Source organism: Flavobacterium sp. KBS0721 (assembly GCF_002007065.3).
GTDB lineage: Bacteria > Bacteroidota > Bacteroidia > Flavobacteriales > Flavobacteriaceae > Flavobacterium > Flavobacterium piscis.
In genome coordinates, this window is sequence record NZ_CP042170.1 from 3,748,489 (window position 1) to 4,209,861 (window position 461,373).

At 33.7% G+C, this 461,373-nt stretch carries 408 protein-coding genes, 2 tRNA genes and 2 pseudogenes (2 of these 412 cut by a window edge); 277 read left to right on the plus strand and 135 right to left on the minus strand.

The features are described 5' to 3' along the window. The 7 genes from B0M43_RS16135 to B0M43_RS16165 form a co-directional block, all read left to right on the plus strand. Positions 1 to 47: the final stretch of a TonB-dependent receptor gene (locus B0M43_RS16135; RefSeq protein WP_246860136.1), read on the plus strand. Its footprint begins 3,094 nt before the window's first position; the window shows 47 of its 3,141 coding nt (coding positions 3,095-3,141); its start codon lies off the left edge, out of view; the stop codon is at positions 45 to 47. A 19-nt stretch (positions 48 to 66) separates the two neighbouring features. Beyond that, a complete protein-coding gene (locus tag B0M43_RS16140) occupies positions 67 to 1,959 on the plus strand; it encodes a RagB/SusD family nutrient uptake outer membrane protein (protein ID WP_078007323.1) in 1,893 nt (630 codons plus the stop codon). A 17-nt stretch (positions 1,960 to 1,976) separates the two neighbouring features. After that, positions 1,977 to 3,140 (plus strand): SusF/SusE family outer membrane protein, encoded by a 1,164-nt coding sequence (locus B0M43_RS16145; RefSeq protein ID WP_078007322.1) that lies wholly within the window; start codon positions 1,977 to 1,979, stop codon positions 3,138 to 3,140. Positions 3,141 to 3,281: 141 nt separating this feature from the next. Beyond that, complete coding sequence (locus tag B0M43_RS16150) at positions 3,282 to 5,405, plus strand: RICIN domain-containing protein (protein WP_078007321.1); 2,124 nt, start codon at positions 3,282 to 3,284, stop codon at positions 5,403 to 5,405. Between the two features lie 111 nt (positions 5,406 to 5,516). Then, complete coding sequence (locus B0M43_RS16155) at positions 5,517 to 8,762, plus strand: TIM-barrel domain-containing protein (protein ID WP_168199950.1); 3,246 nt, start codon at positions 5,517 to 5,519, stop codon at positions 8,760 to 8,762. Positions 8,763 to 8,989: 227 nt separating this feature from the next. Beyond that, the gene (locus B0M43_RS16160; protein WP_078007319.1) at positions 8,990 to 9,670 is read left to right on the plus strand and encodes a DUF1080 domain-containing protein; all 681 of its coding nucleotides are present in this window, start codon (positions 8,990 to 8,992) and stop codon (positions 9,668 to 9,670) included. 56 nt (positions 9,671 to 9,726) lie between these two features. Beyond that, complete coding sequence (locus tag B0M43_RS16165; protein WP_078007318.1) at positions 9,727 to 10,197, plus strand: energy transducer TonB; 471 nt, start codon at positions 9,727 to 9,729, stop codon at positions 10,195 to 10,197. A 94-nt stretch (positions 10,198 to 10,291) separates the two neighbouring features. On the opposite strand, the gene B0M43_RS16170 is transcribed toward B0M43_RS16165, so the two are convergent. Continuing rightward, positions 10,292 to 14,242 carry a two-component regulator propeller domain-containing protein gene (locus tag B0M43_RS16170; protein ID WP_078007317.1) on the minus strand — a complete coding sequence of 1,317 codons (3,951 nt, stop codon included), beginning with the start codon at positions 14,240 to 14,242 and terminating at the stop codon, positions 10,292 to 10,294. A 390-nt stretch (positions 14,243 to 14,632) separates the two neighbouring features. On the opposite strand from B0M43_RS16170, the gene B0M43_RS16175 reads away from it, so the two are divergent. From B0M43_RS16175 to B0M43_RS16210, 8 genes are all read left to right on the plus strand, one after another. Further along, positions 14,633 to 17,641: a TonB-dependent receptor gene (locus B0M43_RS16175; protein ID WP_065449880.1), complete on the plus strand. Its 3,009-nt coding sequence runs from the start codon at positions 14,633 to 14,635 to the stop codon at positions 17,639 to 17,641. A 16-nt stretch (positions 17,642 to 17,657) separates the two neighbouring features. Continuing rightward, complete coding sequence (locus tag B0M43_RS16180; protein ID WP_078007316.1) at positions 17,658 to 19,184, plus strand: RagB/SusD family nutrient uptake outer membrane protein; 1,527 nt, start codon at positions 17,658 to 17,660, stop codon at positions 19,182 to 19,184. A 79-nt stretch (positions 19,185 to 19,263) separates the two neighbouring features. Further along, positions 19,264 to 20,439, plus strand: a complete 1,176-nt coding sequence (locus B0M43_RS16185) for a cellulase family glycosylhydrolase (protein WP_078007315.1) — start codon at positions 19,264 to 19,266, stop codon at positions 20,437 to 20,439. Between the two features lie 262 nt (positions 20,440 to 20,701). Further along, positions 20,702 to 21,742 (plus strand): glycoside hydrolase family 43 protein, encoded by a 1,041-nt coding sequence (locus B0M43_RS16190; protein ID WP_078007314.1) that lies wholly within the window; start codon positions 20,702 to 20,704, stop codon positions 21,740 to 21,742. A 242-nt stretch (positions 21,743 to 21,984) separates the two neighbouring features. Beyond that, a complete protein-coding gene (locus tag B0M43_RS16195; protein WP_078007312.1) occupies positions 21,985 to 23,796 on the plus strand; it encodes a glycoside hydrolase family 2 protein in 1,812 nt (603 codons plus the stop codon). A 405-nt stretch (positions 23,797 to 24,201) separates the two neighbouring features. Next, positions 24,202 to 25,230, plus strand: coding sequence for a family 43 glycosylhydrolase (locus B0M43_RS16200; protein WP_078007311.1), 1,029 nt, complete (start codon positions 24,202 to 24,204; stop codon positions 25,228 to 25,230). A 24-nt stretch (positions 25,231 to 25,254) separates the two neighbouring features. Beyond that, positions 25,255 to 26,430: an aldose epimerase family protein gene (locus B0M43_RS16205; RefSeq protein WP_078007310.1), complete on the plus strand. Its 1,176-nt coding sequence runs from the start codon at positions 25,255 to 25,257 to the stop codon at positions 26,428 to 26,430. Between the two features lie 988 nt (positions 26,431 to 27,418). Beyond that, entirely contained in the window at positions 27,419 to 28,396 is a 978-nt protein-coding gene (locus B0M43_RS16210; RefSeq protein WP_078007309.1) for a glycoside hydrolase family 43 protein, read from the plus strand. A gap of 38 nt (positions 28,397 to 28,434) precedes the next feature. Here B0M43_RS16210 and B0M43_RS16215 read toward each other — a convergent pair whose 3' ends face one another. Continuing rightward, positions 28,435 to 28,923 (minus strand): hypothetical protein, encoded by a 489-nt coding sequence (locus B0M43_RS16215; protein WP_078007308.1) that lies wholly within the window; start codon positions 28,921 to 28,923, stop codon positions 28,435 to 28,437. A 217-nt stretch (positions 28,924 to 29,140) separates the two neighbouring features. Here B0M43_RS16215 and B0M43_RS16220 point away from each other — a divergent pair, with 217 nt between their 5' ends. From B0M43_RS16220 to B0M43_RS16235, 4 genes are all read left to right on the plus strand, one after another. After that, positions 29,141 to 30,100 carry a YheT family hydrolase gene (locus tag B0M43_RS16220; protein ID WP_078007307.1) on the plus strand — a complete coding sequence of 320 codons (960 nt, stop codon included), beginning with the start codon at positions 29,141 to 29,143 and terminating at the stop codon, positions 30,098 to 30,100. Between the two features lie 199 nt (positions 30,101 to 30,299). Next, a complete protein-coding gene (locus B0M43_RS16225) occupies positions 30,300 to 31,505 on the plus strand; it encodes a PQQ-binding-like beta-propeller repeat protein (protein WP_078007306.1) in 1,206 nt (401 codons plus the stop codon). 260 nt (positions 31,506 to 31,765) lie between these two features. Then, positions 31,766 to 31,957 (plus strand): cold-shock protein, encoded by a 192-nt coding sequence (locus B0M43_RS16230; RefSeq protein WP_065449890.1) that lies wholly within the window; start codon positions 31,766 to 31,768, stop codon positions 31,955 to 31,957. Positions 31,958 to 32,080: 123 nt separating this feature from the next. Beyond that, positions 32,081 to 32,434, plus strand: a complete 354-nt coding sequence (locus tag B0M43_RS16235; RefSeq protein WP_246860137.1) for a nuclear transport factor 2 family protein — start codon at positions 32,081 to 32,083, stop codon at positions 32,432 to 32,434. 31 nt (positions 32,435 to 32,465) lie between these two features. On the opposite strand, the gene B0M43_RS16240 is transcribed toward B0M43_RS16235, so the two are convergent. Beyond that, the gene (locus B0M43_RS16240) at positions 32,466 to 32,687 is read right to left on the minus strand and encodes a hypothetical protein (protein WP_078007304.1); all 222 of its coding nucleotides are present in this window, start codon (positions 32,685 to 32,687) and stop codon (positions 32,466 to 32,468) included. 371 nt (positions 32,688 to 33,058) lie between these two features. On the opposite strand from B0M43_RS16240, the gene B0M43_RS16245 reads away from it, so the two are divergent. The 8 genes from B0M43_RS16245 (at position 33,059) to B0M43_RS16280 (ending at position 45,243) form a co-directional block, all read left to right on the plus strand. Beyond that, on the plus strand, positions 33,059 to 36,142 hold the full coding sequence (locus B0M43_RS16245; protein ID WP_078007303.1) for a SusC/RagA family TonB-linked outer membrane protein: 3,084 nt from the start codon (positions 33,059 to 33,061) through the stop codon (positions 36,140 to 36,142). 11 nt (positions 36,143 to 36,153) lie between these two features. Next, complete coding sequence (locus B0M43_RS16250; RefSeq protein WP_078007302.1) at positions 36,154 to 37,659, plus strand: SusD/RagB family nutrient-binding outer membrane lipoprotein; 1,506 nt, start codon at positions 36,154 to 36,156, stop codon at positions 37,657 to 37,659. Positions 37,660 to 37,666: 7 nt separating this feature from the next. Continuing rightward, positions 37,667 to 39,307, plus strand: a complete 1,641-nt coding sequence (locus B0M43_RS16255; RefSeq protein WP_078007301.1) for an alkaline phosphatase family protein — start codon at positions 37,667 to 37,669, stop codon at positions 39,305 to 39,307. Between the two features lie 324 nt (positions 39,308 to 39,631). Beyond that, positions 39,632 to 40,987 carry an aspartate aminotransferase family protein gene (locus B0M43_RS16260; protein WP_078007300.1) on the plus strand — a complete coding sequence of 452 codons (1,356 nt, stop codon included), beginning with the start codon at positions 39,632 to 39,634 and terminating at the stop codon, positions 40,985 to 40,987. Between the two features lie 33 nt (positions 40,988 to 41,020). Continuing rightward, positions 41,021 to 42,112, plus strand: coding sequence for a sulfatase-like hydrolase/transferase (locus tag B0M43_RS16265; protein ID WP_078007299.1), 1,092 nt, complete (start codon positions 41,021 to 41,023; stop codon positions 42,110 to 42,112). Positions 42,113 to 42,117: 5 nt separating this feature from the next. Continuing rightward, positions 42,118 to 43,416 carry a DUF5690 family protein gene (locus B0M43_RS16270; RefSeq protein ID WP_210418031.1) on the plus strand — a complete coding sequence of 433 codons (1,299 nt, stop codon included), beginning with the start codon at positions 42,118 to 42,120 and terminating at the stop codon, positions 43,414 to 43,416. Next, complete coding sequence (locus B0M43_RS16275) at positions 43,400 to 44,557, plus strand: TIGR03364 family FAD-dependent oxidoreductase (RefSeq protein WP_078007298.1); 1,158 nt, start codon at positions 43,400 to 43,402, stop codon at positions 44,555 to 44,557. The genes B0M43_RS16270 and B0M43_RS16275 overlap by 17 nt, the downstream gene beginning before the upstream one ends. Before the next feature lie 2 nt (positions 44,558 to 44,559). Then, positions 44,560 to 45,243, plus strand: coding sequence for a phosphonatase-like hydrolase (locus B0M43_RS16280; protein WP_078007297.1), 684 nt, complete (start codon positions 44,560 to 44,562; stop codon positions 45,241 to 45,243). Positions 45,244 to 45,474: 231 nt separating this feature from the next. Here the strand turns inward: B0M43_RS16280 and B0M43_RS16285 are convergent, their stop codons facing one another. From B0M43_RS16285 to B0M43_RS16310, 6 genes are all read right to left on the minus strand, one after another. After that, on the minus strand, positions 45,475 to 46,056 hold the full coding sequence (locus B0M43_RS16285; protein ID WP_065449899.1) for an XRE family transcriptional regulator: 582 nt from the start codon (positions 46,054 to 46,056) through the stop codon (positions 45,475 to 45,477). Positions 46,057 to 46,245: 189 nt separating this feature from the next. Further along, a complete protein-coding gene (locus B0M43_RS16290) occupies positions 46,246 to 47,385 on the minus strand; it encodes an aldose epimerase family protein (protein ID WP_078007296.1) in 1,140 nt (379 codons plus the stop codon). A gap of 77 nt (positions 47,386 to 47,462) precedes the next feature. Further along, positions 47,463 to 48,605 (minus strand): glycoside hydrolase family 76 protein, encoded by a 1,143-nt coding sequence (locus tag B0M43_RS16295; protein ID WP_078007295.1) that lies wholly within the window; start codon positions 48,603 to 48,605, stop codon positions 47,463 to 47,465. Between the two features lie 368 nt (positions 48,606 to 48,973). After that, entirely contained in the window at positions 48,974 to 49,255 is a 282-nt protein-coding gene (locus B0M43_RS16300; RefSeq protein WP_078007294.1) for a hypothetical protein, read from the minus strand. A gap of 295 nt (positions 49,256 to 49,550) precedes the next feature. Further along, on the minus strand, positions 49,551 to 50,333 hold the full coding sequence (locus tag B0M43_RS16305) for a polysaccharide lyase (protein ID WP_065449903.1): 783 nt from the start codon (positions 50,331 to 50,333) through the stop codon (positions 49,551 to 49,553). A 567-nt stretch (positions 50,334 to 50,900) separates the two neighbouring features. Next, positions 50,901 to 51,146, minus strand: coding sequence for a hypothetical protein (locus B0M43_RS16310; RefSeq protein WP_065449904.1), 246 nt, complete (start codon positions 51,144 to 51,146; stop codon positions 50,901 to 50,903). Positions 51,147 to 51,587: 441 nt separating this feature from the next. On the opposite strand from B0M43_RS16310, the gene B0M43_RS16315 reads away from it, so the two are divergent. Beyond that, on the plus strand, positions 51,588 to 52,877 hold the full coding sequence (locus B0M43_RS16315; protein ID WP_078007292.1) for a hypothetical protein: 1,290 nt from the start codon (positions 51,588 to 51,590) through the stop codon (positions 52,875 to 52,877). Positions 52,878 to 52,974: 97 nt separating this feature from the next. Here B0M43_RS16315 and B0M43_RS24760 read toward each other — a convergent pair whose 3' ends face one another. Beyond that, entirely contained in the window at positions 52,975 to 53,976 is a 1,002-nt protein-coding gene (locus B0M43_RS24760) for a carboxymuconolactone decarboxylase family protein (RefSeq protein WP_168199951.1), read from the minus strand. Positions 53,977 to 54,221: 245 nt separating this feature from the next. Between B0M43_RS24760 and B0M43_RS16325 the strand changes: the two genes are divergently transcribed. The 7 genes from B0M43_RS16325 (at position 54,222) to B0M43_RS16350 (ending at position 59,589) form a co-directional block, all read left to right on the plus strand. Next, positions 54,222 to 55,118 carry an AraC family transcriptional regulator gene (locus tag B0M43_RS16325; protein WP_078007291.1) on the plus strand — a complete coding sequence of 299 codons (897 nt, stop codon included), beginning with the start codon at positions 54,222 to 54,224 and terminating at the stop codon, positions 55,116 to 55,118. A gap of 186 nt (positions 55,119 to 55,304) precedes the next feature. Next, positions 55,305 to 55,895, plus strand: coding sequence for a TetR/AcrR family transcriptional regulator (locus B0M43_RS16330; RefSeq protein ID WP_078007290.1), 591 nt, complete (start codon positions 55,305 to 55,307; stop codon positions 55,893 to 55,895). A 157-nt stretch (positions 55,896 to 56,052) separates the two neighbouring features. Beyond that, complete coding sequence (locus B0M43_RS16335) at positions 56,053 to 56,820, plus strand: SDR family oxidoreductase (RefSeq protein WP_078007289.1); 768 nt, start codon at positions 56,053 to 56,055, stop codon at positions 56,818 to 56,820. A 21-nt stretch (positions 56,821 to 56,841) separates the two neighbouring features. After that, positions 56,842 to 57,843 (plus strand): NADP-dependent oxidoreductase, encoded by a 1,002-nt coding sequence (locus B0M43_RS16340; RefSeq protein ID WP_078007288.1) that lies wholly within the window; start codon positions 56,842 to 56,844, stop codon positions 57,841 to 57,843. A gap of 375 nt (positions 57,844 to 58,218) precedes the next feature. Continuing rightward, on the plus strand, positions 58,219 to 58,596 hold the full coding sequence (locus B0M43_RS16345; RefSeq protein ID WP_078007287.1) for a nuclear transport factor 2 family protein: 378 nt from the start codon (positions 58,219 to 58,221) through the stop codon (positions 58,594 to 58,596). A 192-nt stretch (positions 58,597 to 58,788) separates the two neighbouring features. Continuing rightward, on the plus strand, positions 58,789 to 58,944 hold the full coding sequence (locus B0M43_RS24470) for a hypothetical protein (RefSeq protein WP_165606673.1): 156 nt from the start codon (positions 58,789 to 58,791) through the stop codon (positions 58,942 to 58,944). Positions 58,945 to 59,151: 207 nt separating this feature from the next. Continuing rightward, entirely contained in the window at positions 59,152 to 59,589 is a 438-nt protein-coding gene (locus tag B0M43_RS16350) for a PRC-barrel domain-containing protein (protein WP_246860138.1), read from the plus strand. Between the two features lie 98 nt (positions 59,590 to 59,687). Here the strand turns inward: B0M43_RS16350 and B0M43_RS16355 are convergent, their stop codons facing one another. After that, positions 59,688 to 60,725: an IS110 family transposase gene (locus tag B0M43_RS16355; protein WP_078006195.1), complete on the minus strand. Its 1,038-nt coding sequence runs from the start codon at positions 60,723 to 60,725 to the stop codon at positions 59,688 to 59,690. Positions 60,726 to 61,243: 518 nt separating this feature from the next. Further along, positions 61,244 to 61,987: an SDR family oxidoreductase gene (locus tag B0M43_RS16365; RefSeq protein ID WP_078007286.1), complete on the minus strand. Its 744-nt coding sequence runs from the start codon at positions 61,985 to 61,987 to the stop codon at positions 61,244 to 61,246. A gap of 104 nt (positions 61,988 to 62,091) precedes the next feature. Between B0M43_RS16365 and B0M43_RS16370 the strand changes: the two genes are divergently transcribed. Beyond that, positions 62,092 to 62,439 (plus strand): helix-turn-helix domain-containing protein, encoded by a 348-nt coding sequence (locus B0M43_RS16370; RefSeq protein ID WP_078007285.1) that lies wholly within the window; start codon positions 62,092 to 62,094, stop codon positions 62,437 to 62,439. Positions 62,440 to 62,516: 77 nt separating this feature from the next. Here B0M43_RS16370 and B0M43_RS16375 read toward each other — a convergent pair whose 3' ends face one another. Together B0M43_RS16375 and B0M43_RS16380 are read right to left on the minus strand one after the other, a co-directional pair. Next, on the minus strand, positions 62,517 to 62,894 hold the full coding sequence (locus B0M43_RS16375; protein WP_078007284.1) for a hypothetical protein: 378 nt from the start codon (positions 62,892 to 62,894) through the stop codon (positions 62,517 to 62,519). A gap of 165 nt (positions 62,895 to 63,059) precedes the next feature. Beyond that, positions 63,060 to 63,635, minus strand: coding sequence for a TetR/AcrR family transcriptional regulator (locus B0M43_RS16380; protein WP_078007283.1), 576 nt, complete (start codon positions 63,633 to 63,635; stop codon positions 63,060 to 63,062). Between the two features lie 326 nt (positions 63,636 to 63,961). On the opposite strand from B0M43_RS16380, the gene B0M43_RS16385 reads away from it, so the two are divergent. The 6 genes from B0M43_RS16385 (at position 63,962) to B0M43_RS16410 (ending at position 70,743) form a co-directional block, all read left to right on the plus strand. Further along, on the plus strand, positions 63,962 to 64,366 hold the full coding sequence (locus B0M43_RS16385; protein WP_078007282.1) for a DUF2147 domain-containing protein: 405 nt from the start codon (positions 63,962 to 63,964) through the stop codon (positions 64,364 to 64,366). Positions 64,367 to 64,464: 98 nt separating this feature from the next. After that, positions 64,465 to 66,048 carry a GMC oxidoreductase gene (locus B0M43_RS16390; protein ID WP_078007281.1) on the plus strand — a complete coding sequence of 528 codons (1,584 nt, stop codon included), beginning with the start codon at positions 64,465 to 64,467 and terminating at the stop codon, positions 66,046 to 66,048. An 84-nt stretch (positions 66,049 to 66,132) separates the two neighbouring features. Then, the gene (locus tag B0M43_RS16395; protein WP_078007280.1) at positions 66,133 to 66,831 is read left to right on the plus strand and encodes a DUF1826 domain-containing protein; all 699 of its coding nucleotides are present in this window, start codon (positions 66,133 to 66,135) and stop codon (positions 66,829 to 66,831) included. 344 nt (positions 66,832 to 67,175) lie between these two features. Then, positions 67,176 to 68,093 (plus strand): type IX secretion system membrane protein PorP/SprF, encoded by a 918-nt coding sequence (locus B0M43_RS16400; RefSeq protein WP_078007279.1) that lies wholly within the window; start codon positions 67,176 to 67,178, stop codon positions 68,091 to 68,093. Between the two features lie 10 nt (positions 68,094 to 68,103). Continuing rightward, complete coding sequence (locus B0M43_RS16405; protein ID WP_078007278.1) at positions 68,104 to 70,026, plus strand: OmpA family protein; 1,923 nt, start codon at positions 68,104 to 68,106, stop codon at positions 70,024 to 70,026. Positions 70,027 to 70,305: 279 nt separating this feature from the next. Then, the gene (locus B0M43_RS16410; protein ID WP_078007277.1) at positions 70,306 to 70,743 is read left to right on the plus strand and encodes a hypothetical protein; all 438 of its coding nucleotides are present in this window, start codon (positions 70,306 to 70,308) and stop codon (positions 70,741 to 70,743) included. Positions 70,744 to 70,907: 164 nt separating this feature from the next. Here B0M43_RS16410 and B0M43_RS16415 read toward each other — a convergent pair whose 3' ends face one another. Continuing rightward, positions 70,908 to 71,372, minus strand: coding sequence for a hypothetical protein (locus B0M43_RS16415; protein WP_078007276.1), 465 nt, complete (start codon positions 71,370 to 71,372; stop codon positions 70,908 to 70,910). 19 nt (positions 71,373 to 71,391) lie between these two features. Between B0M43_RS16415 and B0M43_RS24475 the strand changes: the two genes are divergently transcribed. Both B0M43_RS24475 and B0M43_RS16420 read left to right on the plus strand, forming a co-directional pair. Next, positions 71,392 to 71,559 (plus strand): hypothetical protein, encoded by a 168-nt coding sequence (locus B0M43_RS24475; protein ID WP_168199952.1) that lies wholly within the window; start codon positions 71,392 to 71,394, stop codon positions 71,557 to 71,559. A 321-nt stretch (positions 71,560 to 71,880) separates the two neighbouring features. After that, positions 71,881 to 72,123 (plus strand): hypothetical protein, encoded by a 243-nt coding sequence (locus tag B0M43_RS16420; RefSeq protein WP_123921803.1) that lies wholly within the window; start codon positions 71,881 to 71,883, stop codon positions 72,121 to 72,123. Between the two features lie 211 nt (positions 72,124 to 72,334). Here the strand turns inward: B0M43_RS16420 and B0M43_RS24765 are convergent, their stop codons facing one another. After that, complete coding sequence (locus B0M43_RS24765) at positions 72,335 to 72,616, minus strand: hypothetical protein (protein ID WP_246860139.1); 282 nt, start codon at positions 72,614 to 72,616, stop codon at positions 72,335 to 72,337. Positions 72,617 to 72,651: 35 nt separating this feature from the next. Continuing rightward, a pseudogene (locus B0M43_RS24845) lies at positions 72,652 to 72,735 on the minus strand (DUF202 domain-containing protein); the annotation flags it as partial. A gap of 345 nt (positions 72,736 to 73,080) precedes the next feature. Here B0M43_RS24845 and B0M43_RS16430 point away from each other — a divergent pair. Beyond that, the gene (locus B0M43_RS16430) at positions 73,081 to 73,371 is read left to right on the plus strand and encodes a hypothetical protein (RefSeq protein WP_065449926.1); all 291 of its coding nucleotides are present in this window, start codon (positions 73,081 to 73,083) and stop codon (positions 73,369 to 73,371) included. 180 nt (positions 73,372 to 73,551) lie between these two features. On the opposite strand, the gene B0M43_RS16435 is transcribed toward B0M43_RS16430, so the two are convergent. The 5 genes from B0M43_RS16435 to B0M43_RS16455 all read right to left on the minus strand — a co-directional run bounded on the left by B0M43_RS16435 (position 73,552) and on the right by B0M43_RS16455 (position 80,024). Then, on the minus strand, positions 73,552 to 74,226 hold the full coding sequence (locus B0M43_RS16435) for an SRPBCC family protein (RefSeq protein WP_065449927.1): 675 nt from the start codon (positions 74,224 to 74,226) through the stop codon (positions 73,552 to 73,554). A gap of 282 nt (positions 74,227 to 74,508) precedes the next feature. Continuing rightward, the gene (locus B0M43_RS16440) at positions 74,509 to 75,087 is read right to left on the minus strand and encodes a flavodoxin family protein (protein WP_078007272.1); all 579 of its coding nucleotides are present in this window, start codon (positions 75,085 to 75,087) and stop codon (positions 74,509 to 74,511) included. A 7-nt stretch (positions 75,088 to 75,094) separates the two neighbouring features. Continuing rightward, positions 75,095 to 76,678 carry an FAD-dependent oxidoreductase gene (locus tag B0M43_RS16445; protein ID WP_078007271.1) on the minus strand — a complete coding sequence of 528 codons (1,584 nt, stop codon included), beginning with the start codon at positions 76,676 to 76,678 and terminating at the stop codon, positions 75,095 to 75,097. A gap of 332 nt (positions 76,679 to 77,010) precedes the next feature. Continuing rightward, positions 77,011 to 77,769, minus strand: a complete 759-nt coding sequence (locus B0M43_RS16450) for an SDR family oxidoreductase (RefSeq protein WP_078007270.1) — start codon at positions 77,767 to 77,769, stop codon at positions 77,011 to 77,013. 74 nt (positions 77,770 to 77,843) lie between these two features. Continuing rightward, complete coding sequence (locus tag B0M43_RS16455; RefSeq protein ID WP_078007269.1) at positions 77,844 to 80,024, minus strand: hypothetical protein; 2,181 nt, start codon at positions 80,022 to 80,024, stop codon at positions 77,844 to 77,846. A 541-nt stretch (positions 80,025 to 80,565) separates the two neighbouring features. On the opposite strand from B0M43_RS16455, the gene B0M43_RS16460 reads away from it, so the two are divergent. The 13 genes from B0M43_RS16460 to B0M43_RS16520 all read left to right on the plus strand — a co-directional run bounded on the left by B0M43_RS16460 (position 80,566) and on the right by B0M43_RS16520 (position 99,033). After that, the gene (locus tag B0M43_RS16460; RefSeq protein ID WP_078007268.1) at positions 80,566 to 81,108 is read left to right on the plus strand and encodes a cysteine hydrolase family protein; all 543 of its coding nucleotides are present in this window, start codon (positions 80,566 to 80,568) and stop codon (positions 81,106 to 81,108) included. A gap of 176 nt (positions 81,109 to 81,284) precedes the next feature. Continuing rightward, positions 81,285 to 82,157 carry an AraC family transcriptional regulator gene (locus B0M43_RS16465; RefSeq protein WP_078007267.1) on the plus strand — a complete coding sequence of 291 codons (873 nt, stop codon included), beginning with the start codon at positions 81,285 to 81,287 and terminating at the stop codon, positions 82,155 to 82,157. A gap of 124 nt (positions 82,158 to 82,281) precedes the next feature. Continuing rightward, positions 82,282 to 83,658: an MATE family efflux transporter gene (locus tag B0M43_RS16470; protein WP_078007266.1), complete on the plus strand. Its 1,377-nt coding sequence runs from the start codon at positions 82,282 to 82,284 to the stop codon at positions 83,656 to 83,658. 677 nt (positions 83,659 to 84,335) lie between these two features. Further along, positions 84,336 to 87,605, plus strand: a complete 3,270-nt coding sequence (locus B0M43_RS16475) for a hypothetical protein (RefSeq protein WP_078007265.1) — start codon at positions 84,336 to 84,338, stop codon at positions 87,603 to 87,605. A 6-nt stretch (positions 87,606 to 87,611) separates the two neighbouring features. Then, positions 87,612 to 90,131 carry a hypothetical protein gene (locus B0M43_RS16480; RefSeq protein WP_078007264.1) on the plus strand — a complete coding sequence of 840 codons (2,520 nt, stop codon included), beginning with the start codon at positions 87,612 to 87,614 and terminating at the stop codon, positions 90,129 to 90,131. Between the two features lie 26 nt (positions 90,132 to 90,157). Continuing rightward, positions 90,158 to 91,399: a gliding motility-associated C-terminal domain-containing protein gene (locus tag B0M43_RS16485; protein ID WP_078007263.1), complete on the plus strand. Its 1,242-nt coding sequence runs from the start codon at positions 90,158 to 90,160 to the stop codon at positions 91,397 to 91,399. A 479-nt stretch (positions 91,400 to 91,878) separates the two neighbouring features. After that, on the plus strand, positions 91,879 to 92,781 hold the full coding sequence (locus B0M43_RS16490) for a CorA family divalent cation transporter (protein ID WP_078007262.1): 903 nt from the start codon (positions 91,879 to 91,881) through the stop codon (positions 92,779 to 92,781). Between the two features lie 45 nt (positions 92,782 to 92,826). Beyond that, positions 92,827 to 94,554: an FAD/NAD(P)-binding protein gene (locus B0M43_RS16495; protein WP_246860140.1), complete on the plus strand. Its 1,728-nt coding sequence runs from the start codon at positions 92,827 to 92,829 to the stop codon at positions 94,552 to 94,554. Positions 94,555 to 94,748: 194 nt separating this feature from the next. Continuing rightward, the gene (locus tag B0M43_RS16500) at positions 94,749 to 95,585 is read left to right on the plus strand and encodes an STAS domain-containing protein (RefSeq protein WP_078007261.1); all 837 of its coding nucleotides are present in this window, start codon (positions 94,749 to 94,751) and stop codon (positions 95,583 to 95,585) included. A gap of 15 nt (positions 95,586 to 95,600) precedes the next feature. Next, complete coding sequence (locus B0M43_RS16505) at positions 95,601 to 95,999, plus strand: STAS domain-containing protein (RefSeq protein WP_078007260.1); 399 nt, start codon at positions 95,601 to 95,603, stop codon at positions 95,997 to 95,999. Beyond that, entirely contained in the window at positions 95,980 to 96,396 is a 417-nt protein-coding gene (locus tag B0M43_RS16510; RefSeq protein WP_078007259.1) for an anti-sigma regulatory factor, read from the plus strand. The genes B0M43_RS16505 and B0M43_RS16510 overlap by 20 nt, the downstream gene beginning before the upstream one ends. Continuing rightward, positions 96,389 to 97,402 carry a SpoIIE family protein phosphatase gene (locus B0M43_RS16515; protein WP_078007258.1) on the plus strand — a complete coding sequence of 338 codons (1,014 nt, stop codon included), beginning with the start codon at positions 96,389 to 96,391 and terminating at the stop codon, positions 97,400 to 97,402. The genes B0M43_RS16510 and B0M43_RS16515 overlap by 8 nt, the downstream gene beginning before the upstream one ends. 5 nt (positions 97,403 to 97,407) lie before the next feature. Further along, positions 97,408 to 99,033: an ATP-binding protein gene (locus B0M43_RS16520; protein ID WP_078007257.1), complete on the plus strand. Its 1,626-nt coding sequence runs from the start codon at positions 97,408 to 97,410 to the stop codon at positions 99,031 to 99,033. A 394-nt stretch (positions 99,034 to 99,427) separates the two neighbouring features. On the opposite strand, the gene B0M43_RS16525 is transcribed toward B0M43_RS16520, so the two are convergent. Beyond that, positions 99,428 to 99,697 carry a hypothetical protein gene (locus B0M43_RS16525; protein ID WP_078007256.1) on the minus strand — a complete coding sequence of 90 codons (270 nt, stop codon included), beginning with the start codon at positions 99,695 to 99,697 and terminating at the stop codon, positions 99,428 to 99,430. Positions 99,698 to 99,728: 31 nt separating this feature from the next. On the opposite strand from B0M43_RS16525, the gene B0M43_RS24480 reads away from it, so the two are divergent. Both B0M43_RS24480 and B0M43_RS16530 read left to right on the plus strand, forming a co-directional pair. Next, the gene (locus tag B0M43_RS24480) at positions 99,729 to 99,878 is read left to right on the plus strand and encodes a hypothetical protein (protein WP_165606675.1); all 150 of its coding nucleotides are present in this window, start codon (positions 99,729 to 99,731) and stop codon (positions 99,876 to 99,878) included. Positions 99,879 to 99,946: 68 nt separating this feature from the next. After that, positions 99,947 to 100,585: an NAD(P)H-binding protein gene (locus B0M43_RS16530; protein WP_078007255.1), complete on the plus strand. Its 639-nt coding sequence runs from the start codon at positions 99,947 to 99,949 to the stop codon at positions 100,583 to 100,585. 139 nt (positions 100,586 to 100,724) lie between these two features. Here B0M43_RS16530 and B0M43_RS16535 read toward each other — a convergent pair whose 3' ends face one another. Together B0M43_RS16535 and B0M43_RS16540 are read right to left on the minus strand one after the other, a co-directional pair. Further along, positions 100,725 to 100,961 (minus strand): hypothetical protein, encoded by a 237-nt coding sequence (locus tag B0M43_RS16535; protein WP_065449946.1) that lies wholly within the window; start codon positions 100,959 to 100,961, stop codon positions 100,725 to 100,727. A 179-nt stretch (positions 100,962 to 101,140) separates the two neighbouring features. Then, a complete protein-coding gene (locus tag B0M43_RS16540) occupies positions 101,141 to 101,512 on the minus strand; it encodes a SnoaL-like domain-containing protein (protein WP_078007254.1) in 372 nt (123 codons plus the stop codon). 125 nt (positions 101,513 to 101,637) lie between these two features. On the opposite strand from B0M43_RS16540, the gene B0M43_RS16545 reads away from it, so the two are divergent. The 4 genes from B0M43_RS16545 (at position 101,638) to B0M43_RS16560 (ending at position 109,640) form a co-directional block, all read left to right on the plus strand. Beyond that, the gene (locus B0M43_RS16545; RefSeq protein ID WP_065449948.1) at positions 101,638 to 101,997 is read left to right on the plus strand and encodes a helix-turn-helix domain-containing protein; all 360 of its coding nucleotides are present in this window, start codon (positions 101,638 to 101,640) and stop codon (positions 101,995 to 101,997) included. 343 nt (positions 101,998 to 102,340) lie between these two features. Further along, the gene (locus B0M43_RS16550; protein WP_078007252.1) at positions 102,341 to 106,339 is read left to right on the plus strand and encodes an ATP-binding protein; all 3,999 of its coding nucleotides are present in this window, start codon (positions 102,341 to 102,343) and stop codon (positions 106,337 to 106,339) included. A 171-nt stretch (positions 106,340 to 106,510) separates the two neighbouring features. Continuing rightward, on the plus strand, positions 106,511 to 108,955 hold the full coding sequence (locus tag B0M43_RS16555) for a TIM-barrel domain-containing protein (RefSeq protein ID WP_078007251.1): 2,445 nt from the start codon (positions 106,511 to 106,513) through the stop codon (positions 108,953 to 108,955). Between the two features lie 316 nt (positions 108,956 to 109,271). Next, positions 109,272 to 109,640, plus strand: coding sequence for a helix-turn-helix transcriptional regulator (locus B0M43_RS16560; protein ID WP_078007250.1), 369 nt, complete (start codon positions 109,272 to 109,274; stop codon positions 109,638 to 109,640). Positions 109,641 to 110,186: 546 nt separating this feature from the next. On the opposite strand, the gene B0M43_RS16565 is transcribed toward B0M43_RS16560, so the two are convergent. From B0M43_RS16565 to B0M43_RS16575, 3 genes are all read right to left on the minus strand, one after another. Further along, positions 110,187 to 111,182, minus strand: coding sequence for an SDR family NAD(P)-dependent oxidoreductase (locus tag B0M43_RS16565; RefSeq protein ID WP_078007249.1), 996 nt, complete (start codon positions 111,180 to 111,182; stop codon positions 110,187 to 110,189). Between the two features lie 150 nt (positions 111,183 to 111,332). Further along, positions 111,333 to 111,899 carry a DUF417 family protein gene (locus tag B0M43_RS16570; protein WP_078007248.1) on the minus strand — a complete coding sequence of 189 codons (567 nt, stop codon included), beginning with the start codon at positions 111,897 to 111,899 and terminating at the stop codon, positions 111,333 to 111,335. A gap of 84 nt (positions 111,900 to 111,983) precedes the next feature. Next, positions 111,984 to 112,832, minus strand: coding sequence for an AraC family transcriptional regulator (locus B0M43_RS16575; RefSeq protein ID WP_078007247.1), 849 nt, complete (start codon positions 112,830 to 112,832; stop codon positions 111,984 to 111,986). Positions 112,833 to 113,140: 308 nt separating this feature from the next. Between B0M43_RS16575 and B0M43_RS16580 the strand changes: the two genes are divergently transcribed. The 8 genes from B0M43_RS16580 (at position 113,141) to B0M43_RS16615 (ending at position 119,422) form a co-directional block, all read left to right on the plus strand. Then, complete coding sequence (locus B0M43_RS16580) at positions 113,141 to 113,929, plus strand: SDR family oxidoreductase (RefSeq protein WP_078007246.1); 789 nt, start codon at positions 113,141 to 113,143, stop codon at positions 113,927 to 113,929. Between the two features lie 228 nt (positions 113,930 to 114,157). Next, positions 114,158 to 114,964: a phytanoyl-CoA dioxygenase family protein gene (locus B0M43_RS16585; protein WP_078007245.1), complete on the plus strand. Its 807-nt coding sequence runs from the start codon at positions 114,158 to 114,160 to the stop codon at positions 114,962 to 114,964. 152 nt (positions 114,965 to 115,116) lie between these two features. Further along, positions 115,117 to 115,803 carry a CDP-alcohol phosphatidyltransferase family protein gene (locus tag B0M43_RS16590; protein WP_078007244.1) on the plus strand — a complete coding sequence of 229 codons (687 nt, stop codon included), beginning with the start codon at positions 115,117 to 115,119 and terminating at the stop codon, positions 115,801 to 115,803. 1 nt (position 115,804) lies between these two features. Next, positions 115,805 to 116,236, plus strand: a complete 432-nt coding sequence (locus B0M43_RS16595; protein WP_078007243.1) for a GtrA family protein — start codon at positions 115,805 to 115,807, stop codon at positions 116,234 to 116,236. A gap of 363 nt (positions 116,237 to 116,599) precedes the next feature. Then, positions 116,600 to 117,178 (plus strand): DUF4833 domain-containing protein, encoded by a 579-nt coding sequence (locus tag B0M43_RS16600; protein ID WP_078007242.1) that lies wholly within the window; start codon positions 116,600 to 116,602, stop codon positions 117,176 to 117,178. A gap of 199 nt (positions 117,179 to 117,377) precedes the next feature. Then, the gene (locus B0M43_RS16605; RefSeq protein ID WP_078007590.1) at positions 117,378 to 118,220 is read left to right on the plus strand and encodes a ParA family protein; all 843 of its coding nucleotides are present in this window, start codon (positions 117,378 to 117,380) and stop codon (positions 118,218 to 118,220) included. Then, positions 118,207 to 118,707, plus strand: coding sequence for a hypothetical protein (locus tag B0M43_RS16610; RefSeq protein ID WP_123921800.1), 501 nt, complete (start codon positions 118,207 to 118,209; stop codon positions 118,705 to 118,707). The genes B0M43_RS16605 and B0M43_RS16610 overlap by 14 nt, the downstream gene beginning before the upstream one ends. A 1-nt stretch (position 118,708) precedes the next feature. Continuing rightward, a complete protein-coding gene (locus B0M43_RS16615; RefSeq protein WP_078007240.1) occupies positions 118,709 to 119,422 on the plus strand; it encodes a hypothetical protein in 714 nt (237 codons plus the stop codon). Positions 119,423 to 119,625: 203 nt separating this feature from the next. On the opposite strand, the gene B0M43_RS16620 is transcribed toward B0M43_RS16615, so the two are convergent. Together B0M43_RS16620 and B0M43_RS16625 are read right to left on the minus strand one after the other, a co-directional pair. Continuing rightward, positions 119,626 to 120,381: a hypothetical protein gene (locus B0M43_RS16620; RefSeq protein WP_078007239.1), complete on the minus strand. Its 756-nt coding sequence runs from the start codon at positions 120,379 to 120,381 to the stop codon at positions 119,626 to 119,628. A gap of 20 nt (positions 120,382 to 120,401) precedes the next feature. After that, entirely contained in the window at positions 120,402 to 121,052 is a 651-nt protein-coding gene (locus B0M43_RS16625; RefSeq protein ID WP_078007238.1) for a DUF4145 domain-containing protein, read from the minus strand. Positions 121,053 to 121,564: 512 nt separating this feature from the next. Here B0M43_RS16625 and B0M43_RS16630 point away from each other — a divergent pair. Beyond that, positions 121,565 to 122,869 carry a M20/M25/M40 family metallo-hydrolase gene (locus tag B0M43_RS16630; RefSeq protein ID WP_078007237.1) on the plus strand — a complete coding sequence of 435 codons (1,305 nt, stop codon included), beginning with the start codon at positions 121,565 to 121,567 and terminating at the stop codon, positions 122,867 to 122,869. 382 nt (positions 122,870 to 123,251) lie between these two features. Next, the gene (locus B0M43_RS16635; protein ID WP_078007236.1) at positions 123,252 to 123,431 is read left to right on the plus strand and encodes a hypothetical protein; all 180 of its coding nucleotides are present in this window, start codon (positions 123,252 to 123,254) and stop codon (positions 123,429 to 123,431) included. Positions 123,432 to 123,478: 47 nt separating this feature from the next. Here B0M43_RS16635 and B0M43_RS16640 read toward each other — a convergent pair whose 3' ends face one another. From B0M43_RS16640 to B0M43_RS16660, 5 genes are all read right to left on the minus strand, one after another. Continuing rightward, positions 123,479 to 126,526: an efflux RND transporter permease subunit gene (locus B0M43_RS16640; RefSeq protein WP_078007235.1), complete on the minus strand. Its 3,048-nt coding sequence runs from the start codon at positions 126,524 to 126,526 to the stop codon at positions 123,479 to 123,481. An 8-nt stretch (positions 126,527 to 126,534) separates the two neighbouring features. Further along, on the minus strand, positions 126,535 to 127,656 hold the full coding sequence (locus B0M43_RS16645; protein ID WP_078007234.1) for an efflux RND transporter periplasmic adaptor subunit: 1,122 nt from the start codon (positions 127,654 to 127,656) through the stop codon (positions 126,535 to 126,537). A 16-nt stretch (positions 127,657 to 127,672) separates the two neighbouring features. Further along, complete coding sequence (locus B0M43_RS16650; RefSeq protein WP_246860141.1) at positions 127,673 to 129,037, minus strand: TolC family protein; 1,365 nt, start codon at positions 129,035 to 129,037, stop codon at positions 127,673 to 127,675. A 27-nt stretch (positions 129,038 to 129,064) separates the two neighbouring features. Continuing rightward, a complete protein-coding gene (locus tag B0M43_RS16655; RefSeq protein WP_065449968.1) occupies positions 129,065 to 129,682 on the minus strand; it encodes a TetR/AcrR family transcriptional regulator in 618 nt (205 codons plus the stop codon). Positions 129,683 to 129,997: 315 nt separating this feature from the next. Continuing rightward, the gene (locus tag B0M43_RS16660) at positions 129,998 to 131,509 is read right to left on the minus strand and encodes an ATP-binding protein (protein ID WP_078007232.1); all 1,512 of its coding nucleotides are present in this window, start codon (positions 131,507 to 131,509) and stop codon (positions 129,998 to 130,000) included. 360 nt (positions 131,510 to 131,869) lie between these two features. On the opposite strand from B0M43_RS16660, the gene B0M43_RS16665 reads away from it, so the two are divergent. Genes B0M43_RS16665 through B0M43_RS16675 form a run of 3 tightly spaced genes read left to right on the plus strand, consistent with a single transcriptional unit; the run spans position 131,870 to position 133,403 of the window. Next, positions 131,870 to 132,502 (plus strand): NAD(P)H-dependent oxidoreductase, encoded by a 633-nt coding sequence (locus B0M43_RS16665; RefSeq protein WP_078007231.1) that lies wholly within the window; start codon positions 131,870 to 131,872, stop codon positions 132,500 to 132,502. Between the two features lie 43 nt (positions 132,503 to 132,545). Beyond that, positions 132,546 to 132,980: a MarR family winged helix-turn-helix transcriptional regulator gene (locus B0M43_RS16670; protein ID WP_078007230.1), complete on the plus strand. Its 435-nt coding sequence runs from the start codon at positions 132,546 to 132,548 to the stop codon at positions 132,978 to 132,980. Continuing rightward, positions 132,981 to 133,403 (plus strand): organic hydroperoxide resistance protein, encoded by a 423-nt coding sequence (locus B0M43_RS16675; protein WP_078007229.1) that lies wholly within the window; start codon positions 132,981 to 132,983, stop codon positions 133,401 to 133,403. Positions 133,404 to 133,707: 304 nt separating this feature from the next. Here the strand turns inward: B0M43_RS16675 and B0M43_RS16680 are convergent, their stop codons facing one another. Further along, positions 133,708 to 134,070, minus strand: coding sequence for a helix-turn-helix domain-containing protein (locus tag B0M43_RS16680; protein WP_065449973.1), 363 nt, complete (start codon positions 134,068 to 134,070; stop codon positions 133,708 to 133,710). A gap of 124 nt (positions 134,071 to 134,194) precedes the next feature. Between B0M43_RS16680 and B0M43_RS16685 the strand changes: the two genes are divergently transcribed. Continuing rightward, positions 134,195 to 134,635, plus strand: coding sequence for a nuclear transport factor 2 family protein (locus tag B0M43_RS16685; protein ID WP_210418032.1), 441 nt, complete (start codon positions 134,195 to 134,197; stop codon positions 134,633 to 134,635). Positions 134,636 to 134,753: 118 nt separating this feature from the next. On the opposite strand, the gene B0M43_RS16690 is transcribed toward B0M43_RS16685, so the two are convergent. Beyond that, complete coding sequence (locus B0M43_RS16690) at positions 134,754 to 135,728, minus strand: alpha/beta fold hydrolase (RefSeq protein ID WP_078007228.1); 975 nt, start codon at positions 135,726 to 135,728, stop codon at positions 134,754 to 134,756. 89 nt (positions 135,729 to 135,817) lie between these two features. On the opposite strand from B0M43_RS16690, the gene B0M43_RS16695 reads away from it, so the two are divergent. After that, a complete protein-coding gene (locus B0M43_RS16695; RefSeq protein ID WP_065449974.1) occupies positions 135,818 to 136,678 on the plus strand; it encodes a LysR family transcriptional regulator in 861 nt (286 codons plus the stop codon). A 238-nt stretch (positions 136,679 to 136,916) separates the two neighbouring features. Here the strand turns inward: B0M43_RS16695 and B0M43_RS16700 are convergent, their stop codons facing one another. After that, on the minus strand, positions 136,917 to 138,821 hold the full coding sequence (locus tag B0M43_RS16700) for a sialate O-acetylesterase (RefSeq protein ID WP_078007227.1): 1,905 nt from the start codon (positions 138,819 to 138,821) through the stop codon (positions 136,917 to 136,919). 596 nt (positions 138,822 to 139,417) lie between these two features. Here B0M43_RS16700 and B0M43_RS16705 point away from each other — a divergent pair. From B0M43_RS16705 to B0M43_RS16760, 12 genes are all read left to right on the plus strand, one after another. Next, on the plus strand, positions 139,418 to 140,149 hold the full coding sequence (locus tag B0M43_RS16705) for a FadR/GntR family transcriptional regulator (RefSeq protein ID WP_065449978.1): 732 nt from the start codon (positions 139,418 to 139,420) through the stop codon (positions 140,147 to 140,149). A gap of 195 nt (positions 140,150 to 140,344) precedes the next feature. Then, on the plus strand, positions 140,345 to 143,485 hold the full coding sequence (locus B0M43_RS16710; protein WP_078007226.1) for a TonB-dependent receptor: 3,141 nt from the start codon (positions 140,345 to 140,347) through the stop codon (positions 143,483 to 143,485). 15 nt (positions 143,486 to 143,500) lie between these two features. Continuing rightward, positions 143,501 to 145,000 (plus strand): RagB/SusD family nutrient uptake outer membrane protein, encoded by a 1,500-nt coding sequence (locus B0M43_RS16715; protein WP_078007225.1) that lies wholly within the window; start codon positions 143,501 to 143,503, stop codon positions 144,998 to 145,000. A gap of 10 nt (positions 145,001 to 145,010) precedes the next feature. Next, positions 145,011 to 147,308 (plus strand): polysaccharide lyase 6 family protein, encoded by a 2,298-nt coding sequence (locus B0M43_RS16720; RefSeq protein ID WP_078007224.1) that lies wholly within the window; start codon positions 145,011 to 145,013, stop codon positions 147,306 to 147,308. A gap of 15 nt (positions 147,309 to 147,323) precedes the next feature. Continuing rightward, positions 147,324 to 148,760 (plus strand): IPT/TIG domain-containing protein, encoded by a 1,437-nt coding sequence (locus B0M43_RS16725; RefSeq protein WP_078007223.1) that lies wholly within the window; start codon positions 147,324 to 147,326, stop codon positions 148,758 to 148,760. An 11-nt stretch (positions 148,761 to 148,771) separates the two neighbouring features. Then, positions 148,772 to 150,982 (plus strand): alginate lyase family protein, encoded by a 2,211-nt coding sequence (locus tag B0M43_RS16730; protein WP_078007222.1) that lies wholly within the window; start codon positions 148,772 to 148,774, stop codon positions 150,980 to 150,982. A gap of 6 nt (positions 150,983 to 150,988) precedes the next feature. Beyond that, on the plus strand, positions 150,989 to 151,330 hold the full coding sequence (locus tag B0M43_RS16735; protein WP_078007221.1) for a cupin domain-containing protein: 342 nt from the start codon (positions 150,989 to 150,991) through the stop codon (positions 151,328 to 151,330). Between the two features lie 267 nt (positions 151,331 to 151,597). Beyond that, complete coding sequence (locus B0M43_RS16740) at positions 151,598 to 152,863, plus strand: MFS transporter (RefSeq protein WP_078007220.1); 1,266 nt, start codon at positions 151,598 to 151,600, stop codon at positions 152,861 to 152,863. A 35-nt stretch (positions 152,864 to 152,898) separates the two neighbouring features. Next, a complete protein-coding gene (locus tag B0M43_RS16745; RefSeq protein WP_065449985.1) occupies positions 152,899 to 153,651 on the plus strand; it encodes an SDR family NAD(P)-dependent oxidoreductase in 753 nt (250 codons plus the stop codon). Positions 153,652 to 153,670: 19 nt separating this feature from the next. Further along, positions 153,671 to 154,678: a sugar kinase gene (locus B0M43_RS16750; protein ID WP_078007219.1), complete on the plus strand. Its 1,008-nt coding sequence runs from the start codon at positions 153,671 to 153,673 to the stop codon at positions 154,676 to 154,678. Positions 154,679 to 154,681: 3 nt separating this feature from the next. Continuing rightward, complete coding sequence (locus B0M43_RS16755) at positions 154,682 to 155,353, plus strand: bifunctional 4-hydroxy-2-oxoglutarate aldolase/2-dehydro-3-deoxy-phosphogluconate aldolase (protein ID WP_078007218.1); 672 nt, start codon at positions 154,682 to 154,684, stop codon at positions 155,351 to 155,353. A 96-nt stretch (positions 155,354 to 155,449) separates the two neighbouring features. After that, positions 155,450 to 156,499, plus strand: coding sequence for a T9SS type A sorting domain-containing protein (locus B0M43_RS16760; RefSeq protein ID WP_078007217.1), 1,050 nt, complete (start codon positions 155,450 to 155,452; stop codon positions 156,497 to 156,499). Between the two features lie 106 nt (positions 156,500 to 156,605). Here the strand turns inward: B0M43_RS16760 and B0M43_RS16765 are convergent, their stop codons facing one another. Then, positions 156,606 to 157,772, minus strand: a complete 1,167-nt coding sequence (locus B0M43_RS16765; protein WP_078007216.1) for a serine hydrolase — start codon at positions 157,770 to 157,772, stop codon at positions 156,606 to 156,608. 143 nt (positions 157,773 to 157,915) lie between these two features. Next, positions 157,916 to 158,728 (minus strand): AraC family transcriptional regulator, encoded by an 813-nt coding sequence (locus B0M43_RS16770; protein WP_168199953.1) that lies wholly within the window; start codon positions 158,726 to 158,728, stop codon positions 157,916 to 157,918. A gap of 267 nt (positions 158,729 to 158,995) precedes the next feature. Here B0M43_RS16770 and B0M43_RS16775 point away from each other — a divergent pair, with 267 nt between their 5' ends. Both B0M43_RS16775 and B0M43_RS16780 read left to right on the plus strand, forming a co-directional pair. After that, positions 158,996 to 159,586 carry a Crp/Fnr family transcriptional regulator gene (locus B0M43_RS16775; protein WP_078007214.1) on the plus strand — a complete coding sequence of 197 codons (591 nt, stop codon included), beginning with the start codon at positions 158,996 to 158,998 and terminating at the stop codon, positions 159,584 to 159,586. 165 nt (positions 159,587 to 159,751) lie between these two features. Then, positions 159,752 to 160,123 (plus strand): helix-turn-helix domain-containing protein, encoded by a 372-nt coding sequence (locus tag B0M43_RS16780; protein ID WP_078007213.1) that lies wholly within the window; start codon positions 159,752 to 159,754, stop codon positions 160,121 to 160,123. A gap of 12 nt (positions 160,124 to 160,135) precedes the next feature. On the opposite strand, the gene B0M43_RS16785 is transcribed toward B0M43_RS16780, so the two are convergent. After that, the gene (locus B0M43_RS16785) at positions 160,136 to 162,127 is read right to left on the minus strand and encodes a BCCT family transporter (RefSeq protein ID WP_078007212.1); all 1,992 of its coding nucleotides are present in this window, start codon (positions 162,125 to 162,127) and stop codon (positions 160,136 to 160,138) included. A 416-nt stretch (positions 162,128 to 162,543) separates the two neighbouring features. Between B0M43_RS16785 and B0M43_RS16790 the strand changes: the two genes are divergently transcribed. The 3 genes from B0M43_RS16790 (at position 162,544) to B0M43_RS16805 (ending at position 165,674) form a co-directional block, all read left to right on the plus strand. Further along, positions 162,544 to 162,924, plus strand: coding sequence for a response regulator (locus B0M43_RS16790; RefSeq protein WP_078007211.1), 381 nt, complete (start codon positions 162,544 to 162,546; stop codon positions 162,922 to 162,924). 118 nt (positions 162,925 to 163,042) lie between these two features. Beyond that, entirely contained in the window at positions 163,043 to 163,816 is a 774-nt protein-coding gene (locus B0M43_RS16795; protein WP_078007210.1) for a YoaK family protein, read from the plus strand. Between the two features lie 340 nt (positions 163,817 to 164,156). Continuing rightward, the gene (locus tag B0M43_RS16805) at positions 164,157 to 165,674 is read left to right on the plus strand and encodes an amidohydrolase family protein (protein WP_078007209.1); all 1,518 of its coding nucleotides are present in this window, start codon (positions 164,157 to 164,159) and stop codon (positions 165,672 to 165,674) included. Between the two features lie 185 nt (positions 165,675 to 165,859). On the opposite strand, the gene B0M43_RS24485 is transcribed toward B0M43_RS16805, so the two are convergent. The 4 genes from B0M43_RS24485 to B0M43_RS16820 all read right to left on the minus strand — a co-directional run bounded on the left by B0M43_RS24485 (position 165,860) and on the right by B0M43_RS16820 (position 170,054). Beyond that, positions 165,860 to 166,000 carry a hypothetical protein gene (locus tag B0M43_RS24485; RefSeq protein ID WP_158596331.1) on the minus strand — a complete coding sequence of 47 codons (141 nt, stop codon included), beginning with the start codon at positions 165,998 to 166,000 and terminating at the stop codon, positions 165,860 to 165,862. A 391-nt stretch (positions 166,001 to 166,391) separates the two neighbouring features. Continuing rightward, entirely contained in the window at positions 166,392 to 166,796 is a 405-nt protein-coding gene (locus B0M43_RS16810) for a hypothetical protein (RefSeq protein WP_078007208.1), read from the minus strand. Positions 166,797 to 167,309: 513 nt separating this feature from the next. After that, a complete protein-coding gene (locus tag B0M43_RS16815) occupies positions 167,310 to 168,521 on the minus strand; it encodes an adenylate/guanylate cyclase domain-containing protein (RefSeq protein ID WP_078007207.1) in 1,212 nt (403 codons plus the stop codon). Between the two features lie 198 nt (positions 168,522 to 168,719). Next, on the minus strand, positions 168,720 to 170,054 hold the full coding sequence (locus B0M43_RS16820; protein WP_078007206.1) for an amidohydrolase family protein: 1,335 nt from the start codon (positions 170,052 to 170,054) through the stop codon (positions 168,720 to 168,722). A gap of 740 nt (positions 170,055 to 170,794) precedes the next feature. On the opposite strand from B0M43_RS16820, the gene B0M43_RS16825 reads away from it, so the two are divergent. From B0M43_RS16825 to B0M43_RS24850, 9 genes and pseudogenes are all read left to right on the plus strand, one after another. Further along, a complete protein-coding gene (locus B0M43_RS16825) occupies positions 170,795 to 171,373 on the plus strand; it encodes an RNA polymerase sigma factor (RefSeq protein ID WP_078007204.1) in 579 nt (192 codons plus the stop codon). A gap of 229 nt (positions 171,374 to 171,602) precedes the next feature. After that, entirely contained in the window at positions 171,603 to 172,451 is an 849-nt protein-coding gene (locus tag B0M43_RS16830; protein ID WP_078007203.1) for a FecR family protein, read from the plus strand. Positions 172,452 to 172,606: 155 nt separating this feature from the next. Continuing rightward, positions 172,607 to 175,846: a TonB-dependent receptor gene (locus B0M43_RS16835; RefSeq protein ID WP_078007202.1), complete on the plus strand. Its 3,240-nt coding sequence runs from the start codon at positions 172,607 to 172,609 to the stop codon at positions 175,844 to 175,846. A gap of 551 nt (positions 175,847 to 176,397) precedes the next feature. After that, the gene (locus B0M43_RS16840) at positions 176,398 to 177,702 is read left to right on the plus strand and encodes a hypothetical protein (RefSeq protein WP_078007201.1); all 1,305 of its coding nucleotides are present in this window, start codon (positions 176,398 to 176,400) and stop codon (positions 177,700 to 177,702) included. Positions 177,703 to 177,771: 69 nt separating this feature from the next. Then, on the plus strand, positions 177,772 to 178,476 hold the full coding sequence (locus B0M43_RS16845; protein ID WP_123921799.1) for a hypothetical protein: 705 nt from the start codon (positions 177,772 to 177,774) through the stop codon (positions 178,474 to 178,476). Positions 178,477 to 178,583: 107 nt separating this feature from the next. Next, positions 178,584 to 179,357, plus strand: coding sequence for a hypothetical protein (locus tag B0M43_RS16850; protein WP_078007199.1), 774 nt, complete (start codon positions 178,584 to 178,586; stop codon positions 179,355 to 179,357). A gap of 45 nt (positions 179,358 to 179,402) precedes the next feature. Next, complete coding sequence (locus B0M43_RS16855) at positions 179,403 to 180,758, plus strand: S41 family peptidase (protein ID WP_078007198.1); 1,356 nt, start codon at positions 179,403 to 179,405, stop codon at positions 180,756 to 180,758. Between the two features lie 96 nt (positions 180,759 to 180,854). Next, positions 180,855 to 181,070 (plus strand): hypothetical protein, encoded by a 216-nt coding sequence (locus B0M43_RS16860; RefSeq protein ID WP_246860142.1) that lies wholly within the window; start codon positions 180,855 to 180,857, stop codon positions 181,068 to 181,070. Between the two features lie 285 nt (positions 181,071 to 181,355). Next, positions 181,356 to 181,688, plus strand: a pseudogene (locus B0M43_RS24850) (DDE-type integrase/transposase/recombinase); the annotation flags it as partial. Positions 181,689 to 181,969: 281 nt separating this feature from the next. Here the strand turns inward: B0M43_RS24850 and B0M43_RS16870 are convergent. From B0M43_RS16870 to B0M43_RS16880, 3 genes are all read right to left on the minus strand, one after another. After that, entirely contained in the window at positions 181,970 to 183,985 is a 2,016-nt protein-coding gene (locus tag B0M43_RS16870) for an OmpA family protein (protein ID WP_078007194.1), read from the minus strand. Between the two features lie 75 nt (positions 183,986 to 184,060). Next, on the minus strand, positions 184,061 to 185,827 hold the full coding sequence (locus B0M43_RS16875; RefSeq protein WP_078007193.1) for an Ig-like domain-containing protein: 1,767 nt from the start codon (positions 185,825 to 185,827) through the stop codon (positions 184,061 to 184,063). 501 nt (positions 185,828 to 186,328) lie between these two features. Continuing rightward, the gene (locus B0M43_RS16880; RefSeq protein WP_078007192.1) at positions 186,329 to 186,520 is read right to left on the minus strand and encodes a hypothetical protein; all 192 of its coding nucleotides are present in this window, start codon (positions 186,518 to 186,520) and stop codon (positions 186,329 to 186,331) included. Between the two features lie 456 nt (positions 186,521 to 186,976). On the opposite strand from B0M43_RS16880, the gene B0M43_RS16885 reads away from it, so the two are divergent. From B0M43_RS16885 to B0M43_RS16905, 5 genes are all read left to right on the plus strand, one after another. Then, a complete protein-coding gene (locus B0M43_RS16885) occupies positions 186,977 to 187,306 on the plus strand; it encodes a LytTR family DNA-binding domain-containing protein (RefSeq protein WP_078007191.1) in 330 nt (109 codons plus the stop codon). A 94-nt stretch (positions 187,307 to 187,400) separates the two neighbouring features. Further along, complete coding sequence (locus B0M43_RS16890) at positions 187,401 to 187,913, plus strand: hypothetical protein (protein WP_246860143.1); 513 nt, start codon at positions 187,401 to 187,403, stop codon at positions 187,911 to 187,913. A gap of 172 nt (positions 187,914 to 188,085) precedes the next feature. Continuing rightward, positions 188,086 to 188,655, plus strand: a complete 570-nt coding sequence (locus B0M43_RS16895) for a hypothetical protein (protein ID WP_078007190.1) — start codon at positions 188,086 to 188,088, stop codon at positions 188,653 to 188,655. 40 nt (positions 188,656 to 188,695) lie between these two features. Beyond that, complete coding sequence (locus B0M43_RS16900; RefSeq protein ID WP_078007189.1) at positions 188,696 to 188,944, plus strand: hypothetical protein; 249 nt, start codon at positions 188,696 to 188,698, stop codon at positions 188,942 to 188,944. A 69-nt stretch (positions 188,945 to 189,013) separates the two neighbouring features. Continuing rightward, entirely contained in the window at positions 189,014 to 189,415 is a 402-nt protein-coding gene (locus B0M43_RS16905) for a hypothetical protein (protein ID WP_123921798.1), read from the plus strand. A gap of 317 nt (positions 189,416 to 189,732) precedes the next feature. Here B0M43_RS16905 and B0M43_RS16910 read toward each other — a convergent pair whose 3' ends face one another. Further along, positions 189,733 to 189,969: a hypothetical protein gene (locus B0M43_RS16910; protein WP_078007186.1), complete on the minus strand. Its 237-nt coding sequence runs from the start codon at positions 189,967 to 189,969 to the stop codon at positions 189,733 to 189,735. A gap of 616 nt (positions 189,970 to 190,585) precedes the next feature. On the opposite strand from B0M43_RS16910, the gene B0M43_RS16915 reads away from it, so the two are divergent. The 6 genes from B0M43_RS16915 to B0M43_RS16940 all read left to right on the plus strand — a co-directional run bounded on the left by B0M43_RS16915 (position 190,586) and on the right by B0M43_RS16940 (position 195,965). Beyond that, complete coding sequence (locus B0M43_RS16915) at positions 190,586 to 191,464, plus strand: AraC family transcriptional regulator (RefSeq protein WP_078007185.1); 879 nt, start codon at positions 190,586 to 190,588, stop codon at positions 191,462 to 191,464. 85 nt (positions 191,465 to 191,549) lie between these two features. Beyond that, entirely contained in the window at positions 191,550 to 192,146 is a 597-nt protein-coding gene (locus B0M43_RS16920; protein WP_078007184.1) for a DapH/DapD/GlmU-related protein, read from the plus strand. A gap of 10 nt (positions 192,147 to 192,156) precedes the next feature. Continuing rightward, on the plus strand, positions 192,157 to 192,639 hold the full coding sequence (locus B0M43_RS16925) for a cyclophilin-like fold protein (RefSeq protein WP_078007183.1): 483 nt from the start codon (positions 192,157 to 192,159) through the stop codon (positions 192,637 to 192,639). A gap of 8 nt (positions 192,640 to 192,647) precedes the next feature. Further along, on the plus strand, positions 192,648 to 193,715 hold the full coding sequence (locus B0M43_RS16930) for an alpha/beta hydrolase (RefSeq protein ID WP_371295970.1): 1,068 nt from the start codon (positions 192,648 to 192,650) through the stop codon (positions 193,713 to 193,715). Between the two features lie 1,147 nt (positions 193,716 to 194,862). Next, positions 194,863 to 195,528, plus strand: a complete 666-nt coding sequence (locus B0M43_RS16935; protein ID WP_078007181.1) for an IS6 family transposase — start codon at positions 194,863 to 194,865, stop codon at positions 195,526 to 195,528. 26 nt (positions 195,529 to 195,554) lie between these two features. Beyond that, positions 195,555 to 195,965, plus strand: coding sequence for a hypothetical protein (locus B0M43_RS16940; RefSeq protein WP_246860144.1), 411 nt, complete (start codon positions 195,555 to 195,557; stop codon positions 195,963 to 195,965). On the opposite strand, the gene B0M43_RS16945 is transcribed toward B0M43_RS16940, so the two are convergent. Then, a tRNA-Arg gene (locus tag B0M43_RS16945) sits at positions 195,931 to 196,004 on the minus strand. The genes B0M43_RS16940 and B0M43_RS16945 overlap by 35 nt on opposite strands. 115 nt (positions 196,005 to 196,119) lie before the next feature. Between B0M43_RS16945 and B0M43_RS16950 the strand changes: the two genes are divergently transcribed. Continuing rightward, positions 196,120 to 196,632: an adenine phosphoribosyltransferase gene (locus B0M43_RS16950; protein WP_078007180.1), complete on the plus strand. Its 513-nt coding sequence runs from the start codon at positions 196,120 to 196,122 to the stop codon at positions 196,630 to 196,632. Between the two features lie 79 nt (positions 196,633 to 196,711). Here B0M43_RS16950 and pheT read toward each other — a convergent pair whose 3' ends face one another. Next, positions 196,712 to 199,132 carry a phenylalanine--tRNA ligase subunit beta gene (gene pheT / locus B0M43_RS16955; protein ID WP_078007179.1) on the minus strand — a complete coding sequence of 807 codons (2,421 nt, stop codon included), beginning with the start codon at positions 199,130 to 199,132 and terminating at the stop codon, positions 196,712 to 196,714. Positions 199,133 to 199,407: 275 nt separating this feature from the next. Here pheT and B0M43_RS16960 point away from each other — a divergent pair, with 275 nt between their 5' ends. Then, positions 199,408 to 200,913 (plus strand): aldehyde dehydrogenase family protein, encoded by a 1,506-nt coding sequence (locus B0M43_RS16960; RefSeq protein WP_065450057.1) that lies wholly within the window; start codon positions 199,408 to 199,410, stop codon positions 200,911 to 200,913. Between the two features lie 77 nt (positions 200,914 to 200,990). Continuing rightward, a complete protein-coding gene (locus B0M43_RS16965; protein WP_065450058.1) occupies positions 200,991 to 201,365 on the plus strand; it encodes a DUF779 domain-containing protein in 375 nt (124 codons plus the stop codon). A gap of 320 nt (positions 201,366 to 201,685) precedes the next feature. Here the strand turns inward: B0M43_RS16965 and B0M43_RS16970 are convergent, their stop codons facing one another. The 6 genes from B0M43_RS16970 to recG form a co-directional block, all read right to left on the minus strand. Then, the gene (locus tag B0M43_RS16970) at positions 201,686 to 202,609 is read right to left on the minus strand and encodes an AraC family transcriptional regulator N-terminal domain-containing protein (RefSeq protein WP_065450059.1); all 924 of its coding nucleotides are present in this window, start codon (positions 202,607 to 202,609) and stop codon (positions 201,686 to 201,688) included. A 73-nt stretch (positions 202,610 to 202,682) separates the two neighbouring features. Beyond that, positions 202,683 to 203,546: a bestrophin family protein gene (locus B0M43_RS16975; RefSeq protein WP_078007178.1), complete on the minus strand. Its 864-nt coding sequence runs from the start codon at positions 203,544 to 203,546 to the stop codon at positions 202,683 to 202,685. A 26-nt stretch (positions 203,547 to 203,572) separates the two neighbouring features. Further along, complete coding sequence (locus B0M43_RS16980) at positions 203,573 to 204,880, minus strand: TolC family protein (protein ID WP_065450061.1); 1,308 nt, start codon at positions 204,878 to 204,880, stop codon at positions 203,573 to 203,575. Between the two features lie 73 nt (positions 204,881 to 204,953). After that, positions 204,954 to 208,052 (minus strand): efflux RND transporter permease subunit, encoded by a 3,099-nt coding sequence (locus tag B0M43_RS16985; protein WP_078007177.1) that lies wholly within the window; start codon positions 208,050 to 208,052, stop codon positions 204,954 to 204,956. A gap of 130 nt (positions 208,053 to 208,182) precedes the next feature. Next, positions 208,183 to 209,244: an efflux RND transporter periplasmic adaptor subunit gene (locus B0M43_RS16990; RefSeq protein WP_078007176.1), complete on the minus strand. Its 1,062-nt coding sequence runs from the start codon at positions 209,242 to 209,244 to the stop codon at positions 208,183 to 208,185. Between the two features lie 412 nt (positions 209,245 to 209,656). Then, positions 209,657 to 211,765: an ATP-dependent DNA helicase RecG gene (gene recG, locus B0M43_RS16995; RefSeq protein WP_078007175.1), complete on the minus strand. Its 2,109-nt coding sequence runs from the start codon at positions 211,763 to 211,765 to the stop codon at positions 209,657 to 209,659. A 171-nt stretch (positions 211,766 to 211,936) separates the two neighbouring features. On the opposite strand from recG, the gene B0M43_RS17000 reads away from it, so the two are divergent. Continuing rightward, positions 211,937 to 212,479, plus strand: coding sequence for a DUF1697 domain-containing protein (locus B0M43_RS17000; RefSeq protein WP_078007174.1), 543 nt, complete (start codon positions 211,937 to 211,939; stop codon positions 212,477 to 212,479). A 40-nt stretch (positions 212,480 to 212,519) separates the two neighbouring features. Here the strand turns inward: B0M43_RS17000 and B0M43_RS17005 are convergent, their stop codons facing one another. The 3 genes from B0M43_RS17005 to B0M43_RS17015 form a co-directional block, all read right to left on the minus strand. Then, on the minus strand, positions 212,520 to 213,026 hold the full coding sequence (locus B0M43_RS17005) for a hypothetical protein (protein WP_078007173.1): 507 nt from the start codon (positions 213,024 to 213,026) through the stop codon (positions 212,520 to 212,522). A gap of 63 nt (positions 213,027 to 213,089) precedes the next feature. Then, on the minus strand, positions 213,090 to 213,491 hold the full coding sequence (locus tag B0M43_RS17010) for a hypothetical protein (RefSeq protein WP_078007172.1): 402 nt from the start codon (positions 213,489 to 213,491) through the stop codon (positions 213,090 to 213,092). A gap of 5 nt (positions 213,492 to 213,496) precedes the next feature. Next, positions 213,497 to 214,261 carry a diphthine--ammonia ligase gene (locus B0M43_RS17015; RefSeq protein ID WP_078007171.1) on the minus strand — a complete coding sequence of 255 codons (765 nt, stop codon included), beginning with the start codon at positions 214,259 to 214,261 and terminating at the stop codon, positions 213,497 to 213,499. Positions 214,262 to 214,328: 67 nt separating this feature from the next. Between B0M43_RS17015 and B0M43_RS17020 the strand changes: the two genes are divergently transcribed. The 4 genes from B0M43_RS17020 (at position 214,329) to B0M43_RS17035 (ending at position 218,648) form a co-directional block, all read left to right on the plus strand. Continuing rightward, positions 214,329 to 216,389: a M1 family metallopeptidase gene (locus B0M43_RS17020; RefSeq protein ID WP_078007170.1), complete on the plus strand. Its 2,061-nt coding sequence runs from the start codon at positions 214,329 to 214,331 to the stop codon at positions 216,387 to 216,389. Between the two features lie 133 nt (positions 216,390 to 216,522). After that, positions 216,523 to 217,422: a patatin family protein gene (locus tag B0M43_RS17025; RefSeq protein WP_065450075.1), complete on the plus strand. Its 900-nt coding sequence runs from the start codon at positions 216,523 to 216,525 to the stop codon at positions 217,420 to 217,422. Positions 217,423 to 217,442: 20 nt separating this feature from the next. Further along, the gene (locus B0M43_RS17030; protein WP_078007169.1) at positions 217,443 to 217,889 is read left to right on the plus strand and encodes an HAD family hydrolase; all 447 of its coding nucleotides are present in this window, start codon (positions 217,443 to 217,445) and stop codon (positions 217,887 to 217,889) included. A gap of 24 nt (positions 217,890 to 217,913) precedes the next feature. After that, on the plus strand, positions 217,914 to 218,648 hold the full coding sequence (locus B0M43_RS17035; protein ID WP_078007168.1) for a hypothetical protein: 735 nt from the start codon (positions 217,914 to 217,916) through the stop codon (positions 218,646 to 218,648). A 70-nt stretch (positions 218,649 to 218,718) separates the two neighbouring features. On the opposite strand, the gene B0M43_RS17040 is transcribed toward B0M43_RS17035, so the two are convergent. Beyond that, positions 218,719 to 219,240 carry a hypothetical protein gene (locus tag B0M43_RS17040; protein WP_065450078.1) on the minus strand — a complete coding sequence of 174 codons (522 nt, stop codon included), beginning with the start codon at positions 219,238 to 219,240 and terminating at the stop codon, positions 218,719 to 218,721. Positions 219,241 to 219,365: 125 nt separating this feature from the next. Between B0M43_RS17040 and B0M43_RS17045 the strand changes: the two genes are divergently transcribed. Both B0M43_RS17045 and B0M43_RS17050 read left to right on the plus strand, forming a co-directional pair. Further along, entirely contained in the window at positions 219,366 to 220,133 is a 768-nt protein-coding gene (locus B0M43_RS17045; RefSeq protein WP_078007167.1) for a TSUP family transporter, read from the plus strand. 185 nt (positions 220,134 to 220,318) lie between these two features. Then, entirely contained in the window at positions 220,319 to 220,618 is a 300-nt protein-coding gene (locus B0M43_RS17050) for a hypothetical protein (protein ID WP_078007586.1), read from the plus strand. On the opposite strand, the gene B0M43_RS17055 is transcribed toward B0M43_RS17050, so the two are convergent. Beyond that, a complete protein-coding gene (locus B0M43_RS17055) occupies positions 220,595 to 220,882 on the minus strand; it encodes a type II toxin-antitoxin system RelE/ParE family toxin (protein WP_078007166.1) in 288 nt (95 codons plus the stop codon). The genes B0M43_RS17050 and B0M43_RS17055 overlap by 24 nt on opposite strands. A 316-nt stretch (positions 220,883 to 221,198) precedes the next feature. Further along, the gene (locus tag B0M43_RS17060; RefSeq protein ID WP_078007165.1) at positions 221,199 to 223,913 is read right to left on the minus strand and encodes a T9SS type A sorting domain-containing protein; all 2,715 of its coding nucleotides are present in this window, start codon (positions 223,911 to 223,913) and stop codon (positions 221,199 to 221,201) included. A gap of 240 nt (positions 223,914 to 224,153) precedes the next feature. Between B0M43_RS17060 and B0M43_RS17065 the strand changes: the two genes are divergently transcribed. The 3 genes from B0M43_RS17065 to B0M43_RS17075 all read left to right on the plus strand — a co-directional run bounded on the left by B0M43_RS17065 (position 224,154) and on the right by B0M43_RS17075 (position 228,416). After that, entirely contained in the window at positions 224,154 to 226,490 is a 2,337-nt protein-coding gene (locus B0M43_RS17065) for an ATP-dependent helicase (protein WP_078007164.1), read from the plus strand. Between the two features lie 189 nt (positions 226,491 to 226,679). Next, positions 226,680 to 227,300, plus strand: a complete 621-nt coding sequence (locus B0M43_RS17070; RefSeq protein WP_065450082.1) for an L-threonylcarbamoyladenylate synthase — start codon at positions 226,680 to 226,682, stop codon at positions 227,298 to 227,300. A gap of 78 nt (positions 227,301 to 227,378) precedes the next feature. After that, positions 227,379 to 228,416 carry a carboxypeptidase-like regulatory domain-containing protein gene (locus tag B0M43_RS17075; protein WP_078007163.1) on the plus strand — a complete coding sequence of 346 codons (1,038 nt, stop codon included), beginning with the start codon at positions 227,379 to 227,381 and terminating at the stop codon, positions 228,414 to 228,416. A 227-nt stretch (positions 228,417 to 228,643) separates the two neighbouring features. On the opposite strand, the gene B0M43_RS17080 is transcribed toward B0M43_RS17075, so the two are convergent. From B0M43_RS17080 to B0M43_RS17090, 3 genes are read right to left on the minus strand one after another with little or no spacing between them, the layout of a single operon-like run. Further along, entirely contained in the window at positions 228,644 to 229,477 is an 834-nt protein-coding gene (locus B0M43_RS17080) for an OmpA family protein (RefSeq protein WP_078007162.1), read from the minus strand. Positions 229,478 to 229,511: 34 nt separating this feature from the next. Further along, the gene (locus B0M43_RS17085) at positions 229,512 to 230,531 is read right to left on the minus strand and encodes a glycosyltransferase family 2 protein (protein ID WP_078007161.1); all 1,020 of its coding nucleotides are present in this window, start codon (positions 230,529 to 230,531) and stop codon (positions 229,512 to 229,514) included. A gap of 28 nt (positions 230,532 to 230,559) precedes the next feature. Then, on the minus strand, positions 230,560 to 231,006 hold the full coding sequence (locus B0M43_RS17090; protein WP_065450086.1) for a type I restriction enzyme HsdR N-terminal domain-containing protein: 447 nt from the start codon (positions 231,004 to 231,006) through the stop codon (positions 230,560 to 230,562). Positions 231,007 to 231,103: 97 nt separating this feature from the next. On the opposite strand from B0M43_RS17090, the gene holA reads away from it, so the two are divergent. The 3 genes from holA (at position 231,104) to ettA (ending at position 234,113) form a co-directional block, all read left to right on the plus strand. Then, a complete protein-coding gene (gene holA / locus B0M43_RS17095) occupies positions 231,104 to 232,108 on the plus strand; it encodes a DNA polymerase III subunit delta (RefSeq protein ID WP_065450087.1) in 1,005 nt (334 codons plus the stop codon). Positions 232,109 to 232,176: 68 nt separating this feature from the next. Further along, positions 232,177 to 232,359 carry a CAL67264 family membrane protein gene (locus tag B0M43_RS17100; RefSeq protein WP_035680915.1) on the plus strand — a complete coding sequence of 61 codons (183 nt, stop codon included), beginning with the start codon at positions 232,177 to 232,179 and terminating at the stop codon, positions 232,357 to 232,359. Positions 232,360 to 232,421: 62 nt separating this feature from the next. Further along, positions 232,422 to 234,113, plus strand: a complete 1,692-nt coding sequence (gene ettA, locus B0M43_RS17105; RefSeq protein WP_078007160.1) for an energy-dependent translational throttle protein EttA — start codon at positions 232,422 to 232,424, stop codon at positions 234,111 to 234,113. Positions 234,114 to 234,329: 216 nt separating this feature from the next. On the opposite strand, the gene B0M43_RS17110 is transcribed toward ettA, so the two are convergent. Beyond that, entirely contained in the window at positions 234,330 to 234,743 is a 414-nt protein-coding gene (locus B0M43_RS17110) for a thiol-disulfide oxidoreductase DCC family protein (RefSeq protein ID WP_078007585.1), read from the minus strand. Positions 234,744 to 235,112: 369 nt separating this feature from the next. Beyond that, entirely contained in the window at positions 235,113 to 237,278 is a 2,166-nt protein-coding gene (locus B0M43_RS17115) for a DNA mismatch repair protein MutS (RefSeq protein ID WP_078007159.1), read from the minus strand. 131 nt (positions 237,279 to 237,409) lie between these two features. Here B0M43_RS17115 and B0M43_RS17120 point away from each other — a divergent pair, with 131 nt between their 5' ends. Further along, the gene (locus B0M43_RS17120; protein ID WP_078007158.1) at positions 237,410 to 238,075 is read left to right on the plus strand and encodes a uracil-DNA glycosylase; all 666 of its coding nucleotides are present in this window, start codon (positions 237,410 to 237,412) and stop codon (positions 238,073 to 238,075) included. Between the two features lie 271 nt (positions 238,076 to 238,346). On the opposite strand, the gene B0M43_RS17125 is transcribed toward B0M43_RS17120, so the two are convergent. The 5 genes from B0M43_RS17125 to B0M43_RS17145 form a co-directional block, all read right to left on the minus strand. Beyond that, positions 238,347 to 238,733, minus strand: coding sequence for a DUF4258 domain-containing protein (locus B0M43_RS17125; protein ID WP_065450090.1), 387 nt, complete (start codon positions 238,731 to 238,733; stop codon positions 238,347 to 238,349). Between the two features lie 36 nt (positions 238,734 to 238,769). Beyond that, positions 238,770 to 239,969, minus strand: a complete 1,200-nt coding sequence (locus tag B0M43_RS17130) for an alanine dehydrogenase (protein ID WP_065450091.1) — start codon at positions 239,967 to 239,969, stop codon at positions 238,770 to 238,772. A gap of 83 nt (positions 239,970 to 240,052) precedes the next feature. Continuing rightward, complete coding sequence (locus B0M43_RS17135) at positions 240,053 to 240,517, minus strand: GNAT family N-acetyltransferase (RefSeq protein ID WP_078007157.1); 465 nt, start codon at positions 240,515 to 240,517, stop codon at positions 240,053 to 240,055. 105 nt (positions 240,518 to 240,622) lie between these two features. Further along, positions 240,623 to 241,030, minus strand: a complete 408-nt coding sequence (gene tsaE, locus B0M43_RS17140; RefSeq protein ID WP_078007156.1) for a tRNA (adenosine(37)-N6)-threonylcarbamoyltransferase complex ATPase subunit type 1 TsaE — start codon at positions 241,028 to 241,030, stop codon at positions 240,623 to 240,625. An 83-nt stretch (positions 241,031 to 241,113) separates the two neighbouring features. Next, a complete protein-coding gene (locus B0M43_RS17145) occupies positions 241,114 to 242,667 on the minus strand; it encodes a bifunctional response regulator/alkaline phosphatase family protein (RefSeq protein ID WP_078007155.1) in 1,554 nt (517 codons plus the stop codon). A gap of 221 nt (positions 242,668 to 242,888) precedes the next feature. Between B0M43_RS17145 and B0M43_RS17150 the strand changes: the two genes are divergently transcribed. From B0M43_RS17150 to B0M43_RS17255, 22 genes are all read left to right on the plus strand, one after another. Then, on the plus strand, positions 242,889 to 244,118 hold the full coding sequence (locus tag B0M43_RS17150) for an HD domain-containing protein (protein WP_078007154.1): 1,230 nt from the start codon (positions 242,889 to 242,891) through the stop codon (positions 244,116 to 244,118). Positions 244,119 to 244,157: 39 nt separating this feature from the next. Beyond that, a complete protein-coding gene (lpxD, locus tag B0M43_RS17155; RefSeq protein ID WP_078007153.1) occupies positions 244,158 to 245,201 on the plus strand; it encodes a UDP-3-O-(3-hydroxymyristoyl)glucosamine N-acyltransferase in 1,044 nt (347 codons plus the stop codon). Beyond that, a complete protein-coding gene (locus B0M43_RS17160; protein WP_065450304.1) occupies positions 245,194 to 246,582 on the plus strand; it encodes a bifunctional UDP-3-O-[3-hydroxymyristoyl] N-acetylglucosamine deacetylase/3-hydroxyacyl-ACP dehydratase in 1,389 nt (462 codons plus the stop codon). Before lpxD ends, B0M43_RS17160 begins: the two co-directional genes overlap by 8 nt. A 74-nt stretch (positions 246,583 to 246,656) precedes the next feature. Continuing rightward, entirely contained in the window at positions 246,657 to 247,442 is a 786-nt protein-coding gene (gene lpxA / locus B0M43_RS17165; protein WP_065450097.1) for an acyl-ACP--UDP-N-acetylglucosamine O-acyltransferase, read from the plus strand. A 147-nt stretch (positions 247,443 to 247,589) separates the two neighbouring features. Further along, complete coding sequence (gene efp / locus B0M43_RS17170; protein WP_035680954.1) at positions 247,590 to 248,156, plus strand: elongation factor P; 567 nt, start codon at positions 247,590 to 247,592, stop codon at positions 248,154 to 248,156. Between the two features lie 95 nt (positions 248,157 to 248,251). Continuing rightward, positions 248,252 to 249,181: a UDP-3-O-(3-hydroxymyristoyl)glucosamine N-acyltransferase gene (locus B0M43_RS17175; RefSeq protein ID WP_078007152.1), complete on the plus strand. Its 930-nt coding sequence runs from the start codon at positions 248,252 to 248,254 to the stop codon at positions 249,179 to 249,181. 1 nt (position 249,182) lies between these two features. Next, positions 249,183 to 249,545, plus strand: coding sequence for a hypothetical protein (locus tag B0M43_RS17180; protein ID WP_065450099.1), 363 nt, complete (start codon positions 249,183 to 249,185; stop codon positions 249,543 to 249,545). Positions 249,546 to 249,629: 84 nt separating this feature from the next. Next, positions 249,630 to 250,502 (plus strand): succinate--CoA ligase subunit alpha, encoded by an 873-nt coding sequence (sucD, locus tag B0M43_RS17185; RefSeq protein WP_065450100.1) that lies wholly within the window; start codon positions 249,630 to 249,632, stop codon positions 250,500 to 250,502. Positions 250,503 to 250,644: 142 nt separating this feature from the next. Continuing rightward, positions 250,645 to 251,070: a hypothetical protein gene (locus B0M43_RS17190; RefSeq protein ID WP_078007151.1), complete on the plus strand. Its 426-nt coding sequence runs from the start codon at positions 250,645 to 250,647 to the stop codon at positions 251,068 to 251,070. Between the two features lie 509 nt (positions 251,071 to 251,579). Beyond that, a complete protein-coding gene (locus B0M43_RS17195) occupies positions 251,580 to 252,191 on the plus strand; it encodes an RNA polymerase sigma factor (RefSeq protein ID WP_078007150.1) in 612 nt (203 codons plus the stop codon). A gap of 90 nt (positions 252,192 to 252,281) precedes the next feature. After that, a complete protein-coding gene (locus B0M43_RS17200) occupies positions 252,282 to 253,397 on the plus strand; it encodes a FecR family protein (protein ID WP_078007149.1) in 1,116 nt (371 codons plus the stop codon). A gap of 239 nt (positions 253,398 to 253,636) precedes the next feature. Then, positions 253,637 to 257,353: a SusC/RagA family TonB-linked outer membrane protein gene (locus tag B0M43_RS17205; RefSeq protein WP_078007148.1), complete on the plus strand. Its 3,717-nt coding sequence runs from the start codon at positions 253,637 to 253,639 to the stop codon at positions 257,351 to 257,353. An 11-nt stretch (positions 257,354 to 257,364) separates the two neighbouring features. Continuing rightward, a complete protein-coding gene (locus B0M43_RS17210) occupies positions 257,365 to 258,849 on the plus strand; it encodes a RagB/SusD family nutrient uptake outer membrane protein (protein WP_078007147.1) in 1,485 nt (494 codons plus the stop codon). A gap of 18 nt (positions 258,850 to 258,867) precedes the next feature. After that, the gene (locus tag B0M43_RS17215; protein ID WP_078007146.1) at positions 258,868 to 259,728 is read left to right on the plus strand and encodes a putative zinc-binding metallopeptidase; all 861 of its coding nucleotides are present in this window, start codon (positions 258,868 to 258,870) and stop codon (positions 259,726 to 259,728) included. Positions 259,729 to 259,773: 45 nt separating this feature from the next. Beyond that, the gene (locus B0M43_RS17220; RefSeq protein WP_078007145.1) at positions 259,774 to 261,117 is read left to right on the plus strand and encodes a DUF4302 domain-containing protein; all 1,344 of its coding nucleotides are present in this window, start codon (positions 259,774 to 259,776) and stop codon (positions 261,115 to 261,117) included. 580 nt (positions 261,118 to 261,697) lie between these two features. Continuing rightward, positions 261,698 to 261,910, plus strand: a complete 213-nt coding sequence (locus tag B0M43_RS17225) for a hypothetical protein (RefSeq protein ID WP_078007144.1) — start codon at positions 261,698 to 261,700, stop codon at positions 261,908 to 261,910. 69 nt (positions 261,911 to 261,979) lie between these two features. Beyond that, positions 261,980 to 262,183: a hypothetical protein gene (locus B0M43_RS24670; protein ID WP_078007143.1), complete on the plus strand. Its 204-nt coding sequence runs from the start codon at positions 261,980 to 261,982 to the stop codon at positions 262,181 to 262,183. 264 nt (positions 262,184 to 262,447) lie between these two features. Next, a complete protein-coding gene (gene fabG / locus B0M43_RS17235) occupies positions 262,448 to 263,194 on the plus strand; it encodes a 3-oxoacyl-[acyl-carrier-protein] reductase (protein WP_078007142.1) in 747 nt (248 codons plus the stop codon). 85 nt (positions 263,195 to 263,279) lie between these two features. Continuing rightward, on the plus strand, positions 263,280 to 265,307 hold the full coding sequence (locus tag B0M43_RS17240; RefSeq protein ID WP_078007141.1) for a hypothetical protein: 2,028 nt from the start codon (positions 263,280 to 263,282) through the stop codon (positions 265,305 to 265,307). Between the two features lie 227 nt (positions 265,308 to 265,534). Further along, the gene (locus B0M43_RS17245) at positions 265,535 to 266,431 is read left to right on the plus strand and encodes a LysR family transcriptional regulator (protein ID WP_078007140.1); all 897 of its coding nucleotides are present in this window, start codon (positions 265,535 to 265,537) and stop codon (positions 266,429 to 266,431) included. A gap of 73 nt (positions 266,432 to 266,504) precedes the next feature. Further along, positions 266,505 to 267,470: a YeiH family protein gene (locus B0M43_RS17250; RefSeq protein WP_078007139.1), complete on the plus strand. Its 966-nt coding sequence runs from the start codon at positions 266,505 to 266,507 to the stop codon at positions 267,468 to 267,470. Between the two features lie 369 nt (positions 267,471 to 267,839). Next, positions 267,840 to 268,667 carry a universal stress protein gene (locus tag B0M43_RS17255; RefSeq protein WP_078007138.1) on the plus strand — a complete coding sequence of 276 codons (828 nt, stop codon included), beginning with the start codon at positions 267,840 to 267,842 and terminating at the stop codon, positions 268,665 to 268,667. 212 nt (positions 268,668 to 268,879) lie between these two features. Here B0M43_RS17255 and B0M43_RS17260 read toward each other — a convergent pair whose 3' ends face one another. Next, positions 268,880 to 269,806: a hypothetical protein gene (locus tag B0M43_RS17260; RefSeq protein WP_246860145.1), complete on the minus strand. Its 927-nt coding sequence runs from the start codon at positions 269,804 to 269,806 to the stop codon at positions 268,880 to 268,882. Positions 269,807 to 270,013: 207 nt separating this feature from the next. Here B0M43_RS17260 and B0M43_RS17265 point away from each other — a divergent pair, with 207 nt between their 5' ends. Beyond that, positions 270,014 to 271,012 carry a zinc dependent phospholipase C family protein gene (locus B0M43_RS17265; RefSeq protein ID WP_078007136.1) on the plus strand — a complete coding sequence of 333 codons (999 nt, stop codon included), beginning with the start codon at positions 270,014 to 270,016 and terminating at the stop codon, positions 271,010 to 271,012. A gap of 316 nt (positions 271,013 to 271,328) precedes the next feature. Here the strand turns inward: B0M43_RS17265 and B0M43_RS17270 are convergent, their stop codons facing one another. Beyond that, positions 271,329 to 273,419, minus strand: a complete 2,091-nt coding sequence (locus B0M43_RS17270) for an LTA synthase family protein (protein ID WP_078007135.1) — start codon at positions 273,417 to 273,419, stop codon at positions 271,329 to 271,331. Positions 273,420 to 273,619: 200 nt separating this feature from the next. On the opposite strand from B0M43_RS17270, the gene B0M43_RS17275 reads away from it, so the two are divergent. The 11 genes from B0M43_RS17275 to B0M43_RS17325 all read left to right on the plus strand — a co-directional run bounded on the left by B0M43_RS17275 (position 273,620) and on the right by B0M43_RS17325 (position 284,532). Continuing rightward, positions 273,620 to 274,285, plus strand: coding sequence for a response regulator transcription factor (locus B0M43_RS17275; RefSeq protein WP_065450120.1), 666 nt, complete (start codon positions 273,620 to 273,622; stop codon positions 274,283 to 274,285). Beyond that, positions 274,286 to 275,683: a HAMP domain-containing sensor histidine kinase gene (locus tag B0M43_RS17280; RefSeq protein ID WP_078007134.1), complete on the plus strand. Its 1,398-nt coding sequence runs from the start codon at positions 274,286 to 274,288 to the stop codon at positions 275,681 to 275,683. It begins immediately after the preceding gene. Positions 275,684 to 275,994: 311 nt separating this feature from the next. Next, positions 275,995 to 276,852 (plus strand): ATP phosphoribosyltransferase, encoded by an 858-nt coding sequence (gene hisG, locus B0M43_RS17285; protein WP_065450122.1) that lies wholly within the window; start codon positions 275,995 to 275,997, stop codon positions 276,850 to 276,852. Positions 276,853 to 277,068: 216 nt separating this feature from the next. After that, entirely contained in the window at positions 277,069 to 278,352 is a 1,284-nt protein-coding gene (gene hisD, locus B0M43_RS17290) for a histidinol dehydrogenase (RefSeq protein WP_078007133.1), read from the plus strand. Between the two features lie 106 nt (positions 278,353 to 278,458). Continuing rightward, positions 278,459 to 279,505: a histidinol-phosphate transaminase gene (gene hisC / locus B0M43_RS17295; RefSeq protein WP_078007132.1), complete on the plus strand. Its 1,047-nt coding sequence runs from the start codon at positions 278,459 to 278,461 to the stop codon at positions 279,503 to 279,505. 108 nt (positions 279,506 to 279,613) lie between these two features. Beyond that, positions 279,614 to 280,750, plus strand: a complete 1,137-nt coding sequence (hisB, locus tag B0M43_RS17300; RefSeq protein ID WP_078007131.1) for a bifunctional histidinol-phosphatase/imidazoleglycerol-phosphate dehydratase HisB — start codon at positions 279,614 to 279,616, stop codon at positions 280,748 to 280,750. Between the two features lie 68 nt (positions 280,751 to 280,818). Beyond that, positions 280,819 to 281,412 carry an imidazole glycerol phosphate synthase subunit HisH gene (gene hisH / locus B0M43_RS17305; protein WP_078007130.1) on the plus strand — a complete coding sequence of 198 codons (594 nt, stop codon included), beginning with the start codon at positions 280,819 to 280,821 and terminating at the stop codon, positions 281,410 to 281,412. A 118-nt stretch (positions 281,413 to 281,530) separates the two neighbouring features. Next, entirely contained in the window at positions 281,531 to 282,256 is a 726-nt protein-coding gene (gene hisA / locus B0M43_RS17310) for a 1-(5-phosphoribosyl)-5-[(5-phosphoribosylamino)methylideneamino]imidazole-4-carboxamide isomerase (RefSeq protein WP_078007129.1), read from the plus strand. 103 nt (positions 282,257 to 282,359) lie between these two features. Continuing rightward, complete coding sequence (gene hisF / locus B0M43_RS17315) at positions 282,360 to 283,115, plus strand: imidazole glycerol phosphate synthase subunit HisF (protein WP_078007584.1); 756 nt, start codon at positions 282,360 to 282,362, stop codon at positions 283,113 to 283,115. A gap of 78 nt (positions 283,116 to 283,193) precedes the next feature. Further along, positions 283,194 to 283,796 carry a bifunctional phosphoribosyl-AMP cyclohydrolase/phosphoribosyl-ATP diphosphatase HisIE gene (hisIE, locus tag B0M43_RS17320; RefSeq protein WP_371296051.1) on the plus strand — a complete coding sequence of 201 codons (603 nt, stop codon included), beginning with the start codon at positions 283,194 to 283,196 and terminating at the stop codon, positions 283,794 to 283,796. Between the two features lie 130 nt (positions 283,797 to 283,926). After that, positions 283,927 to 284,532 carry a hypothetical protein gene (locus B0M43_RS17325; RefSeq protein ID WP_078007127.1) on the plus strand — a complete coding sequence of 202 codons (606 nt, stop codon included), beginning with the start codon at positions 283,927 to 283,929 and terminating at the stop codon, positions 284,530 to 284,532. Positions 284,533 to 284,705: 173 nt separating this feature from the next. On the opposite strand, the gene B0M43_RS17330 is transcribed toward B0M43_RS17325, so the two are convergent. Then, a complete protein-coding gene (locus B0M43_RS17330; RefSeq protein WP_078007583.1) occupies positions 284,706 to 285,461 on the minus strand; it encodes a carbohydrate-binding family 9-like protein in 756 nt (251 codons plus the stop codon). Positions 285,462 to 285,570: 109 nt separating this feature from the next. Between B0M43_RS17330 and B0M43_RS17335 the strand changes: the two genes are divergently transcribed. Continuing rightward, positions 285,571 to 287,226, plus strand: a complete 1,656-nt coding sequence (locus B0M43_RS17335) for a M1 family metallopeptidase (RefSeq protein WP_078007126.1) — start codon at positions 285,571 to 285,573, stop codon at positions 287,224 to 287,226. A gap of 301 nt (positions 287,227 to 287,527) precedes the next feature. Beyond that, a complete protein-coding gene (locus B0M43_RS17340; protein WP_078007125.1) occupies positions 287,528 to 287,734 on the plus strand; it encodes a hypothetical protein in 207 nt (68 codons plus the stop codon). A gap of 169 nt (positions 287,735 to 287,903) precedes the next feature. On the opposite strand, the gene B0M43_RS17345 is transcribed toward B0M43_RS17340, so the two are convergent. Next, positions 287,904 to 289,448: a hypothetical protein gene (locus B0M43_RS17345; RefSeq protein ID WP_065450134.1), complete on the minus strand. Its 1,545-nt coding sequence runs from the start codon at positions 289,446 to 289,448 to the stop codon at positions 287,904 to 287,906. 155 nt (positions 289,449 to 289,603) lie between these two features. Between B0M43_RS17345 and B0M43_RS17350 the strand changes: the two genes are divergently transcribed. From B0M43_RS17350 to acs, 7 genes are all read left to right on the plus strand, one after another. Then, positions 289,604 to 290,779 (plus strand): 2-isopropylmalate synthase, encoded by a 1,176-nt coding sequence (locus tag B0M43_RS17350; RefSeq protein ID WP_065450135.1) that lies wholly within the window; start codon positions 289,604 to 289,606, stop codon positions 290,777 to 290,779. Between the two features lie 49 nt (positions 290,780 to 290,828). After that, positions 290,829 to 291,947 (plus strand): 3-isopropylmalate dehydrogenase, encoded by a 1,119-nt coding sequence (gene leuB, locus B0M43_RS17355; protein WP_078007124.1) that lies wholly within the window; start codon positions 290,829 to 290,831, stop codon positions 291,945 to 291,947. 268 nt (positions 291,948 to 292,215) lie between these two features. Next, the gene (ilvD, locus tag B0M43_RS17360) at positions 292,216 to 293,889 is read left to right on the plus strand and encodes a dihydroxy-acid dehydratase (protein ID WP_078007123.1); all 1,674 of its coding nucleotides are present in this window, start codon (positions 292,216 to 292,218) and stop codon (positions 293,887 to 293,889) included. 172 nt (positions 293,890 to 294,061) lie between these two features. Further along, positions 294,062 to 295,750 (plus strand): biosynthetic-type acetolactate synthase large subunit, encoded by a 1,689-nt coding sequence (ilvB, locus tag B0M43_RS17365; RefSeq protein ID WP_078007122.1) that lies wholly within the window; start codon positions 294,062 to 294,064, stop codon positions 295,748 to 295,750. An 86-nt stretch (positions 295,751 to 295,836) separates the two neighbouring features. Further along, positions 295,837 to 296,358: an acetolactate synthase small subunit gene (ilvN, locus tag B0M43_RS17370; protein ID WP_065450139.1), complete on the plus strand. Its 522-nt coding sequence runs from the start codon at positions 295,837 to 295,839 to the stop codon at positions 296,356 to 296,358. A gap of 63 nt (positions 296,359 to 296,421) precedes the next feature. Further along, positions 296,422 to 297,891 (plus strand): ketol-acid reductoisomerase, encoded by a 1,470-nt coding sequence (gene ilvC, locus B0M43_RS17375; RefSeq protein ID WP_078007121.1) that lies wholly within the window; start codon positions 296,422 to 296,424, stop codon positions 297,889 to 297,891. Positions 297,892 to 298,378: 487 nt separating this feature from the next. Beyond that, positions 298,379 to 300,289 carry an acetate--CoA ligase gene (gene acs, locus B0M43_RS17380; RefSeq protein WP_078007120.1) on the plus strand — a complete coding sequence of 637 codons (1,911 nt, stop codon included), beginning with the start codon at positions 298,379 to 298,381 and terminating at the stop codon, positions 300,287 to 300,289. Between the two features lie 307 nt (positions 300,290 to 300,596). Here the strand turns inward: acs and B0M43_RS17385 are convergent, their stop codons facing one another. Together B0M43_RS17385 and B0M43_RS17390 are read right to left on the minus strand one after the other, a co-directional pair. Next, positions 300,597 to 301,193 (minus strand): PolC-type DNA polymerase III, encoded by a 597-nt coding sequence (locus B0M43_RS17385; protein ID WP_065450142.1) that lies wholly within the window; start codon positions 301,191 to 301,193, stop codon positions 300,597 to 300,599. Between the two features lie 2 nt (positions 301,194 to 301,195). Further along, positions 301,196 to 303,112: a DUF294 nucleotidyltransferase-like domain-containing protein gene (locus B0M43_RS17390; protein ID WP_065450143.1), complete on the minus strand. Its 1,917-nt coding sequence runs from the start codon at positions 303,110 to 303,112 to the stop codon at positions 301,196 to 301,198. Between the two features lie 665 nt (positions 303,113 to 303,777). On the opposite strand from B0M43_RS17390, the gene B0M43_RS17395 reads away from it, so the two are divergent. The 10 genes from B0M43_RS17395 to B0M43_RS17430 all read left to right on the plus strand — a co-directional run bounded on the left by B0M43_RS17395 (position 303,778) and on the right by B0M43_RS17430 (position 309,817). Then, a complete protein-coding gene (locus B0M43_RS17395) occupies positions 303,778 to 304,104 on the plus strand; it encodes a hypothetical protein (protein ID WP_078007118.1) in 327 nt (108 codons plus the stop codon). An 83-nt stretch (positions 304,105 to 304,187) separates the two neighbouring features. Beyond that, complete coding sequence (locus B0M43_RS17400; RefSeq protein WP_078007117.1) at positions 304,188 to 305,381, plus strand: hypothetical protein; 1,194 nt, start codon at positions 304,188 to 304,190, stop codon at positions 305,379 to 305,381. Positions 305,382 to 305,384: 3 nt separating this feature from the next. Next, positions 305,385 to 305,555 carry a hypothetical protein gene (locus tag B0M43_RS24490; RefSeq protein WP_168199954.1) on the plus strand — a complete coding sequence of 57 codons (171 nt, stop codon included), beginning with the start codon at positions 305,385 to 305,387 and terminating at the stop codon, positions 305,553 to 305,555. 110 nt (positions 305,556 to 305,665) lie between these two features. Beyond that, complete coding sequence (locus B0M43_RS17405; RefSeq protein ID WP_078007116.1) at positions 305,666 to 306,385, plus strand: hypothetical protein; 720 nt, start codon at positions 305,666 to 305,668, stop codon at positions 306,383 to 306,385. Between the two features lie 3 nt (positions 306,386 to 306,388). Then, positions 306,389 to 306,865: a hypothetical protein gene (locus B0M43_RS17410; protein WP_078007115.1), complete on the plus strand. Its 477-nt coding sequence runs from the start codon at positions 306,389 to 306,391 to the stop codon at positions 306,863 to 306,865. Positions 306,866 to 306,976: 111 nt separating this feature from the next. Next, the gene (locus B0M43_RS17415) at positions 306,977 to 307,378 is read left to right on the plus strand and encodes a hypothetical protein (RefSeq protein WP_078007114.1); all 402 of its coding nucleotides are present in this window, start codon (positions 306,977 to 306,979) and stop codon (positions 307,376 to 307,378) included. A 103-nt stretch (positions 307,379 to 307,481) separates the two neighbouring features. Beyond that, entirely contained in the window at positions 307,482 to 307,658 is a 177-nt protein-coding gene (locus B0M43_RS24495) for a hypothetical protein (protein WP_168199955.1), read from the plus strand. Then, complete coding sequence (locus B0M43_RS17420) at positions 307,651 to 308,196, plus strand: hypothetical protein (RefSeq protein ID WP_078007113.1); 546 nt, start codon at positions 307,651 to 307,653, stop codon at positions 308,194 to 308,196. The genes B0M43_RS24495 and B0M43_RS17420 overlap by 8 nt, the downstream gene beginning before the upstream one ends. Positions 308,197 to 308,354: 158 nt before the next feature. Next, complete coding sequence (locus tag B0M43_RS17425; protein ID WP_078007112.1) at positions 308,355 to 308,876, plus strand: hypothetical protein; 522 nt, start codon at positions 308,355 to 308,357, stop codon at positions 308,874 to 308,876. A gap of 2 nt (positions 308,877 to 308,878) precedes the next feature. Beyond that, positions 308,879 to 309,817, plus strand: coding sequence for a hypothetical protein (locus tag B0M43_RS17430; protein WP_078007111.1), 939 nt, complete (start codon positions 308,879 to 308,881; stop codon positions 309,815 to 309,817). Positions 309,818 to 310,062: 245 nt separating this feature from the next. Here B0M43_RS17430 and B0M43_RS17435 read toward each other — a convergent pair whose 3' ends face one another. Then, positions 310,063 to 310,458, minus strand: a complete 396-nt coding sequence (locus B0M43_RS17435; protein WP_078007110.1) for a hypothetical protein — start codon at positions 310,456 to 310,458, stop codon at positions 310,063 to 310,065. 146 nt (positions 310,459 to 310,604) lie between these two features. Here B0M43_RS17435 and B0M43_RS17440 point away from each other — a divergent pair, with 146 nt between their 5' ends. Both B0M43_RS17440 and B0M43_RS17445 read left to right on the plus strand, forming a co-directional pair. Then, the gene (locus tag B0M43_RS17440) at positions 310,605 to 311,048 is read left to right on the plus strand and encodes a hypothetical protein (RefSeq protein ID WP_078007109.1); all 444 of its coding nucleotides are present in this window, start codon (positions 310,605 to 310,607) and stop codon (positions 311,046 to 311,048) included. A 53-nt stretch (positions 311,049 to 311,101) separates the two neighbouring features. Beyond that, positions 311,102 to 311,395: a hypothetical protein gene (locus B0M43_RS17445; RefSeq protein WP_078007108.1), complete on the plus strand. Its 294-nt coding sequence runs from the start codon at positions 311,102 to 311,104 to the stop codon at positions 311,393 to 311,395. Positions 311,396 to 311,686: 291 nt separating this feature from the next. On the opposite strand, the gene B0M43_RS17450 is transcribed toward B0M43_RS17445, so the two are convergent. Next, entirely contained in the window at positions 311,687 to 312,067 is a 381-nt protein-coding gene (locus B0M43_RS17450) for a hypothetical protein (protein ID WP_078007107.1), read from the minus strand. Positions 312,068 to 312,159: 92 nt separating this feature from the next. Next, entirely contained in the window at positions 312,160 to 312,579 is a 420-nt protein-coding gene (locus B0M43_RS17455; RefSeq protein ID WP_065450157.1) for a hypothetical protein, read from the minus strand. A 154-nt stretch (positions 312,580 to 312,733) separates the two neighbouring features. Here B0M43_RS17455 and B0M43_RS17460 point away from each other — a divergent pair, with 154 nt between their 5' ends. Next, positions 312,734 to 313,963 (plus strand): multidrug effflux MFS transporter, encoded by a 1,230-nt coding sequence (locus B0M43_RS17460; RefSeq protein WP_078007106.1) that lies wholly within the window; start codon positions 312,734 to 312,736, stop codon positions 313,961 to 313,963. Positions 313,964 to 314,161: 198 nt separating this feature from the next. Here the strand turns inward: B0M43_RS17460 and B0M43_RS17465 are convergent, their stop codons facing one another. The 5 genes from B0M43_RS17465 to B0M43_RS17485 form a co-directional block, all read right to left on the minus strand. Continuing rightward, positions 314,162 to 315,430, minus strand: coding sequence for an NAD(P)/FAD-dependent oxidoreductase (locus B0M43_RS17465; protein ID WP_065450159.1), 1,269 nt, complete (start codon positions 315,428 to 315,430; stop codon positions 314,162 to 314,164). A gap of 122 nt (positions 315,431 to 315,552) precedes the next feature. Further along, entirely contained in the window at positions 315,553 to 316,077 is a 525-nt protein-coding gene (locus tag B0M43_RS17470) for a GNAT family N-acetyltransferase (protein ID WP_078007105.1), read from the minus strand. Positions 316,078 to 316,153: 76 nt separating this feature from the next. Beyond that, positions 316,154 to 317,488, minus strand: coding sequence for a DEAD/DEAH box helicase (locus tag B0M43_RS17475; RefSeq protein WP_078007104.1), 1,335 nt, complete (start codon positions 317,486 to 317,488; stop codon positions 316,154 to 316,156). 504 nt (positions 317,489 to 317,992) lie between these two features. After that, a complete protein-coding gene (locus B0M43_RS17480) occupies positions 317,993 to 319,537 on the minus strand; it encodes a DEAD/DEAH box helicase (RefSeq protein WP_065450162.1) in 1,545 nt (514 codons plus the stop codon). Between the two features lie 108 nt (positions 319,538 to 319,645). Next, a complete protein-coding gene (locus tag B0M43_RS17485) occupies positions 319,646 to 320,179 on the minus strand; it encodes a DUF6155 family protein (RefSeq protein ID WP_065450163.1) in 534 nt (177 codons plus the stop codon). Positions 320,180 to 320,283: 104 nt separating this feature from the next. Here B0M43_RS17485 and B0M43_RS17490 point away from each other — a divergent pair, with 104 nt between their 5' ends. Together B0M43_RS17490 and B0M43_RS17495 are read left to right on the plus strand one after the other, a co-directional pair. Continuing rightward, positions 320,284 to 320,571, plus strand: coding sequence for a DUF3817 domain-containing protein (locus B0M43_RS17490; protein WP_065450164.1), 288 nt, complete (start codon positions 320,284 to 320,286; stop codon positions 320,569 to 320,571). Further along, on the plus strand, positions 320,564 to 321,820 hold the full coding sequence (locus tag B0M43_RS17495) for a mechanosensitive ion channel family protein (protein WP_065450165.1): 1,257 nt from the start codon (positions 320,564 to 320,566) through the stop codon (positions 321,818 to 321,820). Before B0M43_RS17490 ends, B0M43_RS17495 begins: the two co-directional genes overlap by 8 nt. A 330-nt stretch (positions 321,821 to 322,150) precedes the next feature. Here B0M43_RS17495 and B0M43_RS17500 read toward each other — a convergent pair whose 3' ends face one another. Together B0M43_RS17500 and B0M43_RS17505 are read right to left on the minus strand one after the other, a co-directional pair. After that, complete coding sequence (locus B0M43_RS17500) at positions 322,151 to 322,534, minus strand: hypothetical protein (protein WP_246860146.1); 384 nt, start codon at positions 322,532 to 322,534, stop codon at positions 322,151 to 322,153. A 78-nt stretch (positions 322,535 to 322,612) separates the two neighbouring features. Continuing rightward, on the minus strand, positions 322,613 to 322,996 hold the full coding sequence (locus tag B0M43_RS17505) for an acyl-CoA thioesterase (RefSeq protein WP_072963332.1): 384 nt from the start codon (positions 322,994 to 322,996) through the stop codon (positions 322,613 to 322,615). A gap of 59 nt (positions 322,997 to 323,055) precedes the next feature. Here B0M43_RS17505 and B0M43_RS17510 point away from each other — a divergent pair, with 59 nt between their 5' ends. The 4 genes from B0M43_RS17510 (at position 323,056) to B0M43_RS17525 (ending at position 326,362) form a co-directional block, all read left to right on the plus strand. Next, a complete protein-coding gene (locus B0M43_RS17510; RefSeq protein WP_078007102.1) occupies positions 323,056 to 323,460 on the plus strand; it encodes a glyoxalase in 405 nt (134 codons plus the stop codon). A gap of 54 nt (positions 323,461 to 323,514) precedes the next feature. Further along, complete coding sequence (locus B0M43_RS17515; RefSeq protein ID WP_123921797.1) at positions 323,515 to 323,976, plus strand: hypothetical protein; 462 nt, start codon at positions 323,515 to 323,517, stop codon at positions 323,974 to 323,976. 505 nt (positions 323,977 to 324,481) lie between these two features. Next, complete coding sequence (locus B0M43_RS17520) at positions 324,482 to 325,057, plus strand: Crp/Fnr family transcriptional regulator (RefSeq protein WP_078007099.1); 576 nt, start codon at positions 324,482 to 324,484, stop codon at positions 325,055 to 325,057. 333 nt (positions 325,058 to 325,390) lie between these two features. After that, on the plus strand, positions 325,391 to 326,362 hold the full coding sequence (locus tag B0M43_RS17525) for a zinc-binding alcohol dehydrogenase family protein (RefSeq protein WP_078007098.1): 972 nt from the start codon (positions 325,391 to 325,393) through the stop codon (positions 326,360 to 326,362). 372 nt (positions 326,363 to 326,734) lie between these two features. Here B0M43_RS17525 and B0M43_RS17530 read toward each other — a convergent pair whose 3' ends face one another. Further along, a complete protein-coding gene (locus tag B0M43_RS17530) occupies positions 326,735 to 328,477 on the minus strand; it encodes a DUF885 domain-containing protein (protein WP_078007097.1) in 1,743 nt (580 codons plus the stop codon). 68 nt (positions 328,478 to 328,545) lie between these two features. Next, positions 328,546 to 330,522, minus strand: a complete 1,977-nt coding sequence (locus B0M43_RS17535) for a thiamine pyrophosphate-dependent enzyme (RefSeq protein WP_078007096.1) — start codon at positions 330,520 to 330,522, stop codon at positions 328,546 to 328,548. A gap of 173 nt (positions 330,523 to 330,695) precedes the next feature. On the opposite strand from B0M43_RS17535, the gene B0M43_RS17540 reads away from it, so the two are divergent. From B0M43_RS17540 to B0M43_RS17615, 16 genes are all read left to right on the plus strand, one after another. Continuing rightward, entirely contained in the window at positions 330,696 to 331,646 is a 951-nt protein-coding gene (locus B0M43_RS17540; protein ID WP_065450174.1) for an isopenicillin N synthase family oxygenase, read from the plus strand. Positions 331,647 to 331,760: 114 nt separating this feature from the next. Then, positions 331,761 to 332,093 (plus strand): translation initiation factor, encoded by a 333-nt coding sequence (locus B0M43_RS17545; RefSeq protein ID WP_065450175.1) that lies wholly within the window; start codon positions 331,761 to 331,763, stop codon positions 332,091 to 332,093. A 327-nt stretch (positions 332,094 to 332,420) separates the two neighbouring features. After that, entirely contained in the window at positions 332,421 to 333,290 is an 870-nt protein-coding gene (locus tag B0M43_RS17550) for a nucleoside phosphorylase (RefSeq protein ID WP_078007095.1), read from the plus strand. Positions 333,291 to 333,330: 40 nt separating this feature from the next. After that, the gene (locus B0M43_RS17555; RefSeq protein WP_078007094.1) at positions 333,331 to 333,807 is read left to right on the plus strand and encodes a DUF4265 domain-containing protein; all 477 of its coding nucleotides are present in this window, start codon (positions 333,331 to 333,333) and stop codon (positions 333,805 to 333,807) included. 60 nt (positions 333,808 to 333,867) lie between these two features. Next, positions 333,868 to 334,719: a substrate-binding domain-containing protein gene (locus B0M43_RS17560; protein ID WP_065450177.1), complete on the plus strand. Its 852-nt coding sequence runs from the start codon at positions 333,868 to 333,870 to the stop codon at positions 334,717 to 334,719. 20 nt (positions 334,720 to 334,739) lie between these two features. Further along, positions 334,740 to 335,672, plus strand: coding sequence for a transglutaminase (locus tag B0M43_RS17565; RefSeq protein WP_065450178.1), 933 nt, complete (start codon positions 334,740 to 334,742; stop codon positions 335,670 to 335,672). 446 nt (positions 335,673 to 336,118) lie between these two features. Next, complete coding sequence (locus tag B0M43_RS17570; protein WP_065450179.1) at positions 336,119 to 336,487, plus strand: hypothetical protein; 369 nt, start codon at positions 336,119 to 336,121, stop codon at positions 336,485 to 336,487. A gap of 226 nt (positions 336,488 to 336,713) precedes the next feature. Continuing rightward, positions 336,714 to 338,300, plus strand: a complete 1,587-nt coding sequence (gene abc-f, locus B0M43_RS17575; protein ID WP_078007093.1) for a ribosomal protection-like ABC-F family protein — start codon at positions 336,714 to 336,716, stop codon at positions 338,298 to 338,300. A 219-nt stretch (positions 338,301 to 338,519) separates the two neighbouring features. Next, positions 338,520 to 338,843: a helix-turn-helix transcriptional regulator gene (locus B0M43_RS17580; protein ID WP_078007092.1), complete on the plus strand. Its 324-nt coding sequence runs from the start codon at positions 338,520 to 338,522 to the stop codon at positions 338,841 to 338,843. A 7-nt stretch (positions 338,844 to 338,850) separates the two neighbouring features. Next, a complete protein-coding gene (locus tag B0M43_RS17585; RefSeq protein WP_078007091.1) occupies positions 338,851 to 339,318 on the plus strand; it encodes an SRPBCC domain-containing protein in 468 nt (155 codons plus the stop codon). 6 nt (positions 339,319 to 339,324) lie between these two features. Then, complete coding sequence (locus B0M43_RS17590; RefSeq protein WP_078007090.1) at positions 339,325 to 339,708, plus strand: DoxX family protein; 384 nt, start codon at positions 339,325 to 339,327, stop codon at positions 339,706 to 339,708. An 11-nt stretch (positions 339,709 to 339,719) separates the two neighbouring features. Beyond that, complete coding sequence (locus B0M43_RS17595; protein ID WP_123921796.1) at positions 339,720 to 340,277, plus strand: DUF4256 domain-containing protein; 558 nt, start codon at positions 339,720 to 339,722, stop codon at positions 340,275 to 340,277. A 37-nt stretch (positions 340,278 to 340,314) separates the two neighbouring features. Beyond that, positions 340,315 to 340,818, plus strand: coding sequence for an endonuclease V (locus B0M43_RS17600; protein WP_078007089.1), 504 nt, complete (start codon positions 340,315 to 340,317; stop codon positions 340,816 to 340,818). A gap of 84 nt (positions 340,819 to 340,902) precedes the next feature. After that, positions 340,903 to 341,277, plus strand: coding sequence for a hypothetical protein (locus B0M43_RS17605; protein ID WP_078007088.1), 375 nt, complete (start codon positions 340,903 to 340,905; stop codon positions 341,275 to 341,277). A gap of 74 nt (positions 341,278 to 341,351) precedes the next feature. Further along, a complete protein-coding gene (locus B0M43_RS17610; protein WP_078007087.1) occupies positions 341,352 to 341,777 on the plus strand; it encodes a VOC family protein in 426 nt (141 codons plus the stop codon). Between the two features lie 686 nt (positions 341,778 to 342,463). After that, complete coding sequence (locus B0M43_RS17615) at positions 342,464 to 343,540, plus strand: calcium:proton antiporter (protein WP_065450308.1); 1,077 nt, start codon at positions 342,464 to 342,466, stop codon at positions 343,538 to 343,540. A gap of 222 nt (positions 343,541 to 343,762) precedes the next feature. Here B0M43_RS17615 and B0M43_RS17620 read toward each other — a convergent pair whose 3' ends face one another. Then, positions 343,763 to 344,638: a cupin-like domain-containing protein gene (locus B0M43_RS17620; RefSeq protein WP_078007086.1), complete on the minus strand. Its 876-nt coding sequence runs from the start codon at positions 344,636 to 344,638 to the stop codon at positions 343,763 to 343,765. Positions 344,639 to 345,139: 501 nt separating this feature from the next. Between B0M43_RS17620 and B0M43_RS17625 the strand changes: the two genes are divergently transcribed. Further along, entirely contained in the window at positions 345,140 to 345,397 is a 258-nt protein-coding gene (locus tag B0M43_RS17625; RefSeq protein WP_065450188.1) for a hypothetical protein, read from the plus strand. A gap of 127 nt (positions 345,398 to 345,524) precedes the next feature. Here the strand turns inward: B0M43_RS17625 and lepB are convergent, their stop codons facing one another. Beyond that, positions 345,525 to 347,132 (minus strand): signal peptidase I, encoded by a 1,608-nt coding sequence (gene lepB / locus B0M43_RS17630; protein WP_078007085.1) that lies wholly within the window; start codon positions 347,130 to 347,132, stop codon positions 345,525 to 345,527. A 322-nt stretch (positions 347,133 to 347,454) separates the two neighbouring features. Between lepB and B0M43_RS17635 the strand changes: the two genes are divergently transcribed. From B0M43_RS17635 to B0M43_RS17645, 3 genes are all read left to right on the plus strand, one after another. Then, positions 347,455 to 348,483, plus strand: coding sequence for an AraC family transcriptional regulator (locus B0M43_RS17635; RefSeq protein WP_078007084.1), 1,029 nt, complete (start codon positions 347,455 to 347,457; stop codon positions 348,481 to 348,483). A 103-nt stretch (positions 348,484 to 348,586) separates the two neighbouring features. Beyond that, positions 348,587 to 349,045 (plus strand): nuclear transport factor 2 family protein, encoded by a 459-nt coding sequence (locus tag B0M43_RS17640; RefSeq protein ID WP_078007083.1) that lies wholly within the window; start codon positions 348,587 to 348,589, stop codon positions 349,043 to 349,045. 44 nt (positions 349,046 to 349,089) lie between these two features. Further along, complete coding sequence (locus tag B0M43_RS17645; protein WP_144825147.1) at positions 349,090 to 350,226, plus strand: nuclear transport factor 2 family protein; 1,137 nt, start codon at positions 349,090 to 349,092, stop codon at positions 350,224 to 350,226. 294 nt (positions 350,227 to 350,520) lie between these two features. Here the strand turns inward: B0M43_RS17645 and B0M43_RS17650 are convergent, their stop codons facing one another. Continuing rightward, complete coding sequence (locus B0M43_RS17650) at positions 350,521 to 351,603, minus strand: two-component regulator propeller domain-containing protein (RefSeq protein WP_078007082.1); 1,083 nt, start codon at positions 351,601 to 351,603, stop codon at positions 350,521 to 350,523. 326 nt (positions 351,604 to 351,929) lie between these two features. On the opposite strand from B0M43_RS17650, the gene B0M43_RS17655 reads away from it, so the two are divergent. After that, positions 351,930 to 352,967, plus strand: coding sequence for a nuclease-related domain-containing protein (locus B0M43_RS17655; RefSeq protein WP_158596308.1), 1,038 nt, complete (start codon positions 351,930 to 351,932; stop codon positions 352,965 to 352,967). Between the two features lie 259 nt (positions 352,968 to 353,226). Here the strand turns inward: B0M43_RS17655 and B0M43_RS17660 are convergent, their stop codons facing one another. Next, complete coding sequence (locus tag B0M43_RS17660; RefSeq protein ID WP_078007080.1) at positions 353,227 to 353,583, minus strand: helix-turn-helix domain-containing protein; 357 nt, start codon at positions 353,581 to 353,583, stop codon at positions 353,227 to 353,229. Between the two features lie 136 nt (positions 353,584 to 353,719). Here B0M43_RS17660 and B0M43_RS17665 point away from each other — a divergent pair, with 136 nt between their 5' ends. Further along, positions 353,720 to 354,502, plus strand: coding sequence for an SDR family oxidoreductase (locus B0M43_RS17665; RefSeq protein ID WP_078007079.1), 783 nt, complete (start codon positions 353,720 to 353,722; stop codon positions 354,500 to 354,502). Positions 354,503 to 354,523: 21 nt separating this feature from the next. Continuing rightward, positions 354,524 to 354,847, plus strand: coding sequence for a nuclear transport factor 2 family protein (locus tag B0M43_RS17670; RefSeq protein ID WP_078007078.1), 324 nt, complete (start codon positions 354,524 to 354,526; stop codon positions 354,845 to 354,847). 84 nt (positions 354,848 to 354,931) lie between these two features. Here B0M43_RS17670 and B0M43_RS17675 read toward each other — a convergent pair. Then, positions 354,932 to 355,006: transfer RNA gene (locus tag B0M43_RS17675), tRNA-Val, on the minus strand. Between the two features lie 263 nt (positions 355,007 to 355,269). Between B0M43_RS17675 and B0M43_RS17680 the strand changes: the two genes are divergently transcribed. Beyond that, a complete protein-coding gene (locus B0M43_RS17680) occupies positions 355,270 to 357,057 on the plus strand; it encodes an ABC transporter ATP-binding protein (RefSeq protein ID WP_078007077.1) in 1,788 nt (595 codons plus the stop codon). A gap of 38 nt (positions 357,058 to 357,095) precedes the next feature. Continuing rightward, complete coding sequence (locus tag B0M43_RS17685; protein ID WP_078007076.1) at positions 357,096 to 358,403, plus strand: porin; 1,308 nt, start codon at positions 357,096 to 357,098, stop codon at positions 358,401 to 358,403. 100 nt (positions 358,404 to 358,503) lie between these two features. Here the strand turns inward: B0M43_RS17685 and B0M43_RS17690 are convergent, their stop codons facing one another. Beyond that, complete coding sequence (locus B0M43_RS17690) at positions 358,504 to 359,673, minus strand: proline dehydrogenase family protein (RefSeq protein WP_065450198.1); 1,170 nt, start codon at positions 359,671 to 359,673, stop codon at positions 358,504 to 358,506. A 671-nt stretch (positions 359,674 to 360,344) separates the two neighbouring features. Between B0M43_RS17690 and B0M43_RS17695 the strand changes: the two genes are divergently transcribed. From B0M43_RS17695 to recQ, 6 genes are all read left to right on the plus strand, one after another. Beyond that, entirely contained in the window at positions 360,345 to 362,153 is a 1,809-nt protein-coding gene (locus B0M43_RS17695; RefSeq protein ID WP_168199956.1) for an O-antigen ligase family protein, read from the plus strand. Between the two features lie 168 nt (positions 362,154 to 362,321). Next, positions 362,322 to 363,389 carry a 3-dehydroquinate synthase gene (gene aroB, locus B0M43_RS17700; RefSeq protein WP_078007580.1) on the plus strand — a complete coding sequence of 356 codons (1,068 nt, stop codon included), beginning with the start codon at positions 362,322 to 362,324 and terminating at the stop codon, positions 363,387 to 363,389. A gap of 298 nt (positions 363,390 to 363,687) precedes the next feature. Next, a complete protein-coding gene (locus tag B0M43_RS17705; RefSeq protein ID WP_065450199.1) occupies positions 363,688 to 365,091 on the plus strand; it encodes an arginine decarboxylase in 1,404 nt (467 codons plus the stop codon). A 108-nt stretch (positions 365,092 to 365,199) separates the two neighbouring features. After that, complete coding sequence (locus B0M43_RS17710) at positions 365,200 to 366,168, plus strand: deoxyhypusine synthase family protein (protein ID WP_065450200.1); 969 nt, start codon at positions 365,200 to 365,202, stop codon at positions 366,166 to 366,168. Between the two features lie 7 nt (positions 366,169 to 366,175). Beyond that, positions 366,176 to 366,583, plus strand: a complete 408-nt coding sequence (locus B0M43_RS17715) for a DNA primase (RefSeq protein WP_065450201.1) — start codon at positions 366,176 to 366,178, stop codon at positions 366,581 to 366,583. A 143-nt stretch (positions 366,584 to 366,726) separates the two neighbouring features. After that, entirely contained in the window at positions 366,727 to 368,835 is a 2,109-nt protein-coding gene (gene recQ, locus B0M43_RS17720; protein WP_078007074.1) for a DNA helicase RecQ, read from the plus strand. Between the two features lie 271 nt (positions 368,836 to 369,106). Here the strand turns inward: recQ and B0M43_RS17725 are convergent, their stop codons facing one another. From B0M43_RS17725 to B0M43_RS17740, 4 genes are all read right to left on the minus strand, one after another. After that, positions 369,107 to 369,622, minus strand: a complete 516-nt coding sequence (locus B0M43_RS17725) for a DinB family protein (protein ID WP_078007579.1) — start codon at positions 369,620 to 369,622, stop codon at positions 369,107 to 369,109. Between the two features lie 31 nt (positions 369,623 to 369,653). Continuing rightward, complete coding sequence (locus B0M43_RS17730; protein ID WP_078007073.1) at positions 369,654 to 372,239, minus strand: phosphoenolpyruvate carboxylase; 2,586 nt, start codon at positions 372,237 to 372,239, stop codon at positions 369,654 to 369,656. A 90-nt stretch (positions 372,240 to 372,329) separates the two neighbouring features. Next, positions 372,330 to 372,809 (minus strand): Lrp/AsnC family transcriptional regulator, encoded by a 480-nt coding sequence (locus tag B0M43_RS17735; RefSeq protein ID WP_008468989.1) that lies wholly within the window; start codon positions 372,807 to 372,809, stop codon positions 372,330 to 372,332. 77 nt (positions 372,810 to 372,886) lie between these two features. Next, complete coding sequence (locus B0M43_RS17740) at positions 372,887 to 374,041, minus strand: M14 metallopeptidase family protein (RefSeq protein WP_078007072.1); 1,155 nt, start codon at positions 374,039 to 374,041, stop codon at positions 372,887 to 372,889. Between the two features lie 312 nt (positions 374,042 to 374,353). Between B0M43_RS17740 and B0M43_RS17745 the strand changes: the two genes are divergently transcribed. After that, positions 374,354 to 374,803: a helix-turn-helix domain-containing protein gene (locus tag B0M43_RS17745; protein WP_078007071.1), complete on the plus strand. Its 450-nt coding sequence runs from the start codon at positions 374,354 to 374,356 to the stop codon at positions 374,801 to 374,803. 82 nt (positions 374,804 to 374,885) lie between these two features. Here the strand turns inward: B0M43_RS17745 and B0M43_RS17750 are convergent, their stop codons facing one another. Further along, positions 374,886 to 375,437 carry a 1-acyl-sn-glycerol-3-phosphate acyltransferase gene (locus B0M43_RS17750; protein WP_078007070.1) on the minus strand — a complete coding sequence of 184 codons (552 nt, stop codon included), beginning with the start codon at positions 375,435 to 375,437 and terminating at the stop codon, positions 374,886 to 374,888. 65 nt (positions 375,438 to 375,502) lie between these two features. On the opposite strand from B0M43_RS17750, the gene B0M43_RS17755 reads away from it, so the two are divergent. The 6 genes from B0M43_RS17755 (at position 375,503) to B0M43_RS17780 (ending at position 380,266) form a co-directional block, all read left to right on the plus strand. Continuing rightward, positions 375,503 to 376,168 carry a spermidine synthase gene (locus B0M43_RS17755; protein WP_078007069.1) on the plus strand — a complete coding sequence of 222 codons (666 nt, stop codon included), beginning with the start codon at positions 375,503 to 375,505 and terminating at the stop codon, positions 376,166 to 376,168. A gap of 11 nt (positions 376,169 to 376,179) precedes the next feature. After that, positions 376,180 to 376,857 carry a peptidoglycan DD-metalloendopeptidase family protein gene (locus B0M43_RS17760; RefSeq protein ID WP_065450209.1) on the plus strand — a complete coding sequence of 226 codons (678 nt, stop codon included), beginning with the start codon at positions 376,180 to 376,182 and terminating at the stop codon, positions 376,855 to 376,857. Positions 376,858 to 376,863: 6 nt separating this feature from the next. Next, a complete protein-coding gene (locus tag B0M43_RS17765; protein ID WP_065450210.1) occupies positions 376,864 to 377,340 on the plus strand; it encodes a hypothetical protein in 477 nt (158 codons plus the stop codon). A 9-nt stretch (positions 377,341 to 377,349) separates the two neighbouring features. After that, a complete protein-coding gene (locus B0M43_RS17770) occupies positions 377,350 to 377,874 on the plus strand; it encodes a hypothetical protein (protein ID WP_065450211.1) in 525 nt (174 codons plus the stop codon). Positions 377,875 to 377,928: 54 nt separating this feature from the next. Further along, positions 377,929 to 378,399 (plus strand): nuclear transport factor 2 family protein, encoded by a 471-nt coding sequence (locus B0M43_RS17775; protein WP_065450212.1) that lies wholly within the window; start codon positions 377,929 to 377,931, stop codon positions 378,397 to 378,399. 124 nt (positions 378,400 to 378,523) lie between these two features. After that, positions 378,524 to 380,266, plus strand: coding sequence for an APC family permease (locus B0M43_RS17780; protein WP_078007068.1), 1,743 nt, complete (start codon positions 378,524 to 378,526; stop codon positions 380,264 to 380,266). Positions 380,267 to 380,581: 315 nt separating this feature from the next. Here B0M43_RS17780 and B0M43_RS17785 read toward each other — a convergent pair whose 3' ends face one another. Continuing rightward, positions 380,582 to 382,069, minus strand: coding sequence for an aminotransferase class V-fold PLP-dependent enzyme (locus B0M43_RS17785; protein WP_078007067.1), 1,488 nt, complete (start codon positions 382,067 to 382,069; stop codon positions 380,582 to 380,584). Between the two features lie 179 nt (positions 382,070 to 382,248). Between B0M43_RS17785 and msrA the strand changes: the two genes are divergently transcribed. Both msrA and B0M43_RS17795 read left to right on the plus strand, forming a co-directional pair. Further along, a complete protein-coding gene (gene msrA, locus B0M43_RS17790) occupies positions 382,249 to 382,782 on the plus strand; it encodes a peptide-methionine (S)-S-oxide reductase MsrA (protein ID WP_078007066.1) in 534 nt (177 codons plus the stop codon). A gap of 125 nt (positions 382,783 to 382,907) precedes the next feature. Then, positions 382,908 to 384,476, plus strand: coding sequence for a YdiU family protein (locus B0M43_RS17795; protein WP_078007065.1), 1,569 nt, complete (start codon positions 382,908 to 382,910; stop codon positions 384,474 to 384,476). Positions 384,477 to 384,618: 142 nt separating this feature from the next. On the opposite strand, the gene B0M43_RS17800 is transcribed toward B0M43_RS17795, so the two are convergent. The 9 genes from B0M43_RS17800 to B0M43_RS17840 form a co-directional block, all read right to left on the minus strand. Beyond that, entirely contained in the window at positions 384,619 to 385,587 is a 969-nt protein-coding gene (locus tag B0M43_RS17800) for a YpdA family putative bacillithiol disulfide reductase (RefSeq protein ID WP_078007064.1), read from the minus strand. Positions 385,588 to 385,591: 4 nt separating this feature from the next. Then, on the minus strand, positions 385,592 to 386,068 hold the full coding sequence (locus B0M43_RS17805) for a CYTH domain-containing protein (RefSeq protein WP_078007063.1): 477 nt from the start codon (positions 386,066 to 386,068) through the stop codon (positions 385,592 to 385,594). Positions 386,069 to 386,243: 175 nt separating this feature from the next. Further along, on the minus strand, positions 386,244 to 387,278 hold the full coding sequence (locus B0M43_RS17810; protein ID WP_078007062.1) for an o-succinylbenzoate synthase: 1,035 nt from the start codon (positions 387,276 to 387,278) through the stop codon (positions 386,244 to 386,246). 108 nt (positions 387,279 to 387,386) lie between these two features. Further along, positions 387,387 to 388,589: a M48 family metallopeptidase gene (locus tag B0M43_RS17815; protein WP_078007061.1), complete on the minus strand. Its 1,203-nt coding sequence runs from the start codon at positions 388,587 to 388,589 to the stop codon at positions 387,387 to 387,389. A 47-nt stretch (positions 388,590 to 388,636) separates the two neighbouring features. Beyond that, complete coding sequence (locus tag B0M43_RS17820; RefSeq protein WP_078007060.1) at positions 388,637 to 389,146, minus strand: DUF2199 domain-containing protein; 510 nt, start codon at positions 389,144 to 389,146, stop codon at positions 388,637 to 388,639. A 142-nt stretch (positions 389,147 to 389,288) separates the two neighbouring features. Beyond that, positions 389,289 to 389,966, minus strand: coding sequence for a metal-dependent hydrolase (locus tag B0M43_RS17825; protein ID WP_078007059.1), 678 nt, complete (start codon positions 389,964 to 389,966; stop codon positions 389,289 to 389,291). 30 nt (positions 389,967 to 389,996) lie between these two features. Beyond that, the gene (gene menA / locus B0M43_RS17830) at positions 389,997 to 390,959 is read right to left on the minus strand and encodes a 1,4-dihydroxy-2-naphthoate octaprenyltransferase (RefSeq protein WP_078007058.1); all 963 of its coding nucleotides are present in this window, start codon (positions 390,957 to 390,959) and stop codon (positions 389,997 to 389,999) included. A gap of 94 nt (positions 390,960 to 391,053) precedes the next feature. Then, on the minus strand, positions 391,054 to 391,887 hold the full coding sequence (locus B0M43_RS17835) for a 1,4-dihydroxy-2-naphthoyl-CoA synthase (protein ID WP_078007057.1): 834 nt from the start codon (positions 391,885 to 391,887) through the stop codon (positions 391,054 to 391,056). A gap of 803 nt (positions 391,888 to 392,690) precedes the next feature. Then, positions 392,691 to 393,545, minus strand: a complete 855-nt coding sequence (locus B0M43_RS17840) for a S1 RNA-binding domain-containing protein (RefSeq protein WP_078007056.1) — start codon at positions 393,543 to 393,545, stop codon at positions 392,691 to 392,693. 156 nt (positions 393,546 to 393,701) lie between these two features. Between B0M43_RS17840 and B0M43_RS17845 the strand changes: the two genes are divergently transcribed. Then, on the plus strand, positions 393,702 to 395,051 hold the full coding sequence (locus B0M43_RS17845; protein ID WP_078007055.1) for a M28 family metallopeptidase: 1,350 nt from the start codon (positions 393,702 to 393,704) through the stop codon (positions 395,049 to 395,051). Positions 395,052 to 395,156: 105 nt separating this feature from the next. Here the strand turns inward: B0M43_RS17845 and menD are convergent, their stop codons facing one another. Continuing rightward, positions 395,157 to 396,824: a 2-succinyl-5-enolpyruvyl-6-hydroxy-3-cyclohexene-1-carboxylic-acid synthase gene (gene menD, locus B0M43_RS17850; RefSeq protein ID WP_078007054.1), complete on the minus strand. Its 1,668-nt coding sequence runs from the start codon at positions 396,822 to 396,824 to the stop codon at positions 395,157 to 395,159. A gap of 174 nt (positions 396,825 to 396,998) precedes the next feature. On the opposite strand from menD, the gene B0M43_RS17855 reads away from it, so the two are divergent. Then, the gene (locus B0M43_RS17855) at positions 396,999 to 398,177 is read left to right on the plus strand and encodes a thioredoxin fold domain-containing protein (protein WP_078007053.1); all 1,179 of its coding nucleotides are present in this window, start codon (positions 396,999 to 397,001) and stop codon (positions 398,175 to 398,177) included. A gap of 172 nt (positions 398,178 to 398,349) precedes the next feature. Then, positions 398,350 to 398,847, plus strand: a complete 498-nt coding sequence (locus tag B0M43_RS17860) for a GNAT family N-acetyltransferase (protein WP_078007578.1) — start codon at positions 398,350 to 398,352, stop codon at positions 398,845 to 398,847. Positions 398,848 to 399,133: 286 nt separating this feature from the next. Here the strand turns inward: B0M43_RS17860 and B0M43_RS17865 are convergent, their stop codons facing one another. Further along, positions 399,134 to 399,721, minus strand: a complete 588-nt coding sequence (locus tag B0M43_RS17865; protein WP_078007052.1) for a glutathione peroxidase — start codon at positions 399,719 to 399,721, stop codon at positions 399,134 to 399,136. 876 nt (positions 399,722 to 400,597) lie between these two features. On the opposite strand from B0M43_RS17865, the gene B0M43_RS17870 reads away from it, so the two are divergent. From B0M43_RS17870 to arsB, 8 genes are all read left to right on the plus strand, one after another. Continuing rightward, positions 400,598 to 401,128, plus strand: coding sequence for an RNA polymerase sigma factor (locus tag B0M43_RS17870; protein ID WP_078007051.1), 531 nt, complete (start codon positions 400,598 to 400,600; stop codon positions 401,126 to 401,128). Then, a complete protein-coding gene (locus tag B0M43_RS17875; protein WP_078007050.1) occupies positions 401,128 to 401,916 on the plus strand; it encodes an anti-sigma factor domain-containing protein in 789 nt (262 codons plus the stop codon). Before B0M43_RS17870 ends, B0M43_RS17875 begins: the two co-directional genes overlap by 1 nt. A 105-nt stretch (positions 401,917 to 402,021) precedes the next feature. Continuing rightward, positions 402,022 to 402,405 (plus strand): DoxX family protein, encoded by a 384-nt coding sequence (locus tag B0M43_RS17880; protein ID WP_078007049.1) that lies wholly within the window; start codon positions 402,022 to 402,024, stop codon positions 402,403 to 402,405. An 11-nt stretch (positions 402,406 to 402,416) separates the two neighbouring features. After that, positions 402,417 to 403,148: a DUF3667 domain-containing protein gene (locus B0M43_RS17885; RefSeq protein WP_078007048.1), complete on the plus strand. Its 732-nt coding sequence runs from the start codon at positions 402,417 to 402,419 to the stop codon at positions 403,146 to 403,148. Positions 403,149 to 403,230: 82 nt separating this feature from the next. Beyond that, positions 403,231 to 403,563: a helix-turn-helix transcriptional regulator gene (locus tag B0M43_RS17890; protein WP_065450233.1), complete on the plus strand. Its 333-nt coding sequence runs from the start codon at positions 403,231 to 403,233 to the stop codon at positions 403,561 to 403,563. A gap of 18 nt (positions 403,564 to 403,581) precedes the next feature. Beyond that, positions 403,582 to 404,055, plus strand: a complete 474-nt coding sequence (locus B0M43_RS17895; RefSeq protein ID WP_078007047.1) for a DUF6428 family protein — start codon at positions 403,582 to 403,584, stop codon at positions 404,053 to 404,055. A gap of 18 nt (positions 404,056 to 404,073) precedes the next feature. Continuing rightward, a complete protein-coding gene (locus B0M43_RS17900) occupies positions 404,074 to 404,706 on the plus strand; it encodes a protein-tyrosine-phosphatase (protein ID WP_078007046.1) in 633 nt (210 codons plus the stop codon). After that, the gene (gene arsB, locus B0M43_RS17905) at positions 404,706 to 405,764 is read left to right on the plus strand and encodes an ACR3 family arsenite efflux transporter (protein WP_078007045.1); all 1,059 of its coding nucleotides are present in this window, start codon (positions 404,706 to 404,708) and stop codon (positions 405,762 to 405,764) included. The genes B0M43_RS17900 and arsB overlap by 1 nt, the downstream gene beginning before the upstream one ends. A gap of 522 nt (positions 405,765 to 406,286) precedes the next feature. On the opposite strand, the gene ccsA is transcribed toward arsB, so the two are convergent. Further along, entirely contained in the window at positions 406,287 to 409,490 is a 3,204-nt protein-coding gene (ccsA, locus tag B0M43_RS17910) for a cytochrome c biogenesis protein CcsA (RefSeq protein WP_078007044.1), read from the minus strand. Positions 409,491 to 409,880: 390 nt separating this feature from the next. Here ccsA and B0M43_RS17915 point away from each other — a divergent pair, with 390 nt between their 5' ends. From B0M43_RS17915 to B0M43_RS17995, 17 genes are all read left to right on the plus strand, one after another. Then, positions 409,881 to 410,642, plus strand: a complete 762-nt coding sequence (locus B0M43_RS17915) for a Rossmann-like and DUF2520 domain-containing protein (RefSeq protein ID WP_078007043.1) — start codon at positions 409,881 to 409,883, stop codon at positions 410,640 to 410,642. Then, positions 410,626 to 411,153: an HAD family hydrolase gene (locus B0M43_RS17920; protein WP_065450313.1), complete on the plus strand. Its 528-nt coding sequence runs from the start codon at positions 410,626 to 410,628 to the stop codon at positions 411,151 to 411,153. Before B0M43_RS17915 ends, B0M43_RS17920 begins: the two co-directional genes overlap by 17 nt. Positions 411,154 to 411,317: 164 nt before the next feature. Further along, the gene (locus tag B0M43_RS17925; RefSeq protein ID WP_078007042.1) at positions 411,318 to 412,244 is read left to right on the plus strand and encodes a geranylgeranylglycerol-phosphate geranylgeranyltransferase; all 927 of its coding nucleotides are present in this window, start codon (positions 411,318 to 411,320) and stop codon (positions 412,242 to 412,244) included. After that, on the plus strand, positions 412,237 to 412,821 hold the full coding sequence (locus B0M43_RS17930) for a Maf-like protein (protein WP_078007041.1): 585 nt from the start codon (positions 412,237 to 412,239) through the stop codon (positions 412,819 to 412,821). The genes B0M43_RS17925 and B0M43_RS17930 overlap by 8 nt, the downstream gene beginning before the upstream one ends. A gap of 11 nt (positions 412,822 to 412,832) precedes the next feature. Next, on the plus strand, positions 412,833 to 413,363 hold the full coding sequence (locus B0M43_RS17935) for a mechanosensitive ion channel domain-containing protein (protein ID WP_065450240.1): 531 nt from the start codon (positions 412,833 to 412,835) through the stop codon (positions 413,361 to 413,363). 485 nt (positions 413,364 to 413,848) lie between these two features. Continuing rightward, positions 413,849 to 414,949 carry an AI-2E family transporter gene (locus B0M43_RS17940; RefSeq protein ID WP_065449493.1) on the plus strand — a complete coding sequence of 367 codons (1,101 nt, stop codon included), beginning with the start codon at positions 413,849 to 413,851 and terminating at the stop codon, positions 414,947 to 414,949. Positions 414,950 to 415,037: 88 nt separating this feature from the next. Continuing rightward, positions 415,038 to 416,873, plus strand: a complete 1,836-nt coding sequence (locus B0M43_RS17945) for a hypothetical protein (RefSeq protein WP_078007040.1) — start codon at positions 415,038 to 415,040, stop codon at positions 416,871 to 416,873. Positions 416,874 to 417,071: 198 nt separating this feature from the next. Next, on the plus strand, positions 417,072 to 417,599 hold the full coding sequence (locus tag B0M43_RS17950) for a hypothetical protein (RefSeq protein ID WP_065449491.1): 528 nt from the start codon (positions 417,072 to 417,074) through the stop codon (positions 417,597 to 417,599). A gap of 210 nt (positions 417,600 to 417,809) precedes the next feature. Further along, the gene (locus tag B0M43_RS17955; RefSeq protein ID WP_078007039.1) at positions 417,810 to 419,441 is read left to right on the plus strand and encodes a hypothetical protein; all 1,632 of its coding nucleotides are present in this window, start codon (positions 417,810 to 417,812) and stop codon (positions 419,439 to 419,441) included. Positions 419,442 to 419,646: 205 nt separating this feature from the next. Then, the gene (locus tag B0M43_RS17960; protein ID WP_078007038.1) at positions 419,647 to 422,178 is read left to right on the plus strand and encodes a PIG-L family deacetylase; all 2,532 of its coding nucleotides are present in this window, start codon (positions 419,647 to 419,649) and stop codon (positions 422,176 to 422,178) included. Between the two features lie 122 nt (positions 422,179 to 422,300). Next, positions 422,301 to 424,037 carry a sodium:solute symporter gene (locus B0M43_RS17965; protein WP_078007037.1) on the plus strand — a complete coding sequence of 579 codons (1,737 nt, stop codon included), beginning with the start codon at positions 422,301 to 422,303 and terminating at the stop codon, positions 424,035 to 424,037. 13 nt (positions 424,038 to 424,050) lie between these two features. Continuing rightward, positions 424,051 to 424,845, plus strand: a complete 795-nt coding sequence (locus tag B0M43_RS17970) for a hypothetical protein (RefSeq protein WP_078007036.1) — start codon at positions 424,051 to 424,053, stop codon at positions 424,843 to 424,845. Between the two features lie 80 nt (positions 424,846 to 424,925). After that, positions 424,926 to 425,237, plus strand: coding sequence for a hypothetical protein (locus B0M43_RS17975; protein ID WP_078007035.1), 312 nt, complete (start codon positions 424,926 to 424,928; stop codon positions 425,235 to 425,237). A 122-nt stretch (positions 425,238 to 425,359) separates the two neighbouring features. Beyond that, positions 425,360 to 425,980 (plus strand): hypothetical protein, encoded by a 621-nt coding sequence (locus tag B0M43_RS17980; RefSeq protein ID WP_078007034.1) that lies wholly within the window; start codon positions 425,360 to 425,362, stop codon positions 425,978 to 425,980. A gap of 18 nt (positions 425,981 to 425,998) precedes the next feature. After that, positions 425,999 to 426,481, plus strand: a complete 483-nt coding sequence (locus B0M43_RS17985; RefSeq protein WP_078007033.1) for a hypothetical protein — start codon at positions 425,999 to 426,001, stop codon at positions 426,479 to 426,481. Positions 426,482 to 426,562: 81 nt separating this feature from the next. Next, positions 426,563 to 427,171, plus strand: coding sequence for a hypothetical protein (locus B0M43_RS17990; protein WP_078007032.1), 609 nt, complete (start codon positions 426,563 to 426,565; stop codon positions 427,169 to 427,171). Between the two features lie 37 nt (positions 427,172 to 427,208). Continuing rightward, positions 427,209 to 427,838, plus strand: a complete 630-nt coding sequence (locus tag B0M43_RS17995) for an MCP four helix bundle domain-containing protein (protein WP_078007031.1) — start codon at positions 427,209 to 427,211, stop codon at positions 427,836 to 427,838. A 6-nt stretch (positions 427,839 to 427,844) separates the two neighbouring features. Here the strand turns inward: B0M43_RS17995 and B0M43_RS18000 are convergent, their stop codons facing one another. From B0M43_RS18000 to B0M43_RS18030, 7 genes are all read right to left on the minus strand, one after another. Continuing rightward, a complete protein-coding gene (locus tag B0M43_RS18000) occupies positions 427,845 to 428,258 on the minus strand; it encodes a nuclear transport factor 2 family protein (RefSeq protein ID WP_078007030.1) in 414 nt (137 codons plus the stop codon). Positions 428,259 to 428,260: 2 nt separating this feature from the next. Then, positions 428,261 to 428,785: a TetR/AcrR family transcriptional regulator gene (locus tag B0M43_RS18005; RefSeq protein ID WP_078007029.1), complete on the minus strand. Its 525-nt coding sequence runs from the start codon at positions 428,783 to 428,785 to the stop codon at positions 428,261 to 428,263. Between the two features lie 335 nt (positions 428,786 to 429,120). Further along, on the minus strand, positions 429,121 to 429,963 hold the full coding sequence (locus tag B0M43_RS18010; RefSeq protein ID WP_078007028.1) for a DUF2911 domain-containing protein: 843 nt from the start codon (positions 429,961 to 429,963) through the stop codon (positions 429,121 to 429,123). Between the two features lie 70 nt (positions 429,964 to 430,033). Beyond that, complete coding sequence (locus B0M43_RS18015; protein ID WP_065449478.1) at positions 430,034 to 430,696, minus strand: HAD family phosphatase; 663 nt, start codon at positions 430,694 to 430,696, stop codon at positions 430,034 to 430,036. 117 nt (positions 430,697 to 430,813) lie between these two features. Continuing rightward, a complete protein-coding gene (locus tag B0M43_RS18020; protein ID WP_078007027.1) occupies positions 430,814 to 431,530 on the minus strand; it encodes a ThiF family adenylyltransferase in 717 nt (238 codons plus the stop codon). A gap of 24 nt (positions 431,531 to 431,554) precedes the next feature. Then, the gene (locus B0M43_RS18025) at positions 431,555 to 432,226 is read right to left on the minus strand and encodes a TatD family hydrolase (RefSeq protein ID WP_078007026.1); all 672 of its coding nucleotides are present in this window, start codon (positions 432,224 to 432,226) and stop codon (positions 431,555 to 431,557) included. Next, a complete protein-coding gene (locus B0M43_RS18030; RefSeq protein ID WP_065449475.1) occupies positions 432,226 to 432,825 on the minus strand; it encodes a DUF1684 domain-containing protein in 600 nt (199 codons plus the stop codon). Before B0M43_RS18030 ends, B0M43_RS18025 begins: the two co-directional genes overlap by 1 nt. Before the next feature lie 97 nt (positions 432,826 to 432,922). On the opposite strand from B0M43_RS18030, the gene B0M43_RS18035 reads away from it, so the two are divergent. The 8 genes from B0M43_RS18035 (at position 432,923) to B0M43_RS18070 (ending at position 441,747) form a co-directional block, all read left to right on the plus strand. Beyond that, positions 432,923 to 434,140, plus strand: a complete 1,218-nt coding sequence (locus tag B0M43_RS18035; RefSeq protein ID WP_078007025.1) for an MFS transporter — start codon at positions 432,923 to 432,925, stop codon at positions 434,138 to 434,140. A gap of 336 nt (positions 434,141 to 434,476) precedes the next feature. Next, on the plus strand, positions 434,477 to 434,845 hold the full coding sequence (locus B0M43_RS18040; protein WP_065449473.1) for a BlaI/MecI/CopY family transcriptional regulator: 369 nt from the start codon (positions 434,477 to 434,479) through the stop codon (positions 434,843 to 434,845). Positions 434,846 to 434,850: 5 nt separating this feature from the next. Next, a complete protein-coding gene (locus B0M43_RS18045) occupies positions 434,851 to 436,863 on the plus strand; it encodes a M56 family metallopeptidase (protein ID WP_078007024.1) in 2,013 nt (670 codons plus the stop codon). 33 nt (positions 436,864 to 436,896) lie between these two features. After that, a complete protein-coding gene (locus tag B0M43_RS18050; RefSeq protein ID WP_065449471.1) occupies positions 436,897 to 437,265 on the plus strand; it encodes a BlaI/MecI/CopY family transcriptional regulator in 369 nt (122 codons plus the stop codon). A gap of 5 nt (positions 437,266 to 437,270) precedes the next feature. Next, complete coding sequence (locus B0M43_RS18055) at positions 437,271 to 439,100, plus strand: M56 family metallopeptidase (protein ID WP_078007023.1); 1,830 nt, start codon at positions 437,271 to 437,273, stop codon at positions 439,098 to 439,100. Between the two features lie 23 nt (positions 439,101 to 439,123). Further along, the gene (locus B0M43_RS18060; RefSeq protein WP_078007022.1) at positions 439,124 to 440,572 is read left to right on the plus strand and encodes a serine hydrolase domain-containing protein; all 1,449 of its coding nucleotides are present in this window, start codon (positions 439,124 to 439,126) and stop codon (positions 440,570 to 440,572) included. An 84-nt stretch (positions 440,573 to 440,656) separates the two neighbouring features. Further along, a complete protein-coding gene (locus B0M43_RS18065; RefSeq protein ID WP_041518154.1) occupies positions 440,657 to 440,797 on the plus strand; it encodes a hypothetical protein in 141 nt (46 codons plus the stop codon). Positions 440,798 to 440,901: 104 nt separating this feature from the next. Then, the gene (locus tag B0M43_RS18070) at positions 440,902 to 441,747 is read left to right on the plus strand and encodes a DMT family transporter (RefSeq protein ID WP_078007021.1); all 846 of its coding nucleotides are present in this window, start codon (positions 440,902 to 440,904) and stop codon (positions 441,745 to 441,747) included. Positions 441,748 to 441,833: 86 nt separating this feature from the next. Here B0M43_RS18070 and B0M43_RS18075 read toward each other — a convergent pair whose 3' ends face one another. Further along, positions 441,834 to 442,388, minus strand: a complete 555-nt coding sequence (locus B0M43_RS18075) for a fasciclin domain-containing protein (RefSeq protein WP_078007020.1) — start codon at positions 442,386 to 442,388, stop codon at positions 441,834 to 441,836. A 213-nt stretch (positions 442,389 to 442,601) separates the two neighbouring features. Between B0M43_RS18075 and B0M43_RS18080 the strand changes: the two genes are divergently transcribed. After that, positions 442,602 to 443,129: a biopolymer transporter ExbD gene (locus tag B0M43_RS18080; protein ID WP_078007019.1), complete on the plus strand. Its 528-nt coding sequence runs from the start codon at positions 442,602 to 442,604 to the stop codon at positions 443,127 to 443,129. A gap of 32 nt (positions 443,130 to 443,161) precedes the next feature. Next, positions 443,162 to 443,695: a biopolymer transporter ExbD gene (locus B0M43_RS18085; protein ID WP_078007018.1), complete on the plus strand. Its 534-nt coding sequence runs from the start codon at positions 443,162 to 443,164 to the stop codon at positions 443,693 to 443,695. Positions 443,696 to 443,957: 262 nt separating this feature from the next. Here the strand turns inward: B0M43_RS18085 and rpsA are convergent, their stop codons facing one another. The 9 genes from rpsA to B0M43_RS18130 all read right to left on the minus strand — a co-directional run bounded on the left by rpsA (position 443,958) and on the right by B0M43_RS18130 (position 455,520). Next, on the minus strand, positions 443,958 to 445,736 hold the full coding sequence (gene rpsA, locus B0M43_RS18090; protein WP_056253708.1) for a 30S ribosomal protein S1: 1,779 nt from the start codon (positions 445,734 to 445,736) through the stop codon (positions 443,958 to 443,960). 359 nt (positions 445,737 to 446,095) lie between these two features. Next, on the minus strand, positions 446,096 to 446,659 hold the full coding sequence (locus tag B0M43_RS18095; protein ID WP_078007017.1) for a hypothetical protein: 564 nt from the start codon (positions 446,657 to 446,659) through the stop codon (positions 446,096 to 446,098). A gap of 55 nt (positions 446,660 to 446,714) precedes the next feature. Beyond that, positions 446,715 to 447,434, minus strand: coding sequence for a hypothetical protein (locus B0M43_RS18100; protein WP_123921795.1), 720 nt, complete (start codon positions 447,432 to 447,434; stop codon positions 446,715 to 446,717). A 95-nt stretch (positions 447,435 to 447,529) separates the two neighbouring features. Beyond that, positions 447,530 to 448,906 (minus strand): nucleoside permease, encoded by a 1,377-nt coding sequence (locus tag B0M43_RS18105; RefSeq protein WP_078007015.1) that lies wholly within the window; start codon positions 448,904 to 448,906, stop codon positions 447,530 to 447,532. Between the two features lie 69 nt (positions 448,907 to 448,975). Beyond that, a complete protein-coding gene (gene cmk, locus B0M43_RS18110; protein WP_078007577.1) occupies positions 448,976 to 449,668 on the minus strand; it encodes a (d)CMP kinase in 693 nt (230 codons plus the stop codon). Positions 449,669 to 449,934: 266 nt separating this feature from the next. Further along, positions 449,935 to 450,534, minus strand: a complete 600-nt coding sequence (locus B0M43_RS18115) for a murein L,D-transpeptidase catalytic domain-containing protein (RefSeq protein ID WP_065449461.1) — start codon at positions 450,532 to 450,534, stop codon at positions 449,935 to 449,937. A 4-nt stretch (positions 450,535 to 450,538) separates the two neighbouring features. After that, positions 450,539 to 451,558, minus strand: a complete 1,020-nt coding sequence (porQ, locus tag B0M43_RS18120; protein ID WP_078007014.1) for a type IX secretion system protein PorQ — start codon at positions 451,556 to 451,558, stop codon at positions 450,539 to 450,541. 251 nt (positions 451,559 to 451,809) lie between these two features. Continuing rightward, positions 451,810 to 454,263, minus strand: coding sequence for an endopeptidase La (gene lon, locus B0M43_RS18125; RefSeq protein ID WP_065449459.1), 2,454 nt, complete (start codon positions 454,261 to 454,263; stop codon positions 451,810 to 451,812). Between the two features lie 249 nt (positions 454,264 to 454,512). Then, positions 454,513 to 455,520 carry a DUF6252 family protein gene (locus B0M43_RS18130; RefSeq protein WP_078007013.1) on the minus strand — a complete coding sequence of 336 codons (1,008 nt, stop codon included), beginning with the start codon at positions 455,518 to 455,520 and terminating at the stop codon, positions 454,513 to 454,515. Between the two features lie 194 nt (positions 455,521 to 455,714). Here B0M43_RS18130 and B0M43_RS18135 point away from each other — a divergent pair, with 194 nt between their 5' ends. The 4 genes from B0M43_RS18135 to B0M43_RS18150 all read left to right on the plus strand — a co-directional run bounded on the left by B0M43_RS18135 (position 455,715) and on the right by B0M43_RS18150 (position 458,713). Continuing rightward, positions 455,715 to 456,269, plus strand: coding sequence for an RNA polymerase sigma factor (locus tag B0M43_RS18135; RefSeq protein WP_078007012.1), 555 nt, complete (start codon positions 455,715 to 455,717; stop codon positions 456,267 to 456,269). An 84-nt stretch (positions 456,270 to 456,353) separates the two neighbouring features. Beyond that, complete coding sequence (locus B0M43_RS18140; protein WP_078007011.1) at positions 456,354 to 456,896, plus strand: anti-sigma factor; 543 nt, start codon at positions 456,354 to 456,356, stop codon at positions 456,894 to 456,896. Continuing rightward, positions 456,880 to 457,938, plus strand: a complete 1,059-nt coding sequence (locus B0M43_RS18145; protein WP_078007010.1) for a hypothetical protein — start codon at positions 456,880 to 456,882, stop codon at positions 457,936 to 457,938. Before B0M43_RS18140 ends, B0M43_RS18145 begins: the two co-directional genes overlap by 17 nt. A gap of 43 nt (positions 457,939 to 457,981) precedes the next feature. Then, a complete protein-coding gene (locus B0M43_RS18150; RefSeq protein ID WP_078007009.1) occupies positions 457,982 to 458,713 on the plus strand; it encodes a head GIN domain-containing protein in 732 nt (243 codons plus the stop codon). A gap of 85 nt (positions 458,714 to 458,798) precedes the next feature. Here B0M43_RS18150 and B0M43_RS18155 read toward each other — a convergent pair whose 3' ends face one another. The 3 genes from B0M43_RS18155 to B0M43_RS18165 form a co-directional block, all read right to left on the minus strand. Continuing rightward, positions 458,799 to 460,118: an MFS transporter gene (locus B0M43_RS18155; RefSeq protein ID WP_078007008.1), complete on the minus strand. Its 1,320-nt coding sequence runs from the start codon at positions 460,116 to 460,118 to the stop codon at positions 458,799 to 458,801. 174 nt (positions 460,119 to 460,292) lie between these two features. Next, positions 460,293 to 461,105 (minus strand): M48 family metallopeptidase, encoded by an 813-nt coding sequence (locus B0M43_RS18160; RefSeq protein WP_065449452.1) that lies wholly within the window; start codon positions 461,103 to 461,105, stop codon positions 460,293 to 460,295. 86 nt (positions 461,106 to 461,191) lie between these two features. Beyond that, a protein-coding gene (locus B0M43_RS18165) for a glycoside hydrolase family 31 protein (protein WP_078007007.1) crosses the window boundary here: on the minus strand, positions 461,192 to 461,373 show its final stretch. 2,218 nt of this gene lie beyond the right edge of the window; the window shows 182 of its 2,400 coding nt (coding positions 2,219-2,400); the start codon falls outside the window, past its right edge — the gene reads right to left on this strand; it ends in the stop codon at positions 461,192 to 461,194.

Genomic DNA, 461,373 nt, shown 5'->3' on the forward strand with positions numbered 1-461,373 from the left:
ACCCATCTACGAAATCAGTGCTGTTTGGATTATCAATAGCGTTATAATTTTAAAAAATAAATCAAAATGAAAAATATATACATTAGAGCAATATTCCTTTTTTTGGGACTATTATTATCGACTTCATGTTCTGATTATTTAGATAAAGAAAGCGATACCGAACTTACTCTGGATGGCGTTTTTGAGAGTAAAACAAAAACAGAAAACTGGCTGGCCGGATGCTACTCCAGAATTCCTGATCCTACCTGGGGATATACAAGAAGTTTAGGATGGGAAATTTTAGGAGATGACATGACGCCATCAGAAAGATGGCGCCAATACGACTGGCAGGTAATACCTTTTGTTCTGGGAGACTGGTCTGTAGGATCACAATGGAGTCCTGGATATTGGAACAATCTTCCGCAAAGAATAAGAGAGTGCAACCTGCTTATCAAAAATATTAAACCATTACCGGAACAAAATCTAAATACCGATGAAGTCAGGTTAATGATTGCCGAATGCCGATTTTTAAAAGCGTATTATTATTCACTTTTAATAAATACTTACGGGCCAATTCCTTTTAGTCCGGATGAAATTACACCCGTAAACTATAATCTTTCAGATTTACAGGTAGGACAAACACCATATGATGAAATTGTTGCCTGGATCAATAAGGAACTAAAAGAGGTTGAAACAATTTTGCCTGCATCGTATTCTGATGGAAGAAAATTTGGTCGCGCCACCTCTATTATGTGTAAAGCCGTTAGAGCCAGAATGCTGCTTTTTGCAGCAAGTCCGCTTGTAAATGGTAATTCTGATTACTCGAATCATATGACCAAAGATGGGAAGCCTTTATTTAATTCTTCTTATGATGCCAACAAATGGAAAATTGCCGCAGATGCCAGTAAAGATTTAATCATGAGCGCAGAAGCAGCAGGCCATAAATTGTATACTGAGATGAATGCTGCCGGAAAAATCGATCCTTTTTTATCGTGTCAGAATTTGCATCTTATCGAAGCCAGCAGAGGAAATACAGAAGTTTTGTTTGCCCGTCCTAATGTTGATTCTAAAGAATATGACAGACATACCGCGCCAACAGGAGCGGGAGGAGCTGGGGGATATGGCGTAACACAATCTTTGGTAGATGCATTTTTTACCGCAAATGGTTTGCCTATAACCGATTCTAATTCGGGATATGTTGAGACAGGTTTTTCTTCTCAGGATGGTTTCTGGCCGAACGGACTAACAAAATTTAATGAAGCAAAAGCTCCGGGACTGGTAACTCTTGCAGGTACTTATAACATGTATTGCAACCGCGAACCAAGATTTTATCTGGCAGTAAATTTTGATGGTGTTTGGTACACTGATGGAGATAATGCAGGAAAAGATAAAGGAAGAAAGCTGGAATTTTTTAATGGAAAAAAAGACAATAACAATACACATGATGCTCCGCAAAATGGCTATCTAGCCAGAAAAAGAACCGATCCGACAAGAAACCCAACCATTGGTTATTTTGCACCGCGTCACGGAATTTTATACAGATTAGGAGAAGCCTATTTAAACTATGCAGAAGCGCTTAATGAATTTGATCCGGGCAATCCTGAAATCTTGCTTTATGTAAATAAAATTAGAGAAAGAGCAGGAGTAAGAACGTATACAACCGGCGGAACTGATGACCAGAATATTCATGTAGAAAGCAATCAGGAAAATATTAGAAAGATCATCAGAATGGAGCGTAGAGTAGAACTTTGTACAGAAGGAATACGTTATGATGATTTAAGAAGATGGAAACTGGCAGAAACGGTTTTAAACGGTCCTTTTTACGGAATGAACTTTAACGGTAAAAACGCTACTGAATTTTATCAAAGAACAGCATATCAAAACAGAACATACAGAAAATCTTTTTACTGGTTTCCAATATATCTGGCAGAGATCGAAAAAAATCCTAACCTAATCCAGGCACCGTTCTGGGACAAATAACTAAAAATCAAAACAAAATGAAAAATATAAAAAATATTATCTCATTTATAATAATGAGTTTGGTTTTTGTCTCCTGTGAAGACAACGGATTGGAAAATGCAGGATGGCTTAAAGAACCTGATTTTGCCAATCCTTTAACGATGACTCTTTCGGGTAAAGAAATTGTATTGGTTAAAGAAAATGCAGCAGCAAATGCAATCACTTTTACATGGACAAAAGGAAATGACAGAGGAGCCGGAACGACCTTAACCTACTTTTTTCGAATGGATCTTGTAGGTAATAATTTTGGTGAAGGTGCTGCACCGGGAACCAGTACGACAATTACAGAGCAAATTCCGGATGGTGTTTTTACAAAATCGTATACCGTAGGAGAGTTAAACGCTTTGTTGCTTAAAAACTTCAAACGTCCCGGGGATGTTATCACAAATCTTGAAGTGCAAATAATAGCAAGAGTAGATAATACCGCACAATACCAATTACCGGAAGTATCAACAACGAGTTTTGCTGTTACAAGTTACAGTCCGGGGCCATTACCGCTCTTTATGGTTGGTGATGCCATAAGTGGCGGCTGGGATTACGGCGCAGGAAAAATGCTGCCAGAAAAAACAGAAAGAACGATCTATAATTTTATTGGAAATTTTGCCATTGGTTCATTCAAAGTTATCGAAAAGCCCGGAAGCGAGTTACCGTCTTACGATCCTGTAGAGGGAAATAAAATTATTTACAACGAAACGAATCCAAAAACAGACGATAATGTTTTTAAAGTAGCCGAAGCAGGCCGTCATTCCTTTTATTTGGATATCGATCAGAAAGTCTATGCTTTTGGTTATGTGCCGTATGAAAATGTTTACATGGTAGGAAATGCGATCACAGGTATAGGGTGGGATATCGGGAAAGCCAAGCCAATGATATGGGATCCTAAAAATCCTGAAGTATTTACTTTTAAAGGACAATTTGATGCAGGCGAATTTAAACTTGCTTTAGATCTGGGCAACTGGGGCGGCAGGTTCTTAATGCCTGCTGCAAACGGTACTGTAATTAAAGGCGAAGCGTCTGATAACAAGACAATGCAATTAATGCCAAACGGTCAGCCGGATAATAAATGGGTTATTGAAACAGGAGGACAATATGAACTTATCGTTAATCCGGCAAAAATGACAATTGTATTAAAGAAACTGTAATTGTTTTTATAATGAGAAAGACAAAACTTTTCAATCATTTAGTATTGGAAAGTTTTGGATTTTTTTCTTCTATTAGAAGCTTACTTTCTTAACAAAAATTACAAAGCGATTTATTAAAAATAAGATTAAAAACCACAAATTATGATACAAATTAAAAGGCATAGTTATACTCTCAGGAATCAATTGAGATTGCGTTTTGCAGTATTTTTAATGTTTATAGGTTTAGCCGTTCCTGCACAGGCACAGCTTAGTGGCAATCCTTTGTTTACCGGCGCAGATCCCGAAATTCATTATTTTAACAATAAATATTACATTTATACGACAGCCATTTACGGCACACAGTTTCACGCCTATTCTTCAAATGATCTTACCAATTGGCACGACGAAGGTCTTATTTTCGATCTTTTTCCCGATAGTCCATGGTCGCAATATAATGGCTGGGCGCCGGCAGTTGTTTTTCGAGACAATAAATATTATTTCTATTATACTGCCGAAACCAAAATAGGAGTAGCCGTTGGTAATACACCCATTGGTCCTTTTACAGATATTGGCGCACCGCTTATAGCAACAGATCCTTATACAGATGATATTATCGATGCCAACGTTTTTATTGATGACGACGGGCAAATCTATATTTATTATGGAGGATCAGGCAAAAGCCGAATGGTCGTACGCAAATTAAATCCGGATATGATTTCACTGGCCACCGGACCTACAGATATAACACCACAAAATTATACCGAAGCACCTTATATGGTAAAGCGCAAAGGCATTTATTATATGACGTATTCTAACGGATCCTGGTTTAATGATACGTATAACGTACAATATTCCACTTCAAATTCTCCTCTGGGGCCATGGACTTACAGAGGAAAAATATTAAGTTCTAATGCCGAAGACAAAGGCCCCGGACATCATGGAGTATTAAAAATGGGCAATTGCGATGAATATTATATCATTTACCATCGATATGAAAATGGCACTTCGGGAGACAGGAAAATTGCCATTGACAGAATGTACTTTAATTCAGCAGATTTAATTGAGCCTGTTAATATGACCAATTACGGTGTTGCTCCCAGAATACCGGATCAATCTTGTCCTACACAAGGTATCGTTTCGGGAGGTATTTATAAATTAACCCATAAAGGAACCAATCAATGCTTGGATGTTTTGAATAACGCAAGTCAGTCAGGAACAAACGTACAGCAAAGTACAGACAACGGCAGTGATGCACAGCGATGGGTGGTGACACTAGAAGCAGATGGATTTTATAAACTCACCCATAAAGGAACGAATCAATGCCTGGATGTTTTTCAAAACAGCAGCGTTCAGGGAGCTAATGTCCAGCAGTCGGCAGATAGCGGTAATGATGCACAACGCTGGAAAATAGAAATGATGTCAGATGGTTATGCTAAACTCACCCACAAAGGAACCAATCAGTGTCTCGATGTAGACAATAACAGCAGTCAGTCAGGTGCCAATGTACAACAATGGGCAGATTTAGGAACAGATGCCCAAAGATGGAAAATAGATCTTATTGAAGTGCCAATTGTGTCGGGAGGAATTTACAAACTAACTCATAAAGGAACAAACCAATGTCTTGATGTGAGTGATGCAAGTACGCAGCAAGGCGCGAATGTGCAGCAATATACAAGTAACGAAAGCGATGCGCAGCGTTGGGTGATTACAAAAGAATCTGATGGTTTTTATAAATTAACGCATAGAGGAACCAATCAATGTCTGGATGTGGATAATAATAGCAGTCAGGCTGGAGCCAATGTACAACAATGGGCAGATTTAGGAACAGATGCCCAAAGATGGAAAATTGAATTGATGAGTGACGGTTATTTTAAACTGACACACAAAAACACCAATTTGTGTCTTGATGTAGCAAATAATTCGGCAGAACCAAGAACAAATGTACAGCAGTGGACCGATAACGGCAACGATGCACAACGCTGGAAACTCGATTTAGTAAAACCGATAACCACTTTGGGAACAGCAAAATTTTCGAATTCAGCATTAAATAGCGAAGGTGTTACATCGGTTTTGAATGTATATCCAAATCCGGTCGGGAATACACTTTCTTTTACTTCAGAAATGACAAACATTCAGATTCGTCTTTTTTCTGAAACAGGAAGTTTAGTGAAGGAGCAAATACTAAAAAATAACAGTTTAGATGTTTCGGGTTTAGCAACGGGAATTTATTTTGCTGTTTTTGAAAAAGACGGAACAAAAATGACCAAAAGATTTATTAAAAAATAAAAGCAGAATAAGCATAAATACTTTCAATAAAATCATTCAGATTACATAAATTCATTGGTTTTAATGACAGCATTGAAAGTATTTATTTTAAGATTAATTTTAAAAGAGAATATGAAAACAAAAAAACTTTTAGTTACCATTTTTTGTCTCGCTTCTACAGTTTTAATGGCTCAGGAATACCAACCTGAAGCCAATCCAAAAGCAGTGATAGTGTCAGGAAATGCCAGATTTACGGTGCTTTCGCCTCGTGTAATACGTATGGAATGGAGTTCAGATGGTAAGTTTACAGACAACGCTTCGCTAACATTTGTAAACAGAAACCTTCCGGTACCCAAGTTCACAAAAAAAGAATCTAAAGGCGAACTGCAAATTGTAACTGATGTCTTAAAACTTAAATTTAAAACCGGTCAGGGTAAGTTTACCGATAAAAACTTAAGTGTCGATTTTATGGTGAACGGAAAAACGACTTCCTGGAAACCCGGATTGGCCAACACAAGAAACTTATTAGGAACAACCCGAACTCTTGATGGAGTTGACGGACCCGCGAAAGAACTGGAAAAAGGAATCATTTCCCGTGATGGCTGGTATTTGATAGACGACAGCGAACGCCCTCTTTTTGATAATTCAGATTGGCCTTGGGTAATGGCGCGTCCCGGAGATAAACCTCAGGATTTATACTTATTTGCCTATGATTCTGATTATAAAACAGCCTTAAAAGATTATACTGATATTGCAGGTAAAATAGCCATGCCGCCACGATTTGCTTTTGGTGCCTGGTGGTCACGCTACAGAGAATATTCGGATACTGAATTTCGCGATCTTGTTGGCGAATTCAAAATGCATGACGTTCCGCTTGATGTATTTGTAATCGATATGGACTGGCACATAAAATCATTGCCCGAATTCTTCAAAAACGGACAAAGACAAAGAGATCAGGCCGGTGAAGATGCCGGATGGACCGGTTTTACATGGAATAAAAACTTGTTTCCTTCTCCTGAAAAATTCTTAAAATGGACAGATGAAGAACATCTTAAAACTTGTCTTAATCTGCATCCTGCTTCGGGAATACAGCCTTTTGAAGAAGTATATCCTGAAATGGCAAAAGCAATGGGAATTGATCCGGCGACAAAAAAATATGTGCCTTTTGATATTACCGATAAAAAGTTTGCTACAAATTATATGAATCTGGTATTGCATCCTATAGAAAAAGCAGGAGTAGATTTCTGGTGGCTTGACTGGCAGCAATGGGGAAGTACCAATATTCCCGGAGTTAATCCTACCATTTATTTAAATTACGTGCATTACAGCGATATGGAGCGCCAAAACAAAGTGCGTCCGCTTATTTTTCATCGTTGGGGAGGACTTGGCAATCACAGATATCAAATCGGGTTTTCAGGTGATACGCACGTATCCTGGGAATCATTGAATTATCAGCCTTATTTTACGGCAACTGCGGCCAACGTAGGATTTGGTTATTGGAGCCACGATATTGGCGGTCATCAGGGCGATGCCGGAACTGCCGAACTGTATACAAGATGGATTCAGTGGGGTGTTTTTAGTCCAATATTTAGAACGCACGCTACTGCTGCACCACAACACGAAAGACGTATTTGGGCGTATCCGCTTGATAATTTCCTGATCATGCGAGAAGCTTATCTTACGAGATATTCTTTGGTGCCGTATTTGTATAATGAAGCACGTAATACTTATGAAACAGGCGTTTCTACCGTTCACCCCATGTATTACGATTATCCGAAAGAAGAAAATGCGTATTCTATAGCCAACCAGTATATGTTTGGTCGCGACATGATTGTAAATCCTATTACAAAACCTATTGAAAATGGAAATATTGCCGTGCAACACGAAACCTGGTTACCAGAAGGAAAATGGTACGAAACCAGCACAGGAAGTATCATAAAAGGCGGTAAAAAAATCACAATGCCATTTACTTTAGGTGATATTCCTGTTTTTGTAAAAGAAGGAGCAATTATTCCGATGCAGCCAAAAGTACAAAGAACAGACGAAAAGCCTTTAAATCCGCTAATTCTTTCTTTTTATCCGGGTAAAAAAGGCACTTTAAAATTGTATGAAGATGAAGGCAATAATAACAATTTCAAGAAAAATGCTTTTACTTTTACAACCATTACTTCAGCACAATCCGGTAATAAAACTAATATTGCAATAGGAGCAGCAGAAGGATCATTCCCGGGAATGTTAACTTCAAGAGGATATGAACTTCGTTTTCCTTGCTCTTTTCCGCCAACAGCTGTAACTGTAAACGGGCAAAATATTCCTTACAGTGCAGAGGCTAAAGCAGGAAGCTGGTCGTACGCCGGAAATGATTTCGAAACACATATATATGTATCAGAATTACCAACCAATAAAACCATTTTGGTTGAGGTACAATTTCCTGATTACGATCAAAAGCTTTTATCAGGTAAAAAAGGACAAATTAAATACATGAAAAATTTCGAAGCTTTCCGTTTATTACATGATTGGAATGACGGTTTACATAGCCCTTTCGAAATAATGTCGCTTTCTCAATTTGGTCAAAGTTTGGAGTACAACATTACAACCATAAAAAAAGAAATCGACGGATTTGGAGATCGCTGGAACAATGCACTCCTGACAATTCAGTCGGTTAGTGAAGCAAATAAAGCCTACAAACCGTATTATGAATTGCTTAAAACTTACGGAAGTATTGCCGAAAGACCAGATTTTAAGGAAGAAACAGAACTGAAATCTGATACCAAAGCACAAGTTGAATTTGTACAAAAAGGTTCCGATAAAATATATTACACAACAGATGGTTCAATTCCAACAAGCAATTCGCAATTGTACACAAAACCGTTTGAAGTTACAGTACCTGCGCGCGTAAATGCTATTGCATGTCTTGCGGGCGAAGGTTCTTGCAGTTCTGTTGTTTCAAAAATATTTTACAATAAAAAAACAGGATTAAATTACAGTCTTTATAAAGGAAAGTGGAGTAAAATGCCTGATTTCAGTAAATTAACTCCGGTTGATAAAGGATTTGCACCGGATTTTGATTTAAACAAAATCAAACATGACGCTAATAATTACGGTTTAGTTTATAATGGTTTCATTAATATTCCGGCCGATGGAACATATACTTTTTACATCGCATCAGATGATGGCAGTAAATTGTACATCAACAATCAATTGCTAATTGATAACGACGGATTGCATGGTTTTGATGAAAAGAAATCTGAAATAACATTAAAAAAAGGACTTCTGCCAATTCGATTAGAATATTTTCAGGAAAGTTATGGCGAAGGTCTTTCTGTTGAGTTTTCATCAGATAAAATGGCCAGAACCAGTCTTTTCCCTTCAATTTAATTTTGTGTTTTTTTAGTTGAATTATAAAAATAAGGATGGGTTTTGGCTCATCCTTATTTTATGTTTTAAAGCCATTTAAATATAATAGGCGAATAAGCAGCTTTTTGCTAATTTTACTCGGAACGGATATTCGATTTATATCTACAATTAACCATAACAAAACAACCATGAATTTACTGATCGAATTAAAAAATGATTTTCAGTAAGTTTATACTAAATAGTAAAAAATGAAAAAAGTAATAATTGCAGTAGTGATTTTGTTTGCAGCACAAACGATTCAGGCACAGAAAGGTTTTAAACCTCTTTTTGATGGAAAAACAACAAAAGGCTGGCATTCTTACGGTAAAAATTTCGCCGGAGCAGGATGGAAGGCAGAAAATGGCGTATTGCATTTTGATCCCGATGCAGCAAAAGACGGACAAGGAGGAGATTTAGTAACCAATGCTGAATATGCAAATTTTCATTTAAAATTAGACTGGAAAATTGCTCCCAATGGCAATAGCGGCATTCTTTTTTATGTGAATGAAGATGCTGCAAAATATCCCAATACTTTTAGTACAGGCCTTGAAATGCAGGTTTTGGACAATGATGGCCATCCTGACGGAAAAATCACCAAACACCGTGCGGGAGATTTATACGATTTAATTCAAAGCAAATCAGAACCTGTAAAACCAGTTGGAGAATGGAATTCAGGCGAAATTATCAGCAAAGACGGAAAATTAACTCTTATTTTAAACGGAGTCGTAGTTGTTGAAACCGTACTTTGGGATGATAATTTTAAAAAATTAATTGATGGAAGTAAATTTGCGACCTGGCCTGGTTTCGGAACATTCAAAAAAGGAAAAATAGCGCTGCAGGATCACGGAAATAGTGTGTGGTATCGCAATATTGTACTAAAACAATTATAAGGGAAGAAGCGGGGAAATTTTGTTTCTGATGTAAGTATAACACAATCCAATAAATAATGAAGAAAAAGTTTTTTTTACTTTTTAGTTGTATCATAATGGCAAGCTGTCAAAAAGATAAAAGTAAACCTGCAATTGTCAATCCTCCTTTAAAAGTGGAAAAGGAATCTCAAAAAACGACTGTATTAGAACATAATGTACAGGAAAATGACCATGAAATTTACAATCATTCATTGGTAGACTCTATGCCTAAATATCCGGGAGGTATCAATAAGTTTCATGTTTTTTTAAAGAAGAATTATGTTGCACCAAAAGAAGCAGTCGAAAATGAAGCTTATGGAGGAGTCTTTGTCAATTTTGTAATTGAAAAAGACGGATCGTTGTCTGATATAAAAGTTCTTCGTGATTTTGGTTATAAATCGGGAGAAGAGTTGGTAAGAGTTTTAAAGTTATCGCCCAACTGGAAACCTGCGATAAAAGATGGATACCGGGTAAGATGTTTGTACAGCGTTCCTTATTATGTTCAGTAAATAAAATTTTAAAAATTAGCTATAAAAAAAAACTGCTAAACGAATGGTTTAGCAGTTTTTGAGCTTACTCTTTACAAGATAATTACATCGTTTTTTATTTGTTCATCGCAATATATTCAGATGGCGTCATCGAAAAATGTTTCTGAAAGTTTCTGCCAAAACTTGTTTGCGATTTGTAGCCCACTTTTTCGGCAATTTCATACATTTTAAAATTCTCATTCAAAAGCAGTTCTGCTGCTCTTTTCAAGCGTACAATATTGATGAGTTCATTCGGGCTTAAATTCGAAATATCCTTTATTTTTCGGTATAAAGTCGATCGGCTCATATTCATGATTTCTGCCAGAGATTCTACACTTAAATCAGAATCAGTAATGTTTTTTAAAATTTCCTCGTCCAGTTTTTTAAGGAATTTTTCATCCGTTTTATTGTGTGCAATACTTTTAATATGCGAAAGAGGCGAACTCGCATAATAATTCATAATCTGTTTTCGGTTTTCGATCAGGTTATTGGCCTGAACTTTCAAATAATCCATCGAGAAAGGCTTAGCAATATAGGCATCGGCACCGGCTCCAAGGCCATCAATTTGAGATTTTAGCGAGTTTTTAGCCGTAAGCAAAATAACCGGAATATGGCTCGTTTCCAGATTGGCTTTAATTTCTTTACACAAAGTAATCCCGTCCATAACAGGCATCGAAACATCACTTATGACCAATTGAATATTTTCGTTGTGAATAATTTTCAGGGCATTTTCGCCATTATCTGCTTTTAAAACCGTGTAGACCGACGACATTTCTGCGGTAATAAAATTCAGTAAATCCTCATTATCTTCTACAATCAAAAGCTGAGGTTTCTCGTGTTTGTTTTCGATTTCAGTAGTTTCAGCTTCTGTTTCAATTTCTTCTTTTTCAGGTTCATTATAAAACATAAATTCTTCTTCCTGACGAAGCGGCACCACAAGTTCAAAAATATTCAGTTTCGAATCCGGAATTACCTGCAAACTTCCGTGATGCAATTGTGTGAGCGAATGTGCCAGCGAAAGTCCAATTCCGGTTCCGGAAGTTGCATCCATATTATCGACCCTGAAAAACGGCTCGAAAATTTTATCTTTCAAATGAAACGGAATCAAATTCCCGTCATTCTTTACAATCAAAGTCAGTTTCTTTTCGTCCCTAAAAAGTGAAATAGAAGCCTTTTCGTTGGCATATTTAATGGCATTGCTCATCAAATTACTCAGGATTTTTTTGAAAGCTTCTTTGTCTACAAAAGCAAAAATATCTTTATCGCCCAGTTCCAGTTCAAATTCAATGGCTCTTTCCTCAATCAGTTGACTGAATCTTAAATGAAAATTACGAACCATCGACGAAATATTCGCTTCGACAAAAGTCAGTTTCAATCCGCCAATTTCCGACTTTCTAAAATCCAGTAATTCATTGACCAATTTCAACAATCGCGATGTGTTTTTTTTCATTATAGAAAGATTCTGAGGCACTTCAGGCAACTGATGTTCCATCACCAGAAGTTTTTCCAAAGGTCCTTTTATCAGCGTCAACGGTGTTCTGATTTCGTGCGCTACATTGGTAAAAAAATCAATTTTAGCCTGATAGATTTCTTTTTCTTTTTCGTCGTTGAGATGCTTTATTTTTCGATTGTTTTTAATCTGGGTTAAGTTTTGTGAGTATCGAATGATGTAGTAAAATGAGCCGCAAACCAGTAGAAAGTAAAATAAATAAGCATAAGAACTCGCCCAAAACGGCGGCAGAATCCTGATTTTTAATTCTATCTCTTTACTCCAAACCCCAAAACTATTCAGTGATTTTACTTTAAAAACATAATCTCCCGGTGCGAGTTCAGTAAAAAAGACCTTATTGTTGCGCTCGAGATAAACCCAGTCATTATTTACGTTTTCCAATTTATACCAATATTCGGTAAGTTCCGGAGCGGTATAATTTAAAGAAGCAAATTCCAAATTAAACGAGGATTGATTGTTGTTCAGTTCCAGTTCATCAATATGCGAAATAGATTGCTCTATAGGAGAATCATCCTGGTTGGCATTAATATCTTTATTGTTGATTTGCAAATTGGTAATAAAGATAGACGGAGTGTATTTGTTTTTGGTAAAATTCTTCGGGTTGAAACTGATCATTCCGTTTAGGTTCCCAAAATACATATCACCGTTTGTATCTTTAAACGCCGATGCATAATTAAACTGATCGCTCAATAAACCGTTTGCCGTGGTATAAATCTTAATGCTTTTATGGTCAGGACCAAATTTTACCAAACCTTTAGAAGTGGTCAGCCATAAATTTTTAGCATCATCTTCTAAAATAGAATATACAACATTGCTGGGAAAACCATTTTTGGTAGTGAATTTTTTAAAAGTCCTTGTTTTTTTATCCAATAAATCCAGACCGTTTTCAGTGGCAAACCATAAGTTTTTCGAACTGTCTTCAAAAATATAATTGATAGAATTATTGCTAATGCCGTTTGGATTTTTGTAATCATAAATAAAAACCTCTTTCTTTTTGTTTTTTGGATTATAATAAAACAAACCATCGCGATAACTTCCGGCCCATAAATTTCCTTCGCTGTCTTCTTTATAATTCGTGTAATGCGTGGTTTCCGGAAATATTTTTAAAATGTCGAAATTATCATTTTGCTCATTATATTTATAAAGCCCCATTGTCGTAATCACAATCAATTCATCTTTTTTGGTTTTATAAAAAGAAAAAATAAAATTACTTCGCAATCCGGATGATGGATTATTGGCAGTGTAATGCTTGATCACCGCACCCGTATTTCTGTCTAAAACATCTAAACCATGCTCAAAAGTTCCCACCCAAATCTTGTCTTTTCGGGGCATCAGGGCATGTATATTATAATACGAAACACCGTTTTTGCTTCCGTTAGGTAAATACGAGGTAAACTGCTGTTTTTTAGGATCAAATCGGTTTAAGCCCGCATCTTCAGTTCCAATCCAGAGATCGCCTTTGTCGTCTTTATGAATTTCCCTTACGGCGCTTCCGCTAATAGAGTTTTGTCCCTTTTGCGGAAAATATTTCTTGAATTGCGTGTATTGTTTTTGATGGTAATTAATACCGCCAAAATAGGTGCCAATCCAAATTCCGTTTTCCTTATCAATAGTGATCGAATACGCCGCATTGTCGGAAATGGCATAAGGATCATTGTAATTTTTTTTGAGATTTACATTCACTTTTGTTTTCAGGTTGTAAACATAAACGCCTGATTCGCTGGCAATCCAGAGTTCGTCGTTGCCTTTCGTTTTAAACTGCCGAACATAAACCGGATTTTTACCCGAAAATTGTAAGCCCACAGTAGTTTTATTGGGGATATTGTAAACCAAAACCCCATCTTCCTGTGTACCAATTGCAATATTATTTTTATCTAATGCATAAATAACGGTAATCCTAAAATTTGCCGAATTTGCCGGAGGCGTTATCGGAATATTTTCAAATGAAAGATTTTCTTCAGAATAACGGTAGATTTTGTTTAGGGAAGAAGCCCAAATCTGGCCATTCGCATCCCGCGAAATCGAAGTCACGATAAAATATTTATTGGGATTAAAAGTTTTGGTTTCCTTTTTTACCGTCGAATATTTGTACAGAATATTGCCTGAAATAAACCAGATATTTCCGTTTTTATCGTGGTTGATGTCGTTGATCCTGTCATTAATAGCTTCATTTAAAACAGTAAACTCATCCGTTTTTTTATTGTACTGATACAAACCTTTATCTGTACCTACCCAAATTACACCTTTATATTCATGAAGAGACTGAATATAATTGCTCCCTAAACTATGAATCGGGTTGCCATTACTGCGATAGGTTTTAAACCTGTAACCATCAAACCGGTTCAGGCCATCTTTGGTTCCAAACCACATAAAACCATCCTCGTCCTGTAAAGAAGTCAAAACCGTGTTGTTGGAAAGTCCTTCCTCGACCTGAAAATGTTTAAAATAATATTCTTGTGCCTGAATAAAATTTATTGAAAAAATCAATAAAAATGAAAAAAGAAAGAATTTACGCATTGTTGTGTTATTTAAGATAAAATCATGTTGTAATCAAATCGTGTCAATGTTCGACAAAATGATGCAAACCGCTGTTTAATTGGATATAATTCTACAATTTGACTCATTTAAGAGAGAAATTGACACAAATGAATCATTTTATTTTGAATTAAAATCATCTACTTTGACTTTTTAAATAAATGATATTGATAATTTTTAACCTTAAAAAATAAGGCATCAATAAAATTAACTTTAAAAAACAATCACATTAATACTTTTGAATTAAAATGAACACATTATTATTAGTAACCAATTTTAAAATGGTACGTCGCCATCGCACAGACGCTTAAAACTTTACAAATTCAGTACAAAACCAACCAAAAAATGAAAACTATCTAAAATGAAAAATCAATGAAAACAACGTTCACTCAAATTTTAAAGCAGAGATATTACCTCTTGTTTTTCTTTAGTTTATTAGTGCAGCAAGTGCAGGCACAACAGCAAATAACCATAACGGGAAAAGTGTCTTCTGCAACAGGAGAACCCATTCCGTTTGCAAATGTTGTGATCAAGAATACCAAAAACGGTGCAGTTACCGATTTCGACGGAAGATATAAAATTACAGCAGCTTCAAATCAAACCCTGATTTTTAGTTCGCAGGGATTCAAAACAATCGAAATTGCGATAAATAATGCCACAACAGTAGATGCTTCTCTACCTGAAGATGCAATGAAACTGGACGAAATTGTGGTGGTAGGTTATGGTTCTCAACAGAAAAAAGACCTTACAGGAGCCGTTTCTCTGGTAAAAGCCGGAGAAATTCAAAAACGTCAGGTTACAACTGTCGCAGACGGACTTCAGGGTTTAGTTACCGGAGTTAAAGTTCGTGGCGGCGGCCGCCCGGGACAGGAAGCCAATATTGAAATTCGTGGTTTAAAAAACCTTCAAAATACCAATCCGTTATATGTAATTGATGGTGTAATTACTTCTGCAAACAGGGATTTTAACCCAAATGATATCGAAACTATTCAGGTTTTAAAAGATGCATCTGCAGCAGCAATTTACGGTTCAAGAGCGGCAAATGGTGTAATCATCATTACAACCAAAAAAGGTAAAAAAGGACCACTTAAGGTGGAAGCTTCTGTGAAATCAAGTATTACCACAATGCCAAGATATGATTTAATGGGAACTGAGGAGTTTGCAAAATTAAATAATCAGGCATATGATAATGCGGGATATCCAAGACAAAATCTTAACATGGCGGTTAATACAGACTGGCAGGATGCTGTTTTCAAAACCGGAATGATCAATGATTATAATGTAAGTGTTTCCGGAGGAGGAGAGAACTCAACCTTTTTTATGTCAGGAAATTATTTTGACAATAAAGGAACAGTTGTAGGAACTGATTTTGACAGAATTTCATTCCGTGTAAATTCAAGTGGAACCAAAGGTATTTTTAGTATTGGAGAAAACATTGCGATCAGCAATTCTAAAACAGATGAAATGTCTGGAAATCCAATTATTGATGTTTACAGAATGACGCCAACAATTCCGCTTTATGATGCTGGAAATCCTGGAGGATATGGTTACGGAAAGCAAGGAGTAGCAGATACTTTTGGTACAAATCCTTTGGCAATTGCAGATTTTTCGAATGCAATAAATGAAAATTTCAGAATCAGAGGAAATGTCTGGTCAGAATTAAAATTGGCATCGTGGTTAAAATACCGTTTCAATTTTGGATATGAAACTAGTTTTGATTCTTATAAATTTTTAAGAAAAATTGGAAACTGGACATTAAATCAACCGGTAGATCCTTCTATTATTGATCAAAATAAAGGAAGATCAGAAACGATGTTGTTTGAAAACACATTGAATTTCAAAAAACAATTTGGAAAACATGATCTGACAATTTTAGTGGGACAGACTTTTCAAAAAGACAAATACGAACAAATTTATGGCACAAAGAGAAATATTCCGATAAACTCAGGAACGGGTCAATATTATCAGGTTCTAAATCAGGGAGATTCACCGGTAGTGGGTGGTTTTATTAATGAAGCTTCTCTGGCCTCTTATTTAGGGAGATTAGAGTACAATTATGATAATCGTTACTTATTTAATGCCGTTTTAAGACGCGATGGATCATCAAGATTTAGCGATGAAAACAAATGGGGAAATTTCCCTTCTGTTTCTGCAGGATGGAGAGTAAATAATGAATCTTTCTTTAAATCTGAATTTATTAAAGATCTGAAATTAAGAGCAAGTTACGGAGAATTAGGTTCTGGTAACATTGGAAATTACGAATACAAAAGTTTCGTGAATAATTTTGGACAAATTGTCTTAGGAACAGGACAGACTTTGTATCCATCTGCAACTCAGGTAAAATTATCTAATTCTCAGTTACGTTGGGAAAAGCTAAAACAAACCAATTTTGGATTAGATCTGGGAGTTTTAAATAATGATCTACGTTTTACGGCAGATTATTTTATTGCCCGTACAGAAGATGTATTATTTGGTTTCCCCATTTTATTAACCACAGGAAATGACGGAGGAAATCCTATTTCTAATGCCGCAACGGTTGAAAATAAAGGTATTGAACTGGAATTGGCTTACAGCAAAAAAATTAATGAATTCTCATTTAATGCTTCTGTAAACTTTACCAAAGTAAATAACAAATTGGTGTCTTTAGGAAATGGTCAAAACGAAAACATCGTTGGAAATACCATGACAAGAGCAGGATCGCCTGTAGGAATGTGGTATGTATTGCAAACTGACGGATTGTTTCAAAATCAAGCTGAAATAGCCAACTATAAAAATGCTGACGGAAAAGTAATTATGCCAGGCGCAGTACCCGGAGATATCCGTTTTAAGGATGTTAACGGCGACGGGCAAATTACAAGTGATGACAAAGCAATTGTTGGAAGCCCGTGGCCTGAATTTGAAATGGGTTTAAATGCAGGAGCAGAATACAAAGGTTTTGATTTTTCGATGAACTGGATTGCTTCTCACGGAGCAACTGTTTATGACGGATTTAGAAGCGTTGTAGATCGTTTTGACGACAATAGTAATTACAGAGCAGGAATTCAGCCCTGGACACCTGAGAACCCAAATACGGATTTCCCAAGAGTAACAAAAGGTTCAACTTTAAACTCAAGAGGAGATAGTGACCGATTCTTAGAAAATGGCGATTTTATCAGACTTAAATACATTGGGTTTGGTTATAATTTGCCGGAAAGTATCTTGAATAAATCCGGAATTGCAAGAGCAAGATTAACATTATCAGCACAAAATATTATTACAATTACAAAATACAAAGGTTTAGATCCTGAATTTTCAAACGGTAATATTTTTGAAAGAGGTGTAGATAACGGAGCTTTCCCAAATCTTAGAACATATTCTTTTGGAGTTGAATTTAGCTTTTAATTAAAAAAATAGGATAATGAAAAAAATAATAATAACAACCGTAGTTTTTCTAGGTCTCTTTTTTGCATCATCTTGTGAAAATGAATTAGATCTGAACAGCCCAAATGATATAACAGTAGATCAATATTGGAAAACTGAAAGTGATGCACAAGCCGGCGTTAACTCCATTTATGCCATGTTTTATAAAGATGGATTATGGGCAAGATGGATTTATTTCCGTCTTGACTTAACTTCTGATGAAGGATTTAGTAACAGCCCGTGGACAGAATTGGCAGACTGGACAAGATTCAATTATATCAATTATAATTTTTGGGAAGGAAATTCAGTAACATGGAGAGATACTTACAAAGCCGTTTTTAGATGCAATCAGGTTTTGGCAAATGTGCCCAATATTACATTTCAAAATGAAGACGATAAAAAGAAAATTTTGGCGCAGGCTAAATTTTTCAGAGCGCTACATTACTACTATGCAGGAATTATTTGGGAAAACATTCCTTTAGTGCTGGATCCTTCTACACCGGCTGATTTACCACAGCAAAAAAACGTGACCGAAGTTTGGGCACAGGTGGAAAAAGATTTAAATGAGGCTTTCGCCGATTTGCCTGCTTCATGGTCAGGTGACCAAACCGGACGTCCTGATAAAGGTGCTGCAAAAGCTTTTCTGGCAAAAGTATATATGCAACAGCATAAATGGCCGGAGGCAAAAGGGGCTTTGGAATATTTAATTACCGGTCCCGGTGCCAAGTACAATTTAGTAGCAAATTACAGAGACAACTTTACAGACGTAAATGAAAACAACATTGAGTCTGTGTTTGAAATTCAGTTTGGAGATCAAAGAAAAGGTGGAACTGGAGAAGATCAAAATGCTGCAGTTTCCAGTAATCGCAGTCAATTTTTTGCCCCAAGAGGAATTGGATGGTCAGACGGACAAGCTCGTTTCTGGTTAGTAAATGCTTTTAAACAAGAAAAAAATAAAGACGGAAATCTGGACGCAAGATTAAGATACACTTTATACTATCCGGGTTTACTAGCTGATTTTGGAGACAAAACATACGGTAAAAACTGGGAGTGGGGCAATGATGAAGCATGGTTCAGAAAAGGAAGCCGTGATTATTACCGAAACAACGAAGATTATTACAATCAGGTAAATTACAGATTGGTTCGTTACGCAGATATCTTGTTACGCTATGCAGAAGTGCTGAACGAATTAGGAAATACAGCTGGCGCTTATCAATATGTTGATTTAGTAAGAGCACGTTCAAACATGAACACACTAGCGGTTGCACATCCTGAAATTGGAAACGATCACGATAAATTTTTAGAAAGATTAAAAACAGAACGAGTTTTAGAATTGGCCGGAGAAAGTGTTCGCTGGGAAGATTTAAAACGCTGGGGAGATTTAAATACTCAGGCTTCTGTTGATAAAATTGCGCTTCGTGATCCTGATTTTAAAAACTTTACAGTAGGTAAAAACCAAAGATTACCAATTCCGCAGGTTGATGTGGATAATAATCCAAACCTGGATCAACACGCTGAATATTAAAATAGTTAAAAGGGAATCAGGTCCAGTAAATCTGATTCCCTTATAAAAAGAACGATTGTTCATAATAACAAAATTTATAATGAAAAAAGTAAAATTGTGTCTGACATTAATGTTGGCAGGACTAGTATTGCTTAGTTGCAACAACAAAAAAAAGAATACCGAAGAAAGTAAAAGTGAAACCGCTGCAATCGAAAAAAGAGAAATCTGGACAAAAGATCAGGCCAATACATGGTATGCAGAACAACCTTGGTTAGTAGGAGCAAATTATTATCCTAGCACAGCTATAAATCAGTTAGAGATGTGGCAGGAAGATACTTTTGATCCCAAAAGAATCGATCAGGAATTGGGCTGGGCAGAAGGTATTGGTATGAATGTAATGCGCGTTTACCTGCACGATTTATTGCATCAGCAAGATGCCGAAGGTCTTTACAAACGCATGAATACATTTTTGGAAATTGCAGATAAACACCACATTAAAACACTGTTTGTTTTATTTGATTCGTGCTGGGATCCTTTTCCTGCTTTAGGCAAACAACGTGCACCAAAACCCTACACACACAATTCAGGCTGGGTGCAGAGTCCGGGACAAAAAGTATTACAGGACAAAACACAATATCCGCGTTTAGAAAAATATGTAAAAGAAACCGTTGCAAAGTTCAAAGACGACAAACGTATTTTGGGTTGGGATGTCTGGAACGAACCGGATAATATGACGGGACCATCTTATGAAAAAATCGAAATTAAAAACAAAGTCGATTTGATTTTGCCGCTTTTAAAAGATGTTTTTGTCTGGGCAAGAGAAAGCAATCCGTCACAGCCTTTAACTTCTGGAGTTTGGGTAGGAGACTGGAGCGATGAAACAAAGATGAAACCAATGCACAAAATGCAGATCGAACAATCGGATGTGGTTTCTTTTCACAACTATAATACACCTGCAGATTTCGAAAAAGTGATCAAACAATTGCAGCGATACGGAAAACCGTTATTGTGTACAGAATATATGGCAAGACCAAACGGAAGCACTTTTGAAGGATTTTTGCCAATTGCAAAAAAATACAATGTGGGCATGATCAACTGGGGTTTTGTTGACGGAAAAACACAAACCAAATATGCCTGGGACAGCTGGACTAAAAAATACGATGCAGAGCCAAAACTTTGGTTTCACGAAGTACTTAAAAACGACGGAACGCCTTATATAAAAGCAGAAACAGATTTGATTAAAAAGATGACTTCTGAGGCGAATAAAAAGAATTAAATAAATTTTATTAGCCCACGGATTTTACGGATGGAACCGATTTTCACGGATCAATTTAATGCATTATGTAAAAAATGAAATTCATCAATTAAAATTCATTAAAAAAAGAATCAGCGGAACTCGTTTCACCGGTAAAATCCGCGGGCAATAAATTTTATAGATTAAACCGTTCATCACCGATGAATTAAAATGCATTAAAAAAAAATCAGTGTAAACCCGTTTCATCCGTAAAATCCGTGGGCAATAAATAAACTTAAAAGCAATGAAAAAACATACGTTAAAACAGCTCTTTTTTCTATTCGCGATTGTCATTGGATTTTCCGCGAAAGCGCAACAGCCCGATCCGCCGGGGCAAGTAAAAGGAAATGAAAAACCTAAAAATGAAGCCTATCTTTTTGCGCATATGACGCACAACGATTACGGCAAATTGTATTATTCCGTTAGTCTTGATGGTTTGCATTGGGAAAACTTAAACAGCGGAAAAAGAGTTTTTGAAGATTATAAAGGACATCCCGATATCTGCAAAGGTCCGGACGGGAAATACTACATTGCAGGAAACACTGGCGACGATGCAAAAACAATCAATATCTGGGTTTCAGAGGATCTAATTACCTGGAAAAAACACTCAGATTATACGCCGGATTTAAAAAGTACGCCAGATTATTCGAATGCCTTACAACGAATTGGTGCGCCAAAATTATACTACGACAAAGACTCAGAAAAGTTTATCATGACCTGGCACACGCCGCATCTTGATGGTACAAAAGAAGATCCGGAACGTTATTGGGCAAGTCAGCGAACTTTATATGTTTTGTCTAAAGACTTAAAAACTTTCGAAGGTACTCCAAAACGTTTGTTCGACTGGGATATGGGAACCATAGATGTTTTTATTCGTAAAGTAGGTGATTCGTATTATGCTGTAATTAAAGATGAAACCTATCCCACTTTATACTGGACAACCGGAAAAACCATCCGAATTGCCAAATCAAAATCACTTTTAGGACCTTACTCTTTGCCCCAACAATCGATTAGTCCCAACTTTAGAGAAGCGCCAATGCTGATTCCTTCTCCTGATGATAAAATATGGTACATGTATTACGAGCAATATCCGGGAGTTTCTTACGGATTATCGATTGCAGATAATCTTAACGGCCCTTGGTTTCAGGCCTCAGGTTATACTTTTTTTGCCGATTGGGATAAATACAGTTTTCCTGAAAAAGTACGTCATGGCTGTATGATCACCCTTTCGAAAAAAGAATATGATGGATTGGTGAAGAAATTTGGCCTCGTTAAAAAGTTATGAAATTATGAATTATGAGTTATGAGTTATGAGTTATGAGTTATGAGTTATGAGTTATGAGTTATGAGTGGGGATTGGGTTCAATTCAAAAATCATAACTCCAAACTCATAACTCAAAAAAAATGGTTAGTTAAGTTAGTGTTTGAAATTACCAGACTATGTGGATATAGTCTGGTAATTTATTTAGTAAAGAAGAAATTGAAATGGCAATACTTTTTAAAAGCATTGCACAAAACAAGATATAAATGAATAAAAAAACAACTGTTTTACTGGCGCTTTTTATAAGCTGTCTGGTTCATGCACAATGGAAACCACAGGGAGATAAAATCAAAACAAAATGGGCGGAGCAGGTTGATCCTAATAAAACATTACCGGAATATCCCCGTCCGATTATGGAGCGCAGCCAATGGAAAAATTTAAATGGTTTATGGAATTATGCCATTCAGGAATTTGGAAAAAAAGCACCTTTAAAATATGACGGGCAAATTTTGGTTCCGTTTGCGGTCGAATCCAGTTTGTCCGGAGTGATGAAAGATGTGGGAGCAAAAAATGAACTTTGGTATGAAACCCATTTTTCGCTTGAATCCAACTGGAACGGTAAAAATATTCTTTTGCATTTTGGTGCCGTAGACTGGAAAACAGAAGTATTTATTAATGATGTAAAAGTAGGTTCGCATACAGGAGGTTACACCCCATTTTCGTTTGATATTACACCTTTTATCCAAAAAGGAAAAAATCAAAAACTGGTGGTAAAAGTGTGGGATCCTTCAAATGATGGTCCACAGCCACGAGGCAAACAAGTAAAAAATCCTGAAGGAATCTGGTACACACCGGTAACCGGAATTTGGCAAACGGTTTGGATAGAACCTGTAAATGCTAAAAATATTACAGCACTTAAAACAAGTCCAAATATTGATCAGAATACCATAAGTATCAAAGCAGATGTTGCGGGTGCGGAAGCTGGAGATTTAGTTGAAATTACTGTTTTTGATGGCGGTGCAGCAATTGCAAAAGAAAAAGCGGTTATTGGTGAAAGCAATGATATTGTATTAAATAACCCGAAATTATGGTCGCCGGAGAGTCCGTTTTTATATCAGACAAAAATTCGTTTAATCAGTAATAATAAAGTGGTTGACGAAGTGAAAAGCTATTTTGCGATGCGAAAAATTGCGTCAAAAAGAGATGAAAACGGCATCGTGAGAATGCAGTTAAATAACAAAGACTATTTTCAGTTTGGCCCGTTAGATCAGGGTTGGTGGCCAGAAGGTTTATATACGGCGCCAACAGACGAAGCTTTGAAATATGATATTATTAAAACAAAAGAATTAGGTTTTAATATGATTCGCAAGCACGTAAAAGTCGAACCGGAACGTTGGTACACACATTGCGATCAGTTAGGGATTTTGGTTTGGCAGGATATGCCAAGCGGAGACGAACAGCCGCTTTGGCAAAACAGAAAATATTTTGAAGGAACCGAATTACAGCGTTCAGCAAAATCAGAAGAAATCTACAGAAAAGAATGGCGGGAAATAATGGACCATTTATATTCTTATCCAAGTATTGTGGTTTGGGTTCCGTTTAACGAAGCCTGGGGACAATTTAAAACGGTAGAAATTACCGAATGGACAAAAAATCACGACCCAAGCAGATTAACGAATTCATCAAGTGGTGGAAATCATTTTCAAACCGGAGATATTTTGGATTTACACAATTATCCTGGACCGGAAATGTATTTGTATGATGCCAGAAGAATCACTGTTTTAGGAGAATACGGCGGAATTGGTTTGCCACTCGAAGGCCATTTATGGAGAGCAAATGACAACTGGGGTTACGTTAAATTCAAAAATGAAAGTGAAGTAACAGCCGAATACATCAAATACGCTAAAATCCTGAAAAACTATGTAAAAACAGGATTTTCGGCGGCAGTTTATACACAAACGACAGATGTCGAAGGCGAAGTAAACGGTTTCATGACCTACGACAGAAAAGTAGACAAAATGGATTTTAAAGCGGTGAATAAAATTAATACTGAAGTTATTGATGCTTTGAATCATTAAATAAGAGTTTTCTAGTATGAAGCAACTTTGTCAAAGTTTACTTGAGAAAATAAACAGCTCCAGTTTGTCATTTCGACGAAGGAGAAATCACACTCGGGATTCGACAAAGATTAGAGATTTGATTGTGGAGTTTCTAGTGTGATTTCTCCTTCGTCGAAATGACAAAATTGTACCCTAATTGAATTTCGATCTTCAAACATTGCCCGTGGTTTCAACCACGGGATCGCAATAAAAGGTGTGATAATATTGCACCCCGTGGTTGAAACCACGGACAATGTTGACAAGTTTACTTCATAAAGATTAGATTCTCGTTGCGGAGTTAATTGTGGGATTTTCTCTTTAGGAATGACAAAAATACGTTTATCAATTTGTGCTTAAAAACACACACAACAATAAAAAAATAAAATGAAAAAATACATACTACTATTTTTACTGGCGATTGTTTCAACTGGATATTCACAGCAAAAAACATTCACAAATCCCATTTTACCATCGGGTGCAGATCCTTATAGCACGTATTACAAAGGATATTACTATTACACGAATACTTTGCAAAATCGATTGGAACTTTGGAAAACGAAAGATTTAGCTGATCTGAAAAATGCTGAAAGTAAAGTTATTTGGACGGCTCCAAAAGGAACCGATTATTCGGCAGATATCTGGGCGCCTGAATTTCATATTATCAACGGAAAATGGTATTGTTATTTTGCAGCTGATAATGGTGACAACAACAATCACAGAATGTATGTTTTAGAAAATAAATCATCAGATCCGTTTAAAGGAAATTTTGTATTTAAAGGAAAAATCGCTGCCAAAACCGACAAATGGGCAATTGACGGAAATGTCTTTGAACATAAAAAACAATTGTATATGATCTGGGCAGGATGGGAAGGCGATACTAACGGACAGCAGAATATCTATATCGCCAAAATGAAAAATCCGCTTGAAATAGAAGGCGATCGTGTTATGATTTCTGCGCCAACAAACGATTGGGAAACACATGGAGCTTTGCATGATGATATTAATCCGGCACAGGTAAATGTAAACGAAGGACCTCAGTTTTTATCCAGAAACGGTAAAATATTCATAGTGTTTTCGGCGAGCGGCTGCTGGACCGATTTCTACGCTTTGGGTTTATTAACTTTTAATGGTGGAGATAACTTATTAGACCCATCGGCATGGAAAAAATCTCCTGAACCTATTTTCAAACAATCCGATAAAAATAAAGTGTATGCACCGGGACACAATTCTTTCTTTAAATCTCCTGACGGAAAAGAGGACTGGATTTTATACCACGCCAATTCGAATCCGGGAGAAGGATGCGGCAATAAAAGATCACCACGAATGCAGAAAATCGATTGGGATGCCAACGGATTTCCGGTTTTGGGAGAACCTGTAAGCGAGGCAACTAAATTGGCGCTGCCATCAAATTAGAAAACATCTTAAAAAATATAAAAAATGAGAAATATTCAGATAGCGGCTGTTATCATGCTGGCACTTCTTCAATTTAATTGTAAAGACGCTAAAAAAGAAAATGCCCCATCAAAAGAAACTGCTGAAAAAATAGCAGATTCGGCAAAAACAGTTTTGGAAACTAAAAACTTCGATACAATAATTGATGGTAAAAAAGTGAATTTATTTTGGATAGAAAACCAAGGAATCAAAGCGGCTTTTACCAATTACGGAGGAAGATTAGTGGGACTTTGGGTGGCTGATAAAAACGGAAAACTCACGGATGTTGTCGTTGGAATGAACAGTGCAGCAGGCTTTAAAAACGCAACAGAACCTTATTTTGGAGCAACTATTGGAAGAGTTGGAAACCGAATTGCAAAAGGAAAATTTACATTGGATGGAAAAGAATATCAGGTACCGCTCAACAATGGAAAAAATGCGCTGCATGGCGGTGTGAAAGGGTTTCAGGATGTGGTTTGGGACGCTGTTAAAACGAACGAAAATACGTTGGTTTTTAGTTATGTTTCACCAGATCGAGAACAAGGTTTTCCGGGGAATTTAAAAGTAAAAGTAACGTACACAATTACAGATGATAATTCGGTGAAAATGGAATATGAAGCGACAACTGATAAAACTACCGTTGTTAATTTAACCAATCATGCTTTTTTTAATTTGAATGGGGAAGGAAGCGGGACGATTTTAAATCACGAATTACAAATTTATGCCAATGAATTTACACCGGTGGATGAAGGTTTGATTCCGAATGGTGAATTGAAAGCGGTAAGAAACACCCCATTTGATTTTACTTCAAAACATACGATTGGAGAACGAATTGAAACCAAAGACGAGCAGTTAAAATTCGGAAAAGGATACGATCACAATTACGTCCTTAACGGAACAAAGAAAAACGGACTGAATCATGCGGCGACAATTTCAGGAGACAAATCAGGGATTGTAATGGATATTTTTACCCAAGAACCGGGATTGCAATTTTACAGCGGAAATTTTATGCAGTCTAAAAACACCTTTAAATCAGGTTCGAAAGATGATTTTAGAACAGCATTTGCTTTAGAAACACAACATTTTCCGGATGCACCCAATCAGCCAAAATTTGCAACGATTGTTTTAAAACCGGGACAAAAATATCATACGGTTTCTTATTATCAGTTTTCTGTGAAATGAGAAAAGTTTTAACCGCAAAGAGCGCTAAGAATTACGCAATGAACGCAAAGATTAGCGTGCTTTATGGTAAAAATTGTAAAGTTAAAAGTACGCGTCTAACCACAGAGAGCACAAAGATTTTCACAAAGATCTCAAAGCTATTTCTAAACGCAATTTGAAGTAAAACTTTGCGCGCTTTGTGTTAAAAATTATAAAGTTAAAAGTACGCGTTTAACCACAGAGAGCACAAAGATTTTCACAAAGCTCTCAAAGGTATTTCAAAGTACAGCTTTGTGAACTCTGTGTTTTTCAACATCATCTAAACGCAATTTAAAATAAAACTTTGCGCACTTTATGGTAAAAATTGTAAAGTTAAAAGTACGCGTTTAACCACAAAGAGCACAAAGATTTTCACAAAGATCTCAAAGCTATTTCAAAGTACAGCTTTGTGAACTCTGTGTTTTTCAACATGATCTAAACGCAATTTGAAGTAAAACTTTGCGCGCTTTGTGTTAAAATTATAAAGTTAAAAATACGTTTAACCACAGAGAGCACAAAGATTTTCACAAAGCTCTCAAAGGTATTTCAAAGTACAGCTTTGTGAACTCTGTGTTTTTCAACATCATCTAAACGCAATTTAAAGTAAAACTTTGCGCACTTTGTGTTAAAAATTATAAAGTTAAAAGTACGTTTAACCACAGAGAGCACAAAGATTTTCAAAAAGCTCTCAAAAGGTATTTCAAAGTACAGCTTTGTGAACTTTGTGTTTTTCAACATCATCTAAACGCAATTTAAAATAAAACTTTGCGCGCTTTGTGTAAAAAATTATAAAGTTAAAAGAACGCGTTTAACCACAGAGTACACGAAGATTTTCACAAAGATTTAAGTGTTATTTTAAAGTACAGCTTTGCGAACTTTGTGTTTGTAAACATAATCCAAACACAATCCTTATAAAAAACTTTGCGCACTTTGCGGTTAAAAAAAACTATAAAAACTAAAACCAAAAATCATGAAAAAAATAGTAAGCCTCATAACATTACTCTGCTTTTTTACAGCCTGCTCGCAGGAAAAAAACACAGATAAACCCAAAGAGGAAATCCCAAGAAGCACTATTTTATTGGCAGATCCTACGATTTTTTATCATAGCGGGGTCTATTATTTATACGGCACTACATCGGGAAATATACCAAATGGCGAAGGTTTTCAGGTCTATACATCATCAGATTTAAAAGACTGGAAAGGACCGGTTGGAGCACAAAATGGCCTGGCTTTGAAAAAAGGAGATTCTTATGGAGATAAAGGCTTTTGGGCACCGCAGGTTCTTTCGTATAATAACAAATTTTATATGATTTATACGGCCAATGAAAATATTGCTACAGCAGTTAGTGACAGTCCGCTAGGGCCATTTAAGAGTGAAACAAAAGAACCAATTATTAAAACCGGAAACCAGATTGATCCTTTTGTTTTTATAGATGAGGATGGCAAAAAATATTTATATTTTGTGAAATTAACGAACGGAAACCGAATTTTTGCAGCCGAAATTAATGACGATCTTCAAAGTATTAAACCAGAAACGTTAACCGAATGTATCTCAGGAACTTTGCCTTGGGAAAACACTGAAAATACAAATTGGCCTGTTACAGAAGGACCAACAGTTTTAAAACACAACGGTTTGTATTATCTGATTTATTCGGCAAACGATTTTAGAAATATCGATTATGCAGTAGGTTATGCTACGAGTAAAAGTCCGTTTGGTCCTTGGGAAAAATCAAAAGACAGTCCGATTATTAGTCGAAAAAACACCAACCAGAACGGAATTGGTCACGGCGATATTTTTTGGGACAAAGACCAGAAAATGCATTATGTGTTGCATACGCATTTTAGTGCAAGCGCCGTTTCTCCTCGAAAAGCCGCCATTATTGATGTTGAGTTTGTAGGGAATGAATTAAAAGCAGTCAATAATAGTTTTAATTTTTTGAAAAACTAAAACTATTATGATCAGGCACTAATTATGACAGTTCGTAATTAGTGCTTTTTGTTTTCAAGCTGTACTTTAAATTTACCCCAAAAAGGATTATCAGCCATTTGCGAATGTCCAATTACAAGAATGTAGTTTCCTTTTTGTGTGAGAGGAATATTCAAATCCATTCCAAAAGGGCCATCTGAGGCATTATCAGGAGAAATAATTTGGTTGAAACGAATGTTTCCTTTTCCTGTAGTAGGAACAATGTTAGCTTTTAGATCGCCTAAATCTTCGTTTTTAAATTTAACGTAAACTCTTGGATGAATAGAGTCTATTAAACCTTCGGCTGTAAAGAAACCCTTTTCGTTTTTAAAATTCATAAAAATGGTGTCGCCTGTTTGCAGGTTCTCTTTTTCATTTTCTTTCTCTTTTTCATTTTCATTTTCATTTGTGGCAATGGAATCTGTAGCCGCAACAGGAGCTTTCTTATTTTCTTTTTGCTGACATGAAAAAAAGAAAACTGATAATAAAAGCATTAGTAGATTTTTCATAACAATATTTTTTAGTAAAACATCTCAAAACTAGTTCTTTTTTGAGTCGTTTTTGTTACATAATAGTATTTGTATTTTGTAATATCTGTATCAAATACGTTATTTTAAATGATGACGAATGTATTAATTTTCTTTAAAATAAAATAAAAGAGACAGTTTTAAATTACTTGTGGATTGATTTCTTAGCTTTGTAGAACCACCCACAAATTTTCTTATCATGCCAGTAATTGAACAATCAGAATATAATTTTCCTTCTATTATTCATCGGAACAGGCACGTTTCTACTATTTATGCTGCGTTGTTTAAAAAGTTTGACGCTCCGGGTTATACTCGAGAGAAAATAGAGTTAAATGATGGAGATTTTATCAATATTGATTTTATCATCAATGATCCTAAAAAAGCAGTTATTTTATGCCATGGTCTGGAAGGGGATTCCCGTAGAACGTATAATAATAGTTGTGCCGTTTATTTTCAACAGAAAGATTTTTCAGTTTTCGCCTGGAACAATCGTACTTGTGGCGGAGAAATGAATCGTTTACCCAGACTTTATCATCACGGTGCAGTAGATGATCTTGATGAAGTGGTTCAGTTTGTTTTGCAAAAAGGATTCGAAGATGTTTATTTGATTGGATATTCGATGGGAGGGGTGCAGCTTTTGAATTACTTTGGATGGACAAAAATCGATGAGCGTATAAGGGCAGGAGTCTGTATTTCGGTTCCTACGCATATTGCCACAAGTGCTGCTATTCTCAAACAAGGTTTCAACAGGGTGTATTTAAAGAATTTTACAATTGATATTAAGAAAAAGCTGAAATACAAAGCGGCACAATTTCCTGATTTTATCAACAGCGATCAAATTGACAGTATTACTTCATTTGACGAAGTCGACCATTATTTTACCGCACCGCTGCATGGTTTTGCCAGTCGGGATGATTATTATGAGCGTGTATCTCCTGAATTTTCGCTTAAAGATATTACTACTCCAGTCTTAATTCTTAATTCTCTTGATGATCCTTTTTTAGGAGAAAGATGTTATCCAAGAGCAATAGCGCAAGAAAGTGACTATGTGTATCTTGAAACGCCAAAATATGGGGGACATTGTGCTTTTCCGTTGCGTGATTCGATGTATTCTTATGCAGAGAAAAGAGCGTATGGTTTTTTTGAATCCTATAAATAACCACTAGATAACCGCTAAAACTCCATAATATATTTTTACTATATTTGACCTCGATATTGGTTTATTTATTGAATTGAGTACATTGAATTTTAATGTTTTAATTCCTATTTAAGCTGTCTTTTTTATTGAAAAAGCTGTATTTGAAACAGTATTTTCATAAAGAAAAAAGAAATCGAATGATCAAACCTCAATTTTAAAAATGAAAAAAACACTAATAACGCTTTTATTTGTATTTACGGTTGTTACTATGTTTGGGCAAACACCAGCTGTATCAAAATCCGGTAAAACTAATTATTCTAACAATAAAGTTTTAACCATCAATGATATGGTTACGAATAAGGTCATAAATCCGCTTAAAAAAGTGGCTTTAGATGGTCAATCGATCCTGATTTATGATTATGATGGTTCGCTTATGTCGTTTAATTTAGAATCGGAAGCCTTTAACTGGACGGTTAAAGCAAGCGATTCTCATACTGAAATGTGCGCCAATCAGGTAACGCTAAAAGAAGGCGTAATTTATGTTCCTTTTATTAATGGTGAAATTTTTGCAATTGATAACAAAACCGGTCAAATTTTCTGGAAATCAAGATTGGGGAATATTACAGATCAAATTATACTAAAAAATCAAATTCCAGTCATTGATGAAGGAAAACTGTTTATAACCACCCAGGATCCCAATAACAACATTTATGCTCTTGACATAAAGGATGGCAGTTTGATCTGGAACTACAAACTTGATGCGACAAACAATGACATTCCGGTGCTCTTTTTCGACAACAAAGTTTTTACCCAAAGCGGAACGAATTTTTATAGTTTTGAAGCCAATACAGGAAAACTTCTTGCACAAAAAAGTTTTGAGGAAGCCATACACGGAAAGGCTGTAACAGATGGTGAAAATGTTTTTGTAGCCAATGAAAAAAATGTGCTTTTTGCCCTAAATCCAAATAACCTGGATATTTTATGGCAATTTAAATTAGATGAAAATCAGCATAATATTAAAGACCGCATATTCAGCAAAGAAAAAAAGGTATATTTTGCAGATCAGGGCCCGGAAGTTTCTTCAGTTTACGCTTTAGATTCAAAAACAGGAACTCAAATTTGGAAAACAGACTTTAAAGGTGACAATATCGAGTATATTGTTGAGGAAAGTGATAATGCCTGGGGATATACCCGTAAAGGAAAATTGTTTCAGATAGATATGGCAAATGGTGAAATAGCATTCGAAATAAAACTATCCACTTTACCAATTTCGAATCTTGAATTTGCAGAGGATAATTACTTGTATTATTATTCTGATGCTGCTTTGATTCAATTTGAATTTAGTACAAAAGACGAAAACGAAGTCTATCTGAGAACTTCGATTAAGGACGACGCATATAGTGCTTATCTAAAAATATTGCGATAACAAAAACAAAAAGAAGCTGTTTCAGTACAAAATAGCTTCTTTTTGTTTTGGCATTTTTTTTTGGTCGATTTATTAATTTTACGATCGAATAACCTGATTTTAGGGATAATAAATATGTTTTTCAAGTTGGTTTAGTTAAGCAATTCTAGTGCTAAAATAAAAAAATGCATTTTTTTTTAATCTAATTTACTCTTTTTCAGTATCGTAATGATAAATGTAGTACATTTATGACCAATATATGATCAATAAATAATATCAAGATGCAAGAAGGTACAGTAAAATTCTTTAATGAAGAAAAAGGTTTTGGATTTATTACTCCAAAAAACGGTGGAAGTGAAATTTTTGTTCACGTTTCAGGTTTATCAGAAAATATTCGTGAGAACGACGAAGTACGTTACGAAGTAGCAGATGGCAAAAAAGGGCCAAACGCTGTAAACGTAGTTGTCATCTAATATATGATGAGAAATGATTTAAAAGTACCTGCCAAAAGCAGGTACTTTTTTTTTGGATACTAAACACATCAAATCCGGATCTATAATGTTCGGATCATTTTGTAAAATAGTTAAGTATAAAAGATGATGGATAATAAAGCAATACTGGAAAAAGCAAATGCAGCCGTTAGCAGTGGTGATAATGAAGGTTTTTTATCCTTTTGCACTGATGATACAAAATGGACATTTGTTGGTGATCAAACCCTGCAAGGAAAGCAAGCAGTTCGCGAATATATGGCAGCAGAATATCTTGAACCTCCAAAATTCAAGGTTGAAAACCTAATCGCCGAAGGTGATTTTGTTACAGCAATAGGTACAATTAGTCTGAAAGACAAGAGCGGTAAATTGGTCAATTATGATTATAGCGACATCTGGCGATTTCGCGATGGTAAAATGGCCGAATTAAAAGCTTTTGTTATCGAAGTCAGTTCGAAATAATTTTTTCGCTTGATTTTTTATATATAAAAATCTAGTTTTCTATTTTCGGCTTAGTCTGTGATGTGGTAATATCATTACTTTTTGTCTCATATGAATTGGAACATGGAGAAGTATTTTCTGAAAGGTCATCCCAGTGTCCCCAGTCTCCAGTATATTGTTTTCTGTAGACCAAGTCGCTTTTATTACCGTAAATCAGACTTTCGTAAGGGCATTTTTTTAGATTTTTGTCGTTGTTTGGGGCTGAATTATTCATGACGTTTACTTTTAGATGTTTAAGGAACTCAAAATTAGGTATATACAGTTATCTTTTTTTATATCAAAACGTTTATTTGTTGTAGAATTCTCACCTTTTAGAAATTAAACATTTCTAAACCAATATGCTACAGCTTTTATTGAAGTTAACACATATTGAAATTCCTTTTCCCAATAATTCTTCTATAATGATCTTATAATAGGTTGATTTTAATTGAAAAAAAATCAGCGTAGTAGTTTTACGTAACATTAATTTGATGATTCAATAAAGGCCTGTTAAAGATTTCTTAAAATCAAAAAGTTTACTAATAGTAAATATTTTTACACATTTGTGCTGTAAAAAATTACTAATAGTAACTATTTGATAAGCCAATGAAAAATTTTAAAACTTTAATGATTCTATTAATGATGTTGGTATCATCATTAATTGTTGCCCAGACTTCTACTTTTAAAGGAAAAGTAGTAGATGAACTAAATGAACCATTACCGGGAGTATCTGTTCTTGTAAAAGGAACAACTTCTGCAATTACAACAGATTTTAATGGAGGTTTTGAAATTGAATTGCCACAAGGTAAAGAGCAGCTTGTTATTTCTTATATGGGATACATTACAGCTAATTTTAATCCGGGAAACAAGAAATCGGGTATCATTTCTTTAAAACCGGATTCTCAAAATTTAGATGAAGTAGTTGTAACTGCTCTTGGTATTAAAAAAGAGAAGAAAAAATTAAGTTATTCAGTTCAGGAAGTTCAGGGCGATTTAACCAAAGGAAGGGATGCCAACGTGATGAACTCCCTGTCAGGAAAAGTTTCCGGATTAGTTGTAGCGGCATCGCCGGAGTTTTTTAGCAGTCCAAACTTATATTTAAGAGGGAAAAAACCTTTAATTGTAGTTGATGGTGTGCCTTTGGGAACCGATACATGGAATATAAGTCCTGATGATATAGAAAGTATAAACGTACTGAAAGGTGCCAATGCTGCTGCACTTTACGGATCTGTAGGAGGAAACGGAGCCATTCAGATTACGACAAAAAGAGGTACGCAAAATAAAAAATCGTATGTAGTAGAGTTCAATCACAATACGATGTTTCAGGGTGGTTATAATGCTTTGCCAAAAACGCAAAATGCGTATGGACCGGGTTCTTACGGAAATTATGCTTTTGTTGATGGTAAAGGTGGCGGTATCAACGATGCTGACTACGATCAATGGGGACCAAGATTTGGCGGGCAGTTAATTACCCAATATGACAGCCCTTTAGATGCTAACGGAAAACTAATTGCAACTCCTTGGCTGGCACGAGGAAAAGACAATTTTAAAAATTTTATGGAAAACGGTCTTCTTACGACCAACAACTTAGCACTTGCTTCCAACTTTGAAAAAGGAAATATCAGGTTCTCACTTTCAAATACGTATCAGGAAGGAATTAACCCTAATACAAAATTAAATATTTACAATTTTAATTTAAGCGGAAGATACAATCTTAGCGATAATACGTGGGTTGATGCAAGCTCTAACTTTAGTTTTCAAACTTCTCCAAACAATCCAAATGTGCAATACGGACCCAATAGTTACATCTACAATATGCTAATTTGGGGTGGTGCTGATTATGATATTAGAGATTTAAGAGACTACTGGCAAAAAGGAAAAGAAGGGATACAGCAAAAGAATTTTGAATATACGCGTTACAACAATCCGTATTTCATGGCTTATGAATGGTTACGAGGGTATTACAAAAATGATTACTCAGGCCAAATAAGTCTTAATCACAAATTTAGCAGTGATTTTGATATGCTGGTAAGAACAAATATGGCCCTGACGAATTTGTTTAAAAATGAAAAATTTCCTTATTCTATGACGACTTACGACAGAGATAAAGGGCAGGGAGATTATAAGGAAGAATACAACTACGGATTCAAAAGTTATTCTGATTTAATGGTAAATTACCATAAAACAATCAGTAATTTCGAAGTAAAAGCTACTCTTGGAGCCAATATCAATATTGATAAAGCCCGTAATTCTTTTGCTTCTACAAATTATTTGATCATACCGGGATTATACACTTTAAGCAACTCTCAAACACCGGTTCAGCCTACTAATTTCAACAGTCATTTTCAGACTTACAGCTGGTACGGATCTATGGATTTGTCTTATAAATCCTTTTTATTCCTGGGTGCAACAGGAAGGTTCGATACAGATTCGAGACTTCCGGAACAAAACAATACCTTCTTTTATCCATCAGTGGGTTTAAGTGCTGTTTTGAGTGAAGTAGTAAAAATTCCGCTGGTAGATTTCTTAAAAGTTAGAACCTCTTATGCAAAAGTGGGCGGATCACTGGATATCTATAGCAATTTAGATACGTACAGACTTAGGGATCCTTTTACAGTAGGAGGAAAAACGTATAATGCAGCTTATGTTTCTGAAATTTTATCGAATAAAGATTTAGAGCCTGCCTTTAACTCGTCGATTGAATTTGGGATGGAAACCAGAATGTTTAAAAACAGATTTGGTTTTGATGTTACGTATTACGAAAATACAAACGGACCGCAGATTTTTGATTTAAAATATTCAGAAACTTCAGGATATCAAGGAAGTAAACAAAACGGAATTACCACAAAAACAAAAGGTGTAGAAGTTTCTCTATTTGTAAAACCTATCAAAAGCAAAGATTTTAACTGGGATTTTAATGTGAACTGGTCTACTTACAAAGAGTATTTGAAAGAAGTGTATGCCGGAATCGAAAATAACGGAAGAATTAAAGTAGGAGAGCGCGTAGATGCTTTTTATATTAATGATTTTATGAGAACAAATGATGGTAAGCTTATCGTAGGAAATGACGGAAAGCCACTTATCAATCCGTACCAGACAAAGGTGGGTTATAAAGCTCCGGACTGGTCAATGGGTATTACCAACAATGTGAGTTATAAAAATATAGCATTGAATTTTACTTTTGACGGAAGATACGGAGGAAAAATAGAAAACTATGTCAACCAAAAAATGTGGCAAAGCGGTAGACATGCAGATAGTAATACTCCGGAACGTGCCAATGATGTTATTGGTGTAAAATCATATGTAACTGACGCAGTTGTAATAACAGGTGGAGAATTGATTACAGACGGACAGGGAAATACGATTACTGATACCAGAACCTTTGCTCAAAACACGACTAAAATGTATTATCAGGATTATGCCAAATCATATCATGGTAATTATGCAGCCAATATTATAGATAAAACTTTCTTTAAACTGCGAGAAATAAGCGTAACTTATACTTTACCAGCTTCATTTACAAAACGATCGTTTATAGAAAATGCTTCTATCTCATTAGTCGGCAGGGATTTACTTTATTTCTCTAAACACAAAAACATCGATTTAGATCAGTTTTTAAATGAGAGCGATTCACCGCTTCAAACTCCAACCGTAAAAAGTTATGGTATCAACTTAAACTTAAAATTTTAATACCAGTAAAAATGAAAACAATACAACTATATAAATCCATGTTGATTATGGCAATGGTTTTGCTTGCAGGATCTTGTACGAATTTTGAAGATTTAGCCGATGATCCAAACAAGGCGACAAGCGTTCCTCCTTCGATGCTGTTAACAGAGGTTTTAAGAGTCATGAATAATGTTGATGACGAAGGCCCTTGGTCGGGTGCACAAAGAGACAATCAGTTTTGGGCAATTTCCTTTGATTATTACGGAGAACAGGATTACAATTGGGGATCAGGACCTATGCGATATACTACCTTATCGAATGTTACAGCAATGGAAAAAGAAGCTTCAAAACTGGATTCAAGGAATAAATACGGTGCATTAGCCAAATTTTTCAAGGCGTATTTCTTTGACTATATGTCCAAAAGAATGGGTGATATTCCACTGTCAGAAGCATTACAGGCAAATGGCAGCCAGCCCATTACACAACCTAAATACGATACTCAAAAAGAAGTGTATATCGAAGTTTTGAAACTTTTGAATGAGGCAAACGATCAAATTACGGCAGCAAAGGCCGAAGTAGGAACAGGTAATGTAGACGGAGATTTTTTATACAACGGAGATTTAGACAAATGGCAAAAAGCAATCAATGTTTTTCACCTAAGAGTATTAATTAGCTTAAGCAAAAAAACAGCAGATATAAACGTTGCCAATGAGTTGAAGCAAATGATCGAAAATCCGTTTAAATATCCTTTAATGACAGGAATTGAGGACAATATGAAGCGCAATTTCTCGGATGAAAACCTAAACAATTTCCCTTTAAATCCAGGAAACTTTGGTCGTAACCGAAACAGAAATGTAATGGCTGGAACGTATTTGAATATTCTAAAAGCCAATAATGATCCAAGAATATATAAAGTAGCCGATCCTGCTGCTTTTTATTTTAACAGCGCAGATCCTTTCAATATGAATGCGTATGTAGCTGCCAATACAGGAGATGAGCAAGGCCCTATGCAGGTGGCTTCAGATCAGGGTAAATTGTCTTATCCTAATGAAAAAAGATATTACAGCTCGTATGTAGGAGAAGCCTATACTTTAATTGGTTACGCTGAGCAGCAGTTTATCATTGCAGAAGCCATAAACAGAGGATGGATTGCCGGAGATGCAGCAGATTTTTATACTAAAGGAATAAAAGCTTCAATGGATTTTTACGACGTGAGCAGCTCAGATATTACCACTTTCTTAGCCAGTAACAATGTGGTTTATAAAGGAAACAATGCAAATGGATTAGAACAAATCTTAACGCAAAAGTATGTCGCATTTTTTCAAAATTCTGAAAGAGAGGCTTACTTCAATTTCAGAAGAACCGGAATTCCTGCTTTTAATGTGGGACCTGCTAATAAAAACGGAGGAAAAATTCCGTTGAGATGGAAATATCCTCAAGGAGAATTTGATAATAATGCTGCAAACGTAAAAGCCGCATTAAACAGCCAGTACGGAGGAACAGATGATATTAATGCTGTCATGTGGCTTTTAAAATAACATTAAAATGAAACACACCAAAAATACCATCATGATCATAGCGATATTCTCGCTATGGTCTTGTTTTTCTCAAAATAAAAAAGAGTTTCAGGCAGTAAAACATGTCGTAGTCATTGGTTTTGACGGTTTAAGCCCTAACGGAATTGAAAATGCCAAAACGCCCAATTTTCATAAACTAATGAAAGAAGGTGCTTCTACAATGCATGCAAGGGCGGTACTGCCATCAAGTTCCAGTACCAATTGGGCAACAATGATTATGGGCGCAGGGCCGGAACAGCACGGAATAACATCTAACGATTGGGAGAAAAATAATTTTGTTCTTCCTACAGTGGTACAAGGCGAGGATTTTCTTTTTCCAACCATTTTTAAACTGATTCACGATCAGAAAAAAAATGCCGAAATAGGAGCGATTTATCATTGGTCAGGTTTTGAAAGACTATTCGAAAAAAGCGCTGTTAATTATGATATTAACCCTGGAACAGAAGACGAAACTGCTCTTAAAGCCAGCAATTATATACAGTCAAAACAGCCCGTTTTTACGTTCGTACATTTTGATCATGTTGACCATGCCGGACACGAATACGGTCATGGCAGCCCTGAATATTACAAATCAGTAGAAAAAGCAGACGTTTTATTGGGCGAGGTTTTGCAGGCAATAGCAAGTTCAGCAATGGCCAATGAAACGTTAGTGATAGTAAGTGCTGATCACGGAGGTTTAGGCAAAGGTCATGGCGGAGAATCGTTGCAGGAAGTCGAGATTCCGTTTATTGTCTGGGGAAAATCAGTGAAGAAAAATTACACGATAGAATTTCCGGTTTACCAATATGATAATGCTGCAACTGTGGCTTTTGCTTTAGGTTTGAAAATGCCAATGGCTTGTATTGGCAGACCCGTTAAAAATGCTTTTGAAGGATACAACGAAAAAGACCATTTTCCGCTTACCAAAAGATTCAAACAACCTGTAATTCAGCCACAAGCCGTTTTAAGCAAAAGAGCAGGTGGTTTATTTACCAGTCAGGCCGACGTCATAATCGAAAACCCGGGCGGAGAAGGTGAAATCAGATATACAACTGATGGAGCAATGCCGACAGGAAAATCTCAATTGTATCAGGCTCCTTTTAAAACAGCTAAAAATACAGTGGTAAAAAGTGCCATTTTTAAGAACGGAAGTATTGCCAGTTTGGTAAGTGAAGCATTTTTCAGAGTGGTTCCTGCTGGTTTTCAGCCTCCGGTTTCTTACGAAATATTCTATTTGTCCAATTTAAACAGTATTCCTTTTTTAGACAATCTGACTCCTAATGAAAAAGGAAATTGTTTTGAAATAGGTTCCGAAGAAATCAATCAGAAAATCAAGGATAATACTGTGGTAAGATTTAAAACCACAATTACTATCGAAAAAGAAGGAACCTATAAGTTTTATACCAGATCAGATGACGGAAGCATTCTAAAGCTTAATAATGAGATTGTTGCCAACAATGACGGTGATCACGGTATAATAGAAAAATCAGGAGAAATTAAGCTAAAACCAGGAAAATATCCTCTGGAAGTACTTTGGTTTAATGGAGGCGGGGGAGGCTGGCTGGATGTTTATTATGAAACAGCCGGAATGCCAAAACAAATTATCCCTTCTTCGATTTTTAAGCTATAAATTTTTAAGCTAAAATATTAATAAGTAGTTGATTGTGATTTCTTAATGCATATGAATTGGAGCGAAAAGCCGCAAATTTTATTAATAATTAGGATGCGGACTCAGGATGTGCCTTTAGGCACCAAACATTGGTAGAAAACAGGAACAGGAATAAATTTAGCGTGCCGTAGGTACGCAATAGTTATCGTTTGTAGCGTACCTATGGCACGCTAACATATTTAAGAACTTAATTATTTCTACCAATATTTAATGCCTGGCGGCATAAATGGAAAACTTTCAACCGTTGATTGAAACTAATAGTTCAAAATATAAAAAGAGAATTAAATGAATAATCTCAATACCAATAAAAAGACAGAAGGTGATATTAATCTAACGGCGCAAAGAGCGCTTTGGAATACCTCTGAGACTGATGAGCTAACAAAGAGTCTCTTAGAAAAAGACGCGCGTTATTTTTTGCATCAGGCCATGTCTACTCCATGTTTAGACGTTTTAGAATCTTGTGAAGGACCTTTTATTACAAACATTAAAGGGAAAACCTATCTGGATTTTCACGGAAACAACGTGCATCAAATTGGATATGCAAACCCCAAATTGATCGAAAATCTGATTGCTCAGTTACAAACCCTTCCTTTTTCTCCAAGGCGTTTTACGAATAAACCCGCAATTGATTTTGCCGAAAAATTAGCATCATTATGTCCGTCAGATTTAAATCGCGTACTCTTGACTCCTAACGGAAGTTCTGCCATAGGAATTGCACTTAAACTGGCCAGAGCGGTGACCAAAAAATTTAAGGTAGTTTCTTTTTGGGATTCTTTTCACGGAGCTTCGCTAGATGCCGTAAGCGTTGGCGGGGAATCTGTTTTCAGGGATTACATGGGACCAATGATGCCCGGCGTCGAACGCATTCCTCCACCGACAAGTTATCGTGGTATTTTCGAAAATAACGAACAAAAGTGTTTAGAGTATTTAGAATATGTTTTTTCTAAAGAAAATGATATTGGTGCTTTTATCGCCGAAACGATTCGGAATACAGATGTTCAGATTCCATCAAAAAACTTTTGGAAAGAAGCCAGAAGACTCTGTTCTCAATATGGTGTTGTACTCATTTTAGACGAAATCCCGATCGCGTTAGGCAGAACCGGTAAAATGTTTGCCTTTGAGCATTATGATATCGAGCCTGATATTTTATGCATTGGCAAAGGTTTAGGAGGTGGTATTATACCACAGGCAGCAATCATTACCAGAGATGATTATAATGTTTTTGGCGACATTTCTTTAGGACATTATACGCATGAAAAAAGTCCGCTTGGAGCAATTGCAGGCTTAACAACTATCGATTTTATTGAAGATCACGATCTTTTAAACAAAGTAAATCAAGATGCTTTGTTTATGGAAGAATCACTTCGAAAATTAAAAGAAAACTATGCTGTTATTGGCGATGTAAGAGGAAAAGGGCTTTTGTGGGCTGTAGAATTGGTAAAAGACAGAACGACCAAAGAAAAAGCGCTTGAAGAAGCAGAAAAAGTAATGTACAGTTGTATGAAGAAAGGGTTAAGTTTTAAAGTATCAACAGGAAATGTTTTGCAATTATCACCAGCTTTGACGATTACGAGAGAAGAATTGCAAACGGCCTTAAATATACTCGAAGAAAGTCTGAACGAACTTTTATTAGAAGCTTAAAAAAAAACGATTAAACGATTTAAAATAAACAAAATGAAAAAACTAATTGTAACGGCATTATGTGTTTTTAGTGTTTTAGGAGCAGCAGCACAGCAAAAAAAAGCGTCAAAAAATCCAAGAGTAGTACTTATTACTTTAGATGGTTTTCGCTGGCAGGAATTATTTAGCGGAGCTGACAGCAAATTAATTATAAAAAAATATGCAGAAGATACCACAGCGGTAAAAGAAAGATTTTGGAGAAATACGCCTCAGGAAAGAAGAGCAGCCCTGATGCCTTTTTTCTGGAATCAGGTTACCAAAATGGGACAATTGCACGGTAATAGAACTTTAGGCAGCAATGTAAACCTGACCAATACCATGTGGTTTTCTTATCCGGGTTACAACGAGATTTTGACCGGAGCTGCTGATGATAAACAAATTAACAGCAATGATAAATTCGACAATCCTAATACTACGGTTTTAGAGAAAATCAATACGCTTTCTAAGTATAAAGGTAAAGTTGCTGCTTTTGGCAGTTGGGATGTTTTTCCGTTTATTATCAATCAAAAACGTTCCGGAATACTTGTAAATGCAGGTTTTGAAACCGTAAAAGGAAATAAACTTTCAGAGAGGGAAAAGTTTTTAAATGAACTGCAGCCAAAAGTGCCATCACCTTGGGATTCTGTTCGATTTGATGCTTTTACTTCAAATTATGCTTTAGAATATATGAAACGAGAACATCCGGAATTGGTTTACATTTCTTACGGAGAAACAGATGATTTCGCGCATGATGGCAATTATCAGGCTTATTTAAAATCAGCAAATGCAGCTGATGGTCTAATTGAAGATTTATGGAAGTTTACCCAAAAAGATTCTTTTTATAAAGACAATACCATTTTTATTATTTCGACAGATCACGGCCGCGGAACAGAACCATTAGAACAATGGAGAGATCACGGATCTAAAGTTGCCGGAGCTGATCAGGTTTGGTTAGTTGTGTTTGGAAATAGTGTGGAGGCGACAGGAGAAGCAACAGCAAAAGAACAATTATACAGCAATCAAATTGCACCCACGATATTACAATTATTTGATGCTGCGAAAGATGCTCAAATGAAAGGGCAATCATTACAAATCCTTAAAAAATAATTCAGATGCAAGGTAAAAAATCAAATCTGCCTTTTGTTTTGAATGCATCTGTGGCTTCTTTTGGAGTGTATTTTTGTATGTATGCTTTTAGAAAGCCTTTTACAGTTGCTACTTTCGAAGGTTTAGAGGTATTTCATATCGATTATAAAATACTTTTAATAATTGCTCAGGTTATTGGTTATGTGATTTCTAAGTTCATCGGAATCAAAATCATATCAGAACTAAAAGCAAATCAGCGAATATTTTATTTGTTGGGTTTAATAGGCATTTCAGAGATCGCTTTGGTGTTTTTCGCTTTGGTTCCCAAACCTTACAATATCCTTTTTATGTTGCTTAACGGCGTACCGTTAGGAATGATTTGGGGAATTGTCTTTTCGTATCTCGAAGGAAGAAAATTTACAGAGATATTAGGCGTTGCGCTAAGTACCAGTTTTATTGTATCGAGCGGAGTTGTAAAATCAGTAGGATTTTTTGTGATGGATTCGTTGCATTTTTCAGCGTTTTGGATGCCGGCAATTACAGGTCTTTTATTTGTGGGCCCGTTATTGTTTTTTGCCTGGATGTTAGAAAGAATCCCTAAACCATCGGCAGAAGACATTGCTTTGCGCTCAGAACGTATTCCGATGACCAATAAAGACAGGAAAAAGGTAGTGCTGCAATTTTTATTTCCTATCACGATTTGGGTTTTGTTTTATACGTATCTCACTGCTTTTAGGGATTTCAGGGATAATTTTGCCCGCGAATTATGGGACAGTATTGGTTATAAAGATGATATTGGGGTGTATACCAGTTCAGAGATAATAGTAGCTTTCATTGTACTGTTGGTTCTGGGAGCTGCATTCTATTTTAGAGACAATATGAAAGCCTTGTTCTTTTATCAGATATTGCTTTTATTGGGTTCAGTCTCTATTGGCGTTTCTACTTTTTTATTTCATACACAAAATATTAGCCCGTTTAGCTGGATGGTGGTATCAGGTTTTGGTCTGTACATTTGTTATGTTCCTTTTAATTGTTTGTTTTTTGACCGCTTTATTGCTGCTTTTAAAATAAAAGGAAATGCAGGATTTTTTATTTACATCGCCGATGCATTTGGATATCTGGGAAGCGTTGCCGTACTGCTGTACAAAAACTTTGGGCAGCCCAATTTATCCTGGTTGGATTTTTTTATGGATGGTGCGTACTTAATTGCCCTCATGGGAATCGTTGTTACCATAAGTTCCATGATTTACCTGAACAGAAAAAAGAAGAAAATTAAAAAACAAAATATAAATTATCAATTCGTTTTACATGAAAACACAATATGATTTAATCGTTGTAGGTGGCGGTGTTTTAGGAACTTTTCATGCCTATCATGCATTAAAAGCGGGAATGAAAGTGGCCATTATCGAAAAAGACAAAATGCCAAAAAGCGCTACAATTCAAAATTTCGGACAAGTAGTACCTTCGGGAATGGATTCGAAATGGCAAACATACGGCAGAGAAAGTTTAGCTATTTATAAAGAAATACAAAGTCAGTTTGATATTTCTGTGAGACAAAACGGATCGGTTTATCTGGCTTCAAATGATGAAGAAGTACAGCTTATTGAAGAATTGTTCCAAATTAACAAAGCCAATAATTATGCTTCGGTTTTATGGAATAAAAAAGAATGCCTGGATAAATATCCTGGTTTGAATAGTACTTATGTAAAAGCAGGATTGTTTTTTCCCGACGAAGTTACGGTAGAACCCAGAACGATGATCTACAGACTTCAGGACTATATGATTGAATATTTAGGATTAAAATTAATTACCAATACCGCTATTGTAAACTGCGAAAATGTAGCTGATGGGGTTGTTTTAGAAAGTGCATCAAAAGAAAATTATTTTGCCAAAAAAGTAATTATCTGCAACGGAAGCGAATTTAAAAATTTATATCCCGAATTGTTTTTTAAAAGTGATTTAGAGGTTTCAAAATTGCAAATGTTACAAACCAAGCCGCAGAAAAACTATAAACTAGACGGATCAATTTTGACAGGATTGTCTATCAGGCGTTATGAATCTTTTTATGAGTGTCCTTCTTTCAAAGAAATTAAAGCAAAAGAAGATCCAAATTCTTTAGAAAAAAAATGGGGCGTACATATTCTATTTAAACAAGCGGCAGACGGATCTGTTATTTTAGGAGATTCGCATCAATATGCATCGGCAGAAAATATAGACGATTTAGGTTTTAATCTGGATATGGACATCGATAATTTTATGATCGCAGAAGCCAAAAAAATCATCGATTTGCCTACTTACGAAATCCAAAACAGATGGTTTGGTATGTATTCCCAATGCAAAACCAAAGATATTTTTGAGCATACAATAGGCAAAAATATTCATATAATAACGGGAATAGGAGGAAAGGGAATGACCGGAAGTGCCGGTTTTTCAAAAGAAAATATATTTAAAATTTTTAATCAATAAGAATGAAGCAAGAAATACAACTGGTAGTGTTTGATATGGCCGGAACAACTGTAGATGAAGGAAATGTAGTGTATAAAACAGTTCAACAAGTGATTAATGATGAAGGGTATAACATATCATTAGACGATGTTTTGCATTATGGTGCAGGTAAAGAAAAATATCAGGCCATTTTTGATGTGCTGACAAATTGTACCGATTCTGATACTGTTGAAGTAACGGCTCAAAAAGCATTTTCTAATTTTAAACCGGCATTGGCAACAGCATATGCGAATTTAGAGGTAAAAAGCTTTGAGGGCACTGAAACATTGTTTGCTGATTTAAGAAACAAGCACATTAAAGTAGTTTTAAATACAGGATATGATTTTGCTACAGCTCAAAATTTACTCACAAAATTAGGATGGTCAGTAGGAGAAACCATCGACGCTATGGTAACTTCTGACGATGTAGAAAACGGACGACCTGACGGCGATATGATTTTGAAAGCAATGGAAATAACAGGAATAAAAAATCCTGAAAAAGTCCTAAAAGTAGGCGATTCTGCTATTGATATCGAAGAAGGAAAAAGTGCCAATTGCGGTATGACGGCTGGAGTTTTGACAGGTGCGCAAACCAGAGAACAAATTCAGCATGCAAATCCTACTATTATAGTAAACAGTCTGACAGAATTAAGAGAGATACTCTTGTAAATTAGTTGTTTTTTTTTTGCTCCTCCTTGTTACCCTTGATGAGGAGGAGTTTTTTTAATCAATAAGTAAGGGCCGAAAATAAAAAATTAAAACAATCCAATTCAAAAACTTTGCGCCTTTGCGTCTTTGCGAGATTAAATAATAAGCTTCTTTTTTTAGCCGCTGGAAATTTGCGCGCAAAGCCGCAAAGCCGCAAAGTTTTTATTAATCAAGCTATAAGTGAGATGGAGTTTATTCGGTTTGGGTATTAAAGAAGAAATATAATACCAGCATTTTAGCGGTGGTTTTGCTTCTGTTTATAGGAACATGCGGAATTCTTCCGTCAAAAAATATCGAGTCACCTTCTTTTATCAGTACTTCATCATCACCAATAATATAAACGCATTCTCCAGAAAGCATGTATTTGTATTCAAAAGCGTCCGTTTCGACTTTTTCTCTTTTAGAATCAGGTTTTACTTCCAGCAAAACCGCTTCAAAACCAATTGATGAAAGCTGTTTTCCAAAAATATACTGATAAGTAAATCCTTTTGCATCGTCTTCTTTTTCTATAATAGAATTATCTTCAGCGCGGGAAACGATATAATTTTCTCCGGTAGGTTTTGGCATTCCCTCAAAAAAATCAGAAACCTCAATTTCTAAAGCGTTGATAATATTCAATAAAACAGGAAGCGATGGTATGGTTCTTCCATTTTCAATTCGGGATATTAAACCATTACTCACATTGGCAGCATTTGCAACGGTACTGATTGTTTTTTTATTTTTTTTTCGAATATCCTTTATTCTTTTTCCTATTCCAATTAAGTAGTCGTTCATTCCAAATTGTATTTGTTACGAATATGCAAATTTAACTTGATATAAAAAAGAAGTTTTTTTATCAAAAGCAGATAAAAAAGTTTGCTTTTTGGTGTAGCGAAGAATATTAGAAAAAAAATATAAAAAAGGCCCGTTTCCGTAAGAAAAGGGGCTTTTAAGCTAAATAACTCTTAGTACTATTTGCCATAACTAATCATTACGCACAAGAAACCTGTAAATAGTTTGAGAAGTAAAAGTTTCCTTAGGTCGTAAAACTGTATTGGGAAAAGCAGGTGTATTGATGGAATTTGGGTAATGCTGTGTTTCGAGACAGAATGCACCATTTTTAGTATAAGGAATTCCGTTGCGTCCCTTTACTTTTTCGCTTAACCAGTTTCCTGAATAAAATACAACTCCGGGTTCGGTTGTATAAACTTCTAATTCCCTGCCGCTTATTGGTTCAAAAGCTTTTGCTGCCAAAGCTAATTTACCCGTTTGGTTTCGCAAAGCAAAAGTCACATCGTAGCCGTTTGTGTATTGCTGTACTTTTTCGATGTCTTTGCCAATAGTTTTAGGCGAAGTAAAATCAAACGGTGTGTTTTTTACATTGAGAATCTTCCCGGTTACCATACTGCCATCTCCATATTCCAGAAATTGGTCGGCAAAAATAGTTAATTCTGTATTTAATGCTTTAGGATTTCTTCCGCCCGAAAGATTAAAATAGGTATGGTTGGTCAGCACAAGCGGAGTGGCTTTGTCTGTAGTGGCTTTGTAATCAATAACGACATCATTATTATTTTTCAGTGTAAAAGTTACCGTAACCGATAAATTTCCGGGAAAACCTTCATCGCCATCTTTACTTAAATAGGTCATTTCAACTGCAGGCTCATTCTTTTTTGTTATTTCTTTGGCTTTCCAAATGTGTTTATCAAAACCATTAACACCTCCGTGAATATCAGACGACAGCGTATATTCGTGTCCGTCAAGTGTGAATTTTCTGTTTGAAATTCGATTAGCAACACGACCAACCGTAGAACCCATCAATGAGTTTTCCTTGCCCGCATAATGAGAAAGCGAGTCAAGACCCAATACCACACTGCTCATTTTACCATACTTGTCCGGCGTTACAATATTCGTAATTGCCGCGCCATAAGTAAGCAGCTGAACCTGCATTCCTGTTTTATTTTGTAAAGTGTACTCGAAAACATCCTGTCCCTGAACCTGTCCCATTTTCTTTTTACTAATACCAGATTTCTTAGCTACAGCAGCGTTTTGAGAAAATACATTCTCAGTTGCCAGCAATGCGAGACATAAAAAGGAGAAGTAAACAGCTAACTTTAATTTGTTCATGATGTTTTTTGTATTTTGTTATTGTAATCAAAGTTTTGGTCAAATTACTATTAACCAATGTTTTATCGCTAAGTGAATTACTTTTTATTTACCAAATTATAGTGATCTTCAAGATAAGAGAAGCGGGCCAATATTTCGAGCATTCCGCCATGTTCTACTAAATTGTACACACCATCGTTTGCGGCAAATAATCCTTTTTCGTTTTTGTTTTCCTTCAAAGTATTATCCAGACATTTTTTAAATCCTGAAATGTATTTCAGGTCTTTATTGTATTTTAAAAGATGCTGATAGCCACGCAATAAAACGGCATTAAACCAGTAACCATCTCTAAATTTGTCTCCTCCGTAAAAATAAAGTAAAGAACTATCTGCTATTTCGATTGCTTTTTTAAGATACTTTTTATCACCTGTTAGTTCATATAAATACACATTAGATTGTAGCATTGTTCCTGTATTATAGGAATAGATAGTTTTACCGATACTTCCGTCTGTCACCTTTATATTATCATAAAACAAGCCAGTTGGTGTTTGCAGTTTTTCATTTGTCCAGTTGTAGATCTTCAATGCATTATCAAGATATACCTGTTCCTTTGTTGCTTTGTACATTTTAAGGGCAACAATAATTCCTGGTCCGTTTGAACAGGTATTTTTAGTTTCAAAATCATTTTCGCGCCAGTACAATCCGCCACCTAGTTTTGAATCTGAGGCTGTCATCATAAAATCGTACATCGATTTTCCTAAATCGAAATACGTTTTCTTTCCGTTTCTTTCATAAATATCTAAGGCAGTTATTCCAATCCATTGGTTATCATCATAATATCTTTGTCCTTTGCTCAGTTGCACTATATATTCACCATATCCGGGTTTAGGTGGTGCAGGATCGTAGTAAGGCTGCATACTTTTGACAATGCCGTCAACTAAATTCGCTTTTTTATCTACTTTTTCAATTTCATTTGTGGCTTCAAACATAGCGCAAAGTGCCCACAACCAGCTATATTCTCTTTTATGTCCAAATTTTGTTTCTCTTTTTGCAGGATCTAAATCAACGAAATAATAGCCGGAAACACTATCATGAAAATTTTTCTCAATTGCTGAATGAAGTTGTTCCATCTCATCTTTGTAAAAATTGTTTTTTGAGTTAGTGTTTCTTTTTATTTCTGAAAAGCTCGAAAACAGTACTAATACTGCAATAAGTAATAAACTCTTTTTTTGATTCTTCATAACGGGTAACTATTTGTGGTTATTTATTTTATTTGAATTGAATAGTTTTAAAAGTAATATCACAAATCTACTAAAACGTTTTAGTGTTTTAAAACTAAAAATGGCCATTGCTATTATTTTTGTTGATAATAGCTCTAAATCGTTTTTTTGGTATTTATTTTTTAATGAAGTGAGTGATTATCGATCGAACATTAAACATTTGCAATCCATTACTATGTTAAATATCACTATTGTAATAACAAAAAAGCCTTTTAGAACTTGAATCTAAAAGGCTTTGTATTGATATAAAAGTTTGAAATTAAACTTCTGAGTTAGGATTCGGGATATAATTTAAGGTTTTTGATATCATCCTGTAAGATTTTCTCAAATCAATCTGTTGCAAAATTTTCAGATTCACTGTAATTTTCATCAAAGTTTTCTTCGGGATTATTGGCCTCATCTTCCTCCTGAGTGTCCTCATTTAGATCAGTCTCAGATAGTGGTTCTCTGTCAGAAGCATCATCAGAAGTAAAATCGGTATTTTGATAAGAGATTGATTCCACAGTTGGGTCATCTCCGTTATTAAAATTTTCAGGTTGCAACTGATTTTGTAAATCCTGCATTAAATTACGATCTCCCGGATTGTAATTTTTGTTGTCGTCTGTTATCATATCAGTGTGTTTAAAATGTATTAATTTTCAGATTACTATTTGTAGTGCCAAGTGATTAGAAATTATTATTTATAGATCTTATGGCCTTATCCAAAATTAAGGACAACAGTATTATTTGTTCTTATAGAATTTTAAGTAAGAGTTCTTTAATTATGAGTGATTTATAAAGAGACATATTAGAAAGAAAAAAAATCGATCTAAAAAAAACTGCCCTCAAATAGTATCTAACTTTTTGAAGACAGTTTCAAGAAATGGAATTTTTAACTATCGATCTGTGAAATAATTTTGCAACTATTTATTGAGCATCCCAAGAGGCACTAGCATAATAAATAGAACTTGTTACCGGAGCTGTCCAGTAACTTTGACTACCGCCACGGAAGGTATGAAGACTTACTGCATTGACATTTCGTTTAGAATCGTTAGTTACCCAACGAATGGTCTGATTTAGTATTTCTGTACCATTTACATAATATTTGACATATCCGTTCGTATTTGATCCGGTATTTAATTTCACAGATATCTGACAGTTATATGTTACTCCTTCTTGTATATAATATTTTTTCCCAAAATCGTTACCAAATTGTCCGGGCTGATCTTTATAATAAACGTAGGGTTGGAGGTAAGCCCCACTTCCTTTGGCAGTGTTTGATCCACTTGGGCAATACCACATAAATCTGGCACTACCGCCGTTGCCATCCCATCCTGGATCGCCACCGGTGTTCTGGTCGCCAATTAGTATACCGTATCCGCATTTACCACCTCTGCTCCAATAAAATCCGGAATTAAATTTCATTTGGAACCAAACGGTATAAACACCACCTGACCAAACGCCGTAAGATGTACACAAACCACCGGGACATGATAGTGTATTGGTTTGCAATGTAATCGTTCTGGCTCCGGCACCACCGCCTGCTAAGGCAGCAGCAGCTTTGTTAGTGTTTTGCTGCGCATCTGTAGCACTTTGTAATGTTTCTTTGTTAGTTGCTTGCGGCTCATTTAGATCTTGTTCCTTTTCACAGGAATTAAACACTAATGCCATAATAAATAGCAAACTTGTCAATTTGAAGAATTTTTTCATTTTTAAAACTTTAAGGTTAGTAAACAATTAATGGTTAGTAAAACAATAGATTCTAATTACATCAAATGATATTAAAGAGAAGCCTTTTTTATCGGTATCAGTAATTAAGCAACTAAAAAACAGTGTTTTATAATTGATATAGCAAAGTTGATTAATAAGAATTTGAAAGTGGAGTAAAAAAGTACGATTTTAGGTACGTAAAAATCTTGTATGTGAATTTTGTATACTTTTTTAGGTATTATAAAATGATATCATTAAATAAAATGATAAAAAATTATGTAGTATTTAAATAATTAAGAATTAGATGCACTTTTGTTGTAAGTAGAATTATATACTATAAATTATTCACAAAAAAGTATTTAAAAAAAAAGAAATGTCATGCAAAAAGGGAGATTCAAGATATGATACTATTTTATCGTGTAAAAACGAGATCAATTATTAATTAAAAAAGAGGATATACTTTTCAGTATATCCTCTTTTTAAAATTTGTTTTTTCACCTGTTATAACAAAACCGTGAATCCTGTTTTAATTTTAGCATTAAGAGCGGTGGTTCTTCCTGATTCCTATTATTTGGCCTTGGGATTATCATCTGATTCTTCTTCTTCCCAGTCATTTTCGTCATATTCCGAATCAAAATCATCTTCTAAATCCTCTTTCAGGTCTCCAAGTTCTAAGTTGTAATGGTTACTGGCAGCTAATTTAGCCTGAAAAGCATCAAGATAATCATCATAATTTAATAACAGCTGCTCTTCGTAGTAAGTCATATCGCCTGAAAATTCTTCAGTGCTATAAGAGTAATTTTCGTAGTTCATATAAATCGGTTTAAAATTAATAGCATAAACAATGTTCTAATAGTTCTAATTAGAATTATTTAAAATTAAATTTTTTACCGCAGTAGAATTTATACAATTTTCAGGAAGGATTGTTAAATTCTCACCTAACAAATGGAATACTATTCATTTTGGAATAAAAGGGCTATTACTATCATTATAAGAAAAATTTTCATTTAATGATTTTAACTTTATTGTTTGCGAGTTTCCAGGAATCCTTATTTTGTACTAACAGCTACAAAGAATTGAAATCAGAAATAGATGTAAAACAACTTTTGGTAGTAAATATCCATGAAAGCAGGTATTGTTTTTTGTATCTGCCTTCAGTAATTTTGGCCGTAATAAAAAAACTTTTTTATTATATTTGATTAATAAATTGATCCATAAGGCAATTTGTTTCTCGTTAACTTTAGCATTATTTATATGAAATTTTATGCGCTTGTTTTAGCAGTTAGTCTGTTTCCATTTGCTGCATTATGTCAAAAGGCAGTTGCACCCGGCAGTAAGGACGTCAATACCAAATACATTAAACCCGGAAAGTCGCTCTTTACCGTATATTATGTTAAAGATACAAGCTGGGTAAAGCAGGGAACAGTAACTTATGATATTGTGGCAGCCAACAACCAATTGAGTCTGACTAATTCCTATACTCCAAAAGACAATTCATTTAGTACAGCCCGCACCAGTGTAGCGGATGCTCAAACTCTTAAACCTATCACTTATATTAGTGATGCTAAGGAAGCTAAAGTTGATCTTAACTTTGGTGAAAAGGTTACAGGAAATTATTATACCAAGAAAACTAAAAAAAATAAAAAGCTGAATTTGAATCCCAAAGAGGTGTTTTTTGACTGGTTATGGACGGATAATATGATTTTAACACTGCCGTTAGATGTAGGTTATAAAGCCCGTTTCCCTCAGTTCTATTATAGTGATGATGCTACTGTTCCTGTAGAATACTACACAATCAAGGAAGTAAAAAGTTTCATTTATAACTCTCCAAGGACTGGTAAGCACGAAGCATGGCTGGTTACTGTTTTGGAAGAAAATACAAATGCCATTTATAATTATATTGTAGACAAAAAGGACCATCGTCTCTGGCAGCGCGAAATGTCTATGGGTAAAGGTATGTGGGAAATTACGACCAACGAGGAGCTGGATTATCAGCCTATTAAAAACAAATTCGATAAAGAAAAAGTCGCTCAGCAGATTTCTAAAGGCAGCAGTGTTATTACTGGTACGGCATATGCACGATCTGACGCTGGTAAGAAATTGGGTGGTTTGGTGAATACCGCCAAGAAACAATTTGCACCAAAAGGTACAGAAATCACACTTTTCCCTAGTTCTGCCTATTATGACGAATGGGCTGAAGTCAACAAGAAAATTCGAAAACAGAAAAAAATGCCCGAGGTTCCTTTGAATTCTGATTTTGGATATGGTGTCAAAAAAGCCAAAGTTTATGATGATCAGGGGCATTTTGAATTCGCAGATCTTATGCCGGGCACGTATGTGGTTATGGCCAGTTTTGATTTTTCTAATTCTTATAATTATTCATATGTATCCGGCTATACCAATTATTATAACTATTGGGGGTATACAGGGTCTTCAACAAATTATGCTACGGCCAGACAAGGCTATATAGATAAGGCAAATATTGAAAAGCGAGTAACAATAGATAAGGATGGCGAGAAAAAAGAAGTGAACTTAAAAGAGTAATTCGATAAAGATCTTTTTTTCAAAAGAAGTCTATAATTATCCATATTTTAAGTTCTAAATAACCTAAATCATTGGATATTGGTTTATTTCGTTATAATTATTTTCCGATCTTTTCAAAAATAAGCTGCATCATTTCAGGATCTAAGGCAGTCATGTCTACCAATTTTAAAGATTTTACCATTTTTAAAGTTGCAGTTTTATAATGCTGAAAATGGGGTGTCTGCAAATGAGATTTATAGGCTTTTTGATTGGCATATATTTCTATTATCCTAATCTGTGCTGGATTTTCTTTTTGAAACATCGGATAAATGGCAATAACTCCTGCTTCAAGTTTTACTGATTCTGATGATTCTTTTTTAAGTATCTCTTTGTATTCTTCCAGATATTCCGGAATAATTTCGATTTCAGAAATTCTCACCATCATATCTGGTTCGATAATTGGCGTAACAGGTTCACCAATAGCGTTTCTTAAAACATTGGCTTGTGTTTTTCCTGCTGTTTTTTCGATAATAAAAGTAAGCTCCAAAAGCTGTGCATCTGTGATTCCGGTATTTTTACCCATATTAAGATGCGCCTTTAGTTGTGGTTCGACTCCGGGCATTGCGGCTAATGCTGAAATGGTTACAAATTCTCGCTGACGGAAATTCAAAACATCGCGATTAAAAATATCGGCAAACAAATGTTCTTTTAAAAAAGTATCTATCGCAGGAGCAAAAGCAGCGGCACCTGTCTTAGGTCCGGTTTCTTCTTTCCCCGTTAATTTTTGAAGATTCTCTTTTCCTGATTGGTATTTGTCTTTTACAGTTACTTCAGAAGCTTGTTTGCCTTCAGTATCTTTTATTCCATGAGATTTTCTTTCTTCCAAAACCGCCATTAGCGTGTTGATCGCATTTAAGCTTCGGGGAAATCCGCAATAGGCGTAAAGCTGTACCAATGCTTCTTTTATTTCATTTACGGTAAGTCCGGCATCAAGACCTTTATTTATTGCAGGTTTTAATTGGTCTAAATTTCCTGTGGCAGTAAGTGCGGCAATAGCCGCCATGCTTTGTTGGTGTGTATTTAACGCCTGTTCATTTTTATTTTTTTGCTGTGCAGTCATTGTATTTATAATTATCAAAAAAGTGAATATACTTATAGAGTTCAGAAATTTTTTATAGCTCATGATGTAAAAATTAATGTTTAGGTAATTTCAATAAGAAAAGACTTTTAGCTCTTACAAATTTCGGAATTGTAACGCATCTCTTTGTATACATACTACAGATGTATTTACCATTTTTACTGATTTTGCAGCAAAATGGTCAGCAGCAGCACTCTGTTTGCTAAATTTGTAACAAACTTTTGGTTATGGAACGAATTGATAGGATTGAAACCGTCAAGCAATACAATGATGCAGTAGGAGCAGAGACTTTACATCCTTTTGTTAGTATTGTCGATTTTGATGAAATACCAACTTACCAGTATTTTAAAAGACATATGAGCGTTTATGCTGTTTTTTTGAAATACATTAAATGCGGAGATATGCGTTACGGATGCCAGTCTTATGATTATGAAGATGGTACGCTGGTTTTTATTTCACCAGGTCAGATTTACGGGATTGATGGCAGAAACGAAATTATTAAGCCGTGGGGCAAAGCGCTCGTTTTTCATCCTGATTTGCTTGCCGGGACAACTCTTGCACGTCAAATAAAGGACTATTCATTTTTTTCTTATGAAGTAAATGAAGCATTGCATTTGTCTAAAAAAGAAAGAAAAGTGATCAACGATTGTTTCGGAAAAATCCTGACCGAAATTGATCAGAATATCGACAAGCATAGTAAAACACTCATTGTTTCTACTATCGAACTTTTATTGAATTACTGTATGAGGTATTATGACAGGCAATTTATCACCAGAACTCATATCAATAAAGATATTCTCATTCGTTTTGAAAATCTGCTGAACGATTATTTTACGTCAGGCAAGTCTAAAACTTTAGGACTTCCTTCAGTAAGTTATTGTGCAGAACAATTATTTCTCTCCGCTAATTATTTTGGAGATCTCATAAAAAAAGAAACCGGAAGTACGGCTTTAGATTATATTCAGTCAAAATTAATTGATGAGGCAAAGACAATATTATTCGATCACGAAAAATCGGTGAGTGATATTGCTTATGAATTAGGTTTTAAATACCAACAGCATTTTACCCGATTATTTAAGCAAAAGACAGGACTTACACCACTGCAATATCGTGTAAATGTATAATTTAAACAAAAAAAATACTCTCACCTTATTTGTAAAAAGTTGTTTAAAGAAGGGTTTTATTTGAAATAACTTGCTTTCCCTCATCTTTTTAGGAAATTTAAAAGGAGAACTAAAAAATAAAATTCAGGTACATTCTGTGTTTTAAATATACTTTTTAGTATATTTGCAATCTAATTAATTACAGAAATGCTTACTAAGGCCGAAAGAACAAAACAATTTATACTGGAAACTGCAGTGCCGCTTTATAATGAAAAAGGCATTTCGGGGGTTAATATTGATGATGTACTCGAAGCTACCAAACTTACAAAGGGATGTCTGTATGGTCATTTTGAGAATAAGGAAGATTTATCAGAACAGGTTATTGATTTGTCGTTAAAATTGGTTTCAGACAGAATCAGAGCTGCGGTTTATCAGGCAAAAACAATAAAAGGTAAAGTATTTGCCTTTTTAGATTTTTATAAAAACCCAATAGAAACTTATATTTCAGGAGGTTGCCCTATATTTAATACTGCTGTAGAAGCAGATGATAATTATCCTCTTATAAAAGAGAAAGTAGCAAAAGTATTTAGAAGCGGCCAGCAGGAATTAGCGGGTTTACTTCAGGAAGGAATAAATACAGGTGAATTTTCAGCTAAACTGGATCCCGTTGTTTTTGCGTTCAAATTAACAGCATCGGTCGAAGGAGGTATTGTAATGTGCCGAGTTATGGGTACAGCAAAACCTATGCAGGGACTTGTAAAAAGTTTAAAATCTGAATTAGAACAATACGTCATATGATTTTTTTTTGCTTTAAAATAGACTAAAAAGTATATTTTATAATAATCTAAATTCAAAAAAAAAGCGAAGTTAGAGTTTGAAGATGATTTTTTGGCTCTTGAAAAATAAGTTTGATGTTCGTGTTGGTGAGTATAAACAATTCTTTAAATAAAGTATAATGAACATAAAAGGTAAAACAATATTAATTACGGGAGGTGCTTCCGGTATTGGCTTCGAATCGGCAAAGCAATTTTTAGCCGAAGGTGCGCGTGTCATCATCACAGGAAGGAATCAAGAGAAACTAGAGGATGCAAAAAAAATGCTTCCATCCGTAACTATTATCAAAAGTGACGTTGAAAATCCTGAGGATGCAAAAGCACTTTATGACCAAGCTGTTGCTCTTGGCGGAATAGATATTTTGTATAATAATGCGGGTGTTGGAACTCCTGCACTAAATCTAGCCATTGCAAGTGAGCAAATTTTAAAAAATGCGATTTACGAAATGAATATCAATTATTTTGGTGTTATAAGACTCAACACACTTTTTATAGAGATGTTAAAATCAAGACCAGAAAGCGCGATCATAAATACAACCTCTATTTTGAGTATGGTGCCGGCTTTAGAAGAACCAACTTATGCGGCAACAAAGGCGGCTTTAAGCTTTTATACCCGAATACTAAGAAAGAATTTAGAGATTTTAAACAGTAATGTAAAAGTATTCGAACTGCTTCCTCCCGTTGTAGCAACAGCCATGACTGCGAAAAGAAACGACAAGAAAATGACTCCTGAAAAATTGGTAAAAGCCCTTATTTCAGGAATTAAAAAAGATCAGTTTACTATTCGTGTAGGAGACAGCAAATTGTTGTACATCGTTAGCCGGTTTTTTCCGCAGTTGGCTTTTAATTTGGTGAATCCTAAAAAAATATACGCAGACCTTAAGCAGTAACGAGAATTTAAAAGATATAAAATGAAAGCATTTATAATAAATAAATACAGCAAGAAAGAAATTTTGCAGTTGGCAGATGTACCAGTTCCGGAAGTACGAGACAATGATGTTCTGGTTGAAGTTTATGCAGCCGGAATCAATCTTTTAGATTCAAAAATAAAAACCGGAGAGTTTAAACTTATTTTGCCCTATAAACTTCCGTTGATATTGGGGCACGATGTGGCAGGAATTATTACTCAGGTGGGTAAAAATGTAAAAAGATTTAAAGTAGGTGATGCAATTTATGCAAGAGCGGCAGATCATCGGATAGGAACATTTGCAGAATTTATTGCCATTGATGAAAGAGATGTTGCACTTAAACCAAAGAATCTTTCTATGGAAGAAGCAGCATCGATTCCGTTAGTAGCTTTGACTGCCTGGCAGGTTTTGGTAGAAAATGCAAAAGTTAAACAAGGACAAAAAGTATTTATTCAGGCGGGTTCCGGCGGTGTTGGTACAATTTCTATTCAGCTCGCAAAATATTTAGGAGCAACGGTGGCTACAACAGCAAGTGCCAAAAGTTTCGATTTTCTGGATAAACTTGGAGCAGATCTTACTATTGACTACAAAAACAGTGATTTTGAAAATAGGCTGAGTAATTATGATGTTGTATTAAATAGCCAGGATAAAAAAACACTCGAAAAATCCTTAAGAATATTAAAACCCGGTGGAAAACTAATTTCTATTTCAGGTCCTCCAACACCTGCATTTGCAAAAGAAATAAAAGCACCCTGGCTGGTAAGAATCATTTTATCATTATTAAGTTCCGGTATTCGTAAAAAAGCAAAGGCAAAAAATGTTGATTATTCTTTTTTATTTATGAAAGCTAACGGTGAGCAATTAAGTAAAATTACAAAACTTATTGAGTCAGGAGCAATCAAGCCAGTTCTGGATAAAGTTTTTTCTTTTGAAAAAGCCAATGAAGCCCTAGATTATGTCGAAAGCGGACGTACAAAAGGTAAAGTAGTGCTTAAAGTGAAATAAATATTTCAATCCACACTTTTCAATTTAAAAAAAGTCCATAGCCTTACCAAATAGTTATGAATGTGTCTTTCTTTTTCATGCATTCATTGTGGCCCTATAAGGTAATAATATGAAGAATCAATTATGATTTTTAACTGGTAATGGTATTAACTGATTTGTACCAAAATCAAAGACTAATTTTGAATTGGAAGTGTGCGATGAAATAACCTGACAAGACAAAAAATCATCAAAATTTAGAAGCTATTCTATTTATAATAAGATATTTATATAGGTTTTGTTTTTGTTTTCTGACAATTAAATCTATGTTAAAAGTATTCCTGCATTTTAATATTAATTTGAACTTTGTAAAACTGTTTAATTAATAAATGATGTATTATGGAAACGCAAATTATTGAACTGGAAAAAGAATATTGGAAAGGAATGGAAAATCACGATTATGAAACGGTAAAAAAGCTTACTCGCTTTCCTTGCATAATCGCCGGTAAAAATGGAGTACAAAGTGTAGATCAGGCTACTTTTAAAAAAATGTTCGAATCAGGCGATGGTGATAAAATACAAGTATTGAATATTTCTGATGTTGAATCGCAATTAATTACTGAAAATACCGCAATAATAGGATATTCGATAACATTAGCAATAGCAGATGATCAACAAAAGACTCCTGTAAAATGCGCCTGCACTTCGACATGGATAAAAGAACAAGACAATTGGGTCTGCGCACTGCATACTGAAACCGAATTGTCGCAACAGTAAACCGAAATCCATTTAATACTTATGAGCCCGATATTATTCGGGCTCTTTTTATATATACCAAAATAAAGTAATGGTTTAATATGCTGGGAATTGTGTAACATCCTGATGAAATTAAGTACTTTTTAATCTATTGTCATTTGTACCTTTAAATAGTATTTTAAAAACTATTAATAATCAAAAAAAAAGTAAGTTATGGCAGAAATTAAAATTGAGAAAAAGAAACCTGTATGGCCTTGGATCGTAGCAATATTAATCATTGCAGCACTTATATACTATGTCTTTGTACAAGATCATGAAGCTAACAGTGAAAGTACTATAGAGGTAGAAAACACTACAGGTGCACAATAATAGTACGCAATAAAAGGAAAAAAGAAACCAATATTGTGGCTTCCCGAAGTAAGGAAATTAGAAAATTGATACTCTCGACTTGTAAACAGGAATGAGATGTAAGATTAAAAATTTATTGTGGCAGTAGAGTTAAAGCTATTAACCGCTTTAGATCTCAATTGCTGCAGTTATACTTGGAAGAAAAACAATATATAACAATAAAAAATTATGGAAAATAAAGACAAAAACTTATACAGGCTAGACGAACTATCTAATTATAAAATTGCCTCAGACTATTCTGATGTAAGAGGATGGAAGATAGTAGACTCTGAGAACCATACCATTGGTAAAATTGATAATCTTTGGGTAAATAAAGATATGCAGCGCGTTGTTTATCTTGATGTAAAATTGGATAAAGGATTAATAGAGGACAATCGTAATGAAGTGCGTGATGTTATAGCAAACGACAGCGGAAAAGAATTTATTTATAAAGAAGGAGACAGCCACATTATCATACCAATAGGATCTGTAAACATAAATAAAGACACGAAAATTGTTATGGCCAATAGTATTGGATATGACACTTTTAGAAATACAAGCAGATACAACACACAACAAAATTTTGACAGAGAGTACGAACGCAGAGATTCTGTGTTGATTTCCTAATAAATATAAATTTTATTTTTAGCTGTCTTGGTTATTTATCTTTTATATTATTAAATTTGTAGCCTTAGTCAGCCATAGCGCTAGACTGTATAGCGTGTTTATGCATTTTTATGCTGGCACGCTATTTTTTTTGATTCAAAATCTTTATCATATACTGCTTTATTTTTGTAGAGAATATAAATCAGTTCCAATAATTTTCTCTGTACCGCTACACATCCTTTCATTTTGATGCCATGTTTTGCTACTATTCTACTGTATTGGTCGCGAAAATTATCATCCCATTTTATGCTGCTTAGAGCTGGCAGATGCAGGCAGCTTCTTAAATATCTATTACCCCTTTTGGAAATTGACGGCTTGCCTTTTACTGATGTTCCTGAGAGTTTTTCTTTTACATCCAGTCCTGCATAACTTGTAAGCTGTTTTTTACTGCGTATAAGCTCAAATCCGTTTGTTTCGCCAATAACAGTTGCTGCAGTCAAAATTGAAATACCCGGTATTGTACAGATATTACTGATGTCTTTACTAAGTTCTTTGTTCTCTTTTATACTACTTTCGATCTCATTCTTAATTTCTTTCTCAAGGGTGTTTAAAAAATGTATCCTTCTATTTGAACGTTCAATACTTGAAATATGAGGCATTGCTTCTGCCTCTTCGGCATGCAGTTGGTTTTTTACTATGGTTCTCTCATCTGTAATTTGACGGCGTTCACGTGTAAGTTGTTTTAAGGTTCTGTAGATCGCTTTTGGTTTTTTCCAATTATCGAGTTTTCTTTCCAGTCCAAATCTGGCAATGGCCTCAGAACACGTTTTATCTGTAATTGTTTTGATCTCAAGAGTTCGTATATAATTACTGATTTTGTTGGGCAGTACAATACTTAAATCCTCTTTTTTTTCATCTAAATAATGGGCGAACTTCTCATGGTAAACACCTGTAGCTTCCATTACATATCGAACTTTGGTCGTTTTATCTGTAAGCTTATCAATCCATTGAGAAAGTTTTAAAAAACCTTTATCTGTATTTTTAAAAACAGAATAAGCACACAGTTCAATCGATAAATCATCATTGAGTCTTCCTAAAGTAACTACCAATTCTTTTTGCGCTACATCAATTCCTAATACCTGTTTCAATACTTTCATAACTCCTTAATTTTAAATAATATTATAAAGTGATGAATCTTCCTTCGTCTTTTCTCCTGGTTGGATATTCTGGATAATACGACCTGCGTAGTTCCTTACATTCTGTTCAGACTCTAAAAGATAAAAAAGAATGAGGCGGTATCTCTGCGTCAATGTACTTCCTGAGTCATTTAGTCGCGAATCGACTCTCACCCTTTTTCACTTTATGATATCCAAATATAGATATTTGAAAGATTGATTTTCTAACTATGCAAACATAGGAGTAATGAAGTCGTATTATCCTGAAAATGATCCGGGTTCTGGTTATGATAGTGATGATGACGCTTTTTACAACCGCAGAGAATTTGAGAATCGCTAATATTAAGGGTATTGATTAGAATATCTTACATTAGAAATTTTCTCCAACGTTAATACGCTTTTGAAGCAAGCCACAAGCAGTAAATAAAAAAATGCTAAATCATTTGATTTAGCATTTTTTATATCATCTATTTTTGGTTATTTATTAGATGTTGACAAATTTATTTTAGCGCATAATTGATATAACCACCATCTGCTAACAGCTCAGTTCCGGTAATAAAACTTGCATCATCCGAAGCAAGAAACAATACCGTTTTCGCGATTTCTGCAGGGTCACCTAATCGTTGCATTGCAGTGGCACCTGAAAGAAATTCCTTTGCTTCTTCTGGTACAGCTTTATGAAGTCCAGGTGTTGAAACAGGGCCAGGGCTCACAATATTGACACGAATTTTTCTGCCCGCCAATTCGTTTGCAGCGATTTGAGCGATTTTATTTAAAGCTCCTTTTGTAGCCGAATAGACACTGCTTCCTAAATTGGCTGCAGTTGCAACGGTTGACGAAGTAAATATTACCGATGAACCAGCTGCTAAATGAGGAAGTAGTTTCTGAAGCGTGAAGAAATGACCTTTAACATTGGTATTAAACTGCGCATCAAAATCAGCTTCTGTCACTTCTTCGATTGCGCTAAAAGTTGCAATTCCCGCATTTAAAAAAAGCGTGTCTAATGTATTCCCGGTTTCGGCAAAAGCTTTTTCTAAAAGTGAAATATCAGACAAATTTGCAGTATCAGCTACTATAGTTTTCAATTTTGGACTGTTAATTTCGTCAGCAGCCTTTTTTAGGTTTTCGCTGTTTCTTCCGGTGATCCAAACGTTTGCGCCTGATTTTATGAATTCTTTTGCTGTTGCTAATCCTATTCCTGTAGTTCCTCCTGTAATCAGAACATTTTTGTTTGTGAAATTCATTTTATTATATTTTAAATTTATACCCGCAAAGTTAATTCAGTTAAGTTTATTTTTGTTACTTTGTAACCAAAAGTAACAGTAACGTTTGAGTAACAAAGTAACTTATGAGTAACGAATGTCAGGTGGAACACAGCAAAGAGATAATGGCCGTTCACGATACAATGGATATATTGAATGGGAAATGGAAGATTTCTATCATTTCTTCTATCTGTTATCATAATAAAAGAAGATTTACAGATATTTTAAATGATGTAAACGGAATTTCCAATAAAATGTTAAGCAAGGAATTGAAGGATCTTGAAATCAATAAACTCATTAAACGGACAGTTCTCGATACGCAGCCTGTTACAATTCATTATCAGCTCACGGAATATGGATTGACATTAAAAACGATCATAAACGATCTGGCCGAATGGGGAATAAAACACCGAAAAGTTATTATTGCTGGCTAACGGGAGTATTTTAATAGTAAAAGAAAAATGCCCTAGATAAGTATTATCTAAGGCATTTTTTTAAACTGTTGTAAGATCTAGTTAAAATGTTCTGCAATGTATGCAGTAAAATTTTCATCACTCATTTCATTAGAGGTGCTTTCACTTGTTATTGCATTTTTATACTGTGGAGTTTCTGCTAGAAATTTTAGGAACTGCTCCTGAATTTGTCCGGTTCCGGTAATGTGAATTTGATCAACATTAGGCATCTTACTGGCAATTTCCTTGAAAAATTTTTGCGTTAGCGTAATTTCCTGATTGTTGGCAGCATTTTCACTCGAATTGTTATCTGGTCCTGCATTTTTCACATGTCCCAATACAATGAATTCGCCATTATCTACATTTTCTTTTCCAACTATTGTGGCTTGATGAGTATCCATCCAAACTCCAAACGACTTCTTGTTTTTATCTGACATAATTTTATATTTTATTAAAGATAAACTTATGAAAATCAATAAAATGCAAATTGGCTTAAGATTGTGATATTATTTATGAGATAATGAAACTGTCGTTTTTTTACTATAATAATTACCTCACTTACTTTTTAGGAGTATAGCAAAGTGTCACTTTGAGATTCAAATTTATAGGCTTTTACTTTTAAAACTTTCTCCGGCTCCGTTAATGCTTTGGATTAAATGAGAAATGATTTCCGCAATCGATTCGGCAGATTCTTGAAAACCACCAAGTACCCAATCTTTCATTAATGCTATCGTACCCTGTTCTCCAAATAAATAGAGTTTATCTTGCAAAGATTGCTGCAATATTGCACCGCTATTCATCTGTGCAGTTATGTCAGTTTTTCTAAAGGATGACAACGCCTTCGAAAGCAGACTGCTGGAATCCGTTTCAGAAAAAATAATGACACTCATTTTTTTGTCACGTTCCATCGTTCTGCAGGAGGCCAAAATAATATCGTTTACGTTATCAAAATCTTTAATGGAATCCATCAGCGCAGTAAACATTTCGTCCTCCATTTCCCGTATTATTTCATACGGCGTATTATAATGCTTATAGAAAGTATTTCTGTTAAGGTCAGCAGCTTTGCACAATTCGGTTATCGAAATTTCATTGAGCGACTTATTTCTAAGCAAGTCCAATATGGAGTCACGCAAAACCATTTTAGTATAACGGACACGTCTGTCAATAGTTACTTTCATCTTTGGAAATATTTTCTCAGGTTATAATTAAATACTTATCGAACAATTTAATGTCCGTTTGCTCATTAAAAAGCAATCTAATAAATATTGAAAATGTATTTGTTGATTCTGGCTTTGAATTTGCAGCCTGTATCAAAAGTAGCACATTGTATATTTATAAGCAAACTGTTCGCAATCTTCTTTTTCGAAATTATAAGTTTAATCTCTATTTTTTTGAAAGCCTGATTAGACTTCGCTTATTTTTCAAAATTATGAAGGCATCATTTGTTGTGATGTTTCGTAAAAGTACTTATTGCTTTAAAATTTAACCTTTTAACTATTTTATTATGAAAACAAGAAAGAGATTATGGATGAGATTGTGCCTGAGTGCATTATTGCTTATTGCAGGAAGTTTTTATGTCCATGCCCAGGATCTGGCTGGTATTTGGCTTACTAAAGATGGTATTAGTAAAATTGAAATTTACAAGGCAAAAGATGGCTTGTACTACGGAAAATTAATATGGACAAAAGACCAGAGCGCGGATGCTAAAAAATTCCATGGAGAACTAATTCTGACAGGTCTTAACAAAGAAAGCGATAAAGAATATCAGGGAAAAGCGCATGATCCGGAACAAGATAAAACGTATAGTTGCACCATCAAAGTAAAAGACATTAACCACCTTGACCTGAGAGGTTATATTGGTATTTCAATTATTGGAAGAACAGAACGTTGGATACGCGTCTCCAGATAAATCCGGAAATATTATTTCATGTTTTCAAACGGTCAATATGTGTCGATTTTAACTAAATATTTTCAATCAATTTTTTTTATTAAAAGCAAACAACAATTATGAATAGAACAAAAACGAGTCTTGCCGCTATACTTTCCGAAGGCAGATTATATTTTTCAAAATCAAAACTCCCCAATTCAGAAGCGCCGCCAATCAAAAAGAAGATAGAATTAAGCAGATCTATTGTTATAATCGGTTCCGGATATGGTGCTGCTGTTGCTGCTTTACGGCTTTGTGAAGCAGGGAAAAAAGTCTTAATTCTGGAAATGGGAATCAACTGGAAAGAATCAGGGATTCCATACTCCGGTTTATTAAGACCCGGGCGAAGTGCGGCCTGGCTTAAAAGGAAAACGATTGCCCCATTCATGAATGTTTTTCCCTTAAAACCTTTTACGGGAGCTTTAGACAAATTTAATTTTAAAAATATAGATGTTTGGGTGGGCAGAGGAGTAGGCGGCGGATCAATAGTAAATGGCGGGATGGCCGTTATTCCTAAAGAGAGTTATTTTAAAGAAGTTTTTCCTGATCTTGATGCCGAAAAATTTTATGACTTTTATTTTCCCCTCGCCAGCAAAGAGCTAAAAGTAAATGGTATCGACGAGCAATTTGTAAAAGACTGTCCTTATTATAAATTTACCCGCGTAGGAGAATCTGAAGCGCATAAAGCCGGTTTTAAGACTGTACGTGTACCCAATGTATATGACTTTAAATACATGGAAAGAGAATATAAAAACGAAGTGCCGCGTTCTGCATTAAATACCGAAGTAATTTATGGTAACAATCATGGTAAAAATAGCCTTGATAAAACGTATCTGAAAAAAGCATTGGCAACCGGAAACCTCGAAATCCTTGATTTGCATTGCGTTGATGTCATAAAAAGTAATGATGACAATAGTTATAGTCTGGAGGTAAGACAGATTAACACCTCAGGGAAAACTGTTGCCGATAAGATTGTTCACTGCAATAAATTAATTCTGGGTGCCGGCACTATGGGAACCTTAAAACTGCTGCTGGGCTCACAAAGTAATACTTTTCCTCTTGATCACACGGTAGGAAAAAATTGGGGAAACAACGGTAATTTTATGACAGGCAGAAACTGGGTCAGACCACTATCCGGAGGAACGGGAGCGCTGCAATCGACCATTCCTGTTGGTGCGGTTGATAATTGGGAGGATAGTGAGCATTCGTTTTTTACTGAAATTGCACCTTTGCCAATGGGCGTAGATGTAGCGACGGCGCTTTATCTGCTAATCAATCGGGTTGATAAAAAAGGATCTGTAACTTATGATAAAAAACAGAGTCGCCTTATATTAGACTGGAATGAAAGCCACACACTAAAGATGAAAGCCAATGCAAACTATTTCGTCAAGAAAATGAACCATGCAAATGGCGGGACAAGAAGCCATTTGCTGTTTAAAAATGGTTTTGGTGCCAATATTTGTTATCATCCTTTGGGCGGTTGTGTTTTAGGAGAATCTACCAATTTATTTGGTAAACTGAAAGAGCATGATAATCTTTATGTAATGGATGGATCATTAATTCCGGGATCTATTGGCGTTAATCCGTTTATGACCATTACCGCAATTGCTGAATATTGTATTGAAAACCTTATTGAACAGGGAGAGTTTACGCAGGTTTCTTAATTTTTTACGGAAAAAAAGGCAGCACCTGAGTACTAATACATATTTTTGTAATTAATAAAGCAACTGGCTTTTTTCTATTAAACTATGAGTACTATATTTTCTGACAGCCCCCAAATTGGATTAGTATCTACTTTTTCGGATCTTGTACATACCGATTTTAAGGGGGAAATGAATGCGTTATGCTGGTACAGAAATTTGGATGGCGATTTTAACGAGATTGTTGCTCAGTTACGTTTAAAAGAAAATATAACAGAAATTTATCCTGAAGATTTAATCGCACTTCAACTATCAGAAAAAGGGAATATAGCAAGAGCGATAATCTTAGATGATATACAATTATTAGCTGATTTTGGAGCTTCTCCGTCTCTTAATTTACTAAAGTGTTATGAGCGTGACGATGAATTTGATTTCATCTCTACTGATGTTTATTCCTTTCATGTTGATCGTTCGCCCATTGCAACAGATACTTTTTTATGTACCTATCACGGAGCAGCAAGTGATATTATTGCTAATTCGCAGGCAGAGCAAAAAATTCTAATTCCCGAAATCCAAATAAAGCTTAAAGAGTTGTACGATGGATCATCAGAAGAATTCGAAACCTTTTTGGAGGAAAATTATTTTGATTTGCATTATCAGGTCCACCCGGATGCAAAACCTACTAATTTAGGATTAGGACATCTTTGGCGACTTGCCGTAGATCATCCCAAACAACAAGTACTGCCTTGCATCCATAGAGCACCAATAGAAAATGAAGGAGAATATCGATTATTGTTGATATGTTAAGAACATTAATCCCTTCATCAAGCCAATATAATTTATAATTAGCTGATTATGAATGTTGCAAATTAGCCTAATTTGTTTCATTTTATAAAACGCAACATAATAATTCATTATTTTTCTTACAATTTTTATTTCTTTGTATCATCAAATATTATATGCTTATATTATTAGATTACTATCCGCACTTTAGATGAAATTATTCAAAAATATCTTCCTGTTATTTTAAATAACTGCTCTTTTTTTTGTTTTTAATATACTCCTTTTTTCAGTTGTTGAATGGGCCAATAATCACCTAATTGAAACGATAATGGTTTTGCTTTTAGCGAAGCATATAAAAACAATCAATTATGAAAACAAAATTATTTTCCTATATTTTCCTATTTTCATGTATTGTAGTTTATGCACAACAGGATGCACAGTTTACCCAATACATGTACAATACTATAAACATAAATCCTGCTTATGCCGGTTCTCGTGGGGCTTTAAGTATTTTTGGTTTATACCGCACACAATGGGTTGGTCTTGACGGAGCTCCTGAAACAAGCAGCTTTTCGATCAATACACCAATCAACAATAGTAATCTGGGAATTGGGGCTTCAGTGCTAAACGATAAAATTGGACCAACGAACGAGAATAATATTTCTCTCGATCTTTCTTATACCGTTCAGACATCGGCCAATTTTAAACTTTCGTTTGGTATTAAGGGAACTGTTAATATCTTCAATCTGGATGTGAGCAAGCTGAATCCCGAAGATCAGGGAGATCCTCAGTTTCAGGATCTCGACAATAAAATATCTCCAAACGTGGGTGCCGGGGTATATTGGCATTCTGACAAAGCATACATTGGTTTTTCTGTTCCCAATTTCATCGAAACCAATAAATATGATGATAATGATGTGGCGATCTACAAAGATAAAATCAATTATTATTTAATGGCAGGTTATGTATTTGATCTCGATAAATACCAATACATCAAATTCAAACCTGCTGCACTCGCGAAAATGGTGGGAGGTGCGCCACTTCAGGTAGATGTTTCGGCTAATTTTATGTTTTATGACAAATTTGTAATTGGCGTTGCTTACAGATGGAGCGCCTCAGTGAGTGCGATGGCTGGATTTCAGATTACCGACGGACTTTATTTGGGATATGGATATGACCGCGAAACCACAAAACTGAATAATTACAATTCAGGATCGCATGAAATATTTCTTCGATACGAATTCTTCAGGAACAATAGCAAGATGACAACACCTCGTTTCTTTTAAAATTTAGATGATGAAAAAATCTATACTCTTCTATATCGTCTTTTTAAGTTTTTGCTTATCAGCCATGTATGCCCAAAAAGCTACAATAAAACGGGCTGATAAAAAGTACGACAGCTATGCTTATATTGATGTCATACAGACTTATGAAAAAGTGGCCCTGAAAGGATACAAGTCAGAAGATATGTTTAAAAAACTGGGCAACTCCTATTATTTCAATGCTAATTATGAAAGTGCTTCAAAATGGTATGGAGAACTGTTTGCCATGAATCCCAATGTTGAATCTGAATATTATTTTAGATATGCACAGTCCTTAAAAAGCACGGGAGAGTTGCAGAAATCAAACCAGCTTATGGCTGAATTTTACACTAAATCTCAAAATGATTCCCGCGGAAAACTCTACAATAAAACTTCCAATTATTTAGATGAAATAAAAGCCAATTCAGGCCGCTATAATATTGAAGACGCCCGAATTAATTCTAAATATTCAGATTACGGAACCTTTGTTTATGACAACAAAATTTATTTTGCATCGGCAAGAGATACAGGAAACTTTTCGCAGAGAAAACATACCTGGACCGGCGAATATTTTACCAATTTGTATTTTTCATCTGTTGATTCTGTCAAAGTTAAAAAGATAAAAAACGGCTTAAACTCTAAATTTCACGAAGCTACACCAGTTTTTACCAAAGACGGCAAAACAGTTTATTTTACACGCAATAATTATGTAAACGGGAAAAAAGGAAAGAGTGACAAAAAAATTAATTTTATAAAATTATACCAGGCAACTCTTCAAAATAACAAATGGACAAATATAACGGCTCTTCCTTTTGCAAGCGATAATTATAGTACGGCGCATCCTGCACTTAGTCCTGACGAAAGAACCTTGTATTTTGCATCTGACATGCCCGGAACGTTCGGACAATCCGATCTTTATAAAGTAAGTATAAATGACAATGGCGGATTTGGAACTCCGGAAAATCTCGGAAAAACTATCAATACAGAAGGAAAAGAAACCTTCCCTTTTGTAACCGATGAAAACGAAATTTACTTTGCATCAGACGGTCATCCGGGACTTGGCGGATTGGATGTCTTTGCAGGAAAACTCAATAAAGACGGGACGATAAGCGATATTCAAAACCTTGGCAATGACATCAATTCGCCACAAGATGATTTTGCTTATGTCATTGACCCGGTTTCCAGAATAGGTTATTTCAGCTCTAATAAGGAGGGCGGACAAGGATCTGATGATATTTATAAATTTGTAGAAAACAAAGCACTACGATGTGTCCAGCAACTAAGCGGACAAATAACCGATGCGGTAACAGGAGCTATTTTACCGGAATCAAAAGTGACACTTTACGAAAATAGGACTGAAAAAAGTACCACAATTACAGACAGTAATGGTGCTTACAAGTTTGAAGTTGATTGTGGTAAAACTTATAATGTAAGGGCTGAAAAAGTAGAGTACGCAACCCAGGAAATTAGTATAACTATCGGAAAACTATCTGGGAAAACCAGTTTACCTATCGCTTTACATCCTGCAACATGTAAAGTAACTGTTGGAGATGATTTAGGAAAATGCTTCGGAATAAAGATGATTTATTTTGATCTGGATAAATCCAATATAGGACCACAAGCTGCACTGGATCTGGAAAAAATACTTCAGGTTTTAAATAACAATCCTACAATGAAACTCGACATTCGTTCCTATACAGATAGTCGCCAGACACATCAATACAATCAGGCACTTTCTGACAGAAGGGCCAAATCTACTGTAAGTTGGCTCATAAAAAATGGAGTTACTGCCAACAGATTAACCGCTAAAGGTTATGGAGAAACTGCTCTTTTAAATGGCTGTTCTGACGGTGTGGATTGCACTGAAGCAGAACACCAAATGAACAGAAGAAGTGAGTTTGTTATCACTGCAATATAATTTCAATTAATATTACAAGATAAATTATTTAGATCATAAGGAAATATAAGATAGCCTTACGGAGATCTTTTATATTGGTTTAAGACATAAAAAATGTTGTTCCTCATTAAATTATTCTTTCAATTAAAGAAATTTAAAAAGTTTAAATAATAGAACATTGAAGATTTAATCCTGTAATAAAATTTGCTTTCTTTTTCTCATATTTATCATATGATTTTTTATAATTTTTTCTAAATCAAGGGTTTAATTTGAATTTATGTTTAATTAAAAAGTATTATTATGAAAATACCTAAAGAAATAATCAATGGTTCTTTTATATTTTTGGGAATCGCAGCTTTTTTTATTTTAATGGAAATTTTAAATCTGTCACACTTATTTTATTTACGTTTATTAAACGTTCTTTTTATTTTTTATGGTGTAAACAGAACATTAAAAATGAATCTTGAAGAAGGTAATAACAGTTTTGTACCCAATGCGATATCCGCAATGGTCACTTCATTTACAGGTGTTGTACTTAGTATTGTGGCGCTTCTTATTTACAGCTATGCAAAAGGTGGCGACACATATGTAAAAACACTATCTTCAGCTTTTATGTTTGGAGGAGAACCTTCTGTACCCACATATTGTCTCTGTTTATTTTTTGAAGGAACTGCTTCTTGTATCATTGTAACATTACTGTTAATGTTATACTGGAATAATAAATATGCAGCAGATTAATTTGAAGAATACAGTGTTTTTATGTTTGATAAAAAGCTGAAAAAGAAGCCAATATAAGTGGCTTCTTTTTTTTTGAATTAAAGACAACTGTGCTTTAATTCCAATCTTTGTTATGATCTTTCAAAAAAAAACCGTTAGAAATTTTCATCTCTAACGGTTCATAATTAAAACCTTTGAGGGGCAAAAGGATCCGGATCATTAATATTTGGGTTTTCAGGTTCTAAATTTTCACGCGAAGAGTCGTCCTCGTTTTCGTCATCGAAATTTCTGTCACGCAAATCAGACCTGTCGTTTCGATCAAAATCCTCATCATTATCTTCCAAATCTTCATCCAAATCCTCTTCGTCATCAGGATCATCATCATTTTTAAGCTCATTATCAAGATCCTGGGCTATTTCGGCGTTTTTTTGAAAATAAGGATCTGTTTCCTCATTATCGTCCGCATCTTCATTTTGGCTGCGATCAATATCGTATTGATTTCCGCTGTTTTGATTTCTGTTTAAGGAATCATCGTGATGTTGATTTATTGCAGGATCTTTTTTTTCGATTGTTTCAGATGTAATCTCTTCATTCTCTGATTGAAAATTACGGCCACTTTGACCATAATTTTCGTTGTTGTCATGTATCATAGTAAATAGTTTGTAAAGTTTGACTTATTTTTTAGAGGAGCCTGATTATTTATCAGTACTTGACTTTTCATTCTTTCCTGATGAAGACTTTGCGCCATCTTTTGATGCTCCTGATTTAGGATCTGTACTTTTGGTACTTGTTTTTTTATCAGTACTACTTTTTGTAGTTTCTGAAGCTGTATCATAATTAAAGGTTTTTATAGTTAATAAAATCTAATGTTAGTAGAACAAATTTAGGATCATTATATAATTTTTTATTATAAAATTAAAATCACTAATTGTATAATTATCAGTGATTTACGGATGATTTTTACACCAGAAAATTGCGAAAAAATAGTATTTTAAGCGATTTATGTTTTATGCAAAAAATAAGTGTGGAAATCATGAAAAAAAATGATCTGTAAGTATAAAAAAAGCTCATTTTTATTACTAAATTTTGTAATGTTTAATAACAGATAGAACGTCTATAGTTCTTATAATCAATTTATTAATTAAAAAAACAACTATTATGAAAAATTTATTTTTATCATGTGCTATGTTGATGATTTTTGGAACAGCTGTAGTGGTTGCTCAGGAGACTCCCAAAAAAACAACGCAAAAAACAGACACCATTACGAAGAAGAAAAGTACAAAAGGTACCAAGCATTCATCCACCCACAAAACGGATACGGTGAATAAGCAACAAATGAATAAAAAGAAATCATCTACGACAACTACGCCACGTAAAGATTCGACGGCTACAAGACCTTAACTTATTTTCTTTTTATTGGATAATTAAAGCAAAAAATATCTTGTTTTAATTGATCAAAAAGCCACTTGAATAGTAGTATATTCAAGTGGCTTTTTAATTTTCTATAATGAACCTAAATTGATTTGTGGCTTTATCAAACTTGTATTTACCCAACAATAAGACAGCCTTTTTTTGCTTTGCGAAGTGTCTGCCCATATTTGATTGACAGTATTTATAAAGTTTGAAAAGTAAAAGGATAAGCAGCAGCAATTAAATAAGCAATTATGATAATACTCATAACAAAAATAACCACGGTTAGAATCGTCAATAATAATGTTGAATATAGATATTCGCCTTTTTGAAGCAGCTTATGCGTTTGTTTGTATTTGTAATAGGATAAAAAAATGGTAAGCGCACCTGTAAATACCAGACTAATCCCAATAAAAATGGTAAAGCCATTTTTTGGAATATTAGAATCCTGAAAAAAACTTGCCGGAAGCTGATTGACAAACAATGAAAATTAACAATTACAAAGCCAAATACCATAATACCAATACCGGTTCTAACCCAGGAAAGAAATGTTCTTTCGTTGGACATGTGCTCGTTGATCCTCTTTTTATTATCTATTTCCATTTGTTTAACTATAATGATTATCAATTTCTTTACTTCCTTTTCCTTCAACCCAGTTCATATAAAATGTTCATTGTCAAAATTATAATGAGATATTTAAATTTATTTATACAATTAATATTTTCATTTTATAGAATCTCAATTCTGTTTTTTATGGGATTAAGACAATATAATGTTTTGTAAGATGTAAGGGATAATCTTCAAATATATTTCACTCATAATCTGTTTTATTTAAAAAAAGCCTGCTTATATAAGGTGTGTAGTATATAATTTTTTGAAATAATTGTATAAGTAAAAACTCACTTTTTAGATTATTTTTAAATATTATGAACTATAACAATTACAATTATGAAAACCCTATTCAAGACCAAAGCGGCATTACTTATTCTCATTGCCGGACTTGCATTTTCGTGCAAAAAAAATGAGACTGCTCCGGCAGATAATTATACGAATGAAGCTGACACAACGCAGGCAACTGTTGATACTATAAATTCTAAGAGCGACACCACAAAAGTAAACTCTGCTGGTACTACAGGTGCAACCGGCGAAGGTTCTACAGGTTCCGGATCAGACGGAACCACTCAAAAAGGAAATACATCTGTACGAACAGATTCGACTGCGACGACTCCAAAGCGATAATAAAATGTTGAGGAAAATAAAAAACCTGTAATGCTGCCATTACAGGTTTTTTGTTCTCTTAGAAATTTAATTATTTGAAGATTGCATAACGACGTGCATTCTCTGAACATACAAAATTCAAAAAGCCTGTAACAAATACAGGCTTTCCTTTTAAGAGAAAAAAGTATCTGCAATCAAGTGTTAGCGAGACTCCAAATAAGTTTTAAAATTCATAATATCGTCTTTTACCAATTTCTCAAAATACGGATTAAGGAGTTTTGCGGCACTTTCGCCGGCAACTCCTAAAGGTGCATGATAGGAAATGGTTACAATAATTTCGGTTCCTTTTCCGCTTGGTCTAAAAATAACTTTTCCTGCATTTTTAATGGTGGCGTCCGGAAGCGAACTCCAGCTTATCAGTCTTTCTTTTTCATCTTTTAAAATTTCAGCTTTCCATGTTAATTTGCCAATTCCTGCAGGGCCTTTAGCTGTCCATTGCGAGGTTGTGTAACTAATGGGTTTGACAGATTCAAGATGATTCATGAATTTCGGTAAATTTTCAAAGTCACGCCAGAAAGAATATACTTCGCTAATTGGTTTATCAATAACACTGTTTATCCTGATGTTTACATTTGATGATTTGTCATTCTTAAGATGATCTACAGCATCATAAACGGGACAATAACCCGAAATTCCTCGTAAAAGCATTGCTCCGCCAGAACCAATCTTGGCAATACTTTTATCATTTTTAGATAAGCCCTTGTATAAAAGGTAACCGCCGCTTGTAATCATAAGGATTCTTTCAAGAGCCGAAACATTGGTTTTTGTTTTAAAAGTTCCTGAATTAGAAACTTGTTGTGGAGATGTTGTGTCCATGATTATTTTTTTTATTGTTATTAAATTAGTGCTAATAAAATGCACTCCCAAGCCTTAAATCCTGAATAATGGTTTATCAATAAAACATTAACTATCAGCAAGATGAACAAGATTCAAAAACGAGGAAGTACATTATTTTATATGGTATTTTTGATTAATGCTAATGCGTAAATAAGAGATTTCAATAATTATCAAAGTTATAAGGATAGATTGTCTTATTCTTATAGAATTAAGATGCACAATTATATAATTATCAGCGTTTTATGGCGTATGGTCAGCTTTTTATTTGCTTGCTTTCTTTAATGATTCTGCCATTGCCTGAGCATCTTTTGCATAATTATTTTTATAATATTTCAGAATTTGAGCTTTTGTTTTTTTTGAGTTTTTGGCGTGACCTTCCCAAATAACGCCAAGCGATGTATATGGAGGCACTGTAACACCTATGCTACAGAAAAAATTGGCAATATTTCCCGTAATATGCTCCACACCATCTGAATCTCCTGTTGCAATCACACCACCAATTTTTCCGTCAAGCGGAGAATCTTTTCCTGCCAGAATAACATCATATACTTCATCCAGTCGTTCTATACAACGTTGCAATTCAGATGAATGACTATTCCACCAGATCGGTGTTGCAAATAATAGTATTTTAGCGTCAATTATTTTATTGTATATATGTGGCCAGTCATCTTTCACATTCATGTGTGTATAAGTCCCCGGAACAATAGTATGATTAGCAAGCCTGATAATCTCAAAATCAATATTTTGTTCCTTGAGATATTCACCAAGAAACTCTACAAGTATTTCTGTATTCGATCGGCCTTTATTCTTTAAAGTTCCTAAAAGTATAATCGCTTTCATAATGGTTTTATTTAATATGAATTTTATTCAAATCGCTTTGGGCAGGTCCATTGATAACCGTTCCGTCCGTTGTAAATCGTGAACCGTGGCACGGACAATCAAATGATTTTTCGTCACCATTCCATTGTACAATACAACCCAAATGCGGACAAACGGCAGAGAAAGCCTTTAGCGAATTATCGTAATCGCGATAAACGGCAATTTTTTTTAACCCGGACGAAAGTATAGAGCCTTCTCCCGGTGGTAAATCGGATGTATTTTTTAAGTCAGATCCGCTAATCCAATCCAGATATTGAGACGCCATATTAGTCGCTTCCTTAACAAAATCTTTTGCCGTATTCAAGGATATTCTTGAAGGATTATATAAATCCTCCCATTTATTTTTGTTGCCCATTATACTATCACAGATAATCATGGCACCAATTGTGCTATGCGTCATACCATTACCTGAATCTCCTGTAATGATATAAATTGTATCATCGCCGGGATTTTTTCCCATAAAACCCAAAGAATCTACAGGTTCTATCACCTGACCAGACCAACGGTAGGTGAGATCATTTTCTAACATCGGGAAATAATTTCGGGTCCAGGCTTCCAGTCGATCATAACGTGATGTTTCCGGAATTCCTTCTTCATCGGCCTGACCGGTTTTGTGATCTTCGCCACCGGAAATAAGCAAATCGTATTTTTCGTTGTAATTTTCTACACGTACATAATGGTAGGGCTGGGATACCCATTTAGATTCCTGATCGCCGGTATCCCACCAAAGCGAGTAGGGAAGCTGGCCTTTAGGAATTTTGCCTGCAATGACATAAGTTCTGTACGCATGCTGTTTAGTATGCATTGTAACCACATCATTTATTGGAGTATTTGTTGCCACAACGATATACTCTGCAGAAAAAGTATAACCGTTTACTTTTGCGCCTTTTTTGGTAATATTTTCTGCATGGGCTTCTGTATAAATAATTCCACCAAGCGAATCAACGGCTTTCGCAAGTCCTTTTAAATAATGAAGAATATGAAATTGAGCCTGATTACTGAAAGCCAGACATCGTTGCTTTTCGGCATTGGCCAATGCAGGAATTCCTTTTAAAATTGTAGTTCGTAAACCTGCTTTTTGTGTAGCCTGAAGTTCTTTGTCGAGGTTTTCTTCTTTATCGCTTTCGTGAAGGAATAAATATCCGTTAACTCTTTTAAAAGCACAATCAATATTTAAATCCGTTACTATTTTCTCAATTTCGTCAATTGCTGCGGCATGACTTTCGGCGGCTAATTTTGCAGCTTCTTCTCCAAATTTATTTTCAAGATAATAATAACGATCGTCAAGAGCGCAGGTTAAATGTGCTGTTGTGCGTCCGCTTTCACCGCTGCCAATAAAACCATCTTCTACAAGCACCACTTTTTTACCAGCTTTAAGTAATTTATAGGCTGTTGTAAGACCGGCAATTCCGCCGCCTATGATAAGTACTTCAGTTTGTATATCCTGATTGGGTGTATTGTATGAAATAATTGAGGTGCTATCTATCCAAAATGAAACATTCTCGCCAGAAGTAATACTGGCACTGTTTGCAGTATCGTTTGATTTGTTCATGATCTAATTTTTAAGAAGTTTTGGTGATGTACAGAAAATGAAGAATATTCTGTAAAATGCTGATATCAAAGCTAATAAGTTATAGCCTGCAATGTTTACAGTTTTAATTACAAAATTTATATGATTGCCAGTTGTATTTGAGCAGCATTAAATATGTGTAAGTGATTTATTTTTAATTGATTAAGTTTTTAGCTGATCGCATAAAAAGGAGGATAGTGGAGTTAAGATTATTCTGGATTCTTGCAATAATTCCTTTTTTAATAAAATCCTAAATAACAATATGTTATTTAGGATTTTATTAGAAGTATAAATTGAGCAAAGAACCTTCTGCTTTATATAATTTGAAGATGCGGACGTATCTGCATCGTTACAATATCGCATCTTTTGGGTTGTGATAAACAAAATAATACACTCATGGCAATATCTTCTGCCTCAAGCATTTCCATTTTTTCAATTTTCTTTTGTTGTTCTTCTTTAGAATCGGTTTGCATATCGCTTGTTACTGCTCCGGGTTCAATAAGAGAAACCTTAATGCCAAGCGGATTTAATTCTTTGCGCAATGAAGTGCTAAATCCTCTGATGGCTGATTTTGTGGCAACATATATAGTGCTTTCTCCCGTACGGCTTTCAGCGCTCATAGATCCGATATTGATAATATGTCCTGACTTTTGAGTTCTCATTCTTAACGTTGCTTCTTCGCTAAATGCAAGATAACCGGTGATATTGGTTTCTATTATGTATTTGTAATTTTCAAAAGTTTCTTTAGTAATACCAGGTGCTCCCAATGCTGCATTGTTGATAAGAATATCTATTCCGCCCAATTTAGTATCCACTATTTCTAAAATCTTATCAATATCTTCTTTTATCGTTACATCAGCAGGAGTGCCATAAATTTCTGCATCAGGGAAATTTTCTTTGATATCATTAATAGCATTTTTAAAATCTTCGTGATGTCTGCCAAAAATCACTACCCGTCCGCCAAGTGATATTAATAAGTCTGCAATTGCTTTTCCTATTCCGGTTGTTCCGCCTGTAATTACAATTCTTTTTCCTTCAATGTTTTGTCCAAAATAATCCGTTAACTTTTTCATATTGTTTTTTTATGTGTGATTAAAATTTAAGTGATACAAGTCTGATTAATAAATGCTTTAGGTTCGTCAAAATATTACCATTGCACTTTTACTAAACCTTGGCCTGAAATTTTATATTCATGCATTTTTGCCGTTTTTTTGAAAGGTTTAAGTATTGCTTTCTTATAAATTACTTTTATGTTAATGCTGGATTTATTTAGTTTTATAATTTTCAAATTACAGCTCATATCTTTATTGCCATCTAATTTTAGCGTAATTAATTTTTCTTTTTTGTTGTATTGATTAGGATAATCGATAAAAACGAGAAAATCGTCATTGATTTTGATGTATTGTCTGGGTACAATTCCAAAAGCCATCCCAGCGCCATAGACTTCCTGACCAACCTGTCCGCTTTTTTCCCAGCCATTGTATAAATCTTCAAGAGGAACCCACAAATCAGGCTGCAATTCGCCGGTTTTTACTTCTGTAGAAAGCATTTCTTTAGGCAGTTTGGGCGGATAATAATAAGCAATTCGATTTACGGCATATTTTATAAACTCCGGAATTAAGGTTTTTAACGATGGTAAAATTTCAACATTTTTAGCCTGAATAAAATATTCTGACAAAGCAGCATATACTTCTAATTCTTCGTATGCTGCGGTATAAGGCGCATCATTAAGGGGAAATATGGAAAAGAAATTAGTGTAGTTTTTGCCATAACCGTATTTGCAATCGTAAAGTTGTACATTTTTGAATAATCCGGCGAGGCAGGTATAACTTATATCCAGATACAGCTTATTTTGGGTAATTTTATACAATTCTAATAATGCACCGGCTGCAAAGGCAGTATTATTGGCCTGATACAAAATCTCGATGCCTAATGCTTCTAATTTCTTTGCGGCTTTTTCTGCTTCATTCAGATAGCGTTTTTCTTTGGTTAATTTATAAATAAGCAGCATTAAGTGTGCGTAAGCACCAGGAACATCCCTTTCTCCACCTGCGCCTGGAGCTGTTTCTTTTTTGATTATATCAAGAGTTTGCATATCATAAAATACAGGCCAGGTATACTTAAAATGATGTGCCACTTTTATAACATAATCAATAGAATCCAGTACGAGTTTGCGGGCTTTTTTGTCTCCATGTAAAGCCAGTCTTGCCAAATTCATTAAAGGATGATGCAAGTACCAGGAATCCATTACCATTTCCTTTTTTTGTTCTTCAGACTGGTCGAGTGTATCGGCAAGGGCAGGAAGCCATCTGTTAATACAGTTTATTTTTGAATCATAAAAGGCAGGCAATCCATTCATTAGATCATCATAAATAGGATATTTTTTGCCACTCCATTTTTCAAATTCCTTAAATGGTGATAGAACAGCAAGCTGAACCATACTTTCAGCAGGTGTATCGTAATCACATAAATAGGCATTTAGATAAGGAAATCCATTTGTTTGCGTCCATGCGCCTTTATTTCGGTTTAAATCGTCGACAGCTTTTTCCGCTATCTCCGGCCAGTTATGATATTCAATGGCCGGCTGTTGCAGCACATTATAAATCTTGACAAGATTATTTAAAAAGTGTTCACAAATAGGCGCTGTTTCCACGAATATTTCATTTTCAAGAACTATATAAGCATCTGATATTGTGAATTTTTTACCTGCCGGAAGCGGTAATTTATCTGTAATTGGAAGTTGGAAACCAATTTCAGGCCAGTTTCCTCCAACCGTATTTTTTGACTCGGTTTGTGTCACTTCACAATATTCAGACAATGAAGTAAGATTCTGAAAATAAAAAAACGATCCTGTTTGAGGTTTTGTAATGCTTGCAAATAGCAATCCGGATCGGGATCCAAATTGTTCCATATGAATTTTGCCGTAAATATTTTCTATACTGCCATTTTGAGTTAAAGGCATAATATCTCTCGGCCAAAACGGAATCATTAATGCCGTATTTGCAGTAAAAGTGGTACTATAATGTAATAATGCTGTTGTTGGATCCGGAAAATCAATACGGACTTCATAATTGCCAAGTCTGGAATTTAGTACAATAGTAATGGTTTCATTGTCCTCAAAAAGATTCGAAACTTCAAAACAACTGTTCATTGCAAATGCTGCCCTAAAAGCTATTTTTCCATTGTCAGGCAGTAAAGCCACAATCCAAAGAGAATCACCTGTATTGTAGCATTGATAAGTATAATCAAGAATTTTTCTTTCTAAAAGTATTTCACTATTTTCAATGTCTTCCTGAGCTGTTGCGCCCCAAGGTGTAACTTTATGCATAATGATAAATTTTAAATTGATAAAATATTCTTTTTTCTAATATTGTAAAGAGTAAAAAAATCTGAAAATTTCTATTGAAAGAATCGCTCCTTCAAAATGAAAATTAAAAGGATCAATAATAAAATAGATGTTATTAAATCCTTTAAAACAAATTTCATCATCCTAACACACAAAAGATTATATAATTAAACCAATGATTTACATGATTTTACTTTAGCTTTAGTTTCCCGGATATTCAGATAATAATTGCCAGGAAGATTTAGTTGATGCCAAAAAAGGTAATCTCCAAAGCATTAATAATAGCTCTGTAAGTAGATTGAACATAATTATAAAAGGACCACATGAGAGTCAATTTTCGAATATTTTAATTTTAAATAAAGAATTAATACAAAAACCATAAAGGAGCGGGTTTAGTGAATAGCGAATACTGTACATAAATATCGCCGCTTATCAAAATGGTATGTATTGGTAATGCTTTGGCATCTGTTAACACTACTCTAAGTTTTAATTTTGTCCCATATAATTTTAAAGAAAAACTAAAATGAATAAGGCATTATTATTAATTGATATACAGAAAGAATATTTTGAAAACGGAGCATTAGAACTTGTAAATCCTGTTGCGGCTAGTGAAAACGCTAAGAAACTCCTAGAGCATTTTAGAACACAAAATGGAACGATTATTCATGTGCAGCATATATCAGCAGAAGGCGTTCCCTTTTTTGTTTCGGGAACAAAAGGAGTAGATATTCATGAAAATGTGAAACCGCTGTCAGGAGAGAAAGTAATCACGAAACAGTTTCCTAATAGTTTCAGGAGCACGGATCTATTAGAATATCTTCGGTCAAATGAAATTACACATTTGGTAATCGCGGGAATGATGACTCACATGTGCATTGACGCCGGTACAAGGGCTGCTGTTGACTTTGGTTTTGAATGTACAGTAATTGGAGATGCCTGCGCTACAAGAGATTTAGAAATTGATGGTAAAACGGTAAAGGCAGAAGATGTCCATAATGCATTTTTGGCAGCTTTAGAATTCTTTTATGCAAAAATTACAACAACACAAGAGTATTTGCTGTCATAGATAAGCGTAAATAAGAAACCCCTTTTTATAAGATGAGCTGTAAATTATTATGGCTCATTTTTTTGTTTTGAAGGTAATTTGTAAATGAAGTTGTAAATTTGCCATAATTATACTATTCAATCCTCCCTTAAAGAACGTAAATAAAACGGATTTTAATTCGTTTACGATTAAACAAAATGCAAACAGTCAAATTTCATAAAACAGAATGCGGTGTTGAAGTGCTTCTTAATGTATTGCACAGCGATAAGCTGAGTGAGAAGTATTTGGAGCGTGATACTTTTAATACCGATTTTTTTGAAATATTGCTTTTTAAAACTGCCAAAGGAACCCTGATTTTAAATCAGCAGAAAATCAATATAACGGACAATACAATTGTTTTTATTTCTCCTTTTCAAAAAAGAAAATGGGCTTTAGAGAAAGAGGGATTGGATTTTACAGTTCTGGTTTTTCAGGAAAATTTTCTTAATGACTTTTTCTCAGACAAATTCTTTACTTACCGCCTTTTGTATTTCTATCAATTGAGTTATCCTTTACAAATTAGTATGGAAAGGGAAGAACTTCAAAAAGCACTTGATCAGCTGATGGAAATTAAATATGAACTTGTTAACAGCAAAACAGACAGCATTCATATCATTCGGTCACTTACATACTACCTGCTTTTGAAGTTTAACAGAATATACGCTGAAACAAACAATCTTTCGATTGACAGGACAGAAAATAACTTTGCTTACCAGTTTAAACAGTTACTGGAAATACATATTAGGCAGCAGCAGCGAATTGATCATTATGCAGATTTATTGAATGTGAGCAGAATAACAATTAATACTTGCGTGAAAAAGCAGTTTAATGTTACGGCGACGGAGCTCTTGAAACAAAGGCTGCTTTTTGAGATAAAAAACGACCTGATACATTCCGGAAAGACTATTGCTGAGATTGCCTATGATCTTCAATTTTCAGAACCCGCACATATGATGCGATTTTTTAAAAATCAGACAGGAATAACCAGCAGCCAGTTCCTATCAGATTACCAAAATGGTATATTTTCCTAGTATTTTAAGGCTGTTATAGAATAAGAAAAATCCAAAACAAAAGAATTGCTTTACTTTAATGAAACTTTAGACCACAGCAGTTGCATTACATTTCAATCTGCCTCAGGGCAGTAAAATTTTTAATATGATCAAAAAATACAAATCCAATAAGATATATTACCAAAGTACAATAGCACTTGCAGGACCTGTTGTAATTTCCCAGTTGGGGCATACCCTTGTACAGACTCTCGATACAGTTATCATTGGTCATTATGCAGGAACAATATCATTAGCGGCAGTCTCGCTGGTTCATTCTGTTTTCATGGTAGTTTTAGTCATTGGATTAGGGATTGCCTACGGATTAACACCATTAATTGCACAAGAAAATGGAAAATCAAATTTTAAGGAATGTGCTGAGCTTCTGTCAAACAGCTTATGGCTGAATGTCGCAGCTGCAATTTTTCTTTTTTTAGCAGTATATTATGGTTCTATGTTTGCCATACAGCACACAGACCAGGATCCCATGGTGGTAAAAACGGCAAAACCTTATTTACTTATTTTAAGTTTGTCTATTCTGCCTTTAATGATATTTCAAACTTTCAAACAGTTTGCAGAAGGACTGGGCTTTACAAAACAGGCTATGTCTATAACGATATGGGGAAATGTACTTAACGTAATTATCGCAGTGATTTTGGTAAAGGGAATGTTTGGTATAGAACCAATGGGAGTTCGCGGGGTAGGAATTGCAACATTGATAGATAGGGTTTTAATGATGTTGGTGATGATGTGGTATGTACTTCGATCAAAGAATTTTAGCGTTTATCTAAAGCATTTCTCCGTTAAGTTTGTTGATTTTTCAAAAATGGCAAAAGTGGTAAAAATAGGATTGCCTGTAGCGATGCAGTATGTATTTGAAATTGGAGTATTTGCCGTTGCTGCTTTAATGGCAGGTCATATAGGCGCAATGGAACAGGCTGCGCATCAGACAGCAATAACACTTGCCGCAATGACGTACATGATGGCAGGTGGAATTGCATCAGCTGCTACTATTAAAGTTGGAAATAGCTTTGGCAATCAAAACTATAAAAGACTTCAGAGTTTTGCTTATGCATCCTATCATTTAGTAATTATTTTCATGCTGTTTTTTGCTGTAATTTTTACACTCTTTAATCAATATCTGCCTTATTTAATAACAAATGATACAAATGTTGTGGCGCTTGCTTCTCAATTGTTGATAATTGCCGCACTATTCCAGCTCTTTGATGGTACACAGGTTGTTGGACTAGGCACATTAAGAGGAATGGGGGATGTAAATATTCCAACTTTCATAACCTTTGTTGCTTATTGGGTTATTGGTCTGCCGGCAGCCTATTTTTTAGGAATTTATTTTGACGCAGGAGTAAAGGGAATCTGGTATGGACTGACGCTGGGATTGTTAACATCATCTGGTTTACTGTATTTAAGATTCAGATATGTAATGAATAAAACCCTGGAAAACAATTGGAAAAAATCTGAAAACTAACAATCAATATTAGAAAGTTATTGTACATAATTTATAATATTAAGGAGAGAAGGGATCAAATTTTAATTTTGAAGCCCTTAATTTCCTATGTTTTTTTCTATCTATTCTACACGATTTCCTCAAGAAATAAAAATGCTAATTTTTGACCTCTTTTATCAATAGTAACTAGCTCTAAATGATTAATATAATACGTTTTTATTCTTCTTAAACTTTAATATAATTAAAACTACTTGGTAGTAAAAAGTTGAGTTTAATTTGTAACAGGAAGATTTCTCAAGTTCAATGAACTCTCTTAATATTAATTAGAAACTATTGTTAATCCTAAATCTTGTTTGAAAACCCAAGTCTAGCTGATATTTTTGAAAATATTAGCTATGTAATTCAATTTCAATATGTTAAATTTGTATTATTTTATTATTTAAATTTAAATTGAGGTGAGTTTCTTGTTAAAATTATTAAAAAATAAGTTTTTTTATATTATTTTGTAGTATTCAAAAGAACATACATCTTCTACACGCACTTTTTCTATCATTTGTAATACATCCACCAATTCTATTTAATTACGATCTTGAAAATTAAATAGAAAGTTACACGCTTTTCACCGATAACATTTTAACAAAAATTACTTTAAAGGAGTTTGTTAAATTTTATAATCATTAATTAAATTTTGATTGACTATGAAAAGACTACTACTATTAAGCGGTTTATTATTTTTACTATTTTTTGTAAAGGCTGAAGCTCAGGTGGGGATAGGAACACCAGCTCCTCATTTATCTTCACAATTGGATATTGTTGGCAACAATAAAGGAATACTGATTCCAAGAGTTGCCTTAAATGGCACTTCAGATATCACGACAATTTCTAATGGCAATGTTAATAGTCTTTTAGTTTTTAATACTCAAACCAACTCAGATGTTACGCCGGGATATTACTATTGGTATAGTAATAAATGGATAAGATTGGGCACCTCTGAAACTATTACTAATCTTGTTGATAATGGAAATGGAACCATAACCTATACTAATGAATCCGGTATTCCGGTGACAATTGATATTGCAAAAATTGTTTATGATTATCAGACTGTAACTTCGGCATCATTTGATCCTGTCACCAATATTTTTACTTATATCGATGAAAGAGGGCAGACAACAAATTTAAATTTATCTTCAATAGTTCCATTTGTAGAAACTCTTACTTTTATTTCTCAGGATGTTGCAGCAGGAACTATTACTTATATTGATGAAAAGGGCAATTCTACAGTTTTAAATACTGTAGCGTTAATCAAACAGCATGAAACACTAACCTCAGCTGTTTTTGATGCAACAACTGGTCTACTGACGTATAATGATGAAGATGGAACGGCCAATGCATTGAATCTGTCGACAATGATTCCGAATTTTGAGACTTTAACTTCAATTTCTCAGGATATATCAGCAGGAACCATTACTTATATTGATGAAAATGGAGCTTCGACAGTTTTAAATATAGCAGCGTTAATCAAGCAAAATGAAACTTTGACATCTGCTTCTTTTGATGCGGCGACAGGAATTTTGACTTATAATGATGAAGACGGTGTTGCCAATGCATTGAATCTTTCGACGATGATTCCGAATTTTGAGACTCTGACCTCAATTTCTCAGGATATTACAGCAGGAACCATTACGTATGTGGACGAAAAAGGAGCTTCGACAGTTTTGGATATCCTTACGTTAATCAAGCAAAATGAAACGCTAACCTCAGCTGTTTTTGATGCGTCGACAGGAATTCTGACTTATAATGATGAAGCAGGAACTGCCAATGCATTGAATCTGTCGACAATGATTCCGAATTTTGAGACTTTAACTTCAATTTCTCAGGATATATCAGCAGGAACCATTACTTATATTGATGAAAATGGAGCTTCGACAGTTTTAAATATAGCAGCGTTAATCAAGCAAAATGAAACTTTGACATCTGCTTCTTTTGATGCGGCGACAGGAATTTTGACTTATAATGATGAAGACGGTGTTGCCAATGCATTGAATCTTTCGACGATGATTCCGAATTTTGAGACTCTGACCTCAATTTCTCAGGATATTACAGCAGGAACCATTACGTATGTGGACGAAAAAGGAGCTTCGACAGTTTTGGATATCCTTACGTTAATCAAGCAAAATGAAACTTTGACATCTGCTTCTTTTGATGCAACGACAGGAATTTTGACTTATAATGATGAAGACGGTGTTGCTAATGCATTGAATCTTTCAACGATGATTCCAAATTTTGAGACTTTGACCTCAATTTCTCAGGACGTTGCAGCAGGAACTATTACTTATATTGATGAAAATGGAGCTTCGACAGTTTTGGACATTCTAACATTAATCAAGCAAAATGAAACTCTGACTTCGGCAACTTTTGATGCCACAACTGGAATCCTGACTTATAATGATGAAGACGGTGTTGCCAATGCATTGAATCTGTCGACAATGATTCCGAACTTTGAGACTTTGACCTCAATTTCTCAGGATATAACAGCCGGAACCATTACGTATATTGATGAAAATGGAGCTTCGACAGTTTTAAATATTGCAGCGTTGATAAAACAGCATGAAACACTTACTTCAGCTCTTTTTGATCCGACAACCGGAATTTTGACTTATAATGATGAAGATGGTGTTGCCAATGCATTGAATCTTTCAACGATGATTCCGAATTTTGAGACTTTGACCTCAATTTCTCAGGATGTTGCAGCGGGGACTATTACTTATATTGATGAAAATGGAGCTTCGACAGTTTTAAATATTACAGCGTTAATTAAGCAGCATGAAACTATAACATCGTTGAGTCTTTCTGCTGGGGCTTTATCTTATACTAATGAGGACGCGTCAAATCTTCCTATAAATTTAGTTTCGGCTAATGCAAATAATGCCATTACTGCAGGTACCGATGGAGCTCTTTTTGCCGATAAAACAACTTTAGCAATTGAACCATGGTTTGTTCAGGGAACTACTAATCAAGCGCTATTGAACACTAATGATATTTATCAAATGGGACGCGTTGGAATTAATAAGCAAACCGCTGATAAACAATTGGATGTGAATGGAGATTTCAGATCCACAATTATTGCACCTGATGGAAAAATCCATAGTATAGAGGCAAATAGTATTGATCTTGGCCGGCCATCTACCCATTTGTCAGTAGCGAATCAGGATCCAAGTTTAGACCTGACTATTATAGCGGTCGAAGATAGAACTGCAACAATATACACTAAAGGCTTAACTCCTCAAAGTTCATCCATTTCAACGACACCTAACTTTGGAGTACGTTTTATATTTGGTAATTCAAGTGGTGTTTTTGAAGGGGCTTATACTTTTCCCAGAAATAGTGGTCTTCCAAATCAAATACTAATGACCAATGGTACTGGTTCAACTACTCAATTGCAATGGGTTAATCCTCAGACATTGTTTAATGTGAATGCGCATAATGGTCTTCAGGGAGCAGGAGGTGGAGATGTCGTATTGGGAGGACCGTTAGAGACGCCAACAATTATTACTACAAATGCTAGTAATACTTTGGCTGTTGCAGGTTTACAGTCCTCAACAACAGTTACTGATAAAGTGGTTGTTACGGATGTAAACGGAGTGTTGAAAAACAGTTCCGGTGCTATGCCCAAATTCTTTTTTATGCCCGCCATTACATTCGATACTAGTGTAATAACAGCAGGATTAACTAAGAATTTATATCAGGAATATCTCAATCAGTTTACAAACGTAACGGTAAAAAGTACTAGTGCTCCTGTTAACATTCCATTTATGCCGAATAGCACTGATCTTTACTACTATGTTACCTATTTTGATCCAACTGTCTTTGCCAATTTAAGTATTGATGATAATGGTATTTTAACCTATGATATTATAGGCTCAGGCACACCGACTTCTTATTTGAATATTGTATTTGTATTAAAATAGAACATTATGAGAGTCAACTCAACAGATCATAAAAAATATCATTTTAAACTGCTGATTCTTTTGGCCTTGTTTTCTCCATTTTTTATTGTTAAAGTAAATGCGCAATTTACTTTTAAGGATGATTTTAAAAAGAATACTGCTCCGGATGTTATTATCGGCGGGAGTGGTGGAATCAACGGCACTGCTTATCTGACGTCAGGAATTGACGATCCTTTAGGTGCAGGATGGCTTCGTTTGACAAATGCTACTACGAATCAGGGTGGTTATGCGTATGTAAATAAATCCTTTCCATCAACTCTGGGAGTTGTAATGGATTTTGAATATAAAATGTGGAGAAACGTTCCCGATTCTTTTGACGGTGCCGATGGTATTGGGGTATTTTTGTTTGATGCTGCAGATGTAGAAACAAATGGTTTTAGATTGGGGGCTTATGGTGGTGCTTTAGGATATACTTCTAATACAGATGAAGGAATAACATATGGATTAAGAGGCGGTTATATCGGTATTGGTTTCGATGCCTTAGGAAATTATGCCAATACCATATTCGGTCCAAAAAATGGTGGTGTAGGAATTCGGCCAAATGCCGTATCGCTTCGTGGTCCGACAAATGATACTGATTTAACACAATCAAATGTTTTTTTAACAGGTGTAACTATTTTAAATGGACATAACATTGTTCCTATTACTACTCAGGGAAATTGGACAGACAACGAACTGGATTATAATACAACTGTAAGCTCAAGACCTGACGATAATACTTTTTATAGAAGAATTCAAATTGAAATGCAGCCCGTTATGGGAGGTTATCGCATTACTGTTCGCTGGAAAACAGCTCTTAATAGTGATTTTGTTCAATTAGTAGATTATACCACAACATTGCCTCCTCCAGAATTATTGTCAGTAGGTTTCGCAGCTTCTACCGGTGCCGGAGTCAATTTACACGAAGTTCGTAATTTAACCTTAACAACACCCGGAAACCTTCGAATAACCAAACAAACTGATAAAAGTTATTTACAAGCGATTACTGGTTCAGGTTTGAACCAGATTACATATTATATTGATGTGGTAAACGATACGCCGGCAGCTTTGCAAAATATCGATTTTGCAGATGTATTGACTGATGTTAACGGAAATCAAATTGCACCTTCTATGTTTGCCATTACTGGCATTTCACATACTGGTTTTTTAAGTGGCACAAATTTGCCTGTCACTTCGGCTGTAAATCAGTTTAGCGGAACATTAAATATGGCGGCCAATAGTACAGGCCGGATTATAATTACCGGGGAACTGGCCGCCAACCAAATTCCGACAGGTAATATCCTGAACAATAGAGCCGAAGTATCTCCAACAGACATTACAGATGAAGATCTGGGAAACAACATAGCAGAAGTTGCGGTACCTGTACTCGCAGAAAATGTTGACATAGTGGCTATAGAAGAATCAAACAATTTTTGTGTTACCGGAACCAATCAATTTAAACTTCGAGTTGCCAATATAGGAACAACGCCTGCAACGTTTAGAAGAATCGGAACTGCGGGACAACGTATTGCAGTTACAAAAACAGTTCCGTCAACTTATACTTATGATGATAGTGCAACTCCAGGTGGTTTCGATAATTCTGGTGTCTCTACTACAGCAAGATGGTCAAAATTTATAACGCCAGATTCTCCTTCAGCAGGACAAACAACCTATACTTATGTAGCCAGATCTCCTATTGATGACAACGATCATACATTGGCAGGACTTGGTACTGTTTATGAACCGGATTATCCCATTACTTATTCTATTACACCAGCAGTTGGTACTATCTCTTATGTAAACGCTGCCACTGTTTCTTATACCGATGTTTGTGCAACTGACCCTGCTAATTGTTATACAGGTGCTAATTTGGAACCTCTGACACCTTCTGATAATACGGCCAATAATACAATTTCAGAAACTATAAATACTGCACCAATTGCTCCTGCGGCCACAACAACGATTCAGTATTGCCAGAATGCATCGGCTGTAGCATTAACTGCCACAGCAGATCCCGGAAATACTTTGCTATGGTACACTACTTTAAATGGATCTTCTTCGGCAATAGCACCGGTTCCTTTAACAAATCAGTCCGGAATTTTTACTTATTATGTAAGTCAGGAAAATGGTTTATGCGAAGGGCCAAAAACGACTATTACGGTTACGATACTAGATTTACCAACAAGCGGATCAATTGCCGCTTCGCAAACCGTATGTAATGGACAATTACCAGCTTTTATTAACTCTGCTTCTGCAGGAACAGGAACAAATATTTCTTACAGATGGGAATCTTCGTTAGATGGAATTAGCTGGACAACAATAGCCGGAGCTACTGATTCTTTTTACCAGCCGCCTGCACAAACAGTAACGCATCAGTACCGACGCATATCGCAATCCAATTACCCTGGTGGTCAAGTATGTGAATCTGTTCCAACCAATGTGTCTGTAGTAACGGCAAAAAGATGCGAGGTGGTTTCAAATCCCATGGTTCGTCAACGAGTTAAATAAGAATAATTAATTCAGAAAAGAATAAAATGAAAACAAAGATTCTTATACTGCTATTTCTGTTTTTGATTAAAACATCAAATGCACAAAATGCCCAAACGGTGAATGAAGGTTTACTGCATGTAAATCCGAATACACTGGTTAGCATCGAGTGGAATTTCGACAACAAAAATACCGGTGATTACGAAAATAATGGTGAAGTAATTTTTAAAGGAAATTACAACAACGACGGAATTACTACTTTTGATCCTTTATTTCAGGGATTTACCCGTTTTGAAGGTTTTCAGAATCAAGATATTAAAGGCACAAAACCATCTGATTTTTTTGATGTATTATTCAATAACATAAATCCGCAGCCCGCTTTTAAATTATATAGCGAAATGTATATTAGTGGTGATGCTGATTTTAGTAAAGGTATCGTACAATCTGATGATTTTGGAGGAAGTATGATTTTTGAGCGAAACGCTACGCATACTCATACCTCAAATGAGAGTCATGTTGATGGTGAGGTCACTAAAAACGGTGGTGAAGGATTTTTATATCCTATTGGCGATAAAGGATTTTTCAGATATGCCAGTATTTCTTCTTCGGGAGATAATAATGGTAGTTTTAATGCCCATTACCTTTTTGAAAATTCTAATGCATTATACCCACACGATAAAAAAGACGCTGCAGTTATTGCCATTATAGATGATAAAGAATATTGGACAGTTGATAAAAACACCAATTCTACAGATATTATACTGACACTGAGCTGGGATGAAGCGACTACTCCAGCCGCTATTATTTCTTCTCCGCAAGATGCTATTCATATTGTCAGATGGGATCAAAGCAAACAATTGTGGATAGATGAAGGCGGAATTGTAGATGCAAATGAAAAAAGCGTTACCACAATAGCTTCAGTTTCCGGTTATGGTGCTTTTACTTTGGCACGAATAAAAGAAAATGTTGATGACGATGTTGAAATTCATGATGCAATTAGCCCAAATGAGGACGGAAAAAATGATTATTTCTACATAAAAAATATTACGAAATATCCTGATAACAGGGTGCAGATTTTTAACCGTTGGGGAATAAAAGTATTTGACACCGCAAATTATGATTCGAATGGAAATGTCTTTAGAGGCTATTCTGATGGAAGAGCAACCATTAGCCCTGATAATGTACTTCCGGACGGAACTTACTTTTATATTGTTCAATATACAAAAACAGCTGGCGGAACACTCAATACTATTAAAAAGGCTGGATATTTGTATTTAAGCAAGAGTTAATTGATCTCTCGGTATTTAACTAAATAACATTTACTTGCATACAAAGGTTGCCTTTGAACTACCTCTTAAAATCAAGTTACGATGTGGAGACAAAATTATTTTGCTTTTGCCTACATCTAAAAGTATGAGAACTATTTTTTTGAGTTTTTATGCCAATCATCTACTGTTTTAAAACTTCCAGAATAAATTGCATTTCTGCCTTATCAGTGGTCAATTCGATACTTTCCCAACTTATAATTTTGAAATAATTAAAGAGTTAAATGTAAGTGTATTGATTTGGACAGAACTACATTTAATCTTTAGAATTTCCAACTCAATGCTAAACAAAACACGCAATTTTAGTTGGACTAAAAAAGGTTTTGAATTAAATGATTTATTGACTCACGACCATATTTAAATAATAAATAGTGACATCAAAGACAAACAAAGCAGATTGTGTGCAGGATAACAATCTTTAGCTAATAATAAAAACAATCAAAATGCCTATAACTACTTGTACTATAAAAAATACCGAGATTATCTGGATTGATGCTGTTGACCCAACAAGCGACGAACTCTCCAGTATTAGTGCCAAGTATAATCTAAATTCTTACGCGTTATTGGATTGTCTTGATCCGGACCATCTTCCTAAATTTGAAGAACATAATAATACTCATTTTCTTATAATAAGAGTAGTCAATGATAATAAGGAAAAATTACAGACCGTTCAATCGCTGAGCTGTAAAATCGCTATTTTTTATAACGAATCTTTTATCATAACAGTACATCGTACGGCTCAGCCTTTAATTTCGACTATAAAGGAGACATATGTTGACACAGGTAAAGTCAAATCAAGTACGGGCATAGTAATTCATATTGTTCGCGATGCATTGCATTCCTTTGAGCAGCCTGCCATAGATTTATCTAATGAGATAGATGGTTATGAATCTAAATTATTTTTGAAAAAAAATATTCCAACCGATATGATCGAAGCTATTTATTACCTGAAAAACAGAGCAAGTTTGTATAAAAAACTGCTGTTGCTCAGTAATGAGGTCGTAAATTCAATTCGTGCAGAAGGCGAAGAAGCTCCGGCGCTTCGGGATGTTCATGATCTTCATACCAAACTTTTAATGCTCAATGACCAGGTTCAGGAAGATGCCAAAGAATTGCTCAATATTTATCTTTCCTTATCGGCCAGAAAAACAAACGATGTCATGAAAGTATTAACTGTATTTTCAGTTTTCTTCATGCCGCTGACTTTTATAGCAGGAATATACGGAATGAACTTCAAATTTATGCCGGAACTAAATTATTACTGGGCATATCCCATTTCTTTGTTTGTAATGGTTTTAGTTTCTATAATAATTTTTCTTTGGTTTAAAAGAAAGAAATGGCTTTGATAGCAACAGTTTACAATATTAAATAACAGCGATAACAGAACGAAAATGAAAAAGGAAATAATGAAAAAACGAATTGCAATTTTAGGTGGAGGACCTAGCGGACTGTTTATGTATAAAAGACTGGTAGAATCCGGTAAATCAAATTTTGAAGTGGATATTTATGAACGAAAAAATACCCTTGGTGCAGGAATGCCGTATAGCCATGAAGGAGCAAATGAGGAGCATGTAACCAATATATCGGATAACGAAACTCCCGGCATAGTTACTTCAATTTCGGAATGGATCTTAACGGTTCCCGATGATGTATTGTCAAAATTTAATATTGATTCAGGTAAATTTAATGAATATAAAGTACTGCCCAGATTACTTTTTGGATATTATCTTGCCGACCAGTTTAAACTATTGCAGCAGCAAGGTGATGAAGCCGGAATTGTAACCAGAGTGCACCACCAAAGCAATGTTGTGGATATTAGTTACAATGAAAAAGAAAAAGAAGTATGGGTAGAAACCGTTACTGATAAAGATAAATTTGATTATGCAGTAATCTGTACCGGACATAATTGGCCAGTACGTTATGAAGGAAAAGTTAAAGGATATTATGATGCTCCATATCCGCCATCAAAACTTTTACTAAAACTGAATCACGCAGTTGCTATAAAAGGATCTTCCTTAACTGCGATTGATGCCATACGAACACTCGCAAGACAAAATGGTTCATTTGAAAAAGATGAAGATGGAAATCTAAGCTTTCAAAGTCATGCCGAAAGTCCGGACTTTAAAATGATCATGCATTCCAGAAGCGGAATGCTTCCTGCTGTTCGGTTTCATCTTGAAGATTCCCATCTTAAAAGCAGCTCTCTTCTTACGGAAGAAGAAATTGAGCTGCACAGAAAAAATAATGGAGGGTTTCTGTCTTTAGACTTTGTTTTTCAAAAAGATTTCAAAGAGATTTTTAAAGATAAAGATCCTGATTTTTACAACAAGATTAAAGACCTGAGTATTGAAGATTTTGTAGTAGAAATGATGGAACTTCGCGAAAGACTGGAGCCATTTCAGCTTCTAAAAGCAGAATACGTTCAGGCAGAAAAATCCATAAAAAGGCAACAATCGGTGTACTGGAAAGAAATGCTGGCAGTATTGAGTTTTGCTATGAATCATCCTGCAAAATACCTTTCAGCCGAGGATATGCAGCGCCTTCAAAAAGTGCTGATGCCTTTAATTTCAATTGTAATAGCATTTGTTCCGCAAAAATCCTGTACAGAATTACTGGCCCTTCATCATGCAGGCGTTCTTGATATTATTCCTGTTGGTGCAGAAAGTACTGTAGAACCTCAAAACGGTGGCGGAATTTTGTATCATTTCTGTGATCAGGATCAAAATCCTCAATCGGTGTATTATAAAACTTTTGTTGATTGTGTGGGTCAGCCTCATTTATCTTATGCTGATTTTCCTTTTAAAAGTTTACGCTCTCAAAAAGCAATTACACCTGCTAAAATAAAATTCAAATCCAATGAAATAGGGCATTTGGCTTTTTCAGAAGGCAATAGTGCTATAGAAAAAGACAGTACCGGAAATTACTTTTTAAACGTGTCCGGAATTGCCATTAATGATAATTTTCAAATTATTGACCAGTACGGCGCATATAATGAAAACCTGTATATTATGGCTGTTCCTTACATTGGTGGTTATAATCCGGATTATTCAGGACTGGATTTTTGTGAAGCAGCATCTTTGCGCATTATAAACAGTATGGAGGAAAACGGAATTAGCTAATTACATTTCGCTCAAATTAGGGATTGTATTTATTTTTTAAAGTACTGATAATCTGAATCAAAGTAAGTCGATTATGTGTTAAATAAGGTAAGCCTGAAGTTTTACAAAATCTGCTTTTTTTTTAATAAAACATTTCTCATTTCCCAATATTTAAAACCCTATATTTGTTATATAAAATTACAAAATTATACCACATGCAAAATAACTTCCTGGGAGGCTTGAAAGAGCACGAAAATAAATTATTAACAATATGGTCTCAGCTTTTAATCGAAAGTGGATCAGATGACGGAGCAGTTGAAGAAGAAGAATCAAAAGAATTTGCTTCTCTTTTTTTAAGCGCGCTGGCTACATTAAAGGGCAGATTTCAGGATTCTCCGGAATTTGAAAAAGTAGAAGATCTAATTGTTGGAATCTCGTCTTCAAGAGGTAAACGTGGCTTTTCACCAAGAGAAAACGCTCAATACCTAACCACTTTCAAACAAGCGTCTTCGCAAATTCTTTCAGAACTAATAAAAGATACTGAGGACTTGTATCAGGCCAATTTGCAGTTGAATGCTATTTTGGACAATATGACGATTATGACTTTTGAAGCCTTCATGAGAGGAAGAGAAGATGTAATATCAAGACAAGTAGATGAGATCAGTGAAATTTCGACTCCGGTTATTACAGTTTGGGAAGGTATAGTTGCACTGCCAATTATTGGAACTTTAGACAGTTCAAGAACGCAGATTGTAATGGAGAATTTGCTACAGCAAATTGTTGATACAGGAAGTTCTATTGCTATTTTGGATATTTCCGGAGTTCCGGCAGTAGATTCACTTGTAGCGCAGCATCTTATCAAAACAGTAAGCGCAACAAGATTAATGGGAGCAGAATGTATCATTAGCGGAATCCGTCCTGAAATAGCGCAGACTGTAGTGCATTTAGGGATAGATCTTACAGGTATTATTACCAAAGCATCGCTTGCAAGCGCTCTTAAAACAGCATTTGATATGTTGCAGCTTACAGTTGTTAAAAGAAAATTAGTTTAAGATTTTATAATTAATATGGAGAGAATTCCTATACTAAAAATGGGCGATTTTCTGCTTGTTACCATACAAGTAGATTTGTACGACCAGCTGGCAGAAAATCTTGAATCAGATTTAATTAACACCATCAGCAAGCACAGTTCAAAAGGGGTGTTAATTGATATATCTGCTGTTTCTATAATCGACTCTTTTATGGGGCGTATTTTAGGAAACATAGCAGTGATGTCTAAAATTATGGATGCACAAACAGTTGTAGTTGGAATGCAGCCTGCTGTTGCTATTACCCTTGTTGAACTTGGATTATCCTTAAACGGAGTTATAAGTGCCCTGAATGTTGAAAAAGGCATGGATCTACTGCGCTCAAAAATGCACACCAGCGATAATGAAGAGCAGGATTATGACTACGATAACGAATAGTAAAGAAGAAGCCTTAATTGTAAAAGAACAAGATGTGGTGCCGTTACGCAACCGTGTAAAGGAGTATGGGGTAAAAATGGGTATGAGTATTTTAAATCAAACCAAATTAATTACCGCAACCAGCGAACTTGTTCGTAATCTCCTAAAATATGGCGGCGGTGGCAGAGTCATCATTGAATCGGTCAGTAATGGCCGTGATAATGGCGTACGCGTTACTTTTATAGATAAAGGTCCCGGAATAGCCGATATATCATTGGCTATGAAAGATGGATTCAGTACAGGAAAAAGCTTAGGCTTAGGACTTCCTGGTACCAAAAGACTTGTGAATGAATTTGATATTAAATCAGAACTGGGTAACGGAACTACCGTTACTATAACAAAATGGAAAAATGGATAATACTTTTTCCAGCTATAAAATTGACGATCGAAGCCTGATTGCTTTTATAAAAAGAGAAATACATAACTTAGCACTTCACATAGGTTTTACACCACACAGAGCTGCTGAGACCGATATTATTGTGGCAGAATTAACTTCTAACCTGATCAAATATGCAAAGGGAGGAGAACTTCTCTATCGCGCTAATTTGGAAGATGGAAATAAAATAATCGAAATATACTGTCTCGATAAAGGTTTGGGGTTTGAAAATTTAGCCAAAGTGATGAATGATGGCTATTCTTCATCCAACACGCTCGGTAACGGATTAGGTGCCATTAAAAGATTGAGTAACGATTTTCAGATCTATTCCATGAAAAACTGGGGATGTGTGCAGTATATCAAAATCGGTGAAAAATCAGATTTGCCTTTGCTTCCTTTGCAAAGCGGTTTAAATTATGCTGCAATTGCAGTTAACTATCCGGGAGAAAAGTTTTGTGGAGACGGCTACCATATTAAGTCTACAAAAAAAGGTTTTCAAATATTTTTAGGTGACGGTTTAGGCCATGGTGAAAATGCGAATGAAGCCATACAGTTAGCTATTAAAGCTTTCAGGCAGTCTGTAGAAACAGAGCCTTCGGAAATTTTAAGGGATATTCATGTAAAGGTAAAAAAGAGCAGGGGATTTGTTGGCACAATAGCATCTGTTGATTATAATTCAGAAGTATGGAGTATCTGCGGTATAGGCAATATTAGTACCAGAATTTACGACGGACTGGAAAATAAAACCTATACGCCGTATAACGGAATTATTGGCCATAATATTCCGCGTACTTTAAACAATACTAACGTTCCTTATAAAAAACATCAAATTATTGTCATGCACAGTGATGGATTACGCACCAGGTGGAATCTAAACGAAATGACCTCAATAGTAAAACAGCATTCTGGTATAATAGCATCGGCTATCCTAAAAGAAAACATAAGGGGTACAGATGACGCATCAATTCTTGTAGGTAAAATAATGTAAGTGCCATGAAAGATATTATTAAAATAAATCTTGACAACGAAATGGACTTGATACTTGCCCACAAACGATGCATGAAAATTGCCGAAATGTGTGGTATGCCTTCATCATTCCAGACGAGATTTTCGACAGCGGTTTCTGAAATTGCAAGATGCGCCATTGCAAAAGGCAAAAATTCGCTTTTGGTGATTGGTATAAATACTATTAAGACAACACAAAAACAAATTGTTGCAATTATTACAGATAGTGTTGATTTAAAAAGCACTAACCCGGAAGCCTTTAATTATGCTTCTAAAATTTCCGGAGATATAGAATACAGTTTTAAAGGCAATCAATCTACTACCAGAATAATTCAGCCGGTAATTTCGCCGGGGCTTCTTTCAGAAACAAAGATAAAATCGTTTGTTGATTATTTTAAGTTTGAGCCTCCTTTATCTCCCTATGACGAGATCAGGAAAAAAAATATTGAATTAATTGCCTTATCAGAGAAGCTGTCAGAAAGTGAAAACCGATACAGAAAATTAGCCAATACAATTCCGATCTTGATTTGTGAGGTTAATGATCGAAATAAAGTGCTTCTTTATAATGAATCACTGGCGAATTTTTTAAAAGTTCCGCCACCCAATTTTGAAAGAAAAAATTTGATGAATTTTGTTCATCCTGACGACATTGAAATAATGGTTGATGGATGGAATAAAGCAAAAGCGAACCGATCTTCCTTTTTAGGTGAAATCCGAATTACAGACACTTCTACATACGCTTGGCATCTTGTTAGTATGATTCCGAATAAATCAGAAGATGGTTCTTTCAACAGCTGGCTCGTTTATTTTACAGATATAAACGCGCAAAAGATGGTCGTTGAAACGCTGAAAGATAATTCAGAATTAAAAATGATTCAACGTGAATTAGAAAGTGTCAATTCCAAATTATTATTTAAAAATAAAGAGCTGGAACAGTTTGCCTATATTGCCAGTCACGACTTGCAAGAGCCGCTTCGTAAAATTATGATTATGCTTTCCCGTGCAGGCCAGCATTTATCAGAAGAGCAAAAGAAGCAATATTATTTTGACCGAATTACATTATCAGCAACACGATTATCAGAATTAATTACAGACGTTCTCAATTATTCAAGAATAGACAACAGCAAGCAAATTTTTAAAGAAGTAGACCTGAATGAAATAGCTGATGAAATTTTAGGTGATTTGAGCATGATCATTGAAGAAAAAAATGCAGTAATTACTATTGAACCTTTACCAGAAGTTTTAGGACTCAGTACACAGTTGCGCCAATTATTTTACAATTTGGTAAATAATGCACTTAAATTTAATACAGCACTTCCCTTAGTTACCATTTCTTCTAAATTGATGCCCGATGAAAAAGATCAATTGGCATTATCAGGCAATTACAATATTATCTCAATTGCAGATAACGGAATTGGAATTGACAGCCAATATTCAAACCGGATCTTTAATATGTTCCAGCGATTGCATGAAAGAGATCAGTACGGAGGGAACGGAATAGGTCTCGCACTGTGTCGACGTATTATTGAAAATCATAACGGAGTAATTAATTTTACAAGTACACCTGGAAAAGGAACTGTTTTTTGGATTTACTTGCCCAAAAAACAAGAATAGCAAAGGATCCAAAGTGTTACAATTTAAAGAAATACTATAAAGGAGTGAAGTAATTTTCCTTTGTATATTTTAATAATAGTGTATTGCAGTTGATTTATTTTCGCGCCAGGACATTTATTATTAAAAAAAACCTCTTAGATATATTTCTAAAAGGTTTAACTTAAATATTGATAAGCTGCAGCATTAGTTTCCTCATTAATATTTTACTTTTACTATTGGTCAATTTAACTTTCTGCTGTAAAATAACGATTGTCCTGAATATAATTGTGATTATTAGAGTAGGCTTCCCCTCAAAAATAATTTCAAAAATGCTTTCGTAGTATTGGCGTAATTAAGCACAAGTATCCCCGTAAAAAACACTCTTAGATGTTTCCCTGGATTCCTAAATTAATTACTATGAACCTTGCTGTGCAGGTGTTTGATAATTTTCTATTTGCGAATTGATAACATCCTTATATTTTGCAAGTCCTATTCCTATTATTGGAATAGATAATTTTCCTATAATAGAACCAGCTTGTGTATGGCCTGTTTTATTTAAATAACTTGACAAAAGCAAAGTCCCTATCGCACCAAAAAGAATTAATTCTCCCGGAACGTCGGCAATTTTATTTTCGATTAATGTTCTGATTTCCTCAAGATTTTCCTGATTGATTAAATTTTCCATATTTTCTGTTTGTTAAAATGTTACTACTTTAATGAACTTAAAATTACAGGTAAAATCAATCATTACTTTATATAATAGAATCATCAAGTTATATAATTATCAGGATGTTGCAGAGTGTATTGATTACTTTTTTGCTGTTGCGCAGGCTATTTTGGCAAATGATTTTTTTTTCCTATCTTAACCATAACGTTAGATCAGGTATCTGATAATACTAAAGGCAACTTGAGATTACTACTAAATAGATAATTTATGAAGGCACTTCTTATTGGAGCTACGGGCTCTACCGGAAAATTTCTGCTCAATGAACTCATTCAGGATGACGACTATACTTCTGTAACCATTTTTGTAAGGCGGTCGACAGGCAGATCGCATCCAAAATTGACAGAACATGTGATTGATTTTTCTACTATAGAACAGTATCAGCAACTCATTACCGGAGATGTTCTCTTCAGTTGTCTTGGTACAACACTCAAAGCGGCCGGTTCAAAAGAGAAGCAATGGGATATCGATTTTCATATTCCCGCAACATTTGCTGCTATCGCAAGGAAAAACAGAGTCAATTCGCTTGTATTGGTTTCCTCTGCAGATGCTTCTCCAACGAGCAGAATTTTCTATTCCAGAATGAAAGGAGAGCTGGAAACCGCAATTACAGAGATGGATTTTGGACAGTATATTATATTTAGGCCAGGTCCATTATTGCGAATAGGTACAGATAGACCAGCCGAGAAAATAATGGTAAACGTGCTTAATATCTTTAACAGTATAGGACTGCTAAAAAAATACAAGCCTCTTCCAACCGAAGTCTTGGCGATGAAACTGGCAAAAGCACCTTGGAAATTACCTCAGGGAACTTCTGTTGTAAAATTGGCGGAAATCGCCAGTTTTTAATAAGGCCGCTTTAGAAATAAAAAAAGCAACAAAGCCTCTCTAAAGGTTTTATTGCTTTTTACTTCTTGTTTTGTCAATTAAAATATTGAAAAAAGAAGAAATTTTCAATTCTGCTGCTGCTGCAGAGCGGTATAAAATTCTAGCTGTTTGTAGCTGCGCTTCCGCTACTTCCTGCTCCGCCTGAGTTGTTGTTTCCTTCATCCTCGTGACGGTCGGGATCTGTTCCTGCCTCGTCGTCGTCGTCAATATCACCCCAATCTCCTGTGTTGGGCTTTTCCCGCGGATCATTATCATTATTGCTGGCAGCCGCTTGCTTTGGGCTATGATAAGGACATTTTTGCAATTCTTCAGCTGTGTATAGATTTGAATTTTCCATGACTTTGTTTTTAAGTTGTTAATACGTTTAAAATTAAGTCAGTAATGATATTAAGTTCTTACAATAAAAATGGTTTTTGTTGTGAAATTTGCATTTTGATAAAACAAATTGTTACAAAAAACGGGACAAAAGAATTTATCTTTTGCCCCGAATGATGACACTTTTTAGGAGCTGAATAATTAATAAAAAAACTGTTCAAAAACTATTTTACCTTCTTGTACCTTATATACACAGATTTCATCCATTGTAAATCTGTCTCTTCCTTTAAATGTCATATCAGCTGACCATGAAACTGTAAAGTAGTCGCCACCGATCACTGGATCTGAAATAACGCGCCCATGTACCTGCTCAACTAAAGATTCAAATAATTCTGATTTTTTCAAAATTTCCTGTAGTCCTTCGACAGTTTTTGGCAGAAGAAAATCATTCGCTTCGACGCTGATGCAGTTATCGGCATACAATTGTGTTTGTGTTTCATAAAATTTATCCTGACGAACCAGTTCTATAAATCTGGCTGCAACCTCTTTTGTTGTTAAATTTTTTTCTTTCATTTTAAATGGATATTTATTTAATAATCTTCTTTCAGCTGGCAAAGTTAGGATATAGAACTTACCATATGATAGTAGTTTCCTAAAGGAAAGCGCTAACCTTTATGAAAGTTTATTACCTTTCGGACATGAAAACGACAGAAAAAAAAATGGCGCAAGACCCAGCAGAATGTGCCCAATCACTCAGCAATGTCATTGATGCTATGTTTGTTCTTAACGGAAAATGGAAATTGCCATTAATTCTCTGTATCTCTCAATCCCCGAAGCGTTTTTCTGAAATACAAAGCGAAGTTCCAATATCACCTAAGGTTTTATCAAATGAACTCAAGCATTTGGAATTAAATAACTTTATCAAACGTAACGTTTTTCCAACCACACCTGTCACTATTATTTATGAAGCAACGGAGTACTGCCAAACTTTAAAAAATGTGATATGTGAACTAGATCAATGGGGAGGGATGCATAGAAAAGTGCTTACAGGGAAGTAAACTTTTTTAGAAAAACTTTCTGTTATCCCGATTATTAAACGGAACAGAAGAATATTTTTTTTCCAAGAACCTTACCGCTTGCAGACCAATACCTTCTAATGAGATGCGATCCTGATCAGAAAGATCCGAACTTCAACATCAGTTCAAATATTTTCTAATCAAATAGCGTTACCAATACAAGTAATGTTTTCTTAGAGTTTATTTAATTATTTAATAAATTTATTTTTTAATAATTTGCTATAAAAGATTCAGGTGAATCTGATATATAATATCATTATTAAAATTAGAGAGTATATTTACAACTTCATATTTACTGTTTTTTCTAGATTACGAACTTCAATAAATGGCAAAACTATTATTCAAATTTTTGTGGCGGGTTCTGAGAAACGGAAACAGCATTTTACGACACTCTTTTCAGGGGTATTTGTTCTTCTGTGTCCTCTTTTTTTCTCTTAGTAGTAAAGTTTTTTCACAAGATCTTTTATTCTCTCCAATTGAAAACAGGCATCAGCTGAATGAAGAGAAAATTAGGAATTTTATTGAGCTTCAGGATGGGAGAATAGGTGTTTTTACTGTGGGAATGCTCAACTTGTACGATGGTGCAGATTTTAAGACAATAGAAATGAATGATGATAATTCTGCGCCCCTTATATCATATAGGGGATTTCATCACAGTTATGTAGAGAACAATCGCATTTGGTTTAAGCATAAAGGAAAGATCAGCCTCATTAATGTTGCAAAAGAAAGGAGTGAAGCTGATCCAATTCAAAAGCTGCGTATTTTAGGATTTAAAGGCACACCGGTTGATTTATTTGTTGATGAAAAAAAAGATATATGGGTTGTAAATGATTTGGGTGCACTGCTTTGTTATCAGCAGGATTCAAAAAAGGTAGTCTGCTTTTTAAACAAAATTTTTATAAAGGGCAGTCCTGATGAGCTGCTTTACGATCTCGTTGTTCATCAACAAAAAGTATATTTAATTTATAAGTCGGGATTAATTCGTTGTTTTGACCGCTTCACAGCAAAAGAAATTTATAAAGTAATTGTTGTAAAAGACGCATTGAATAATTTTGCTGATTGGAATCACACTACAGCAGTTGGTAAATATCTCTATCTTGTAAGGTCCGGAATCGCAAAAGGACAATTGATTCGATATGATACTCACACCAGGCAGTCAATAGTCTTATTAGAAGCCAATACCTATTGGCTGAACACCTTTGCAGCAAATAAAAATGGAGACTTTTTCATCAGCTGCAGCAAAGGGCTTTGGTACTTTAGATCGGGCAGTATTGCGGGCAGTTTTTATCCGGAGTTAAATTTAACAGAAAAAGACAAAATAAAAACCGAAGTAAGTACTGTTTTATTTGATTATCAGGGAGGACTCTGGATTGGTACATTAAATAAAGGAATTTACTATCAACATCCGGATCGTTCTCGTTTTAAATATTATCAGAAAAGTAATTTCAACTTAAAAGATAATGACGAATTTCAGGTAAATTGTTTTGAAGAAACTTTTGATGGGAAATTGCTTATTGGTACAAATAAAGGACTCTATATAGCCGAACTTCCTCTCAGTCATAGTAAATCATTCAAGGTTTTGCTTTCTGAATTGCATTGCCATTCTCTGCTCAAAGATGCTACAGGTCAGGTATGGATTTCGACCAACAAAGGACTGTATGTATTGGACACAAATGGTTTTATAAAACAATACACAAAACAGCTTACCATTAGTGTTTACCAAACCACCAAAAAGGAAATATTTGTATGCACTGACACTGGAGTTTTTAAGTGGAATAATTCTTTTCAGTCTTTTGGTCTCTCCTTTTTGATGGATTCTCCTGCTGATGTATTTCAAATCACCCAGTGGAATCATCAATTAATAGGCATTTCTTTTGATGGCCCTTTTATAATGAATATTTCAGGGGATAAAATTATAAGACCTTTAGCAAAAGGACATAAAAAAATACCAATGTTCAGCCAAAAAAGCCATAAATACAGCTGTATTTTATCTGACTCTGATCAGGATTTGTGGCTGGGTACCTATAATGGACTGACAATTTGGGATTATAAAAATCAAAAGCTATATGAATTAAATACCGATAAAGGTTTAGTAAACAATAGCATTAAGGCGATAGTGGAAGATGTCGATCGTTCCTTTTGGGTGACCACCTCACGTGGCTTAAGCCATATTATTAAAAAAAGAGCAGCAAGCGGACTTACTTTTAGAATTGTCAATTATGATAAATTTACCGGAGTGCTGGAATATCCATTTACTGATCGCGCTGCACTTATTTCATCAAAAAATGGATTGTTTATAGGGGGAATAGACGGTATGAATAATCTAAAAAGAAATGATGCCAGAGACAATCAATATATTCTTAACCCCATATTATTTAATTTCAAATTGTTTGGCAAAAATGTAAAAAGTGGTCAGAAAGTAAACAATGAGATTGTTTTAAAAAATTCTATAACATCCACAGATACCTTAAAGCTAAAACATGATCAAAACTTTTTTAGTATTGGGTTTTCCGGACTCAACTATATCAATGAGTCACACACTTATTTCAGATATAAGCTGGAGCATATTGACAGGAATTGGCGCAGCGAGAATTCTGCCTCAGGACTAGGTGAAGCCAGTTATACCAATATAGCTCCAGGCCACTATAATTTTATGGTACAGGCCAGTTCTGACGGTCTTCACTGGCCAGGTAAGAAAAAAAATCTTTTAATTATAATCGAACCTCCCATATGGAACACGATTCTTGCCAGAGTGCTTTATTTGTTAGTATTGTGTATTGGGATTTCTTTAATTTCTAAAGCGCTTATAAAACGCAGTGCCGTAATTCGCAAGAAGCAACAAGATTATGCTATAGAAAGAGCAAAATCGGATTTTATAACCAACATGAGTCATGAATTGCGTACGCCCTTAACATTAATAATAACACCTTTAAAATCGCTGCTTGTAAAAGTAGAAGATGAGAAAATAAAGAAAGAACTGCTGCAAATTAGCTCCAGCAGTGACCTTTTATTGGATACCGTGAATCAGTTGCTTGATTTTAAAAAAATCGACAACGGAGAAGAAATCGTACATCGCAATTTTTATGATAATCTTTCATTCATTACTGAATTGTGTAAAGCCTATGTGTCAATAGCAGAAGAAAAAGGAATTGATTTTATCTGGGATATCGACCCGCAAAACAATGATTTATATCTGGACAGGCAAAAAATTACCAGAGTAATAATTAACCTGCTTTCTAATGCTTTTAAATTTACAGGTTCAGGCGGTAAAGTTAAATTTTCAGCTGTAATTGACAATAAGGATAAAGCTCTGAAAATCGTAGTTGAAGATTCAGGAATTGGAATTTCTAAAACAGAAATAGATAATATTTTTAATCGTTTTTATCAGGCAAAGAATCAAAATGGGCTATCCTCTGGCAGCGGAATAGGTCTGTACATGGTAAAATATTATGCAGCAATGCATGGCGGCTCGGCAAGTGTAACGAGTAATCCAGGCGAGGGAACTTGTTTTAAAGTACTTTTTTCAGTTGGTAAAGAAAGCGAATTAACCTCTTTTAAAGAAGAGGAAGAATCAACAAGAAAAAGTATACTTATTGTTGAGGACCATATTATTTTTAGAGGTTATCTGGTTGATGAATTGAAAAAATATTATAATGTGATCGCAGCCCATGATGGAGAAGAGGGTTTAAAGAAAGCCATATTGCATGTTCCGGATCTTATCGTAACAGATATGATGATGCCTCAAATGGATGGTCCGGAATTAAGTCAAGCCGTTCGAAATAATATTGCCGTGAGCCATATTCCTATTATTATGCTTACAGGAAGAAGCTCTGATGAGGCACGATTTGAAGGTTATAACGCTGGAATCGATGCTTATATGGTAAAACCCTTTGATATTAATTTACTGATACTTCGAATTAATAAACTACTGGAAATAAACGAAGCCAGACGAAAAACGTTCAGTAATAAAAAGGAAGTGCAAATTGATGCCTTAACAGATAATCCAATTGATCAGGAGTTTTTGAAACGTGCGTTTCAGTGTGTCGTTGATAATTTGTCTAATGCTGATTATACAGTAGAAAAGTTCAGTGAAGATATGAATATGGATCGTACTGGTTTATATCGAAAACTTGTGGCACTTACAGATCATTCACCCACAAATTTTATTCGCACCATCCGACTTAAAAAAGCAGCCGAATTATTATTGGATAAAAGACTTACAATTGCAGATGTATCTGATCAGGTAGGTTTTAATAGTATTTCTTATTTTACCAAATGTTTTCACGACACTTTTGGTAAAACACCCAGTCAGAGCAGAGAGTAAAATCTTTCAAAAACAATAATTTTTATATTTTTAATATATTGATTAGCTGTGTTTTGTAATGCGTTACTGAATGATTTCAACATGAGTTATAATTATTTCAACATAGTTTAAAGGATTTCAAAATGACAAAAGTTATTTTTATTTCACTATAAACTATTTAACCCAATTGAAATGAAAATTATTTACTCCTTATGTACTATGTTGCTTTTTTGCTTTCATAGTAATGGGCAGAAATTCCAGAAAACCACTCAGGGAATTAAAACGATGGCCAATAGCCATAACATAGAAATACAGTTTTACAGTCCTGCTATTGTCAGGGTTATTAAATTTCCTGAGGCAACAAAATTTTCAAAAGAAAGCCTTTCGGTAGTTTTAAAGCCTGCCAAAACTTCATTTAGTGTCAAAACGCATGGCGATATTATCTTTTTAAAGTCGGATCAATTAACGGTTAGTGTAAATACTGTTTCAGGCGATGTAGCATTTGCATCCGCTGATAATGAATTATTAAAAGAAAAATCTCAAGGAACCAAATTTGAACCTTTTGATGATACGGGAGTAAAAACATTTACAGTCACACAATCTTTTACCTTAGATAAAGAGGAGCCTATTTATGGATTAGGACAACATCAAAGGGGAGATTTGAACCAAAGGAATCAAAAATATCATCTGGAGCAGGGCAATGTAGATGATGCGGTGACTTTTTTTCAATCCATAAAAGGCTATGGGCTTTATTGGGATAACTATTCTCCAACAGAATTTACAGATGATGCCACTCAAACTTCCTTTAAATCAATTGTGGGAGATGGTGTTGATTACTATTTCATGTACGGGGGCAATGCAGATGGTGTAATTGGAAAAATGCGGGAGTTAACTGGAAAAGTACCCATGTTTCCTTTGTGGACCTACGGTTTTTGGCAGAGTAAGGAGCGATACAAAAGTCAGAATGAATTGGTTGAGGTCGTTAAAAAATACCGTGAATTATCTGTGCCGCTTGACGGAATAATACAAGATTGGCAATATTGGGGCAACAATTATTTGTGGAATGCCATGGAGTTTTTGAATCCTGAATTTTCAGATCCAAAAAAGATGGTGGATGAGGTTCATAATCTTAATGCCCATATGATTATCTCGATTTGGTCTTCCTTTGGTCCGCAGACAAAACCCTATAAGGAAATGGATCAAAATGGAATGTTATTTAATATTAAAACCTGGCCAGAATCAGGTTCAGAAATATGGCCTCCAAATAAAGATTATCCTTCAGGCGTTAGAGTATATGACCCCTACAATCCTCAGGCAAGAGATATTTACTGGAAATATGTCAATAAAGGATTATTTTCTCATGGAATTGACGGCTGGTGGATGGACTCTACAGAACCGGATCACTTTGAGGCAAAACCAGCAGATTATGATACAAAAACATATCTGGGATCTTTTAGAAAAGTGCGAAATGCATATCCTTTAATGACTGTGGGTGGCGTTTACGACCATCAGCGTAAAGTAACATCAGACAAACGTGTATTTATTTTAACCCGATCTGCTTTTGCAGGCCAGCAGCGCTACGGCGCCAATACATGGTCTGGAGATACAGGTTCGAGTTGGGAAACGCTTCGCAATCAGATTCCGGCGGGTTTAAATTTTACACTTACAGGCATACCACATTGGAATTCAGATATAGGAGGTTTTTTTGCAGGAGCCTACAGGCAGGCATGGAATGAAAAATCAGGAGCCAAAAATCCTCTTTATCAGGAATTGTATGTACGTTGGATTCAATTTGGTACTTTCAATTCAATGATGCGTTCTCATGGCACAGATGTACCAAGGGAGATTTATAATTTTGGTATAAAAGGCGAGCCCATATACGATGCAATTGAAAAATTTATTAATCTTCGTTATGCGCTTCTTCCTTATATTTATTCCACTTCATGGGAAGTTACCAGTAAGCAGTCCAGTTTTATGAGGGCATTATTTATGGATTTTCCAAAGGATAAAAAAGGATGGGACATTAAAGATCAGTTTATGTTTGGCAGGTCAATTTTGGTAGCTCCAATAGTCGAGGCACAATATACTCCTGAGAAAATAGTAAAAGTCAACGAATCAACGGGCTGGAATCAGCAAGGAGATAAAAAAAATGCAGAAAAAACAACTGTAGACTTTACTTCAGAAAAGTCAAGAAATGTTTATCTGCCCGCTGGCACAAATTGGTACGACTTCTGGACAAATGAAAAAATTAGCGGAGGTCAGGAAATTACACGAAAAACAGCCATTGATATGCTGCCGCTATATATAAGGGAAGGATCAATTATTCCTTTTGGTCCCAAAGTACAATTTGCAACCCAGAAAAATTGGGATAACTTAGAGATAAAAGTGTACCCGGGTAAAGATTGTTCTTTTGTGCTTTATGAAGATGAGTTTGATAATTACAATTATGAGAAAGGACTTTATGCTGAAATTGAATTTTCATGGAATGAGGCATCAAAAAAATTAACGATTTCAAATCGAAAAGGACAATACAACGGAATGCTAACCAGCAGAAAATTTACTGTCGTAATGCCAAATGGAATAACAAGGATTATTAATTATAATGGTAAAAAAGTGGAGGAGAGATTTCAGGACTAATTCATTATAGTTTTCCTAAACTTTCCCAGGCAATACATATCCCCAGAACAGGATATGTATTGCCTTATAACACTCTCGGAAAATCAGCCTAAAAGCTAAGCCCTTTCATCTGATAAATTGCTTTTTGTTTGATTGTAAATGTGCTAGTCTTATTCTATACAGTTGCATTGAAAGATAAAACAAACGTAGAGTAAGATTTGCATTGATATTTAAAGGTTTCCTTGCAGTAATGCCTCATGCAATGCTGTGCCGGGTTACTTTATGAATTTGTACTAGATGATGTAGTTGAAAATGAAAATTTACAAAACCAATTCAAATGCCGGGAAAAATAAACGAAAATATAAAAAACATCAGGGAACTAAAAGACTATACCCAGGAATATATGGCCTTAAGGCTTAACATGACACAGGCAGGCTATAGCAAGATTGAAAAAGGAGTCATAGCGTTAAGTTGCGATAAACTACAAGAAATCGTCTCTATATTTGAAATGGATCTCATTAGCATTATAGAGTTTGAAAGCAGTTTGTACCTTAAGAGCAATTATAGTAAGCCCAGAGCGTATGAGCATGGTGATCTTTCTAATATAGAGAGGCTGTACAGAGATAAAATTGTACTATTGGAGAAACTGCTGGACAGAACAGATAATGAACTTAAAAATTACAAGGATAAATATGGCGGCCTGTAAATAGTGGCTTTTAGAATTTTTTTCAAGAATCTGGGTGATAGTAAAAACATAGCAAAGCTGAAGTGTCTTATTTATTGAAATCTTAGCAAACAATTACAACTTCATCGCTAAATGGTTTTTGATTTATAAACAGTATCGTTAATTATTACAATTAGTTATATTTTACATCCTTTGCAAGAGCATTTTAACGTTAAACTCCCGTAGTATTGCAAGGTGAGCACTTAACTTTTCGATAATACCGAAAAGGTCTTGAGATTCCCTCTTATAAATTTAACAGGAGAAGTTATAATATGACTAATTATATAGTTAACCTTAATTCGGATTTGGTTTTAGTAGGCATTGCTGTTGCCTACGGATACTATATCACGATAATAAAAAAGAAAAGAAGGTAAGCCTTATCAGGTGCTTACCATTTATAGAACAGATAGAAGCATAAAATGGAAGATTATGTTTTTATGGACAGCCGTCTTGCATTTGTTGCAAGGCGGTTTTTTTTATCCTGTGCTGCTTTTAATAGCTCAACAGGATATCATTGCAAAGTTCTTTTTATTGAAGGCTATTACGATTTTTACCCATTAAAATCATGGCAACACCAAAGCCGAGTCCTGCAAATAACGCTAAGCTAATATTTCGCTTTGTTTTTGAAGGTGGATTACCATATACCCGAAGTGGTTCTTTGGAGTTTGTCAAAACATTTCCAGAGTCATCGTTTTTATCTTTATTAAGTTTCATTTTCATGCGTAAGGCTGCAGATGCTGAATTAATGACCATTTTTGGAAATAATTTATAAGTGGTAGTCAATGCGGCAGCAGTAAAATCCGGAAACGTATCTTTTTTGGGATGTTTGGCCAGATCCACCATTTTCGCAGCAGTCTCTCTTGGATCAGAAGCTATAAAAGGAATTTTCATGTCAAATCCCGAGTATTTGGCTGAATGTAAATTACCGGTAGAATTTTGCAATTGAGGGTACAGATTGCAGATGTGGATATGCTTGCGATTGGATATTTCGCCCTGCAGGCATTCCATCATTCCTCTGATTCCATATTTCGTAGCCGAATATACAGCACTGTAGGGTGCAGGCATAAAACCTCCAATAGATACATTATTAATTAAAATGCCCTGATCTTGTTGTTTGAAAATTTTGATGGAATTATAAGCTCCGTGCATGTATCCAAACAAATTGGTTTTAATGACCTGCTGGTGAACTTCTAACGGAATTTCTTCAAATTTGCCACTGGCCATTACACCGGCATTATTTACCCATATGTCAATTCTTCCGTCAAGAGCCAAAGCTTGCTGTACAACTTTATCAACATCCTCTGCAACAGACATATCGGCACTAACGCCAACAGCCAAAACATTTAGATTCCGGCAATATTCTACCACCTGATTAATACCTTCCTGACCTCGGGCCACTATGACTACATTGCATCCTTCCTGCGCAAAAGCTTCTGCTGCAGCACGCCCAACACCGCTGCTGGCACCAGTTATAACAACAGTTTTATCTTTAAGACTGTTGCTTAAATTTTTAGTTTCTTTCATAATATAATATTTTATATTACCTTAAGTTACTAAAAATAAGCTTTGTAGTTGCAGTAATTTAAGAAAATTTTAATTCTGATCACTCCATAATAAAAAGCGATTCATCATAAATTATGGTTGATGGCCTTTCAATTTAGAACTTGAACTTCGTTATCTGTTTTTTCTTTTCAGATAAAGTGATGCCGATTGGCTCATGGTAATTAATGAGGCTCCTAGTATAACTATATCTTTAAGTACCAAACGCCCACGTCCTGATAAATAAGGAAATCCGTATTGATGATCTGTCAAATGTGGCACCCAGCTTTCAGGAGTTGTTACTAAAAACGAAAGTGTACCGATGGTGAGTATAAATACTAAAATGCTTCCAAACATACTTGCAAGAGGAGCCCAGTTATGAATGGCTACTAAAAAAGCAATACCAATTAATAAAATTCCTAAGCCATTCGCAAAACCATAGGTATTATTTTGAATGTTCCATTGGTGATTTTCGGTAATTAATTCACCTTCTTTATTGCTGTATTGTTTATACTCAGATGGATTGTCATAGAAAAAAGACATAAAAGGACTGTTGGCCACAAAAGGTACAATTCCATCAGCTTCATAAGTAAAGAATTTAAGTCCGCCAATCCATAAAAAAACGATTACGATACCAGCGCGTACTGCATTTTTACCAAGATTATCAAGATTTGCTATTGTGTTTAAAAGAACATTTTTCATTGTTTTGATTTTTAAGTTTTTGTCATCATTAACAATGCAAAGTTATCTCGTCGATAAGCAATAGGGAATGGATAAAAAGCGCTATTAGCTAGACAAATCTGCCACAATAGAAATACCGGTTGTTTTTCTGAACGTCTGAGGAGAGATTTTAGTCATTTTTTTAAACACGCGGCTAAAATAATATTCATCCTGGAATTTTAGGGCATAAGCAATTTCCTTGATACTCAATCGGGTGAGATGAAGTTGCTTCTTTGCCTCAAGAATTAATCTTTCCTGAATCATTTGCGTGGGCGTTTTATTGAAACGTTTGCTGCATTGTTTAGTGAAATTATTTGGTGTCATATACAGTAATGATGCGTATTCACTTGGTTTATGCAGCGATAAAAAATTTTCTTCAAGCAATATTTTAAACTGATCCATTTTTTCATCTTTTTGAAAATTTTGCTTTTCAGTAGTCATTTTCAGACTGCTCGATTTGGCAAGTACCAGCTGAAGATAGGAGCGTAATACAATTTCTGATGGACTCTGTTGTTGGATCTCGTCAATAATCTGATCGACTAACTGGCAATACAATTGATGCTGTTGAGTAGTTAATTGTATAGAAGGCTCAATGTAAATATTATTAAATAATAATCCATTGCAGGCCACCTCTTTTCTATGATATTCTATACAGTAAAAGTCACCATGAAATTGTAATGTGGTGTAGGTTAATGGTGAAATTTCCTTGATCGATATAGATTGTTGCGGCGTTGAAAATAGTATCACAGGAGCACTAAAAGAAAAAGAGGCAAAATCAGCATGATAAATTCCTTCACCTTTACTTACCAATAAGATAGTATATTCGCTAATTTGTAAAGGAGTATCTAATAAATTAGTTTCAGATTTTTCTATTCCTAAGAGTAAGGTTTTGTTTTCTGAGAATACTTTGTTCATTTTCGACTTTGGATTGGATATGATTGTAAATTTATAGAATGAATTGTTGTTATTCAATACTATTTAGAAAGATATCACAAATAGCATTAAATTATATAATAAAGTATGCATTAAGTGCGTCGTTAGATGCTAAGACTATTTTGCTTACTATTTTGTGTTTATCAATTTGATGATTTGTTTCAGGACTAAAAGAGCAAATTATTTGAACTAAAAAGAATGTTTTTTTTTTAATGCGTGTGTACCATTATGCAAATTGCAGACCCAACAGTTTACAATTAATTTTTATATTTGATTATTAAATTACTAAAATGAGCGAAAAAACGAAACCGTATGCCTTAATAACGGGTGCCAGCAAAGGAATTGGAAAAGCTATTGCTTACGAATTGGCCAAACAGGGTTATCCACTATTGCTTGTTGCAAGAAGTGAAGCCGAATTAAAAGCACTATCTGATGCTCTTCAAGTTCAATACGGCGTCAATGCTGCTTTTTTATCGATAGATCTTTCGACAAATGGTGCATCACAAAAAGTAACCGATTGGATAAAAACGAATAATTATCCCGTTGGCTTCCTAGTTAACAATGCCGGTTATGGTGTGTGGGGCGATTTTAGTCAGTCTTCTTTAACCGATCAGCTTGGCATGATGCAGCTTAATATGAATGTCGTAGTAGAACTTTCACATTTATTAGTACCCATACTTTCACAAGAAAAACAAGCCTACATTTTAAATATATCAAGCACTGCTGCCTATCAGGCTGTACCTACGCTGGCGGTGTATTCGGCTACAAAGGCTTTTGTTTTATCGTTTACGCGTGCTTTGCGTTTCGAACTTGCCCAAACTTCCATTTCAGTAACCTGTTTTAGTCCGGGTCCGGTTGCTACCGGTTTTGCTTCACGAGCTGGTTTAGATGCTTTTAGCAAAATGGCCGAAAAGTTTAATATGCAGCCTGATGAAGTGGCAAAAATAGCCGTAAAAGCCGTGTTCAGCAAAAAATCAGAAGTAATTCCGGGTTTTACCAATATCATTTCGGTTTATGCCAACCGCATACTACCAAAGGCTTTCATCGAAAAAACCGCTGCCGGAATTTATAAAATTTAATTTTTTCGAAAAAAAATAAAAAAATATTCTTTGCAAATAAGAAATTATATTACATTTGTATAAATATCTACTAATTCTATAGAGTATATCTAATATGAGAAATAAGTTTAATTTTATTAAAGATCGAATGCACGCCAACACTATGCGAATGTGTTGCTGTTGTTGCTGTTGCAAATCTTTCAGATAAAATTTCAAACACTATTATTTCATTTATTAAATATATTTATCATGGTATCTTCATATAAAACATTTACCCTTACTGAGCAATTAACTGCTGAGCAAACAAACTTTTTTAACGAACACGGCTTCATCCATTTCAAAAAATTTATAAATCCGGAAACAGTTTCATCCATCATTGATGCATCAAAACAAGTGGAGCAAAAATGGATTGACAATGACCTTCAAAAAGTAAATGGCGTTCCCATCAAATACGGAAAAGATTTAGACGGTTCTCCAATTGTACAACGTTTTGCTTTTATCAATCAGCATCATCAAACCTTAAGCGGACTTTTACTTGATCCAAGATTCAATAGTTTATTACCATTGGCAGGCGAGGGGTCGAGATTGGGTACTGAAGAAAAAGACGGAATGGTTTTCAATCATTATATCAACGGACCAGAAAGTAAGTTTACTAAGATGGGCTGGCATACAGACGGTTTGAGAGATATTTTTTATGGTGGAAAATTAAACCCAATGCTCAATGTGGGGATTCACTTAAGCACTTTACAACCCGAAAACGGAGGCCTTAAAATCATTCCTGGTACGCACAAGCAAAGTGTTTATCAAATGCTTTTTCGTAAAAAATACTTTTTAGATAATAAACCCGATCCACAGGAAGTTTCCATCACTCCGGAAGCTGGAGATTTAACCATTCACGATGGCCGTTTGTGGCACAGAGTAGCTGAATCAACTATTCGCGGCGAAGAAAGCAGAAGAAGGGTTATTTATGTTCCAATTATAGCTGGAAAATATGCTCCAAAAGATGAGAACAGCCCAACGGTTTTTTATCAACGTTTTGCAGGTATTGTTAAATAATATGCTGATTGCTCTTGCATTTAGTTATCTGGTAAGATCAGGTAAGCTAAAAAGAACCAGCGATTTCTTTAAAAAAACGCAAAGAAAGATAAAATTAAAAATTGTAAAACTAGAATTGGCTTACTCGCAGGCTTAGTAATATTGTTTTATTAATGGGAAAAGAAACACAGGGTGAAGATTTTAGTGCAATTGCACAAAGAACATTTTCAGACCGTCAGCGCACTAATATTTTAAAAAGTGCAGAACAGTCAACGATTGTATTTTTGCTTCCAAAAGTACCTAAATTCATTTCGCCCAACATACTCACTTTAATAGGTACATTGGGTTCAGGAATCGTTTTTTTAGCTTTTGTTTTAGGTACTTATTTCGCCAATTGGTATTTGCTTTTGGGTATTATCGGATTGGCTATAAATTGGTTAGGTGATTCTTTAGACGGAAGATTGGCTTATTATAGAAATATGCCGCGTCGTTGGTATGGTTTTGCACTCGATATTATTGCCGACTGGATTGGCATTGTACTTATAGGCTTTGGCTACTACATTTATGCCGAAAACGGCACACAAATAGTAGCCTTTGCTTTTGTTGCCTTGTATGGCTGGTCGATCATCATCAGTCAGTTGCGCTATAAAATAACCAATGAATACAGTATAGATTCTGGCGCTGTTGGTCCAACAGAACTTCGATTTATTATTGCTTTCATTTTAATTATAGAAGTTTTATTTCTGGGATCCATTACCTATTTGGCTGGTTTAATCACTATTGTGTTGCTTATAATTAATATCATAGACAGCTTAAAACTTTTAAAGCTAGGCGATTTAAAAGATAAAAACCAATACTGATATGTTCAGCAAAAAATCCATAATCACTTTTCTACAAGCACAAGTTGCGGCATTTTTAGGCGGCATTACCGATTATGTCTTGATGATTTTGTTAACAGAAGTATTCAAACTGCATTTTACCTTTTCTATCCTAATCTCTGGAACCGTTGGCGCCGTTATCAATTTCAGCATCAATAGATTTTGGGTATTTAAAAATCAATCCGGTTATAGCAGTCCCATCAACAGTCAGCTTTTTAAATTTGCGTTGGTGGTTTTGGGAAGCATTTCCTTAAAATCATTTGGTACGCTTATTTTGCAAAAATCATTTCAAATCGATTACAGAATCGGAAGATTAATCATTGATAGTTTTGTTTCTTATGGATTTAACTATCCGCTGATTAAAAATTGGGTTTTCAGGTCAAACGAAAAACAGAATGCAGTCGAATCAAATTAAGTATATCAATAACCAGTTGGGTGTAATTTTGTGGTTTTTCTGTTCTAACACATAGTCCCAAAGCCCAATGTCATTAAGTTAAGGAAGTAGTAAAAAGACAGAGAAGTAAAACAAAGTTTGTCATCTCGACGAAGGAGAGATCACACTAGTATTTCCGGTCAGATATTCGCCAATCTTTGTCGAGTTTCTTGTGTGATCTCTCCTTCGTCGAGATGACAAGATTGCGGATTCTGAAAGAGTTAATCTTCATTAAAACATGTGAAACGCCTTTTTAAATGTCTTAAAGCTATGTTTCCAGCCTGCACGAGCGGAGTCGAAGTGTGTTTAAATAATTATACCCAATGTCATATAAAAATTTCGTTTATGAATAAATTACCATTTCAATATTTTACAAAATCACTAATCGTTATAACGCTCTTAGTCAATATAATTTCCGGAAATGTATTGGCACAATCCAAAAATCCATCGCCATTACATTTTCCAACGCCGAAAAATATAGATAATATGCTGTTTTACATTCAGCGTGACCCGAATATAAACACTGCTATTTACGCCCTAAACTACCAGGAAAATGGAAAAATAGACAAAAGCAATCCTATAAAAGCGTATTGGATTCGATATGCTGAAAAAGGAGAAAAAAAAGATCTTAATTATTTACAACGCAAATTTGCCTACGGAATAGAAACAAAAACGGTAAATAATGAGGAGTTTGAGTTTCAATTTGTGTCGTATAAAAAATTACCCTTAACCTTGAAAAAGGTAGATTCAGACCAAAAATATCATGTTTTTGTAAATGTAAACCAGAAAAAAATACAGGTAGAAAAAATATTTGTGCGCATTGAAGGAGGTTCTTTTTGGTTGCCCAATGTAAAGTATGCTGAAGTTACCGGAATTGATATTTCTTCTAATAAAATGATTACTGAGAGGATTTTGTTGAAGTAAGATATTTGTATCAAAATTATTCAACGAATAAAAAAGTCCGTTTACTGGTTTATGAAATAAAAATCCTATTTTTGAAAGCAATTAAATACTGATATTTATCAGACATATCGACCTAATTCTTATTAGATAAGTGGGATATCGTCAGGAATATATGCAGGTCATCGGCACTACTAACACAAAAACTAGAAAAATATATAAAATGAAAGTTATTTGTTTAATAAATATGAAAGGTGGAGTTGGAAAAACAACTTTATCAGTTAACCTATGTGACTGTTTAGCATCTAGAAATAGTGCTAAAGTTCTCTTAATAGACATAGATCCTCAGTTCAATTCTACGCAATGCTTAATGTCTCCTGACGAATACGTAGAACATCTTAAAAATAAAAAAGACACCATTATTAATGTTTACGACCGAAATGTAAGACCAATAATTTCTACCGTAGATGGAATTGATAGCAGTACACCAAAAAAATTAGATGAAATTGAACCAATATTAATTAAAAATAATTTTTCGCTTTTACCAGGTAATCTTGAACTTTATAGAATTGAAATGTCTCCCGGAGAAGGAAGAGAAAATAAATTAAATAAGTATATTAAATTAATAAACGAAAAAAATAATTACGATTATATTATAATTGACACTCCGCCTACTCCTTCAATTTGGATGACAAGTGCTTTATTAGCTTCCGATTTTTATTTAATTCCTGTTAAACCAGATCCAATTTCTTTTACTGGTATAGATTTACTTCAAAGTATTATAAATGAAAGAAAAGAAAATCTTGATTTAAAAATTGAGTGTTGTGGTGTTGTACTTACAATGGTTGAAAGTAATACTAGAGTTTATAAAGATGCTTTAAAATTCTTAAATGAAAGTAAGTGGAAAAAGTTTAAATTTGCTAAAGAATTGCCAAAAAGAACTGAGATTGCTAGATCGCAGATGAATAAAACCTTTATTCTAGATTTAGATGATAGTGAAGCGAAGCTTAATCTCGCTGGTATAACCAGTGAATTAATTAAAAGAACTAATGATGGACAAAAATAAAATAAAAAAACTAAATCAAGCAATCAATATGATTGAAGAGATATCTTGGATTATTGAGAACAATCCCTTGAAATTAAAAGAATTACCAGAAATTCTAAAATATACTATGAATATAAAAGAAACTAGTTCAATAGTTTCTGATAAATACAGATCAAAAAATCCTAATAAAGACCAATTAATTGGCCTTTTGCCAAACTTCCTTCAAGATCAAGAACTGTTTAAAAGCAATAAGGATTTAGTTGATTTTGGTGAAAACATCTTAAAAATAAAAATAACAAGATCTGAAAAACGGACTAGATATGAATTAATTGGATTAATTATCTGTGATATAAGAAATTTAAATGATTTTGAATTAGAAAAATTAGTTGATGCACTAATTTCTTTAAGTAATAGTGAGGAAAGATTAATAGATATAAAAATAAAGAAAAATAGCAATGCAAATTTCTCTTGGAATGATGCAATATTTGAATTAAATAATAGATATTAGAATGTCTAGAGAAATCACAGTAGATTTTAAAAACTTAATAGATTTTTTAAAAAAATATTCTTTAAACAACGTTATTGGAAAAGGAGAATTTGAAGAAATTATTTCTTCAGTTCACAAAAAATATTTTTCTTACTTAACAATAGTGAGCGAATTAGAAGCTCTAAAAAATGATCTTAGTATTACACCAAATATTAGTGAAGAACAGATTAAGTTCGTTAAGGAATCTTGTTCCGACATAGGAAATTCTTTTTTTACTCTTATAAATGGTTCTTATAAACCTTCTAAGCTAATGTTACGATCCTCTATTGAAACATTTTTAAAAGGATATAATTTAGATATTTACCCCGGAATAACAACAGAAAAAAGTCTTTATAAAATTTTTGATACCCTAAAAGCACATACCTTTTATCAAGATGAACCACAAAAAGGAATTTTTCAATTAATTCATCAAACATACGGAGATTTATGTGCTGATACTCATACAGCAACTACTTTAAATATGTCGCATATTACTTCAATGAATTATTTTCCAAAATTCGACATTCAAAATGCTAATGAAGTAAGAAGTACTTTAATAAAACTTGTTATTTCGTATATTTCGTTAATAGTTTTAAAATATAATTATCATTACTTTAAGATGCATCACAGAAACAGGGAAAATATTTTAAATTCTATTCCAGGTAATATTAAACGAAAAATTCAAGGAATTGATTAAACGTAGTACAGCTAAAAAGCTAGTACAACGGGTTACAAATCCGCGTGATCGATATAAAAAAAAATCCCATTTCGTAAGAAATGGGATTTTTTGTGACCTCGACTGTAATGCAATTACTGAGCTAATATGTGGAAATTCAGTCTTCATAATTATGTTTTGGGATGAGTGGGAAGTTTAAAATTATTTTTCCTTAAATGCAGTATTTACGCAAATTCATTATTTGCTATTATTTTATATATGGATTTCCCTTTTGTTGTCCATTTGTAGCTAAAATTATTAGAACTAGAAATTATGTCATTTGAAACATAAAATCTTAAAATATCAGCTGTAATTTCTCGTTCATTCCTTAAATCATTATCGGGCCTTCTTCCAAGTATATGATCTTCTATAATTTTAAATGCTTTTTTTAGATTATCATTTTCCGTTATTTGTTTAACTAAGTTCTGTATTTCATCTTTATTAGTTCTATCTCCAATGTCAGGAACATTATAGTTGAGAGCCTTCGAATTTTCTATGATAGCTTTTAGTTGTTCAATTTCTGCATTCTTATCTGCAAGCAAAGTGTCAAAACGTTTTTCACTTGTAAGTAACAATTCTCTTAAATTAATTGAATCTTCAATTGTCAAGAGTTGTTTACTTTCAACGAAGTTTTTTTTGTTAACTCGCCATTTGTTGAAAATTAAATCAAGCCAGTAAGCACCATTTGTTACAAAAGGTAGAAATATTAAAAGTGCACCTGTAGAAAGCAATGGAAAATACACAATAAGCCATGGATCATTGTAGTTGGTAACAATATATTCAATCTTAGTTCCTTTAATATTATCCTCACTAACAAAAATTGTCAGGTAAATAATTTTCCAGTTCCAAATTAGCCAGGATATAATCAATGTACCATAAAACGGACTTGTAAGCCTTTGAGAAAGAATAGATTCTACAGATTTTTTTGTTTCATCAAACATTTATACTTAATTTATCACGGTTACTTTGGATTGTCTCTATTTTCGATTGCATCTAATTTTCCTTGTGGCAATGAAACATATAATTCATCAATTTCTTTTGGTTCTGTAATTGTTTTAGTTGCAATAAAATTTACAAGTTTAAAAAGTGCGTTAGCAACTTCTCTATTATCGTTGAGATTTAATTCACCCGGATGAACAGATTCATTTCCTATAACCCTTACGGTATCTAATGCTTTTTGGACTTGTACCGGTAAACCTTTTGCAACTAAGTTTTTAATATCGTTGTTAATATTATCACCAGACTCACCCAAATGTTTACACAATTTTTGAATAGCTAATCTTAACAATGCGGCTGAACTTCGCGGTGATAAATTAAGAACATTTGCAGCCTCATTATAATCTTCAATTATATCCGGCGGTAAATCTAAATTTGCAGGTTCGACAATTGTATTTAAAGGAAATACTATTTTTTCACCCTCCCAGATAGTGTTACCTGCACAACTTGTGCAATATGAAATCCTAAATTGTTTTATGAAATGCTTGTGTCTTAATCCACTACTAGAAGGCATTGATGCCTCCACATAATTCCATGATTGATTGGCATAAACGTGACAATGTGGACAATTAAACGCTTTCAATTCTATTTCAGGGGCTATATATTGTTCTTTCATAGATTACTTTTATTAACAATTTCCTTTAATCTCTCAATCAACTCACTATCTTCTTCGCCGATGTTTACATTCAAATCATCGTATTCAGAATCACTTTTTAGCTTTACGATCTTTCTTATTCGATTTCTTTTCAATTAATTAAGGTTCTGCGTCAGCCACAGATTTATAAATAATGGGGTCGCGCTGTGTTATTTCACCTCGGACAACTCCTTTTCTAATAGCCGATTTTAAATCTTAATAAAGTAGTAAAACTACAATAATAATTTCAATTCAAAATAGCACTTATCTATGATTAAAACATCCGAACGAAGGAAAATGAAAAAGCCCCAGCTCTCCGAAGTCTTCCTTATGAAAAGCTGCGCAAATGTCTCTGACTTTGCGCATTTTTTTTGCTTCTTAGAAATTTTAGACCTAATGAAAGTCTTCTGACTTCCATTGTTAATTATTATTCCTTAATTATTTTAATTAACGTACTTTTGGTTTAACCAAAATATTATTTATAAAAGTAAAATATGAAAAAAATTATTGTTAGTATGTTTGTTCTAAGTCAATGTTATATTGTACAGGGACAATCGATTGATAAAATTATTACGAACAAGGAAGTAACTCGTATAGAGAAAATACTTTCAGCTGATGATATGCAAGGCAGGAGAACTTTTACTCCCGGTATTGACAAAGCATCGGCCTTTATAGAATCAGAGTTTAAAGCAATTGGTTTGCAAACTTTTAATGCAGCAACGAATTACAAACAAGAATTTTCGTTGACTGCCTCTAAACCCGTTTCTTCAAAAATTACTATTGATGGCAAAGAAATCAATAACAATCAGGTTGCAACATTCTCTTATCTTCCTCAGGTTTCTTTAACGGATAAAAGCGATATTGCTATTGTAAAAATCAATAAAGGAGATAACATTGGCGAGAAATTTAATGAATATTATAAAAGTCCGAAAAATCTTTTGGTACTAGTTGACCCTTCATTTGATAAAGTTTTACCCAATATTCAACACATTGAACGAATAAATGCTACTCCTGGAAACAATACGATTCTGTTTGTTTTTGGCACCACAGCAGCGACTACATTTTCTGTTGAATTAACGAATACAATCTCCAAAAAAACATTGAATAATGTTGTTGGAGTATTACCCGGAAAAACGAAACCAAACGAGTATGTGATTTTTTCAGGGCATTATGATCATTTAGGAGTAGGCTCTCCCGAAGAAGGTGCTCCGCATCCTGCAACAGATTCTATATATAATGGTGCTAATGATGATGCGGCCGGAACAACAGCAGTAATTATGCTGGCGAAATATTTTAAAAAACAAAATAACAACGAGCGTACTATTATTTTTACCGCATTTGTAGCGGAGGAAATAGGGGGTTATGGAGCCAAATATTTTTCTAAACAGCTTGCGCCGGAACAAGTGATTGCGATGTTCAATATTGAAATGATAGGAACAGAATCGAAATGGGGTAAAAACTCGGCTTACATTACAGGCTTCGAAAAGTCGAATATGGGGCAGCTTTTACAAGCTAATTTAACAGGAGCAAGTTTTAAATTTTATGCAGATCCTTATCCGGAACAACAATTATTTTACCGCTCAGACAACGCTACATTAGCCAGGCTTGGAGTTCCTGCTCATACGATATCGACTTCAAAAATGGATAATGAGCTAACGTATCACACCGCCGATGATGAATTTGAAACTTTGGATATTGATAACATGACCCAAATAATAAAAGCAATTGCATTAAGTTCTTCTTCGATTATTAGCGGAAAAGATACGCCAACAAGAGTAGATACTACTCAATTGAAATAGAATAAATAAATTATAAAAAATAGAAAAAGCACTGAAAATGATTGGTTTTCAGTGCTTTTTTATTATTTGTGTGTGCGGATCACTATAAATTAGTATCTAAGAAAATTAGTTGTAAAGTCAGAGACTTTATGAAGTTTCTGTTTTCAATTATATTTGTTTAAAATGGCGCAAAGTCAGTCCCTAATACTTTCGGAATTGCGCATCGTAAAGAAGAACACTTCGGAGAGCAGGGTTAGAGTAAAATTATATTTCCTGATCTTCTATTGAAATGTTACGGTTAACCAGTCAGGATTCGTTGTCCAGAACCAATTATTTCACTAACTTTAAGTCAATTTATCATTTAAACGGATTATTTTCAAACTATCTCTAAATAATTTAAAGTATGAAAACGAACTTACATTCAAAATTTATAGTACTCCTGTTGTTTACTCAATTACTATTTTCATGTAAAGGTAATTTAAGTGCGGGAGTGGGTAGTGACGGAAAAAGTCTTGACTCTACGGTCACTAAATCGGACACGACTACCGTACCCAAAAAGAATTCACAAGAAGTAAAAGAATAGTTATTTAACCTCTGTTTGGTTTCATTTTATAAAATGAAACATCTTTACTATTTTTCAATACTTGGAGGCATTAGCTTGTACATTACAGGAGTTACAATTCTGGACAGAATGGTCGAACTTATCAGTCCGCCGATAAGCACAATAGCCAGCGGTGCAATTAAAGGATTCGAATTCAGCGCAAGCGGAATAAGACCGCAGATTGCCGTTATGGAAGTCAGCACCACGGGTAGAAAGCGTGTTTCTCCGGCAATAGCAATTGCTTCATCAATAGAGTGTCCTTCCTGTCTGAGCTGATTGGTAAAATCGACCAGCAGCAGTGAATTTTTAACCTGAATACCTGATAGACCAATAAAACCAATAATAGCCACCAGAGACATAGGACTTCCGTTAATAAGTAATAACACAACCCCTCCTAAAATTCCCAATGGAATAATGGAAAGTACAATGATAATCCCTTTGAATGTTTTGAATTGCAATAGCAGTACAGCAATGAAAAGGAAGGTGCTCAGAATAATTACCGAAAGAAAATTCCCTCCAAGCGCATCTCCTTCGGATTCTTTTTCACCTGACAATTTATAATAATAGCCTTTTGGCATTTTAAGTTTATCAAGTTTAGGAATGATCTCCGTTAATAAATCATTAGCATAATAACCTTTGTCTGATAACGCTGTAACCTTAGCAAAACGGGATTTATTGAAATGATTAATCGTTGTTGGCGAAGTTTCAAAAGAGATGTCTGCAATTTGATTCAGCGCAATAGGCGTTCCCTGAATATTATTTACATACAAATTTTTTAAAGCATCCAGATTAGAAAATTTATCTCTGGGCAGTGTAAGTGTAACATTTCTGGCATCACCTCTGTCATCAATGTAATCCCCAACCGTTAATCCGGCTACAGCAAGACGTACCACTTTATCTGCCTCACTTGTCATTACGCCTAATGTTCTTGCTTTTTCTTTATTAATTTTTACTTTGACATCTGTTTTGTACGTGTTGAGTTCATTGTTGATATAAACTGTTCCTTTCTGATTGCGTAATATTGTTTCAACTTGAGAAGAAAGCTTACGCAGAATGGCCGGATCTTCTCCAAATAGTCTCACTACAATGTTGGCCTCCAGAGGCGTTCCCTGCTCAAAATCTTTAACTTCGATTTTAGCATAAGGCATTGTCTTGAATTTTTCACGGAGTCTTTCAATCAAAGCTGTTTTTTCGGTAGGTTTTGCCTCATCTTCCAATTGTACAAAAATCTGTGCAAAATCAGGTTTTCTGTCCTGCGGGTGTACGTTATAATAAATCTGCGGATTTCCCTTGCCGACATTGGCCGTATAAAAGACAATTTCTTTATGGTTTTTCAGTTCAGCTTCGATTAGTTTTGTTACCCTGTCACTTTCTGTCAGGTTGGCCTGAAGCGGCATTTTTATATTAATAAGAAACATTGGTTTCTCTGAAGTTGGGAATAATTTGAATCCGGTAGCCTTAAAAAGTCCAAAGGCAGTTAGGCTCAATGCTATGGATATAGCAATTGTTGTTTTTGGGAATTGCAATGCCTTAGGCATAATCCTGCTGTAAGATCGTGTCAGGAATTTTTGCAGGTACTGAAGAAAAACATTCCCCTCGCCATGTTCGTGTGTTTTTAAAAACCGGCTTCCCAGAAACGGAACCAATGTCATCGCCACAATCATTGACGCCAGTACACTTGTAATAATTGCCATAGGAAGACTTCTTATAAATTCACCTGATACATCAGGAAGAAAAGCCAGCGGTAAAAAAGCAATAACAAGAGTGGCTGTACAGCCTACAACAGCAAGGCCTATTTGTTTGGTGCCTTTTAAAACAGCATCCATTTTAGAATGACCTTCACGAAGCCAGCGTTCGATGTTTTCGACGACCACAATACTATCATCCACCAGAAGTCCTAATGCCACCACCAAACCTACAATGCTTAATTGATTTAACGAATAACCGAATGCATTCATGACAATAAGCCCTAAAGCCAATGAGAGTGGGATGGATATCATTACAATCAATGAAGCTCTTGATCCTAATGGCAAAAGCGTAATGATCACCAGAACAATCGCAAGGGTAAAATCAAAGCCCAAATGCCCCAGACGCTGCGATACCATATTGGCCTGGTCAAAGTTTTTAACCAGCTTTATGTTTTGAGGCAGATCTTTAGAGAATTCCTCTACTATTGGTAAAAATTGTTTTTGGACATCGGTTATGTTGACGTTGTCTTTCATACCTACAGTAACTAAAACACAGCGATGTCCGTTGATGCGGGTAATATGATCTACTGTTTCAGATTTGTAGCCGACTTCAGCAACATCCTTCATATAGATTATTTTACCATTTGCATTGTAGATAACCGTATTGGCAACATCATCGGCATTTTTAAATTTACCGCTTGTCTTTACATTAAACACCTTACTGTCAAGATTGATGCTTCCTCCGGGAATATCGGCAGCTTCACTCTGAAGACTTCCCATCACCAGGTTTAATGGAATCTTTAACTGCGCAAGTTTATCCAGCTGCAGGTCAATTCTAATTTCCTGTTCCGGTATTCCTGCATATTTTACGTCTTTAAGATTGGTAATTTTTTCCAGTCTTGTCTTCAATTCATCTGCTGCATCACGCAGTTTTTTATCTGATGCATTTTCTGAAATTAAAGCCACCTGAAGAATTTTTACATCTGATGAAGCAATTTTCTCGGTTTTTATCAGATAAATATCTTTGGGAAGTTCGCTGGCCTGCAGCGCATTCATTTCGGTAGAAATTTCCTGGTACTTATTATCTACATCAACCCCATATTTAAATTTTACCTGAAAGGCAGCTACGCCATCTTCGACAGTAGTTAGGATTTTATCGATGTTCTCCAGCCCGTAAATTTTATTCTCAATAGGTTTTACTACCTGTTCTTCCATATCCTTTGGACTGGTTCCGGGATAAATAACCGTAATCAGATATTGTGGAGGATGAGTAGAAGGATCTTCTGATCGCGGCATTGAAAACAGGGTCAGATACCCTACAACAGACACGAGAAGAAATATGATCAGCGTGAACTGATAGTTTTTAACGGCAAAGTTTGTAATCTTCATGGTGCTTATTATTTAATGATCTTAATCTTTGATTCTTCGTTCAAATAGGCGCTGTTCGAGATCACTATCTGATCTGTTTTTTCAAGGCCGTCTTTGATGTAGACAATTTTGTTTTCAAATTTGTAAATGGTTACAGGCTGTCTTCTCACTTTATTATTTTCAACTAAAAAAACAAAAGCCTTATTACCGTCTGCTTCGATAAGCGCATCATAAGGAATCGTGATCAAATCCTGGGCAGTATCGGCATGTATTTCGGCTTTTCCAAACATGCCCACTGCAGGTTTACTGTTTTTCATGTTCAGTTTTAATTCTACCTGAAAAGATCCCAAAGCAGCATCAGCAGACTGTGATTTTCTAAAAACCACGGCATCAAATTTTTTATCAGGATAACCATCCAGCGTCACGGATGCTTTCTGGCCGATTTTAACCGATGCCCATTCTTTATCTGTCAGTCCAATTTTTAACAGGTAATTATTGTTGTGGGATGTTTCATTTATAGCTAAGATGGGAGAACCTGGCCCTACAACTTCGCCTTCATTGGCTATTTTTTGAGACACGAAGCCATCTGCCGCCGCATATATCTTGGCATAACGGGCATTAAAAGCAACGGCATCTTTTTGTTTTCGGGCAATGTCAAGACCTGTTTTTGTATTTTGAAGCTGCTCTAAAGTATATACGCTGTCTTTATAGAGATTATTGGCGCGCGTATAATCCCTCTCGTATTTTTTTACGTTTAAATCGGTCTGGTTTAAACCCGCACTGATTTCGGTTTCATCTAATGCGGCTAAAAGCTGTCCTTTCTTAAAAAAATGCCCTTCCTCGACATAAATATGCTTTACTAAACCGCCAATTTTAAAGCTGTAATTGGCAGTGTTTTCTGTTGTGACCAAACCAGAAGCGCTTATATTACTTGTAACAGCTAATGATCCGGCCGGTGCTGTTTTAATGGATACAATATCCGCAGTTTCAAATTGGTTATGCTCTTTTTTCTCTTCTTTACAGGCATAAAAAACAGGAAAAGCAAAAAGACATATTACTATTGATTTTTTACTCACAAGCGTAAAATATTTTTTTTTGTGTTCGTGCCCCGCGTCTGAAAGGCGAACGGATGAATTAATCTTTGATTTCATAAGTATTGTTTTTGGATTATTTTAAAGTAAAAGTGGCGTTGGCCCTTTCTAATTCTGCATAGGCAATCCAGGAATTATAAAGAGATATATTAGTATTAAGCTGTGCATTTACCCATTGATTCTGCGCATCCAGAAGTTCAATGTAGATCGCTTGTCCTTCTTTATATAATTTGGTTATGTCCTCATTGTATTTTTTGGCCGCTGCTTTTTGATTTTTATCGGCATTAAATTGTTCCAAAGCAGCTATTAAATTATTTCGGGTAACCTGAAACTGGAGCAGCAGCTGCTGTTTTACATTATCAGTCTGCGAACTTATTTTTTTACTGTCTTCCTGAACTTGTTTGAGCCTGTATTTGTTTTTGTTGCCAGAGAAAATAGTCCATTCTAAAGCGGCACCGGCAAAATAGTATCGTGATTGTTTATTCACTTCGAAATCAAAGTCCTGAAATCCGAAATCGGCAAAACCGCTCAATTTTGGGTACCAATACGATTGGGTAAGCTTACTTATATTTTGATTTATATCTTTTGCCATGGTAAGTTTTGAAAGTTCTTCCCGGTTTGAAGTGTTTTCGGCAACCAATACATTCGGCAGGCTTTCTTTATCCGAATCAATCTCAATTTCGCTGTCAAGCTTTTGATTAATTAAAAAATTAAAATATGTTTTAGCGTTATTACTGACTTGTTTGGCTGTTTCCAGATTTGCTTCAATACGGATCACTTCATTATCACTTCTAAGAACTGCCGTACGGTTTATCTTGTCATTTTTAAATAAGGACTGGTTAACCCTTTGATTTTCTTTTACCAATGCTAAAGCATCTCTGTAAATATTAATTCCTTCAATTGACTGCAGGTATTTGTAGTATGCCGTTTTTATTTCTTTAACCAGCTCCCTTTGATAGATTTCTAGCTCTATTTTCTGTAAAGAAGTCTGCTGGTTTTTGATTCTTTTGTTGTAAATAATTTCATAGTTCAGCAGCGGCATTGTGGTATGAATTTTTGCATCGTAGAAATTATCCGGATTAATTAAAACCGACTGGTTTTGCAGCGCAGGAAAAGCATTCGAATTGGTTATTTGATTAAGTGTGCTGTATACAGGATTAAGCATATCTCCAATTGGGATATCAATTGTTCTTCCGCCATCGGCTTTGGTATAATTTGCATTTAATGAAACAGTAGGGTAGAACAGGGAACGGGCTTCCTGCAGGGCATACATACTTTTATTAATATCAAAATTATGCTGCTTGATTACCTCGTTGCTTTTTAGTCCAGTCTGGATATAAGTATCGAGTTTGCTTTGGGAATATCCTATACATCCAAAACAAAGAATGGTAAATGTAATTGCTTTTTTCATTTTATTGTACATTGTTTTTAAATTGAACATTGTTCATTTTTTTGATAAAAAAAAAGTTTAAAGTTTCTTTATTATTTTTAAATATTCATTGTATCCTTCAGACAGGATGGTATCCGGGTTAGAAAATTTTACACCTTTGGTTCTCTGGCGTATTTCCAGACAGCACATTCCGTGAACTAAACTCCAAATCATAAAAGATAAAGCTTCTAATGAATGTCCTTCAAAATGCCCTTCATTCATGCATTCCTCGACAGTTTTCTTTAGCGCATTAAAAGTGTCAGCACCTTCAGTCCACGCTTCTTTTTCGGTACTTTCAATAAACTCCATTGGCGCTTTAACGATAAACATCAGATCGTACATTTCAGAATTTTCCATCGCAAATTTCAAATAGGTAAATCCCATTTTTCGAAGGCGTTCCATTGGGTCTTTAATGGCGAATAATTCGGTAAAATACCCGCCTAGTTCCTGAAAACCAATAGAGTGGAGGTCATGAAGAATAGCGTTTTTATCTTTAAAATAAACATACACAGTTCCAACGCTGTAGTCAATTTCATCAGCGATGTTTCGAATCGTAGTCTGTTCAATGCCTCTTTCTAAGAAGAGTTTTTTGGCTCCTTTAAGGATCAGCATTTTTAGGGCTTCTTTTTCACGTGCTTTTCTTTCCGCTGTACTCATGGTGCAAATGTATGTATATTTTTTGAACAACGTTCATTTTTTTTAAGATAATTTTTAATTGCTTATAGCTATTAGCAATTCAGCATTATATTTATTTTTTAAGAATTTAAATCTCTTCATTGTCACCGTATTTTTCAAAATGATAAACCCGCCCAATACAGTTAAGTAAAGGGCGGGTGTCCATAAACATAATCTTCCATTTTATGTCTACTAAAAAAATTATCATTGTATGCTGCAATATTTGCCAATTGAGCTTTACAAGCTACAATAACAAATTAGAGATAAGAATTTTTCAATTTATTTGTTTAAAAGCTGCTAAATATAATATTCTGCCTGTTTTACAGGAAGGATTACTGTAAATTCAGCACCGTTATCTTTTTCTCCGCTGGCTGTGATAGAACCATTGTGTCTTTCTGCTATTTTTCGGCACATGGCAAGACCAAGACCGTTTCCTTCGAACTCATCTTTCGAGTGCAGTCTTTCAAAGGCATCAAATATTTTCTCGGCAAAAACCGGATCCAGTCCAATGCCGTTGTCCTTTATTTTTATTTCCAGCATTTCAATGTCTTGTTCATTTTTGATCACAGTGCAAGTGATTATCACTCGCGGCGGCTGATCGGCTTTTGAGAACTTCAGAGCGTTTTGTATAAGGTTATAAAAAAGCTGGTGGATAAGTATTGGCGCACCTTCAATTTCAGGAAGCTCACTTACGATAAGTATAGCTTGTTTTTCATTTATGATGAGCTCCAGATCGGTTTTGATATGTTCAATCATTTGATCAAGATTGATCCTCTTTACAGGCTGCGATCTTTTATCCAAAGTCGAATAGGCAAGAATACCTTCAATGATGGTCTGCATTCTTTGGGCAGAATGGTCTACTTTACTGAGGTAATTTTTTGCATTTTCATTAAAAATAGTTTCCGGTTCATCCTTTAGAAGATTGCTGAAGGTTTTTATTTTACGCACAGGTTCTTTCAGGTCATGACTGACCACATTGGCAAAATGCAATAGATCATCATTAGAACGCTGCAGTTCCTGTGTGTTTTCTGCAACCTGTTTTTTGAGCTCTTCTTCAAATTGCTTTTGCTTTTGTATATCCTGTATTATCCCAATAATAGTGATGGGATTTCCATTTTCGTCTTTGATGATTTTACCATCTATTTTTACCCAGCGAAAAGAGCTGTCATCATTTACAATTCTGACTTCATAGGACATTTTTCCTGTAAGCTGTGCCTGCTGATGCGCTTTTTCTCGTACTGAATAATCCTCAGGATGCAGTTTTGCAATAAGCTGCTCATTGGTAACTTCTCCTTCAATAGACCAGATGGCATTGAAATTTCCGGAAGTTTTTATTTTTTTTGTGGCAAGGTCTATTTCATAAGTTCCCATGCCGGATGAATCAACTGCCATCCTGAGTTTCTCATCTGAGCTTTGAATATCCTGCTTGGCCTGGTGAAGGGCTGTTACCTCCGCGGCTGTATGCATGACCCCGTAGATCTGCCTTTCTGAATTAAAAAGCGGTATAAAGCTATAATTGTAATATCGAAATTGTTGTGACTCGTCAGTAGCCAGATCTACTTTTTTGTCCCTGGCATGAAAAGGAATGCCGCTTTGAAACACCGTTAATGCCTGTTTAAAAATATGCTGTTTTTGAGCTTCCGGCAGCACATCAAGAAATTTTTTCCCAATGATATCATCACCTTTTCCCCAAGTTTTTATCATTGCAGGGCTGGCTAGTGCTATCTGGAGTTCATTTCCTGTATAAACGGCTGTCGGCAGAGGGGTGTTATCCACAATGTCTTTCAAAAGCATTACATTATCGTACATCGTTGGGTTGTTTAGATACTACGAAAGTATCTTTTATTTAATCCTAGTGTATTACGTAAGTATAGAAGAATGTTTCATAATTCCAATATTAATTTTTTAAATGCTCTTTGCCTCTAATCAAAGTTCAACACTCAAACTTGTGTGCATTGCTGCTGCATACCTGGGCAGCAGGAATTGCAGAAGTAAACCGTAGTGCAAGATTGGCAGTTATAATTTTAAAAATAAATAGGACGTTCTTTATCTTAAAATATATTTTGTAAAATTAAATTGTGCACAATTTAATTATCTTGTATCTTTGCAGTATTATTTTGATTTAAATAATTTTAAGAATCAGATGTTTAATTTATAAAATAAGAAACAATGTCGTTAATAGAAGATTTAAACTGGAGACATGCCGTAAAAGCATATGACTCAACAAAAAAAGTATCAGAAGAAGATTTAAATAAAATTTTAGAAGCCGCAAGACTGGCTCCGACTTCATCTGGTCTGCAGCCTTTTCGCGTGATTGTGATAGAAAATCAGCAATTGAAGGAGAGCATGGTAAAAGGTGCTTTAAATCCGGAAGTTATGAGAGATTGTTCTCATGTACTGGTTTTTGCAGCATGGGACAGTTACTCTGATGAGAAAATCGATAAAGTTTATGATCATCACACTGATGTAAGAGAATTACCAAGAGGCCGTTTCAGCAGTTACACCGATCAAATCAAAAAGATCTATGGAGCTCAAACCCCTGAACAGCATTTTGCGCACACAGCAAGACAGAGTTATATTGCCTTAGGTCTGGCAATGGCTCAGGCAGCTGAACTCAAGATCGATTCTACTCCGGCTGAAGGTTTCAGTAATGAAGTAGTAGATGAGATTTTGGAGCTAAAGAAATTAGGTTTGAAAAGTGTTACGCTTTTATATTTAGGTTACAGAGATACCGAAAATGACTGGCTTTCTCATATGAAGAAAGTTAGAATTCCAATGGAGGAATTTATCATCAGAAAATAGTTTTTTACTCTAGTTTTTTATTCTAGTTTTTTTTCTTAAGATTATGGAAAATCACCACTCGCTTCAATTGGAAAACCAGCTTTGTTTTCCTCTTTACGCTATTGCAAAGGAAATTATCGGTTTGTACCGGCCGTTTCTCGATGCGATTGATATTACCTACCCGCAGTATCTTGTAATGATGGTGCTTTGGGAGAATGACGGCTTGACGGTAAATCAGATCGGCGCAAAACTGTATCTCGACAGTGGAACCTTAACACCGCTTTTGAAAAGACTTGAAGCTAAGGGGTTTATAATTAGGAAAAGAAAAAAAGAAGACGAAAGAGTGGTTGAAGTTTTTTTAGCGGATAAGGGAAGAAATTTACAGCAGAAAGCATGTGAAATTCCGGCAAAAATGCAGGAAAAGCTAAACCTGACGATAGAAGATCTGGTCGAGCTCAAGGAAACTGTTCAGAAAATTTTAAATAAAATTCAAAAATAAATGAAAACATTATATACAACCAGCGTTACGGCAAAAGGCGGAAGAAACGGACAGGTAAAAAGTGAAAACGGAATTTTGGACCTTGAGGTAAGAATGCCTAAAGCTTTAGGCGGCACCAGTGATGAGTTTACCAATCCTGAAATGCTTTTCGCAGCAGGATATGCAGCATGCTTTGACAGTGCACTGAATTTGATTATTAGTAAATCTAAAATTGAAACCGGTGAAACATCTGTTACTGCACAAGTGAGTATCGGGCAAAATCAAGACGGTGGTTTTGGTCTTGCTGCAGAACTGGAGGTGAATATTCCGGGAGTCTCTATTGAACAGGCACAGGAATTAACAGAAAAAGCGCATCAGATCTGCCCTTATTCAAATGCAACAAGATCTAATATGGAAGTTAAGCTTACGGTGAAAAATAACTAAGATTAATTTCTTTAAATGACATAAATCTGCTTCTTTTGAGGCAGATTTTTTTTATTATATCAGGATTTTAATATAAAAAATATCTTGATTTCCAACATGAAGTTATTTTACGTAAATCTTTCATTGGCTTTGTAAATTTGGTTTCGATGTCCTGTTGAAGATTTATGAAAATTTATGTGATTGATCTGTCTGGTGATTTCTCAATTTTTTTTTTAGGGACCGGAAAACTATTTTCTATAGTTGTTTTATCCTAAAATGAAATTGTTTATAAAATTATATTATTAAATAAAGTCAGTTGACTATTTCATTTAGCATATAAATGTTTGTGCCGTTTTCCCCATTGCTCCATTTGCTGGATTATAGGTCTTAATTCATAGCCAATTTCTGTTAACTCATATTCTACTTTAGGAGGAACTTCAGCGTATACCTTTCTCTTTATAATATTATCTTGTTCCAATTTCCGCAGTTGCAGCGTTAGCATGCGTTCGGTAATATTTGGTATAGATTTTCTTAATTCGCTAAAACGCATTTTGCCTTGTAATAGCCAGGAACAAATTACAAGTGACCATTGGCCACCAATTATGTTTGCCGCGTATACTTCTGAACACTCATCTCCTAAGATTTTCTTATTTTCAAAATTTGTGCTTGTAACCTTAACTTTCGACATAACTTACATTTTTGATAGTACCTTACAATTGGTTGTGAATAAAGCCACTATGACTTTTATGTTATAGCTTCGCAGAACTATTCTGTATAATTTAAAGTTCAAAATTAAATCAAAAAAGGTAATTATGAAGAAAGGCTTAACAAATATTTTATTATTTATGGCAGTACTCAACATTTATTCTCAAAATGAAAATCTAAAATTAAAAAAGACAACAAACATGAAAAACACATCTATATTAGTTAATGCAAACGAGCATGTAAAAAAAGGAGAATACGAAGCGTACTTATCCTATCTCACTGAAGATACCAAATGGGTGTTTGTGGGGGAGAGAACTCTTTTAGGAAAAGAAGCAGTAAGGCAATATATCAAAGAATTCTACCTGGCACCACCAGTATTTGATATGGAAAAAGCGATAGAGGAGGGCGACTTTGTAACTGCAACAGGTAACATTTCCTTAAAAAATGTGAATGGAGAATATGATCATTACGTTTATTGTGACATTTGGCGATTTAATAATGGCAAAATAGCTGAATTAAAAGCATTTGTAATTGAGAAAAAGCCCTGATTTGAGTAAGCCACATGATAAGATGGAGCTTATACTGTGCAATAATTAAGCTTTATAATTTTATTAAAAAAAAATAGCGGTCTTTTATAACCGCTATTTTAAATATATTTTGACCTAATTATTTAGGAAGTTGGGCAAGAAATAACAATATATCATTACCGATTTCTTTATAATGAGTTTCAAGGGCAAAATGACCCGTTTTATAAAACTTTACAGCAGCATTTGGATTGTCATGTTTGTAGGCTTCTGCTCCTGCGGGAAGAAAATAAGGATCCTGACTGCCCCAAACAGCTAACATCATAGGCTTTTTATCTCTAAAATAAGCTTGAAATTTAGGATATAAAGCAACATTGGTTCTATAATCTTTTAGCAGGTCAAGCTGTATCTCGATGTTTCCCGGGCGATCCAGAAAATGCTGATCCAATGTGTAGGTTTCAGGTGCGATAAGAGCAGCATCTGAAGCACCTTCGTGATACTGAAACCACGTTGATTCTTTTGAAACAAAATCCTTAAGTGCATCTCTGTTAGCCTGCGATGGCTCTTTCCAGTATTTCTGAATAGGATTCCAGCCTGTACTCAGACCTTCTTCATAAGCATTCCCATTTTGTGATATAATGCCGGTTATTTTTTCCGGATTAGCAAGAGCAAGTCTGAATCCGGTTGGTGCGCCATAATCAAACACATACATGGCAAAACGTTTTAAACCAAGCTTATCAATAAATCCCTGCATAGTGTTGGCAAGATTATCAAAAGTATATTGAAAACTAAGATGGTCCGGTGCATCTGAATACCCAAAACCAGGCAGGTCCGGAGCTATTACATGATATTTTTTGCTTAAAATAGGAATAAGATTTCTAAACATATGAGATGATGTAGGGTAACCATGCAATAATAATAGAGTTGGAGCATCTTTAGATCCTGCCTCACGATAGAATATCTTTAGTCCGTTGACTTCCGTGTTATTGTAATGAGTGGTCTGAATTTCAGTGTTCTCTTTTGTAGTTAAAGAGTTTTTAACTTGTGCATTTGCAGCTGTTTGTTGTAGCATAATTAAAGTTAGAATTAGAGTTAAGGATTTAATTGTGTTTTTCATGTTTTCAATTGTTTAAGACAAAAATACACTCTATATTTGATACGTGAAAACGATTTATAATGATCTAATCGATCACTAAAAGTGATACTATGAATAGTAATGACCTGAAAATATTTGAAGCCGCAGCAACACTAGGAAGTTTTACAAAAGCTGCAGAAGCAACCTTTACGGTACAATCGAACGTAACGGCTCGCATAAAAAATCTCGAAGATGAATTTGGAGCTGAACTGTTTAGAAGAGTATCCAGAAAAGTGGTTCTAACTGAAGCAGGGGAAACACTTTTGCAATATGCTAAAAAAATAGGCCGATTATTGGATGATGCAAAAAGTGATATACAGAGTGCAGACAAAATAGGAGGAACAATACGCATAGGGTGTATTGAGACCACTATGGCTTTTAAAGTACCGGAAATCATCAAAGGTTTTGCAGAACTCTATCCCAATGTAGAGCTTGAATTTTATTCTTCAATGTTGTCAGCACTGATAACCGATGTAATCAGTTATAAACTGGATGCTGCTTTTGTTGCAGCACCCATAAATATTCCTGGTTTACAGCAGCTTATTGTTCGTGATGAAGAACTTGTAATAATTGCAGGTGGTGATGTGGATAAGCTTTCGGTCGTATTGAAACAAGAACCTTTAAAAATAGTAGTTTTTGAGCAAGGTTGTTTTTTCCGGGCGCGGCTTGAAACCTGGCTCGGTTCAAAAGGAATCCTCCGTTATAAAAGTACCGTAATCAATTCGATAGAAGGCATTATTAATTTTGTAGAGGCAGGTCTTGGCATTAGTATACTTCCTGCAGAAGTCGTAAATCAGTATTACAGCAACAGGAATATAAAAACTTTTCCCATAACTAAAGAACTTGCCACGATGACCACAGTGTTAATTTATAGAAATGATGAAGCACCTTCAAAAGCCTTAAATGTATTTTTAGATCAGTATCGAAATTAAAGTCACCTTGAGTGAAACTGAATTTGTGCAATGCTGAATAAGAATCAGATGATTAAACCTGGGATAATATTTAATGGATTTGCCATTAATCCTGTTTTAAAAGTGAAAACAAGTCAAAGTTATTGGTTATAAAAAATGGCGACAATTGCTTTAATTGGCGCCATATAAATGTGTAAGACCAGGTTGCTTCATCTGGAATTTGTATTTCTGATGATCCGGCAGCCTTTACCTGTTATTATCACCAATTATCTGTTCTAAATGGGGCTGTTGGTAATCCACTTGTGTTATAAAGCATGATTTCTCCCGGTGCATCAGCCCACAAATAACGGACTGCTATAGGATTTGAAACTTCAGAACTGGTCAATTTTATCGTCTTTAAATCGGCTTGCAAAAAAGCAGTTGCCGGATAGAATTTTTTATCGCTTCCGGCAATCAAAAAACCATTTATGTTTGATTTTGCAGATTCGGTAGCGAAAGTTCCTTCTTTAAAAGTTACTGTAATCGAATTTCCGTCAGCTTTATAACTGTCAAATACAGGTGCAGAGGCTGGAACTTCTTTTTCTCCATAAGCAATATTTTGGGCAATTAAAGCCATTCTTTTTCCAACAACTTGTTTGTGAATAGGATGTATATTGTCGTTTTCACCAACATCAATTAGGACAGCCATTCCTGTGTTTTTCAAATTCAGTGCTTTTGCTTGTGACTCACGAAGCGTAATCCAGCGGTCATTTTGATTATCATAATTTGGCAATTGTGCAAAAATAAACGGAACGTCCGATTTCCAGTTTTTTCTCCAATCAGTAATCATTTCCTGAAAGAGGGTTGCGTATTCTTTTGCGTTTTTAGAATTGGCTTCGGCTTGGTACCAAATAATTCCTTTGATTTTTATTCCGAAGAAAGGCGCGACCATTCCGTTGTAAAGCGATGTGGCATATTTCGTTGGGTGTTGTCTCTCAGGAACTTCCTCGATATCTTTTGTTCCCACTTCATAACGCCATTGTCCCGCCAGTGAAAGTTTTTGCGAAGCTGTTTTTAAATTTAAAGAAGAAGCATCTCCACGAAAACCTCCAATGTCTCCTGTGTTTTTTACACGAATTGTGATGATATTTTTTCCAGCCGCCAAAACAGTTTTTGGAATCTTGTAAAAGCGGTCTAAGTCTTTTTGGGTGCTTTCGCCAACTTTAATTCCATTGATATAAGTAATGTCTTCATTATCAACACGTCCGATGCTTAAAATGATATCGTCTGAAGCGAGATCTTTTGCCGTCAAATCAAAACTTCTGGTTACCCAAATTACACCATCATTAGGCGTTATTTTAGCTTTGCTCCAATATACAGGAAGATCAATTGGTTTCCAGGAGGAAGTGTTATATGTTTTTTCGTGCCATTTTTCTTGTGTTCCAACATCAAGGCGATCCGCTTTTTCTTCCCAGGCTTTAAATTGCTTTTTGTAAGTTTCTACCGTATCAGCAAAATTCATTGTTTTCATTTTGTCAATGACTTTCCTTGCTGAAGCATGTTTTCCCATCAAATCTTCGCTCATCCAGGCTTCAATATTGGTACCTCCCCAAGAAGAGTTTATTAAACCTATTGCTACATTGTATTTTTGGAACAATTCTCTTCCAAAGAAATAAGCTACTGCCGAAAAGCCTTCACCGCTTTTTGGCGAGCATGTTTCCCATTGGCCTTTTTCAATATCATTTTGTGGTGTTCCGGCCATTGTTCTTGAAACCTGAAGCAATTTTATTTTTTCGTAGTTCGCTTTTGATAATTCTTCTTTTCCGTTTAAAGCATCTTCCAGTTTCCAGCCCATATTAGATTGACCGGAACAAAACCAAACGTCTCCTATATAGATGTCTTTAAAAATAACCGTGTTATCTTCTGAAATCTTCATTTCAAAAGGGCCTCCGGCTTTTTCTGCCGGGAAATCAACAGACCATTCACCTTTTTGATTGGCTTTTGTCTCCAGATTTTTATTGTTAAAACTCACCTTGACTGTTTTTCCGCTATCAGCCCAACCATAAACTGTGATTGTAGCTTCGCGCTGCAAGACCATGTGGTCTGAGAAAAACTTTGGTAGTGAAACTTTTGCAAAAGCTCCTGTGAAAATCGCTAAAAAGAGTAGTGAAAATATACGTTTCATAAAGAATAGGGATAAATAAGTGCGGTAAATGTATATAATAAAAATTGGTTAACCAAAAATTAAATTACGATTTTTTTAATTTTAACTAATAATATTTGTGTTGTATGTAATTATGTAGTGAAATTATTGATGAATATTTAGAGATGGTAAAAGGTTGAATTTTTAAGTGTGAGGTGTAGCAAACAAAACAGGAGCCTTATCTGTTGATAGACTCCTGTTTATTGGTACGTTACACATCCATTGTGCAAAGTTGCATCGCTTGTGGGAAGTGGAAAATGGTTTTACCGTCTGAATGCAGTATAATTGTACCTTTATAAAACAAAAATACATATAAATATTAGTTTTAGTATGAAAAGTCTGTTAATAATTATGGAAAAAACGATTTATTTTACACTATTTTCTATTATTTATTGGCGAAAACGTTTTAGTTTAAATGTTAAAAGCTAACATATTTCAAATTATATAGTTTGTATTTAACCTTTGTATTGATTTATAATTAGTATAACTGTATTTAAATTTTATTATATGTAAAAAATGAGTTAATATTTGCTAATATAAAAAAATGCGTATATTTGGTCAACCAATTTATAATTACAATGCAGGAATTTAGTTTAAATAGTTTTAAATCTCCAGAAGAAGAACAAATCATTCAAAAGTTGAAGGAATTAATTACTTCAAAAAAGTTGAAACCTGGTGACCGATTGCCTTCAGAGCGAAAATTATCTGAAGAATTTGGTGTAAGCAGAGGTAACGTGAGAGAAGTAATTCAGAAATTAGAATTTTATGGATTACTTAAAACATTGCCACAAAGTGGAACTTTTGTTGCCAATCTTGGAGTTCCGGCATTAAGCGGAATGATTACAGATATTTTGCAATTAAAAAAACCTGATTTTAAGTCATTGGTTGAAAGCAGGATTATGTTGGAAATGCAAGTTGTGGCTTTAGCTTCTGAGAGGAGAACTGAAGCGCAACTAAAAAATATTGAAGAGGCATTAATTGCTTATAAAAATAAAGTTGAGCAAAATGAAAGTGCTGTTGAAGAAGATTTGATGTTTCACTTGAAAATTTCTGAAGCCAGTGGAAATCCAGTGCTGAATACCTTGATGTTAATCATTACTCCTGAAATTATTACAAATTTTGAAAAATACCATGTTTGTAAAAATTCGATGAATGGAGAAAATATTATAGAACACCAACAAATTTATGAAGCTATAAGAGAAAAAAATCCTGAAAAAGCCAAACGTGAATTGCAATTTCATTTTAAGACGTTATATGAGTATTGCAATAAAACAGAAACTTTAATGAATATCAACGAAAGTATTTTTTAAAATTTCTTCCAAAAATAATAGACGGTTATGACCATTGTGTGAAGTTGCATCGCTTGGGGAAGTGGATTTTACTACGCATTTAAGTCAAGATTAAACATCTGATTTTCAGATCTTATTTATGAAAAAGCATTATCGGCCATAAACCGGTCAGGATGCTCTATATCTTAATGTTACTGATTGTAAGCTTATATCTTTATGAAATTAAAAAACTTTATTTTACTCTCGGCTTTGATGCTGACCTCTTTTGTTTTTGCGCAAGAGAAATATACTTTAACGGGAACAGTCATTGCAGATTTTGATAAATTATCATTGCCTGGCGCAAATGTCACTGTTCTGGGTTCAAAAACTACAATAATTACAGATACCGAAGGTAAATTTTCTATTCCTGTAAACGAAAACAGCTCAATTCAAGTTTCTTTTGTCGGAATGAAAACAAGAGTTGTATTAGTTAACGGCCAACAAAATATTACAATTTCTCTTGTTGAAGACAGCAAAAATCTTGACGAAGTTGTGGTTGTTGGATACGGAACCCAGAAAAAATCTTCAATAACAGGATCTGTTTCTAAATTAGAAAATACAAATCTTGACGAAATTCCGGTTTCTCGTGTGGATAAAGCTTTGCAAGGAAGAATTGCGGGTTTACAAATACAGAATACAACTTCGGAAGTTGGTGAAGCGCCACAAATCAGGATTCGCGGAATGGGCTCGATTTCTGCGAGTAGCGATCCATTGGTTGTGGTTGATGGTTTCCCGATTTCAAATGGTTTGGAGTTCATAAATCCAAGCACAATCGAATCTATCGAGGTCTTAAAAGATGCAAGTTCAACGGCAATTTATGGTTCTCGTGGAGCAAATGGTGTTATTCTGGTGACTACTAAATCAGGTTCTGAAACAAAGACTTTATATCAATTTAAATCATTCTTTGGTGTTAAATCGGTTTACGAAAAAATTGATATGTATGATACTTATGAGTACACGGATATGTTGCGAAGAGAACGCCAACTGCACGAAAATTACACGGCAGGTTTAAGTGGAGCGGCTCCAGCTACAATAGGTTATACTTCTCGTGAAAAAGGGATGCGTCAAGTAGCGAATTATTCTGGTGGCGGTACTGATTGGCAAGATGAAGGAATCAGAAATTTTGCAACCATAAAAAACTATGAAATGAATGTTTCTGGTGGTGGAAAAAATGCAACATATTATATTTCAGGCCAATATATTGAAGATGAAGGTTTGATGAAAGATAATTTCCTGAAGCGTGTGAATTTTCAAACCCGCGTAAAAGCAAAATTAAGCGACAAACTTACACTTGACGTGAATGTAAGACCTTCTTATAGTTTTAAAAGAAGATCTACAATTTCTTATTCAGATTTGACCCGTTCTTTAAGTTTTATGCCTTCAAGACACAACGAGTATACTGCTGCCTTGACAGGTTATCCTGTTGGCGAGTACGCACAAGGAAGACATTTTAATAACGTAAATTTTAATTACGTAGATGAAAATGGCGTACAGCAAAACTTCACAACTTCACTTTGGGGAACGAATAACAATAGCCCGATTTCAAGAATGGAAAACGAAGAAAGGTACATTCACGATTATAGAATGCTGACCAATTTTGCATTAGAATATAAAATCAATAAACGTCTTACTTTTAAGACTTCTGGCGGCGTTAATCTGGATTATTCAAATTATGAGCGTTTCAGAAACTCGCAAGCAGATCAAACCGGCCAAGCGATTGGTGAAGATGACAGTAATTTAAAAGCAGATCTTCTTACTGAAAATACTTTAAATTATAAATGGAAAGGTAAAAATCACAGCATTGACGCCTTGGGAGGAATTACATACCAAAAAACAAATATTAAAGGAACCGGAATTTATGGAACGCAGTTTCCTTCAGATTATATTGGAACTTTAAACGGAGCCAACGTAATCGATGCGAATGAAACATTCACAAGAAAAGAACAAATTGGTTTACTTTCTTTTCTGGCAAGAGTAAATTATGCTTATAAAGATAAATATTTGCTTTCGATTGCAGCACGTGCTGACGGTTCATCCTTGTTCGGACCAGATAATAAATACGGAATGTTCCCTTCTGCCTCTGTGGGATGGAATGTGGGCGAAGAAAATTTCTGGAAAGAAAACATCCAATGGATCAACAGGTTTAAATTGAGAACAAGTTTCGGAATTACCGGAAACAATGATATTACCAATTATTCTTTCACGAATTTATTATATTCTTCCAATTATTCTTTAGGTCAGGGTGCCGGAAGCGTGACTTCAGGACTTGGTGAAACTGGTGATGTTCTTGGGAATCCGGAAATCGGTTGGGAGCAAACCTTAGAGTATGATTCAGGTGCTGACTTGAGTTTCTTTGGAAATAAATTAAACGCGACTGTTGACTATTATTATTCGATTACAGATAAATTGTTATTGCAACAAAACGTTTCTTACATCACAGGACACAACCAATTTTTCAACAACATCGGAAAAATCCAAAATAAAGGTTTTGAGGTAGAAATTTCAGGAAATGTTCGTGCCAAAAACTTCACCTGGAAACCAGCATTTAATATTTCTTTCAATCAAAACAAGCTAATTTCTCTTGGGGGTGAAGCGCAATTCATTAGTCAGGGTGAAAGAAACGAAGAATATATTGCCAAAGTTGGCGAGGAAGCAGTTCAATTTTATGGTTATAAAATGATTGGAGTTTGGCAGACTGCTGATGAATTGGCAAACAATCCACACTCTGCTGATGATGCTGTTGGAGGTATTAGAGTAGCTGATATCAACGGTGACGGAGTTATCAATGCTTCAGACAGAACCACTTTAGGCAGCCCATTCCCGGATTTTACCTGGGGGTTCTATAATGCTATCACTTTCAACCGTTTTGATATGAATTTCCTAATTCAGGGTTCTGTTGGCGGCGAAGTTTTCTTTGGAGACGGTTACTATAATGAGATGCGTTATTTATACAAAGATTTTGTCCAGGACAGATGGTTCAGCGAAGGTGTTCCGGCTTCAAAACCTCGTGAAAATAATGGTAGAGCCTGGCAAAACACTTCTTATTTAGTTCAGGATGCAACCTATATGTCTTTAAGAAATGTGACTTTAGGTTTCTCTGCACCCGAAACTTTTACAAGTAAATTAGGAATTACAAAAGCAAGATTTTATTTGTCTGGCGAAAATTTGCTTTTTGTAAAATCATCAGGATTCTTCGGATTAAATCCAGAAGGAATTACAAATTCAGGAGTTTACAGCTCGCCATTGATTTCAGGTTATCAAAGAGGTGCTTTCCCTGTTCAACGAACAATTTCTTTCGGAATTGACATTAATTTCTAAAAAATATAAAAGGTTATGAAAAAATATAATTGGTCTTTCAAAAACTTAAAAGTTTTAATATTAAGTACGGCTTTTCTTTTTGTAAGCTGTGATGAGACACTTGATTTGCAACCCGTTTCAGAAATTAGTGTAGGGGAATTTTATACTACTGCGGCAGAAGTAAATCTGGCAGTAATCTCGATTTACAACAGTCTTTATGGAATGCAGAATAGAGAATGGCTGCTGACAGAAATTCGTTCTGATAATACCTATATGAATCCAAATTCGACTGAAACTAAAGATTTGGCTGTCAGAGAAGTGGATCGTTTTGTGCAAAGTTCACAAAATGTTTATCTCCAGGAATATTGGAAAGCGTGTTACAAAACTATCAATCTTTCAAATGTTGTTTTGCAAAATTTAAACGTAGTTGCTGATCAGGCACAAAGAAATCAATATGAAGGAGAAGCACGTTTTTTAAGAGCGCACGCTTACTTTAATTTGGTGCGTCTTTGGGGTGGAGTTTTCATCGTTGAAACTCCTGTTTCAGGAAAGGATGCCAAAACAATGGACAGAAGTTCGCAAAGCGAGGTATATGAATTTATTGCAAACGACCTGCGTTTAGCATCAGAAATGTTGCCTCCAACGCAAAATGGATCAAACCTTGGAAGAGTGGCGTCTGACGCGGCAAAAACATTACTTGGAAAAGTATTGCTTACTTCAGGCGGCAACGCAAATTTAAGTGAAGCAATAACTGTTCTTACAGAAGTTGTTAGTGGTAATTTTAGTTTGCAACCCACATACGGAGCGGTTTTCAATATTGGAAATGAATACAATAACGAAATTATGTTTGCAGTTCGTTACCAATCAGGAAGTGTTGGTTTAGGTTCGCCTCACCCCAACTTTTTCGCGCCTTTGCAAAGCGATAATTATGTAGTTTTTGGTAACGGCGATGGTTTGAATGTGCCAACAGATAATATGTCGCAGGCTTACACGGCCGGCGATCCGCGAAAAGCAGCTTCTATGGCTAACACCTGGTTAGGTTTCAATGGAGCAATTAAGGCAGATAAGCATATTACAAAATACAATTCGACATTTAACGCAGTTGATGATGGCGGAAACGACTGGATTATCCTTCGTTATGCTGATGCTTTGCTTTTGTTGTCAGAAGCAATTAATGAGCAAAGTGGCCCAAATTCAGAAGCTTTGAGTTACCTGAATAAGGTTAGAACGCGTTCACTTGGAGCGAGTGCTGGTTTAAAATTGGCAGATGTTTCGACTTATTTCAATTTCAAAATTGCTTTGGAAAATGAAAGAAGAGTAGAGTTTGCTTTTGAAAATCATCGTTGGTTTGATTTGGTCAGAACCGGCAGAGCAGAAGTAGTTATGACACAGCATTTTGCTACTGAATTTCAATATAATGATCCGGCGCATCCTTCTTTAAATACAGGTCCGTTACAACATTACCAAATTTTATTGCCGATTCCGCAATATGAAATCGACCTGAATCCAAAGATCGCACAAAACACAGGATATTAATTTTAAGTATATGAAAAGTTTAAAATATTCGCTAACAGCTTACTTGTGTTTGCTTTTTTTAGCCAATGCCAATGCCTCAGAAATAAAAGTTTCAAATACAGAGGAATTGACAGAAGCTATTGCAAAAGTAAAACCGGGAGACAGAATTGTAATGTCAAATGGAATCTGGAAAGACACGGTAATTGATTTTAATGCAAAAGGAGTTTTAAAAGATTCTATTTTTCTGGAAGCAGAAACAGCAGGAAAAGTAATTCTTTCGGGCAAGTCTTCACTGAAATTATCAGGTGATTATTTGGTTGCAAAAGGGCTTTGGTTCAAAGATGGTTACAGCACATTTGTAATCTCTTTTATGAACAAAAGCAAAGTGGCCAATAATTCAAGAGTGACCAATTGTGCCATCACAGATTTTAATCCTGAAACAAAATCAGAATCAAACCATTGGGTAGAATTATGGGGAAAAAACAATCGTTTTGATAACAATTATATCGCAGGAAAAACAAACGACGGATGTACTTTGGTCGTTTGGTTAAAAGGCGAAGAAAATCATCAGAATAACCACAGAATTGACCACAATTATTTTGGAGAACGTTCTCCTTTAGGTTCAAATGGTGGTGAAACGATCCGCATTGGAACAAGCCATAATTCAATGTTTCAATCCAATACAATCGTGGAATGGAACAAGTTTGAAAAATGCAATGGCGAAGTAGAAATCATTTCGAACAAATCGTGCAATAACATTTTCAGAAACAATTTATTCTTAGAATCTCAAGGTTCTATGGTTTTTCGTCATGGAAATAACTGCCTGGTTGAAAATAATGTTTTCCTTGGAAATAATCAGCCATACACTGGTGGAGTTCGAATTATAAATGAAGGTCATACGGTAAAAAACAATTATTTCTACGGGTTAACAGGCCAACATTTTAGAGGTTCGCTGGTGGTGATGAACGGTGTTCCAAAAAGTCCGTTAAATCGTTACAATCAGGTGAAAAATGCCAAAGTAATAAATAATGTGTTTTATAATTCCAGTTCATTTCAATTAGGCGCCGGAAAAGATGAAGAACGATCGTTAGCACCTGTTAATTCTGCGATTTACGATAATATTATTTATAATGAAAGCGATACAGAAGCGATCGTTTTCTTTGATGAGATGAAAGGAATTGTATTCAAAAACAATATAATTGACAGTAAAAATTCAAAGAAAATAGAAGGCTTCACGGCAAAGAAATTATCGTGGAGAAAAGAAGGGGAAATTTTTATACCAAATGAAAAAAATGGTATTGATTTTTCTGTTTTTCCCAAGGTAATTGCAAATAAAACCGGTACTTCCTGGAATCCAAAGGCATCAAAAGCTGCCATTCAAGAGCAAACTATTAATGTAGAACCCGGAATTGGAACTCTTGAAAAAGCAGTAAAAAAAGCAAAAGGAAAAACAAAATTGATTTTGGCATCTGGAGATTATCTTTTGGATCGTTCGGTTGTAATTTCGGATAACATTTCGATCATTGGTGAAGGTGCCGAGAAGACAATTATCAGCTTCAATCCAGCTGCTGAAAAAAACTCAAATTATTTGTTTAGAGTGGAATCCGGCGCAAGATTATCTTTTGAAAATGTAAGCCTTACGGCAAAAAATACGGCAGCGGTAAAATACGCAATTGTTTCTCCAAAGGAAGATACTCCAGGTTCTTACAGCATTTTTGTGAACAAATCAATTATCTCGGATTTCACAAATGCAGAAGGTGGTTCTGTGATTAAAGTTTCAAAGGGAACCTTCGCAGATACTATTAAAATAAGCAATTCGATCTTGAGAAATAATTTCCGTGGCATCAACCTTTCTTCTGAAAAAGACGACACAGGAAAATACAATTCAGAGAATGTAATCCTGGAAAACACAGTTTTTGTCGATTTCAACCAATGGGTTTTGAATTATTACAGGGGTGGAAATGATGAATCGACTGTGGGCGGAAATTTAGTTGTAGACCATTGCATTTTTACCAGAACAGGAACTACAGAAAAAGATATGGTTTTTCAAAACAAAGGAATCGTGAACGTAAAAATTACCAACAGCGTTTTCTTTGATAATCCAAAAGTGGCTAACCCAATTCGCCTGAACGGAAAAAACAACTCCATTAAAAATTCAGTAATCTACAATTCAGGAGAAATGAAATTATCCGGAAAAGCCGTTTCAGAAAATATCATCGATAAAAATCCTTCGTATCAAGAGATTAAGAATTTTATATTAAAGGATAAATCGCCTTTAAAAGCAGCGGGTACAGATAAAAAAGACATAGGAATTTTAGTTGTTAAATAATTTTAAAAAAAACATATGAGAAGTACAATACTTAAAAATATTTACAAATCAATCTGCTTGGTTCTGGTAGTTGCAGTTTTTGCCTGCGATGCTAATATAGAAGTGGATAAGACTTTTGAAGAAATATTGGCAGCACAACCAACGGTAGTATCATTTACCCCAGCGTCTGCACCCATCCAAAGCTTGGTAACCATTACGGGAACAAACTTAAATTTCGTAACGCACGCTTATATTGGCGGCGTAGAAGCTGAAATTTATTCTCGTGAAAACCAGCATACTTTAATCATAAAAGTACCAGCCAGCGCAACAGGTGGTACTATCAGACTGACAACAGATTCTAATAAAGAAGCTTCATCGGCCGAAAGTCTGGTTATCCTTTATCCGGTTCCGGAAATTAAATCTGAGATTCCAATAATGTCTGCGGTAAACGAAGTGATTACGATTACGGGAAAAAATCTTCAAGTGGTAACAAGAGTGACTTTTGGAACCGTTGACGGAGTTATCGAGCACCAGGATGACCGGACTCTAATTGTGAAAACGCCAAACACAGGGCCTAGTCCATTGGTTTTAACTTATAGCTACAACACCGTTTCGGGCGAAGTTTCGGTTCCGTTAAAAGACAATTATATCGTGGATATTCCAACTCCGGAAGTTTCGGATTTTCCAAAAGCAATCTTGAAAAATACGCAAGTTGTTATTGGAGGAACGGATATGAATTTAGTTACGGCAATTAATTTTGGCGGAACTGCAATTACAACTTTTGACGTAACGCCAACAAGTGTTTCATTCGCACCGCCGGCAGATTTGCCAACAGGGTTTTATGTAATCAATTTGATTTATGGCGAAGCAATGGTAGTTTCAAGTCCGCAAGTGGCCTACATCAATAGAGATGTTGAGACGTATTTCAACTTTGAAACACAAGGGATGGAAGTAGTTACCGCGGGTCAGGCAGCACAAATTAAAGCGAACCAGCTCAACGGAACGGTAGAACAACCTCCGTTTCCAAGCAGTACAAGTTACCACCACTTAAAAATGCTGTCTCCAACAGATAATGGAAGCACTATCGCCTATATGAGATTCTCTTTTGCAACTAACACCACTTGGAAAACAGCATTTGACAAAGGTGCTTTTAACAACAATCCGGTATTGCATTTTTGGTTGAATACAAACAATACTACACCAACATTACGCTTGTATGCAACTGCTGCAGCAAGCAAAAAACTGGTTCGTTATAATACAAACGGAAAATGGGTTTTAGTAGCTGTTCGTTTGAGAGATATGTTTCCAACGGTTACAGCTTCTGATTTCGTAAGCGGAAACTATATGAGAATGAATTACCTGACAGATAATCAAGCGAATATTTCTTTAGAAGTAAACACAGATTGGTACATCATCACGGATGAAGTTTTGACAGGAGTTGGAGCAGTCGATTTGACAAACTCTTTTAATTAAAAAATACAAGAATGAAAATTAAAACCATAAAAGCAATAGGTCTTACAGCACTTTTTTTAGTGCTTACAAATACTGCTTTTTCCCAACAGTATGAGCCTCTTTTACTTTTGTCAAAAGCTGAAGCGAAGAATATCAGTCAGCATTTAGGTGACTATAAAATCTTAGAAAAATCTTTTTCAAAAGTAATAAAGGATGCTGATAAAGCATTGGAAAATAAAATTGAAGTCCCAATTCCTGTAGATAATGGTGGCGGTTACACGCACGAAAAACACAAAAAAAACTACAGGGAATTGTATTATGCCGGATTAGCTTTTCAGGTTACCGGCGGAAAGAAATATGCCAAATTCGTTGAAGAAATGCTTTTGGAATATGCCAGGATTTATCCGGATTTGCCCCTGCATCCAAAGAGAAAAGCAGAGCAGAATTCCGGAAAATTATTCTGGCAGGGACTAAACGATTGCGTTTGGCTGGTTCACGGAATCCAGGCGTATGATTTGGTTAAAGAAAGCATCGATGCAAAAAATCGTGAAATTATAGAGAGAGATGTTTTCAGAAGTATGGCTGCATTTTTAAGCGAAAGTACAGGCGGAAAGGATACCTTCAATAAAATCCACAATCACGGAACCTGGGCTGTAGCCGGAGTAGGAATGACAGGTTATGTTTTAGGAGATAAAGATATGGTGGAACGTGCATTGACTGGTTCTGCAAAAGACAAAAAAACAGGTTTTCTGAAACAAATTGATATGCTTTTTTCACCTGACGGATATTATTCTGAAGGACCATATTACCAACGATATGCATTGCAGCCGTTTATTGTTTTTGCAGAAGTGATCAATAGAAATCAACCGGAACTGAAGATTTTTGAATATAGAAATCAATTGCTTAAAAAAGCATTAAATACCGTTTTGCAATTGACAGATGCCAAGGGTTATTTCTTCCCGATAAATGATGCTTTGAAGGAGAAAAATTATATGACAGAAGAATTGGTTTTTGCCACCAATATTGTCTTTGAAAATTATAACGATGCTTCGGTTTTGCCGGTTATTCAACAGCAAAATGAAGTTTCAATTACAGGCGCGGGTTTAAAATCTGCGGCAGCTGTAAATGGAATGAAGAAGCTGGAATTCGTGAAAAACCCGTTGATTATTACAGACGGACCAGAAGGAAAATCTGGAGGTTTGGCACTTTTCAGAATGAATACGAAGAAAAAAGACGAACAGTTGACAGCCGTTTTCAAATTTGCTTCGCAGGGTATGGGGCATGGGCATTTTGATCGTTTGGGAATACTGCTGTTCAATAATGACAAAGAGATTCTGCAAGATTACGGTGCGGCCCGTTTCTTAAATGTAGAATCAAAAAGCGGTGGAAGATATTTGGATGAAAATAAGACATGGGCACAAACTTCAGTTGCACATAATACGGTAATTGTTGATAAAAAATCACATTTCGATGGAGATTGGAAAGAAGCTGAAAAACAAGTACCAAAAACAATTTTCTCTGATATTTCGTCTCCGGAAAAAATACAGATTGCAAGTGCTTTGGAAGTAAATGCTTATCCTGGCGTTGAAATGCAAAGAACAGTTGCTTTGATTGGAGCTGATACGCCGTTTATCGTCGATATCTTTTCTTTGAAATCAAAAGAAAACCATCAATACGACTTGAACTTTATGTTCAGCGGTCACGTTATGGAAACCGATTTTAAATACGAACCAGCCTTGACAACGCTTTCTCCATTAGGGAAAAATAACGGTTACCAGCATTTATGGAAGTTGGCAGAAGGCAAGGGAAATCAAGGTATTTCAAAATTTACCTGGTTAAATGACAGCCGTTTTTACACGATTTCAACTTTGACAGATGATACAAATAGTTTGGTTTTGACAAGACTTGGAGCAAATGACCCAAATTTCAACTTGAGAAATGAATCGGGTTACATGTTGAGAACAAAAGACAAGAAAAATTACACATTTGTCAGCATTATTGAGCCTCACGGAAGCTTTGACCCAAAACTAGAGTCGGTTCAGGACCCGCATTCAAAGGTAGAAAGTATTCAAATTTTGAAACAAGATGAAAGTTACACAGCAGTTTTGGTGACTTTCAAAAATAAGAAATCATACACGTTGGCATTTTCAAATAAAGAAGCAAAACCAGATTCAAAACATAAGCTTTCCATTAACGGAAAAAGTATGGAGTGGAAAGGAAATTACATATTAATTACAAATTAAGACAAAATGAATATTAGAACAGAAGCATTTTATGTAGAAAACGAAAATCCCTGGGAAACAGTTTCTCAAGGTGTAAAAAGACAAATTACAGGTTATGATGTGAGTATTATGATGGTTAAAGTAGCCTTTGAAACAGGAGGAATTGGTCCAGTTCACCAGCATTATCATTCTCAGACTTCTTATGTTGTTTCAGGAAAATTTGAAGTGACAATTAATAACGAAAAGAAAATTCTTCAAACCGGAGACGCTTTTTACATTGAGCCAAACATTCTTCACGGATCAATTTGTCTGGAAGCCGGAATGTTAATAGATGTTTTCAGTCCCATCAGAGAAGATTTTTTACCGTAATCCCCGTATGCTGTAAGATTAGAGTATCAAAATCCCTTGAAGAGTGTTTTGAATCTTTTTGCGGTAGAAACATAGATTCAGTACACATTTACAATTTATTCGGACAAAATGTTTTGAATAAAAACATAAGTAATACAAAAGGAACTATTGATATATCAGGCATTGCATCAGGAACTTAATATTGTAAAGGTGCAGTCTGAAAAAACGTAAAGACCATTAAAGTGGTTAAATAGTAATCTGGCTTGAAAAAGCCTTTTAAAGTAAATTATGAAAGTAAAAGGATTAAGATGGTGGATCATTACCTTGATTGGTATTGCAACAATCATCAATTACATCGACCGTTCTGCATTATCGATTATGTGGCCGGCTATAAGTAAGGATTTGCAAATGGATGAAAAAGATTATGCTTTTGTCCTCAATTGCTTCATGGTCGCTTATGCAGTGGGACAATCTTTGTCGGGTAAGCTTTTTGACAAAATTGGTACGCGTCTTGGCTTTGTAATTGCCATCGGAGTTTGGTCGCTTTCTTCGTTATTTCATTTTGCTGTAAAAGGTGTAATGTCATTAACATTAGTAAGAGTGACACTCGGAATTTCTGAAGCCGGAAACTGGCCAGGCGCCGTAAAAAGCAATTCGGAATGGTTTCCTTTAAAAGAAAGAGCAATTGCACAAGGAATTTTTAATGCAGGAGCTTCTATTGGAAATGTAATTGCGCCACTTTTCATCGCTTATATGTTTGCTGGTTATGGATGGAAAACAACCTTTGTTGTTATTGGTGCTATGGGATTAATCTGGATTATACCATGGTTAATTGTGTATAAAAAACTTCCAAAAGACCATCCCTGGATTACCGAAGAAGAGAGAAGATTAATCTTAGACGGAAAAGCAGCAACATCAACAGCAGAAGAAGATGTAGTAAAAGGTAAATCAATATCAGAGATATTGTCTTTTAAAGAAAGTTGGGGCGTCATTGCCTGTCGCTTTTTTATGGAACCAATATGGTGGCTTTTTGTGGGTTGGATGCCCTTATATCTTCAAAAAACGTATGGTTTTGATGTAAAGCAAATAGGTCTTTTTGCATGGGTTCCTTATGTTGGAGCAGCAATAGGAAGTTTAGCAGGAGGATGGTGTTCCGGAATGATTATAGCCAAAACACAATCAGTTGATAAAGGCAGAAAAATTGCCATTATTATTGGCGGAGTCATTATGTTTTTAGGATTATTGGCCACCATATTTTACGGAGACACACCACTGAAATTCGTGGTAATTGTTTCTTTCGTATTGTTTGGATTTCAGTTTGCCATTGGAAATATTCAAACATTGCCAAGCGATTTGATGGATAAAAAATCAGTAGGAACATTAGCAGGTTTAGGCGGTTCAATTGGAGTTGTTTCGGTCATTTTAATGAATTTTATGATTCCTGTAATCACTCAGGCATCATACACTCCTGCATTTATTATCATCGCCGCATTTGTGCCGCTCGGAGTTTTTTCAGTCTTCGCATTAATCAAGAAAATAGAGCCAGTAAAATAGTTAAAATTTAAATCAACATTATAAATAGAATCAAAATGAAATTAAAAGGAAAAACAGCCGTAGTAACAGGGGGAGCAAGAGATATTGGAAGAGAAGTGGCTATCAAATTAGCTAAAGAAGGTGCCAATGTTGTTGTAAATTATTTTCTAAATCAAGAAGACGGGGACACAACTTTGAAATTAATAGAAGAAGCCGGCGGAAAGGCAATCATCGTACAAGGTGATATGACAAAACAGGAAGATATCGATAACCTGGTAAGCGAATCTAAAAAAGCTTTTGGTGAAGAAGTACACGTTTTAGTAAACGTTGCCGGAGGACTCATCGCTCGTAAAACGATTGAAGAAATGGATGTAGATTTCTTTGACGTAATGATTAACGTGAACTTCAAATCTGTTTTCCTGGTAACAAAAGCATTCAAGCCATTGATGAAATCAGGTGCTTCAATCATCAACTTTGCTTCTCAGGCGGGTCGTGATGGTGGTGGCCCGGGTGCTGCATTATATGCTTCTGCAAAAGGTGCTGTGATGACTTATACTAGAGGTTTGGCAAAAGAATTTGGTCCGCAGGGAATCCGTGTAAATGCGCTTTGCCCAGGGATGATTGCAACCGCTTTTCACGATACTTTTACAAAACCTGAAGTTCGTACAAACGTGGCAAACGGAACACCTTTGAGAAGAGAAGGAAAAGCATCCGAAGTAGCTGATTTAGTAGCTTATCTGGCTTCTGATGAATCTTCTTTCCTGACAGGGAATAACATTGATATCAACGGTGGTTTGGCATTTAGTTAATAATTTTCAATAAAAATAAATGAAAAAAGTAGTCACTTTTGGTGAAATACTAGCAAGGTTGACACCTCCGGGATTTAAAAAAACATCCCAGACCAATCAGCTTGAAATTTATTATGGAGGGACCGAGATTAATGTTTCGGTTTCCCTTTCCATTTTAGGTTGCAATGCTGTTCACGTTAGCCGGGTTTCAGATGATTTTTTAGGCAAAGCTGCTATCTGCAATCTAAAAAGTAATGGAATCGATACTTCTTTTGTGCAAAAAGGCGAAGAACCTTTGGGTTTATATTTTGTAGAATCAGGAGCTGTTGTTCGTTCTGGAGTCATTGCTTACAACCGGGAACATTCGGCTTTCCGGGCTTTAAAACCAGATTCAGTTCCGTGGGCCACAATCTTAAAAGATGCCGATTGGTTTCACTGGACAGGAATTACGCCTGCTCATTGTGAAAATAATTTTTTGGCTTTAAAAGAAGGTTTGGTGCTTGCCAAAGAAATGGGAGTAACCGTTTCCTGTGATCCTGCATACCGCGCCGGACTTTGGAAATATGGGAGAAAAGCTGAAGAAGCCTTAAAAGAATTAGTAGCGCTTTCAGATGTTTTTATCGGAGGAAGTGAACAATTCAATGAACTTTTAGGTACTGATTTTTCGCTTTCTGATGAAGACTTCAAAGAGGGAAGCAAGGCATTGATGGCACAATTTCCTAAATTGAAAAAGGTTTATGACAAGACAAGAACCGGAAAGAATGCATCCTGGCACAAAATCGAATCCCGAATGTGGAATGGCAAAGAGATGTTTTCTTGCGAACCGATTGAAATAACCCACATCGTGGACCGGATAGGGACAGGAGATGCTTTTGCAGCCGGAGCGATTTTTGGAGAACTGCATAATTTTTCTGAAAAAGATTCAGTGGCTTTTGCCAATGCAGCTTGTGCCATAAAACATACGATCGAAGGTGACGCCAACCTGGCCGACTTTAACGAAATAAACCAAATTGCGGAAGGAAATACTTCCGGTAGATTAATACGATAAACAATGGCAGGATTTTCAAAATTACAGGTTTTAAATGCGATAAATGAAAACGGAATAGTTCCTGTTTTTTACCATCACGAAGTGAATGTCTGCAAAGAAATTCTGAAAGCGGTCTATGAAGGAGGCATTCGAATTTTCGAATTTACAAACAGGGGAGACAATGCACACAAGGTTTTTGAAGAATTGGTGATTTTCGCCAAGGAAACATTGCCGGATTTAATCCTGGGAATCGGTTCGGTAATTGACGCTGGCACTGCTTCGTTATATATTCAGAGTGGTGCCAATTTTATAGTTGCACCAATTGTCAACCCAGAAGTTGCTTCAACATGTAATCGAAGGAAAATTCCCTGGATGCCGGGCTGTGGTTCTTTGACGGAAATTAATTATGCTGAAAGTCTTGGTGCCGATATCGTAAAGATTTTTCCGGCACAGCAGGTGGGTGGCCCAGAATTTATCAAAGCGGTAAAAGGTCCGTGTCCGTGGTCAAACATTATGCCTACAGGCGGTGTACAACCTGAAGAGGAAAATCTAAAAGAGTGGTTTTCTGCCGGGGCACATTGCGTTGGTTTAGGTTCTCAGCTTTTTGTGAAAAATATGGAAGGCCATTTTGATTTAGAAGAAATTAAGAGGGCAGCAAAATTATCTGTTGAAGCGTTTAAAAAATATAAAAAGTAGGCTAAGTCAAACATTTAGCTTTGCGAAACTTTACAAAAAAACTTAAATGCACATTAAAAATAAGATTTCGCAAAGAAAAAAAAATAATCCGGAAACATGAAAATAGTACATCTCTCAATCTTCTTACTAGCCCAAATTTCTTTGGCTCAAGTTACATTATCTGCAGATGGTCCAGGAAATACCTATGAATTAATTAATAGCGTTTTTGCTCCTGGTTATGACGTTACGGAAACCCCGGATTGTGTTCATACTAATTTTGGTCGCCACATAGAAGAAGTTTGGGACGCACAATTGAAAAAGTACGTTTTCAAATTTCACATTCACGTTACGCCGGATAACGACCGATGCATCAAGTTTGACAGACAGCGTAACGAAATCAAGACCTACAATCAATCGGCAGATAATTTGATTGGAACGTATGGAGAAACAGTGATTTACAAATGGAAATTTAAGCTGGATGCAGGTTTTCAGCCATCGAATAAATTCACGCATATTCATCAGATAAAAGCCTATGGAGGTCCGCACGAAAGTATTCCGGTACTTTCATTGATTACAAGAGGAGGAAGCAATCAAAAACTGCAGGTAATGCATTCTGATAGTTTGGTAGCAAACGAAGTAGCGAGTGCAAGTTTGTCTTCTTTTAAAGGAAACTGGGTCGAAGTTACCGAAACAATTACCTATGGAGAGAATGGAAAATATGCTGTTTTAATTAAGAAAATCAGCGACAATTCTACATTGATAAATTACTCCAATAATAATATCAGAACGTGGCGCGACAATGCAGAGGGAATCCGTCCAAAATGGGGAATTTACAGAAGCCTTTTAAGTCAGGAGCAATTACGCGATGAAGAAGTATTGTTTGCAGATTTCTCTATACAAGAAATTGTAAGTTCATCACTTTCGACTTTAAATATCCAAAAAGAAGGATCTTTTCTATTTCCAAATCCGGTAAAAGACACGCTGAATTTTAATCAGCAGAGGCAATTCGAATATATCATAATTGTGGATGTTCAAGGCAAAAAAGTTTACGAAAGAAAAGATGTAAATGTAAGTTCAATTGATGTTTCCCAACTGGAAGAAGGGACTTATATATTAAAATTCAAAACCGATAAAAAGTCATTTACGGAAAAATTTATAAAGAAATAACATGTCCGTTTTTCATGTGATACGATTTTAAATACAATTCAAACAGAAATTCAATTCTAATAGATTTAAATCATAGAAAAATATTCTTTTTCATTACTACTTTTATCTATTCGATTAAATCGATTACCTGTTTACCAAAATCTGAAAAATTGTCTTTTTCTTCCTTATGACTCTGATGGCTGATCATTCTAACGGCAACAATATTATTTATGGGATCAACAATAATGTAATTACCTAAATATCCATCGGCACGATAGGTTACCTTGCCGCTAAATTCTCTTTTGCGAAGACGTAATCCCGATGTTAGATTCTTATTAATATCTTGATAAGGATTCTCGCCAAAAACCGATTGGAGTTTTGTCAAATACTCATCATTAGAATGGTAAACACCTTTCATTTTAATAGCCTTTTTGATGAATTCCTTTGATGCATTACCTTTTTTTAATTCGGTGATAATTTGCTCATCCACAATTGAGGTTGTATTTTCATAATCCAGCCACCATAACATTCCGTAGCCTTGATACTGAGTACATGGTTTTACAACTTCATTGATATGTTCTTCAGAAATAATCTGATTATTATTGTATTTTCCTTTGTTGGCTACTAACAGTCCCAATTTAATCATATCCTTCGGCTTAATTTGGCATCCGGACATAACGTGGGGATTTCCTTTCTGATCCAGAGTCCAGCTGTAATCTGTAATCTGCAGATTTTTAAAAAGTCTTTCGCCTATGTACTCATCCATGCGTTTGCCAGTTATTTTTTGTATTACGCCGGCCATGAGATTTAAAGATTTATTATTGTATTGCCAAACCTCTCCCGGTTTTTTTGAAAGTTCGGCGGCAAGGGCCAATTGTACAAAATCTGCGCTAGGGTAAATTTCTACCGATGCATTGGGATTGTTTTGCATACCTGAGGTCATATTCACCAAATGCCGTATGGTAACGAACTGTTTTTGACCTTGCATCCATTCAGGGTAATATTTGGCTATTGGAGTATCCAGATTTTCAATCAGTTGATCAGTAAGCATACAAGCGACTGCTAATCCTACTATACTTTTAGTACAGGACATACTTTCAATTTTTGTGTCTGGCTGTCCAATTCCGAAGTATTTTTCAGCAACCAGTTCATTGTCTTTATAAATGATGACAGCTTCTGAGTGTGTTTCATCAGCCTTAGTTAAAAGTGATTCAAGTTTACTTTTGTTGATATTTTGTCCATAAGTATGACCTACCAGCATTCCCAAGAATACTATTAAAGCTTTTTTGCGCATTTTTTTTTATTTAATTAAAACTCCACTTATTTGATTGAATTATAATTTTATTCAATTCAGAATTGGTTTATAAACATCTCAAATATTTCATTTGCAAAGAAACCAAATGGTTCGCTTTTGAAATTGTAAAAATGGAAACACCATTAAATAAAAAGCCACACGTTTTCTTTTTGTGTATCTACATTTTTAAAGAAAAATTTTGGATTGTTATGGGTCAAGTCCTGGAAATCTTTAATGAAATGCGATTGATTATAAAATAAGTTATTACACGATAATTCGGTTAAGTTTTTTACTTTGTTTTTTTCAATAATTGATCTTCGGAATCGATGTATTTTTCGATATTCAGAGGGAGGTTTTCCAACATTTTTTTGAAATATTTTGTTGAGATACTGTCTCGAAATTTTATACTTGTTGGCCAGTTCACTGATTTTGGCATCCGTTTCTATATCACGGATCAATTCCTGAACCTGTGAAACATCCTTTTCTCTGAACTTCGATAACCAGTAAAGCTCTAGTGTTTCAATCTGTTTTTGCCTGTCGCTGATATTGAAAATTTTCTCCATTTCCGTTTTAAAATCAGTATAGGGATCGAATTCAATTTTCTTTGTATGATCTTTGGAATAAATAACATCTACATTATCGATAAAAAAATTCAAACCCAGCGGCTTAAAATATAGGGTAATCTCATTGATTGGTTTCAGATATGATATTTCGATTGGAGTATTATATCGGTAAACTATATTAGAAAAAATATTATTTTCTTTTGAAGGCGTAATTATAATCATCCCGTCTTTCTGTTGCAATGAAATATTCTGCGCAATAGTAACAATGACATAATTATTAGGGAATGTACGATAAATTAAAGGATCAGATTTCGAATCTTCCACAAAAAAATAAAATCCTTCGATATACTTTTTCAGCAGCGTATTTTTTGGTCTGTAAAATTCTAAATTCATTTTAATATTAACTTTATAGATCACTCGAAAGAGCATTATGAAACAATAAAAAATAATATTAAACTTTTTGTCTCAAAAAACAAAAAGTTTAACATATACCTAAGAAACATGCTAACTTTTCTTTCTCGTGAGGACTTAATTTGCTTATTTTACATTTTTATTTTTGGAAGAATTTGCAAATTATCCCGTAATTCCAATAAACCTCTCAGAAAAATAATGCCGCATCTTCTGACGTTATAGCAGATAATAAATAGTATTTAAATTTATATGATTGAAATGAGTAATGACTTTAAAGCTATTCGTGAACTTGTACTGCATTATATTGATATCGATGACATCGAATGGGAGCACTGCAAATCGATGTTTAGTTTAAGGCGTATTAAGAAAAAAGAAATCATTCTTCGTAAAGGAGAGGTCTGCCGCGGCATCTATTTTGTGGTAAAGGGTTTATTGAGGATTTACTTTATTGATCAGAATGATGAAGAAAAAACATTCCATTTTTCATTAGAAAATACATTTGCTACAGATTACCAAAGTTTTTTAAAAGTGACCGCCGCAGATTTTCACATTCAGGCACTTGAAAATACAACAGTGATAATGATTAATTATGAAATGCTGCAGCTGCTTTATACTAATCTTCGACATGGGGAAAAGTTAGGAAGGGTTATTGCGGAGGATTATTTTTTTTTAATGAACGATAAAATCAAGGCATTTTACACTCAGACTCCCTTGCAGCGCTACAACAATATGAACGCTTCATTTCCAAAAATACTTACCCGCGTTCCCCAGCATTATATTGCCTCCTACCTAAATATCAGCCCGGTTCATTTAAGCCGTCTCAAGCGTGGGGTAGAGTGAATTGATGCAAAACGTAAACAAATGTTATTGTTCTTTTTCTTTTTGAAACTTAATTTTGCACGCAAATAATAACGAATATTCAGCGATTTATCACTTGCAGACTCTTGATGTCTGGTAGTTTGCAATGTTTTTTTTGAAAAAGCTCTGGAGGTAATATAATATGAAATGTTAATAGGCGATAAGATTAAAAGTATCAGGGAGTTAAAAAATTATACACAGGAATACATAGCGGACCAGCTTGGAATAACTCAGGCCGGTTACAGTAAAATTGAAAAAGGTAAAACAAGCCTGAGTTTGGAGAAATTGGAACAGCTGGCTGTAATTCTGGAACTTCCCTTAGAGAATATAATTAACTTTGAGATTCAAGGGTATTTTAATCAAAACCATAATGACCAAAAAGTTAACGCTCTATACAGCCAGAACAGATTTGAATTAGTCGCAAAGCTGTACGAGGATAAGATTGTACTTTTGGAAAAACTTCTTGGAAAAACAGACCAGGAGCTTCAGTTTTATAAAGAGAAATGTGCACTGATGTAACATTGTAATTTATTACTTACTGGTAAACATTTCATTGGATTCTTCTGATGTAATTTCAATAAATCTTTCGTAGTGTTTAAGAACATCACTTATGAGTTCATTTTTAGTAAAGTACTGAACGTCATATCCTGCTCTTGTATCGCCAAAATAAGTTTTGGGATAATAAGTTTCACTGTCCTGCAGTTCCGGAAGGTTTTGTTCTTCGACCAGATATTCTGATATTGTTTTCGCCTGCAGCTTAACTCCGTAAATAAAATTATGTACCACATTATGCGAAATTTCCATTTCCATACCAAAAGGATTCGTTGCTGACTTAATGGTTACATAAATTCCTCGCAATGCAAATTCAGTCTGCAATTCGGTAAATGCCTGCTGTACTTTGGTATGAATAAACTCTTCAACAGACGACTTGTCTTTAAAAGAAACAATCTGTCGCAGCCGCTCTTTCCATAATTTCCCTGACCAGGGTACTGTTGAAACAGAAAAACTACGCTGGTAATATCTGTAATCTATTACCAATCCTTTCATCAAAGCGGCGGCTATAAAAAGCATAATAACAGCAAAGGGCAGGGCAGTTATAAGGGTCATCGTCTGAAGTGCTTTTAATCCTCCCGCCTTTAAAAGCAAAAGCGCAAGAGCGGCAAGCATTACACCCCAAAAAATTTTCTGCCATGTTGGCGAGACTTGGGAATTTTTTGTTGCAATACTGTCCATTACCAAAATCCCTGAATCAGCGGAGGTCATAAAAAATATAATGACTATCACAATTACAAGCGCCTTAGAGATTAGTGGGAAAGGTAAATATTCTAAAAAGCTGAACATTAATGCTTCTGGATTATTTGCAAGACTGCTTAGTTCTCCTCCGGCCATATGAAAATCTGTCCAGATGGCACCATTGCCAAAAACAGACATCCAGATCAAATTAAACAGTGTTGGTAACAAAAGCACGGCTGCTATAAATGATCTGATGGTACGTCCCTTTGATATGCGTGCTATAAACAAACCTACAAAAGGAGCCCATGAAATCCACCAGGCCCAATATAAAATAGTCCAGTTGTAGAACCAGGGAAGGGATTTTTCATCATACACATGAGTATTGAAAGAGATCGTAAAAAAGCTGCTGATATAATTTCCAAGTCCATCTGTAAAGCTTCCAATTATATAAACAGTTGGACCGGCGAAAAGCACAAAAAGCATTAAAATTATAGCGGCCGATACATTAATATTACTTAAAATTTTAATGCCTTTACTTACTCCTGAGATGGCTGAAAAAATGGACAGTGTCACCAGTACTGCGACGATACACACCTGAGAGGTGAAATTAGAGCCCAATACAATATTTAATCCCTTAAGGCCTGAGTTGATCTGGACTACTCCAAAACCAAGCGTGGTTGTGATCCCAAAGAAAGTGCTGCATAGCGCAAAGACATCGATGGCATTTCCCCATCCACCGTTAATTTTTTCCTTTAAGAGCGGATAAAGACAGCTTCGAAGAGACAAAGGCAAACGATAACGATAGGAAAAATAAGCCAAAGAAAGACCTACCAGACCATAAATGGCCCAAGCGTGAATGCCCCAGTGAAAAAAAGTATATAATTGTGCATTTTTGGCCTGATTGATATAATGATCACCGGTAAAAGCTTCATCAGCATAGTGCGACATGGGTTCTGCTACAGCAAAATACATCAGTCCAATTCCCATTCCGGCTGCAAAAAGCATGGAGATCCAGGAAAAGAAAGAATGCTCCGGTGTGCTGTCGTTATTTCCTAATTTTATATTTCCGTACTTACTGAACATAAGATAGACCAGAAATAGTACAAATATTGTTACAGACCATACGTATACCCAGTTCAGGTTTACAAAAATGAAATTTTTAACATGGTTAAGAACGTTTTCGGTTGGTTCAGGAAATAGTACCGTAAAAGCGCAAATGCCAAGAATAAATAGCAGTCCGGGTATTGTAACGCCCTTATCAAAGGTGGTATTTTTTTTACTCTTTTCCATAGTAAGTAGTGTTTATTGCAAATTACGACTAAATTGCGTCAATTTATTTTTTTTTGAAATTTTCTGCGGGGTTGGCTCCAAAAGAGTTAATTAGGTGGAACAGGCTGCACTAGAAAAATAAAGTATTATAGTATCTTTATGACATAAATGCATTCCTGCGGTATTTGTTTATTCAGCTAAGCCACAGAATTGGATTTATATGGCGGGCAGCATTTTAGGACAATCATTATATCAAAAATTACGGAAGGATAAGGTTTTATAAACTTTTATCTTAATTTTTAATCCAGCTTTCTATACATTTATACATCGAAAAGAAATCACTGGAAATTATCAGCATTTTTAAATACTTTTGCACAAATTATTAACCTTATCTTTGGATGAGGAATGGAGAAAAAAACTTTTAAAAAAAATTATATATGCCATACAAGAATATACTTCTAATTGATGATGACAGCGACGACACCCTTTTTTTCGTTGAGGCTCTCAGTGCGGTAGACAAACCAATCAATTGCCGCACTATACTTAATCCTGCCAGGGCTTGGGAAGAGCTGCAGGTTTTGGAAGAACTGCCAGATATTATATTCTTAGATTATAATATGCCGCTTTTAACCGGACTGGAATTTATAAAGCGCATGCAGGGGGTAGAGCGTTTAAAGAATGTTGAGGTGATTGTACTCTCTACACCTTCTGAGCAGGTAATGGCGCCGTGGCTGGAGACTAACAATACTGCAGTGAAATACATATCCAAACCTGACAGTATAGAAGAGCTTACAGCCATACTGCAGGAATTGCTATGATGTAGTGTTGTAATAAATTTATCTGAATACCACTTGATGACGGTTTATACTGTACTTAATTGAATCTTATTGCTTAGAAATAATTATAATTTAAGGATTATAAAATCTTAAAAATACAATGTTCAAACATCAGGGAAACAGAAGAAATACAAGGCACAATCTTAAAATTGCCTCTTTATTATCGTTTGTGGCAGGACTGGTAAATGTAGCAGGATTTTTGGCAGTTCAAAAATTAACAACCAACGTTACAGGGCACTTTGCTTTTTTTGTAGATGAGATTTTTAAGTTTAATTTCAAACAGGGATTTATTTACTTTTTCTATATCTTCTTCTTTTTCCTGGGATCTTTTTTTTCAGGTTTACTTGTTGAGTTTCTGTTGCGAAAAAATGAAAAATACAGTTATGTAATTCCAACAGCAATAGAAAGTATAATCTTGTTGGGGATTGCTGTCTTTGGAGAGTATTTAATTATAAAGAATTCTGAAGTTATAGCCTATACCTTATTATTTGCAATGGGTTTACAGAATTCTTTGGTAACAAAAATATCTAATGCCACTGTAAGAACAACACACCTGACAGGGCTTTTTACAGATTTGGGAATCGAATTATCCCAACTGTTTTTTTATCATGAGGATTCCTTTAGAAAAAAGCTGTTTGTATCAATAAACCTACGAATGACCATTATCAGTTTTTTCTTTATAGGCGGTATTACGGGTGGTATTTTTTATTCTAATTTGGGATTGCATGTTTTATTAATAGGAGTTATGGCTTTGCTTTTAGGTCTCTTATATGACAGGATCCGGTTTAATGCTTTTTTGTTGCAAAGGAAGTACAGAAGGCATGCAACGAGCAGTACCAAAATGGATCAAGCTGAAGGTTCGAAAAGAACTTGATACAAGACAGCAGTCAATATTATTGAATCAAAAGGGAGACTGATCTTAAAGGACTACACGGAGATCATTCTAAAAATATCGTGTTTGCTTATATTGGAACACTTAAGGATTCTGACGCTCACATTTAATAAATCCATCTCATTTTAAATCCGGAAAAAATCACGAAACCATTTCTCTTACCAAAATTGAACTGCCGGTTGCTAAAAAATTACAAAGAGTATTTATTAGTCTTTATAATTTCGTACCTAAAGCAATACATTTCATACCTAATTGCCCATTTGATAACGAATTGCGGTGATTTTGAATTTATTTTGTCTCATAAATCTAAATTAAATAATTTATGAAAAAGCTATGGTTTAGGAGATTCCTATATGGTACAATAATACTGTTTGCCCTTTTGATCGGTGCGTTTATTTGGGCAGATAATGAATTAAATAAAGTTTTAGGAAAGTCAACTAATGTCATAAATATTTCTTCAATAGTTAAGCCATCCACAATAACTATAATCAAAAATGTTAATGTGCTTGCAGAAGATTGCAGCTATTTTATAAAAAATCAAGATGTGACAATTAAAGATGGGATGATAATTCAATTAGGAGAAAATAAAATACTCGATAGTACAGCTGCTGTTATTGATGGTAAAAATAAATTCCTTATTCCAGGGCTTATAGATAGTCATGTGCATTTAAAAGAAAGTAAAAACGATTTGTTCTTATATTTAATTAATGGTGTTACCTATGTGAGGGAAATGGCGGGAAGTCCTGTCATTTTAGAATGGAGAAAAGCAATACAAAAAACGGGTTTAGGACCCAGGATGTTTATTGCATCTCCGCCCCTATTTAGCGAGAGCGGATTAACAGGGTATTATTATAGCTGGACACGGCATTCCATCAATTATTCGACTAAAAATGATGCTGAAAAAGCAATATCAAAAATAAGCGAACAAGGCTATGATGCGGTTAAAATGTACGGTTTTGTGAATCCAGATATGTTTAAGGCAACAATAGAAAGTGCTAAAAAGCATAATATTCCGGTAATTGGTCACATCCCATTAGTGAATTTAGAAACTTTTTATCACTCAGGTCAAGTTGAGGTTGCTCATATTGAAGAATTAACTGTAAAAACTATTGATGACTTCGGAAAATCAATTTCTAAAAATCCAGAAGAATATCTCAAATTTTTAAAAGTTAATTCAATGCATATTGCAAAAAAAATGAAAGAGAATAATATTAGTGTTACTTCAACTGTTTGGTTATGTGAAAGTTTTCCCGGACAAAGATTTGATTTAAAATCCAAGCTTAAAGAAACAGCACTAAAATATGTTAACCCTAAAATTATTGAGGGAACAATGCTCTATAAATTGGGATGGCTGCCCGGTACAAATGGTTATGAATATGATGGGAAAGAGGACCAGAGTGCCAAAAAATTATCACAAACCTTTTGGAATACTTATGTTCAGGCAATTCATATCATGACAAGAGCATTAGTGGATAATAAAGTGGTAATTATGGCCGGAACCGATAGCAATGTAGCAACTGTTGTTCCCGGTTTTTCGCTTCATAATGAATTAGAATCTTTATCTAAAGCTGGAATGACCAATGCAAAAGTGCTATACTCGACAACTGTTGCGCCCAGCACTTGGATGAAAAGTAATACCGGAAAAATAAAAACAGGCTATAGATCTGACTTAGTGTTATTGACAAAAAATCCGTTAGAAGATATTAAAAACACAAAGACTATTGAATATGTATTTTTTAATAAATATAAGATCAATAAAAGCCAAATTGAAACTATTTTAAAAGCTATAGAAGATGCTAATAATGAAAACAGAAGTATAAAAATAAAGGAATACTTGTGATTTAGAAAAAATAATTCCTAATCGTCATATTCTCGAATTTTAAGAAGATTTGAAATTATGGAGAGTGTACATGATTAATGGAATTTCTTAGGTTTAATAGATTAATACCACAGCAAAAAAAGCCTCCGCAGTGTAATCATTGCGGAGGCTTTCTGTTTAGTTAATACTTCGGTAAGATGACATCTTTAATCCTCGTCATCTTCATCTGCTTCTGACTCGTCTAAAGTTCTTCTGTCTGCATCGTCATGATCCAGTTCAGTTGGCTGATGGTCGGCCGATCTTTCGTCGTCATAATGCTGGTTGACTGCCGGATCCGTGTGCTCCATGGTTTCCGAGTGGATGGATTCTTCCCCCATGTGATACATGCTATCGTCGTGATTGTACGTATCATAGTTTTTTTGTGGTATCATAATGTTTTAATTTAAAAGGTTTGTAATTACTGTAAAACCATCCTTGTCTTTCTCGCTTATTAAAGCCTTACTCAAGGAAGAATAGTAAAATTAAAAATTAGGGGATGGACCTAATTACAGTATATTTATATTTAATTGTATTATTTTCAGGTTGTTATAATATGTGATTGTTTCGCATTGGGAGCAATGAGGTGCAAAATAGACAGAATGATGCAAGGCTTGAATCGATGGTCTATTTAAGAATTGTTACCGGAACCGCTATATTTTGCACCCTAGCGCCAGCGAACTAGAGAAGCATCCCAGTTCATTAAAATTTTCGCTGAGAAGGTTTATTATTTTGGAGTTTACTATGACCTGTCTCATTCCGGGTAAGTTCATCGTTTTTAAGCTCCTCATTGCCAAGTTCTCCTATTTCGAATTCTTTGTTAACGGGATTGTCCGGGTCTGGTTCAATGGTTTGAAATTTGTCACTTTCAGCCTCATCGCTCTGATCGGTATCAATTTGAGTTTCAAACCCTTCAGACGGATCATTATTTTTAAGATCCTCTTCAATGTCCTTCTCGGTTAAATCTTTAGATTCACTGTCCGATTCATTGTCAAGATTCTCTGAATCATATCTATTGCTGTTTGGATCGTTGCTTTGTGGGTCTGTGTTTGCATTTTGAAAATTCTTGTCATCCTGAGCGTAATTTTCCGGTGTATCTAAGTTCATTATCTTATTTTTTTAAAATTAAATTTTTACTGTCGTTTTTTTTAAAAGAGTCCTGAGCAAGTTTGTCCGTAATGCCGTGCTTGTCAGCGTTTGTCCTTATTTTCAAATTTAAAAAGAATAGTAGCACTTTTTTTACAGAATAACGATCTAAATTTTATAAAATAACTATCAGATAATCAGGTGGGTGCATGCAATAGTTTTGCAGTAATCCAAAGCATAAAAACTCATTGGTTTAATTATTTTTTTAGAGATTAACCGCTTTGCTTGCAGGCAGTAAAGAATATAATCTGGTGAAAAGTAAAAATTATAAGAGGTAAGTATAAAGATGCGCTTTATTATTCTACAGCTGCATGGATAACCAATGAAGAGATTGGAGTACTACTGGTAGGGCATGTCATTATATGGCTTAAACAAATTTGGTTTGAATGTCCTGTTGAGGATCGATCCTGTTTTTTGTTTTTAGAGAAAACCTTTCAAAATTCATATTGCTAACTGATATTTATTTTCTCTTGATTATATGGGATACAATGTAAGTAATTCAAATTGTATGTCTTTGCCCCTCAAATTATTTTTTCCTACTGATTCTACCTTATAGTAAGGACTAAGGTCAAGTTTCTCAGCAAGGGAGTCAGATACTAAAATATCTACATCATAATTGTTGCATAACCCTTCAATTCTTGCTGTTGTATTAAGTACATCACCGGTAAATATGATTTCTTTTTTTAAGACACCTATTTCTCCAGTGGTAACTTTTCCACAATGCATTCCTGCTTTAAACTGCGGTGATAATCCATATTTTTCTTTATAAGAAGTTGATTTGTCCATTAAGGATTTTTTCATAGCAAAAAAGCATCTTATACAAGTATTGTTTATTACTCCTTTTTCTAATCTCCAGGATATAATCATTTCATCTCCAGCATACTGATATATTTCACCTGAATAGTCAATTACAGGACTGCTGAGATCTGAAAAATACTGTTGAAGCATTTGAAAATATGCAACATGTCCTAACTTTTCTGCAATCGTCGTAGATGATTTCATATCCAGAAACATAAAAATTCTGTCTTCTTCGACAGGTTTATTGTATTTTCCGAGGAAAAAATTACTGAGAAGACCTGTTCCCATACTTTCACTCACCTCAGTGTAGAACTGGGTCATTAGAATAATGCTGGCAATATAGGTTAGGATTCCGAGAAAGGAATAGTCCGTAAAGAAGTCTAACATTAAAAGCCAAAAGCCCTCACTGGAAATTGCGCTGGGAATTTCATTAGCGGTTGTCAGGAATATGATTATCAAAAGGAAGATAATGATGAGCAGGTAAATCGAAGATTTGTATAAAATTTTTTTAGTGAAGCTAATCTGAATAAACCATTTATTAAAGTAAAGAATTTCGAGTATACCTATTATTGTTCCAAATATAGTAGCCAACAGTGGAATCGCTAAAATATTTCTACTAAAAACATATTGATTACCCGATGAAGGGTAAAAGTTTAGGTCGCCTAATAGTCCTCGCTCAAGGATAGTATAAATCAAACTAAATACAAGCCATATTAAACCAAATGGTAAAATACGATTAATGTTTCTTTTGTATTTTGGTGTTATCATCATCTGAGTTGGCAAATCCCAAAGATATTCATTTTTGGTGTGCTTAAATAGTCTTAAAAATTGCAGACCACAAAGGTATTCTTTGGAAGTTTTTGAGTAAAAATGTATAATTGTCTTCAATTGGCACCATTTGGCAGTGTAGTGACAGGAACAGGACAAATTTCTATAAAATTTATGGGAGATTTGAAGAAATTGGCTTACTACATGTGACTTTCCTTGGCTTTATAAATTGGGTTTGTATGTTCTGTTGGGATTGATGGAAAAAGTTATTTGATGACAAGAAAAAGTTATTAAAGAATCTATTTATCCTCTTGGATATTATTTGTCAAGTATATTTTTATAAATGATTCCATCTTTTATAATCAACAATAATGTTTTGTCATAATCCTCCATTATACTCAAATTTAGAATAGGATTTCCATCTACTAATATAAGGTCAGCATAAGCACCTTCTTCTATAACACCCAATTTGTTTGGATAAGGATTGCGTGGTCCGCTCATGGCAAGTAATTCTGCATTTGTAGATGTAGCCATTTTTAATATTTCATAAGGCTTGTACCAGCGTAACAACTTTACAAGATCTCCTGCTCTTTTTGCTGAATGCTCGGGCTCAAAAAGGCAATCCGTTCCAAAGGCAGTTTTAATATTATATTTTTTTGCAAAATTGTAGGCTTTATCAGTACCGCTCATCATAGTTTGTTGTTTTATACGGTTCGGCGAACCATCTGCATAAAGGCTTTTGCCTTCATCTACGAAAGGTTGCAGACTTAACCATGCCTTTTTATCTGCTAACATTTTTGCTGTTGTATCATCAATAAGTTGAGCATGATCTATACAAAGCACTCCTGCACGTAAAGCAGTTTGTATAGCTCTCGGCGTATAGGCGTGAACGGTGACATAAGTACCCCAGTTTTCTGCTGCTTCAACAGCGGCTTTCATTTCTGCTTCTGTAAATTGAGACACATCTAAAGGATCGTAAGTGGAAGAAACCCCACCGCCAGCAGCTAGTTTTATTTGTGTGGCACCAAGGCGAAGTTGTTCTCGTACACGTTTCAATACCTGATCTGGGCCATCAGCTATGACACCGAAATTATTACGTTCGGTAAAATCAAGGCTTGCTGCCAAATCTCTTGGAACAGCATTGGGAGTTAGAAAGTCGCCATGACCTCCGGTTTGGGAAATCATAGCACCTGAAGGATAAATACGCGGACCAATTATTAAGCCTCTGTCGATAGCCTTTTGTAATCCTCCAGCTGGACCTGCAAGGTCTCTGAAAGTTGTAAAACCCTGCATTAGGTCTCTTTCTGCAGATTTAATAGCATTTGCAGTAATATATTCTATATCACTATTCATTAATTCCATAATACCCATCGACTCCATCATGATATGTGTGTGTGCATCAATAAGACCTGGCATTAAGAATTTCCCCTTGCCATCAATAATAGTAGTATTTGCGCTTCTGTCAGTTGGTATTGGTGATGTAGAAATTTTATTAATCAGATTATTAACAATCAAAATATTTCCCTTAGTTGTTTTTTCATCCTTACCATTAAAAATTTGAACATCGTTGATGAGAATTGTTTTTTGAGCCATTCCATAAAATGAACTCAGTAAAATTGCCATAACCAATAATTTTCGTTTTATAGGGTACATATCTACAAGGGTTTTGGAAGTTATAGTACTAATGTAGTGAATGTTATGTTGATTTATTGAATTTTTTGTGAGATATTAATCAATTTATGATATTCTTTAAAACAACAGAAAGAAGGGGCAATTTTTTTGAAGATATATTTTAGTGTAAAAAATATTTGCAGTTTGTTTTTTTTATGGAAGATTTGAAGATATTGGCGTACTACATGTAATGTCTGTCTTTTATTGGCTTTATAAATTTGATTTGGATGTCCAGTTGGGGATTGATGTAAATATTCATTTAGTTTTAAATTATTTTGCAATATAAAAATTAGCATTCCTTATTTTAATAGGGTTTTCAGATGTCGAGGTACAATAAAAACACTAATTTGAAAACTATATAGCGAAACAAAAGCAAATAAACCTTATCCTTTTTTTAGTAGAATGTAGAATTTTGTTAAACCGTAATAACATCTTTTTTTATGAACAGATTTATCAAGTGGTTGAAGCAGATTTATAAAATATCTGATAGGGAGGTAGTGGCTTATTGTAATTAAAATATGCATTTATTATACTGACCATTTTATCCAGCTTTACTTTTTCAAAATTAACAAAAACTGATGGTCGGGGATGTATGTAAAAAGCTTAATTCAAAAAACATATTGCAATATTAATAAATTATTAAATGACCCAATCGTAAAAAATATCACTACAGGTTTATTATACTTTTGTAAGGGTCTTCTTTAACAATTTAAAATTACATTATGAGTTCTAATTTGGTAATAAGGTTACGTGCCGGAGATGATTCTTGTTTTAAGGAAATCTACGATATGTATCATTTTAAAGTATTTTGTTTTGTAAAAAAATATACGGCACAACTGGCAGATTCAGAAGATGTAACTCAAAATGTATTTATTCATCTTTGGAAATACCGTGCAAAATTAGATCCCAATGTAGAACTCGAAGCCATCTTGTTTAAAAGTTCAAAGCAGGAAATCTCAAAATGGTATAAAAAGCAAAACAGAATTTTTTCGGTAGAAAATGAACAATTGATTAAGGAACTTGATTATGTATATGAAGTAGATGACGATATAAGTTCTAAACTGGAAAAAATAGAATATCTGCTCAATAAAATACCTGCAAAAAGAAGAAAAATTTTCAGTCTCCATAAGTTTGAAGACCGCAGTTATAAAGAGATAGCTGCAGAAATGGATATGTCACCAAGTGCTGTAGCCAACCAAATTTCTAAGACATTGCAATTTCTTAAAAAGAACTCCGTACAAAATCATGAACTTTATTGGTTTGCCTTATTTTTTATAAGTCAGGCTGAACTTATATCCTAAAACTACAGTTGTATTTGGGCTTTGTAAGTTTGCTGTTGTTGGATTAATTCTTTTGTTTTTGTCCCGAGATATGCTTTTTTGACTTCAGATCAAAGTTAAGCAATTGGTCTCTTACATTAAGAAAACATTAATAGTGATCACTACCCGTGATATTTAAATCATTGGAAATCTAATATAGTTGAATCGAGGAGATTCGTGTTTGATTTTCCAAAAACTAAATGTTGATTTAATGAATTCCAGAAAACTAAAAGAAGAATGGAATGCAATACCAAACAGAGGTATTCTTCCGGATGAAACCACAACTCGTATGTGGAAGACTATACGCAAAACTACAGTCGACAAATATAAAAGCATTTATAACTGGACAGCTGCTGCAAGTGCCGTAATTATTCTTTCTATAAGTACTTATCATGCTTTTATCCAGTCTGGTTTTTCTAAGCCTGAAATTACTTCAACCATAACATACAATAAAGATATACGACTTTTGAATTTGCCGGATGGCACAAGAGTGTGGTTAAACGAAAACTCTAAAATTGATTATCCTAAAAAGTTTTCCGGAAAAGAAAGAACGATTACGCTAAAAGGAGAAGCTTTTTTTGAAGTAAAACGCGATCCTTCACATCCGTTTGTGATAAGTTCAGGACTTATAAAAACGACTGTTTTGGGGACTTCCTTTAATGTTAAAGCATACGGAGATAAACAACCGGAAGTAAATGTGAGAACGGGTAAAGTAAAAGTTGAAAGTTCGCAAAATACGGTTTTACTGGAAAGAGGCGATAAAGCAATTTATAAAGTTGAAACTTCCACATTAAATAAACAAAAATCCCTTGTATTAGAACCTGAGTGGAAAAAAGTTTTAATCTATGTTGACGGATTAACCTTAGAACAGGTTCTTGAAAAACTAAAAGCAGATCATCAATTTTCGATGACGTATTTAGATAACGATTTAAAAAATCTCAAAATCCAGGGAACGCTGGATACCAGACAAGGTTTTTATGAATTGCTTCAAAGTATTGCTTTTGCTCTGGAAATCAGAATACAATCTACAGGAAATAATACGTATCTCATTAGTAGATAATGCGATATAAACATTTTGATACAATGATCGCGACTGCATTAAATCTTTAAAAAAAATAATTTAATGCAAGTTGTGAGAAATTGTTTGGACTATGCCAAAAATATTAACCCAAAATATCATATTAAAATTTATTCTATAACTAACAATCATCAATTATGAACAATGAATTTTCGAGGCGATTTGCCATTGCCTTATGGATTTTAATTTTCGGGATCTTCTTCGGAACAAATACTATTTATGCACAAACCGGAACAGTGTCCGTTGATTTTAAAAATTCTCCACCCCAAAAAGTTATTGATAATTTAAAATCCCGCACGCCTTATCAATTTGTGTATCAAAAAGATTTAGATCTGACTTTACCTTTGATTACATTAAAAAAAGATAATGTTTCGATAGATGAAATTTTAAGTGATTTACAAAATCTGACCAATCTAAATTTCAGAAGAAATGAAAATAATATAGCCGTAAATAGTAAAGACAGCGAGAAAAAAAAAAGGAAGGGAAAAATTACAGGTAAAGTCGTAGATGTCAACGGGCTTTCGTTACCCGGCGTAAACATAAAAGTGACAGAACTGGGGGTGGGCGCACAATCAGACATTGATGGCCATTATGTTTTAGAGTTAGAACCGGGCGAATACACAATTGAGATTAGCGCCATTTCTTTTCAAACCCAAAAAATTACGGGTGTAAAAGTGCTCGAAGGTGGTGAAACTCCGCTTGTAGTTTCTTTAAAAGAAGATGCACAATCGCTGAATGAAGTAATCATTATTCAGGATTATAAAAAAGCTACAGCTTCGGTTGAAGGTTTGTTATTACAACAGAAAAAAGCTGCCCAGTTTTCGGATGGTATTTCGGCAGAACAAATTGCCAGAACACCGGACAGAGATGTGGCCAGTTCCTTAAAACGTATCACAGGAGTTACGACTATAAATGATAAATACGTGGTAGTGCGCTCTATGGGAGAAAGATGGAATCAGGCTGTTATGGACGGAATTGCTTTGCCGAGTACAGATGCTTATCAACAAAATTTTTCTTTTGACATTATTCCGACAGCAATGGTGGAGAGTATTGTGGTAAGCAAATCTGCAACGCCGGATATGTATGCCAATTTTGCCGGAGGATATGTTGAGGTAAAAACAAAAGACATCCCGAAAGAAAATTTCACCAATTTCTCTATCAGTACTTCATACAACAGTAAAAGTGCTTTTAAGGAACGTTTGACCAAACAAGAAGGCGATTATGATTATCTGGGTTTTGATGACGGAAGACGTGATTATCCCACCAATTTTGTAGCATTAGATGTACCTACGAACGAAGCTCAATCCAGTTTTTTTATACAGCAGTCCAAAGAATTCACACAAGATAATTTTACGACTTATAAAACTTATGGTGCGCCGGGTACAACACTTCAATTTGGTGTGGGCCGCGTTTATAAATTAAAAGACAATAACAAATGGGGATTTGTGGGTTCTTTAATCTTTAAAAATACACAAGAAAAATTAGAGATTGAACACACAGAACGAGGTAGTTATCAAAAGAATTCAGACTATTCACCAGAAGACGAAAAAACACCGTATTCAACTTTTACAAAATTCGGGTTTAAAAACTCAGGAGCCAGTTATAATTACAATTCCACATTGGGCGGTATGTTTAACACTGCCATTCAGCTGGACAATCATAAAATAGCAATTCGAAATACAGCTATGCATATCTACAGTAATCAATTGACACAAATTACGGGTTGGAGAGATGGTTCGGCTATTTCAGACATTATAAATGGCGTTGAGTTGCCTGCTACATCTGAATCTAATTATCCGGTTTATCAAACTTTTATTCAAAGTAAAATAGAAGGAAATCACAAATTCGAAAAATTAGAAATCGATTGGTACGGAGCATACGGAAATGTTGCAAAGGATACCAAAGATGCCACATTTGCAGAAATTGATAGGGAAAAAGTAGGTGATGATGTATTGCTTTATCATATCGCTAATAATGCAGGAACGAGATTTCCGTTTAGCAGAAGTAATTTTACTAATGATGAAGCGGATTATAATTGGGCCATAAATTTTAAATATTCTTTTGATTTTGGAGATTCTTTTGCAAACGATATCAAAGCAGGTTATTTTGGAACCTATAAAAAAGCAACAAATCAGCAGGAATCAGCCAAATTAGTTGTTGTGGGCCAAGGAACTGATAGAGTAAAGATTTATGAACCTTTGACAAAATTTTTAGACGGATCAAATTATTATTATGGCGGCTTTGGCTGGCAGGGTTTTGGTATTTACGGAAACAAATATGAGGGTGATGTAAAAATTCATTCTCCGTTTTTAATGCTCGATGATAAAATTGGTAAATATTTGAGATTGGTTTGGGGAGTAAGAGCAGAAAGTTATCTCTATACCCAAATACAAAGTCAGTCTGAAACTCCTGATGGTTTTACAGATATTCAAAGCGATGATAAAACCTGGCAATTTCTTCCTTCTGCGAGTTTAATTATTAGTCCTTCTAATAAAATGAATGTAAGGTTGGGGTATAATAAGTCAGTTTTACGTCCGCAATTTTCTGAGCGTTTGAGTATTCCGTATTACGACCCAATTCGTTCTGCTAAAATATACAATTATACAGGCGGATTAGTTTCTAGTGTTGCCAATAATTATGATCTTAAAATAGAATGGTTTCCTTCCGGAGGAGAAGTTTTGTCCTTTGGCGTATATCATAAAAATATTGATGATCCAATCGAGTCTGTTGGTTATTTAAATCCATCAGGCGTCAGAGATATATATAATATTAATTCAAGTAATGCCAAACTTTGGGGCGTTGAATTAGAGTTTTACAAAAGTCTGTCTTTTTTAGGTGAAGGCGATATTTTAAAAAATCTGTTTGTTTACGGAAATGCCTCTGTAAATGATACAAAAGTTACATCATATGTTAATCTTGACGGAAGTGGAGGACTTTACGAAGCAAATCGTCCACTTTATGGGCAATCACCTTATACCTATAATTTAGGATTAGATTATGTAGGCGATCGTTTGGGATTCAGTCTTAGACATAATGCCATTGGAGATCAGTATATCTTGGTAGGATTTGATTATCAGGCAGAAGAAATTCGCATGCCTTATTCAGTAACAGACGCTCAGATGAGCTATAAATTTTTTAAAAAGAAAGACCTGCAATTAAAATTTAGTATCAAAAATATGTTTGATACAGGGGTACAAACCTACAACAACGCAAACAGCTACAGCAAAATCGAAGATGTTCCTACGGGATCAAATCCTAGATCAAGATATAGTCTGGGCGCAAATGCATCAAATAAATACGATGAAGATATTGATCAGGTAGTATTTAAATCATGGACAGGAAGAACATTTAGTGTTTCTGTTAACTACGAATTTTAACAACGCTTACTTAATAAAAAGAGTGATAATTATAAGTTTTTTCTCTCTGAATATTAAGAAACCGTTAACAATAAAAACAACCATGATATTTTGCTTTTCTAAAAGCTAATATTAATAAGCAGTGAGTTTATTTACGGATATTTTTACAACAAGTTGCTTAAGTGTTTTTCCGTAAAGGCTCTTTTTTAAGGGAAGAGTCTTTATAAAAGTTCTTTGAGAATTTTAGATGAATAGAAGAATAAGGTTGCAGATATTCGGAATCTTCAATAAAAAGCCAAATCAGGATGAGAGGCATTAGGTTTATCATATCCATAAACATTTATCTTTTTGTTTATTCTAAAAATTTTAAAGAGAATTGAAATTGATCCTTTCATTGAATAAAAAATCCTAACAATGAAAGATGGAATTAGGTGTAAACCCCGATGGTAAAGCGGAATCGTTTATTGAAAGAATTATTTACCAAAAAGAGAAAGACCTAAGGAAAGATATTTTGCTGCTCTCTCCAAAGGCCTAGTTTAATAGCAGCAAATATAGCAATAATTCCAATTATTATGAAAAAATTTTTTCTATGTGCAATGATAGCTCTGGCTGTGACTTCTTGCCAAAATGATGATTCTTCTGCTGATTCTTCTTTTTCTATGAAAGCTGCTGGTGCTGACTACTCAGGATATCCTGCAACAGTACAAACTGTAAGTGGAGATATTACTACAAACACAACTTGGACAAGCGACAAAGTTTGGGAAATCAATGGTGTAGTACGTGTAAAAGCAGGCGCTACATTAACCATTCAGGCAGGTACTTTTATTAAAGCAAAACTTTTGGCTTCAGGAGTTGCTCAAGGGGTTCTTGTAATTACTAAAACAGGTAAAATTGATGCACAAGGTACTTTAGCGTCTCCGGTTATCTTTACAAGTTACAAATTACTAGATGGTGATGCTGCAACAACAGCTACTGCTGGAGATTTTGGTGGTGTAATTATTTTGGGTGATGCTCAGGTAAACACAGGATCAACAACTAATGTTATCGAAGGATTAGGGGATCAGCCAACTGTTTCTGATTTCTATTATGGAGGATCTAACAATGCTCATAACGGTGGAGCTTTAAACTATGTTCGTATCGAATTTGCAGGACGTATTTTAGATAGCGAAGGTGGTGTTGAAATCAACGGATTAACTTTAGGAGGTGTTGGTTCTGGTACAGTAATCGACCACGTTCAGGTAACTTACGGATTAGATGACTCATTTGAATTTTTTGGAGGAACAGTAAATGCAGGACATTTAGTTTCTTTTGCACCAGAAGATGACAATTTTGATTTTGATCTTGGTTACACAGGAACAATTACAAAAGCGATTGCAATTGCTGACAGCGGTTCTAACCATAGTTTAAGCGGTACAAGTCCTGATTCTAATGGTATTGAACTAGATAATAACTCTACTGGTACTGCAACAACAGTTATCACTCGTCCTGTTATTTCTCAATTGTCTATCGTAGGTGTAAGCTCTGCTACAGTTGCTAATTTATATGAAAATGCAATCCACGTTCGTAGATTAGGACAAATTAGTTTGACTAATGTTACTGTTACAGGATACAACAGAGGTATCAACTGGGAGTCTCCTTCATTGCCATCTGCATCTACTTGGTCAGCATTATCTATTCACGGATTTGTTAATCCAGTATTGCCTACAACAACTAGTTTAGGTTTTGGTAACACAACTTCAACAGTAAATCCAGCTACAAGTTGGGCACTTTCACAACCATTCTTCAATAATGGTACATTAAACTTTACAGGTGCTACAGGAGCTTTCAAAACAGAAGCTAACTGGACTAATACCTGGACGAAGTTTACAAACTTCTAATACTTTTTGGTTAATAAATTATTTAATAGCATGGGTAGAAATTCTGCCCATGCTTTTTACAAAGAAAATATGAAAAACTTTTTTTTATTTGCAATTATAGCTCTGATCGTGAGTTCTTGCCAAAATGATGATCCCTTTGATTCTGCTCCGCCAGTGGTGGTAGATCCTGAACCTGAGTCTCCTGAAGAACCTGTAAGTGGTAGTTTTACGATATGGGAAGACAATTTTGAAGATGGAGATGTTTCTGATTGGGTTTTGCTCGATAAAGACGGAAATAACAGTAATTGGATTGCCAGAAAAAATATTCAAATAGACCAAAATACGGGTGCTGTAGTCGGCGGTAATATCAATATTTTAGGAACATATAATATAGATCTTAGTACTGGTGCACCTCTTGAACAAATAGAGCAAAATTGGGCCATCATGCCTGCAGTAGATTTAACTTATTACGACGGAAAAATTATACTCAATATTACGGCACAGCCTTCTATTTACGATGGAGATCACAATATTTTAATTTATGGATCTACATCACCAGATCCTGCCGAAGCCACTCTTTTAGGGACAATATTGTTGACTAGGGGATCCACGCTCGATGCTGCATATTTTGCGGATTACACATTAGATATTTCAAAATTTAAGGGGAATCATAATGTTTATATTTCATTCTTAAATGAAAACACAAACTTTGTAGGCTACGAAATTGATAAAATATGGATCACTGCCGAAGGGCTTTTAGAAAATGTTTCGAAAAAAGTACCTAAGTTAAACTAAAACAAAATGCCGCAATTTCTAAAAAAATAAAATTTATCAAAAACTAAAAATAAATCAGTAATTGTTTTTATCGAAGAAGAAAAACAGTTGCTAATTACATATATAAAATGAAAAACAAGATTGTAAAAGCACTTTATTTTTTAATGGCAATTCTCTTTTTAGGGTCTTGCGCAAATGACGAATTGGTTCCTTACTACCAGCAGCAAAAGCCGGGTAAGCTGGTTATTAGAGGTTATAACGCACGGGCGGATTCAATTCAGATTGCTGTTAATGGTAAAGTAATAAAAATTGGAAATAAGAATGCATTTGTCAAAAATATTGTCAAAGATTATGATTTTGTGATCTATGAAAATGAGCCCAAAAATGTTGTGATTACCAATAAAAGAAGCAAAGAAATTTTGCATTCCTATCAAATAACAAGTGAGCAGGATATTGATACCATTTCGTTTTATACCAAAAAAGATTTATGGGTTGACAACGTATTATCTACAAAGCCCGGAGTATTAACAAAGCCCGGAAATGCCGGATTCAAATTTATTTTTCCAACATTAAATAAGTACTCAAACACTGGATACAAAGGAAATTTGGACGGAATTATACGAAATTTAAACGGCGAAACGGTAGGTATAGCAAAAAATATTGGAAAAGACGAATACAGCACTTTTGTCGAATTTCCTGCTTCGTTGCCTCCAATTATAAAAATGGAATTGGTAAAACAGGGTACAACAGAATCTTACATAGCCGGAAAGCAAGTTTTTGTAATTATGTTAATGACCCAAGACAAATCAAGATTGATTGTACTGGATGAAAAAAAGGCGGATAATGGCCAATTTTCAGGTATAGATGCAACCCTGAATTTGGTGGATTTTTTTAATTTCTAATCGAATTGTTTTAAGAGTTTTGTCCGTTAATTTTAAAGATTTAAAATGAAATATTCTTCTCTTATCAGAATCTTTTTTTTTCTTTTTTTCAGCCTTTTATTAATTTCCTGTGAAGTCGATGACAAACCCGAAGTTTATGAACAAGGTTCCAATAAATATACAAACGACTGGATGTATAACCAAATGAAAAAATATTATAAATGGAATGAAACAATGCCAGATAAGGGTAATTTATCTTTAAATTCAAAAGAATATTTTAGTAAATTACTACAGAAAGATGATGTTTATTCCTATGCCATTCACCCTGAATTACCTGAAACAGCACCGAAAAGCATCAGAACAAAATACGGATTTGATTTGTCTTTTATTGAATTTCGGGGTAAATTTTATGGTGTGATTTTATATGTGTTATATGATTCTCCAGCCAAAAACAGCGGCTTATTGAGGGGACAATTAATCACAAAAATTAATGGTACCGAATTGAATGTTACTAATTATAATAATCTTTATAAAAGTATAATAGCATCATCTAATTTAAATTTAGAAATCACTTCTTATTCAGCTCAATCAGGTTTTTCTGAGTCAAAAGAAATTTCATTATTGCAGGGATATACTTTTGGACAACCTATAAATTATCAGGTAATTGAAGCTAAAAATACTAAAATTGGCTATATCGAAATTTCGCATTTTGATGTGGGCCAGGCGCAATTATTTTTACAAATATTACAGGAATTAAAAAGTAAATCGATAACAGAACTTGTTTTGGATTTAAGGTATAATGGAGGAGGAGATGTCTCATCTGCAACAGCATTAAGTATTATTTTGGCGCCAAATATTCAGTCTAATAATTTGTTTATAAAATTTGAAGGAAATGCCAACGGAGGCAATGTCGATCAGTCTTTTTTACAAGCCTTGCAAAGCAATGAGTCTAAAGTTAGTTTTGAGGCATTGCGCAATGCACATCCTTCTATTAGCAGAGTATATGTACTTTGTGGAAACCGCACAGCATCAGCATCTGAGCTTATTATCAACAACTTAAAGCCTTATATGGAGGTAATTACAATAGGCGAAAAAACATTTGGTAAAGACGTTGCCGGTTTTCCTATAGAAGATGATCGGATTTCGGGAAAAAGAGGTTGGATATTGTACCCGTCAATCTATAAATTGTTTAATGCCAGACATGAAGGTGATTACTCAAAAGGAATAAATCCGGTTATGGCCGCAAATGAATTGCAGCAGCCAGAAGTGTTTCCGTTAGGGAATACTTCGGAAATTTTGTTGAACCAGGCATTAAATGCCATATCCGGAAATACAAGTAAAATGAAGACAGCCACATTGCGCTCATTACCTCTTTCAACAATTTACACAGATGTAGATCCTTTATTACGCTTTAATCCGTAATCCTGATTTTTATAAATATTTGAGAAACTTATTATGCAAGGAATTGATAAGAGAGAACATTTAAATTTGTTAGATATTTTTCAGATATACGAAAATATGTCACTAATTATTGCCAAAACAGAATGTGAAGAAGATGCCAAAATACGAACTGATATGGCAGAACTTACCATATTGTATAACAATTTTAAGCTACTACTTGCCGAACTGGAAAGATGCACCAGAGATTATGAAAGTAAAAAGAGAGCAACTCGCAGTATTCTGCATAAAAATCTCAGAAAGTTAAATACAGAAAATAAAAGAATTACGACTTAGCGCTTTATTCACTCTTTTTTTAATTACTTATAACCGTTAGTTCGTTTTGGTTTTTTCTTCAGGCAGTATATTTCAAGCTAAGATTTATGCTTAGTTACCGTGATGTTGAAGAACTAATGAAGATTAGAGGAGTCATTGTGGATCATGCCACGATTCAGCGTTGGGTTTATAAGTTTGCATCTTTGCTTGAGGCAGAGATGAAGAACAGAAAAGGCAGAGTGGGGGCGAGTTGGAGATTGGATGAGACCTATATCAGAGTAAAGGGTATTTGGTTATTTATATCGAGCAGTAGATAAATTAGGCAATACAGTTGACTTTCTTTTGACCAGAAAAAGACAAAGAATGAGTGCTCAGTCATTGCTAATTAAAGCAATTGCTAATAATTACCGGCCAAGAGTAATAAACATTGATAAAAGCGGTTCTAATACCGCAGCGATCAAAGTATATAATAAACGTTCATTCTCAAAGATTAAAATCCGGCAGTGTAAATATCTCAACAATATTGTAGAACAGGATCATCTTTTTATAAAGTGCCGAAACCCGCACAAAAGGATTTCCATTTCTATCGGGGCTAGGGCTGCTGAGGAGCCCTATTTTGTTTTGGAGAGAGTAAATTAACCCAATTATCGTATTTCTAATTTACAGGCGGTGCAAAAAAATAACGTATTTTTTCGTAAAATATTTTTCTGGTTTTTATGTCTTATAAAGATGAAACGGAAATAAAAAATTCACTAATGTTTAGATTAAGAGTTCTTTAAGTAGCAACTTAGGCCAATCAAACATAAACAAAGCCATCGTGAAAAAAAAAAAAACTCTAAATTAACGATTTAGAGTTTTTTTAAGTGATTGCAGAGATGCTATTTCAATATTCATGTTAAAAGCAAAATGTACAAATAAGTTTATTTAGCTGAAATAATGTCAATTATAACCGTACGGTTGTAAAAACGTTCTTCAGGAAGTTTATTTTCAAATGCTGCCATACTTTCATCTTCTCCAAAACCATGTACCTGGAATTTTACATCTTTCCTGCCAGAATTTGACAAGGCGTTCTCTAGTATACCCTTCACTTCATTGGCTCTGTCTGTGGATAAATTTAAATTATAAGACTCTTCTCCAATAATATCAGTGTGACCATGAATGATAACAACAGCGTTTTTAGGTATTTTAGGCGTAACAACTTCCCTTAAATATTTCTCATACAAAGCAATTGTTTTTGATTTGTTAAATTCAAAAAGAATGCTGTATCTAAGACCTTCATCTGTTTTAGAGGGTGTCCACAAAACCATATGAGTGGTAGTTGATTTTTCTTCAATAGTACCACTTTTTGTTTTTCCAATCATTTTTACTTTGTAATCACCTTCAGAGCGGGTTCCCATAATACTTTTACCCGGAATGCTTACTTTTTCCTGAGTGTAAGGACCAAAAGACTTTACTTTTCCATCTGGATCTGTAGTTTCTAATGACCATGAAGAATATGCTTTTGCTGCACCGGATGCATCAACGGTAATATAACTGTCAATTGGTGCTTCCTGAACCGTAATAAGCTCTAACGGTTTTAATGGAGCATCAGGACCAGCTTGAAATTCCATCAATAAGTCAGGAGAATTACTTTCGATAGAAACCCTGCGATCTCCTTCGCGAAGCAGCATCAATTCTTTTGTTGCACCAGGCTGTTCAGATGGAATAGAAGGTTTTAGTTGCCCTTTTGTCGTTATTCTTGCAGCGTTTATTTCAAATACAGTAACCAGATAATTTTTAATAGATTCGGCCATAGCAGTACCATCTTCAGTTCCTTTTTCTGAAGATCCGACAAGTGTAACATTGGCAGCAGGATTTTTTACCATTCTATTTCCAAGAATATTAATGACGTTATAATATACTGCCATTTGTCGTGCAGAACGACCCGATGGATTTACACTAGCTGTAATTCCAACCTGATCTTCATTGAATTCTTTAACCTCATCTTTTGTCAATAATTTATAGCGATTGGGAATTTTATTAGATTCAAGATCATAAAAAACATAATTACGTAAGGGAAATACTTCTCGCACGTTACGTTCTCCGGGAATATTTTTAGGCGCATTTACAGAAAATTGCACCTTTGATTCTGCTGTTACCGGTTGATCCAGTGCTTTTCCTTGTCCGAACTTAAGTGCCATACCAACTCTTAAAGTAGTGATACTCCAAGTCTCGGTGGAGCGGGGATGTTGTCCAAAATAAGGCTGGAAATTCACAAATGGAGACAAAATAAATTGTGATTTGTGATTTTGTGAAGATAATGGAATATCGTAACCTGCTCCGATTTGCATCGAAATAAGTGTATTATTTATGGCATCAAAATCACCTCTTTCAGTAGCCGGTTGCTCTTGTTCCGGATAGGCAGGATTTGTTCCAAGTTTATATTTGAATGATTTGTCTATGTTGAAAGCCAAACGCGGTCCTCCATATAAATAAAAGTTAGATTTGAAAGGTGCAAAACGAATGCTTGGTTCTACAGTGATATAATTTAAATTAGCAGATAAGTCTGCAGGGCAATTACAAGGAGTTACTTTCTGATCGAAAGAACCTTTTCTACTGTCATAACCTGCCTGAAATATAAACCCCAGCATTGTATTGGGTTTATAAAATTCGACAAGTGGTGCCAAATATAGTCCTGCTCCTTCGCCATTATGAAAAGTAACAGGAGGTGTCAAAGTAGAATTAAGCTGTCGCGTTGATCCACGATAAAAATTATAGTTGGTAGCTCCCGCAACACCAAAGTACCAGGAAGGTTTTGTATAATAAGTTTCTTGTGCATGAAGTGTTGTTTGAACACTCAAGGATACTAAAACCAAAACCAAAAATTTGTATAATAGCGTTTTTTGTGAAATTTTATTTATGTATAGAGGTGTTTTAAAACTAATGTTAGTTTTCATTTACGTTTATTTAGGTATTGTTTATATTGAGAAAAAAAATCCCGTCCGAAGACGGGATATATTATTTAGTAAATGTTAGTTAGGAACATTAATGGTTGTATTTACCATCGTTACAGAGGCAACCAGAGATATAGCTCTTCCGTTCAGCACCGTTTGATTTGCATTTCCTGCAGTAGAAAAAGTAACACCAGAATTGGCAATAATAGTTCCGACCATCGTTCCGCCACCGGCACTATTGATCGTCGCAGCACTACCTACATACCAAAAAACGTTTTTAGGCAATCCGCCGTTTATCAGTATGACACTTTTAGCACCTGTAGGTCCTGCAATTCCCACTGTTAATCCTGAAGCAGTTTGGAAAATCCACGTAGCATTCGGATCACCCTGAGCATCTAGTGTCAGGTTACCATTGCTAATTTTGAAAGTACCACTTGCTGACTTATAAACACCGGGAGCTAATGTTAATCCACCTAATTCGCCAGCATTCGGATCTGAACCACCTGGCTTTGCTGCTGGTGAAATACTTAAATAAGCCGCATTTGCATCCAGTAATCCTTTTTGTGCAATTGCCAATGATGTAGCTGCTCCAGGAGCTGGAGGAGCTGCAAAAATATCACCTGTAACATTTCCAACATTAAGGGGAGTCTCAGTATAAACAATAAGGCCGTCATGAAATCCTGTAATAAGGGTTGAAGCGGCTGTTGTACCAAGACTTCCATTATTTATTACGGTATTTAATCCCTGATTTGTAATTCCGGCGTTACCACCAAAAGCTCCAAACATAGCGGCAGTACCAAGGTCTATCACTGACGGTACTGGAGGTAATAATACAGTTGTAAAGTTCCAAACATAATCAGCAGCCATTGAATTTCCACCTATGCTTTTTGCTCCATTGGTAATTGTAGCAGTGTAAATTTTTCCTACTACAAGAGAGTTTGCCGGATTAAACGAAGCTGTAGTACCAGAGTAAGAAACGGTACCTTGAATTGTTGTAGTACCTTGCTTTAGCGTAAATGTACCCGTATTAATTGACGCAGCATCCATTATAGTACTAAAATTAGCAGTTACAGTTTGATTTAAAGCCACATTAATGGCGTTATTCATAGGATCTGTTGCAATTACTGTTGGAATCATATCTGTCGTAAAATTCCAGGTATAATCTGCTGTCATGGGAGTATCCATGGAGTTTTTTACACCGGTAGTTATCGTTACAGTATAGATTTTATTAGCTAATAAAGGACTTGCCGGAATAAATGATACCGTTGATCCTGTATAGGAAATTGATCCCGCTACAGCATTGGTCCCCTGACGAACTTTAAAAGTATTGTTGTTCAATGATGCTGGACTCATGTCCATATTGAATGTTGCAGAAATTGTTTTATTTAAAGGCACTGACGTGGCATCATTTATAGGATCTACAGCAATAACGACGGGTCTTAAAAGTGTACCGGTAGAAAATACCCATACATATTCAAGCTGTAAAAAAATACCCATTACGTCTTTTACTTTGGTGGTGATTTTAGCAGTGTAAGTAGTATTCTCTGAAAGTGGAGATAACGGCTTGAACGACGCTGTTTTTCCAGAATAACTAACTGTTCCTGCAAGAGGGGATGATCCTGCTACAATAAAAGAAGTCGTATTAATGGAACCTGGATCCATTTCCTCGTTGAACGTTGCAGTAATAACCTGTCCCAATGGAACATTTAAGGTATTACTTAAAGGAGTTGTTGATTCGACTATCGGACATAATCCAACAACTTCTTCAAACTCATCATTTTCACATCCTGTAATCAGGGCAGCACACAATATAACAAAGGTTAATAGTAGAGTTTTAATTTTCATTTGATTTTTTTGAATTAGATTATTTGATTCGGTAAAGGTGATGCCGAATGGTACTTAAACATTATACAACTCTATCTAAATAGTTGTATGATTAACACTATGTGTAGAATGTTTTTTTTACAGGCATCAAATCCCAGTGATTAAAATTTTCGCTGGGAAGGTTTGGTATTGCCCTGTGATCCATTACCTTTCTCATCCCGTGTTAGTTCATCTTACTGAAGCTCCTGTTGGCCAAGCTCCCCAATTTCGAATTCCTTCTTTACATGATTATCCTTTTGGGGCGCTATGGTCTCAAAGGAATCATTTTGAGCTTCATTGCTTTTTTTGGGTATCCATATCAGTTTGAGACCCCTCCCATGGGGCATTCTCTATAAGGTCCTTTTCTATGTCCTTCCCAGTTATTTCTTTGGGTCTGCTTTGGGGTTCCTTTTAAGGGTTCTGCGGGTCATACGGGCTGGTGCTTTTGGCTGCGTGTTTCGGGTCTTTGTTTTGGTTTGGGAATTACGGTGGTACTGAGAGTGATTTTTTAGCAATCTTCATAATTTCATGCCTATATGCTTTAACAGGATTAATATAACCTGCAGCAGTTCTGAATTGTAGTAATGCCGCAAAAATTCCAATATGGGTAATGCCGATACGCTGGTCTTTTTCTATTGCTTTGAAGAATTGCGTTAAAGGATTTAGCTGGTCCATTACTCTTGTTATTTAGATTTTTATTCCAGTGTCATAAAAATGAATTTTAATGATTGGGAGTGGTCATGGCTGATTGTGTATACTATTATTTTTTAGGTCTAATGTTAGTTTTTAGTTTTAATATTATTTTTTAGGAGCTTTTTCCCGCTGTACGCTGCACCCGAGCGCAAGCGAACTGGCGAAGCAATCTTTTGTACCGAACACCGGCACAAAAGGATTTCCACTGCCATCGGGGCTAAGAATTGAATCCATTTTTTATTTTTCGGCTTTTATTTTTCAATAATGATTTTATCAGCCCCATAATATCTTTTTGATGATTTATAATAAAAAAAAGATATATTTGAAATAAATATTGTTTAATAATTATCACCTATATATACCTACTTTGCTTGGCTTTGTGTAGTTTTATCACACATATAAATAAGTTAGTGACAATTTTAATGAAACAACCTTAAAATGATAAATCAACAAAATTTCACTTTTATAAAGACTGATAGAAAATTAATAAAATTAAGTTTTGACGACATTTTGTTTGTAAAAGGATTGGGAAATTATGTTGAAATCTTTGTCAAAAACAATAAAAAATATATCTACTACAAAACCTTAAAAGAGCTTATTGACAAATTGCCGGATGAATTTATGAGGGTTCATAATTCAAACATCGTGAATTTGAAAAATGTAGACTATATAGAAGATAATCATTTAATTTTAGGGGAGCATAAAATCACAATAGCAAAAAGTTACAAAGAATGTCTATTAAGTAGTATTGACAAATTGCTACTTTAAATAAGAAATGTGACAGATTACATAAAAACCTAAACGAAGTAAATAACTTATTTTTTTGGACAAAATTATATGAGTTGCTTTGTAAAAAAAGATTATGAGACAATTTTTATTTTACTTAACAACTATGGTATTTATGACAACAGGGAATTTAAAGGCACAAAGCAAATCATTTGAGAATGATGCAAAAACAATTGATGCATTGATGAAAGCAAGTTATGAGATCGTTTCAGGTGAAAAAGGGGCAAAAAGGCAATGGGAAAGAGATAATTATTTGCACCATCAAAAAGTAATTTACTCTTATTTTGACAGAAAAAAACAAGAACAAGTAACTATGACATTGCAGGAATTTCATAAAGAAACTGATGAAATGGTTTTTAACACAGCTTTTTATGAAAGTGAAGTTAATCGAGAGGTTAGAATTTTTAGCAATATTGCCCACGTTTGGAGTACTTATGAAACAAAATTAGAAAAAGGCGGACAAGTTGAAAGAAGAGGAATTAATAGCATTCAATTAGTTTTTGAAAATAATCGTTGGTTTATTATTTCGTGGATATTTTGTGGAGAAACGGACAAAAATATAATTCCGAAAACATTTGACAGAAATTAAAAAAAACTTCCACTAACACACGCTACAAGCAATTTGGGTTTTAGTCTAAATTGGATGTTGGTCTTGTGTCAGATAAATTTGAGTTTAGCCGAAGATTTATCGTCCTTAATCCCAAACTGCTTGTAGCTTGAGAACGTGACCAAAATCTGAATCCAAGCAACAACCCATTTATATGAAAGCATTAAAATTACAAATCATTCTTTTCTTAACCATTTTATCATTTAGTGTTAATGCCCAACAGCATCTAAAACTTAATTTTAAAAGAATAGACCTAACATATTATCAAACAAATGGAAATCAACCAAAAATTAACGTTACAGTCTATGCGCAAATTAATGAATACGGAATTGTTACTGTTCATTTAAATGGTAACAATGGATTAAAATTTTACCGGTACCAATTATCAAATGAACTTACGAGTCAAATTAATTCATTAATGATTGGTAAGAAATCTTTAGAAAAACAATTAGTTAAAACTAAAATGGACGCGGGAAAACATTACGCGGGAACTTATAACTTTATTGCATTTGACAACCAAGAATTGTGTTTTGTAGAACCATATATGTCAAATGCATTTAATGTAATTTTTAACCAATTAGAAGATGTAATATTGAAACAATCTGAAAAGGCAGAAATTGATAATCCAAAATTTGAAATTAGGGAAATAGAAAAGCGAGTTCTGATTGAACATAAAAAATCTACTTATTTACCGAAAATTGTGCAATCACCAAGTATAAAATAATACAACGTTTAGCAACAGCTATTGTAACTGATTTTGGCAATTGGCAGGGTTATTATCTATTACTTCTTTTGAATTTTATAATGACTATAAGAAAAATGGTTTAGATTCAAAAGGCGGACTGCTTTTAATTCACGAATATGGTCATTACCTGCATGCTCAAGCCGCACCATTAAACTTTTATAGTTATGCTATGTGGTCAAGTATTGTTACAGCAAATTCTGCCTCAGCGTCATCTAATTGGACAGAAATTAGGGCAAATACTATTGGGATCCTAAAAAATACCCGATAGATTCAAATTATTTAAGTAAGCACGAAATTTATAACTTAACACACCATCTTAAACCTTTTAACCCTTAGTATGAAAAATTTAATGTTATATAGTACGATTTTACTTTCATTATTTACATCTTGTATGGATATAACTGACAGTAGAGGTATTATTACCCATAACAAATCTAATAATAGTATATACTGCTTTTATCTCCAACATGATCTAACTAAGGATAGCGTTCCTCAATATTCTTTTCCTCCTCATGAGACAAAAGCCAATGAGGATGACATTAATTTGATCGTGAAACCTCATTGGGAAGAGTATATAAAAACTTGCGACAATCAAAAACTAAGATATTATATTATTGAAAAAGATACAGTAGATAAATATGGTTGGGAAACAATATTTAGCAAAAATATTTACAATAAAAAGTATCTTTTTACAGTTGAAGAATTAGATCATTTGAATTGGACAATAATTTATGAATGAAACTAGAGGTTCTGTCGCATCTAAAGCTAAGTTTTAGCTTTACCTTTTTTAAATTCTTAAACACATCAATATGAAAGATCATTGCTATCCGAAGTCTATTTTACTGCAGGCCGTATATTTTAAACTTAGGTTTACATTAAGCTATCGGGATGTTGAAGAGATCATGGAAATGCGGGCAGTTTCTGTTGATCATGCTACTATTCAGCGCCGGGTTTATAAGTTTACACCTTTGCTTGAGTTGGAGATCAAGCAGAGAAAGGGTTGAGTGGGGACAAGCAGGGAAAGATGCGCTTAAAGCAGGGCTGAAAATTTCGGGTTTACTCCGTTTGATTCTCGCTTTTAGTTTCCTTTGAACCTCGTCTTACAAGTGTATAAAACTCTTTTAGATGCCACCAGGCAGGGCACATTTCAAGGTCTCCTTTATAATGGTATATAGTAAGGAAACAGCTTTTAAGGAAAAGCTGGGAATCTGTGATTTTAGCCCAGGGCTTTAACTCCACTTCCTCAGGCAGGGGAGTGGCTTCAAAATAACGTTTTATTTCTTCTGGGGTCATGGGGCAAAAATAGGTAAAAAGTTCAGGTTTGTCAAGGGGTGAGGGGGGGGTGTTGGCTTAAAATTTAAGTTATCTTCTCTGCTTTTGTTCCAACTATACTGGCAGTCATTAAATTACTATGCCGAATTTATTTTTACTTTTTGCAATCAGTTTGAGACCCCTTTGAACGGTCATTCTCTATAAGATCCTTTTCTATGTCCTTGCAGGTTATGTCTTTGGGGCCGCTTTGGGGTTCCTTTTAAGGGTTCTGCGGGTCATAGGGGCTGGTGCTTTTGGCTGCGTGTTTTGGGGCTTTGATCGGGTTTTGGGAATTACGGCGGTGCTTGTGGTAATTTTTGGTTGTATGGGGATTTTTTGTTTTATTTTTTGAATTAGATTATTGCTGTCGTTTTTTTTAAAGGATCGTTACGGGGCAGGTTGGGCGGTATATTTTTTTAGGTTTAATATTTTTTTTGGAGCTTTTTCCCGCTATCCGTTGCAATCTTTTGTGCCGAACCCCGGCACAAAAGGATTTCCACTGCTATCGGGGCTAGGTCATGATTTTAATGGATAAGTGATTTAGATTTAAATTAAGATTAAAGAGTTATGCTATGTTTGAATTTCTTAACTTTGCAAAATGAAAGAGATCATAACAAGAGAAATTTCGCAGTTTAACAATGAACTGAAACTCCAGGGTTTTAAAGCATTTCAGATAGAGGATGATGGCGCAGAAACCAGAACCTACAGCAGAAAGGAATTTTATAAAATCTGCCTCACTACAGGGAAAAGCAGGATTCATTATTCCGATAAGACCTATGAGCAGGAAGGCACGATTCTTTTTTTCGGAAATCCGCACATTCCGTATTCGTGGGAAACCATTTCCACCACTTACGTTGGTTACACTATTTTATTTTCTGAGGAGTTTTTTAAAAACTCCGAACGTTCTGAAAGCCTGCAGCAATCTTCCTTTTTTAAAATAGGGGGAACACCTGTTTTGAAAATCACAGAAGAGCAGAGAGGCTTTCTGAATACTATTTTTCAGAAAATGATTGCCGAGCAAAAAAGTGATTATGTATTTAAAGATGAACTGATTCGCAATTACATCAGTCTTATTATTCACGAATCCTTAAAGATGGAACCTTCTGAGAATTTCGAGCAAAACAAGAATGCTTCTTCCAGATTAGCATCTGTGTTTTTAGAACTGCTGGAAAGACAGTTTCCTATTGAAACCGCTTCCAGTCCGCTTCAATTAAGAACGGCGCAGCATTACGCCCAGCATCTCAATGTGCATATTAATTACCTGAACAGGGCTGTAAAAGAAGTGACGGGAAAATCAACAACTACTCATATTACAGAGCGAATCATCACAGAAGCCAAGGCACTTTTGCAGCACAGCGATTGGAGTATTTCTGAAATTGCTTACGCCCTAGGATTTGAATATCCGACCTACTTCAATAATTTCTTCAAAAAAATTACTGGGACCAATCCCACTTCGTTTCGTCTGACGGAAGTTTGAATTTCTTAAGCTTTGGTTTGATAATCGTTACTTCCCTGCTTAAAGGCAGTCTTATCTTTGTATCTGAATATTTAATTCAAATATTATGTCAGATAAAAACCCTATTTCCAAAGCTGCACCATTTCAAAAAGATATTTTTGAGAGGCTTTTAGCCGGTGAGGCGATACTTCCAAACGATCCGCAACTAGGCAGATTAAGAGAAGAGGCATTTGCTGTCAAAGCATTGCTTAACCAGATGAATAATTCCTCAAATCCAGAGGAAATTGCACAGATACTGAGCATAATTTTAGATACAAAAGTTCAGGATGTAACCGTTTTTACACCCCTTTATATCAACTACGGAAAACACATTTCGATCGGCAAAAACGTATTTATCAATTTTGACTGCACCTTTTTGGCACTCGGCGGCATTACCATTGAAGATGATGTTTTAATTGGCCCGAAAGTCAGCCTTATTACCGAAAGCCATCCATTAGATCCCAAGGAGAGAAAAGGACTGATTGCTAAACCCATTATCATCAAAAAAAATGCATGGATTGGTGCCAAAGCCACGATTTTGCCCGGGGTTACCATTGGGGAAAATGCAGTTGTCGCAGCAGGGGCAGTAGTTTCCAAAGATGTTCCCGATAATATCATAGTTGGCGGGATTCCTGCAAAATTCATTAAAAATGTTCAATTTTAAAAGATAGATTATGAAACTGAAATCTTTTCTAACCGTTATGGCTGTTTTTTTCGCTTTTTCCTTTTGTAACGCAGGTTGTGGCAATGACAATGAAACGGTACCGCAAAACAATGAGAATGGAAATGAAAATACTAATAATTCAAAATTAAAAATGAAAATAACAATTGGTACAGCGGTTTTTACTGCAACATTGTATAACAACCCAAGTACAGCAGCACTAAAAGCAATGCTTCCGCTGACCATCGATATGACAGAACTCAATGGCAACGAAAAGTATTATGATTTACCTAGTCCTCTTCCGACAAATGCTTCAATGGGAGGCGATATAAAAGCGGGAGATTTAACGCTTTACGGAAACAATGTGCTGGTGCTTTTTTATAAAAGTTTCAACACTTCCTATAGTTATACAAAACTGGGATATATTGACAATCCATCGGGACTTCCTGCTGCAATGGGTACCGGAAACGTAGTGCTGAAATTTGAAAACAATTAAAATAAAAAATGAAAGCAATTAAAAATAAAATGAAAAAAGCATTGGCAATCACAATATTGTTTCTGATAACAGGGCAATTATTTGCACAAAAAACAAAATTAAATTCAGAAAAAATGAACACATCAAAAGAACATTATACATTCCAATTAAGCGATAAGGTAAAGCGTCAAAAAGTGAGCTTCAAAAACCGTTATGGTATTACTTTAAGCGGAGATTTATACTTTCCTAAAAATGCTGGAACTGAAAAATTGTCTGCATTAGCCATCAGCGGGCCTTTTGGAGCGGTGAAACAGCAATCGTCTGGATTATATGCCAATCAGATGGCTGAACGCGGTTTTATTGCTTTGGCTTTCGACCCGGCTTATACAGGGGAGAGTAGTGGCGAGCCAAGAAACCTGGCATCGCCGGAAATCAATACGGAAGATTTCAGCGCTGCGGTTGACTTTTTAGGATTGCACAAGAACGTTGATAGGAACAAAATTGGGATTATCGGGATTTGCGGTTTTGGCGGTTTTGCCCTCAATGCTACAGCTATTGATAAAAGGGTGAGAGCGGTTGCCACGACAAGTTTGTATGATATGACCCGCGTAATGTCAAAAGGCTATAATGACTCGGTTACTCCCGAGCAAAGAACCAAGACACTGGAAACTTTGGGCGAGCAGCGTTACAAAGATGCTCAGGCTGGTAAACAGGCAGCTGGTCCAAGGAACCTGCCTGAAAAATTGAATGGTGATGAGCCGCAATTTGTAAAGGAATATTTTGACTATTACAGGACACCGCGTGGTTTTCAGGTCAACTCTGTGAACTCAAACGGAGCCTGGCTTGCAACCAATCCAATTTCTTTTATAAATATGCCAATACTCGCTTATGTAAAGGAAATTGCGCCACGACCAATGTTATTGATTGCAGGGGAAAAGGCACATTCGAGATACTTTAGCGAAGATATTTTTAAAATAGCAAATGAACCTAAAGAATTAGTAATTATCCCAAATGCAGTTCACGTAGATCTTTATGACAAAGTAGATGTTATTCCATTTTGTAAATTAGAGCGTTTCTTTAATGATAATTTGAAATAAAATATCGCGCGGTTTTTATCAAATATCAATTAACTCAATCTCCTAGGAGCTCACGCTGATTAAACCTTCAAAGTCATTTGATTTTGGAGGTTTTTTTAATTATAATATGCAGAAGCCCTTGCGGTAATTAATTTTTTATACATTCCTTGATCTAAGTACATTAAAATTTCCGCTGGGAAGGCTTAGTTTAGCGGGTTGCACTACGACCTGTGTCATCCCTTGTGAGTTCATCTTCTTTAAGATCCTCACGGCCAAGCTGCCCAATTTCGAATTCCCTCTTGACCGGATTATTCTGATCTGGTTCTATGGTCTCAAAGCAATCATTTTCAGCCTAATTGTTCTTTTCAGTATCCATATCAGTTTCAAACCCCCTTTAAAGGGTCATTCTCTATAAGGTCCTTCAATGTCCTTTCAGGTTATGTCTTTGGGGCCGCTTTGTTGTTCCTTATAAGGGTTCTGCGGGTTATAGGGGTTGGGTGTTTTCTGCTGCGGTTTTTGGGTCTTTGATTTGGTTTGGGAATTACGGTGGTGCTTGTCGTAATTTTTTGCTATATCTTTTTCGGTTTGATATTATTTTTTTTGAGTTTTTTCCCGCTATCCGTTGCAATCTTTTCTGCCGAACCCCGCAAAAAAGGATTTCCACTTCTATCGGGTATGGCTGCTGAGGAGCCCGGCTCTTTAGACTAATAAAAATAAGTGAGATTATAAAAAAATGGCGCCAATTGTCTTCAATTGGCGCCATTTGGCTTGTTTGTGACAGGGACAGGACAAATTTCAACATCATTTTTGGATGATTTGAAGAAATTGGCTTACTATATGTAATGGTCTGTCTTCCATTGGCTTTGTAAATTTGGTTTAGATGTCCTGTTGGGGATTGATGCAAAAAAATATAAAAACTCAGTTGGTTTATGACAGTAAATTAATATACAATTCTAAAAATATTATAGAGGGTTTGAAAAGAAAGCTTAAGTTGAGATAGGATTGTCTTTCTTTGGCTTTATGAATTACTTGCTAATTGGGGTGTGAACCACCGAAAAAAGATCTTTGAAGATGATATATAAATATTTAAATTTTGTAGAGCCAAACATTGGGTTCTGTCGCATCTAGGAATAACTTTTATCTTTAGAATTTTAAACCGATCAAAAAGATGAATACTAAAGGTCATTGTTATCCAAAATGCATAATTCTTCAGGCAGTATATTTCAAACTAAGATTTACACTTAGTTATCGGGATGTTGAAGAGATCATGAAAATGCGCGGAGTTCATGTTGATCATGCTACTATTCAACGCTGGGTCTATAAGTTTACACCTTTCATCGAGTTAGAAATGAAGAAGAGAAAAGGCAGAGTGGGGAAGAGCTGGAGATTGGATGAGACCTATATCAAAGTAAAAGGTATATGGTGTTATTTATATCGAGCGGTAGATAAATTAGGTAATACGGTTGACTTTCTTTTGACCAGAAAAAGACAAAGAATGAGCGCTCAGTCTTTTCTAATTAAAGCAATTAATAATAATTGCCGGCCAAGAGTAATAAACATTGATAAAAGCGGTTCTAATACTGCAGCAATCAAAGTCTATAACAAACGTTCATTCTCAAAGATTAAAATCCGGCAGTGTAAATATCTCAACAATATAATCGAACAGGACCATCGATTTATAAAATGGAGAATACAAAATGGGTTAGGCTTTAAAAGCTTTGAATCAGCAAGACGGACGTTAAGCGGAATTGAAGTTGTGCATATGCTGAGAAAGAATCAAATGGTTAGACCAGGGATAACTATGTTTAAATCATTCTGTAAATTGGCGGCCTAAATTTTAAATTACTTAATTTCTTATATTTGATTCTGACAGATGCGACAGAACCGAAAATCGATGCTGAAGATTACAATCTTATGAAAATTGAGTACAATGCAGTTATAAGTAAGTTGGAAAAAGACATTGGAAATGTAGAAGACGAAAGGGCCAGTATTGAGCATTTAACCACGACTGGATTGGAAAACCTTTTAAAGCTAGGTGAAGCCTTTGATGGTGGGACTTTAGCTGATTCTAGAGAAGTAATTGGTTTAATTTTCCCTGAAAATTTTACATTTTCAGAAAACAAAATCCGCACCGCCCGAGTGAACGAAATCATTAACTGTATTTATCTGGTAAACAATAGGTTACGGGCAAAAAAAAACGGGACAAAAGATGATATTTTTCTTTTGTCCCGAGTAGTGACCTCGACTGGATTCAAACCAGTAACCTCTTGAGCCGTAATCAAGTGCGCTATTCAGTTGCGCCACGAGGCCTTTTTTGTTATCAATAAGCTAATTTTTCGTAGCTTTGTTGATTGCTTATTGCGGGTGCAAAGATAGACATAAATGCGAGATATGCAAGCATAAAATAACATAAAAATAAAAAAAAATGACGATTAAAAATTATGTACGTGATATTCAGGGATTTCCAAAAGAAGGAATTTTGTTTAAAGATATTACTCCACTGCTAAATGACCCAATTGCGACCAAAAAGTGTTTGTCGGTTTTAGTTGAATCTTTAAAAGGGCATAAAATAGATAAAGTAGTAGGAGCAGAGAGCAGAGGGTTTTTCTTTGGAATATTATTAGCTCAGGAATTAAACGCAGGTTTTGTTCCTGTTAGAAAGCCTAAAAAGTTACCGTATGAAACCATTTCGGCTACGTATGAACTGGAATATGGTACAGATAGTTTAGAGATGCATACAGACGCAATAAAAAAGGGAGACAGGGTTTTGATTCATGATGATGTTTTGGCAACAGGAGGGACCGCAAAAGCGGTTTGTGAGTTGGTCGAAAAATTAGGAGGCGAAATTGTACAATGCAATTTCCTGATGGAACTGACTTTTCTGAAAGGAAGAGAAAAAATTAAAGACCATCCTATTTTTGCAGCAATAACATACTAAGCAAAGATGCACTAATAAAAATATCCCAATGCTAAAATATTTCAGCATTGGGATATTATATTTTAATAAAGTAAATTTTTTATCTTAAACTAGCGCCAAGCTCCGTTTCAAAAGCATGTTGCAGTTTTGACATGATTTTATCAATTTGAGCATCTGTAAGCGTTTTTGTATTGTCCTGAATGGTAAAGCTCAAAGCATACGACTTTTTGTCTTCAGGAAGCTTACTTCCTTCATAAACGTCAAATAGATTAACATCTTTTAAAAGTAACTTCTCTGTTTGCTTAGCAAGATTAAAAATACTTTCATAAGTCGTGTTCTTGTCAATCAATAAAGCTAAATCCCTGCGAACTTCAGGATATTTAGGAATGTCAGAATATTTGATTTTTCCGGTGATAATCTTCAATATCAAATCCCAGTTAAAATCAGCAAAATAAACATCTTGTTTGATTCCGAAATGTTTTAGGATTGACTTTTTAACCACGCCCATTTCTACTAATGTATCATTGTTGTAGCAAATTGCAGTTCCTTCCGAAAAAATATCAGATTGTACAGGAGCATTCGAAATTTTATCAATTCCTAAACGAGCCAGAATTCCTTTTACGTATCCTTTTAATAAAAAGAAATCAGTAGTTTTTTGCGGATTGGTCCAGCTTTCTTTGTTTCTGTTTCCGGAAATCAACAAAGTCAAATGTTTGTGTTCTTCGTATCCGTTAAGATATTTATGATATGATTTTCCGAATTCGAATAATTTTAAATCAGCATTTTTTCTGTTAATGTTATACGAAATCGCTTCTAAACCAGAGAACAATAATGATTGACGCATAGTAGATAAATCGCTGCTTAACGGATTCAGCATCGTAACATTATGCTCTTCTTTTAAAACAGTTGATAATTTAGCGTAAGCTGCTGTTGTCAAAGAGTTGGCCATCATTTCATGAAATCCCTGAGAATTCAGTTGCGATGCGATTACATTTTGTACTTTATAATCTTCTGTTCTTGGTGAATTAGAAACCGTTGCATTGAATTTTTTAGAGAAATTGATATTGTTATAACCGTAAACCCTTAAAATTTCTTCGATAACATCAATTTCACGCTGCACGTCTACACGATAGGCAGGTATTGTTAGTCCTAAACCCGAATCAGAAACGCTGTTTACTTTTATATCTAAAGAAACCAGGATTTTTTTGATCGTATCTTTTGGAATTTCCTGTCCGATAATTTTAGAAACATGACTAAAGTTCAGTAAAACAGAGAAATCTTCTATTTTTTTAGGATAAACTTCTACAACATCAGATGTTATTTTTCCGCCTGCAACTTCCAGAATTAATAGAGCAGCGCGTTTCAATGCATATTCTGTAATCGTTGGGTCAATTCCTCTCTCAAATCTAAAAGAGGCATCCGTATTCAATTGATGTCTTTTTGCTGTTTTACGAACACTTACAGCATCAAAATAAGCACTTTCTAAGAAAATAGTTGTTGTACCATCAGATACTCCTGATTTTTTTCCTCCAAAAACACCTGCAATACAAAGTGGGCCTTTTTCGTCGCAAATCATTAAATCTTCTTTGTGTAATGTTCTTTCAACATCATCCAAAGTAACAAATTTAGTTCCTTCAGGAAGTGTTTTTACAATTATTTTTCCGTTGATTTTAGCAGCATCAAAAGCATGTAAAGGTTGTCCTAACTCATGCAAAACATAATTGGTAACATCGACAATATTATTTTTTGGAGTTAAACCAATAGCTTTTAAACGATCTTGCAGCCATGCTGGAGATTCCTGAACAGAAATCCCTGAAATGGTTACACCGCAATATCTTGGAGCCATAAGCGGTTCTTCGACATTAACATCAATTTTTAAAGTACGCATGTCTACTCTAAAATTACTCACAGAAGGTGTGATCAATTCTACGTTTACACCACGCTGAAGCATTCCGGCTCTTAAGTCACGCGCAGTTCCAAGATGACTCATGGCATCAGCACGATTTGGTGTTAAGCCAATTTCGAACACTTCATCATTAGCTACCTTAAAAACTTCAGCAGCAGGAGTTCCTGGTATTAACTTTTCATCCAGAATCATGATTCCGTCGTGGCTTGTACCTAAACCCAGCTCATCTTCGGCACAAATCATTCCGTGACTTTCCTGTCCACGTATTTTTCCTTTTTTAATGGTGAATTCACCACCTTCTTTATCATATAAAACGGTTCCTATAGTGGCTACAGGCACTTTTTGTCCTGCTGCAACATTAGCTGCACCACAAACAATTTGTATAGGAGCTTCTAAACCAATATTTACAGTTGTAACTTTTAATCTATCTGCATCAGGGTGCTTCTCGCAAGTAAGTACGTGTCCTACAACTACTCCTTCTAAACCGCCTTTAACTGATTGGTATTTTTCGACAACTTCTACTTCAAGACCTAAATCTGTAAGTAATTCTGAAGTTTGCTCAGAGGTCCAGTCTGTTTTAATAAATTGTTTTAACCAGTTGTAAGATATTTTCATGTTAACTTTTTTATTCTTGTATAAGGATACAAATATAAGGATTGCGGGTGGTAGTAAGAAAGAATTTATTTGGTTTTTTTGTGATGTTTTAATTTCTTTCAAAATCGATTTGTATTGAATAGTTGCTATTTTTAATGCTAATATTTTACTAATTAATTACTAAAACATTGTTATAAAAACGAATGTGTAAGTTTTGTGCTAGTGGATGAATGAAAAGTGCTATTCTGTTTCAGATTATGAAGGTAAATTTGAAATGAATCAAAAATGATAATGTTATGAATAATGCCACACAAAGACCTGAATTTAAGGCAAAATACGATAATTATATTAACGGAAAATTTACAGCTCCGGTAAAAGGAGAATATTTTGACGTTCTTTCTCCAATTGATGGAAAAGTATTTACAAAAGCAGCACATTCAGGAAAAGAGGATTTAGAATTGGCTGTTGATGCAGCTTATGAAGCGTTTAAGACATGGGGAAAAACCTCAGTTACCGAAAGAAGTATTTTACTCAATAAAATTGCGCAAAAAATAGAAGACAATCTTGAGTATATTGCAACGGTAGAAACAATCGATAACGGAAAACCAATTCGTGAAACACTTGCGGCGGATATTCCACTGGCAATTGACCATTTTAGATATTTCGCAGGTGTAATTCGTGCCGAAGAAAGCTCTATTGCAGAATTGGATTCCCAAACGGTTTCGATTGCTTTAAGCGAACCATTAGGTGTTGTTGCCCAGATTATCCCTTGGAATTTCCCAATTCTAATGGCAGTATGGAAAATCGCTCCTGCACTAGCTGCAGGAAATACGATCGTTCTGAAACCTGCAGAAAGCACACCAATTTCTATTTTAGTTTTAATGGAATTAATAGGCGATATCCTGCCTCCGGGAGTGCTGAATATCGTAAACGGTTTTGGTGCCGAGCTTGGTCGTCCGTTGGTTACCAATAAAAAAGTGGCTAAGGCAGCCTTTACCGGATCAACCACTACAGGACGATTGGTAATGCAATATGCTACAGAAAATATTATTCCGGTAACGTTGGAACTAGGAGGAAAATCTCCAAATATTTTCTTCCCTTCAGTTGCAGATCACGATGATGATTTCTTTGATAAAGCAATCGAAGGCGCGGTATTATTTGCTTTAAATCAAGGTGAAATTTGTACTTGTCCGTCGAGATTGTTAATTCATGAAGATATTTACGAAAAATTTATTGCTAAAGTAATCGAAAGGACAGAAGCTATTATTGCCGGAAATCCATTGGATAAGTCGACTATGATAGGTGCACAGACTTCATTGGTTCAGAAAGAAAAAATCATGTCCTATATAAAATTGGGTAAAGAAGAAGGAGCAGAACTTTTAACAGGAGGAGACGAAAATCATTTAGGAGGAGATCTTGAGGGTGGTTATTACATTAAACCAACCTTGTTTAAAGGACATAACAAAATGAGAATTTTTCAGGAAGAAATTTTTGGACCTGTTCTCGCTGTTACTACTTTTAAAACTACAGAAGAAGCGATCGAAATTGCCAATGATACGATGTATGGTTTAGGTGCCGGGGTTTGGACACGTGATGCACATGAAATCTATCAGGTTCCAAGAGCCATTCAGTCAGGTCGTGTCTGGATCAATCAGTACCATTCTTATCCTGCTGGTGCACCTTTTGGAGGTTATAAACAATCAGGAATTGGTCGTGAAAACCATAAAATGATGTTAGGACAATACCGTCAGACAAAAAATATGCTGATTTCTTATGATAAAAAGAAATTGGGCTTCTTTTAATTTGTTATTATGTTGGTTTGAAAAAGGTAAGTTTCTGACTTGCCTTTTTTTGTAAATTTAATTTTAAAAAAAAGATCATGATAAAGAGACTGGATGCCACCGATAATGCCATTGATTTGATAAAGATTCTAAAAGAAAAACACGGTGATTTGATGTTTTACCAAGCAGGAGGATGTTGCGAAGGAACGCAGCCACAATGTTTTGAAAAAGGAGGATATTATCAGCGAATGGGAGATGTTTGTATTGGCACTATTGAAGATACAGAATTTTGGGTCGATAAAGATTTATTCGAATATTGGAAACACGCGCATTTTACATTAAAAGTAATCGATGCTTTTGGAGTTGGCGGTTTTTCGTTAGAAACTCCTTTAAAGAAAACATTCCAAATCGAATATAGAATTTTTACCGAGGAAGAGGAAAAGGATTTGGAACCGGTTAGTTTTATAGAATAGGTTCTAAGTGGCTAAGATTCTGAGGTTCTAAGGTTTCAGAGAGACAAAGCTTCAGAGATACAAAGAGTTCAGAGGAACAAAAAGACAAAGGTTTTGATGCGCAAAGATTAACCGTAGATAGGAAGCAGTGCGTCTAACATGTTCTGTAAATTGAAAGGGAAAATTGGTATGTAAAACAGGAGCGTAGACGCACTGCTGTTCGTCTCTACAATAAATGGTATGTTCATAAACGTTGATTTATAAACGTTGAGAAATGAATATTACACAATAAATAGCCTAAAAAAAACTCAGAATCTCAGCACCTTAGAATCTTAGAACATTCAATTAACATACAACAACTGATATTGTTTAGGCGTAATTCCTTCATGCTTTTTAAAAAGTCTTGTAAAATAATTAGCATCTTCAAAACCGGATAAATAGCATACTTCATTAATCTGAATACCAGGATTTCTTAGTAGCTTTTTGGCATGTTTGATTTTTTCATTCAAAACATACTCAATCGGACTCATGCCTAATTCCCGTTTGAAAAAGCGATAAAAAGAAGCTGTACTCATGCAGGCTTTCTCGCTCAAACTTTTAAGGTTGATGTTTTCTTTTAAATTGAGTTTGATAAATTCAGTAACTTCAAAAATTGGATTATTCGATTGGATTAAAATTCCTTCGTCGATAGCTTTTACGGTCTGCGTCTGAATAATTCGGATTAATAATTCCTGCAATGTTAAGTCGGCGAGCGCGTCTTTTGTAATCGATGTGCTCATGCATTCTTTAATTAGTTTATTGATGGTAGCGGCAAGATCAATATTATTGTAGAAAAAATAATTCTGATAATTTAATTGCCAGTAGGCGTCGCTGCCTTCTTTAGGATAACGTTCATTTAAAAAATTTAAAGTATCGGTTATTTTAGATTTGTCTATTGCCAGAGCCAGGCATTGTGTTGGGTTTTCTCTTGAGGCTTCCGGAAAGTCAATTTTCATTTCGACGTTTGACGGAATAACGACTGTTTCTCCCGGTAAATAATCGAATCCGGGATCATCAAAAAGGTGCATAATCTTTTTACCTCTTAACATACTGGTTACTACAAAATCATTAAACTTTAGCGGAACTAGTTTAGAAGATTCGTAAGTTTCAAAAATATTTAATTCACAATGATTTAAGGTGTAAACTGTTCTGTTCTCGACAAGTGTTTTTAATGATTTTTCATTGGATAAATGAGGAGGATTGATGAAAGCACGTTGATTGTTCATTGCGATTAAATTTTTTAGTGGCGACTTTAAATTTAATCAAAATAGAAGTAACAATTGCAGATTTAACGTTTTATTAAATCAGTTCCTCAACATGTTTTTTGATGTTTTCGGCTATTTTTTTGGTAGGTAAATCATTTTCATCGTCACCAAACGGATCTTCTATTTCCTCTGCAATAAGCTCTAAACTCGCCAGTACATAAAAAATAAAAACCACAACCGGAGCAACAAAATAACCCAGACTAATGGAGTAACCAAAAGGCAGTGTCATGGTATAAAAGAAAATAAATTTTTTGATAAAAGCACTGTAAGAGTAAGAAATAGGCGTGTTTTTTATTCTTTCGCACGCACCACAAATATCAGTAAAAGATTGTAATTCTTCGTTTAAAATGATGAGTTGTTCTCCGGTAATTTTTTTAGAATCATACAAATCATTGATTTTATGAAACATCATTCTTTTTACCTGATTGGGTTTGTGTTTGTGATGATCAATTTCTAAATCTACATCATCAAAAAGCTGTTTACTGGTTTCAGAATCATGAAGATGCCTGTGCAAAATTAAAGCATAAGTTGGAATGAATTTTCTGAAGAATTTTCGATCATTTTCATCTTTAAGCATTGCCGAAAGTTTAATAGCCAGATTACGGCTATTATTTACGAGACCTCCCCATAATTTTCGTCCTTCCCACCAGCGATCGTAAGCAGTATTGGTTCTAAATACAAGTAGTAATGAAATCACAAAACCTAACATTCCGTGCATGATTGGGATGTTATGGATATAATCGTTTTTACCAACTTTAAAATAGGCGATTTCAAGATACCCAATTATAGAAGAATATATTCCGATAGCAATCATTATCGGAAACAGTTTTCTTACTGTGTCTGATTTATGAACATGGAAAATAAAAGTAAACCAATCCTTGGTATTATATGAGATCATTTAGTTTGTTTTGAAACAAATTTACTTTAAAAATTAATATTTCCTGCTAATTCTTTCAAGGCAATTTCAGATAATTTAGCCTCGTATTGTGCGTTGCTGTAACGCACTTTGGCATTCACATAATTCAGCTGAGCCGTTCTGAAATCAAGAGTTGTTATGGTTCCAATTCTGAATTTATCAAGCGTAATGTCTAAATTTTGTTTCGCAATAGCTTGGTTATCTTCTTCTAAATCAATTAATTCTAAGTTGGTTAAATACGTTTGAAAAGCCGTGCTCAATTGCGAATTCAAAATCATACTTTGTTGTTCGATGGCAATTTGCGAATTTTCAATTTGCAATTTGGCTACTTTTTCATTTCTATGCTGATTCAATCCATCAAAAATATTCAGCGAAGCATTAAAACCATAATTAAAACCTTTTGAAGAGTTTTCGCTTGTAAATCCTAAACTTGACTGGCTTTCAGAAAAATTATAACCTGAAGTTAAATTTACCGTTGGATATCGGTTTGCTTTTACTTGTTTTAGTTGTAATTCGGCAATACGTTTATTGATTATTTGCGATTCTAAAGCCGGATTTTGTTTTTTTGCAAGATCCATTAAATCTATCAAAACCAATTTGTTATCTACGGTAACCACATCAGTTACTGCAAAATCAATCTGGGGGTCACGTGCCAAATATTGATTCAGTAAAATCTTGGCATTTTTATACGATTCTTTTTGTCTTAATAAAGCAACCTGATCTGTGTTTAAATCAACCTGAGCATTTAGAACTTCTAATTTTGAAGCTTTACCAATGGTAAAACGGTTTTGTGCTAATTGAACTCTTTGTTTAGAAATTACAATTGTAGTATCTAAAGCTGCTAATTGATGTTGTTGCTGTACTAAATCATAGTAAGCAGAATTTACCTGACCAATTTTAACCAAAATAGTTCTTTTCAGTTCCGCATCACCTAATTTTTGGAGTTCTTTTAACTGATCGTATCTGGCAAACATTCTCATTCCGTCAAAAACAGTCCAGCCCAAACTAACGCCATATGTTAAACTGTTGTTTTTTGCATTGTTTAATGTAGTTGATGTTCCGTCCTGGCGTACCTGCGTTGAGTTTGTAACGTTGTTATTATCTACGATATTAGCTGTTGCTGTTGGCAGGATACCAGCGTTTCCAACGGTAACGTTTGTTTCGCTTATAGTTGAATTGTTTTTAGCAATCTTAATTTCAAAGTTATTTTCTAAAGCTATTTTCATAGCATCCTCAATAGTCAGGACTTGTGCGCTACTTTTTGCTATACAAAACAAAAATAAAATGAAACTTATTAATGTTATTTTAGTTTTCATATGATGACTTATTAGCTGCGGAATTTTATTAAAACGAAATTCCCAGCTTCTATATTATTTCAAATTTAAATATCTATTTATGGCTTTCTCTTTCATATTCTTCAATATGATCAAATTCAGGATAATGTTTTCTGGCTTTGGACCACATCAGATAAATAGCCGGAATTACAAAAAGTGTCAAAGCCAATGAGAAAATAGTTCCTCCAACAATTACAACTCCCATCCCGATTCTACTGGTAGAAGCAGCTCCAAGAGACATTGCAATTGGTAATGCTCCTAAAGCAATTGCCAAACTGGTCATTAAAATAGGACGTAAACGTGCTTCTGACGCTTCCAGAATAGCTTCTAGTTTTGGTTTTCCCTGTTCTCGTAACTGATTGGCAAATTCTACAATCAAAATACCATTTTTAGTTACCAGACCAATAAGCATTACGGTACCGATCTGACTAAATATATTCCAGGTTTGATTGAATAACCATAATGAAAATAAAGCTCCCGCAACTGCCATTGGCACGGTTAAAATAATAATCAACGGATCGATAAAACTCTCAAACTGCGCTGCAAGAATTAAAAATATTAATAATAAAGCCAATCCAAAAGCAAAAGAAGTATTCGAACTGCTTTCGACAAAATCTCGTGATTCTCCACTTAAATCGGTGGTAAAACTCTGATCCAAAACTTTAGCTTTAATTCGATCCATTTCCTGAATACCATCGCTAATACTTTTGCCTGGAGCTAAACCTGCAGAAACTGTAGCCGACATGTATCTGTTATTATGATACAATTGCGGCGGATTACTTTGTTCTTCGACTTTTACAACATTATCCATCTGAATCAGCTGCCCCGATTTGTTTCGCACAAACATTGAGGTTAAATCCAATGGTTTCGAACGGTCTTTTTGATCAAACTGACCAATTACCTGATATTGTTTTCCGTTTTTAATGAAATATCCAAAACGTTGTCCGCTTAGCGAAAGCTGTAAAGTTTGTGCAATATCCATAATTGATATTCCTAAACTTTCTGCCTTTTCACGATCAATACTTACATTGATTTCGGGTTTATTAAATTTTAAATTAACATCCGAAGTCGAGAAAATATCACTTTTACCTACTTCATTCATAAAAACAGGAATTTTTTCTCTTAGTTTTTCAAAATTTGGAGCCTGAATGATGTACTGAATTGGTAAACCTCCACGTCTGTTCACGGCGATTGTAGGCTGCTGAATGACAGATGTTTTGGCATCCGGATATTTTTTAGTCCATTTGGTTAATTGATCAGCAATTTCTTTTTGAGACTTGGTTCTTTCACTGGGTTCTTTCAGCGAAAGCCTGATAAAACCTGAATTTGTTGCAGAACCTCCGGAACCTCCCGCGGTAATAACCAGACTTACTTTTTTCTCCGGGATAGAATCATCTACCAGTCTTGACATTTCCTGCATAAAACGATTGGTATATTCATAAGAAGAACCTTCAGGAGTAGTCATACGCATTGTTACAGAACTACGGTCATCATAAGGAGCAGTTTCTTTTGGAAGTATGGTAAAAAATAAATAAATCAACCCAAAACAAGCAATAAGAATAGGGAAGGAGATCCATTTTTTATTCATAAAACGGCTCAATGAGTCAGCATATCCGCTATTTAATTTTTCGAAAAAAGGTTCGGTTTTAATGTAGAACTTTGATTTTTTCTGTTCTCCGCCTTTCATCAAATAAGCATTCAGCATTGGTGTTAATGTCAGGGATACAAAGGCCGAAATTAAAACCGCGGCCCCAATTACGACTCCAAATTCCCGAAAGAGTCGGCCTACGAATCCTTCTAAGAAAATTACGGGCAAAAATACGGCAGCGAGCGTTACTGAAATTGAAATTACAGCATAGAAAATTTCATTAGAACCTTTAATAGCCGCTTCAATTGGCGACATTCCTTCTTCGACTTTCTTGAAGATATTTTCTGTTACAACAATTCCGTCATCAACCACAAGACCGGTGGCTAAAACAATAGCCAAAAGCGTTAGTACATTAATGGAAAATCCAAAAAGCCACATGATAAAAAATGTAGCAATTAAAGACACCGGAATATCTATTAAAGGTCTGAAGGCAATGGCCCAATCCCTAAAAAACAGATAAATAATGATAATTACCAAAATAATCGAAATTCCTAAGGTTTCAGCTACTTCAAGTACCGATTTTTTTACGAAAAGAGTATTGTCAAGTGCAATATTTAGCTTGATATCCTTTGGAAGATCCTTTTTTAATGCGTCATATTTTTTGTAAAATTCTTTTGAAATATCAAGATAATTGGCTCCCGGCATTGGCACAATGGCCATACCAATCATTGGAAGTCCAGAAGATGTTAAGGAAGTCTCGATATTTTCAGGACCTAATTCAGCACCGCCAACATCGTTCAAACGAACAATTTTATCTCCGTCTGTTCGAATGATAATATTATTAAATTCTTCCGGTTTTGAAAGATTTCCAATTGTTTTTACAGTCAATTCGGTATTGTTTCCGGTTAATTTTCCGGAAGGCAATTCTACGTTTTGTGCGTTCAATGCGTCCCGAACGTCAGAAACCGTACAGTTATATGCATTTAATTTTACCGGATCAATCCACAAACGCATAGCATAACGTTTTTGTCCCCAAATCTGAACACCACTCACTCCAGGAATTGTTTCTAAACGCTGTGAAATAACATTTTCAGCATAATCACTTAATTCCAAGGCACTTCGGCTATCACTTTGTACTGTCATCGAAATAATAGATTCGCTGTCAGCATCGGCTTTAGAAACTACCGGTGGCGCATCAATATCCTGTGGCAGACTTCTAACAGCTTGCGAAACTTTATCGCGGACATCGTTTGCAGCTTCTTCAAGATCTTTGTCCAGATTAAATTCTATGGTAATATTACTGCTTCCCTGATTACTTGAGGATGTGATGTTTCGAATCCCGTCAATTGCATTTACCGCTTTTTCAAGAGGTTCTGTAATTTGTGATTCAATAATGTCAGAATTGGCTCCTGTATAATTCGTTCTAATGGAAACCTGCGCAGGGTCGATCGAAGGAAATTCGCGAACACCCAAAAAAGTATAACCAATGAAACCGAACAGAATAATCAGAAGATTCAGTACAATGGTTAAAACAGGTCTTTTTATACTAGTAGTTGATAAGCTCATGATGAGATTTTATATTTTAGAGTTCAGATTTTAGATTTTAGAAAATAGAATAAAGAAAATAGAAATAAGACTTGATGCTTAAAACCTATAACTCAGATCTAACTCATAACCCACAACTCTTAACTTAAAATTATTTTTTTATTTTGACTTTTATTGGTGCCTCATTTTTTAATGACATTACGCCACTGGTAATTAAGGTGTCTCCGGCTTTTAATCCTGATAAAATCAAAATCGAAGCATCAGTTCTTGTAGTAGCATCCACCATGACTTCTTTGGCTTTGCCCATATTGGCGATGTATACTTTTTTACCGCTTTGTACCGGAACAATAGCTTCTGTAGGCACTACAATCGCATCTTTGATAATATTTAAGGGTAATTTTACATCCGCAAAAGTTCCCGGAAAAAGTTTTCCATCCATGTTATCAGCAATAGCGCGAATTTTTAAGGTACGTGTTGCTACTTCAACTTCTGGCTCGATGGCATAAATTTTTGCATTGTATACTTTTTCAGATCCCGAAACCGAAAAATCGATTGTTGATCCTGATTTTACTTGCGAAGCATATTTTTCAGGAATAGAAAATGTGATTTTTAATTTTCCTGTATTTACTAATTTGGCTACTAAAACGGTTGGAGTAATGTAGGTTCCTGGCGATATAGAACGTAAACCAATTTTGCCAGAGAAAGGTGCTTTTACAGCCGTTTTTGCAATTTGCGCTCTTATCAATTGGGTTTGTGCTTTCATCGAAGCATAGTCAGCATTAGCAACATCAAATTCTTCCTGACTGATAGCTTCTTTCTGTAATAGCAATTTTGCTCTTCTTTCGTTTTCACCCGCGAGGCCTTCTTTGGTTACAGCCTGTCTTAATTGAGCTTTAAGTTCGATATCATTTACCTTAAACAGAACCTGACCTTTATTTACGAAACTACCTTCAGTAAAATAAATCCCTTCAACAATTCCCGAAACTTCACTATGAATTTCTATTTGTTCATTTGCTTCAATAGATCCTGAAAGTGATAAGTTATTATCGAAAGTGGCAGTTTTTACTATAATTCCCGTTACTGTGGTAGGTTTATCTTTGTCTCCAAAATTTTTAGATTCGTCATTCTTCTTTTTATTCGAAACTATTCTGTAGGTGATAAATCCTCCGATGCATATAATCAGCAGGGCATAAATAAGGTTTTTTACTTTCATAAAATTGAGGTAAATGTTTTTTGGGTATGTGTTTTTAGTAAGCCAACAAAATTAACTTTTTGAAACGAAAACAAAAGATGTTGTGTTTTATTTAACACTTGTATAATGTTAATTTTAAATGTCTTTTAACAGCTTTGTTCCTTTCTTTTTTGTAATTAGATATGCTTTTCGGAAAAAGGTTTAATGAGTTTGAATTTATTTTGAGGTTTTAATCTTTAAGATTAGATAATCTATTCCTGATTTAATCAAAGTTTGTAGCATTTTATATAATAAATGACTTCATTTTAAAGGAGTTAGAGATCTTAAAGCGTAAGAATATTTTTAGAAATCCCAATTTTTAAAATCCCAAATTTCAAATTTTTGTTCTAAAAAAAACTCAGAAACTTAGCACCTCAGAACCTTAGTCCCTTTCCTAGCTAATATAATTCCAAATATTCTTTTTCTTGGTCAGCTCTATGAAAACGGCTTTTAAAACGGCATGTTCCGGTTTTTGTAATGGACCGTCTTCTTTTAAGATTTTCATGGCGTAGTTTCTGGCTAAGCCTAAAATATCCCGGTCACGAACAATATCAGCAATTTGAAGGTTTAAAACACCGCTTTGTTGTGTTCCCATTAAATCTCCCGGTCCGCGTAGTTTAAGATCTACTTCGGCAATTTCGAAACCATCATTGGTTTGTACCATGGTTTGCATTCGGGTTTTACTGTCATCGCTTAATTTATGGCTTGTCATTAAAATGCAATAACTTTGTTCAGCACCACGCCCCACGCGGCCACGCAATTGATGCAGCTGAGACAATCCAAAACGTTCTGCACTTTCAATAATCATTACACTGGCGTTTGGTACGTTTACACCAACTTCAATTACAGTTGTTGCAACCATAATATTGGTTTTTCCTTCAGAGAAACGTTTCATTTCAGCATCTTTATCTGCCGGTTTCATTTTTCCGTGTAAGATAGAAATCGAATATTGAGGCAATGGAAAATCACGAGATATACTTTCGTAACCGTCCATTAAATCCTTGTAATCCATTTTTTCGGATTCCTGAATCAGCGGATAAACAATATATATTTGTCTTCCCAGCGCGATTTCGTCTCTTAGGAATTTCCACACTTTCAATCGGTTACTATCAAAACGATGTACGGTTTGAATAGGTTTTCTGCCGGGAGGCAATTCATCAATTACCGAAATATCAAGATCGCCGTACAAACTCATCGCCAAAGTTCTCGGAATAGGAGTGGCAGTCATCACCAGAACGTGCGGCGGAATATCATTTTTCTTCCACAATTTCGATCTTTGTTCTACGCCAAAACGGTGCTGTTCATCAATTACAGCCAAACCTAAATTCTGGAATTTTACTTTATCTTCAAGCAAAGCATGTGTGCCAATTATAATATGTAAACTTCCGTTTTCGAGTTCCTCGTGGATGATTCTTCGTGCTGCTATTTTAGTCGAGCCCGTTAATATTTTTATGTTAAGATTTAAGGTTTGAGCCAACTCAGATAATCCAATAAAATGCTGATTGGCGAGGATTTCCGTTGGCGCCATAAGGCAAGCCTGAAAACCGTTATCAATAGCCAAAAGCATACTTAAAAAAGCGACAATGGTTTTTCCTGAACCCACATCTCCTTGTAGTAATCGGTTCATTTGGGCATTACTTCCCATGTCTGAACGAATTTCTTTTACTACTCTTTTCTGGGCATTTGTGAGTTGAAACGGCAAATGATTCTGGTAAAAATCATTAAAAAGTTCACCCACTTTTGTAAATGGATGTCCTTTTATTTTGTGTTTCCTAATTAGATTTTTGGTAATCAATTGCAATTGAATAAAGAATAGTTCTTCAAATTTCAATCTAAATTGGGCTTTCGCCAAAGCATCAGTGCTTTTAGGAAAATGAATGTTGAATAAAGCGGCTCTTTTTGGGATTAATTTTAATTCTTCGATTAAATAAGGCGGAAAAGTTTCTGTGAATAGCGCCTGCGTTTCAAGAAACAATTGCTCCATCATTTTATTGATCGTTCGGTTTGAAATTCCTCTGTTGGTCAGCGTTTCAGTCGACGGATAAACGGGCTGCATAGCAGAGCGAAGGCTTTTTTCATGTTCGCTCAACAATTCAATTTCCGGATGCGCCATACTGAACTGACTTCCGTAAAGTGAACATTTACCAAAAATTACACAAACCTCATTTATTTTTAAACTCTCCCGAATCCATTTATGTCCCTGAAACCAGTTTAAGTCGATTTGCCCTGTATCATCCACGAAAGTGGCCACCAGACGCTTTTTGTTTTTAGCAAATTCAACGGTTTTTATATTGATGATTTTACCAATAATCTGTACTTCGGCACCAGTATTCTGTAGTTCGTTAATCTTATAATAACGTGTTCTGTCAATATACCTGTTAGGAAAAAAATTAACTAAATCCCTGTATTTATGAATGCCCAATTCCTTACGAAGCAATTGGCCACGACTAGGACCAACACCTTTTAAGTATTCTATTGGGGTTTCAAGGAGATTATTAGACATTAATTATTTTAGATTTTAGATTACTGATTTTAGAATAGTGAACAAAGACGAAATCTATATTCTATTATCTTTCTTTTCAGAAAAGCGAAGATAGTTTTTTGTTGGGAAAATTAAAAATAAGAGAATTTAAAGTATAGAAAATAATATCTTTGAAAAAATAATATTCAAAAAATGACAACACATTTAGCACTTTTACGCGCCATCAACGTTTCTGGTCACAATATGATAAAAATGGAAGCTTTGAAAACCATGCTGGAAAATATTGGCTTTACAAATGTGCGCACTTATTTGCAATCCGGAAATGTTTTTGTCGATACCGAGGAAGAAAGTGCTTCTAAAGTTGGTTTTCTAATCAAACAGGAAATTTTTAAGATATTTGGACATGAAGTTTATACCATTGTCATTAAAAAAGAAGATTTAGAACTGTGTTTTAAAAACAGCCCTTTTTTAAAAGAAAAAGAGGTGGATACCAAAAAACTATACGTTGCTTTTGCTTCGGTGGAATTAAAAAAGGAGAATATAAACGATCTGAAAATTAGTCAGTTTAAGCCGGATGAAGCCAGTATTGACGGAAACAGGATTTTTATTAAATATGCCGTTGGTGCCGGAAAAACAAGATTGGAAGGTAAATATATCGAGAAAAAACTGAATGTTATTGTAACAATGCGAAATTGGAATACTATTACGAATTTGCTGAATATGTATTCAGAATAGTTTTAAAATTAGAAAATTTTCTAATGTCGCAATTGGCGCATTAATCCCTTAACCATTTTTGCATTGCAGGAAAAGCTTCTTTGCCTTCTTTAAGTGCACGATCTTTACTGAGCGTAATTCCAATCCATTCTAAAAATGGTAATCCAATATAATTTTCATCATTAAAATTAGAAATAAACCATTCCGATGCATTTTTATAACCGTTAGGATGAAACACAAATTCAAGCGGTAATTGCAAATGATTTACAGCCGCAAATGACCATAAAATCGCACCAATTTCTTCAGCCTGAGTGGGCCATTCCGGTGACATTTCGCTTGTGCCAACTTTATTTCTTTCAGAAGATGTGGTAACTGCTAAGTGTCCCGCTTCGTGCAAAATATCACCAGGATATAATAATTTATCGTAATCAACATAAATGCAATTTGGTCCCAGGCTTAATCCGGGTAAAAAACTTTCGTTTACTTCTTTTTCAATGACATCAATTCCTATGTCATTGAGAAATTGTAAAACCTTTTTTATTTCGCAACTAATTTCTTTTACAGGCATATTATGGTTTAATGAAATTAATATTTGGATTAAAACTGAATTCTAAATTTAATAAAAAATAAATTATTTATCGACAGCTATTATTGGAGCTTTTTTTAAGAATATAGTATCACAATTATGAACAGCTCCTTTTCTGATTCCACCACCAAACGGATTGAATAATTCGATCGATTTTTTTTCGTAGCCTTCTTTATAAATTGCTTCATTTACCATTAACGGAGGTGCTTCGTAACCAACAAAAGTAAACTCAGAATAACGCAATTCTTTTAATTGAAAATAACCTTTTATGTCCGTTAGATTTTCTCCAACGTTACAGTTTTCAATTGGCTTTCTGGTGATCGAATCATAAATATATCCAGTAATTTGGGGCCTTTTACATCGGCTTACCAAACAACTCTGGCAAACAAATGTTATAGTTAATACTAATATAAGTATACAAAACTTTTTAAAATAGAGTAATTTCATCTTTGTTAAATAAGGTCACAATACCAAAATCCATAATCAAAAGCATCGCTGGCACTTGTATCACAAGCCGTATCAGAAGAATTTTCATTTTTGGGCTTTTCGTATTTACGATAAACAATTTCTCCAATTTCAAATTGAATAGGTGCTGAAAAAATCGGACCATCAAAAGTAAAAGTATGAAATTCTCCATTTTCACCGCAAACGTCTACATTATCCGGTAAATCGTCAATAAATTTATGATCGATAATTCGACCAACAAAACTTTTATCAAGATAACGTTCGTTTACACAAACCACAATTGTTTTAAACCCTAACGAAATAAATTCCTGGATTAAATCCTGAGTTGGAATTTTCCAAAGCGGAAAAACGCCTTCAAAACCCATTTTCGCTAACTGGTTTTCGCGGTATTGCCGTAAATCTTCTAAGAAAATATCGCCAAAAACAGAATGCCTAATTCCTTCATTTTTTAATTCGATTAAAGTCTCAGTCATCACATTTTCGTATACTTCCATTGTTGGCACTTCAGGAATCTGCATGATTTTAAGAGGCAAACCAATGCTTTTTGCCTGTGATTCTAATAATTCGACGCGAACGCCGTGCATAGAAATTCGCTGAAATTGCTGACTCACGCTAGTAAGTAAAAATTCAATTTTAAAATCAGGATTTTGTAATGTTTTATATAATGCCAAAGCAGAGTCTTTTCCACTGCTCCAGTTAAATAAGGCTTTTTTGATTGTTGACACGCTGCTGTAATTTTCTAAGGTAAACATACAAATTTCATTCGATTTGTTGATGAAACCTTTGTAACTTTGGGATTTCGCCTTCAAATTTATTTTAATGAAATACATCTTTCTTTTTATCACCAGTTTCGTTTTTGCACAACAAACCCAATTTGTCGATTTTAAATCGGTTAACGGACAATTAAAATTAAATGCCACAGAAAAATCGGTTTCTGGAATTGTAGATTACCGATTTGAGGTTTTAAAACCTATTGATACCATTAAAATCGATGCCAAAAACATGGAGTTTTCTCATGTTCAGCTTAATAATAAAGAGGTTGTTTTTAGTAACACCGGTAAGGAATTACAGATTGTGAATAATTTTCAGAAAGGAGAAAACCGCTTAACTTTCGAATATTCGGTGAAGCCAAAGCAGGCTTTGTATTTTATAAATATTGACAATACAGAAACTCAAATCTGGACACAAGGCCAAGGAAGATATACCAGCAATTGGTTTCCGAGTTTTGACGATGTGAACGAAAAAGTTATTTTTAGTCTTGGCATTACTTATGACAAAGAGTATCAGGTTGTTTCGAACGGAGTTTTAAAAGAAAAGAAACCTGAGGTAAATTCAATTTATTGGCAATATCAAATGGAAAAGCCAATGAGTTCTTATTTATTGATGTTGGCCATTGGAAAATATGATAAAAAAGAATTTAAAGCAAAATCTAAAATTCCGCTAGAATATTATTTTGAGAATAAGGATGCCAGTCGTTTTGAGCCTACTTACAGATATTCAAAACGTATTTTTGATTTTTTAGAGAAAGAAATAGGAGTAAAGTATCCCTGGGAAATTTACAGAGAAATTCCAGTTCGTGATTTCTTGTATGCCGGTATGGAAAATACCACCACAACACTTTTTGCAACGCGTTACGTTGTTGATTCGATAGGTTTTACAGATCGTAATTATACGAATGTTGATGCTCACGAGTTAGCACATCACTGGTTTGGAGATTTAATTACAGCCGAAAGCAGTACACATCACTGGCTTCAGGAAGGTTTTGCAACGTACTACGCAGCAATGGCTGAAAGGGAAATTTATGGAGATGATTTTTTTTATTCGAAATTGTATGAAACGGCACAACAGATAAAATTTGCTTCAAGAACTGATTCTGTTCCGGTTTTGAATGCCAAAGCGAGTTCATTGACTTTTTACGAAAAAGGTGCGTGGGCTTTGTTTGTTTTGCATGAATCTATTGGCGATAAAGCCTTTAAAAAAGCAGTGAAAAGTTACTTAAGTAAATACGCTTATCAAACTGTAAATACACAAAATTTCTTTGACGAAATAAAAAAAGTTTCCGATTTTGATTTGGATAAATTCCAGAAAACCTGGTTAGAATCTACAGCTTTTGATACGCCAACAGCGAATGCTTTATTAAGCAAAAACAAAGCAATTCAGATTCGTTTAGAAATTGATAAATTAAAAAAAACGCCCCTGCCGGAAAAAATAGAGTTCTTAAGAAAAACTTTAGCCTCTAATATTTATGAAGCTGTAAAAGAAGCAATTGTAAATCAAATAGAAACTGAAAAGTACGAAGCTAAAAAAGAACTCTTGCTAATCGCTTTACAAACCAATAATGTGCAAGTGCGTCAAGCTGTTGCAGGATCATTGTCGAAAATTCCGGAAGATTTTAGAACAAATTACGAAAGTTTACTAGATGATAAATCCTATCAAACACAGGAAATTGCTCTGTTTTATTTATGGAAAAACTTCCCGGATCATCGAACAGACTATTTAAACAAATCTAAAAACTGGATTGGTTTCAACGATTTTAATCTTAGAACATTATGGCTTTCATTGGCATTATCAACTCCGGATTATAGCCAGAATCCTGATGTTTTAGCCAATGAATTAATTTCATTTTCATCTACAAAATACGAGGCAACAACACGACAAAATGCACTTGAAAAGCTTATTGCCTTTAAAATAATTAACGATCAGGTTTTAAGTAACTTAGTTAATTCTACTACACATTATATGTGGCAATTTTCAAAATACGGAAGAGATACAATACGCGTTTTATTAAAAAATTCAGAGATGCGTGCTTCGTTTGAAAGAATTTTGCCTAATTTGACCCCTGAAGAACAATTTCAGTTGAATCGTTTGTTGAAAGAATAGAATATAGATTATAGAAGAAAGAGAATAGAGTAAAGAGCAAATAAAATAGATTTTTGCGCGTAGCTTTTAGTCTTTTTTCTATATTCTATATTTCTCAAAAAAAAATCCAAAAACAAAACCTACAATAATATTTATGAGAGCATTGGTTATTTCTGGTGGAGGAAGTAAAGGCGCGTTTGCCGGTGGTGTAGCGCAATATTTAATAGAAGAAAAAAATCATGAATACGATTTGTTTCTGGGAACTTCTACAGGAAGTCTACTTATCCCGCATTTAGCTTTAGGACATATTAAACAAATTCACTCTATTTATACTAATGTCACAATGGGAAGTATTTTTAATATTTGTCCTTTTGTAGTTAAAACCAAGGATGGGGTTGACATTGTAACTATAAATCACTTCAATGTACTGCGTCAGTTTTTTAAAGGAAAGAGGACTTTTGGAGAGAGTAAAGGACTTAAGAAATATATTAGAAACAATTTCTCCTTATCCGATTTTAATAAATTAAAGAAGTTAAAAAATGATGTTGTCATTACGGTAACCAATTTTACCCGAAATGAATCTGAATATAAATCGATTAAAGATTGTACTTACGAAGAGTTTTGTGATTGGTCTTGGATTTCAAGTAATTACGTTCCGTTTATGAGTTTGGTAGAGAAAGACAACTTTGAATATGGCGACGGAGGATTTTCCAGTCTGGTGCCAATTCGTGAAGCGATTAACCGTGGTGCGACTGAAATTGATGTAATTATTCTGGAAACCGAAGTCAATATGAATAAGACCGTTATTGGTAAAAATCCATTTTCGTTGATGATCGATTTGTTTAGAATTGCGCTTGATCAGGTTGAAAAACACGATATTGCTATAGGAAAGCTGATGGCAAATAATAAAAATGTGAAACTTAACTTATATTACACTCCAACAAAACTAACAGATAATGCCTTGATTTTTAATAAGGAAGTAATGAAAGAATGGTGGGAGCAAGGTTATGAATATGCTCAGAATAAGTCCGAAGTTATGAGTGATAATAGGTAATTTTAGCTTGACAATGATTTATGATAATATCTTTTGACCTTGATGACACTTTAATCTCAAATAAGTTTGAAGCAGAAAAATCAAATTGGTTTCATCAATTTTTGGGTGCCGAAAGTTTGCGAAAAGGAACGATAAATTTGTTTAAAGAATTAAAAAAACAAAATCATAAAATTTATATTTACACCACTTCGTACAGAAGTGAATCCAGGATAAAATGGATGTTTTATTCTTACGGAATATCTGTTGATTTTATAATAAACCAGCAAAAGCATCAAAAGAAGCTTCGTAAAAAAGATGTTTATTGCTCAAAATTTCCTCCGATATTTAATATTGATATTCATGTCGATGACTCAATTGGTGTTGAAAGAGAAGGTGAAAAATATGGTTTTAAAACTATCATCATTTCTGAAACTGATGATAATTGGACTGAGACAATTTTGAAAGAAATAAATTTAAAAATACAATAGTATATAGGCAAAATCTTGAAAAACATGAAAAACATAATTGTATTCTTTCTTTTCTTTTTTGCATTAAATGCATTCTGTCAGAATAAAATATGCAGAAGTGCTATTTGGGATAATTCGGAATTATTTCAAATAAATAAAGTAGACAAGTATACAAATTATAATTTTTCAAGTTTGTGGAATGCAACTGAAAACAATGCTGTTTATGGTGTTATAGGAGATAATTATCAAAGAATATTCATAAAGTTTACATCCGTTAAAAGAAACGAAAAAGATAAAACAGAATATATTGTTCATGGAAAGTCAAGTGTCAAATCGAATATTTGTGATTTTACAGGGACAATAACCATCATAAAAATACAAGAACTTAAAAAGCCAAAATTTGGCGTTGATGATGAATATAAAAATGCGGGTATAAAAAGTCAGGGATTACTGACTGCTAGTTATAAATTTGTTGAAAATAAAAAACAAAAAAATACGGTTGAATTTCAGGGGAAACTACAAACCATATTTTATATTGATCAACATAATTTGGTCAAATACAATGACATTGGAAGTTACAGAGATAACTATTTTAATAATGCATTTGTTGGTATATGGAAATCTAATACTACCGGAAAAGATAAAATTTGCAACTGGGGAGATTATAGAGTTCCCAATGTAAATTGCGATTTTGATAGTGGAGCGGGAGAACTCAGTATCTCTCAAAAATACTTAAAAAATGGATGGAATGTTAAGCCAAAACAAAACTGGTGGAAATAAAAACAATTGCAGAGTTCAGATTTTAGATTGACAAAGCATAATCTAAAATCTGAATTCTAAAATTAAAATTCTACCACAATTCTGAAACCTCATTTTTAATATAGGCTAAAGCAGCATTACTTGGTGATTGTTTCTCTAACAAATCATTCAAAATTACTTCGCGCAATTTATCACCGCTGTCTACACGATCGCTCATGGCAGCTTTTCGGATGATTTGTATGGTAGAGTTTTTAGCTGTTGCAATAATCGTCCAGCATTCATCAGACATATAAATTTGCTGCGTTAGATTGTGTTCGAATTCCTGTTCGATCTGGTCGATTAGAAAGTTTTCGTAATCGTGTTTTTCGTTTGATATTGGCGCAATTCTGATCAATAATTTTGTCAGATTGATACGTTCCAAATATAGAGTCATGCGTTCGTAAGCCTGTAAGCGTATTGGTAAAGACTGTTTTTGATATTCTCTATTCAATAAAAAAGCACGTTTTTTATCATTGTTTTTGATGTGCAATTCAAAAAAACGGTATGCTACAAATCCGGTAACAATGGCAGGTAAAGTATAACTGGCTAATTCTATAATTCTATTAAAATCCATTTGGTTCAAATTTTCAACAAAAATATACTTTTTGGGGAGAAATCCACTTTAAAATTATTGTAATAAATAAAAATGGAATTCTATTTTTGTAGAGATTTTTTAAAACCGCCTGAAACACAATAATAATGGATTCATACATCATATTTTTTCTTTGTTTGGCTGCATTTGCAGCCGGATTTATTGATGCAATTGTTGGCGGAGGAGGATTGATTCAAACTCCAATGGGATTGATTTTATTACCCAATTTACCCGTTTCGACAGTTATAGGCACTTTGAAAATTCCTGCCTTCAGCGGAACAGCTTTTGCAGCTTTTCAATACATGAAAAAAGTAGTAATTCAATGGAAGCTGCTTTTGATCATGATGTGTCTGGCAGTTCCTTCGGCATTTTTAGGATCTACTATATTAACATTAGTTAGTAATGATTTTATGAAACCGCTTTTATTGGTCGTTTTATCCTTATTATTTGTTTACACCTACGCGAAAAAGAATTTTGGTCAACATGTAGCCAAAGATCATTCTGCAACAACACAAATAATTTATGCTGTGGTAATTAGTATAATTGTCGGTTTTTATGATGGATTTATTGGGCCGGGAACGGGAAGTTTTTTTGTGGTTGCTTTTATTGCTCTTTTAGGCTTTGACTTCCTGCACGCATCTGCGAACGCTAAAATGGTAAATTTGGCAACGAATTTTGGTTCGATTTGTTTGTTTATGATCAAAGGAAAAATCATTTGGTCAATTGCAATTCCAATGGCAATCAGCAACGGATTTGGCGGATGGCTGGGTGCTAAGCTAGCCATTAATAAAGGAAATGGTTTTATCAGGATTTTCTTTTTGATTGTGGTTGTAGGTACGTTGATTCGATTTGCTTATGATGTTTTTTATAAATAGCTTTTTACCATATAAGTGATATAAGAAATTATAAGCTTTATCTTCAATGTAGTTATCAAATATTTAAAACATATAAAAAACTAATAGTTTAATAAGAATTAAATTTTTCATTTTTGATGTTTTTATCTTAATTACAATTTTATTAAAGTATATTTGCAAAATAATGACACTTAATGTATCATAAAATGATAGAAATAGTTGAAAATTACGAGAATTACGTTAATAATTTACCTGAGTTAATTGGGAAATCATACTACAAGGCTGAGTTTTTCATGCAAAAATTAGGCTTAAAACATGCAACTTATTACAGGAAATTGAGATCACGAAGTTTTACTCATCAAGAAGTAAAATTAATTACAACTTTATTATTCCCTGAAGAGATATTGATGCAAGAATTCCAAAAAAGCGAAGAAGATATAAAAGCAGGCAGAATTGTCGACTATTCTGATTTTAAAGAAAAGTTACGAACTAAGTATAATATCTAGATCTATAGGGTTTCGTTTATTATCCCAGAATAAAACTACATAAATTATCTCTTGTTCAATTTTGTAAAATAAATACACTTCATTTGAAACTAAAAATTTTCTATAAGAAGTTGTTTTATACTTTGAACCAATATGACTATTTTTTTGAATCATATCCAATACTGAAATAGAACTTTTAGAGAAGGAAGCTACTTTGGTTTCTGAATATTTATTAACTATTTCAAAGTAAGTTTTCTCAGCGTTTTGTGTAAGTACTATTTTCATTATATTATCTGAGAAACAAATATAATATTATTTATTTTATTAGAGAATTTTCTTTCAAAACAATCTAATCCCATTTTTTAATTAAGCAGTCTTTACATATATTTATATGATGTAAAAATTGAATTTAGATCATTTATAGAGTAAAAAAAAATATTCACAAAGCCAATTGTTTCTAATTTAGCCCCGATAGAGGCGGTATCCTCGTAGTGAAACGGAGAGATATAGCCGAAAGCGGGAACTATGTTTCTTAAAAAGCCAATTGCCGTGCTCCTTATAATGTGACGGCAATTGGCTTGAATTATGTATTGTTTTTTCTCTAAATTTTCATCGTTTTGATAACTGCAACTTTATCATGGGCATGTATTTTTACAAAATACAAACCTGAAGTTAAAGATGTAAAATCAATTTTAAGATTGTTATTACTGTATGTATTGCTTAATAAAAGCTGTCCAGCTAAATTGTAAACTTCTACCTTGGTTATTTCTTCACTATTCGATATTGTATAAAAATCTCTTACAGGATTTGGATAGGTTACTAAATTGGGAAGTTCGTGTTTTTTAGTGTCTAAAGTAGCAGAATAAACGGTGACGGGTAATCTGTAGCTGCTTTCTGTGCCATTAATGGTTTGCGATGCATAATAGGTCATTCCGTTGACCAATAAGGTAGATGGAGGAAGTACAGTTTCAGGAAGATTGGTTTCTTTTTTTGTAATAGTATTATTTATACCACAAGCGCTCTGAACGGCGTACCAATTGATATTACTTCCTTCAATTTTAAGATCGGCCAAAGTTTGTCCGTTTGTAAAAGGCTGAAATACTTCGCCAGCAGGATTTGGATTTGAAGGTGTATTTGATGTTTTATAGCGAACGATACCATTTTTATTGACGTCTCCAATGTTAGTAATATAGCCATAAAACAATACATCTTCGCAATTTTGAATTTCAAAGTCGTTGGTAGTATTGTAGTCTACAGTGTTTAGCAATGTTCCTTCTGAACTAAAAGTTAATTTTTTTGTTGAGCTTGAAGTTAAAAATAAACTGATTTCGCCGTTTTCGTAGTAATTAAATTTATTGAAATTTCCCTTGGCAAAGGAATAAGATGTAAACGAAGGATCTGTAGAACCGTCAGAGTTTAATCTGGTTAGCAAAAGGTTGTTGTTTATTGCCAATATTTTACCATCACTTAGTTCTTTTATTCTATGCAGGAGTAAATTACCTGATTTAAAAGAGGAATCTGTAGTTCCGTTTTCGTTTAATTTTAAAACCGGAAAATATGTATAATCATATGTATTCTGTAAAAAAGAAATTAAGACTTTATTATCAGATAATGTAGTGATTTTTATTGGTTTGTGGAAAAAACTGGCCTTGTAATTGGTATCTAAAGAACCATCTGAATTAAGCTGAATGACATTGTATGAATAGTAATTTCCTATTTTTTTTGTAAAAAGACCGCTTTCTCCTATAATTAAAAATTTTCCGTTATTTAAAATTTTTATATCTTTTATAACAGCTGTTCCAATATTATCAAAAGTATTATCTTTTGGACTGAAATTGAAACTATTATCGATGCTTCCGTCATTATTTAATCGAATGATACTTGTTCCTTTACCATTTGCTGAAATACCGCCGTTGTGGAGTAAGATTATCTTTCCATCATTTTGCGGAATGATGGTGTAGTCGCTTTGTGATATTTCGGCATTTATTTTTACGGCGGGATCTAAAGTAAAAGTAGGGTCAAATTCTCCGCTTTGAGTAATTCGGCATATATTTCGGGCTGGTTTATCATTATAAGTGGAAAAATCTCCGGCTAATAAAATTTTTTGATCCAACAGTGTTTTTGCAGTAAATGGATATGAGGTTTTACTGTTTTGCTCATCAAAAAATAAATTTGGGCCTGAATGCGGATTGAATGTGAAATCGAAACTTCCGTCAGCATTTATTCTATGAATTCTTGATCTTGTTATTCCATCATTATTTTTATAATTACCGGTAACGACTATTTTATTCCCTTGAAAGAATAATTTACCTTCTGTGTAGAATAAAGGGGCAGAGTTTGAATAATTAAAAGTAGTATCTGTTGTTCCATCGGTATTTAAACGAATTAAAGCGGGACCACTTTTTGCAAGGAGGATAATTTTATTGTCGCTTTGCAAATATACCCTGGTTAGATTTGGAGTCTGACTGTCGAATTTTTTAAAAGATGTATCTCTTGTACCATCAGAATTCAAGCGTACTATTTGGTAAGAAAAGGTTTTGCCATTTTCTACAAAATTACATCCAACAGCTATTATTTTTCCGTCGGGCTGTACTGCTATATCCTCAATTAAGCTATTGTTATCGGTTTCAAAACCATTAGTGACATATTTCTGCACAGGATCAATCGTGGTCTTTACTTTAAAGCTGGGATCATTTTTTCCGGTAGCAAGATAGCGGTATATAGTAGTTCGGCTTGTGGTAACTGATTTCCCATCACTTAATAGTATTAACTTATTACCTCCTGATTCTAATTTGAAAGTAGAATCAAGACTTCCGTCCGGATTTAAACGTATCATACCTCCCGTGTAAACATCATTTGTCATATCAAATGCACCATTAATAATAAGCTTTCCGTCATCCTGATAAATTATATTTTTTACCTGTACAGGATTATTATTAACATTTTTTAAAGTAGTAGTAGGAAAAACGGAATTAAGGGTTCCATTTGCATTGAAGGCTCTTACTATGCCACCATATGCAAGTGTGATAAACGCACCATCTGATTTGGCAATTATTTGAATTTCGTTTACTGAATAAGAATCAGTGGTATTAAATGTTCTAACAGGGCTTCCGTCAGGATTTAAAAGCATTGCATTATATCTGCTGCCACTTTCAAAAACAGTTAGAATTTTATTGTCAGGAAGAACAACAGCATCATAACCAATATTTTGTTGGTATATTCCTGTATCCTTGACATTAAAGGTAGGATCAAGCTCTGGATTTTGAGCAAATAATTTAAAACTAAGTAGAAAGAATAAAAAGTAGTTTTTTTTCATAAATTGTTTTTAGAATTGTATTCAAAATTAAGTTTTTATTCTAATTAATCTTATGTTTTGTGTAAAATTTTTGGGTTATTGTCAGCTCGTTAAAACATTGGTATTTTTTAAGATAAATTCTAAAACAGCTTTGTTGCAGCTTTGAAGAGATTAAATTTTTTGGGTTTAAAGTTGCTTCTTTGGTGTTAGTTTATTCATTCATAAATTCTTATTTTTGCAGTAATTATGGAGAAAAATTTCATGCAAAAATACATTGACCAGCTCAATGAAGCACAGAGACAGCCTGTTTTGAAGAAAGACGGGCCAATGATTATTATCGCTGGTGCAGGTTCAGGAAAAACCCGTGTTTTAACTATTAGAATTGCTTATTTGATGGCGCAGGGTGTTGATGCTTTCAATATTTTGTCTCTTACGTTTACGAACAAAGCTGCTCGTGAGATGAAACACAGGATTTCGGATATTGTGGGTGCATCTGAAGCAAAAAATCTTTGGATGGGAACTTTTCACTCGATTTTTGCCCGTATTCTTCGAGCAGAATCAGATCATTTGGGATATCCGTCTAATTTTACGATTTATGATTCTCAGGATTCAGCAAGATTGATTTCTTCTATTATTAAAGAAATGCAGCTCGATCGTGATATCTATAAACCAAAACAGATTTTGGGTCGTATTTCCAGTTATAAAAATAGTTTGATAACGGTAAAGGCCTATTTTAATAATCCTGAATTGGTAGAGGCCGATGCAATGGCAAAACGACCGCGTTTAGGAGAAATTTATCAGCAATATGTTGAGCGCTGTTTTAAGGCAGGAGCAATGGATTTTGATGATTTATTGTTGAAAACCAATGAATTATTAACCCGTTTTCCAGAAGTTTTATCAAAGTACCAAAACCGTTTTCGTTATATACTGGTTGATGAGTACCAGGATACGAATCACTCTCAGTATTTGATTGTTAGGGCTTTATCTGATAAATTTCAGAATATTTGCGTGGTAGGTGATGATGCACAGAGTATTTATGCTTTCCGAGGGGCGAATATTAATAATATTTTGAATTTCCAGAAAGATTATGAAGGCGTAATCATGTTTCGTCTGGAGCAAAATTACCGTTCGACAAGAAATATTGTTGAAGCGGCAAATACTGTAATGGAACATAACAAGACCAAACTGGATAAAGTAGTTTGGACAGCCAATGATTTTGGACAAAAAATAAAAGTGCATCGCAGTTTGACCGATGCCGAAGAAGGTCGTTTTGTAGCAAGTACCATTTTTGAGCAAAAAATGATGAATCAGCTGCATAATGGTTCTTTTGCTATTTTGTATCGTACAAATGCACAATCCCGTGCAATGGAGGATGCTTTGCGTAAAAGAGATATTCCTTATCGTATTTATGGTGGATTATCATTTTACCAACGTAAGGAAATTAAAGATGTTTTGTGTTATTTACGTTTGGTTATTAATCCAAAAGATGAAGAAGCACTAGTTCGTGTGATCAATTATCCAGCTCGTGGAATTGGAGATACAACGGTTGAAAAACTAACAATCGCTGCCAATCATTACAAACGTTCGATTTGGGAAGTGATGGTGAATATTGATAAAATCGATTTAAAATTAAACACAGGAACAAAGAATAAAATCAATGATTTTGTTACGATGATTCAGAGTTTTCAGGTGATTGATCAAAATCAGGATGCTTTTTATATCACGGATTATGTGGCTAAAAAAACCGGATTGGTTCAGGAATTAAAAAAAGATGCCACTCCGGAAGGAATGGCTAAGATTCAGAATATCGAAGAACTTTTAAACGGTTTAAAAGATTTTACTGAAGGACAAAAAGAAATTGATGGAGCAAGAGGAGCTTTATCTGAATTTATGGAAGATGTAGCGCTTGCAACTGATTTAGATAAAGATACATCTGATGAAGATCGCGTGGCATTAATGACGATTCACCTAGCAAAAGGACTGGAATTTCCTCATGTTTTTGTAGTAGGTATGGAAGAAGATTTGTTTCCAAGTGCGATGAGTATGAGTACCAGAAGCGAATTAGAAGAAGAACGTCGTTTATTTTACGTAGCTTTAACTCGTGCAGAACATCAGGCTTATTTAACTTATGCGCAATCGCGCTACCGTTGGGGGAAATTGACAGATAGCGAACCATCTCGTTTTATTGAAGAAATTGACGGACAATATTTGGAATATTTAACGCCAGCCGAAACAAATTATCGTTACAAATCACCTATTGACGGGGATATTTTTGGAGATATCGATAAATCGAAGTTAAGACTGGCAAAACCTATTGGATCAACGCCGCCGAAACACGTTACGGACAATCAGCCAAAACCTGATTTGAACATTCGTAAATTAAAACCTGTTGCCGGTAATAATCCTAGTAGTGCTGCACCTAATTTATTCGATAATTCCTTAACTATTGGAAACGTCGTGATGCACGAACGTTTTGGAAAGGGTGAAGTGGTGAATTTAGAAGGTGTTGGAGCTGATAAAAAAGCCGAAATAAAATTTGAAGTTGGTGGAATCAAGAAATTGTTGCTAAGATTTGCTAAATTAGATGTTATTGGTTAAAAAAAAGAATTTCAGGTTGCTCTGCTTTGAACATAATTTAAACGCAAAGTTTAAAAGACAGTACTTAAAAACGTAAAACTTTGCGCTCTTAGCGTAAATCCTTGCGAACTTTGCGGTTAAGAATAAAGATGTAGACGTGAAACCCGAAACAAAATAAACCTGAAACAATTAAAAAACAAAAATTAAAAAATGGCTGAGTTCATAAAAATATATCCAGATAAACCCAGTGAAGCTGCTATTGCCAAAGTCGTCAAAGTACTTCAAAATGGAGGTTTAGTTATTTATCCAACAGATACCGTATATGGTTTAGGTTGTGATATTACCAATTCGCGTGCTTTAGAAAAAATTGCCAAAATAAAAGGAGTGAAATTAGAGAAAGCGAATTTCTCCTTTATTTGTCATGATTTGAGTAATCTTTCAGACTATGTACGTCAGATCGATACGGCTACATTTAAGATTTTAAAAAGAGCATTACCAGGCCCTTACACTTTTATTTTGCCGGGAAATAATAATTTACCAAAAGAGTTTAAAAAGAAAACCACTGTAGGTATTCGTGTTCCGGATAACAATATTGCATTAGAAATTGTTCGTCAACTAGGAAATCCTATTGTTTCAACTTCTATTCGTGATGAAGATGATGTAATAGAATATACTACAGATCCGGAATTGATTTTTGAAAAATGGCAAAATATTGTTGATCTTGTTATCGATGGAGGTTACGGAGACAATGTAGGTTCGACGATTATAGATTTATCGGAACATGAACCTGTTATAATACGAGAAGGAAAAGGAGATATAGATATTTTGTAAGAATAATTTATAAAATATTTAGGATAATATAAAAAGGTTTGGTTAATTAGCTAAAAATTAACCAAACCTTTTATTTTTATGAAAAAACTTTATCTTTTTGCGTTTCTGTTTGCATCTATTACTATATTTTCACAAAACATTTTAAAAGGTAAAATTTCTGGCAAGGATAATATTCCGCTCGAAGGTGTAAATATTTACTTTGACGGAACTACAATTTCAACAATTTCAGATGCAAGCGGAAATTTTAGCATTAAGTATGAACCCACTGCAAATAATATTTTAGCGATAAGTTTCATGGGATATCAAACAGAATATCTTACAGGACTTGATGCTTCTAAACCATTAAATGTTAGCCTTGCAGTTTCCGAAAATGAACTTAAAGAAGTAGTCATCACTAAGAATGAATTGTTTACCAGAGAACAGAAGCTAAAATTGTTTAGAGAATACTTTTTGGGTAAAACAAAGAATTCAAAATCTTGTGTGATAAAAAACGAATCAGATCTTCGTTTTAAATACGACAAAGAAAAACTAATTTTCACCGCCTCATCAGATAAACCTCTAACAATTGTAAATGAATCTTTAGGTTATAAAATTGATTTTGAATTAGTAGTTTTTGAAATTGCCTTTAGTAAATTAAGTATTAGTTCTAAAGATGTTATCAAAAACTTCTACGGAGGTGTAAGTAGATTTGAAGACATTGATAATTCAGTCGCAGTTTTGGAACGAAGAGAAAAAACCTTTCAAGGCTCACAAATGCAGTTTTTTAGAAATTTTGCTAAGAAAGATTGGGGAATAAAGAAATTTTTATTGCTTAATGATGATAATAGCATAGATCCTCTTACACGTTTTAAAATTACTCAAGAGGAAGATTTTGTAAAAGTTGAAATTTTGCCACAGCCAAAAGGAGAAATTAAAAATGGAAATCTAAAAGATATTTTTGCTGCTTATAATATTGCATTTAAAAGAACAGAGGAGTCAAAGATTACTTTTCAAACGGATAACTTCTATATTTATAAGTACGGAAATAATTCAAATATTGAGAGTATACTTTTTTCGGGTAAAATTTCAGAAAAGAAAGTAGGAGATATGTTGCCACTAAATTACGGGATTAATTAAATTACCGGGCAATAAGAAATAGTAATTATTTGCTATTTGTAAAAAAAAACTGAAATCGAATAATATTATAAAATAAATAACTAACTTTAGATTAGTTAAAATTTAGTTAGTTTAAAGATAATGCTATTCTTAATTTATATTTAATTGGTTATTAAAAAAGTTAGGGATACATAAAAGCAGGTCAATTGACCTGCTTTTTCTGTTTAATAAAGTATGTAAAAACGAGATTATTTCGCTTGTTTCTTCATTTCTTTTTCAATCATATCATAAAATTGATCGATTTTTGGCATAACCACAATACGAGTTCTTCTGTTACGAGCTTTGTCCTCTGGAGTATCATTAGCAACTAATGGTACATAAGAACTTCTACCAGCTGCGATTAATTTTGCAGGGTTCACACCAAGATCATTTGTTAATACACGTACAATAGATGTAGAACGTTTAACACTTAAATCCCAGTTGTCTAGCAAAATTCCGTTGCTTTTGTAAGGAACGTTATCTGTATGACCTTCAACCATACATTCGAAATCTGGTTTGTCGTTTACTACTTTTGCAACTTTAGCTAAAACACCTTTAGCTTTGTCAGTTACATCATAGCTACCGCTTTTAAATAATAATTTGTCTGCGATAGAAATAAATACAACACCTTTTTCTACATTGATTTCGATATCCGGATCATTAATTCCAACAGCTCCTTTTAAGCTTGTAACCAATGCTAAAGTTACACTGTCTTTTTTAGTTAATGCATCCTGAAGTCTAGATATTTTTAAATCCTTTTCTTTTAAACTTTCTAAAGATTTTTCAAGATTTTCAGCTCCTTTAGTTGTTAATACAGTTAAGTCTTTAGAAGTGCTTATTAAATCTTGATTATGTTGTTTATAGCTTTCTGCTGTAGCTGCTAATCCTGCTTTTTCCTCTAAACAAGCATTTAGTTTTACGGTGCAAGAGTTTAATAAATCTTGTGTTTCTTTGTTCTTAGCTTCTAAAGCTGCGTATTGCTTTTTCGATACACACGAAGTTAAGGCCATTAATACTGATAGTGCAATTACTATTTTTCTCATAGTTATTATATTTAATTAAACGTTGATTACAAATTTAGTTTTTAATATTTTGATTACTGTTAAAGATTTCTTTAAATACGGACAGTTTCTTTATGTAATACAGGAAAACGATACTTTTTACAGTATAGTATTGCTGTATCTGAAAATCTTTTCGCTTACGCAGATATTTTAAAGATATGCAATAAAATGAAAAATGTGCTTTCAAAATAGCAAAAGCATGCTCAAATTTTCCTTGTGTTAAAAAACGGATACCGGCAATACCGTCTAAAACCATTCTAAAGAAAATGACAAAAAACAACCCTTTTTTAGGTAAATTTTTGACAAGCATTAACAATGAATTTCTAAAATTCAAGTATGTTTTTTTAGGATTTCCTTGTTGTAAGGTTGCGCCGCCAACATGATAAACAACTGATCCTGAATTGTATTTAATTATGTGTCCTTCGTTTGCAGCGCGCCAGCACAAATCTATTTCTTCCTGATGTGCAAAAAAGCTTTCGTCAAAACCTCCTAATTCATGATAGACTTCGCTTCTTATAAAAAAACAAGCACCGGAAGCCCAGAATAGCTCACAATTATCATTGTACTGACCATTATCTTTTTCGATAGTGTCAAAAATGCGGCCACGGCAAAACGGAAAGCCAAATTTATCAATGAATCCGCCTGCAGCGCCGGCGTATTCAAAATATTCTTTGTTTTTAAAATCAAGAATCTTGGGCTGGATTATAGCTGTTTGTTTTTCTTTATCGAAAGTTTCAATAATTGGATTTAGCCAATTTTCAGTTACCTCGATGTCTGAATTTATTAACGCATAAATTTCGGCATCAATATGTTGTAAAGCATCATTATAGCCTTTTGCAAAGCCATGATTGCCGCTATTTACAACTATTTTAATTGTGGGAAAATTTTGTCTGATAAAATTTATAGAATCATCTGTTGAAGCATTATCAGCAACATATATTGGGGTTCCTTCCGAAAATTGAACGACAGAAGGTAAAAATTGCTCTAACAATTTTACGCCGTTCCAATTTAAAATGACAACTGCAATTTTATCCAAAAGTAACTTTATTTATTTTTAATACTATTTATTCTTTATAGTCCGGTAAGTTTCTTAGAAACTCATATTTTTCATTCTCAAAATCCATTTGACAATAAAAATGACTTAGACCATTTGTGACATTCAAAAACCGTGCCTGCATTGTCATATTATAACGTGCAATTTGATCAAAAGTTGCCTGAGAAATTTTTACGCCAGGTGCTTTACATTCTACCAATATATGTATAGAACCATCGGTATTAAAGACAACAACATCGTATCTTTTTCGTAATCCGTTGACTGTTAAAACTTTTTCAACATTGATTAGTGATTTAGGGTATTTTTTTTCATCGATTAAATAATGAACAACATGCTGGCGAACCCATTCTTCTGGGGTAAGAATGATAAATTTTTTCCTGATTTCATCGAAAATAGACACTTTATTTTCGCTATTTTTGAATCGGAAAGTATATGATGGAAAATTTAATTGCTGCATAGGGCAAAAATATAAAATAGTTTCAGGTTTCAGGTTTAAAGTTTCAACTTATTGAAGCGAGAACGTGAAACCTGAAACTTTAAACAAAAATATTTGAATGGACGAAGTTGTAAAAATTGTTAATGATATTAAAGCCGGAAATATAAAACCTATTTATTTTTTAATGGGCGAAGAGCCTTATTATATTGATAAATTGTCAGAATATATAGAACAAAATGTCCTGTCTGAAGAAGAAAAAGGATTTAATCAAACCGTATTATATGGTAGGGATGTTACTGTAGAGGATATTGTTTCAACGGCCAAGCGCTATCCTATGATGTCTGACCGTCAGGTTGTTATTGTAAAAGAAGCACAAGATTTATCAAGAACAATTGATAAAATAGAGTCTTATGTAAATAATCCTATGGAGTCTACGGTGTTGGTTTTCTGCTACAAATACAAAACACTCGACAAACGTAAAAAAGTAACTAAATTATTAGCCCAAAACGGAATTGTATACGAAAGTAAAAAACTATACGAAAACCAGGTTGGAGATTGGATAAAACGTGTACTTGCGGGGAAAAAATACACAATCGACCCAAAAGCCAATGCAATGTTAGTAGAATTTCTAGGAACAGACTTGAGTAAAATCAACAATGAGCTGGAAAAATTACAGATTATTTTACCACAAGGATCGTTAATTACACCACAACATATCGAGGAAAATATAGGTTTTAGTAAAGATTATAATGTTTTCGAACTTCGAAAAGCAATTGGTGAACGCAATCAGTTAAAAGCCTACAAAATAGCGGAGAATTTTGCTCATAATCCTAAAGAATATCCATTGGTAATGACTACGGGATTGGTTTTTGGTTTTTTTATACAGCTCTTAAAATACCACGGACTTAAGGATAAAAATCCTAAAAATGTAGCTGCAGCAATTGGCGTAAATCCTTATTTCCTGAAAGAATATGACTTAGCCATAAAAAATTACCCAATGCGAAAAGTGAGTCAAATTGTGGGAGCACTGCGAGATGTAGATATTAAAAGTAAAGGTGTAGGTGCCAATGCTTTACCTCAGGCGGATTTATTAAAAGAAATGCTGTACAAAATATTTAATTAAGCCGTGAAAATTCACGATATTTGCATCTCTAAAAAAAATACTACTTTTAAAATAATAATTACACAATTATGGGAATGAATAAAAATACCGTTTTAGGATGGGCTACTTTTATAATGGTACTTATGGGATTGTTACTTATAGGTCTTGGCGCTTTTAGATACAGAGATGTTTCTGGTTGGGGATTCGTAGCCGTTGGGGTTGGTTTTTTTGCCAATGCCTGGGTTTTTAATGCTTTAAAAGGAAGAGTTTAGCAAAATTTAATTGCGATATAAAATCAATAAAAAATAATTAATTAAAATAAAAAATATAAAAAATGTCAGACGATAAGAAAGTAATTTTCTCAATGCAGAAATTGAGTAAAACCTATCAGGGAGCAGACAAACCAGTGCTTAAAAATATTTATTTAAGTTTCTTTTACGGAGCTAAAATTGGTATTTTAGGTTTAAACGGTTCTGGAAAATCTTCTTTATTAAAGATTATTGCCGGAGTAGATAAAAATTATCAGGGTGATGTTGTTTTTCAACCGGGTTATACAGTTGGATATTTAGAGCAGGAACCAATTCTTGATGATTCTAAAACCGTTATCGAAATTGTTCGTGAAGGAGCTGCTGAAACAATGGCAGTTTTAGAAGAATACAATCAAATTAATGATTTATTCGGTCTTGAAGAAAACTATTCCGATCCTGATAAAATGGATAAGTTAATGGATCGTCAGGCAGCTTTACAAGACAAAATTGATGCTCTTGGTGCTTGGGAAATCGATACCAAACTTGAAATTGCAATGGATGCTTTGCGTACGCCGGAAGGAGATACGCCAATAAAAAACCTTTCTGGAGGTGAGCGTCGTCGTGTTGCTTTATGTCGTTTGTTGTTGCAACAACCAGATGTATTGTTACTGGATGAGCCTACCAACCACTTAGACGCTGAGTCTGTACTTTGGTTAGAGCAGCATTTAGCGCAATACGCCGGAACTGTAATTGCCGTAACGCACGATAGATATTTCCTTGATAATGTTGCTGGTTGGATTTTAGAGCTGGATAGAGGAGAAGGTATTCCTTGGAAAGGAAACTATTCTTCTTGGTTAGGCCAGAAATCAAGCCGTATGGCACAAGAAGAAAAAGTAGCTTCTAAACGTAGAAAAACGTTAGAGCGTGAGCTTGACTGGGTTCGTCAGGGAGCAAAAGGCCGTCAAACGAAACAAAAAGCGCGTTTGCAGAACTACGATAAATTATTAAACGAAGATCAAAAACAACTGGATGAAAATCTGGAAATCTATATCCCGAACGGACCACGTTTAGGAACCAATGTTATTGAAGCTAAGAATGTAGCAAAAGCTTTTGGAGATAAATTATTGTATGACAATTTAAACTTTACTTTGCCACAAGCAGGAATCGTTGGAATTATCGGACCAAACGGTGCTGGTAAATCGACCATTTTTAAAATGATTATGGGTGAACAAAAAACGGATAGCGGAGAATTTTCAGTTGGAGAAACTGTAAAAATCGCTTATGTAGATCAGTCACACTCTAATATAGATCCGAATAAATCAATTTGGGAAAACTTCGCCGATGGTCAGGAATTGATTATGATGGGAGGAAAGCAAGTAAACTCAAGAGCTTATTTATCTCGTTTCAACTTTGGTGGAGGTGAGCAAAACAAAAAAGTATCAATGTTATCAGGTGGAGAGCGTAACCGTTTGCACTTAGCAATGACATTGAAAGAAGAAGGAAACGTACTTTTACTGGATGAGCCAACGAATGATTTAGATGTAAATACACTTCGTGCATTGGAAGAAGGTTTAGAGAATTTTGCTGGTTGTGCCGTTATTATCTCGCACGACAGATGGTTCTTAGATAGAATCTGTACGCACATTCTGGCTTTCGAAGGAGATTCTGAAGTTTATTATTTCGAAGGTGGTTTCTCTGAATACGAAGAAAACAAAAAGAAACGTTTAGGTGGTGATTTAACTCCAAAACGTTTGAAATACAGAAAGTTGATTAGATAATATTCTAGTTAAAATCCAATTTTAAAATCCCAAATTCCAATTTAAAAACTGGAGTTTGGGATTTTTTTTGTAGTAGTTTGTCATTTCGACGAAGGAGAAATCCTCGTTAGAAGCTCTATAAAGATTGGATTCTCGTTGCGGAGTTACTTGCGAGGATTTCCGTCGAAATGACAATATTGAGGTAATTGGAATTTGGAATTTATACATTGGACTTTTTTAAAGAAACTTAGCATTTAATTCCGGAGTAGGAATCATGCAGCTTTCTTTTTTGCCGTACCATTTGTAGCGATTTTTTGCAATGTAATCGTATACATAATTTCTTAGTTTTTCCGGGAATATTTTTAAAATTGAAATCAAACTGTAAATTCCTCCAAGTTCTTCTGCAATTTCAATAGCTGCTGAAGATTTATAATAATAAGCAACTCCTGGATTATATAAAATTATACTATCAATTTTATTTTGATCTACTCCAATATATTTACAAATTTCATTGCCCAATTCTGATTGCAAAGCCACAAAACGAAAAATATCTTTTTTATCATTTTTGATGACAAACTGAACTGCGTTGTTGCATAAATTGCAAACACCGTCGAATAGGATTATTTTTTTATTTGGAGGAAAGCTTTGCATTGATTGATTTTCAAGTTTAAGTTTTTTTGTCATTTCGACGAAGGAGAAATCACACCAGAAACTCCTCAATCAAAATCGTCTATCATTGTTGATTTTCGATTGTGATTTCTCCTTCGTCGAAATGACAAGATTGTGGTTATTCTTTTTTTTTAATAATTCTTTATCATTGATTTTTATTATCGAAACACACTGTTTTATAAATTTTTTAAATCAAAGACAGCCTTCATAAATTGTATAGAATTAATTTTTATAAAAAAATCATCTTCCTAATCGTATTTTTTAAAATATTATCTTAAAAGGCTTTATTTTAATTACAGAGATTTTTCATCATAATTTTGAACCTGAAAACTGCCACTGCGACTGAAAAACTTATTTCTTTCCAGCTTCTACAAATTCCAACTCATCCAAACTTACTTTTGAAGTAAAAATTCCGTAATTTACTGTTGCTTTATTTTTTTCTATTGAATCGATACTTCCAACAGATCTTCCGTCAAGCATTCTTACTCTGTCACCAACTTTTAAAATTGGTTTTGGTTTTTCGACAACAGGCTTCAATTTCTTTTCTTTTTTCTCTTTTCGGATTTCTTCAACCTGAACGGATACTTCTGCGATCACTTCTTTTTTCTTTTCGATTATGGCTTTCGCTTCTTTTGGAGTTGCTTTTTTGCGTTTTGAATTTTCAATTTCTATGATTTTCAAAAATTCTCCAATCAATTCTTTTTTGTTTTTATTGTTGAAATATTTCTCAGAGATATCTTCAATTTTCTGACCAATGTAAATTGTCTTTTGATTACTGTCATACAATTCCTGATAGCTTTCCAGTTTTTGTTTGATTTTTACATTGATGTTTTCCATCTTTTTACTTTCCTCGCGTGCTCGGGTTTCTTCTTCTTTAAGATTTATAGAAGTTTTTTCTAGTTTCGATCTTTCTTTCTGAAGAGTAGCAATGGTTTTGTCAAAACGAACTTTACCCACTTCGATTTTCTTTTTCGCACGATTAATCAATCCGAAGGGAATACCATTTTTTAATGCAACCTCAAAAGTAAATGAACTTCCGGCTTGGCCAAGAGCTAACTTATACATGGGTTCTAATGATTTTTCATCAAACATCATATTTGCATTGGTAGCAAAAGGCAATTCGTTTGCCAAAATTTTCAAGTTTGAATAATGTGTTGTAATGATTCCGAAAGCTTCACGATGATAAAATTCTTCCAGGAAAATTTCAGCCAATGCCCCACCTAGTTCAGGATCAGAACCTGTACCAAATTCATCAATTAAAAACATGGTTTTCTTGTTGCATTTCTTCAGGAAATAATTCATGTTTTTCAATCGGTAACTATAAGTACTTAAGTGATTTTCAATAGATTGATTGTCTCCAATGTCTGTAAGAATTCTATCGAATAAGAAAGTTTCGCTACGCTCGTGAACAGGAATCAGCATCCCGGATTGCAACATCAACTGCAATAATCCAACTGTTTTAAGCGAAATAGTTTTTCCTCCGGCATTTGGTCCTGAAATGACAATGATTCGGTTATCTTGTTTTAATTCAATGGTTTGCGGATGGGTAACTTCGTTTTTTTGTTTGTTATTCAAATACAAAATTGGATGATATGCTTCTCTAAAAAACAATCTTCTTTCTTCTGTTATGGTTGGCAGGATTCCGTTGATTCTGTTGGCGTATTTTGCTTTTCCGGCAACAACATCAATATCACTTAAAAACTCCTGATATTCAATTAGTAAAGGTAAATACGGACGAATTTGATTCGACAATTGTTTTAGAATTCTGGTAATTTCTTCTTTTTCTTCGTATTCAAGATTAGCGAGTTCTCTGGAATATTGCAAAGTTGCTTCCGGCTCGATATAGGCAATACTTCCGGTTTTAGAACTTCCTAAAATAGAGCCTTTTACCTTTCGGCGATACATGGCCAAAACCGCTAAAACTCTACGGTTTTGTACAAAGCTTTCTTTAATGTCATCTAAATAGCCAAGGCCGTTATTGTGAGAAAGAGCAACTCCAAAACTTTGGTTTACTTTACCGCGAACAATATTCATATTCTGACGGATGCTCAATAATGCAGGCGAAGCGTTGTCTTTTATTTCTCCGTATTTATCTACAATTGCATCGATAAAAGTTACAATATCTTTAGTATATTCAACTCTTGAAGCTCTTGCGTTTAAATTAGGATAATAATCATCAAACTTTTTAAGGAAATTCAACAAGAAATTTGCTGTTGATGAAAGTGTTGCAATTTTTCTAAAACTTCCTACTTCAAGAAAACTATCTTCTATTGCCAGAAATTTAATTTCATGAGTAATCGCGTCAAATCCGTGATTAGGAATGGCGTTATTATTTTCGAAAGATGAAACGTACTCTGATGTTTGCATTAAAGCCTGCATCAAAGTTTCTTTATCTCTAAATGGTGTTATTTCTAAAGCTTTTTCTTTTCCAATGTCTGTATTGCAGCCAGCCGAAATAGTTTCGAGCACTGTTGGAAATTGTAAATCTTGTAATGTTTTTTCGGTAATGGATATCATTTATTTTCTTTAACAAAGTACACGCAAAAGTACGAAAACATTACTATTCAATTCTACAAGTTTATATCTAAATTTATGATTGGTAAATATGATTTAAATAAAAAAATCCTGAAATTCGCATAAAAAAAGATATGGATGTAAAAATGCATGATTCCTGGAAACCGGTTTTAAAGGAAGAATTTGAAAAATCATATTTTACTGAATTAATTGATTTTGTAAAATCAGAATATACAACTAAGGTTTGTTATCCTAAAGGGAATCAGATTTTTTCAGCTTTTGATCATTGTCATTTTGATCAGGTCAAAGTTGTAATTATAGGTCAGGATCCCTATCATGGGCCTAATCAGGCAAATGGATTATGTTTTTCTGTAAACGACGGGATTCCCTTTCCGCCATCCCTTCAAAATATTTTTAAAGAAATCGAAACCGATTTGAATATACCAATTCCTAAAACAGGAAATTTGGAGCGTTGGGCAGATCAGGGTGTTTTTCTTTTAAATGCTACTTTAACCGTTAGGCAATCAGAAGCTGGAAGCCATCAGGGAAAAGGCTGGGAAAAATTTACAGATGCTGTAATAAAACAAATTTCGGTTAATAGTAAAGATGTTGTTTTTTTATTATGGGGAGGTTTTGCTCAGAAGAAAGCTGCGCTAATCGATGCATCAAAACATCATATTTTAAAATCAGGACATCCATCTCCTTTAAGTGCCAATAGAGGTTTTTGGTTTGGAAATAAACATTTTAGTCAGGCAAATACTTTTCTGAAATCAAAAGGACTGAAAGAAATTGAATGGTAAACACAAATTTTCACTAATTATCAATCTTGATTTCTACAATCTTGTCATTTGGACGCAGAAGAAATCTTCGCAAGTAACTTCGCAACCAGTATCAAGGCTCTGTCGAGCTTTTCGCGAAGATTTCTTCTGCGCCCAAATGACAAACTAGACGAAAATATTCTTATGAAAATGATTGTATTAGCCCCGATAGAAGTGGAAATCCTTTTTTATTTTTTCTTTAAAAATAAAAAAGATTGGAACGGATAGCGGGATTAGCTCCTGATGAAAAAAATTATTTTTCCAGAGGTTTCTTTACAATCTCGTCTAAAACAGCTTTGTTTTCGTAGTTAATTACTTTAAGAATAATCTCTTGGTTTTTAACTGTTTTTCCTTCAATAATATAAAGTTTTCCTTTTTTGAAAGGAACATTACTCTGGTCAAAATCAACATCGCCAAATTTCAAAGTATTTTTAATATCGGCGGTATCGATCCATTTTTCATTTAAAGTCTGAACTGCTTTTTCAGAATACTGGAAAGGTTTTGTACGTAAACTATTTAAAACACGGGCATTTGGAAAATAGTTGCAACGGGTATCTTTTCCGCTAAAAACGAGGGCTACAAAAAAGCATCCCATAACCAAACCAATCAGATAATAAGCAAAACGATGTACGAACTTCATGAAATAAAATTTTTGCAAAGGTAAACTAAAGTTCCCTTAAAATACAAGTAAATTGATGTCGTTATCGGGTAAATCAAACCATTCGCCAATTGCTTTGTTGGTTAAAATTCCGTGATACAGGTAAATTCCGTTTTTTAAACCTTTATTGCATCTTATCGCACTTTCTAAACCTCCGTCTTCTGCTATTTGAAGTAAATAAGGAGTTAGTATGTTACTTATTGATAATGAGGCGGTTTTAGAATATCGGGATGGTATATTAGGAACGCAATAATGTAAAACATTACTTTTTATAAAAGTTGGTTTTTCATGAGTGGTAACTTCTGAGGTTTCAAAGCAGCCTCCGGTATCGATACTTACATCCACAATAACAGCACCTTTTTTCATGTGCTCTACCATCGTTTCTGTCACTATAATCGGACAGCGTTCTTTTCCTCGCATGGCTCCAATAGCAACATCGCAACGTCTTAGCGCTTTTAGTAACGCTTTTTGCTGCACTGTAGAAGTAAAGATTCTTTGATTTAGATTGTTTTGTAAACGACGCAACTTCGTAATCGAATTGTCAAAAACTTTTACATTTGCTCCCAAACCAATAGCGGTTTTAGCAGCAAATTCGCCAACTGTTCCGGCTCCTAAAATTACAACTTCGGTAGGAGGAACGCCGGTAATGTTTCCAAATAAAAGTCCTTTCCCGAACTCATCTGTAATCATCAATTCGGCAGCGATAAGTATTGAGGCTGTTCCTGCGATTTCGCTTAGCGATTTTACAGCAGGATAAGATCCGTCTTCATCTTTTATATATTCAAAAGCAAGTGCAGTGATTTTTTTCTGCGCCAAGGCCTCGAAGTATTCTTTCTTTTTGGTTTTTAACTGAATAGCCGAAATAATAATCGTCTCCGGATTGATCATTTTAATTTCTGCTATAGTAGGAGGTTCTACTTTTAGCAGCATTGGGCATCCAAAAACTTTTTTGGTATCTTTCGTTACTTCAGCTCCCGCATCAGAATATTCTTTATCAGAATAACTGGAACTTTCTCCGGCTCCGGATTCAATCATTACGCGATGACCTTCATAAGTCAAGGAGTTGACAGCATCTGGAGTTAAGCAAATACGACGTTCCTGATAACTTGTTTCTTTAGGGATCCCTATAAAAAGTTCTCTTTTGAATCGGCCAACTTCAAGTTTTTCTTCTTGTGGCAACAATTGTTGTTTCGTAAATGGAGTTAAGGTGATTGACATGGGTTGTGCGAAAATTAAGAGTACAAATTACGTAAAAAGTTTTAAAATCAATGTAAAAATTCTGGTAATACTATATGATGAAATTAATGCATAATTTTTTCCATTTTAATATCGGCCCTTTCATAACTTACATTTCCTAAAGGAACTTCGTTAAAACCAAATTTTTCATACAAATGAATTGCAGGCAGTAATTTTCGGTTCGAATATAAAATGAGTTTTTTTATGTTGTTTTTTTCGGCTACAGCCAAACAATGAATTAGTAATTGATTGCCAACTCCCAGGCCTTGCGCTTTATCTGAAACGGCCATTTTGCTTAATTCAAATGTGTCATGATCAATTTTTATTAAAGAAACTGTTCCGATAATTTCACCTTTATATTTAGCGTAGAAAATCAATCCGCCTTTGTCGATAATTTCTTCTTGCGGATTAGAAAGTACTATTTCATCTTTTTCCTCAACTTTAAAATATTTTTGAAGCCATTCTTTATTTAAGGTTTTGATTGGCTCTTTTGATTCTGCTGAAAAGGGAATAATTTCTACGGTAGTCATTTATATATGTATATTGTTTCACAGAGATTCACGAAGATTTCGTAAAGTCACACAAAGAATTATTATAGGATCTTTGTGAAATCGTCGTGAATTTCTGCGGAGTATTTATTCTAATTTCAATTCTCTTTTTCCATCTGCCAATAACTCAATTGTAACCACCGAATGTTCTTCAGGAATTAAACTAGCGATTTTTTCAGACCATTCGATAAAACACCAATTTCCTGAATACAAATAATCATCCACGCCCATATCGAGAGCTTCAGTTTCTTTATTTAGTCGGTAAAAATCAAAATGATAAACAATCTGATTGTTAGAAGTATAGTATTCATTAACTAAAGAAAAGGTTGGACTGCTTGTAGCATCTTCAACTCCAAGACTTTTACAAAGTTGTTTGATTAAGGTAGTTTTTCCAACTCCCATTTCTCCATTAAAAAGAATAATTTTCTTTGGATTTTGAGCTAAAATTTTATCTGCTACTTCTTTGATCTGATCTAATGAAAAAACGATATTCATTGCTTAAATTTACTTATTATATTAGTCTCAGTCCCAGTTTTTAGTCTCAGTTTGAAAACTGAAAACCGGGACTGAGAACTTTTTTATTTCGGGTTAAATACCAAAAACGGAATAATCATTTCTTCTAACGAAATTCCTCCGTGTTGATATGTATTTCTGTAATAACTCACATAATGATTGTAGTTGTTTACGTAGGCTAAAAAGAAATCATTTTTAGCAAAAATAAACGAACTGCTCATGTTTATTGCAGGTAAACCTATATCTTTTGGTTCTTTTACAACGTAAACATCTTTTTGTTCGTACGTTAAACTACGACCTGTTTTATAACGCAAATTTAAACTTGTATTTTTATCTCCCACCACTTTTGACGGGTTTTTTACATTAATTGTTCCATGATCTGTTGTCAGGATCAATTTGAAACCTAAAAGCTGTGCTTGCTGAATAATTTCTAAAAGCGGAGAATTTTTAAACCAGCTTAAAGTTAGTGAGCGATACGCTTTATCATCAGAAGCTAGTTCTTTTACAACATCCATTTCGGTTTTTGCGTGAGACAGCATATCAACGAAATTGTATACTACGGTAACTAAATCATTGCCTTTAAGTGCTTTGAAATTTTCAGCTAGTTTTTTACCTCCGGTATAATTAGTGATTTTAAAATAATCTTCTTTTATGTTTAGGCCTAAACGTTTTAATTGTGCGGTTAGAAATTCAGCTTCGTAAAGGTTTTTTCCTCCGTCTTCTACATCATTTTTCCAGTATTGCGGAAATTGTTTTTCCATTTCTGTTGGCAATAAACCGGAGAAAATAGCATTTCTGGCATATTGTGTTGCAGTAGGAAGTATAGAGAAATAAGGAACTTCTTTTTCTAATTTGTAATAATTTGCTACAACGGTTTCAAAGGATTTCCATTGGTCGTAACGTAAATTATCAATTACAACGAATAAAATGGGTTTGTCTTTCTTTTTGATTTCAGGAACAACTAATTCCTTGAATAAATTGTGGGATTGAATTGGTTTATCTGCTTTTGGAGCAAACCAGTCTTCATAATTTCTCTCGATGAATTTTCCGAATTGAGAATTTGCTTCAACTTTTTGAGATTCAAGGATTTCTATCATTCCCTGATCGTTGATGTTTTCGAGTTCAAGTTCCCAAAAAATCAATTTTTTATATAATTCTACCCAATCTTCATAGGAATTAACCATAGCCATTTCCATGGCGATTTTTCTAAATTCCTTTTGATAATCCAGCGTTGTTTTTTCAGAAATCAATCTTGAATGATCGAGGTTTTTCTTTAAACTCAGTAAAATCTGATTCGGATTTACTGGTTTTATCAAATAATCTGCGATTTTAGAACCAATGGCTTCTTCCATTATGTACTCTTCCTCGCTTTTGGTAATCATAATCATTGGTATGGCCGATTTTTTTTCTTTCATTTCAGAAAGTGTTTCCAGACCACTCATTCCAGGCATATTTTCATCCAAAAAAACAATGTCAAAATTATCTTCTTCAAATAAGGCAATAGCATCCAAACCATTGTTACAAGTGGTTACGGCATAGTTTTTTTTCTCGAGAAATAATATATGTGGTTTCAAAAGATCGATTTCGTCATCGACCCAAAGTATTTTTATCTTATCCATAAACGTGTTTAATTTTAATGCAATTTAGAGGTATAGAACTTAAAAAGTATTAAAAATAGTATAAATTTCAGAATAACAAAAGTTGGTTTTTGTATATTTTTTTAAATGTAATTCAGTATTACTCTGGAAATCATCACACTTTAATGTCAATTTTTAAATGAAAAACACAAAGCTGTTTATAGTTAATTACTTATATTTGTTGACCTAAAAAGAACCAAATAGTGACTCAGATCAATAAGTTAAAAATATTCAATGATCCCATTTACGGGTTTATTTCTATCCCGAACGAACTTATTTACGACTTAATTCAGCATCCGTATTTTCAGCGTTTACGCCGTATTTCGCAAATGGGAATGTCGTATTTGGTTTATCCCGGGGCCAATCATACTCGTTTTCATCATGCTTTGGGCTGTATGCATTTGATGCAAAAGGCTGTAGAAACACTTCGTTTTAAAGGAGTTGCTATTTCAAATGATGAAGAATGTGCTTTGTTAATCGCTATTTTACTTCATGATATTGGTCATGGGCCGTTTTCGCATGCAATGGAAAAAAGTATTGTTGAAGATGTAAATCATGAAGCCATTTCATTATTATTCATGAATCAGTTGAATGATGAATTCGAAGGTAAATTGAGTTTGGCAATTCAGGTTTTTAAAGGAGAATATCACAGGAAATTTATGCTGCAATTGATTTCAAGTCAGTTGGATATGGATCGAATGGACTATTTGAAACGTGATAGTTTTTATACTGGTGTTGCTGAAGGAAATGTCAATTCTGAACGTTTGATTCAAATGATGAATGTCGTTGACGGCGTTTTGGTAATTGAAGAGAAAGGAATTTATTCTGTAGAGAAATTTTTGCTTTCAAGAAGATTAATGTACTGGCAGGCTTACTTGCATAAAACAAGTTTAGTTGCAGAGTTAATTTTGATGAATGTGCTAAAAAGAGCCAAAGAATTAACCTTAAAAGGGATTATTTTGCCTTGCAGTGAGCCTCTTTTGTATTTTATGCAAAACAAAGTGACTTTAGAAGATTTTGATGCTGAAAAATTAGATTTGTTTTCTCAACTAGATGATTTTGATATAATTAGTGCTTTAAAAGCATGGCAAAAGCAAGATGATTTTGTGTTGTCTACTTTGAGTAAGATGTTGATTAATAGAGATTTATTAAAAATTAAATTAAGTGCTGAGAAAATTTCGGCAGAAGAATCTCAATCTTTAAAAGAAGAATTTGCTAATGCACACCATATTACGCAATTAGAGGCGGGATATTTTATTTTTAGAGGAAAAATAAAAAATCAGGCTTATAGTAAAGAAGCTGAACCTATACGAATTTTGAAAAAAGATAAAACAATTGAGGATGTCGTAGAAGCATCTGATCAGCTGAATTTGAAATCGTTATCTAAATTGGTTACAAAATATTACATCTGTTTTCCAAAACAACTTATCTAAAATTAACATTTAAAATCTATTTTTTATATTTTTGTCGCAATGAAATTTACAGCAGAACAAATAGCAGGAATTTTAGAAGGAGAAGTTGTTGGAAATCCCAATGCAGAAGTTTCTCGGCTGTCTAAAATAGAAGAAGGTGAGGAAGGATCGCTCACTTTTTTGGCTAATCCAAAATATATCAACTACATATATACCACAAAAGCATCAGTTACTATAGTGAATGATAGCTTTATACCTGAACAGGAAATCACTACCACTTTAATAAAAGTAGAGGACGCTTATGCCTCTTTTTCTAAACTTTTGCAATTTTATAATCAGGTAAAATTGAATAAAAACGGAATAGAAGCGCAATCTTTTATAACTGAAGGTACTAAATATGGAGAAAATTTATATTTAGGAAGCTTTAGTTACATTGGTCAAAACGTGGTTTTAGGTGACAACGTAAAAATTTACCCAAACAGTTTTATCGGTGATAATGTTGTTATTGGAGATAATGTATATATTTTTGCAGGCGCCAAAATTTATTCTGAAACTATAATTGGTAACAATTGTACTATTCATTCAGGAACTATTATTGGTGCAGATGGTTTTGGTTTTGTACCAAATGAAGAAGGAGTATATAGTAAAGTTCCTCAAATTGGAAATGTAATTATAGAAGATAACGTCGATATTGGAGCAAATACCACAATAGACAGAGCAACTCTTGGTTCTACAATTATTAGAAAGGGAGTTAAATTAGACAATCAGATTCAGATTGCTCACAATGTAGAAATAGGTAAAAACACGGTAATTGCAGCGCAATCAGGTGTTGCCGGTTCTACAAAAATAGGAGAAAACTGTATGATTGGCGGGCAAGTAGGTATCGCAGGCCACTTAATTATAGGTAATAATGTTAGATTGCAGGCCCAGTCAGGAGTTGCAAGAAACATTAAGGATGATGAAACATTGCAGGGAACACCGTCTCTTGCATATACTGATTTTAACAAATCGTATGTACATTTCAAGAATCTGCCTAAAATAGTTGCCGAAGTTGAAGAATTAAAAAAACAAATAATAAACCCAAAAAATGGAAATAATGGTTAAACAGAAGACCATCAAAAATGAAATTTCACTAACAGGCGTTGGATTACACACTGGAAAAGAAGTTACAATGACTTTTAAACCAGCTCCAATTAATAATGGTTTCACTTTTGTAAGAGTTGATTTGCAAGGTCAGCCCGTGATCGAAGCAGATGCTAACTATGTTGTTAATACGCAAAGAGGCACAAATTTAGAAAAACTTGGTGTAAAAATTCAAACTCCGGAACACGTTTTAGCGGCTTTAGTTGGTTGTGATCTGGATAACGTTATTATAGAATTAAATGCCTCTGAACTTCCTATCATGGATGGTTCATCAAAATATTTTGTTGAAGCGATTGAAAACGCAGGTATCGAAGAACAAGATGCTAAACGTAATGTTTATGTAGTAAAAGAAGTTATTTCGTTTACTGATGAAACTACAGGAAGCGAGATCTTAGTGATGCCAAGCGATGATTATCAGGTAACTGCAATGGTTGATTTTGGTACCAAAGTTTTAGGTACCCAAAATGCAACGATGAAAAGCATAGCCGATTTTAAAGAAGAAATTGCGAATTCAAGAACTTTTAGCTTCTTGCACGAATTAGAATCTCTTTTAGAAAACGGATTAATCAAAGGTGGAGATTTAAATAATGCTATTGTATATGTAGATAAAGAAATATCTGAGTCTACAATGGAAAATTTAAAGAAAGCTTTTGGTAAAGACAAAATTTCGGTTAAGCCAAATGGTGTTTTAGATAATTTGACTTTACATTATCCAAACGAAGCTGCACGACATAAATTATTGGATGTTGTTGGAGATTTATCTTTGATTGGAGTTAGAATTCAGGGAAAAATTATTGCTAACAAACCAGGGCACTATGTAAATACACAGTTTGCCAAAAAATTAGCAAAAATTATAAAAATAGAACAAAGAAATCATGTTCCGGTTTACGATTTAAATCTGGAGCCATTGATGGATATTCATAAAATTATGGCAGTTTTGCCACACAGACCTCCGTTTTTATTGATTGACAGAATTATAGAAATGTCTGACAGTCATGTTGTAGGTATGAAAAATGTAACGATGAACGAAAATTTCTTCGTAGGACATTTTCCTGAAGCTCCAGTAATGCCAGGTGTTTTAATTGTTGAAGCAATGGCGCAAACAGGTGGGATTTTAGTATTAAGTACTGTTCCGGATCCTGAAAATTATTTGACCTATTTCATGAAAATTGATAATGTTAAATTCAAACATAAAGTATTGCCGGGTGATACCTTAATTTTCAAATGCGAATTAATTTCTCCTATCAGAAGAGGAATTTGTCATATGCAGGCAAATGCATACGCAAACGGAAAGTTGGTAACAGAGGCAGAATTAATGGCTCAAATTGCAAGAAAACAATAATAATTTAATCAAATTTATTGTTTACGTTTGTTGCCCAAATTAGACTATTTTAATATAAAATATAAAACTCACAGATGAATCAACCATTAGCATATGTTCATCCCGGCGCTAAAATCGCTAAAAACGTTGTAATTGAGCCTTTTACAACAATTCACAATAATGTTATTATTGGTGATGGTACGTGGATTGGTTCAAATGTAACCATCATGGAAGGTGCAAGAATTGGAAAAAATTGTAATATTTTTCCAGGAGCAGTTATTTCTGCAGTACCGCAAGATTTAAAATTTGGAGGAGAAGATTCTTTAGCTATTATAGGAGACAATTGTACTATTAGAGAGTGTGTAACGATCAATAGAGGTACAGTTGCTTCGGGGCAAACAATTTTAGGTAATAACTGTTTGGTTATGGCTTACGCGCACATTGCACACGATTGCGAGATTGGTAATAATGCTATTATTGTAAACGGTGTTGCTTTGGCAGGTCACGTTGTAGTTGGTAATCACGCTGTAATTGGTGGTTTGGCCGCTATTCATCAATTTATTCATATCGGTGATCATGCCATGATTTCTGGCGGATCATTGGTTAGAAAAGATGTTCCTCCTTATACAAAAGCGGCAAAAGAACCGTTATCGTATGTAGGGATCAATTCAGTTGGTTTAAGAAGAAGAGGTTTTACTACTGAGAAAATCAGAGAAATTCAGGAAATTTACAGAATTTTATACCAAAAGAACTATAATACAACACAAGCTTTAAGTATAATTGAAGCTGAAATGGAGGCTACTCCTGAGAGAGATGAAATTCTGGATTTTATTAGAAATTCATCAAGAGGAATTATGAAAGGTTATTCGGGAAATTATTAATTTAAAATTTTAGAGTTTAGATTTCTGATTTTAGATTTCGGGCTTCATCATTAATAATTCAGATAAAAATAAAAATAATGTGTAATGTAGGCTGATTCATTTTACAGAATCTAAAATCTACATTCTAAAATCTAAAATTAAAAAAAAATGGCATCTACATCAGATATTAGAAACGGATTGTGTATTAAATTCAATCACGATATTTATAAAATTGTTGAATTTCTTCACGTAAAACCTGGAAAAGGTCCGGCTTTCGTAAGAACAAAATTGAGAAGTTTAACTACAGGAAGAGTATTAGATAATACATTTTCTGCAGGACATAAAATTGATGATGTGCGTGTAGAAACGCATAATTACCAGTTTTTATATGCTGAAGGAGATGAATTTCATTTTATGAATACAGAATCTTTTGAGCAAATTTCTTTGAATAAAAACATTTTGGATGCTCCGGGATTATTAAAAGAAGGAACAAGTGTAATGGTTCAGGTAAATACTGAAACTGATTTGCCATTATCTGTAGATATGCCATCTTCTGTAATTCTTGAAGTTACTTATGCAGAGCCAGGAGTAAAAGGAAATACTGCTACAAACGCAACTAAATCTGCTACGGTAGAAACTGGTGCTAATGTAAACGTTCCGTTGTTCATCAACGAAGGTGATAAAATTAAAATTGATACAGCTTCAGGTAATTACATGGAGCGTGTAAAAGAGTAGTTTTTATAAGTTTTCAGTTTTCAGTCGCAGTTAGCAGTTTGTTGATAGATTGAAAACTGAGACTGAAAACTGAGACTAAAAACTAATTATAAAATATGAAATTTCCAAAGATTCATTCTTTACAAGAAATTGCAAATTTGCTTCAATGCGAATTTATTGGTGACCCAAACTTTCCGGTTTCAGGCATGAATGAAATACATGTAGTTGAACCTGGAGATATAGTTTTTGTTGACCATCCAAAATATTATGACAAAGCTTTACAATCGGCAGCTACTATTGTTTTAATCAATAAAAAAGTAGATTGTCCGGAAGGTAAAGCTCTTTTGATTTCTGATGATCCTTTCAGAGATTTTAATACCCTGACCAAACATTTTAGACCTTTTCAGGCAACAAGTGTATCTATTGCTCTTTCTGCAACTATTGGAGAAGGAACTGTAATTCAGCCTAATTGTTTTGTTGGGAACAACGTTACAATTGGTAAAAATTGTCTGATACACCCTAATGTTACGATTTACGACCACACTGTAATTGGTGATAATGTTATCATTCATGCAGGAACAATTTTAGGAGCTGATGCATTCTATTATAAAAAACGTGCGGATGGTTTTGATCAGTTAATTTCCGGAGGAAGAGTAGTAATACAAGATAATGTTGGTATTGGTGCCCTTTGTACAATAGACAAAGGTGTAACAGGAGATACTACTATTGGTGAAGGAACAAAACTGGATAATCAGGTACATGTTGGACACGATACTGTAATTGGGAAAAAATGCTTAATAGCGTCCCAAACTGGTATTGCAGGTTGCGTTATTATCGAGGACGAAGTTACTATTTGGGGACAGGTTGGTACAACAAGTGGTATCACGATAGGAGCAAAGGCTGTTATTATGGGACAAACCGGAGTTACTAAATCAGTCGAAGGAGGGAAATCTTATTTTGGTACTCCAATCGAAGAATCAAGAGAAAAGTTAAAACAATTAGCCAATATCAAAAAGATTCCTGAAATTTTAAATAAATTGAAGTAATATGTCTATTAAAGAATTTGTTCAGAAATTTTACAAGTCAGACGCCTTGATTGATTGCGAAGTAATGAAAACTTATTTGCATCCCGAGGTTAAATTAGATTGGCATAGTACCAAAGGATTGATCGAAATGGATTATAATTCGATGTTAGATATGGCCAACGAGCTTAGTCGTGCTTATGTGCGGTCAAAAGTTAGAATAAGCCACATTCTGGCCGAAGAGGATCTGGTTTCTATACGATATTCTCATTTTGTGAAAACGATTGAGAACCCACGAGAAGAGATGTTATTGGCTCATTTTTCTACAATTTGGCAAATAAAAGATGATAAATTATATCGTGGTTATCAAATGAGTCAATTTTCTTAATTTTTTTGAAGACAAAAAGGTTAAAATACGTTACAAAACCTTACTTTTGCATCACAATTTTAAAAACTACATAAAATATATATCATGAGTGTTTTAGTTAATAAAGATTCCAAAATAATTGTTCAAGGATTTACAGGAAGTGAAGGAACTTTCCACGCTTCTCAAATGATTGAGTACGGTACTAATGTTGTTGGTGGTGTTACTCCAGGTAAAGGAGGAACTAGCCATTTAGATCGTCCGGTTTTTAATACAGTAAAAGACGCTGTTGATCAAGCTGGAGCTGATACATCTATCATTTTCGTACCACCGGCTTTTGCTGCTGATGCAATTATGGAAGCTGCTGATGCTGGAATTAAAGTAATTATTGCTATTACAGAAGGAATTCCTGTAGCAGATATGATTAAAGCAAATAATTATGTTAAAGAAAGAAATTCCAGATTAATCGGGCCAAACTGTCCGGGAGTAATTACTCCGGGTGAAGCTAAAGTTGGTATTATGCCAGGTTTCGTTTTCAAAAAAGGAACAGTTGGTATCGTTTCTAAATCAGGAACTTTAACTTACGAAGCTGCTGACCAGGTTGTAAAACAAGGTTTAGGAATCACTACAGCTATTGGTATTGGTGGAGATCCAATTATTGGAACTACAACTAAAGAAGCTGTTGAATTATTAATGAACGATCCTGAAACTGAAATTATCATTATGATTGGTGAAATTGGAGGTCAATTAGAAGCTGATGCTGCTAAATGGGTTAAGGCTGATGGTAACCGTAAACCAGTAGTTGGTTTTATCGCTGGAGAAACTGCTCCTGCTGGTAGAACAATGGGTCACGCAGGTGCTATTGTTGGTGGTTCTGATGATACAGCTGCTGCTAAAAAGCAAATTATGAGAGACAACGGAATTCACGTTGTTGATTCACCAGCTGAAATTGGTAAAAAAGTAAAAGAAATATTAGGATAATCTCTAATATTCAAAATAATAAATTCCAAAAAAAAGTCTCAATATTTTGTTGAGACTTTTTTACATTTTTAAAATGTTGGAATATAATTTAAAAACTTAGCAACTTAGAACCTTAGTTTCTTAGAAGCTTAAAATAAGAAATATGTACAAAGAATTAGAAAAATTTAAAGTAAGCAATAGTTTTACTTTTACTATTGAAGATAGCTTAGAACAAGCTTGTAACGCATCTGAAGGTGCGGGAGTTTTTGTTGTGTATGCTGTTGAAGGTGATGCAAAAGAATTAATCATGGTAGGTTCTACAGGAACTGTTCAGAACGACGGAACCTTAAAAAGTAAAAATGGCGGTTTATACGATAAAATTGTAAACGGACATCAATTTGCTAAAACCGGAAGAAAATATTCATGGCCGGCTCAAATGAAGCTAGAGACTATCTCTGTTCTTGAAGTGGTTTGGTACGAAACTTTTAATGCAGATATAAAGGCTATCCCAACTGCTGTTGAAGGACAGGTTTTGCAAAATTTCTTAGATGAAAATGCAAAATTACCTAGATGGAATGTGGCTTTCTAAGTCGGTTTTATTATAATATAATTTAAGGTCTTACTAATTTTAGTAAGACCTTTTTTTTTGCTTTATTAAAAATTAATTGTGGTTTGTAATTAGTCACTACTTGCAGTTCGGTAATATTTGTTCCTGACTATTCTTTGTTTTTAGGTGATCTAATTTTACTCTGTTCTCGATTTTAACTCATAAAATTTTCTTATAATGTGTTTTGGTAAAGTGTGAAAATTACGTTTTTGAAAATGTTAAAAATATATTAAAAAAATATGGTAGTTTAATCTTACAATAATTATGTTTTTATAAATAATCTGTTTTTTTTAATTAAGGCTAATTCCTCATTAAATCAATAGATATGGGCTTTTTCCTATGTTACGAATCGGTTTATTGTATGTAAAAAAATTGGTTTTGTATTTTAGCTTTTATATATTTATCGCACAGAACTAAAGGATAATGTTAAAAAACCGTATTCTTTATGTTAAAACTAAGTGCTTATTTTCAAGAATTCTATCCAAATTAATATGAAGACCAAAACTTTACAATTCAAAACTTTTGACGACATCACGCTTTGGAATAACTTGAAAGATGGAGATGAAAAATCATTTTCAATCCTATTTGAAAAATACTACGCAGATCTGGTAAATTACGGCAATTCGCTTTCTCCTTATGCCGAAAAAGTACAGGACTGTGTTCAGGACGTTTTTACTGATATTTGGGTATATCGCAACGGACTTCAAAGTTCAGTTGTGGTAAAAGCTTATTTATTGTCAAGCGTACGTAAGAGAATTGCGCGTTTGTACGAACGTGATCATATTTTTCGTAAATCTACCAGCACCGATGCTATTGCTTTTTTATTAGAATTTTCAGTAGAACATGACCTTATCGATGATGATTACGCAACGAGGGAAAAAGTTGTTCATTTAAATAAATTATTAAATGACTTACCACCACGTCAAAAAGAAGCATTGTATTTACGTTATCACCAAGGCTTAACAGTAGAGCAAATTGCAGATATGCTGGATGTTAATTATCAGTCGGCAAGTAACTTGTTACATCGCGGTTTACTTACGCTGCGTAAAGAATGGAAGGGTAGTATTTCATTAATTGTTGTACTATCTTCAATAGTGTGTTAAATTTGTTTTAAAAAAATGTAAAAAAAATCACAATTTGGTGAGTATATAATAAAAGAACTGTCCTCTATGTTTTTGTAACCTCATTTTTAGATGCAAAAACGTAATAAATATACCGAAATTGAAGATTTTTTATCTGACGAATCATTCCAGTCATGGATTTTATTTAAAATTGACGAAGATGGTTGGGAAGAATGGACTTTAGAAAGCCGCCAACGTGCTAAGTTGGTAGAAGATGCAAGATTGTTATTATTGGCCATGAAAGCGCCGGAAACTAATTTATCATCTTCTGATCTTCATAATGCTTTACAAACTACATGGATTAAAATTGAAGAAAAGGAAAATCAAAACAATTTAATTCAAGATTCAAAAGTAAAATTTCTAAGAAAAAAGATCTTTAGCTCAGTCGCAGCTGCTATAGTGATTGGTTTGATATCGATTTGGTTTTACCAAAATCAAGTAGGGCCTGAAAGTAAAGTTGTTACCTATAAAGAACTTATCGACGAAAATAACGAAGGATTGGTAGAACAAACCAATAATTCTAACAAACCACAAATCATCACATTATCTGATGGTAGTTCGGTTTTATTACAACCCAATAGTAAATTAAGTTATCCTAAAATCTTTACCGGGAACGAAAGAAAGGTGTATTTATCTGGCGAAGGTTTCTTTGAAATTAGTAAAAATCCTAAAAAGCCTTTTTTTGTTTACGCAAACGAAATTGTTACAAAGGTAGTTGGAACGAGTTTTAGAGTAAAAGCTTATTCTGATCAGCCTGATGTAGAAGTTCTTGTGCGCACCGGTAAAGTTAGGGTAAAATCGAACGAGTTAGTTTCGAGTTCAAATCAGGAAGAAGTGATCTTGCTTCCTAATCAGGCTTTGCGTTTTTTACGCAGTGATTTAAGTTTTAATAAAATCACAAACATTACCGAGGACGAAACGTTGACCCGCAATGTTGGTAATATCGAGCAATTGAGCTTTGAGTTTACAGATATTCCGGTAGCGCAGATTTTTGAAACTATAGAGCAGGCCTATCTGGTAGATATAGATTATCCCAAAGATAAATTGAAAGATTGCCATTTGACCACTTCACTTAGTGATCAGCCTTTAACAGAAAAACTAAAAATTGTCTGTAATAGCATAGGTAATAATACTAGTTTTCAAATGAATGGTAATCAAATCATTATAACATCTCAAGGATGTAATTAATTCGCTCTGTAACTGTAATTACGAGTTGATTTAAATTTTAATAAATTCAAAAATAAAACTAAACCAAACTAAAACCAATAATAATAAATGCCTATGTAAAAGATGATAATGCAGAAAAAAAGTGCCGAAATGCTGTAACATTATCGACACTTCAATTAGTTGAATTTCTCTCTGTAAAGAGTTATTCATTACGTTTCAAAATACACTCGAATAAGTATTAATCAAAACAATCCAAAATTATGAAAAAACCAGTTGTTAAACAACGATTACTCCATCGAATCATGAAAATAACACTATTTCAGTTTGTCTTGGCGCTTGTATTTTCAAGTGTTGCCATGGCAAATAATGTAAATGGGCAAAAAAAACTAGATACCAAGGTTACCATCAATGTTGCTAATTTAACATTAGATAATGCCTTGACTAAACTAGAAAAGTCTGCTAACGTAAAATTTTCTTATAACTCAAGATTGCCTCAACTTACCCAAAAGGTAAGTATAGATGCCAATCAGGAAACTCTTTCAAGTATTCTAAACCGTATTTTGATACCATTTAATATAACTTATACAGAAGTAAGTAATCAAATTGTTTTGCAAAAAAATGCTGCAACAGATTCTTTTGCAGATTTAGATGCAGGTAATTCTTTATTTGAAATATTAGCTGCAGGTCCAATTATCAAAGGTGTAGTTACCGATGCAACTGGTAGTCCACTTCCAGGTGCTACTGTGTTGGTAAAAGGAACAAAAATTGCGGTCCTTACTGATTTTGATGGTAGGTTTAGTATCGAAGTACCATCAAATAGTGATAAACTTGTAATTTCTTATGTTGGTATGGAGTCCAAAGAAATTGGTTTAGGAAACACTAATCCAACAATTGTTTTAAGCGAAGAAGGGCAAAATTTAAAAGAAGTAGTAGTTACAACAGGTTACGAAAAAACATCTAAAAGGACATTTACGGGTGCTATCAGTAAAATTTCAGGCGCTGAACTAAAAGTTGATGGTGTAGTAGATGTTAGTAGAATGATTGAAGGTAAAGCCGCCGGTGTTACGGTTCAGAATGTAACAGGTACTTTTGGTACAGCTCCTAAAATCACTGTACGTGGATCTTCTTCTATTTTTGGAGATACAAAACCTTTATGGGTTATTGATGGAGTAGTTCAGGAGGATATTATCAATGTTTCATTTGCTGATTTAGCTTCAGGAAATTCATCAACATTGTTAAGTTCTTCTGTAGCAGGTTTAAACGCTAATGATATTCAAAGTATAGAAATCCTAAAAGATGCATCTGCAACTTCTATTTATGGTTCTAGATCGTTAAATGGTGTTGTGGTTGTTACAACTAAACAAGGTCGTAGAGATTCTCCTCTAAAAGTAAGTTATTCTGTTGAGAATACAGTTAGAACGGTGCCGAGCTATACACAATATGATATCTTGAATTCTCAGGAATCTATGAGTGTTTTTCAGGAAATGAAACAAAAAGGATATCTTGATTTAAGTTCGTCTTATACAGGTAGATTTGGAGGAGCATACAATATTCTTGCAAAAGAAATTAACCGTTATGATGAAACAAATGGTCAATATGGGGTTAAAAACGAACAACCTTATATTAATCAATTTCTGAAAAAATATGAATTGGCTAATACAGATTGGTTTAATGTCTTATTTAGACCTTCAATTACTCAAAATCACTCTTTGAGTTTTTCTGGTGGTGGAAAAAACAATACTTTTTATGCCTCTTTAGGATATTACACAGATCCTGGATGGACGATTGCTGATAATGTAAAGCAATTAACCTCAAATATAAAAGGTACCTTTTTTATAAATGACAGATTAAATATTACCTTATCTACAATGGGATCTATTCGTGACCAGGAAGCACCAGGAGCTTATGATAGTAAAAAAGATGTTGTTTTTGGAAAAACAAGTAGAGATTTTGACATCAATCCTTTCAATTACGTTTTAAGCACTAGTAGAACATTAAGACCTTATGATGATAATGGTAATTTAGAATATTATCAAAATAACTGGGCACCAATGAATATTTTAAATGAGCTGGAAAACAATACTTTAGGGATTAAAGTAAATGATATTCGTTTTCAGGTTGATTTAGATTATAAAATTACTAAGCACTTAACTTACAATCTTACTGGTTCTGCACGTTACGCAAATACTTCAAGAGAACACAAGATCCTTGAAAATTCAAACGTGGTAGCGGCATATAATGCAGGTGTTGGAGATAATGTAAATGCACAAATACAAAAAGATAACGTATTCTTGTATCAGGATCCAACTGATTTAACTATACCAAAAGTATCTGTACTGCCAAGTGGTGGATTTTTAAGAAAGTATACCAATGATATGACTTCGTACAATGTTAGAAATAGTATAACTTATAGAAATATTTTTAAAGAAAAACATGAAGTAGAAGGTTTCTTTGGTACTGAGCTAAGATCAGTAGATAGAAATAATGATAATTTTACAGCTGTAGGAATTCAATATGATAAAGGTCTTACTTCTTTTATTGATCCTAAAATGATCGAAAAAATAGTAAACGGAGGTGATTCGTATTATGAATTTGGCGCTGATAGAGAAAGAACTGTAGGTTTCTTTGGAAAAGTTGGATATACTTATGATCGTCGTTATACAGCTTCTGTAACTGGTCGTTATGATGGTTCGAATAGACAAGGAGATACAGGATCATCAAGATGGTTGCCTACTTATACTGTAAGTGGAAAATGGAATGTTGCTGAAGAAAAATTTATGAAAAATGTTGAATCAATCAATACTTTGGCCTTGAGAGCTTCTTACGGACTTACTGCTACAGCTGGTCCTGCAACAAATTCGTTAGCTATTTATAAAAGTTTCATTACAGACCGTTTTAATCTTTCAGACAGAGAAAATGCAATAAGAATTGAAGATTTGCAGAACAAGGATTTGACTTGGGAAAAACAATATGAAACTAATATTGGTGTAGACATAGGTATGTTTAATAACAGGGTACAATTAACTACAGATGTTTACAGACGTAAAGCATTCGACTTAATTGACTATGTAATTACTTCTGGTGTTGGCGGACAATCTGTTAAACAAGGAAATAATGCCAATATGGAAACTAAAGGTATTGAGCTGGGTTTTACTACTCAAAATGTGGTAACTAATAATTTTAAGTGGTCTACAACATTAAACTTTTCAGTTTATGATCAAAATATCACAAAATTAGCAAACAAACCTTCGGTATATGATTTAGTTGATGCTAATGGAGGTAATACAGTAGGACACCCTAGAAATTCAATTTACTCTTACCAGTTTACCGGATTAAATAATCAGGGACTACCTACTTTTCTCTTGCAAGATGGTGCAGAGAATAATATTACAAAAGCGAATTTTCAGGATACTAAAGATGTTACAAATTATTTAAAGTATGAAGGATCTATTGAACCTAATAAATCAGTTGGTTTAGCCAATACATTTACTTATAAAAACTGGTCATTGTATGTATTTATTGTAGGATCAGGAGGAAATAAAGTTCGCTTAAATCCAGTTTACAGTAATGAATATAACGATTTGACGGTTTTTACAAAAGAATTTAAAAACAGATGGATAAATCCAGGGGATGAAAATGTTACAAACGTTCCTGTTATTGCTGACCGTTTATTAAATAGAAATTATGGAGATAGTGATTTGGAAATAGCTTACAATACTTATAATTATTCTGATGTAAGAGTTGCTGATGGTGATTTTGTACGATTAAAAAATGTTTCACTTAGTTGGGAATTTCCTAAAGATTTTAAGAGAAAATTAGGTGTTACTGCATTTACCTTAAAAGGATCTGCAGTAAATCCTTGGCTGATTTATTCAGATAAAAGATTACACGGTCAGGATCCAGAGTTTCGTAATACAGGAGGGGTAGCTTTCCCAATTACTTCTCAATATACATTTACTTTAAATGTTTCATTCTAATACAATTAATTATGAAAAATATAAAAATAGCACTTTCATTAGTATTACTGGTTAGTATTAGTAGCTGCGATGAATTTCTTTCAGAAGTACCAGATAACAGAACACAAATAAATACACCAGAAAAGATTTCAGAATTATTAGTAACGGCTTACCCTGACAGAACCTATATGGCGATTGCAGAAACGATGTCTGATAACGTATTTGATAGCGCATTACCTGGTTCAGACCTTAATAATACACAAAGTTACAACTGGGAAATGCAGACTCAATTTGACGAAGATACCGAAGCAGGATTCTGGAATTCGTCATATCAGGCGATAGCAGCTGCAAATCAGGCTTTAGTAGCTATCGATGAGCTTGGTAATCCTACTAGTTTAAATCCTCAAAAAGGAGAGGCATTAATAGCTAGAGCTTATTCTCATTTTATGTTGGTTCAATTATGGGCAAACAGATACAATCCTGCAACTGCTGCTACAGATTTAGGAGTTCCATATATAACAAAGCCAGAAGGGGCTTTATTGGTAAAATATAAAAGAAACACTGTTAAGGAAGTATTTGATTTTATCGAGCAAGACCTTACTGAAGGGTTGAAATACGTGACCAATAACTATAAAGAACCAAAATATCATTTTAATGTAGAGGCCACAAAAGCTTTTGCCAGTCGTTTTTATTTAATAAAAGGAGATTGGGACAAAGTGCTTGAGTTTTCTAAAGGATTAGGCTCAAAACCTACTACACTTAGAGATTATTCGGCTTTTAACGCGGTTGCTTTTGCTCAAATGCCTATTGAATATTCTAAAGCAGAGCAGGCAACTAATTTATTGGTAGCTTATCCGGGATCAATTTGGAGCAGAAGCTATACAAATAGATTTACGCTGTCAGGAAACAAAGTAGATCTAATTTTAGGAAAAGAAACGAGTCTTTTTGATAAAGCATGGTTAATACGTGCTGCAGGTCAATACAAAGGAGGTCAAACAGTTTTAGTACCTAAACTTTATGAATATTTTAAATATACAAATCTAACATCTGGTGTTGGTGAGCCTTACACTAGTACAGTTCTTTTTAGTAATGATGAATTTTTCCTAAACAGAATTGAAGCTCATGTAATGAAAAATCAAATTACAGAAGCTAATTCAGAATTGGAATACTTTTTAGCAACAAGAACTTCAGGATATAATCCGGCGACAGATCAGTTGACAGAAGAGAAAGTTGTAGCAAAATTTCCTGTAATAGCAAATGAGTTTACACCGTTTTATACTTTAACTTCAGTACAGGCATCATACATAAAAGCTATTGCAGAAGCAAGAAGAAGAGATTTTTTACATGAAGGTGTTAGGTGGTTTGATATTAAACGTTTTAATCTTGTTGTAGAACACGATACTTATGAGTTTGGAAAAGTATCAAGACATAATGTTTTAGCAAAAGATGACAAACGTAGAGCATTGCAAATACCAGTTAGAGCATCTGATAATGGAATCGAACTAAATCCTAGATAAAAATTTAATTTAATTATTATGAAAATATTAAAAAGATATAAAGCGATTGCAATAATTACAGGAGCAATGTTATTTGTTGCTTGTGCTCATGAGGACCAGCCTACAGAAAGTCAGTTAGATTTTTCGCAACCTAATAAAACAGAGTTAGATAAATGGATAGATACTAGTTTCTTAGATCCTTATAATATAAAAGTATATTATGAATGGAATCAAAATTTAGTAGATAATACCCGTTATCTATTCCCGCCAACAGTCGAGAAAGTGAAACCAGCTCTTGAGATTGTTAAAAAAATCTGGATTGATAGTTACACAACTATAGGAGGAGAGAATTTTGTAAAGAAAATTGCACCAAGAGAATTTGTTTTAGTAGGAGGGATGAATCTGAATACAACAGGTACGAGAACATTAGGACTGGCAGAAGGAGGTCAAAGAGTTTCGCTTTTTCAGATAGATTATTTAAATAAGAATAGCAGACCGGACGTTACAGAATTTATTCATACTATTCAACATGAATATGTACATATTTTAAATCAAACTAAGCCTTTTGATGAGCAAGCGTGGTCTAAATTAACTCCTTCGGGATATACTACCAGCTGGTATGTTGAGGAAATTGAAGACTCACGAGAGTTAGGTTTTATTACCAGTTATGCAAGATTAAATATTTATGAAGATTTTGCCGAAACAGCTTCTACAATTTTAACAAGTTCTGAAGCAGAGTATGATGCAATTTTAGCAAGTATTACAGATCCTGAGGCCAGAGCCAACATTCAAAAGAAAGAAGCCATTGTTGTACAATATTATAAAGATGCTTTTGATATTGATTTTTATGCTTTAAGAGATGAGGCACAAAAAAACACAGACGCTGTTCTTGGAAACTAAACATATTAATAATAATGAGTAGTAATTAATATAAAAATCAATATTATGAAATTAAAATATATATATAAGTACTTGATAGTTGCTTTTGTGGCAGTGCTGCAATGTGCATGTACAAGTACAGAAGCAGATTCAAAATTTGATCAGACTCCTATCGAGCGATTAAATATCAAAGAAAAAGAATTAAATGATTTATTACTTTCATCACCAGAAGGATGGAAAGTAGTTTATTATACAGATAGTACACAATTAGGAGGTTGGACACATCTTTTTAAATTTCTTCCTGACGGTAAAGTTGACATGGCATCAGATTTTGATGGAGACACATCTACCTACAGAAGTCAATATGATATTCAATTAGGAAGCTCAGTAGGTGTGGTTTTTACGACAGCTAACAGGATACACCTTTTGTCTCAGTCAGATAATTATCCTACTGCAGCCCTTAGAGGAAAGGGCTATTTGGGAGATTTTCAGTTTTTTTATTACGGACAGGAGAATGGAGATATTATTTTTAAAACAAACAGAAATGTTCAGGAGTTGCGATTTGTAAAAGCTAAAGCGCAAGACTGGACAGATTTGCCTAAAAATACTCCAATAATCGAAGGAATTACAGGAGGACCTACAAGTCCATTGTTTAGATTGCTAGAAATTAATGATGGCAGTGCATTGCATCTTTATGATTTTGATTTCAATGCAAACGCACGTTTTGGTACTGCGACATCTTTAGATCCAGCATCAAATCAGATTTATAATCTTGCTCTTTCGTTTACGCCAACAGGGGCCATTGCAAAACCTGCTCTGGTCGTAAAAGGGCAAAAATTATCTAATTTTGTTTATGATAGTGTTAGTGATAAATTTATAGCGACAGGGACCGGGGGAGTAAGTGCTACTATTAAATATACAAATGTGCCACCTACGTTAAGTGACGATTATAAAATATTATTGCCAGGTAAAATATACGCTAGATTTGGTTATTATGTTGGGGATTATGTAGAAGATGCACCAACAAACTCACAACTTTTTGTAAATGAATTGACAGCTATTAATGCCGCTTTGCCAGAAGGTGTTGAGTTAACATCTATTCAGGTTTATTTAAATCATTCACTTGGAAATTTTATTTACTACACATTTGCAGGTGGCCCAGCGATTTTTCATTATATAAATGTTGAAGAGGATGCAACAGGCAAAAAGATTATTTTAAAGCATAAGTCATGGAACGGAAACCCAACAGCGGCAGCTCCTGCATTTTTAGCAAATTTTGACAAACACTTGGTAAATAATAATGGTGTTTATGTGAAAAAAGAAAGCTTTAAATTAGGTTATACAAATACTGTTTACACCTTTACCAGTGCTTCAAGTTCATTTAGAATGACCACTTGGCAACTTAATTAATTTATTTTTTTGATAGAAGGCAGTTCAATTGAACTGCCTTTTTTAAGCTAAAACATACAAGAGAGTTAATTGTTAATTAATATGATAAAGAAAGTTTTTGCTCCAATAAAATATTGTTTCTTTCTTTTGGGGATTAGTATTGATAGCCGTTTCGGGCTTGGATACCAGTACATTACATAATTTTTTATACCTCCTTATTATAGTAATTATTCCAATGCTTATTTTCGAAGTTGATAAAAATGAGAAAAGAGGACAGAGTTAATTACACAGAAAACTTTAAATTTTCAATTTACAGAATGTTATTTATGTTTGTTATTCTTTGTGTTTTCTTTTTTATAACGAAACAAAATCATATTTAATAATTTTAGTTTTAATTTTTATTTTTGAAAGAAGCAGCTCATTTTTTGAGTTGCTTTTTTTTTATAAAAAATAGTAATAAAATCTTATAAAAACAATGATTTTTCGATTGTTTTTTCGTATATTTATATTGAAAATCAAATAGTTATATTTGGTTTTTTGTCTGAAACTCAACAGGCAAAAACGGATTGAGTATACAAAAACATCAAACAATTTAAACACTATGTTAAAAACAATTTTAAATTTTTCCGGAGTTAAAATGTTAAGTAAAGAGGAACAAATAAATATTATAGGAAAAGGAGATTCTTATCAAGTTCCCAGATGTGATCGTTATGCCCCACCGGGCTCAAATCCTATTGATTATCCTAATTACCCATGCGCTGATCCACAACCAGATTGCAGGATAACAATTGACGGCAGTGTAATTTGCGGTTAAAGAAAGCTTTTTTATTCTATTTCCAGATAAAAACAATTAAAGATATAAATATTAAACAACCTAATTATTATGTTAAAGACAATTTTAAATTTTAAAGGAGTTGAAGTACTTAGTATTAATGAACAAAAAAATGTAATGGGCGGCGCTGGTACGGTTATATGTATGATACCATGGACACCACTTCCTTATTATGGGCCATGTATTATGGAGCCACAAATAAAACCAGTCGAGCCAATATGTAAAGCAACGATTGATGGCATAGAGTGCTTGTAATAAAATTATTTCTTTTAAAACCGTTTCATAATTCCTGAAACGGTTTTTTTTATTTCTTTAATTTTTTAAAGTAAGATCCATATTCATAAAATATACTATTGTTATTTTTTTAAAAAGGGAATTATCATATATTTGACAAGTCGTTCATAACCCTGATAGAAATGGAAATCCTTTTGTTTTTTTCTCTAAAAAACAAAGATTGAAATGTCCCGAGGCTTCGGGAGCAGGATTGGCTACAAATAAATATTAAAATTAATTTTGAATATGAAATTACTAGAAGGAAAAGTTGCCATTATCACCGGCGCTAGTCGTGGAATTGGAAAAGGAATTGCTGAAGTTTTTGCTAAACATGGTGCAAATGTCGCTTTTACATATAGCTCATCTGTAGCATCTGCAGAGGCTTTAGAAGCTGAACTTAATGGTTTAGGAATTAAAGCAAAAGGATACCAATCGAATGCGGCCGATTTTAATGAAGCCCAAACTTTTGTGGATGCTGTTTTAGCTGATTTTGGAACAGTTGATATTTTAATTAACAACGCCGGAATTACAAAAGATAACTTATTGATGCGTATGTCTGAGGCTGATTTTGATCAGGTTATAGATGTAAACCTGAAGTCAGTATTTAATATGACAAAGGCAATTCAGAAAACTTTCCTGAAGCAGCGTTCTGGTTCTATCATTAATATTAGCTCTGTTGTAGGAGTTTCCGGAAATGCGGGACAAACGAATTATGCAGCTTCTAAAGCGGGCGCAATTGGTTTTACAAAATCTGTAGCATTAGAGTTAGGTTCTCGTAATATTCGTTGCAATGCAATTGCTCCGGGATTTATTGAAACCGAAATGACGGCAAAATTAAGCGAAGACGTAGTAAAAGGATGGAGAGAAGGAATCCCGTTAAAACGTGGAGGAAGCGCAGAAGATGTAGCAAATGCTTGTCTTTTCTTAGCTTCAGACATGAGTTCGTATATTACAGGACAAGTACTTAATGTTTGTGGAGGAATGTTAACATAAGATACTAAGGTTCTAAGTTGCTAAGATTCTAAGATTTTTTAGGTTCTTTGAATTACTAAATCTTCCAAATCATTAAATTAAAAATATGACTACAAACACGATTCTATTATTATTGCTTTCTTTAGTAATAGCGAGTGGTTTATCGTATTTTCAATATTATTTTAAAGCCAAAAATAAATCCGGTGTGGTTTTGTTTTTGGCTTTTTTACGTTTTTTAGCCATTTTTGGATTATTAGTTTTGTTGATAAATCCTATAATGACAAAGAATTCACTGGAAATTACCAAAACTCCGTTGGCAATTGCAGTAGATAATTCGAGTTCTATTGCGGTTTTAAAATCAGATAAAAAAGCGGAAGAATTATATCAGAAATTAATTTCGAATCCCGCTCTTAAAGAAAAATTCGAAATTCATTCGTATCAGTTTGATGCTGATTTCAAGCCTTCGGACAAATTTGATTTTAAAGGAAAACAAACCAATCTTGACGAAGTTGCCAAGAATCTCAAAAGCATCAATAAAAACCTGATTTTCCCAACAGTTATTATTACCGACGGAAATCAAACTACAGGAAACGATTATGTATATCGTTTTGATCCTGTCAATAAAGTTTATCCTTTGGTTGTAGGAGATACAACTACATTTCTTGATCTTAAAATCAATCAGCTTAACGTAAACAAGTACGCGTTTCATAAAAATAAATTTCCGGTAGAAGTTTTTCTTCAATATTCAGGAGATAAAAATGCAAATACTGATTTTACCATTACACAAGGAAATACAGTTGTTGCCAAAGAGAAAGTTTCATTTTCGGCATCAAAAAAAACAGCAACTTTAAATTTGCTTTTACCTGCTGATAAAGTTGGATTGCAAATTTTTAAAGCAAGTATTTCGTCCGGTTCTAAAGAAAAAAACAGCTATAATAATACTAAGAATTTTGCTGTTGAAGTAATCGATCAAAAATCGACTATTGCCATAGTTTCGGCTATAAATCATCCTGATATTGCAGCATTAAAAAGAGCCATAGAAGTTAATGCACAACGTAAAGTAATATTGGTTAAGCCAAATGATCTTAATCAGTTACAGGAAGTTTCGGTTTTAGTCTTGTATCAGCCAACATCGGCTTTTAAAGCTATTTTTGATAATAACAAACTAGCCGGAACAAATACTTTTATCATTACCGGAAACAACACCGATTTTAATTTTCTGAACCAGCAACAAAATAGTCTGGTGTTTAAAATGAGCGGACAAAGAGAAGATTATTTATCAGAGTTTCAATCGCAGTTTAATTTGTTTGCGATAGAAAATATTGGTTTTGAAAATTTTCCGCCGCTTCAGAATTTATTTGGAACCATTACCACAAACGGAAATGTATCAGTTTTACTTTCGTCAAAAATTAGAAACGTTGCTACAAATGCACCTTTGTTGGCTTTCGCCGAAAATCAAGGCAAGCGAACTGCATTTCTTTTAGGAGAAAACAGCTGGAAATGGCGTTTGCAAAGTCATATCGATAACCAGTCGTTTGAGAAATATGATGTTTTTATAGATAAGATCATTCAATATCTGGCTTCGACAACCTCAAGAAAATCACTTGTAGTAACCCATGAAAGCTTTTATAATTCAGGAGAAGCAATTGTAATCAATGCGCAATACTTCAATAAAAATTATGAGTTCGACGAAAAAGCCAGACTTACAATTACAGTTACAAATGCTGAAACGAAGCAAGCAAAAAACTACGACTTGCTAAAAGGAAACAATTCTTTCTCAGCAAATCTTGACGGTTTAGCTGCTGGAAAATATAATTTCACAGTAAAAGAGTTAAATTCAAACACAATATATTCAAGTCATTTTGAAATTTTAGATTTTGATATCGAAAAACAATTTGTAAATCCTGATGTGCTAAAACTAAAACAATTAGCATTGCAAACCAACGGAAAAGCTTTCTTCGAAGACCAAGCCGATGATTTGATTGAACAACTTTTAGAAAATAAAGAATACAAATCGATCGAAAAGAATGTTTCAACCAAAACACCATTAATTGATTGGGTTTGGTTATTGATTTTGATTGCTGTTTTATTGACGACTGAGTGGTTTGTTAGGAAATATAATGGGTTGCTTTAAAAAAGTTGCAAAGGTTCAAAGTGACAAAGGGTAAAGTTTTCTCAATTTTTGAAACACTAAACTTGAAATAAAATAACATAGGGTTCAGTTAAATGTAAATTCTGAGTTCTTAAAATTAAACTTAGTGTAACTTTGTGAAACCACTGTGAATCTATTCGGAATAACAAACAAAGTATTAGTTCGTGAAAATTAGTGAAATTCGTGTTTCACTTTCAATAAAATAAACAATGGATTTCAGGCTAAAAGTTTTCTATACCGTTGCGCTCCGCTTAAATTTTACTAAAGCGGCAACAGAATTATACATCTCGCAGCCTGCGGTTTCTAAGCATATCCAGGAACTCGAAGAAACCTATAAAACCAAACTTTTTGAACGCAATGGTTCTAAAATCGCCTTAACTCCAGCCGGAGAAATTCTGCTAAAACATACCAAAAACATCTTCGAAATCTATCGCGAAATCGACTTTGATATGAGTTCCTTTATCAACGAACGCCAGGGATTATTAAGATTAGGAGCAAGTACAACTATTTCGCAATATATTATTTCGCCTATTTTAGCACGCTTTCATCAAAAACAGCAGGACATCAAAGTCAATTTGCTGAACGGAAATACAGAACAGATCGAAAATGCCTTAATCAATAAAGAAATCGAAATCGGAATTGTCGAAGGACAATCTAAAAATCAGTCTATTAAGTATATTCCGTTCTTAAAAGACGAATTGGTTTTGGTTTGCAGTACCAAAAATCCTTTGGTGAAGCAAAACGAAATCTCGCTTGAAGATTTAAAAGCAATGAAATTTATAACACGTGAACGTGGTTCAGGAACACTTGAAGTTATAGAATATGCTTTAAAACAAATTGATTTTAAAATAACCGATTTGCAAATCGAAATGCAATTAGGATCTACAGAAAGTATAAAATCGTATTTACTAAACTCAGATTGTTTTGCTTTAATGTCAATACACGCGGTAGATAAAGAGCTTAAAAATAATGAATTGATTGTTTTGGATGTAGAGAATTTATCAATAGAAAGATACTTTTATATCATTACTTTATTAGGTAAATCAGATTCTTTATCAGAGCTATTTATTCAAAATATTGCTACTTATTATAACTTAGGGTTATAGTCGATTGCAATTTACGATTGGTAATTATCGTATAAAGAACAGACCTTTGTAAGGAAATATCAAATTCCTTATTTTGAAAACGAAACAACATACCGCATCACATTTAATAGAAGTTAATCTTTACCTGCAACAAGCCATTTTTGCTTTGATCATTGTGTTGTGTTTGTTTTCGATAATTTCTCCACCAATTGCCTTATTGCTAGGAGTAGTTATGGTAAATATTTTTGGGAATCCATTTGTAACTTTCAACCATATTGCAATTACTTATTTATTACAATTCTCTGTTATTGGTTTAGGTTTTGGGATGAATGTCACAGCCGCAATTTCAGCCGGAAAAGAAGGTTTTATACTCACGATTTTCTCTATCTTTAGTACTTTAATACTAGGAGCATTTTTAGGAAAATGGCTCAAAACCGATAAAAAAACATCGCACTTAATCTCGTGTGGAACCGCGATTTGTGGCGGAAGTGCCATTGCAGCGATTTCTCCCGTAATCAAATCAAACGAAAATCAGACCTCAATAGCTTTAGGTGTTATTTTTATTCTTAATTCTATTGCGCTATTTGTTTTTCCAATTATTGGGCATCAGCTTGATTTGTCGCAAAAAGAATTTGGTTTATGGTGCGCTATTGCCATTCATGACACCAGTTCAGTTGTAGGTGCGGCCAATAAATATGGAGCTGAAGCCTTGCAAATCGCCACAACAGTAAAACTGGCCAGAGCATTGTGGATTATCCCAATTTCACTTTTAACAGCCGTAATTTTTAAAAACAAATCTCAAAAAATTAAAATACCGTACTTTATTGGTTTGTTTATTCTGGCTATGCTTTTTAATTCTTATGTGCCGCAAACTGCTATTGTTTCACCAAATATTGTTAATATCGCCAAGATTGGTCTAACAATTACTTTGTTTTTAATAGGAGCAACATTAAATATAAATACTTTAAAAGCAGTAGGAGTGAAGCCTTTGCTTCAGGGCGTTTTTCTTTGGATATTTATTGCCGGTTTAGGTTTGGCTTCGATTTTATATTTAAACTAAAGCTATTTTATAATTGTTTATAAAGATTTAATAGTTAAAGATTTAAATTGATTACCTCCAATTATCAATGATGCGATAAAATTGATTATTTTTGATACATAATGAACTACAGAAAATCATTGCAAATTGACTTCATTAAACGGAGTGTTAATTGCTGTACATGATAAGTAAAAACCATTTTTTGATCGCCACTATCAAAAGGTTTTATTAATAAAAAGATTCAAAAACAGCCAGAATATAATACCCGATTCGGTTGGTAAACAAGTCTAGAAGAAAATTATTTAAATAAACTGACAGACATGTAACTTCAAACATGATATAGGTATTGCTATACAGACAATCAAATTTATTAATTTATTATATACAGTTATGACTTTACCATTTTCAATAATAGCGGCGACAAATTTTTCTGAAATAGCAAATAATGCCGTTACTTATGCAGCAGGATTTGCAAAAGCGACCGGAGCAAAGCTTACTCTTTTTAATGCATTTTCCTTATCTATACACAGTGCAAATTCGAGAATTTCTGCCCAGGGTATGCAAAACGAACTCAACATGGCTACAGCAAGACTTGAAGTTTTGGCGAAAAATCTCTCTGAATTATTTGATATTGAAGTCGATTATTTTTGCAGTTACACGTTTTTAGAAGATCAGATCTCTACTTTGATTACAAATATTAATGCAGAACTTGTTGTAATGGGAATGGCAGAACGTTCCTTTGAGCAAGATCTATTAGGAAACTCAACTACATCAGTTATAAAAAATTTAAATATTTCAGTATTAGCAGTGCCTAAAAACGTTCGTTTTTCCCAGTCAAAAAAAATACTATTTGCTATTGACAGCTTAAGATTATTCTCTGTAAAAAGATTTAGCAGATTTCTGGAAATAGCAAAAAAAATACAGTCCGAAGTCGAGTTTTTTAGTGTTGGTAAAAAAGTAGAAGATTTGATAGAACAACAAAGTCAATTGGGTGTAGAGGAAACCGAAGCACTAGAGCATGTTAAGTTTCTATACAAAAGCATCCAATCAAACAGTGTCATTAATGAAATAAAAAAAGAAGCCAAAAATTACAATGCCGATATTTTGGTTATGGTACCACAAAAATACGGCTTTTGGGATTCTCTTGTTCATGTAAGTAAAACCAGAATTATGGCAACCGGTTTGCATATACCATTGTTAATTCTTCGTGGTCACTGATTTATTTTCTTAAAATAAATACGCTCAAATTAAACACATAGAAATATTCTTTTGTAGATAAAAAAAGAATATTTCTATGTATTAATAAAATTTTTCGATCTGCTAAAAAGTAAACGCAAATAGTTTATGTATAAATAAGCAGTATTTTTTATTGCTTTTTAAGATCTTTTTATGTTACAGTACAGGTCTTCAAAAAGATATGAAATAAGAAACTATTTTACATTCGAAAACCTCACAGTTGGTTTGTCGATCATTTTGTAAAACTTTCCTTTAAACGAAAAACGTCTTTCAATCTCAAAATTAAATTGGTTTTTTGATTTTGCCATTGCAGCTATTTCTTTTGGCGGATTTAATTCGAATTCGTCATTATCTTTTCCTGCCTTGTTAAAAGAGCCATTTGTTTTTATAATAATATCCCTAAAATGTTTTTTACCATTATCATTTACCACTTTATACGAGCTTGACCATTCTAAACTAGCCACATTTGTTAGTTTATAATCATTGACTTCCATAATGGGCTGATATTTACCATCAAGTCCGGCAATAAGATAAAGAATTCCTTCAAAAGGACCACCAGCGCCACCATTAATATGCATTAAAGTAAAAGCATATTGGTCTTCTCCAATTTCTATTAGTTTTGGTTTTGGAGCCTGCGCAAAAGAACCAAAGGCAGCAATTCCAGGCTGAAAAGATCTCATTTGCCAAGCGCTACCATTTTTTGCAAATTTAGCTACGCCTACAAGACCACCTGAAAATCTTCCGGTTTGCAGGCCGTCTTCATCATAATAGGAATGATTAAAAAATAGCAATCTGAATTCGTTTCCCTTAGAATCCTTATAAGTTATGTTATCAAGGATTCTGGTCGCAACACCACTTTCATAAGGAAACATTTGATCTCCTTCGAGACCATTTACATCCGTATAAGCACTCGGTTTGCAGTTTTTACACTTCCAGCTCAAAAAAGTATTGTTGTCAGAAAGTTTATATAACTTTCCAGGAAACAGCCTTTGCAAGGTTTTTACCCCATCAAAAGGATCTGTTACCTGCAGTGTTCTTTTAGTACTTAAGATCGTATCGTTAACATTTTTTAGCTGTACAATGTCTTGATCCTGAGCAGTACAAATAGAAGAAAATAACAAGAAAAAAATACTAAAACGAATCAGGCACATATGCTAAGATTATAAATTTGTGTAAAAGTTAAACGAATTTACAAAGAAAGTTTTAATTTGAACTTATATCATTAAAAGGGTTTAAAAATTAAAAGGAATTAAATTATCACAATAATTACCACTATTGTTTTAAATTATCTATAAATGAGATAAATTTGCAGCAAACAAAAATTACAAATGAAAAACTTTAAAATGAAACCATTGCTAATCGCAATATTCGCATCAGCAATTGGTTTTTTGACATTATCCTGGGGAATTGTTGGCCACGAACGTATTAATAAAGCTGCCGTTATGGCTTTGCCTCAATCACTACAGGTGTTTTTTTACAATCACATCGATTTTATTACACAGGAAGCTTCTGTACCGGATATCCGAAAGTATGCTTTAAATTACAAAGACGAAAATCCAAGGCATTATTTCGACATGGAAAATTTTGGATCTGTAGACAGTATTCCGCAGACTTTAGAAGCAGCAAAGAAAAAATACGATGCTAAATTTCTGAACGATAATGGTATTTTACCTTGGTATATCGAAGATATGATGGTAAAATTAACCAAAGCTTTTAAAGATAAAAACAGAGCCGAAATTTTGTTTTTGGCTGCTGATTTAGGACATTATATTGGCGATGCACACATGCCATTGCACACTTCTGCCAATCATGACGGTCAATTAAGCGACCAAAAAGGAATTCACTCTCTTTGGGAAAGCAGATTACCTGAGTTATTCGCTAAAAATTATAAGTTAAACGTTCCGCAGGCGCAATATTACCAAGATGTTCATAAAGCAACCTGGGATATGATCAATGATACTCATAGTTTAGCTCAGCCGCTATTAGACATCGACAAAAAACTAAGAACTTCAACTCCGGAAGGTCAGGTTTTTAAAATGGATGCTGACGGAAAAGTATTGAAAAGTAAATACAACACAGCTGTTTTCTCTGATGAATATGCTAAGAAACTGCACGAACAGTTGAACGGAATGGTCGAAAGCCAAATGAAAAAAGCCATTACAGCAACTGCAAGTTTTTGGTATACTGCATGGGTAAATGCCGGAAAACCAGATTTGAGCGATTTAGATGCGCCATCAGTTACACAAAGAAACTACCAATCTTTAAGAGACGATTTAAAAATGTTCCAACAAGGAAACTTATTCGGAATGAAAAATCAAAACGACTAAGAAAATTTTTCAGTCGCAGTTTCTGTTACAGATATAAAGAAGCCTCAGATTCATTTGAATTTGAGGCTTTTTATTTTAATTAGGAGCTATTTCCTGCTATTCACTTGTATCTTTTATTTTTTTAAAGAAAAAAAATAAAAGGATACCGCTTCTATCAGGGCTATGGCATTCGTTTTCAAAAGATATTAATCTAAAAATAAAGACATAACAATTACATTATCAGAATAAAACCTGCGTAAATCAGTAATAATCCGCATGCCATTCTGCCCAAAGTTTTTGGAATTTGGAATTTAAATTTTGGATTTTCAACTTCAATCTACTTCTGATATTTCTTTCTCTTCAACATATCCGAAGCTGTTTGGTAAAAGGAGATGGTTTCATTTACCAAATCAGTTCTTTCCTTTTTCATGTATTTTTCGCTATAATCAATTTGATATTCAGGTGCAATACCGTCTTTTGGTTCTGGTTTCAACCTAAACTGTTTCACCTGTTGTTTGGGCGATAAAATTGTCAGTACATTATCTTTTATCAATCCCAGATCCTGATAAGTTGCAATAAAAGCACGTGGTTTGTAATCCGGTTTCAGCGCATCCTGACCAAAAAACTTACTTTCATAACTAAAATGCAATAATCCAAAAAGCGTTGGCATAAGATCAATTTGCGACATCAGTTTGTTGCATTTTTCAGGTTGGCCTGCTGGCTCATAAATAAAAGCAGGAATTCTGTATTTGTCCAACGGAAGTTGCGTTTTTCCTGCACTCGATGCACAATGATCTGCAACAATTACAAAAACAGTATTCTTAAACCAAGGCTGTTTACTTGCCATCGCAAAGAATTTTCGCAACGAATAATCAGTATATTTTACGCCGCCATTACGCGACTTAATATCACCCGGAATATCAATTTTATCATTAGGGTATGTAAATGGCCTGTGATTGCTTACTGTCATGATATGATTAAAGAAAGGCTTATTTTCCTTCGCTTCGGCATTCATTACTTTTATTGCTTTGTTGTACATATCTTCATCACAAACTCCCCAAACATTCTCAAAAGTGACTTCTTCAGGAGAAAAACTGGATTTGTCTACAATATCATAACCGTTTCCGGAATAGAAATCCTGCATATTATCAAAAAAAGCATCGCCGCCATACATGAATTTTACGCTGTATCCCCTTTGTTTAAAAATAGCTCCGGTCGAAAATTTATTTTTATTGTCTTCTCTTTTCAAAACACTTTCACCTGCAGTTGGCGGCAAGCATAAAGTAACCGCTTCCAGTCCGCGAACCGTTCTGTTTCCTGCCGCATAAAGATTAGTAAATACCAAACTTTTTTGAGCAAGACTGTCTAAAAAAGGAGTAATGTGTTCTTTATTTCCGTACATTTTCATGTAGTCTGCACTTAAACTTTCTATTGTAATCAATACTACATTTTTGTGATCTTCAAGCGAATCACTCGTAATTGTTCGTGTTGTGTTGTCTCCGGAAATAACAGGTAGTTGTTGTTTTAAAAGCTGAAATGCTTTTTTAGCCGGAAGTGTTTTATAAAATTTAAAATAATCTAGTTTATTGTTCTCAAAAGCAAGATAAAATTTATACAAACCATTAGCTTGTAGTTCATTAGTAAAAACATTTTTAGAGTTTTCAGTTTTTGCTAATGTAGGTATTGCTATCAAAGAGAGGATAAATAATACAAGATAGATTCCTGTAATTTTTATTTTCTCTAGTACAGACGGAATAGCATCGATATAATTTCGTGATCTTTTTACAATGAAATAAGTAAAAATTGCCGTTACCAGAAACAATACAGAAAATATAGGAACTACAGGATATGATTGCATGATATTCCCAATCACTTCATTCGTATAAATTAAATAATTTACAGCAATAAAATTGTATTTCACACCAAATTCATTCCAGAAAAAATACTCACTTATTCCGTTTTGAAGAATGAGCAAAACATATAGAAAAATGACAAAAGCAAATAGCCAGTATCTGAGTTTGTCTCTTAGTTTTGGTAGAAAAAGCAAAAGAGCAAAAAATGCTGTTTTAATTCCAATAAAGATCAAAATAATTCTGGGTAAAGCACCGCCGTATTCATCAAAAATACTTTTTCCTGAAGCTACGTAAAGAAACAAAGCTGCAAAAGCACTCAAAATGATATAACCTGAAGGTTTGTTGTATTTAGAGTTTGAAATAAAAATAAGATAAAGCCATAAGAAAACGCTTGCCACTATAAAAGTAAATACATCTGAAATAAGTCCTAAAGCAAAGATTTTCAGATACTCAGTAATACTAAAAGAACTTTGTGTAATCGGGTGAAGTATTAAAACAATTCGGAGTAAAAAGCTAATAATACAATAAAATACAGTGAGATTATAAAATGGAGAAAGCTTCTTGTAAAAATTCATTGGAATAATTTTTTTACAAAATTAATTGCGATAGATGAGTTCTGCATGAAGTTATGCTTTTACCTTGCTTAGTGTAAACTTAAAGTTTTCTTAAGATCATCTTGTTTTGGCTATTCTAATGGTTTTAAGCTATTTCTGAATAGTAAAATCTCTATCTTTGAATGATAAAATAAGATACAATCGTAATTAAAAAAGGACAAATGCATATTTTAATAGTCGAAGATGAGTTAGGAATTGTTCAGTTTTTGCAGCAAGGTTTGCAGGAAGAAGGCTATCAGATTACCACTGCAAATGATGGTTCTAAAGGTTTTGAATTGATTCAGAATCAGAAATTTGATTTGATTTTACTCGATTGGATGCTTCCTAAAATTAATGGTCTGGATTTGTGTAAGGCAATCAGAATAAAAGACCAAACCACGCCAATCATTTTTTTGACAGCAAAAGATACCGTTCAGGAAACGATAGAAGGTTTAAAAGCCGGAGCAAATGATTATATCAAAAAGCCTTTTAGTTTTGAAGAATTGGTAGAAAGAATAAAAATTCATTTTAGAAATCGTAAAGGTTCAGAAAGTTTAACTCTCGGAACCATCAAAATTGATTTATCAAAACATATTGTGCTTAAAAACGATGAAGAAGTAGCTTTGACGCAAAGAGAATTTGAATTATTGACTTATTTAATTCAGAACAAAGGAAAAGTTTGCACCCGAAATCAGATCTTAAAAGACGTTTGGGAGATTAATTTTGAATATGATACAGGGGTAATTGATGTTTTTATGAATGCCATTCGAAAAAAACTCAATTTAAAAATTGAAGAAGATTATATAAAAACCATTCGCGGCATTGGTTACATTGCAAACGACTTATAAATGATACAGCTTTCTTTTAAAAACAGAATTGCACTCAACTATATTATTACCACAGGTTTATTAATTGTAGTCGTTTTTTCGGTAATTTACTCTATTGTAAAACATACCGTTTACAATCATATTGATAAAAAAATAAAGGTTGAAATTGAGAATCATCTGGCTGAAATTAAAATAGTTAATGGTAAAGTAATCCTTATTGATGAAGAAGAATGGAATGAGCGCGAACACAATACAGTAGATGTAAATCCTGTATTTGTTGAATTTCTTGATGTAAATAAAAACATTATAGAAAAAGCGCCAAACCTTAAAACAAAAATACTGCCGTTTAATAATGCTGTAAAGGATTATGAATTATTTGATACTAAAATGGGCGATCATACTATCAGGCAAATTCAGGTTCCACTGCTCATTAAAAACAAAAAAATAGGATATATTATTGTAGCAATGTCTTTGGCAGATTCGAAAATGGTATTAAACAATTTGTTTGATATTATGATTTTGTCATTTTCAGCTATTTTGTTGTTGCTGTTTTTTATTGCCAGATTCTTTGCCGGCCGAAGTATAAAACCAATAAATGCCATTATAAATACTTCGAAAATTATAACGAAGGACAATTTGAAAACACGTATTGCGCTGCCTAAAACGAGAGACGAATTATACACACTTTCTAAAACAATAAACAATTTGCTTAACCGCATTGAAGATGCCATCGAACGCGAAAAACAATTCACTTCGGATGCATCTCACGAATTAAGAACGCCGCTTACAGTTATTAAAGGAACACTTGAAGTTTTAATTCGTAAACCCCGTGATAGTAAAGAATATGAAGAAAAAGTAAATTATTGTATCAAAGAGGTAGATCATTTAAATATGTTGGTAGATCAGTTGCTTTTAATGGCTCGTTTCGAGAATCAAAAACAAAATGTAAATACTGAATCTGTATACTTAAATGCTTTAATTCTGGATGTTTTGACTTTGAATTCTGAAAAAATAAAAAACAAAAACATCAACGTTAAATTTGATGCTGAACAAGATTATTACATTCAATCTGATAATTTTTTAGTGATTACGATTTTGAGAAATATTATTTCGAATGCAATTAAATACACCAATAATAGTGGAGAAGTTTTAATTTTACTTTCAAAACAAAACGGACAAATAATCTGTAAAATTTCAGATAGCGGAATCGGAATTGCAAAAGCAGATTTAGATTCTATTTCTAATCCTTTTTTTAGATCAAATTCTACGGATCATCCTGAAATTAAAGGAACTGGATTAGGCTTGTCTATTGTAAAAAGAACTACAGAATTACTTGGAATCAAGTTTACAATTGAAAGTGAAATTGAAGTAGGAACTACTGTCATTTTGGGTTTTAGCGAAAATATGAAAACGTTATAGTAAATTGAAAAAATGTAATAAAAATGGAATGTGAAATATTTTTTAACAATAAACTATCGTTAAGTTAAATAAAAAATAGCGCTTTTATGAAATTAACTATTATATTTGCAACCGAATCAAAGAATTATAAAACAAACCAAACAATGATTTCAAATCAATTACATCATCATCATTTTCATTATTGCTCTCAGGCGATGTGTTAATGGTATGCATGTAAATCATCATATTTTAAAACCCGTTTGAGTACATCAAGCGGGTTTTTTAATTCCAATTCTTTGTACTCAAACTATTAATCAGCAAACAACTAAAAAATGAGTACTTTAAAAATTGCAATTCAAAAATCAGGACGTTTAAACGAAGACAGCATTCAAATCTTAAAAGATTGCGGTATTTCGATCAACAACGGAAACGATCAGTTAAAAGCAGAAGCTTCCAATTTTCCTTTAGAAGTTTTATACTTGAGAAATTCAGACATTCCTCAGTATTTAATTGACGGAGTAGTAGATTTAGCCATTGTAGGCGATAATTTATTAGTAGAAAAAGGAAAACATATCGAAGTAATTCAGAAACTTGGATTCTCTAAATGCAAAGTTTCAGTAGCTGTTCCTAAAACTTTCGAATACAATTCTATTCAGGATTTAGCAGGTTTACGAATCGCGACTTCTTATCCAAATACCGTTAACGAATATTTCAATTCTTTCGGGTTAACAGTTGATATTCACCAAATTTCAGGTTCTGTAGAAATTGCGCCCAACATTGGTCTTGCCGATGCGATTGTAGATATCGTTTCTAGTGGAAGCACTTTGTTCAAAAACAATTTAAGAGAAGTTGAAGTGATCTTGAAAAGTGAAGCTGTATTAGCGGTTTCACCAAAAGTTTCTCCGGAAATTCAGAAACACATCGATACATTAAAATTCAGAATTCAATCGGTTTTAAGAGCGAGAAATTCAAAATACATTTTGATGAACGTTCCAAACGATAAAATTGATGAAATCGGAAAAATTTTACCAGTTTTAAGAAGTTTAACTGTTTTGCCATTAGCACAGGAAGGTTGGAGTAGTGTTCACTCCGTAATCGATAAAGATACTTTTTGGGATGTAATAGACAAATTAAAAGAGGCTGGAGCCGAAGGAATTTTAGTTTGCCCAATTGAGAAAATGGTTCTTTAGAAGGAAATTCCAGTTTTTTTAAATTCCAAATTCCAATTGAAATAAAAGTCCAATATAAAAATTCCAAATCCCAAACTTCGACAACAGCTTTGCGAACTTAATTAACGTTTTTAAAAGTAAGAATACTAAAAAACCTTGCGCTCTTTGCGGTTAAAAAAACACAAAGCATTGGAATTTGTAATTTAAAAAATTGGAATTTATAAATTAATAACAATTATGAATAAGATAGACAATCCAAAACCAGATACCTGGTCAGAAATATTAAAAAGACCAACCAAAACGATCGATGATATCGAAGTTACGGTAAAAGAAATTTTTAAAGAAGTACAGAAAAAAGGTGATGAAGCAGTTGCTAAATACACTTCAATCTTTGACGGAATCACTTTAGACAATTACGAAGTTACTCCACAAGAAATTGAAGATGCTATCAATTCAATTTCAGATGAATTGAAGCAGTCAATTCAATTAGCTAAATCAAATATATTAAAGTTTCACACCGCTCAAAAAACAGATCGAATTTCAGTTGAAACCATTGAAGGGGTAAATTGTTGGCAGGAAAAGAGACCAATTCAAAAAATTGGTTTATACATTCCGGGTGGAACGGCGCCTTTGTTTTCTACGGTCTTAATGCTGGCAGTTCCAGCAGAAATTGCGGGTTGCAAAGAAATAGTTTTGTGTTCACCTCCGGATAAAACAGGAAAAATAAATCCGGCGATTTTATATACCGCCAATTTGTGCGGTGTAACCAAAATATTAAAAGTAGGCGGAATTCAGGCAATTGCAGGAATGACATTTGGAACACAATCCATTCCGAAAGTGTATAGAATTTTCGGACCAGGAAACCAATTTGTAACAGTAGCAAAACAATTAGCAACACAATTTGGAGTAGCAATCGATATGCCGGCCGGACCGTCAGAATTATTAATTGTAGCTGATGATACTGCGGTTCCGGCATTCGTAGCATCAGATTTATTATCTCAGGCAGAACACGGAACCGACAGTCAGGTAATTTTGGTTTCAACTTCAAACAAGTTGATTGATGCTGTTGAAAAAGAAATTCAAATTCAGATTGAAGAACTTCCGAGAAAAGCAATTGCAAAAAAAGCGATTGAAAATTCGAAATTGATTTATGTTGAAAATGATCAGATTGCATTGGAATTAATCAATGAGTATGGACCGGAACACTTTATAATCTGTTCGGAATTTGATGATTTCTATTGCAACGGAATCGTAAATGCCGGTTCGGTTTTTATTGGAAATTACACACCGGAAAGTGCTGGAGATTACGCTTCGGGAACGAATCATACGTTACCAACAAACGGATACGCTAAGAATTATAGCGGTGTAAATCTGGATAGTTTCATGAAATCAATGACATTTCAAAAAATATCAGAAAAAGGAATCCTAAACATCGGAAAAGCAATTGAAGTTATGGCTGAAGCCGAAGGGTTGCAGGCTCATAAAAATGCTGTAACGCTTAGATTAAAGAGTATAGAGTAAAGAAAATAGAGTCAAGAAGCAAGAAGCAAGAGAAAGGGAGTTAAAAGTATAGGTTTAAATCTTGCTTCTTGCCTCTTGATTCTTTCTTCTCCTTAAAACAAAAAAAATGGAATTCAATATAAATACAATAACACGCGAAAACGTGAAAACATTAAAACCTTACTCTTCTGCACGAGATGAGTTTGAGGATTTTGATACTGCTGAAATGATTTTTTTGGATGCCAATGAAAATCCATTTCAAAATGGTGTAAATCGTTATCCGGATCCACAACAAAGTTCGGTAAAAGCGATTTTAGCGAAGAATAATAACGTAAAATCAAGTCAGATTTTACTTGGGAACGGAAGTGATGAAGTTTTAGATTTGCTATTTAGAGCTTTTTGTGAACCTAAAGTTGATAATATTATTTCATTGCCGCCCACGTACGGAATGTACAGTGTTCTGGCGAACATTAATGCAGTAGAAAATAGAGAAGTTTTGCTTTCAACAGATTTTCAGCCACAAGTGGAGAAAATTTTAGAAGCCGTAGATGAAAACACGAAAATCATTTTTTTATGTTCTCCAAATAATCCAACAGGAAATTCTTTTAGTGATGAAAGCGTGGTGAAATTACTTCAAAACTTTAAAGGTTTGGTTGTAATTGACGAAGCTTATATTGACTTTTCGGATAAAGAAAGCTGGTTGACAGAAATGGATGAATATCCAAATTTAGTAATTACACAAACGCTTTCAAAAGCGTATGGTTTAGCTGGAATTCGTTTGGGAATTTGTTATGCATCTGCAGCTGTAATTTCAGTTTTAAATAAAATTAAACCACCTTACAATGTAAATGAATTGACACAACAGAGAGCAATTTCTCGTTTGAATGATTCTAATAAAATTAAAAAGGAAATAGTTTCTATTATAGAGCAAAGAGAGTTATTACTTAAAGTTTTACTTGATGTAAGTTTTGTTGAAAAAGTGTATCCAACAGAAGCTAATTTTATTTTGGTGAAAGTAGATAATGCCAATAAAAGATATGATGAATTAATTGCAAAAGGAATTGTAATTCGTAACAGAACAACGCAGCCTTTATGTGAAAATTGCCTGCGTTTTACGATTGGAATTCCAGAAGAAAATGCAGTTTTGATTAAAGAATTGAAGTTATTAAGATAGAAGAAAGATTATAGAGCAAAGAAGAAGGAAAAAATTGAAAGAGCTTTTTGGATAGAATTAAAAGTCTATTTTCTTTACTCTTTTTTCTTTATTCTCAAAAAATAAAATATGAAAAAAGTACTTTTTATCGATCGTGATGGAACGATTGTTTTAGAACCAGAAAATTTACAATTAGACAGTTTGGATAAATTGGAATTTTATCCAAAAGCGTTTCAATATTTGGCAAAAATCGCCAGTGAATTAGATTACGAATTAGCGATGGTTACCAATCAGGACGGATTGGGAACGGATAGTTTTCCGGAAGATACGTTTTGGCCTACGCAGAATTTCATTCTAAAAACCTTTGAAAATGAAGGCGTTTTATTTGATGATATTTTTGTGGACAGGTCTTTTCCTGAAGATAATGCGCCAACACGCAAGCCAAGAACGGGAATGCTGACGAAATATTTGAATAATCCGGAATATGATTTGGCAAATTCGTTTGTATTAGGAGATCGTTTGACCGATGTAGAATTGGCAAAAAATTTGGGTGCAAAAGCAATTTTCATGAATTTGACAGATGGATTTGGGACTAATGAAATTTCGTTAAAACGTGAAGAATTAAACAATACGATTATCCTGCAAACAACAGATTGGAAAAGAATTTATGAGTTTTTGAAGTTAGAAGCACGTTCGGCATCAATCACACGTAAAACCAATGAGACCGATATTTTTATTGATCTAAATCTGGACGGAACCGGAAAAAGTAAAATCGAAACCGGAATAGCATTTTTTGATCATATGTTAGACCAAATTTCACGTCACGGTCAAATGGACTTGGAAATCCTAGTAAAGGGTGATTTAGAAGTGGATGAACACCACACGATTGAAGATACTGCTATTGCTTTAGGAGAAGTTTTTGCAAAAGCACTCGGAAATAAACTAGGAATCGAGCGTTACGGATTCTGTCTTCCAATGGACGATTGCTTAGCACAAGTTGCCATTGATTTTGGAGGAAGAAACTGGTTGGTTTGGGAAACCGAATTTAAACGTGAAATGGTAGGTAAAATGCCAACAGAAATGTTTTATCACTTTTTTAAATCCTTCTCAGATGGTGCCAAAGCGAATATCAATATAAAAGCAGAAGGAACGAACGAGCATCATAAAATTGAAGCGATTTTTAAAGCTTTCGCGAAAGCAATAAAAGTAGCGGTAAAAAGAGATACAGAAAAAATGATTTTGCCTTCGACGAAAGGAATGTTGTAAAACGCTATAAGCAATAGGCGATAGGCAATAAGCCTAAAGCTTACGGCTTAAAGCTTAAAGCTTTTTTAATGAAAATAGTAATTATAAATTACGGCGCAGGAAATATTCAGAGCATAATGTTTGCTATTGAAAGGCTTGGTTTTAAAGCTGTTTTGAGTAATAATCCCGAAGAAATTCAACAAGCTGATAAAGTGATTTTTCCCGGAGTTGGCGAGGCAAGTTCGGCAATGAAAAAACTTAAGGAAAGCGGTTTAGATAGTTTGATTCCGACTTTGAAACAACCTGTTTTTGGAATTTGTCTTGGTATGCAATTGATGTGCAAATCATCTGAAGAAGGTAATACCAAAGGTTTAGGTATTTTTGATGTTGATGTAATTAAATTCACTTCAAAAGTAAAAGTGCCACAAATGGGATGGAATCAGATTTATGGTTTAAAATCGGATTTATTTAAAGGTATTTCTGAAAATGAATTCATGTATTTGGTTCATAGTTTTTACGCTCCAAATTGCTCCGAAGCGATTGCAATAACGAATTATGAATTAGAATACGCATCAGCATTGCAAAAAGATAATTTTTACGGAACGCAATTTCATCCGGAAAAAAGTGGGGCTGTTGGGGAGAAAATACTAGAGAATTTCCTTAAATTAAATTCCAAAGAATAAATTCCAATAACAATATCAAAGATCAATTTCAATCAAAATATCAATTTTAGAAAATCAGGAATAAGCGATTTTTAAAATAATCTAAAATCTGAACTCTAAAAATCTAAAATATTAAAAAATGAGAATAATACCAGCCATAGATATCATTGACGGAAAATGTGTTCGTTTGTCAAAAGGCGATTACGATACGAAGATAATCTACAATGAAAACCCGCTTGAAGTCGCGAAATCCTTCGAGGCACATGGAATCGAATATTTACATTTAGTAGATCTTGACGGTGCGAAATCAAGCAAAATTGTCAATTATAAAATTTTGGAACAAATTGCGACACAAACAAGTCTGCAAATTGATTTTGGTGGAGGTTTAAAATCCGATGATGATTTAAGAATCGCTTTTGAAAGCGGTGCAAGTCAGATTACTGGCGGAAGTATTGCTGTAAAAAACAGAGCAATTTTTGAAAAATGGATTTCTGAATATGGCTCAGAAAAAATCATCTTAGGCGCTGATGCTAAAGACGAAAAAGTTGCAATTTCAGGCTGGCTGGAAGATTCAGATGAAGATTTGATACCATTTATTCAGGAATATCAAATGAAAGGAATTCAGTATGTTATTTGCACTGATATTGCCAAAGACGGAATGCTTGAAGGGCCAAGTTTTGATTTGTACGGCAAGATTTTGAAAGAAGCAAATGGAATAAAACTAATTGCTTCCGGCGGAATTTCAACTTTCGATGAATTGCCAAAATTAGCACATTTAGGATGTGAAGGAACAATTATAGGAAAAGCGATTTATGAGGGAAGAATTAGCTTGAAACAACTTGAAAATTATATTTTAAATAAATAGATTATTTCGCAAAGATGCACAAAGTAAAGCACGAAGATTCGGTAAAAAAATCTTTGTGAATCTCTGTGAAATCTTCGTGAATCTCTGTGAAACAACTAAAAAAATGCTTGCAAAAAGAATCATTCCTTGTTTGGATATAAAAAACGGAAGAACCGTAAAAGGCGTTAACTTTGTTGACTTGCGCGATGCGGGCGATCCAGTAGAATTGGCTGAGATTTACTCCGCTGAAGGTGCAGACGAATTGGTTTTTCTGGATATTTCAGCAACTGAAGAACGTCGTAAAACCTTGGTAAATATGGTGCGCAGTGTGGCTGAGAAAATCAATATTCCGTTTACGGTTGGTGGTGGAATCTCATCTGTTGAAGACGTTGAAATTCTGTTGAATAATGGAGCTGATAAAGTTTCAATTAATTCATCGGCAGTAAAAAATCCGCAATTAATTAATGATTTGGCACAGAAATTTGGAAGTCAATGTGTTGTTGTCGCAATCGATGCCAAACAAATTGATGGACAATGGATTGTGCATTTAGTTGGCGGAAAAGTTCCAACTGAGTTAAATTTATTCGATTGGGCTGTAGAAGTTGCAGAACGTGGTGCGGGAGAAATTTTATTCACATCTATGGATAACGACGGAACTAAAAATGGCTTTGCGAATGAAGCTTTGGCGAAACTTTCAGAATTGATCAATATTCCTATTATTGCCTCGGGTGGAGCAGGAAATATTCAGCATTTTGTAGATTCTTTTAAAGTTGGAAAAGCAGACGCGGCTTTAGCAGCAAGTGTTTTTCACTTTAAAGAAATCGAAATCAAAGCTTTGAAGGAGGAATTGAGAAAGAATGATATTGAGGTCAGGCTTTAGATAATAGAATCAAGAGTCAAGAAGCAAGAAACTAAATAAAGAGATCAGTAATCTAAAATCTGAACTCTAAAATCTAAAATAAATATGAACATAGATATTAAAAGCTCACACGGATTAATTCCGGCAATAATTCAGGATTCAGAAACAAAAAATGTTTTGATGTTGGGATATATGAATGAAGAATCACTTCAGAAAACAATAGAAACCCAAAAAGTTACTTTTTTCAGCCGTTCAAAACAAAGACTTTGGACAAAAGGCGAGGAGAGTGGTAATTTTTTAGAATTGGTCAATATTAAAAATGATTGCGACGGCGATACACTTTTGATTCAGGCGAAACCTGTTGGACCAACTTGTCACACAGGCGCAGATACTTGCTGGCAGGAAGAAAACAAAGAAAATTATGGCTTCATTTCAAGCTTAGAAAAAACAATTGCAACTCGTAGAGAAAATGCTGATTCTGAGAAGAGTTATGTAGCTTCGTTATTTGAAAAAGGAATCAACAAAATTGCACAAAAAGTTGGTGAAGAAGCTGTAGAAGTAGTTATTGAGGCCAAAGATGATAATGACGATTTATTTTTAAGCGAAAGTGCTGATTTATTGTTTCACTATTTGATTTTATTGCAGGCAAAAGGCTTTCAGTTGAATGATGTTGTGAATGTTTTGAAGAAACGCCAAAAGTAGTTTAAGGTATTTTCTATACAATCTTGTCAGACTGAGCGAAGTCGAAATCCCATTTGCTAAATCACTTTCCGGGACTTCGACTTCGCTCAGTCTGATAAAAATTATTACTTTAGCTAAAAGCAATAATTTTATGAAACTATTTTTATACCTGTTTTTATTTTTGTTTCCAACATTAAACTACGGATTCAAAAAACATGAATTGCCCTATTCAATTGTTATTTCAAAAGCAGAGTTAATTGTGGATGGAACCATTTCTAAAGTTTCAAAAAATGAATATGAATTTACAATAAATCAGTTTGTAAAAGGAAATTCACCTTTAAAAATTAAGGTTCAAATCTGGAAGGAATGGATTTGTGATCCAAGAATAAAAGAGTTAAAATCTGGTCAAAGATTAATTTTGTTTTTAGAAAAAAGTGCTTATGGGAGTTTTAGTCCAATTAATGATAGCACTGGAGAGATATACATTGATAATGATTCTTTTATAAACATATTTCTCCCTAAAGAGTTTACTAATCCTAAAGTTTTAAAGGAAGGAATTTCTATGTTTTTACAAACTTATAAAGTTTATGGAGATTTAAATGATAGGTTCTTACAAAACATTCATATTCAATCCAATAAATCTATATTTGAAATTTATAAAATGAAAGAAGATAATAAAGTTTTTAGATTTTTAGTGGGTAACGATGTGCATTATTCTGAAGTTAAATTTAATTTGATACCACAGTTTATCAATTAAAGATTAGAAAAAAGTACTTCACAAATACAAATTCCGGTTTATTAAATCACTTTGCGGGACTTCGACTTAGCTCAGCGTGCTAAAAATTTCTATTAATAAAAAAGAATAAAAAATCCGTGTAAGATCCGCGTCTTCGCGTAGCGAATCCGTTTCATCTGTGTGCCATCTTAACGCTACTCCACAAACTCAAAAACCGCAAATTCATCTGGTTGGTGAAATCCATGTTTTAAACTTTTATAATACTGTAATGCAAGATATTCGGTTGTGTTACCGTAATCAATTCTAAAAGCATTTCCTTTCCATTTTGTTCCAACTTTTGGTGGTGTAAAATTGCCATTTTTGATGGTTTGCAAACTCGAAAAGGGAATTTTAATTTCGGTAGTATAACCTTCGGGAGTTATTATACTAATAGCTTCTAATTCTTTAATATCAAAATTCATGTTGGTATTCCAGCCGCCACAATTTGAAGAAATACATTTCAGCAATAAATCATAATTAGAGGAAAAAGCATTTACTCCAATTTCTATATAATTTTGACCATCGCCATCAGGATCGATAAAAAACTCTACTAAATCATCTGAATTAAAAATTGGAGCATCTTTTTTTTGAGCTGTCCCAATTATTTTAGAATCATCAGAACGGTAGGCGATATATAAATTTTGATCATTCCACGAAAGTGAAACAAAGGTATGCTGACTGGCGCTTTCTCCGGAATTATGAATTACAAATGGTCCTGAAAAAGGCGCTTTCCAATCTGATAAATCACCATCGATAGTGATTTTTTCGGTTGTTTTGTAAATGGAGTGTGTTTGTGAATATGCTATTCCGGAACCAATCAAGCCTATAAATAAAAATAATAAACCGTGTTTCATAAGCGAATTGTATGCTAAATTACTGAAGCTAAAATAGACAAGAATAATTGATTTCATACTAAAAAATTCCATGTTTAAATTAAACTAAAACTGTTTGAAAATGTTTAATTTTGAAAAGTTAAGTTTCTGTTTTCAGGAAATCTATTTTAAAATCATACTATACCTTATGAAAAAACTCTTCTTTGGCGTTTCTATCGCTTTTTTAATTGGTTTTACGGCCAAAGCACAAGGACTTATGAATAAGTCTGAAACAGTTTTTAAACATCAGGATACTTTGCGCGGCAGCATTACAAAAGAAAGAGCGTGGTGGGATTTAAAATATTATCACTTAGATGTAAAAGTAAATCCAAAAGAGAAAACGATCACCGGTTCAAATACTGTTCGTTATACTGTTTTAACAGAGTCTGATAAAATGCAAATTGATTTGCAGGAACCAATGAAAATTACGAAAGTAACCCAGAATGGGAAAGAATTAAAATTTGAGCGGGACGGGAATGCTTTTTTTATTACTTTAAATGAAAAACAAAAAGTAGGAGAGACCAAAGAGATTGTAATTTCATTTGGAGGAAAACCAAAAGAAGCTGTAAATCCACCTTGGGATGGCGGAATTACATGGAAAAAGGATAAAAACGGAAAAGATTTTATTGCTTCGTCTTGTCAGGGATTAGGTGCCAGCGTTTGGTGGCCAAACAAAGATCATATGTATGATGAAGTAGAAAATATGCTGATCAGCGTAAATGTTCCTGGAGATTTAACGGATGTTTCAAACGGAAGATTACAAAGCATTAAAAAAGAAAAAGACGGAACAAAAACTTTTAATTGGTATGTTTCTAACCCAATTAATAATTACGGCGTAAACATTAATATAGGTGATTATGTTAACTTTTCTGAGAAATTTAAAGGAGAAAAAGGAGATTTAGATTGTAGTTACTATGTTTTGAGTTATAATTTGGCTTTGGCCAAAGAACAATTCAAAGATGCTCCAAAAATGCTAAAAGCTTTTGAAAACTGGTTTGGACCTTATCCGTTTTACGAAGACAGTTATAAATTGGTCGAAGCTCCTTACTTAGGTATGGAACATCAAAGCAGTGTAACTTACGGAAATGGCTATAAAAATGGTTATTTAGGTCGTGATTTAAGCGGAACCGGTTGGGGACTAAAATTTGATTTTATCATTATTCACGAATCCGGACACGAATGGTTTGCCAATAATATCACCTATAAAGATATTGCTGATATGTGGGTACACGAAAGTTTTACCAACTATTCTGAAAGCCTTTTTCTTGAATATTATTACGGAAAAGATGCAGCTGCAGAGTATATTATTGGATGCAGAAAAGGTATCAGAAATGATAAACCTATTATTGGAAATTATGATGTAAATAATGAAGGATCAGGTGATATGTATCCAAAAGGAGCAAGTATGCTGCATATGATGCGTCAGGTTATCAATGACGATGCAAAATGGAAATCTATTTTAAGAGGTTTAAATAGTACTTTTTATCATCAAACCGTTACGGGAAAGCAAATCCAGGATTACATCAATACACAATCCGGAATTAACTTTAACAGGGTTTATGCGCAATATTTGACTACAACACAAATTCCTGTTTTTGAATATATGTTTAAAGATGGAAGTTTTGGCTATCACTGGACAAATTGTGTTGCCAAATTTGATATGCCGGTAAAAGTAACGCTAAACGGTGAAGAGATTTGGTTAAAACCAACTACCGAATGGAAATCAGAAAAAACGTATAATGAAAACAGAAAAGTAGAAGTGAGTAAAGATTTTTATGTTACGACTTCTAATATTGTGGAATAACTTTTTTTGAAATTCAAAAATTTTTGAAATCCCAAATTCCAATTGATTGGAGTTTGGGATTTTTTTTATCTGGATATCTTCACGCAAATACCTTTTTCAAAGTTGGATCGCAAGCCATTTGGAATTTGGATTTTAAAATTTGATTTTTTCTATATTGAATTCCCTACTAATGTTAATTATATGAAATGTACGAATATTACCGTTTTATTTTTCTATTTTAGATTGTATTAATTTGATAATGAATGAGTAAAGCGTAATCCGAAAAGCTTAAGAGTAGGAAAACAAATCAAATCAAACTATTATGAAAAATTTAAAAAACCTAAAAAACGTTGAAATTCTTAGTAAAAATGCTCAAAAGTTAATTTTTGGCGGCGGACTTCCGTATGTAAATCCAACAATTGGATTATGCGACAGATTATGTGGCGAAGCCGGAGGAGTTATTTCGAATACACCGGGTAGAGGAGATGTTTGTCTGGCAGGAACTTCCACTTGTTGTTATTGTAGATAAAAAAGTACTAAAAATTAATCTAACACGTTTTTAAAAAATGTTAGGTTTGTTGTCTGTGGTCAATCTTTTCATTCACACAGAGGAGAAATGACAAAAATCCTGAAAAGATTTTAATCTTTTCAGGATTTTTATTGGAATTTGGAATTTTGAAGAATTTGGAATTTCACCTTCATCGACTATTCAACTTTGCCTTTTCCTTAATGATATCAGCAATTTTTCGATTCTCAATTTTACTTTCAAGCCACGAAATAATATCTAAATAAAGAAAAGCTCTTTTTTCATAAGTATTCTTTTCTAATTCAATAAAACGCAAACGCATTTTGATGAATTCTTTTTTGATATCTGCAGGATATAAGTTGTTCAGATTTCTTAAAAACTTGATAATTTCCTTTTGAACCTCATGAAGGTCATTCATTTTTATTAGAAACTTATAAGTGTTTTTAAGATGATTTTCAAGGTAATAATCTTTTCCTAATTCATAATGTGCAATTAAAGACAAGAGCCTTGCAAAACACATCAAATCTTCCCGCATTGATAAGTTTTTATTATTAATGATTTTATCCAGATAAAGAATGCATTCATTATACTTTTCGCTTCCAAAATAAATAGAGGCAATTTTGTAGAAAAACAACATTTCGTGATGTTCATCCAGATGTTCGCTGTGTATTTTAATCTTCTCTAAAATCTCAGGAATCAAATATTCGCTTTCTGCAAAAGTACCTTCAAGAATATGTAGGTTTAATTTATTATTATATACATATAAAAATGATAGTGATGCAATGTTATCGTTTACAGGAAATTTTTCATCCTGAATGGTTTCTTCTAAAAGCGATAGATATTTTTTAAAATTTGACTTGTACTTCAGCATATAAAGTGATTCCAAAAAGTAATGATTTCCTTTTAGAAAAAATACCGGATTCTGGTAAATCATATTAGGATTGCCGTAAAACAATGTCACCCATTTATAGGCATATTTATAACTTGCCAGGAAGTCCTGTACCAAAAAACTACGCCATAAATTAGCGTTATAAAACCAATATTTTTCACGAAAACCAAACTTGCTTTCGTCTAATTTGGCAATATGTTTGTTGAAATAATCATCAATATATTTATATTCCTCATCATTCTTTACATAACCTGTCTTAAGCATGATTCCATAAAGCTGAAGCGATAAATTTGATAGTTTGCTTGAAATTGTATTTCGATAGTTTAATTCCTTGGCCTGAATAACCAATTCGTCAGCACGTCCCTGAATACTTCGGGTAATATATTGTGATTCGATCAATTTTTCGAACTCTACAATTTCATACGCCATATATTTTTCATCATTTTCCAGCGCAATGATTTTTGTTTTATCCAGAATCTTTAAACTCTGTTTATACAAACCTTTATTATATAAAATACCGGCAAAATCTATTTGTTCGCGCAATTGATAACGAATGTTCTGGCTCGGAATATTCAGTCGAATACTTACCAGAATTTGTTTGTATAAGTATGATTTTAAGTTAGATAACTGTACTTTTTTAATGATGCCGCTCTTAAGAATAAGCTTTTCATCATAGTTTTCAGACTTATCTAAAATATTGAATAATTCGATGAATTTCGTATTTGAACTCGTCTCTAAACGGCTTGCAAAAATCTTAAACTGTCTTTTTTCGGATTTAGAAAGCGATTTTATTAATACAAATAAGAAATCTTTTTGATGGTTAGCCATTGTAAAATATAATAGTGTAACTTATTGGTTTTTAGTTGTTTAATACGTTATAAATTGCTTTATGAACAGTATAATTTCATTAAAATGAATTTCGTACTGAAGAAGTACAATATATATTTGTTATCAAGATGTGAAATTACATTAAATAAATGAATATGAATAGAGAGAAAGTTCAAATTTTTGACACCACTTTGCGCGACGGTGAACAAGTTCCAGGATGTAAGTTAGATACTAAGCAAAAATTAGTTATCGCAGAACGACTTGATAAAATGGGAGTTGACGTTATCGAAGCAGGTTTTCCTGTCTCAAGTCCGGGCGATTTTTTATCGGTCTCTGAGATTTGTAAAATCGTAGAAAACGCCACTGTCTGCGGACTAACAAGAGCCGTAAAAAACGACATTGATGTTGCTGCAGCTGCCTTAAAGTATGCTAAAAGACCTAGAATCCACACCGGAATCGGAACATCTGAATCTCATATTCTTCATAAATTAAATACCACAAGAGAAGATATTATTGCCAGAGCAAAATTTGCTGTGTCACACGCAAAATCTTATGTAGAAGACGTTGAGTTTTATGCAGAAGATGCCGGCAGAACTGATAACGCTTTCCTTGCAAAAGTTTGTGAAGAAGTGATTAAATCAGGTGCTACAGTACTAAATATCCCTGATACAACAGGATATTGCTTACCGGAAGAATACGGGGCAAAAATTAAATATCTAAAAGAAAACGTAAAAGGAATCGAAAACGTAATCCTTTCATGTCACTGTCATAATGATTTAGGAATGGCAACTGCAAACTCTATTGCAGGTGCGATAAATGGAGCAAGACAAATAGAATGTACTATTAATGGTATTGGAGAAAGAGCAGGGAACACCGCTCTTGAAGAGGTGGTAATGATTTTTAAACAACATCCTTACTTAAATCTTGACACAAACATTAATACAAGAGAATTGAATGAAATGAGCCGATTAGTTTCTGAAAGTATGGGAATGATCGTGCAGCCTAATAAAGCTATTGTTGGAGCAAATGCTTTTGCACACAGTTCAGGAATTCACCAGGATGGTGTAATCAAAAACAGGGCAACTTACGAGATTATGGATCCGCTTGACGTGGGTGTGAATGAATCATCTATTATTTTGACAGCAAGAAGCGGAAGAGCTGCTTTGGCTTACCGTGCTAAAAAAGTAGGTTACGAGCTTACAAAAGTACAATTAGACATTGTGTATATTGAATTTTTGAAGTTTGCTGATATTAAAAAAGAAGTGATAGACGCAGATATTCATCAAATTATTGAGGCTTCAAAAATTGAAGGTGATTTAATCAGAAGTTAATTAAAAGAGAAAATAAATAAGGATTTAAATACATAAAGAACGAGACGTTATGAATTTGAAAATAGCAGTTTTACCAGGAGACGGAATTGGACCAGAAGTAATTTTACAAGCCAAAAAAGCATTATATGCTATTGGTGAGGTGTACAATCATGAATTTGTATTCGAAGAAGCGCTCATGGGAGCCATTGCTATTGACAAAACAGGAAATCCATTACCGGAACAAACCCTGAATCTGTGTTTAAATACTGATGCAGTTTTGTTTGGTGCGATTGGAGATCCTAAATACGATAATAATCCAAATGCAAAAGTTCGTCCTGAGCAAGGATTATTAAGGCTTCGTAAAGAACTGGGTTTGTTTGCGAACATTCGTCCTATAAAACCTTATAAATCACTAATTGATGCTTCTCCTTTAAAAAGAGAAATTATCGACGGAGCTGATTTTACTATTTTTAGAGAATTAACAGGTGGTGCTTATTTTGGAGCTAAAACATTAAATGAAGAAGGAACACATGCTTCAGACTTATGTGAATATTCAGAAGAAGAAATTACCAGAATTGCAAATTTAGCTTTTAAATCGGCACAAAACCGACGCAAAAAGCTGACAATGGTAGACAAAGCAAATGTTTTGGAAACCTCAAGATTGTGGAGAAAAGTAGTTCAGAAAGTGAGTTTAAATTATCCTGATGTTGCTTTAGATTTTTTATTTGTGGATAACGCAGCAATGCAGATTATTTTAAATCCAAAACAATTCGATGTGATTTTGACAGAGAATTTGTTTGGAGATATTTTATCAGATGAAGCGAGCGTGATTACAGGTTCAATTGGTTTATTGGCATCAGCATCTTTAGGAGAAAAAAATGCTTTGTTTGAACCAATTCACGGTTCTTATCCTCAGGCAAAAGGAAAAAATATTGCCAATCCAATTGCTTCGATTTTATCAGCTGCAATGTTGTTAGAGCATTTTGGTTTATTCAAAGAAGCGAATGTAATTTATCAGGCGGTTGAAAAAGCAATCGAATATAAAGTTGTTACTGTTGATTTAAAACCAGATTCAAAATTCGGTACAAATGAAGTAGGGGAGTTTGTTTCTAATTTTATTTTCAGCAAGGATGACTTGCTATATTTTAATAATGACAATGTTCATATCGGTCAGTCGACAATTGTTTAGTTTTTTTATTAAAATAATGAAATAAATAACAAGAAGTATGTGAAATGTTGAGATTTTATTTTTTTAGTCCTGTAAGTTTTCATACTTTTGTGACACTAAAAAATAAATGATGCAAATCTCAATTATTATTACTTCTGTCGTTGTTGTCAATGTGTTTAGCACATCTGCATCGGGAATGGTATAAATATAATTGAAAAACTATATTACAAACCTTCCAAATACTGGAAGGTTTTTTTTTGAATAAAAATTAAAATAAAATAATACAATAATGGAATTAAATAAGTACAGCAAAACCATCACTCAAGATCAAACACAACCTGCCGCGCAAGCGATGTTGTACGGAATTGGTTTAACTGAAGAAGATTTGAAAAAAGCACAAGTTGGTATTGTAAGCATGGGTTACGATGGTAACACTTGCAACATGCACTTGAATGATTTAGCAAAAGATGTAAAGAAAGGTGTTTGGGATGTGGATCTGGTCGGACTTATTTTTAATACTATTGGTGTTAGTGACGGAATTTCAAACGGAACTGAAGGAATGCGTTTTTCATTGGTTTCCCGTGATGTAATTGCTGATTCTATTGAAACAGTTGTGGGGGCACAATGGTACGATGGTGTAATTGCGATTCCTGGTTGTGATAAAAATATGCCTGGTGCTTTGATTGCAATGGGAAGATTAAACCGTCCGTCTATGATGGTTTACGGAGGATCAATTCATTCAGGAAAATGGAAAGGAGAATCTCTTAATATTGTTTCTGCTTTTGAGGCACTAGGAAAAAGAGTAAAAAACGAAATTACTCCGGAAGATTTTAAAGGTGTAATTCAAAATGCATGTCCGGGAGCTGGTGCTTGTGGCGGAATGTATACTGCAAATACTATGTCTTCAGCAATTGAAGCATTAGGAATGAGTTTACCTTACAGTTCTTCTAATCCTGCATTGAGTCAGGAAAAAAGAGATGAATGTCTGGCTGCTGGAGCTGCTATTAAAATTTTATTAGAAAAAGATATTAAGCCAAGAGATATTATGACTCGCAAGGCTTTCGAAAATGCTATTACAATAGTAGCCGTTTTAGGAGGTTCTACAAATGCAGTGATGCACTTAATTGCAATGGCTCATGCGGTTGATGTCAAGATTACTTTGGATGATTTTCAGGCTATTAATGATAGAACGCCAGTATTGGCCGACATGAAGCCAAGTGGTAAATATATGATGGAAGATATTCATGAAGTTGGAGGAATTCCTTCAGTAATGAAATATTTATTGAAAGTAGGATTGATTCATGGAGACTGTTTAACAGTTACCGGAAAAACAGTAGCTGAGAACTTGGCTTCAACTCCGGATTTACAAGATGGACAAGAAGTGATTCATGAAATTCAAAAAGCATTAAAACCAACCGGAAATATTCAGGTTTTATATGGGAATCTTGCTTCTGAAGGTGCTGTTGCAAAGATCAGCGGAAAAGAAGGAGAATATTTTGAAGGTCCGGCTGTAGTTTTTGAAGGAGAATTTGAAGTAATTCCAGGTCTTGAGGCCGGAAAAATTAAACCGGGTAGTGTAGTCGTCATCAGATATTGTGGACCAAAAGGTGGTCCAGGGATGCCGGAAATGCTAAAACCTACATCGGCCATTATTGGAGCCGGATTAGGAAGTACTTGTGCTCTTATCACAGACGGTAGGTTCTCTGGAGGTTCACATGGCTTTGTCGTAGGACATATTACACCAGAGGCTTATGATGGTGGTGGTATTGCACTGGTAAAAGATGGAGATTTAATTGCCATTGATGCTGTAAAAAACACCATTGATCTTAAAATTTCTGACGAAGAATTTGCAGCTAGAAAAGCGGCTTGGGTACAACCGCCGTTAAAAGTTACAAAAGGAGTTTTGCTTAAATACGCAAGATCGGTTTCAAGCGCTTCTACAGGTTGTGTTACCGATAACTAATTAAATAACAATATCAAAAATCAATGACAATGACAATAACAATGTCAAAAATCAAATAGCAAAAAAAAACAAAAAATCAATTTAGAATTTATCATTGAAATTGATTTTTGACATTGTTATTGAATTTTGATATTGATTTTTGAAATTGACATTTGATAAAACAAAATATACTATGAAAATATCAGGGGCAGAAGCCGTTATAAGATGTTTATTAGCAGAAGGAGTAGACTTGGTTTATGGGTATCCGGGAGGAGCAATCATGCCGGTTTACGACGAATTATATAAATTTCAGGATCAATTACACCATGTTTTGGTACGCCATGAACAAGGTGCAACACACGCAGCTCAGGGATATGCCAGAGCGACAGGAAAAGTTGGTGTAGCAATTGCTACTTCAGGACCTGGAGCAACAAATCTAGTTACCGGAATTGCAGATGCTCAAATCGATTCCACACCAATGGTTTGTATTACAGGCCAGGTTGGAAAACATTTATTGGGTTCTGATGCTTTTCAGGAAACGGATATTATCGGAATTTCGACTCCCGTTACCAAATGGAATTATCAGGTTACAGAAGCCTCTGAAATTCCTGAAATCATTGCAAAAGCATTTTATATTGCACGTTCTGGTCGTCCGGGGCCTGTATTGATCGATATTACTAAAAACGCTCAGTTTGATGAGTTCGAATTTAGTTACGAAAAATGTACGGCAATTAGAAGTTATGTTCCGGTTCCGAAATTAAATCTGGACAAAGTTGCCGAAGCTGCTGCTTTAATTAATAGTGCTAAAAAACCTTTTATCGTTTTTGGTCAGGGAATAATTCTTGGTCAGGCCGAAGAACAGTTAAAAGCATTGATCGAAAAGTCAGGAATACCGGCAGGTTGGACAATTTTAGGACTTTCCGCTTTACCTACAGATCATCCATTAAACGTTGGAATGTTAGGAATGCATGGGAATTATGCACCAAATTTACTGACAAACGAATGTGATGTTTTAATTGCATTAGGAATGCGTTTTGATGATCGTGTTACCGGAAATCTAAAGACTTACGCAAAACAGGCAAAAGTCATTCATTTTGAAATTGATCCTGCGGAAGTTGATAAAAACGTAAAAACCGAAGTAGCTGTTTTAGGAGATGTAAAAGAAGCCCTAAATGCCTTATTGCCATTGATTGAATCAAAATCACATGATTTGTGGCATAATGAATTTAAAGAATTACTTAAGATAGAAGTAGAGACAGTTATAAATGAAGAGCTGAACCCAACGAATAATAAAGGTATTTCTATGGGTGAAACTATGGAAATGATCAACAAACACTCAAAAGGTGATGCTATTATTGTTTCAGATGTAGGACAGCACCAGATGTTTGCTTGTCGTTATGCTAAGTTTAATACCACCAAAAGTAATATTACTTCAGGAGGTTTAGGAACTATGGGTTTTGCATTGCCAGCTGCAATTGGAGCTAAGATGGGAAGACCGGATCGTGAAGTAGTTGCCATTATTGGAGATGGAGGATTTCAGATGACCATTCAGGAATTAGGTACAATTTTCCAGACTAAAGTTCCTGTGAAAATTGTCATCTTAAACAACGAATTTTTAGGAATGGTGCGTCAGTGGCAGGAATTATTTTTCGATAACAGATATGCTTCGACAAATATGACCAATCCAAACTTTGTTGCCATTGCAGAAGGATATTACATTAAATCTAAAAAAGTAACACAAAGAGAAGATTTGGATGCTGCTGTAGCCGAAATGATGGCTTCAAAAGATTCGTATTTCTTAGAAGTTATGGTCGAAAAAGAGAATAATGTATTCCCAATGATTCCAACAGGAGCGTGTGTTTCTGAAATTAGATTAAGCTAGGAAAAAGTTTCAGATTTCAGGTTTTTTTGTTTCAGGTTGTAGAACCCGAAACCTGAAACCTGAAGCAAAAAAAACTAAAAAATAACATGGAAGATAAAACATTTACCATATCGGTATACTCAGAAAATAATGTGGGTTTGTTGAATAGAATATCAGGAATATTCTTAAAGCGACACATTAATATATTAAGTCTAAACGTTTCAGAATCAGAGATAGAGAATGTTTCAAGATTTATTATTGTAGTAAATACAACTGAGAAGTGGGTTCAGAATATCGTTGGACAAATTGAAAAACAAATTGAAGTAATAAAAGCTTTTTATCACACTGATGAAGAGACTATTTACCTTGAAAATGCTTTATTCAAAATCGCTTCAAGTTTGTTGTTTGATGAAAAACAAATTCAAAATATCATCAAAGAAAGCCAGGCAACAATCGTAACCGTTTCTCGTGATTTCTTCGTGATTTCAAAATCAGGAAGACGTTCTGAAATTGAAGAATTGTATGCGAAATTTAAACCTTACGGCATTATGCAATTTGTACGTTCGGGCAGAATATCGGTTTCTAAACAAAAAATGGAAATTTCAAGTTTATTAGAAACATTCAAATAGTATCATCTTAGTTATATATTATCAATTATTAAAATACAACATTCATTAAATATTAAAAACAAAATGGCAAATTATTTCAATACATTACCACTTAGATTACAATTAGAACAATTAGGTGTTTGCGAATTTATGGAGCAGTCAGAATTTGCAGACGGAATTGCAGCTTTAGCAGGAAAAAAAGTTGTTATTGTAGGCTGTGGTGCACAAGGTTTGAATCAGGGTTTAAATATGAGAGATTCTGGATTAGACATTTCATATGCATTACGTGCAGATGCAATAGCTGAAAAAAGAGCTTCTTATAAAAATGCTACTGAAAACGGTTTTACAGTAGGTACTTACGAAGAATTAATTCCAACTGCTGATCTAGTTTGTAACTTAACACCAGATAAACAACATACTGCTGTAGTTACTGCCATTATGCCATTAATGAAACAAGGTTCGACTTTAGCATATTCTCACGGTTTTAATATTGTTGAAGAAGGAATGCAGATTCGTAAAGATATTACAGTAATTATGTGTGCTCCTAAATGTCCTGGTTCTGAGGTTCGTGAAGAATATAAAAGAGGATTTGGTGTACCAACACTTATTGCAGTTCACCCGGAGAATGATCCAAACAATTTTGGTTTAGATCAGGCAAAAGCTTATGCTGTAGCAACCGGAGGACACAAAGCAGGAGTTTTAAAATCATCATTTGTAGCTGAAGTAAAATCAGATTTAATGGGTGAGCAAACTATCCTTTGCGGATTATTGCAAACAGGCTCTATTTTATGTTTTGATAAAATGGTTGAAAAAGGAATTGAGCCAGCATACGCTTCAAAATTAATCCAATACGGATGGGAAACAATCACTGAAGCTTTGAAACATGGTGGTATTACAAACATGATGGATCGTTTGTCTAATCCTGCAAAAATCGAAGCTTACGAAATTGCAGAAGAATTAAAAGACATCATGCGTCCTTTATTCCAAAAGCATCAGGATGATATCATTTCAGGAGAATTCTCAAGAACAATGATGATTGACTGGGCTAATGATGATAAGAATTTATTGACATGGAGAGCTGCTACAGGAGAAACTAATTTTGAGAAAACAGCTCCAACGGATACTCCAATTTCTGAACAAGAATATTTTGATAATGGCGTTTTAATGATTGCAATGGTTAAAGCTGGTGTAGAATTGGCTTTCGAAACAATGACAGAAGCTGGAATCATTGAAGAATCAGCATATTATGAGTCGTTACACGAATTGCCATTGATTGCTAATACCATAGCAAGAAAAAAATTATTTGAAATGAACCGTGTTATCTCGGATACAGCAGAGTACGGTTGTTACTTATTTGACCACGCTTGTAAACCGTTATTGGAAAATTACATGAAAACTGTTGAAACTAACATTATAGGAAAACCATTTTCAACTTCTAACGGAGTAGATAATGCTATCTTAATTGCGGTAAATAAAGAAATTCGTCAACATCCTATTGAAGAAGTAGGAGCATGGTTGAGAGAATCGATGACTGCAATGAAAAAAATTGGATAATAAATTGGGAATTACCACAGATTCGATTGTGGAATTTGCACTGTATCTTTGTTTTATATGATATTTTGAATTAGTAAGCACTTATTAAAAAAAATGGATATAGATGCATATTGCATTCACTTAGCTTCTACTAGTAAGCAAGTTAAGTGAAGCTAATCCCTAATGAAGGTGTATATTGTCAAAAATATACTAGTTGAAGTCATTATAATTAATAAGGATGCTGCTATTTTCGAAATAGAATATTGCATGGTAATACAGAATTACAAAATTAATTGTTATTGAGATTGTTAAAATAAAGGCATGGTATTCATTTATCATGCCTTTTTTGCAACATGCTTTTTTGTTAAAAAAAGTAAAATTTTACATTAAACGTATAAAAAGCTTATATTTTTTTTAATATGTGTTTTTTTTAGACAAAATTTATGAATTAAATAATTTTAAGAATACGTTGATATTTAATACATTTATAAAAAAATTCCACAAACATATGAGTTATTATAAAATTGAAAATTTAGAACAATATTTTAAACATTACAATAAGTCAATAAGGGAGCCAAGGAAGTTTTGGGGAAAGATTGCTGAAGAAAATTTTACCTGGTACCAACAATGGGAAAAAGTAGTTGATTTTAATATGGCTGATGCCGAAGTGAAGTGGTTTACTGACGCAAAAGTTAACATTACCAAGAATTGCATCGATAGACACTTAAGTAAAAGAGGAGAAAAAACGGCGATTATTTTTGAACCAAATGATCCCTCAGAAAGTGCTTTACATATAACGTATAACGAACTATACGAAAGAGTTTCGAAAATGGCGAATGTTTTGCGTGAGCAGGGAGTTCGCAAAGGAGACCGAGTTTGTATTTATTTGCCAATGATTCCTGAATTAGCAGTTGCAGTATTGGCTTGTGCCAGAATAGGTGCAATTCATTCCGTTATTTTTGCTGGATTTTCAGCTTCTGCTGTTTCTGCAAGAATTAACGATTGCGAGTGTAAAATGGTAATTACTTCAGATGGAGGTTACAGAGGAAATAAAAACATTGATCTAAAAGGAATTGTAGATGAGGCATTGGATACCTGCCCAACTGTTTCTAGTGTTTTGGTTGTAAAAAGAACAAACACAGAGGTTAAAATGAAAGAAGGACGTGACCAATGGTTACAGCCTTTATTAGACGTAGCTTTAGATAATAGTGTTGCCGAAATCATGGATGCCGAAGATCCTTTGTTTATTTTGTATACTTCAGGATCTACAGGAAAGCCTAAAGGAATGGTACATACCACAGCCGGATATATGGTGTATACTGCCTATACTTTTAAAAACGTTTTTAGTCACGAAGAAAATGATATTTTTTGGTGTACTGCAGATATTGGCTGGATTACCGGTCACTCATATATATTATACGGACCATTATTAAACGGTGGAACAACCGTAATTTTTGAAGGAGTTCCTTCTTATCCGGATTTTAGTCGTTTTTGGGATATTATCGAAAAACACAAAGTAACTCAGTTTTATACAGCTCCAACCGCTATTCGTTCATTAGCAAAAGAAAGTTTAGATTATATTCAAAAATATCCTCTAAAATCGCTTAAAGTAATTGGATCAGTAGGAGAGCCAATCAACGAAGAAGCATGGCACTGGTTTAATGACCATGTTGGAGATAAAAGATGTCCGGTGGTTGATACATGGTGGCAAACAGAAACAGGTGGAATCATGATTTCTCCAATTGCTTTTGTAACACCAACAAAACCAACTTATGCGACTTTGCCTTTACCGGGAATTCAACCCGTTTTAATGGATGAAAAACGTAATGAAATAGAAGGAAATCAGGTTGTGGGTAGTTTGTGTATCAAATTTCCATGGCCAGGAATTGCCAGAACAATTTGGGGAGATCACCAACGTTATAAAGACACTTATTTCTCGTCTTTCCCTGGGAAATATTTTACAGGAGACGGAGCTTTAAGAGACGAAGTTGGTTACTATAGAATCACCGGTAGAGTAGATGATGTTGTAATTGTTTCCGGACATAACCTAGGTACAGCTCCTATCGAAGACGCGATCAACGAGCATCCTGCTGTGGCTGAATCTGCAATTGTTGGATTTCCACATGATATTAAAGGAAATGCTTTATATGGTTTCGTAATTCTAAAAGAAACAGGAGAGTATAGAGACAGAGCAAATTTAACCAAAGAGATTAATCAATACATTTCTGATCATATTGGGCCAATTGCAAAACTGGATAAAATTCAGTTCGTGTCTGGTTTACCAAAAACACGTTCAGGAAAAATTATGCGTAGAATTTTACGTAAGATTGCCGAAGGCGATTATTCTAATTTTGGAGATACTTCAACGTTATTGAATCCTGAAATTGTAGAAGAAATTAAAAACGAAAGAATTTCTTAATTTTAAAAATTAATGGATAAATAAAAATGCCTCTTAAATTTTTAAGAGGCATTTTTTATATGTGTAAATTAACGAAGTTTAATATTGTCAGACTTAGTGAAGTCGAAGTCCCGCAAAATGATTCAGCTCAATTTTGTCATTCCGAGGAACGAGGAATCTCCGCAAGTAATTCCGCAAACAAAATTGCCAATCTTTGTAGAGTTTCTTACGGAGATTCCTCGTTCCTCGGAATGACAAAATTTCACTACAAAAATTTTGACAATTTAAAACTTAAATTTCCTTATATAGCTTATATGGTTTAATTTTTTTACTTAATCCCCAATCTAGATTTCAACTTCAAAAACAACAGCGCAATTTTATACGCATCTTCAGAAGAGGAATTTCGATCACTTTTTGGAATTTTGTAAATTTCACTTAAATCATCTAAAGAAAACTGCTTGTCATTGATATCCATTAATTTTCTGTACATCATGTCGATATCCAATGCTTCATTTTTCAATCTTCCACAATCCAGACGCTCTAAAGCCGAATTTAGCATTTCGATATCAAAATTAATATGATGCCCTACTAAAATAGAATTGCCTATAAAGTTAACAAATGCTTCAATAGCATCTGGTTCAGGCATTTTAAGCATTTTGCTTTCAATAATAAACTCATTCGAAAGTCCGTTATCCTGCAAAAATTTGTATTGAAGCAGAACAGCTTCGAAATTGTCTTTTATTACAATTCCATCATCAATTACTGAAAAAGCACCCAAAGATAAGATAACATCTTTATTGGGGTTTAACCCGGAAGTCTCAGTAGATAAAACTACAAATCTGTTTGGTTTTGTTTCGAATTTAGTCAGGTAGTCTTTCCAGAAGTCCGGATAGTCTTTATTGATATTTTTAATCCAGTCTAGCATACTTATGAGAATTGTGTAAGTTGAAATTTACTCTTAATCAGTTCCTCAAGGTCTTTCATTGGGGTTAAGGCATTTTTTAACTTTTCTTTGTCTGTTTTAGACATTTCTCGCAAATTTATATATTGTCCTGAGTCATCATTCTTTAATCCTTCAATAGTTCTAAATTTTGATAACGTTAAAAAAGCTTCGGCGCAGCTTAAATAAATTTCAGCATTTTTAGAATCTGTTATAGCCAATTGTTTGAATCGCAAATAGGTATTCTTAATTCCTTTGATATTGGCATTTAAAATCAACAAACGTGCAGCATCAATTAATGGCATCAATGCACGTGTTTTGATATCAAATTTTGTTTTATGCGGACCTTCTTCTTCTACGATAAATTTCTTGAAGAAACTTAAAGGAGAATTTTTCTTTAAGGCATCATTACCTAAAAAGTCGAAGAATAACGTATTGTTGACAGCATTCTTAAAAATCACATTTTCTATTACTTCTTCGATCTTTGGTTCTCCAAAAACAATTTCATAGTCAAAGAAAATACTGCTTAAATCGTTGCTGTTTTCACCTGGAGTATTCATCCAGCTATTGTATTGCTTTGTCCAGTCTGTCAGTGATTTACACCATAACATATTGCTCGCCATATGTCCGTTTGGGCAATATTCGTAACCTACTTTTTCTAAGATAGAAGTTGTTCTTTTGGCTAGTCTTAAAAAATAATCTTTTACTTCTCTGTATTTTTCTGGTGAAACGTCTTCAAAAATAAGAATGCTATCCTGATCGGTTAATAATAATTGTTCTTTACGACCCTGGCTACCAATGCTTAACCAGGCAAAACGGGCAGGAGGTGAGCCTAAATCCAGAATAGATAATTCGACAGCACGTTTTATTATTGCCAGATTAATTTCACTTGCAATATTGCTAATATGTGAAATCGGAATGTTTTTTTGAATTGAATTCTGAATCAAATCAGACAAGCGATCACGTATTTGTTTTAAGTCTTTAGGAAGCTGAGAACGTTTGATTTCTTTAATTAAAACACCAGGATTACTAGCTTGAGCCACAATTAAATCATGTTCAGAAATAATTCCTTTTACAGCAGATTTGCTTGTACCGTCTTTGGTAACACATAAATGTGTTACATTGTTTTTAAGCATAAGCAATTGCGCTTCAGCCAGAGAAACATTTTCGATTACCGTGACAACCGGAGAAGACATGATCTTGTCAATTGTTTCTGTAATAGGATAGCGGCCAGTTGCAATTTTAGAGGATAAATCGGCATTGGTTACAATACCAATCGGATTGTTGTTTTCGCAAATAACGATATTATCTACCATAGATTCTGTCATCAGGATCGCAACATCTTTAATGATACGATTAGACTCAGTTGTTAGTGGTGAATTATTGTATGCAAGTGACTGAATATATTGCATTTCTGATTGCTGATCTACATAGAAAGCAGTGTCAGAAATCAGTTTTCCATTAGAGTTTACATTGTCTTTTGCATGTCTTGAATTGATGGCAAAATTCTCCAGCAAAAAGTTTAATACATCAGAGTTATTGGCTACAAAAGGTCTGAAAACAGCGATAGGAATAGCGTATATAATGCTTTCTTCGCGTGCTTTTGCAGTCATCATATAATTATTTTTGGCAAAAAACGGACGTAAACCAAAAATATCGCCTTCATGACATTTGTTTATTATAGTTTCTTCGGCATCAGCAATTGTGGTTAAATTTATGACACCCGAAGCCACAACATAAAAACTATCATGAAGTAAGTCGTTTATTTGAAAAAGTACAGCGTGTTTTTCTAAATTGATTACACGAATGTTTGTAGCAATATCAGATAATTCCTGAAAAGTTAAGTTATCAAATGGCGGGTATTCTTTTAAAAAATCTGCAATATGCTCAGCAATTGTATTCATACGTTTGATAATTTTTTTAAAGTATCGAATGTAAAAATAATAAAATAAACTCTTACAATGAAAGCATCTTTGAGAGAATGTAATTATTTTAAGAAAATGTTAAAATTAACTGATTTCTAGACTTTAAAAAATGCTTTTTAGGATTTTAAAAACATTATTATCATTTGAAACTTATCGGGTGTGTTTGAAAATGGAGATAAAACTAATTCTAAAGAATTCGCTTCTGGCTAAATTTGTTTTTATAAGCGAAAAAAGAATGAAGAAAGAAATGTAAGTAAAAGGTTTTTAAAATATTCTATTTTACATAATATAAATTATAGTTCATTTGTGGTATAACTAATTAACAATACCACATGGCCTTAAAACGATCCTCTTTAGAGAATTACACGCTATTACTTGTAGAATTAAACAAGATGCGTCACACAAACTTTAATGCAAAAACATTTTTAAAGAAAATGAGACCATTTTGCAAAACCTCACATTTAAAGTATCAAACATTATTTCTAAGAATCCGAGGTTCAAATATAGGAATTACAATTAAAGTTTGTACGGATTGCTTTATAATAACTCAATCTTTCTGTGTTCATGAATTCATTTTTTATTGCAATTCAATGAAAACGCTTCTTTCGAAAATTCTTAAACATAATCTTTTAGTACCTTAATATATGTCAGCAATTATACTTTTAATTCAAAAACGAGAAAATTTACTCTTGGAATTAGCTGGTTTAAATTATGATTTAAACGAGTATTCAAAAAATCCTGTAGAAACTGTCGATTTAATTGGTCTTAAACATCAGCATGATTTTACTATTAGAGAAATCACGAAAATTGGTCAGCAGGTAAATGTTTTTTTTAATTCGCAAATTTCTAATTACAAAAACAAATTTTTTGAAATCGAAAAGAAAATTAATAAAGCTGTTTCAAAGAAAGAATTCACAATTAACGATTTGCCTAAAAATCATTATTCACTTTGGCAAAATTTAGAAAATTAATTTTTTGCTACTCCCCTTTCGATTTTTCAATTGTTGCCGTAGGGTATAACGGCAACTAACTCACTCAAACCTACTAAAAAACAATGATTTCATATAAAGAAAGGCATCAAGCCCAAACTAAATTCAAAAACAATAATTTAAAACCTACTCTTATAAATATAGACTACTTAATTATCAATCTAGAGGGACAGCCGTTTGGAGAATTTCCCGAAAATTCAAAGTTTCGCCTAAAACCTTATGAATACGGAACTAAGATTTTTGAACTTAGAGCAGATTTATATTATGAAGATTTAAAAATTGGAATTTATACAGCAAGACCACGCTCGGCAATTATGAGCGAACAATTTGCACAACTACAATTCGAAAACAACCTATTTTACACATTGTCTAACGATGCCTTAAGAGGTGTCATAAACGCTTTTTGCGATGAAACAAACTACATATTTAAGTCTGTTAATAGACTGGATATTTGCCTTGACAAGTCTGATATCAACAATTCTTACCGTAATTTATATAGTAATGTTGTTGCAGGTAACTATCTTATTTCGGGGCGTCCGAAAAATTTACAAAGTTATTTTGAAACATATAAAGGAAAATCAATCCTTAATGGCTTCCAAATTGGGAAAAGAACTTCCGATAAAATAATACGATGCTATAACAAAACGCTGTCATTGCAATTAACTGAGAAACCATATATAAATGAGTATTACACCAATAATGGTTTAAAGAATGACAATGTTTGGCGTTTTGAATATCAGTTAAATTCTGCGTTTTTTCGTGGATTAAATGAACATTCTAAAGCTGATATAAAAGTCAGTCAGACAATGACTTGGGGTATCTTTGATAAAGCAAATCTTTATGAGTTATTAAAGATCGCAAACAAAGGTTTTTTTGAAATCCGTGAGAATACTGGCAAAAGTCAGGTCAATAAAGAAAAGCTTATAACTCTGTTTGATTTTGATTTTTTACAATCTCAGATTACCAAATTCAATCCTATAATCAAACGTTTAAAGAAAGTTGTTCTATCGTCAACAACAATTAAAAAACGCCTTGCGAAATCTCTATTTAGAGAGTATTACGCAAACAATCAAGATATCTCTTATATCGTTGCTCTAAATCTTTTACTTGAAGATATGGACATGATTACCGAAAAACCGCTTTTAATGTGGTTCAAAAACAAATTACATTTCTATCTGCATGAATTTAGAACAAAGGAAAAATTAGTAAATGATTTTGATTCTGAATTATTCCACGAACACCAACTTTTATTTTTATAAGCCATGAAAACACAGAATACAAGCCAAAAAGTTTCCAAAACTCAATTAATGCACATTCTTGAAGTTAGCTATCCAACTGCAAGAAAAGAGTATCAAATTATTTTAGATAGTCTAGCCCTGAAAAGAAAATACTTAATGATTTCAGACTTAATTGAGTACAAAATCCTTTCTTAAAATGGTAAAAATTAGAAAAAAATAGAAAGGAATAGAAAGAATTGGAAAACGTCAAATGATAGTTGCAATAACCTTTGTGAAAGAAATTAAACAAATAAAATTTATAACAAATGAAAATTGCAACTATTACAGGCGTTACAAAATCGCCAGAATTACAAGTAACAAAAGCAATCGGTGCTTTAATTGTTTCGAGTGATTTAGCTTTATCAGCTTTAACTACCGAAAAAATTAGTATTTACATTGAGCGTGGAAACGGCTCGAATGTCATTTTAGCAAATAAGGTATTGCTTAAAGATTTCATTTTGGCAAGTACTTACGGAACTGAAAATACTCAATCCGATGCTGATAATGCTTTAATCGCATTATGTGAATTGGCAGACGAAGGTTCAATTTATCTTGCAGATAAAGAGAGTATTAAAATTACTCTTGAAGATTTAATTGCAGGTAAACGTTACGATTTACACGGTATCGAAGAACCACAGCAAACCAACAATCTGTACTTTTTTGAACAAAAATCTGTTGCTTCTGAGGAGTTTAACAAAAAAATTGATGTTCAGGGATTTGATTTGGCTGTCATGACTGTAGACGATTCAGTAAGTGATTTGTCTTACCAGTTTTCTAATGGTCAGGTGGTTAAATATCTTCCTTTCGAATTACAAACTTTGAGCCGTGATATTGACCCAATTCAAGCAGTTCTTGCAGACGGGAATGTTCTTCAAGGTCTAACAGATAGATTAACCTTGCCTTTGGTGGCTGTTGTTGGTATTGAGATCAATAAGTCACAAGGTTCAATTATTAATTTCGTCGTAAGATGTTTAAAAACTGTGTAAACTATGGGATTCTTTAAAAAAATTGGAACTGCCATTAAGAAAAATGTTTCTTTTAAAAATCTTATAAAAGTTGCTACTCCCATAATGGGCGCTATTCCTTTCGTAGGTGGTACAGTTCAAAATATCTCGCAAAATTTGCAAGATGCTCACGAAGCAAAAAAAGCTAATAATGCAGCGCAAGCGGAATATAACAATCAGTTAGCTATAGCGTCAGCAAGTCAAGCAACTGGTGCTATCGCAAGTGCAGGTGCTAATATCTTCGCAAAGTCCGTTGCTACTGGAATCAATGATGGGCTAAGTGCTGGATTTGTAGAGGGAAGTGGTCAAGTTGGTGCAACTGTCGTAACATCAACCATAAAAGTATGGTTTCAAAGAAATTGGAAAATCGTTATTGGTGCTGTCGCTGGTCTTATTGCATTGATTTGGTTTATAAGACGTGATCGCAATAACACAGGCAAAAGAGTTGCAAAAAGACGATAAGCCTAGAAATTACTATCGAATCTATCTTATAGTATTTCTGATAGATTCGGCAGTAATAATTTTAAAAAAATTGGCTGAATTCATACTATTAATCAAACACATTATAAAGTAATGGCACAAAGTAAAAAAAGTTATGGTTCAAATAATCAGAATTATAACAACAATAATAATCAACAAAAAGTAAAGCATTCAGGTGCTAAAAACACTACTTACACCCCTCTTTCGGGGCCTAATAAAGGTGTAGAGCAACATCTTACAACTGGTTGGAGATTGAGCAAAGGAGAACTAATCGCAATTAAATGTGTAACAACTTCTAAATCAAATCTGTCGGACAAAGGTTGGTTTGGTTCTGTAGCATGCACATTTACAAACACTAAAACGGGCGTTCAGTCATTTCATTGGGGTACAATGCAAAAAAATGGCGGTAAAGTAGTAATTGACGGAATGGCATTTGTTATTAATCCACGTGCAAAAAACGGAGGTTACGCAGGTACATTTTTACGCTCGAACTAATGTTTAAGGTAATATTAAAATTCCTCCCTCTGATATTACACGAAGGAGTTGATTTACTCAAAGAGTATTTAGAAAAAAGAAAACAATTAAAACAAAATAAGTCATGAAAAATTTGAAAGGAATTGTTTCGATAATTGGGATTATCGTAAAATATGGTGCTGTTGTAACTGCAATTTTAAAAGGTATTCAGGTTGTATCTGATGAATTAGGCAAACTGGATTTCGGAAAAGATGAAACGCATACATCTGTTAAACCAATAACTACAGAAGAAAATGAGTAATTTTTTAGGTAGAAAGGAATTAACTCGAGGTATTCGAAATAATAATCCGGGCAATTTGGTTCTAACAAATATTGCGTGGCAAGGTAAAATACCAAATGCACAAAATACCGATAAGCATTTTGAGCAGTTTACAGAAGTAAAATTTGGTATTCGGGCAATGTTAAGGGATTTAACCAATGACATTGATAAAGGTAAGAATACAGTTAGAAAATTGATAACTGAATATGCACCACCATCTGAAAATGATACTCAAAAGTACATTGAAGTTATTTCGCAAGCTGTCGGTTTAGACCCTGATCAAACTATCAAAATTGTAGATGCTAAGTTTTACTTAGTTATTGCGAGAGCAATTATAAAACACGAATGTTCTCCCGATCATAATTTAATCTACGATTCAGACATTCAGGATGCTATTGATATAATGGGAGATTACAATCTTTCAGGTGTAACGGTAACGGCTAAAAAGAAATTCAAGTTTAATTATTTGATTATTCCCGTACTGCTTTTTTTTTATACTGTTTACAGCGTTACAGTCTAAACAAACGCAAAAGAAGATAAAAATTATTAATTCAAAATTTAAACAAGATGTTAGATAAAATCAAACTTTTTTACGCAAACAATAAAACTGTTGCAAATGTTGTACTAGTTGCTTTAGCGGGTTTTTTAGCTTATAAATTATTTAAGAAAAAATAACCAATGGCTCAAAGAGAGATAACAAATAGAACAAAGAGCCAAGCCAATACAGTTTGGCTCTTTGACTTTCTGCAAAAATATTGGATTCTTATTACTGGTATAGTTGTGTTCTATCCATTATTAAAAAAATGGTATGATAAGTTCACACAAGATGCTGAGGAGAAAGAACTTGAAAACGCAGAAAAAGATTTAAAAATTGCAGTATCAAATCCAATGACAAAAGAGGTTGAATTGAACAAAATTACTCCACGTAAAGAGGTTCATAATATAGCAGAATCTTTGGCTGTTTGGTTGGGTACAAATAAGCAAACAAAAGATGCGCCTTGGTACACTTGGATAACTGAACCGTTTTCAAATTTCGAAAATGAAAATGAAACAATTAACGAGTTACTCAAAGTCAAACAAGCATCAACTGTACCATTAGTAATTGGCTGTTATTATGTTATTACAAGACGTGATTTGAAAGCTGATTTGAAAAAATATTTATCAACTTCGGACTTGAAGAAAGTTCCATTATTTAACTAATTATGAATACAAGACATTACGTACAATATATAGATGAAAGTTATTCTTTAAAAGTTAAGCCTTTAGAATACGTTGATTATTATTATGACGAAGTTAACGATGAAAATCTAGGTGGTCATTATTTATTAGAGGGAATTGATGTACAGTTTTTTATTGTTGGTGTTTTCATAGATAATAAAAGAATAGATCGTGTAGAGTTTATTCGTATTGATAATTTATTTATGACTTCTATTATAAATGATTTGGAGATGTCAGACTTAAACGTCATTCCTTTAAATCATTTTTTTGAAGCTAACAAAAAAGTTAGATTCGAGTTAACGAATGTCGGTGTTGATGTACCTATTGTTAATGCAATGATTTATGGTGCTATTCCTCGTCATGATGTAGATGTTAAGAGCATGGTGCGCCATCAGGTTGATGTAATGTCTATGCCGAGTGGTGTTACTGTTCCTGAATTAATTATTTACAACCGTCCTACTTTGGTTAAGAAAAACTTCATTGGTGGTTCTTTGAGTTCTCGTTATGACAATGTATCTGTTTTTGCTAAGGTTACAATAAGGATATATCTTGACGGGTCTTATGATTTACTGGATAATACTGTAATATCAAATTTAGTTCCTAATAATTATACTACTTTAAATACTGCTTCAAGAATTGCGTCAGGAAAATCATTTCCTTTTTTCAATTTTTTTATTAAACCAGTAGATTTATCAGGCGGTGCTTATGTATTCTCTGATTTTACTCAGTTTGAAATGTTCTTTAACTTAAAAACTAAAGAATTTGCTGTAGTTCATCGAAAATTTAGGCTTAACGATTATGGAACTGAAGTAGAACTTTTTTATAATAATATTATTCAAAATTACAGAGGCGATAATGACAGCGTCACTTTAAAGTCTCCTGACGCATTAGCGGAATTGACTGTATCAAATAAATATATTTAATGGCTAACACCACTCCAACGCCTTACAGCTGTACAATCTTTAATAAAGATAAAAGTATAAGACCTATAAAAGTTGAGTTTTGTAAATCAATATATTACCTGCATAATTGGTGTAAAAATGTCGGATTTGATTATCACTACATTAATATTTACAACCGAAAAACTGGCAATTATATTTCTCGACAATATTTCAATGATTATATAATAGATAAGCCTTTGTATTAATTTACAAAGGCTTCTTTTTTCTTAGAATATAGAAATAACGTAATGTTTTGAAAATTCAATGAAAAATTGCCAAACAGCATATAAAATTGCGATTATTGCTCCAACAGCAGTTATTATGTTGTATATATCTTCTTTAGTACGTTTTCTATTTATGTCGCGCAATTCATCTTCGTAACCGCCTTTTCGATGAAATAAAACTCCATTATAATTAATTTTAAACATCCATTGATTTGAATGTGAAACATCTACATAACCGTCAATATTTAGTTTTTCCATTATTAAATACGCTTCCGAAGGTGATACATCTAGTTCTGCAAAATGGCAGATTTCTTTACTATGAACGTATAATATATTATCTTTTAAATATTCTTCATATAGAAATTTCAGAATATGATCTAATTTTACTTCTGGTTTCATATTTTCTTTGTTAACTGTAGCTAATATAATTAAAAACTCCAACAAGGTATAATTATTTATTCTTTTATAACAATTGACAAAGTATATTAAAATTTGGCATTATATTTGAAAATCTTTAGTAATCATAAACTCACAAACAAAACCACATGAAAAAAATTACTTTATTACTTTTTGTCCTGCTCTCTTTGCCACTTTTTGCGCAGGATTCAGATATGAAAGTATATCTTGAAAAAACAGATACGGCATCACTTGAACAATATGAGTTGATAAAAAAGGTTAATCTTGTTTATCCTGATATAATGATTAGCAAGCAGGTTAAAAATAAATTCAAAAATAATTTTAAAACAAATGAGTTATTATCTTCAGATTTAGTTTATGAAAATACTTCTAAATTTAAATTGTATAACGTTACAATTTTAGATAATCGTTGTTTATCATACACATTTCTAACTCCAGACGATGTTTTAACATTTGGAGAGGTACGAACTTTTGACGGTAATACAGTTAGGACATTGTACAGATTGGCTAAAGGAAAATCATTGATGCAATATTTTATTAATGGCAAATTAATCAACGAAGTAAAAGGATAAAAAAATATTATAAATTAATGTTTAACTAATTTTAACCAATAACATTTTAAAGAATGGAATTAAAAGACTTTATATCAGAATCGATAAAACAAATTACAGACGGACTTATAGAAGGTCATAAGTATATCAAAGAAAAATCGCCAGTTTCGGAAGGTGTGCGAAATAGCACAAAGGTAATTAAGTTTGATATTGGTGTTCAATCAAGCGAAGGAAGTAAAGACGATGTTGGTGGTAAAATTACAGTTGCACAAATTTTTCAAGTTGGTGGCAAATCTGAAAGTAATGCGTCATTAATAAATACCAATAGAATTCAATTTGAAATACTTCTAGGTATATCTAATAAATAGTAATAAAAAACAATAAATAAGCCCCAATAAAACGGGGCTTTTTTTATGTTCCAGATTTTTATATAGATTTCTTTAAAAATAGGAGGTAAAAATGCTGTTAATAAAGTTGTTAACATCTTCTTGGACATACTGCAAATCATACTATAAATTATAGTTCAAATGCATTACATTACTGTATATAACAGTTGTAAGGCTTAGTCAATTCTGTGTTTTTATAAAGTGTTTCATATTTGATATTTGAAAGTCTCACTCTCATTAACAGCTTGTTTAGCTTATCTTTGATTCAATATTTTAATCGTAAAGTTTCGTGAGAATCGTTTCTTTGGGAACTAAATCAGATCCGCCTCGTTTAGTAAATTGTATTACGCCTTCATTTGCATAAAGTACTGCGCTTACCGAACCATTTTTAGATTTCATGCTGATTTGAGCTTTTTCACCAAGTACATAAACATATCCGGTAACTTCCATAAGGCCGGTAACGAATTTTTCATGAGCACTCGTAATTTCTGCAGTTCCGAATATTTTACTGTTTGATTGTGCTATGTTTAAAGTTAAAACATATTCCTTGCTGCAATCCTTGCAATTCTCAGTGCTCCATGTGCCTGTAAATCGATTTGTTTGTGAATGTGCTGAAAAAGAAATGAATAGAAACAAAAGGATGATTTTTTTCATTGGAATTGTCTTTGTTTTTTTAATTTGTTTCAAATATAAACCAAAAAAGCATTCACCGTGGTGAATGCTTTTCTTTTCAATATAAAAATGAATTATTTTATTTTTTTCAAATAAACAGATTTTCCGTTTAATGCTACGTTAATTTCATTGTTTTTCTCTGAAAAAGTGGTTCTCAAAGCATTTCCTTTAAAAATGGTAACATCGCCATAAACTTTCCCGGTTTCAGTAGAAACATATTCAAACAATAATTTTTTGTTATCTGGCTCAATTCCAATTTTATAACTTGAAAATTTCGAAGTGTCCAGATTAAATTCCTGCTGAGTGTCAATGATTTTGCCATCTGCATAAAAATTGGTGACAGACTTGTTTAAAGTGATATCAGGATAATACTCATTCACTTTTTGAAGAAGTGCGTATTGTTCAGCAGTTGCATCTTCTTTCTTAGATGTAATTGTTTGTGCGAAGGAAAGCGTTGTAAAAATAAGAGCGAATAGTAAAGAGAAATTTTTCATAAATTTTAATTTTTAGGATTAGTTTGAAAATCAATTATTGAAGTTCAATTTAGATTTAAAATCAATGCACTTTTTATATAAAAATGCATTCGATTATATAACAAGGTACTAAATATTTACCTTTGCAGGAAATTAAAAGCAATTATTTAAGATAATGACAACAAAAAAATATATTAAACTTATTCTGATTTTAGGTTCTTTAACAGCACTTGGTCCTTTTTCGATCGACATGTATTTACCGGGCTTCTCTGGTATTGCCAAAGATCTAAATACCACTGTTGCAAAAGTATCGATGAGTCTATCCAGTTATTTTATCGGAATTTCTGCAGGACAATTGCTTTACGGTCCTTTATTGGATCGTTTTGGACGAAAAAAACCGTTGTTTATTGGTCTTCTAGTTTACATATTAGCTTCATTAGGTTGTGTTTATGTAGCCGATATTGATTCTTTTATTCTTTTACGATTTGTTCAGGCAATTGGCAGCTGTGCGGCAACTGTAGCTTCTGTGGCAATGGTTAGGGATTTATTTCCGGTAAAAGATATACCAAAAGTTTTTTCTTTATTAATGCTGGTTCTTGGGCTTTCGCCGATGTTGGCGCCAACAATTGGTGGTTATGTTACAGAAGATTATGGATGGCATACGGTATTTTTTATCCTAATGTGTATGGGAATCGCTATTTTAATTGCTGCCCAGGTTGGTTTGCCAAACAGCTATAAACCTGATACTTCGATCTCATTAAAACCAAAACCAATCATTTCGAACTTTTTAAAAGTATTAAAGGAACCTCAATTTTTTACGTATGCATTTACAGGTTCAATTTCTTTTTCGGGCTTATTTACTTATGTAGCGGCCTCGCCTATCATTTTTATGGATATTTACCATGTAGATGCAAAAACCTATGGATGGATTTTTGCTTTTATGTCGGTAAGTTTTATTGGTTCCAGTCAGTTGAATTCAGTTTTATTGAAGAAATTTTCAAGCCAGCAAATGATTTTTGGAGCATTGATTACACAATCTGTCATTGCCATCATTTTTCTGGTACTTGCTGCAAATAATTTACTTGGATTATACGAAACCATAGCAATGCTTTTCTTGTTTTTGGGATGTTTAGGGATTTCAAACCCAAATACTGCGGGACTTACTATGGCGCCGTTTGCTAAAAATGCCGGAAGTGCTTCTGCTCTTATGGGTGCAATTCAGCTTGGTTTGGGAGCATTGGCTTCGTTTGCTGTTGGTATTTTTGTAAAAGATTCAGTAGCGCCAATGGTTCTTATTATGACATCAACAACGATTATCGCGTTTATAGTTTTAAATATCGGAAAACGTTTTATTAAAGAAAAAATTGAAGTTTCTAAGGATGATGATTTTTTGGTAGGACATTAAATTAAAAAATCCAAATTTTTGAAATTCCAAATTCCAATAAATTGTGTGGAATAAATCCAGTTTTAATGTAATATTGTCATTTTGAGGAATGACAATATACGAGCATAAAAAAAGCCAGAATTTAATAATTCTGGCTTTTTGTATTTATTGATATTGGAATTTGGAATTTCAGAAATTGGAATTTATTATCCAATTCATCTATTCACTTTGTTGTCTTTTATCTGGTCTGATAATCATTCTCAATGATTGATCACTTGCAAAATAAGCGACCATCCAGTTCCAAAATGTATTTAATCTGTTTCTGTAAGTGATTAAAGATATTAAGTGGATAAACAGCCAGATAACCCATGCAAAGAAGCCTTTAAAATGCCATTTTGGACTTGGTAAATCTACAACGGCTTTATTTTTACCAATGATAGCCATAGAGCCTTTGTCATTATAAGCAAAAGGTTTTAAAGGTTTGTTTTGTACCAATGCTTTAAAGTTTTTTGCTAAATTTAATCCTTGCTGAATGGCAACCTGAGCCACTTGCGGATGCCCATCAGGAAAATTTTTATCGCCCGCTGTAATGGCCGTATCGCCAATAGCATAAATATTTATTAATCCATCTACTTTATTATATTGATCTGTTGCCATACGTCTTCCGCGGCCATAACTTTCCTTTGGAATTCCGTCAAAAAGTTTCGCAGAAACTCCGGCAGCCCAAATTAAGTTTTTTGTTTTGATGGTTTCTCCGTTTTCAAAATGTACGGTATCATCAACATAATCGACTACGCGGGTATGTAGCTTAACCACAACTCCTAATTTAGTTAGGGCATCTAAGGTGTCTTCTTGCGAAGCTTTACTCATTGGAGCGAGTAGTGCGTCTCCCCCATCGACCAAATACACATTACTGGCTGATGTTTCTAATTCCGGATATTCCTTAAGGAGTATATTTTTTCTCATTTCGGCAAACATTCCTGAAACCTCTACTCCTGTTGGTCCTCCTCCGGCAACCACAATCGTTAACAATTTACGGCGTTTACGAATATCTTTGGTAATAGCGGCTTTCTCCAGGTTTTTAAGCAATGTATTACGCATTTCGATGGCATCATTTAAGGTTTTCATCGGAATGGCGTTTTTCATTACGTTTTCCATGCCAAAATAACTTGTTTCAGCTCCTGTGGCAAAAACCAAATGATCATATGTAAGTTCACCGTTATTAAGGATTATTTTATTTTCTGCAGGAACTACAGAAAGCAATTCGCCTAAACGAAATTGAAGATTTTTTTTGCCTGCAAAGAATTTTCGAAAAGGATAACTGATACTTGATGGTTCTAAAAAAGCGGTAGCAACCTGGTATATAAGTGGCGGAAAGAAATTATAATTGTTTTTGTCTACAAGTGTTACTTGTATTTGAGGATGGTCTACAAGCTCTTTTGCGAGATTTATTCCTGCAAAACCACCTCCTATAATTACTATATTCATATGTGTTGTCTTTTAAGTAGGATTCATGAGTAAAACTTTTCTGCCTGAGCAGTTCTATAAATTTAACATTATAATTTCATATATAAAACCTCATTTGAGTTTTCTTTTATATTCTTACGGAATTAATTTGTCAATTTAAGCTTCATCATAATGTCTGTTTGCTCATCATTTCCTAATTTAAAAATGTGTTTGTCAAATTCAATAAAACCATTTTTTGTGTAGAAACTGATCGCTCTGAGGTTTTCTTCCCAGACTCCTAACCATACATAGTCAACATTTTTGTCCTTTGCTACCTGAATAGCTTTTTCATATAGTAATTGTCCAACTTTTTTTCCGTGAAATTCTTTCGAAACATAGATTCGCTCGATTTCAAGGGATTTTTCGCCTTTTAATTCTGTTTGAGATTCTCCGAAATTTACTTTTAAGTAACCAATTACTTCGTTTTCTAATGTGGCAAAATAAAACTGAGAATCTTTATTGGTGAGTTCTTTCGTTAATTTTTCTGAAGAAAAACCTTCTTCCAGATAATTCTTCATGTTTTCTTCAGAATTTGATTCTGAAAATGTCTCCTGAAAAGTCTGTCTTCCAATTTTTTGTAATTGGTCAATGTCGTTTAACGAAATTTCTTTTATTTGGATATTAGTCATGCGTACGTGGTATTTTTAAGATAATATTACCTTATAAAAATACAACATAAATTCGCAAATTCTGGAGATTAAGTGGCTACTTTTTGAATTTTTTAACAGGTTTTTCAGTTACTTCAACCTTGTTTTGCAAAACGTAATTGGCCAACAATTTTTCGATTAATTCGTCTTTAGTAAGATGATGAAAAACAGTTTTTACTTTTGTTTTTAAATCGTTCGAAATGTCGTGATTAGGTTTTGTTTTGAAGATTTGTTTCGCCCATAAAAGCGTATTGTTTTCTTCTAAACTTACTACAGAAGGTTTTTGAAACTGAGTAAATTTAATACCTAATTCTTTTTCGAATTCCGGAATTTCAGCTGTTTCTTCTTCTTGTAAAACGGTCAAAGAAAGTCCCTTTGCTCCTGCCCTTGCTGTTCTTCCGCTACGGTGAACATAGTTTTCGTAGGTATCCGGTAAATGATAATTTACGACATAAGAAATTTCTTTTACATCGATTCCTCTTGCTGCTAAATCGGTTGCAACCAGAATATTGATGTGTCCTTCACGGAATTGCTCCATGATTCTGTCACGAATTCCCTGAGATAAACTACCATGAAGCGCTCCTGAAGAAAAACGATTAATCGCTAAGTTTTTAGCTAATTTGTTTACTGCAGCTTTGGTTTTACAGAAAATGATTCCGCGTTCTCCGTCTTTTGAGTTTAGGAAATGCATTAAAACATCCAGTTTTTCGATTGGATCTACTACAATATATTCGTGATCAATTCCTTGGTTACCAACTGTTTCCATATTGGCGCTGACCTGAACTACGTTTTTGTTTAAGTAATTCTGGATCAGTTGTTTGATTGTTCCCGGTAAAGTTGCTGAGAATAATAAAGTCCTGTGCTTTTTAGGAAGTTCGGCTACGATTTCGTCCAAACTTTCTTTTAGGATTGAAACCATTTCATCGGCTTCATCTAATACTAAATATTGTGCTTGTTTTAAGTCGATTGCCTTGCGCTGAATCAAATCGATTAAACGTCCCGGAGTTGCTACAACTATATGTGTGGGTTGTGATAAACGCTCAATTTGAGGTTTTATTGGGATTCCGCCACAAGTTGAAGCTATTGAGATATTTGGAATATGTTTTCCAAAATCTTCTAAGTTTCTGAATATTTGTTGTCCAAGTTCTCTGGTTGGTACCAAAATTACTGCTTGTACAATTGAAGATTCAGTATCTATTAATTGCAATAATGGTAATCCGAAAGCGGCTGTTTTACCGGTTCCTGTTTTGGCTAAACCTACAACATCATGGCTTTCAGAAAGCAATAACGGAATTGTTTTTTGTTGAATTTCTGTTGGCTCAACAATGTTCAATTCGCTTAAAGCTTTTAAAATTGGTGCTGAAATTCCTAATGATGAGAATTGTTTAGACATTGTTTTTATTATTGTAGAGTTCTGATTTTAGATTTTAGATTTGCCACAGATTACTCAGATTAAAATGATTTTTTAGAACCTTTGGTTCTGTTTTTTCTCTCAATTTTGTCATCCCGAGGAACGAGGGATCTCCGCAAGAAACTATCATAAAGTATTTCTTAAATTGTCGAGTTTCTAACGGAGATCCCTCGTTCCTCGGGATGACATATATGTGTGTAAATGTTTACTATTACTTCTTATGAAACCTAAAGCCCTAGCCCTGATGGGAGCGGCATCCTTTTGTGCCGGTGTTCGGCATAAAAGATACAGTGGACAGCAGGAAACAGCTCCTAATTCTTGAAATTCCAATAAAATCAATAATGGAAATTCCAAATTCTTTAAATCCCAAATTCCAATTGGAACGCGCGCTTAGACTACGCTCAGCGTGACAACCTGAAACTTGAAACTTGAAACTTGAAACTTGAAACCGAAAAATGTTCAGAATAAAAACCTGAAACAAATTTTTTAATCTTCGTCTGGTTCGTTCATGATTTTTTCGCGATACTTTTTACCTATTAATAGTACCAGTTTAAGCTTATAATCGTCAACCAGCCATTCGCGGTAGTTTTTACTGCACTGGCTTAAACATTTAGAATAACGTTTGATACGACAATCGATATCGTCATCAAGTTCTCTTCCTAATGATTTTGCTTCTTGCAGCGTTTCTGTATTGTCTACACACATTGCTGCATGTTGTTCTAACGATTTGTCTAAAACTACTTTAGAACGTAAATTTTGTTTGATGATTAATTTATGTTCTTCATCAACATCAAAAGTAACATCGGCAGTTTTGGCGAATTTGGCGCGCAATTCCGGTGGCATACTGTATTTAAAATACAATTCGATCTCGGTATCATCACGTAGATTTTCTAAATAAAATTCTGGTGATTTAAAGATGTGCTGCCAGTTTACCGGCTCACTCCATAAACCAAAACGTGCTGCATTATTACCCAAATCAATAACTGTAAACTCGTCTTTACCAGGTAATTTACGAGATCCACGACCAATCATTTGGTAGTATAATGTTAGCGATTTTGTTGCTCTGTTCAGGATAATAGTCTCTACTGTTGGCTCATCAAAACCTGTGGTTAAGATTCCTACAGAGGTTAGAATAGCATCCGGAGTCTTTTTGAACCAGGCCAAAATATCTTTACGTTCTTCTGAACTACTTGTGTTATCAAGGTGTCTGATGTCGTAACCGGCTTCTCTAAACGTTTCATATACATATAATGAGGTATGAATACCGTTGTTGAAAATCAAGGTTTTTTTACCAAGAGAACGTTCTGTATATGCATGCAGTAATTTTTCCTGCATGATGGTGTTGGTATAAAGATCATCTGATGATTTTACGGTGTAATCTCCGTTGATACCTACTTTTAATGATGTTAATCCCACATCATAACTATAGGTTGTTGCACGGGCAAGGAAACCTTTGTCTATCAATGAACTAATGGTGTCTCCCACAATAAGTTCATCGTAACTCTGGTGCATTGGTAATTTTATATTCGAACTCAAAGGTGTTGCTGTTACCCCAAGAATAAAAGCATTTTTGAATGAGTTTAATAATTTTCTGAATGAATTGTAGTGCGCCTCATCGATAATAACCAAACCAATGTTATCAAGGTGTAATTTTTCGTCATTGATACGGTTTTTCAAAGTCTCCACCATGGCAACAAAGCAAGAAAATTCGTTTTGATCCGGTAATTCTTTTACTTTACTGTTAATGATTTTGTTCGAAACACCAAACCCTTTTAGCATTTTTGAGGTTTGTTTACAAAGTTCGATACGATGCGTTAAAACCACCACTTTTTTATCATTATTAGCTAAATAACGACGTACTATTTCAGAAAAAATCACTGTTTTTCCTCCACCAGTAGGCAATTGATATAATAAATGATGTTTCGAAGGAGCATTGTCTAAACGTTCAAAAATGGCATCAATATCGCCTTTTTGGTATGCATAAAGTTCTTTTTTCTCTTCTCTTTCTATTTCTAAAGTGTTTTGAGACATTGTTTATTTTTGGATTTTTGCAAAAATACACCGAAAAAACAGTTATTCATCTTATTTTAACGTAAAATAAATGATTTTTTTAAATAAGATTTTTTATGAGAAAAGCCTTTAAAAGTCAATTTTTTCTAAAATCGCCTCAAAATCATACTTGTTTTTCCATTTTTGTTGAATAGTTTCTTGTTTGACTGCCAGAATTCGATCTTTAAAATCATATAAAATTCCGTTAGAAATGACAAAATTTACTGCCTGCTCGAAAGAATTTAAAATACTTTTGTAAAATAATTCCTGTTTAATAAAATTATTTGACGAATAAGTTTGCGCTATTTCGATGTTATAGAGCATAATATCGGCAATCACAAAAGGATCAACTCCTATCATTATAAAATGTTTTATAATTTTTTGAGCTACAGAACGTCGCATCTTGGCTTTTGGACGCCATTTTGCATTGGGTTTCTTTATAGGGAAATATTCGTGCGAAATTTTGACTTTTGATTCCTGCAAAAGTTTATCCTCCTTTGGATTAAAAACAAAATCATAATACACTTTTACGGGCGCGAATTTTTCGTACAGCTCGATAATTTGTTCTTCGAGTTGTTCTTTGTTTAATTCGGCCAAATATTTTTTTAAATCGCGCTTACTCATTATCAAAGTTTAAGATTACAAAAATAAATTACTTTCCTGATTCATACCGCAAAAACCAACGATAATACTTAATTTTGCGAAAACAAATTTAAAATATCACATAGATGCTCAGGATTTTCAAAGTTACCGCAATTTTAGAAGGGATTTCTTATTTAGTATTATTTGCTAATATGCTTGTTATTAAAAACAGTAATCCGGAATTATATCATACTTTTTTACGTCCGTTAGGAATGACTCACGGAGTATTATTTATAGGATACATTATATTGGCTGTGTTACTTAGAAAATCACAAAATTGGGATCTCAAAACTTTTGGAATCATACTTATTGCTTCTCTTATTCCGTTTGGAACTTTTTACATAGAGAAGAAATACTTAGAAAATAATGCATAAACTTTTGGATAAAATATTTAATTTTTTATATCCGCTTTTTAGGGATTGGGGAATGAGCCGCAACTTTGCGTCTTATATTAGCCTAGCCCTTAATATCGCTGTCATGATAGCTTTGGCGTTTGCCATTTATTATGTAGCAAAATTTGTTTTGGTGACCTTAACGGCCATTTTTGCCCAGAAAACCAAAACTAAATTTGATGATTACCTTATTCATAACAAAACAACGAAATACACGGCGTATTTAATTCCGTTTTTCTTTATCTATAAAGCCGTTCCTATTATTCTGGATAAGTACGAATATTGGGAATCGCTGTTTGGAAAAATAGTTGGTATTTATATTGTTTTGATTAGTTTATGGATCATCAGAACCATTTTTAATGCTTTACGCGATTATCTAAAACAAAAACCTGAATACAGCGACAAACCTATTGACAGCTTTGTTCAGGTTATTATGATTGTTCTTTGGATTTTTGGTGTAGCGATGATTATTTCGACGCTTTTCGGGATCAAAAAAGGGGAACTTTTAACGATTCTGGGAACACTTTCGGCTATTATTATATTGATTTTCAGGGATACTATTTTAGGATTTGTATCGAGTGTTCAGGTTGCCATAAACGATATGGTGCGCATTGGCGACTGGATTACAATGGATAAATTTGGTGCAGATGGTGATGTGATCGAAATAAACCTGACTACGGTAAAGGTTCGAAATTTTGATAATACCATTACCACTATTCCTACTTATGCCTTGAGTTCAGACTCGTTCCAGAACTGGCGCGGGATGCAAAAATCTGACGGAAGACGTATAAAAAGACATATTTTGATAAAAAGCAGCAGCATTCGTTTTCTGAATAATGATGATTTGAATCATATGAAACGCGTGCAACTTATAAGTTCTTATATCGAAACCAGACAAGCTGAAATTGAAAAATACAACGATTTACGTGGTGTAGATAAATCGCTTTCGCTAAATGGCCGCAATATGACGAATTTAGGTTTGTTCCGTAAATATATCATGCAATATTTAATAACGCATCCGGGACTGAATAAAGATATGCATATCATGTGCCGTCAGCTACAATCGACTGCACACGGAGTTCCTTTAGAGATTTATGCTTTTTCGAGCGATAAACGCTGGGCGAATTACGAATATATTATGGCAGATATTTTTGATCACGTTATGGCTTCAGTGATTTATTTTGATCTTGAAATATTCGAATTACCTTCGACAATTGGACCGCTTAATTAGTTTCAGGTTTCAGGTTTCAGGTTGATTTGCTTTGAGTATAATTTTTACCGCAAAGAACGCTAAGATTTTAATCTGTTTTATGTTTTAGAAAAAGTAAAGTTCGCAAAGCTTTGTGTCTTTTTATTTTTTTAAATCTCGCAAAGGCGCTGAGTCGCAAAGTTTTTTAAGCTTTATGTGCTTATTTTGGGATTAATTTAAGATGGCGAATTCTATAAATACTATAAACTTAGCGTCTTTGCGCCTTTGCGAGATTATTTAAACCCAGTAAAAAAATCTTAGCGTTCTTTGCTGTTAAAAATTGAAACTGAAAACTGCCACTGAGACTGAAAACTATTTTCTAACCTCTTCAAAAACAAACTTCGAATTCTCATATTCTATTGGAGTTCCCGGCATGAAACAAGGAAGATTGAAATACGTGGTTATGATGCCGCTTCCTAAATACAATTTGTTTTCTTTTTTTAGTAAAGCCAGAGGAATTCGTTTCCAGCTTCCTCCATTTGATATAAAATGAAAATCGCCTCTTAAAGTATCTCCTTTAATATCTCCTCTTACATCTCCGGAATCTTTGCCTTGTTGATAATATGATCTTTCATAATGTCCGAAAAATCTTTTGTCATTTACATTTATAGATAAAATAGCCGTGTCTTTATCATTTATAGCCTGATAAACTATACGATTGTACTTGCTTCTTTCGTCTTTGGAATTGCAAGACATAAAAAAAACAAAGCACAGACAAATAATGATACTGTTTTTAAACATAGCGTGATTTATTATCAAATTATAAATTGAAATTTATATACGATCTTTTACGAATTCGATTTGAGTTTTACCATGAGCTTTTGGTTTTCCGTTTTCATCCAGATTAACCATTGTGGTTTGATCAATTGTAATGATAATTTCACGGGTCATCATATTTCTTACAGCGCAAGTTAAAACTAACGAAGTGTTTCCGAATTTTACAACATCAATTCCAATTTCTACAATGTCTCCTTGTCTGGCAGAACTCTTAAAATTGATTTCCGACATGTATTTTGTAACCACTCGGGTATTTTCTAGCTGAATAATGGTATATAAAGCCAGTTCTTCGTCAATCCATGCTAATAATTTTCCTCCAAATAAAGTTCCGTTTGGATTTAAATCTTCGGGTTTAACCCATTTTCTGGTATGAAATCGCATAATTTTAATTTGGATAAAAGTTTTTGTATTGGAATTTTTTCTAAATTTAAAGAAAAAACATGGAAGATAGAGACGCTTTTTTAAGAGAATTCAGAGGAGAGACTTTAGGAACTGTAAGTGCTCAATCTTCAGCCGAAGAGCTATTTCAAAATCAGACGATTAGGCCGATTTTAAAATTACAAAATGATTTGTTTATTGCGGTTTTTATTAATTATGTCAATAAAAACAAAGCCGATTTTTATTCCTATACGGTCGAAAAGAAATTACAAACGATCGAAAATTCCATCCAAAAAGATATTAAGTTTCGTAATTCTTTAAAAGGAATTATAATGGCGCTTTTTACTATTGAAGAATACGACACTTATATTCAGAACTCTTCCAGTTTAAACAAACGAATGATGAATTTGTTAGTTGATCGTTTGAAAAGTCAGGTGCAGTTGTTTGAATTGGAAACTAATAATTAAATATAAATAATGTCTATTAGAACTTTTTGGAATATCATAATTAAAATTTTAGGTTTGTTTTTAATTTCTGGAGCTTTAGTTCTGGTCCCACAATCAATTTCCTATTCATATTATGCTTTTAAAAGCGGAGATTTTATAGATGTATTATCTCTCGCCGCTTTAAATTTAATTTTGCTTTCGATTTATTTTGTGATAATCAGACTTTGTATTTATAAAACAAACTGGATTACTGATAAATTAAAACTGGATAAAGGCTTTGAAACAGAAAATATTGAACTAAATTTTGACTCAGCTAAAATAATTTCTATCGCACTAATTGTGATTGGAGGTTTACTATTTATTGATAATATTTCAGTTCTACTACGAGAAATTATGGTTTTCTTTCAGGATAAAAGTCTATTCAAAGACTATCCGAAATCTGGTTGGCTTATTTTTTATTTTTGTAAAACTATAATTGGTTATTTATTAATGACAAACAGTTTTCGAATTGCAAAATTGATTGATAAACAGAAATAATAGATAATAATTTAATCAATTTTCTTATATTGAAATCGAATTAAGTAAATTTTAATGATAAAGAACGCTTACCATTATTTATTTTTTAGAACATATCAAGTTATTTTAAGAACTAATGAAATTTCAACTGTAACTAGTACTGCAAGATTTTTATCACTTCTTTTATTTGTAAATATTATGTCTTTTTATCTTTTCTTTAATAATATACATAATAGTATTGCATTTTATGTTTGTGGTATAATTGGATTCATTATGGCTATCTTAAATTTGAGATATTTTAGTCCTGAGAAATCTGATTCTGTCATTTTTGATTTTAAAAATATTCAAATAAATGTATTTTATAGATATTTGGTAGATAGTTATCCGTATTTATCTTTTTTAATTCTATTAATGTCTTTAGATATGGGTTATAAAACTATTTTTTATTATTTGGGATTATTAATATTGATTAAATTGGTTAATACTTTTTGGAAAGCATAATTTTATATTTTAACTAATTATCCTAATGTTTGACCAATTCCGAAATAAATTTCCTTTAACCGATGAAAAATGGATGGAATATACCAACTATTTCAATCGCATGGAAGTTCCTGCTAAAACAATTCTTTTAGAAGAAGGCGAAATTTCTAAAAAGCTTTTTATTATCGAAAAAGGCTGTATCAGAGTTTGGTTTAACAATAACGGAAAAGATTTGACAACTCAGTTTTTTTTCGAAAATCAGAGTGTGGCTTCGATCGAAAGTTTTATGAAGAAATTTCCAAGTCAGGCGGCTGTTGAAACTATTGAACCTTCAGTTTTATGGTGGATTTCGAAAAATGATTTGGATAAAATTCTGGAAGAAATCAAGGAAATTCCGGAATTAAGAGATCGTTTAATTAATATGCTTTTTCAACGTACATTCGATTATATGAAGTATTTTGTTTCTTTTATAAAGGACTCTCCTACTCAGCGTTATCTTAATTTAATTAAAGAAAGACCTCAAATTGTTCAGCGTGTTCCTCAGCATTATATTGCATCGTATCTTGGCGTAACTACAGTTCATTTAAGCCGAATCAAAAGTAAATTACTACATAGTAAATAGTTGAAATTTTATCATAAACAAGATAAATCCATTTGTTATAATTACTCAAATTAAGCTTTTACTTTTTATATCGATTTATCATTCCATAGGAATGTTTCATCGGTAGGAAAATGTTTGCTGGTCAAGTTTACGTTCCGTAGGAACGTTTGATATGTTAGATGGTTAAAAAAAATGATGATGTCAAACAAACGTTCTTACGGAACGTAAAATAACGAGAACAATATGATTTTCTACCGACGAAATGTTCCCAAGGAACAAAAAAATATTTGATAACAAATGTTATCGCCTTCCCATAAACGGCTGCCTAATTTTGCTTCATAAAATTTAATAATTATGAAAGCAGCAGTTATTTATAAAAAAGGCGAATTGCCAAAATATGCAGAGTTTGCAGATCCAATTGTACAAAACGAAAATGAAGTTTTAATTTCAGTTAAAGCCGTTGCGATTACCAATCTCGATAAAGGAAAAGCAAGCGGTAAACATTATTCATCTGAAGAAAATAATCAAAATGGTTTTGTAATAGGCAGCGATGGCGTAGGTTTATTACAAGATGGAACCAGAGTTTATGCTCGCGGAATTAACGGTACAATTGCAGAAAAAGCGCTTGTCGAAAAAAACAGAATGGTAAAATTACCTGACGGAATTAGTGATGCCGTTGCAGCTTCATTACCAAATGCAGTTGCGGGTTCAGCTATGGCACTTAAATTTAGAGCAGGAATACAAGCCGGAGAAACTGTTTTAATTAATGGTGCAACCGGATTTACGGGGCAAATGGCAATTCAGATTGCGAAACATTACGGCGCAAAGAAAATAATTGTGACCGGAAGAAACGAAAAAACACTTCAAAGTCTTTTGTTATTAGGAGCTGACGAAATTATTCCTTTAAAACAAGATGATGAAGCGATTATTACACAGCTTAAAGCAATTCATAATAATACTCCTATTGATATTGTTTTAGATTACTTATGGGGACATCCCGCAGAGTTAATTCTTACAGCCTTAAAAGGAAACGGATCGTTTACGAACAAAATACGATATGTTACTATTGGTGGAATGGCTGGTGATAACATTCAACTGTCGTCAGGAATTTTAAGAAGTGTTAATCTTCAATTATCTGGTTCCGGTTTAGGAAGCTGGACTAAAGATGAAGTAAAATTATTGTTTTCAGAAATTCTGCCTGAAATGTTTCTTTTGGCTGCGCAAAATCAATTAAAAGTAAATATTGAAACTGTTTCTTTGGTTGATATTGAAAAAGCCTGGAATATCGAAGTTACGGATGGTAAACGGTTAGTGGTTATTGTTTAAATTGAACGCGGATGAAACGGATTGCTAAAGCAAAACACGGATAAAAACGGATTTTTTTTGATTAGTAAATAGACAGAAAGTACCCGAAAAGTTTGTCATCTCGACGAAGGAGAGATCACACTAGGATTTCCATTCAGATATTCACCAATCTTTGTCGACTAATTACACTAAAACATTCTTATGAAAATGATTGCATTAGCCCCGATAGAAGTGGAAATCCTTTTGTGCCGGGGGTCGGCGCAAAAGATTGAAACGTATAGCGGGATTAGCTCCTTAAAAAAAACTAAAATCCTATAAAATCTTTAAAAGAAAAAAGGTTTGACAAGAAATAATTCTCATCAAACCTTTTTTAATTAAATATCTTAAAAAAAATTACTCTTTAGACAACATTAATTCCTTGATGTATTTTACCGGAGCACTTCCAAAACTTAGGAATTTTTCGTGGAATTTTTTCAGGTTGAATTTATCTCCTTCTTTCTTTTTAAGTTCTTCTCTTAGGTTGTAAATTTCAGTATATCCTGTAAAATAAGAACATAATTGTACTTGAGATAAAGTTACACGTCTCCATTTTCCATCTGCTTCAGCTTGTTGCTGAAAAGCTTCTTTGGTCAATAGATCGATTGCAGCTTCTTTAGACATGTTTTTAGTATGAACACTAATGTCCAGGATTGTGTTGCAAGTAGCTCTTAAATTCCATTTGTAGTACATCAACCACATTTCATCAGAATTTTTATAACCACTTTCCAGCATCATTTTTTCAGCATACACTGCCCATCCTTCAACCATTGCACCATTTCCTAAAATAGATTTAATGATACTTGGCGATTGATTGCTGTAAACTAGTTGAGTGTAATGTCCGGGAACAGCTTCGTGAATATTTAAAATCTGAAGAATATAATCGTTGTATTCACGTAAATAACTTTCTGCATTTTCAGCAGTCCATCCTGTCATGCTTCCCACATTATAGTAAGTGTTAGCATTTTTATCATAAGGACCAGGCGCAGAAATAGAAGCTCCTGCAACACCTGCCATATAAGCTGGTTCTTTACGAACAACAAGTGGTTTTGATGGATCGATGTATAATAAATCCTTTGCTTTTACATACGCCGTTAATTCCGGAATTTGTTTCTCAATTTCAGACTGAAATTTCTCCGGAGTCGTGTGTTGTAAAGAAATTTTATCAATAACTTGTTTGATTAATTCCAGTTTATTTGTTGGTTTTGCTTCATTTCCTTTGTATTTTGTCCAAAGTTTATCTGCCAAAACAAACATTTTATCGTGTAAGTCTTTTTTGTGATCGTTTGCCACTTTAAAAATCTCATCAGCAGTATAGCTTGACTGAATATCAAAATTGAACTTTTTAGCATATAATGCAGATCCTAATCTAAAAGAACGCGGCGTTTTGTTCGGTAAATTTTTTAACCAATCAGCGTAATCTGTAATTGCTTTTTTAGCTGTTTTTGCTTTGTCAAGTATTTCTTTTTTCTCAGCTTCGCTTAGCTTACTTTGTTTTAAAGCAGCAGTTAAATCTGTATCAAAAACAGATGAACCGCCTAAATTTTGTGCAATTGCAAGCTCAGTATGCTCAACAGTTGGATTTTTGATATTCTTTTTGGCAGCTTCATAATAAGCCGGAACATTGTTCATTTTAGCATTAAAAGCACGCAAACGAACTTCTAAAGAATCATAATTTCCGTTTAAAATCTCTGCAAAAGATCCGCATACATTATATTCAGAAGGATTCCATTCAGATGATTTTAATTCTTTTATACTAAAAATGGTAGCTTCGAGCTGATTTTTAATCATTTGAAAATCGGTCTTGTTGTTGTCAGACAAATTTTCAACATTGTATTGTTTTAAAGAATCTAATTGTGCGTTGACAAAATCAAGCTGTATTTTTTCTCCGTTAGCATCCGGAATAGATAAAATACTATCGTATTTATGATACCCAACACCAGAAGCCCAACCCGGATTAATTTTCCACAAAGAGGTTACAAAACCATCTTTATACTTGTCAAATTTTCCGTCTAAAGCTTTATCTTCGTTAGACTTACCACTTTTATTACAGGAAAAAAGAAGCGAAATTGCAAAAATTGAAACAAACAGTTTTTTCATAAGTTAATTTTTTAATGGTTTAAAGATAAAAAAAATGTTCTTTCTTCAAAACTATTTGCCATTTGTAATTAATATTTCAATAAATCTAATAAAACTTTCTCGAAACGATTTTTAGGTAAAAACTGATCTTCTAATGCTTTTGTAAACGGAATTGGGGAATCTAAACTTGCTACTCTTTTTACCGGAGCATCCAGATATTCAAAACATTCCTCCATAATTAAAGCCGAAATATCGCTTGCAATTCCTCCAAACAAAGTATCTTCCTGATAAATAATTACTTTTCCTGTCTTTTTTACAGAAGCAAAAATAGTTTCGGTATCCAAAGGCTGTAAAGTTCTTAAATCAATTAAATCAGCCGAGATTTCAGGATTATTGGACAAAGTTTCTAGAGCCCAGTGCACCGGCGCGCCAAAAGCAATAATAGTAACCTGATTTCCTTCTTTTAATAAAGCTGCTTTACCTAACGGAATGGTGTAATAATCAACAGGAACATCCTGATAAACGCTGCGATACAATTGTTTATGTTCGAAAAACAAAACCGGATTTGGGTCATTTATAGAACTATTCAATAACCCTTTTGCATCATATGGAAAAGCCGGGTAAACGACTTTTAAACCCGGAGTTTTGGTAAACCAGGCTTCGTTGGTCTGGGAATGAAATGGTCCGGCCTGAGTTCCTCCGCCGCAAGGCATACGAACGACAACATCGGCATTTTCGCCCCAGCGGTAATGAGATTTTGCCAATAAATTGACAATTGGGTTAAATCCTGTAGAAACAAAATCAGCAAATTGCATTTCGACAATAGCCTTGTAACCGTTTATAGATAATCCCATTGCGGTCGAAACCACAGCACTTTCGCAAATTGGTGTATTTCGTACACGATCTTTACCAAACAAGTCTACAAAGCCATCTGTGATTTTAAAAGCTCCACCATATTCTGCAATATCCTGGCCCATTATAATCAGTTTTCCATAGCGTTTCATAGATTGCTCTAAACTATATCTGATAGCATCAATAAAACGTATATTTTTAACTTCTTCTGTCGGATTAACTTCTTCATGTTCATAAGGTTTATAAACATCATCTAATTCTCCACTATAAGTTGGTGTAATTTCAGGTTCGGCATTGGCAATGGCTAAATTTTCGTCGATTTCCTGTTTGATTTCAGCGTGTAATTGCTCGTCAAATTCGGCTGTAAGAACGCCAATTTCAGTTAAGTAATTTCTGTAATTACTTACCGGATCTTTGGCTGCCCATTCGTCCATTAATTCCTGCGGAACATATTTGGTACCACTTGCCTCTTCGTGTCCGCGCATTCTAAAAGTTTTAAATTCTAATAAAACCGGATGCGGATCTTTTTGCATGTCTTCTTTTAACTGAGATAGTTTATTGAACACTTCAACGATATTATTTCCGTCAATGATGTAGCTTTCAATGCCATAACCAATGCCTTTATCGGCTAAATTTTCGCATAAATACTGTTCATTTGTAGGAGTCGAGAGTCCGTAACCATTGTTTTCTATGATAAACATTACCGGTAATTTCCAAACGGCAGCAATATTCAGGGCTTCATGAAAATCGCCCTCACTTGTTGCGCCTTCTCCCGTAAAAACAGCCGTGACTTTTTTGTTGTTTTGAAGTTTGTCGGCTAACGCTATTCCGTCTGCGATTCCTAATTGCGGACCAAGATGCGAAATCATTCCAATGATTTTATATTCCTGAGTTCCAAAGTGAAAACTACGGTCGCGCCCTTTTGTAAAACCATTTGCTTTTCCTTGCCATTGCGAGAATAATCGGTGCAACGGAATGTTTCTTGTGGTGAAAACGCCCAGATTTCTGTGCATTGGTAATACATATTCAGACTCATCTAAAACAGCGGTAACCCCTACTGCGATTGCTTCTTGCCCTATTCCTGAAAACCATTTGGAAACTTTTCCCTGTCGAATCAGGATCAGCATTTTTTCTTCGATCAGCCTGGGTTTGAGTATTTTTTTATATAAATCTAATAATTGAGCATCAGTAAGGTTTTGTCTGTAAAAGATCATTTGGTTCTTGGTTTTAGTGTTTCAAATATAGAAAATTATAACAATTTTATTTGTTTTTGTTATAATTTTTTAATTTTAATATAACTTTTAAAATTCAAATCTAAAATATTCTCTACCTTTGTTACTGAAAGGCTTTAATACCACCTTTTATCCTATAAATAAAAATGTAAAGTATGCAAAACATTCCTAGTGTAGACTTACGTGATTTCCTTTCGGACGACCCGAAACGTAAACAAAAATTTGTAAATGAAATCGGCAGTGCATTTGAAAACATTGGCTTCGTAGCCCTAAAAGGTCATTTTTTAGATGATCAGTTAGTAGACGAGCTTTATAGCGAAATTAGAAAATTTTTCGCTTTGCCAGTAGAAACTAAGCATAATTATGAGATTCCCGGAATTGGCGGGCAAAGAGGTTATGTGTCTTTTGGGAAAGAACATGCCAAAGGACGTAAAGAAGGAGATTTGAAAGAATTCTGGCATTTTGGTCAGTATGTTGATGCAGCTTCTAAGTATGCTTCAGAATATCCTGAAAATGTTGAAGTAAAAGAATTACCCCGTTTTAATGTTGTAGGTAAAGAAGCGTATCAAATGCTTGAAAAAACAGGTGTTTATGTATTGAGAGCTTTGGCTTTGCATTTGGGTTTAGATGAGTTTTATTTTGACCAATATGCAAAAGAAGGAAACTCTATTTTAAGACCAATTCATTATCCACCAATTACTTCTGAGCCGGAAAACGCGATTCGTGCAGCAGCTCACGGAGATATTAACCTGATTACTCTTTTGATGGGAGCTCAGGGTAAAGGATTACAGGTTCAGAATCACGATGGCGAATGGATTGATGCTATCGCTGAAGACGATCAATTGGTTATTAATGTGGGAGATATGTTGTCAAGACATACCAACAACAAACTAAAATCAACGATTCACCAAGTGGTAAATCCACCAAGAGAATTATGGGGAACTTCACGTTATTCTATTCCGTTTTTTATGCATCCTGTTAGCGATATGCGTCTGGATTGTTTAGAAAATTGTATTGATGCCGAGAATCCTAAAAAATTCGAAGATATTACTGCGGGAGACTATTTGTACGAACGTTTAGTAGATTTGGGATTAATAAAAAAATAACTTTTTAAATTCCAAATATTAAAAAATTCCAAATTCCAAACTTTGATTGGAATTTGGAATTTAATTTTTAAAAACATTATATAATTGGGATTTATTCTTTAGCATAAAAAATTTATGGACTTACAAGATCAATTAAAAAACTTATTCCCGGATCACATCGAATCTAATGAACCGGAGGAAGTTCAGGAACAGGATCATGTGCTTTACATTCAAAAAGAGCCTATGATTTGTAAATTCGAAAAACGAAAAGGAAAAGCTACCACAATTATCGAAGGTTACGAAGGATCTGACGAAGATTTTAAAATTTTGGCCAAAGAAATTAAAACAAAATTAAGTGTTGGCGGCACTTTTAAAGATGCTTCGATTATCATTCAAGGCGATTATCGTGATAAAATAATGGCGATTTTAAAAGAAAAAGGATTTAAAACAAAACGTGTTGGAGGGTGATAATTGTAGATTTATGATTTTAGATTGTAGATTAATGCATTGTGGATAATTTAACCGCAAAGAGCGCTAAGAATTTTAACTGTTAGTTTTATATAAAAACACAAAGAACGCAAAGCTTTGGCTTATAATTGTTAGATTTCTAGTTTTAAACCAAGCGATAGTGAATAAGCCAACCGATTTATAAAAAGCAAGTTTTAGAAAAAATCTTAAAAATAAAAACCTGTGACAATCCGTTTAATCCGTCTAATCCGTGGGCAAAAAAAGTTTGCGCCCTACAGAAAACCTCAGAACCTTAGTCACTCAGAACCTTAGAACCTCAAAAAAAAAATGATACAAAATTCAGAATTAATACTTAATCCAGACGGAAGCGTTTATCACTTAAACCTTCTTCCGGAGCATATAGCAAATGATATAATTTTTGTTGGAGACCAAAACAGAGTCGAAAAAATTACTCAGTTTTTTGATTCGATTGAATATTCTACTCAAAAAAGAGAATTTAAAACCCAAACGGGAATTTATAAAGGCAAAAGAATATCTGTAATGTCAACCGGAATTGGTCCTGACAATATTGATATTGTGGTGAATGAATTAGATGCTTTGGTAAACATCGATTTAAAAACACGTCAGCCAAAAGAAGAGCTGACTTCTTTGAATATTATCAGAATTGGAACTTCAGGTTCTTTGCAGGCTGATATTCCTGTGGATAGTTTTGTAATGTCTAAATTTGGGTTAGGATTAGATAATATGCTTCGCTCCTATTTGATTGATGAAGTTTCGAATGCAGCGATCGAAGATGCTTTTATACACCATACTAATTGGGATATTAAAAAAGGAAGACCTTATGCTATTGCTTGTTCTGAAGCATTAGAAAAAATAATCGAGTCGGATAAAATATTCAAAGGAATTACAGCAACTGCCGGAGGTTTTTACGGACCACAAGGACGTGTATTGCGTTTGAATATCCAAGACGAAGAATTAAACAGTAAAATGGATAATTTTAGTTTTAATGACGAAAGAATTACTAACTTAGAGATGGAAACTGCTGCAATTTATGGTTTATCTGCACTTTTAGGACATAAAGCATTGTCATTGAATGCTATTATTGCCAACCGTGCAACCGGAACTTTTAGTGAAGATCCGTACAAAGCAGTTGATGAATTGATTACGTATACATTGAATAAATTGGCTCAGCAATAATTAGGGAATTAGTCAACTAGAAAATGAGATAATTAGAGAAATGGCAGAAGACACACATAAAAAAATATTATTTAAATATTACAGTACCTACTTAGAAGAAATTGTTTCAGAAACAATGTGGGCAGAAATTATAGATTTAGAGAAAGGGTATTTTAAATTAGATAATATCCCGTTTTTTGGGCCTTTGATTGCAACCGATGATGTTTTTCGTGCTGAATATGATGAAAATGAGAAAACATTCATGCACAAAGAGACAATAGAAAGCTCAGGAAATTCGATTGTGCAGGTTTTAGTACTGGAAAAAGAATTTGATGCGGCAATTATCAGAGAAAAACTGAAAGCTCTGAATTGCATAACTGAAGTTTTGAATGACACTTTTTTTGCTGTTGAAATTGTGAGAAACACAGATTATTCTTTAGTAAAAAGTGTACTGGATGAGTACGAATCGCAGGCAATTATAGAATTTGCAGAACCTTGTCTCTCTGAAAAACACAGAACAGATTTATTGAAAAATTAGATAATTAAGATTAAAAAAACTAAACTTAGAATACGCTTACCAAACTTAAACTTAACTAAAATGAAAACTGTAAAAATTGTTGGTGTTCCCGAACACTTCAATTTGCCATGGCATTTATGCATCGAAAATGGCGAATTTGAAGCAGAAAACATTGATTTGCAATGGAAGAATATTCCTGAAGGAACCGGTAAAATGTGTCAGATGCTTCGTGATGGCGAAGCGGATATTGCGGTAATTTTAACCGAAGGAATTGTAAAAGATATCGTTGCCGGAAATCCAAGTAAAATTGTTCAGATTTATGTGCAATCACCTTTGATCTGGGGAATTCATGTTGCTGCAAAATCAGATTTTCATACAGTAAAAGACCTTAAGGATAAAAAAGTAGCCATTTCAAGATTAGGTTCAGGATCGCAATTAATGGCGTATGTTAACGCACATGAGAATGGCTGGAAAACAGATGATTTGCAATTTGAAATCATTAATACCATCGACGGAGCTGTAGAAGCCCTGACAAAAGGAACTGCAGATTATTTTATGTGGGAACGTTTTATGACCAAACCACTTGTAGATCAGGGAATTTTCAGAAGAGTTGGCGACTGCCCTACTCCATGGCCGTCATTTGTAATTACCGTTCGTGATGAATTCCTGAAAAAGAACCCAAAAATTGTCGAGAAAATATTAGAAATTATAAACAAAACAACGCACGATTTTACTCAAATTCCAAATATAGACAAAACATTATCAGAGCTTTTCAATCAAAAAATTGAAGATATTCAGGAATGGCTAAAACTGACACAATGGTCTCAGAAGAATTTAAGTGAAAAAGCATTCATTAAAATTCAAAATCAGTTATTTGATCTGGGAATTATTGATAAAAAAAGTACTTTTGTTGAAACGGTAAAAGCGCTTTAAATACTTGCTTTTGAATTCTTATGATAAAATTCCCTAAAATTGACTTTCCGCAATTAAAATCCAAACTACAGGTGAAATCTCCCTGGGACAGGATTATTATTATGCTGTTGAGTCTTTTGATTACCATACCGATTTTTATCATACTGCACCAAAACCTGATCGATTTAGAATGGGCTTTTAATCTTGACAGGGTATTTATTTTCATATTTGTTTTTGCTGCTATTTCCTTTTTGTTAATGTACCTGCGAACCATTATTATTTTATGTATCGCGGTTTATATATTGGTTTTAATTTACGGAAGTGTTATAGGTAATTATGGCTTTAGTGAAATTTCTGAAGATTATAATTCGATGATTTATACCATGTCTGATAATCCTTTTCCGCAGGATATTATTGTGGCAAAGCTGCTTCCGTTTCCTAATAAATCAAAGATTATCAATGCTATCGAATATCAAAATCCGAAGGTTCGAAATTTTGCCATAATGGCTACGACAAAGCATTTTAAAGGCATAAAAGGATATTCTGATTACAGAACCATTATTCAGTGTTTTGCTGTATTCAAAGAGATTAATAGCCGTTGGAATTATGTAAACGATCCCAAAGAAGGCGATTATATCGCGACGGCGAGCGAATCCTTAGAATATTTTTCGGGTGATTGTGATGACCATTCTATCTTAATGGCCGCCGCAATTCGCTCTATTGGCGGCACTCCAAGGCTAATTCATACAAAAGGTCATATTTATCCTGAAATTCTAATTGGTACTACGATCGATCTGGAAAAAGTAAATTACTTAATCAAAAATGTACTCTTTGTAAAAGAAAGTTATAAAAAGAAGATTCATTATCATATTGATGAACGCGGTCAGATTTGGATGAATCTTGATTATACGGCTAAATATCCCGGCGGACCTTTTATGTACGAAGAGATTTTGGGAGCTTTGACTTTGAAATAGATTTTTTTTTTAAGCTACTGAGAGGCTAAGGTTCTAAGATACTAAGGTTTTGGGAGAAGGTTTTTTTAGTATTTTGTTTTTGCTCACTGATTTTATGGATTGAACGGATTTACGCGGATTTTTTTAAAATTTCAATCTCAAGTTCTTAGTATAATTCAAAAAAGCCAGATCACAAATTTTCTAATAACATCATTCTTATCATAGGGAAGCACAGCATTGCGTCTTACACATGAAGTAGACGCACTGCTATGCGCCTCTTACGATAAATACGGATAATTTAAAACTTAAATAACATAATCATCACTGAGTCATTAAACTAAAATTATAAATCAAAAAATATAATTTTGTAAGTATAATTACCGATTAATTTGTAAATATTTGATTTTTAGATTTTTAATTAAAAATATTTTTGTAATTTTCTGAGGTCTAACTTTAATTGCAAAATCATGAAAAAATCTAAATTATTTATCTTCGGAATTGTATTATTGGCAGTATTAATGGTCTCATGTCATAAAGGGCGCAATAAATTGGTAAACTCCTGGAAAATCACCGCTGTTGAACCAAAAATGCCGCTTTCTGATTCTTTAAAAAATGTTATTCTTACTCAGGGTCAGCTTACTTTTACTGAAGACGGACATGTGACGGGATATTTACAAAGAGAAATAACTGATGGTACTTTTGCTTTGACAAAAGGCGGAAAGAGTTTAGTGATAAAAGATGAAACAGGAACCCCATACCCTTGTGAAAGTACTATAACAGATGAAGAACTGATATTAGACAGCAAAGAGATGAAAATAACCCTCAAAAAAATATAAGCTGAGTTTTACGGAACTTAGAACATTTTTAAAACCATACTGAAATATAATTTAGTGTGGTTTTTTCTTTTAAAAAAAATCTGTTTTTATAATTAAAGACAAATCGTATCTTTGTAATCTTAAAATAAGACTAATAATTTATGTGAAAAATAATTTCTTTCAGGCAATTTAGAGAGTAAACGGCAATTGCGGTTACTCTATTTATTCATCTTTATAGAAAGAAATTATGTTTACTCTACAGAACATTTCATATAAACACAATAACAATGATTTATTGTTTGACAATATTAGTTTTACAGTAAATAATCACGAAAAAATAGCGCTAATTGGTGCTAACGGAATTGGAAAATCGACGTTATTAAAAATCATAGCGGGAGAATTACAGCCGTCAAACGGAGAGCTAAGAATTAACTCTGATCCGTATTATATTCCACAAATTTTTGGTCAATACAATCATTTCACAATTGCCGAAGCTTTACGTGTTAATCACAAACTCAATGCTCTTCGGGAAATACTGAACGGCAATGTATCAGAAGAAAATCTGACTGTCTTAAACGATGACTGGACTATTGAGGAACGTTGCGATAATGCCTTAAAATATTGGCAATTATCTGATTTGGATTTAGCAGAAAAAATCGAAAACTTAAGCGGAGGACAAAAAACAAAAGTATTCCTGGCCGGTATTTTGATTCATGAACCTGAATTGGTTTTGCTTGATGAACCCAGTAATCATCTTGACAAGGCAACCAGAGAATTGCTTTACAATTTTATCGTAACTACAAATAGTAGTTTGATTATTGTGAGTCATGATCGAAAACTGCTTAATCTGTTACCCACCGTTTATGAACTTAGCAAACGAGGTATTACTATTTATGGCGGAAATTATGATTTTTATACCAGTCAAAAAGAAATTGAAAATCATGCCTTAAACCAGGATCTTCAAAGTAAGGAAAAAGCCCTGCGAAAAGCCAAAGAAAAAGAACGTGAAACTCTGGAAAGGCAGCAAAAACTGGATGCCCGCGGAAAAAAGAAACAGGAAAAATCAGGTGTTGCCCGCATCATGATGAATACATTGCGTAATAATGCCGAAAACAGTTCGTCGAAACTCAAAAGTGTTCATGTAGAAAAAATAGACGGAATTTCGAAAGAATTACGCGAAATACGCTCGGCATTGCCGGATATTGATCAGATGAAATTTGGTTTTGATGATTCGGGTTTGCATAAAGGAAAAATTCTTTTTAAGGCAACTGACATTAACTTTAGTTACAACGATCAATTACTCTGGAAGAAAGATTTAAGTTTAGACATAACAAGCGGTGAGAGAATTGCGATAAACGGCCTGAACGGATCCGGTAAAACGACCCTTATTAAAATTATTTTAGGTAAACTATCCCCAAAATCAGGTAGTGTGCGGATTGCAGAGAATAAAGCTGTTTATATCGATCAGGATTATTCGCTTATTACTAATGAACTCAAAGTTTACGATCAGGCACAACAATTTAATGTTGCAGGATTAGAAGAACATGAGATCAAAATGAGGTTGAATCGGTTTTTGTTCCATAAAGAATATTGGGACAAACCTTGCGGCACTTTAAGCGGAGGCGAAAAAATGCGATTAATGCTTTGTTGTTTAACAATTAGCAACGAATCGCCGGACATTATTATATTGGATGAACCTACAAATAATCTTGATATTCAGAATGTTGAAATCCTGACGGCCGCGATCAACGAATATCAGGGAACATTGATTGTGGTTTCTCACGATGAATCATTTTTAGAAAAAATAAATATTGAGAAAGCTAACCTTTTGTAAATGAGTTCAATTCGCTTTTTAATTCTGTTTTTTGGTTTTTGAACTCAAGTTTGTCGATGCTAATTGATGAAACCAATTTTTTAAAAGCTCTAAAGTTTAAGGATTTTAGAGCTTTTTTTTTTTTTTTTTTGTAAATGACTGATTATTAGTAAATAAAGTTTATAAATCATTTTGCGCAGTCAAATAACTGCATTATATTTGCAGTCAAATAACTGCACAATGGAAATTCGTAGAGATGTATTTCAGGCCATAGCCGACCCTACCCGCAGGGCAATATTAAGTTTAGTCGCAATACAAGCCATGACACCCGGTGTAATAGCAGAAAATTTCGATTCGTCTCGACAGACCATTTCAAAACACATTCAAATCCTTGCAGAATGTGAATTGCTAAGTCAGTACCAAAACGGAAGGGAAATTTATTATCTCACAAATGCCAAAAAGATGAAAGAAGTAGCTGATTTTATTGAACCTTTTCGTCAAATGTGGGACGATCGCTTTAATAAATTAGAAGCTTTAATGAAAAATTACACACCTAAAAAATAAACGGCTTATGGAATTAAAAACAAAAATTAGCGCCAAAGAGGGTCAACAGGATCTTGTGATTACACGAGAGTTTGATCTTCCGGTAGAATTACTTTTTAAAGCTTATACCGAGCCTGAAATTGTAGCACAATGGATGAGTACAAAAGTGCTTAAACTCGAAAATAAAAAGTATGGAGGATATGAATTTGAGACAAGTGATCCTCATGGCAACGTGGTATTTAAGGCAAATGGTGTAATTCATGAATATAGCCCGAACGTGAGAATTATACGAACATTTGAAATGGAGAACTCCCCTTTTGCCCCTCAGCTTGAATTTTTAGATTTTGAATCAATTTCTGAAGAAACAAGTACATTGACTATGCATGTAATTTATAAATCAGTTGATCTACGTGACCAGATGCTAAAACTGCCGTTTGCGCAGGGCATTAATATGGCACATAACAGGTTACAAGATATCGTAAGCAAATTAAAATAAAAGATCATGACAAAAAGAAATAAAATCATTTACTGGATTGCGACTCTTTGGCTTGCATTGGGAATGACATCAACCGGCGTAGTACAATTAATAAAAATGAAAGAAGAAGTAGAAATGATGAATCATTTAGGTTATCCGATCTATTTTTTAACAATTATTGGAATTTGGAAAATATTAGGCGTATTCGCGGTATTAATTCCTAAATTTACTTTACTTAAAGAATGGGCTTACGCAGGATTCTTTTTTGTAATGTCTGGGGCTATTTTTTCTCATTTAGCCTGTGGAGATGCTCCTATTGCTCTTTTTGGGCCAATATTGTTACTTATACTAACGATTGTGTCATGGTATTTCAGACCTTTAGAAAGAAAAATTGTTTCTGTTCAATCATAAAAATAAACGTTATGAAAAATAAATTATCTATAGATCAGCAAGAAGAATTGCTTAGCGTTTTAGAAGTGCGTTTTGAAAAAAATATGCAACGTCATAACGGTATAGAATGGAATAAAGTAGTCGTAAAACTGAAAGCCAATCCCGATAAATTATGGTCTTTGGATGAAATGGAAAGAACCGAAGGTGAACCGGATGTTATTGCTTATGATGAAAATACAGATGAATATGTTTTTTATGATTGTTCTGCAGAAAGTCCTAAAGGCCGCAGAAGTATATGTTATGATCATGAAGCTTTAGAAAAAAGAAAAGAAAACAAGCCCAAAGACAGTGCGCTAAATATGGCAGAAGAAATGGGAATTAAAATACTTAACGAAGAAGAATACAAAGAACTTCAGAAACTGGGTAAATTTGACACTAAAACTTCGAGCTGGATTGCAACTCCTTCTGATATCAGGAAGTTAGGCGGTGCTCTATTTTCGGACTTTCGATACAATACTGTTTTTGTGTATCACAACGGAGCTGATTCGTATTATGCAGCCAGAGGTTTTCGCGGATCGTTGCGTGTATAATGGATTAAAACCACAATGTAAAACAAATTAAAAAACAATGATATTAGCCTTTGATACGTATTATTATAATGGAAAAGCAAAAACAGTCTGCCTTGAATTTGAAGAGTGGAATGAAAGTAAAAATTTTAAAATTCACACCGAAATCATTGAAAATGTCGAAGAATATATTCCGGGAGAATTTTATAAAAGAGAATTGCCTTGTATTGTCAGTTTATTAGATAAAATTGACTTAACGAATATTGAAGCCATTATTGTAGATGGTTTTGTGTATTTAGACGATGAAAAAAAATACGGCTTGGGAGGCCGCTTATACGAAAAACTCAATAGTAAAATCCCAATTATTGGTGTCGCTAAAACAAATTTTGCAGCCATAGAAGAACTCAAACGAGCTTTAGTTAGAGGCGATAGCAAAAAGCCATTGTATATTACTGCTATTGGAATTGAGTTGGATAAAGCTTTTGATAAAATAGCGAGTATGGCGGGGGAATTTAGATTTCCAACGCTGTTAAAAGAGTTAGATAGATTGACGAAAGAATTGTAACTTAATTAATTTCTTTTTTTAAGTGAATCTAATCCTTTTGTTAGTACTCGAGTAAAATCAATAATTTTTTAATGACATACTTTTATGATTATAGAATGTTACCAATTACTAAAAGAAATAGAAAAAAGACCAGCCATGTGGACTGGAGAAGTAAATCTTAAAAGTATAAAATTATTTGTTTCCGGCTATTATCAAGCACTTATAGATAATAAAATTGTTCCGGAAAATATAGACGAACCTTTTTTTGATTGGGTTGCAAATAAGTTGGGCTATTTTGAGTCGACTGCAGGATGGGCAAATATGATTTTAGCGTACACTTTAGGATTTGAACCACAAAGTATAATTTGGGAAGAAGTATTTGATTATAATGTGACTAAAGAGCAGCATTTAAGATCTGTACAACAATTTTATGAGTTGGTTGAACAATTTAAAAGTGAATTACAGAGCAACCTGAACTAAATAGTTGTACTGAATTTCATTTTAATTAATTGATTAAATTTGATAAACCAGATGTATAAATTAAAACAGATATCATGCAGGATTCAAATAACATAACAAACGTCTCTTCAAATGATAAGACACCAAAAGTAACAGGAATTGGCGGTATTTTCTTTTTTGCAGAAAACCCGAAAGAAACTCGTGAATGGTATGCTAAAAATTTAGGATTTGATGTCAATGACTGGGGTTCGACTTTTGAATCCAGAAATGTTGACAAACCAGAAGAAGTTACTTCTCTGCAATGGAGTCCTTTCAAAAAAGGAGATGACTATTTCTCACCTTCTAAAAAAGATTTTATGATTAATTATCGCGTTCAGAATATTGAAGGCCTTGTAAATCAGCTCAAAGAAAACGGTGTAACTGTCCTTGATGAAATTGCAACATACGATTACGGCAAATTTGTACATATTATGGACGCAGAGGGCAATAAAATAGAACTTTGGGAACCGGTTTTGCTTTAAAAGATCTGTAGTTTCCATGCTCAAAACAACTGTTAAGTTTAAATCTTCGACTATAAAGTATACTGGCCTCCATTTCCGGATGCAAAGAGTGTATTTTTCGCTATATCTCTATTTTTCAATTCTTTACAAGACAGATAATAACTATAATAATCTGGTTTCAGAGATCCAATTTTACTTTTACTGGTTTTCATGTTTATGAATCCTTTGTGAATAGCAATTCCAACCAGCAAACTTGTTATTGATTTAAAAGAAGAACGGGAATCCTGAAGTGAATCTCTCTTATAGCCATTAAAATATTGTTAATAAACTAGTTGATTGCCTTTTGAAATAAGCACGCTATGAACAGCAGGATAATGTTTACTGAAAATAGAATCCGTCATTTTACGCAAAAGAGAATCAGTGATTTTATTTTTAGTTTGGCCAGATATACTAAAGCTATTTAAGAATAGAAAAATATAAAAAAGTAAATGTTTTTTCATGTTTATAAATTTGTGTTTTTGTAAAAAAATGGCACTGCATATTTTTAGAAAAAAAGACTTCCAGAAGCTGAAATTCCCATTATTATAAGTCGGTTTTTCAAGAACACGTCCCAGTGTTTTTTGGTACTTGCGGTAAAAAGCCCTATATTACAGGAAATTAAAATGTCATTTTTTACATTAAAAATTATTGGCAGAAAACATTTATATATGAAAAGATTACTTCAGTGGACCATCATGATTCCGGCACTTGCCTGGATTCTTTTTTTTAGCGGACTCATAGACAACAGCAGCATTTTTCAGGTTATTGCCAGTATATTGCTTATCCTTAGCGTTATGTCGGCCGTACATCATTCAGAAGTAATAGCAGAAAGAGTTGGAGAACCTTACGGAACCATTATTTTGGCCATATCTATAACCGTTATCGAAGTTTCGATTATTGTATCGCTAATGTTATCAGAAGGAACTGAAGCAGCTTCTTTAGCCCGAGATACGGTTTATGCTGCTACAATGCTTATTTTAAATGGAATTATCGGCCTTTGCCTTTTAATTGGCGGACTAAAACATTACGAACAAAATTTTTCGGTCTCTTCAGTGACTATTGGTTTGGTTTCACTGGTTTCGATTATCGTATTTACACTCGTCTTCCCTACTTTTACCGAAAGTGTAAAAGGATCTTATTATTCATTACCACAACTTGTTTTTGCTTCGATTGCATGTCTTGTTATTTATGGCTCTTTTCTGTTTGCACAAACCAGCAGATACAGACAATATTTTCTAACTGTTGGTGATGACGAAAACGAAGATGTTGTCGAGCCAATAGCAATTGATAATAAAACTTTTTATACAAGCCTTGTTTTCCTGATCGTAAGTTTGGGTATTGTGGTTTTACTCGCAAAAACATTATCTCCTACTATCGAAAGTATTATTGTAAGTTATCACCTTCCAAAAACTTTGGTTGGAGTTGTGATTGCTGCGATAATTTTACTTCCTGAGGCGATTGCTGCGATTATTGCTGCAAGAAAAAACAGACTTCAAACCAGTATCAATTTAGCTTTAGGTTCTGCTTTGGCAAGTATTGGTTTAACTATTCCCAGCGTTGCAGTAGTTTGTATCATGATGGATATGCCAATTATACTGGGACTTGATATAAAATCTATCGTTCTGCTGGCTTTATCGGTGTTTACCGTAATGTTGTCGCTGAGCAAAGGAAAATCGAATATAGTTTATGGTGTAGTGCTTCTGGTAAACTTGTTTGCTTTTGTTTTCCTTATGATTTATCCTTGATACTAATAAACTCTATACTTTTTACAGATAACAAACGAATTAAGCCAAGCCTTCAAAATAATCATTTTTTGAAAGCTTGGCTTTTTAATGTCTATGCATAATACTGGTAACCACCAAAAATCATAAATAAGAGTAGCGAAATAAACGTTTTTAAAACATAAAACTCCATTAGAAATAATGAAGTTTTACATTTTTACATATTTGACATTCTTTTTTTAAGACTTATTCTTGCGCTTCTAATTCAGCGTTTGTTCTGCGAATAGATTCGGCATCTTTGTAATCCAGCCATTCCTGGCCTTTTCTTTTTCGCATCCAGTTGTCGTAATATCGAATGATGGCAACGTTAGCAAAACCTTTCCATAAATTTGAAGGTCTTCCGGGAAGAGCGCGCAGGCTAAGCGAAAAACCAGGTGTCAGGTATTTCATATAATGCCACCAGCCTTCTGGCATATAAAGCATTTCGCCATGATTAAGATTGGTGATGTAAGGTTTCACTTTTTTGAGTGCCGGAAAACGTTCAAAATCTGGATTGTCAAAATCAATATCCTCATTGCATAACCATGAATATGGTAGTCGGTACATGTATTTTGTTTCTTTAGGATCGACCAGAACACATTGTTTTTTACCATCAAAATGGACATGAAAAATATTAGGAAAATCAATATCATAATGCATGAATACTTTGGCATCCTGACCACCAAAAAATACAAGCGGCATGCTTTTGAGCAATCTTATACCCAAACGCGGCCAGTGCATGTCTGACTTTAGAGACGGAACATCTTTCATGAGATTGTATAAAAAGATACGAAGATTAGTTGGACCTTTCTCCAGAATGTCAATATATTCAGACATCGTCATTGTAAAATCCGGTTCATTTACTTTTTTAGTATAATCGGTTTTACGATTATCGTATAAAGGTACTTTTTTGTCTCCGGCAACTTTTCGGATAAATTCCAAATTCCATTTAGTAAAAGCTGGCCAGTCTTCTATTTGTTTGGTAATAATTACAGGCTTTTGCGGCTTGTAATAATTATCTATAAATTCTTTTTTTGTAAGTTTTTCAACCCTTTCTATCTGTATATAATGATCAAATGCCATCTCTAATAGGTTTTAAAATTATATGTTGATACAATAAGTAAGTACTATAAATTAACGATTAAGAATAAGTTGATAATAAGTATCTTAATTTTTATTTTGGGAGTTTTCATAGTAAAGATAAACATTCTTCACTAAAACAGAACCCCTATTTTTCTTTCGATAAAAACGCATTTTTCTTCAGTCAATCTTCATCAATAAAATTTATAAAATATTCAGATCTTCCTAAACAACATTTTGAAATAAATATTGCTTTTTTTGAATCACATTTATGCACAAAATCGAAAAGAAGTCCGGAATTTTTTTCATCTTAAATTCAAAATAAGTCCCCAAACTAATCCAAAAAAAAATTATTATATTAGCCAAAAAGAAAGCTGTTTATTGTATAAATAGTATTTAATAAATTGAACCACTGTTTGTTACATAGAGTACAACAGAGTTTTAAATAAAAAAACAACAAAAAGACCAATCAAAATTTCCATAATAAATTAACCAAACCAACCTATGAAGAAAAATATTTACGAAGAATTAACAAACGAAAAATTAATAAAAAAGAGAGATTTATTTAAAGGTGTCTCGATAGGTTTTGGCGTTATTTTTTTATTAGCCATTGGCATTATAGTCTATATTTTAAGCGTAAAAGGGCTTAAAAATGTTTCTATCGCCACATTTATCCCGATTTTTATTTTACCCATAACTTTTATTCCTATGTTGATCAATTTAAGTTTATTGAATAAAGAAATTAAATCAAGAAATCTATAACTAGTTTTGAAGATTTATTTCAATAAAAAACTCCAAAGTCATTACGATTTTGGAGTTTTATAATTTAGATTTGTTTCGAATAAATTGCTGGTTTTTATATGATTATTCTATTACGCATATAATTAAGTTATGCTTTTTGTTTTCTTTTTATTAGTTTATTCACCCCAATATAAAGAGCTATTACCGATAGAAAATGAATCAAATATGACTTAGGTTCACTGTCTCCGTTTACTACAGAGAAAACACGATTCCATCGTACTTTGTTAATGCCTTTACCGTCTTTGTCCCAACTAAACCAGATAAATACCGGTTTACCTATAACATGATCAAAAGGAACAAAACCCCAAAATCTGGCATCTAAAGAATTTTGGCGATTATCTCCCATCATCCAGTAATAATCTTGTTTAAAGGTATATGTCGTACTTACTTTTCCGTTTATAAAAATATCATTGCCCTGAACTTTCAGTGTGTTTTTTTCATATTCCTGTATAATTCGCTTGTAAAAAGGAAGCGTTTTAAGATCTAATTTTATAGTTTTTCCTTTCTGGGGAATATAAATAGGACCAAAATTATCTATATTCCAGCCCAGTGATGCAATATGAGGAAAAACGCCTCCATCTTCTCCCTTAGGTGTTAAATGTTTTTTAACTCCCTTTACAATGGGATTATTGGCTATTGCTGCCGCTTCCTTATCTGTTAAAGTCAGGAAATATTCCCCCGTATTTGTAAGTGCATAATCTCCATTTTCGTATTTCATACCTTCTCGCGCGCCATATCTATGCAAAAGAGCGTCCTGACTAATAGTTTGCGCTTTTGTATCTACAAGAAAATTATATTGTGCTTTTGCACTTTGTGGCAATTGATCTAATTTACCATTGATATAAATGTTTCCATCCCGAATTTCCAGAGAATCGCCAGGTATTCCAACACATCGTTTTACTAAGTTTGTTTTTTTATCAATTGGTTTGTAATAGTTTCTGTCCGGTTTGAAGTTGTCCATATCACGCAGTGTATCTGCAGGCTGATTAAAAACTACAATTTCATTGCGTTTGATCTTTTCTAAAGCAGGAAATCTAAAATAAGGTAATTGAAGCTTGTTTAATAATGATGTTTCTTTTTTTGTAACATCATCATTAAACAAATATGATTTTAAACCCGTAAGCGGAATAGAATCATGAACCATAGGCAATGCTACAGTCGTCATAGGAGTTCTGGCACCAAAATTTATTTTGCTAACAAACAAAAAATCTCCCGTATACAATGTTTTTTCTAATGATGAAGACGGAATCGTAAAGGGTTGTATAATATAGGTATGAACCAGTGTGGCTACAATAATAGCAAACAAAAGAGAGCCAATGGTATCTTCGGTATTTGTTTTAGGCTGTAAATCCCTGTTCTCAATATAAGTTAATTTTTCAGCAGTATAGTTTAAAAAAGTAATATAGAATCCTAAGGTTAGCAAAACCAATACAATATCGAGTGTCGATTTTTTTCCAAAACTTTTAATAGTTTCTATCCAGATTAAAGGAATCATCAAAAGATTGATGATAGGAACAAAAAGCAAGAAAACCCACCAACGCGGACGATTTATAATTTTCATTAAAATTACTAAATTATAAATGGGTATAAAGGCTTCTAAAGGCTTTCTGCCGGCTTTTGCATACAGTTTCCAGGTAGATAATCCGTGAATAATCTGCATGATAAAAATAAAAAAGAGCCATTGTAATACATTCATATTTTAAGTTTTATTAGTTATTTTGTTTTACTGATATAATATATGTAGTCTTTTGCTTAATTTGTTACACAATCATTCCGTAAAAGGATAAATAAAAATTGGAGAGCTTATTTACTTTTCTTAAAAGAGTCTTATTTAATAATATGCAGAAAAAATATTCTGAAACTTCTATTCTAAATGTATTTCAATTGAATAATGCTGAAAAGCTATTTCAAATTCAATCAAAAAAAGTAAAGAAAACGTAGTGAAAAAAAATCTTATATTCGCCTTACGTTTATCCGGATTTTAATTAGATCAATAGAAAAATTAATTAAACAAAATAATGATAGAGTCAAACCAGTTGCTTTTCTTTTTTAGTGCTTTAGGAGCTTTTAATGGTTTTATACTTTCGATCTATTTTGCTATTAATGCTAAAAAGAAAAATTTTACCAACTATTTTTTATCCTTACTCCTACTGGTTTTAAGTGTCAGAATCGTTAAATCGATTTTTTTTTATTTTAATCCGCATTTGTCTAATATTTTTATTCAAATTGGACTTTCTGCCTGCGTTCTGATTGGCCCGTTTCTTTTTTTATATCTAAAATCATATAAAGTTGAAAAATTAAACTGGACCAAACATGTCATATACTATTTATTAGTAATCACCATTTTAGGGATTTTTTATCCTTATGTTGAGCATCGGGCAATTTGGAGTAAATGGATTGTATGCGCCATATATTCACAATGGTTCATTTATATTATTTTGTCCTTAAAATACCTTCGCTCTATTTTTCTAAAAATCAAAGAAAAGGAAACCTTAAAAAGAATAGATATATGGTTTCTTAGTATTTATTTTGGCGTTGCGTTTATATGGTTAGCTTATAGTATGGCAGCCTATACTTCTTACATTGTTGGCGCTCTATCCTTTACGTTTGTTTTGTATTTAATTGTTTTGCTTTTAGTTTTTAAAACAAATAGCGAATCGACTTTTTTTAATGAAAAAGAGAAATACAAAAACAAGGAAATTGACAAGGAAACATTGAATCTGATAGATCAAAAACTATCAGTAATAGTTGAAAAAGAACTATTTCTTAATCCTAATTTTAGCCTAGAAGAAGCGGCAAAGGAACTAAAATTAACCAAGCATCTTCTGTCTCAATATGTGAATGAAGTATTAGGCAAATCCTTCTCCAGCCTTATTAAAGAATACAGAATCGACAAAGCAAAAAAATTATTAGAAACCGAAACGAATTATACGATCGAAAATTTAGGTTACGATAGTGGTTTTAATTCGAAATCGGCCTTTTTTACTGCATTTAAAAAAACAACTGGCTTAACCCCTGCAGAATATCAAAAAACTTACTTTAAATGAGTTTGATATTATAAAATCAGAGTTCTAATTTATAAATTAAAACCTTTAAGAGATTCATATACCTGAAGTTTGTTCTCATTATTAATAACTTAAAATTTTAAAAATGAGAAAAATGTTTTTGTTTATTTCCGTTATTCTTTTATCTTTTACTGTAAATGCTCAGGTAAGTGACACTACAAACGACCTGGCTTTGATCGAAAAAACAATCAATCTATATTTAGAAGGGCAAGCTACGGGAGATTCCATCAAAGTAGGTTCGTCATTTCATGATACCTGGCAATTGAAATATTTTGCTGATGATAAAGTGAATGTTGTAACTAAATCTAAATATATTACTGGCTTCCAAAAACACGACAGGCCCAAGAATTGGTCGGCTCGAACTGTATTTGTCGATATAACTAACAATGTGGCCGTTGCAAAAGTAGAAATCAGTACTGCAACACTATTATTTACAGATTACTTTCACTTCATGAAAACCAATCAGGGTTGGCTAATTGTAGATAAAATTTCGGCCAGAACACCTCATAAAACAGTAGAAGCAACAGTAGCTAAAGCAAAATAATACTCCCTGTGTCTTCAATTCAAAACTTTATAATTTTTCAGTAAATGAATAAAATAATAATCGCATTACTTGTTCTTGCGGGTTTACAGCCTATAGGTATAAATGCGCAAAATAAGATCTTGTTTGTAACTTCGAATCAGGATTTTTATGGAAACACTAAAATTCCAACGGCGAATCATTTTGAAGAAATTGTTGTTCCGTACGATATATTTACAAAAGCCGGATATACAGTTGATTTTATTAGTCCAAATGGTGGAGCTATCCCTATTGGCTACATAAATACATCTAATAATCTGCAAAAAAAATATTTGTATGACGGTTGGTTTATGGATAAATTAGAACGTACTAAGAAACCCGCTGAAATCATAACCGAAGACTATTCGGCGATTTTTTATAGCGGCGGTGGTGCCGCAATGTTCGGGGTTGCAGATGACCTTACGATTCAGAAAATCGCAAAAAATATTTACAGCAAAAACGGTATTATTGCTGCAATTTGCCACGGAACTGCCGGAATTATCAATTTGAAGGATGAAAAGAAAAATTCGCTTTACGCAGGAAAAAAAATTACAGGATATCCCGATCTTTTCGAAAATAAAGAAGCCGAATATTATAAAGCATTTCCGTTCTCGATAGACAAAGAAATTACACGTAATGTGGGGAAATTTGTGTATTCTGATCAAGGCGGAGATGCATTTTATATTGTTGACGGAAGGTTTGTAACCGGGCAAGATCCTAGTTCTGGTGTAAATGTGGCAAATGAGGTGATTAAAATTTTAGAGACTAATTCTAAAAGCACTAATGCTTTTGCTTTAAGCGATTTAGAACAAATTACAGAAATATTACTCGACTATATTGAAGGAACGGCAAACGGGCAACCCGAAAGATTACGCAAAGCTTTTGATCCTAATTTTAATTTATACACTGTGGCAAAAGATACTTTATGGATACGTTCAGGAGAACAATATATTTCTAATATAAAAACTGGAGAAAAGACAAACAGAATTGGAAGCATTGTTTCTATTGATATTGAAAAAGATACTGCAATAGCAAAAGCAGAAATCGTAATACCGAATCAGCGAATTTTTACCGATTATTTTTTAATCCTTAAATATCAGGGGAATTGGAAAATAGTACATAAAAGTTATTCCTGGAGGGAATTACCAAAAACAGAAAAGACATAAATGTATTAAAAAGTAGAAATCAGATCAAAAAACTCCTTACTTATTTAAGGAGTTTTTTGTTATTCCTAAAAGCTATTTATTAGCTTATTTATACTAGCTTAGACATAAATTCTGAATAATTTATAACGAGTTATTTTTTCTTTTTAGAACCGTACAAATGGTAAATGGGGCTATAAGGAATATTGTGAAGAAGCTATGAAAACGAAAAAGAAGTTGGCAGAATGAAACAACTTGAACTTGGTAAAATGTAATTGAAGATCTTAGTAAATTTAAATTGATCTATCATTTTTGATTTTAAAACTTTCTTTCAAAAGAAACTCCATTGAATCGATATACGCCACTCGGGCTTGCTCCTCCAAGCCATAATTCTCCTTTTTTGCTTTTATAGATAGTCCAAATGTGATTGCTTTCTACTCCATCTTCTTTAGTGAAATTTTGCACAGATTTACCATCATATCTCCATACACCGGATCCCAAGGTTCCAAACCAGATATTCCCTAGTTTATCCTCTCCAATAGAGAAAACTTTTTCAAGCGAATTACCTTTAGTATCCTCTTTTTTTAGTTTTTGCTGCTTGGTGAAATTAATCACTTTATTTCCGTCATATTTCAAGACACCAATTCCATTATTGCCTATCCAAAGATTTCCTTTGCTGTCTTCCATTATGCTGCGGGCATGCAGATGTCCTGTTTGATCATTCAAATCTAAAAAGGCATCATCTATTATTTTAAAATTTGAGCCATTATACCCAATCACAGCACCAAAAGTCCCAAACCAAAGCGTTCCATTTTTACTTTTTACAAAATTCGTCGAAATTGAATAATGATTCTCGTGTCCCACTTTTGTTGTAACAGGCAATGTGCGATACGAAAGTTGTTTCCCGTCATACTGATAGACGCCCGGATTACCTTCAAGTTTATTGTAGGATTCTATTGCATCACCTTTAAACCAAAGATCAGTGTCGTTTATTTTCCATTCCTCTTTTGAATTATAATTTCGTTCTTTATAAATGGTCATTTTATGCCCGTCGTACGTGCTTAATCCTTTGCCACATTCAAACCAGATAATGCCATTCTTATCTTCATAAATATTCCTGACCTGATTATGACTTAATCCGTTTTTTGTGGTAAAATATTGGAGTTTCCCATTATGAAGCAAACTCACTCCTTCGTTGTAACTGCCAAACCAGATATTTCCTTTGCTATCTTCTAATATGGAACGAATTCCGGAGGTGTATTTTAATCTTATAGAATCAGTTTTCTTTTCAATTGTTTGAATCTGATTTGATTTGTTTTGATTATTACAAGAGATTGTTACTACAATAAGAAATGTATATAAAGCATTGAATATGTTTTGTTTGTGTAGTTTTATTTTCATTTACTGGTGTTTTCTTTAAGTGAAAATCTGGTTACTTTTTATGAAGTTTTTTGGTATTCTTTTCAACCTGTTTATATAACATTTACAGGTTTACACATAATTACTTTAAGAGGATAAAGGTATTACTTATCTAAAAAAAAGCTAATAAATTACCATAAATATTTCTTACATTCGTCTGAAATAAAGCTATTTACATTAAAAATATAACTTAAATGTAATGTAAATACTATTTATGTATGGAATAACTGATAATATCCAATAATAAATAACCGGCAAACAGAATGTGCAAGACTTATAATAAGATTGGCTCACTAACGACTTTAAAATTGCATTTAGAGGAAAATAATATCCATGATTTTAAGTCATTAAAAGAGGTTATTGATTTTCAAAAATCTTATGCAATTTTCCGACAGCAATTAATTTCTCACCACGAAAATCTGATTGAGGAAGAAAAAAACATGCTTATCATCGATTTACCGGTTTTAGACACAGCAATTGAAACAAAAAGACAGGAAGCGATTCTAAGATTAACAAATGAAATTGATGAGCTGAAACAACAATTGAATATTTTAATTAGCAATGTTTCAAAAAACTTTTTTCAGAAACTATTAAATGGTCTAAGACATTTGAACTATAAAAGAAAAATTAAAAGTAAAGAACATAATTTTGAAATTAAGATAAAAAGATCAACTATTGATCTTGTTGAAAATTATCAAGTTAAGAACAATCGCTATCAATTTATAATTTCAGATTTTGATGAAGCTGTAAAGCAAAGTGTTCGGCATCCTTTATTAGAACTTGAAAGAAAAAAAGCGATTATAGATGAGTTCAACAGCTATATTTATGGTGCGTTAGGAGAACAAAAAGTAGTCAAGACATTAGAGGCTCTATCTGATGAATATTTTTTGATTAATGACTTTTCAGTTTCATTTTCACCAGCAATTTATAATAAACAAGAAAATGATTATATAAAGTCTGTTCAAATTGACCATATACTTGTAGCACCATCTGGAATATTTCTCATTGAGACAAAGAATTGGAGTCAAAAATCATTAGAAAATTTAAGTTTACGTTCGCCTGTACAACAAACTAAAAGAACGAGCTTTGCATTGTTTCATCTACTAAATAACGAAAAGAGTGACTATAATTTAGTTTTAGACCGGCATCATTGGGGTGAAAAAAAAATACCAATCAAAAATCTTATTGTTTTGACTAACACAAAGCCGAAAGAAGAGTTTCAGTATGTGAAAATTTTGACTTTAAATGAGCTTCTTGGTTATGTAAATTATTTTAAACCAATATTTTCATATGCTGAGACAAAGAGAATTGCTGACATGATTTTGCGAATTAATGGAACGACATAAAAAACAGAATCCGATACTATAGCCTGCATATTTATTTATCAGTAAATAATGCATAAAAAAAACTCAATTTCTTAAGGATTTCTTGCAATCAAGCACTTAATTGTAATTCTCAGGTCCTTTAAAAGCTTAAATTGATTAGCAGATCACAATTTTGCACATACATTATTGATTTAAACAACCATATAATTTCTCTGTAGAGATACAAAAAAAGTTAACTGCACGTTTAAAAAATGAGGATTAGTTTTTCTACATCTTAATTTTAACCTAAACGTTTTAAAATGAGCAATCGTAAACGTTCTTCATGCTCATCTCCCCAACCTCCGATGACTGAAATTACAGGAATTAGTGTTTTCCCAAAATCTGTCAGACTATATTCGACTTTAGGAGTCACAACAGGGTAAATAATTTTTGAAACAAGCTCATGTTCCTCTAATTCCTTCAGCTGAATATTTAAAACCCTGCGTGAAGCATCGGGTATTTTACGCTGCAATTCACTTGGCCTTTTATGGCCTTCATTGATAAACCAAAGCAAACGTATTTTCCATTTACCATAAAGCACTTCACCAATAAGATCAAGTCCACAATTTAAGTTCGGTATTGTTTTTCTCTCATACATAATACAAAAGTAAACCTATCTGCCAATTTCTGCAATAGGGGAAAAATTTATCCCTATATGAATCGTAACTCCGTACTTGTGAGGAAGTAACATACTTCCGAGATTTGTACAATAGAAATTAAAAATACGACATAACATGGATTATCAAAATGAATTATCAGGGAAGATTGCCTTAGTAACAGGAGGCACAAAAGGAGCTGGAAGAGCCATTGCAGAAAGGTTGCTACAAGCTGGGGCAACGGTTATTATCACTGCAAGAAACGCACCGGAAAAAGAAAACAGCAAGATGCATTTTATTCCGTCCGACTTGAGTAAAGCAGAAGGAACACAAAAAGTTGTCAGCGAAGTGCTATCGGCTTACGGAAGGCTTGACATTTTGGTGAACAATCTTGGTTCTTCAACAACACCTGCCGGTGGTTTTACTGCATTATCTGATGAAGATTGGGAATCAACCTTACAGGCTAATTTGCTTGCTCCGGTTCGACTGGACAGAGGGTTTTTACCTCAAATGATAGATCGAAAAAACGGAGTTATTATTCATATAGCTTCTATTCAAGGAAAACTGCCACTGTACGACTCCACTTTGCCTTATGCGGCTGCAAAAGCAGGTTTAAGAAACTATAGTAAAAGTTTATCAAATGAAGTTTCTCCTAAAGGTATTCGGGTGCTTACTGTTTCTCCCGGATGGATCAATACAGGAGCATCGAAAGCCTGGTTGGCTGAGATTGCAAGAAACGCCAATAGCACTGTAGAAGAAGCACAGCAAGGTGTAATGGATGCATTGGGCGGAATACCATACGGCAGACCCGCTGAGCCGGAAGAAGTAGCTGAATTGGTTGGTTTTCTTGTTTCTCCGAGAGCCAGTTATTTATCAGGAACTGAATATGTAATCGATGGCGGTACTGTACCAACAATTTAATAATCTTTAAAAATAATAACAATGAACTTACCAAAAGTATTAACAGACTTGATTAAAGCACAGAACGAATTTGACGCCGTGACATATGCCAATTTATTTTCAAAAAATGCAGTAGTGTTTGACGAAGGTAAAACGCATAATGGAAGACTTGAAATAGAGCGTTGGATCGATCACTCAAACAAGAATTACCAATCAGTGATGAAACCACTGGAATATACCGAAAACGGCACAACAAGCATTTTAACTGCAGAATGTGCAGGAACATTTCCAGGAAGCCCTATCGCGCTAAAATTTCACTTTGATATTGTTGATGGGCAAATTCAGCATTTAAAAGTAACAGATTAAACATAAAAGAGAGTGTGACTGTTTACTATAAATTATGTAAACGACAAAAGCCATTGGAATCCAATGGCTTTGTTTGTCTTTGTGTGGGCGATGAGGGGTTCGAACCCCCGACCCCCTCGGTGTAAACGAGGTGCTCTGAACCAGCTGAGCTAATCGCCCTATTTTACTAGGTTGCTATCGTTTGTGATTGCGAGTGCAAATATACAGCTAGATTTTGTATTTGCAAGCCTTTTTATAAAAAAAATGAAATAAATTTTAATGCTTGTATTTAGTAATCTATTTTTCAGCTTTTTAAAAAAGAAATAAAATTTGTGATTGCTGCACATTTAGTTAAAAACACAAATCAACACCCCTAATTTATAATATTGTTTTGTGTTCACTTGCTATAATCCTATATTTGCGTACCTTAATTGTATACTCAAATGGCAAGATTTAAAGAAAATGATTTACCAAAATCAAAAATTACCGCTACTTCACTTAACAAAGCAACCATAATATTCAAATACGCCGGAAAACACCAATGGAAATTTTATGTTGGATTGTTTTTCTTGTTACTTACAGGAGCCACTGCCCTCGCCTTTCCTAAATTAATGGGAATGTTGATTGATTGTGTCAAAAACAAAAATAACGATCAGGCCAACCAAATTGCATTGGGATTAATCGTAATCCTGTTTCTACAATCTTTCTGCTCTTTCTTCAGATTATCATTATTTGTCAATTTTACCGAAAATACACTGGCAAATTTGCGTTTGTCTTTATACACCAATTTAGTTAAGTTGCCAATGACTTTCTTTTCTCAAAAAAGAGTTGGAGAACTAAACAGCCGCATTAGTGCAGATATTACACAAATTCAGGATACATTAACATCAACAATTGCAGAGTTCTTACGTCAATTCATACTTATTATTGGTGGCGTTATTTTATTGGCTACAGAAAGTTTTAAATTAACTTTATTAATGTTAGCCGTAGTTCCTCTTGTAGCGGTTGCCGCAGTAATCTTTGGTCGTTTTATTAGAAAATATTCTAAACAAGTACAAGATCAGGTGGCAGAGAGCCAGGTTATCGTAGAAGAAACCATGCAGGGAATTAGTATTGTAAAAGCTTTTGCCAACGAATGGTATGAAGTTGCACGTTACAAAGGCAAAATCAGCGAAGTGGTAAAACTCGCAATCAAAGGCGGTAAATACCGTGGTTATTTTGCGTCCTTTATCATTTTCTGTTTATTTGGCGCAATTGTAGCAGTAGTTTGGTACGGTGTACGTTTAAGCATTGCCGGCGAAATGAGCGTAGGACAATTGATTTCATTTGTATTGTATTCTACATTTGTAGGAGCTTCTTTTGGAGGAATTGCCGAATTATATGCGCAAATTCAAAAAGCAATTGGTGCTACCGAAAGAGTTTTTGAATTATTAGAAGAAACTCCTGAAAAAATAAATGCAACGCAAAATGGAGAACCTTTAGAAAAAATCAAAGGAAATGTTTCTTTCAAAAACGTTGCTTTTAGCTATCCTTCAAGAAAGGAAGTACAAGTTTTAAAAGATGTAAACTTCACTGCCGAATTCGGACAGAAAATTGCCATTGTAGGCCCAAGTGGAGCAGGAAAATCAACTATATCTTCTTTATTATTGCGTTTTTATGATATTGAGTCAGGAGAAATTACGGTTGACGGAAAAAATATTTACGATTATGATTTAGAAAATCTTCGTGGCAATATGAGTATTGTTCCTCAGGACGTTATTTTATTTGGAGGAACCATCAAAGAAAATATTGCATACGGAAAACCAGATGCAACCGATGAAGAGATTATGCTGGCTGCAAAACAAGCCAATGCTTTGAATTTTGTTGAAGGTTTCCCGGAGAAATTTGAAACAGTTGTAGGGGAACGAGGTGTAAAATTATCAGGAGGTCAACGTCAGCGTATTGCGATTGCGAGAGCATTACTTAAAAACCCAAGTATTTTAATATTAGATGAGGCGACATCATCTTTAGATAGTGAAAGCGAAAAATTAGTTCAGGAAGCATTAGAAGTATTAATGGAAGGAAGAACAAGTATTATTATTGCTCACCGACTTTCGACTATTAGAAATGCTGATAAAATTTTAGTTTTAGATAATGGAAAAATAACCGAAGAGGGTACACATCAGGAATTAATAAACCTTGAAAACGGTACTTATAAAAACCTAAGTAATCTTCAGTTTAACAACTATTAATAAACTAAAAGCCTATAATTAATTTTAAACATAACTAAATGCCACATCTAAGACTTGCCCTAATTTTATTATTTGTAATCCTAAACGCCATAAGTGTACTTGCACAGGAAAAACCTTTTAACGTTGTAAACATCAGTCCTGACGGCTCAAAATACATTAAATTTGGAATGAATCTCCAGGTTTGGGGAAGATACGCCGAATTAAACGAAGGCAGTAAAATTGGTACAAATGAAGTTAGTGACACTTACGACATTGTGATCAGACGTTTGCGTTTACAGGCAATGGGAATGATTACAGATAATATTTTCTTTCATTTACAATTAGGTCAGAATAATATCAATTTCACACAGAATAATGGTCCTTCAAATGCGCCAATTTCTGTTATGGATGCTTTAGGAGAATATCATTTTAATAAAAGCCTTCATCTCGGTGGTGGTTTAACGGCCTGGGGAGCCGGAACAACCCGTTATTCAGCAAACAGCTCTTCTTCTCAGCTTACATTAGATACACCAATGTATCAGCAATTTATAAATACATCATCAACTTTCGGGAATAGAAATTTAAGTATTTACGCGAAAGGAGATCTGGGAAAATTTAATTATCGTGTGGCAATTACCAATCCGTATCGAAATGCAAACAATAATCTTGGATTGAATTCAACCTTAAGCACCGAAACACCAAGAGCACAATATTCCGGAATTTTAACGTACTCTTTCTTAGATAAAGAATCAATTGAAGATGCTTATCATAAAGGAACTTATTTAGGAACCAAAAAAGTTTTTAATGTAGCATTAGGTTATTTGACACAGGCCAAAGCTATGTGGCATTTAACACCAGATGCAACTGTGTCATACGATGATATGAACGTTTTAGGTTTTGATGTTTTTTATGACAGTCCAATTAGCGCTAATGGCGCAGCTCTAACAGCATATGCTGCCTTTAACAACAATAATTACGGTAAAAACTATATACAGTCTGTTAATACTCCAAATCCGGCTATTGGAGATAATACTCTTATTAATGGATCCGGCGCTGGATTTATAGGTGTAGGAACCGGAAATATATATTACGCCCAACTAGGATATCTTTTCGGAAAATCAGATAATGAAGCAAAAAAAGGGCGTTTTCAGCCTTATGCAGCCACACAAATTGCTGATTTAGAAGCCTTAGATACACCAATGACGATGTATGAATTGGGTGTCAATTATTATGCAACCGGAACTTTGGGCCCAAAGTTTAGTTTAAATTACCAAAACAGAGCTGTTTATGACAAAACACTTATTGGCGCATACAAGCAAAGCGACCGTTTAGGAATGGTAGTTTTACAATGCCAGGTTTCTTTCTAAAAAAGTTTAAAAATTCCAATAAAAAAAATCCAAATTCCAATTGTTAAGATTGGAATTTGGATTTTTTTATAAAACTGTAAACCGGGACTGAGACTAAAATCTACTTCCCTTTTCTACGTTTACGTTCAGCTTTAATCATAGACAATTCGCGGCTTGTTTGTCCTGCGACCGAAGTGTTTTCTTCAGCTCGACGAATTAGATACGGCATAACATCTTTTACAGGGCCAAATGGCAAATATTTAGCTACATTATAACCGTTTTCGGCAAGATTATAACTAATATTATCGCTCATTCCGTACAATTGTCCAAACCAGATTTTATTATCGTTTTTGGCAATTCCTTTTTCCTGCATCATTTCCATCAATTTATAAGAACTCAATTCATTATGAGTCCCTGCAAAAATTGACATGATTTCTAAGTGCTCTAACATATAATGTACAGCAGCATCATAATTAATATCTGTAGCTTCTTTAGAAACACAAATAGGCGAAACATAATTTTTCTCCTCCGCTCTTTTGTTTTCTTTTTCCATATAAGCGCCACGAACCAATTTCATTCCAATAAAGAAACCTTCTTTTTTGGCAATTTCATGCAGGTTTTTCAAATAATCCAAACGATCCCAACGATACATTTGCAAAGTATTAAAAACAATCGCTTTCTCTTTATTGTATTTGCGCATCATATCAGTAACCAAATCATCAGCAGCATCCTGCATCCAGCTTTCTTCACCATCAATCAATAAAGCAACATCTTTTCTGTGCGCCTCACCGCAAACATGATCAAAACGCGCTACTACTCTATCCCACTCAGCTTGTTCTGCCGGAGTCAGCGTTTGTTTTTCTCCTAGTTTTTCATACAATTCAAAACGACCAAAACCTGTTGGCTTAAATACAGCAAACGGAATCGCCAAACGTTCTTTAGCAAATTCAATAGTTTTTAAGGTCATTTCTAAAGCAGCATCAAACTGCTCTTCTTCTTCTTTTCCTTCAACCGAATAATCCAATACCGATGAAACACCTTTTGTAAACATTTTATCTACAACAGTGATACAATCATTCTCGTTTACACCACCACAAAAATGGTCAAAAACAGTTGCACGAATTAATCCTTCTACCGGAAGATTTGCTTTTATGGCAAAATTGGTAACAGCAGTTCCTATTCTTACTAAGGGTTGGCTGTCGATCATTTTAAAAAGAAAATAAGCTCTATCTAGTTCAGTATCGCTTTTTAACGAAAATGCAACTTGAGTGTTATCGAATATTTTTTCCATTAAGGTCAGTTTTTTGTGCAAATATAGATAGAGTTTTGAATATTATTCATCAAATGTTGTCATAATTTTTTATATCTTTAATAGTTTTAAATCTATTTTCTGTATAAAAAATAAGATTATACTTATGTTTTGTTTATTTTTGCAAAAAAAGTAAAATGAATAGTCAAACGTATAATATTATTAAGGAATTAAAAGGAAAACAATCCATACCAAACTTTGTGGTTTTTTCATTCGTAATTTCTCTTCTATTAATAGACTTTCTCCCCTATTTTAAAAGTCTGGAAATTATTAATCCACAGTTTCTATATCTATCAGTACTAAACCTTATTATTGGCTTTTACTACTATTTCAATGCTTATCGTCTTCCGGATCAAATCCTTCCTATATTAAAAAGGAGTTATGTTTTTAAAATTTACCTGATCTTCCTCTTCTTTTGTGGAATAAGTTTTTTTTCTGCTAAAAACACCTCGCTAGTTATAACTAAGTTTACAGAAATAGTTATTGTATTTTGTCTTTTCATAAATCTTTCTATTCTGCTTAAAAATAAACTTTATCTTTTTTACAAAATCGCATTTATAATTTGTATAAGTGCCTTTATTCAAGCCTGGCAACAGCTTTGTCACTTTATTATAATTCCTAAACATGTATCAGTCATAGACTTACTGACAAATATGAAAGGTAACACTGGAAATATAAATATTTTGGCTGCAAGTCTTACTATTAAGGTTCCGTTTTTACTATTTGGGATTACTCATTTTAAAAGTTACAGAAAATGGTTTATGCTCATCGCTTTATTTTGTGTAGTAAGTGTTATATTTTTAACTGGAGCAAGAACCCCTTACATTTCCTTAATTTTAATTTATTTAATTTTTAGTGCGTATTTGCTAAAAGAAAACTCGTTTAAAAAATCAAGCTTTTTTAAAATCATTACCCTGGTTATTCCTGTTTTGATTGCTATGGTATTTGTGAGCGGAATTTTTAAAAAATCGAAAGCAACTTCACGTTATGTTTCTTTGGAAAACAGAGTAAAACAAATTAATACAGAGGATGCATCGGCACACGCCAGAATAGTTTTTTGGGGAAATGCTATTAAAATTACTAAGAAAAGTCCCCTATTTGGTATTGGTTTAGGAAATTATCAGATAGAATCTATTCCTTACGAAAAATTTACCAGTAACGAATCTAATGTTTCGCTACATGTTCATAACGATTTTCTGGAAATTTGTGCTGAAACAGGAATTCTAAATGCAGTAGTTTATTTATCGCTTTTTATTTTTATTTTTTTTGTTAATGCTAAAAGGATACTTAAATCTAAAAATTCACAAACAAAAGCAATTGCATTATTGACCTTATTATTATTGATTGTTTACGGCATTGATTCCTTTTTTAATTTTCCGATGTACAGACCAACAATGCAAATCTTTTTTGCTTTATTACTTGCATTAACTGTTGTAAATTCAGATTTATCAGATAGAGAACATACAATAACTTCAGGCATAAAAAAACAATACATTTATGCTGCTTTAATTTTTGTTACCTGCTTAACTACTTATTCGTCTTTTATAATTTATAAGGCTTCAAATTTGGAATATTTAATTGCTGCCGATGATATTAACTTTAATGACAAAGGAGTTCTAACTGGTGATGAAGTAATAAAGAGAATGCCTCAATTCCCTAACGTTTTTCAAACTTCAGAGTCATTTTACGAATATGCAGGGATTTATTACGTAAGGGAAAAGAACTATGAAAAAGCAATGAATTGTTTTTCTAAAGCTACTAAGATTAATCCTTATACGGGAAGAATTGATTTCTTTAAACATGTAATAGCTAATAAAAAAGGAAATAGTGATAGTGCGTATATTTACAGTAAACAGGCTTTTTATTTACGTCCGGGAAATTATTTTTTCTATAAAACGTCAATTTATGAGGCTTTTATAAAAAGAGACACAGTCGAAATAATTAAAGAACATAAAATATTTTCAAAACATAAAAAAACGGCAGAGGCATGGACTACAGCAGCTATTGCTTTACAAAATGCAGGAGCTAATCAAAAAAGATTAGTTAGTTTTATTGACGAAGGATTAAAAGTTTTACCAAAAGATAGTACGCTCTTAAAACAAAAAAAAGATTTTTTGATTACGCAATATATCATTGAAGCGCAAAATTTTCAAACACAATTAAAATTAGACAAGGCACTCATTACTTATAAAAAAGCCCTAAAAATTGATCCTGAAAATATATATGTTAATCAGAATCTGGGTTTTTATTATTTTAATATTGAACAAAATGCAAAAGCTATAACTTACTTTTTAAAAGCTCTAAAAAATCATGGATTAAGGGATGGAAGAACCGAATTTTATTTGGGCATATGTTACATGAAGATCAATGACAAAGAAAATGCCTGTAAATATATTGATTTGGCGAAGTCTAAAAATTTTTCTGAAGCGCAACGCTTAAATCAATATTGCGGAACTAAATAATTTATAGAAGATAAATTGCCGGATTGCACAAATGAAGTATTTTAGTAAAAATAGATCGTTTTTTGAAACCATTCTATTTAAACGGTTTTTAAAACAAATAAGAACAAAAGTTTGAATATTATTTCCTTAAAAATGCCTTATTTTGCGTTTTCAATTAACTACAGAAATATGCAATCTATTCAAGCTAATAATTATCTCGTACATTTTAACCAAAATGCCTACGAAGCCCTAAATAATCATTTAAAAGAAAATAAATACTCTAATTTGTTTATTATAGTTGATAATGAGACAAATGAGCATTGTTTGCCAAAATTTTTGCCTTTACTTGAAACCGATTTAACAATAGAAATTATTGAATTCGAATCTGGAGAAATCAATAAAAATATAGAAACTTGTATCGAAATCTGGAAAGTACTTACAGAACTTGGTGCCGACAGAAAATCGCTTGTTATTAATCTTGGTGGTGGTGTTGTAACAGATCTTGGCGGATTTGTAGCTTCGACTTTCAAACGTGGACTAGATTTTATAAACATTCCCACTACTTTATTATCTATGGTTGATGCTTCTGTGGGAGGCAAAACCGGAGTTGACTTAGGAAATCTCAAAAATCAGATTGGCGTTATCAACGTTCCTCAAATGGTATTAATTGATACTGATTACCTTGAAACTTTACCGCAAAGCGAAATGCGTTCTGGTTTGGCCGAAATGCTAAAACATGGACTAGTATATGATTCTGCTTACTGGAAGCAATTTTTAGATCTTAAAGCTATCGATTTTGCCGATTTTGATGCATTAATTTATCGCTCTGTAGAAATTAAAAATGATATTGTAATTCAGGATCCAACTGAAAAAAATATTCGTAAAGCATTGAATTTTGGTCACACTTTAGGTCACGCTATCGAAGGTTACTTTTTAGAAAGCCAAACCAAAACAACGTTGTTACACGGTGAAGCCATTGCGATTGGAATGATTTTAGAAAGTTATATTTCATTGCACAAAAACTTAATTACAGCAGAAGAATATACCGAAATTAAAACGGCAATAAAGAGTATTTACGATGATGTAAAAATCGAAGAAAATGACATCGATCCGATCCTTGAATTACTCATTCACGACAAAAAAAATGAGTACGGTTTGATTCAATTTGCATTAATTGAAGGAATCGGGAAAATAAAAATTAATCAATCCGTTGAAAATAAATTGATTCTAGACGCGTTTCAAGATTATAAATCTTAAAGTTTTTTTAATAAAAAGCTTTGCTTTAGGTATATATTATTTTTTACATTTGCCACGATGAAAACAAACAAAAAACAAAGACAATTTAGTTCTTATAGAAATCGGCTCAATAGTTCCTTACTAAGGATGTTGAACCGTTTTTATAATAGTAAAAGTCCGCTTTGTTTTGATGTTTTTCAATATTCGAAAGCAGAACACGAAAAACTGCAGATTGTATTTGCGAATATTAGGGTTTGAATTTTAGATTTAGCACAGTTCACTAAATTAAAAAATTACAATTCTAAACATCGAAAACTAAATGAATACAAAATATTCTGATCTAATTAATCAAACTTACTATTTTCCACAAACGGAATTTAAATTAAACAAAGACAATCTTCAATTTCACAACATCGATTTGATGAAATTGGTTGAACAATACGGTACACCATTAAAATTCACCTATTTACCTCAAATTTCTGAAAATATCAATAAAGCGAAAGCCTGGTTCAGAAAATCGATGGAAAAAAACAAATACGAAGCAAAATACTATTATTGTTATTGTACAAAAAGCTCTCATTTTGAATATATTATGAATGAAGCTTTTAAAAACAACATTCATGTCGAAACTTCATCTGCTTTTGATATTAATATTGTAGAGAATTTGTTGGAAAATGGGAAAATCAATAAGAGTACGTATGTAATTTGTAATGGTTTTAAAAGAGATGAATATATTACCAATATTGCACGACTAATCAATAACGGCCATAAAAACACTATTCCGATTATTGATAATTATGAAGAATTAGATTTGCTTCAGGCTGAGATTAAAGGAAAATTCAAAATTGGAATTCGTATTGCAGCCGAAGAAGAACCTAAATTTGAGTTCTATACTTCAAGATTAGGTATAGGATACAAAAACATAGTTTCTTTCTATAAAAAACAAATTCAGGAAAATGATAAACTGGAGTTGAAAATGCTTCACTTCTTTATCAATACAGGAATTAACGATACAGCATATTACTGGAATGAATTAGTAAAATGTATCAAAGTATACATTGCACTTAAAAAAGAATGCCCTACTCTGGATGGTTTGAACATTGGAGGTGGTTTTCCTATCAAAAATTCATTGGCTTTCGAATACGATTACCAATACATGATTGATGAAATTATCAATCAGATTAAAATAGCATGTGATGAAGCTGAAGTTGATGTTCCGAATATCTTTACTGAATTTGGATCATTTACAGTAGGTGAAAGCGGTGGCGCAATCTATCAGATTTTGTATCAAAAACAACAAAATGATAGAGAAAAATGGAATATGATCGATTCGTCTTTCATTACTACTTTGCCGGATACTTGGGCTATAAACAAACGTTTTATTATGCTGGCGGTCAATCGTTGGAATGATACTTACGAACGGGTTTTATTAGGAGGTTTGACTTGTGATAGTGACGATTATTACAACTCAGAGCAAAATATGAACGCCATTTATTTGCCTAAATACAACAAAGAAAAGCCATTATATATTGGTTTCTTTAATACTGGTGCATATCAGGAAACCATTGGAGGATACGGTGGATTACATCACTGTTTGATTCCGCAGCCTAAACACATTTTAATAGATCGTGACGAAAATGGCATTTTAGCTACCGAAGTTTTCTCAGAACAACAAACTTCTGACGATGTATTGAAGATTTTAGGGTACACTAAAAAAGTATAAAAAAAAACCTGTAAATTAAATGTTAATATCCATAAAATTATTAATTTGCAGTATCATCTAAAAGGTTAAACTTTTAATTCAAAAAAAAACAAAAAAAACAAAAACAAAATGAAAGGACCTATCAGTCAGTTTATTGAAAAACATTATTTACATTTTAACTCTGCTTCGTTGGTTGATGCTGCAAAAGCATACGAACAACAATTGGCAAATGGTGCGAAAATGATGGTAAGTATGGCTGGCGCTATGAGTACAGCAGAAATTGGTAAAATTTTTGCCGAAATAATTAGACAAGATAAAGTACAGATTATTTCATGTACCGGAGCCAATCTGGAAGAAGATATCATGAATTTAGTAGCACACTCTCACTACGAAAGAGTGCCTAACTATCGTGATTTAACACCTGAGGACGAATGGGCTTTACTTGAAAGAGGACTAAACCGTGTTACAGATACTTGTATTCCTGAACATGAAGCATTTCGTCGTTTGCAAAAACACATTTATAAAATCTGGAAAGATGCTGATGACAAAGGAGAACGTTATTTTCCGCATGAATTCATGTATAAAATGTTGTTATCTGGTGTTTTAGAAGAATATTACGAAATAGATTTAAAAGATAGCTGGATGTATGCAGCTGCAGAGAAAAACTTACCTATTATTGTACCGGGATGGGAAGATAGTACAATGGGAAACATCTTTGCTTCATACGTAATCAAAGGTGATTTGAAGGCTTCTACCATGAAATCGGGAATCGAATATATGGTTTTCCTTTCTGATTGGTATCCAAAAAACAGCACTAACGGAATTGGATTTTTCCAAATTGGTGGTGGTATTGCGGGAGATTTTCCTATTTGTGTGGTACCAATGTTATATCAGGATATGGAAATGCATGATATTCCGTTTTGGAGTTATTTCTGTCAGATTTCAGATTCAACAACTAGTTACGGATCATATTCCGGAGCAGTTCCAAACGAGAAAATCACTTGGGGTAAATTAGATATTAAAACTCCAAAATTTATTATTGAGTCGGATGCTACAATTGTTGCTCCGCTAATTTTTGCTTACTTATTAGATTTATAGGATATTTATGAAAAGAGTTATAGTAGACTACGCTAAACTTACCAACGAAATTTTAAACCTTTTGGTTGAAAAATTTCCTGATGGTTATGATGATTCGGATGTAATCCGTTTTAGAAATGCTAAAAACGAATTGATCGAAGCTGTTGAAGTTCGTACTGAAGACACTATTTATTTAGTAAAAATTAGTACAAAACTTGCTGACAGGATTGAGAATTACGATGAGGATGATGATATCGATCTTGATGTTGATACAATCGAACCAGTAAAAGGTCTTGATCTTGATGATGATAGTGATGATGACGATGACGATGATGCAATAGACAAACCGGATACTGATGGCGGAGATGATGATGACGATGAAGACAAAGATCCAGATGATATTGCTGATGAAGATGATGAAGACGACGAAGATTAATTTTCATCTTTCAAAATAAAAAAAAAGGAACTCTATTCGGGTTCCTTTTTTTTATTAATTGTTCAAAATCTTATTTTTAAATATAAGAAAAATATTATATTTAAACTTTTTATTATATTTAAAAATCAGTAAATATCAGCCTTATGAATTCAGAAATTTTACACGCCAAACTAAAAGAAAATTTCGGTTTTGAAAAATTCAGACCCAATCAGGAAACGATTATTAATACCATACTTTCCGGCCAGGATACTTTGGCAATAATGCCTACAGGTGGAGGAAAATCCATTTGTTTTCAGTTACCTGCTTTGGTTTTACCCGGGATTACGATTGTTATTTCTCCTTTAATCGCACTGATGAAAGACCAGGTGGACAGTTTGAAAACCAACGGAATTAATGCGTGCTATATTAATAGCAGTCAATCTAGTGAAGAGCAGCAATTTTATATTGATAATTTAAAATCAAACAAATTTAAGCTCGTTTATATAGCACCTGAAAGTCTATCTTACCTTGATGTTGTTTTTAATGAGTTAACAGTCAGCTTAATTGCAATTGATGAAGCGCATTGTATTTCGTCTTGGGGACATGATTTTCGTCCTGCTTATACTAATTTAGGATATTTAAAAAGCCGCTTCCCTTCTACTCCTGTTCTGGCTTTGACAGCAACAGCTGATAAAGCGACCCGAACTGATATTACAAAACAATTAAATTTAAGAAACCCAAAAACTTTTGTAGCTTCTTTTGATCGAAAAAATTTAAGTCTCGAAGTTCGTCCGGCATTAGATCGTGTAAAGCAAATAATAGATTTTGTAGAAAATAAACCCAATGAATCGGGAATTGTTTATTGTTTAAGCCGGAAAACGACTGAAGAATTGGCGTTGAAACTGCAAAAAAATGGTGTTAAAGCGAAAGCCTATCACGCAGGTTTAGAAAATAAACTTCGTGCAAAAACGCAAGACGAATTTATAAACGACGATTGCCAGGTAGTTTGTGCTACTATCGCTTTCGGGATGGGAATTGATAAATCAAACGTGCGCTGGGTGATTCATTATAATTTACCTAAAAATATCGAAGGTTATTATCAGGAAATTGGTCGTGCAGGCCGAGACGGATTGCCGGCAGAAACTGTTTTGTTTGAGAGTTACGCCGATGTAATTCAGCTCCAGAAATTTGCATCAGAAGGATTGAATTCAGATGTTCAGCTGGCAAAACTGGAAAGGATGAAACAATATGCCGATGCTTTGAGTTGTAGAAGAAAAATTTTACTCTCCTATTTTGGCGAACTCGTGAAAGAGAATTGCGGAAACTGCGATATTTGCAAAAATCCTCCAACTTTTTTCGATGGTACGATTCTCGCGCAAAAAGCATTGTCGGCTATTAGTCGTTTGCAGGAATCTGAGCCTTTGGCAGTAATTGTAGATTTTTTGCGCGGCTCGAGAAACGCGTATATCTACGAAAAAAATTATCAAAGCTTAAAAACGTACGGAATTGGCGCTGACATTTCATGGTACGACTGGAATCAATATTTAATTCAGCTAATAAACTTAGGATATTGCGAAATTGCTTTTCATCAGCATAATAAAATTCTATTAACTCCTTTTGCAAAAAAAGTTTTATTTGAAGGCGAAAAAGTAAAACTGAATACTGTTGTTAAAAAAGTAGTTGACAAAACAGAGATTAAAGAAACAAAAACTAAAGCAGCCAAAAGTTCGCTTTTTGAGATACTTCGTAAATTACGTTATGAAATTGCCAAAGATGAAGAGGTCCCAGCCTATGTTATTTTTAGTGATGCTGCGCTTAGACATATGGAAACTTTGCGCCCTATGAGTGATGAAGAATTTCTTGCAATTGATGGTGTGGGTAAAGTAAAACTGGAAAAATACGGTCAGGAATTTATAGATGCCATTGTGTATTATGAAAATGCAAAAAAAACAATAGCAAAAGCTAAAAAAGAAGGCAATACTTATAAAACAACTTTAGAAATGTTTGAAGGTGGCAATACGGTAGCGGAAATTGCAGAAAAACGAAATCTGGGACAAACGACTATTGTTTCGCATCTGGCTAAATTGTATGTTGATGGAAATGATATCGATTTAACTCAGTTTGTAACTGATGGCGAAGTGAAACTACTCCATAAAGCACAAGTTGAATTAGAATATCCAACTGCTTTAAGACCTTACTATGAATATTTTGAAGAAAAAATGTCTTATGACAAAATTAGATTTGGGCTAGCTATTGTTGAGAGGAATAAGTAATGTCGTTACGAGGAACGAAGCAAATCTCAATAGGAATTCGACATAAGTTAGCTAAAAGAAAACACACCCATTTTGTCATCTTGAGCGAAGTCGAAGGACACGTAAGATGCTCTAAAGATTGGTGATTTTGCAGGATGAGTTTCCTCCGGAGATCCCTCGTTCCTCGGGATGAAAAGATTGTCATAAATTTTAAGCTAAAAAAAATATACTAAAAACAAAAAATCCTGTGAAACATTCTTCACAGGATTTTTTTTATATTAAAAAAGCAAACTTACAAATACCTCTCTTCGAAAACATTTTGATGATGTTTTTGATGACCGATAATTACATATCCTAAAGCCCGAGCTGAAATCTGATGCGTTGAAGCAGTTCCAATTCGTTTAAGTTGTTCTTCAGATAAGCTTTTGTAAAACAATAAGGTTGAATGTCTTACTGCTGAAAATTCAGTTAGTAATTCCTGAATGCTTCTTTCGTTTGCATTAGTATTATCTACATAATCATTTTCTTCAAATCCAGGCAAAGCTGTTTTATCATTTCTTGAAAAACGCAAAGCGCGATATCCAAAAATACGCTCACAATCTATCAAATGCTGAATAATGTCTTTGATGGTCCATTTACCTTCAGCATAGCGATAATCAAATTTATCCAATGGAATATTTTGAACAAAACGGATAAAATCATGAAGCGAAATTTCTAATTCTTCGATCAGGTTAATTTGTCCAGCTTCTCGAACGTAATTAGCAAAAGGACCTGAATATTCTGTTTCTAACAAATGATTTGAATTCATGTTACAATTTTTTGTAATTATTAAATCAAAATTATGCTGAGTTTCTGCTCGCATTAGTATTTCCGAAAAGTGATCTGGTAACAATTTTTTCGTATACTTTTATCAACTCTTCATCAACCTCATTTTCTTTATTCAATTCATTAATTCTTAACAAAGCATATTGCTGTATAGTCAACAGTGGTAACACAATACGTTCTCTTACCTGAATTGACGCTATACCATCAGGATAATTTTCCATAAGTGTTTTATGTCCCGCAATTTTAAGTAATAAACGTTTTGTTTCCTGAAACTCATCATAAATAATTTGCCAGAATTCACCAAATTCAGGATCGTTTCTCATGTAAGCTGTTAATGGTAAAAATGATTTAGCCAATGACATCATACTGTTTTCCAGCAATGTTTTAAAGAATAAAGAATTGTGGTACAAATCGTGAACTTTATCCCATTGTCCTGATTCTTCAAAATGTTTTAAGGCAGAACCTACACCAAAAAATCCAGGTACATTTTGCTTCAATTGACTCCATGAACCTACGAAAGGAATCGCTCTTAAATCTGCAAAGTCTAATGATTCAGACTTACTTCTTTTAGAAGGACGGCTTCCAATATTTGTTTTAGAGTAATACTTTAACGTACTCATTTTCTCTAAATACGGGATGAATTTTGGATGGTTTTTAAAACTTAAATATTTCTCGTAACCTAAATCAGCCAATTGTGTTAAAATCTGAGTTTCGTCTGCGCTTAACTCGTTTTTCTCTTTACTAAATACCTGATTGGTAACACCGGCAGTCAATAAATTTTCAATATTATAACGGCAAGAATCCATAGTTCCAAAATTAGAACTAATTGTTTGTCCCTGAACCGTAATCTGAATTTCGTTATTTTCTATCTTTGGTCCTAAAGAAGCATAGAATTTATGTGTTTTTCCTCCACCACGAGCCGGAGGTCCTCCGCGTCCGTCAAAGAAAATCGCTTTGATGCCATATTTCCTTGATATTTCGGTTAAAGCAATTTTAGCCTGATAAATACTCCAGTTGGCCATTAAGTAACCGCCATCTTTAGTACCGTCAGAGAAACCTAACATAATGGTTTGCTTATTTCCTCTTTCCAGCAAATGTTTTGAATATTCAGGATTCGTATACAATTGCTCCATAATATGATGTGCATTTTGCAAATCATCAACAGATTCAAAAAGTGGAATAATGTCCACAGTTGGATTTTCCCAATTGTTCAAACGAATCATGGCAAAAGTTTCCATCACATTTAGTGCACTTTCGTTATTACTAATAATATAACGATTCGCCCCAAACTCACCATTTGCTTTCTGAATGGTTTTGATAGCCTGAACAGATTCTAAAGTAGATCTCGTAATTTCATTTTCAAAATCAGCAGGGTTTAATTCCCCTTTAACTTTAGATAAAACAACTAATTTTTCATCTTCAGATAATTCGAAATAATTGGAGGGAAATATTGAAGAACCAGAATTCAAATAATGGTTTACTACATCTTTAAATACTGCATCATGAATTTTACTATTCTGACGAATATCCAAACTTGCAAAATGGAAACCGAAAAGATTAATTTTTACCAAAAATGCTTCAAGATCATCTAAATAAAGTGACTGATGTTTTTCGATAATAATATCACGAATAAGGTTTAATTGTGTTAGTAATTCCTCTAAAGTTATATAAATTTCACCTTTAGAATAAAAAACAGAACGATAAAGTTTATATTCAAGTTCGGCCACTAAAGTGTCTACTCCTGAGAAAGTTAACTTGCGTTTTAAATTCCTCATTTCGATGTAATAACATTTTAATATCGAAGTACGTAAACGTTCAGCAACTTTTAGAGTAATCTCTGTAGTAACAAATGGATTTCCGTCACGATCTCCTCCTGGCCAAAAACCAAGTTTTATTAATTGATTCTGAATAGCATTTCCCTGAAGGATATTCTTTTGCAAATAATGAACAATTTCTCCGGAAGTAGCATAAAAAACATTCTCTAAATACCAGATCAAACTAACCGCTTCATCATAAGGATTTGGTTTTTCGTTCTGTATAAAAGGAGTTTTTCCTAACTGCGCCAGTAATTCTTTAATTTTTAATAAATCATTTAAACGAATTGCTTCTGTTAAGTCATTAATAATTCCTAAAACAGGTCCAGGATAAAATTGAGTTGGATGCGCTGTTAGAACTGTTCTGACATTAAAATTTTCTAAAAATTCAATCAATTCGTCATCTTTCTCCTTAGCATCTGATTTTTCTTTAATATCACGCAAAGATCCGCGGCCTTCCATATTGTTAACTTCCGGGAAAGCAGCATCTTCAATAGCGTCAAATAATACAATTTGTCGCTCTGTGTATTGAATAAATCGAAACATTAAATCGATATTATCTTTTTCAGTTGCATTGTTTAAATAGCGATTAGAGAAAAAATCGAATATTTCTTTTGGAGTTTCTTGTTTTTTAAATCCCGTTTCGCATGTCTCTGTAAACAAAGGAAGTAAAGCACCCGTATTGTCTATAGAATCAAAAGGCAATGTTATAAATACACTATTATAAATGTGGTATTTTGAAAGAACATCTTGATTAAAACGTTCTATTTTAGGTAACGTGTACATAATCTATTGTAGTTGGTGGTTAATTAGTCATAAAAAAACCTCAAGAATAAACTTGAGGTTATATTTTAATATAGCATTCAAGAGAAAAAATTACATATTTTTAAAAATAGTATGCATCAAACGCTTCTTATCGTTGATACTTTCTTCTAATGAGATCATAGTTTCTGTTCTGTAAACACCATCGATATCATCGATCATGAAGATAACTTCTTTTGCGTGCTTAGTATCTTTTGCTCTAATTTTGCAAAAGATATTGAATTTTCCTGTCGTTACAGAAGCCACTGTTACGAACGGAATTTGATTGATTCGCTCTAATACAAATTTAGTTTGAGACGTATTGTTTAGGAACACACCTACATATGCAATAAATGAATATCCTAATTTATCGTAATCTAAAGCCAATGAAGAACCCATTATTATTCCTGCGTCTTCCATTTTCTTAACCCTAACATGCACTGTACCAGCAGATATCAATAGTTTTTTTGCAATGTCAGTAAACGGAACTCTCGTATTGTCTATTAACATATCTAAAATCTGGTGATCTACTTCATCTAAACGAAATTTACTCATAATTCTTTAATTAATATTACTAATTGCTATTACAAAGTATAAAAATATATATAAAAAACAACAAATTCACATAAAAATTAACTTTTTATCAATCCGTTAACAAATTTAACATTTTTATTTAAATAAAAATCTGCTTTTTGATTTGATTTCGGAAAATTACTAAAGTCATCGGAATAAACTGCTCCTTCAGCATCATATTCGTAATGTCCAAAATAATTTTCCAATTCGCCCGCTTCAACTATGTAAGCGTTAAAATGAATCTTATTTTCAATCAATTCTTCTTTGTATTGTGCGACAAAATTCGTAATAATTTCGATACCATCATAATTTATTTTGATATTTTTATACATAAAATCATAAAAAACCACTTTATTTTGTGAAATATTCAAATAATCATTAATTCTATTATCAACTAAATCGTTTTCGCTAATGATTTTAAAACTTGAAAAAAGTGAGAAAAATAAGAACTTTCGGGTAATTTCTCGTTCGTAATCATGAGGAAAATGACCTGCTTCGAATAAAATAGTTGGCGCTCCCAAAAACTGAAATGTATCTCCTATACAATTGATATTAAACGAATCATCAAAGCGGCCAACCTGTCCCGGAATATACTCTTGCAGTACATCATTAATTCCCGCAATAACATTAATTGCTTTTAAGCGATTCTCATTCACTTCTCTTTCTTCATTATAAGAAGGTGCTAAAAATGAAACAGTTGCAGGTTTTCCTGTATCTCCTGCACCAAATATAGTGCGCTGATCATGCATGTTAAAGCAATAATGAGGTTTAAAACGCTCGAAAACATCTCGTAAAACCTTGCTTTCTGGCTGAGTAAGGTTTTGAGAATCTCTGTTTAAGTCAATTTTATTAGCATTTTCTCTTGTATAAAGTCGTGCACCATCCGGATTTAAAATAGGAATACAGTAAAAGGTAAACGTATTAAGCATTTTCTCTGCAATCTCAGATCCGCTGTTTAAAACATTGATAAAGTCAAACAAGGCTTTTGTTGTAGTGCTTTCATTTCCGTGCATTTGTGACCAAAGGTAAATGCGGGTTGCTCCGGTCCCAATTTGGTAACTATATATAGGTTCGTCTAAAACTGATCTTCCAATTATTTGTACTTGATTATTTGTATTTAATTTATCTAGTAATGGTTTAATATGATCTAATGTCAGATAACGACCTTCTATTGTTTTCTCTTTGTAGTGGCTAAATAATTCTTCTAAATTCATTGTCTTTTGATTAGTTTACAAAAGTAAACATCTTTATTTTTACATTTGTAAACATTGAAAAATAAGTATAATTTATAATTGTAAACAAGATTTTAATCTATTTTAACCAATTAGTGTATACGGGAGTTGACAAATGTTATAACTTTAATTATTAAAAAATAATAGATTGCATATTAGTCATTTAATAATCATTATCTAAAGCTTTAATTACTATTAAATCCACTTTCTACTGTAATTTACAACTGTAAAATTGCTTTATCAAATTCTTTTAGTTACATTTGTAAACAATGGTTTTAAAAATGAAAATTTACAATGGTAAACATAGATGATTTTGTAAAACGCCTCGAAATTATACTGGAGTATTATGCTTTAAATGCGTCTTCTTTTGCGGATAAAATTGGTGTACAGCGTTCAAGTATGTCTCACCTACTTTCAGGCAGAAACAAACCAAGCTTGGATTTTGTAATGAAAATTACGGAAGTTTTTCCTGAAGTCGATCTCTACTGGATTTTAAGTGGCACGGGAAGTTTTCCAAAAAACAATGAGGAAATTTTAGAAACAACAAAAACTCCTGCTCCTATTTCTTCAAATGAAAAGTTAACTCCTGGAGATTTGTTTTCTGAGATTAATTATGAAGCTGGAAAAACAGAAATGAAAATTGCTTCAGAAACTAAAAATCAAAATTTAATTTCTGAAGAAAGTGAAATTGAGAAAATTGTTATTTTTTATAAAAACGGAACTTTCAAGGCATACAATCCATAATTCGAAAAATCGCATATTGCAAAAAAAATAAAAATATTTTACGTTTAAGCGATTCTCACGTTGTTTAAAAAAGAATGAAATTTTATAACTGAAAACCGTTTTCCGGAATTCTGCCTACAACTCCTTCATAATGCTTTTTCAAAATCAAAAGATCAGCTTCGTAATTTCCGGTTGGTAAAAATGGTTTTGCAAAACTAACCTCTTTTTTACCCCAATCAAAAGTAACAGGAACAATAGGTACATTTGCCTTAAGTGCAATATAATAGAATCCTGTTTTAATTTCTTTTACTTTTTTACGGGTTCCTTCGGGTGCTACAGCCAAACGAAAAACATCTTTTCTGTCAAAAATCGCTGCAATCGAATCTACTTTGTTCAATCCGCCGCTGCGATCCAGAGGTTCTCCTCCTACGCTTCTAAAATAATATCCAAAAGGAAATTTGAATAATTCTTTTTTCCCAACCCAATTCATCTCTAAACCGGAGATTCCACGGGTAAATATTCCCAAATAAAAATCATGATTGCTTGTATGTGGCATCACCATCATCACACATTTTTTCACTTCTGCATTTTCAATTCCCACTATTTTCCAGCCCATTAGCTTAAAAAAGATGAATTTATACAACTGTTTTTTCATCAAAGTTTATTTTTCTTGCAAAATAAAAGATTTAAAGTGGTAAATTTGAGTAAAAGCATTTAAAAATGATTCGAAAATTATTCAGTTATATCATTCCAATAAAAATATTCAAGAAAAAATCAGAAAGAAGTAAAATTATCGAGGTTACGTGGGCAAATGGAGAGTTGGTTCTGGATTCTGAGAACACCAATTATTCGTACGGAAGTTTGCAGCGTATCTTAAGATACGGTCTTAGAAACATAGGTTACAATACGATTCGTAAAATGGATCACATTCTTTTATTGGGAGTTGCCGGCGGGAGCGTCATCAAAACACTGGTAGATGAAATTGAATATAAAGGTAAGATTACAGGTGTAGAAATAGATTCTGAAATTATTCAGATCGCCAATCAGTATTTCAACCTTGATCAAATAAAGCAATTGGAAATTGTAATTGATGATGCGTTTGAATTTGTTTTAAAAACAAAAAACAAATATGATCTCATCATTATAGATATTTTTGAAGATATCAAAATGCCAAATTTCTTATTTGAAAGTTTTTTTAGCGGACGAATTTGCTCTCTTTTAAAAAATAAAGGTTTTGTTCTTTTCAATACCATGATTTTAGATGAAGCCCATAATGTTCGCAACAAAAAATATATTTCAGAAATAAATACCGAATCGTTTACTTCGAAAATGCTGCCCCGCATTGAAGTACATAATGAGTTAATAATTATTGAAAAAGTTGTTTAAATTTAAATTTTATGAAACCTCTTGCCTCCATTTTAAAAGCCTTGCCACCTACTAAAGTGATTGATTCTAGTATACATCTTTCAAAATATATTCCGTTAGATTTATCTGTTACGAATCATGAATTAATGGAAATGAAGCCTGAAAATGCTTCTGAATTTGAAACATTTATTTCTAATTATCTGGAAAAAAATAATGCAGAAGTCGCATTTGGAGGTTACATAGAAGGTCGTACCTTATACAAACGAAGTACGATTTTTAAAAACGATTCTATTCCTGAGCGCAATATTCATATTGGGCTTGATTTATGGACAAAAGCTGATACGGCAGTTTTGGCACCGCTTAGCGGAAAAGTACACAGCTTTAAAAACAATATTGGTTTGGGTGATTACGGTCCAACAATTATTTTAGAGCACATTATCGAAAATGAAAAATTTTATACTTTATACGGACATTTATCGTTAGAAAGTATAGAAAACCTTAGTGTTGGGACATTTTTTAATAAAGGTCAAAAAATTGCAACTCTTGGAAATTCAAGTGTTAATGGCGATTATGCACCTCATGTACATTTTCAGATCATAAATGATATCGAAGAGTACAACGGTGATTATCCCGGAGTTTGCAATACAAATGATTTGAATTTTTATATTGAAAATTGTCCTGATCCCAACTTATTATTAAAAATTACTTAAATAGTTATGAAGAAAGCAGGATTGATTATATGTTTGTTGCTGTTAATTGGGTGTAAATCGAAAACCGTTAGCAGAGATACCGAAGATTTAAAAATTAAGAAAATTTCTGGTGCAGAGGTTAATGCCAATCAGCAACAAAAAGCGTACGAATTAGGAAAACGGGTTTTAGAAACCTGTAATACATCAAAGTTTAAACCTTTTAATGAAACAGAAGTAACTGCTTCGGTGAGGCAAAACACAACCGAAGAGCGTTTAACCAAAACATGTCAGAGGTTCAGACAATATTACGGAAGTTTTATAGATTTAAAATTAGATGGCGTTTACAAGACAAAACAAGAAGTAGTGTACCGCTATCACGCCTTATACACAAAAAAAGTCGCCAATAAAGAATTGCGCGTTTTTGTGAATGAAGAAAATTTGGTTTCTGCCATTAAATCAATGGATTGGGATGAAAAATTTGATTCTAAAATAACTGAACAATAAAATAAAATTATGAATTTAAAACTGCCTTTTTTTTTAGTACTGCTAATTTCAACATTTGCAAATGCTCAGGAAACAATGAGTGTAAAAGGCTCTAAACCTTATCCTGCAACAGAAAATTATACTTTCATTTGCGAAAAATATGTTTACACAGGCGAAGCAAATGTTCAGATTGCAAAAACAGAAAAAGGAGGCATTTTAAAAATAACCATTAAAACAGCAAATGATAAAACCAGAATTTCTGGTGGTTTATATGTTGATTTAGCAAACGGGGATGTTATTCCCTGCGTTGACAAAAAAGTAAACGAAAGTACTGAAGGGACAACATCTTCATATTATTATTTTACTCCGGCCGAAATGATCAAACTTAAAAAAAATGACATTAAAGGAGTACGCTTTATAGTTACCGGAAACTCTAACGCCTTTGGCGATCAAACCGGATATTTTACAGCATCAAATAAAATGACCTATTTTTCGACAGCATTTGATAAATCTAAAAAATCATTTGATACTGCCGCAGCAATTACTACTCTATAAATAAATTATTTAATCTAATAATTTATTTATATTTATACTCTAATATAATACCCTATGAATCCTAACGAAGCATTAATTACCAAATTTTATACTGCTTTTGCGAACGCCGATGCGAAAACAATGAGTGAATGTTACCATCCTAAAATTCATTTTATTGATCCTGCTTTTGGCTTACTAAAAGAAGATCAGGTGACTAAAATGTGGGAAATGCTTATTTTAAAAAGCAAAGGCAATATCAAAATAGAATTTTCAGATATAAAAGCCGATGATTCTTCAGGTTCAGCAAAATGGGTTGCTGCTTATAATTTTAGTAAAACAAATAGAAAAGTAATCAATACAGTTACTGCCGAATTTGCTTTTCAGGACGGATTAATTATCAAACATACAGATAGTTTTGATGTTTGGAAATGGTCGAAACAAGCTTTTGGTCCAATGGGATATTTATTAGGATGGACAGGTTTTTTTCAGAAGAAAATTCAGGACCAGGCCTTATTGTCACTCAAAAAGTTTCAGGAATCTAAATAATTTCCAGAAATTATAAATTCAAAATCAGCTAAAATATATTTTTAGTATTTACTATCTGCCTTCATTTAATATTTGCTTGTTTTTTACTACTTTTTGTTGAGTTAATCGTTAATGGGGAATAACTATGAAAGAACTTGTACACAAAAAACTAAATCAATTACAGGCAACGGCAATTTGTGGAAACGATATTAGTTCCTCTTGTTTATACGTTTCAGCATTAACTATTTTGTATGCAGGTCAATACGCCTGGATTTCATTATTAATAGTTGCAGTGGTTTTGTATTTGTTCAGAAAAATTTATGGAGAAGTTGTTGGTGCAATCCCCTTAAACGGTGGAGCTTACAATGTCCTATTAAATACATCAACCAAACGATTGGCTTCACTCGCTGCGACATTAACCGTTTTGTCGTATATGGCGACAGCAGTAATTTCAGCATCAGAAGGCATGCATTATTTACACGGAATCTTCGAAAGTTTAAATGTAACTATTGCAACAATTGTCGTTCTCATTTTATTTACAGGACTTGCTATTTTAGGAATCGGCGAATCGGCATTCGTGGCCGTGATTATTTTTATCACACATTTAGCTACTTTAACCCTACTTGTCTTAGCTTCGTTATGGTTTGTCTTAAACAATGGTTTTGAAATTTTTCATATCAATTGGGCAACTCCCATAGCGTACGGAAATATTAAAACAGCCTTATTTCTGGGTTTTTCGGCAGCCATGCTTGGTATTTCGGGTTTCGAAAGTTCTGCCAATTTTGTCGAAGAGCAAGAACCAGGCGTTTTTCCAAAAACGCTTAGAAATATGTGGGCAATCGTAAGTTTCTTCAATCCTGTAATTGCGATACTGTTAATCAGTATTATACCATTAACCGAAGTCGGCGCAAACAAAGAATCACTTCTCGCTCATTTAGGACAAACCACCGGAGGATCATGGCTCGCGTGGCTTATTTCTATCGATGCTGTTTTAGTTTTGTGCGGAGCAGTGTTAACTTCATTTGTTGGAGTTTCCGGATTATTAAACCGAATGACCTTAGACAGAATTCTTCCTAATTATTTTTTAAAACAAAATGCAAGAGGTTCGCATTATAGAATTGTAATCAGTTTTTTGGTTTTATGCATTTCGGTACTTTTTGCTACAAGCGGCCATTTAGAATCTTTGGCCGGAGTTTATACTTTTTCGTTTCTCGCCGTCATGGCATTATTCGGAATCGGAAATTTATTACTCAAATTCAAACGTAAAAAATTACCAAGACCTGAGCGTGCACGCGGAATTGCAGTCGTGCTGGCAGTTTCGTTTATCATTGCCGCTTTCATAGGAAACATGAAGCTCAACATCAACTCCTTTTATACCTTTTTAAAATACATGGTTCCGTCACTGATTTTTATCGGAATCATGCTAAACCGCGTCATCTTAATTCGATTACTAATCGAAGCTTTAGAGTATTTCTATCAGCCTTTACGAAAAATGGTAATTCTCAGCAATCGTTATTTACAACGAATGAGTGTCGAAATCAATTCGCAGGAATTTGTCTTTTTTACCAAAGGCGACGACATTGCCATTCTCAACAAAGTCCTGCAATACGTTCAGGGAAATGAAACCACCAATAAACTAAAGATTGTTTATGTAACAAACAATACTTCAAGAAACGAAGCTTTAATAAAAGATCTTGAAGTTCTGGATCGCGCTTACGATGAAATTGACCTGGAATATCTTGAAATACAAGGTGTGTTTGGTCCAGAAATCATCGACGAATTATCCAAAAAGTGGAAAATCCCTAAAAACTTCATGTTCATAGGTTCTCCCGGAAATAAGTTTTCGTACCGCGTTTCGGATCTTGGCGGAGTGCGCCTAATTATGTAGTAGAATTTTCAGGAGCAAACACATCAGTTTTCTTAAGACTTTCTGTCCCGCTTTCACCTTTATCTTTGTTCGTTCCTCTCAAAGGATACCGGCTCTATCGGGGCTAAGCGAGAAATTTATCATTCATAAGAAACAAAAAATAGTTTGCAACCGAAATTGTTTTTTAACCGCGAGGCATAATTTTACCGCAAAGCACGCAAAGTTTTTTATCAAAGCAGTTTTATAAAAACGCAAAGTTCGCAAAGCTTTGTATTGACCAGCTTTGCGAACTTTGCGAAAAAATCTTAGCGCTCTTTGCGGTTACATTTTAAATTTTTAAGATTTAAACCATCCGGCAACCAATTCATCCTCAAAAGAATTCGCATTTTTATGAACAAACTCATTTGTGTTTTTATTATAAGAATAATCCAAAGCCCAATTTTTGTGGTTCTCGGCTAAATCCCTGATACTTTCACAAACAAAAGCAATTTCTTCATCAGTTGTAGTGGGGTGAATCGACATTCTAATCCATCCCGGTTTTTTGATCAAGTCACCAATCGTAATTTCATTTACCAGTTTATTCGAAGTTTCCTGATCTACATGCAAAAGAAAATGTCCGTAAGTTCCGGCACAGCTGCAACCTCCCCTGGTCTGAATCCCAAATTTATCATTTAGCAATTTTACGCCTAAATTAAAATGAAGATCATCAATAAAAAACGAAATTACACCCAAACGATTTTGGTGTTGTCCAGCCAGAATCTTAATATTAGAAATTGGATTTAATTCATTAAAAACAAAATCTACAATTTCATGTTCACGTTGCAGAATGTTTTCAATTCCCATTTCCTCTTTTAACTCAATAGCCAGTGCGGTTTTTATAACTTGTAAAAAACCAGGAGTTCCGCCATCTTCGCGATCCTCGATATTGTCAATATATTTATGTTCTCCCCAAGGATTTGTCCAGCTTACAGTTCCTCCGCCAGGACAATCAGGAATCATATTATTGTATAATTTTTTATTAAAAATCAAAACACCCGAAGTTCCGGGACCTCCTAAGAATTTATGTGGCGAAAAGAAAATCGCATCAAGATAGGCTTCAGGATCTTCAGGATGCATGTCGATTGCTACATAAGGACCAGAGCAAGCGAAATCTACAAAACAAACACCATGATGCTGGTGCATTAATTTTGCCGCTTCATGAAAAGGCGTTTTTAAACCCGTAACGTTCGAACACGACGTTATCGAAGCTATTTTGATCGTTCTGTCAGCATATTTTTCTAATAGTAAAGCCAAATTATCCAAACAAAAAAGTCCCTTTTCGCAAGACAGGATAATTTCTACATCAGCAATTGTTTCTAACCATGATGTTTGATTAGAATGATGCTCCATATGCGAAATAAAAACAATTGGTCTTTTTTCTGCCGGAACAGTAATAAAATCCTTTAGATTCTCAGGAACTTTAAGCCCTAAAATACGCTGAAATTTATTCACAACACCAGTCATTCCCGTTCCGTCAGTAATTAAAACATCATCTTTACTGGCATTCGTATGACGCTTAATAATGTTTCTGGCATGATGATACGCTTTTGTCATGGCAGTACCTGACACAGTAGTTTCTGTATGTGTATTCGCCACAAACGGGCCAAAATCATTCAAAAGCTGCTCCTCAATTGGGCGGTATAACCTCCCGCTGGCAGTCCAATCGGTATAAATGATCTTTTTTTTGCCATACGGAGAAGTAAATTCCTGATTAATTCCAACAATATGTTTTCTAAAATCCTGAAAATAGGTTTCTAAAGTGATGGTATTATTTTTGCTATCCATTAGTGTGCGTGAGTTAGATTGCAAATATATTGCTTTTTTATAAAATTGAGAATTTATCAATTGTAAACTTCAAACATTCCATTACCGTTTAGTATCTTTAAGTAAAACATTGTTTTTTTAATAATTTATCATAATATTCTATCGGATTAATAGGTAAAGTAAAACTAAACAATACTTTAATGAAAAATTTATCGTTAGCTACTTTTGGTGGTGGATGCTTTTGGTGTATTGAAGCTGTAATTCAGCGTTTAAACGGAATAGAATCATTAAAATCAGGATTTTCGGGAGGTTTTATCAAGAATCCTCCATATCGGGAAGTTTGTACCGAAAGAACAGGTCACGCCGAAGTCATACAAGTAACATTTGATCCTGACATAATTTCATATCATGATTTGATACTTATATTTATGACAAGTCACGATCCCACAACTGTAAATCGTCAGGGCGCAGATGTTGGGACTCGATACCGTTCTGTAGTTTTATATCATGATGAAAGACAAAAAGCAATTGCAGAAGAAGTTTTTAAAGAAGTTAAACCTTTTTACGAAGATCCAATTGTAACTGAATTAATACCATTTAAGGTATTTTACGAAGCCGAAGAAGACCATCAAAATTATTATAATAACAATCAGGATGCGCGCTATTGCCAGATTGTAATTGACCCGAAAGTAAAGCAACTAAAAAAAATGTACGCAGATAAATTAGCTCACTAAATAATAAGTTTCTGCCACAGATTAAAAAGATGAGAATGATTTTCCTTACTTACTTATAAATCTCTTAGAGATTTAAAAAGAATCATTTTATTCATATAATCTGTGGCAAATTAATAAAATTTGAAATGAAAAATTTAAAAATAAATAATCGATTTACTGTTGAATTACCTGCAGATGCTAATGAAACAAATGAAATTCGTCAGGTTTCTAATGCTGTTTTCTCTTATGTAAATCCAACAAAACCATCTGAGCCCAAATTAATCCACGCTTCCGAGGAAGTCGCTGAATTAGTGGGAATTGCTCCGGATGAAATCCAGTCAGAATCTTTTTTGAATGCTTTTTCAGGAAAAGAAATTCTTCCTGAAACGCGTCCTTATGCTATGTGTTACGCGGGACATCAGTTCGGTAATTGGGCTGGGCAATTGGGCGACGGCCGTGCAATTAACTTAACCGAAATAGAACATAATAACGAATTTTTCACGCTCCAATTAAAAGGAGCCGGAAAAACGCCATACTCAAGAACTGCAGATGGTCTGGCTGTTTTGCGTTCTTCTGTAAGGGAATATTTGTGTGCCGAAGCAATGTATCATTTGGGCGTTCCCACTACCCGATCGCTTTCGCTAATGTTGTCCGGAGATGAAGTTTTAAGGGATATTTTATACAACGGAAATCCTGCTTACGAAAAAGGAGCAATTGTTTGTCGTGTAGCGCCATCGTTTATTCGTTTTGGAAGTTTTGAAATGTTAACTGCCAGAAACGAACTCAAAAATCTAAAAGAATTTGTAGCGTACAATATCAAGCATTATTTTCCTGAAATAAAAGGAGAACCCAAAGAACAATATTTACAATTCTTTCAAACAGTTGCAGATAAAACTCGCGAAATGATTTTACACTGGCAACGAGTAGGTTTCGTACACGGTGTGATGAATACAGATAATATGTCGATTCACGGGATCACGATTGATTACGGACCTTACGGCTGGTTAGAAAATTACGATCCAAATTGGACACCTAATACTACAGACAGTCAAAACAGAAGATATCGTTTTGGCAATCAGCCACAAATTGCGCAATGGAATTTATATCAACTGGCAAATGCTCTTTATCCTTTAATCAATGAAGCAGAGCCTTTAGAAAAAATATTAGAATCTTTTATAAATGATTTTGATTCTGATTATAAAATAATGTTTTTGAGTAAATTAGGAATATTTACTTCAACTGAAGCTGATAGTAAATTAATAACTGATTTAGAAACTGTTCTGCAGTTATCAGAAACCGATATGACCATCTTTTTTAGAAATTTGAGCCAAATTTTAAAATCTGATACAACAGAAAAGGCAATTGAAAGGATAAAAAATTCTTTTTACAAGCCTGAAGAAATTTCAGGAGAAATCTTAGAAGCCTGGACCAAATGGTGTACTGTTTATATCGAAAGATTAAATACTGAGGAACTATCAGACGAAAATCGTTCGGAAAAAATGAATACTATAAATCCTAAATATGTTTTGCGTAATTATATGTCACAGTTGGCAATTGATGCGGCAGATCAGGGAGATTATTCTTTAATTGATGAGCTTTACAATGTATTGAAAAAGCCTTATGATGAACAGCCGGAATACGAAAAATGGTTTGCCAAACGTCCGGATTGGGCGAGATCTAAAGTTGGGTGTTCTATGCTTTCTTGCAGCTCTTAATTTTTTTTCTACAAATTTTAAACATTTAATTTTAAATAAACCATTAAGATATTAAGAAAAATTAAGTACTGTTGCTTAAATAACTTAATCTCTTAATGGTGAAAAAAAATATTTTAATGTTTTAAAATCTGTGGCAAACCTTTTACTTCGAGGTGATATAATCTACAATCATATTGGCATGAATGCGGGAATTTTCTATAAACCATTTATGTGTTTGCATTCCGCCACAAACTACTCCCGCCAAAAATAAACCGGCAACATTAGTTTCCATTGTTTCAGGATTGTATTGAGGAGTTTTTAATTCATCATCAGATAATTGAATTCCCATCTTTTCCAGAAAAGTCAAATCTGGTTTATAGCCTGTTAATGCCAGAACAAAATCATTTTCTATAGTCACTTTCCCGGTAGGTGTTGCTATTTCTACTTCATTTTCTAGTATTTCAGTAATATTCGATTCAAAATAAGCTTTTATACTTCCTTCTGCAATTCGGTTTTCGATATCCGGTTTGACCCAATATTTGACTCTGTTATTAATTTCGTTTTTACGAATAACCATCGTAACATTTGCCCCTTTTCTCCAACATTCTAAAGCAGCATCAACTGATGAATTATTGGCGCCTACTACCAGAACATTTCTAAAAGCATATTCGTGAGCTTCCTTATAATAATGACGCACTTTAGATAATTCTTCTCCTTTTACGTTCATTTCAATCGGGATGTCATAAAAACCCGTCGCAATGACTACGTTTTTCGCTTCATACGAAGACTTATCGGTAGTAATCTTGAAAGATTTATTTTCTAATTTCAGAACCGTATTTACTTTTTCAAATAAATGAATGGAGAAATTAAAATAGCGATGAATATTTCTGTAATATTCTAAAGCTTCCTGACGGCCTGGTTTGGGAGCCAGACAATTAAACGGAATATTTCCAATTTCAAGTCTTTCTGCCGTCGAGAAGAAAGTCATATATAAGGGATAATTAAAAATACTATTTACAATCGCACCTTTCTCAATAATTAAATAACGTAATTTTTTCTTTTGAGCCTCGATCGCGCAAGCAAGCCCTATTGGTCCGCCGCCAACGATGATCAAATCATATTGTTCTGTCATAACTTTACTGCTTTTCCCAGCTTTTAAAAGGATTTTTACTTAAATATGCGTTGTAGTATCTTTTGTCATTTGTCACTTCTTCACCTAGCCAATCAGGTTTCTCAAATGATTCTGTTTCAGATCCTAACTCGATTTCGGCCATTATCAAACCTTCATTTTCTCCATAAAATTCATCGATTTCAAAAATGTGCTTTCCGGATTGTACTTCAAAACGAGTTTTTTCTATTTTGCCTTTTTCACATAATTTAAGCAACTCCTGAGCTTCACCAAGCGGAATTTCATTTTCCCATTCAAAACGAGACATTCCTCCCTGTTGACCAATTCCTTTTATTGTAATAAAGCCTTTATTTCCTTTTATTCTAACGCGAACAGTTCTTTCAGGAATTGAACTTAAATATCCCTGAGCGATATTATTTTGCGTAAAAGCCTGTTCTTTAAAATCATCCGATTTTACAAGAAACTTTCTTTCTATTTCGACCATTTTTATTGTCTCAATTTAATTTTTATGCAAGTTACTTAATTTAATTCACTCTTAAAATTGAGTTTTCAAACAATCAAGAATCAAAAAGCACTTTATCTATTAGGCAATGCAGTAAAGTCAGTTTACTTTTTTATCCTACTTATTGTAACCTCTGGACCTTTGTTTCTCTTCACCTTTAAAAAAAAGGACTCCATTTTTTAGAAGTATTATACCACAATTTTCCTTCTGAAACTTCAAGAGGACAATCGATATTATTGGTATAAAGTGCCCCGGTTCCTAAACCCTGGGGCATTTTTGAGTTTTGAAGAAATGTCCATTGAGAAATGGCATTAAGACCAATATTGCTTTCTAAAGCTGATGTGATCCACCAGCCAATATTATATTTATTTGCTAAATCAATCCATTCTTTGGTTCCTCTGAAGCCTCCTATAAAACTTGGTTTCAGAATAATGTATTGAGGCTTTATTTCCTGCACTAATTTTTCTTTTTCTTGTAATGAAAAAACACCTATTAGTTCTTCATCTAATGCAATAGGAAACGGAGTTGTTTCACATAAATTTGCCATTGCCTTACTATTTCCTTTTTTGATTGGTTGTTCGATACTATGAATCTGAAATTGATTTAATTGATGGAGTTTATCTAAAGCTTCATTTAAGGCAAAAGCGCCATTTGCATCTACACGAATTTCGATCTGTTCTGCCGAAAAATGGCTTCGGATGAAGTGTAATAATTCTAATTCTTTCTCAAAATCGATAGCGCCAATTTTAAGTTTGATGCAATTAAATCCGTCGGCTAATTTCTCTTCAATTTGTTGTTTCATATAATTAGCTTCACCCATCCAAACCAATCCATTTATTGCAATTGATTTAGAATTATTGGTAAAATCCGAAGGGAATAACACATATGGATTTTCACTTTTAAGAGATAAAAAAGCCATTTCGATTCCAAATTGTATCGACGGAAATTCTAGTAAGGCTTCCCATAAAGCAGTTTCTCCTAATTGAATATTTTGGCACGCCCAGTTCAGTTTTTCTTCGTAATCATCCCGATCATCTGCACTTAAACCACGCAAAATACCGCACTCGCCTATTCCTTTTTTACCATTTTCTTCAAGAACAATAAACCAGGTTTCTTTTTCGGTCATAACACCTCTCGACGTTCCCGAAGGACGCTTAAATTCGAGCATGTATTTTTGGTAAGTTGCTTTCAAAATATCTTATTTTTATGTCGCAGATTACACAGATTAAAATGATTTTTTTTAAACATTGAATGTTTTTATCTTTTCCTCAATCGTTTTAATCTGTGGCAAAACTTTTTATTAATTATATAATTTTAAAACTCTTTCAAAGTCTTTTGATGGTAATCCGGCTTTTTCGAAAACGGTAAAATCCTGTTTGGTTTTTTCTTTCCAGCTTAAACTGTCTGTGACATTTTGAGTTTGGTATTTTTTATAAATGGCTTTTGCTTCGCTGTAGTCGTCGCTTACCAGATAAACGTGTGCCAAATTTAGTTTTACCAATAATTCTGTATCGTCTAATTTTTCGCCTTCTTTCAGAAATTTAATTGCTTTTGCATATTGTTTGGTCAAAATGTAGCAGTAGCCAAGAGATCCATAATCGATTGCGGTTGCTTTTCCGTCATTAATAATCGTATTGAGTTTTTGAATGGCTTCGTTGTATTTTTGCAGTTTTATCAAAGTCTGAGCTTGTATTCTTAGATCGTTGTAAATGTTTTTAGAAATATCGGCATCTTTATAACAACTGTTCCCGAAGTCTTTGTATACTTTGTTTTTCTCTATTGGCAATAATTTCTGAAATTCTGTATAACGATATTGTTTCATTATTTTTTCGAGAATACAAACGCAAAAATCATCAGAATTAGCCATTTTTTGCGCCATTGTAGATGTTTTACAAAGACTGATAATTTCGTTTTTATTGTCCTGATTCCATCCACGATTTAATTTTGAATCGACCCACGGCACAACTTCCAGTACTATTTTTTGGTTTAAAAGCCAGTTTTTACTATGAAAACCAAACCAAAGTGTACTAATATTTTGTCCTAAACATGAAGATTTATCAAGTGATAATCGTTTGGCATCTTTACTTAATGGTTCTTCCTGGTTGTAACAGGCTTTATCCGTTTTACCATCAGAAATGTATTTTTTAGCATTTTCGTTTGAAGTAAAAAGCGCGTAAGAACAAGTGTCGTCACCAGAAATTTTCGACATTAAAAAAACAGCTCCGGCAGAACCCTGAGAAATTCCGGTTGGATCAGGAATGGATTTTAATACCGAAACCAAACTATTGGTCATTTCCTGATTTTCGTCTAATAGTGTGATTCTATAAACGATTTCTGTTGTTCCAACAGGTAAATCTTCGGTTTTTAGCACAATTCGGTCTCGTGCTGAAACTATAATTTCTTTTGTAGTAGTGCGTTCCTTATCCCAATAGCCATCTTTTTGAGCGAATGTGTTGCAAGATGAAGCAACTAAAAGAAACAAGGCAATCTTTTTTAAATTCATTTTAGAAAATTTAGTTAAATGTCTCATGCAAATTTCAAGCCTAATTTTTATAGTATTTCCCGAATCCTCTTTTCAGCTTCTTCTTTTGTAATTCCGTTATAAAAATCTTTTACAAAAGGATGATCGAAATCTTTGTGAGGAAAAATTTCGGGTCTGTCGTTTCCGCTTTTAGTGACAACCGTTGTTGGAATACTATTTGAAAATTCATATTGAGGAATATAATTGGAAAGCCATCCAAAATATTGTGTTTCATGATTTTCATTATCGAAGTTTTCGAGATAATCCTTGAAACTTGTTTCGCTCAATGAAACCCAGAAACCGTATTCGAGGTCTTCGCAATGATCGTTTACTTTTTGAATAAGTACTACTCTAATGAATCTATCAATATGACCATCAGCATACTTTATTACACAGAAATCCTCATCGATAACTGCAATTTCTTCTTTTTCCTGAGCTGAAAGATTACTGTAACTATTTGGTGCATTATAAGTTATTGCCGGCCAGCTTTCGTGCTCTTTGCCGCAACAATCGCAAATATATTTAATAGTGTCGTTCATTTAAATTTCTTATGAAAACTGAAGCCTTAGCCCCGATAGAGGCGGTATCCTTTTTTGAGAAGATTTTTCATCTTCTCAAAAAAGATATAGCCGAAAGCGGGAAATAGCTCCTTCTTTTTACTACGCTTGGGATAATAAATTATTATAATTCGATTGATTCACCGATTTCGAGAAGCATTAAATCTTTTCCTTTATCGAAAAATTTACGAATAGATTCTTCATAATTGATTTCGATATAACCAAAAGTATCAAAATGATAACCCAGGATTTTATCGCATTCTACAAAATCTGAAGCAATAATGGCGTCTTCAACATCCATTGTAAAATTGTTTCCGATTGGAAGAATCGCTAAGTCTAATTTTGTACGTAACGGAATCAGTTTCATATCGTATGTAAGCGCTGTATCACCTGCAATGTAGATGTTTTTATGTTCGCTTTCGATCACAAAACCACCTGGATTTCCGCCGTAGCTTCCGTCAGGAAAAGAGCTTGAGTGAATGGCATGTACATATTTTACTTTTCCGAAATCGAATTGCCAGCTTCCTCCGTGATTCATTGGATGCGCTTTAAACTCTCTTTGAGCGTAATAACTGGTGATTTCTGCATTCGAGACTATCGTAGCATTCGTGCGTTTTGCAATAGCTTCGACGTCAAGAACGTGATCACCGTGTGCGTGTGTAAGCAAGATATAATCTGCTTGTAGTGTATTGATATCAATACCGGCAGCTTTAGGATTTCCGGTGATAAAAGGATCAACAAGAATGTGTTTTCCGCCAACTTCAATACCTAATGAAGCGTGTCCGTAATATGTGATTTTCATTTTGTTTAAATTTTAAAGTTGAACTTTGTTTTATCTGCCGCCTAAGAAAAGGTTCACAATAATGTCTGAAATCAATGAGATCATACACACTGTTAATAATATGGAAAGCAAAAATGTGCTAAGTGCCAGTTTTTTTAATTCCGGATCTAAAAGTTTGGGATTTTGATTTTTATAAACAGTAATTAAATGTTTAGTTAAAGGTATATAAGCCAGTAAAAACAAATACTGATCGAAGTTATAATCACTTAAAACAGCAAAAATAAGCACACAAAGCATTGCGGTAATGATCAGTGTAAAATGATAAATTTTGGCTTTTGCCCCTCCTATCTGAACTACGATAGTGTTTTTTCCTGATTTTCGGTCAGATTCCTCATCACGCATGTTATTTAGGTTTAAAACTCCTACGCTTAACAAACCAATCGCAATGGCAGGAAGAATTAAAAGCGGGTCGATTTCTTTTGAATATAAAAAGTTGACTCCTAAGGTGCTTACCAAACCAAAGAATACAAAAACAAATACATCACCAAAACCTTTATATCCGTAAGCTGAATTACCAACAGTATAACGAATTGCTGATACAATTGCTGCAACTCCCAGTAATAAGAAAAAGATAGAATATCCAAAATTAGATTCTCCGAAAGCAAAATAAATAAGGGTTAATGCAGATAATAAAGTCAATAACGACGTTATTATTATGGCTTTTTTCATGGCCTGAGGTGTAATAATTCCGCTCTGGATAGCACGTTTTGGCCCTATTCTGTCTTCGTTATCAGTACCTTTTACGCCATCTCCGTAATCATTTGCAAAATTCGATAAAACCTGTAAGCCTAATGTTGTTAAGAGTGCAAAACCAAAAATTTTCCAACTGAATACTTCTGTTGGTGTATCGATCGTAGAGGTTGGGTTTGAAAGCGCATAGATACTTCCAACTATAATTCCGGAAACTGATAAAGGCAATGTGCGCAGTCGTGCGGCTTCAATCCAATGTTTCATTTATTTTTAATTTTAGATTTTAGAGTTCTTGAAAAAGTTTTCAGTCACAGTTTCAGTTTTCAGACTGAGACTGTGACTAGAAACTAATTACTTTTTATGGCAACCATTTGTTTTCTCCAAAGTTTGGTTTTCTTTTTTCTAAGAATGCATTTCTTCCTTCTTTGGCTTCTTCGGTCATGTAGGCTAAACGAGTAGCTTCGCCGGCAAAAACCTGTTGACCCACCATTCCATCGTCTGTAAGGTTCATGGCAAATTTTAGCATCTTGATAGAAGTTGGGGATTTTTGAAGTATTTCCTGAGCCCATTCATAAGCCGTATCTTCTAATTCATCGTGAGGGATTACGGCATTTACCATTCCCATATCCATCGCTTCCTGAGCTGAATAGTTTCTTCCTAAAAAGAAAATTTCACGTGCTTTTTTCTGACCTACCATTTTTGCCAGATAAGCAGATCCGTAACCCCCGTCGAAACTAGTTACATCAGCATCTGTTTGTTTAAAAATAGCGTGCTCTTTACTTGCCAGAGTCATGTCGCAAACTACGTGTAAACTGTGTCCGCCTCCAACTGCCCAACCCGGAACAACTGCAATAACGACTTTTGGCATAAAACGGATTAAACGCTGCACTTCAAGAATATTCAAACGATGTTGACCATCTTCACCTACATAACCCTGGTGTCCGCGCGCATTTTGATCTCCTCCGCTGCAAAAAGAATATACGCCATCTTTGGTCGATGGTCCTTCTGCAGAAAGTAAAACCACTCCAATAGAAGTATCTTCCTGAGCGTCGTAAAAAGCCTGGTATAATTCTGAAGTTGTTTTAGGTCGAAAAGCATTTCTAACATCGGGTCTGTTAAAAGCGATTCTTGCAACTCCGTTACATTTTTTATATGTTATATCTTCAAATTCTCTGGCAGTTATCCAATCCATTTCTATTTGTTTTATTTTTAATAATTATAGCGTAAAAATAAACCATTTTTACATTTTTACCTACTCTATTTGCGTTAAGTCTGTACGAAAATTACTTTCAATGTTAACAATTGACAGTCTTATATAAAAAATAACATTTTTTAACATTAGTTTCGGAAAATAATAAGTAATTTTACACCCTAGAAATCAATGAGATACATTTTATTTCATCGATTTGGGATTGATTTTCTTTCACTGATTTATTAACCTAAAAAATGATTTTTTTGAGAAAATTTAAAAAATTTGTCGCTCATTTTTTTACGGTTTTTAATAGTAAACCCTTAAATAATGGGCAAATGATTTACTCATTTGTTGAAACTTCGAAAAGGAGACAGTAACACCTAAGGTTAAAAGCTAGAATTGTTTGGTAATTAGTATAAAATTGATTACGAAAAGAGGAAAAAATGCTAACTAAAACTTTCTATACGTTATTTTATAAAACCAATGGATTAGCCGTGAAATCGATTTTTCGCTTTTAATATGAATGTATAAGTTATTTAAAGACATACCGTTTCAAGAAGTAATTTCTAAAATTTTTAAAGCTTTTATTTCTTGAAGGATTCAAATTATTTTATTTCTGTTTTTTTTTAATTACAATTTTTTTTAAAACTAGAATAAAAAGGGAAAGGCTGCTTGTAATGAGCAGCCTTTCCTGTTATAATTTAAAAAAATTCAAAAAATCCAATAATAAAAATTCCAAATTCCAACTCTACGTCAAGTATTGTTGGAATTTGGAATTTAAAAATATTGGAATTTTAAAGAAGTTATTCTTTTACAAGATAAATTCCATCTTCTTTTATTTCAATAAGTTTGTCTTTGTATAAAGCTCCAATTGCTTTTTTGAAAGTCTTTTTACTCATTTTTAATACTGTTTTAATATCCTCAGGATGCGAAGCGTCATTGAGACGTAAAAAACCGCGATTGGCTCTTAATTCATCTAGTATTTTTTCTGCATTTGGTTCAATACTTTGATAGCCCTGTACTTGTAATGCAATATCAATTTTATTATCAGGACGAATGTTTTTGATAAACCCCGTCAATCTGTCTCCGGTTCTAATGGCATCATCGTAAACTTCATCTTTGTACAACAAACCTTTATGTTGCTCATTGATGATTACATTGATACCCAACTCCGTAATATGTGACACGATCAAATCAACTTCTTCACCTTTTTCAACCGTTAGGTTTTCATTGCTTAAAAATTGGTTCAATTTACTTGAAGCCACCAAACGATTGGTTTTTTCATCCATATAAAGGTGAACCAGGTAACGTTTTCCTTTTTCCATTGGGCGGGCTTGTTCTTTAAAAGGAACAAGAATGTCTTTTTCCATTCCCCAATCCATAAAAGCACCAACCTGATTGGTATAATTTACTCTTAAAAGAGCAAACTCGTTCAATAATATATAAGGTTCAAGCGTTGTAGCAACCGGGCGTTGTTCGTGGTCTAAATAAACAAACACTATAAGTTCTTCGCCTATTTCAAATTCGTTCGGAACGTATTTATTGGGTAATAATATATCGTGAATTCCTTCAGGATCTTTTTCAGGATTACCTAAAAACAAACCAACTTTGGTATCACGTAATATAGTAAGGGCATTGTATTTTCCTATTTCAATCATATTCTTTAAGGTTCTAAGCTGATAAGCAACTAAGTTTCTAAGCTGCAAATGTACGAAGTTTGAAAATGGTACAGTGAAAAAAAATCCATCAATATCTTTTTCAGGGTTTGATTATTTTTTAGTTAAATTTGAGAATCAAAAAATAATTCCAAATCAATGAAAAAGACCTTTTTCTATTCCGTTTTTACTTTCTTGTTTTTTACTCAAATTACCTTTTCCCAAGTTGCTGAAGATCCGGAAATAAAAAAAATGATTACCGAAATTAAAGCAGAAAACCTTGAAGCTACTGTTCGAAAGTTAGTTTCCTTTGGTACAAGACATACTTTAAGTGATACTAAAAGTAAGACCAAAGGAATTGGTGCAGCGCAGCAATGGGTAAAATCTGAGTTTGATAAATATGCGTTGGAATCGAATGGAAGACTGACCGCTGAAATTGATTATTTTAATGTAAAAGCAGACGGAAAGCGTATTAATAAAGACAGTCAGCTTGGGAATGTTATGGCAACCTTAAAAGGAAGCGACCCCAATGACAATCGCGTCCTTATTATAAGCGGTCATCTGGATTCAAGAGTTTCTGATGTTATGAATATAAAATCTGACGCGCCAGGCGCAAATGATGACGCTTCAGGAGTAGCAGCTGTAATGGAACTAGCAAAAGTAATGAGTAAAAGATCTTTTTCTGCCACTATTATTTTTGTTGCGGTGGTTGGTGAAGAACAAGGACTTATTGGTGCAAGATATCTTGCTGAAAAGGCAAAAGAATCCAACTGGAATATCATAGCAATGCTAAATAATGATATGATTGGCAATAGTTTATCAAGCGGAACTAATTTAAGAGACAATACACAAATCAGGGTTTTTAGCGAAACGATTCCGTTTCTTGAAACCGAAGATGAAGCTAAAATGCGTAAAGCAACAAGCCGCGATAATGACAGTCCGTCGAGATTATTGGCGCGTTACATAAAAACGGTTACAGAACAATACGTTGATCAATTGACTGTAAAATTGGTCTATAGAAACGATCGTTTTTTACGTGGAGGCGATCATACTCCGTTTAGTCAAAATGGATTTACAGCAGTTCGTTTTTGTGAAATGAATGAGAATTTTGATCACCAACATCAGGATTTAAGAACTGAAAATGGTATTAAATACGGTGATTTGGTCGAATTTATGGATTTTGACTATTTACGAAAAAACACTTGTTCTAATTTGGCTACATTGGCTAATTTAGCGTGGTCACCAAAAGCACCAGCAAATGTAGGTATCGAAGTTAAAAACCTTTCTAATTCATCTACTTTTTCCTGGAATGCACCAGAAGGAAAACCTCCCTACGGTTATCAGATTTTAATGAGAGAAACATCTTCTTCTCATTGGGAGAAAACCTTTTTTATAAAAGACACCAAAGCTGAAATCCCTTATTCTAAAGATAATTACTTTTTTGCTATACAAACCGTAGATGATTTAGGTCATGCCAGTTTGCCAGTTTTCCCCATTCCCATTCGATAAAATCATAATATAAAAAGCGCCTAAAATTGGCGCTTTTGTTTTTTAAATTCTGAAGAGATTTATCTGTAATATTTTCTAAAAAAACATTTCATTTGGTCTACAATACTAAACCAGCTCTTTAAAATATTGTTTTAAAATAACATCATTTTCTAAAGTTGGAGTAAACACTTCCAGAATTCCGGCAGCATCATTATTACTGTAAAGGTTTTTTATTGCCTCTTCAAGAGATGCTACATCATTGGCAGTAAAATAATTAATCTTATACATCTTTGCTAAATGTTCTGCGGTAAGATTATGCGAAGTTTCGAAATAAGTATTAAATACAGGTTTTTCTTCATGCCCAGGTAAAATTCTAAAGATTCCTCCTCCTCCATTATTAATTAAAATAATCTTGAAGTTTTTAGGGATATAAGAATTCCATAAAGCATTGCTATCGTATAAAAACCCAATATCTCCGGTAATAAATACCGTTTGTATATCGCTTCTTCCTACCGCTGCTCCTATCGCTGTTGATGTGCTTCCATCAATACCGCTTGTTCCCCGGTTGCAATAAACTTCGATTGAAGGATCAATTTCAATTAACTGCGCATAACGGATCGCTGAACTATTGCTTATTTGAAGCTGACTGTTTTTAGGAAGTGATTCTATTACTTTTTCGAATACTTTAAAATCTGAGAATGTAATTTTACGCAAATATTCCTGTTTTCTGATTTTTCGTAAATCGTAAATTTTATCAATTTTTGAGAAATATTTACTTGAAACAAATGCTGTTTTTGGAAGCAGTTCTTTGAAAAAATCGTTTGGCTCCATTACAAAATGTTTGCTTAAAGCATTAAATGTATCGTAAGCACGTAAAGTATCTATGTGCCAGTGATGTGCGGGTTTATATTTTCGCAAAAAAGCTTTAATACGTTTTGAAACAATCATACCACCAAAAGTGATTAAAACTTCCGGTTCTAATTCTTTAAAATCAAAATCGTCAAAAGGTGTAATTAAACTGTCTATACTATTAATAAAACTTGGTTCATGCAAATTTGATGTTGTTTCTGTAAGGACTACAATTGAAGGATCTTTGGCGAAATTTTCGAGAATTTCTTTACTAACAGAATTGGCTTCGTTTATACCTCCAATTAGAATTAATTTTCTTTTTGAAGTATTCCAGACAGAAGCTACATCATCAATATTTTCGATAATTTTTGTTCCGAGAATTTCCTCTGAATGGGTAATCTTTGGTTCAACAGAAAGCTCTGAAACTGTTTCGTATAAAGGTTCTTCGAATGGTGCATTGATATGAACCGGTCCCTTTTGAAGGATTGCAGTTTCGATTGCTTTATTGATTTTTAAATCATTTTCAACGGAAGCTTCTTCGGTTAAATTGGCATTGAAAACGGAGTGATTCTGGAAAACATTTTCTTGGCGAATTGTTTGTCCGTCACCAATATCGATCTTGCTTTGTGGACGATCTGCAGAGATTACAATTAACGGAATCTGACTGTAAAATGCTTCGGCTACAGCCGGATAATAGTTTAATAATGCAGATCCTGAAGTACAAACAATTGCAGTTGGCTGTTTGGTTTGCTGTGCAATACCCAATGCAAAAAAAGCAGCACAACGCTCGTCGGCAATGCTGTAAGATTTAAAATTAGGATTTTGCGCAAACCCAATCGTTAAAGGTGCGTTTCTTGATCCCGGAGAAATTATAATATTGGTGATTCCTTTTGCTAAACAAATTTCGATAATGCTTTGAGCAAGCGCTATTTTGGGGTAAATCATTCTTTTGTGTATTATTTTTTAAAGAAAATCTAAAAGTCGAAGATTTCTTTTTCATATTACAAAGTTACAAACTTCGTGTTGGATTTAACTTATAAATAGGAAGATATTAAGGGCTGTTTTTAGAAAAAGGAGATATATTTGTAAATCAGATTTTTTAATAAAAATAAACTTTCTATGCGCTTCTTTTATATTTTTTTCCTTTGCTTATCTATACAAGCTGTACATTCTCAAAATCAGTTTGTTCCGGATGATACGCCGTATAAAATAGCTTTAGAAAATGCAAAAACTCAGGGAAAACCTCTTTTTGTAATGCTGTATGCTGATTGGTGTCCGCATTGTAATCAAATGAAAAAGGAAGTTTTTAGCGATCCCGCGGTAATGGATTTTTTAAATAAAAACTACGTTTGTGCCTGGAAAAACGTTGAAAAAGAAGAAGGTATTACCCTTAAGGATAAATACAATACCAAATCATTGCCTACCTTTTTATTTATAGATCCAAGTAGTGAAGTTCTTTTATACGCTTTGAAAGGAGAATCGAAAAAAGCAGATTTTTTGACAGAAGCCAATTATGCTTTGAATCCCAGAATGCAATTGCCTTATTTAGAAAAAGATTTTTTTGCTGATCCAGGTAATTCAAACAAGTTTTTTGCTTATTTGAATACTTTAAAGAAAGGAAAAGACAGAACCGATTTATCAATCCCGACACATATTTACCTGAATACACAATCTGATACACAATTGGTTAGTGAATTGAATTGGCGTGTTATTGCAAATGGTGTAACGGACATTAAATCAAGAGAATTTCAGTATGTTTTAAATCATCAGAAAGATTTTGCTGCTGTGGCTTCTCAAAACCGAGTGGATCGTAAAATAGAAAGTATTGTAAATGAATTACTTCGTCCTTATGTCGATAATTTAGATACTGTAAACTACTATAAACAAAGAGAAATAGCCAAATCGATTCGTTTACAAAAAATCGATTCTCTTGTATTTAAATTTGATTTGACCTTGGCGGAAAGAACTGAAAAATGGCAATATTATAAAAAAGTTACTCTTGCAGATACTGAAAAATTAGTCTGGAATGATGCGAGTTTCCTAAAAGATATCGGACAAACGTATTTGAAACATATTACTGACACTGAAAGTTTGAAAAAGTCTATTTTGTGGGTAAGACATTCTCTGGAATTGAATGATTCTTATGATGGAAATTTACTCATTGCCCAACTTTATAATAAAATAAAAGACAAAAAATCAGCTCTGATATATGCAAAAGATGCCAGGGAAATTGGTATCGAAATGGGTTGGGGCACTAAAGATGCAGATGATTTATTGGCTGAACTCAATAAAAAATAAATTTAAAATAAATACGAAATTCCAATCCGAAATGCTTTTTTAAAAGTTTTGAATGATTTGGATACTAAATAAAACTTTAACAATTAAAATAGCCACGAATTCACGAATTGATATTTATGATTAAAATAATTTAATTCGTGAATTCGTGGCAAAAAAAACTACCAAAAACAAGATGGACGTAATACTTAGACCAGCTACAACCAACGATTTAGAAAAAATCCTTGATATTGTAAATCACTCGATTTTGCACACAACCGCAAATTATAATTATGATATTCAAACTATCGATATTCAGACCAAATGGTTTGAAGACAAAACAGCCAAAAACCTGCCCATTGTTGTTGCTGAATTAGAAGGCGAAGTTGTTGGTTTTGGAAGTTACGGGCAATTTCGTGAGAAAATTGGCTATCAATACACAGTTGAACATTCTGTTTATGTAGTTGATAATATTATAGGTAAAGGAATTGGATCAAAACTATTACTTGAACTGATTCGTTTGGCCAAAGAGCAGGGTTATCATGTGATGATTGGAGCAATCGATGCAGATAATGCAGGAAGTATTGCTTTTCATGAAAGATTTGGTTTTGTTGCAACAGGAACTATTCGCGAAGTGGGTTATAAATTTGATCACTGGCTTGATTTGGTTTTTATGCAGTTGATATTGAAATAGTTTTTTTAACCGCTAAGAACGCTAAGATTTACGCAAAGTTCGCGAAGGTTTTTGCTTAAAGCTTTTTTTGAGAGCGCAAAGCTTTGTGAATTTGTTTTTGCTCTTTTTATGACAAAAAAAATCCGCTTAATCCGTGTTTTCGCTTGCGAATCGGCGTCATCTGCATTCAAAATAGGACATTTTATTTAGCTAGTGAGATTACTTCTTTCCTCGCAAAGACAAAAAAAATCCACAAACTTGAAATTACATTCAAATTTGTGGATTTTTTGGTTGAGATAGTTGTTTATTAACTTTTTATCCAGTTGATTACTTCAGGATCTGTTGGCAATGTTCTTGGCTTGATAACCTTTACCAATTCACCTTTTTCGTTGATAAGGTATTTCTGGAAATTCCATTCTACTTCAGAATCCTGTAAGCCGTTTTTAGATTTTTGTGTCAGGAATTTGTAAACCTCGCACATATCATCTCCTTTTACAGAAACTTTATCCATCATTGGAAAAGTTACTCCGTAATTTTGTTGGCAAAAAGTTTCGATTTCTTTGTTTGTTCCCGGTTCCTGCGAAGCAAAATTATTCGCAGGGAAACCTACAATTACAAAACCTTTATCTTTATACTCTTTGTAAATGGCTTCAAGATCTTTGTATTGAGGCGTTAATCCGCATTTTGAAGCGGTATTTACGATCATTACTTTTTTTCCTTTTAATGATGCAAAATCAAAGGTGTCTCCTGATAGATCCTGAACTTTAAATTGGTAAATATTTTCTTTTGCCATAGTTTTATCTGTTTTAGATAATTTATTTTTACTTGTCTGAGCCTGAGCTTGTGAACTCAATAATAAGATAAAGCTACAAGCTATAAATGCTATTTTTTTCATTGATCGATTTTTTTATAAAATTAGTCAAAAACTGGTTTAGGATACTATTTTGAGATCTTTATTTTTATTAAACATAAGTTAAATAAAAAATTGAAGCCTAGCGTTAATCAGACGCTAGGCTTCCCCCCATACAAACAAATCAAACCATGAATTTAATTGTAATCTATTTTTATTATGTTAGTTAAAATTATAGTTGATGCCCCGGTTATAGTGAAAATTATATTTAGAATCATACAACCTTATATTTTTAAATATTATTTTATTTCTGGCGTTTAATCTTATTATATTCTTATCAGCGTAAATTTGGCATTTAGTTTTCTACTCTAATTTTCGGTTTGGAAGTCCGATGACATCAACTATGCAATGCTATATTTAAATCTGAATTAAATTTGTACTTCTTTTATATTTTTATTTGATAATTATATCCAGATTTTTTACAATCATTTCTAAAATCACTTTTACTGCCTGTCAATGCTAAAACTGTTGTCAAGCCCACAATTAATATTCTTAAATCATATCTCATATTGATGACATTTTATTATTGCATACTTACTTTACAATTTCAACCTTTAACAACTGTTAAATTTCAACTTGTCATCTCAAACAAAAACAGCTTTTATATTCTAATTTTGAAGCTCTTTTCTTTCTTCTGCTATTTTTCAGGATTATTGTTTGATGTTATAATAGCATTTACGTAATAGGTTTGCTTTTGGTTTTAAAAAAATGAAAAAAAAATAATATTTTTTTCAAACCCCTTATTTTTCTAGGTTTCGGACTATTAAAAAAAAATAAAATTTCACAAAAAAATAAATTATCTTTATCTCAATCTATAAAAATGTATACTAAAATTTTGTTTAAGCTTAAAAACCTAAATCTATGAGTCAAGATGAATTGCTAGTTTTAATTTACAAAAAAGACGAAAGAGCTTTTACCCATTTGTACGATATGTATTCGAAAAGTCTTTTTTCGGTTATCAATGTTCTGATAAAAAATCGTGAAGAAGCAGAAGATGTTTTGCAGGAAGTTTTTGTCAAAATTTGGAAAAATATCGATACTTATAATGAGAGTAAAGGGCGATTTTATACCTGGATCCTTAATATTGCAAGGAATACATCGATTGACAAACTAAGATCTAAAAATTTTAATAACAGCCAAAAAAACCTTTCCTCAGATAATTTCGTAAATCTGTTAGACGACAGTAATAAACTTACTAATAGAATTGATACAATTGGAATTCAGGAATTTGTAAAGAAACTAAAGCCAAAATGTATTGAGATTATAGATTTATTGTTTTTTAAAGGATATACCCAACAAGAAGCTTCAGAAGAATTGGCATTGCCACTGGGAACTATCAAAACGCAAAACAGAAACTGTATTAACGACCTACGTAATTATTTAAAAATATAATGGAAGCACAAGAATATATAGACTCAGGAATTCTCGAATTGTACGTTTACGGTTTATTGACTGAAACTGAAAATCTGGAAATAGCCGAAATGGCTAAGAAGAATCCCGAAATGGAACAGGAAATTATTGCAATAGAAAAAGCTATTGTGGCTTTGTCATCCAGCTTCTCCCCTTTTCATTCGGTAGCTAATTTCGAAAAAATAAAGGCTCGTTTAGAGCTGAAACATGGCAAAGTAGTCGACATGAAACCGGCATCGACCTGGTCTCAATATGTGGGATGGGCTGCAGCGGTATTACTATTACTGGGACTTGGATATCAAACGCTGGAACTTACCAAAACAAAAGAAGCAATTTCTACTGTTGGAACTGAGAAAGATAAAATACAAAGAGAATACGCTTTCTTAGATCAGCAAAATAAAGAGACAGAGAAAAACTTAACTATTGTCAGGGACATTAAAAATACTGGGGTAACACTTGGAGGTCAGGCAGTTTCGCCTAATTCATTTGCAAAAGTGTATTGGAACAAGCAAACAAAAACAACTTATATTGATGCTGCAGGTTTACCAACACCTCCAAAAGGAATGGTGTATCAGGTTTGGTCCTTAAAATTAAGCCCGGTACTTACGCCAACAAGTATTGGTTTACTGGATAATTTTGAAGGAAACTCGCAAAAAATCTTTGCTGTAAGCCAAACAGATTCTGCAGAAGCATTTGGAATTACACTTGAGCCCGCAGGCGGAAGCTTAACGCCTACAATGACACAATTGTATACTTTAGGAAAAGTTTAAAAATAAACTTAGCATAAAACTCAGAACGCATATTAATTTATTTTGATGTGCGTTTTTTATTATTTTTATTTCGAATAACTCACTACTAATCAAACCGCTAAAACCATGAACGGAACTTTCCTTTTGCGAATTGCAGTTGCGATCATCCTCCTCACCCATTCTGTTTTTGGAATATTTGATAACGGAATTAATGATTTTGGCAATTTATATTTAAATCAAATTGGTTTTGCTCCTTTTGGTGTTTTTATAGCGTGGTCGATAAAATTATCACATATTATCGCGGCTGTTCTTTTGATTCTTAATAAGTATCTTAAGTTGGCAGGGTTTGTTACCATTTTTATTCTGATAATGGGCATTATTCTGGTGCATTTTCAGGAAGGCTGGTTTGTAGTTGGTGGCGGCAGAAATGGCATGGAATATAATTTTTTACTTATTATAGTTTTACTGGCTATTATGTATCCTCAGGGACTTGCAAAAAGAACGAATTAATATATCACGCCATGGAGATTATCTGTAAAAACTGCCAGCAACATTACACGGGAAATTACTGCAACAATTGCGGACAGCCAGCTGAAACTCATAAAATAAACGCACATTATTTATGGCATGATATCCAGCACAGCTTATTACATTTTGATGCAGGAATTCCTTATTCTATAAAACAATTATTTACAAGGCCTGGACATTCTATTCGGGAATTTATTGAAGGGAAACGCATCAAACATTTCAAACCTTTGTCTTTGGTGACTGTTCTGGCTGCATTTTACGGATTTTTATACCATTATTATCACCTGAATTTATTTAAGGCCAATGAGGCTGATTTAAATCTAAATGATTTTAATGAATGGAATGCAACTCATTTTGCCTGGACAACAATTGCAACTATACCTTTTTATACTATTGGAACTTATATTGCTTTTAGAAAACAAGGCTATAATTTTTTTGAACTTTTTGTTCTCAATACATTCAAAGCATCACAAAGGCTTTTTGCTCAAATTTTAGTATTTCCATTATTGCTTTATTTTAATGGAACACCTCATATGCAACAGATTTTGAATTTAATGTATATAATAGGTGTCATATTAATTTTTTGGACCAATATCCAATTCTTTAATACAATTTCAAAAACAAAAGCATTCTTGTTGTCTATAGTAAGTCATATCATTTTTTTAATTTGCTTTTTAATAGTAATGACTATTGTGCTTGTGATGACGGGAAGACTTTCATTATAAATCCCTAAAAAAGAAAATAATAAACTATTTTCTTTTTTTATTTCAGATCTATATCGTAATATTGCAATATAAAAATAAAACGATGGGAGCTACAAAATCAGATCATTTTACAGAAAGCCAAAATGAGTTGGCAATTTTAACCAAAGCTTTAGGTCATCCTGCACGAATTGCTATAATCGAATATTTACTAAAAGTAAATACATGTATTTGCGGCGATATTGTAAACGAACTTCCACTTTCGCAACCTACAGTTTCCCAGCATTTAAAAGAACTTAAAAACGCTGGATTAATAAAAGGAAACATTGAAGGAAATGCAATTTGTTATTGTATTAACGAAGTTGGTTTCGAGAAAATAAAAGTTTTTTTCACTCAAATTGAACTTCATTTAGAAAAAAGAAAAAATGAATGTTGTTAACTATTAAATCAAATTATTATGAAACTTTCAGAAATTAAAAAAATACTTACTACTGTTGAAGCTGTAAATTTTCAACTTCCTGACGGAAAATTTGTTCCCGAATATTTTCACGTGACCGAAGTAGGTTTAATCACTAAAAACTTTATTGATTGCGGTGGAGTTGTTCGTAAAGAAACTGTCGTAAACTTTCAGCTTTGGAATGCCAATGATTATGAGCATCGTTTAAAACCTCAAAAATTGATTCATATCATAGAACTTTCGGAAAAAATTTTGGGAATTGAAGATTTCGAAATCGAGGTGGAATATCAAAATACGACTATTGGCAAATACGACTTAGATTTTAATGGAAAAGATTTTTTATTATTAAATAAAACTACTGCTTGTTTGGCCCAGGATCAATGCGGTATTCCATCAGAAAAACCAAAATTAAAACTGACTCATCTAGGCAATGACGATGCTAATTCTTGTACACCGGGCGGAAATTGTTGTTAAACTTAAAAGCTTGAAAAAATGTCGAATCACAATGCTTTATTGCCGGGAATCCAAACTTTGGTTTCGTCTTTTGATTTTGCTTCAATTTCAAAAGATCGTAGAGAAACCCTCCAGCTTCTTATTAATTTTGTTCAGCTAAAGTCTGATCATCATGAGGAAATCAGGTTAAATTTAATTTGCACGCATAATTCCAGACGAAGTCACTTGGCTCAGGTTTGGTCGCAAACGGCTGCCTATTTTTACGGAATTCAAAATGTTTTTTGTTATTCCGGAGGAACTGAGGCAACAGCTTTATATCCTAAAATTGCCGAAACATTAGCGCAATCAGGTTTTATAATTACAAAATTATCAGAAAGTAATAACTCTGTTTATGCTATAAAATTCTCAGGAAATCAAGCTCCTATTATAGGTTTTTCTAAAACTTATGATGATGATTTTAATCCTGAAAATGAATTTGCAGCCATTATGACTTGCTCGCAGGCAGATGGCGGTTGTCCTTTTATTTCAGGAGCCGAGAAAAGAATTGCGATAACATATGATGATCCAAAAGCTTTTGATAATACGGATCAGCAAACAGAGAAATACAATGAAAGAAGTTTGCAAATTGCAACTGAAATGTTTTATGTTTTCTCTCAAATAAAAAAAATATAATGTCTGTAGATCATTGTCATCCCGTTTCGGGAAGAAAAAAGCTAAGTTTTCTGGATCGGTTTTTAACGCTTTGGATATTTCTGGCTATGGTTGTTGGTATTGCTGTCGGATATTTTTTTCCGTCAAGCGGAAATTTCATCAATTCGTTTTCTAACGGAAGTACTAATATTCCGTTGGCTATAGGTTTGATTTTGATGATGTATCCACCGCTCGCTAAAGTCGATTATAGTAAAATAGGAGAAGTTTTTAGAAACACAAAAGTTCTTGGCGCTTCCTTATTTTTAAATTGGATTGTCGGGCCTGTTTTGATGTTTGCCCTAGCATTGTTATTTTTAAAAGATTATCCCGAATATATGATTGGGCTAATTTTAATTGGGCTGGCGCGTTGTATTGCAATGGTTGTGGTTTGGAATGATCTTGCCGACGGAAACCGCGAATATGCAGCCGGATTAATTGCTTTAAACAGTATTTTCCAGGTTTTACTTTATAGCGTTTATGCTTATATTTTTATAACCGTTTTGCCTCCTTACTTTGGGTACACCGGTTTTAATGTAAATATTAACATGATTGACATTGCTGAAAGTGTTGGTATTTATTTAGGAATTCCGTTTGGTTTGGGGATTATAAGTCGTTTTGGCTTGATAAAACTTAAAGGCGAAGAATGGTTTAAAAATCGATACATTCCGTTTATTTCTCCTGTTACTTTGATTGCTTTGTTGTTTACAATAGTTCTTATGTTTAGTCTTAAAGGCGAATTGATTATTCAGATTCCGATGGATGTCGTTCGAATCGCGGTCCCCTTGACAGTTTATTTTGCATTAATGTTTATGATTAGCTTTTTTACAGGAAAATATTTTGGTGCCGATTATTCTAAAAGTGCTTCTATTGCTTTTACTGCTACAGGCAATAATTTTGAACTGGCGATTGCTGTTGCCATTGGTGTTTTTGGCATTAACAGCGGACAGGCTTTTGCCGGTGTTATTGGGCCTTTAGTTGAAGTTCCCGCTTTGATTGCTTTGGTAAATGTTGCTTTCTGGTTTAGGAAGAGAGTGTTTTGATCTAAGGGTCTGAGTTGCTAAGGTGCTGAGATACTAAGATGCTAAGTTTTTTGAGTTTGGTTCTTTGTTATAACCAAAGTTGAAGATCGTTACAATATATATTATACATCTTTTTTTATGTAGATTTGATTGTGTGCCATCTATTTGCTTGTCATATTTTGCGTATCATATATTGCCTATCATATATTGCGTACCAACGGTTGAAACCGTTGGCTATGTTTAAAAGCTGATATTAATAATTTGTGATTGAGCTAAATCATGGCTTAATTTAAAATTTTCTAGTTTTCGCATGGAAGTATTATGAAAACGAAAGCCCTAGCCCTGATAGAAGCGGTATCCTTTTTCTGGCTCTTTTAGCCAGGAAAAGATACAAGTGGATAGCAGGAAATAGCTCCTAATTCTTCAACTTATCTAAGAATAATAGACGAAAATTTTGAAATATATCTTCTTATATAACATAAAAAAAGGTTCAACTTTTGACGGTTGAACCTTTTTTTGTGAATTAATAAAATACCTTTCTTATTATTTTTTCTTTTTATAATACTTGCGGTATTTTGGATATGTTAGAATTCCGATAAGGGAAATTGTTCCTAATGAATACCAGATCCAGCTCAATGAATGTGCTTCTCCGCTTGCATATGAATGTAAACCTACTAAGTGGAAGTTCACTCCGTAATAGGTGAACAAAATTGAAATGAAGGCAAACATACTCATTAAATTAAAAAACCATTGTCCTCTTAAGGAAGGAACAAATCGAGCGTGAATTACAAAAGCGTACACCATAATCGAAATTAAAGCCCATGTCTCTTTTGGATCCCATCCCCAGTAACGCCCCCAGCTTTCATTGGCCCATTGTCCTCCAAGGAAGTTACCAATCGATAGCATGATTAGACCAATTGTTAAGGCCATTTCGTTGATATAGGTTATTTCTTTGATATTTAAATCCATTTTGGCTTTGTTTTTTTCGTTGGTAAAGAAGATTAAAATTAATCCAACAAAACCCAGAATCATACCTAAGGCAAACGGACCGTAACTTGCTACAATTACCGCTACGTGAATCATTAACCAATACGAGTTAAGAACCGGTTGCAGGTTTGCAATTTCGGGATCTATCCAGTTGGCGTTTGCAGCCATAAAAATCATCGATGTTACGAAGGCTGCTGATGCAACGGTAAGTTTTGATTTTCGGTCGAAAGCGAGTCCGAAGAACATAGTTGCCCAAGCGACGTATACAATTGCTTCGTAAGCGTTACTCCAAGGCGCGTGACCTGAAATGTACCAACGGGCAATTAATGCGACGGTATGAAATGCAAATATGACTCCTATTAATATATGGAAACCATTTACGGTGATTCGCAAAAACTTTTTATCAAAAAAGATACTGAAAAGTGTAAAAATCAACATGAAGATTCCGGCAAGCGAATACCAATAGAACATTTTTGGTAAAATATTGTATTCGTTATACGCTATTTCAAGATCTATTTTCTTTTCGCTTGGACGTACTTTACTACCAAATTTCTTTTGAAAACCATTTATACTTTCGACCAACTGATCGGCGGTATCAAAGTTCTTAGAAATTGATCCGTTATTTAAAGCACTGAAATATAAAGGCAGAATTTGTTTTACATAAGTAGAATCCATTCCTTTTAATCCTGCATTCTGAATTTCTAAATACGAAATCCACTTGTTGTTTGGATCATTTGGGATTGGAAAAATTTTCAGGATACTTCCGCTTAAAGCAGATTCCATTAAATTTACTTTTTTATCTGTTTCGATAAAATCTTTTTCAAAACTATTTGGATTCGCTGCTTTGTATGCTGCATCTAAATATGGAGATAATTTATAATTTCCGTTTTCGTCAAAGAATTTTACAAAAGGTGCCAATTTTGCTTTTCTGTCTACGCCAATGATTTTACGAATACTATCATCTTTTGTATTTAAATAGATAAGCGGAACCTGTATCCAAACCTGAGCGTACTGAGTCATTGACAAGAAAACCTGATCAGAATTCATTCCGTTGTAGGTATCGCTCTGACTTACTTTTCTCAACAATTCAGATGAGAAAGTATTAATAGGTTTCATTCTACCACCGGCATCCTGAATAATCAGGCGACCAAATTTAGCAGCGTGTGCTTCCGGAGCTTTATAAATTGTAAGTAATGAATCTAATTGTTTTTGACTTGGTGCTGCTGTTACGTGATTGGCATGATCGTTAGGGTCTGCAGGATGATCGTGATTGTGATCATGACCTGGCGTATGAACGTGTGGTGCCTGAGCAAAACCAGCGAAACTGAACATTAAAACCAGAATGGTAATTAATTTTTTCTTTTTTACATTATCTAGTTTGCGTTTTAGATCAGCAAAACGAGAATGTTTGGTAAACATAATAGCCATCAATCCAAAATACAACATAAAATAGCCAAAATAAGTAATAGAGGTTCCCCAGAAATCATGGTTTACAGATAATACAGTTCCTTTTTCATCCGGATCGAAAGAAGATTGAAAAAATCTATATCCTTTATGGTCTAAAACGTGGTTCATATAAATGTCTGCGTCAAATGTTTCTGTAGAATCCTGAACGGTTACTTTACTTTCAAAAGCCGAATAACTTTTCTCAGTTCCGGGATATTTCGTTGCGATAAAATCGTTTAGTTTTATTTTGAATGGTAAAATATAAGCTTTACTTCCGTAGAATAAACTGTATTCGATTTTACCAATTTTTACCGTTTGAGGTTCTCCTACGCTTCCTTTAGATCCTAAAAGACGTACTTCTTTTTCCTGACCATCTGCTTTAACTTTTACAATTAAGGCATCGTGATGTGTCTTGGCTTTAAAATCGTTATTAGATTCATAATCAACAATTCCTCTTACAGCAGGATCCGGAAAAACGATTCGGATATCACCAATACTATATAGGGAACGCATCATAAGAGGCTGTATATTATCTTTGGTTACAGCTCCTTTTAATTTATCTGCCATTCGCATAAACTCTCCTTCAAAAGGCGTTTGAATGGTATATTTTTCACCAGTTGTATTAATGTTAATTGCGCCTTCGGTAGGTTTATTTAATGCAAATAATACATTGTGAATGTTTTGAACTTCTCCTTCTTTCAGGAAATGTTCTTCACGTCCGCCAGCTCCCGCTTCAACCAACTTAAGGTATAAAGTTCCGTTTGCAGAAGGTTTTATCGTTTCTTTGGCTCCCATGATATAATTAACGTAAGTCACTTCAAAAGGAGTTTCGTCGAATTTGCCTGAAAGTGTAAAATCATTATTGGTAACTGGTGAAAACAGTAATGCCCTGTCAAAAACTCTACGTTTCATTTCGCCCTTATATTCTCCGTCTGCAAAAACAGTTAAGAATGTTTTGTCTGAGTAGATTTGGTTTTCGGCAGCGCCTTCACGAATTGGCATCATACCTTCGTAACTGATATATCGTGTAATAAAAGCTCCTATAAGAATAAAAATAAAAGCAAGATGAAGTATAAGCGTTGCCCATTTTTCTTTTTTATGCAATTGGTAACGTTTGATGTTTCCAAAGAAATTGATCAGGAAAAAGACCATTATCGCTTCAAACCACCATGTATTATAAACCAGAATTCGGGCTGTGTCTGTATTGTATTTACTTTCGATAAAAGTACCAACACCCATTGCGATAGCAAATGTTAAAAAAAGAACAGACATTAATCGTGTAGAAAACAAAAAAGAAAATATTTTTTTATCCATTTTTGAGGAATTACATTGTATAAAAGTGGCACAAAAGTACTTAAAAATGTTGAGTTCCAATATTTGAAGTTTGTTAATAAAAACCAAAAATAGAATAGCTATTTAAGTCAAATTCACAAAAATGTACTCTTAATTTTACAAATTTAAAATAGTTACATTTATAACTAAAGTGACTATTAGTCGCAATATAAAAGAGTTAAACTTTTTTGTGATAGTAAAACTTTTTCTTTGGTTTTAAAATATCAATTTGATAAAATATCTGTTAGTAGATTAACGTTTGCATATCGTTAACAAAATAACGCACCATTAAAATCATTTTAATCGGTGTAATCTCATGCTAAACTCTGTTTTGGCTATTTTCTTTAAAAAAAATAATGCTAATTTTGCGCTATGATTCGAATAACAGTAATTGGTTCAGGGAATGTTGCCCAACATTTAATAAAAGCTTTCGCCAAAAGTGAACTTGTAGAAATTGTACAGGTATATGCAAGAAAAAAGGAAGCTTTAAGTTCTCTAATTGAATTTGATAAAATCACAAGTGATTTTGAAGAATTGCAGGAAAGCGATTTGTACATTATTGCCGTTTCAGACAAGGCTATTGCAGATGTTTCGAAACAATTGCCTTTTCAAAACCGAATTGTTGTGCATACATCAGGCGCTGCTTCTCTTGATGTTTTGGATGCAAAAAACAGGAAAGGTGTCTTCTACCCGCTTCAGACATTCTCTAAAAACAAAGAGATTGATTTTTCAATCGTTCCGCTTTGCTTAGAAGCCGAAAATACTTTTGATTTTCGTGTTTTAGAAACCGTTGCTAAAAGTATTTCGAATGCCGTTTTTGCTATTAATTCAGATCAAAGAAAAGCGTTGCATGTTGCAGCAGTTTTTGTAAATAATTTTACGAATCATCTGTATCATATAGGAAAGGAAATTTGTGGAGAACATCAGGTTCCTTTCGAAATTTTAAGGCCCTTGATACAGGAAACTGCCGAAAAGATAAATACTCTGGATCCTGTCGACGCTCAAACAGGACCGGCAAAACGCAATGATAACAATACAATTGCTGCGCATTTGGACTATTTGACCAATGAAAATCAAAAAAACATCTATAAACTTATAACACAATCTATTCAAGATGATAGACAAGCACTTTAAAGAAATAATGAACGACATCACTACTTTTGTTTTTGATGTTGATGGCGTACTTACAGACAGTTCGGTTTTTGTAACCAACGAAGGAGAAATGCTTCGTACGATGAATATTCGTGATGGTTTTGCCATGAAAGCGGCTGTTGAAAGTGGACTTAACGTTTGCATTATTTCCGGCGGAAGCAATGAAGGCGTTCGTATTCGTTTACAGAATCTTGGCATAACAGACATTCATTTAGGAACACCAGATAAAGTTAAAACTTTTAAAGAATACACTGAAGCCTATAACATTAAACCAGAACAAGTATTATATATGGGCGATGATATTCCTGATTTTCATGTCATGAAATTAGTAGGTTTACCAACCTGCCCGCAAGATGCAAGCCCTGAAATTAAGAATATTTGCCGTTACGTGTCACATGTAAAAGGCGGAAAAGGTGCTGTACGAGATGTTATCGAGCAGGTTATGAAAGTACAGGGGAAATGGATGGAATATTTTAACGGGAAACACGATTAGTTTTCAGTTTCAGTCGCAGTAACAATGTTTCGGGTTTCAGGTTTCAGGTTGGAAATTACGAAAACCTAAAAAAAACCTTTGCCCCTCTGCCCCTTTGAACCTTTGCAACTTTTAAAAAAAAACTTAGTCCCTTAGAACCTTAGCCACTCAGAACCTTAAAAAAAATGAAATTCCTCAAACTCATTCGATATAAGAACCTACTGATGCTTGCTTTTATGCAGGTATTATTTCGTTATGCTTTTTTAAAACAACAGAATATTCCATTAGCTCTGGCCGACTGGCAATACGGATTATTGGTTTTGAGTACCGTTTTATTGGCTGCAGCTGGTTATGTAATTAATAATATTTATGATGTTGCTACCGACACTATTAATAAACCTGAAGATGTTGTAATTGGGAAAGGAATTTCAGAAACTGCGGGCTATAATATTTATGTAGCGCTTAATATTACAGGTGTTGCTCTTGGTTTTATTTTGTCGAATATCATTTTAAGACCTGGTTTCGCTTCATTATTTATTTTAATTGCTTCATTACTTTATTTTTATGCAACAACCTTAAAACAAATCATGATTTTAGGGAATTTTGTTGTGGCATTATTGCTTTCGGCAAGTGTTATAATCATTGGCGTTTTTGATATTTTTCCGGCAACTAATGCTGAAAATCAGGCACAAATGGCAAGCTTTTTTTCGATATTGACTGATTATGCTTTATTTGCTTTTATGATTAATTTTATACGTGAGATAGTTAAAGATATCGAAGATGTAAATGGCGATTACAATCAAGGAATGAATACCTTACCTATTGCAATAGGAATTAGTCGTGCTGCAAAAATTGCTGTTGGTTTTGCTGTAATTGCTTTTATATTATGTTTGCTTTATATCAATATTTATTTTTTTCAAAATAATCTTTTTATGGCAACATTTTATTCTTTTGCTTTTGTTCTGGCACCACTTCTATATTTTATTATAAAAATAGTTTCGGCAAAATCTAAAAAGGATTTTCATCATTTGAGTACTATTTTAAAACTAATTTTGTTCTTCGGAATTTTATCTATTCTAATAATTACCTTAAATATCAAGTACAATGCTTAAAGAAAAACTAAAAAAATATACTTTAATCCTGGCTTCAGGCTCACCACGCAGACAACAGTTTTTTAAGGATTTGGATCTTGATTTCGAAATAAGATTAAAAGAAATTGAAGAAGTGTATCCTTCTGAATTAAAAGCAGTTGAAATCACGGATTATTTGGCTGCATTAAAAGCAAGTGCATTTGATGGCGAATTAAAAGAGAATGAAATTTTGATCACCAGTGATACAATAGTGTGGCATCAGAATAAAGCTTTAGGAAAACCAAAAAATGCTCAGGAAGCTTTTGAAATGATCAAATCAATGTCAAACGACACGCATGAAGTTTTTACATCGGTATGTTTTAGAACAAGCTTTACTTCTACTGTAATAAATGACGTAACGAAAGTAACTTTCAAAGATTTGTCAGACGAAGCGATTTTGTATTATATCGAAAACTATAAACCTTATGATAAAGCGGGTGCTTATGGTATTCAGGAATGGTTTGGTTTTATGGCAGTTGCAAAAGTCGAAGGTTCTTATACCAATGTTATGGGCTTACCAACAGCTAAAGTTTACGAATATTTGAGTACTTTAGTGTAAAAAATATATTTATGTTTTCTTTTAAAGAATATAGTCAGGAAATTTTTAGCACCATAATTCTTCTTTTCGCTTTAGTCGCATTAAGAATGATTATTGCAAAATTAATTCGCCGTTATGCCAGTACAAGTCACCTATTAGAACATCGAACTAACTTGGTGATCAAGTATATTCATATTTTAATGAATATATTGGTAACCATTAGTTTAATCGTAATTTGGGGAGTGGATACCAAAGATATTTTTATAACAGTTTCTTCTATTGCGACCGTAATTGGAGTTGCAATGTTTGCTCAATGGTCAATTTTAAGTAATATTACTTCAGGAATGATTTTATTCTTTTCGTTTCCTTTCAGAATTGGCGATACCATCAAAATTCACGATAAAGATTTCCCTATTGAAGCTGAAATCGAAGATATTAGCGCTTTTCACGTTAATTTAAAGACAAAAGAAGGGGAGAAAATTATTTTTCCTAACAATTTACTGCTTCAAAAAGGTATCTCAATCATGCCGACACATTACGAAGAAAAAGAGTTTTTTGATTAAAGAATTTTAGATATTAGGCTTTAAAAGGTTGGGCAAAATTTACCGCAGAGCTCGCAAAGTTTTTTCGCAAAGTTCACAAAGGTTTTTTGATAAAAAGTTCTGTAAAAGTTCACAAAGCTAATTCTTTACATCATTTTATTTTACTAGCTGTCGAAAAAAAATTTGTGCTAATTTGTGGAATTTGTGGTTAAAAAGTTTCTCGCACATTTTAATTTTGAAAAATAAAGCAGATTTTTCAAAAAAATTTTAAATCATTTTATCCAAGATTGCTTATCGAAAGTTTAAAAAAAAATTGGACCAATTCGTGCAATTCGTGGCAAAAACCCTACCGCATTCAAGTCAAAAGAAATCCTCAAATTTTATCCATCAAAATCATAATGGGAATTTTATAAACTATTAGAGAAAAGCTAAAACGATATTTTTGAATTAAAATATAATATTTGTTTTACCAAATTCTAGTTTTTTTATTAAATCACCAAAATACAATGATTCGCACCATAAAATTACCGTTTTATGCTAAACTTGCTTTTATATTAGTTAGCTTCATCTCATTTGCTTTTATATTTTGTGCCGGAAAAGACATTATTACTCCAGTCTTAATGGCCTTTCTATTTTCTGTATTATTAGTACCCATTTTTACTTTTTTGCACACACGATTAAAATTCCCCAGACACCTTGCCGCAGCATGCTGTATTTTAATTTTTGCTGCATTTATTGTAGGTATTTTAATCTTTATCTCTTATCAGGTTAGTGATATTGCCAATGATTTTGATACGATAAAAAAGAATGCGAATGCATTTATAACCGATATTCATAAATTTGTAAAAGACAATTTTCATGTAAGTATTGGCGAGCAAAAAAAATATATTGATACCGTTGCAAAAGATTCTGTGCAAAACGGAAAAGCGACTATAGGATCTGCATTAGTATCTATAACAGATCTTCTTGTAGACTGTACCATTATACCTATTTATACCTTTTTGTTTCTATTATATAAAGATCATTTTATTTTGTTTTTGGCAAAACTGGTAGATAAAGAAGATCATGCCAGATTAAAAGATATTTTATCACAAATTAAAGTTTCTATTAATAACTACATTGTTAGTCTGATTTTGGAGATGATAGTCGTATCTGTATTAACAGCTTTAGGACTTTGGATCATCGGAATTAAATATTTTATATTATTAGGATTGATTACCGGAATTCTTAATCTTATTCCGTACATAGGAATTTTAATTGCCGGAATTATCACTGTTTTGGCATCTTTAACAGGATCTGCAGAAACTTCAATAATAGTGGGTATTTTAATCGTTAACGTAATTGTTCAATTGATAGACAATAATCTGTTAGTGCCTTTGATAATTAATTCTAAAGTAGAAATCAATGCTTTTGTTTCTATCATGGGAATAATTGTTGGTGGTGCAGCCGCAGGAATATCTGGTATGTTCTTAGCAATTCCTCTTTTGGCTATTTTAAAAATTATATTTGACAGAATCGATTCTCTAGAACCCTGGGGCTACTTAATGGGTAATCACATGCCCAGAAAATTTACCTGGAGAATTCGAAAAGTAAAAGTAGAAAACTAAAAAGTATTCCGTTTTTACAATAAAAGTCTTATTAATTTACTATATTCATATCAAAAAAATAACTTTTTAAGCGAGTTTAAATTATCTAATGTCAATAAACACCAAAATAATATTTTTTATTCTCTTGTGCTTTTCTTTGCAAAGTGCCTATGGTCAGGTTGATAAATCAAAGAAAGATACAAACGTAAAAAAGGACAGTACAGAGGTTTATACTAAAATTAAAAATTATTCTAAAAAAAATAAGTTTACTCAAACACTTCATAAATTATTATTCAGGTCGGCTAAAACAAAAAAGAAAGAACCAATTCTGGTACAAAATGACACCACTAATTTTAATGGCAAAATTATTAGAAAAATCATTATTGAAACTTTAGACCCTTTTGGACATTCTCTTACCGATACTGCTCAAAAGCCTAAAAATTGGGGGGAAAGAACCGGAAACAGATTGCATCTTAAAACCAAGAAAATAGCGATTTACAATTTATTATTATTCAAAAGAAATACTCCATACGACACTTACAAAGTACAGGAATCCGAACGTTTAATACGATCTCAGAGATATGTTTCTGCGGTAAGAGTAACAAACAAAGTAGCAGGTGTAGCGTCTGATTCTGTAGATGTTACAATTCGTGTTTTGGATTCCTGGAGCACCATTCCAAAATTTTCAATATCCAGTAATCGTGTTTCTATCGGGGTAAAAGAAAAAGATTTTTTTGGATCTGGACAACAGCTCGAATACCGTTTTACAAATCGCTTTGATGATGGACGCAACGGTAATGACGTCACATATACGGTACCAAATATAAAGAATACCTACATTGGTGCAGTACTGCATTATAATATGGATCTTGATAACAATTATACTAAAACGATCAATATTGAACGTCTCTTTTATTCTCCCCTTACCAAATGGGCTGGAGGTGCTTATGTGGGGCAAATTTTTAGAAGAGATTCCTTGCAGGCGCCAGCGCCAGACAGCTTGTATGCCTTTCAGCCTTTTAAAAACAATTTTCAGGATTTATGGGTGGGACATGCTTCTAAAGTATTTGAAGATGAAAATGGAATCACTAACTTGGTTGCTTCCGGCCGATTCCTTAATATTAATTATAAGGAAAGCCCTTCTCATCTTTATGACCCAACCAATTTTTATTCAGACGAAAAATTCATCTTAGCCGGTATTGGACTTAACAGACGTAAGTTTATAAAAGAAACATATCTTTTTAGAAACGGACAGGTTGAAGATGTCCCTATTGGCAGAATTTATGGTCTTACTTTTGGATATCAATATAAGAATACCTTTTGGCGACCTTATGTTGGAGCGCAATTTTCATTTGGAAATTACTATAGATTGGGTTTTTTAAGTATGAATTTTGAAGCAGGAACATTTTTTCATCAATCGAATACTTACCAAACGGCATTCCTGATGGAAACCAACTACTTTACAAAGCTGTATAAAATTGGTAACTGGAAAATAAGACAATTTGTTAATCCTAAGTTTGTTATAGGTGTAAACCGTGAAGATATTATTGGCGATCAATTGAATATCAATGAACAAAATGGCTTAGCGGGTTTTAATAGTGCTATATTTGGCAGCAATAAAATGGTTTTGTCACTTCAGACCCAAACCTATTCTCCTCATGCACTTTGGGGATTTCGTATGAATCCATTCTTTAATTACTCAATTGCTGTATTAGGAAGTCCGAATGATGCAATGGGTAGAAATAAGGCCTATCAAAAAATTACTTTAGGATTATTAATCAGTAATGACTATTTAGTATTTAGTTCTTTTCAGCTTTCAATATCTTATTATCCTTCTATTCCTTTTCAGGGAGACAATGTATTTAAAACAAATACATTTGAAACAACTGATTATGGCTTGCAGAACTTTGAGCTTGCTAAACCAAGGGCTGTTGAATACAGATAATTGAATTTTTTACCTATTTTTTATAAAAAAATAAACTTTATAAAACGTTTTAAAAATCAAATCGTTACAAAAAAAAACAAGCAAATATTACTCGTTAAAACGTTTATTTTATCCGACGAAGTGCATTCTGTTTTTATTTTTGGCACAGTATATGAATATCCCTAAACAGGAATAACATTAACATTAAAACTAAAAAAAATGAAAACAATAAAAATAGCAATCGCAGGATTATTTCTTTTGGTTGCAAGCGCCACACAAGCTCAGGTATCAATAAATGTTAATATAGGATCACCTCCTGCTTGGGGTCCTGCAGGATATGCCGAAATGGAATATTATTACTTGCCGGACATTGAAGCATATTATGATGTAAGAGCTTCTCAGTTTATTTATTTTGGAGGAGGAAGATGGATGAGAACAACTTACTTACCAAGACAATATAGAAATTACGATTTATACGGAGGATATAAAGTAGTTTTAACAGACTACCACGGAAGAACTCCTTATACTTACTTTGATCGTCACAGAGTGAAATACTATAAAGGATATCACGGTGCACCACAAAGACCGTACAGACCAAGAGAAGTTTATGGTTATAATGATCGTCGTAATGATCACAGAGATTACAGACGCCACGATAACAGAAACCACGATAAACACGACAGACATCATGATAAACATGACAGACATGATGATGATCACGGACATGGTGGCCATGGAAGAAGATAATTATCTAAAGAGTTAATTTTCAACACAAGAGAGTATCAAATTATTGATACTCTCTTTTTTCCTTTAAAAATTAACTACTGAAGCATCAATTATTGCACTTTTAACATAAAAGACTAAAAAACAAAGGGTTAAAATAAAACATTCTTAATAAATGCCCTATTTTACTATTTTTATGGCTTATATTTGCAAAAAATTAAATTAAAGAATAACATGAAAAAAAGAGTTTATTTATTTTCGCTTTTAGTAATATCGCTTTTTACATTCTGTACAAACAATGATGACTCAAACAGTGGTAATGAGGCAAAAGATAATACTATCGAAATCAATAATGATATTACCTCTTTAAGTAAAAGACTGGATTATACAAATTCAGGTGTGCTTTCTATTACAGGTTCTTCAGCCGGAAAATTCTCTAAGAGTACTGAATCATCAACAAACAGTTTACCATTAGTACAAATTGCAGAAGTAAATCCGCCAACAGACAGTAACGGAAGAACTTTGCAAGCCAATCATGTAGCGGTAAACGGAAACTATGCTTATGTAGCCTACACCATGAGTGGTGAAGTTTATTCAGGAGCTATTGATGTTATTGATGTTACAGATCCTTATAAACCCAAATTAATCACATCGGCATTGATTGCCAATACTGATATTACGTCGCTAACTTATTCAAACGGAAATTTAATTATTGGAGCAGCAACTGATATTGATAAAAATACTGCATTAACTAGTCCGGCAGTTTTGATTACAATGCAATTGAGTTCCGGCCTGCTTACAGATAAATACACTATAACAGATCTTGAAGGAAAAGTAACTACTGATGTTGCGACAAATTCGAATTCATACTTTGCTACGACAGGAGATCAGGGAAGTTTATTTAAAATAAATAGTGCTACTAAAGCAATAACAGCAAAAGCAACGTTAGAAGATTTACGTTCTGTAGCAATTAGTGGAGACAAAATTGTTACTTTAAGCGGTACTAAGGGAGTTAATATTTATAACGAATCTACTCTTTCATTACAAAAAAGTTTTACAACAGCTACAGATGTTAGCGGAGCAAAAAGAACAATGGATTTTGATGGCACCAAACTTTTAGTATCTGAAGGATACAATGGTTTAGGCGTTTATGATATCAACAGCGGTTCTAAGTTACAAACTATTGCACTTGCAACTGCTGGTGAGGATAACGTAACCAATGCTGTTTCTGTAAATGAGGGTTATGCATTTGTTGCCAATGGTGCAGCAGGATTAAATGTGTACAAAACAGGTTCTCAATTGAATTTATTAGGAACAGTAAATATTGTAGGTTCATCAAACTATGTAAAATCAAGTGGTGATTTTATTTATGTTGCAAGCGGAAAAGGTGGTTTAAAAATCATCAAGATGGAAAAGCCGAATACTATTTTTGCTGGATGTACAGACTACGGCAGCTATAATCAGGGTCAGAATTTGATTTTAAATTCGAATGAAATAAAATCATACTCAGGTTCTACGGCAATTAGTTCAGCTATGATAAATTCTGGTGCGATATTAACACACTGTGGATCAATCACTGTTCAAAATGGCTTGACTTTAAACAGCGGGGGAACCTTTAATATGAGAGGAACTTTTGCACAAGGTAAATACCAACAACAAAATCCTACGGAGTTAATCATTAACAGTAATGCAGTATTGCAAATTGAAGGTACAGTTGTAATCTGGGGTGATTTAAGATTAAATAGCGGAGCTAAAATTAATTTTATAGGAAACGATTCGTCTATTACCATCTACGGAAAAGTAACAAAAAATAGTAATGTAACCATTACCGGAACTTATAAAGACACAGAAAGTAAATTGAAATAATTGTTTCTGCATTATTTTAGAATAAGAATATAGGTTTATATATTAATTCTTTTAAAAAGCTGTTGGATTTTGTCCAGCAGCTTTTTTTTTGAATTAATTTTCTTAAAAAAGAAAATCAATAACCAAACATTAACATTTCATTTAAATACTGTTCAAAGATATAATTAGTATTTTTGAAGCTCTTTCAAAACATTTAACTACCGCTATGCGAAAAATTCAGATCCAAATTCTTCTTATTTTTTTAACAGGGATTTCCATTTCTTTTGCACAACAACCACAAAAACCAAGTTCTGTAGAAATTTACAATCAAATTAAAAAACTGAATTTTTTAGGTTCCGTTTTGTATCTGGCTGCCCATCCTGATGACGAAAACACTCGTTTAATTTCTTATATGTCAAATGAGATGAATGCACGAACAGGCTATTTATCCTTGACACGTGGTGATGGAGGCCAAAACTTAATTGGTCCGCAATTGCGGGAACTACTTGGCGTTATAAGAACTCAGGAATTAATCGAAGCCCGAAAAATAGACGGCGGAGAGCAGTTTTTCTCGCGGGCGAATGATTTTGGTTATTCAAAAAATCCCGATGAAACTTTAGAAATCTGGGATAAAGATAAAGTACTTGCTGATGTAGTCTGGACCATCAGAAAATTTCAACCGGATGTAATTATCAATCGATTTGATCACCGTTCGCCTGGTACTACACATGGGCATCATACTTCGTCAGCCATGTTAAGCGTTGAAAGTTTTAAACTTACAAATGATCCAAAAATATATCCTGAACAATTAAAATATGTAAAACCATGGCAGGTAAAACGTCAGTTTTTTAATCCATCGTGGTGGTTTTACGGTAGTCAGGAAAAGTTTGATGCGGCTAATAAGTCAAAATTCACCAAATTACAAACGGGAGTTTACTACAGTGGAATCGGGAAATCGAATCAGGAAATCGCGGCTTTAAGCCGAAGCCGACACCAATCGCAAGGTTTTGGAAGCACTGGCGCACGTGGTCAGGAAATCGAATATTTAGAATTGATAAATGGTGATAATCCAAAAGACCGTGACAATTTATTTGACGGAATTGATACTTCATGGAATCGTGTCAAAAACGGAAAACCAGTTGGTGATTTGATTACTACTATTATCGCAAAATATGATTTTAGCAATCCTTCTGCCAGTATTCCGGATTTAGTTAAGGCTTACAAAATGATCGAAGCTTTAGAAGATGACCATTGGAAATCTTTAAAATCTGCAGCCCTAAAAAATATTATTGCATCTTGTTCAGGTTTATATCTTGAAGCCGTTGCCAGTGAACAGGAAGCAACTCCCGGAAGTACCATTAAATTAAATATTGAAGCTATAAACAGATCTTCTGTTGACATGCAATTTATTAGTGTAACTTCATTACCTGATAATAAAATTACAGCGCAGAATATTCCATTAAAGAATAATGACGATCAAAAAATAATTGTACAAATTCAAGTTCCAAACAATATCGAATACACGCAACCTTATTGGTTAAAAGAAAAAGCAACTGTAGGCATGTATACAGTTTCTAATCAGGAAAACATTGGTATTCCTGATATTATCAGACAAGTAAAAGTTGTTTTTAATGTTAAAATAAATGGTGTCGAAATTCCGTTTGAGCGCACCGTTGTGTATAAATACAACGATGGTGTAAAAGGCGAAATGTATAATTTTCTTGACGTCGTTCCGGAAGTCACTACCTCTGTTTTAGAAAGAGTTTTAATTTTTGGATCTGTAAAAAGTAAAATGATTCCTGTAAAAGTACGTGCAGGAAAAGATGGGATTAAAGGAAAACTTCAGTTAGAATTGCCTAAAAGTTGGAATGTTTCACCAAAAGAAATTCCTTTTGCTTTAGATAAAAAAGGAAACGAACAGATTTTTTATTTCGAAGTTACACCTCCGGTAAATCCGGAGGAAGCTGTTGCAAAAAGTATTGCAATTGTTGACGGTAAACGTTTTGATAAAGATCAGACTATTATTGACTTCAGCCACATTACCAAACAAATGGTTTTAAAACCAGCTGAATCGAAATGCATTCGAATTGATTTGAAAACAAATGGAGATGCTATTGCCTATATTATGGGTGCTGGTGACGAAGTTCCGGAAAGTCTGGCCCAAATGGGATATAAAGTAACGATTATAAAACCAGAAGAAATCACTCCGGAAAAGCTGGATTCGTTTAATGTCGTGATTACTGGCGTACGTGCTTATAACACTGTGAATGCTTTGGCCAACAAACAAAATATCCTTTTTAATTTTGTAAAAAGCGGTAAAAACATGATCGTACAATACAATACGTATGGCAAAACCGTAACCGATCAGATTGCGCCGTATCCGCTAAAAATTTCAAATGATCGTGTAACCGAAGAAAACGCTAAAGTTACCTTTTTGGCACCCCATCATCCTATTCTGAATACACCAAACAAAATCAGTTCAAAAGATTTTGAAGGTTGGACACAAGAACAAGGTTTATATTATCCTGATCAGTATGATCCTGCCTTTACTCCTATTATATCGTCGCATGACAAAGGTGAATCTCCAAAAAATGGCGCATTACTCGTAGCGCCTTACGGAAAAGGATACTATATTTACACCGGTTTAAGTTTTTTTCGAGAATTACCGGAAGGTGTTGCAGGTGCGTATAGATTGTTATCGAACATGATTTCGCTAAAACAGCCAGTAGAAGCTCCTAAAAAAGAAATAAAAAAATAAACATTCAAAATATGGAAGCTAAAAAAACTAAAAAATGGAAAAAAAGCTACACCTATGTTTTGGTGGCCAATGCTATTTACATTGTGATTTTTTTCTTAATCATGCAATTATACTCATAACCTATGCAACTATTTGATTGGATCGTACTTATTGTCACGCTTTTATTTATTGTTGGATACGGTTCCTGGAAAACCAAAGGAAGTAAAAACGTCGAGGATTTTATTCTGGGCAACAACGAAACCCCTTGGTATACCGTTGGATTATCCGTTATGGCGACACAAGCCAGCGCGATAACCTTTTTATCAACTCCAGGGCAAGCGTATCATGACGGAATGGGTTTTGTACAATTCTATTTTGGATTGCCAATTGCCATGATTGTCATTTGCGTCACATTTATTCCGTTATACCATAAAAATAAAGTCTTTACGGCCTATGAATTTTTAGAGAAAAGATTTGACCTGAAAACACGTTCACTTGCTGCTATATTATTCCTGGTTCAGAGAGGTTTAGGAACAGGATTGACAATTTATGCACCTGCTATTATTTTATCGGCGCTTTTAGGGTGGAATTTGACCTTAATGAACATCATTATTGGTGTTCTGGTGATTATCTATACATTTTCAGGCGGAACAAAAGCGGTAAACGTAACACAAAAACAGCAAATGTTCGTGATTATGTCGGGAATGTTTATTACTTTTTTCCTTATTTTACATTACCTGCCAAACGATATGACTTTTACAAGCGCACTGCATATTGCGGGTGCCAATGATAAAATGAATATTGTTGATTTCTCTTTTAATCCTGAAGAAAAATATACTTTCTGGAGCGGAATTACCGGTGGTTTTTTTCTGGCCCTCGCCTATTTTGGAACTGATCAGTCTCAGGTTGGACGCTATTTATCCGGAAAATCAGTTCGCGAAAGTCAAATGGGATTGATCATGAACGGGCTTTTAAAAGTACCAATGCAATTTTTTATTCTGCTCACAGGAGTTATGGTTTTTGTCTTTTTTCAATTCAATCCAGTTCCGTTAAATTTTAATCCGAATAATAAAATTGTCATTGAAAAATCGGCTTATAAAGAAGAATATCATGCTTTAGAGAAAAAATTAAGCACACTTTCTGAAGACAAAAAAGTAATTAATTTATTATACATCGATCAGTTGAATCAGGATTTTGATAATCCGATTTTAAGAAAAGAATTGGTGACTTTATCCAACAAAGAAAAGGATTTACGCGATCGTGCCAAAGAAATTATTTCAAGAGCAGATCCAGCCAGCGAAACCAATGATAAAGATTATGTGTTTTTCCACTTTATCCTCAATTATTTACCTAAAGGACTTATTGGTTTGTTATTGGCCGTAATTCTTTCAGCTGCAATGTCTTCAACGGCTTCGGGATTAAATGCTTTGGCTTCTACCACAGCCATTGATATTTATAAACGAAATTTAAAAACCGTAAAATCTGAGAAACATTATCTAAACGCAACTAAATTTTTCACTTTATTCTGGGGAGTTGTTGCCATACTTTTTGCTTGTGTAGGAACTTTGTTCGAGAATTTAATTCAGTTGGTTAATATCATTGGTTCTATTTTCTACGGAACCGTTTTAGGAATCTTTCTAGTTGGATTTTATCTGCGTCGTGTAAAAGCTAAAGCCATGTTTATTAGTGCAGTTATCAGCCAAATTACCATATTTGTGATTTATTATTTTATGATTTACATTCATCCTAGCGGTCAGGAAAAACTAGGATATTTATGGCTGAATTTTATTGGAGCTATTTTGACGATAATACTGGCGTTGTTTCTTCAGATTACGCTTTTTAGAGGAGAAAAAGAATCTGATGAAGTAGTTTTGGAGTAATTGTAATTAAATAATGAAAATCAAAACTTCAATAATTCTACTTTTAATATTTTCATTTTTGTGTTCAAATGCACAAAATTTGCATGAAGTAAAAATTGATAGTCTATTTGTTAATTTTAAAAAAGAATCTTTTTACGAAAAAGTATACCCGGCAAAACAAGAACTTGAAAACTATCAAAAATCAATTATTCCTGAATTAATTAATCTTTTAAAGAATGAAGATTTTATAAAATTGACTAATACTTTCGATCTAATTTATCCTGGAACCACTGTTTACTATGGTCGTGGATATTACATTCCTTATGATATCGATTGGATATCTGTACGTTCCGGTTGGTTACTTGAGGATTTGACATTTCAGGATTTTGGTTATCAAAGTTTAGAAGTTAATAATGAAACTCTAATGAAATTGGTTAAGGAAAATTATTATAAAAGTTATCTCAAAAAAGGAACTTACGAGTTAGACTGGAAAAGGAAAACATCTGTTCAGAAAAAAGCAGAAATCAGAAAAGTACTTTCGAAAAAAGCAGAAAAATGGTGGAAAAAAAATCAAAAAAGATGGAACAAAATTGCTGCAATTAAGGAAGCCTTACAATCGAATAATGAAAATAGATTAAGAAATGTATTTCAATATCTAAGAAACGGAGATTCAAAGTGTGATAATTTGACCTGGGAGCTATATAATAATGAAATAAAACCAATAATAGTAGCACTAAAAAAAACAAATGAATATCCTGAAGTACAAGAACAAATTGAATTAATCTTAAAAGAATCTGTAAGTTCGAAATTATTAGATAAAAGCAAATAATTATCGTTATTAAAATTACTGATGAAAATTCAGTCTGCAAAAAAAGTTTATTTCAATAAAATTAAAGCAAAATTCAATTCATGGAAAAGAAGATAACAGATAAAAGAAATTTATTTACTTCTGCCATTATAAGTGTTTTGCTTTCGTTTCCAGTAACCGGATTTATTTATGGATTCTCTATTTGTAAAGATTGTGGAGAAGGAATAAGCGGAATTTTTGGCAGAATATTTATTGGTTTTGTTGAAGCCATTCTAACTACAATTACACTGGGCTCGCCTTGGGATAATGAAGGCGGAACAACAAGCACCAATCTTAGGTTTTATGTTTTTCTGGTTGCTTTAATTTTTACCTTGATCCTTTTTTTAATTCGGAAAAGAAATCAGAATAAGTAGTAAAATATATGTTTGCATTACGAATATTACCTGATAAATTCAATATAGATATAATAATGAAAAAAGCTTTCTACTTATTTTTAATATTAAATTGCAACTTTTGTTTCTCTCAATTTGCAATAGTGAATGATAAAGACGGATATGTAAATGTTCGCAGTTCAGCCAAAATAGCCAACAATATTACAGATAAACTTGATAATGGTTTTGTGGTCTATTATTATGAGCCTCAGGGAAATTGGGCAAATGTAGACTATCAAAAAAATGGAAAAGATTTACATGGCTATATTTACAAGGATAAGATAAGAGAGATAAGCAATTTTAAAAAGATTCCTTTAAAATCCAATAGCAACGGAAAAGCAATTCTGGCAGATAAAAATATTAAAATTGAATTTACCGAAACCAAATTTATTAAAGCAAATCATAAATTTAAGTTCCTTGATCAAAATTCAGATATTATTATTAAAATTGATAATCTGGATATATTTGGAACTGATGGCGGCATCCCTAAAAGGGAATATAAATCAATTGAAGTACAAATAAAAAACGAAAAAATACAAATTCCCGCGAGTGCACTAAAAAACTTATTTGAGCCCAATCTGGAGTTATCAGAAGCGAATTACGATGAAGTAAATAATATTTTATACATTCAGGCATTAAATAGTGATGGCGCCGGAGGATATGTAATAGTATGGATTATAGAAGGCAATAAGTATAAAACAAGAGTTGAAGCTACTCCTTTTTAAAATTAACTTTTAAAAACTATGGTTCAAAAAATTCTATCTCTCATATTGCTACTTTTAAGTTTGAATGCTAAAAGTCAAAACGTTGACGAGAGTATAGAAACTGAAAATCATTCGATCTCTGCTCAGCTTTACACAAAGTGTTTTGAGAATTTGAATCAAGGAGCTGAAATTTTAGAAAAGTATCCTGCTTTTAAAGAGATGAAACCCTGTTCTCTTGCGTATTGTATGATGCTTTTGACATACCAGGATAAAGAAATGCAACAAATTGGCGAAAATCGCTTAATAGGAATTGCAACACAACTCTATCACGAAGGAACTCCAGTGATATTAATTATGGGAATGGAAAGCTCTCTCGAAGCAAAAAAGAGAAACCAAAATCTCGATGACGACGATCACATCGTTTATATCAGCTATGGAGAATGCACAAATCCGGCATTTCTAACTAAAGCGGCTGACATTGTAAACAAGCAAACCAGAACATTAATTTATCAAAATAAATAATAATTTTCTTTGTAATTCATCTATTGAATATTTGTAATAAAAAAGTACTATTTTAGTATTCGCCAAAACAAAACTATATAAATGAAATATTCAGAGGAAATACAAAAACTACTTCCCCTAGGCTATCTTTACCTGGTAATATTAGGAATATTAAAAGAGAGTCTTTTTTATTATCAATTCGGAATTAATATTCTGAAATACTCTACTATTATGGATATATTAATTAGTCCAATTGCAGAGTTCACTTCGAACCCATTGACACTAGTATTTATAGTGCTACTTTTTGTTTTTCATTATTATTTGCCTAAAATATTGCAAAAGCATAAGGACAAAAGAACGTTCCAAAAAATGCTCGAGTTAAAATCTACAGAGGGATTATCTGAAGAGGCAGCTAAAAATTACTACATTTTTGTTTCTTTTAAAACATTTGCCATGATATTATTATCATTTTTCATTGGAACGGGCATTGGTAATGGCTATTTTGCTATGGAAAAGATTAAAAATGGTACAGCAAAATATAATTATAAGCTGAATTATAACAGTGGCGAATCAGAGCAAATTTATCTTATAAACTCCAATAGTATTTACTGTTTTTATATTCAGGAAAGAAGTAAAATTATTAAGATTGCACCCATTGCCGCCATAAAAAACATAGAGAAGGATTTGAAATTTGGATTCATCGCTCAATAAGAAGTTTGGTTTATAAATCAATTTAATACGCGTCATTATGAAGGATTTAAAAAAATATAGCAATAAAACAAAAGCTGCTTTTATTTTACTTATTGTGATGCTGATTATTTTGCTGGGGAATTTTAATACACTTCAAAATTCAAAAAATGTAAACGAAAATATTAATGCGATTTATAAAGATCGATTGGTGGTGGCGCACTATATTTTTCAATATTCTAAAGAACTTCATTTTATAAAAGCCGAGGCTGAAAAACTTGATTTAAGTGATACCACTAAAAAAGATGAGATCATTCATACTTTAAACGTGATTCATAATATTGATGATTTGTATGCTAAAACCGTTTTAACGAATAAGGAAAAACAGTATTTTGCTACCTTTTTAATTTCATGCAAAGAAATAAACAAACAGGTTGCAAGCAAAAATTGGAGTAAAATTGCCAGTCTGAGCCATGATGCATTACTGACTTTAGAATCACTATCCAACATCCAGATTCAGGAAGGAAAAGCTAAATTGGCGAGTGCTAATGCTATGTACAGTAAAAACAATAGCCTTGGGCAGCTGCAGATCGCATTGCTTATCATTTTGGGCGGCATCACTTTTTATCTTTTAATTGTAAAGAAAATCAAAAGAAGCATCAAAATTCCTGAACCACCAAGTATGAACTAACTGATTTTATTTCAGCTTTCTATCTTCTTCGTTAATGGCCAGATCGTTTATACTTGCGAATCTTTTTTGCATAAGGCCATTTGCATCAAATTCCCAATTCTCATTTCCATATGCTCTAAACCAATCTCCCTGAAGATTTTGATATTCATATTCAAATCGAACGGCTATTCGGTTTTCAGTATGTGCCCAATACTCTTTTTTAAGTTTGTAGTTTTTTTCTTTTTGCCATTTTTGAGTTAGAAAACGTATTATCTCTTCTCTTCCGTTTACAAACTGGTCTCTGTTTCTCCATTCGCTGTCTAACGTATAGGCTTTTGAAACTCTTTCAGGATCCTGACTGTTCCAGGCATCTTCGGCCAACTGAATTTTTTGTATTGCTGTTTCATATGTGAAAGGAGGCAACAGTAGTTTTTGTTCCATTTTTATGCAATTAAGGTTTGAATAATTTTTTTTGATTGTTCGATCAATTGATTGGATTTGAATAACTGACTTTCGATAATACAGCTTTCAAAAAGTAAATAAATATGATCTGCGAGAATCTCGTCATTAAGAATATTTTTAAAATAGTTTCGTAGATCGAATTTATGGCTTTGAATTACGCTGAGAATCTTTACATTGTCTGATGGGATTTCTGAAAGAATGTTTAGAAAACTACAACCCCTAAAATGCTCTTTCTGATTCATATCAATTAAAAAATCGAACGAAGCCAAAACTTTTGATCTTGAATCTTTTTCCGCTAAAGTGAAGTTTTCTAATGCGTTGAACCAAAAAGAATGTCTTTCATTCAAAAAAGCTACACATAAATCTTCTTTTGATTTAAAATGCTGGTAAAAACTTGCTTTCGCCACTTTTGCTTCTTCAATAATCTGATTGATACCCGTGGCATTGTATCCATTTTTATGGAATAAAATTGAAACTGTATCTAAAATTCTTTCTTTAGGTAACATTTGATGATCTTTTTAACTGAGACAAATGTAGATAATTATTTTCACATACATACAAGTCTGTCTGTTTAATTGTTATTTCTATTTATTAATACAATTAGCCTTCTTTACGAAGAAGAATTTCTGCATACTAAACAACCAATCTTTGTAGAGTTTCTTGCGAGAATTTCTCCTTCGTCGAAATTGACAAAATTGGGGTTTCTTTGCGGATTATGGTGCGTTTTCATCTTTGTCAAAGTTTAAAGATCTGCAATAATTAAACTCAAAAAAAAAATCCAAATTCTAAAACTTATAAAGCTTCGGAATTTGGATTTTTTAAGATCTTGGAATTTAAAGCACTATCTGCTCCACTCTGTGATACTATCTTTATTTAATTTTACGTAATCCTGATTGTTAGCAGCCTCAGCAGCAGCAAGAGAAGCTTTAGCAGTTTCTACCGCTCCTTTTTTGTCTCCTTGTTTTGCCTGGATTTGTGCTTTTAATCTTAAGATAAAATATGGTTTGTCATTACTCATATCTAATGATTTATCGATATAAGTTCTGGCTGTTTCGATGTTTCCGTTTGATTGGAACAAATAAGTTGCAGCTGCAAAATAATCATTTGCACTTGGTCCGCCCAAAGCTTTTTCGATACTTGCTGTAGCAATTTTAGCTGTAGGAACTTCGAATTTTAAAGCTACATGAGAGTTTTCCCAAGCCATATCAAGATATCCAAAATTAGGATCAAGACCATTAATCCCAATCGTAAAAGTCTCAAGCGGAGTTGGTAAAGCGTCTTCTTTTACAGTAGTTCTTAAAGCCACATAAGCATCGTTCCAGTTTTCTGGCAATCCCCAGTTGTCTGTAGAAAGGTAAAAAATTACTTCCCAGCTTTCGATTTTAGGAATTGTATATATTGCATATTTTCCTTTTTTTAATGTTTTACCATCAATTACTACATCATCACCAAAATTAATGATGGTATTTTCGTTGGCACCAGTTCTCCATAATTTACCAAACGGAACTAAATTTCCAAAAACCGCTCTGCCTCTGGCGCCCGGTCTTGAATAAGTAACTTCAACATCAGTTAATCCAACCGTTTGTTTGATATATCCTTTAGGACTCGCTTGTGGAGTTTTTATTTGCGCCTCGGTAACAAAAGGAGCCAAAACTATGGCCAATGCAATAAGTAGTTTTTTCATTTTTAGAGTTTATTTGTTTTGTTCAAATTTACAAATTCAATTACCGAACAAATGTTAAATTTTCTATAATTCAGCCCTTTAACTGTGATATTTTTTGAGCGTTTAGTTCCTCAAAATGGTTGATAATAATATCCGCTGTCGATAAATCCTGTAATTTAGAGTGATGGCTGTTGTATCCTACACAATAAATTCCGGCCGCTTTTGCTGCTTTAACACCATTTGTACTATCTTCGATAATAATACACTCTTCTTTTGGGGCTTTCGACAACGAAGCCGCATGAATAAAGATAGCCGGATTGGGTTTTGATTGCGGAAAATCTTCTCCACTAACTATATCCGTAAAATATGGGTGCAGATTGAATCTTGTAAAAACACGATCAATCGTAACTTTTGAAGCTGATGAAGCCAGAATCAACTGTATTCCGTTGGCATATAAATCTTTAATAAGATCTTCGACTCCTTCTAAAAGATACAAATCTTCTTTGGTATCGAAAGCATCATTAAAAATACTTCTTTTTCTTTGTATTAAATCTTCTACTTCGTGCTCAATTGCAGGAAAAAATCCTTTTAAGGTTTGAAACGTATTTCGGGTCGAAAATCCGGTAAACGAAGTATACATTTCTTCGGTTACTGTAATATCCAATTCTGAAAATTGCTTGTAGTAGGCATAACGATGAACGGGTTCAGTGTCTACAATTACACCATCCATATCGAAAATTACTGTTTTTATCATTCTTTTAAAGTTACTAAGGTTTTTTTTAAGATACTAAGGTTCTGAGATACTAAGGCTCTAAGTTTTTTTTGATTTTAAAACTTAGCAATTTAGAACCTTAGTCTCTTAGTATCTTCGTTACTCTTTTTTAAGCAAATATCTAATCACAGTTTCGGCAACGTATAAACCAAATAAACCTGGCATATAACTATTGGTTCCGTAAAAAGATTTCTTGAAATTTTTTCCGTCGGTTAATTTTAAGCTTTTTTCATCTTGAATTTCAGAGGAGAAAACTACTTTTAGTTTATTTATTTTTTCTGCTTTAAGACGTCTTCTAATGGTTTTAGAAAAGTAGCAGTTGATGGTTTTTGAGATATCGGTCACTTTTACTTTAGAAGCCAGCATTTTCCCGCCTGCGCCCATACTGCTTATGATTTTTACTCTCTTGCGTTTCGCTGCAATAATCAGGTTCAATTTTGGCGTAATGCTGTCGATACAATCCAAAACATAATCAAACTCTGGAGAAACGATCTCAAAAGCTCTTTCAGGGGATAAAAATTCCTGTACACGCGTAAGTTTCAATTCAGGATTAATATCCATCAAACGATCTCCTACGATTGCAATTTTAGGTTGTCCAACAGTAGAATGTAAGGCAGGCAATTGTCTGTTGATGTTTGTAATATCTACTACATCCCCGTCTACAATTGTCATATTCCCTACTCCTGCTCTTGCCAAAAATTCAGCCGCAAATGATCCAACTCCTCCCAAACCCACTACCAAAACATTGGCGTTTTGTAAATTTTGTAATCCTTCTTTTGTAAATAAAAGCTCGGCTCTTTCTGTCCACTCTGCCATATCCTAAATTATTGTTTTTTTAGTTTAAATTGTTTCAAGTTTCAGGTTGTTGTCCTGAAAAACATTATTAAAATTGCTTGAGATAACCTCTTGCAATTCTCTGATTGTTATATTTTTATATTCTGCTGCTATAGCGTAAACCTGTTGAATTCCTTCTTCGATTGTATCGGTTTCCAAAAAGAAACGATCGTTCGGAATATTTTCAAAAACTGTCTTTAAATCTGGATTTTTTAATAAATATTTTCCAAATGAAAGAACAACTCCTGCCGTAATCAGCTGACTGGCGATTTGACTATTTTTAGAAAAACCGTGAATAATCATTGGAACCGATATTTTCATTTTCTTTTTAATCGCAATTACTTCCTGAAAAGCGGCTACGCAATGTATCACAACCGGTTTTTTATATTTTTCGGCCAAAGCCAATTGTTTTTCGAAAACCAAAATTTGCTGCTCAAACGGAACTTCAATTCGTTTGTCTAAACCACATTCTCCAATCGCCAGACAATTTTGAGTCTGTAATTTTTCTTCAATAATGCGTAAATCTTCCTCAATTCGATCTTCTTTAATATACCATGGATGAATCCCGATGGAATAAAACGGAATCGATTCATCAAACTCATTTGGATATTGATTGACCATCTCCAATACATTGGATTGATTCGTAAATTGATGAGTATGAAAATTAAAGAATTCCATTAATGAAATGTTTTAACTCCGGCTTTTATTTCCACATTCAAATCATTTTCTAAAGGAACAAGCGGACAAGAATATTTGTGATTATAAGCGCAATAAGGATTGTATGCCTGATTAAAATCGACTGCAATTGTATTTCCTTTCGGAATTTTCAAGTCGATATACCTTCCTCCTATATAACTTCCTTTTCCTGATGTTAAATCTGAAAAAGGCAAAAATAAATGATCTTTATATGCTGCCGTTTTTGAAAGTTCTATATTTCTGTATACATTAAGTTTAAGTGCAACTCCGTCTATCGTAAAATATAAAGTTCCGTATTTAATATATTTCGGGGTTCTTGTCCCTGTAGTTTTCATTTCGAAAACTTTTTCGTTTTGTGCTTTTTCAAATTTTGCATTCACAAAATAGTTGCTGTTTACAGGATAAAAATCTAAAGTCTTAAACGTTTTTAAATCTTCTTCCATCAACGGACTTGTTTTAGGATCAGCATATTCGGCATTAATCGTCTTCTGAAATTTTTCAGCTTCTTTTTGATCAAATTTATTTTGGCCAAAACAGAAATTTACAATCAGTAATATTAAAAAAGCAATACCGTTTTTCATCTTTTAAATTTTGAGCAAAAATAGTTTAAAAGTAACAAAGCAGCAACCGCTGATCCCTACAAAGTTTTGTAACTTTGTTGCAAATAACTTATTTATAATGCTCAAGACCGCTTTTAACCACTACATCAATAACTTTAAAGGATTTTCAAGAGAAATTTGGATACTTACAATTGTCACTTTTATAAATCGTGCCGGAACAATGGTGCTTCCTTTTTTATCAAAATATTTAAAGGAAGATCTTCAGTTTACTTATAATCAAGTTGGCTGGATTATGGTGGCTTTTGGTTTAGGATCAATGCTAGGTTCCTGGCTGGGAGGAAAATTATCTGATAAAATTGGTTTTTACAAAATCATGATTTTTAGTTTATTTACGAGCGGAGTCTCACTTTTCTTTATACAATATATCACCACATTCTGGACTTTGTGTATTGCCATGTTTGTTTTAATGACCATTGCAGATATGTTTCGTCCGGCAATGTTTGTTTCACTTGGTGCTTATGCCAAACCAGAAAACAGAACAAGAGCCTTGACTTTAGTTCGTTTAGCGGTAAATTTAGGTTTTGCTGCCGGTCCTGCTTTAGGAGGTTTGATTATTATGGGAATTGGATATTCAGGCTTATTCTGGATTGATGGTGCATCTTGTATTATTTCGATTTCGATTTTTGCCTTATTGGTTAAGGAAAAGAAAAAAGTGGTTCATGAAGATAAGACGGAGAGTGCCGCAGAGATAAAATCTGTTTTTCATGATAAAATCTTTTGGGTTTTCTTATTTGTAAGTTTTATAACGGCTATGATTTTCTTTCAGCTTTTTACGACGTTACCTTTATATCATAATGAAAAATTTGGTTTAAGCGAATTTCAAACCGGATTATTAATGACATTAAACGGGCTTTTAATCTTTGCTCTGGAAATGCCAACTGTTGGTTTTATGGAGAGAAAAGGATTTGCAAAAATCAGGATTATTATTCTGGGATCGTTCATAATGGCGTCAAGTTTCTTTTTATTATTAATTAATGTTTGGGCTGGAATGCTTGTAATTAGCATGATCTGCATTTCGATTGGGGAAATTTTGACCTTTCCGTTTTCGAATGCTTTCGCTTTAAGCCGCGCGCCGCGTGGTCAGGAAGGCCGCTATATGGCATTATATACCATGAGTTTTAGTTTAGCACATATTATTAGCTCAAAAGTTGGTTTTGAAATTATTTCCAGATTAGGTTACCAAATCAACTGGCTGTTTATGGCTTCTATTGGAGTTATTGCAACGCTTTGTTGTTTATGGATTAGGAAGGCTTTGCTAAGAGAAAAGGTTTCTTAAGATTCTATTTTACTGGTTTACATTTATCTGGCAAGTTTTACCGCAAAAGAGAGCAAGGATCTACACAAAGTTCGCTAAGTTTAAGATCCTGAGTTTGTTTAAACAAAAGTTCGCAAAGCTATTTCAATATACGCTTTGCGAACTTTGCGTTTATATAAAATCATACATATAAAAACTTTGCGCACTTTGCGGTTAAATCTCTCTTTAGTTTTCATCTTAAGAAATAGCCCGTTTTCATGTTCAAAATCTGTTCAAACGTAATTTTTAGTTAAATAACTATTTTTATAGTTGTGTAACTAAAAAAATAGTTGTAGGTTTGAATTAAAATTAAAAAACATGCAAAAGTTAACCAACAAAGAAGAGGAAATCATGCAAATTTTATGGAAACTTAAAAAAGCATTCGTAAAAGAAATACAGGCAGAGATTACTGAAGATCAACCACATTACAATACGCTATCAACAATTGTGCGTAATCTTGAAGAGAAAGGTTTTGTAGGTCATAATGCTTTTGGAAATACACATCAATATTATCCAATCGTTACTTTAGAAGCGTATAGCAAAAAGTATATGAAGACTGCAATCGACAACTATTTTAATAGTTCGTATAAAAATATGGTTTCATTTTTTGCCAAGGAAGAAAAAATTTCGGCAGCAGAATTACGTGAAATCTTAGCTATGATTGAAACTCCAAAAGAAGAAAAATAATCACTATGGAAGCATTTTTAATATTTATCGCAAAATCTGGTGGACTATTAGTTTTGTTTTATTGCGCTTATCATTTTTTACTGCGCAAAGAAACTTTTTTTAATAGTAACAGATGGTTTTTATTGGCTGGGTTATTTACATCAGTGCTTTTGCCGCTTATAGTTTATACCAAAATTATCTGGATAGATCCTGAGCCTGCGATAAATTTTAATCTTGCACAAATTAATACTATTCAGCCAATAGAGGAATCTTTTGAGATCAATTGGAATCATCTCTTAATTGCGATCTACAGCATTGGTCTTCTTATTTTTATATTGAAATTTTTGCTTGACTTTAGAAACTTAAATTCTGTTTTAAAAGGAAAAAAAATATACAGGCAGGCTGACTTTAAATTTATTGATACTACAGATAATATTGCTCCATTCTCTTATTTTGATTATATCGTTTACAATTCATCAATGTACACGGCTGTTGAATTAGAGAATATCATTGAACATGAAAAAGTGCACAGTTCGCAAAATCATACTGTAGATGTTCTGGTTGCAAGAGCATTTTGTATTCTTTTTTGGTTTAATCCAATTATCTGGCTTTACAAAAAAGCAATTACCCAAAATCTTGAATTTATTGCCGATAAAGTAGCTGCTCAAAAAATAATCGATAAAAAAGCGTATCAATACACGCTTTTAAAAATAACAACACACGAAAATTGTGTTGCCATCACCAATCATTTTTATCAATCATTAATCAAAAAACGAATCGTTATGTTAAACAAAAATCAATCAAAAAAAAGAAATTCCTGGAAATTTTGCGTTGTTGTTCCTGCACTTGTTGCTTTTGTTCTTTTATTTCAAGTTGAAACTATTGCACACGAAAAACCTCAAATTGTAACTGCAAATAACAATAGTGAAGGAATTGATGTTTTTAAAATAACAAAAACAACAACAGATGAAGAATTTAATCAAAAAGTAAAAACGCTGAAGGAGAGTTTTGATATTACAGCTTCTTTTTCAAATTTGGAAAGAAACTCCAAAAATGAGCTGATTGCAATTACAGTTGAATTAAAAAAAGGAAACGAAATTGCCAAGCAAATGACAATAGAAGGCAATAATGCCATCAAAGCTTTTGCTATCATTATCTCTACGCTTGAAAACGGAAAGTTAACAGTCGATTTTAAAACTGATGAAACTTCGATTACCAATGAGAATATACAAGCTCTAAACAATTCAGCACTAGCCGGAGAAAAAGAAATTTTTATTAATGGTTCAAAAGCAACTGAAGAAGAATTGGCGAAATTAGATTCTAAGGAAATTGAAAGCATGGATGTTTCAAAAAAATCCGGTAAATCAACTATTAAAATCATCACCAAACATCTTACTAAACCACTTAAAATAAGTGACAAAGAAGTTTATATTAATGGTGTAAAATCAGACCAAAAAGAATTGTCTCGTCTGGATCAAAACACAATTGAAAGTGTAGATGTAAATACGGAAGGAAATACAATTGGAATCACTACCAAAACGATTACAAGTAATAGTGATTCTAAAACAAATACTGTTATAACATTTTCAGGTCAACAGGAAAAACCTATTGTTTTTATTAACGGTAAGCTTACCAGTTCTGATTTTGACATGAATGATGTTGATCCTAAAAAGATTGGCAGTATGAATGTTTTAAAAGGACAACATGCAACCGAAAAATATGGTTCTGATGGAAAAAATGGTGTGATAGAGATCACTACAAAAAATCCAACAGACAAAGATGGAAACGAAAAGAGGGTTTATAGAGGATATCCAACCGTTAATACTTTCAGTATCTCATCATCAACTACAGATACAAAAACAAAAGCGAAAGCGAAACAATTAATCATTGTTGACGGCGTAATCGTAAAAGATAAAAGTATGAATGATCTAAATTCATTAGACATTGAAAAAATGGAAATCTATAAAGGGACTGAAGCTGTCGCAAAATACGGAGAGAAAGCAAAAGATGGTGTAATTGTAATCACAACCAGAAAATAATGCTGATGCTATTCAAAATTTAATTCGCTAATCATGCAAAAGTTAACCAATAAAGAAGAAGAAATCATGCAAATTTTATGGAAGTTAAAAAAAGCTTTCGTAAAAGAAATACAAGCAGAGATTACTGAAGATCAGCCGCATTACAATACGCTCTCGACTATTGTACGCAATCTTGAAGAAAAAGGTTTTGTAGGGCATAATGCTTTTGGCAATACTCATCAGTATTATCCAATAATTACGCTGGAAGTATATGGTAAAAAGTATATGAATACCGCGATAGACAACTATTTTAATAGCTCTTATAAAAATATGGTTTCTTTTTTTGCTAAAGAAGAAAAAATTTCGGCAGCAGAATTACGAGAAATCTTAGCTATGATAGAAACTCCTCAAGAAGTACAATAATCGTTATGGAAACATTTTTCATTTATATCGCAAAATCCAGCGGATTGCTAGTCTTGTTTTACTTTGCTTATTACTTTTTATTGCGCAAAGAAACATTTTTTAATAGCAGCAGATATTTTTTATTAGCCGGATTAATTACTTCGGTAGGTTTACCTTTTATGGTTTACACGAAAACGGTCTGGATCGAGCCTGCTCCTGTTGAAGATTTCATAGTCACTGAAAATAGTAACGCCGTTCCTGCTTTGCATTACACTCAATTTCCGGTTACTCACCAGATTCAAAATGAATCATTTGATATCAATTGGAATTACGTACTACTGGCTATTTACATAATTGGTTTTGTAGCTTTAGTAATAAAGTTTGCCATTGACTTTTATAGTTTAAGTACAGTTTTAAAAGGTAAAAAAGTACAGCAACAAGCTGATTTTAAATTTGTAGATATTAACGAAAACATTGCTCCATTTTCTTATTTTGATTATATCGTTTACAACTCATCAATGTTTACGCCATCAGAATTAGAGAATATTATTGAACACGAAAAAGTACATAGCGATCAAAATCATACTGTAGATGTATTGATATCGAGAGTTTTTTGCGTACTGTTTTGGTTCAATCCAATAATTTGGCTGTATAAAAAAGCAATTCTGCAAAATCTTGAGTTCATTGCAGATAGCGAAGCGGCCAAAAAAATATCCGATAAAAAAGCGTATCAATACACGCTTTTAAAAATTACAACACACGAAAGTTGTGTTGCCATTACCAATCATTTTTATCAATCATTAATCAAAAAACGAATTGTCATGTTAAACAAAAATCAATCAAAAAAACGAAATTACTGGAAGTATTACGCTATTATTCCGGCACTTGTAGCTTTTGTGCTTTTATTTCAAATTAAAACAATCGCACAAGAAAAAGAACGTAAAGAAAATCAAGAAGTTAAGGAGAAACAAGACCAATCATATGTTTTTAAAATTCAAAAAAATACAACTGATCAGCAATTAAAAGATATGGTTGAGGACTTTAAACAAAAACACAATATTGATGTTATAATAACTAATGTAAAAAGAAATTCAAGTAAAGAATTAATCGCTATAAAAATTGAGATTGCAAAAGGTACAGAAAATGTACAAACTTTAGAAATCGACGGTGATGAACCTATACATGACAGTGGAATAGCAATTACAACAGAAAATAATGGTTCTAAAAAAATAGGTATTGTTACCGGTGATTCAATTGAAAAACCAATGGTTGCCGGAAATCAAGTTGCAGAAGTAAATGAAAAGAATACCTCAAATGTTTCTGCGGGAGCTGTAACCCCTCCTACGCCTCCAGCTCCACCTGCGTTTCCTGCCGGACCAATGCCGCAAGTGCCTAACGCTAATTTTAAAATGCCCAAAGCTCCTGTAGCTCCAGCAAATCATAAAGATAAAGCAGCAATGGCCAAGTTTGAAAAAGAAATGGCTGAATTTGAGAAAAAAATGGCCATTATTGAACCACAAATGGCGGAGTACGAAAAGCAAGTAGAAAAATTGATGTCGCAAAGAGAAGCTATTTACGAGAAAGAAATGGCTAAATATGAACTTGCTATGGATAAATTTAATACCGATATGGATAAATTTAATCTCGACATTGAAAAGAAGTATGGAAAAGATTCTAAAACATACGAAGCGAACATGGAACAATTTGAAATTAACATGAAACAACATGAAATTGACATGAGACAACGCGAAAAAGACATTAAACAAAAGGAGAAAGATATAAAACTGCAAGAGAGAGATATGAAGCTTCATGAAAGAGAATTAAAAAGAATAGAAAAAGAGAATAAAAGATCTTAATTCATCAATCCCAAAAAACATACATGAAAAACTCATTTTTTATTCTATCCCTCCTATTCGTTTTTAATTTAACGTTTGGTCAAAAAAGTGAAAATCAATTAACCGAGCAAAAAATTGACAAATACATTAAAGAAGTAATCGAAATAAATGAAATTCCGGGAGTTGCATTGGGCGTTGTAAAAAATGGTAAGGTTATATATGAGAAATATTTTGGAAAAGCTTCTTTCGAAGATAATAAAGCAGTGGATAAAAACACTGCTTTTAAACTTTTCTCGACAACAAAGCTTATTACGAATGTTGGCGTGTTTCAGCTTATCGAAAAAGGCAAACTATCACTGGAAGATCCTATTTCTAAATACCTGAACAATCTACCTAACGAATGGCAAACGATTCAAGTCAAAAATCTGTTGTCGCATTCTTCTGGTTTGCCTAATATTGTTATGTTCGAGGACATAAAGATTACAATGCCTTTTGATGAAAAATTGGCGATTTTATCTCAAAAACCAATGGAATTTACAACAGGGAAACAATACAGATATAATCAAACAAATTATCTGTTTCTAACCAAAATTATTGAGAAAATTACCGGTTTAAGTTTTGAAGATTACATTTTGCAAAATCAGTTTCCGGCAATAGAATCCGGAGTTTATTTTTCTTCGAATTTTGGAGAAAACAGGCCTAATAGTGCTTCCCGTTATAATTATAATAATGTAAGTAATAAATATATAAGAAGTACTTCAGACTTTGGTTATGATGCCCATTCTGCCAATGGTTTAAACATCACTTTGCAGGAGTTTCTGCGCTGGAATGAAAATCTGGATAAAAATGTTTATCTCAAAAAAGAAGCTAAGTATTCGATGTGGGAGCCTTTTAAATACACAAATAATACAGATCGTTTTGCTTACGGATGGGAAATTGTTCCTGTAAATAAAATTCTTTCTTACGGATTTACCGGAGGTAACGAAACTGCTTTTCGAAAATTCATTAATAATGATTTGACTATTATATTTTTATCTAATGGACATAAATACTCTAATTTATATGTTCAGAGTCAGGTTATTAATCATGTTGCATCACTTGTAGACAAAACGTTAACAGATGATTACTATCTTGCCGGCGAAAAAATAAACCAGGATTTTTTGAAACTGGAATTCGCAAAAGCAGAACAAAATTATTTAGCGGTAAAAAAAACTCATCCTGATTGGGATTTTGAATATCGTCTGAATATTATTGGTTATACCTTATTGGATCACGGAAGAGTAAAGGACGGAATAAGAGTTTTAGAATTGAATACAATAGAAAATCCAAAATCCGGAAATGCATTTGATAGTTTGGCTGATGGTTATTTTAGAAATAATCAGTTCGAAATTTCAAAAGAAAATTATAAAAAGTCACTGGAACTAAAACCTGATAATGCTAACGCAAAAGAAATGCTGGCGAAAATCGATAAGCTTCTGGAAAAGAAATCATAAACCTTATAATAACAGAAATCACTCAAAAAAGACTTTGCCCAACCGCAAGGTCTTTTTTTATATCTTTGCAAAAATTAAAATGCCATGTATAAAATTTTAGCCAAAATCAATAAAGTCCTTTTACCAAGTTTTACCAAACAAGGTTTAGACATTTCGAAAGCAAAAAAATGGCAAATGGCTATTATTGGTTATCGTGCCTTTGTTACGAAACGTGCTTTAGAATAATCAAAACATTCCTTTACAAACGGTTGAACCTAATTTTCAACAGTGCCCTCCTGAAATAGAAATGTCTTTTTTTAATACATTTCTTATTTCTTCAATTATTTCTAATGAAAAATAAAGATTTTAACATCCCTCCTATTTACGCCGTTCTTTTAGCGATCATAAGCGTACAATGCGGAGCAGCAATTGCTAAAAGTTTATTCCCCGCAATTGGAGCAGCCGGAACAGCCTCTATACGTATCGGCGTATCAGCTATAATTTTATTATTGGCTTATCGGCCAAATCTAAAAGCAATTACAACAAAGCAATGGAAAATAGTCATTCCTTATGGTTTGTGTTTAGGCGCTATGAATTTGGTTTTTTATTTGGCAATAGAAAGAATTTCTATAGGATTAGCTGTTACGATCGAATTTATAGGTCCTTTGTTGGTAGCTATAGTGGGTTCAAAGCGCTTGATTGATTATTGTTGGGTATTACTAGCGGCAATTGGTATCGCTTTAATCGCTCCATGGACAAATGCAGGTATCGATCTTTTAGGGGTTTTCTTTGCACTTTTGGCTGGTGCTTTATGGGCAACCTACATTGTTTTGGGAGGAAAGATTTCTCAAATCATGAATGGCGGCCAGGCAGTATCAACCGGAATGTTATTTGCCGCAATTTTAATCCTGCCTTTTGGTTTTTACGAAAACGGACTGGCACATCTTACGCCAAAACTTTTAAGTATGGGTGTGGCTTTGGCCCTTTTGTCAAGCGCAATTCCTTTTACACTTGAAATGAAAGCTTTAGGACAGCTTCCGCCGAGAACTTTTAGTATTTTAATGAGTCTGGAACCTGCAGCAGCTTCTATTTGTGCTTTTATATTCTTGCAGGAAAAACTTAATATTTATGAAATTATAGCGGTATTTTGCGTTGTTATTGCTTCGGCTGGATCGACATTAACGGCTAAAAAATAACTATCAAACTTATAATAATTAAAATTCCAAATTCCAATTTAAAAGTTGGAATTTGGAATTTTTAAATTTGGAGTTTTAAGCTAATATTACATTTTAGGTAACAAAACTGTATCTACCACATGAATTACACCATTAGATTGATTTACATCTGCAATTGTAACTTTAGATTTGTTTCCGCTTTCGTCACTAATGTATAAATCTTTTCCTTGCATCCAGGCAGTAAGAGTTCCGCCACTAACTGTTTTAAGAGTCGCTTTTCCTTTTCCTGCTTTTATTGCTTTAGCAATATCAGAAGCATTCATTTTTCCAGCAACAACATGATAGGTCAAGATCGTTTGCAACATTTTTTTGTTTTCTGGTTTCAATAATGTTGCAACAGTTCCTGCTGGTAATTTGTCAAACGCAGCATTTGTTGGGGCAAAAACGGTGAATGGTCCTTTACTTTGTAATGTTTCTACTAAATCAGCAGCTTTTACAGCAGCTACAAGTGTAGTGTGATCTTTTGAGTTAACTGCATTTTCTACAATATTTTTATTTGGGTACATTGCAGCTCCACCAACCATTACAGTTTTTTGCGCAAATGATGTAAATCCAAATCCTAATGCTAAGATGGCTACGGCTAAAAATTTTCTAGTTTTCATGATTAAATATTTTTAAGTTATAAGCTCATTTACGGGGTAATATTTGTTTTGGTTTTATTAAATCCTTAAAAAAGTTTAAAAAACATTGAAATATCTTCAAATTACGCTGTAAAACAAGCTTTTAATCCCAAAAATTATTTTCTACTATTTTTAATTTCAGATTAACTTGTATGTTAATTTTATTGTTAACTTTAGTAAATAAATTTATCTTTTATGGAAAATCTACCTAAAAAAATCAGAAGCAAAAAGTTAAGTACAAGAGTCGATTTAACCGCTATGGTAAGTATTTCTTTTTTATTAATTATCTTTTTTATGGTAACCATCGAGTTGTCTAAACCAAAAGTTGTTGATTTAAGTTTGCCAGATAACGATTGGACATGCGGTAGATGGATCAGTTGTGGTGGTGGCGAAAGAACTGTTGTTTTATTATTAGGAAGTAATAATAAATTAATATCCTATATGGGTTTTATAGAAAATCCGATGGCTCCTGTCAAAGAAATTAGTTATGGTAAAGATGGTATTAGAAAAGAACTTTTATCACGAAATAAAAATATGCTTGAATATTCAGCCAAACTGGGAAAACCAGGAAGAGGAATTACTGTTATTATTAAGCCAAGCAAAGAATCTAATTATAAAAATTTAGTCGATATTCTGGACGAAATGGCAATTGCCAAAATTGATACTTATGCAATTGTAAATGATTTTACGCCAGAAGAATCAAACTTATTAGCGGCAAAATAAAGTTCTAATTAATCCAATTAATTTCATCTGTCATGCAAAACCTACCTAAAAAAGTAAGAAGTAAAAAGTTAAGTACAAGAGTTGATCTAACCGCAATGGTGAGTGTTTCTTTCTTGTTGATTATCTTTTTTATGGTTACCATTGAGCTGGCTAAACCAAAAGTTTTAGAATATGGAATGTATCGGGATTGTGATGATTGCGGTGAGTATTTTGGTTCTCGCCACATAGATGAAAATCGCATATTGACAATATTACTAGACGAAAATGACGAAATAGTAACTTATTCAGGACTAATAAATTTCCCCATTGAAACCCCTAAAAAAGTCAATTATAATAAAAATGGCATTCGAAAAGAATTAATTAGAAAAAGTCAAATTGTACTTGAATATTCTAAAAACTTAGGGAAACCTAAAAATGGATTAATTGTAATTATTAAACCAACCCAAAAGTCTAATTATGGAAATCTAGTTAATATTTTAGATGAAATGAAGATACTAAATATTCAGAATTACAGCATCCTAAACGAATTTACTTCTGAAGAGGAAAAATTATTAGCCTCAAGATAAATATTTTTAAAACGATTGCCCTAGTCCAGATAGAAAGGAAAATCCTTTTGTGTCCTCCGCGGCGGACATAAAAGATTGGAATGATAGCAGGAAATAGCTCCTAAAGAAGAACTTTAAATTATTAAATTCCAAATTCCAATAGAAACGCGCTTCGACTTCGCTCAGCGTGATAAATTGAAACAAAGAAAACTTGAAACAAAAAATTGCATAAAAAAAGTCCCACATTGCTGTGGGACTTTCTATATTTAGAAAAACTTAAGAATTATTTTTTCTCAGTTTTTTCCATTTTAGCTTTCAATGCAGCTAATACATCATTGTTATCTCCTAAAGTTGCAGCTGGTGCATTTGTAGAAGAGTTAGATGAAGTATTTTCAGTTGCAGCTTTCACGTTTTTCTCTTCTTCTTCACGGAAGATAGCAGTGTGAGAAGCAACTACTCTTTTGAATTCTTTGTTGAATTCGATTACTTTGAAATCAGCAGTATCACCTTTTTTCAATTTCTTTCCGTCTTCTTTTTCAAGGTGACGAGTAGGAATGAAAGCAACGATATCATCTCCGAATTCTACAGTAGCTCCTTTGTCAACGATTTCAGAAATTTCACCATTGTGGATAGTTCCTACAGCAAAAGAATCTTCGTATTGATCCCAAGGATTAGCAGTAGTTTGTTTGTGACCTAACGATAATTTACGTCCTTCAACATCTAATTCTAATACAACTACATCAAGTTTCTCACCAACATTTACAAATTCAGATGGGTGTTTGATTTTTTTAGTCCAAGATAAGTCAGAGATGTAAATTAATCCATCAATTCCTTCTTCTAATTCTACGAAAATACCAAAGTTTGTAAAGTTTCTAACGATACCTGTATGTTTAGAACCTACTGGGTATTTAGAAGTAATGTCAGTCCATGGATCTTGAGTCAATTGTTTGATACCTAATGACATTTTACGGTCATCTCTATCTAAAGTTAAGATAACAGCCTCAACAACATCTCCAACTTTTACGAAATCCTGAGCAGAACGTAAATGAGTTGACCATGACATTTCAGAAACGTGGATTAAACCTTCAACACCTTCAGCAACTTCGATAAATGCACCGTAATCAGCGATTACAACTACTTTACCTTTTACTTTATCACCAATAGTTAAATTAGCATCTAAAGCATCCCATGGGTGAGCGTTTAATTGTTTCAATCCTAATTGAATTCTTGTTTTCTCATCATCGAAATCAAGGATTACAACGTTTAATTTTTGGTCTAATTCAAGAACTTCACTTGGGTGGTTGATTCTACTCCAAGAAAGGTCAGTAATGTGAATTAATCCATCAACACCACCTAAGTCAATGAACACACCATAAGAAGTAATGTTTTTAACAACACCTTCTAATACTTGTCCTTTTTGTAATTGACCGATGATTTCTTTTTTCTGTACTTCGATATCAGCTTCGATAAGCGCTTTATGAGATACAACAACGTTTTTGAATTCGTGGTTAATTTTTACCACTTTGAATTCCATCATTTTGTTTACATATACATCGTAGTCTCTAATTGGCTTAACGTCAATTTGAGAACCAGGTAAGAAAGCTTCAATTCCGAAAACGTCAACGATCATACCACCTTTAGTTCTGCATTTTACAAAACCATTAACGATTTCTCCTGTTTCGTTTGCAGAAATAACTCTATCCCATGATTTAATAGTACGTGCTTTTCTGTGAGATAATACTAATTGACCTGTTTTGTCCTCACGGATGTCGATTAATACTTCTACTTTGTCACCAACTTTTAAGTTCGGGTTGTAACGGAATTCGTTTAAAGAAATAACACCTTCCGATTTTGCGTTGATATCAACGATAACGTCTCTATCTGTAATTCTAACAACTACACCTTCAACTACTTCTTCTTGATCTGTAGCGATGAAAGTTTTTGATACTAAGTCTTCGAATTCTTGTAAGTTTTTCTCATCTACTGCATCGATACCTTCTTCGAAGTTATGCCAGTTAAAATTTGCTAAAAACTCTTCTTGTGATTTTAATTGTTCAGACATGCTGATAAAAAATTTGTATTCTGCTTTTCTTGAGTTTCACAAAGCGATAGAAAAAACAGAAGTTGTTTTACATAAATAGTTGATACCTAAAGGAAACTCTTCTCTGCCAAAAGGTTTGCAAAATTAATACATTTATTTGTAATAGCAAAACATTTCTAAATGATTATCAGTGTATTGTTCAGAAGCAGCAAATTTAAGGATTTTCAAGACCTCAAGTCCCGCTTTCACTCCTATCTTTTATGGTGAACCCCACCATAAAAGGATATCCACTCTATCGGGGCTATATTTGAGGTGTTGTTTTTTATAAGATCTTATTACTAACAAATCCGACAGGTTTTTAAAATCTGTCGGGTTTACTATCAGCAACTATCTTCGTTAAAATTTAAACTGTTTTTCACTCTAGCTTCAAACTTTGCTTTCACAAAAGAGATTATTTCTTCAAAGTTTTCTGAACCAACTTCAATTTCACCTAAAATTAAAGGTTCGTAATCTCTAGTTATCAGTATCAAATTATTCTCTTTGACAATATAGTGTATAAATTCTGACCATTCAATAAGATTAAAATGATCGCCAGAAGTTGCTATTAATGCATTTTCGGTAAATTCTAAATTCATATATTTCATATAATGAAAATCATTAATTTCTCTTACTTTAACATCTTCCATTCTTTTATAAAAAGATCTTATTTTGAAATAATAATAAATAAAAGGCATAAGATTAGATAGTCCGAAAAACACAAAAACGTAACCAATTCCAAATATATTAGGTCGACTATAAATCATAGCAATCCCAATAATAGTTAACAATATACCAAAATATTGCGAATTTTTATAATAAGCTATTTTGTCTTTCCAAGCCAAATCAGACAATAAATCCATTTGTTTATTATAAATATCTTTATCAAAATACAATTCAAACTTCATCTTTATTGTTCTTTTTAATTCAAAATTACTTGTATAATTATTATAAGAATTAAACTCATTCTACAAAATAATAAATAAGCCCTAAAACTAAAACACAAAACAAAACAGCCAAAATTCTAATTAAATTTCTTTGGCGATAGTCAATATTATAAGTTTTAGGATCAATATAATGATTCGAGAAAACAATAGGATCTACCGTAATATCGGGTCTATAATGGGCAACTCCCAGTAAAAAAGTTCTAATTAACTCTAAACGGTTCGCATAAAACATTACAAAAAAATGCCTTCCTAAAAAAGCATCATTATGAATTGTTATCTTATTATCAATCAAAACCGGCCAATAAAACTGATCGTAAAAAGATTTAAAAGGCGTTGTCGATATAACATCATATTTAGTAGATTCGAAAACATCCTCCGGTTTTTCTCTTTTAGCAAAACTACTCCAGGGCAAATCCTTAATAACTCTTTTATTAAATGTGTTTAAATATCTAATTCCTCTTTCATCGATTATAGTTGTGGTAGACATTTTTTTTCTTGAATAAATCAGTATTGCAACTATACCGGATAATGCAATTAGAAATATAAAAAACAGAATTACTGTTGCTATTACATTCAATCCAAGATCTTCAGGAGAACTCATGATAACATATAGTAATCCTATAAGAAAGAACAATACAAAAAACACCCAAAATATGCCAAAGATAAAATTCAAAAACAATCTTGGTTTTGAACTAACAGCCTTAAAAGTTGGAATTGAATTGTGTTTATTTTGCATATTATACTATTGACATATAAAATCAAATATACATATAAAATAAAAATCCCGTTTTCAATACAATCGAAAACGGGATTTTAAATATATAATGTATATTAATGACTCAAACTCTCTATTTCTTTTGGATCATGTTTATGTTTGAATAAAATAGCAAAAGCAATCGCAATGACCAAAGCATAAGCTGCAAACGACAACCAGATCGTATGCCAGTCTTTCATTAAAATAGGATTTGAAAATATTCCATCAGTTGAAATTGAATTCCCCTGGCCTTTTACAAAATCCAACATTTTAGAATTTGTACTATCTGTTTCTAAAAATCCGGCTAATTCTGTAGTATTACTAAATGACTTTGTGAAGAAGCGATCAATTGCCCAACCTGAAGTCAAACTTCCTAAAACCGCTCCTACTCCATTGGTCATCATCATAAACAATCCTTGAGCTGATGAACGTATTTTAGAATCTGTATTGCTTTCTACGAATAACGAACCTGAAATATTAAAGAAATCAAATGCCATTCCGTAAACAATACAAGACATAATGATCATCCATAAACCGCCTACAGGATCTCCAAAAGCAAATAATCCGAAACGTAATACCCAAGCCAACATACTAATCAACATTACCTGTTTGATTCCAAAACGTCTTAAGAAAAACGGAATCGCCAAAATAAATAAAGTTTCAGATACCTGAGAGATCGACATAATAATAGTCGAATATTTAATTACGAAAGAATCAGCGTATTTAGGAAAATGTTTGAATTCATCCAAAAATACATCTCCGTAAGCATTTGTTAATTGTAATGCACCTCCTAAAAACATAGAAAACACAAAAAACAATGCCATTTTATAATTTCCAAAAAGCTTAAAAGCCTCTAAACCTAAAGTTTCAACTAATGTAGCATCTTCTTTAGTTAAACGTTGTGGTTTACATTTAGGCAAAGTAAATGCGTAAATACCCAAAATTAATGCACCAACTCCGGCAATATAAAACTGATATTCAGTGGCTTTACTTCCACTTAAATTAGTAATCCACATGGCAGCAATAAAACCAATAGTTCCCCAAACACGAATGGGTGGAAAATCTTTTACTATATTTTTATTATTTAATTTTAGCGAAGTATATGATATCGAATTACTTAACGCAATTGTTGGCATATAACAGCACATTGCAGCAAACATTACATATATAAAATTATCCGGTGTAGTTACTTGTGCAATACCAAATAAAACTACAGCATAAAATATATGCAGTAATCCGTACAATTTTTCAGCATTTACCCATCTGTCTGCAATGATTCCGGTAAGTGTGGGCATAAATAAAGAAGCAATTCCCATGGTTCCGAAGACAAGACCAAATTGGGTTCCTTCCCAATTTTTAGTTCCAAACCAATAATTTCCAATTGTTATAAGCCAGGCTCCCCAAACAAAAAATTGAAGAAAGCTCATTATAATCAACCTGTTTTTAATTCCCATATGATGAAATTGTCTTTTTAGTAAAAATGAAGTGGTAAAACTACCATTAAAAATAATATCTACAAAAAATTAAATGGTTTTAACAACATCATTTACCAATTCTAATACAGCGGCAAATTGTTCCTCTTTATTTAAGTAAGAATTATCTATTTCTATAGCGTCGTCGGCAATAATCAAAGGAGAATCTTCGCGATGTGTGTCAATATAATCTCTTTCCATTACATTTTTTAAAACATCTTCATAAGAAACATTATCCCCTTTTTGCTGTAATTCATCAAAACGTCTCTGCGCGCGGGTTTCTGCACTGGCAGTCATGAAAATTTTAAGTTCGGCACTCGGAAAAACAACCGTACCAATATCTCTACCATCCATAACTATCGCTTTATTAGTTCCCATTTCCTGTTGCTGTTCTACCAATTTAGAACGCACTTCAGAAACTTCTGCTACTTTGCTCACAAAATTAGAAACTTCTATGGTTCTAATTGGTTTTTCAACATTTTCTCCGTTTAAATACATTTCAGCAAAACCCAAATCAGCATTAAATCTAAACTCTAACTGAATTTTAGGCAAAGCTTCAATCAAAGCCTTTTTATCAAATAAATCAGCTCCAATAAACTTATTTTGCATTGCAAAATAAGCAACTGCACGATACATCGCTCCGGTATCTACATAAACATATTCCAGCTCTTTTGCCAATTGTTTTGCTAAAGTACTTTTTCCTGTTGATGAGAACCCATCAATTGCAATGGTAATTTTTTTCAATTTTTTTATTTTAATTAAATTTATTTTATGCTTTTGCTGTACCAATTCAATCTTTCTCAGCACACTATTTCATTGTACATTCAAAACATTCTGCGAATATAAAACACTATTGAATAGAAGTGAAAATAAAAATATAGTATTTCATTAAATTTTAATAGAGAGAAGATTTAAAACAAGCGCAAAAAAAATTATCAGTAAATAAATATTTACTGATAATAATATTATTCAACGTAAGTTTGTTTTTTATTTGTTGCCAGACTTAGTTTTTAATAGTAAACATCCAAAATAATCTTCGACTTTGAGTTGTCGATTATCTTTTCAATTCTTTTAAAAAATTGTTCGTTTACCATTGGGCATCCATGACTATTGCTAATATAATAATCTTGTTCTTCATAAGGAACTGCTGAGTAATAATGCAAAACGATAGCTCTCTTTAAAGCATTATTGTTTGTTTCGTCCAGACCATTTAGTTTATAAGACTTTCCAAATCCTCCCTTATAGCAATTTTCTATAGAATATCTTCCTAATGCAGTGCAGTTTGAATTTGGTGTATTGCTAAATCTTAAGCTTCCTTTTATTCCGGTTTCGGATCCTGAACCGTGAGCTACCAAACCCTGATCTAAAATTTTATTATTGACAAGATCATAAACAAAAAAGCGATTTTTGCCTGAGGGTATTCTCATATCAACAAAAAAAGCAATTTTAGTATTGTATTTAGGATCAATACTGATCATGTTTTTTATTTCACCTATTCTGGTATTCATTCTCTCTACTTCCAGAGTAGACATAACTTCTTTTTTATAGTAGTGCTTTGTACCCGTAAAAAACCCTACAGTCATGAACAAAAACAAACTGAATATTTTCATATAATTATTGAAAATTTAAAATTAGACCAAAAAGACTTGTATTAGCTGCCAATGTATATCTTGAATACGAATAATTAAACTTTAACTTATTCATTTTTAAACCAAACCCTAATGAAACTCCTGAAAAATTACGTTGTTCATCAATTCTTAATTCTTCTCCTCTTCTAAAATTATACCCTAAACGAAAATTAAATGCTTTTTTAGGAAAAAGTTCCAGTCCAAAAACAACATGTCGCAAAGCATTATTTACAAACGAAATTTTCTCGTTACTTGTTGACCCATCAATATTGGTTTCGCCACGAACGGGATTCGAAAAAGAAATATTCCATTGTTGCAAATTCTCTAACGTAAGATGCCAACGAATAGGAACATGTTCTAATTCTTGCGAAACACCAACAATGATTTCAAAGGGCAAATTCTCCTGTATTCCTGAATATGTTGTGAACTGTGTTCCAATGTTTCGAAATACCAGGGCCAAATTTACATTATTTTTTTGAATTTCATACATAATTCCCACATCAATTGCACCACCAATAGAATTATAACTTTCTAAAGTAGAAGTTATTAGCTTTGCATTAGCTCCAATATGCAGGTCGGTAAAAGGAATATTATAAGCATAACCCAACGAAAGAGCGCCTTCACTCCCCGTAAAATCTGAGGTTGCCTGACCATTTTCGTCGTAACCTTCAAATGAACCATAGTTTACATAACTTATTCCGGCGTAAAAAGTTTGCACATGTCGATCATAAGTATAAGCATACGAAGCAGTTCCATAAGAGGCTTCTCCGTAGTAATTACCGTAATTCATTGCAAGGTGATTGTCCATATCTTCGTTTAAAGCTGCTGGATTAGACATCGCCTGATTGACATCTTCATCATAAATCGTTATATTTTTTCCGCCTAACGCTGCCTGCCTTGGTGAAGTCGTTAAGTTAAGAAACTGATAAGTGTAACGCCCTCCTATTTGTCCGAATGAAACGGAACAAATTAACATAAATAAAAGTAAAACAAATCGTTTCAACATTCTTTTGGGGCGAATCCTATATGGGAATAACGCAACTGCGAAGATAAAATTATATAACTTATAAAAAATAAATAAATTTATTTTACAAGAAAAAAAAATCCTAAATGCCAAATTAGAGGGAAATTCCAATAAAAAATTTCCAAATTCCAATTGTAAGTGGAAATAAATTAAATAAAAAATCCAAATTCCAAAACTGTGTTAATCAGATTGGAATTTGGATTTTTAAAATATTGAAATTTACAATTGAAAATTTATTTCAATTGTTTTGCATTTTTAACATTTTGATCAGTCAAAGCCAAAGCAAGAACTTCGCTCATTTCTTTTACATAATGAAAAGTCAGACCTTCTAAATATTCAGCTTTTATTTCATCTATATCACTTTTGTTTTCATAGCATAAGATAATCTCCTTAATATTAGCTCTTTTTGCTGCTAAGATTTTTTCTTTAATTCCGCCAACTGGCAAAACTTTTCCACGAAGCGTAATTTCACCTGTCATGGCCAAACTTTTCTTAACTTTCTTTTGTGTTAGTAGAGAAACCAAAGAGGTTAACATTGCAATACCCGCACTAGGCCCATCTTTAGGTGTTGCACCTTCAGGAACGTGTAAGTGAATATTATATTTTTGAAATAATGCCACATCCAAACCTAATTTCTTAGCGTTTGCTTTAATATATTCTAAAGCAATTGTAGCTGATTCTTTCATTACTGTACCTAAATTTCCTGTAATGGTCAATGAACCTTTACCTTCGGAAATTAAGGATTCTATAAACAAAATATCTCCACCAACACTTGTCCAGGCTAATCCTGTAACAACTCCTGCAATATCATTGTTTTCGTATTTATCACGCTCTAATCTTGGTACGCCCAAAACTTTTACGATATCATCATCCGTTACTTTTTTATTGTACTCCTCTTCCATCGCAACTGATTTTGCAGCATTACGAATTACCTGAGCAATTTTAGTTTCTAAGTTACGAACACCAGATTCACGTGTATAACCTTCTACGATTTTCTCTAATTGTTTTTTACCAATCGTTAAATCTTTAGCTGTTAATCCGTGTGCTTCTAACTGTTTAGGAAAAAGGTGTCTTTTTGCAATTTCTACTTTTTCTTCAATAGTATAACCTGACATTTTGATGACTTCCATTCTATCACGCAAAGCGGGCTGAATAGTCGACATATTGTTTGATGTAGCGATAAACATCACTTTAGACAAATCATATCCCATTTCAAGGAAATTATCATAAAAAGCATTGTTTTGCTCCGGATCCAATACTTCTAATAAAGCTGAAGAAGGATCTCCGCTATTTCCGCTTGAAAGCTTATCGATCTCATCTAAAATAAAAACTGGATTTGATGTTCCGGCTTTCTTTAAACTTTGAATGATTCGGCCTGGCATTGCGCCAATGTATGTTTTTCTGTGTCCGCGAATCTCTGCTTCGTCACGTAAACCACCTAACGAAATACGCACATATTCACGGCCTAAAGCTTCTGCAACTGAGCGGCCAATAGATGTTTTACCAACTCCCGGAGGTCCTGTTAAACATATAATTGGTGACTTCATATCGTTACGAAGTTTTAGTACAGCAAGGTGTTCAATCATTCTTTTCTTAACTTCTTCAAGTCCAAAATGATCTTTATCTAATATTTTCTGAGCATGTTTCAAATCGAATTTATCTTTAGAATATTCGCCCCAAGGCAATTCTAAAAATAACTCTAAATAATTACGCTGGATTCCAAAATCAGGTGATTGAGGATTCATTCTACGCATTTTAGATAATTCTTTTTCGAAATGTTTTTGCGTTTTTTCGTCCCATTTTTTGGTTTTCGCTTTGAGTCCCATTTCGTCCATTTCTTCTTCCTGCGAAACGCCGCCCAATTCTTCCTGAATGGTTTTCATTTGCTGATGAAGAAAATATTCACGTTGTTGCTGATCTAAATCAAAACGAACTTTTGACTGAATGTCATTTTTCAATTCTAATTTCTGAAGCTCAACGTTCATATAACGTAAGGTTTCAAGCGCCCTGTCTTTTAATCCGTTTATCGATAGTAAACCTTGTTTTTCTTTTACCGATAAATTCATATTCGAAGAAACGAAATTGATTAAAAACGATTGGCTTTCAATGTTTTTAATTGCAAAAGTAGCTTCTGAAGGAATGTTTGGACTTTCTTTTATAATCTGAATAGCCAATTCTTTTACAGAATCTAAAATAGCTGTAAATTCAGTATCGTTTTCTTCAGGACGTTCTTCTGACACTTCTTTAATTGTGGCAGTTATATAAGGATCCTCTGAAGTAACCTCGTCTATTTCAAAACGTTTTTTTCCTTGCAAAATAACGGTAACATTTCCGTCAGGCATTTTTAAAACACGTAAAATTCTTGCTACGGTTCCTATTTTATGAATATCATCTTTTGATGGATCTTCGTCTTCTTCATTAATTTGAGAAACTACTCCAATGATTTTTCCGCCGGCATTAGCATCGTTTATTAATTTAATCGATTTGTCTCTCCCTGCAGAAATAGGAATAACAACTCCCGGAAATAAAACAGTATTACGTAAAGGTAAAATAGGCAATGAAAGAGGAAGCTCTTCATTGTTCATTTCCTCTTCGTCTTCTGGAGTTAATAATGGAATTAATTCTGCTTCTGAGTCAAATTCCTGAAGTGACAGATTGTCAATGGTGAGTATTTTATGGTTTGACATAATAATATATAAGTCGTTTTGTCATTAAAATTTTAGTACTAACTGCAAATGTAGTCTTAGATAGTTTAATTTGTAATAAAAACATTCTAAGCTCTTCATTTACAACACAGATCATTAAAATAGACAATCACTATGCCAAAATGAGCTATGATAGATCTATTTTAAGGTAGCCAATCTAGTAAAATCAAATTGTACTACCAAAAAAAAATCCACACAAAGGTGGATTTAATGTAATTAGTATTTTTATTATTACAAATCGTCTGTATTGATAGCAAAAGAGCCTGTAATTGTTTTTTTCTTACCGGTAGTAAAATTACTAACAACAAAATTAAAAGTACCTTCTATTTTTGTTGCTGTTTTTGAAGTAATGGTTAGCGAACCTGATTCGGTAGTATACAAAAGATCATCTAAAATACAAGATGCATTAGCGACATTTACAAGTTCCTCTCCACCTCCATTCAATGTAACACTCGAAGCCTGATAAGTACCAACACCATATGATTGACTAATACCTATAAGTACACTGTCATCAGTGCCTCCGTTCTTTACTCCTACTATGCTATAATAAGGATAAACACCACTTGAACTTACACTCGCTACATCAATATCGTTTTCAGCAAAATCAACGCCATCTATTTTTGCATTTAAAAAACCGTCAGACTCCTCTACAGGTGCATTTTCTGTATAAGGTATATTCGCAAAAGAACCATTTGTTATTATTTTGGTTTCGGTTTTATCATCACCTAAATCTCTAAAACCTGTAAATTGAAATGTTCCTGAGATTGTTTTTTTAGTTTTATCTACTGCTGTAATGATCACAATTGCCGTATCAGTATAATCTTTTACTCCAAAAAATTCTGCAACTTCGTTTGATGCACTTATAAATGGGTTTTCATCAGTCGCTGAACCATAAGACAACACAAATTTTTCGCCATCATCTTCACTATTTGCCCATGTATAAGTTCCTACTTTATTACTTGGCAAAGTTATTTGAATTAAATCTTTATTAGCTGTTCTAATTCCTGCTATAAGTACAAAATTATCTGTTACAATGGCGCTTGAACTAGTAGCAACAAAAGCATTTCCTCCTACAGTTGCCTTAAAAACTCCTGTGCCGGCTGGATTATTTCCGTTTCCGTTACCAGCCTCCTGATTGCCATTATTATAATTTAGCCCATCCTCAAAGTCTTTAGTACAAGATGTAAAAGATATCCCTAAAGCAAAAAGCAAAAGAAATAAAACGTAATTTTTTTTCATGAATTCTTAATTTAATACAAAATTTAATTTTTGCTAAAACTAAATAAAAAATCTTACACAAAGCATTACTTTCAACTATAATTTTTAACATAATCAGATTAATACAGTTATTATGAAAAAAATAAAATTATTTTTAGCAAAACTGTAACAAACCAAAAAAAGCACCGTCCTTATTAAAAACTAGCAATCATTACTTGAGTATAACTAACCAAAATATCGAAGAATTAATCGCGCTTTGTAAAGAAAACAATCAAAAGGCACAATTTGAAGTTTACAATCGTTACAGTAAAGCTATGTACAATGTGGCTTACCGTATTGTAAAAGACGAACATTTTGCACAGGACGTCATGCAGGAAGGTTTTCTTAAGGCTTTTACAAAAATTAACGACTACAAACAAGAAGTGGCTTTTGGAGCATGGTTAAAGAAAATAATTATCAATTATAGTATTGATTTTTATAAAAAAAATAATGCCTTTCAGGTTGAAGATCTAAGCAAGACATTATATAAAATTGAAGAAAACGACAGTTTCTTTTCTGAAAGTATCGATCTAAATTCTCTTAAAGTGAAACAAGTTTTAGATACTATTTTAAGCTTAAAAGACAATTATCGCATGGTTTTAACTCTTTTTTATATTGAAGGTTATGACCAGGAAGAAATTAGCGAAATTTTAAACATCAGTTATGCCAATTGCAGAACAACGCTAAGCAGAGCTAAAGAAAGTTTACGAAAAAAATTAGAAGGGATATGAAAACGCCTGTAATAAAAAATTTGTGCGCACAAATAATAAAAAAAGCGATAACAGATTCACTCCTAAAAAATAAATTTTAGATATATGAAAAAGGAAAATGACGATTTAGATCAATTATTTGAAAAATTTGAAAATCAATGGGATGTAAAAAGAATGAACGCTGACCATCAGGTTGACTTCTTAAACAAATTAAATAAAAAACAACCTAAGAAAAAGAACCACGCTGTTTGGGCAATCGCTGCATCAATTGTAATATTGTTAGGAGTGTCTCTATTTTATAATAACAATAATAGCGAAAAACCCAAGGAATTTAAATTCGCTTCTAAGGAAACCCAAAGAACCGATTCTATTTTTAGCATTTTAATTGATAATGAATTAATTAAATTAAAAGAAAAAAGTTCGCCGGAAAATGAGCAAATCATTAATGATGCCTTAAAACAAATGAAAGTTTTTGATGCAGATTACGCAAAGATTATAAAGGAAGTGCAAAAAAATGGTGAAAACAAACAAATCATTTACGCTATGATCAGCAATCTGCAAACCCGAATCTCTTTTTTACAAACGGTTTTACAGAGAATTGAAGAAAACGAAAAATTTAAAAATACAACTGATGAAAAAACATTATAACATACTTATTCTATTCATTTTGATTCCTTTTTTAGGATTCTCAAATGATGACACTTTTATTTCTAAAGAAAAAAACATCAAAAAAACCTATATAGTAAATTCAAATGCAGGAATTGATATTGAGAACAAATACGGCAACATCACTGTAAGTACCTGGGATGAAAACAAAATTGACCTGGATATCACTATTAAAGTTTCTGGCGGAAATGAAAATTGGGTAAACGAAAGACTAAACAGTATCGATGTAGATATTAATGCTTTGAAATCTATGGTTTCAGCGATTACCAACATTGGAAATTCTTCTCTAAAAAGCAGAGGAAGCAGCAATAGTTTTGAAATTAACTATGTGATAAAAATTCCGAAAAACGGAACCGTAAAGCTTAATAATAAATACGGTAATATCACTACACTAACTTTAGAATCTACAACTGATATTTCATGTAAATATGGTAAAATTATATTGGGTAAACTTAATGGAGACAGCAATAGAATAGAAATTGGATACAGTCAGAACTCAAGCATTGACTACATTAAAAGCGGAAATATTGAAGCACGTTATTCAGGAATAAAAATAAATGAGTCCGGCAACTTAAATGTTGATGCAAATTATACGGATGTTTCATTGCAGGAAGGTCAAAATATTAAATGCAAAGGAAACTATGGCAGTTTTAAATTTCAAAAAATAAATTCACTTGTGGGCAGCAGTAATTATGTGACAATATCTATTGCAGAAGTTTTAAACAACCTGAATATTGATGCTACCTACTCTAAAATAAATGTAGAATCAATGAGTGAAAAATCTAAAAATGTAAACATTAATACAGGATATACCAATATCGCTCTGGGTTATGATGCTAACTATTCTTTTGACTTTGATATCAATACAAGATACGGAAGCATTAAAAATGATAGTTCGCTAGAGGTTTTGGTTAGCGAAATTAAAAGCAATACAAAAAGAATAAGTGGCTATAATAAGAAAAAAGGACAAAATAAAGTCATCATTAATTCTAGTTACGGAAACATAATTCTAACTAAAAGATAATTGAATCAAAAATCAATCAAAACAACAATTAAACAATCAAACAATGAAAAAAACTTTTAAAATATTCGTATTTAGCGCATTATTAATCAGCTCCGTGGGAAATGCACAATGGTCAAATAATAAAATTAAAGGAAACGGGAAAGTTGTTTCTGAAACAAGAACAACATCAGATTATGATGCAGTAAGAGTAGCAGGCTCATTTGATGTAGATTTGGTTGCAGGAAAAGAAGGTAAAATCATTATTAAAGGAGAAGAAAATTTAGTTTCGGCTATAAAAGTGGAAGTCGAAGATAATGTCTTAAAAATTTACGTTGAAAAAGGAAGTAATATCCGACCAAGTATGGGTAAAAAAATTGAAGTTACTGTTCCTTTCGAAAAAATATCAGAAGTAAGTTTATCTGGTTCAGGGAATGTTCAGTCTAAGGATGTTATCAAAAATGATAAATTTGTGGCAAAACTATCTGGTTCAGGAAATTTTAATCTTGACGTAAATTCAAATACTTTAGAATTAAATCTAAGTGGTTCAGGAAATATACATCTGAAAGGAAGTTCAGATAGTTTAGTTACAAAACTTGCAGGATCAGGAAATATTGAAGCTACAAATTTAAAAGCAAAAAATGTTGATGTAAATGTTTCAGGATCTGGTAATAGCCGTGTCAACTGTATAGAAAATCTAACAGCAAGAATTGCAGGTTCCGGTGATATAAAATACACTGGAAACCCTGAAAAACGAGATGTAAAAGTTTCTGGTTCAGGAAGTATAACAAAAGCTTAATAAAGATCTTTTAAAATACGATCATCAATCAAATCAATTGTCTCGTTTAAGACAAATTAAATCCCACGAAAGGCACTTTATTAATTTAAAGTGCCTTTTTTGGTACTCTTCTTAGTAGAAAAATTGCTATTACAAAGAAAATGCCTAAAATCTCGAAAGCTATACGAGGACTTCCTGTTATTTGGTCAATAATACCATATAGACACATTCCAATTACAATTCCTATTTTTTCTGCAACATCATAAAAGCTAAAAAACGATGCTGTATCTTCTGTTTCCGGCAATAATTTTGAATAAGTCGAACGCGATAAAGCCTGAATTCCTCCCATTACAAATCCTGCAACTGTGGCCATGACATAAAAATGGATTGGTAAAGTAACGAAAAAGGCTAATCCACAACAAACTGCCCAAATAATATTAATACCGATAAGCGTTGGAATATTTCCAAATTTCGAAGAAGCTCTTGATGTTAAAATTGCTCCAACAACTGCCACTAATTGTATTATTAAAATACAAATAATCAACCCAATAGTTCCTTCTTCTTTAGATGACCATTGAATTTCCTGAGCCCCGAAATAAGTTGCTACAAGCATAACGGTTTGTACAGCCATACTTGAAACAAAGAAACCTCCTAAATAACGTTTTAAAGGTATATTTTGCTGTAGTAATGCCCAAACTTTTTTTAACTCTTTAAATCCATTAAATACTACGGCTTTTGTTAGTTTTTGTCCATTTTCTTTTCTTCCTTTTGGTAAATAATAATAAGTATACTGACTAAATAATATCCACCAAACACCCACCATTATAAATGAATATCGCATTGCTTTCATGGCCGCTTCGCTATCTGTTCCGGTAATTCCAAAAAGCTTTGGTTTCATGACCATGGCTAAATTAATAATCAATAAAATAACACTTCCTACGTATCCCAACGAATATCCTTTGGCACTAATTTTATCCTGCTGTTCTTCAAAAGCGATATCTGGCAGATAAGAATTATAGAAGACTAAACTCCCCCAATATCCCAATAATCCAAAAAAGTAAAAAGCCAAACCAACATAAATATTATCTAAATCAAACCAATATAAACCCATACACGATAAAGCTCCTAAATAGCAGAAAAACTTCATGAATGCTTTTTTATTACCTACGTAATCGGCAATTCCGGACAATAATGGCGATATAAAAGAAACCACTAAAAATGCTGTAGCTGTGATAAAACTAATTAAAGCTGAATTTTTTAAGTGCATTCCAAAAACATCAATATAATGATCACGTTCTGCAAATAAGGCTTCATAAAAAATAGGAAATACTGCTGATGCAATTGTAAGCGTATAAACAGAATTTGCCCAATCATAAAAAGCCCAGGCGTTTAATAATTTTTTATCTCCTTTTTGTAAATCTTTCATAGAAATGGTTTTGTTAACAGGTTACGAATTTATCTAATTTTTATGATAATCAAATAGAAATTTGATAAATCATGTATTATTAAATTATAAACAATTTAAAAGATTGTATTGCATAAAAAAAAGCCATTCACCGCGGTGAATAGCTTTTTAATTATCTTTTTAAGCAATCGTTCTTTATCTGACGATACCAACTTTTAATGCTGTAGCTTTTGCTTCAGGAATTAACGACTTCAAATTAGCAATCCTTGTAGCATCAGCAGGGTGAGTACTCATAAATTCAGGAGTTCCTGATGCTCCTGATTTTGCTGACATTCTTGTCCAGAATGCAATTGCATCATCCGGATTGTAGCCTGCAATTGCCATAAGTGTCAGTCCTATTTTATCAGCTTCTGTTTCATTACTTCTGCTAAACGGAAGCATTACCCCTACTTCAGATCCAAGACCGTAAGCCTGAGCAAAAATTTGCTGAGTTGATTCTGATTTTCCACTTGTTGCCGCTCCTAATGCTGCTCCGCCAATTTGCTGTAATTGAGCTGCACTCATTCTTTGAGCACCGTGATTGGCTAATGCGTGAGAAACTTCATGCCCCATAACGGTAGCAAGACCAGATTCATTTTGTGTCACCGGCAAAATTCCCGAATAAACTACAATTTTACCTCCGGGCATACACCATGCATTAACTTCTTTATTATCTACCAGCTTGTATTCCCAACGGTAGTCGGTTAAATATTGAGCTTGCCCCAAATAAGTTAAATATTTTTCTGCCGCTTTTTTAATTTTAAATCCAACAGCTTCTACTAATTTAGCATCTGCTGTCCCGGTTATTACCTTGTTTTCAGATATAAACTGGCTATACTGCTGAAATGAAGAAGGAAACAATTCACTATTCGAAACGAAGTTCAAATTTTTCTTTCCTGTAACAGGATTAGTTGCACATCCTACAACTAAAACAGCTGCAAAAATTCCTGATAATAGATATTTTTTCATGACTTTTAATTTTTTAACAAAAACAAAAATACAATTATAAATATTTTTTATTTTATATAATTACGTGAAATTTTATCAGAATTTACTTATTCACCGCTAATATGAAGTTCACTGAACTCTTTATCAACAATTAAGAAATGATTTTCTTCGAATGCTATTTTATCAAAAGCGATGATTTCATTATCAATTTCAATTTCTGTTACTTTAAATGGTAATCCAATTAAGTTGATTTTATATTTTGAATAAGGTGTGTCAAATTTTCCTTCTT

Bases quoted from the DNA above. Each gene is read 5' to 3' on its own strand.
- B0M43_RS16805 (WP_078007209.1), top strand. From the start codon at position 164,157: ATGAAAAAGCTATGGTTTAGGAGATTCCTATATGGTACAATAATACTG.
- B0M43_RS16250 (WP_078007302.1), top strand. From the start codon at position 36,154: ATGAAAACAATACAACTATATAAATCCATGTTGATTATGGCAATGGTT.
- B0M43_RS17800 (WP_078007064.1), bottom strand. From the start codon at position 385,587: ATGACAGAACAATATGATTTGATCATCGTTGGCGGCGGACCAATAGGG.
- B0M43_RS17585 (WP_078007091.1), top strand. From the start codon at position 338,851: ATGGAATTAAAAACAAAAATTAGCGCCAAAGAGGGTCAACAGGATCTT.
- B0M43_RS17100 (WP_035680915.1), top strand. From the start codon at position 232,177: ATGGGAATGAATAAAAATACCGTTTTAGGATGGGCTACTTTTATAATG.
- B0M43_RS18005 (WP_078007029.1), bottom strand. From the start codon at position 428,785: ATGTTACCTAAAGAAAGAATTTTAGATACAGTTTCAATTTTATTCCAT.
- B0M43_RS16540 (WP_078007254.1), bottom strand. From the start codon at position 101,512: ATGAAAGAAAAAAATTTAACAACAAAAGAGGTTGCAGCCAGATTTATA.
- lepB (WP_078007085.1), bottom strand. From the start codon at position 347,132: ATGAATGTATTACAATGGCTCTTTTTTATTTTTATCATGCAGATTATT.
- B0M43_RS16750 (WP_078007219.1), top strand. From the start codon at position 153,671: ATGAAAAAAGTAGTCACTTTTGGTGAAATACTAGCAAGGTTGACACCT.
- B0M43_RS16720 (WP_078007224.1), top strand. From the start codon at position 145,011: ATGAAAAGTTTAAAATATTCGCTAACAGCTTACTTGTGTTTGCTTTTT.
- B0M43_RS16225 (WP_078007306.1), top strand. From the start codon at position 30,300: ATGAAAAAAACACTAATAACGCTTTTATTTGTATTTACGGTTGTTACT.
- B0M43_RS16660 (WP_078007232.1), bottom strand. From the start codon at position 131,509: ATGTACGATAATGTAATGCTTTTGAAAGACATTGTGGATAACACCCCT.
- B0M43_RS17210 (WP_078007147.1), top strand. From the start codon at position 257,365: ATGAAAAATATAAAAATAGCACTTTCATTAGTATTACTGGTTAGTATT.
- B0M43_RS16645 (WP_078007234.1), bottom strand. From the start codon at position 127,656: ATGAAATCAAAGATTAATTCATCCGTTCGCCTTTCAGACGCGGGGCAC.
- B0M43_RS17555 (WP_078007094.1), top strand. From the start codon at position 333,331: ATGGCAGAAGACACACATAAAAAAATATTATTTAAATATTACAGTACC.
- B0M43_RS17245 (WP_078007140.1), top strand. From the start codon at position 265,535: ATGGATTTCAGGCTAAAAGTTTTCTATACCGTTGCGCTCCGCTTAAAT.
- B0M43_RS17610 (WP_078007087.1), top strand. From the start codon at position 341,352: ATGCAGGATTCAAATAACATAACAAACGTCTCTTCAAATGATAAGACA.
- B0M43_RS17045 (WP_078007167.1), top strand. From the start codon at position 219,366: ATGGATTCATACATCATATTTTTTCTTTGTTTGGCTGCATTTGCAGCC.
- B0M43_RS17395 (WP_078007118.1), top strand. From the start codon at position 303,778: ATGTCAGCAATTATACTTTTAATTCAAAAACGAGAAAATTTACTCTTG.
- B0M43_RS16470 (WP_078007266.1), top strand. From the start codon at position 82,282: ATGATCAAAAAATACAAATCCAATAAGATATATTACCAAAGTACAATA.
- B0M43_RS16145 (WP_078007322.1), top strand. From the start codon at position 1,977: ATGAAAAATATAAAAAATATTATCTCATTTATAATAATGAGTTTGGTT.
- B0M43_RS17270 (WP_078007135.1), bottom strand. From the start codon at position 273,419: ATGAATTTTTACAAGAAGCTTTCTCCATTTTATAATCTCACTGTATTT.
- B0M43_RS18060 (WP_078007022.1), top strand. From the start codon at position 439,124: ATGAAAAACTCATTTTTTATTCTATCCCTCCTATTCGTTTTTAATTTA.
- B0M43_RS18100 (WP_123921795.1), bottom strand. From the start codon at position 447,434: ATGCAAAATAAACACAATTCAATTCCAACTTTTAAGGCTGTTAGTTCA.
- B0M43_RS16670 (WP_078007230.1), top strand. From the start codon at position 132,546: ATGGAAAATCACCACTCGCTTCAATTGGAAAACCAGCTTTGTTTTCCT.
- B0M43_RS17220 (WP_078007145.1), top strand. From the start codon at position 259,774: ATGAAATTAAAATATATATATAAGTACTTGATAGTTGCTTTTGTGGCA.
- B0M43_RS17405 (WP_078007116.1), top strand. From the start codon at position 305,666: ATGAAAATTGCAACTATTACAGGCGTTACAAAATCGCCAGAATTACAA.
- B0M43_RS16210 (WP_078007309.1), top strand. From the start codon at position 27,419: ATGAAAAAAATAGTAAGCCTCATAACATTACTCTGCTTTTTTACAGCC.
- B0M43_RS17465 (WP_065450159.1), bottom strand. From the start codon at position 315,430: ATGAATATAGTAATTATAGGAGGTGGTTTTGCAGGAATAAATCTCGCA.
- B0M43_RS16215 (WP_078007308.1), bottom strand. From the start codon at position 28,923: ATGAAAAATCTACTAATGCTTTTATTATCAGTTTTCTTTTTTTCATGT.
- B0M43_RS16375 (WP_078007284.1), bottom strand. From the start codon at position 62,894: ATGTCAGATAAAAACAAGAAGTCGTTTGGAGTTTGGATGGATACTCAT.
- B0M43_RS16755 (WP_078007218.1), top strand. From the start codon at position 154,682: ATGGCAGGATTTTCAAAATTACAGGTTTTAAATGCGATAAATGAAAAC.
- B0M43_RS16390 (WP_078007281.1), top strand. From the start codon at position 64,465: ATGAATAGAACAAAAACGAGTCTTGCCGCTATACTTTCCGAAGGCAGA.
- B0M43_RS16555 (WP_078007251.1), top strand. From the start codon at position 106,511: ATGAAAATTATTTACTCCTTATGTACTATGTTGCTTTTTTGCTTTCAT.
- B0M43_RS16510 (WP_078007259.1), top strand. From the start codon at position 95,980: ATGACTACGATAACGAATAGTAAAGAAGAAGCCTTAATTGTAAAAGAA.
- B0M43_RS17200 (WP_078007149.1), top strand. From the start codon at position 252,282: ATGCAAAAACGTAATAAATATACCGAAATTGAAGATTTTTTATCTGAC.
- B0M43_RS17845 (WP_078007055.1), top strand. From the start codon at position 393,702: ATGAAAAAGACCTTTTTCTATTCCGTTTTTACTTTCTTGTTTTTTACT.
- B0M43_RS16205 (WP_078007310.1), top strand. From the start codon at position 25,255: ATGAGAAATATTCAGATAGCGGCTGTTATCATGCTGGCACTTCTTCAA.
- B0M43_RS17160 (WP_065450304.1), top strand. From the start codon at position 245,194: ATGGTTAAACAGAAGACCATCAAAAATGAAATTTCACTAACAGGCGTT.
- B0M43_RS17520 (WP_078007099.1), top strand. From the start codon at position 324,482: ATGTTTGACCAATTCCGAAATAAATTTCCTTTAACCGATGAAAAATGG.
- B0M43_RS16875 (WP_078007193.1), bottom strand. From the start codon at position 185,827: ATGAAAATTAAAACTCTACTATTAACCTTTGTTATATTGTGTGCTGCC.
- B0M43_RS16560 (WP_078007250.1), top strand. From the start codon at position 109,272: ATGCCGGGAAAAATAAACGAAAATATAAAAAACATCAGGGAACTAAAA.
- B0M43_RS18020 (WP_078007027.1), bottom strand. From the start codon at position 431,530: ATGGCAGAGTGGACAGAAAGAGCCGAGCTTTTATTTACAAAAGAAGGA.
- B0M43_RS16930 (WP_371295970.1), top strand. From the start codon at position 192,648: ATGAAAGCAATTAAAAATAAAATGAAAAAAGCATTGGCAATCACAATA.
- B0M43_RS17325 (WP_078007127.1), top strand. From the start codon at position 283,927: ATGAAACTATTTTTATACCTGTTTTTATTTTTGTTTCCAACATTAAAC.
- B0M43_RS16440 (WP_078007272.1), bottom strand. From the start codon at position 75,087: ATGAAAGCGATTATACTTTTAGGAACTTTAAAGAATAAAGGCCGATCG.
- B0M43_RS17545 (WP_065450175.1), top strand. From the start codon at position 331,761: ATGGACTTACAAGATCAATTAAAAAACTTATTCCCGGATCACATCGAA.
- B0M43_RS17430 (WP_078007111.1), top strand. From the start codon at position 308,879: ATGAATACAAGACATTACGTACAATATATAGATGAAAGTTATTCTTTA.
- B0M43_RS17805 (WP_078007063.1), bottom strand. From the start codon at position 386,068: ATGGTCGAAATAGAAAGAAAGTTTCTTGTAAAATCGGATGATTTTAAA.
- B0M43_RS16835 (WP_078007202.1), top strand. From the start codon at position 172,607: ATGAACAATGAATTTTCGAGGCGATTTGCCATTGCCTTATGGATTTTA.
- B0M43_RS17135 (WP_078007157.1), bottom strand. From the start codon at position 240,517: ATGACTACCGTAGAAATTATTCCCTTTTCAGCAGAATCAAAAGAGCCA.
- B0M43_RS17900 (WP_078007046.1), top strand. From the start codon at position 404,074: ATGTCGAATCACAATGCTTTATTGCCGGGAATCCAAACTTTGGTTTCG.
- B0M43_RS16860 (WP_246860142.1), top strand. From the start codon at position 180,855: ATGTCACTAATTATTGCCAAAACAGAATGTGAAGAAGATGCCAAAATA.
- B0M43_RS17530 (WP_078007097.1), bottom strand. From the start codon at position 328,477: ATGAAAAAACTGTTTGTTTCAATTTTTGCAATTTCGCTTCTTTTTTCC.
- B0M43_RS16465 (WP_078007267.1), top strand. From the start codon at position 81,285: ATGCAAACAGTCAAATTTCATAAAACAGAATGCGGTGTTGAAGTGCTT.
- B0M43_RS16760 (WP_078007217.1), top strand. From the start codon at position 155,450: ATGAAAATAGTACATCTCTCAATCTTCTTACTAGCCCAAATTTCTTTG.
- B0M43_RS24470 (WP_165606673.1), top strand. From the start codon at position 58,789: ATGGCAGAAATTAAAATTGAGAAAAAGAAACCTGTATGGCCTTGGATC.
- B0M43_RS16350 (WP_246860138.1), top strand. From the start codon at position 59,152: ATGGAAAATAAAGACAAAAACTTATACAGGCTAGACGAACTATCTAAT.
- B0M43_RS17485 (WP_065450163.1), bottom strand. From the start codon at position 320,179: ATGAGTAAGCGCGATTTAAAAAAATATTTGGCCGAATTAAACAAAGAA.
- B0M43_RS17595 (WP_123921796.1), top strand. From the start codon at position 339,720: ATGAAAAATAAATTATCTATAGATCAGCAAGAAGAATTGCTTAGCGTT.
- B0M43_RS24495 (WP_168199955.1), top strand. From the start codon at position 307,482: ATGAAAAATTTGAAAGGAATTGTTTCGATAATTGGGATTATCGTAAAA.
- B0M43_RS17625 (WP_065450188.1), top strand. From the start codon at position 345,140: ATGAAGAAAAATATTTACGAAGAATTAACAAACGAAAAATTAATAAAA.
- B0M43_RS17055 (WP_078007166.1), bottom strand. From the start codon at position 220,882: ATGAAAATAGTACTTACACAAAACGCTGAGAAAACTTACTTTGAAATA.
- B0M43_RS17400 (WP_078007117.1), top strand. From the start codon at position 304,188: ATGATTTCATATAAAGAAAGGCATCAAGCCCAAACTAAATTCAAAAAC.
- B0M43_RS17455 (WP_065450157.1), bottom strand. From the start codon at position 312,579: ATGAAAAATTTCTCTTTACTATTCGCTCTTATTTTTACAACGCTTTCC.
- B0M43_RS17870 (WP_078007051.1), top strand. From the start codon at position 400,598: ATGAGTCAAGATGAATTGCTAGTTTTAATTTACAAAAAAGACGAAAGA.
- B0M43_RS18070 (WP_078007021.1), top strand. From the start codon at position 440,902: ATGAAAAATAAAGATTTTAACATCCCTCCTATTTACGCCGTTCTTTTA.
- B0M43_RS17420 (WP_078007113.1), top strand. From the start codon at position 307,651: ATGAGTAATTTTTTAGGTAGAAAGGAATTAACTCGAGGTATTCGAAAT.
- menA (WP_078007058.1), bottom strand. From the start codon at position 390,959: ATGAAACATTGGATTGAAGCCGCACGACTGCGCACATTGCCTTTATCA.
- ilvN (WP_065450139.1), top strand. From the start codon at position 295,837: ATGGAAGATAAAACATTTACCATATCGGTATACTCAGAAAATAATGTG.
- hisB (WP_078007131.1), top strand. From the start codon at position 279,614: ATGAAAAAAGTACTTTTTATCGATCGTGATGGAACGATTGTTTTAGAA.
- holA (WP_065450087.1), top strand. From the start codon at position 231,104: ATGGACGAAGTTGTAAAAATTGTTAATGATATTAAAGCCGGAAATATA.
- B0M43_RS17460 (WP_078007106.1), top strand. From the start codon at position 312,734: ATGACAACAAAAAAATATATTAAACTTATTCTGATTTTAGGTTCTTTA.
- B0M43_RS18065 (WP_041518154.1), top strand. From the start codon at position 440,657: ATGTATAAAATTTTAGCCAAAATCAATAAAGTCCTTTTACCAAGTTTT.
- B0M43_RS16765 (WP_078007216.1), bottom strand. From the start codon at position 157,772: ATGCGCAAAAAAGCTTTAATAGTATTCTTGGGAATGCTGGTAGGTCAT.
- B0M43_RS16280 (WP_078007297.1), top strand. From the start codon at position 44,560: ATGAAGCAAGAAATACAACTGGTAGTGTTTGATATGGCCGGAACAACT.
- B0M43_RS17025 (WP_065450075.1), top strand. From the start codon at position 216,523: ATGAGAGCATTGGTTATTTCTGGTGGAGGAAGTAAAGGCGCGTTTGCC.
- B0M43_RS16275 (WP_078007298.1), top strand. From the start codon at position 43,400: ATGAAAACACAATATGATTTAATCGTTGTAGGTGGCGGTGTTTTAGGA.
- B0M43_RS17680 (WP_078007077.1), top strand. From the start codon at position 355,270: ATGGCAAGATTTAAAGAAAATGATTTACCAAAATCAAAAATTACCGCT.
- B0M43_RS17255 (WP_078007138.1), top strand. From the start codon at position 267,840: ATGACTTTACCATTTTCAATAATAGCGGCGACAAATTTTTCTGAAATA.
- aroB (WP_078007580.1), top strand. From the start codon at position 362,322: ATGCAATCTATTCAAGCTAATAATTATCTCGTACATTTTAACCAAAAT.
- B0M43_RS17745 (WP_078007071.1), top strand. From the start codon at position 374,354: ATGGTAAACATAGATGATTTTGTAAAACGCCTCGAAATTATACTGGAG.
- B0M43_RS17225 (WP_078007144.1), top strand. From the start codon at position 261,698: ATGTTAAAAACAATTTTAAATTTTTCCGGAGTTAAAATGTTAAGTAAA.
- B0M43_RS17915 (WP_078007043.1), top strand. From the start codon at position 409,881: ATGATTCGAATAACAGTAATTGGTTCAGGGAATGTTGCCCAACATTTA.
- B0M43_RS17525 (WP_078007098.1), top strand. From the start codon at position 325,391: ATGAAAGCAGCAGTTATTTATAAAAAAGGCGAATTGCCAAAATATGCA.
- B0M43_RS16890 (WP_246860143.1), top strand. From the start codon at position 187,401: ATGAGACAATTTTTATTTTACTTAACAACTATGGTATTTATGACAACA.
- hisF (WP_078007584.1), top strand. From the start codon at position 282,360: ATGCTTGCAAAAAGAATCATTCCTTGTTTGGATATAAAAAACGGAAGA.
- B0M43_RS16575 (WP_078007247.1), bottom strand. From the start codon at position 112,832: ATGAACAAAGTATTCTCAGAAAACAAAACCTTACTCTTAGGAATAGAA.
- B0M43_RS17145 (WP_078007155.1), bottom strand. From the start codon at position 242,667: ATGGATAAGATAAAAATACTTTGGGTCGATGACGAAATCGATCTTTTG.
- B0M43_RS17750 (WP_078007070.1), bottom strand. From the start codon at position 375,437: ATGAAAAAACAGTTGTATAAATTCATCTTTTTTAAGCTAATGGGCTGG.
- B0M43_RS17415 (WP_078007114.1), top strand. From the start codon at position 306,977: ATGGCACAAAGTAAAAAAAGTTATGGTTCAAATAATCAGAATTATAAC.
- B0M43_RS17730 (WP_078007073.1), bottom strand. From the start codon at position 372,239: ATGTACACGTTACCTAAAATAGAACGTTTTAATCAAGATGTTCTTTCA.
- arsB (WP_078007045.1), top strand. From the start codon at position 404,706: ATGTCTGTAGATCATTGTCATCCCGTTTCGGGAAGAAAAAAGCTAAGT.
- B0M43_RS17445 (WP_078007108.1), top strand. From the start codon at position 311,102: ATGGAATTAAAAGACTTTATATCAGAATCGATAAAACAAATTACAGAC.
- B0M43_RS18010 (WP_078007028.1), bottom strand. From the start codon at position 429,963: ATGAAAAAACTACTTATTGCATTGGCCATAGTTTTGGCTCCTTTTGTT.
- B0M43_RS16830 (WP_078007203.1), top strand. From the start codon at position 171,603: ATGAATTCCAGAAAACTAAAAGAAGAATGGAATGCAATACCAAACAGA.
- B0M43_RS17390 (WP_065450143.1), bottom strand. From the start codon at position 303,112: ATGAATACAATTGCTGAGCATATTGCAGATTTTTTAAAAGAATACCCG.
- B0M43_RS17480 (WP_065450162.1), bottom strand. From the start codon at position 319,537: ATGTCTCAAAACACTTTAGAAATAGAAAGAGAAGAGAAAAAAGAACTT.
- B0M43_RS16905 (WP_123921798.1), top strand. From the start codon at position 189,014: ATGAAAAATTTAATGTTATATAGTACGATTTTACTTTCATTATTTACA.
- B0M43_RS16160 (WP_078007319.1), top strand. From the start codon at position 8,990: ATGAAAAAAGTAATAATTGCAGTAGTGATTTTGTTTGCAGCACAAACG.
- B0M43_RS16775 (WP_078007214.1), top strand. From the start codon at position 158,996: ATGATTGAAATGAGTAATGACTTTAAAGCTATTCGTGAACTTGTACTG.
- B0M43_RS18115 (WP_065449461.1), bottom strand. From the start codon at position 450,534: ATGAAAATATTCAGTTTGTTTTTGTTCATGACTGTAGGGTTTTTTACG.
- B0M43_RS16170 (WP_078007317.1), bottom strand. From the start codon at position 14,242: ATGCGTAAATTCTTTCTTTTTTCATTTTTATTGATTTTTTCAATAAAT.
- B0M43_RS16430 (WP_065449926.1), top strand. From the start codon at position 73,081: ATGAAAACCCTATTCAAGACCAAAGCGGCATTACTTATTCTCATTGCC.
- B0M43_RS18045 (WP_078007024.1), top strand. From the start codon at position 434,851: ATGGAAGCATTTTTAATATTTATCGCAAAATCTGGTGGACTATTAGTT.
- B0M43_RS16165 (WP_078007318.1), top strand. From the start codon at position 9,727: ATGAAGAAAAAGTTTTTTTTACTTTTTAGTTGTATCATAATGGCAAGC.
- B0M43_RS16630 (WP_078007237.1), top strand. From the start codon at position 121,565: ATGAAAAAAATTATTGTTAGTATGTTTGTTCTAAGTCAATGTTATATT.
- B0M43_RS16700 (WP_078007227.1), bottom strand. From the start codon at position 138,821: ATGAAACGTATATTTTCACTACTCTTTTTAGCGATTTTCACAGGAGCT.
- B0M43_RS16175 (WP_065449880.1), top strand. From the start codon at position 14,633: ATGAAAACAACGTTCACTCAAATTTTAAAGCAGAGATATTACCTCTTG.
- B0M43_RS17740 (WP_078007072.1), bottom strand. From the start codon at position 374,041: ATGAATTTAGAAGAATTATTTAGCCACTACAAAGAGAAAACAATAGAA.
- B0M43_RS18000 (WP_078007030.1), bottom strand. From the start codon at position 428,258: ATGGAACAAAAACTACTGTTGCCTCCTTTCACATATGAAACAGCAATA.
- tsaE (WP_078007156.1), bottom strand. From the start codon at position 241,030: ATGAATATCGTTTTTTCATTAGATCAGATCAAAGAAGTAGCAGATAAA.
- B0M43_RS16410 (WP_078007277.1), top strand. From the start codon at position 70,306: ATGAAAATACCTAAAGAAATAATCAATGGTTCTTTTATATTTTTGGGA.
- B0M43_RS17350 (WP_065450135.1), top strand. From the start codon at position 289,604: ATGAATAGAGAGAAAGTTCAAATTTTTGACACCACTTTGCGCGACGGT.
- B0M43_RS17770 (WP_065450211.1), top strand. From the start codon at position 377,350: ATGAATTTAAAACTGCCTTTTTTTTTAGTACTGCTAATTTCAACATTT.
- B0M43_RS16255 (WP_078007301.1), top strand. From the start codon at position 37,667: ATGAAACACACCAAAAATACCATCATGATCATAGCGATATTCTCGCTA.
- B0M43_RS17880 (WP_078007049.1), top strand. From the start codon at position 402,022: ATGAACGGAACTTTCCTTTTGCGAATTGCAGTTGCGATCATCCTCCTC.
- B0M43_RS17695 (WP_168199956.1), top strand. From the start codon at position 360,345: ATGAAAGGTAACACTGGAAATATAAATATTTTGGCTGCAAGTCTTACT.
- B0M43_RS17425 (WP_078007112.1), top strand. From the start codon at position 308,355: ATGGCTCAAAGAGAGATAACAAATAGAACAAAGAGCCAAGCCAATACA.
- B0M43_RS17570 (WP_065450179.1), top strand. From the start codon at position 336,119: ATGAAAAAATCTAAATTATTTATCTTCGGAATTGTATTATTGGCAGTA.
- B0M43_RS17110 (WP_078007585.1), bottom strand. From the start codon at position 234,743: ATGCAAAGCTTTCCTCCAAATAAAAAAATAATCCTATTCGACGGTGTT.
- B0M43_RS16735 (WP_078007221.1), top strand. From the start codon at position 150,989: ATGAATATTAGAACAGAAGCATTTTATGTAGAAAACGAAAATCCCTGG.
- B0M43_RS16515 (WP_078007258.1), top strand. From the start codon at position 96,389: ATGGATAATACTTTTTCCAGCTATAAAATTGACGATCGAAGCCTGATT.
- B0M43_RS16325 (WP_078007291.1), top strand. From the start codon at position 54,222: ATGGAACGAATTGATAGGATTGAAACCGTCAAGCAATACAATGATGCA.
- B0M43_RS16285 (WP_065449899.1), bottom strand. From the start codon at position 46,056: ATGAACGACTACTTAATTGGAATAGGAAAAAGAATAAAGGATATTCGA.
- B0M43_RS16585 (WP_078007245.1), top strand. From the start codon at position 114,158: ATGGTATCTTCATATAAAACATTTACCCTTACTGAGCAATTAACTGCT.
- msrA (WP_078007066.1), top strand. From the start codon at position 382,249: ATGAAAAATTTATCGTTAGCTACTTTTGGTGGTGGATGCTTTTGGTGT.
- B0M43_RS17020 (WP_078007170.1), top strand. From the start codon at position 214,329: ATGAAATACATCTTTCTTTTTATCACCAGTTTCGTTTTTGCACAACAA.
- B0M43_RS17175 (WP_078007152.1), top strand. From the start codon at position 248,252: ATGAAATTTCCAAAGATTCATTCTTTACAAGAAATTGCAAATTTGCTT.
- B0M43_RS17995 (WP_078007031.1), top strand. From the start codon at position 427,209: ATGAAGGATTTAAAAAAATATAGCAATAAAACAAAAGCTGCTTTTATT.
- B0M43_RS16310 (WP_065449904.1), bottom strand. From the start codon at position 51,146: ATGAACTACGAAAATTACTCTTATAGCACTGAAGAATTTTCAGGCGAT.
- B0M43_RS16790 (WP_078007211.1), top strand. From the start codon at position 162,544: ATGCCATACAAGAATATACTTCTAATTGATGATGACAGCGACGACACC.
- B0M43_RS16260 (WP_078007300.1), top strand. From the start codon at position 39,632: ATGAATAATCTCAATACCAATAAAAAGACAGAAGGTGATATTAATCTA.
- B0M43_RS17820 (WP_078007060.1), bottom strand. From the start codon at position 389,146: ATGAACGACACTATTAAATATATTTGCGATTGTTGCGGCAAAGAGCAC.
- B0M43_RS17550 (WP_078007095.1), top strand. From the start codon at position 332,421: ATGATACAAAATTCAGAATTAATACTTAATCCAGACGGAAGCGTTTAT.
- B0M43_RS17240 (WP_078007141.1), top strand. From the start codon at position 263,280: ATGACTACAAACACGATTCTATTATTATTGCTTTCTTTAGTAATAGCG.
- B0M43_RS18140 (WP_078007011.1), top strand. From the start codon at position 456,354: ATGAAAAAGGAAAATGACGATTTAGATCAATTATTTGAAAAATTTGAA.
- B0M43_RS17985 (WP_078007033.1), top strand. From the start codon at position 425,999: ATGGTTCAAAAAATTCTATCTCTCATATTGCTACTTTTAAGTTTGAAT.
- B0M43_RS17450 (WP_078007107.1), bottom strand. From the start codon at position 312,067: ATGAAAAAAATCATCCTTTTGTTTCTATTCATTTCTTTTTCAGCACAT.
- B0M43_RS24490 (WP_168199954.1), top strand. From the start codon at position 305,385: ATGAAAACACAGAATACAAGCCAAAAAGTTTCCAAAACTCAATTAATG.
- B0M43_RS16685 (WP_210418032.1), top strand. From the start codon at position 134,195: ATGAAGAAAGGCTTAACAAATATTTTATTATTTATGGCAGTACTCAAC.
- B0M43_RS18035 (WP_078007025.1), top strand. From the start codon at position 432,923: ATGCTCAAGACCGCTTTTAACCACTACATCAATAACTTTAAAGGATTT.
- B0M43_RS16235 (WP_246860137.1), top strand. From the start codon at position 32,081: ATGATGGATAATAAAGCAATACTGGAAAAAGCAAATGCAGCCGTTAGC.
- B0M43_RS16705 (WP_065449978.1), top strand. From the start codon at position 139,418: ATGCAGGAATTTAGTTTAAATAGTTTTAAATCTCCAGAAGAAGAACAA.
- lpxA (WP_065450097.1), top strand. From the start codon at position 246,657: ATGAATCAACCATTAGCATATGTTCATCCCGGCGCTAAAATCGCTAAA.
- B0M43_RS17670 (WP_078007078.1), top strand. From the start codon at position 354,524: ATGAACTTACCAAAAGTATTAACAGACTTGATTAAAGCACAGAACGAA.
- efp (WP_035680954.1), top strand. From the start codon at position 247,590: ATGGCATCTACATCAGATATTAGAAACGGATTGTGTATTAAATTCAAT.
- B0M43_RS16195 (WP_078007312.1), top strand. From the start codon at position 21,985: ATGAATAAAAAAACAACTGTTTTACTGGCGCTTTTTATAAGCTGTCTG.
- B0M43_RS16895 (WP_078007190.1), top strand. From the start codon at position 188,086: ATGAAAGCATTAAAATTACAAATCATTCTTTTCTTAACCATTTTATCA.
- B0M43_RS16365 (WP_078007286.1), bottom strand. From the start codon at position 61,987: ATGAATTTCACAAACAAAAATGTTCTGATTACAGGAGGAACTACAGGA.
- B0M43_RS16300 (WP_078007294.1), bottom strand. From the start codon at position 49,255: ATGATAACAGACGACAACAAAAATTACAATCCGGGAGATCGTAATTTA.
- B0M43_RS16435 (WP_065449927.1), bottom strand. From the start codon at position 74,226: ATGGACACAACATCTCCACAACAAGTTTCTAATTCAGGAACTTTTAAA.
- leuB (WP_078007124.1), top strand. From the start codon at position 290,829: ATGAATTTGAAAATAGCAGTTTTACCAGGAGACGGAATTGGACCAGAA.
- B0M43_RS16230 (WP_065449890.1), top strand. From the start codon at position 31,766: ATGCAAGAAGGTACAGTAAAATTCTTTAATGAAGAAAAAGGTTTTGGA.
- B0M43_RS16970 (WP_065450059.1), bottom strand. From the start codon at position 202,609: ATGAACAATCAACGTGCTTTCATCAATCCTCCTCATTTATCCAATGAA.
- B0M43_RS17975 (WP_078007035.1), top strand. From the start codon at position 424,926: ATGGAAAAGAAGATAACAGATAAAAGAAATTTATTTACTTCTGCCATT.
- B0M43_RS18040 (WP_065449473.1), top strand. From the start codon at position 434,477: ATGCAAAAGTTAACCAACAAAGAAGAGGAAATCATGCAAATTTTATGG.
- lpxD (WP_078007153.1), top strand. From the start codon at position 244,158: ATGAAATTTACAGCAGAACAAATAGCAGGAATTTTAGAAGGAGAAGTT.
- B0M43_RS16710 (WP_078007226.1), top strand. From the start codon at position 140,345: ATGAAATTAAAAAACTTTATTTTACTCTCGGCTTTGATGCTGACCTCT.
- B0M43_RS16715 (WP_078007225.1), top strand. From the start codon at position 143,501: ATGAAAAAATATAATTGGTCTTTCAAAAACTTAAAAGTTTTAATATTA.
- B0M43_RS16695 (WP_065449974.1), top strand. From the start codon at position 135,818: ATGAATAGTAATGACCTGAAAATATTTGAAGCCGCAGCAACACTAGGA.
- hisA (WP_078007129.1), top strand. From the start codon at position 281,531: ATGAGAATAATACCAGCCATAGATATCATTGACGGAAAATGTGTTCGT.
- B0M43_RS16745 (WP_065449985.1), top strand. From the start codon at position 152,899: ATGAAATTAAAAGGAAAAACAGCCGTAGTAACAGGGGGAGCAAGAGAT.
- B0M43_RS17885 (WP_078007048.1), top strand. From the start codon at position 402,417: ATGGAGATTATCTGTAAAAACTGCCAGCAACATTACACGGGAAATTAC.
- B0M43_RS16595 (WP_078007243.1), top strand. From the start codon at position 115,805: ATGTTCAGCAAAAAATCCATAATCACTTTTCTACAAGCACAAGTTGCG.
- B0M43_RS17195 (WP_078007150.1), top strand. From the start codon at position 251,580: ATGAAGACCAAAACTTTACAATTCAAAACTTTTGACGACATCACGCTT.
- hisH (WP_078007130.1), top strand. From the start codon at position 280,819: ATGAAAATAGTAATTATAAATTACGGCGCAGGAAATATTCAGAGCATA.
- B0M43_RS17705 (WP_065450199.1), top strand. From the start codon at position 363,688: ATGAATACAAAATATTCTGATCTAATTAATCAAACTTACTATTTTCCA.
- B0M43_RS17970 (WP_078007036.1), top strand. From the start codon at position 424,051: ATGAAAATCAAAACTTCAATAATTCTACTTTTAATATTTTCATTTTTG.
- B0M43_RS17040 (WP_065450078.1), bottom strand. From the start codon at position 219,240: ATGGATTTTAATAGAATTATAGAATTAGCCAGTTATACTTTACCTGCC.
- B0M43_RS17755 (WP_078007069.1), top strand. From the start codon at position 375,503: ATGATTCGAAAATTATTCAGTTATATCATTCCAATAAAAATATTCAAG.
- B0M43_RS16690 (WP_078007228.1), bottom strand. From the start codon at position 135,728: ATGAAAAACACAATTAAATCCTTAACTCTAATTCTAACTTTAATTATG.
- B0M43_RS17540 (WP_065450174.1), top strand. From the start codon at position 330,696: ATGCAAAACATTCCTAGTGTAGACTTACGTGATTTCCTTTCGGACGAC.
- sucD (WP_065450100.1), top strand. From the start codon at position 249,630: ATGAGTGTTTTAGTTAATAAAGATTCCAAAATAATTGTTCAAGGATTT.
- B0M43_RS16450 (WP_078007270.1), bottom strand. From the start codon at position 77,769: ATGAAAAAGTTAACGGATTATTTTGGACAAAACATTGAAGGAAAAAGA.
- B0M43_RS17410 (WP_078007115.1), top strand. From the start codon at position 306,389: ATGGGATTCTTTAAAAAAATTGGAACTGCCATTAAGAAAAATGTTTCT.
- B0M43_RS24485 (WP_158596331.1), bottom strand. From the start codon at position 166,000: ATGGAGCACACGGATCCGGCAGTCAACCAGCATTATGACGACGAAAGA.
- B0M43_RS16885 (WP_078007191.1), top strand. From the start codon at position 186,977: ATGATAAATCAACAAAATTTCACTTTTATAAAGACTGATAGAAAATTA.
- ettA (WP_078007160.1), top strand. From the start codon at position 232,422: ATGTCAGACGATAAGAAAGTAATTTTCTCAATGCAGAAATTGAGTAAA.
- B0M43_RS16825 (WP_078007204.1), top strand. From the start codon at position 170,795: ATGAGTTCTAATTTGGTAATAAGGTTACGTGCCGGAGATGATTCTTGT.
- B0M43_RS24670 (WP_078007143.1), top strand. From the start codon at position 261,980: ATGTTAAAGACAATTTTAAATTTTAAAGGAGTTGAAGTACTTAGTATT.
- B0M43_RS16610 (WP_123921800.1), top strand. From the start codon at position 118,207: ATGGACAAAAATAAAATAAAAAAACTAAATCAAGCAATCAATATGATT.
- B0M43_RS17015 (WP_078007171.1), bottom strand. From the start codon at position 214,261: ATGTTTACCTTAGAAAATTACAGCAGCGTGTCAACAATCAAAAAAGCC.
- B0M43_RS17690 (WP_065450198.1), bottom strand. From the start codon at position 359,673: ATGGAAAAAATATTCGATAACACTCAAGTTGCATTTTCGTTAAAAAGC.
- B0M43_RS18030 (WP_065449475.1), bottom strand. From the start codon at position 432,825: ATGAAAAACGGTATTGCTTTTTTAATATTACTGATTGTAAATTTCTGT.
- B0M43_RS17815 (WP_078007061.1), bottom strand. From the start codon at position 388,589: ATGAATTTAAAAAAGATTGCCTTGTTTCTTTTAGTTGCTTCATCTTGC.
- B0M43_RS17825 (WP_078007059.1), bottom strand. From the start codon at position 389,966: ATGAAAATCACATATTACGGACACGCTTCATTAGGTATTGAAGTTGGC.
- B0M43_RS17000 (WP_078007174.1), top strand. From the start codon at position 211,937: ATGACAACACATTTAGCACTTTTACGCGCCATCAACGTTTCTGGTCAC.
- B0M43_RS16590 (WP_078007244.1), top strand. From the start codon at position 115,117: ATGGGAAAAGAAACACAGGGTGAAGATTTTAGTGCAATTGCACAAAGA.
- B0M43_RS16485 (WP_078007263.1), top strand. From the start codon at position 90,158: ATGAAAACAAAGATTCTTATACTGCTATTTCTGTTTTTGATTAAAACA.
- B0M43_RS17180 (WP_065450099.1), top strand. From the start codon at position 249,183: ATGTCTATTAAAGAATTTGTTCAGAAATTTTACAAGTCAGACGCCTTG.
- B0M43_RS18095 (WP_078007017.1), bottom strand. From the start codon at position 446,659: ATGAAGTTTGAATTGTATTTTGATAAAGATATTTATAATAAACAAATG.
- B0M43_RS17795 (WP_078007065.1), top strand. From the start codon at position 382,908: ATGAAAAATTTAAAAATAAATAATCGATTTACTGTTGAATTACCTGCA.
- B0M43_RS16460 (WP_078007268.1), top strand. From the start codon at position 80,566: ATGAATAAGGCATTATTATTAATTGATATACAGAAAGAATATTTTGAA.
- B0M43_RS17060 (WP_078007165.1), bottom strand. From the start codon at position 223,913: ATGAAAAAAAACTACTTTTTATTCTTTCTACTTAGTTTTAAATTATTT.
- B0M43_RS17560 (WP_065450177.1), top strand. From the start codon at position 333,868: ATGAAAACTGTAAAAATTGTTGGTGTTCCCGAACACTTCAATTTGCCA.
- B0M43_RS17780 (WP_078007068.1), top strand. From the start codon at position 378,524: ATGAAAGAACTTGTACACAAAAAACTAAATCAATTACAGGCAACGGCA.
- B0M43_RS17440 (WP_078007109.1), top strand. From the start codon at position 310,605: ATGAAAAAAATTACTTTATTACTTTTTGTCCTGCTCTCTTTGCCACTT.
- B0M43_RS16155 (WP_168199950.1), top strand. From the start codon at position 5,517: ATGAAAACAAAAAAACTTTTAGTTACCATTTTTTGTCTCGCTTCTACA.
- B0M43_RS16950 (WP_078007180.1), top strand. From the start codon at position 196,120: ATGACGATTAAAAATTATGTACGTGATATTCAGGGATTTCCAAAAGAA.
- B0M43_RS17890 (WP_065450233.1), top strand. From the start codon at position 403,231: ATGGGAGCTACAAAATCAGATCATTTTACAGAAAGCCAAAATGAGTTG.
- B0M43_RS16980 (WP_065450061.1), bottom strand. From the start codon at position 204,880: ATGAAAACTAAAATAACATTAATAAGTTTCATTTTATTTTTGTTTTGT.
- B0M43_RS18145 (WP_078007010.1), top strand. From the start codon at position 456,880: ATGAAAAAACATTATAACATACTTATTCTATTCATTTTGATTCCTTTT.
- B0M43_RS17955 (WP_078007039.1), top strand. From the start codon at position 417,810: ATGAAAAAAAGAGTTTATTTATTTTCGCTTTTAGTAATATCGCTTTTT.
- B0M43_RS16240 (WP_078007304.1), bottom strand. From the start codon at position 32,687: ATGAATAATTCAGCCCCAAACAACGACAAAAATCTAAAAAAATGCCCT.
- B0M43_RS17130 (WP_065450091.1), bottom strand. From the start codon at position 239,969: ATGTCAATCACCTTAACTCCATTTACGAAACAACAATTGTTGCCACAA.
- abc-f (WP_078007093.1), top strand. From the start codon at position 336,714: ATGTTTACTCTACAGAACATTTCATATAAACACAATAACAATGATTTA.
- B0M43_RS16530 (WP_078007255.1), top strand. From the start codon at position 99,947: ATGAAGGCACTTCTTATTGGAGCTACGGGCTCTACCGGAAAATTTCTG.
- acs (WP_078007120.1), top strand. From the start codon at position 298,379: ATGAGTTATTATAAAATTGAAAATTTAGAACAATATTTTAAACATTAC.
- B0M43_RS17280 (WP_078007134.1), top strand. From the start codon at position 274,286: ATGATACAGCTTTCTTTTAAAAACAGAATTGCACTCAACTATATTATT.
- B0M43_RS17990 (WP_078007032.1), top strand. From the start codon at position 426,563: ATGAAATATTCAGAGGAAATACAAAAACTACTTCCCCTAGGCTATCTT.
- B0M43_RS17775 (WP_065450212.1), top strand. From the start codon at position 377,929: ATGAATCCTAACGAAGCATTAATTACCAAATTTTATACTGCTTTTGCG.
- B0M43_RS17580 (WP_078007092.1), top strand. From the start codon at position 338,520: ATGGAAATTCGTAGAGATGTATTTCAGGCCATAGCCGACCCTACCCGC.
- B0M43_RS16305 (WP_065449903.1), bottom strand. From the start codon at position 50,333: ATGAAAAAATTCTTCAAATTGACAAGTTTGCTATTTATTATGGCATTA.
- hisD (WP_078007133.1), top strand. From the start codon at position 277,069: ATGAATAAGATAGACAATCCAAAACCAGATACCTGGTCAGAAATATTA.
- B0M43_RS17500 (WP_246860146.1), bottom strand. From the start codon at position 322,534: ATGTCTTGCAATTCCAAAGACGAAAGAAGCAAGTACAATCGTATAGTT.
- B0M43_RS16665 (WP_078007231.1), top strand. From the start codon at position 131,870: ATGTCGTTAATAGAAGATTTAAACTGGAGACATGCCGTAAAAGCATAT.
- B0M43_RS16395 (WP_078007280.1), top strand. From the start codon at position 66,133: ATGAGTACTATATTTTCTGACAGCCCCCAAATTGGATTAGTATCTACT.
- B0M43_RS17650 (WP_078007082.1), bottom strand. From the start codon at position 351,603: ATGAAAATAAAACTACACAAACAAAACATATTCAATGCTTTATATACA.
- B0M43_RS16265 (WP_078007299.1), top strand. From the start codon at position 41,021: ATGAAAAAACTAATTGTAACGGCATTATGTGTTTTTAGTGTTTTAGGA.
- B0M43_RS17090 (WP_065450086.1), bottom strand. From the start codon at position 231,006: ATGCAGCAATTAAATTTTCCATCATATACTTTCCGATTCAAAAATAGC.
- ilvD (WP_078007123.1), top strand. From the start codon at position 292,216: ATGGAATTAAATAAGTACAGCAAAACCATCACTCAAGATCAAACACAA.
- B0M43_RS17660 (WP_078007080.1), bottom strand. From the start codon at position 353,583: ATGTATGAGAGAAAAACAATACCGAACTTAAATTGTGGACTTGATCTT.
- B0M43_RS18075 (WP_078007020.1), bottom strand. From the start codon at position 442,388: ATGAAAACTAGAAAATTTTTAGCCGTAGCCATCTTAGCATTAGGATTT.
- B0M43_RS17590 (WP_078007090.1), top strand. From the start codon at position 339,325: ATGACAAAAAGAAATAAAATCATTTACTGGATTGCGACTCTTTGGCTT.
- B0M43_RS17565 (WP_065450178.1), top strand. From the start codon at position 334,740: ATGATAAAATTCCCTAAAATTGACTTTCCGCAATTAAAATCCAAACTA.
- B0M43_RS17010 (WP_078007172.1), bottom strand. From the start codon at position 213,491: ATGAAATTACTCTATTTTAAAAAGTTTTGTATACTTATATTAGTATTA.
- B0M43_RS16245 (WP_078007303.1), top strand. From the start codon at position 33,059: ATGAAAAATTTTAAAACTTTAATGATTCTATTAATGATGTTGGTATCA.
- B0M43_RS16385 (WP_078007282.1), top strand. From the start codon at position 63,962: ATGAAAACAAGAAAGAGATTATGGATGAGATTGTGCCTGAGTGCATTA.
- B0M43_RS18080 (WP_078007019.1), top strand. From the start codon at position 442,602: ATGGAAAATCTACCTAAAAAAATCAGAAGCAAAAAGTTAAGTACAAGA.
- B0M43_RS16335 (WP_078007289.1), top strand. From the start codon at position 56,053: ATGAACATAAAAGGTAAAACAATATTAATTACGGGAGGTGCTTCCGGT.
- B0M43_RS17205 (WP_078007148.1), top strand. From the start codon at position 253,637: ATGAAAAAACCAGTTGTTAAACAACGATTACTCCATCGAATCATGAAA.
- B0M43_RS16340 (WP_078007288.1), top strand. From the start codon at position 56,842: ATGAAAGCATTTATAATAAATAAATACAGCAAGAAAGAAATTTTGCAG.
- B0M43_RS17935 (WP_065450240.1), top strand. From the start codon at position 412,833: ATGTTTTCTTTTAAAGAATATAGTCAGGAAATTTTTAGCACCATAATT.
- B0M43_RS16355 (WP_078006195.1), bottom strand. From the start codon at position 60,725: ATGAAAGTATTGAAACAGGTATTAGGAATTGATGTAGCGCAAAAAGAA.
- B0M43_RS18160 (WP_065449452.1), bottom strand. From the start codon at position 461,105: ATGAAAAAATATCTATTATCAGGAATTTTTGCAGCTGTTTTAGTTGTA.
- B0M43_RS17435 (WP_078007110.1), bottom strand. From the start codon at position 310,458: ATGAAACCAGAAGTAAAATTAGATCATATTCTGAAATTTCTATATGAA.
- B0M43_RS16935 (WP_078007181.1), top strand. From the start codon at position 194,863: ATGAATACTAAAGGTCATTGTTATCCAAAATGCATAATTCTTCAGGCA.
- B0M43_RS16550 (WP_078007252.1), top strand. From the start codon at position 102,341: ATGGCAAAACTATTATTCAAATTTTTGTGGCGGGTTCTGAGAAACGGA.
- B0M43_RS16500 (WP_078007261.1), top strand. From the start codon at position 94,749: ATGCAAAATAACTTCCTGGGAGGCTTGAAAGAGCACGAAAATAAATTA.
- B0M43_RS16850 (WP_078007199.1), top strand. From the start codon at position 178,584: ATGAAAAACAAGATTGTAAAAGCACTTTATTTTTTAATGGCAATTCTC.
- B0M43_RS17785 (WP_078007067.1), bottom strand. From the start codon at position 382,069: ATGGATAGCAAAAATAATACCATCACTTTAGAAACCTATTTTCAGGAT.
- B0M43_RS17490 (WP_065450164.1), top strand. From the start codon at position 320,284: ATGCTCAGGATTTTCAAAGTTACCGCAATTTTAGAAGGGATTTCTTAT.
- B0M43_RS17275 (WP_065450120.1), top strand. From the start codon at position 273,620: ATGCATATTTTAATAGTCGAAGATGAGTTAGGAATTGTTCAGTTTTTG.
- B0M43_RS17930 (WP_078007041.1), top strand. From the start codon at position 412,237: ATGCTTAAAGAAAAACTAAAAAAATATACTTTAATCCTGGCTTCAGGC.
- B0M43_RS18085 (WP_078007018.1), top strand. From the start codon at position 443,162: ATGCAAAACCTACCTAAAAAAGTAAGAAGTAAAAAGTTAAGTACAAGA.
- hisC (WP_078007132.1), top strand. From the start codon at position 278,459: ATGGAATTCAATATAAATACAATAACACGCGAAAACGTGAAAACATTA.
- B0M43_RS17495 (WP_065450165.1), top strand. From the start codon at position 320,564: ATGCATAAACTTTTGGATAAAATATTTAATTTTTTATATCCGCTTTTT.
- hisG (WP_065450122.1), top strand. From the start codon at position 275,995: ATGAGTACTTTAAAAATTGCAATTCAAAAATCAGGACGTTTAAACGAA.
- B0M43_RS17605 (WP_078007088.1), top strand. From the start codon at position 340,903: ATGATTATAGAATGTTACCAATTACTAAAAGAAATAGAAAAAAGACCA.
- B0M43_RS17345 (WP_065450134.1), bottom strand. From the start codon at position 289,448: ATGGCTAACCATCAAAAAGATTTCTTATTTGTATTAATAAAATCGCTT.
- B0M43_RS18025 (WP_078007026.1), bottom strand. From the start codon at position 432,226: ATGGAATTCTTTAATTTTCATACTCATCAATTTACGAATCAATCCAAT.
- B0M43_RS17340 (WP_078007125.1), top strand. From the start codon at position 287,528: ATGAAAAATTTAAAAAACCTAAAAAACGTTGAAATTCTTAGTAAAAAT.
- B0M43_RS17635 (WP_078007084.1), top strand. From the start codon at position 347,455: ATGATAGAGTCAAACCAGTTGCTTTTCTTTTTTAGTGCTTTAGGAGCT.
- B0M43_RS16780 (WP_078007213.1), top strand. From the start codon at position 159,752: ATGTTAATAGGCGATAAGATTAAAAGTATCAGGGAGTTAAAAAATTAT.
- B0M43_RS17335 (WP_078007126.1), top strand. From the start codon at position 285,571: ATGAAAAAACTCTTCTTTGGCGTTTCTATCGCTTTTTTAATTGGTTTT.
- B0M43_RS16370 (WP_078007285.1), top strand. From the start codon at position 62,092: ATGAGTAACGAATGTCAGGTGGAACACAGCAAAGAGATAATGGCCGTT.
- B0M43_RS16490 (WP_078007262.1), top strand. From the start codon at position 91,879: ATGCCTATAACTACTTGTACTATAAAAAATACCGAGATTATCTGGATT.
- B0M43_RS16785 (WP_078007212.1), bottom strand. From the start codon at position 162,127: ATGGAAAAGAGTAAAAAAAATACCACCTTTGATAAGGGCGTTACAATA.
- B0M43_RS17950 (WP_065449491.1), top strand. From the start codon at position 417,072: ATGAAAACAATAAAAATAGCAATCGCAGGATTATTTCTTTTGGTTGCA.
- B0M43_RS16150 (WP_078007321.1), top strand. From the start codon at position 3,282: ATGATACAAATTAAAAGGCATAGTTATACTCTCAGGAATCAATTGAGA.
- B0M43_RS16190 (WP_078007314.1), top strand. From the start codon at position 20,702: ATGAAAAAACATACGTTAAAACAGCTCTTTTTTCTATTCGCGATTGTC.
- ccsA (WP_078007044.1), bottom strand. From the start codon at position 409,490: ATGGATAAAAAAATATTTTCTTTTTTGTTTTCTACACGATTAATGTCT.
- B0M43_RS17865 (WP_078007052.1), bottom strand. From the start codon at position 399,721: ATGAAAAAAATAGCATTTATAGCTTGTAGCTTTATCTTATTATTGAGT.
- B0M43_RS16345 (WP_078007287.1), top strand. From the start codon at position 58,219: ATGGAAACGCAAATTATTGAACTGGAAAAAGAATATTGGAAAGGAATG.
- ilvC (WP_078007121.1), top strand. From the start codon at position 296,422: ATGGCAAATTATTTCAATACATTACCACTTAGATTACAATTAGAACAA.
- B0M43_RS17760 (WP_065450209.1), top strand. From the start codon at position 376,180: ATGAAACCTCTTGCCTCCATTTTAAAAGCCTTGCCACCTACTAAAGTG.
- B0M43_RS17835 (WP_078007057.1), bottom strand. From the start codon at position 391,887: ATGGATTGGATAACTGCCAGAGAATTTGAAGATATAACATATAAAAAA.
- B0M43_RS16770 (WP_168199953.1), bottom strand. From the start codon at position 158,728: ATGAATTTAGAATTTTACAGACCAAAAAATACGCTGCTGAAAAAGTAT.
- B0M43_RS17535 (WP_078007096.1), bottom strand. From the start codon at position 330,522: ATGATCTTTTACAGACAAAACCTTACTGATGCTCAATTATTAGATTTA.
- B0M43_RS16675 (WP_078007229.1), top strand. From the start codon at position 132,981: ATGAAAACATTATATACAACCAGCGTTACGGCAAAAGGCGGAAGAAAC.
- B0M43_RS16965 (WP_065450058.1), top strand. From the start codon at position 200,991: ATGATAAAGAGACTGGATGCCACCGATAATGCCATTGATTTGATAAAG.
- B0M43_RS16870 (WP_078007194.1), bottom strand. From the start codon at position 183,985: ATGAAAACTAACATTAGTTTTAAAACACCTCTATACATAAATAAAATT.
- B0M43_RS16730 (WP_078007222.1), top strand. From the start codon at position 148,772: ATGAAAATTAAAACCATAAAAGCAATAGGTCTTACAGCACTTTTTTTA.
- B0M43_RS17035 (WP_078007168.1), top strand. From the start codon at position 217,914: ATGAAAAACATAATTGTATTCTTTCTTTTCTTTTTTGCATTAAATGCA.
- B0M43_RS17715 (WP_065450201.1), top strand. From the start codon at position 366,176: ATGAAAAGAGTTATAGTAGACTACGCTAAACTTACCAACGAAATTTTA.
- fabG (WP_078007142.1), top strand. From the start codon at position 262,448: ATGAAATTACTAGAAGGAAAAGTTGCCATTATCACCGGCGCTAGTCGT.
- B0M43_RS17940 (WP_065449493.1), top strand. From the start codon at position 413,849: ATGATTCGCACCATAAAATTACCGTTTTATGCTAAACTTGCTTTTATA.
- B0M43_RS16140 (WP_078007323.1), top strand. From the start codon at position 67: ATGAAAAATATATACATTAGAGCAATATTCCTTTTTTTGGGACTATTA.
- B0M43_RS16520 (WP_078007257.1), top strand. From the start codon at position 97,408: ATGAAAGATATTATTAAAATAAATCTTGACAACGAAATGGACTTGATA.
- B0M43_RS16570 (WP_078007248.1), bottom strand. From the start codon at position 111,899: ATGAAAAATGTTCTTTTAAACACAATAGCAAATCTTGATAATCTTGGT.
- B0M43_RS16525 (WP_078007256.1), bottom strand. From the start codon at position 99,697: ATGGAAAATTTAATCAATCAGGAAAATCTTGAGGAAATCAGAACATTA.
- B0M43_RS16725 (WP_078007223.1), top strand. From the start codon at position 147,324: ATGAGAAGTACAATACTTAAAAATATTTACAAATCAATCTGCTTGGTT.
- B0M43_RS16635 (WP_078007236.1), top strand. From the start codon at position 123,252: ATGAAAACGAACTTACATTCAAAATTTATAGTACTCCTGTTGTTTACT.
- B0M43_RS17065 (WP_078007164.1), top strand. From the start codon at position 224,154: ATGCAAAAATACATTGACCAGCTCAATGAAGCACAGAGACAGCCTGTT.
- B0M43_RS16740 (WP_078007220.1), top strand. From the start codon at position 151,598: ATGAAAGTAAAAGGATTAAGATGGTGGATCATTACCTTGATTGGTATT.
- B0M43_RS18050 (WP_065449471.1), top strand. From the start codon at position 436,897: ATGCAAAAGTTAACCAATAAAGAAGAAGAAATCATGCAAATTTTATGG.
- B0M43_RS16495 (WP_246860140.1), top strand. From the start codon at position 92,827: ATGAAAAAGGAAATAATGAAAAAACGAATTGCAATTTTAGGTGGAGGA.
- menD (WP_078007054.1), bottom strand. From the start codon at position 396,824: ATGATTTACCCCAAAATAGCGCTTGCTCAAAGCATTATCGAAATTTGT.
- B0M43_RS16400 (WP_078007279.1), top strand. From the start codon at position 67,176: ATGAAAACAAAATTATTTTCCTATATTTTCCTATTTTCATGTATTGTA.
- B0M43_RS16415 (WP_078007276.1), bottom strand. From the start codon at position 71,372: ATGATACATGACAACAACGAAAATTATGGTCAAAGTGGCCGTAATTTT.
- B0M43_RS16985 (WP_078007177.1), bottom strand. From the start codon at position 208,052: ATGAGCTTATCAACTACTAGTATAAAAAGACCTGTTTTAACCATTGTA.
- B0M43_RS17665 (WP_078007079.1), top strand. From the start codon at position 353,720: ATGGATTATCAAAATGAATTATCAGGGAAGATTGCCTTAGTAACAGGA.
- B0M43_RS17645 (WP_144825147.1), top strand. From the start codon at position 349,090: ATGAATAAAATAATAATCGCATTACTTGTTCTTGCGGGTTTACAGCCT.
- B0M43_RS16455 (WP_078007269.1), bottom strand. From the start codon at position 80,024: ATGCATAAAGTTACACCTTGGGGCGCAACAGCTCAGGAAGACATTGAA.
- B0M43_RS17125 (WP_065450090.1), bottom strand. From the start codon at position 238,733: ATGAAGTTCGTACATCGTTTTGCTTATTATCTGATTGGTTTGGTTATG.
- B0M43_RS16565 (WP_078007249.1), bottom strand. From the start codon at position 111,182: ATGAAAGAAACTAAAAATTTAAGCAACAGTCTTAAAGATAAAACTGTT.
- lon (WP_065449459.1), bottom strand. From the start codon at position 454,263: ATGTCAAACCATAAAATACTCACCATTGACAATCTGTCACTTCAGGAA.
- B0M43_RS16200 (WP_078007311.1), top strand. From the start codon at position 24,202: ATGAAAAAATACATACTACTATTTTTACTGGCGATTGTTTCAACTGGA.
- B0M43_RS18105 (WP_078007015.1), bottom strand. From the start codon at position 448,906: ATGGGAATTAAAAACAGGTTGATTATAATGAGCTTTCTTCAATTTTTT.
- B0M43_RS17190 (WP_078007151.1), top strand. From the start codon at position 250,645: ATGTACAAAGAATTAGAAAAATTTAAAGTAAGCAATAGTTTTACTTTT.
- B0M43_RS18155 (WP_078007008.1), bottom strand. From the start codon at position 460,118: ATGAAAGATTTACAAAAAGGAGATAAAAAATTATTAAACGCCTGGGCT.
- B0M43_RS17620 (WP_078007086.1), bottom strand. From the start codon at position 344,638: ATGGCATTTGATCATTATATACAGATAGAAAGGGTTGAAAAACTTACA.
- porQ (WP_078007014.1), bottom strand. From the start codon at position 451,558: ATGTTGAAACGATTTGTTTTACTTTTATTTATGTTAATTTGTTCCGTT.
- B0M43_RS16990 (WP_078007176.1), bottom strand. From the start codon at position 209,244: ATGAAAGTAAAAAACCTTATTTATGCCCTGCTGATTATATGCATCGGA.
- B0M43_RS16480 (WP_078007264.1), top strand. From the start codon at position 87,612: ATGAGAGTCAACTCAACAGATCATAAAAAATATCATTTTAAACTGCTG.
- B0M43_RS17965 (WP_078007037.1), top strand. From the start codon at position 422,301: ATGCAACTATTTGATTGGATCGTACTTATTGTCACGCTTTTATTTATT.
- B0M43_RS16625 (WP_078007238.1), bottom strand. From the start codon at position 121,052: ATGAAAGAACAATATATAGCCCCTGAAATAGAATTGAAAGCGTTTAAT.
- B0M43_RS16295 (WP_078007295.1), bottom strand. From the start codon at position 48,605: ATGAAGAATCAAAAAAAGAGTTTATTACTTATTGCAGTATTAGTACTG.
- B0M43_RS17070 (WP_065450082.1), top strand. From the start codon at position 226,680: ATGGCTGAGTTCATAAAAATATATCCAGATAAACCCAGTGAAGCTGCT.
- B0M43_RS16855 (WP_078007198.1), top strand. From the start codon at position 179,403: ATGAAATATTCTTCTCTTATCAGAATCTTTTTTTTTCTTTTTTTCAGC.
- B0M43_RS17860 (WP_078007578.1), top strand. From the start codon at position 398,350: ATGGACGTAATACTTAGACCAGCTACAACCAACGATTTAGAAAAAATC.
- B0M43_RS16580 (WP_078007246.1), top strand. From the start codon at position 113,141: ATGAGCGAAAAAACGAAACCGTATGCCTTAATAACGGGTGCCAGCAAA.
- B0M43_RS17925 (WP_078007042.1), top strand. From the start codon at position 411,318: ATGAAATTCCTCAAACTCATTCGATATAAGAACCTACTGATGCTTGCT.
- B0M43_RS17505 (WP_072963332.1), bottom strand. From the start codon at position 322,996: ATGCGATTTCATACCAGAAAATGGGTTAAACCCGAAGATTTAAATCCA.
- B0M43_RS17050 (WP_078007586.1), top strand. From the start codon at position 220,319: ATGATAGAAATAGTTGAAAATTACGAGAATTACGTTAATAATTTACCT.
- B0M43_RS17385 (WP_065450142.1), bottom strand. From the start codon at position 301,193: ATGCTAGACTGGATTAAAAATATCAATAAAGACTATCCGGACTTCTGG.
- B0M43_RS16880 (WP_078007192.1), bottom strand. From the start codon at position 186,520: ATGGACCAGCTAAATCCTTTAACGCAATTCTTCAAAGCAATAGAAAAA.
- B0M43_RS16405 (WP_078007278.1), top strand. From the start codon at position 68,104: ATGAAAAAATCTATACTCTTCTATATCGTCTTTTTAAGTTTTTGCTTA.
- B0M43_RS16810 (WP_078007208.1), bottom strand. From the start codon at position 166,796: ATGAACTTAGATACACCGGAAAATTACGCTCAGGATGACAAGAATTTT.
- B0M43_RS16180 (WP_078007316.1), top strand. From the start codon at position 17,658: ATGAAAAAAATAATAATAACAACCGTAGTTTTTCTAGGTCTCTTTTTT.
- B0M43_RS16475 (WP_078007265.1), top strand. From the start codon at position 84,336: ATGAAAAGACTACTACTATTAAGCGGTTTATTATTTTTACTATTTTTT.
- B0M43_RS17710 (WP_065450200.1), top strand. From the start codon at position 365,200: ATGAAAGGACCTATCAGTCAGTTTATTGAAAAACATTATTTACATTTT.
- B0M43_RS16925 (WP_078007183.1), top strand. From the start codon at position 192,157: ATGAAACTGAAATCTTTTCTAACCGTTATGGCTGTTTTTTTCGCTTTT.
- B0M43_RS17005 (WP_078007173.1), bottom strand. From the start codon at position 213,026: ATGCCTGTAAAAGAAATTAGTTGCGAAATAAAAAAGGTTTTACAATTT.
- B0M43_RS16820 (WP_078007206.1), bottom strand. From the start codon at position 170,054: ATGTACCCTATAAAACGAAAATTATTGGTTATGGCAATTTTACTGAGT.
- B0M43_RS17735 (WP_008468989.1), bottom strand. From the start codon at position 372,809: ATGAGTAAATTTCGTTTAGATGAAGTAGATCACCAGATTTTAGATATG.
- B0M43_RS17075 (WP_078007163.1), top strand. From the start codon at position 227,379: ATGAAAAAACTTTATCTTTTTGCGTTTCTGTTTGCATCTATTACTATA.
- B0M43_RS17640 (WP_078007083.1), top strand. From the start codon at position 348,587: ATGAGAAAAATGTTTTTGTTTATTTCCGTTATTCTTTTATCTTTTACT.
- B0M43_RS17120 (WP_078007158.1), top strand. From the start codon at position 237,410: ATGGATGTAAAAATGCATGATTCCTGGAAACCGGTTTTAAAGGAAGAA.
- B0M43_RS17080 (WP_078007162.1), bottom strand. From the start codon at position 229,477: ATGAGAAAAATAGTAATTGCACTATCAGTATTAATGGCCTTAACTTCG.
- B0M43_RS17475 (WP_078007104.1), bottom strand. From the start codon at position 317,488: ATGTCTAAACAATTCTCATCATTAGGAATTTCAGCACCAATTTTAAAA.
- B0M43_RS16270 (WP_210418031.1), top strand. From the start codon at position 42,118: ATGCAAGGTAAAAAATCAAATCTGCCTTTTGTTTTGAATGCATCTGTG.
- B0M43_RS16620 (WP_078007239.1), bottom strand. From the start codon at position 120,381: ATGTTTGATGAAACAAAAAAATCTGTAGAATCTATTCTTTCTCAAAGG.
- B0M43_RS24480 (WP_165606675.1), top strand. From the start codon at position 99,729: ATGAACTTAAAATTACAGGTAAAATCAATCATTACTTTATATAATAGA.
- recG (WP_078007175.1), bottom strand. From the start codon at position 211,765: ATGTCTAATAATCTCCTTGAAACCCCAATAGAATACTTAAAAGGTGTT.
- B0M43_RS17330 (WP_078007583.1), bottom strand. From the start codon at position 285,461: ATGAAATCAATTATTCTTGTCTATTTTAGCTTCAGTAATTTAGCATAC.
- B0M43_RS16975 (WP_078007178.1), bottom strand. From the start codon at position 203,546: ATGATCTCATATAATACCAAGGATTGGTTTACTTTTATTTTCCATGTT.
- recQ (WP_078007074.1), top strand. From the start codon at position 366,727: ATGAATTCAGAAATTTTACACGCCAAACTAAAAGAAAATTTCGGTTTT.
- B0M43_RS16330 (WP_078007290.1), top strand. From the start codon at position 55,305: ATGCTTACTAAGGCCGAAAGAACAAAACAATTTATACTGGAAACTGCA.
- B0M43_RS16445 (WP_078007271.1), bottom strand. From the start codon at position 76,678: ATGAACAAATCAAACGATACTGCAAACAGTGCCAGTATTACTTCTGGC.
- B0M43_RS16380 (WP_078007283.1), bottom strand. From the start codon at position 63,635: ATGAAAGTAACTATTGACAGACGTGTCCGTTATACTAAAATGGTTTTG.
- B0M43_RS16605 (WP_078007590.1), top strand. From the start codon at position 117,378: ATGAAAGTTATTTGTTTAATAAATATGAAAGGTGGAGTTGGAAAAACA.
- B0M43_RS16315 (WP_078007292.1), top strand. From the start codon at position 51,588: ATGAAATTTTATGCGCTTGTTTTAGCAGTTAGTCTGTTTCCATTTGCT.
- B0M43_RS16910 (WP_078007186.1), bottom strand. From the start codon at position 189,969: ATGACCCCAGAAGAAATAAAACGTTATTTTGAAGCCACTCCCCTGCCT.
- B0M43_RS16600 (WP_078007242.1), top strand. From the start codon at position 116,600: ATGAATAAATTACCATTTCAATATTTTACAAAATCACTAATCGTTATA.
- B0M43_RS17615 (WP_065450308.1), top strand. From the start codon at position 342,464: ATGAAAAGATTACTTCAGTGGACCATCATGATTCCGGCACTTGCCTGG.
- B0M43_RS16915 (WP_078007185.1), top strand. From the start codon at position 190,586: ATGAAAGAGATCATAACAAGAGAAATTTCGCAGTTTAACAATGAACTG.
- B0M43_RS16655 (WP_065449968.1), bottom strand. From the start codon at position 129,682: ATGAGTACAGCGGAAAGAAAAGCACGTGAAAAAGAAGCCCTAAAAATG.
- B0M43_RS18130 (WP_078007013.1), bottom strand. From the start codon at position 455,520: ATGAAAAAAAATTACGTTTTATTTCTTTTGCTTTTTGCTTTAGGGATA.
- B0M43_RS17115 (WP_078007159.1), bottom strand. From the start codon at position 237,278: ATGATATCCATTACCGAAAAAACATTACAAGATTTACAATTTCCAACA.
- B0M43_RS16650 (WP_246860141.1), bottom strand. From the start codon at position 129,037: ATGTTCAATTTAAAAACAATGTACAATAAAATGAAAAAAGCAATTACA.
- B0M43_RS17960 (WP_078007038.1), top strand. From the start codon at position 419,647: ATGCGAAAAATTCAGATCCAAATTCTTCTTATTTTTTTAACAGGGATT.
- B0M43_RS16420 (WP_123921803.1), top strand. From the start codon at position 71,881: ATGAAAAATTTATTTTTATCATGTGCTATGTTGATGATTTTTGGAACA.
- B0M43_RS17945 (WP_078007040.1), top strand. From the start codon at position 415,038: ATGTCAATAAACACCAAAATAATATTTTTTATTCTCTTGTGCTTTTCT.
- B0M43_RS16290 (WP_078007296.1), bottom strand. From the start codon at position 47,385: ATGAACAAATTAAAGTTAGCTGTTTACTTCTCCTTTTTATGTCTCGCA.
- B0M43_RS17725 (WP_078007579.1), bottom strand. From the start codon at position 369,622: ATGAATTCAAATCATTTGTTAGAAACAGAATATTCAGGTCCTTTTGCT.
- B0M43_RS16545 (WP_065449948.1), top strand. From the start codon at position 101,638: ATGAAAACGACAGAAAAAAAAATGGCGCAAGACCCAGCAGAATGTGCC.
- B0M43_RS17600 (WP_078007089.1), top strand. From the start codon at position 340,315: ATGATATTAGCCTTTGATACGTATTATTATAATGGAAAAGCAAAAACA.
- rpsA (WP_056253708.1), bottom strand. From the start codon at position 445,736: ATGTCTGAACAATTAAAATCACAAGAAGAGTTTTTAGCAAATTTTAAC.
- B0M43_RS18015 (WP_065449478.1), bottom strand. From the start codon at position 430,696: ATGATAAAAACAGTAATTTTCGATATGGATGGTGTAATTGTAGACACT.
- B0M43_RS17215 (WP_078007146.1), top strand. From the start codon at position 258,868: ATGAAAATATTAAAAAGATATAAAGCGATTGCAATAATTACAGGAGCA.
- B0M43_RS16640 (WP_078007235.1), bottom strand. From the start codon at position 126,526: ATGAAGATTACAAACTTTGCCGTTAAAAACTATCAGTTCACGCTGATC.
- B0M43_RS16795 (WP_078007210.1), top strand. From the start codon at position 163,043: ATGTTCAAACATCAGGGAAACAGAAGAAATACAAGGCACAATCTTAAA.
- B0M43_RS16535 (WP_065449946.1), bottom strand. From the start codon at position 100,961: ATGGAAAATTCAAATCTATACACAGCTGAAGAATTGCAAAAATGTCCT.
- B0M43_RS16840 (WP_078007201.1), top strand. From the start codon at position 176,398: ATGAAAAAATTTTTTCTATGTGCAATGATAGCTCTGGCTGTGACTTCT.
- B0M43_RS17765 (WP_065450210.1), top strand. From the start codon at position 376,864: ATGAAGAAAGCAGGATTGATTATATGTTTGTTGCTGTTAATTGGGTGT.
- ilvB (WP_078007122.1), top strand. From the start codon at position 294,062: ATGAAAATATCAGGGGCAGAAGCCGTTATAAGATGTTTATTAGCAGAA.
- B0M43_RS16220 (WP_078007307.1), top strand. From the start codon at position 29,141: ATGCCAGTAATTGAACAATCAGAATATAATTTTCCTTCTATTATTCAT.
- B0M43_RS18150 (WP_078007009.1), top strand. From the start codon at position 457,982: ATGAAAAAAACTTTTAAAATATTCGTATTTAGCGCATTATTAATCAGC.
- B0M43_RS17875 (WP_078007050.1), top strand. From the start codon at position 401,128: ATGGAAGCACAAGAATATATAGACTCAGGAATTCTCGAATTGTACGTT.
- B0M43_RS17895 (WP_078007047.1), top strand. From the start codon at position 403,582: ATGAAACTTTCAGAAATTAAAAAAATACTTACTACTGTTGAAGCTGTA.
- B0M43_RS24760 (WP_168199951.1), bottom strand. From the start codon at position 53,976: ATGACTGCACAGCAAAAAAATAAAAATGAACAGGCGTTAAATACACAC.
- B0M43_RS17030 (WP_078007169.1), top strand. From the start codon at position 217,443: ATGATAATATCTTTTGACCTTGATGACACTTTAATCTCAAATAAGTTT.
- B0M43_RS17510 (WP_078007102.1), top strand. From the start codon at position 323,056: ATGGAAGATAGAGACGCTTTTTTAAGAGAATTCAGAGGAGAGACTTTA.
- B0M43_RS17265 (WP_078007136.1), top strand. From the start codon at position 270,014: ATGAAAAACTTTAAAATGAAACCATTGCTAATCGCAATATTCGCATCA.
- B0M43_RS17840 (WP_078007056.1), bottom strand. From the start codon at position 393,545: ATGATTGAAATAGGAAAATACAATGCCCTTACTATATTACGTGATACC.
- B0M43_RS16680 (WP_065449973.1), bottom strand. From the start codon at position 134,070: ATGTCGAAAGTTAAGGTTACAAGCACAAATTTTGAAAATAAGAAAATC.
- B0M43_RS16960 (WP_065450057.1), top strand. From the start codon at position 199,408: ATGAATAATGCCACACAAAGACCTGAATTTAAGGCAAAATACGATAAT.
- pheT (WP_078007179.1), bottom strand. From the start codon at position 199,132: ATGAAAATATCTTACAACTGGTTAAAACAATTTATTAAAACAGACTGG.
- B0M43_RS18055 (WP_078007023.1), top strand. From the start codon at position 437,271: ATGGAAACATTTTTCATTTATATCGCAAAATCCAGCGGATTGCTAGTC.
- B0M43_RS17470 (WP_078007105.1), bottom strand. From the start codon at position 316,077: ATGACTAATATCCAAATAAAAGAAATTTCGTTAAACGACATTGACCAA.
- B0M43_RS16505 (WP_078007260.1), top strand. From the start codon at position 95,601: ATGGAGAGAATTCCTATACTAAAAATGGGCGATTTTCTGCTTGTTACC.
- B0M43_RS17685 (WP_078007076.1), top strand. From the start codon at position 357,096: ATGCCACATCTAAGACTTGCCCTAATTTTATTATTTGTAATCCTAAAC.
- B0M43_RS17855 (WP_078007053.1), top strand. From the start codon at position 396,999: ATGCGCTTCTTTTATATTTTTTTCCTTTGCTTATCTATACAAGCTGTA.
- B0M43_RS16185 (WP_078007315.1), top strand. From the start codon at position 19,264: ATGAAAAAAGTAAAATTGTGTCTGACATTAATGTTGGCAGGACTAGTA.
- B0M43_RS16845 (WP_123921799.1), top strand. From the start codon at position 177,772: ATGAAAAACTTTTTTTTATTTGCAATTATAGCTCTGATCGTGAGTTCT.
- B0M43_RS16615 (WP_078007240.1), top strand. From the start codon at position 118,709: ATGTCTAGAGAAATCACAGTAGATTTTAAAAACTTAATAGATTTTTTA.
- B0M43_RS16920 (WP_078007184.1), top strand. From the start codon at position 191,550: ATGTCAGATAAAAACCCTATTTCCAAAGCTGCACCATTTCAAAAAGAT.